The sequence below is a fragment of the Lautropia dentalis genome, from assembly GCF_003892345.1.
Lineage (GTDB): Bacteria > Pseudomonadota > Gammaproteobacteria > Burkholderiales > Burkholderiaceae_E > Lautropia > Lautropia dentalis.
In genome coordinates, this window is the sequence record NZ_RRUE01000001.1 from 908,083 (window position 1) to 1,369,455 (window position 461,373).

At 65.7% G+C, this 461,373-nt stretch carries 331 protein-coding genes, 6 tRNA genes and 10 pseudogenes (2 of these 347 cut by a window edge); 218 read left to right on the forward strand and 129 right to left on the reverse strand.

The genetic code is table 11. The features are described 5' to 3' along the window. From leuB to EHV23_RS03615, 14 genes are all read left to right on the forward strand, one after another. Positions 1-627, forward strand: partial view of a 3-isopropylmalate dehydrogenase gene (leuB, locus tag EHV23_RS03550; protein WP_125094741.1) — the 3' portion only. Its footprint begins 444 nt before the window's first position; only the last 627 of its 1,071 coding nucleotides appear in the window; the start codon falls outside the window, past its left edge; the stop codon is at positions 625-627. A gap of 408 nt (positions 628-1,035) precedes the next feature. Beyond that, the gene (gene asd, locus EHV23_RS03555; RefSeq protein WP_125094742.1) at positions 1,036-2,166 is read left to right on the forward strand and encodes an aspartate-semialdehyde dehydrogenase; all 1,131 of its coding nucleotides are present in this window, start codon (positions 1,036-1,038) and stop codon (positions 2,164-2,166) included. A 151-nt stretch (positions 2,167-2,317) separates the two neighbouring features. Then, complete coding sequence (locus tag EHV23_RS03560; protein WP_125094743.1) at positions 2,318-5,269, forward strand: motility hub landmark protein FimV; 2,952 nt, start codon at positions 2,318-2,320, stop codon at positions 5,267-5,269. 647 nt (positions 5,270-5,916) lie between these two features. Then, positions 5,917-6,708: a tRNA pseudouridine(38-40) synthase TruA gene (truA, locus tag EHV23_RS03565; protein WP_238990256.1), complete on the forward strand. Its 792-nt coding sequence runs from the start codon at positions 5,917-5,919 to the stop codon at positions 6,706-6,708. Between the two features lie 776 nt (positions 6,709-7,484). Next, positions 7,485-8,321, forward strand: coding sequence for a phosphoribosylanthranilate isomerase (locus EHV23_RS03570; protein ID WP_125094745.1), 837 nt, complete (start codon positions 7,485-7,487; stop codon positions 8,319-8,321). Positions 8,322-8,356: 35 nt separating this feature from the next. Then, on the forward strand, positions 8,357-9,559 hold the full coding sequence (gene trpB / locus EHV23_RS03575) for a tryptophan synthase subunit beta (RefSeq protein ID WP_125094746.1): 1,203 nt from the start codon (positions 8,357-8,359) through the stop codon (positions 9,557-9,559). A gap of 5 nt (positions 9,560-9,564) precedes the next feature. Next, a complete protein-coding gene (gene trpA, locus EHV23_RS03580) occupies positions 9,565-10,449 on the forward strand; it encodes a tryptophan synthase subunit alpha (RefSeq protein ID WP_125094747.1) in 885 nt (294 codons plus the stop codon). A 333-nt stretch (positions 10,450-10,782) separates the two neighbouring features. After that, the gene (accD, locus tag EHV23_RS03585) at positions 10,783-11,715 is read left to right on the forward strand and encodes an acetyl-CoA carboxylase, carboxyltransferase subunit beta (RefSeq protein ID WP_125094748.1); all 933 of its coding nucleotides are present in this window, start codon (positions 10,783-10,785) and stop codon (positions 11,713-11,715) included. A gap of 40 nt (positions 11,716-11,755) precedes the next feature. Next, on the forward strand, positions 11,756-13,120 hold the full coding sequence (folC, locus tag EHV23_RS03590) for a bifunctional tetrahydrofolate synthase/dihydrofolate synthase (protein WP_125094749.1): 1,365 nt from the start codon (positions 11,756-11,758) through the stop codon (positions 13,118-13,120). After that, a complete protein-coding gene (locus EHV23_RS03595) occupies positions 13,120-14,070 on the forward strand; it encodes an SPOR domain-containing protein (protein ID WP_125094750.1) in 951 nt (316 codons plus the stop codon). The genes folC and EHV23_RS03595 overlap by 1 nt, the downstream gene beginning before the upstream one ends. A gap of 49 nt (positions 14,071-14,119) precedes the next feature. After that, positions 14,120-14,629, forward strand: coding sequence for a CvpA family protein (locus EHV23_RS03600; protein ID WP_125094751.1), 510 nt, complete (start codon positions 14,120-14,122; stop codon positions 14,627-14,629). A gap of 141 nt (positions 14,630-14,770) precedes the next feature. Next, the gene (gene purF / locus EHV23_RS03605; RefSeq protein WP_125094752.1) at positions 14,771-16,237 is read left to right on the forward strand and encodes an amidophosphoribosyltransferase; all 1,467 of its coding nucleotides are present in this window, start codon (positions 14,771-14,773) and stop codon (positions 16,235-16,237) included. Between the two features lie 179 nt (positions 16,238-16,416). Next, positions 16,417-17,850, forward strand: coding sequence for an O-succinylhomoserine sulfhydrylase (locus EHV23_RS03610; protein ID WP_238990257.1), 1,434 nt, complete (start codon positions 16,417-16,419; stop codon positions 17,848-17,850). A gap of 316 nt (positions 17,851-18,166) precedes the next feature. After that, a complete protein-coding gene (locus EHV23_RS03615; RefSeq protein ID WP_125094753.1) occupies positions 18,167-18,598 on the forward strand; it encodes a rhodanese-like domain-containing protein in 432 nt (143 codons plus the stop codon). A gap of 180 nt (positions 18,599-18,778) precedes the next feature. Here EHV23_RS03615 and EHV23_RS15165 read toward each other — a convergent pair whose 3' ends face one another. Continuing rightward, complete coding sequence (locus EHV23_RS15165) at positions 18,779-18,928, reverse strand: hypothetical protein (protein ID WP_158615820.1); 150 nt, start codon at positions 18,926-18,928, stop codon at positions 18,779-18,781. A 56-nt stretch (positions 18,929-18,984) separates the two neighbouring features. Here EHV23_RS15165 and EHV23_RS03620 point away from each other — a divergent pair, with 56 nt between their 5' ends. Further along, positions 18,985-20,181: an RCC1 domain-containing protein gene (locus EHV23_RS03620; protein ID WP_158615821.1), complete on the forward strand. Its 1,197-nt coding sequence runs from the start codon at positions 18,985-18,987 to the stop codon at positions 20,179-20,181. A 66-nt stretch (positions 20,182-20,247) separates the two neighbouring features. Continuing rightward, positions 20,248-20,916, forward strand: coding sequence for a carbonic anhydrase (locus EHV23_RS03625; RefSeq protein WP_125094755.1), 669 nt, complete (start codon positions 20,248-20,250; stop codon positions 20,914-20,916). 127 nt (positions 20,917-21,043) lie between these two features. Here EHV23_RS03625 and EHV23_RS03630 read toward each other — a convergent pair whose 3' ends face one another. Next, positions 21,044-22,171: an enoyl-CoA hydratase/isomerase family protein gene (locus tag EHV23_RS03630; RefSeq protein ID WP_125094756.1), complete on the reverse strand. Its 1,128-nt coding sequence runs from the start codon at positions 22,169-22,171 to the stop codon at positions 21,044-21,046. A gap of 266 nt (positions 22,172-22,437) precedes the next feature. On the opposite strand from EHV23_RS03630, the gene EHV23_RS03635 reads away from it, so the two are divergent. Next, complete coding sequence (locus EHV23_RS03635; RefSeq protein WP_125094757.1) at positions 22,438-23,082, forward strand: YbhB/YbcL family Raf kinase inhibitor-like protein; 645 nt, start codon at positions 22,438-22,440, stop codon at positions 23,080-23,082. A 15-nt stretch (positions 23,083-23,097) separates the two neighbouring features. Here EHV23_RS03635 and lexA read toward each other — a convergent pair. Further along, positions 23,098-23,517: pseudogene (gene lexA, locus EHV23_RS15880) on the reverse strand (transcriptional repressor LexA); the annotation flags it as partial. Between the two features lie 305 nt (positions 23,518-23,822). Then, positions 23,823-24,030, reverse strand: a pseudogene (locus EHV23_RS15885) (LexA family protein); the annotation flags it as partial. Between the two features lie 688 nt (positions 24,031-24,718). Between EHV23_RS15885 and EHV23_RS03645 the strand changes: the two are divergent. Then, on the forward strand, positions 24,719-25,045 hold the full coding sequence (locus tag EHV23_RS03645; RefSeq protein WP_125094759.1) for an RNA recognition motif domain-containing protein: 327 nt from the start codon (positions 24,719-24,721) through the stop codon (positions 25,043-25,045). Positions 25,046-25,403: 358 nt separating this feature from the next. On the opposite strand, the gene EHV23_RS03650 is transcribed toward EHV23_RS03645, so the two are convergent. After that, complete coding sequence (locus EHV23_RS03650; RefSeq protein ID WP_125095494.1) at positions 25,404-27,077, reverse strand: electron transfer flavoprotein-ubiquinone oxidoreductase; 1,674 nt, start codon at positions 27,075-27,077, stop codon at positions 25,404-25,406. A 441-nt stretch (positions 27,078-27,518) separates the two neighbouring features. Between EHV23_RS03650 and EHV23_RS03655 the strand changes: the two are divergent. The 5 genes and pseudogenes from EHV23_RS03655 to ftsB form a co-directional block, all read left to right on the forward strand. After that, positions 27,519-29,183 (forward strand): annotated as a pseudogene (locus tag EHV23_RS03655) (CTP synthase); the annotation flags it as partial. A gap of 185 nt (positions 29,184-29,368) precedes the next feature. Next, positions 29,369-30,226, forward strand: a complete 858-nt coding sequence (kdsA, locus tag EHV23_RS03660) for a 3-deoxy-8-phosphooctulonate synthase (RefSeq protein ID WP_125094760.1) — start codon at positions 29,369-29,371, stop codon at positions 30,224-30,226. A gap of 168 nt (positions 30,227-30,394) precedes the next feature. Beyond that, entirely contained in the window at positions 30,395-30,691 is a 297-nt protein-coding gene (locus EHV23_RS03665; RefSeq protein WP_125094761.1) for a DUF1330 domain-containing protein, read from the forward strand. Between the two features lie 12 nt (positions 30,692-30,703). Then, positions 30,704-31,993, forward strand: a complete 1,290-nt coding sequence (gene eno, locus EHV23_RS03670; protein WP_125094762.1) for a phosphopyruvate hydratase — start codon at positions 30,704-30,706, stop codon at positions 31,991-31,993. A 275-nt stretch (positions 31,994-32,268) separates the two neighbouring features. Next, positions 32,269-32,565, forward strand: coding sequence for a cell division protein FtsB (ftsB, locus tag EHV23_RS03675; RefSeq protein WP_125094763.1), 297 nt, complete (start codon positions 32,269-32,271; stop codon positions 32,563-32,565). A gap of 6 nt (positions 32,566-32,571) precedes the next feature. On the opposite strand, the gene hslO is transcribed toward ftsB, so the two are convergent. From hslO to EHV23_RS03690, 3 genes are read right to left on the reverse strand one after another with little or no spacing between them, the layout of a single operon-like run. Next, positions 32,572-33,525 carry an Hsp33 family molecular chaperone HslO gene (gene hslO / locus EHV23_RS03680; RefSeq protein ID WP_125094764.1) on the reverse strand — a complete coding sequence of 318 codons (954 nt, stop codon included), beginning with the start codon at positions 33,523-33,525 and terminating at the stop codon, positions 32,572-32,574. Next, positions 33,513-34,040 carry a gamma carbonic anhydrase family protein gene (locus EHV23_RS03685; RefSeq protein ID WP_125094765.1) on the reverse strand — a complete coding sequence of 176 codons (528 nt, stop codon included), beginning with the start codon at positions 34,038-34,040 and terminating at the stop codon, positions 33,513-33,515. Before EHV23_RS03685 ends, hslO begins: the two co-directional genes overlap by 13 nt. A 49-nt stretch (positions 34,041-34,089) precedes the next feature. Further along, on the reverse strand, positions 34,090-34,380 hold the full coding sequence (locus EHV23_RS03690; RefSeq protein WP_125094766.1) for a hypothetical protein: 291 nt from the start codon (positions 34,378-34,380) through the stop codon (positions 34,090-34,092). Positions 34,381-34,865: 485 nt separating this feature from the next. Here EHV23_RS03690 and EHV23_RS03695 point away from each other — a divergent pair, with 485 nt between their 5' ends. The 3 genes from EHV23_RS03695 to EHV23_RS16575 all read left to right on the forward strand — a co-directional run bounded on the left by EHV23_RS03695 (position 34,866) and on the right by EHV23_RS16575 (position 37,998). Continuing rightward, positions 34,866-35,924, forward strand: a complete 1,059-nt coding sequence (locus tag EHV23_RS03695) for a hypothetical protein (protein WP_125094767.1) — start codon at positions 34,866-34,868, stop codon at positions 35,922-35,924. Positions 35,925-36,065: 141 nt separating this feature from the next. Further along, complete coding sequence (locus EHV23_RS03700; protein ID WP_125094768.1) at positions 36,066-37,751, forward strand: AIPR family protein; 1,686 nt, start codon at positions 36,066-36,068, stop codon at positions 37,749-37,751. A gap of 28 nt (positions 37,752-37,779) precedes the next feature. Beyond that, entirely contained in the window at positions 37,780-37,998 is a 219-nt protein-coding gene (locus tag EHV23_RS16575) for an RNA ligase family protein (protein WP_203228861.1), read from the forward strand. A 144-nt stretch (positions 37,999-38,142) separates the two neighbouring features. Here EHV23_RS16575 and EHV23_RS03705 read toward each other — a convergent pair whose 3' ends face one another. Beyond that, positions 38,143-39,402 (reverse strand): hypothetical protein, encoded by a 1,260-nt coding sequence (locus tag EHV23_RS03705; protein ID WP_125094769.1) that lies wholly within the window; start codon positions 39,400-39,402, stop codon positions 38,143-38,145. 381 nt (positions 39,403-39,783) lie between these two features. On the opposite strand from EHV23_RS03705, the gene EHV23_RS03710 reads away from it, so the two are divergent. The 8 genes from EHV23_RS03710 to EHV23_RS03740 all read left to right on the forward strand — a co-directional run bounded on the left by EHV23_RS03710 (position 39,784) and on the right by EHV23_RS03740 (position 49,485). Next, positions 39,784-40,857, forward strand: coding sequence for an RpnC/YadD family protein (locus tag EHV23_RS03710; protein ID WP_125094770.1), 1,074 nt, complete (start codon positions 39,784-39,786; stop codon positions 40,855-40,857). Between the two features lie 82 nt (positions 40,858-40,939). Continuing rightward, positions 40,940-41,095, forward strand: a complete 156-nt coding sequence (locus EHV23_RS15175; protein WP_158615822.1) for a hypothetical protein — start codon at positions 40,940-40,942, stop codon at positions 41,093-41,095. Beyond that, positions 41,092-44,322 (forward strand): UvrD-helicase domain-containing protein, encoded by a 3,231-nt coding sequence (locus tag EHV23_RS03715; RefSeq protein ID WP_125094771.1) that lies wholly within the window; start codon positions 41,092-41,094, stop codon positions 44,320-44,322. Before EHV23_RS15175 ends, EHV23_RS03715 begins: the two co-directional genes overlap by 4 nt. A gap of 89 nt (positions 44,323-44,411) precedes the next feature. Continuing rightward, positions 44,412-44,684, forward strand: coding sequence for an AbrB/MazE/SpoVT family DNA-binding domain-containing protein (locus EHV23_RS03720; protein WP_238990258.1), 273 nt, complete (start codon positions 44,412-44,414; stop codon positions 44,682-44,684). A 9-nt stretch (positions 44,685-44,693) separates the two neighbouring features. Next, the gene (locus EHV23_RS03725; RefSeq protein WP_125094773.1) at positions 44,694-45,938 is read left to right on the forward strand and encodes an RNA-binding domain-containing protein; all 1,245 of its coding nucleotides are present in this window, start codon (positions 44,694-44,696) and stop codon (positions 45,936-45,938) included. Between the two features lie 77 nt (positions 45,939-46,015). After that, the gene (locus EHV23_RS03730; protein ID WP_125094774.1) at positions 46,016-47,011 is read left to right on the forward strand and encodes a PHP domain-containing protein; all 996 of its coding nucleotides are present in this window, start codon (positions 46,016-46,018) and stop codon (positions 47,009-47,011) included. A 99-nt stretch (positions 47,012-47,110) separates the two neighbouring features. Continuing rightward, positions 47,111-47,731 carry an L-threonylcarbamoyladenylate synthase gene (locus EHV23_RS03735; protein WP_125094775.1) on the forward strand — a complete coding sequence of 207 codons (621 nt, stop codon included), beginning with the start codon at positions 47,111-47,113 and terminating at the stop codon, positions 47,729-47,731. 335 nt (positions 47,732-48,066) lie between these two features. Next, positions 48,067-49,485 (forward strand): tryptophan--tRNA ligase, encoded by a 1,419-nt coding sequence (locus tag EHV23_RS03740; RefSeq protein WP_125094776.1) that lies wholly within the window; start codon positions 48,067-48,069, stop codon positions 49,483-49,485. A gap of 199 nt (positions 49,486-49,684) precedes the next feature. On the opposite strand, the gene EHV23_RS03745 is transcribed toward EHV23_RS03740, so the two are convergent. Then, complete coding sequence (locus EHV23_RS03745) at positions 49,685-52,711, reverse strand: sensor domain-containing protein (protein WP_125094777.1); 3,027 nt, start codon at positions 52,709-52,711, stop codon at positions 49,685-49,687. A gap of 95 nt (positions 52,712-52,806) precedes the next feature. Between EHV23_RS03745 and EHV23_RS03750 the strand changes: the two genes are divergently transcribed. From EHV23_RS03750 to bamC, 3 genes are all read left to right on the forward strand, one after another. Continuing rightward, complete coding sequence (locus EHV23_RS03750; RefSeq protein WP_238990259.1) at positions 52,807-53,430, forward strand: class I SAM-dependent methyltransferase; 624 nt, start codon at positions 52,807-52,809, stop codon at positions 53,428-53,430. 234 nt (positions 53,431-53,664) lie between these two features. Beyond that, positions 53,665-54,546 carry a 4-hydroxy-tetrahydrodipicolinate synthase gene (gene dapA / locus EHV23_RS03755; RefSeq protein WP_125095496.1) on the forward strand — a complete coding sequence of 294 codons (882 nt, stop codon included), beginning with the start codon at positions 53,665-53,667 and terminating at the stop codon, positions 54,544-54,546. Continuing rightward, a complete protein-coding gene (gene bamC, locus EHV23_RS03760; RefSeq protein ID WP_125094778.1) occupies positions 54,546-55,889 on the forward strand; it encodes an outer membrane protein assembly factor BamC in 1,344 nt (447 codons plus the stop codon). The genes dapA and bamC overlap by 1 nt, the downstream gene beginning before the upstream one ends. A 136-nt stretch (positions 55,890-56,025) precedes the next feature. On the opposite strand, the gene EHV23_RS03765 is transcribed toward bamC, so the two are convergent. From EHV23_RS03765 to mutS, 3 genes are all read right to left on the reverse strand, one after another. After that, on the reverse strand, positions 56,026-56,391 hold the full coding sequence (locus tag EHV23_RS03765) for a hypothetical protein (protein WP_125094779.1): 366 nt from the start codon (positions 56,389-56,391) through the stop codon (positions 56,026-56,028). Between the two features lie 405 nt (positions 56,392-56,796). Further along, positions 56,797-58,038, reverse strand: a complete 1,242-nt coding sequence (locus tag EHV23_RS03770; protein WP_125094780.1) for a metallophosphoesterase family protein — start codon at positions 58,036-58,038, stop codon at positions 56,797-56,799. Positions 58,039-58,049: 11 nt separating this feature from the next. Then, positions 58,050-60,863 carry a DNA mismatch repair protein MutS gene (gene mutS / locus EHV23_RS03775; RefSeq protein ID WP_125094781.1) on the reverse strand — a complete coding sequence of 938 codons (2,814 nt, stop codon included), beginning with the start codon at positions 60,861-60,863 and terminating at the stop codon, positions 58,050-58,052. Between the two features lie 154 nt (positions 60,864-61,017). Here mutS and EHV23_RS03780 point away from each other — a divergent pair, with 154 nt between their 5' ends. Further along, the gene (locus EHV23_RS03780) at positions 61,018-61,617 is read left to right on the forward strand and encodes a DNA-3-methyladenine glycosylase I (RefSeq protein WP_125094782.1); all 600 of its coding nucleotides are present in this window, start codon (positions 61,018-61,020) and stop codon (positions 61,615-61,617) included. Positions 61,618-61,694: 77 nt separating this feature from the next. On the opposite strand, the gene EHV23_RS03785 is transcribed toward EHV23_RS03780, so the two are convergent. Continuing rightward, on the reverse strand, positions 61,695-62,708 hold the full coding sequence (locus EHV23_RS03785) for a nucleotidyl transferase AbiEii/AbiGii toxin family protein (protein ID WP_125094783.1): 1,014 nt from the start codon (positions 62,706-62,708) through the stop codon (positions 61,695-61,697). A gap of 6 nt (positions 62,709-62,714) precedes the next feature. Further along, on the reverse strand, positions 62,715-63,311 hold the full coding sequence (locus EHV23_RS03790; protein ID WP_125094784.1) for a DUF6088 family protein: 597 nt from the start codon (positions 63,309-63,311) through the stop codon (positions 62,715-62,717). Between the two features lie 227 nt (positions 63,312-63,538). Between EHV23_RS03790 and ykgO the strand changes: the two genes are divergently transcribed. Beyond that, on the forward strand, positions 63,539-63,691 hold the full coding sequence (gene ykgO / locus EHV23_RS03795; protein WP_125094785.1) for a type B 50S ribosomal protein L36: 153 nt from the start codon (positions 63,539-63,541) through the stop codon (positions 63,689-63,691). A gap of 7 nt (positions 63,692-63,698) precedes the next feature. Here ykgO and EHV23_RS03800 read toward each other — a convergent pair whose 3' ends face one another. The 3 genes from EHV23_RS03800 to EHV23_RS16355 form a co-directional block, all read right to left on the reverse strand. After that, positions 63,699-65,513, reverse strand: coding sequence for an MFS transporter (locus EHV23_RS03800; protein WP_238990260.1), 1,815 nt, complete (start codon positions 65,511-65,513; stop codon positions 63,699-63,701). 8 nt (positions 65,514-65,521) lie between these two features. Then, complete coding sequence (gene speG / locus EHV23_RS03805; protein WP_238990261.1) at positions 65,522-66,154, reverse strand: spermidine N1-acetyltransferase; 633 nt, start codon at positions 66,152-66,154, stop codon at positions 65,522-65,524. 150 nt (positions 66,155-66,304) lie between these two features. Beyond that, entirely contained in the window at positions 66,305-68,680 is a 2,376-nt protein-coding gene (locus tag EHV23_RS16355; RefSeq protein ID WP_125094786.1) for a tannase/feruloyl esterase family alpha/beta hydrolase, read from the reverse strand. Positions 68,681-68,983: 303 nt separating this feature from the next. On the opposite strand from EHV23_RS16355, the gene EHV23_RS03815 reads away from it, so the two are divergent. Then, entirely contained in the window at positions 68,984-70,255 is a 1,272-nt protein-coding gene (locus EHV23_RS03815) for an O-acetylhomoserine aminocarboxypropyltransferase/cysteine synthase family protein (protein WP_125094787.1), read from the forward strand. 54 nt (positions 70,256-70,309) lie between these two features. Next, positions 70,310-70,732 carry an EamA family transporter gene (locus tag EHV23_RS03820; RefSeq protein WP_125094788.1) on the forward strand — a complete coding sequence of 141 codons (423 nt, stop codon included), beginning with the start codon at positions 70,310-70,312 and terminating at the stop codon, positions 70,730-70,732. Between the two features lie 3 nt (positions 70,733-70,735). Here EHV23_RS03820 and EHV23_RS03825 read toward each other — a convergent pair whose 3' ends face one another. The 9 genes from EHV23_RS03825 to EHV23_RS03875 all read right to left on the reverse strand — a co-directional run bounded on the left by EHV23_RS03825 (position 70,736) and on the right by EHV23_RS03875 (position 82,168). Beyond that, positions 70,736-73,672: an RHS repeat domain-containing protein gene (locus EHV23_RS03825; protein ID WP_125094789.1), complete on the reverse strand. Its 2,937-nt coding sequence runs from the start codon at positions 73,670-73,672 to the stop codon at positions 70,736-70,738. A gap of 177 nt (positions 73,673-73,849) precedes the next feature. Continuing rightward, positions 73,850-75,409: a thiolase family protein gene (locus tag EHV23_RS15900; protein WP_238990262.1), complete on the reverse strand. Its 1,560-nt coding sequence runs from the start codon at positions 75,407-75,409 to the stop codon at positions 73,850-73,852. Next, the gene (locus tag EHV23_RS15905) at positions 75,406-77,325 is read right to left on the reverse strand and encodes an AMP-binding protein (RefSeq protein WP_238990263.1); all 1,920 of its coding nucleotides are present in this window, start codon (positions 77,323-77,325) and stop codon (positions 75,406-75,408) included. Before EHV23_RS15905 ends, EHV23_RS15900 begins: the two co-directional genes overlap by 4 nt. 107 nt (positions 77,326-77,432) lie before the next feature. Next, entirely contained in the window at positions 77,433-78,029 is a 597-nt protein-coding gene (locus EHV23_RS03850; RefSeq protein ID WP_125094790.1) for a biotin transporter BioY, read from the reverse strand. 271 nt (positions 78,030-78,300) lie between these two features. Then, positions 78,301-78,387: transfer RNA gene (locus EHV23_RS03855), tRNA-Leu, on the reverse strand. Between the two features lie 114 nt (positions 78,388-78,501). Continuing rightward, entirely contained in the window at positions 78,502-79,095 is a 594-nt protein-coding gene (locus tag EHV23_RS03860) for an energy-coupling factor transporter transmembrane component T family protein (protein ID WP_125094791.1), read from the reverse strand. Further along, positions 79,088-80,017, reverse strand: a complete 930-nt coding sequence (locus EHV23_RS03865; protein WP_125094792.1) for an energy-coupling factor ABC transporter ATP-binding protein — start codon at positions 80,015-80,017, stop codon at positions 79,088-79,090. The genes EHV23_RS03860 and EHV23_RS03865 overlap by 8 nt, the downstream gene beginning before the upstream one ends. A gap of 79 nt (positions 80,018-80,096) precedes the next feature. Next, positions 80,097-81,149 carry a 4'-phosphopantetheinyl transferase family protein gene (locus EHV23_RS03870; RefSeq protein WP_158615823.1) on the reverse strand — a complete coding sequence of 351 codons (1,053 nt, stop codon included), beginning with the start codon at positions 81,147-81,149 and terminating at the stop codon, positions 80,097-80,099. Between the two features lie 101 nt (positions 81,150-81,250). Beyond that, entirely contained in the window at positions 81,251-82,168 is a 918-nt protein-coding gene (locus EHV23_RS03875) for a LysR family transcriptional regulator (protein WP_203228862.1), read from the reverse strand. A gap of 202 nt (positions 82,169-82,370) precedes the next feature. Here EHV23_RS03875 and EHV23_RS03880 point away from each other — a divergent pair, with 202 nt between their 5' ends. Continuing rightward, positions 82,371-83,414, forward strand: a complete 1,044-nt coding sequence (locus tag EHV23_RS03880) for an NAD(P)H-dependent oxidoreductase (protein WP_338034482.1) — start codon at positions 82,371-82,373, stop codon at positions 83,412-83,414. Here EHV23_RS03880 and EHV23_RS03885 read toward each other — a convergent pair. The 5 genes from EHV23_RS03885 to EHV23_RS15180 all read right to left on the reverse strand — a co-directional run bounded on the left by EHV23_RS03885 (position 83,395) and on the right by EHV23_RS15180 (position 99,236). After that, complete coding sequence (locus EHV23_RS03885) at positions 83,395-83,916, reverse strand: restriction endonuclease (RefSeq protein WP_125094794.1); 522 nt, start codon at positions 83,914-83,916, stop codon at positions 83,395-83,397. The genes EHV23_RS03880 and EHV23_RS03885 overlap by 20 nt on opposite strands. Positions 83,917-83,984: 68 nt before the next feature. Next, on the reverse strand, positions 83,985-89,912 hold the full coding sequence (locus tag EHV23_RS03890; RefSeq protein WP_125094795.1) for a non-ribosomal peptide synthetase: 5,928 nt from the start codon (positions 89,910-89,912) through the stop codon (positions 83,985-83,987). A 224-nt stretch (positions 89,913-90,136) separates the two neighbouring features. Further along, on the reverse strand, positions 90,137-92,320 hold the full coding sequence (locus tag EHV23_RS16360) for an aminotransferase class III-fold pyridoxal phosphate-dependent enzyme (protein ID WP_125094796.1): 2,184 nt from the start codon (positions 92,318-92,320) through the stop codon (positions 90,137-90,139). Beyond that, positions 92,317-98,847: a polyketide synthase gene (locus EHV23_RS03900; protein WP_158615824.1), complete on the reverse strand. Its 6,531-nt coding sequence runs from the start codon at positions 98,845-98,847 to the stop codon at positions 92,317-92,319. The genes EHV23_RS16360 and EHV23_RS03900 overlap by 4 nt, the downstream gene beginning before the upstream one ends. A 230-nt stretch (positions 98,848-99,077) precedes the next feature. Further along, positions 99,078-99,236 (reverse strand): hypothetical protein, encoded by a 159-nt coding sequence (locus tag EHV23_RS15180; protein WP_158615825.1) that lies wholly within the window; start codon positions 99,234-99,236, stop codon positions 99,078-99,080. On the opposite strand from EHV23_RS15180, the gene EHV23_RS15185 reads away from it, so the two are divergent. Next, a complete protein-coding gene (locus EHV23_RS15185; protein ID WP_158615826.1) occupies positions 99,235-100,266 on the forward strand; it encodes a GDSL-type esterase/lipase family protein in 1,032 nt (343 codons plus the stop codon). The two genes, EHV23_RS15180 and EHV23_RS15185, sit on opposite strands and share 2 nt — an antisense overlap. A gap of 95 nt (positions 100,267-100,361) precedes the next feature. Here EHV23_RS15185 and EHV23_RS03910 read toward each other — a convergent pair whose 3' ends face one another. Continuing rightward, positions 100,362-101,354 (reverse strand): M14 family metallopeptidase, encoded by a 993-nt coding sequence (locus EHV23_RS03910; RefSeq protein ID WP_125094799.1) that lies wholly within the window; start codon positions 101,352-101,354, stop codon positions 100,362-100,364. Positions 101,355-101,720: 366 nt separating this feature from the next. Here EHV23_RS03910 and EHV23_RS03915 point away from each other — a divergent pair, with 366 nt between their 5' ends. Continuing rightward, positions 101,721-102,605, forward strand: a complete 885-nt coding sequence (locus tag EHV23_RS03915; protein ID WP_158615827.1) for a DUF4136 domain-containing protein — start codon at positions 101,721-101,723, stop codon at positions 102,603-102,605. Positions 102,606-102,665: 60 nt separating this feature from the next. Here EHV23_RS03915 and EHV23_RS03920 read toward each other — a convergent pair whose 3' ends face one another. After that, on the reverse strand, positions 102,666-103,667 hold the full coding sequence (locus EHV23_RS03920; RefSeq protein ID WP_158615828.1) for a dihydrodipicolinate synthase family protein: 1,002 nt from the start codon (positions 103,665-103,667) through the stop codon (positions 102,666-102,668). A 521-nt stretch (positions 103,668-104,188) separates the two neighbouring features. Between EHV23_RS03920 and EHV23_RS03925 the strand changes: the two genes are divergently transcribed. From EHV23_RS03925 to EHV23_RS03940, 3 genes are all read left to right on the forward strand, one after another. Beyond that, positions 104,189-104,265: transfer RNA gene (locus EHV23_RS03925), tRNA-Arg, on the forward strand. A 447-nt stretch (positions 104,266-104,712) separates the two neighbouring features. Next, on the forward strand, positions 104,713-106,089 hold the full coding sequence (gene ltrA, locus EHV23_RS03935) for a group II intron reverse transcriptase/maturase (RefSeq protein WP_125094802.1): 1,377 nt from the start codon (positions 104,713-104,715) through the stop codon (positions 106,087-106,089). Between the two features lie 242 nt (positions 106,090-106,331). Continuing rightward, positions 106,332-106,408: transfer RNA gene (locus EHV23_RS03940), tRNA-Arg, on the forward strand. A gap of 538 nt (positions 106,409-106,946) precedes the next feature. Here EHV23_RS03940 and EHV23_RS03945 read toward each other — a convergent pair. Further along, positions 106,947-107,600, reverse strand: a complete 654-nt coding sequence (locus EHV23_RS03945; protein ID WP_125094803.1) for a response regulator transcription factor — start codon at positions 107,598-107,600, stop codon at positions 106,947-106,949. Positions 107,601-108,056: 456 nt separating this feature from the next. Next, positions 108,057-111,002, reverse strand: coding sequence for a PAS domain S-box protein (locus tag EHV23_RS03950; RefSeq protein WP_158615829.1), 2,946 nt, complete (start codon positions 111,000-111,002; stop codon positions 108,057-108,059). A 430-nt stretch (positions 111,003-111,432) separates the two neighbouring features. Between EHV23_RS03950 and aceE the strand changes: the two genes are divergently transcribed. The 3 genes from aceE to lpdA are packed head-to-tail and all read left to right on the forward strand — an operon-like array spanning position 111,433 to position 117,511. Next, complete coding sequence (gene aceE, locus EHV23_RS03955) at positions 111,433-114,180, forward strand: pyruvate dehydrogenase (acetyl-transferring), homodimeric type (protein ID WP_125094805.1); 2,748 nt, start codon at positions 111,433-111,435, stop codon at positions 114,178-114,180. Positions 114,181-114,213: 33 nt separating this feature from the next. Further along, positions 114,214-115,575 (forward strand): dihydrolipoyllysine-residue acetyltransferase, encoded by a 1,362-nt coding sequence (gene aceF / locus EHV23_RS03960; protein ID WP_125094806.1) that lies wholly within the window; start codon positions 114,214-114,216, stop codon positions 115,573-115,575. Between the two features lie 13 nt (positions 115,576-115,588). Next, on the forward strand, positions 115,589-117,511 hold the full coding sequence (lpdA, locus tag EHV23_RS03965) for a dihydrolipoyl dehydrogenase (protein ID WP_125094807.1): 1,923 nt from the start codon (positions 115,589-115,591) through the stop codon (positions 117,509-117,511). A gap of 429 nt (positions 117,512-117,940) precedes the next feature. Here the strand turns inward: lpdA and bluB are convergent, their stop codons facing one another. Next, complete coding sequence (gene bluB / locus EHV23_RS03970; RefSeq protein WP_125094808.1) at positions 117,941-118,564, reverse strand: 5,6-dimethylbenzimidazole synthase; 624 nt, start codon at positions 118,562-118,564, stop codon at positions 117,941-117,943. A gap of 269 nt (positions 118,565-118,833) precedes the next feature. Between bluB and EHV23_RS03975 the strand changes: the two genes are divergently transcribed. Continuing rightward, on the forward strand, positions 118,834-120,402 hold the full coding sequence (locus EHV23_RS03975; protein WP_125094809.1) for a YncE family protein: 1,569 nt from the start codon (positions 118,834-118,836) through the stop codon (positions 120,400-120,402). Positions 120,403-120,496: 94 nt separating this feature from the next. On the opposite strand, the gene EHV23_RS03980 is transcribed toward EHV23_RS03975, so the two are convergent. The 10 genes from EHV23_RS03980 to EHV23_RS04025 all read right to left on the reverse strand — a co-directional run bounded on the left by EHV23_RS03980 (position 120,497) and on the right by EHV23_RS04025 (position 133,506). Next, positions 120,497-120,796 (reverse strand): type II toxin-antitoxin system RelE/ParE family toxin, encoded by a 300-nt coding sequence (locus EHV23_RS03980; RefSeq protein ID WP_125094810.1) that lies wholly within the window; start codon positions 120,794-120,796, stop codon positions 120,497-120,499. Further along, a complete protein-coding gene (locus EHV23_RS03985; protein WP_238990264.1) occupies positions 120,786-121,055 on the reverse strand; it encodes a plasmid stabilization protein in 270 nt (89 codons plus the stop codon). The genes EHV23_RS03980 and EHV23_RS03985 overlap by 11 nt, the downstream gene beginning before the upstream one ends. Before the next feature lie 35 nt (positions 121,056-121,090). Then, positions 121,091-121,729: a S8 family serine peptidase gene (locus tag EHV23_RS03990; protein WP_125094811.1), complete on the reverse strand. Its 639-nt coding sequence runs from the start codon at positions 121,727-121,729 to the stop codon at positions 121,091-121,093. Further along, positions 121,726-125,979, reverse strand: a complete 4,254-nt coding sequence (locus EHV23_RS03995) for a non-ribosomal peptide synthetase (RefSeq protein WP_125094812.1) — start codon at positions 125,977-125,979, stop codon at positions 121,726-121,728. The genes EHV23_RS03990 and EHV23_RS03995 overlap by 4 nt, the downstream gene beginning before the upstream one ends. 7 nt (positions 125,980-125,986) lie before the next feature. After that, positions 125,987-126,208: a phosphopantetheine-binding protein gene (locus tag EHV23_RS04000; protein ID WP_125094813.1), complete on the reverse strand. Its 222-nt coding sequence runs from the start codon at positions 126,206-126,208 to the stop codon at positions 125,987-125,989. A 178-nt stretch (positions 126,209-126,386) separates the two neighbouring features. Further along, positions 126,387-128,246, reverse strand: a complete 1,860-nt coding sequence (locus EHV23_RS04005) for a (2,3-dihydroxybenzoyl)adenylate synthase (RefSeq protein WP_238990265.1) — start codon at positions 128,244-128,246, stop codon at positions 126,387-126,389. 34 nt (positions 128,247-128,280) lie between these two features. Next, complete coding sequence (locus EHV23_RS04010) at positions 128,281-129,513, reverse strand: ABC transporter substrate-binding protein (protein WP_238990266.1); 1,233 nt, start codon at positions 129,511-129,513, stop codon at positions 128,281-128,283. A 237-nt stretch (positions 129,514-129,750) separates the two neighbouring features. Continuing rightward, on the reverse strand, positions 129,751-130,536 hold the full coding sequence (locus EHV23_RS04015) for an ABC transporter ATP-binding protein (protein ID WP_125094814.1): 786 nt from the start codon (positions 130,534-130,536) through the stop codon (positions 129,751-129,753). A gap of 13 nt (positions 130,537-130,549) precedes the next feature. Next, positions 130,550-131,608 carry a FecCD family ABC transporter permease gene (locus EHV23_RS04020; RefSeq protein WP_125094815.1) on the reverse strand — a complete coding sequence of 353 codons (1,059 nt, stop codon included), beginning with the start codon at positions 131,606-131,608 and terminating at the stop codon, positions 130,550-130,552. A 305-nt stretch (positions 131,609-131,913) separates the two neighbouring features. Beyond that, positions 131,914-133,506: a YncE family protein gene (locus EHV23_RS04025; protein WP_125094816.1), complete on the reverse strand. Its 1,593-nt coding sequence runs from the start codon at positions 133,504-133,506 to the stop codon at positions 131,914-131,916. A gap of 261 nt (positions 133,507-133,767) precedes the next feature. On the opposite strand from EHV23_RS04025, the gene EHV23_RS04030 reads away from it, so the two are divergent. Continuing rightward, positions 133,768-134,937 (forward strand): hypothetical protein, encoded by a 1,170-nt coding sequence (locus EHV23_RS04030; RefSeq protein WP_125094817.1) that lies wholly within the window; start codon positions 133,768-133,770, stop codon positions 134,935-134,937. A gap of 4 nt (positions 134,938-134,941) precedes the next feature. Here the strand turns inward: EHV23_RS04030 and EHV23_RS04035 are convergent, their stop codons facing one another. Further along, positions 134,942-135,547 (reverse strand): RNA polymerase sigma factor, encoded by a 606-nt coding sequence (locus EHV23_RS04035; protein WP_125094818.1) that lies wholly within the window; start codon positions 135,545-135,547, stop codon positions 134,942-134,944. A gap of 482 nt (positions 135,548-136,029) precedes the next feature. Between EHV23_RS04035 and EHV23_RS04040 the strand changes: the two genes are divergently transcribed. The 6 genes from EHV23_RS04040 to EHV23_RS15920 all read left to right on the forward strand — a co-directional run bounded on the left by EHV23_RS04040 (position 136,030) and on the right by EHV23_RS15920 (position 177,480). Then, positions 136,030-136,272, forward strand: a complete 243-nt coding sequence (locus EHV23_RS04040; protein WP_125094819.1) for an MbtH family protein — start codon at positions 136,030-136,032, stop codon at positions 136,270-136,272. Then, entirely contained in the window at positions 136,272-136,985 is a 714-nt protein-coding gene (locus EHV23_RS04045; RefSeq protein ID WP_125095504.1) for a thioesterase II family protein, read from the forward strand. The genes EHV23_RS04040 and EHV23_RS04045 overlap by 1 nt, the downstream gene beginning before the upstream one ends. A 203-nt stretch (positions 136,986-137,188) precedes the next feature. After that, positions 137,189-142,765 carry a non-ribosomal peptide synthetase gene (locus EHV23_RS04050; RefSeq protein WP_125094820.1) on the forward strand — a complete coding sequence of 1,859 codons (5,577 nt, stop codon included), beginning with the start codon at positions 137,189-137,191 and terminating at the stop codon, positions 142,763-142,765. A 6-nt stretch (positions 142,766-142,771) separates the two neighbouring features. Further along, complete coding sequence (locus EHV23_RS04055; protein WP_203228863.1) at positions 142,772-147,562, forward strand: type I polyketide synthase; 4,791 nt, start codon at positions 142,772-142,774, stop codon at positions 147,560-147,562. 37 nt (positions 147,563-147,599) lie between these two features. Further along, entirely contained in the window at positions 147,600-169,448 is a 21,849-nt protein-coding gene (locus tag EHV23_RS04060; RefSeq protein WP_125094821.1) for a non-ribosomal peptide synthase/polyketide synthase, read from the forward strand. Continuing rightward, positions 169,441-177,480 carry a non-ribosomal peptide synthetase gene (locus tag EHV23_RS15920; protein WP_238990267.1) on the forward strand — a complete coding sequence of 2,680 codons (8,040 nt, stop codon included), beginning with the start codon at positions 169,441-169,443 and terminating at the stop codon, positions 177,478-177,480. Before EHV23_RS04060 ends, EHV23_RS15920 begins: the two co-directional genes overlap by 8 nt. 391 nt (positions 177,481-177,871) lie before the next feature. Here the strand turns inward: EHV23_RS15920 and EHV23_RS04080 are convergent, their stop codons facing one another. From EHV23_RS04080 to EHV23_RS04100, 5 genes are all read right to left on the reverse strand, one after another. Continuing rightward, positions 177,872-178,162, reverse strand: coding sequence for a hypothetical protein (locus EHV23_RS04080; protein WP_125094822.1), 291 nt, complete (start codon positions 178,160-178,162; stop codon positions 177,872-177,874). A 69-nt stretch (positions 178,163-178,231) separates the two neighbouring features. Continuing rightward, a complete protein-coding gene (locus EHV23_RS04085) occupies positions 178,232-179,554 on the reverse strand; it encodes an ISL3 family transposase (RefSeq protein WP_203228864.1) in 1,323 nt (440 codons plus the stop codon). Positions 179,555-179,805: 251 nt separating this feature from the next. Further along, entirely contained in the window at positions 179,806-182,115 is a 2,310-nt protein-coding gene (locus tag EHV23_RS04090) for a TonB-dependent siderophore receptor (RefSeq protein ID WP_125094823.1), read from the reverse strand. Between the two features lie 202 nt (positions 182,116-182,317). Further along, the gene (locus EHV23_RS04095) at positions 182,318-183,520 is read right to left on the reverse strand and encodes an acyl-CoA dehydrogenase family protein (RefSeq protein ID WP_125094824.1); all 1,203 of its coding nucleotides are present in this window, start codon (positions 183,518-183,520) and stop codon (positions 182,318-182,320) included. Next, entirely contained in the window at positions 183,492-184,853 is a 1,362-nt protein-coding gene (locus EHV23_RS04100) for a lysine N(6)-hydroxylase/L-ornithine N(5)-oxygenase family protein (protein ID WP_125094825.1), read from the reverse strand. The genes EHV23_RS04095 and EHV23_RS04100 overlap by 29 nt, the downstream gene beginning before the upstream one ends. 232 nt (positions 184,854-185,085) lie before the next feature. Between EHV23_RS04100 and EHV23_RS04105 the strand changes: the two genes are divergently transcribed. The 6 genes from EHV23_RS04105 to EHV23_RS04130 all read left to right on the forward strand — a co-directional run bounded on the left by EHV23_RS04105 (position 185,086) and on the right by EHV23_RS04130 (position 195,730). After that, complete coding sequence (locus tag EHV23_RS04105; protein ID WP_125094826.1) at positions 185,086-185,928, forward strand: formyl transferase; 843 nt, start codon at positions 185,086-185,088, stop codon at positions 185,926-185,928. An 11-nt stretch (positions 185,929-185,939) separates the two neighbouring features. After that, positions 185,940-188,510, forward strand: a complete 2,571-nt coding sequence (locus EHV23_RS04110; protein WP_125094827.1) for a penicillin acylase family protein — start codon at positions 185,940-185,942, stop codon at positions 188,508-188,510. An 8-nt stretch (positions 188,511-188,518) separates the two neighbouring features. Further along, a complete protein-coding gene (locus EHV23_RS04115) occupies positions 188,519-190,309 on the forward strand; it encodes a cyclic peptide export ABC transporter (protein WP_238990268.1) in 1,791 nt (596 codons plus the stop codon). A gap of 596 nt (positions 190,310-190,905) precedes the next feature. Next, positions 190,906-192,111, forward strand: a complete 1,206-nt coding sequence (locus EHV23_RS16470) for an efflux RND transporter periplasmic adaptor subunit (RefSeq protein ID WP_125095509.1) — start codon at positions 190,906-190,908, stop codon at positions 192,109-192,111. Then, entirely contained in the window at positions 192,105-194,318 is a 2,214-nt protein-coding gene (locus EHV23_RS16365; protein WP_125094828.1) for an ABC transporter permease, read from the forward strand. Before EHV23_RS16470 ends, EHV23_RS16365 begins: the two co-directional genes overlap by 7 nt. Continuing rightward, positions 194,315-195,730, forward strand: a complete 1,416-nt coding sequence (locus tag EHV23_RS04130) for an efflux transporter outer membrane subunit (protein ID WP_238990269.1) — start codon at positions 194,315-194,317, stop codon at positions 195,728-195,730. Before EHV23_RS16365 ends, EHV23_RS04130 begins: the two co-directional genes overlap by 4 nt. Before the next feature lie 71 nt (positions 195,731-195,801). Here the strand turns inward: EHV23_RS04130 and EHV23_RS04135 are convergent, their stop codons facing one another. From EHV23_RS04135 to argH, 3 genes are all read right to left on the reverse strand, one after another. Next, positions 195,802-197,187 carry a hemolysin family protein gene (locus EHV23_RS04135; RefSeq protein WP_125094829.1) on the reverse strand — a complete coding sequence of 462 codons (1,386 nt, stop codon included), beginning with the start codon at positions 197,185-197,187 and terminating at the stop codon, positions 195,802-195,804. Beyond that, the gene (locus EHV23_RS04140; RefSeq protein ID WP_125094830.1) at positions 197,187-197,417 is read right to left on the reverse strand and encodes a hypothetical protein; all 231 of its coding nucleotides are present in this window, start codon (positions 197,415-197,417) and stop codon (positions 197,187-197,189) included. Before EHV23_RS04140 ends, EHV23_RS04135 begins: the two co-directional genes overlap by 1 nt. Before the next feature lie 396 nt (positions 197,418-197,813). After that, entirely contained in the window at positions 197,814-199,208 is a 1,395-nt protein-coding gene (gene argH / locus EHV23_RS04145; RefSeq protein WP_125094831.1) for an argininosuccinate lyase, read from the reverse strand. A gap of 29 nt (positions 199,209-199,237) precedes the next feature. Here argH and EHV23_RS04150 point away from each other — a divergent pair, with 29 nt between their 5' ends. The 9 genes from EHV23_RS04150 to glnK all read left to right on the forward strand — a co-directional run bounded on the left by EHV23_RS04150 (position 199,238) and on the right by glnK (position 209,682). Next, entirely contained in the window at positions 199,238-200,731 is a 1,494-nt protein-coding gene (locus EHV23_RS04150; RefSeq protein WP_203228865.1) for a sensor histidine kinase, read from the forward strand. Further along, positions 200,700-201,506 (forward strand): LytR/AlgR family response regulator transcription factor, encoded by an 807-nt coding sequence (locus tag EHV23_RS04155; protein WP_125094832.1) that lies wholly within the window; start codon positions 200,700-200,702, stop codon positions 201,504-201,506. The genes EHV23_RS04150 and EHV23_RS04155 overlap by 32 nt, the downstream gene beginning before the upstream one ends. 262 nt (positions 201,507-201,768) lie before the next feature. Further along, entirely contained in the window at positions 201,769-202,701 is a 933-nt protein-coding gene (gene hemC / locus EHV23_RS04160) for a hydroxymethylbilane synthase (protein WP_125094833.1), read from the forward strand. Between the two features lie 47 nt (positions 202,702-202,748). Further along, the gene (locus tag EHV23_RS04165; protein ID WP_125094834.1) at positions 202,749-203,549 is read left to right on the forward strand and encodes a uroporphyrinogen-III synthase; all 801 of its coding nucleotides are present in this window, start codon (positions 202,749-202,751) and stop codon (positions 203,547-203,549) included. 140 nt (positions 203,550-203,689) lie between these two features. After that, positions 203,690-205,357 (forward strand): uroporphyrinogen-III C-methyltransferase, encoded by a 1,668-nt coding sequence (locus EHV23_RS04170; RefSeq protein ID WP_158615830.1) that lies wholly within the window; start codon positions 203,690-203,692, stop codon positions 205,355-205,357. Beyond that, complete coding sequence (locus EHV23_RS04175) at positions 205,357-206,868, forward strand: heme biosynthesis HemY N-terminal domain-containing protein (RefSeq protein ID WP_125094836.1); 1,512 nt, start codon at positions 205,357-205,359, stop codon at positions 206,866-206,868. Before EHV23_RS04170 ends, EHV23_RS04175 begins: the two co-directional genes overlap by 1 nt. An 80-nt stretch (positions 206,869-206,948) precedes the next feature. Further along, a complete protein-coding gene (gene ppa, locus EHV23_RS04180; RefSeq protein WP_125094837.1) occupies positions 206,949-207,479 on the forward strand; it encodes an inorganic diphosphatase in 531 nt (176 codons plus the stop codon). A gap of 36 nt (positions 207,480-207,515) precedes the next feature. Further along, positions 207,516-209,168, forward strand: coding sequence for an NAD+ synthase (locus EHV23_RS04185; RefSeq protein ID WP_125094838.1), 1,653 nt, complete (start codon positions 207,516-207,518; stop codon positions 209,166-209,168). Between the two features lie 175 nt (positions 209,169-209,343). After that, positions 209,344-209,682, forward strand: a complete 339-nt coding sequence (gene glnK, locus EHV23_RS04190) for a P-II family nitrogen regulator (protein ID WP_125094839.1) — start codon at positions 209,344-209,346, stop codon at positions 209,680-209,682. Between the two features lie 119 nt (positions 209,683-209,801). Here glnK and EHV23_RS04195 read toward each other — a convergent pair whose 3' ends face one another. Continuing rightward, positions 209,802-210,572 carry a Smr/MutS family protein gene (locus tag EHV23_RS04195; RefSeq protein WP_238990270.1) on the reverse strand — a complete coding sequence of 257 codons (771 nt, stop codon included), beginning with the start codon at positions 210,570-210,572 and terminating at the stop codon, positions 209,802-209,804. A 105-nt stretch (positions 210,573-210,677) separates the two neighbouring features. After that, entirely contained in the window at positions 210,678-211,631 is a 954-nt protein-coding gene (gene trxB / locus EHV23_RS04200) for a thioredoxin-disulfide reductase (RefSeq protein WP_125094840.1), read from the reverse strand. Between the two features lie 248 nt (positions 211,632-211,879). Between trxB and EHV23_RS04205 the strand changes: the two genes are divergently transcribed. The 3 genes from EHV23_RS04205 (at position 211,880) to EHV23_RS04215 (ending at position 217,167) form a co-directional block, all read left to right on the forward strand. Continuing rightward, entirely contained in the window at positions 211,880-212,554 is a 675-nt protein-coding gene (locus tag EHV23_RS04205) for a Crp/Fnr family transcriptional regulator (RefSeq protein WP_125094841.1), read from the forward strand. 132 nt (positions 212,555-212,686) lie between these two features. Next, the gene (locus EHV23_RS04210) at positions 212,687-215,776 is read left to right on the forward strand and encodes a DNA translocase FtsK (protein WP_158615831.1); all 3,090 of its coding nucleotides are present in this window, start codon (positions 212,687-212,689) and stop codon (positions 215,774-215,776) included. A 482-nt stretch (positions 215,777-216,258) separates the two neighbouring features. After that, the gene (locus EHV23_RS04215) at positions 216,259-217,167 is read left to right on the forward strand and encodes a MipA/OmpV family protein (RefSeq protein WP_158615832.1); all 909 of its coding nucleotides are present in this window, start codon (positions 216,259-216,261) and stop codon (positions 217,165-217,167) included. 240 nt (positions 217,168-217,407) lie between these two features. On the opposite strand, the gene frdD is transcribed toward EHV23_RS04215, so the two are convergent. The 4 genes from frdD to frdA all read right to left on the reverse strand — a co-directional run bounded on the left by frdD (position 217,408) and on the right by frdA (position 221,177). Then, a complete protein-coding gene (gene frdD, locus EHV23_RS04220) occupies positions 217,408-217,812 on the reverse strand; it encodes a fumarate reductase subunit FrdD (protein WP_125094844.1) in 405 nt (134 codons plus the stop codon). Positions 217,813-217,858: 46 nt separating this feature from the next. Then, positions 217,859-218,290, reverse strand: coding sequence for a fumarate reductase subunit C (locus EHV23_RS04225; protein WP_125094845.1), 432 nt, complete (start codon positions 218,288-218,290; stop codon positions 217,859-217,861). A gap of 27 nt (positions 218,291-218,317) precedes the next feature. Then, positions 218,318-219,277, reverse strand: a complete 960-nt coding sequence (locus EHV23_RS04230; RefSeq protein WP_125094846.1) for a succinate dehydrogenase/fumarate reductase iron-sulfur subunit — start codon at positions 219,275-219,277, stop codon at positions 218,318-218,320. 115 nt (positions 219,278-219,392) lie between these two features. Continuing rightward, positions 219,393-221,177 carry a fumarate reductase (quinol) flavoprotein subunit gene (frdA, locus tag EHV23_RS04235; RefSeq protein WP_125094847.1) on the reverse strand — a complete coding sequence of 595 codons (1,785 nt, stop codon included), beginning with the start codon at positions 221,175-221,177 and terminating at the stop codon, positions 219,393-219,395. A gap of 740 nt (positions 221,178-221,917) precedes the next feature. On the opposite strand from frdA, the gene lolA reads away from it, so the two are divergent. From lolA to EHV23_RS04250, 3 genes are all read left to right on the forward strand, one after another. Further along, the gene (gene lolA, locus EHV23_RS04240) at positions 221,918-222,775 is read left to right on the forward strand and encodes an outer membrane lipoprotein periplasmic chaperone LolA (RefSeq protein ID WP_158615833.1); all 858 of its coding nucleotides are present in this window, start codon (positions 221,918-221,920) and stop codon (positions 222,773-222,775) included. A 44-nt stretch (positions 222,776-222,819) separates the two neighbouring features. After that, the gene (locus EHV23_RS04245) at positions 222,820-224,169 is read left to right on the forward strand and encodes a replication-associated recombination protein A (RefSeq protein WP_125095513.1); all 1,350 of its coding nucleotides are present in this window, start codon (positions 222,820-222,822) and stop codon (positions 224,167-224,169) included. Positions 224,170-224,418: 249 nt separating this feature from the next. Next, entirely contained in the window at positions 224,419-224,853 is a 435-nt protein-coding gene (locus EHV23_RS04250) for a hypothetical protein (protein WP_125094849.1), read from the forward strand. 175 nt (positions 224,854-225,028) lie between these two features. Here the strand turns inward: EHV23_RS04250 and EHV23_RS04255 are convergent, their stop codons facing one another. Together EHV23_RS04255 and EHV23_RS04260 are read right to left on the reverse strand one after the other, a co-directional pair. After that, on the reverse strand, positions 225,029-226,132 hold the full coding sequence (locus EHV23_RS04255; protein ID WP_125094850.1) for a 3-deoxy-7-phosphoheptulonate synthase: 1,104 nt from the start codon (positions 226,130-226,132) through the stop codon (positions 225,029-225,031). A gap of 139 nt (positions 226,133-226,271) precedes the next feature. Then, positions 226,272-227,669, reverse strand: a complete 1,398-nt coding sequence (locus tag EHV23_RS04260) for a twin-arginine translocation pathway signal (RefSeq protein WP_238990271.1) — start codon at positions 227,667-227,669, stop codon at positions 226,272-226,274. A 279-nt stretch (positions 227,670-227,948) separates the two neighbouring features. Between EHV23_RS04260 and serS the strand changes: the two genes are divergently transcribed. The 4 genes from serS to EHV23_RS04280 all read left to right on the forward strand — a co-directional run bounded on the left by serS (position 227,949) and on the right by EHV23_RS04280 (position 231,595). Beyond that, positions 227,949-229,274, forward strand: coding sequence for a serine--tRNA ligase (serS, locus tag EHV23_RS04265; RefSeq protein ID WP_125094851.1), 1,326 nt, complete (start codon positions 227,949-227,951; stop codon positions 229,272-229,274). A 283-nt stretch (positions 229,275-229,557) separates the two neighbouring features. Further along, on the forward strand, positions 229,558-229,818 hold the full coding sequence (locus EHV23_RS04270) for a hypothetical protein (protein WP_125094852.1): 261 nt from the start codon (positions 229,558-229,560) through the stop codon (positions 229,816-229,818). A 212-nt stretch (positions 229,819-230,030) separates the two neighbouring features. Continuing rightward, entirely contained in the window at positions 230,031-230,318 is a 288-nt protein-coding gene (locus EHV23_RS04275; protein ID WP_125094853.1) for a hypothetical protein, read from the forward strand. Between the two features lie 221 nt (positions 230,319-230,539). Beyond that, positions 230,540-231,595, forward strand: coding sequence for a hypothetical protein (locus EHV23_RS04280; RefSeq protein ID WP_125094854.1), 1,056 nt, complete (start codon positions 230,540-230,542; stop codon positions 231,593-231,595). Between the two features lie 92 nt (positions 231,596-231,687). Here the strand turns inward: EHV23_RS04280 and EHV23_RS04285 are convergent, their stop codons facing one another. Then, complete coding sequence (locus EHV23_RS04285) at positions 231,688-231,993, reverse strand: addiction module antidote protein (protein ID WP_125094855.1); 306 nt, start codon at positions 231,991-231,993, stop codon at positions 231,688-231,690. Positions 231,994-232,406: 413 nt separating this feature from the next. On the opposite strand from EHV23_RS04285, the gene EHV23_RS04290 reads away from it, so the two are divergent. Together EHV23_RS04290 and EHV23_RS04295 are read left to right on the forward strand one after the other, a co-directional pair. Then, complete coding sequence (locus EHV23_RS04290) at positions 232,407-232,709, forward strand: type II toxin-antitoxin system RelE/ParE family toxin (RefSeq protein WP_125094856.1); 303 nt, start codon at positions 232,407-232,409, stop codon at positions 232,707-232,709. Beyond that, positions 232,706-233,017 (forward strand): addiction module antidote protein, encoded by a 312-nt coding sequence (locus EHV23_RS04295; RefSeq protein ID WP_125094857.1) that lies wholly within the window; start codon positions 232,706-232,708, stop codon positions 233,015-233,017. Before EHV23_RS04290 ends, EHV23_RS04295 begins: the two co-directional genes overlap by 4 nt. A 213-nt stretch (positions 233,018-233,230) precedes the next feature. Here the strand turns inward: EHV23_RS04295 and EHV23_RS04300 are convergent. Further along, positions 233,231-233,320: transfer RNA gene (locus tag EHV23_RS04300), tRNA-Ser, on the reverse strand. A gap of 108 nt (positions 233,321-233,428) precedes the next feature. On the opposite strand from EHV23_RS04300, the gene EHV23_RS04305 reads away from it, so the two are divergent. From EHV23_RS04305 to EHV23_RS04315, 3 genes are all read left to right on the forward strand, one after another. Beyond that, positions 233,429-234,199 carry a hypothetical protein gene (locus EHV23_RS04305; RefSeq protein ID WP_238990272.1) on the forward strand — a complete coding sequence of 257 codons (771 nt, stop codon included), beginning with the start codon at positions 233,429-233,431 and terminating at the stop codon, positions 234,197-234,199. Positions 234,200-234,482: 283 nt separating this feature from the next. After that, positions 234,483-237,917 (forward strand): ComEC/Rec2 family competence protein, encoded by a 3,435-nt coding sequence (locus EHV23_RS04310; RefSeq protein ID WP_125094858.1) that lies wholly within the window; start codon positions 234,483-234,485, stop codon positions 237,915-237,917. A gap of 307 nt (positions 237,918-238,224) precedes the next feature. Next, on the forward strand, positions 238,225-238,575 hold the full coding sequence (locus EHV23_RS04315; protein ID WP_125094859.1) for a RidA family protein: 351 nt from the start codon (positions 238,225-238,227) through the stop codon (positions 238,573-238,575). A 133-nt stretch (positions 238,576-238,708) separates the two neighbouring features. Here the strand turns inward: EHV23_RS04315 and EHV23_RS04320 are convergent, their stop codons facing one another. Beyond that, positions 238,709-239,287 (reverse strand): C40 family peptidase, encoded by a 579-nt coding sequence (locus EHV23_RS04320; RefSeq protein ID WP_125094860.1) that lies wholly within the window; start codon positions 239,285-239,287, stop codon positions 238,709-238,711. A gap of 185 nt (positions 239,288-239,472) precedes the next feature. On the opposite strand from EHV23_RS04320, the gene EHV23_RS16370 reads away from it, so the two are divergent. The 5 genes from EHV23_RS16370 to EHV23_RS04340 all read left to right on the forward strand — a co-directional run bounded on the left by EHV23_RS16370 (position 239,473) and on the right by EHV23_RS04340 (position 243,039). Continuing rightward, positions 239,473-239,607 carry a hypothetical protein gene (locus EHV23_RS16370; RefSeq protein ID WP_275265080.1) on the forward strand — a complete coding sequence of 45 codons (135 nt, stop codon included), beginning with the start codon at positions 239,473-239,475 and terminating at the stop codon, positions 239,605-239,607. A 72-nt stretch (positions 239,608-239,679) separates the two neighbouring features. After that, positions 239,680-241,011, forward strand: coding sequence for an MFS transporter (locus EHV23_RS04325; RefSeq protein ID WP_125094861.1), 1,332 nt, complete (start codon positions 239,680-239,682; stop codon positions 241,009-241,011). Between the two features lie 199 nt (positions 241,012-241,210). After that, the gene (locus EHV23_RS04330) at positions 241,211-241,618 is read left to right on the forward strand and encodes a GlcG/HbpS family heme-binding protein (protein WP_125094862.1); all 408 of its coding nucleotides are present in this window, start codon (positions 241,211-241,213) and stop codon (positions 241,616-241,618) included. Between the two features lie 302 nt (positions 241,619-241,920). Beyond that, a tRNA-Ser gene (locus EHV23_RS04335) sits at positions 241,921-242,011 on the forward strand. A 500-nt stretch (positions 242,012-242,511) separates the two neighbouring features. After that, entirely contained in the window at positions 242,512-243,039 is a 528-nt protein-coding gene (locus EHV23_RS04340) for a flavin reductase family protein (protein ID WP_238990361.1), read from the forward strand. A gap of 312 nt (positions 243,040-243,351) precedes the next feature. Here the strand turns inward: EHV23_RS04340 and EHV23_RS04345 are convergent, their stop codons facing one another. The 4 genes from EHV23_RS04345 to EHV23_RS04365 all read right to left on the reverse strand — a co-directional run bounded on the left by EHV23_RS04345 (position 243,352) and on the right by EHV23_RS04365 (position 250,680). Further along, positions 243,352-244,656, reverse strand: a complete 1,305-nt coding sequence (locus EHV23_RS04345) for a hypothetical protein (protein ID WP_125094864.1) — start codon at positions 244,654-244,656, stop codon at positions 243,352-243,354. A 490-nt stretch (positions 244,657-245,146) separates the two neighbouring features. After that, positions 245,147-247,303 carry a hypothetical protein gene (locus EHV23_RS04350; RefSeq protein WP_125094865.1) on the reverse strand — a complete coding sequence of 719 codons (2,157 nt, stop codon included), beginning with the start codon at positions 247,301-247,303 and terminating at the stop codon, positions 245,147-245,149. Positions 247,304-247,611: 308 nt separating this feature from the next. After that, positions 247,612-248,988 (reverse strand): group II intron reverse transcriptase/maturase, encoded by a 1,377-nt coding sequence (gene ltrA, locus EHV23_RS04355; RefSeq protein WP_125094866.1) that lies wholly within the window; start codon positions 248,986-248,988, stop codon positions 247,612-247,614. A gap of 627 nt (positions 248,989-249,615) precedes the next feature. Beyond that, a complete protein-coding gene (locus tag EHV23_RS04365) occupies positions 249,616-250,680 on the reverse strand; it encodes a hypothetical protein (RefSeq protein WP_125094867.1) in 1,065 nt (354 codons plus the stop codon). Positions 250,681-251,475: 795 nt separating this feature from the next. On the opposite strand from EHV23_RS04365, the gene EHV23_RS04370 reads away from it, so the two are divergent. The 6 genes from EHV23_RS04370 (at position 251,476) to EHV23_RS04395 (ending at position 258,442) form a co-directional block, all read left to right on the forward strand. Beyond that, positions 251,476-252,684 (forward strand): hypothetical protein, encoded by a 1,209-nt coding sequence (locus EHV23_RS04370; RefSeq protein ID WP_125094868.1) that lies wholly within the window; start codon positions 251,476-251,478, stop codon positions 252,682-252,684. A gap of 14 nt (positions 252,685-252,698) precedes the next feature. Then, the gene (locus tag EHV23_RS04375) at positions 252,699-253,628 is read left to right on the forward strand and encodes a hypothetical protein (RefSeq protein ID WP_125094869.1); all 930 of its coding nucleotides are present in this window, start codon (positions 252,699-252,701) and stop codon (positions 253,626-253,628) included. A gap of 16 nt (positions 253,629-253,644) precedes the next feature. After that, complete coding sequence (locus EHV23_RS04380) at positions 253,645-254,937, forward strand: TRAP transporter substrate-binding protein (protein ID WP_125094870.1); 1,293 nt, start codon at positions 253,645-253,647, stop codon at positions 254,935-254,937. Positions 254,938-255,160: 223 nt separating this feature from the next. Next, the gene (locus tag EHV23_RS04385; protein ID WP_125094871.1) at positions 255,161-255,343 is read left to right on the forward strand and encodes a hypothetical protein; all 183 of its coding nucleotides are present in this window, start codon (positions 255,161-255,163) and stop codon (positions 255,341-255,343) included. Between the two features lie 249 nt (positions 255,344-255,592). Beyond that, positions 255,593-257,530 (forward strand): SurA N-terminal domain-containing protein, encoded by a 1,938-nt coding sequence (locus EHV23_RS16375; protein WP_125094872.1) that lies wholly within the window; start codon positions 255,593-255,595, stop codon positions 257,528-257,530. A gap of 189 nt (positions 257,531-257,719) precedes the next feature. Continuing rightward, complete coding sequence (locus EHV23_RS04395) at positions 257,720-258,442, forward strand: DUF1178 family protein (RefSeq protein WP_420813025.1); 723 nt, start codon at positions 257,720-257,722, stop codon at positions 258,440-258,442. Here the strand turns inward: EHV23_RS04395 and EHV23_RS04400 are convergent, their stop codons facing one another. The 7 genes from EHV23_RS04400 to EHV23_RS04430 all read right to left on the reverse strand — a co-directional run bounded on the left by EHV23_RS04400 (position 258,443) and on the right by EHV23_RS04430 (position 266,667). Next, on the reverse strand, positions 258,443-260,494 hold the full coding sequence (locus EHV23_RS04400) for an ABC-F family ATP-binding cassette domain-containing protein (protein ID WP_125094873.1): 2,052 nt from the start codon (positions 260,492-260,494) through the stop codon (positions 258,443-258,445). It abuts the gene before it with no gap. A 45-nt stretch (positions 260,495-260,539) separates the two neighbouring features. Continuing rightward, positions 260,540-261,637 carry a HemK family protein methyltransferase gene (locus EHV23_RS04405; RefSeq protein WP_125094874.1) on the reverse strand — a complete coding sequence of 366 codons (1,098 nt, stop codon included), beginning with the start codon at positions 261,635-261,637 and terminating at the stop codon, positions 260,540-260,542. Then, complete coding sequence (locus tag EHV23_RS04410) at positions 261,634-261,999, reverse strand: ArsC family reductase (protein ID WP_125094875.1); 366 nt, start codon at positions 261,997-261,999, stop codon at positions 261,634-261,636. The genes EHV23_RS04405 and EHV23_RS04410 overlap by 4 nt, the downstream gene beginning before the upstream one ends. Next, entirely contained in the window at positions 261,996-263,714 is a 1,719-nt protein-coding gene (locus EHV23_RS15945) for a PilT/PilU family type 4a pilus ATPase (RefSeq protein ID WP_238990273.1), read from the reverse strand. Before EHV23_RS15945 ends, EHV23_RS04410 begins: the two co-directional genes overlap by 4 nt. 192 nt (positions 263,715-263,906) lie before the next feature. Next, positions 263,907-264,755 (reverse strand): 2,3,4,5-tetrahydropyridine-2,6-dicarboxylate N-succinyltransferase, encoded by an 849-nt coding sequence (dapD, locus tag EHV23_RS04420; RefSeq protein ID WP_125094876.1) that lies wholly within the window; start codon positions 264,753-264,755, stop codon positions 263,907-263,909. Then, positions 264,752-265,957, reverse strand: coding sequence for an MBL fold metallo-hydrolase (locus EHV23_RS04425; RefSeq protein ID WP_125094877.1), 1,206 nt, complete (start codon positions 265,955-265,957; stop codon positions 264,752-264,754). Before EHV23_RS04425 ends, dapD begins: the two co-directional genes overlap by 4 nt. A gap of 191 nt (positions 265,958-266,148) precedes the next feature. Further along, positions 266,149-266,667 (reverse strand): MarR family winged helix-turn-helix transcriptional regulator, encoded by a 519-nt coding sequence (locus EHV23_RS04430; protein ID WP_420813026.1) that lies wholly within the window; start codon positions 266,665-266,667, stop codon positions 266,149-266,151. Positions 266,668-267,022: 355 nt separating this feature from the next. Between EHV23_RS04430 and EHV23_RS04435 the strand changes: the two genes are divergently transcribed. The 4 genes from EHV23_RS04435 (at position 267,023) to EHV23_RS04450 (ending at position 269,360) form a co-directional block, all read left to right on the forward strand. Beyond that, entirely contained in the window at positions 267,023-267,916 is an 894-nt protein-coding gene (locus EHV23_RS04435; RefSeq protein ID WP_125094878.1) for an EamA family transporter, read from the forward strand. Between the two features lie 179 nt (positions 267,917-268,095). Continuing rightward, positions 268,096-268,713 carry a nitroreductase family protein gene (locus EHV23_RS04440; protein ID WP_125094879.1) on the forward strand — a complete coding sequence of 206 codons (618 nt, stop codon included), beginning with the start codon at positions 268,096-268,098 and terminating at the stop codon, positions 268,711-268,713. A 166-nt stretch (positions 268,714-268,879) separates the two neighbouring features. After that, on the forward strand, positions 268,880-269,104 hold the full coding sequence (gene relB / locus EHV23_RS04445; protein ID WP_125094880.1) for a type II toxin-antitoxin system RelB family antitoxin: 225 nt from the start codon (positions 268,880-268,882) through the stop codon (positions 269,102-269,104). Continuing rightward, positions 269,088-269,360, forward strand: a complete 273-nt coding sequence (locus tag EHV23_RS04450; protein WP_125094881.1) for a type II toxin-antitoxin system RelE family toxin — start codon at positions 269,088-269,090, stop codon at positions 269,358-269,360. Before relB ends, EHV23_RS04450 begins: the two co-directional genes overlap by 17 nt. Before the next feature lie 187 nt (positions 269,361-269,547). Here EHV23_RS04450 and EHV23_RS16380 read toward each other — a convergent pair. The 4 genes and pseudogenes from EHV23_RS16380 to EHV23_RS04470 form a co-directional block, all read right to left on the reverse strand. Further along, a pseudogene (locus EHV23_RS16380) lies at positions 269,548-269,853 on the reverse strand (HepT-like ribonuclease domain-containing protein); the annotation flags it as partial. Next, positions 269,850-270,140 (reverse strand): nucleotidyltransferase family protein, encoded by a 291-nt coding sequence (locus EHV23_RS04460; protein WP_125094882.1) that lies wholly within the window; start codon positions 270,138-270,140, stop codon positions 269,850-269,852. The gene EHV23_RS04460 and the pseudogene EHV23_RS16380, both read right to left, overlap by 4 nt. A 268-nt stretch (positions 270,141-270,408) precedes the next feature. Then, entirely contained in the window at positions 270,409-271,020 is a 612-nt protein-coding gene (locus tag EHV23_RS04465; RefSeq protein ID WP_125094883.1) for a TetR/AcrR family transcriptional regulator, read from the reverse strand. Beyond that, positions 271,017-271,646, reverse strand: coding sequence for an NAD(P)H-dependent oxidoreductase (locus EHV23_RS04470; RefSeq protein ID WP_125094884.1), 630 nt, complete (start codon positions 271,644-271,646; stop codon positions 271,017-271,019). The genes EHV23_RS04465 and EHV23_RS04470 overlap by 4 nt, the downstream gene beginning before the upstream one ends. A 323-nt stretch (positions 271,647-271,969) precedes the next feature. Between EHV23_RS04470 and EHV23_RS04475 the strand changes: the two genes are divergently transcribed. Then, positions 271,970-272,971: an alpha/beta fold hydrolase gene (locus EHV23_RS04475; RefSeq protein ID WP_203228866.1), complete on the forward strand. Its 1,002-nt coding sequence runs from the start codon at positions 271,970-271,972 to the stop codon at positions 272,969-272,971. A gap of 314 nt (positions 272,972-273,285) precedes the next feature. On the opposite strand, the gene dapC is transcribed toward EHV23_RS04475, so the two are convergent. Then, on the reverse strand, positions 273,286-274,698 hold the full coding sequence (dapC, locus tag EHV23_RS04480; RefSeq protein WP_125094885.1) for a succinyldiaminopimelate transaminase: 1,413 nt from the start codon (positions 274,696-274,698) through the stop codon (positions 273,286-273,288). Positions 274,699-275,102: 404 nt separating this feature from the next. Between dapC and smc the strand changes: the two genes are divergently transcribed. From smc to EHV23_RS04510, 6 genes are all read left to right on the forward strand, one after another. Next, on the forward strand, positions 275,103-278,642 hold the full coding sequence (smc, locus tag EHV23_RS04485; RefSeq protein WP_162499729.1) for a chromosome segregation protein SMC: 3,540 nt from the start codon (positions 275,103-275,105) through the stop codon (positions 278,640-278,642). A gap of 99 nt (positions 278,643-278,741) precedes the next feature. Continuing rightward, positions 278,742-280,751, forward strand: coding sequence for a cell division protein ZipA C-terminal FtsZ-binding domain-containing protein (locus EHV23_RS04490; RefSeq protein ID WP_158615835.1), 2,010 nt, complete (start codon positions 278,742-278,744; stop codon positions 280,749-280,751). Positions 280,752-280,854: 103 nt separating this feature from the next. Continuing rightward, positions 280,855-283,413: an NAD-dependent DNA ligase LigA gene (gene ligA / locus EHV23_RS04495; protein WP_158615836.1), complete on the forward strand. Its 2,559-nt coding sequence runs from the start codon at positions 280,855-280,857 to the stop codon at positions 283,411-283,413. Positions 283,414-283,415: 2 nt separating this feature from the next. Next, on the forward strand, positions 283,416-284,318 hold the full coding sequence (gene galU, locus EHV23_RS04500; protein ID WP_125094888.1) for a UTP--glucose-1-phosphate uridylyltransferase GalU: 903 nt from the start codon (positions 283,416-283,418) through the stop codon (positions 284,316-284,318). Next, positions 284,315-285,247 (forward strand): S-methyl-5'-thioinosine phosphorylase, encoded by a 933-nt coding sequence (locus tag EHV23_RS04505; RefSeq protein ID WP_203228867.1) that lies wholly within the window; start codon positions 284,315-284,317, stop codon positions 285,245-285,247. Before galU ends, EHV23_RS04505 begins: the two co-directional genes overlap by 4 nt. Positions 285,248-285,363: 116 nt before the next feature. After that, positions 285,364-286,032, forward strand: a complete 669-nt coding sequence (locus tag EHV23_RS04510; protein ID WP_203228868.1) for a hypothetical protein — start codon at positions 285,364-285,366, stop codon at positions 286,030-286,032. Between the two features lie 1,369 nt (positions 286,033-287,401). On the opposite strand, the gene EHV23_RS04515 is transcribed toward EHV23_RS04510, so the two are convergent. Continuing rightward, a complete protein-coding gene (locus tag EHV23_RS04515) occupies positions 287,402-289,990 on the reverse strand; it encodes a [protein-PII] uridylyltransferase (protein ID WP_125094889.1) in 2,589 nt (862 codons plus the stop codon). After that, positions 289,990-290,790 carry a type I methionyl aminopeptidase gene (map, locus tag EHV23_RS04520; RefSeq protein ID WP_125094890.1) on the reverse strand — a complete coding sequence of 267 codons (801 nt, stop codon included), beginning with the start codon at positions 290,788-290,790 and terminating at the stop codon, positions 289,990-289,992. The genes EHV23_RS04515 and map overlap by 1 nt, the downstream gene beginning before the upstream one ends. A 638-nt stretch (positions 290,791-291,428) precedes the next feature. Here map and rpsB point away from each other — a divergent pair. The 16 genes and pseudogenes from rpsB to EHV23_RS04600 all read left to right on the forward strand — a co-directional run bounded on the left by rpsB (position 291,429) and on the right by EHV23_RS04600 (position 308,429). Then, the gene (rpsB, locus tag EHV23_RS04525; protein WP_125094891.1) at positions 291,429-292,187 is read left to right on the forward strand and encodes a 30S ribosomal protein S2; all 759 of its coding nucleotides are present in this window, start codon (positions 291,429-291,431) and stop codon (positions 292,185-292,187) included. Between the two features lie 127 nt (positions 292,188-292,314). After that, positions 292,315-293,202, forward strand: coding sequence for a translation elongation factor Ts (gene tsf / locus EHV23_RS04530; protein WP_125094892.1), 888 nt, complete (start codon positions 292,315-292,317; stop codon positions 293,200-293,202). A 27-nt stretch (positions 293,203-293,229) separates the two neighbouring features. Next, the gene (gene pyrH / locus EHV23_RS04535; protein WP_125094893.1) at positions 293,230-293,982 is read left to right on the forward strand and encodes a UMP kinase; all 753 of its coding nucleotides are present in this window, start codon (positions 293,230-293,232) and stop codon (positions 293,980-293,982) included. Positions 293,983-294,275: 293 nt separating this feature from the next. Continuing rightward, positions 294,276-294,839 (forward strand): ribosome recycling factor, encoded by a 564-nt coding sequence (gene frr, locus EHV23_RS04540; protein ID WP_125094894.1) that lies wholly within the window; start codon positions 294,276-294,278, stop codon positions 294,837-294,839. Positions 294,840-294,873: 34 nt separating this feature from the next. Beyond that, positions 294,874-295,638, forward strand: a complete 765-nt coding sequence (gene uppS / locus EHV23_RS04545) for a polyprenyl diphosphate synthase (RefSeq protein ID WP_125094895.1) — start codon at positions 294,874-294,876, stop codon at positions 295,636-295,638. Positions 295,639-295,736: 98 nt separating this feature from the next. Continuing rightward, a complete protein-coding gene (locus tag EHV23_RS04550) occupies positions 295,737-296,564 on the forward strand; it encodes a phosphatidate cytidylyltransferase (RefSeq protein WP_158615837.1) in 828 nt (275 codons plus the stop codon). 250 nt (positions 296,565-296,814) lie between these two features. After that, a complete protein-coding gene (locus tag EHV23_RS04555; RefSeq protein ID WP_125094897.1) occupies positions 296,815-297,993 on the forward strand; it encodes a 1-deoxy-D-xylulose-5-phosphate reductoisomerase in 1,179 nt (392 codons plus the stop codon). Positions 297,994-298,100: 107 nt separating this feature from the next. Further along, entirely contained in the window at positions 298,101-299,459 is a 1,359-nt protein-coding gene (rseP, locus tag EHV23_RS04560) for an RIP metalloprotease RseP (RefSeq protein ID WP_125094898.1), read from the forward strand. A 284-nt stretch (positions 299,460-299,743) separates the two neighbouring features. Beyond that, positions 299,744-301,996 (forward strand): outer membrane protein assembly factor BamA, encoded by a 2,253-nt coding sequence (gene bamA / locus EHV23_RS04565; protein ID WP_125094899.1) that lies wholly within the window; start codon positions 299,744-299,746, stop codon positions 301,994-301,996. A 258-nt stretch (positions 301,997-302,254) separates the two neighbouring features. Continuing rightward, positions 302,255-302,806, forward strand: coding sequence for an OmpH/Skp family outer membrane protein (locus tag EHV23_RS04570; RefSeq protein ID WP_125094900.1), 552 nt, complete (start codon positions 302,255-302,257; stop codon positions 302,804-302,806). A 237-nt stretch (positions 302,807-303,043) separates the two neighbouring features. Beyond that, positions 303,044-304,150, forward strand: a complete 1,107-nt coding sequence (lpxD, locus tag EHV23_RS04575; protein WP_125094901.1) for a UDP-3-O-(3-hydroxymyristoyl)glucosamine N-acyltransferase — start codon at positions 303,044-303,046, stop codon at positions 304,148-304,150. Between the two features lie 26 nt (positions 304,151-304,176). Next, positions 304,177-304,629 (forward strand): annotated as a pseudogene (gene fabZ, locus EHV23_RS04580) (3-hydroxyacyl-ACP dehydratase FabZ); the annotation flags it as partial. Between the two features lie 111 nt (positions 304,630-304,740). Further along, positions 304,741-305,535: an acyl-ACP--UDP-N-acetylglucosamine O-acyltransferase gene (gene lpxA, locus EHV23_RS04585; RefSeq protein WP_125094902.1), complete on the forward strand. Its 795-nt coding sequence runs from the start codon at positions 304,741-304,743 to the stop codon at positions 305,533-305,535. Positions 305,536-305,539: 4 nt separating this feature from the next. Then, complete coding sequence (gene lpxB / locus EHV23_RS04590; protein ID WP_125094903.1) at positions 305,540-306,796, forward strand: lipid-A-disaccharide synthase; 1,257 nt, start codon at positions 305,540-305,542, stop codon at positions 306,794-306,796. Beyond that, positions 306,793-307,401, forward strand: a complete 609-nt coding sequence (gene rnhB / locus EHV23_RS04595) for a ribonuclease HII (protein WP_125094904.1) — start codon at positions 306,793-306,795, stop codon at positions 307,399-307,401. Before lpxB ends, rnhB begins: the two co-directional genes overlap by 4 nt. Before the next feature lie 140 nt (positions 307,402-307,541). Then, positions 307,542-308,429, forward strand: a complete 888-nt coding sequence (locus EHV23_RS04600) for a TrmH family RNA methyltransferase (protein WP_125094905.1) — start codon at positions 307,542-307,544, stop codon at positions 308,427-308,429. A gap of 292 nt (positions 308,430-308,721) precedes the next feature. Here the strand turns inward: EHV23_RS04600 and ppsR are convergent, their stop codons facing one another. Continuing rightward, the gene (gene ppsR, locus EHV23_RS04605; protein WP_125094906.1) at positions 308,722-309,564 is read right to left on the reverse strand and encodes a posphoenolpyruvate synthetase regulatory kinase/phosphorylase PpsR; all 843 of its coding nucleotides are present in this window, start codon (positions 309,562-309,564) and stop codon (positions 308,722-308,724) included. A gap of 447 nt (positions 309,565-310,011) precedes the next feature. Here ppsR and ppsA point away from each other — a divergent pair, with 447 nt between their 5' ends. The 3 genes from ppsA to EHV23_RS04620 all read left to right on the forward strand — a co-directional run bounded on the left by ppsA (position 310,012) and on the right by EHV23_RS04620 (position 314,286). Next, a complete protein-coding gene (ppsA, locus tag EHV23_RS04610; RefSeq protein WP_125094907.1) occupies positions 310,012-312,423 on the forward strand; it encodes a phosphoenolpyruvate synthase in 2,412 nt (803 codons plus the stop codon). A gap of 349 nt (positions 312,424-312,772) precedes the next feature. Continuing rightward, positions 312,773-313,267, forward strand: coding sequence for an NfeD family protein (locus EHV23_RS04615; protein ID WP_125094908.1), 495 nt, complete (start codon positions 312,773-312,775; stop codon positions 313,265-313,267). An 89-nt stretch (positions 313,268-313,356) separates the two neighbouring features. Further along, a complete protein-coding gene (locus EHV23_RS04620) occupies positions 313,357-314,286 on the forward strand; it encodes an SPFH domain-containing protein (RefSeq protein WP_125094909.1) in 930 nt (309 codons plus the stop codon). Positions 314,287-314,883: 597 nt separating this feature from the next. On the opposite strand, the gene smpB is transcribed toward EHV23_RS04620, so the two are convergent. Next, positions 314,884-315,336 (reverse strand): SsrA-binding protein SmpB, encoded by a 453-nt coding sequence (gene smpB / locus EHV23_RS04625; RefSeq protein ID WP_125094910.1) that lies wholly within the window; start codon positions 315,334-315,336, stop codon positions 314,884-314,886. A gap of 213 nt (positions 315,337-315,549) precedes the next feature. Here smpB and EHV23_RS04630 point away from each other — a divergent pair, with 213 nt between their 5' ends. The 6 genes from EHV23_RS04630 to EHV23_RS04655 all read left to right on the forward strand — a co-directional run bounded on the left by EHV23_RS04630 (position 315,550) and on the right by EHV23_RS04655 (position 323,097). After that, positions 315,550-315,999, forward strand: a complete 450-nt coding sequence (locus EHV23_RS04630) for a type II toxin-antitoxin system RatA family toxin (RefSeq protein WP_125094911.1) — start codon at positions 315,550-315,552, stop codon at positions 315,997-315,999. After that, positions 315,992-316,489 (forward strand): RnfH family protein, encoded by a 498-nt coding sequence (locus EHV23_RS04635; protein WP_158615838.1) that lies wholly within the window; start codon positions 315,992-315,994, stop codon positions 316,487-316,489. Before EHV23_RS04630 ends, EHV23_RS04635 begins: the two co-directional genes overlap by 8 nt. 339 nt (positions 316,490-316,828) lie before the next feature. Next, complete coding sequence (guaB, locus tag EHV23_RS04640) at positions 316,829-318,289, forward strand: IMP dehydrogenase (protein WP_125094913.1); 1,461 nt, start codon at positions 316,829-316,831, stop codon at positions 318,287-318,289. Between the two features lie 120 nt (positions 318,290-318,409). After that, positions 318,410-320,032 (forward strand): glutamine-hydrolyzing GMP synthase, encoded by a 1,623-nt coding sequence (guaA, locus tag EHV23_RS04645; protein WP_125095521.1) that lies wholly within the window; start codon positions 318,410-318,412, stop codon positions 320,030-320,032. Between the two features lie 90 nt (positions 320,033-320,122). Then, the gene (locus tag EHV23_RS04650; RefSeq protein ID WP_125094914.1) at positions 320,123-320,941 is read left to right on the forward strand and encodes a hypothetical protein; all 819 of its coding nucleotides are present in this window, start codon (positions 320,123-320,125) and stop codon (positions 320,939-320,941) included. After that, positions 320,938-323,097, forward strand: coding sequence for a DNA methyltransferase (locus tag EHV23_RS04655; protein WP_125094915.1), 2,160 nt, complete (start codon positions 320,938-320,940; stop codon positions 323,095-323,097). Before EHV23_RS04650 ends, EHV23_RS04655 begins: the two co-directional genes overlap by 4 nt. A 93-nt stretch (positions 323,098-323,190) precedes the next feature. Here EHV23_RS04655 and EHV23_RS15955 read toward each other — a convergent pair. Continuing rightward, positions 323,191-323,457: pseudogene (locus EHV23_RS15955) on the reverse strand (transposase). A gap of 163 nt (positions 323,458-323,620) precedes the next feature. Here EHV23_RS15955 and EHV23_RS04665 point away from each other — a divergent pair. Next, entirely contained in the window at positions 323,621-324,973 is a 1,353-nt protein-coding gene (locus EHV23_RS04665) for an IS5 family transposase (protein ID WP_125094916.1), read from the forward strand. Positions 324,974-325,158: 185 nt separating this feature from the next. On the opposite strand, the gene EHV23_RS04670 is transcribed toward EHV23_RS04665, so the two are convergent. The 6 genes from EHV23_RS04670 to EHV23_RS04695 form a co-directional block, all read right to left on the reverse strand. Beyond that, positions 325,159-326,229 (reverse strand): RES family NAD+ phosphorylase, encoded by a 1,071-nt coding sequence (locus tag EHV23_RS04670; protein ID WP_203228869.1) that lies wholly within the window; start codon positions 326,227-326,229, stop codon positions 325,159-325,161. After that, on the reverse strand, positions 326,229-327,173 hold the full coding sequence (locus EHV23_RS04675) for a sce7725 family protein (protein WP_125094918.1): 945 nt from the start codon (positions 327,171-327,173) through the stop codon (positions 326,229-326,231). The genes EHV23_RS04670 and EHV23_RS04675 overlap by 1 nt, the downstream gene beginning before the upstream one ends. Before the next feature lie 3 nt (positions 327,174-327,176). After that, complete coding sequence (locus EHV23_RS04680) at positions 327,177-328,067, reverse strand: sce7726 family protein (protein WP_125094919.1); 891 nt, start codon at positions 328,065-328,067, stop codon at positions 327,177-327,179. A gap of 105 nt (positions 328,068-328,172) precedes the next feature. Beyond that, positions 328,173-328,481 (reverse strand): hypothetical protein, encoded by a 309-nt coding sequence (locus tag EHV23_RS04685; RefSeq protein ID WP_125094920.1) that lies wholly within the window; start codon positions 328,479-328,481, stop codon positions 328,173-328,175. A 530-nt stretch (positions 328,482-329,011) separates the two neighbouring features. Beyond that, complete coding sequence (locus tag EHV23_RS04690; protein ID WP_125094921.1) at positions 329,012-329,701, reverse strand: aspartate/glutamate racemase family protein; 690 nt, start codon at positions 329,699-329,701, stop codon at positions 329,012-329,014. A 54-nt stretch (positions 329,702-329,755) separates the two neighbouring features. After that, positions 329,756-330,019 carry a DUF7317 family protein gene (locus EHV23_RS04695; RefSeq protein ID WP_125094922.1) on the reverse strand — a complete coding sequence of 88 codons (264 nt, stop codon included), beginning with the start codon at positions 330,017-330,019 and terminating at the stop codon, positions 329,756-329,758. A 70-nt stretch (positions 330,020-330,089) separates the two neighbouring features. Here EHV23_RS04695 and EHV23_RS04700 point away from each other — a divergent pair, with 70 nt between their 5' ends. Beyond that, complete coding sequence (locus tag EHV23_RS04700; RefSeq protein WP_125094923.1) at positions 330,090-330,473, forward strand: UPF0175 family protein; 384 nt, start codon at positions 330,090-330,092, stop codon at positions 330,471-330,473. Positions 330,474-330,740: 267 nt separating this feature from the next. On the opposite strand, the gene EHV23_RS04705 is transcribed toward EHV23_RS04700, so the two are convergent. From EHV23_RS04705 to EHV23_RS04725, 4 genes are all read right to left on the reverse strand, one after another. After that, positions 330,741-331,019, reverse strand: coding sequence for a hypothetical protein (locus EHV23_RS04705; RefSeq protein ID WP_203228870.1), 279 nt, complete (start codon positions 331,017-331,019; stop codon positions 330,741-330,743). A gap of 37 nt (positions 331,020-331,056) precedes the next feature. Next, complete coding sequence (locus EHV23_RS04710) at positions 331,057-332,655, reverse strand: PepSY-associated TM helix domain-containing protein (RefSeq protein ID WP_238990275.1); 1,599 nt, start codon at positions 332,653-332,655, stop codon at positions 331,057-331,059. Positions 332,656-332,808: 153 nt separating this feature from the next. Then, positions 332,809-334,977 carry a TonB-dependent receptor gene (locus tag EHV23_RS04715; RefSeq protein WP_125094925.1) on the reverse strand — a complete coding sequence of 723 codons (2,169 nt, stop codon included), beginning with the start codon at positions 334,975-334,977 and terminating at the stop codon, positions 332,809-332,811. Between the two features lie 359 nt (positions 334,978-335,336). Next, positions 335,337-335,603: a type II toxin -antitoxin system TacA 1-like antitoxin gene (locus EHV23_RS04725; protein WP_125094927.1), complete on the reverse strand. Its 267-nt coding sequence runs from the start codon at positions 335,601-335,603 to the stop codon at positions 335,337-335,339. 62 nt (positions 335,604-335,665) lie between these two features. Here EHV23_RS04725 and EHV23_RS04730 point away from each other — a divergent pair, with 62 nt between their 5' ends. From EHV23_RS04730 to EHV23_RS04765, 8 genes are all read left to right on the forward strand, one after another. Continuing rightward, on the forward strand, positions 335,666-336,403 hold the full coding sequence (locus EHV23_RS04730) for a type IV toxin-antitoxin system AbiEi family antitoxin domain-containing protein (RefSeq protein ID WP_125094928.1): 738 nt from the start codon (positions 335,666-335,668) through the stop codon (positions 336,401-336,403). 2 nt (positions 336,404-336,405) lie between these two features. After that, positions 336,406-337,320 carry a nucleotidyl transferase AbiEii/AbiGii toxin family protein gene (locus tag EHV23_RS04735; protein WP_125094929.1) on the forward strand — a complete coding sequence of 305 codons (915 nt, stop codon included), beginning with the start codon at positions 336,406-336,408 and terminating at the stop codon, positions 337,318-337,320. 645 nt (positions 337,321-337,965) lie between these two features. Beyond that, positions 337,966-338,604 (forward strand): ATP-binding protein, encoded by a 639-nt coding sequence (locus EHV23_RS04740; protein WP_275265081.1) that lies wholly within the window; start codon positions 337,966-337,968, stop codon positions 338,602-338,604. 94 nt (positions 338,605-338,698) lie between these two features. Then, positions 338,699-339,235: an SDR family NAD(P)-dependent oxidoreductase gene (locus EHV23_RS04745; protein WP_275265094.1), complete on the forward strand. Its 537-nt coding sequence runs from the start codon at positions 338,699-338,701 to the stop codon at positions 339,233-339,235. 425 nt (positions 339,236-339,660) lie between these two features. Then, a complete protein-coding gene (locus EHV23_RS04750; RefSeq protein ID WP_125094932.1) occupies positions 339,661-340,059 on the forward strand; it encodes a hypothetical protein in 399 nt (132 codons plus the stop codon). Continuing rightward, positions 340,056-341,552: a HAMP domain-containing protein gene (locus EHV23_RS04755; RefSeq protein WP_125094933.1), complete on the forward strand. Its 1,497-nt coding sequence runs from the start codon at positions 340,056-340,058 to the stop codon at positions 341,550-341,552. Before EHV23_RS04750 ends, EHV23_RS04755 begins: the two co-directional genes overlap by 4 nt. A gap of 11 nt (positions 341,553-341,563) precedes the next feature. Further along, entirely contained in the window at positions 341,564-343,180 is a 1,617-nt protein-coding gene (locus EHV23_RS04760; protein ID WP_238990276.1) for an SLC13 family permease, read from the forward strand. A 78-nt stretch (positions 343,181-343,258) separates the two neighbouring features. Continuing rightward, a complete protein-coding gene (locus tag EHV23_RS04765) occupies positions 343,259-344,464 on the forward strand; it encodes a glycerate kinase family protein (RefSeq protein WP_238990277.1) in 1,206 nt (401 codons plus the stop codon). 49 nt (positions 344,465-344,513) lie between these two features. Here the strand turns inward: EHV23_RS04765 and EHV23_RS04770 are convergent, their stop codons facing one another. Together EHV23_RS04770 and tnpC are read right to left on the reverse strand one after the other, a co-directional pair. Continuing rightward, positions 344,514-344,945: an alpha-ketoglutarate-dependent dioxygenase AlkB family protein gene (locus tag EHV23_RS04770; RefSeq protein WP_238990278.1), complete on the reverse strand. Its 432-nt coding sequence runs from the start codon at positions 344,943-344,945 to the stop codon at positions 344,514-344,516. A 92-nt stretch (positions 344,946-345,037) separates the two neighbouring features. Then, on the reverse strand, positions 345,038-346,648 hold the full coding sequence (gene tnpC, locus EHV23_RS04775) for an IS66 family transposase (RefSeq protein WP_125095522.1): 1,611 nt from the start codon (positions 346,646-346,648) through the stop codon (positions 345,038-345,040). A 123-nt stretch (positions 346,649-346,771) separates the two neighbouring features. Here tnpC and EHV23_RS04780 point away from each other — a divergent pair, with 123 nt between their 5' ends. Beyond that, positions 346,772-348,217, forward strand: coding sequence for a TonB-dependent siderophore receptor (locus tag EHV23_RS04780; RefSeq protein ID WP_125094936.1), 1,446 nt, complete (start codon positions 346,772-346,774; stop codon positions 348,215-348,217). Positions 348,218-348,225: 8 nt separating this feature from the next. On the opposite strand, the gene EHV23_RS04785 is transcribed toward EHV23_RS04780, so the two are convergent. From EHV23_RS04785 to EHV23_RS04805, 5 genes are all read right to left on the reverse strand, one after another. Beyond that, positions 348,226-348,927: an ABC transporter ATP-binding protein gene (locus EHV23_RS04785; RefSeq protein WP_125095523.1), complete on the reverse strand. Its 702-nt coding sequence runs from the start codon at positions 348,925-348,927 to the stop codon at positions 348,226-348,228. A gap of 119 nt (positions 348,928-349,046) precedes the next feature. After that, positions 349,047-349,829, reverse strand: coding sequence for a high-affinity branched-chain amino acid ABC transporter ATP-binding protein LivG (livG, locus tag EHV23_RS04790; RefSeq protein WP_125095524.1), 783 nt, complete (start codon positions 349,827-349,829; stop codon positions 349,047-349,049). A gap of 14 nt (positions 349,830-349,843) precedes the next feature. Beyond that, positions 349,844-351,328 carry a high-affinity branched-chain amino acid ABC transporter permease LivM gene (locus tag EHV23_RS04795; protein WP_238990279.1) on the reverse strand — a complete coding sequence of 495 codons (1,485 nt, stop codon included), beginning with the start codon at positions 351,326-351,328 and terminating at the stop codon, positions 349,844-349,846. Then, positions 351,328-352,251 (reverse strand): high-affinity branched-chain amino acid ABC transporter permease LivH, encoded by a 924-nt coding sequence (livH, locus tag EHV23_RS04800; protein ID WP_125094937.1) that lies wholly within the window; start codon positions 352,249-352,251, stop codon positions 351,328-351,330. The genes EHV23_RS04795 and livH overlap by 1 nt, the downstream gene beginning before the upstream one ends. 2 nt (positions 352,252-352,253) lie before the next feature. Further along, a complete protein-coding gene (locus EHV23_RS04805) occupies positions 352,254-353,585 on the reverse strand; it encodes a branched-chain amino acid ABC transporter substrate-binding protein (RefSeq protein ID WP_238990280.1) in 1,332 nt (443 codons plus the stop codon). 1,138 nt (positions 353,586-354,723) lie between these two features. On the opposite strand from EHV23_RS04805, the gene EHV23_RS04810 reads away from it, so the two are divergent. After that, positions 354,724-355,839 carry a YncE family protein gene (locus EHV23_RS04810; protein ID WP_125094938.1) on the forward strand — a complete coding sequence of 372 codons (1,116 nt, stop codon included), beginning with the start codon at positions 354,724-354,726 and terminating at the stop codon, positions 355,837-355,839. Positions 355,840-357,150: 1,311 nt separating this feature from the next. After that, entirely contained in the window at positions 357,151-357,987 is an 837-nt protein-coding gene (locus EHV23_RS04815; protein WP_125094939.1) for a hypothetical protein, read from the forward strand. Positions 357,988-358,154: 167 nt separating this feature from the next. Here EHV23_RS04815 and EHV23_RS04820 read toward each other — a convergent pair whose 3' ends face one another. From EHV23_RS04820 to EHV23_RS04865, 10 genes are all read right to left on the reverse strand, one after another. After that, a complete protein-coding gene (locus EHV23_RS04820; RefSeq protein ID WP_158615839.1) occupies positions 358,155-359,513 on the reverse strand; it encodes a YncE family protein in 1,359 nt (452 codons plus the stop codon). A gap of 828 nt (positions 359,514-360,341) precedes the next feature. Beyond that, complete coding sequence (locus tag EHV23_RS04825; RefSeq protein WP_125094941.1) at positions 360,342-361,739, reverse strand: YncE family protein; 1,398 nt, start codon at positions 361,737-361,739, stop codon at positions 360,342-360,344. Between the two features lie 533 nt (positions 361,740-362,272). After that, positions 362,273-364,564, reverse strand: a complete 2,292-nt coding sequence (locus tag EHV23_RS04830) for a heavy metal translocating P-type ATPase (protein ID WP_125094942.1) — start codon at positions 364,562-364,564, stop codon at positions 362,273-362,275. Positions 364,565-364,568: 4 nt separating this feature from the next. After that, complete coding sequence (locus EHV23_RS04835) at positions 364,569-365,285, reverse strand: hypothetical protein (protein ID WP_125094943.1); 717 nt, start codon at positions 365,283-365,285, stop codon at positions 364,569-364,571. Positions 365,286-365,376: 91 nt separating this feature from the next. Further along, entirely contained in the window at positions 365,377-366,096 is a 720-nt protein-coding gene (locus EHV23_RS04840) for a hypothetical protein (protein WP_125094944.1), read from the reverse strand. Between the two features lies 1 nt (position 366,097). Then, positions 366,098-366,625, reverse strand: coding sequence for a hypothetical protein (locus EHV23_RS04845; RefSeq protein ID WP_125094945.1), 528 nt, complete (start codon positions 366,623-366,625; stop codon positions 366,098-366,100). Positions 366,626-366,750: 125 nt separating this feature from the next. Then, entirely contained in the window at positions 366,751-367,506 is a 756-nt protein-coding gene (locus EHV23_RS04850) for a ferritin family protein (RefSeq protein WP_125094946.1), read from the reverse strand. Beyond that, positions 367,478-367,858: a heavy-metal-associated domain-containing protein gene (locus EHV23_RS04855; RefSeq protein WP_125094947.1), complete on the reverse strand. Its 381-nt coding sequence runs from the start codon at positions 367,856-367,858 to the stop codon at positions 367,478-367,480. The genes EHV23_RS04850 and EHV23_RS04855 overlap by 29 nt, the downstream gene beginning before the upstream one ends. Before the next feature lie 660 nt (positions 367,859-368,518). Further along, positions 368,519-368,785, reverse strand: a complete 267-nt coding sequence (locus EHV23_RS04860; protein WP_125094948.1) for a SemiSWEET family transporter — start codon at positions 368,783-368,785, stop codon at positions 368,519-368,521. Between the two features lie 43 nt (positions 368,786-368,828). Next, positions 368,829-369,092: a hypothetical protein gene (locus EHV23_RS04865; RefSeq protein WP_125094949.1), complete on the reverse strand. Its 264-nt coding sequence runs from the start codon at positions 369,090-369,092 to the stop codon at positions 368,829-368,831. 569 nt (positions 369,093-369,661) lie between these two features. On the opposite strand from EHV23_RS04865, the gene EHV23_RS04870 reads away from it, so the two are divergent. The 4 genes from EHV23_RS04870 (at position 369,662) to EHV23_RS04885 (ending at position 372,802) form a co-directional block, all read left to right on the forward strand. Further along, a complete protein-coding gene (locus EHV23_RS04870) occupies positions 369,662-370,324 on the forward strand; it encodes an amino acid ABC transporter permease (RefSeq protein ID WP_125094950.1) in 663 nt (220 codons plus the stop codon). Continuing rightward, on the forward strand, positions 370,311-370,991 hold the full coding sequence (locus EHV23_RS04875; protein ID WP_125094951.1) for an amino acid ABC transporter permease: 681 nt from the start codon (positions 370,311-370,313) through the stop codon (positions 370,989-370,991). Before EHV23_RS04870 ends, EHV23_RS04875 begins: the two co-directional genes overlap by 14 nt. A 207-nt stretch (positions 370,992-371,198) precedes the next feature. Then, a complete protein-coding gene (locus EHV23_RS04880; protein WP_203228936.1) occupies positions 371,199-371,930 on the forward strand; it encodes an amino acid ABC transporter ATP-binding protein in 732 nt (243 codons plus the stop codon). Positions 371,931-371,977: 47 nt separating this feature from the next. Further along, the gene (locus EHV23_RS04885; protein ID WP_125094953.1) at positions 371,978-372,802 is read left to right on the forward strand and encodes a cysteine ABC transporter substrate-binding protein; all 825 of its coding nucleotides are present in this window, start codon (positions 371,978-371,980) and stop codon (positions 372,800-372,802) included. 121 nt (positions 372,803-372,923) lie between these two features. Here the strand turns inward: EHV23_RS04885 and EHV23_RS04890 are convergent, their stop codons facing one another. After that, entirely contained in the window at positions 372,924-373,685 is a 762-nt protein-coding gene (locus EHV23_RS04890) for a TetR/AcrR family transcriptional regulator (protein ID WP_125094954.1), read from the reverse strand. 386 nt (positions 373,686-374,071) lie between these two features. Here EHV23_RS04890 and EHV23_RS04895 point away from each other — a divergent pair, with 386 nt between their 5' ends. The 4 genes from EHV23_RS04895 to EHV23_RS04915 are packed head-to-tail and all read left to right on the forward strand — an operon-like array spanning position 374,072 to position 379,579. Further along, positions 374,072-375,064, forward strand: coding sequence for an HlyD family secretion protein (locus EHV23_RS04895; RefSeq protein ID WP_125094955.1), 993 nt, complete (start codon positions 374,072-374,074; stop codon positions 375,062-375,064). Further along, positions 375,061-377,286 (forward strand): ATP-binding cassette domain-containing protein, encoded by a 2,226-nt coding sequence (locus EHV23_RS15960; RefSeq protein WP_238990281.1) that lies wholly within the window; start codon positions 375,061-375,063, stop codon positions 377,284-377,286. Before EHV23_RS04895 ends, EHV23_RS15960 begins: the two co-directional genes overlap by 4 nt. Continuing rightward, entirely contained in the window at positions 377,277-378,425 is a 1,149-nt protein-coding gene (locus EHV23_RS04910) for an ABC transporter permease (protein WP_125094956.1), read from the forward strand. Before EHV23_RS15960 ends, EHV23_RS04910 begins: the two co-directional genes overlap by 10 nt. 20 nt (positions 378,426-378,445) lie before the next feature. Then, positions 378,446-379,579 carry an ABC transporter permease gene (locus tag EHV23_RS04915; protein WP_125094957.1) on the forward strand — a complete coding sequence of 378 codons (1,134 nt, stop codon included), beginning with the start codon at positions 378,446-378,448 and terminating at the stop codon, positions 379,577-379,579. A 173-nt stretch (positions 379,580-379,752) separates the two neighbouring features. Here EHV23_RS04915 and EHV23_RS04920 read toward each other — a convergent pair whose 3' ends face one another. The 4 genes from EHV23_RS04920 to EHV23_RS04935 form a co-directional block, all read right to left on the reverse strand. Beyond that, entirely contained in the window at positions 379,753-380,865 is a 1,113-nt protein-coding gene (locus EHV23_RS04920) for an NAD(P)H-dependent flavin oxidoreductase (RefSeq protein ID WP_125094958.1), read from the reverse strand. 248 nt (positions 380,866-381,113) lie between these two features. Next, a complete protein-coding gene (locus EHV23_RS04925) occupies positions 381,114-381,686 on the reverse strand; it encodes a rhomboid family intramembrane serine protease (protein WP_203228872.1) in 573 nt (190 codons plus the stop codon). A 344-nt stretch (positions 381,687-382,030) separates the two neighbouring features. Continuing rightward, positions 382,031-384,184, reverse strand: a complete 2,154-nt coding sequence (locus EHV23_RS04930; protein ID WP_158615840.1) for a YihY/virulence factor BrkB family protein — start codon at positions 384,182-384,184, stop codon at positions 382,031-382,033. A 243-nt stretch (positions 384,185-384,427) separates the two neighbouring features. After that, on the reverse strand, positions 384,428-384,910 hold the full coding sequence (locus EHV23_RS04935) for a hypothetical protein (RefSeq protein WP_125094960.1): 483 nt from the start codon (positions 384,908-384,910) through the stop codon (positions 384,428-384,430). Here EHV23_RS04935 and EHV23_RS04940 point away from each other — a divergent pair. From EHV23_RS04940 to EHV23_RS04975, 8 genes are all read left to right on the forward strand, one after another. Continuing rightward, positions 384,899-385,123 (forward strand): hypothetical protein, encoded by a 225-nt coding sequence (locus tag EHV23_RS04940; protein WP_125094961.1) that lies wholly within the window; start codon positions 384,899-384,901, stop codon positions 385,121-385,123. The two genes, EHV23_RS04935 and EHV23_RS04940, sit on opposite strands and share 12 nt — an antisense overlap. A gap of 166 nt (positions 385,124-385,289) precedes the next feature. Next, entirely contained in the window at positions 385,290-385,811 is a 522-nt protein-coding gene (locus EHV23_RS04945) for a hypothetical protein (RefSeq protein WP_125094962.1), read from the forward strand. 338 nt (positions 385,812-386,149) lie between these two features. Next, complete coding sequence (locus EHV23_RS04950) at positions 386,150-389,227, forward strand: monovalent cation/H+ antiporter subunit A (RefSeq protein WP_125094963.1); 3,078 nt, start codon at positions 386,150-386,152, stop codon at positions 389,225-389,227. 11 nt (positions 389,228-389,238) lie between these two features. After that, positions 389,239-389,586 (forward strand): Na+/H+ antiporter subunit C, encoded by a 348-nt coding sequence (locus EHV23_RS04955; RefSeq protein WP_125094964.1) that lies wholly within the window; start codon positions 389,239-389,241, stop codon positions 389,584-389,586. Between the two features lie 90 nt (positions 389,587-389,676). Continuing rightward, positions 389,677-391,488: a monovalent cation/H+ antiporter subunit D gene (locus EHV23_RS04960; RefSeq protein ID WP_125094965.1), complete on the forward strand. Its 1,812-nt coding sequence runs from the start codon at positions 389,677-389,679 to the stop codon at positions 391,486-391,488. Then, positions 391,485-391,973, forward strand: a complete 489-nt coding sequence (locus tag EHV23_RS04965; RefSeq protein ID WP_125094966.1) for a Na+/H+ antiporter subunit E — start codon at positions 391,485-391,487, stop codon at positions 391,971-391,973. Before EHV23_RS04960 ends, EHV23_RS04965 begins: the two co-directional genes overlap by 4 nt. Then, a complete protein-coding gene (locus EHV23_RS04970) occupies positions 391,970-392,248 on the forward strand; it encodes a K+/H+ antiporter subunit F (RefSeq protein ID WP_125094967.1) in 279 nt (92 codons plus the stop codon). Before EHV23_RS04965 ends, EHV23_RS04970 begins: the two co-directional genes overlap by 4 nt. A 121-nt stretch (positions 392,249-392,369) precedes the next feature. After that, positions 392,370-392,789 (forward strand): cation:proton antiporter, encoded by a 420-nt coding sequence (locus EHV23_RS04975; RefSeq protein ID WP_125094968.1) that lies wholly within the window; start codon positions 392,370-392,372, stop codon positions 392,787-392,789. A gap of 1 nt (position 392,790) precedes the next feature. Here the strand turns inward: EHV23_RS04975 and EHV23_RS04980 are convergent, their stop codons facing one another. Beyond that, positions 392,791-393,417: a hypothetical protein gene (locus EHV23_RS04980; protein WP_125094969.1), complete on the reverse strand. Its 627-nt coding sequence runs from the start codon at positions 393,415-393,417 to the stop codon at positions 392,791-392,793. A gap of 265 nt (positions 393,418-393,682) precedes the next feature. Here EHV23_RS04980 and EHV23_RS04985 point away from each other — a divergent pair, with 265 nt between their 5' ends. The 4 genes and pseudogenes from EHV23_RS04985 to dusA form a co-directional block, all read left to right on the forward strand. Beyond that, positions 393,683-394,966, forward strand: coding sequence for an NAD(P)/FAD-dependent oxidoreductase (locus EHV23_RS04985; protein ID WP_125094970.1), 1,284 nt, complete (start codon positions 393,683-393,685; stop codon positions 394,964-394,966). 657 nt (positions 394,967-395,623) lie between these two features. Beyond that, a complete protein-coding gene (locus tag EHV23_RS04990; RefSeq protein WP_125094971.1) occupies positions 395,624-395,896 on the forward strand; it encodes a hypothetical protein in 273 nt (90 codons plus the stop codon). A gap of 228 nt (positions 395,897-396,124) precedes the next feature. Further along, positions 396,125-397,411 carry an ISL3 family transposase gene (locus EHV23_RS04995; RefSeq protein WP_238990364.1) on the forward strand — a complete coding sequence of 429 codons (1,287 nt, stop codon included), beginning with the start codon at positions 396,125-396,127 and terminating at the stop codon, positions 397,409-397,411. Positions 397,412-397,992: 581 nt separating this feature from the next. Continuing rightward, positions 397,993-398,670, forward strand: a pseudogene (gene dusA / locus EHV23_RS15965) (tRNA dihydrouridine(20/20a) synthase DusA); the annotation flags it as partial. A gap of 648 nt (positions 398,671-399,318) precedes the next feature. Here the strand turns inward: dusA and EHV23_RS05005 are convergent. Continuing rightward, entirely contained in the window at positions 399,319-399,756 is a 438-nt protein-coding gene (locus EHV23_RS05005; protein ID WP_238990282.1) for a DUF2069 domain-containing protein, read from the reverse strand. Between the two features lie 166 nt (positions 399,757-399,922). Between EHV23_RS05005 and surE the strand changes: the two genes are divergently transcribed. From surE to rlmD, 4 genes are all read left to right on the forward strand, one after another. Beyond that, a complete protein-coding gene (gene surE / locus EHV23_RS05010; protein ID WP_125094973.1) occupies positions 399,923-400,663 on the forward strand; it encodes a 5'/3'-nucleotidase SurE in 741 nt (246 codons plus the stop codon). Next, positions 400,651-401,346, forward strand: a complete 696-nt coding sequence (locus EHV23_RS05015; protein ID WP_125094974.1) for a protein-L-isoaspartate(D-aspartate) O-methyltransferase — start codon at positions 400,651-400,653, stop codon at positions 401,344-401,346. Before surE ends, EHV23_RS05015 begins: the two co-directional genes overlap by 13 nt. A 287-nt stretch (positions 401,347-401,633) precedes the next feature. Next, entirely contained in the window at positions 401,634-402,770 is a 1,137-nt protein-coding gene (locus EHV23_RS05020; protein ID WP_203228874.1) for a murein hydrolase activator EnvC family protein, read from the forward strand. Between the two features lie 314 nt (positions 402,771-403,084). Then, positions 403,085-404,479 (forward strand): 23S rRNA (uracil(1939)-C(5))-methyltransferase RlmD, encoded by a 1,395-nt coding sequence (gene rlmD / locus EHV23_RS05025; protein WP_125094976.1) that lies wholly within the window; start codon positions 403,085-403,087, stop codon positions 404,477-404,479. Positions 404,480-404,987: 508 nt separating this feature from the next. On the opposite strand, the gene EHV23_RS05030 is transcribed toward rlmD, so the two are convergent. Continuing rightward, on the reverse strand, positions 404,988-406,280 hold the full coding sequence (locus EHV23_RS05030) for an ISL3 family transposase (RefSeq protein ID WP_338034504.1): 1,293 nt from the start codon (positions 406,278-406,280) through the stop codon (positions 404,988-404,990). Between the two features lie 285 nt (positions 406,281-406,565). Between EHV23_RS05030 and EHV23_RS05035 the strand changes: the two genes are divergently transcribed. The 4 genes from EHV23_RS05035 to EHV23_RS05050 all read left to right on the forward strand — a co-directional run bounded on the left by EHV23_RS05035 (position 406,566) and on the right by EHV23_RS05050 (position 408,026). Further along, positions 406,566-406,793 (forward strand): hypothetical protein, encoded by a 228-nt coding sequence (locus EHV23_RS05035; protein ID WP_125094977.1) that lies wholly within the window; start codon positions 406,566-406,568, stop codon positions 406,791-406,793. A gap of 138 nt (positions 406,794-406,931) precedes the next feature. Next, the gene (locus EHV23_RS05040) at positions 406,932-407,240 is read left to right on the forward strand and encodes a hypothetical protein (protein WP_125094978.1); all 309 of its coding nucleotides are present in this window, start codon (positions 406,932-406,934) and stop codon (positions 407,238-407,240) included. 176 nt (positions 407,241-407,416) lie between these two features. Next, positions 407,417-407,629 (forward strand): hypothetical protein, encoded by a 213-nt coding sequence (locus EHV23_RS05045; protein WP_238990283.1) that lies wholly within the window; start codon positions 407,417-407,419, stop codon positions 407,627-407,629. A gap of 181 nt (positions 407,630-407,810) precedes the next feature. Continuing rightward, positions 407,811-408,026, forward strand: a complete 216-nt coding sequence (locus tag EHV23_RS05050; RefSeq protein ID WP_125094980.1) for a hypothetical protein — start codon at positions 407,811-407,813, stop codon at positions 408,024-408,026. A 310-nt stretch (positions 408,027-408,336) separates the two neighbouring features. On the opposite strand, the gene EHV23_RS05055 is transcribed toward EHV23_RS05050, so the two are convergent. After that, positions 408,337-409,029, reverse strand: coding sequence for a Bax inhibitor-1/YccA family protein (locus tag EHV23_RS05055; RefSeq protein WP_125094981.1), 693 nt, complete (start codon positions 409,027-409,029; stop codon positions 408,337-408,339). A gap of 718 nt (positions 409,030-409,747) precedes the next feature. Between EHV23_RS05055 and ndk the strand changes: the two genes are divergently transcribed. From ndk to EHV23_RS05145, 18 genes and pseudogenes are all read left to right on the forward strand, one after another. After that, positions 409,748-410,173: a nucleoside-diphosphate kinase gene (gene ndk / locus EHV23_RS05060; RefSeq protein ID WP_125094982.1), complete on the forward strand. Its 426-nt coding sequence runs from the start codon at positions 409,748-409,750 to the stop codon at positions 410,171-410,173. A 631-nt stretch (positions 410,174-410,804) separates the two neighbouring features. After that, positions 410,805-412,022: a dual-specificity RNA methyltransferase RlmN gene (gene rlmN, locus EHV23_RS05065; protein WP_125095531.1), complete on the forward strand. Its 1,218-nt coding sequence runs from the start codon at positions 410,805-410,807 to the stop codon at positions 412,020-412,022. Positions 412,023-412,369: 347 nt separating this feature from the next. Beyond that, a complete protein-coding gene (pilW, locus tag EHV23_RS05070; protein WP_125094983.1) occupies positions 412,370-413,323 on the forward strand; it encodes a type IV pilus biogenesis/stability protein PilW in 954 nt (317 codons plus the stop codon). Beyond that, positions 413,292-414,032, forward strand: a complete 741-nt coding sequence (locus EHV23_RS05075; RefSeq protein ID WP_203228877.1) for a helix-turn-helix domain-containing protein — start codon at positions 413,292-413,294, stop codon at positions 414,030-414,032. Before pilW ends, EHV23_RS05075 begins: the two co-directional genes overlap by 32 nt. A 28-nt stretch (positions 414,033-414,060) precedes the next feature. Beyond that, the gene (ispG, locus tag EHV23_RS05080) at positions 414,061-415,374 is read left to right on the forward strand and encodes a flavodoxin-dependent (E)-4-hydroxy-3-methylbut-2-enyl-diphosphate synthase (protein WP_420813031.1); all 1,314 of its coding nucleotides are present in this window, start codon (positions 414,061-414,063) and stop codon (positions 415,372-415,374) included. A gap of 169 nt (positions 415,375-415,543) precedes the next feature. Then, positions 415,544-415,939, forward strand: a complete 396-nt coding sequence (locus EHV23_RS05085; RefSeq protein ID WP_125094985.1) for a GNAT family N-acetyltransferase — start codon at positions 415,544-415,546, stop codon at positions 415,937-415,939. An 890-nt stretch (positions 415,940-416,829) separates the two neighbouring features. Then, positions 416,830-418,128, forward strand: coding sequence for a histidine--tRNA ligase (gene hisS, locus EHV23_RS05090; protein WP_125094986.1), 1,299 nt, complete (start codon positions 416,830-416,832; stop codon positions 418,126-418,128). 279 nt (positions 418,129-418,407) lie between these two features. Further along, positions 418,408-419,049 carry a YfgM family protein gene (locus tag EHV23_RS05095; protein ID WP_125094987.1) on the forward strand — a complete coding sequence of 214 codons (642 nt, stop codon included), beginning with the start codon at positions 418,408-418,410 and terminating at the stop codon, positions 419,047-419,049. Next, complete coding sequence (gene bamB / locus EHV23_RS05100; RefSeq protein ID WP_125094988.1) at positions 419,049-420,329, forward strand: outer membrane protein assembly factor BamB; 1,281 nt, start codon at positions 419,049-419,051, stop codon at positions 420,327-420,329. The genes EHV23_RS05095 and bamB overlap by 1 nt, the downstream gene beginning before the upstream one ends. Before the next feature lie 116 nt (positions 420,330-420,445). After that, positions 420,446-422,089 carry a ribosome biogenesis GTPase Der gene (gene der / locus EHV23_RS05105; RefSeq protein ID WP_125094989.1) on the forward strand — a complete coding sequence of 548 codons (1,644 nt, stop codon included), beginning with the start codon at positions 420,446-420,448 and terminating at the stop codon, positions 422,087-422,089. 354 nt (positions 422,090-422,443) lie between these two features. Further along, positions 422,444-422,680, forward strand: coding sequence for an RNA chaperone Hfq (gene hfq / locus EHV23_RS05110; protein WP_125095533.1), 237 nt, complete (start codon positions 422,444-422,446; stop codon positions 422,678-422,680). Between the two features lie 68 nt (positions 422,681-422,748). Then, positions 422,749-423,792: pseudogene (gene hflX / locus EHV23_RS05115) on the forward strand (GTPase HflX); the annotation flags it as partial. Positions 423,793-424,231: 439 nt separating this feature from the next. Continuing rightward, positions 424,232-425,638: an FtsH protease activity modulator HflK gene (gene hflK / locus EHV23_RS05120; RefSeq protein ID WP_125094990.1), complete on the forward strand. Its 1,407-nt coding sequence runs from the start codon at positions 424,232-424,234 to the stop codon at positions 425,636-425,638. Continuing rightward, positions 425,635-426,570, forward strand: coding sequence for a protease modulator HflC (hflC, locus tag EHV23_RS05125; RefSeq protein ID WP_125094991.1), 936 nt, complete (start codon positions 425,635-425,637; stop codon positions 426,568-426,570). Before hflK ends, hflC begins: the two co-directional genes overlap by 4 nt. 205 nt (positions 426,571-426,775) lie before the next feature. Continuing rightward, on the forward strand, positions 426,776-426,970 hold the full coding sequence (locus EHV23_RS05130) for a DUF2065 family protein (protein WP_125094992.1): 195 nt from the start codon (positions 426,776-426,778) through the stop codon (positions 426,968-426,970). Then, on the forward strand, positions 426,967-428,148 hold the full coding sequence (locus tag EHV23_RS05135) for an ATP phosphoribosyltransferase regulatory subunit (protein WP_125094993.1): 1,182 nt from the start codon (positions 426,967-426,969) through the stop codon (positions 428,146-428,148). The genes EHV23_RS05130 and EHV23_RS05135 overlap by 4 nt, the downstream gene beginning before the upstream one ends. Further along, positions 428,145-429,461 (forward strand): adenylosuccinate synthase, encoded by a 1,317-nt coding sequence (locus EHV23_RS05140; RefSeq protein ID WP_125094994.1) that lies wholly within the window; start codon positions 428,145-428,147, stop codon positions 429,459-429,461. The genes EHV23_RS05135 and EHV23_RS05140 overlap by 4 nt, the downstream gene beginning before the upstream one ends. A gap of 3 nt (positions 429,462-429,464) precedes the next feature. Then, on the forward strand, positions 429,465-430,007 hold the full coding sequence (locus EHV23_RS05145; RefSeq protein WP_125094995.1) for a phosphoribosyltransferase: 543 nt from the start codon (positions 429,465-429,467) through the stop codon (positions 430,005-430,007). 5 nt (positions 430,008-430,012) lie between these two features. On the opposite strand, the gene EHV23_RS15190 is transcribed toward EHV23_RS05145, so the two are convergent. Then, positions 430,013-430,168 carry a hypothetical protein gene (locus EHV23_RS15190; protein WP_158615842.1) on the reverse strand — a complete coding sequence of 52 codons (156 nt, stop codon included), beginning with the start codon at positions 430,166-430,168 and terminating at the stop codon, positions 430,013-430,015. Positions 430,169-430,834: 666 nt separating this feature from the next. On the opposite strand from EHV23_RS15190, the gene EHV23_RS05150 reads away from it, so the two are divergent. The 15 genes from EHV23_RS05150 (at position 430,835) to menA (ending at position 448,131) form a co-directional block, all read left to right on the forward strand. Then, positions 430,835-432,436, forward strand: a complete 1,602-nt coding sequence (locus tag EHV23_RS05150) for a cobyrinic acid a,c-diamide synthase CobB (RefSeq protein ID WP_125094996.1) — start codon at positions 430,835-430,837, stop codon at positions 432,434-432,436. Next, positions 432,433-432,999, forward strand: coding sequence for a bifunctional adenosylcobinamide kinase/adenosylcobinamide-phosphate guanylyltransferase (locus EHV23_RS05155; RefSeq protein ID WP_125094997.1), 567 nt, complete (start codon positions 432,433-432,435; stop codon positions 432,997-432,999). The genes EHV23_RS05150 and EHV23_RS05155 overlap by 4 nt, the downstream gene beginning before the upstream one ends. Before the next feature lie 31 nt (positions 433,000-433,030). Continuing rightward, positions 433,031-433,864: a precorrin-4 C(11)-methyltransferase gene (gene cobM / locus EHV23_RS05160; RefSeq protein ID WP_238990285.1), complete on the forward strand. Its 834-nt coding sequence runs from the start codon at positions 433,031-433,033 to the stop codon at positions 433,862-433,864. A gap of 37 nt (positions 433,865-433,901) precedes the next feature. Continuing rightward, positions 433,902-435,068 (forward strand): sirohydrochlorin chelatase, encoded by a 1,167-nt coding sequence (locus EHV23_RS05165; RefSeq protein ID WP_238990286.1) that lies wholly within the window; start codon positions 433,902-433,904, stop codon positions 435,066-435,068. Between the two features lie 78 nt (positions 435,069-435,146). Next, positions 435,147-435,845, forward strand: coding sequence for a precorrin-8X methylmutase (locus EHV23_RS05170; protein WP_125094999.1), 699 nt, complete (start codon positions 435,147-435,149; stop codon positions 435,843-435,845). Further along, positions 435,842-437,221 (forward strand): cobalt-precorrin-5B (C(1))-methyltransferase, encoded by a 1,380-nt coding sequence (locus EHV23_RS05175; RefSeq protein WP_125095000.1) that lies wholly within the window; start codon positions 435,842-435,844, stop codon positions 437,219-437,221. Before EHV23_RS05170 ends, EHV23_RS05175 begins: the two co-directional genes overlap by 4 nt. A gap of 61 nt (positions 437,222-437,282) precedes the next feature. Further along, positions 437,283-438,776, forward strand: coding sequence for a precorrin-6y C5,15-methyltransferase (decarboxylating) subunit CbiE (cbiE, locus tag EHV23_RS05180; protein ID WP_125095001.1), 1,494 nt, complete (start codon positions 437,283-437,285; stop codon positions 438,774-438,776). Between the two features lie 86 nt (positions 438,777-438,862). Continuing rightward, positions 438,863-440,569: a precorrin-2 C(20)-methyltransferase gene (gene cobI / locus EHV23_RS16475; protein WP_338034491.1), complete on the forward strand. Its 1,707-nt coding sequence runs from the start codon at positions 438,863-438,865 to the stop codon at positions 440,567-440,569. Further along, positions 440,566-441,207, forward strand: coding sequence for a cobalamin biosynthesis protein (locus EHV23_RS05195; protein ID WP_203228878.1), 642 nt, complete (start codon positions 440,566-440,568; stop codon positions 441,205-441,207). The genes cobI and EHV23_RS05195 overlap by 4 nt, the downstream gene beginning before the upstream one ends. Before the next feature lie 153 nt (positions 441,208-441,360). Then, positions 441,361-442,026, forward strand: a complete 666-nt coding sequence (locus EHV23_RS05200) for an energy-coupling factor ABC transporter permease (protein WP_125095002.1) — start codon at positions 441,361-441,363, stop codon at positions 442,024-442,026. A gap of 177 nt (positions 442,027-442,203) precedes the next feature. After that, positions 442,204-443,262: a precorrin-3B C(17)-methyltransferase gene (gene cobJ, locus EHV23_RS05205; protein ID WP_125095003.1), complete on the forward strand. Its 1,059-nt coding sequence runs from the start codon at positions 442,204-442,206 to the stop codon at positions 443,260-443,262. Between the two features lie 155 nt (positions 443,263-443,417). After that, positions 443,418-444,545, forward strand: a complete 1,128-nt coding sequence (gene cbiB, locus EHV23_RS05210; RefSeq protein WP_238990287.1) for an adenosylcobinamide-phosphate synthase CbiB — start codon at positions 443,418-443,420, stop codon at positions 444,543-444,545. 361 nt (positions 444,546-444,906) lie between these two features. Beyond that, positions 444,907-445,839: a hypothetical protein gene (locus EHV23_RS05215; RefSeq protein WP_125095004.1), complete on the forward strand. Its 933-nt coding sequence runs from the start codon at positions 444,907-444,909 to the stop codon at positions 445,837-445,839. Continuing rightward, positions 445,799-447,163 (forward strand): aminotransferase class I/II-fold pyridoxal phosphate-dependent enzyme, encoded by a 1,365-nt coding sequence (locus EHV23_RS05220; RefSeq protein ID WP_158615843.1) that lies wholly within the window; start codon positions 445,799-445,801, stop codon positions 447,161-447,163. Before EHV23_RS05215 ends, EHV23_RS05220 begins: the two co-directional genes overlap by 41 nt. Before the next feature lie 68 nt (positions 447,164-447,231). Next, complete coding sequence (menA, locus tag EHV23_RS05225) at positions 447,232-448,131, forward strand: 1,4-dihydroxy-2-naphthoate octaprenyltransferase (protein WP_125095006.1); 900 nt, start codon at positions 447,232-447,234, stop codon at positions 448,129-448,131. Positions 448,132-448,268: 137 nt separating this feature from the next. On the opposite strand, the gene tehB is transcribed toward menA, so the two are convergent. From tehB to EHV23_RS05245, 4 genes are all read right to left on the reverse strand, one after another. Beyond that, positions 448,269-449,153: an SAM-dependent methyltransferase TehB gene (gene tehB, locus EHV23_RS05230; RefSeq protein ID WP_125095007.1), complete on the reverse strand. Its 885-nt coding sequence runs from the start codon at positions 449,151-449,153 to the stop codon at positions 448,269-448,271. Between the two features lie 354 nt (positions 449,154-449,507). Further along, positions 449,508-451,172, reverse strand: coding sequence for a phosphoglucomutase (alpha-D-glucose-1,6-bisphosphate-dependent) (gene pgm / locus EHV23_RS05235; protein ID WP_125095008.1), 1,665 nt, complete (start codon positions 451,170-451,172; stop codon positions 449,508-449,510). Positions 451,173-451,463: 291 nt separating this feature from the next. After that, positions 451,464-451,539, reverse strand: a tRNA-Asn gene (locus EHV23_RS05240). A 209-nt stretch (positions 451,540-451,748) separates the two neighbouring features. Continuing rightward, positions 451,749-452,960 carry an amino acid aminotransferase gene (locus EHV23_RS05245; RefSeq protein ID WP_238990288.1) on the reverse strand — a complete coding sequence of 404 codons (1,212 nt, stop codon included), beginning with the start codon at positions 452,958-452,960 and terminating at the stop codon, positions 451,749-451,751. A 1,098-nt stretch (positions 452,961-454,058) separates the two neighbouring features. Between EHV23_RS05245 and uvrB the strand changes: the two genes are divergently transcribed. From uvrB to hscA, 9 genes and pseudogenes are all read left to right on the forward strand, one after another. Beyond that, positions 454,059-456,170, forward strand: a complete 2,112-nt coding sequence (gene uvrB / locus EHV23_RS05250) for an excinuclease ABC subunit UvrB (protein ID WP_125095539.1) — start codon at positions 454,059-454,061, stop codon at positions 456,168-456,170. A gap of 270 nt (positions 456,171-456,440) precedes the next feature. After that, positions 456,441-456,932 (forward strand): low molecular weight protein-tyrosine-phosphatase, encoded by a 492-nt coding sequence (locus EHV23_RS05255; protein ID WP_162499734.1) that lies wholly within the window; start codon positions 456,441-456,443, stop codon positions 456,930-456,932. 306 nt (positions 456,933-457,238) lie between these two features. Then, a pseudogene (iscR, locus tag EHV23_RS05260) lies at positions 457,239-457,661 on the forward strand (Fe-S cluster assembly transcriptional regulator IscR); the annotation flags it as partial. 512 nt (positions 457,662-458,173) lie between these two features. After that, a complete protein-coding gene (locus EHV23_RS05265; RefSeq protein WP_125095010.1) occupies positions 458,174-459,382 on the forward strand; it encodes an IscS subfamily cysteine desulfurase in 1,209 nt (402 codons plus the stop codon). Positions 459,383-459,626: 244 nt separating this feature from the next. Then, positions 459,627-460,052, forward strand: a complete 426-nt coding sequence (iscU, locus tag EHV23_RS05270; RefSeq protein WP_125095011.1) for a Fe-S cluster assembly scaffold IscU — start codon at positions 459,627-459,629, stop codon at positions 460,050-460,052. Positions 460,053-460,083: 31 nt separating this feature from the next. Continuing rightward, the gene (iscA, locus tag EHV23_RS05275) at positions 460,084-460,407 is read left to right on the forward strand and encodes an iron-sulfur cluster assembly protein IscA (protein ID WP_125095012.1); all 324 of its coding nucleotides are present in this window, start codon (positions 460,084-460,086) and stop codon (positions 460,405-460,407) included. 9 nt (positions 460,408-460,416) lie between these two features. Further along, the gene (gene hscB / locus EHV23_RS05280) at positions 460,417-460,989 is read left to right on the forward strand and encodes a Fe-S protein assembly co-chaperone HscB (protein WP_238990289.1); all 573 of its coding nucleotides are present in this window, start codon (positions 460,417-460,419) and stop codon (positions 460,987-460,989) included. 25 nt (positions 460,990-461,014) lie between these two features. Then, positions 461,015-461,302 (forward strand): annotated as a pseudogene (locus EHV23_RS16580) (Hsp70 family protein); the annotation flags it as partial. Further along, positions 461,282-461,373: the beginning of a Fe-S protein assembly chaperone HscA gene (hscA, locus tag EHV23_RS05285; RefSeq protein WP_420813044.1), read on the forward strand. It continues 1,954 nt past the right edge of the window; the window shows 92 of its 2,046 coding nt (coding positions 1-92); the start codon lies at positions 461,282-461,284; its stop codon lies beyond the right edge, outside the window. The pseudogene EHV23_RS16580 and the gene hscA, both read left to right, overlap by 21 nt.

Genomic DNA, 461,373 nt, shown 5'->3' on the forward strand with positions numbered 1-461,373 from the left:
GTGAATGACGCGGGGGAACGTGAAGGTTTTGATACCATGCGTTACAGTGAGTCCGAAATCCGGCGGATTGCCCGCTGGGCCTTCGAGGCTGCCCGCAAGCGCAACCGCCGGGTCTGCTCGGTGGACAAGGCCAACGTGCTGGAAACCACCCAGCTGTGGCGCGATGTCGTGACGGAAGTCGCCCGCGACTATCCGGATGTGGAACTGTCGCACATGTACGTCGACAACGCTGCCATGCAGCTCATCCGGCGTCCGCTGCAGTTCGATGTCATCGTGACCGGCAACATGTTCGGCGACATCCTGTCCGATGCCGCCTCCATGCTGACCGGCTCCATCGGCATGCTGCCCTCGGCCTCGCTCAATGCCAGCGGTTTCGGCATGTACGAGCCCATCCATGGCTCGGCACCCGACATCGCCGGCACCAACCGGGCCAACCCGCTGGCCACGATCCTGTCGCTGGCCATGCTGCTGCGCTATTCGCTCGACCAGGAGGCCGCTGCGGTACGTGTGGAGCAGGCGGTGCGGAAGGTTCTGGCCGCCGGCGCCCGTACGGCCGACATTGCCCGGCCGGGCGAGAAGGTGCTGGGCTGCTCCGAAATGGGCGACGCCGTGGTGGCGGCCCTCTGAGGGGCGCGCGGCATCGCCGGCGGATGATCTGGCCGTTCGTGTCATCCGCCGCTTTCCGGCAGGCGGGCAGGGGCGCAGGGCAGGTGCCATCCGGCGCAGGCACCATCCGGTGCGGTGCCAACCGGTGCAGGTGCCATCCGGTACTGGCACCATCCGGCTGGTCAGGGCGGACGCTCCTGCGCGCAGTCATGGGCAGGATATTTATTTGTTGTAAAGGCCACGGCGCGCGCAGCATTCGCGCGCCGAAAATGTTGTAATGGGCGCCTGCTGTGGCCGCGCCCATCGACGGCAGGTCATTTGTCGGGGTGATGACACGGAATGTTTCCGGTGCATCGCCGCATGAGGGCTGCAGTGCCGGTCCTGCCGCTGGGCAGGCCGGATTCGACCAAGCAGGGAACAGGAAAGATCATGAGCAGGAAATATCGGGTAGGCCTGGTGGGCTGGCGTGGCATGGTGGGGTCGGTGCTGATGGACCGCATGCGTGCCGAGAAGGATTTCGACCTTTTCGAGCCGGTCTTCTTCAGCACATCCAACGCCGGTGGCAAGGCCCCGATGGGTACCGAACCGCTGGGTGACGCCCATGATGTGGACGCCCTGAAAAAGCTCGATGTGATCCTGACCTGCCAGGGTGGCGACTACACGACGGACATGCATCCGAAGCTGCGCGAGGCCGGCTGGAAGGGCTTCTGGATCGACGCCGCCTCGACCCTGCGCATGGACAAACGGGCCGTGATCGTGTTGGATCCGGTGAACCGGCATGTCATTGATGCGGCCATACAAACCGGTAATCGGGATTTCATTGGCGGTAACTGCACGGTTAGCCTGATGATGATGGCTCTCGGCGGTTTGCTGCAGGCAGACCAGGTCGAGTGGGTCTCTGCAATGACCTATCAGTCCGCCTCTGGCGGTGGTGCACAACACATGAGGGAGCTGGTCAGTCAGATGGGCGCAATCCACGCATCGGTGGCAACCGAACTGTCGGATCCGGGATCGAACATCCTGGACATCGACCGTCGGGTGGCCGAAACCATGCGCAGCGCGGATTTCCCTGTCAAACAGTTTGGCCATCCGCTGGCCGGCAGCCTGCTGCCCTGGATCGACAAGGATCTGGGCGATGGCATGTCGCGCGAGGAGTGGAAGGGCGACGCCGAGCTGAACAAGATGCTGGGCCGGACGGATGACAGTCACATCCCCGTCGAAAGCATCTGCGTTCGGGTGGGCGCCATGCGCTGCCACAGCCAGGCTCTGACCATCAAGCTGCGCGAGGATCTGCCGCTGCCGGCCATCGAAGAGATGCTGGCCGGTGCCAACGACTGGGTGAAGGTGGTGCCCAACGATCGTGAGGCAACGCTGGCAGAACTGACGCCGACGGCCGTGACCGGCAAGCTGGACGTGCCGATCGGCCGCCTGCGCAAGCTCAAGCTCGGCAAGGGCTACCTCAGTGCCTTCACGGTTGGCGACCAGCTGCTGTGGGGGGCTGCCGAACCGCTGCGCCGGATGCTGAGAATCGTGCTGGAGCGCCCGCTGGCTGCACAGTGATCCGTCCAATCAACCGAAGTTTTGGCCTGCTGCCGGCCGCCGGAGTCGCACGAAGCGAGAGGGTGGCCGGTCTTTCCAGAAAGTGTGTTTCGTTCCAAGTCCTGTAAGAGGTGGTACCTTGTCTGAACAGCCCCGCAGTAAAAAGCATTCCATGACGTCTGGTGGCTCCGGGCGCGGCCAGGTCGCGGCTGCGGTTGCCGTTGCGCTGGCGGTCCTGTCCGGTGGTGGCGTCTCGTCCGCCGAGGCTGCCGGTCTTGGTCGTCTGACGGTCCAGTCTGCCCTGGGGCAGCCGCTGCGCGCCGAGGTCGAGGTCACTGCCGTCTCGGCCGACGAGGCCGATACCCTCACCGCCAAGATCGCCTCCCCCGAGGCGTTCAGCCGTGTGGGCCTGCAGTACAAGGAAGCCCTGTCCGGCGTGCGCATGGCCGTCGAGAACCGGGGCGGCCGCTACTTCATCAAGGTCACGTCCAGCAAGCCGATCAACGATCCGTTCGTCGATCTGGTGGTCGAACTGAGCTGGGCCTCGGGTACCTTCAGCCGTGAGTACACGTTCCTGCTGGATCCCCCGGTCCAGCAGAAGGCCAGCCAGGCCAGCCGCTCGGGCAATGCGCCCGTGGCCGGCGCCGCCACGGCATCGGGCGCCACGGGCGCAGCCGCCGGCAACCATGGTGCCGTGCGCACCCTCGATCCGTCCACCGGCAGGCTGGTCAGCCACGACCGCAGCGCCCAGCAGGGCGCCCGCGCCGGCAGCGATGCCCGGAAGGAGGCTGCCGCCCAGGGGCCTGCCGGCCGGGACGCACAGTCCGAGGGCGGTGTGGTGACGGTGGGCCGGGGCGAGACGCTCGGCATGATCGCCCGGCGTGTCCGTCCGGCCAGCGCCACGCTGGACCAAACCATCGTGGCCATCTACCGCACGAACCCGAATTCGTTCATCCAGAACAACCCCAACCTGATTCGCGAAGGCCGCGAGCTGACCATCCCGTCGGAAGGCGAGATCGCTGCCATCGACAGCGCCGAGGCCGGCCGCCAGCTGCGCATGGCCGCCCGCGACTTCCGCACCTACAAGGAGCGCATGGCCGGTGCGGTGCCGGAGGTCAAGTCCAATACGGGCGGCACCACGGCCAGCGGTGCCGTCTCGGCCCAGGTCGATGACGCCCGCAATGGCGCCGAAGGCAGCAGCGACCGCCTGGAGCTGAGCCGCTCGGAAGGCACGAAGGATGGCAAGGGCGTGGGCGTACGTGACGCCGAGGCCCAGGTCGCCCGTGACGCGGCCCTGAAAGAGGCCAACAGCCGCATTGCCGAGCTGGAAAAGAACGTCGGCGCGCTCAAGAGCATGCTGGAGCTGAAGGACAAGTCGCTGGCCGACCTGCAGGCCCAGCTGGACAGGGCCCGTGCGGCCGGTGCCCAGGTGAGCGGCACGGTGGCCGCGGCCGCCACGGCGGCAGCCGACAAGGCCCGCGAAGCCGCTGGCCAGGTGACCGACAAGGCGGGCGAGGCCAAGACCGCTGCCGAGAAGGCCGTGGCCGAGAAAGCCGCCCAGACCCGCGCTGCTGCCGACAAGCTGGCAGCCGATGCCAAGGCCGCCTCCGACAAACTGGCGGCCGAGAAGAAAGCGGCCGAAGACAAGGCGGCCGCCGAGAAGAAGGCTGCCGAAGAGAAACAGGCCGCCGGCAAGGCTGCTGCCGAGAAAGCCGCCGCCGAGAAAGCTGCTGCTGACAAGGCTGCTGCCGACAAGGCCGCAGCCGAGAAAGCCACGGCTGACGCCAAGGCCATTGCCGATGGCAAGGACCAGCAGGCTGGCGGTGATGAGAAATCGGCTGCCGAGAAGGCTGCTGCCGATGCCAAGGCCGAGGTCGAACGGGTGACCGGCGCGGCCGACACCGAGAAGCATGGCGAGAACATGCCCAAGCCCGCTCCGGTCAACGAGGGCGAGCGCGAAGGCGAGGGCAGCTTCATCGACGGCCTGTCGCAGAACTCGATGCTGCTGCCGGGTCTGGGCGTGGCTGCCGTGGTGGCCGGTCTGGGCTTCTGGATGATGCGTCGCCGCCGCCGCGAGGATGACGGCTTCTCCGACAGCATCAGCGCCGACGAGTTCACCGCCAACTCGCTGTTCGGTACCACCGGTGGCCAGAGCGTCGACACCATGACCGGTGCCAGCACGCAGATCACCACGATCAGCGAAGCCACGCCGACCGAGGTCGATCCGATTGCCGAGGCCGAGGTGTACATCGCCTACGGCCGCGAGACCCAGGCCGAGGAAATCCTGCGCGAGGCGCTGAAACGCCAGCCCGAGCGCCAGGCCATTCGCCTGAAGCTGCTGGAAATCTTCTCCAGCCGCAAGGACACCGTGGCGTTCAGCCAGATGGCGCGCGAAATGCACGACATGACCGGTGGCCTGAACGAGGAATGGTCGCGTGTGACCAGCATGGGTGCTGCGCTGGATCCGGACAATCCGCTGTACGGTGACGGTTCGTCGGCCGCAGCTTCGCACACGACGGTTGGATCGGATGCGGGCATGGCCGGCATGGCAGCCGCGGCCGCCGCCGGTGTGGCAGGTGCCGCCGCCGTGGCCGAGCCGGCCGCCCAGGAAGCCGAGGCTGCGCAGCCGGCCGAACAGGACAACGGCCTGCAGTTCGAGGGCGCCGCAACGGCCCAGGCGCACGAGGAACCGGCGCATGCCGAGGCCCAGCCGGCCACCTTCCAGTCGACCCGTTCGGGCCCACTGTCGGCCATGCCGAGTGTGGAGCTGCCGTCGCTGGATCTGGATGCGCCGCTGGACATGGACGATGGCCCGAGCACGGTGACCGATCTGAACATCGACACGACGATCACCGAGTCGCTGGACATGGGCGACCATACGCAGAGTGCCTCCGATCTGGGTTCGATCGGTCTGGATCTGTCGCCGTCGACGATCTCGGGTCCGATCACGATGAGCGGTGCGGCCTCCAGCCAGTGGCAGGAAATGGCCTCGAAGCTGGATCTGGCCTCGGCCTATGTCGAGATCGGTGACAAGGAAGGGGCGCGCGAGCTGCTGGAAGAGGTGCTGCAGGGCGGTGACGCTTCGCAGCAGCAGCGTGCACGGGATCTGCTGGCCGATCTGTGATTGGCTGGTGAGAGGCCCTCACCCTGCGGGGTGAGGGTGGTGCCCGAATGACTGGCCCGGGGGTCCGTGAAGGATGCCCGGGCCGGTTTCGTTTTGGGGGGAGGAAGGCTTTCTGTTCACGGAAAACGGCTTCGGTTCACGGAAGACGGCTTCGAGGGGGCACCGTCCGGCGCGTGTACCTCCTGCGGTTCATACGTTCAATGAAGTTTTGTTGCCCACGACCTGCGTCGTGGTCAACAAACCTTCATGCCTGCAACACTTCCCGACAACCGGGCTGCGCCCGCCCGTCAGGAAGTGTTCACGGCTACCACGAAATCACCGCAGGAGGCACACGCGCCGGACGGTGCTTCGCAGGTTTGGACATTGCGGCTTCGATACGGAGGCCGCTGATGTGCGATGGTGCGACAGATCCTTTCGCCTGTCCGGGCTGATCTCATGAGGAAGATGGGCGGGGTTCGGTATCATCCGAAGCCATGAGTCAGGCTGATGATCCTTGCAATGTGACTGCCAATGTGTCTGCCGTTGCGCCCGTGTCCATGGCACCGCCCGGGGACGGAGTGAGGGCCGTTCCGTTCCGGGAGAATGCGCATGCGGAGCTGTCCTTGCAGGATGGAGACAGGGAGGCGCGTCACCGCTGGGTGTGCGGCGTGTCGTATGACGGTCGGGGGTTCTGTGGCTGGCAGAAGCAGCCGCTGCAGCCTGGGCTGGCACCATCCATCCAGACGACGGTGGAGCGTGCACTGTCGGCCATTGCGGGGCAGGCCATCGAGGTGCGATGTGCGGGGCGCACCGATACGGGGGTGCACGCGCTCGAACAGATCATCGAGTTTTCCTCGCCGGTGGCACGGCCACCGACGGCATGGGTGCGGGGGGCCAATGCGCACCTGCCCGATACGGTGGCGGTGCGCTGGGCCGTACCCATTCCGGCCGATGCCGATTTCGATGCGCGTTTCTCGGCGCGGGCGCGCACCTACTGGTATGTGCTGATCGACAGCCCGGTGGCGCCGCCGCTGTGGCAGGGGCGGGCCGGGTGGACGCATCGCCCGCTGGATGTGGCGCGCATGCAGGAGGCGGCCTGCGCCTTGCTGGGCACGCACGATTTCAGCAGCTTCCGGGCGGCCGAATGCCAGGCAGCCACCCCGGTCCGCACGCTGGAAGACTGGACCATCGAGCGTCATGGCGGCTTCATCCTGATGCGCCTGACGGCCAATGCCTTCCTGCACCACATGGTGCGCAACCTCGTGGGCTCGCTGGTCTACGTGGGTGATGGCCGCCGTTCGGTCTCCTGGCTGGCCGAGGTGCTGGCTGCCCGTTCCCGTTCGGCCGGCGCGCCCACCTTCGCAGCCGGCGGTCTGTACCTGGCCTCCGTACGCTACGAGGCCCCGTGGTCCTTCCCGGGCCGGGGTGACGAACCCCTGTCCCTGGCCGGGCTGGTCTGAGTGCGCCGCACCTGAGTGGGGGTAAAACGCGTTTTGCCGGTAGTTCACCTTTTCTCTGTTCGGAGCCGTAACGCGCGAACCTGTGAAGCGCCGTCCGGAGGGAGAGCCTCCTGCGGCGATTTCGTGGTAGCCGTGAACACTTCCTGACGGGCGGGCGCAGCCCGGTTGTCGGGAAGTGCGAGAGCGTGTCATGGGCTCGTTCGTCCCCGCGAAACCCCCTTTGGGCGTGCAGGACAAGGCGGCAGGGCCGCAGAATCCTTAATGGCTTCAAGGCGCTGCCAACGCAGTCATGCGCGCCCAAAGGGGGTTTCCCTCCGGGCTGGCTCCGAATCCGTGCGCTGCCGGCGTTGCCCTGCTTGGCAAGGCGGCCAGCCTTGCCTGCGCAGTGCGCCTTGTCAGCACACGGATTCGAAGCCAGCGCGGGGACGAACGAGTCCATGACACGCTCTACAGGCATGAAGGTTTGTTGACCACGACGAAGGTCGTGGGCAACAAACCTTCATTGAACGCTGAGCCGCAGGAGATTCCCGCTCCGGACGGCGCCCCTCTCGAAGTCGTCTTTCGCGAACCGAAACCCCGGCGGAGGAATGCTTCTTTCGCAACTTCACGCAGTCGCGGGTGAACCGTACCAACGAAGTGCAATGGCCGTTCGCGCCAGTGTGGAGCGAAAGAAGCATCTCGCAGTTCGGGGCCCTCAACAAAGCCGTCTTCCATGAATTGCGCCCCAGACCCGCTACCATAGCTCCATCTCTCCCGCGCATCGCCCCATACCAACCATGCCCCTCCGCACCCGCGTTAAATTCTGCGGCCTCGTCCGCAGGCAGGACATCGATACCGCCGTCGCCCTCGGTGTCGATGCCATCGGCTTCGTCTTCTACGGCCCCAGCAAACGGTATGTCGAGCCGGAAGAGGCTGCCCGTCTGCGCCGCCGGCTGCCCTCCTGGGTCCGCGCCGTGGGGCTCTTCGTCAACGCACCCATGGATGAGGTGATCGCCACCGTCGATCAGGTGGGGCTGGACGTCGTTCAGGCCCACGGGGACGAGACCCCGGACGATCTCCGCCCGCTGCGGGCGCGGCGCATTCCGTACTGGAAGGCACTGCGGGTGGGCGGCACACCCGAAGAACTGCGGGCATCTTCCCGCGTGCAGGACGTCGTGGGCGAACAGGTCGTCCCATACACCGGCGCGGGCTCATGGGCCGACTGGAATGCCCTGCTGGAGCGCGGTCGCGTGCCGGCCGACCCGGTGATGCTGGCCCATGCGCTGATGGTCGCTTCGGGGGCCGAGAGCTGCCTGCTGGACAGTGCCGGGCCGGGTTTCGGGGGCAGTGGGGCGGCCTTCGACTGGGCGGTGCTCGACAGCATGGAGCTGGTGCGCGCCCGTCACGAACCCGACAGTCCCTACACCTCGCTGGTGTCTCCCGACGAGCGCTTCATTCTGGCGGGCGGGCTGACACCGGACAACGTGGGTGAAGCCATCCGCAGGATACACCCCCTGGGGGTCGATGTCTCCAGCGGTATTCAGGGGGCAGATGCCAGGGAGAAGGACGCCGTTAGAATGGCACACTTCATGGAAGCCGTTCTGCGGGCCGATGCGGCCCGCCTGGATGGCTGAACCTGGCTATTTCTCCCGAACGTGGATCGATGACGATGGTTTCCTACGATTTCCCCGATGAAGCGGGGCACTTCGGCCCTTATGGCGGGCTGTTCGTGTCCGAAACGCTGATCAGCGCCCTGGCGGAGCTGCGCGAGGCCTATGAGCGCTTCCGCAACGACCCCGATTTCCAGGCCGAGTTCCGTGACGAGCTGGCCCATTTCGTGGGCCGGCCCAGCCCGGTCTATCACGCCAGGCGCTGGTCGCAGCTGCTGGGCGGGGCGCAGATCTACTTCAAGCGGGAAGATCTCAACCATACCGGTGCACACAAGATCAACAACGCCATCGGCCAGGCCCTGGTGGCCCGCCGCATGGGCAAGACCCGGCTGATCGCCGAAACCGGTGCCGGCCAGCACGGCGTGGCCACCGCCACGGTGGCGGCCCGTTACGGGCTGGACTGCACGGTGTACATGGGCTCCGTCGATGCCGCCCGCCAGCGTCAGAACATCTACCGGATGAACCTGCTGGGGGCGAAGGTGGTGGAGGTCGAGTCGGGCTCGAAGACGCTCAAGGACGCGCTCAACGAGGCCATGCGCGTGTGGGTGACGAATGTCGATGACACCTTCTACATCATCGGCACCGTGGCCGGCCCGCATCCGTACCCGATGATGGTGCGCGACTTCCAGGCCGTGATCGGCCAGGAGTGCCTGACGCAGATGCCCGAGTACGCCGGCCGCCAGCCGGACGTGGTGATCGCCGCCGTGGGCGGTGGCTCCAATGCCATCGGCATCTTCCATCCCTACATCCCGTACGAAAACGTGCAGCTGGTCGGGGTGGAAGCGGCCGGTCACGGGCTCGATTCGGGCCGGCACGCAGCCTCGCTGCAGCGTGGTGTGCCGGGGGTGCTGCACGGCAACCGCACCTATGTGCTGCAGGATGCCGACGGCCAGGTCATCGAGACACACTCGGTGTCGGCCGGGCTGGACTATCCGGGCGTGGGGCCCGAGCATGCCTGGCTCAAGGACACCGGCCGGGCGCGCTATGTGCCCATCGACGATGAACAGGCACTGAAGGCGTTTCACGACTGCTGCCACATCGAGGGCATCATCCCGGCGCTCGAATCCAGCCACGCGCTGGCCGAGGCCGTACGCCTGGCGCCCACCATGGGCAAGGACCAGATCATCCTCGTCAACCTGTCGGGCCGGGGTGACAAGGACATGCACACGGTGGCCCAGCAGAGCGGCCAGCAGTGGGGGTGAGCGCCATGACAGATACACGCAACAACGGACAGCACACGCCGGAAGCCGTTGCCGGGCAGAATGGTTCACCTCGCATCGCAGCCGTCCTGGCCGAACGGGCGAAGGCCGGCCGGGCTGCGCTGGTCCCCTATGTGACGGCCGGCTTTCCGCAGCCGGACCTGTCGCTGGACGTGCTGCGGGCGCTGGTGGCGGGTGGTGCCGACATCATCGAACTGGGCGTGCCGTTCTCCGACCCGGCGGCCGACGGCCCCACCATCCAGCGCGCCAATGACCAGGCGCTGGCCGCCGGCATGAGCCTGGCGAAGGTGCTGGCCCTGGTGACCGAGTTCCGTCGCGAGAATGCGCATACCCCCATCGTGCTGATGGGTTACTGCAACCCCATCGAGGCCATGGGCCTGCAGCGCTTTGCCGATGCTGCGGCCCAGGCCGGGGTGGATGGCGTGCTGGTGGTGGACTGCCCGCCCGAAGAGGCGCAGGACTACGCGGCGGCGCTGCGGCGTCACCGGATCGACCTGATCTATCTGCTGGCGCCCACGTCCACGCCGGCGCGTTACCGGCTGGTGGGCGAGATCGCCAGTGGCTATGTCTATTATGTGTCGCTCAAGGGCGTGACCGGCGCCGGCCATCTCGATACCGATGCGGTGGCGCGGGCGCTGCCGGCCATCCGCGAGGCGGTTCGCCTGCCGGTGGGCGTGGGCTTCGGCATCAAGGATGCCGCCACGGCCGCGCGTGTGGCGGCCTTTGCCGATGCGGTGGTGATCGGCAGCCGGCTGATCGAGGTGCTGGAAACCGGCGAGCCGGCCGGTGCGCCGCAGCGGGCGCAGGCGTGGCTGGCCGGGGTGCGCCAGGCCATCGATGCCGTGCCGCCGCGCAAGGCAGCGTCGGCCTGACGGGCTACCGGCGGGGTCCGTCCGGCGCGGGGCGGGGTTGGCATGCCGTTCGGGCCGCAGTGCCAGAACGTTGTCCCGGAGCCTCGCCGGCAGGTCATGCCGGAGTCGGCCCGAAGGGAATTCCCCTTTGGGCGTCCTGACTGTTCGAGGCCATCGAGGATCCTGCGGCCCCACCGCCTTGTCCTGCACGCCCAAAGGGGTTTTGCAGGGAAGAACACGCCCACCACATCCCCTGAAGCTGGCCCCGATTCTGTTTTATCATGCCGCCCATGCTGTTCCGGCACGGGGCGGCATCTTCCTATCCCTACTGCCAACCAACAGGAAGCAGAATCCATGAGCTGGCTTGACAAGATCCTGCCCCCGGGCCTGAAGCGCTCCAACAGTTCGTCGCGCGCCAAGCAGGTGCCGGAGGGACTGTGGGTCAAGTGCCCCGCGTGCGATGCGGTGCTGTACTCCACCGAGCTGGAAAAGAACCTCAACGTCTGCCCCAAGTGTGACCATCACATGCGGCTGCGGGCCCGGCTGCGGCTGGAGCGCCTGCTGGACGCCGATGGCCGCCAGGAGCTGGGTCAGGAGGTCCGGCCGGTGGACGCGCTGAAGTTCAAGGACTCGAAGAAGTACACCGACCGCCTGTCGCAGGCCAGCAGCAATTCCGGTGAGACCGATGCGCTGGTGGTGATGGAAGGCACCATCGAAGGCCGGCCGGTGGTGGCGGCATGCTTCGAGTTCGACTTCATGGGTGGCTCGATGGGTTCAGTGGTGGGCGAGCGCTTCGAACGGGGCGTGGAGCGCGCCATCGAGAAGCGTTGCCCGTTCATCTCCATTGCGGCCTCGGGCGGGGCGCGCATGCAGGAGGGCCTGCTGTCCCTGATGCAGATGGCCAAGACCACGGCGGCGCTGAGCCGGCTGGGCTCGGAGCGGCTGCCGTACTTCTCGGTGCTGACCGACCCGACCATGGGCGGTGTGTCGGCCAGCTTTGCTTTCCTGGGTGATGTGGTGATTGCCGAACCCAACGCGCTGGTGGGCTTTGCCGGCCCGCGCGTGATCGAGCAGACGGTGCGCGAAAAGCTGCCCGAGGGCTTCCAGCGGGCCGAGTTTCTGCTGCAGAAGGGCGCCATCGACATGATCGTGCATCGCAAGGACATGCGCGAGACACTCTCCGACCTGGCGGCGCTGCTGCAGAAGCGGCCGGCGCTGGTGCGTGAGACGCCGGCCGATGCGCTGACGCCGGATGCCGGGGCGGCAGCGGCCGAGGTGCCGGCCTGAGCCTGTTTCCTGCCCGAAAGTCCTCTGTTCGATCCTGACCATGCCTGCCTTCACGCTGCCCACCACCCTGGATGCCTGGCTTTCGCTGCTCGAAACCCGCCATGTGCGCCCCATCGATCTGGGGCTCGAACGGGTGGGGCAGGTCTGGCGGCGGCTCGGTGTCTCACTGCCCGGGGTCAAGTTCGTCGTGGGGGGCACGAACGGCAAGGGTTCGACCTGCGCCATGCTCGAAGCCATCCTGCTGGCGGCCGGCTACCGGGTGGGCTGCCACACCTCGCCGCACCTGATCCGCTTCAACGAGCGCATCCGCATCAATGGCGAGGAGCTGTCCGACGAGGCGCTGCTGCCGCTGTTCGAGCGGGTGGAGCTGGCGCGCGGTGATGTCTCGCTGTCGTACTTCGAGTTCACCACGCTGGTGATGCTGCTGGCGTTTTCCGGACAGCTACTGGATGCGCTGGTGATGGAGATCGGCCTGGGTGGACGGCTGGACGCGGTCAATCTGGTCGATGCCGACTGCGCCATCGTCACCAGTGTCGATATCGATCACGCCGACTGGCTGGGTGACAACCGCGAGGCCATCGGGCTGGAGAAGGCCCATATTTTTCGTGCCGGCAAGCCGGCCATCTGCAGCGATCCGCACCCCCCGAAAAGCCTGATCAGGCACGCCGAAACCATCGGTGCCGACCTGTGGCTGCTCGGGCGCGACTACAACTATGCGGGCGACCGGCAGCAGTGGTCGTGGAGCGGGCGCGGGGCACGGCGCAGCGGCCTGGCCTATCCGGCGCTGCGCGGGATGAACCAGCTGCTCAATGCCTCCGGGGCGCTGGCGGCCCTGCAGGCGGTGCGCCCGCAGCTGCCGGTGGGGGCGCAGGACATCCGTCGTGGTCTGGCGCTGGTGGACATTCCCGGGCGCTTCCAGGTCATGCCGGGCCAGCCGACCATCATTCTGGACGTGGGGCACAACCCGCATGCGGCCGGCCATCTGGTGGCCAACCTGGGCAACATGGCCTATCACCCCGAAACGTACGCCGTGTTCGGCATGATGGCCGACAAGGACATCGACGGCGTGATCGCCCACCTGCGCAACCATGTCGATCACTGGATCTGCTGCGATCTGCCGGGGCCGCGGGGCGCCAGTGCGCAGATGCTCGAAGACTGTCTGCATGCTGCGGGCATCACCGACCTGAAGGATCCGAAAAAGGGCATCAACCGGACTGTGGTGTGCAGTACCACGCCGGACGAAGGTTTGCGTCTGGCGCGCAGGCAGGCTGACCTGAATGATAGAATCCTCGTCTTTGGCTCGTTCGTTACCGTTGCGCAGGCCCTGCCGGCGGTCAGGGAGCAACTTCAGGAACCGCCGCAGGCGTTTCACGACGCCACCCAGGAAATCTCCCGCCCACACTGATGTCGCGTCCGAAATCCCGTACCGGCTCCGACGCCGCTGCCGATCCGCTGCTTCCCGAGAAGAAAAAGGCCCGCCAGCGGCTGGTGGGTGCCATTGCGCTGTGTCTGCTGGCCGCCATCGTCGTGCCGATGCTGCTGGAGTCCGAACCCCGCACCGGCCTGCGTTCACTGCCCATGACGGTGGAAAACGCCACCGAAACCACCCGGGCCGACCGTCCGTGGGTCACGCCACCGCAAACCGGCGACACCATGAGCATGCCGGATCAGGTGGTGATGGTCGACGAGGGGGCCGCCGCCCGAGGCTCTTCCCAGGCCATGCCGCAGGCACCCGGTGACCTGCCGGGCGCCCGCCTGCCCGGACTGGGCGCCGACGAGGCTGCCGGTGGCGAGGGGATGGACGCCGCCACCGGCCAGACGCCGGATGCTTCCCGCACCGCGGCCGCGGCCCGCCAGGCTGCGGAGGCCCGCCATGCGGCTGGCCGGGCAGCCGAGGCGCAGGCCGCCGCTGCCCGCAGGGGGCAGCCCGGCGCTGCCGCTGCACCAGCCGGCCAGCCGGGCGCTGCTGCAACACATTCTGGTGGCGCACAGCCGCTGCCCAAACCGCTGCCGATGGCCCAGGCCCGCCAGTCTGCGCCGGCCGACCGGCCTGATGTGCTGGCCCGCCTGATCGACCAGGTGGATGCCCCGGCCAAGGGGGGCAAGACGCCGCCCGCCCAGCAGCAGCGCCGCTTCCTCGTGCAGGTGGGGGCCTACAGCAATGTGAAGAGCGCCCGTGCCGCCGTCGACCGTGTCAGCCGGGCAGGCTTCACCGCCTATCAGGAAACCGTCAAGTCCGGCAATGCCGACTGGATCCGGGTACGTGTCGGCCCCTTCGGCTCCCGCGAGGATGCCGAGCGGGCCCAGCAGGCCCTGAAGCAGGCCGGCGTGACCGCCGCGCTGATCGCACTCTAGTCATTTCGTCATTCCATTTCCCGTCATTCCTCCCGGAGCAGAACATCCCATGTCCACCTGGTTTGCCGACGCGACCCTCTGGGACTGGACCATCGGCGTGGTGGCCCTCCTGTCCATCGCCCTGGGCCTGTGGCGTGGCTTCATCCGCACGGCATTCGGGCTGGCCGCCTGGGTGATCGCCTTCCTGTTCACCGGTCTGGTGGCCGGTGCGCTCCGGCCCTGGGTGGCCGGCATCAGCATGCCGCCGGTGGTGCTCGAGGTGCTGGTGTTCCTCGTGCTGTTCATTCTCTGCAAGTGGGCGGGCTTCATGGTCAGCCGGGCGATGCGTGCCATCGGCCTGGGCGGGCTGGACCGCTTCTTCGGGGCGGTCCTGGGGGCTGCCCGCGCCGCGGTGATCGTCATGGTGCTGGCCATGGCCGCCACCATTGCCATCAACCAGGGGGTGGCGCCCCCGGGGCTCTCCTGGCAGAAGGCGCACGCCAGGCCGCTGCTGGATGCGCTCTCGGCCGTAGGCTTCCAGTTCCTGGCGCAGAATGCGCAGGGGGCCCGCGGGGCCTGACGGCGCTCCCCGCAGATTCCGGCAGGGGTGGCGCCAGCACCCGCTGCCAGCAGTTTTCAGCCGGGCAGGGTGGATGGCGGCAGCCCTGCCGGCCGTGCGAATGGTCGAGCCGTTCCTTTCTGCATCGAGGTGGGGACCGATATGTGCGGAGTTCTGGGTCTGGCGGGGCAGTCGCCCGCCAATCAGCTGTTGTATGACGGACTGCTGCTGCTGCAGCACCGGGGGCAGGATGCTGCCGGCATTGCCACCTGCAGTGGCCGCAACTTTGCGGTGCACAAGGACAGTGGCCTGGTGCGCGATGTCTTTCGTACCCGCAACATGCGGGCGCTCCCGGGCAACACCGGCATCGGCCATGTGCGCTACCCCACGGCCGGATCGGCCGTCTGTTCGGAGGAGGCCCAGCCCTTCTATGTGAATGCGCCATTCGGCATCACCTTTGCCCACAACGGCAACCTCACCAACACCGAACAGCTCAAGCAGGAGCTGTTCCAGCGCGACCGTCGCCACATCAACACCGATTCCGACTCGGAAGTGCTGCTCAACGTGCTGGCACACGAGCTGGACAACGAGGCCCGCGGTGTGTCGCTCGACCCGGACACCATCTTCCGGGCCGTGGCCACCCTGCATCGTCGGGTGCGCGGCGCCTATGCCTGCGTGGCCGAGATCTCCGGCTACGGCCTGCTGGCCTTCCGTGATCCCATGGGCATCCGGCCGCTCTGCTATGGCGTGGCCGAGGCACCGAATGGCCAGACCGAATATCTGATCGCCTCCGAATCGGTGGCGCTGGAGGGCATGGGGTTTCGGCTGGTGCGTGATCTGGCGCCCGGTGAGGCCGTGTTCATCGACATGGACGGCAACTTCCACAGCCGCCTGTATGAACAGGCCGGCCCGCTCACGCCCTGCATCTTCGAGTACGTCTACTTTGCGCGTCCCGACTCGGTCATCGATGGCGCCTCGGTGTACGACGTGCGTCTGAAGCTGGGCGAGAACCTGGCCGAAACGGTGGCCCGGCAGATGCAGGCCGGCGACATCGATGTGGTCATTCCCATCCCCGAGACCTCGCGCCCCTCGGCCATGCAGCTGGCCAGCCGGCTGGGCCTGAACTACCGCGAGGGCTTCATCAAGAACCGCTACGTCGGCCGCACCTTCATCATGCCCGGCCAGTCGGTACGCCGCAAATCGGTGCGCCAGAAGCTCAACGCCATGAGCATCGAGTTTCGGGGCAAGAACGTGCTGCTGGTGGACGATTCCATCGTGCGTGGCACCACCTCGCGCGAGATCGTGCAGATGGCCCGCGAGGCCGGTGCCAACAAGGTGTTCTTCGCTTCGGCCGCGCCCCCGGTGCGTTTTCCCAACGTGTACGGCATCGACATGCCCACGCGCAGCGAGCTGATCGCCCACGAGCGCGACGACGAGCAGATCCGCGAGGCCATCGGTGCCGACGCGTTGGTCTACCAGTCGATCGACGCCATGAAACAGGCCGTGCTGGATGCCGGCACCCACGCCCGCCAGTTCGAGGCTTCCTGCTTCGACGGCCAGTACTGCACCGGGGATGTCACGCCCGAATGGCTGGCTGCGCTGGAGGCCAGCCGCAGCCGGGCGGGGTGAGGTGGGTTGGCCCATCAGGCTTGCAGCGGGGACGGGCCAGGTTGTCGGGGAATGTGTTCATGACACGCTCCATGGTGTGCTGATAGTCGTTTTTCGCATATCGGCGGCGGCGTGCTGTTTGCTTCCGGAGTAACCTGCACACGCTGAACCCTCTTTTCTTCGTTTTTTACGCTTTCATCATGTCTGCAGATTCTTCCGCTTCCGGCAAGCCCGCTGCCGCGGCTGCTTCCCATGCAACGTCCGCCACCGGCCATGCGGCACCGGTCGCTTCCGGTGGTACATCCTCCGCCGGCCGCGCGGCACCGGCTGTTTCAGGTGATACATCCGCCGGCCACACGGTCCCGGGTGTTTCAGGCACGACACCTTCCGCCAGCGATGCGACAGTGGCTGCATCGGGCCGGGCTCCCTGGCAGGTGCGTCTGGCCGGCGTGCAGCCCGAGACGCTGGCGGTCCGTGCCGGCTACGACGCCGGCCCCTATGGCGAGCACACCGAGCCCATCTATCTCAGCTCCAGCTTCATGCACGACGATGCGGCCCATGCGGCGGCCAAGTTTGCGGGCGAGGTCGATGGCTTCATCTATTCGCGCTTTCGCAATCCCACCGTGCGGGTCTTCCAGGACCGGCTGGCTGCGCTGGAAGGGGCTGAATCCTGCATGTCGGCTGCGTCCGGCATGGCGGCCATCCATGCGGTGATCATGAGCCTGACCGGGGCGGGGGACCACATCGTCTGTTCGCAGGCCGTATTTGGTACCACCGTCAGCGTGCTGGGGCTGTTCGAGCGCTACGACGTCAGCACCACCTATGTGAAGATCGACGACCTGGCTGCGTGGGAGGCCGCCATCCGGCCCGAAACCCGCTTCCTGTTCGTCGAAAGCCCGGCCAACCCCTCCACCGAGATCGCCGACATCCGCGCGCTGGCCAGGCTGGCCCACGACCGCGGCATCCTGCTGGTGGTGGACAACACTTTCTGCACCCCGGCCCTGCAGCAGCCGCTGAAGCTGGGGGCGGACATCGTCGTGCACTCGGCCACCAAGTACCTCGATGGCCAGGGACGCGTGATGGGGGGCGCCGTGCTGGGCTCCAACCCCTACATGAAGGAAAAACTGGAGCCCGTGCTGCGCCACACCGGCCCGGCACTGTCGGCCTTCAACGCCTGGATCCTGCTGGGTGGCCTGCAGACGCTGCCGGTGCGCATGCGTGCCCAGTCCGACAACGCCCTGGCCGTGGCCCGCTGGCTGGAAGCCCAGCCGGGCGTGAAGCGCGTCTTCTACCCCGGTCTGGAAAGCCATCCGCAGCATGCACTGGCCGTGTCGCAGCAGAGTGGCTTCGGCCCGGTGCTGGCCTTCGAGGTCCAGGGCGATACGCCCGAGGTGGCGCGCCAGCATGCCTGGGCCGTGGTCAACGGCTGTCGCGTCATTTCCGTCACGGCCAACCTCGGAGACGTGAAGACCACCATCACCCATCCGGGCAGTACGACGCACGCCCGAATGAGCCCCGAAGCCAAGGCGGCCGCCGGTATCGGCGAGGGGCAGCTGCGCATGGCCATCGGGCTCGAATCGCCTGACGATATCTGCGCCGATCTGGCCCGCGGGCTGGCCCACGTGGTGTCCTGAGCGCCTGGGAGCCTCTGCAACAGTCTGCGAGCGTTTTGGCTCCCTTGCCCCGCGCGCGGGGGCTGCATTGCGTGGGGCAATGTCATGTTCAGGATACGTAGGGTGTGGCCCACAACCCGGGTTCCGGCTGGCACAAAGGCTGTACCATGGCCAACGCCGGCCACCCGCTGACGGGCTGGTGGTGCCTGCTGCTGCCAGCCTGCTCCTGTCGTCCGCCTGGCAATGGCTGCCGCCGCCGGGCGACGCCGCCCGGGCGTCAGTTTCCGGGGCCTTGGCCTGCGGGTGATGGCCGGCGTCTTCTTTCAAGGAAAACCTCATGCCGATTCTTTCCCGTGCTCCCTCCCGCCTGCTGACCGCCTGCGCTGCGGCCGCGTTCCTCACCGCCTGCGCCGCCCAGGCCGGCAGTACCGATGCCTCCGCCCCGACCGGCCATGAGCATGCCGCAGCTTCTGCCCAGGGGGCCGTACAGTCGCCGGCCGCCACCGAGGCGAAGGCCGTCTGGGTCGACGTGCGTACGCCGGCCGAGTACCAGGCCGGTCACCTCGAAGGTGCCCACAACATTCCGGTCGAGGACATCGTCAGCCAGATCCACACCGTGGCCCCCGACAAGAACACCCCGGTGATGCTCTACTGCAAGAGCGGACGGCGTGCCGAGCGGGCCCGTCAGGCCCTGACGGCCGAAGGCTACACCCACGTCGAGAACCGCGGCGGCTACGAAGACCTCGTCAAACAGCTGGGCGCGCAGTAAGGCGACCCGTCAACAGTGCACTACAGCCACGCACCGCAGTCACGCACTGCGGTTGCGTCCCAGCTGCCCGGAAGTGCACCGCAGGGCCAAGCGCGCCAGCTGCGTCAATCACGCCAGCTGCGCCGATCACACCAGCTACGCCAATCACACTGGCTGCGCCAACCACGCCAGCCATGTCAGTTACGCCAGCCGCTCCACGGCTGCCACCCCCCTCCATTGTTGTTTTTCCGTGCCATGCGCCGTCGCTGTCCGGGCACGCCCAACGCCGGCCGGCTGGCCAGTACCGCCGCTGGAACGGGCTGCATCCGGTGCACCGGCGGCGTCTTTCATGCCGCCACCCACAATGCTGCTTCCAACACATCGGGATTCGAACAGGGAGCAGGACAATGGCGTTGCTGGCGGCAAAAACTCAGCGTGTGCTGGCCACAGGGGTATACAGCGGTCTGGCCGTGACCGCGCTGCTCGGCGCAATTGCGCTGGGCAATGGGGTGCGGCTGGCGCTGACGACGCCGCTCACCGCCGTCAGTTCCTCGCCGCAGCCGGCGGTCACGGCGCGCATCGACGCCGAACCGCTGCGCGAGGTACCCACCGGCCTGCTCGGCGAGGTGGCCGGCGTGGCCCAGGCCCGTGACTTCACGCTGGTGCTGGGTGCCGACGGTCGCCTGTGGGCGCGCGGCCTCAACACCCGCGGCCAGCTGGGCGTGGGCATTGCCCAGACCGTGGTGGCCGATTTCCTGCCGCTGCCCGGCCGTGAATATCAGGCCGTGGCCGCCGGTGGCTCGCACGCGCTGGCCCTCGACCGTCATGGCAACCTCTGGGTCTGGGGTGACGACCGCTACGGCCAGCTGGGCAATGGCCAGACCAGCCACGCCCCGCAGGATCGCCCCATCTGGATAGCACGCGATATCGTGGCCATTGCCGCCGGTGACCGCCACAGCCTGGCCGTGCGCCGCGATGGTACGCTGCTGGCCTGGGGCGAGAATCGCTGGGGCGAAGTGGGCAATGGCGCGCAGGAGGTGGTCACCACCCCGACGCCGATCGGCCAGGGCTTTGCCAGCGTGGCCGCTGGTGCCGGCTACTCGATGGCCATCGACCGCAAGGGTCGCCTGTGGGCCTGGGGCCGCGGCGAGGGTGGCCGGCTGGGCACGGGCGATGAAAAGGACCAGTCACGCCCGGTGCAGATCGGCGAGAACTTCAGCAAGGTCACGGCCGCCACCGCCCAGTCCTTTGCCATCCGTCGCGATGGCACGCTGTGGGCCTGGGGCAGCAACCTGCTGGGCCAGCTGGGTGACGGTACCCGTGAAGACCGCCTGTCGCCGGTGCAGATCGGCACGGGCTTCACCTCGGTGGCCGCGGGGGGGGCCCATACCGTGGCGCTCAAGCGTGACGGCAGTGTCTGGGCCTGGGGCAGCAACGGCTTCGGCCAGCTGGCCGACACGAAACTCGACGACCAGCTCAAGCCCACCCGCGTGGCCCAGGGCTACGACTTCATTGCCGCGGCCGGTGGCGCCTCGGTGCTGGCCCGCCGCAATGGTGTGCTGCGCATGGCAGGTGCCGGTCCGGCACCGTCGCTGCGTCCCTGACCCGCGCTAATCCCTTCCTGCAGAATGGGTTAATATCGGCAGATCCATTGCTGTTTCTGCCACACCATGATTTCTGCCATCGAAGCTCTCAGAATCCTGCAAGACGGCAACCGGCGTTTCGTGGCCGGCCTGGGAGGCGTGGCGCTGGCCACCAACCAGGCACGCCGGGCCCAGCTGATCATGGGGCAGCAACCCTTTGCCGTGCTGCTCGGCTGTGCCGATTCCCGCGTTCCCGGCGAGCTGGTGTTCGACCAGGGGCTGGGGGAACTGTTCGTCATCCGCGTGGCCGGCAACATCGTCGCCCCGTCCCAGATCGGCAGCGTCGAATTTGCCGTCGAACGCTTCAGCACCCGGCTGGTGGTGGTGCTTGGGCATTCCGGCTGCGGTGCCATCTCTGCCACGCTGGAAGAGCTGAAACTGCCGGCCCGTGGCCGCTCGCCCAACCTGCGTGCCGTGGTCGACCGCATCCGCCCGTCGGTCGAGCCCCTGCTCGAAACCGAACTGGCGCACGACCCGGAACGTCTCAAGAAAATGGCGGTGCGCGCCAACATCCGCAACGCTGCCAATCACCTGCGTCACGGCTCGCCCATTCTCGAACACTGGATCGAGCACGAGGGGCTGCTGGTGGTGGGTGCCGAGTATTCGCTCGAAACCGGCATGGTCGACTTCTTCGACGGCATGCCGGACATGGGCCAGGATCCGCTGCCCGATCTGCCACAGGCACAGCAAGTCTGAGCCACGCAAGCACGGACCGGGCACCCGATTCCGAAGCAATCGCCCGGTCTGCGCCGGAGTGGCGGACGCCTGCCCGGCTTCCGGCGCCATCTCCGCGCCAGCCCGCCGCCCGGTGCTGGTCTGGTGCTCAGCGCCAGCCCGACAGCGGGTGTGTCCCGTCGTGGTGGTCGCGGAAGTGGCTTTCGATGAAGGACGATGCCACCGCATCCAGTGTGGGCGGCTGCCACTGGGGCTTTTTGTCCTTGTCGATCAGCAGTGCCCGTACCCCCTCGGCAAAATCGTGCGCCGCGCAGCAGCTGATGGCCACGTTGTATTCGATGCGGAACACGTCGGCCAGCGAGCGGTGACGGCAGCGCTGCTGCAGCTCCCAGGCCAGCGCGGCCGAGGTGGGGCTGCCCCGGCGGAAATTCTCCACGGCCGTGGCCAGCCACGGATCATCATGGACCGGCAGCGCCAGCAGACGCTCGGCCGTGTCCTTCAGGCTGGCCATGCCCACGGTCTTGCGGATCAGGTCGAAGTGCTGGCGCAGGGCCGAAGGGGCCCGTTCGGCCTGGTTCCCGTTCTCGTGGGCGTCCAGCAGCCGGGTCATCTGTGCCTTGTTTGCCGCCGTGTCGGTACCCCAGCGATGACGCAGGATGTCGTCCAGCACGGCCTGCCGCGAGCTGTCGTCCAGACAGAAATCGGCCATGCCGGCAAAGAGCGCATCCGAGGCATTCATCGGCGCCGCGGTCAGGCCCACGAACAGCCCGGCCCGCCCCGGAAAGCGGTTCAGGAACCAGCTGCCGCCCACATCCGGAAACAGCCCGATACCGATCTCCGGCATGGCCATCCGCGTCTGCGGCGTCACCACCCGGTGCGAGGCACCCGCCAGCAGCCCCACGCCGCCTCCCATCACGATGCCATGCCCCCAGCAGAGCAGGGGCTTTGGACAGGTATGGATGCGATAGTCCAGCGCATACTCGGTAAAGAAGAAATGCTGCGCATAGGGGTTGGGCCGGTTGCCGTATTCGCGGATGGAATGGTAGAGATCGCGAATATCAGCACCGGCGCTGAAAGCGCGCTCACCTGCGCCATCCAGCACGATGGCCACCACGTCCGGATCCCGGATCCAGCTCTTGATCTGGCGGTTGAGCTGCTCGACCATGTCCAGCGACAGGGCATTCAGCGAGGCCGGGGCATTCAGCGTGGCGTGGCCGATGCGCCGGCCGTCTGCCGTGGCGGGTTCCCGAAAGATGATGACGTTGTCTGCCGACATGAACGTGTCTCCCGAACTAGAGAATCGAACCAGGGAATGTGAGTGTGCAGTCATGTTAAACAACTGCGGGCCCCTTTGTCCGCGCCGGGGAAAACCGGAGGGCGGCAGAATGCTAAACTTGTTCAAATTGCCCCCGTCGGCGCGCAATCAGCCGGCGTTGCCATGGCGCCAGCGCGTCCGATGGGTCTGTTTTTCGATCCGCGTGCCGGCAGACAGGTCCATGACGCGCTCCGGGAGAATGGCACCGATGAAAGGAGATGACACCGATGAAACTGCGCAGTGATTCCTTTGCAGCCGGTCAGCCCCTGCCCGGGAAGCTGGCCTTTGCCCGGCCGGATCCTGCCACCCGGGTGGCGCTGGCCGACAACCGCAATCCGCACCTGGCCTGGGACGAAGTGCCCGAGGGCACCCGGTCGTTTGCCATCCTGTGCGTCGACCATGACGCGCCGTCGAAGCCCGACGATGTCAATCACCCCGACCGCGAGGTACCGGCCGAGCTGCCACGGGCCGATTTCTATCACTGGATCCTGGTCGATCTGCCGGCTGGACGCCGGGCGCTGGAGGAGGGGGCCTATTCCAGCCAGGTCTCGCCGCGCGGCAAGCCCGGTCCCGAGCTGCCCGATGGCAGCCGCCAGGGGGTGAACGACTACACCCAGTGGTTTGCCACCGACCACGACATGAGTGGCGACTACTACGGCTACGATGGCGCCTGCCCGCCATGGAACGATGCGCTGGTGCACCGCTACGAGTTCATCGTGCATGCGCTGGATGTCGACCGCCTGCCGCTGGAGGGGCGTTTCGACGGCCGTCAGGTGCAGGATCTCATTGCCCGTCACAGCCTGGGCTCGGCCAGCATCACCGGCACCTATACGCTGAATGCCCGCCTGCTGCCGGCCACACCGGACGCCTGAGTGCCCGGCCTGTTGCTACAGCCGTGACGGCCGCTGCCGGATGAGCCCCACGCCGATACCCTCGATCTGGAACTCTTCCACCGCCGGATCGACCGTGATGGGCTGATAGGCCGGGTTTTCGGGCAGCAGGGCCAGAGTGCGGTGACGCTCGTCGCGCTGCAGGCGCTTGACCGTCACGTCGTTGCCCAGCCGGGCCACGACGATCTGCCCGTTGTGGGCGTCGGTGGTTGCCTTGACGGCCAGCAGGTCGCCGTCGAGCATGCCGGCGTCGCGCATGCTGTCGCCCTGCACCCGCAGCAGATAGTCGGGCCGGCGCTCGAACAGGCTGGCATCCAGGCTGTAGACGGCCTCCACGTGCTCCACGGCCAGCAGCGGCCGCCCGGCCGCCACCCGGCCGATGAGGGGCAGCGAAACACCGGGCACATCGGCCTGCGGCGCCGTTGCCATGCCGGCGCCCGTGCGCTGGGTGCCTGCGCGTGGGGCGGCCGGTGCCCGGGAACGCGACCGGGTGGAGGCGCCCACGGGCGGGCGGCCACGCAGTGCCGGCACGCCCGGTGGCGGGTCGTTCCAGTTGCCGCCGGCAGCGCCCACCGTATGGGCCGTGCGCCAGGCACCGGGATCGGCCGCCCGGCCATTCACGGGCAGCAGCACGTCTGTCACGGCTCCGGCGCTGGTCGCTGTGCCCGTACCCGGGAACGGGCCGTCGTGCCCGGCTGCCCGCAGCTCGGCCTCGGCGGGCGGCAGCAGGCGGATGCCGCGCGACATGCCGGCACAGGTTTCGATCATGCCCTTGCGGACCAGGGCCTTGAGATGGTCTTCGGCGGCGTTGACGGAGCGAAAGCCCAGGGCGTCGGCAATTTCGGCGCGGGTGGGCGGAAAACCGGTCTGTTCGAGGTGCAGCTGGATCTGCAGGAGCACTTCGCGCTGCCGGGGGGTGAGGGGGCGCATAGGCGAATCCATGAGTGCGGGTCATCTGTATTCTTGTCCAGTATCGACCGCTTGGCAAGTCGCAGTGCACCACGGGGGCATCCCGGGCGTGTCATGAGCTGCGTGTCATGTGCCTGGCAGGTGCCGGACAGCGCCATGACGCGTCCGGAAGGGGATTCAAGCTCCGGTACGCAAAAAAAGTTACAATCCCATATTGTGGCAATGCGGAATCGGTCGCGCGCGCTTTCTGTCTTATTTGCGTGCAAGTCTGGTGTACATTCAGGCAGTCCGACGGCGCAACCTCCTCATTGCGTTGCCGCCATTTCGTTGCATATCGTGCCGCCCGGGTTCCTGATCCGACGGCTGCGGTTCTCTCTCCGGTCCCGTGCTGTCCGGTGCGGATGTTCCCGTCCGGGGCGCCTGCGGCAGCGCGAGTCCCGGGCCGGGCAGATCCCGTTTCTCGCAGCGAAATGGTTCTCTCTCTTCCAGAGATTGCCATCGTCCCTTGCGCTGGCTCTCTACCGTTCGTAAGCACGGACGGCTGTTCTCGCTCGTTCTCGTCATGGCCCACCCCGCCTGCAGATGCCTGCCGCTGGCAGATCCTGCATGGCCAGGGGGGTTTGTGCTGCCCCTGCTGCTGGCCCAGGCGCGAGCGGCAGGCGGCCGCGTACCGTGTTTCGTCCATTTTCCTGGAAGTCTTACCTGTCAAATGTCCACCAAGATCTATGTCGGTAACCTGCCGTGGCGCACCACGGACCAGCAGCTGAACGACCTGTTTTCGGCCCATGGTGACGTGCTGAGTGTCCGCATCATTTCAGACCGCGACACCGGCCGCTCGCGCGGGTTCGCGTTCGTCACCATGACCACGGCGGATGGCGCACAGTCCGCCATCTCTGCCCTGAATGGTTCACTGCTGGAAGGGCGAACCCTGGTCGTCAACGAAGCCAACAACCAGGGCAGCCGGCCGGGTGCCGGCCGTGCCCCGGTCAGCGTCCGCACGGCCGATCCGGCCCCGCGCGACGACGACGGTCACTGACGGCGGTGCGCGGCCGCATCGGGCAGGGCAGCCCACCGCCGGGTGGCTGCCACTGCCGGTGTGCCGTGCGTGCGCCATCAGGCCCGCCCTGATGGCAGGGCGGGGAAACACGTCACGAGAACGCTGTGCGCCACAGAAAAAAGCGCCCTCCGGGGCGCTTTTTTCGATCCGGCTGCCGGGGCCGACGGTGGGTATGGCTGTGGTCGTGGATATGGCCGCAGGCGCCGTGTGCGGCTGCATGTCCCGGTCGTGCACTGTCTGTCATGCAGGGTAGCCAGGCTTGTCCGCGCACGGCGCCCTGTCAGCATATGGCGTAGACCTGCACGGTGACAAACGGGCCGCCAGCTTTCCTCACACGCTACATGCTGCTGTAGCCCGGCCCGCCGCCGCCCTCGGGCGGGGTCCAGATGATGTTCTGGGTGGGATCCTTGATGTCGCAGGTCTTGCAGTGCACACAGTTCTGTGCATTGATCTGCAGGCGCAGCCCCGAGCCATCCTCGTGCTCCACATACTCGTACACGGCGGCCGGGCAGTAGCGTGCCTCCGGGCCGGCATATTCGGGCAGGTTGATGGCCGTGGGCACGTTCGGGTCCTTCAGCCGCAGGTGCACCGGTTCCTGCTCCCCGTGGTTGACCCCCGAGAGATACACCGATGACAGGCGGTCGAAGGTCAGCTTGCCGTCCGGTCTCGGGTATTCGATGGGCTGGCATTCGCTGGCCGGTTTCAGGTAGAGATGGTCGGGTTTCTTCACGTGCAGGGTCACCGGCAGCCGGCCGCGGAACACCGTCTGGTCCAGTCCCACCAGCAGCGTGCCCATCACCAGTCCCTTGCCCATGGCGGCCTTGAAGTTGCGCGTTTTCCAGAGTTCCCCGTACAGCCACGAAGCCCGGAAGGCCTCCGGATAGGCCGACAGCTCGTCATGGGCGCGGCCTGCCTGCAGCGCATCGGCAAGGGCGCCGGCTGCCAGCATGCCGCTCTTGATGGCTGTGTGCGTCCCCTTGATGCGCGCTGCGTTCAGAAAGCCCGCATCGCAGCCCACCAGGCAGCCACCCGGAAACACCAGCTTCGGCAGGGCGTTGAGCCCACCTGCCGTGATGGCCCGGGCGCCGTATTCCAGCCGCCGGCCGCCCTCGAACATACCGCGCAGGGCAGGGTGCGTCTTCCAGCGCTGGAATTCCTCGAACGGTGACAGGTACGGGTTCTGGTAATTGAGCCCGACCACGAAGCCCGCCGCCACCCGGTTCTCGCCGAAGTGGTAGATGAAGCCACCGCCATAGGTGGCGTTGTCGAGCGGCCAGCCGGCCGTGTGCACGATCAGCCCGGGGCGAAAGTGCTCCGGCCGGACCTCCCACAGTTCCTTGATGCCAATGCCATAGCTCTGCGGATCGCTGTCGGCATCCAGCCGGAAACGTTCGATCAGGGCACGACCCAGATGCCCGCGCGAACCCTCGGCAAACACCGTGTAGCGGCCCAGCAGCTCCATGCCCGGCTGGAAGGCATCGGTGGGCTGCCCGTCACGGTCCAGACCCATGTCGCCCGTCACCACGCCACGGACCTGGCCTTCCGCGGTGTAGAGCACCCGGGCGGCCGGAAAGCCGGGGTAGATCTCCACCCCCAGCGCCTCGGCCTGCCCGCCCAGCCAGCGCGTCAGCTGCGCCAGGCTGACGATGTAGTTGCCATGGTTCTGCATGGCCGGCGGCGTGGCCCAGGCCGGCACCTTCAGCTGGTGAGCGGCCGACAGGAACAACACCTCGTCGGTGGTGGCCGCCGTCATGGCGGGCGGATCGTTCTCCTTCCAGCCGGGCAGCAGCTCGTCCAGCGCGCCGGGGTCGATGACCGCGCCCGACAGGATGTGCGCGCCGACCTCGGCGCCTTTCTCGATCACGCAGACGCTGATGTCCTGGCTGCGTTCGGCCGCCAGCTGCTTCAGGCGGATGGCCGTGGCCAGCCCTGCCGGGCCTGCGCCCACCACCACCACATCGAATTCCATGGCATCGCGTTCGATGCCGTCGACCGGCTCATCCTGCCCCATGCCCATTCCCAGATTTCCGGTCATCGCCCGCACATATCCTCGGAGTTCATCATGCGCGCACATTGTCGGTGAAGGCTTGCGGCGGCGCAAACCCGCCGGTCAATGTTTTCCCTGCCAGCCGTGCGGGCATTGCCGCAGCCGTTCCCCTGGCGCTTCCGTGGCATCCCTGACCACAAGGCATCTTCCCCGCATCATGGAGCATGCCACGGCCGCAGGCTTGTCATGGGCGCCATGAGCGCACATTCCCCGCACCCGGGAGCAGCATGTCCAGCACGATCACCTTCTGCCGCAACTGCGTACATTCTCCCTGTGCCGGACACATGATCCGATCCGGCCTGCACAGCATGTACATGCCCCGCGCCAGGGACCATGTCCTGCCGCCCGTCCCCCCTTGGCAGCCGCCCGATCATTGCTACAATTACCATTTCCGGAAGGGCATACATGACCAAATATGTATTTGTCACCGGCGGCGTGGTGTCATCCCTGGGCAAGGGAATTGCCGCCGCCTCGATGGCCGCGCTGCTCGAATCGCGCGGTGTCAACGTCACGTTGATGAAGCTTGATCCCTACATCAACGTCGATCCGGGCACCATGAGCCCGTTCCAGCACGGTGAGGTCTTCGTCACCGAAGACGGTGCCGAAACCGACCTCGATCTCGGCCACTACGAGCGCTTCGTCTCCGCACGCATGCGCCGTTCCAACAACTTCACCACCGGCCAGATCTACGACTCCGTCATCCGCAAGGAGCGCCGGGGCGAATATCTCGGCCGCACCGTGCAGGTCATCCCGCACATCACCAACGAAATCCAGGCCTTCGTCGAACGCGGCGCCGGTGTCGGCACCCCGGCCGAGGCCGAGGTGGCCATCGTCGAGATCGGCGGCACCGTGGGCGACATCGAATCGTTGCCCTTCCTCGAGGCCGCCCGGCAGATGAGCCTCAAGGCCGGCCGCGGCAGTGCCTGCTTCGTGCATCTCACGCTGGTGCCCTATCTGGGCACGGCCGGCGAGCTGAAAACCAAGCCCACCCAGCACTCGCTGCAGGAGCTGCGCAAGATCGGCATCCAGGCCGACATGGTGCTGTGCCGGGCCGAGCGCAGCATCCCCGACGACGAGCGTGCCAAGATCTCCCTCTTTTCCAACATCCCGGTCGATCACGTCATTTCCGTGCGGGATGCCGACTCCATCTACAAGATCCCGCGCATGCTGCACGAGCAGAAGGTCGACGACATCCTGGTCGACCTGCTGAAGCTCGACCGCCCGCCGGCCGATCTGGGCATCTGGGACACCCTCATCCAGCGGCTCGAACATCCGCGTCACCATGTGCGCATCGCCATGGTCGGCAAGTATGTCGATCTCACCGAGTCCTACAAGTCGCTGACCGAGGCGCTGGTGCACGCCGGCATGCACACCTCCACCCGCATCGCCATCGACTATCTCGACTCCGAGCAGATCGAGCGTGACGGCACCGCCATGCTGGCCAACTACGACGCCATCCTCGTGCCGGGCGGCTTCGGCAAGCGTGGTGTCGAGGGCAAGATCAGGGCCATCCAGTACGCCCGCGAGCACAAGGTGCCGTACCTGGGCATCTGCCTCGGCATGCAGCTGGCCGTGGTCGAATATGCCCGCCACGTGGCCGGGCTCGACCGCGCCAACAGCACCGAGTTCGAACTCGACACCCCCAACCCGGTCATCGCCCTCATCACCGAATGGACCGACCGCAGCGGCAACGTCGAGCGCCGTGACCACTCCTCGGGCCTGGGCGGCACCATGCGCCTGGGTGCCCAGCGCTGCCCGGTCAGGTCCGGCACGCTGCTGGCCAGCATCTACGGTGACTCGGTCTACGAGCGTCACCGTCACCGCTTCGAGGTCAACAACGACTACGTCCACCGCCTGGAAGCCGCCGGTCTCACCATTGCCGCCCGCACCCCGGTCGAGGGGCTGACCGAGACCATCGAGCTGCCCACCCAGGGGGAACACGCCCATCCGTGGTTCCTCGGCGTGCAGTTCCACCCCGAGTTCACCTCCAACCCGCGCCACGGCCATCCGCTGTTCATCGCCTACATCAAGGCCGCCCTCGCCCACGCCGGCGAACAGCGCAGGCAGGCGGCCGGCGCCGAGGGCGATGCAGCCCCTGGAGCCGTTGCTGCGGGTGTTTCCGGTTCCCCGGTGTCCGCCGCCGGCGTGGGCAGTGCCACGGCGGCCACGCCCGCTTCCGCCGCTGTGTCCGCTGCAGCCGCAACCGCTTCGGGCTGCGGCTGCGCGTCCACCGCCCCTGCACAGGAGCCCGCCACATGAAAATCGCCGGACGCACCGCCGGGCTCGACCAGCCGTTCTTCCTGCTGGCCGGCCCCTGCGCCATCGAATCCGAACAGCTCGCGCTCGACACTGCCGGCCAGCTGAAGGAAATCTGCGCCGCGCTGGACATCCCCTTCGTCTACAAGTCGTCCTTCGACAAGGCCAACCGCAGCTCGGGCAAATCCTTCCGCGGCCCGGGCATGGAAGGCGGCCTGCGCATCCTCGCCGAAGTGAAGCGCCAGATCGGCGTGCCGGTCGTCACCGACGTGCACGAGATCGACCAGATCAAACCCGTGGCCGAGGTGGTGGACGTACTGCAGACGCCGGCCTTCCTGTGCCGCCAGACCGACTTCATCAACGCGGTGGCTGCCAGTGGCCGGCCGGTCAACATCAAGAAGGGCCAGTTTCTCGCCCCGCACGACATGAAGCAGGTCGTGGCCAAGGCCCGTGCCGCCGCGAAGGAGGCCGGGGTCGACGAAGACTGCGTCATGGTCTGCGAGCGGGGCGCCAGCTTCGGCTACAACAACCTCGTCTCCGACATGCGTTCGCTGGCCATCATGCGCGAAACGGACTGTCCCGTCGTGTTCGACGCCACCCACTCGGTGCAGCTGCCGGGCGGGCAGGGCGACCGCTCCGGTGGCCAGCGCGAATTCATCCCCGTACTCGCACGGGCCGCCGTGGCCACCGGCGTGGCCGGCCTCTTCATGGAAACCCACCCCGATCCGGAACATGCACTGTCCGACGGCCCCAATGCGTGGCCGCTGGCTCGCATGCGCGACCTGCTGGCCACGCTGAAGGAACTGGACGCCGTGGTCAAGCGCCAGGGCTTTGCCGAACTGGACCTGGCCGGTTGAGGCAGGTCATGTATGGCCTGGCTGGCTGCAGGTGCCTGTCCGGACGAAGGGCTACGGCCGTCTGTTGCGCCGCGACCTTTCCGCAAGGTTTTATCCCCCGGGAAAGCCCCAATGCAGGCATAATCCCGAAAGTAAAGGAATGTCATAGATTTCCAGGGAGGTAACCCCATGGCAGCCTACGTGATCGCCGACATTGCCGGTGTCACCGACGCCGAGAAGATCGCCGCCTACCGCGAACTCTCCACCCGGGCCACCGCGGCCGGGGGCGGGCGTTTCGTCGCCCGGGGCGGGCAGGTCGATGTCTTCGAGGGCAACTGGAGACCCGAGCGCATCGTCATCATCCGTTTCGATGACATGGACGCGGCGCGCCGGTACTATGATTCGGAGCAGTACCGCCAGGCCCGCGCCACGCGGGCAGGCGCAACCGCACAGTTCAACATGATCTGTGTTGAAGGCTTAGATTGAGGAGAAAGGCCAATGAGTACAATCGTCGACATTATCGGGCGTGAGATCATCGACTCGCGCGGCAACCCCACCGTCGAGTGCGATGTCCTGCTCGAATCCGGTGTGATGGGTCGTGCCGCCGTGCCGTCCGGTGCTTCCACCGGCTCCCGCGAAGCCATCGAACTGCGTGACAACGACGCCAAGCGCTACGGCGGCAAGGGCGTGCTGAAGGCGGTCGAGAACATCAACACCGAAATCTCCGAGGCCGTGCTGGGCCTGGATGCCACCGAACAGGCCTACGTCGACCGTACCCTGATCGAGCTGGACGGTACCGACAACAAGGCCAACCTGGGCGCCAACGCCATGCTGGCCGTGTCCATGGCCGTGGCCCGTGCCGCTGCCGAAGAATCCGGCCTGCCGCTGTACCGTTACTTCGGCGGTTCCGGCCAGATGGCCCTGCCGGTCCCGATGATGAACGTCATCAACGGCGGCGCCCACGCCAACAACAACCTCGACCTGCAGGAATTCATGATCATCCCGCTGGGTGCCCCCACCTTCCGGGAAGCCCTGCGCTATGGTGCCGAAACCTTCCACGCCCTCAAAAAGCTGATCAACGACGCCGGCATGCCCACCTCCGTCGGTGACGAAGGCGGCTTCGCCCCGTCCGTCGACAGCCACGAGGCAGCCCTGAAACTGATCGTTCAGGCCATCGAGAAGGCCGGCTACCGTCCGGGCGAAGACATCGCCCTGGGTCTGGATTGCGCCTCCAGCGAGTTCTACAAGGACGGCAAGTACAACCTGGCCGGCGAGAAGAAAGTGCTCACCGCCGCCGAGTTCACCAAGCTGCTGTCCGACTGGGTGGCCAAATACCCGATCATCTCCATCGAAGACGGCATGGCCGAAAACGACTGGGATGGCTGGAAGCACCTCACCGAGCGCCTGGGCGACAAGGTCCAACTGGTGGGCGACGACCTGTTCGTCACCAACACCAAGATCCTGCGCGAGGGCATCGACAAGGGCATCGCCAACTCGATCCTCATCAAGGTCAACCAGATTGGCACCCTGACGGAAACCTTCTCCGCCATCGAACTGGCCAAGACCCACGCCTACACCGCCGTGGTCTCCCACCGCTCCGGTGAAACCGAAGACACCACCATCGCCGACATCGCCGTGGCCACCAACGCCATGCAGATCAAGACCGGCTCCATGTCCCGCAGCGACCGTATCTCCAAATACAACCAGCTGCTGCGCATCGAGGAAGATCTGGGCGAAACCGCTGTCTACCCGGGCCGCGACGCCTTCTACAGCATCCGCCGTCGCTGATGCCGTACCCTGTGGTGCGTCCTGCGTGGCGCACCACAGGGGCGTCCGTCACGAAAATGGTCCGTTCGCGGGCCATTTTTGTTTACCATCGTGGTTTTGTTTACCATCGGCAGCCAAGGAGCCGCAGGACTTTGCAGAGGCTCCCCAGCGGAAGATGCCGGCCCCGGCGTCTCCGTCTGCCCCTGGCCCCCTTGGGTGTGCAGGGGTGTCCCTGCGTCTGCCTGCACCCGCACATGGCATGGACGGCGCAGCCCCTTCCTCCTTTTCATTTTGCAATGCGTCTGCTCTTCGTTGCCCTGGCCAGTCTGCTCGTTCTCATCCAGTACCCGCTGTGGCTGGGGCAGGGCAGCTGGTCGCGCGTCTGGCAGCTGAGCGAATCGCTGGCCCTGCAGCGCGAGGTCAACACCGGCAAGCGCCTGCGCAACGAGGGCCTGGAAGCCGAAGTGGAAGACCTGCGCAGCGGCACCTCGGCCGTGGAAGAACGTGCCCGCTACGGGCTGGGCATGGTCAAGCCCGACGAGATCTTCGTGCAGATCAACCCGTCACCGGACTCGCCCGCCACCGGGCACTGATACAAATCAGCGTGTCACCTCGGGCACCGCACCGGCCTCCGCCTCGGGCTCCAGGAACAGCGCCGCCACCTGCTGCGCATCGAAGCGGTAGGGCAGCCGGCAGAACTCGCAGTTCACCTGAATGGCGCCCTGCTGTTCCTCCAGAATGGCTTCCACCTCCTCGCGGCCCAGCATCTTCAGCATGCCGGCCACCTTCTCGCGCGAGCAGGTGCACTCGAAGCGCGGCCTGCGCTCGTCATAGGCGCTGATCTCCGTCTCCCAGAACAGCCGGCGCAGCACCTCCTCCGGCGGCAGGTTCAGCATTTCCTCGCGCGTCAGCGTATCGGCCAGCGCCTGCACCTGTTCCCACAGCAGCCGGCCCTCGTCGTCATCGGTGGCCAGCTGGTCGCTCGTGCCCGGCATCACCTGCAGCAGCAGCCCGAACACACTCTGCTCGCTGGCCGCCAGCCACAGCCGCGAGGGCAGCTGCTCCGACAGGCTCATGTAGTTCTCCAGCACCTCGGCCACCGTATCCCCTTCGAAGGGGATGATGCCCTGGTACGGATTGTCCAGCCCGTCCACCGCACGGGCCGTATTCTTTGCGGGCAGCAGTGTTACCGCAAAACGGCCACTGCCGTCCGGATTCACCAGATCGCCAAACGACGCATCGTGCGGAATGGCCATGCCTTCCTGCAGCTTCACCGTGGCCCGGAAACGGCCGTCTGCCTGGCACTCCGCCACGAACAGCCGGGCCGGCCCCGTCCCCTGGATCTGCAGCAGCAGGCTCCCGTCGAACTTCAGTGACGAGGCCAGCAGCAGCCCCGCTGCCGTCAGCTCGCCCATCCGTTCGCGAACGGTCGGCGGCACATCCCGCTCACCATAGCGCTGGTGATGCGTCACCAGCGGCAGCCAGCTCCTGTCGAGCCGCACCACCTGGCCACGTATCCGTTCGTTGAACCCAAACCGAATCAAACTGTCCATGCTTTCAGATCCTGTGTATAGCGCGCAGCGTGCGCCTGATAGGTAGCAGCCGGGCGGGCCAGCCCCGCGATCTCGTCGGCCGTCAGCGGCCGTACGGCCCTGGCTGGTGCCCCCAGAATGAGCCAGCCATCCTCGAAGACCCGGCCCTCCGTCACCAGCGCGCCCGCACCCACCAGACAGTTGCGGCCGATCCGTGCCCGATTCAAGACCACCGCCTGCATGCCGATCAGCGACCCGTCACCCACCGTGCAGCCATGCAGCATGGCCTGGTGGCCCACCGTCACGTTCTGGCCGATGGTCAGCGGCACGCCCTGGTCTGCGTGCAGCACAGCATTGTCCTGCACATTGCTGCCATGGCCCACGGTGATCGTGTCATTGTCGCCGCGCAGCACGGCACCGAACCACACGGTGGCCTTTTCACCGAGGTGTACATCACCCACCAGCGTGGCGGTGGGGGCCACCCAGCTGCCGCGGGCGAGGGTGGGATGCAGGGGGCCCAGGGCGTAGAGGGGCATGGGAGGTCTCCGTGGTATGTGTTAGACGGTATTCTTGCCGGGGGCAGGGTTAGCGGGCCGAGTCGTCCCGGGCATATGCCCGGAAGCGTTCCAGCTCTTCGGCGCTGGCCTGGGGGGCCGGTTCTGTCGATGTTTCATATGAAAGCAGCGGGTCCAGTCCGTCCCGGTCCAGTCGTACCCGTGTGGCCCGGGCGGCAGCACGAAACTTCTCGATGAGTTCATCGGAAGTAATATCCACGAACTCGTCATTCTCGTAGGCGCGAAGGATGTCCCATTCTGCGGGGTCCAGCGCCATGGCGGCTTCAAGGTCGACTTCGGGTATTTTTTCAATCGGGCTCATCGTTGTTCCCTGGGGTTATGGGTTGCCTTTCTTTCCAGGAAAGCTTGTCTTCAGTGTGCACCAGATGTCAACACACAATTGCAAGCGCCTTGGATGTCTCCGAAGCGTCGACAGATCGCTTCTGACGGCCTGGCATGCCCTGTGTACCCCCCTTGCGACACCGGCTGCAGTTCCCGCTGGCCCCACCCCCAGGCAGGCCCCATAATCTCCCGTTCATCGGGAGACTTCCCCCGCCCATGCCCACCCAGCTCACCCAGGCGCCTACCCCCGGCGCCCGTGTCCTCATTCGCGACGAAGAAGGGCTCGTCCAGCGTGCCGAGTGGGAACGGCAGTAAGGTGTGGACGTATCCAGGTGACCTGATCCGGTCGACCTAACCCAGATGGCCTAATCCGGTTGACCACTGGTGCGACAGCTTCCTCGCCGCACATCGCTGTCCCTGCTGCAATGCCCGGGTTGTTTCCCCTCAACCCCACAGGCATGCATCATGACCGACAGCGATGACATCAAGGCCCGTGCGTCTTCGCCCGCCACCCGCGCAGCAAAGGCCGACAGGGAAGAATCCCCGGCCCGGAAAAAGCGCAGGCAACGCAGGAAGCGCCACAGTCACGACCAGTATTTCAAGAGCCTCATCATCCAGTACCCCCGCGAGGCCATCCGGCTGTTCGACCCGAAGCGTGGCGCCCTGCTGGACGAAAGCGCCGTCATCACGCCCATTCGGCAGGAGCTGCCGGCAGACCGGCTGGGCGAGCGCTTCCATGAACTTGACGTGCCCCTGGAGATTCGCTGGCCCGACGGACGGCGCAAGGCGATCATCATCATGATCGAGCAGCAGACCGTGCCCAGCCGCTTTCGTCTCAAGAAGATGGCCATCTACTATTTGCTGCTGTCGGAACTCTGCAAGACCGATGCGATTGTGCCGGTCACGGTATTCCTGCACCGTGGCCGCGACATTCCGGAGCAGCTCGATATGATGGTGGATGACGACCGGTTCATGTGGTTCCGCTATGTGTCGGTGGTCTTGCCAGACTGGCAGGCCATCGACCACATCGATACGGACAACGTGGTCGAGCAGGTGCTGCTGACCACCATGTCCGGCAAGGGGCTGGACAGGGTCGACATCGTCGGCAGGGCCATCCGCAACCTGATCCGGCTGGAGAAGGACATCGACAACGTATTGAATTTCGAGAAGTTCATCCGCGCCTATGCACAGCTTGACGCGGAAGAAGAGCGCCGGTACAAAGAGATCTATGCACAGGAGGACGCACACATGATGAGCGTACGGGAAGAGCTGGAGCGCAGGGGTGAACGCCGTGGCCGCCGGATCGGCCGTGAAGAGGGTCGCGAGGAAGGTCGTGCCGAGGGCCGCGAGGAGGGCCGCCAGAACGCCCGGCAGACCCTGATCAGCCTGCTGACCGCCAAGTTTGGTGCCTCGGCGGCAGGGGTGCTGGACCGGGTGGAAGCAGGCAGCCAGGAGCAGCTTGCTCGCTGGACGCTGGCAGTGCTTACCGCCAATACGCCGGAGGAAGTGTTCCGGTTGCAGTGAGCGGCCGTGTGTGCCGGAAGGTAGACGGTCTGTGGCACGGGTATCCGGGGCCGCCTTGCCTGCCGGCCGGTGTTCTGGGGGCGGGGCTGTCCGGCTCCCGTTATCATGGCGGTCGCAGTCGGGCCGCCATTTTTGTCAACCATGAACCTCAACGCCTCCATCATCGACCAGCGCCTCACGGGCATCCAGGACGAGATCCGTTCCCTAGCCTCAACCGAACTGGCCATCACGGACCCCGGCCGCCTGAAGTCGCTGGCCTTTGTCTACCTCTGTGTCAAGGTCATGCTCGACCTGGAGGTCGAGGAGGCCTTCGACTGCCTGACCGAGGGCAGCGGTGACTTTGGTGTGGATGCGTTTCACATCACGGAAGAGTCGGACGGTGAGTTTGCGGTCACGGTCTTTCAGGGCAAGTACCGCAAGAGCCTCGACGGCACCTCAGCCTTTGAGCAGTCCGGCATCGAAGCCCTCATCAATGCCATCCGCTATCTGTTCGATCCGTCGGCGGAACTGGGCGCCATCAACGACCGGCTGCGGGCTCGGGTGGAGCAGGCCCGTTCGCTGGTGCGGGATGGCTTCATTCCACGCGTCCGGGCCATTGCGTGCAACAACGGGCTGATCTGGAATGCCCAGACGCAGGCATACATCGACCGTACCGGTTTTGGCAATCAGGTGAGCTGGGAGCACGTCAACCACGACGTGCTGGTTGGTATTCTGGGTCGCATGCGTCCGGTGTCGGACACACTCCGTCTGACCGGCAGGGCCATTGTGGAAGACATGAACTTCAGCCGTGTCTGTGTAGGGCGCATGTCGGTGGGTGAGGTGGCCGCCCTGATGGACCGCCATGGTGAACGTCTGCTGGAGCGCAACATCCGCCGCTACCTGGGGTTGCATGGCAACCGTGTCAACGAGGCCATTCGGAACACGCTGAAGTCGTCGGAGTCATCGAACTTCTACTTCTTCAACAACGGCATGACACTGGTCTGTGACGATTTTGCCTACAACGGCCTGCAGAGCAGTGACTATCAGGTGAGGGTGGAAAACCTGCAGATCGTCAACGGCGGCCAGACCTGCATGACCATCTGCAGGACGGCCGAAGAGCTGAAACAGCAGGGCAGATCACTGCCGGACGACGCCACGGTGCTGGTGCGCATCTACAAGCTGCCATCGGACAATCAGGACATCGTGGCGCGTATCACGCACGCCACCAACAGCCAGAACCCGGTGGACCTGAAGGATCTGCGGGCCAACGACACCCGGCAGACGCAGCTGGAGCAGAGTATCAGCGCACTGGGTTACGCCTACCGCCGCAAACGGATGGAAACGGCACCACGCCCGCAGGACATCACCAGTGGGGCAGCAGCCGAGGCCGTGCTGGCCGTGTGGCGGCAGGCGCCACATCAGGCGCGTTTTCTCACGCGTGAGCACTTTGGCAAGCTTTACGGCACCATCTTCGCCGAGTCGCTCAATGGCGCTCAGGTGGTGCTGGCTGCGCTGCTGTACCGTATTTCCGAGAACCGCCGCCGCCGCCCACAGGAAGACGACCCAATGTTCGTGCGCTATGCGTCCTGCTTCATTGCCATGCAGATGGGGCGGCGCCTGCTGGCTGCCATGAGCGTGGGGCTGGAGCAGCTGGACCACCGTAACTTCGGGCAGGCGAGGGCGCTGATCGAATCCCGTGGCGAAGCGTGGTTCGTTCAGGCCCGTGAGGATGTCCAGCAGGCGCTGTCCAGCCTCTACGGCGGGCAGGAGGTTTCGGTGCAGCAGCTCTCGGCTACCTTCCGGCGCGGGGATCTGATCGAAGCGCTGCGGCGGCAGGAGGTGCGTTGACACTCTGAAGCTACCGTTTGGCGAGTGGGTGGCAGCTCGCCACTCGCTGGACTATATCGCCTTGCCGGACCGGTTTTTGCTCTTTGATGTGTATCATTGCACGCGGCAGGCTTTCTGGTCCTCAGTCCGTCGCAATGAACTGGCAGATGCTGCGGGTGTGGCGTTGGTCCCGTGTATTTTTCAAGGGCACGCCATGAATTGCTGCATTGCAGCATCTGGCGAGCCATACCCCCAGTCGATTTTGTAACGGTCAGTCGCTGGAGGGTATTGTCGTTCGTAGGGGTGGGCCGATGTGGAACGAGGTCCGTGCCAAACTGGTCCGTCCGGACTTCATTCAAGCCATGGACTCCCACTGGCGGGGCAGGGGCATCGAATGGAACCGGATCTTGCGTTAACCGTGTAGCAAGTCGATACTCGTTGGGTCGACCCGATATAGGTGCTTGCCAGTCTCTCCGTTGTACAGGGCGCTGCGGTCATCTTCCATGTACATGCCGCCTCCGCTGAACCGTAGGCCGTATTTCCAGTCTTCCTGCAACGTCCAGGTGGTGCAGGTCAACCGGTTTACATTGAAGTCGCTCATGATGTCCCAGCACAGGTCTACGTCACGCGTGTTGGGACCTGGGCGCCAGAAGAGTTTTGCAGTCCCCGCGCCGGCACGCCATGTCTGAATGGGCAGGTTGGCAGGAAAATAGGCTGTTCGGGAAAAGGTCTGTGCCTGCGTGGATACCAGGGTGAACTCCCGGTTGTACGTGTTCCATTTATCTGACTCGTCTTCCATCGGCCAGCCACGGCTCGTCTTGATTTTCATCTCTTCATCGAGGGTGAAGTCATTCTCTCCTGCGTGTCCCTTCACCGTCATGGTCATATTGATGAAGAGCTGGGTCGAATTGCAGCTGATACAAAAGACATTGGTCACTTGGGTGCTCACGTTTAGCTCGAAGTCACCCTTGGCAGGCTGGTAGCGCGAACTGGTCCCGTGATAGACGCCGCTTGGACTGATCTGTACATAGTTGTCCGGGGTGATCGCTGAGTATGCCATGATCCCTGGATATTTTTCATATTCAGGATAGGGAAGGATTTCACCACTGCGGGCGCTGACTGCAAACATCTGGTTCGGTCGCGGACGAAAGATAGGTGCGCGCTGCGGAACCCATATCGTATAGACAGGTGCCTTGGATTCCAGCATGGTCATGATCGCCTGGCCGCTCAGCTGGCCATCGCGTAGCAGTACTTGCTGTTCTGGCTGTGTGGTTGTGCCGTTCTTGTCTGGGTCCTCTGTTGCTGTTGTCTCTGAACCCTTGTTGTTTTGCTCTGCAGCGGTCGGGTTTGCGCCTGTTTCCGCGGTCTGGGTGGGTGAGGTGTCCTCCGGTTGAACTGGGGCGGGCTGCAAAGGGGGCGCCGCAGGTTTTTCTCTCGTATCCGGAGTTGCCTCGCTGTTGCCTGGTGCGTTTGCTGGGGGAGGTGGGGTAACGGCGCTTTGGGTCTGGGTGCTCACGACAGGGGCAGTTGGGCTGCTGGAAACGGCTTTCCCCGCCTCTGAATCACCACTCCCTCCTCCTCCACAGGCCGTCAGAAGCATTGTGATTGCCAGTCCCAATGGCTTGTGAGACAACATCATGGGTTTGGGAGGTTTTGTAGATTTTGTATTCATTTAGTGAATGAAATGGGTGTGTTGCGGGAGTGCCTTTCATCTGCGCCGGGCAGCGCTTCCGCTCCCCCTCCGCTGGCAAGTGGTCATCATGGCCCGGTTCGCAGTGGTAGAACGTGTTGAATAATAGCCATATCATCAATATAAGTGTATATATAAGCATTTTATGTTGTTTACATGTAACGTATATGTTGGGTATAGGGAATCCTAGGGAGGCGTGTGTCGGGTGGTCCTCCCGTAGCCCTTCCAGATTTGAACGGCCCATTTTGCCTAAGCCACACGGCCTAATCCGGATGGTCATCGGCGTGATGGTTTCCTCGCCGCGCATCGCTGTCCCTGCTGCAATGTCCGGGTCGTTTCCTCTCAACCCCACAGGCATGCATCATGACCGACAGCGACGACCCCAAGGCCCGTGCGTCTTCGCCTGCCACCGGCGCAGCAAAGGCCGAAAGGCGCAAAATCCCGGCCCGGAAAAAGCGCAGGCAGCGCCACAGTCACGACCAGTATTTCAAGAGTCTCATCATCCAGTACCCCCGCGAGGCCATCCGGCTGTTCGACCCGAAGCGTGGCGCCCTGCTGGACGAAAGCGCCGTCATCACGCCCATTCGGCAGGAGCTGCCGGCAGACCGGCTGGGCGAGCGCTTCCATGAACTTGACGTGCCCCTGGAGATTCGCTGGCCCGACGGACGGCGCAAGGCGATCATCATCATGATCGAGCAGCAGACCGTGCCCAGCCGCTTTCGTCTCAAGAAGATGGCCATCTACTATTTGCTGCTGTCGGAACTCTGCAAGACCGATGCGATTGTGCCGGTCACGGTATTCCTGCACCGTGGCCGCGACATTCCGGAGCAGCTCGATATGATGGTGGATGACGACCGGTTCATGTGGTTCCGCTATGTGTCGGTGGTCTTGCCAGACTGGCAGGCCATCGACCACATCGATACGGACAACGTGGTCGAGCAGGTGCTGCTGACCACCATGTCCGGCAAGGGGCTGGACAGGGTCGACATCGTCGGCAGGGCCATCCGCAACCTGATCCGGCTGGAGAAGGACATCGACAACGTATTGAATTTCGAGAAGTTCATCCGCGCCTATGCACAGCTTGACGCGGAAGAAGAGCGCCGGTACAAAGAGATCTATGCACAGGAGGACGCACACATGATGAGCGTACGGGAAGAGCTGGAGCGCAAGAGCGAACGTCGAGGTGAACGTCGAGGCGAACGCCGTGGCCGCCGGATCGGCCGCGAAGAGGGCCGTGAGGAAGGCCGTGCCGAGGGTCGCGAGGAGGGCCGCCAGAATGCGCGGCAGACCCTGATCAGCCTGCTGACCGCCAAGTTTGGCGCCTCGGCGGCTGGGGTGCTGGACCGGGTGGAAGCAGGCAGCCAGGAGCAGCTTGCGCGCTGGACGCTGGCGGTGCTCACCGCCAACACGCCGGAGGAGGTGTTCCGGCTGCAGTGAGCCATACGGGTCGATGTCGTACAGGATATGGGTCTCGTCGCTTGGGTATTGTCGTGTCAGGGACGACCATGATCTGTTCATCGTGGCCGGTTACAGGGGCGCATCGGCCTATGCGGCCGCGTTCAGCAGGGAGGAGGATGCTGGCGTGACCGAAGATTTCGAACAGGCCGAACGCTGCCTGCTGCTGGTGGCGGCCACCCGTGCCAAGCGGTATCTGGCGGTGCTGCAGCGATCATGACATTCGCACGGGAGCTGATTGCCCTGCATCCCCTGGTTGCCGTCCGTGAGGCCATGCAGGCAGCCAGCAAATATCTTCAGGTCGCCTTTCCCGAAAAGGCTGCGGCCTTTGAAATCCCCTCATGCCAGGCGCCGGCATTCGGCGGGGTGGCGCCTGATGGGGCAGCGCCTGAGCGGGCTGCGGCGGATACGCCGTCGCCCGGCGAGCCGGCAGCCGATGCACCCTTCGGTCCTTCAGGCGACGGGCAGGGCAGCTTCTTGTGCGGTCCCTGGCTGGCGCTGTCGGTTCACGACGAGGTGTCCTGCGTTCCCGAGCAGTGCTGGCACACACCGTTGGTCGAGGACATGGCACTGCTCGATCCGGGCAGTTACACCAGCGCGGCGGAGTGGCTGGCGGCCCAGGTGCCGCTCTGGCTGGGGGGCACCCCTGATACCTGGGAGGAGAGATGGGGGCTTGAGCCGGGTGCCCTCACGGGTGAACAGACCGGGCTGGACATGCCTGTGGCGCGTCCCGCCCTGCGTTGCCAGCTGGGGCAGGCACTTGCCGGGCATTCGGCCTTTCAGGCACTGTTGCAGGAAATGCGCTCGATAGGCAGCAGACATGTCCTGCTGCAGCATGTGCTGCATGTTCTGCACCAGCATCTGGATGGCCAGCTGCGCAGATGTGGTTTGCCCCGGGCGGAGCAGTCCCGCTTCATCGGGCTGTGGCTCGGCAGCCTGCTGGGACTGGCAGCCCATGCCTGCATGGCTCCCCGGGGCATGCCGCTGCGTGACGTCACCCCATCGGACCTGCAATGCCTGCTCCGGGTGGGGACGGTATTCCGGGTACGCAATCTGCAGCAGCTGGCTGCCGGGTTACCGGAGGATCGATCTTCCGGGGGCCGGGCCTTCCCTTGTGCCACGCCCGGCCAGGTGACGGTGGCTGGCCTGATGACGGCGATCCGGACCAGTCTGGGCGAATCATGCCGGACGGCCTTCGTCGTGACGCGCTCGGATGTGCTGCATGTCGGAATCGACAGTGCCTGGATGGAGACGCGTGGGCTGCATGGCGCGGGTGTTTTGCCGCAAGCCTGGGGTTTTCCGCCGAGGGTGTCGTCCCGCCGGCGGAGCGCTGTGCCCCAGATGGTCATTCACGCGCCAGTTCTGGAGGTATACGGCCGGATGAAGCCGTGGCCGCAGAGAAATCTGCGTGAATTCATTGGCCGCTTCCGGCACGACCCGCTGTCGCCGGCTTTCCGGTACGAGCGCCCCCGCCGGGCTGCCCAGGAGACGTTCTGGCAGGTTCGCATCGACGAGACACTTGCCGCGGTCGTGCTCAGGCCCGTCAGGGGCCGTATTTTTCATCTGCTCTGGGTGGGGGAGTATGAATCTGCCGACATGTGGGCATGGTCTCACCGTGTGTCGGTGCATCCGGATCTGGGTAGCATTCAGATCTGGGAACTGCGCGATGAAGATGGTTGGGTCATTGACTGGAATGTCCGCGCGACCGACGGCCTGATCTATGGTCATTATGCCACTGCCCCTTACGATGACGTGGAAGACGAAGATGGGGCTGACGCGGTATCGATGGTGCCCGTGCTGCGGGAGGTATCAGGGTTCTGTGCGCCCAGGCGGGCGAATGATCTCCTGAATGCGTTGCGGCCACCTCCGGTCCTTGGCCGGCTTTCCGACCGGCAGGTCCGGGCACTCGGTGTGCCCGGGATGCTCATCCGGGAGGTGCGGGCGATCTGTACCGGCAGTGACCTCGATGGCGTCGAGAGACTTCTGCCCCGCGAGGCGTTCGAGGCACTGTGCATGGTCGCTGCCGGCTGTTCACTGCGGGACACGTACATCGCGCTGTATGGACGCGATATCCTGGCTCCGGAGGCCGGTGCCGCCGCAGATGAGATGCGGGAGCAGGCTGCAGGTGCTGCGGCAGATGATGCAGCCGGACATGCAACCGGTGTCGCACCAGGGGATGCCACGGGTCCGGATGGTGACTCCTCTGCAGATGGTTTTCATGATATGCCGGCACCGACGGCGGTACCACCGGTCGATATCGACGATTTCGATGCCGCCGTCATGCGCGAAGGGCTTCGGCGGGATTTCGTGGTTGTCACGGCGGACACCGTGCTCGACAGGCTGCTGGGGGCATCGCAGGCACCCTGGCGCATCATGCTGCATCCTGCGCAGCGCCGGCTGGTCGCAGGCAACCGGAACGGCCCGGTCAGGGTCCTTGGTGGGCCGAGGGTGGGCAAGACAGTGGTTACGCTGCACCGTGCCCGCTGGCTGGCACGACATCATGGCGCGCTGCCCGGCAGGCCCGTCCTGTTCATCACGCTCAACGACGCCCAGGCTGCGGACACGCGCCGTGATCTGGCCCTGCTGTGCTCCCCTGCCGAATTCGGAAAAATTCTGGTCGTCAGCGTCCACAGTGAATTTCCAGGGCGGGATGAGGGCGAGCGGGCAATCCCGTCGCAGGGTGTCCATTACCCGGGAGGCTTTCGCGCCGTGGTGGTCGATGAGGCGCAGGACATCGACAGTATCAGGTGGCAACACATCCGTCGCATCCTGCTGCAGAACAGCAGGAACCTGTTCATCGCCGGTGATCTGCATCAGAGCGTTTACGAACCTTCGGCCGTGCTGGGCGGTGAAGACATCGACGCATGCGGACGCAGCCATGTGCTGAGGGTCGACTACCGCCAGGGGGAGGAGATTCGCGCCCTGGCTGTTTCCGGATTCAAGGGAAGACTGCTGGACGACAGCCTGCTGGGCTACCGGTCGGTTGCGCATGGGGGGCTTCCCCTGGTCATCGATTCGCCGTCACCGGAGGAGGATGTCTTCTGCATCCAGCAGATCCTGCGCCAGCACCGGGTCGCCATGACGGGCTCGCTGAGTTCGGTTGAATGGGAGCGTTCGTTTCAGCGACGTGTCTGTGTGATTGCACGCCAGCCCCTGACCGTGCACAAGGCGCTTGACCGGGCGGGCGTAGCGAATCTGTACCTACGGTCCAGTACATCCAACAGCGACGATCACCCGGGCATTCGCGTCTGTCGCATGAGCAGCCGTCTCAAGGGGCTGGAGTTCGACCTGGTGATTCTGGTCGATGACAGGCAGGACTTCAGTATCTCGTCGCCGGGCTCGTTGGCTGGCGTGAGCAGAACGCCCTGTCTGTCCAACCGCTGCATGCTGCTGGTGGCCTCCTCCCGCGCCAGACGTGGGCTGGTGGTGCTGCGGCGGGTTGAATGAAGGGGGCGTGTGCACTGTGTTGCCGGCGCATGGGGATGTCCCGGGCGCTGGATTGTTGTTCCGAGTTGACATAGGATATACACGGCAACATGTATATCCCCGGAGGCTTCATGCAGGTTGGTAATAAGTGGGTAAGCAGTCTGGCTGTTCAGCTGCCTGCGGCGGGCGTGGAGCTTCTGCAGCTGCGCGAAGGCGACAGTATCGACATCGTGGTGGATGGCTCCCGCGAGCTGGCCGTTCGCAAACAGGAGGACATCGAAGGGATGATGAGGCGTTTCGAGAAGTTCCGCGGAAGGCTGCCGGCAGATTTCCATTTCAGTCGTGAAGAGGCCCATGGACATCTGGGCCATTCCCGTTTCTGACGTTACCTTATGCGCTCTGAAGACATTCTCGAACTGGTAGCCAATGGCGAGAATTCCGCCGTCGAGTTCAAGCGCGATGACCTGCGTCCGGAGCAGCTTGCCCGGGAAATCGTGGCACTTGCCAATTTCCAGGGCGGCCGGGTGCTGTTGGGGGTTGAAGACGACGGTACCATCAGCGGCATCCAGCGCCCAGATCTGGAACACTGGGTGATGGACACGGTGTTCAGCATGCATGTGCATCCGCTCATCCTGCCCTTCTATGAAGAGGTGGCCATGCCGGATGGCAGGCGTGTGGCCATCGTATCCGTGACGCAGGGTACTTCCAAACCCTACGTCCTTCGCCATAACGGCCGGGAAGATATTTATATACGGGTAGGCAGTGCTTCCCGGCTGGCCACCCGCGAACAGCAGGCGCGGCTCTTCGAAAGCGGTGGCCTGCTGCATGCCGAGTTGCTGCCAGTGTCCGGGACACGACTCTCCAGCCTCGATCAGGCGCGCCTGTCGGATTATCTGGTCAACTATGCCGGTGACGATGCGCCGCCGGACAGCGAAGCCGGCTGGCTGGAGCGCCTCACGGGGCTTGGACTGATGGTGGCACAGGATGGCAGTGCACCTGTCTGCACCATTGCCGGTCTCGTTCTGTTCGGGCGCTGGCCGCGCCACAGTTTGCGTCAGGCAGGCATACGCTGGATGTCCTTTGCGGGTCCCGACATGGACTATCAGGCGCAGGACGACACCGAAATCGACGGTCCGCTGGTGCCGCTCTGGTCCAGTGAGCCGGGGCAGGGCAAGCGCCTGCTGGAGCACGGTCTGGTGGACAGGGTGCTCGACCGGATGAAACCCTTCATTTCCCGCGACAACAATTTCCTTACGGACGGCACGCGAAGGGAATCAGTGGCGTTCTATGCGAGGGACGCACTGCGCGAGGCCATCCTGAATGCCCTGATCCATCGCGACTGGACACGCGCACTGGAGGTGGAGATTGTCAACTATGTGGACCGTATCACCATTACCAGCCCCGGTGCACTGACCAATTCGATGACGCTGGAAAAGATGCTGGCTGGCCAGCGCTCTCCGCGCAATCCGATTATCACAGAGATCATGCGTGACTACCGCTTCGTGGACATGCGCGGGATGGGCGTGCGGCGCAAGATCGTACCGTTGACACGCCAGTGGAGCGGTCGTGACGCTGAATTCGAAGCCACCGAAGATTTCGTGCGGGTAACGCTGCCTTCTGCGCCACGTCCGGCGTAGCGTGTGTCATGGACGCGCATTCGTCCCGGCGTGGGGGAATGGGTCCATGCACGCTTCAATCGTCAGAACCGCATGAAATGTCGCTGAACATCGACCTCCATGCCCACTCCACCCGCTCCGACGGCACGCTGACGCCGACGGCGCTGGTGCAGCGCGCCCGGGCCAATGGGGTCGATGTGCTGGCGCTGACCGATCATGACATTCTGGACGGGCTGGCCGAGGCGGTGCGGGCTGCGGGAAGTTTGACCTCCAGGGATACTTCAGTGTCTTCTGCACGCGCAGGGAATGATGATCTTCGCACTGCATCAGATGATCTTCCCGCGGCGACAGGAGCCACAGGCGGGACGCCTGCGAGCGCAATGCCATCCAGGCGGCTGGTCCTCATTCCTGGCGTCGAAATCTCCATCACCTGGGCGGGGCACACCATTCATATCGTCGGCCTGCGCATCGATCCGGCCAACGCTGCACTGCAGGCGGGCCTGGCAGCCAACCGTGATGGCCGCAGCATGCGGGCGCGCGAGATCGCGGCCGGGCTGGAAAGGCATGGCGTGTCCGGTGCCTATGAAGGGGCGCTGCGTTTCGCGGCCAATCCTGGCCTCATCGCCCGCAGTCACTTCGGCCGCTATCTGGTGGCGCAGGGCATCTGCAGCAGCCAGCGCGAGGTGTTCGACCACTGGCTGGTGGAGGGCAAGCCTGGCTTCGTGCCGCAGCGCTGGGCTTCGCTGGCGGATGCCGTGGGCTGGATTCGGGGCGCAGGGGGCACGGCGGTGCTGGCGCATCCGGGCCGTTACCAGCGGCTGGACGAAACCCGTCTCTGGGCGCTGGCCGAAGACTTCGTGGCCGCCGGGGGCGAGGCCATCGAGGTGGTGGCCGGCGGGCATGGCCCGGAGGAGATTGCCCGCTTTGCGCGCTGGGCGAAGCGGCTGGGCATTCGGGCATCGCGCGGCTCCGACTTTCACGACCCGCTCGAGAGCCGCTTCGACGTGGGGCAGGCACCACCCTTGCCGATGGGGCTGGTACCCGTGTGGACAGACTGGCTGGAAGTGCGGGCACTGGCGCATGAGTGCGTGTGACGGGTGCATGCGTTCCTGTGCATGGCCCGAGACCCGTGTGGGGCCGGGCTGCCGGGTTTCCCAAACTGTTGCAGAATGTCCCTGTCTCAGGAGGCTCCCATGAAACGCATCGAAATCCACCCCGTCAATCCGCAGCCGCGCCTGATCGGCCAGGTGGCGGCCCAGTTCCAGACCGGCGCCCTGGTGGCGCTGCCCACCGACGCCAGCTATGTGCTGGCCTGTCATCTGGAAGACAGGCAGGCGGTCGAGCGGCTGCGGCAGGTGCGCGGCATCGACGACAGACACCTGCTGACGCTGATGTGTCGTGACCTGTCGGAACTCTCCCAGTACGCGCAGGTGGACAACCGCCAGTTCCGCTTTCTGAAGGAGTGGACGCCGGGTGCCTACACGTTCATCCTGCCGGCCACGCGTGAGGTACCCCGCCGGCTGATGCATCCGTCACGCAAGACGCTGGGCCTGCGGGTGCCGGACGCGCCCATCGTGCTGGCGCTGCTGGCCGAGCTGGGGGCACCGCTGCTGTGTGCGTCGCTGATCCTGCCGGGTGACGGGAACCCGCTGTCCGAGCCGGACGACATCGAGGACCGCATCGGCAAGCGCATCGATCTGCTGGTCGATGGCGGGGCCGGTTCGCTGGAGGCCACCAGTGTCATCGACGTGACCGGGGATGAGCCCGTCATCCAGCGGGTGGGGCTGGGGCCGGTGGAGGCGATGCTGCGCTGAGCACCGGTGCCGTGTTCACGGCCCGCGCGGTGCTGCCGGACGGATGAGCAGAGGCGCCTGCGCGCGGGGCCCCGGATCAAGCCGGTATTCGATGAAAAAGACCTCAACCAGAGGCGCCTGTGCGCGGAGCCCCGTTCGTGCGAGGCCGCGGGGCTGGCGCGGGAGGCCGGTTCCGTACATGTTCGGTGCCGGCAGCATAGAATCATGGTTCCGCGAACATCGCCCGCACCCGCCTTCATGGCGCATGAGCGGCCTTTGAATCCCGGCAGGTCCGCAGGCTGCGGTTGCCAGCCTTTCGTTTACCCCATGCGCCGCACGGCGGCCCATCCACCACCATGTCATCCACCAAGCCCTCCCTGCCTCGCGTCCTCACCGGCATTACCACCACCGGCAGTCCCCATCTGGGCAACTATGCCGGCGCCATCCGGCCGGCCATCGAGGCCAGCCGGGATCCGGGCGTGGACAGCTTTTTCTTCCTGGCCAATCTGCATGGGCTGATCAAGTGTCCGGAACCCGACCGCATCCAGCGCTCGACACTGGAAATCGCTGCCTGCTGGCTGGCGGCAGGGCTGGACCCGGAGCGGGTGACCTTCTACCGGCAGTCCGATATTCCCGAAATTCCCGAGCTGTGCTGGTACCTGACCTGCGTGACGGCCAAGGGGCTGCTCAACCGCGCGCACGCCTACAAGGCGGCCAACGACAGGAACCGCGAGGCCGGTCTGGACCTGGATGCCGACGTGACGGCGGGCCTGTATATGTATCCGGTGCTGATGGCGGCCGACATTCTGGCCTTCAGTGCCAACCGGGTGCCGGTGGGGGCCGACCAGATCCAGCATCTGGAAATCGCCCGTGACGTGGCGCAGCGCTTCAACCATCTGTATGGCGAGACGCTGGTGCTGCCGCAGGTGCAGGTGGACGAGAGCCTGGGCACGCTGCCGGGGCTGGATGGCCGCAAGATGAGCAAGAGCTACAACAACACCATCCCGCTCTTCATTCCGCGTGCGCAGCTGCAGAAACTCATTGCCGGCATCGTGACGGATTCGCGCCAGCCGGGCGAACCGAAGGACACTGAAGGTTCGGCGCTGTTCACGCTGTACGCCGCCTTTGCCACGCCGGAGCAGACGGCCGCCTTTGCGCGTGCCTACGAGGAGGGCATTGGCTGGGGCGATGCCAAGCAGCAGCTGTTCGAGCTGCTCGACGGTGTGCTCACGCCCATGCGCGAAAGATACGAGGCACTGGTGGCCGATCCGGCCGGCATCGAAAAAACACTGCTGCGTGGTGCGGAGAAGGCGAGGGTGGAGGCGCGCCGGCTGCTGGATGCGGTGCGTCACGCGGTGGGCATCCGTTCGCTGGTGGGGGCGGTGCCGGTGGTGGGTGGTGCAGGAACCGGGGATGCTGCAACGGCTTCACCGGCGACGGGCGGCACGCCGGCCTCGCAAACCATCGGCGGCGCGACGGCAGGAGATGCCTCTGCGTCCGGGAATGCCGAAGCCGTCCGGAAACCGGTGCGCAAACCCATTCTCAAGCAGTACCGCGAAAAGGACGGCCAGTTCTATTTCAAGCTGCAGCAGGGTGAGGGGGCGCCACTGCTGCAGAGCCTTGGATTCAGGGACCCGAAGGCATGCGGCGCAGTCATTGCCGCCCTGAAGACGGCACCCGAAAAATGGACTGAACAGCAGCCGTATCTGGAGCCTGTACCCGAAGCGCAGCAGCCGCAGGTGCTCGAGGCACTGAAAACGCTGGTTGCAGAATGATCCTTGAGACCTGTGTGGCGCACCCTTCGCGGCGCCATCGTACAGAAGAGCATGAATGCGGCTGAAAAATGCCGGAACGTGCATGGCCAGTTCCGGCATTGGATTTTCAGCTTAGGTCATTCATATCCGTTTCGGGACACGCGCTTCTGTCAAATGCCTCAATGCCGGATATTGCATGCCTGGCCGGTCATGTGGGACGTTACACCACCCCCGTCAGCTCCCGCTTCTTCAGATAATCCGCCACCTTCTGCGGCGGAATGGCGGCACTGATGAAGTGCCCCTGCATCATCCGGCAGCCCAGTTCGCGCAGGGCCTGCATTTCCTGGGCGGTTTCCACGCCTTCGGCGATCACCTGCAGCCTGAGTTTTTCGGCCAGGGTCATGATGGCCTGCATGATGGCGGAGTTGCCCCTGTCGTCCGGCAGGCCACGGATGAAGCCCTGGTCGATCTTCAGGCCACTGACCGGCAGGTTGCGCAGGTAGGAGAGCGAGGCATAGCCGGTGCCGAAGTTGTCGATCATCACCTGCACGCCCAGTTTGCGCAGCACGGTCATCTGGGCGATGGTGCGGCTCGATGCCTCGATCAGCGTGTTTTCGGTCAGCTCCAGGCGCAGCAGTTCGGGCCGGATGCGGAATTCTTCCAGCATGCCCTTGAGTTGCGCCAGAAAACCTTCTTCGTTGATCTGGTTGGGGGAGATGTTCACCGACACCACCAGGTTGCCGTAGCGCTGCACGTCCAGCTGCTGGCGATCCTGCAGGGCACGGCGAATGGTCCAGATGGCCAGTTGCTTCATCATGTTGCTCTGCTCGGCTGCGGGCAGGAACTGGTCGGGCATCAGCAGACCCTGCGTGGGGTGACGCCAGCGGATCAGCCCTTCCATGCCCACCACCTGCAGGTCGAAGCTGGAAATCACCGGCTGGTAGTGCAGTTCCACCTCACCGCGCTCGATGGCCGACGGAAATTCGCTGCTCAGCTGTACCTGGGCGACACGGGCCGATTTCAGGTTGGCGCTGTAGAAACGCACGTCGTTGCGGCCTTCGGATTTCACCGTGTACATGGCGGCGTCGGCGCACTTGATCAGCGTGGCGGCGTCGTTGCCGTGCTGCGATGAAAGTGCCACGCCGATGCTGGCCGACAGGAAATGGGCGCGCTCCTGCAGGATGAAGGGGCGTTCCACCGCCGCCAGCACCTTGCGGGCGATCATTTCCACTTTTTTCGGGTCGGTCTGGTTGTCCAGCAGCAGGATGAATTCGTCACCGCCCACCCGGCTGGCGATGTTGCCGGGGCCGATGGTGTCACGGAAGCGGCGCGACACTTCCACCAGCACCTGGTCACCGGCCTGGTGGCCGAGGGTGTCGTTGATGGCCTTGTAGCGGTCCAGGTCGATGTAGAGCACGGCCACCGGCGTTTTTTTGGCCAGGCGTGCATCGAGTTTTTCGGAGAGATATTTGCGGTTGGGCAGGCCGGTCAGGGCGTCGTGCTGCGAGGCACGGCGCAGCTGGGCTTCCAGCCGTTCGCGCTGGATGTACTGCGACAGCAGGCGCGACAGCACGTGGGCCAGCTCACGAACCAGGGTGTTGCCCTCGAAGGTCTGGGCGGAGAAGAACAGCAGGGCCGAGAGCGGTTTGGCGTCCGAGCCATCCTTGATGGGGGCGAGCAGGGCGGCCTTCAGGCCCAGCTTTTCCATCTGGTAGCGCGACGAGAATTCCGCCACGCTGGCCGTGAGGCTGCGCATCCACAGTTCGTTCCCCTGGGCGAGCACCACGGCCTCGGGCGAGTTGCCCAGCAGGACGGTCTCGTCGCCCAGCCCCTCGAACATGGGCTGCACCGGCGGCATGCCCCATTTTTCCCGGATGCACACCCGCGAGCCTTCGCTGGCGGGGCGGATGTGAATGCCGCCCACCCAGTTGAGGGTTTCGCAGACGAGCCGGATCACCCCCTTGAGCACCACCGATTCATCCTGGCCGCGGTTGTCCTGGATGAGCTTGACGATGTCGGATTCCAGCCGCAGCAGCAGGTTCTGGTGGGCCTCGCGGGTCACGTCACGGCCCACGCCGCGGTAGCCGACCAGCCGTTTCTCGGTGAGGGTCCGGCCATCCTGTTCGACCTTGACTTCATCGAATATCGGCTGGCCCGACAGCGACAGGGTGAAGAGCTTGTTGCTCTTGGTCAGTACGCCGAATTCGAAGTCGCGGATGCGCCTGCCCTGCATCAGGGTTTCCTGCAGCCAGCGCCAGCCGGCATTGGCATCCTGCAGCAGGGCCTGGCGTGCCTGCTGCAGGTGCTCGGGCCGGATCTGGGCGGGTTCTTCGGCGACACCCTTTTTGCTGCGGGCCGGGGCCGTGCCTTCGCGCTGGCGGCGGGCCTCGCGGGCATCGTTGGCCAGCTGCTGGGCCAGCTGCATCTCGCCGGCCCAGGGGATGTCGATGGTGGTCAGGTCCCAGAAGCCGTGGCCGCGCATGTCGCGTGCCCAGTCCTGCAGTTCGGCGGGGATCTGGCTGGAGATCTTGCGGATGCGGAAATCCGGGCCCAGCTCCCAGTCCCAGTCGGCGCTCAGCTCGGTCAGGGCGTGGTATTTGTTGCGTTCCGAGGCCAGCTGGTCCTCGCTGTGCTTGCGCTCGCTGATGTCCTGCGCCACGCCGGCCAGCCGCACCACGTCGCCGTGTTCGTCCACGTCGGGCGTGCCCACCCAGCGCACCCAGACGACATTGCTGCCGTCCTTCACGTAGCGGAATTCCAGGTCGATGCGCTCGTGCCTGGCCAGCGCATGACGGTGCTGTTCCTGAAAGCGTTTCTGGTCCTCGGGGTGCACGCAGATGAAGAAGGCCTGCTGCGAGACGGGGCCGTGGGCCTTTTCCAGTCCGAACACGTCGGAGGCGCCATCACTCATGTGAATGCGCCGGGCCTTCTGGTCCCACACCCACGAACCGATGTGCGCCAGCCCCTCGGCCAGACCGTACTGGGCCTGCAGTTCGGCCAGCTGGCGGTTGATGCGCTGCTGTTCGCGCAGGTCCTCGGAGGCGTTGAGCAGGGCGTAGGCAAACAGGGTCAGGGCAAACAGCGCAACCGGTGCCATGTAGAAGAGATAGCCCGACATCCACTCCGGATAGAGCCGCCCACCCAGCACGATGAGCACGGCTACCGCGCTGGGCAGCACGAACAGCAGCAGGCGCCGGCGCAGGGTGCGCAGGTTTGCATAGAATCGCGGCAGGGCAGAGGTGGCCACGTCAGAATACTCCGTGAGACGGGGGCAGGGCGGCGGGCGCCATGATCGGGGAGGTGCCGGCCCCGGCCGTGACCGGCGCGTGCGGAAATACAGTCATGAACGAAGAAGCGGAACGAATGGATGCAGGGCCGCAGCCCGGCAGCGGATGGTGCGCGCGGGCGATGGCCGGTGCCGGGCCGGATGCGGACGACCCTTCGCCATGGGTGGCGCGCTGGCTGCCGGAGGCAGCGGCCATGGCCGGGCGGGGCAGGCTGCTGGACTTTGCCTGTGGCCGGGGGCGGCATACCCGGCTGGCCAGCGAACGCGGATATGCGGTGCTGGCGGTGGACCGGGATCCGGCCTGTCTTGCGCTGAACCAGCTGCCCGGCGTCGAGGCACGCACGACCGATCTGGAAGCCGGTGCGTGGGAGTGGGGCGCGGAGCGCTTTGCGGTCATCGTCATTACCCGGTATCTGTTCCGTCCGAGGCTGGATCTGCTCCTGGCGCGGCTGGCCGATGGCGGCTGCCTGATCTACGAAACCTTCGCGCAGGGTCACGGGCGCTATGGTAGGCCGTCGCGTCCGGCGCACCTGCTGGCGGCCGACGAATTGTTTGCCGCGGCCCGACGGGCGGCCTTGCGTGTCTGTGCATTCGAACAGGGGATGCTGGAGGCGCCGCGCCCGGCCGTCATCCAGCGCATGGTGGCCTGGCGCAGCACCCGGCCGCAGCGGCTGCGCTGACGCGTGTCATGGACGAATGAGCCCATGACACGCCCTGATGGCAATCTTCACAATGCGCCCGACGCCGGCCGGTCGCTGCGCTAGAATGGGCGGCACGGTTTTCCTGGCGTTCCGGCCCGGGCTGCTGCCGTCCTGCACCGTCCGGGTGCCGTGACGCGGCGCCGCGGTGTGTGCCGGGGCGCTTCTTTCGCTTTCTGCTTTGTCTTCACCCCACCATCGGGAGATGCCATCATGATGATCAAAGGCAGTCTGGTCGCGGTCGTTTCGCCGATGAAGGCGGATGGCACGCTCGACTTCGACGCATACCGCAATCTGCTCGACTGGCACATCGAATCGGGCACCAGTGCCATCGTGGCCGTGGGCACCACGGGCGAGTCGCCCACCGTCAGCGTGGAGGAGCACGCGCAGCTCATCCGCGTGGCGGCCGAGCATTGCCGGGGCCGCGTGCCGGTCATTGCCGGTACCGGGGCCAACTCCACGCGCGAGGCCATCGAACTCACCCGTCACGCCTTCGAGGTGGGGGTGGATGCCTCGCTGCAGGTGGCGCCCTATTACAACAAGCCCTCGCAGGAGGGCATGTTCCGGCATTTCACCACCGTGGCCCAGGAGGGCGGGCTGCCCGTCATCCTGTACAACGTGCCGGGCCGCACGGTGGCCGATATCTCCAACGACACGGTGCTGCGCCTGGCGGCCAACCCGAACATCATCGGCATCAAGGACGCCACGGGCGACGTGGGCCGGGGCGCATCGCTGCTGGCCCGGCTGCCGGAAGGCTTTGCCGTCTACAGCGGCAACGACGATTCCGCCCTGGCCCTGATGGCCATGGGGGCACACGGTGTCATCTCGGTCACGGCCAACGTGGCCCCGCGCCAGATGGCCGACATGTGCGCTGCCGCGCTGGCGGGTGATTTCGGCAAGGCGCTGGCCATCAACCGTACGCTCATTTCGCTGCACGAACGCCTGTTCATGGAGCCCAACCCGGTGCCCACCAAGTGGGCGCTGGCCCGCATGGGGCGCATCGCGTCGCCGGTGGTGCGGTTGCCGCTGGCGCCGCTGACCACGGTGGGCCAGACGGCCGTGCTCGATGCCCTGCAATCCTCCGGAGTTCTCGCCTGATGTCCGATTTCCTGCATCGCCCGCTGCGGGCCGCCCTGCCGGCCCTGCTGGTGCCCTCGCTGCTGCTGTCCGGCTGCACCACCGTGCGCGACGCGCTCGACGCCGACAATGTCGAGTATCGCGAAGCCCGCAGTGGCCCTGCACTGGATGTGCCGCCCGACCTGGTGGCCCCGAAGGCCGACAGCCGTTACACGCTGCCCGCTCGCGATGACAGCCAGAGCCTGTCCGACTTCAACCGCCAGCGCGACCAGGCGCAGGGCGATGAGCGGGGCGCATCCGGCGCCGGCGTCTTGCCCCAGTCGCAGCACGCGCGCATTCACCGCGAGGGGACGACCCGCTGGGTGTCGGTTCAGGCCTCGCCCGAGGAGATCTGGCCGCTGCTGCTCGATTTCTGGGCGGTGCAGGGCTTCAACCTCGAAACGGCACAGCCGAAGCTGGGCCTGATGGAAACCGAATGGGCCGAGCGTTACCAGAAGGTCGAGAACAGCGGCATTCGTGGCATTCTGGCCCGCAAGGCCGGCACGGTGTATGCCACCGGCGACCGTGACAAGTACCGCACCCGCCTGGAGCGCAACGCGCAGGGCGGTACCGACATCTTCCTGACCTACTATGGCCGGGAAGAGCAGCTGCGTGGCGCCCGGAAGGAAGATTCCATCTGGGTACCCAACGACAGCAACCGCAACGAACTGGAAGCCGAATACCTGCAGCGCATCCTGACGCGTCTGGATGCCGCCTTCGCGCACGGTGAACTGGGCCGGCGCGGCGGTGCAGCCTCCACGGCTGTGTCGGGCGCTCCGGCAGGGGCGAATGCCGGGGGCTCTGCAGGGGCTGCCGGTACCGCGGGTGCGGCAGCCGGTGCGTCGGGAGTCGGTGCGTCCGGAGCCGGTGCCGCCGCGATGGCTGGTGCCGATGCAGCGGCGCAGGGGGCGGATGGCGCCGCGGCCGATGGCCAGTCCGGAGCACGTGCCCGCATCGTGGCCGGGGCCGAAGGCCAGCCGTCGAAACTGCAGCTGCAGGACGATTTCGATCGCAGCTGGCGCGCCGTGGGCGTGGTGCTCGACCGGCTCGACTTCTCCATCGAAGACCGCAACCGCGAGCAGGGCGTCTATGACATCGTCTATGTCGATCCGCAGCGCCGCGACAGGAACCAGGGCACCTGGTCGCGCATCTTCTCGGGTGAGCGCAAGGATCTGAGCGGGCAGCACTACCAGCTGCACATCCAGGGCGAAGGCAGCCAGTCCACGGTGGAAGTCCTGCTGGCCGATGGCAAGCAGCCCAGCTCGGAAGAAGACCGCCGCGTGGCCGATGAAATCATCCGCATCCTGAACGAGAACCTGCGCTGAGGCGGGGCCAGCCCGGAGGGAAACACCCTTTGGGCGCGCCTGGCCACAAAAAACCCCACCCGTGTCGAGCAGGTGGGGTTTTTTTGTGGCTGACAGGCCGCCGGCCGCCTGTGCTGGCCGGCGATGGCCTGTCAGATCACTTGCCGGAGGCTGCCTTGGCGTCCTCGACGGCCTTGGCTGCGGCGTCCTTGGCGGCGTCGACTTTCTCACTGGCGGCGTCCTTGGCGTTGGCCGCAGCGTCCTTGGCGGCATCCATCTTGTCACCGGCGGCAGCCTTGGCATCATCCATGGCGGCGCCAGCCTTGTCCTTGGCGGCGTCCATGCTGCTGGCGGCAGCGTCCTTGGCGTTACCCGCCGCTTCCTTGGCGGAGTCGACGGCCTGCGAAGCATTCTGCTTGGCGTCGTCCAGTGCTTTCTGCGCGGCTTCGGCGGCAGGGTCCTGCTTTTCGCAGGCAACCAGGGCCAGGGCGAGCAGCGGGGCGGCGAAGATCAGTTTACGCATGGTTCGTTTTTCTCCGAAAAAATCGATACAGAGGGCAGAGGGGTGGCATGGCATGCCCACCGTGTGCCGGGCCTGCGCAGGGCCGGTACGCGGTTCATGCAAGCTTGCCTGACTGGGCAGCAAGGTTCATGAAAACAGGGGCTGTGGGCAAGGTTATTGCTCCGTGTGCCCCCGGGCAGAGCCGCTGGATCACATCCGGCACAGACCCATCAGGCCCGGCGCCATGGGTGTGACCTGTTGTCGATGGTAGCACCCGCACCACAGGGGAATGTGCCGCCGATGTTGTTCGCGCCCGACCGAACGTAAGTGAAAGGCGGGTTTGATACGTTGCGTCACGCGTGGTGCGTATCGGGCCAGCTTCCGTACCTCTGGTGTGGTATTACGTATTGGGCCAGCTTCCGCGCCTCACGCGTGGTGTGTGTAGATGCGGAAGGCGGGGCCGCGTTCCGGGTCGGGGCGGATGGGGGTGGCGGCCTCGGGATTCCAGCGGATGGTGACCCACTGCCAGGTGAACGGCGAGCCGAAGCATTCCACCCGGGTGAAGTTTTCCAGCCCGTGGGACTTGAGCAGCAGCCGGTCGGTGCGGAAGATGTGGGTGTCGCCGTGCAGGAAGGCCACCGGACCGCCGAAGTCGGCCGCAGTGGCCACGATGGCCTGGCGGGTGGCCGTCCAGCCATCGTTGCGGGCGGCCTCGAAGCCCATGTTGGCGTGGGTGGCAATGACCAGCCCCTTCGCGCCGTAGCGCTTGGCCAGCACGGCGGTTTCGGTCAGCCAGATGGCGTTGGCCTGCTGGCGCAGCGCCCAGGCCTCGCGCATGGCCGGGGTGGAGAACATGGCATTGTTGCTGCCCACCACGTGAATGGTGCAGAACTGCAGCGAACCGATGCGCCAGCGCATGTTTTCGGGCAGGCGTGGCTGGTTCAGGTCGTTGGAATCCTTCACCGACAGCTGGGTGATCATCTGGCGCTGCTGTTCGACACGCATGCGCTTCGCGCCCAGGGATTCGGGGTGGTGATAGACGTGCGTGCGCAGCCAGTGCAGCCGGTCCAGTGGCGTGCCGGGGGCGAAGGGATCGTCGGGGTCGATCCAGCCGCAGTCGGTCCATTCGTTGTCGCCGGGGGTGTAGACCAGCGGATGCTGGCTGCGGTCGAGCATCTCCAGCCGGTCGGACAGCAGGATGTCGGAGCAGCGCTCGCCCCGGCTCTTGATGTCACCCACGTGCAGCACGAACTCAAGCTCGGTATCGTCCAGCCCGGCCATGACGCGCTTGAGGCCCTGCTGGTCCAGGCGGTTGTAGGGGGTGTCACCAATGAAGCCGAAGGTGAAGGGACGGTCGTTGTGGTCGGAGGGAATGGTGCCACTGCCCCAGCCGTCGTGCGCGACGCGCTGGCCGGCGGGATGTTCCGCGGAGGCGCCCCTGGACGCTTCAGGTACATGGGCGCCACCCGGCGCCTGATGGTGCTGGCGGTGCAGGCCGTCCAGCTCGGAGAGTGCGGCGTCGCTGAAGGTGGGGGCGGGGGCATCGGCCCGGGCACTGGCCACCAGGGAGGCGGCGGCCAGGGAGGGGACCGTGACGGCAGCCGTCATGCCGCGCAGGGCCCGGCGCCGCGAGGCGGACACCGGCTGGCTGGGGGGGACGGCTTGCATCGGTTTGCTGCTCATGATGGGGAGGCACCCAGAGCCTCGCGCCAGCGGTGCAGGTAGTCGGCGGCCTGTCGGGGCGTGATCGCATCGGGATCGAGCGCACGCAGCTCGTCGAGCACCTGCCATGCTGCGGCGTCCGGCTGGTGCGGTGATGAGGAAGAACCGTCTCCATTTTCCCACGCTGAACTGTCGGCTGCGACTACGTTTGTGCCGTCTTCATGGTCTTGCGTGACTTCCGTTGCAAAGAGGTCGAGCTGCGGGCCCTGGTCAGCCGCGTTCTGTTCCAGCCTCTGCAGGACGGACTGGGCGTTGCGCAGCAGGCCGGCCGGCAGTCCGGCCAGTTTGGCCACCTGCAGGCCGTGGCTCTTGCTGGCCGGGCCGGCGTGGATCTGGTGCAGGAAGACGATGCGCCCGTTGTACTCGGTGGCCGACAGGTGCAGGTTGACGCAGGCATCCTCGTGGCTGGCCAGCTGGGTGAGTTCGAAGTAGTGGGTGGCAAAGAGCGTCAGGCAGCGGCGCTGCACCAGCAGGTGCCGGGCAATGGCGTGTGCCAGGGACAGGCCGTCGAAGGTGGAGGTGCCACGGCCGATCTCGTCGACCAGCACCAGCGAGCGTTCGGTGGCGGCATTGACGATGACGGCCGCCTCGGTCATTTCCACCATGAAGGTGGAGCGCCCGCCGGCCAGGTCGTCGGAGGCGCCGATGCGGGTGAAGATGCGGTCGATGGGGCCGACCTCGCAGCTGCTGGCCGGCACGAAGCTGCCACACCAGGCCAGAATGGCAATGAGCGCGGCCTGGCGCATGTAGGTGGATTTGCCGCCCATGTTGGGGCCGGTGATGATCAGCAGCCGGCGCTGCGGGGTGAGTTCGCAGTCGTTGGCGATGAACTGCTCGACCATGTCTTCCACCACCGGATGGCGACCGTCCTGCACGCGCAGACCGGGCACGCCCAGCAGGCCCGGACGGCGCCAGCCGGCCTGGCCGGCCACCTCGGCAAAGGCCTGGCAGACATCCAGATGGGCCAGCCCGGCGGCCAGCCGCTGCAGGGCGGCCGTGTGCGGACGCAGTTCGGCCAGCAGCGCCTCGTACAGCACCCGCTCGCGGGCCAGTGCCCGTTCGCGCGCCGACAGTGCCTTGTCCTCGAAGGCCTTCAGTTCGGGGGTGATGTAGCGTTCGGCGGCCTTGAGTGTCTGGCGGCGGCGGTACTCGGTGGGCACGTGGTCGGCATGGCTGCGGCCCACCTCGATGTAGAAGCCGTGCACGCTGTTGTAGCCGACCTTCAGGGTGGGAATGCCGGTGCGTTCACGTTCGCGGGTTTCCATGTCCGCCAGAAAATCATCGCAGCCGGTGTCGATGGCGCGCAGCTCATCGAGCTGGGCGTCGAAACCGGGGCGGATCACGCCGCCGTCGCGGATCATCGAGGCGGGTTCGTCCAGCAGGGTGGCGCCCAGGCGTTCGGCAATGGCCGGATCGACCTGGGCCGCTTCGTCCAGCCACTGCAGTGCCTGCAGCAGGGCAGGTTCGGTATCGGCGTCCTGCCCCAGCGGGGCCTGCAGCTGGGCCACACAGGCGCCCAGCACCGGCAGACTGTCGCGCAGCGCCACCAGCTCGCGCGGCCGGGCACTGCCCAGCATGATGCGCGAGACGATGCGCTCGATGTCGGAGGCCTGATCGAGCAGTCGCTTGATGGGATGCTGCAGATCTTTCTCCAGCAGCAGGGCTACCAGGGCCTGGCGGCTGCGCACGGCGTCGCGATCCTGCAGCGGGGCCAGCAGCCAGTCACGCAGCAGGCGGCTGCCGGCGGAGGTGGCGCAGCGGTCCATGCGCGACAGCAGCGTGGGGCCCTGTTCTTCCTGCAGGGGACGGACCAGCTCCAGATTGCGCCGGGCCACCTGGTCGATGATGATGTGTGCCTCGCGCGGTATCCGCTGGATGGGCTGCAGGTGCCGGAACGGCTGGCCGATGTTCTGGCCCAGATAGAGCAGCAGCGCACCCATGGCGGCCTGGCCCGCTTCGTCGTCCTGCAGCTCGGTGGCGTGCAGGGTCTGGATGCCGAGGGCCTCGCACAGGGTACGGCCGCCGCGCTGGGCGTCGAACTGCCAGTCGGGGCGGGTGAGAATGGGCATGACCGGGGCGGTGCGCGCATGCAGGCGGATGCGTTCGAGCAGTACCACCCGGTTGCGGGCCGCCGATTCCGACACCAGCAGCTCGCCCGGGGCGATGCGCTCGATCTCGGCTTCCAGCTCGGACTCGGGCAGGGTGGTGAGGGTGCAGCGGCCACTGGCGGCCACGACGGTGGCCAGCGTGGCCATGGCCTGTGTTCCTGTGCCGCGTCCCGCTTCCGTGCTGCCCTGACCCGTTCCCCGGCGGCTGCGGGCGGCGGCTCCCCCGCTGCGGCTGCGTTCCGTGAACACGACGGCGGCCAGCGGCCGGTCTTCGCGTTCGGGCAGCAGGCCGGCATCGGTGAGGGTGCCGGGCGTGATGGTGCGCACCACCTTGCGTTCCACCGGGCCCTTGCTGGTGGCCGGATCGCCGATCTGTTCGCAGATGGCCACCGACTGGCCCAGCGCCACCAGCCGCGCCAGATACTGTTCCAGCGCCTGCACCGGCACGCCGGCCATCGGAATGGGCTCGCCGGCCGAGGTGCCGCGTTTGGTGAGGGTGATCGACAGCAGTTGGGCGGCCTTCTGCGCGTCCTCGTAGAACATCTCGTAGAAGTCGCCCATCCGGTAGAAGAGCAGCACATCCGGATGCTCGGCCTTCAGGCTCAGGTACTGCCGCATCATCGGTGTGTGGGCGGAGAGGTCGGGACTGGAGGATGTGGGCATGGGGCGGTGAAGCGGGATGGAAACGGGGGCCGGACCGTGATGGTAATGCTTTGGGCCGGGGGCGTCGGCATCACTTTGTGGACAGAGGTAACGGCAGGCGTCCATGATGGCGCGGTAAGATGCGGGACGGAATGACGATATCGGGAGCCTTGCCATGCCAGACCTGTTCGCTGCTCCGGACGGCCAGCCGCGCTGCGACTGGTGTGCCGCCAGTGCCCAGCTGCAGCACTATCACGACCATGAATGGGGGTTTCCGGTGGCCGATGATGTGCGCCTGTTCGAGAAAATCTCGCTGGAGGGCTTTCAGGCGGGCCTGAGCTGGCGCACCATCCTGGCCAAGCGCGAGGCGTTCCGGGCTGCCTTTTGCGGCTTCGATTTCCGGCGGGTGGCCCTTTTCGGGCCGGCCGATGTGGACAGGCTGCTGCAGGACAGCGGCATCGTGCGCCATCGCGGCAAGATCGAGGCCGTCATCCACAACGCCGGCTGCGCCTGCCGGCTGGTGGAAGAGGCAGGATCGCTGGCCCGTTTCATCTGGCAGTTCGTGCCGCCGCGTCAGGAAACGCCCCAGAGCCGCACCACCTCGCCCGAGTCGGTCCGGCTGTCCAAGGCGCTGAAGGCGCGTGGCTGGAAGTTCGTGGGGCCCACCACGATGTTCGCCTTCATGCAGTCGATGGGCCTGATCAACGACCATCTGGAGGGCTGCGTCACCCGCGCCCGGGTGGAGGCGGCGCTGCAGGGGTTCAAGAGGCCGTGATGGGGCCTCACCGGGTCTTCAGGTGAAAGACAGGGGAGGGTTCGGGCCTGTTGGATCAGGTGGTTGTGATGGGGCTTTTACAGACGGTTGATCTTCCGTTCGATGTGTGCACAGTGGGCCATGAGTGCTTCGAACGAAACGGCGTCGTTTAGGAACAGGCCGTCGGCGATCATGCGTTCGTAATCGGCCGCCAGCCTTGTCCGAGCATCGGCAGACGGTACGAGTTGCAGTCGTCCCTGGATGGCTGCCAGATAGTCGATCGGTGTTCCGTGTGCATCCTTTTCGCGGAAGAACATGCCTTTGTGCTGCGCCACGGCTCTGGCAAGTTCGCGATCCTGGATGGCTTTGTCGGCAAAGCCATGTTCATCGAGCCTGGCCACGTCGTGCCAGTGACGTGAAAACCGGTTGCCGCCGCGAAAGTTGCCCTGCCGGCAGAACACATGGATGGCGGTTGCCTTTTCCCAGAAGGTGCGCTCTGCACGCATGGCCCGTACGACAGCTTCCGGAAACGAGATTTCTTTAATGACCGGGCTTGTATCGCAGACGATATGCCGCTGTTCTGCTGGTTCTCCGGTGGAGCGTGCACCGAATTCGAGCATGACGGATGCCGTCACATAGCCAGTTCCCTGGGCCAGGGCGGGATAGTCGATGAAGATCCTGTCCTGCTCCGGACGGAGGTTGGCCGTGGGGGCTGCGCTGGCCAGCCGGGCCGCCAGAAAGGGGATGGCAATGGTTTGTACCCATTCGGTCAGGCGCGTGCGGATGGCTTTGCTCCACTTCTTTTCCTGACTGGGGGATGCGGGCAGGGGTGTGGCCCCATGATCCGTCAGGTCTGGTGCAATGGCCCGGATATCGTATGTGAGGTCGATGTCTTCCGAAAATCGTTCGATGACATGCCACGCCTTGGACAGGGAAGTGCCACCCTTGAAAACGAGATCGTCGCCGAAAGGCGCACGAAAGAGCTGCTGGAGCACCCATACGACCCAGATGTCCTTTTCGAGCAGGTGGGGAGGGCGACCACTGGCATGGGCAGCATGCTCGAGTGCGGCCAGCTGGTCTTCAGGCGAAAGGCCGAAGAAGGATTCAGACATGATGGATCAGGCGGCCGCAAGGTGGCTGCTGATTTTCTGGGCCAGCCAGACGGGCAGCTGTGCCCGGGCATGGGCAAGCGCATTCTGTGCGGCAGGCGGAAGCCGGCTGCGCAGTATCTCGAGACTTCGGGTGGCTTCCTGGGGGCCGTTCCAGGCCAGAGCCCGAACGGCCTCGCCCGCGGGCTGGCCCGGCAACAGCAGCTGCCAGGCGGGAGCATGACGCAGTTCGACGGTTTGCCGGCCCAGCTGCAGCTTCCGGTCAGGGCCGGAGGTGAGGTAGATGGCGCGGGTGGGAACCTGGGGGGTCAGGCCCAGTGCATTGGCTGCGGCGGCGCCGTGCGGCACGATGGTTTCGCCGCGTTGCCGGGCGAGACCTTCGATGACACGTGCTGCCCCCGGAGCGTGACTGCCAAAGCGTGTCTGAACCGGCAGCACGTAGATGCCCCGGGCCACACGCAACAGCTGACCACGTCGCTGCAGGCGTGAAAGGGTCTGATCGATGGCTGCGCGCTTGCCCAGATGCAGCAATGTGCGGGCCAGCAGCGGGGTACCTTCCGGCTGCCGGGCTGCATGTTCGAGAATCTGCTGGGAAAGTGAAGCCATGATCTTCTCCTGTATGTCAGAAATAGTATAGGTTTTCTGACAGGAGTCAAGTACAACGCTGGCCGGTCGCGCGCCGTGTTTTCTCGTTCATCGTCCCTGCAAGACGTCGGGTTTATTTGCTATTGAGAATGCAATATCATAAACGGCACACAGAACGGCCGGATGGCGCGTCGGGTGGCCAGGGGCTGCCCGTGGCGCTGGCCGTCCCACACAACAGGAGTGCTCCCATGCAAGTGCTGTCGTCCCTGAAGGAAGCCAAGAAACGTTCGCGTGACTGCCAGATCGTGCGCCGTCGTGGCCGCATCTATGTCATCTGCAAGTCCAATCCGCGCTTCAAGGCCCGTCAGGGCGGGGCGAAGAACCGCAACAAGCACGCCTGACACACGTTCACGGTACCGGAGGCCGGGGTGGAGGAGACACACTGCCCAGCAGCTTCCCGGTCACGAAGGCGCCCAGCGCCAGGAACAGCGCGCTGACGTACATCACCACGGTGTAGCTGCGGTCGAAGGCGACGTGGGCGGCCTGCACGAGAGCAGTCGCCAGGCTGGTGGCTCCCGCTGCCGGCTGCTGCAGGTCCGTCGGGGTTGTTGTCTGTGATGCAGCCTGGCCGGCCCGGGCGGCCCATTCCAGCGTGGTGGCGATGTCGGTGCCCGCGGCCGGATCAGTGCCGGGGGGAAGTTCGATGAAGACAACGTAGAGTCCGGACAGCAGGCTGCCCTGCACGGCGATGGCGAGCAGGGCGCCGAACTCGTACGACACCTCCTCCACCGAAGAGGCCATGCCGGCCCGTTCGGGGGGGGCGCTTTCGACGATGGTGGTGGAGGCCACCGAAATGGTGGCACCCAGTCCAAAGCCGGCCAGCAGCAGCCCGCCGACCAGCCAGGCCAGGCCGTTCCGGCTGGCGGGATGAATGGTGTCTGCGGTCACGGAGGCCATGGCGGGTACGGTCTCATGCAGGGAGGCTGCATGCCATGGCAGCGCCTGTGCGGCCACCAGCATGCCCACGGCTGCCAGTGCCAGGCCGCCGGCAATCAGTGTGCGCAGACCCAGCCGGTGCGTCCACAGACCACCGAGGATGGCGCTGGGCAGGGTGCCGGCGAAGAGCACCGAGGCCAGCAGGCCGCTTTCCAGCGGGCTGTAGCCGGCCACCCACTGAAAGCGCTGCGAGACGCCCAGCAGCACGCCACCGGTGGTGAAGGTGACCGATATGGCACCCAGCACGCCGGCGGCAAAGGCCCGGTTGCGAAACAGCGAAAAATCCAGCAGCGGATGTGTCAGGCGGTGCTGCCGGTGCACGAAGGCGGCCGCTGCCGCTCCGCCCACGCCCAGTGCTGCAGTCATTACCGGCAGATCCAGTGGTGGATGGGCCAGCGTCTTGATGATCAGCACCAGGGATGACAGGGCGAACAGGGCCAGTACCGAGGACGGCAGATCCCAGGGGGCGGCGTCGGGGGTGCGGTGTTCGGGGGCCACGAACCAGCTGCCGGCGAAGGTGAGGGCAATCACCGGCACATTGATCAGGAAGAGCGATCCCCAGTGGAAGTGGGCCAGCAGCCAGCCGCCCAGCAGCGGGCCCAGGATGGCCCCCACGAGCGACAGGGCGGCCCAGATGGAAATGGCCAGGGCACGTTCGCGCTCGTCGTCGAAGCCCACACGGATGAGAGCCAGGGTGGCCGGGAGCATGGCCGAGGCGCCCACCGCCTGCAGGATCCGTGCCGCGACCAGCATACCCACCGAACCGGAAAAGGCGGCCAGCAGGGAGGCCAGTCCGAAGATCAGCAGGCCTGCCAGAAAGGTGCGCCGGTGGCCGATGCGGTCGCCCAGGGTGCCGGCGCCGAGCAGCAGGCCCGTGGAAAAGAGCGGGTAGGCATTGACGATCCACAGCCCCTCGGTGGTGCTGGCGTGCAGGTCGTGCGTGAGCACCGGCAGGGCCGTGAGCAGAATGGTGATGTCCACGGTGACCAGCAGCAGGCCCAGACTGACCATGAGCAGCAGCAGCCAGCGCCGGAGGCCGGACGGGCCGTGGTGCGGGCCTGGTGCGACGGGTGTGGCCGCTGTGGCGCTCGTGCCTGGGGTGACGGTCGTGGTGGTCGTAGCGGGGATGGGCCGGGCCATGCCCGGGGCCTCCTGGCTGGCGCGTGCCTCCTGGCTGATGTGAGCCGCCTGGCTGGGTACTCCTTCGCCGGTGCGTGATGAATCCATGACGCGCGCTACTGGGCCGTCGGCCTCACCAGGCCGGAGGACGCGCCCGGCCGGTTGGTGGCCAGGAACTCGTGCTGGAACAGGCACATGCGGATCACGTCGCGGTACTGGCCGTTGATGAAGAACTCGTGCTTCAGTTCGCCTTCCACCTGAAAGCCGAGCTTCTGGTAGATGTGCATGGCCTTGTGGTTGTCGCGGTCGACGATCAGGTAGATCTTGTAGAGATTCAGCACGCTGAAGCCGTATTCCATGGCCAGCCGGGCGGCCTTCGAGGCAATGCCGCGGCCCTGGTGGTCGGGGGCGATGATGATCTGGAACTCGGCGCGGCGGTGCACGTGGTCGATTTCCACCAGTTCCACCAGCCCTACGCTCTTGCCATAGGATTCGACCACGAAGCGGCGCTCGCGCTGGTCGTGGATGTGTTCGTCATACAGGGCGGACAGCTCGGCAAAGGTTTCGAAGGGCTCTTCGAACCAGTAGCGCATCACGTTGGCGTTGTTGTCGAGCTGGTGCACGAAGGGCAGGTCCTCGCGTTCCAGCGGGCGCAGCCGCAGGCTGTTTTCTGCGGGGGCGGGGCGCAGGGCGGCATCGGGCGTGGCGTGAGGGAACGTGGTGGCGGGCGAGGATGAATGGCTGGACATGGAACGGAGGTACGGGTTCTACCGGCCAGGTGCCTGCGGGCGGCCGGACAGCCGGGCAGACCCTTCATGCGGGGGATGATGAAGATGAGTCAGCATAGCGGGGCCGGTCCGATCGGACAAGTCGGCCAGACCGGTTCGTTCAGCGCCTCTTCAGGGCCGGCAGCTGAACTGCAGCCCGGAGAAGCCGCAGAAGCGCTGGAAGCCGGGCTGGAAGAAGTCGGCGCCGGCCCAGTGCCGGTACAGCTGCGGGTCGATGCCGATGGCACGGCCCCGCTGCCAGTCCCGGGAATGCTTCGGATCGCCGCCCGGCCTGAGCACGGTCAGGTACGGAAAGCGGTGAATGGGCCGTATCCGGCCGGCGTCGGCATCGGCCTCGGTGGCGGCGGCATCCAGGGTCTCGGGGGCCTTGCCATCTTCCACCCAGTCCATCAGCGGGGTGGTCACGTCCAGACTGCCCAGCCCCTCGCCGCGATCACAGTGGTACATGCCGGGGATCAGGAAGAGGCGTATCAGGTCGTCCAGCCGGGGATCGGTGTTGCTGGGGCCGTCCTGTCCGTCCAGGGGTTCGGGGTGCAGGGTGTCGCGTACGGCCTGCCAGTAGCCGATGGCATTCATCGGCGTGATGTTCGGGTCGGACAGGCCGTGCCACATCAGCAGCTTGCCGCCGGCCTTGCGAAAGGCCGACAGGTCGGGGTTGCTGGCATCGAGCAGGGCGTGCATGGGCGCCAGCTTCTGCAGGTTCTCGCGGGTGAAGCGGAAGCTGGCCAGCTTCCAGTGGGGATCGAAACGGCCCGGATAGGCCAGCGCGGGAATGATGTCGCTGGACGATTTGAGGCTGACGGTGCGGGCCGAGGGCGGCAGCACCACCTGGTCGATGGCCGTGCCGGCGCTGGCGGCGGCCTCGCCGTCGCTGCCGGGGCTGCGGCCGGCCCCGGCGGCCGGGCTGCGCAGGGGAACCATGGCGTGTGCGGGGGGCGTGCGGCTCAGGGCCGGGCCTTCCTGCCGGGGATGGCTGGCATCGCGCGGCAGGTCGCGTGCAGGATGCAGCGGTGTCTCGGGGCCGGGGGCCGGATGCAGCGGGGTACTGATGTCATCGGCCGAGCGCTGGTGGGTCTGGCGCTGCAGCACGGCGTTGCGGGGCACGATCACGCGCAGCCAGGCCAGTTCCGAGCCCGGCAGGGCCGAGCCGGGAACCAGCCGGTGTTCGCCGTCGTGGGCACCCCGGTAGATCTCGGCCACGGCGTCGGCGGTGCGGGCCGAAATGCAGTTGCGCTCGCCCTGCTGGGTGAAGGCGTTGGCATGTCCGCCGGAGGCGGCCGGATTGGCCGGGGTGGTCGGGGTGTTCGGGCTGGTCGGGGCGGCAGGGTTGGTCGGGGTGTTCGAGCCGGTCACGGCAGTCGGGCCACTCGGGTTCGTCGGGCCGGTCGTGCCGGTGGCGCCCGGTGCCTGGGACGCCCCGGAAGCATGAGCGGCATCCGGAGGTTCCGGGCAGATCCACTGGTGGGGATCGACCGTGCAGGTGGGATCGCTGATCAGGCCGTCCCGGGTGCCATCGGCGGCATCGCACTGCTGCACGGCCCGCCGGTGCAGGATGGGCAGATCGTCCTCGGTGATGGTGGGGCGGTCGCTGTCGGGGCGCACGACGCGGGCATTCCAGCCGTGGTACATGCTGTTCTGCACGGTAAAGATCAGCGAGGGGGCGCCGGCGGCTATGCCATCGAAGTCTTCCGGGTAGCGCTGGGCGGCCATCAGCGCCTCGCGGCCACCATCGGAGCACCCCGAAAAGTAGGAAAACTTCGGTGCCTGTCCGTAATAGCGCCGGATCAGCTCTTTGGCGATCAGGCTGGTGACGTGCACGGCGCGGTAGCCAAAGTCCACGCGCAGCTGCATGTCGGCGGCGGCCCAGATGCCGCCCGCGCCACTGACATGGCCCATGTCGGTGGAGGCCATGGCCAGCGAGCCATCCTTTTCGAACGAACAGTCACGCTGCGGCGAGCCGATGGCCAGCCGTCCGCACAGGCCACCGCAGCCGGTTTGCAGGTAGCGCTGGGTCCAGCCCTGCTGGGGCAGGCGCACGATGAAGCGGATCTGCGGCGAGATGACACCCGCGATCAGGCACATGGGCTTGCCGCGCACGGTTTCGGTGCTGACGGCCGTGACCTGCGCCGGTGCCTCGGCCAGCGAGATGTCGCCGAAGCTGTTGAGGCTGCACGGCAGGCGTGGCGCCACGGGGGCCAGTTGCTGTGCCGCCTGGGCAGGTGCCGCAGCCAGCCCCTGCAGCAGGCCCACCAGCAGCAGGGGCAGCCCGACGTCGTGGATCGTGCGCGGCAGGGCTGCCAGCCAGCACCGCAGCCGCCGGAGGGAGGAGGTGCGAAGCGGTTCGGGGCGAGGTTGCCGGAGGGAGGGCGCGCGCAGTGGCTCGGGGCGAGGTTGCCGGAGGGAGAGGGCGCGCGGCAGGGCGGGCTGGGGTTGCCGGACGGGGGATGGGGGATGCGGAGGGGACGGGAAGCGGGCTTGGAATATCATCGGAATCCGGACCCGGCCGGCACAGGGCCCCGGTGGCACGGCCGGGCCTGCCCGCGCACGGTCCGGCGGCTGGGCAAAGGCGTGAGTTTAGGCGTTTGCACCACAGTTCGCTGGCAAGCCCCGCGCCCATGCGGGGGTGATGTTCCCATGCCCGGGCGATCCAGTGCGTTGCCATTTGGCGCCAATGATCCTGCCATTGCCGGGACATGGTGCCTTCTGGCTCATCCCGATCCTGGACTCAAGGCGCTCGCTGATTTTTGCAGCGGGTCCTTTACGGAGATTCCCACGCATGAGGAGCACATCATGAAGTTTTCGACCACGGCCATTCACGCCGGTTATCACAGCGACCCGACCACACGTGCTGCGGCGGTGCCGGTGTACCAGACCACGTCCTACACCTTCGACGACAGCCAGCACGGGGCCGACCTGTTCAACCTGGCCGTGGCCGGCAACATCTACACGCGCATGATGAATCCCACCCATGCGGTGCTCGAAGCCCGGGTGGCGGCGCTGGAGGGCGGCGTGGGCGCACTGGCGCTGGCCTCGGGCATGTCGGCCATTGCCTATGCGCTGCAGGTGCTGTGCTCGCCGGGCAGCAACATCGTCTCGACCAGCCAGCTCTATGGGGGCACCTACAACCTGTTTGCCCATTCGCTGCCCAACCAGGGGGTGACGTGCCGCTTCGTGGCCCATGATGATCTGGCCGGGCTGGAGGCAGCCATCGACGGGAACACCCGCGCTCTCTTTTGCGAGTCGATCGGCAATCCGGCCGGCAACGTGGTGGATCTGGCCGCCTGGGCAGCGGTGGCGGAGCGGCATGGCGTGCCGCTGATCGTCGACAACACGGTGGCCACGCCGTATCTGTGCCGGCCGTTCGAACACGGTGCGCACATCGTCGTGCATTCGCTGACCAAATATATTGGCGGCCATGGCACCACGCTGGGCGGTGCCATCGTCGACAGCGGCAGATTCGACTGGAAAAAACATGCCGAACGCTTCCCGCTGTTCAGCAACCCGGACCCGTCCTACCACGGCGTGGTGTATACCGAGGCATTCGGCGAGGCGGCCTACATCGCCCGCTGCCGGGTGGTGCCGCTGCGCAATACCGGCGCGGCGCTGTCGCCCTTCAATGCCTTTTTGCTGCTGCAGGGGCTGGAGACGCTGGCGCTGCGCATGGAGCGGCACTGCAGCAATGCGCTGGCGGTGGCCCGGTGGCTGCAGCAGCATCCGAAGGTGGTGCACGTCAATTACGCGGGGCTGGCTGACAGCCCCTTCCATGCCGCGGCGCAGCGCATCTGCGGCGGCCGGGCCTCGGGCATCCTGAGCTTCGAGCTGAAGGGCGGCATCGGGGCAGGCATGCGTTTCATCGATGCGCTGCAGCTCATCTATCGGCTGGTGAACATTGGCGATGCCAGGACGCTGGCCTGCCATCCGGCATCCACCACGCACCGCCAGCTCAACGATGAGGAACTGGCCCGGGCTGGCGTGCCGGCGGGGCTGGTGCGGCTGTCCATCGGCATCGAGGACGTGGATGACATCCTGGCCGATATCGAGCAGGCGCTGGCGCAGGTGTAACGGGTGTTGTGGGGCCGCAGGATTTTTGCAGAGGGTCCCAGGGGGAAGGAAAGGATGGAACGCTGGATTTTCTACGCCGTACTGTCCATGCTGTTTGCGGGCTTCACCTCGGTGATTGCCAAGATGGGCATGGAAAACGTGTCGGCCGAGCTGGGCCTGAGCGTGCGCACGGTCTTCGTCTGCGGCTTCGTGTTCATCTTCGCGCTGATGTTCGTGCAGCCGGCCGAGCTGCAGAAGCTCGATGGCCGGGCCGTGCTGTGGCTGGCCATCTCGGGGGCCACCACGGCGCTGTCGTGGATCTTCTATTACAAGGCCATCAAGGAAGGGCAGGTGGCCACCGTGGCGCTGATCGACAAGGGCAGCGTGGTGGTGGCCATGGTGCTGGCGTGGATTCTGCTGCGCGAGGCCATCACGCCGCGCATGGCCGTGGGCGCCAGCCTGATCGTGGCCGGGCTGCTGGTCATTGCGCGGCGGTAGATGTCAGCGGCCGGTGTCCGGTGAGGCCTCGAAGCGGGCCTGCAGCGGGTAGCCCCAGCTGAACAGGTAGGGGTTTTCGCCCGGGCGTGCCGCGGGTGAGGGCTGCAGGTAGCGGCCCAGGAACGGATCGTAATCGCCGGCAGGGCTGCTGTTCAGACCGGTGCCCTCGTCGGCCCACTGTGTCGGGAAGCGCAGCAGCGGGTCGGCGTCCTGCCATGCCTGGACCGTGTCCGGCAGGGCCTTGCGGGGCCAGTCGGTGTGCAGGGTCAAAGCCGGCAGGATCTCGCCGAACGGGCCGCTGGCCAGGGCCCAGGTGATCTCGCCCTGTTCGTTGGTGAGCGCATACGGGAAGCCCCGGCTGTCGAGGTGGAACCACTGTACGTGCCAGGCGTCACCGCCACCGGCTGCATCTTCCTGCGGGGCTGCCGGTGTGCCGTTCCTCCCGGTGGACCATGACCGGGCCGGGTCCGGGCTGCCGGCATGACCGGATGCCGGGAACGCATGTCCTGCGTGATCGGGCACGGTACTGGCTGGTGCCGGCGCTTCGATCAGCAGCACGGGAAGCTGGTCCTGATACCACCAGTGGCGCAGGCGCGGGTGTATCAGGCGCTCCTCGGTCTGCAGGCGGCCGCTGGCGTAGTCGTAGAAGCGCCAGTCACTGCCTTCCTGACGGGCAATCCGCTCGCCGTGGTGATTGTAGAAATAGCGTATCTGCCGGCCGTCCTGGTGGCGCATCTGGCTGATGACGCCGCCCGGGTGCCAGTCGATCGCCCAGCCGTTCCAGTCCAGCATGCGGCCGGATGCGTCGTGGCGGACACCGGCGATCCGGTTGGTGCCCGGCACGTAGGACGTTTTCTGTCCGAACGCCAGCGCCGATACCGCAGTGCCGTTGTAGGTGCGCAGGGCAGCGGGAGCGCTGGCATCACCCTGCTGCTCAGCGGCCTTGCGTGCTGCGCTCATGGCCTGTGGGCTGCGGGCGGCCAGGCGGTCCTCCCAGGCCGTGCGGGTCCGGTTGCCGTTTGCATCCCAGTCGTACCACCACGAGAACGTTTTTTCGGATGAGTCGATGCCGGGCAGCACGCCACCGTCAGGGGCGGTGCGGTGGCTGCTGCGCTCCTCCTGGGCAATGTGCAGGCGGTTGCGCTCGTCCATCTGGTACATCGCATAGGTGCCCAGCAGCGCCCGGTGCAGCTGTCTGTGCTGGCCGAACCGGCGGTACATGGCAAAGCGCAGGTAATCGCTGGCCGCCCGGCTGGGATTGCTGCCATCACGCAGCAGGGTCAGGCCATAGCGGCGGTCGAACGTGGCGTCGCGGCCGGTGCCATTGCCGAAATGCCAGGCCTGTACGTCCTGGCCGTCGCGGGTGCCGGTCACACGGCGGTAGAGCATGGGCGCGCCGGTGCCGGGATCCGTGTCGTGTTCTCCGTGGCGAGCCGCTGGCGTGGTGTGGCTGGAGGGCGTGCCGGGCAGCCAGGCCGATCGGGTGTTGACCTCGAAATTGCCGGCGCCGACACGAACGTCATCCGGCGTGCCGCCGAGATCGAGACGTGCACCCCCGGGCAGGGTCAGACCCACCGGCCGGCGGGAGGTGCCGGCGTAGTGGTAGCGTGTCCGGAAGTGGATGTCGCGGGGGGCGCCGCCGATGCGGATGTCCACCTCGCGCTGCTCCAGCCGGTACTGCTCGTCGTAGGTATAGCGCTCCATCACGTGCGGGGCGTCCACCCCCACCAGCCACGGACCGAAATACTGGTAGCGGGTCACTTCGGCCGGGCCGCCCTTTGCGGCCAGGCTCCGCCGGACCACGCGGTCGTAGGCATCATGCTCGTAGCGGGCGTGGGCGCCGTCGGCTTCCCGCACCTCCATCACGCGGTCCGATTCGTCATATGTGTACACGGTGATACCTGTATCGGGACTGTCGGCACGCACGATGCGGTTGAAATCGTCGATCTCCAGGCGGATGCCGCTGTCGTCACGCTGGGGCACCACCACACCCGCCATCGGGTAGCCGCCCGGCGCGACGGTATCCTGATACCAGGCGAGCGCGCTGTACAGCCAGCTGATGCGGTTGACCGGCACCTCGTGCCCCAGCCCGTCGTAGACGCGCAGGTCGAACGGGCGGTCTTCCCGCGCCACCTGCACGATGTCGGCAGACTGGGGCGACATTTCCACCCGCAGCAGGTCGTCGGTGCCGGGACGGGGGCCATCGATGTGCGTCAGCACGCCCTGGTCACTGTACTGCAGGAGACTGGTGCGCTGCACCCGCCGGCCATGGCTGTAGCCGGTTTCCGTGATCCGGACCGGGACGGTCCTGCCACCGGCCTGCCGGTATTCGAAGCGCACCTCGTAGCGTTTGCCGGGTTCCACGCTGGGGCGGCTGATGGTGGTGGGGTGACGGGTGCTGGTGTTGGGATATTCGTAGTGGCGTGCCAGCACCTCGGTTTTCGGGCCTGCGTTCTGCGGCTCCTTCAGGGCATGGGTGATCGGGTCGGCCAGATGGGCCAGTTTTTCCCAGTGCGGCCGCCAGGCGTCGAGCATGCGGCCACTGCCATCACGCACGAAGCGGTAGGCGCGTATGTCGTGGTCCAGTTCGATGGCGTACATGCGCGAGAACGGCCGCCGGCGGTACTGGTCATTGATGCGCGAGGCGGTGATGCGGATCACGCCCGGCGTGGGGTCGGGCATGCTGGCCCGCGGGGTGCTGGTGGCGGACTGGCTGCTCCGGGCCACGGCATGTGGCACCAGAAGCGGGGCCGAGAGCAGGCCCAGGGCGATGAGCACGGCCAGCGCCGGCGTGCGACGGTGCCGGACAGCAGCACCGGGCATGGCCTTTTGCAGGCCGGCGGCATCATGGTCGCCGTGAAAGGGGCGTACGTGGGCGGCATCTCCCCGCAGGGTGGGGATGGACGATGGCCCGTCGGCGCAGGCAGGGTCAGCTTTCATGGTCGGACAGGTCGTCTTCCGGGCATGCAGATGCCCCGGACACTACGTGCCCGGCCCCGGTGGCCGCGAGGCAGCGCGCGCAGCCGGAAGGTGTCGGGGGATGGATGGTGTGCGCCTGTGGCGGGTGGCCGACAGGGGACCTGTTTGAAGCCCCCTGTATGACACATGTCCTGTGTGTCAGATATCCCGTTGCCCGGGCGGTGTGCCGGCTACCGAGACCAGTGCGGCACTGCCCAGCCCGCCGGCGCCTGCGATGCAGGCCAGTCCGAGGCGTCTTCCCGGGGGCTCCAGGTGCGATCGGGGCTTTTGCCGGAGGTGATGCGATGCCGGTGTCCGTGGCGTTTCCATGCAGGCGGGGGCAGTACCTGCAGCCCGTGTGGGCGTGTCGGTCTGTGTGGTCGTGTCAGCCCGTGCGGTCCCGCCAGTCCGTGAGATCACGTCAGCCTGGTGGTGCAATCGCGCCAGCAGCTGAACCAGGGCGATGGCCCCCGACGCCCCGATGGGGTGGCCACGGGCCAGACCGCCGCCCCAGGCGTTGAGGCGGGATGGATCCATCCCCTGCTGCTGCAGGGCGTGCAGGAAGGCCAGTCCCTGTACGGCAAAGGCATCGTGCAGTTCGACGGCATCCAGCTGCCGGGCGGAGCGGTGTTCACGGGCCAGCAGTGCCGTGGCTGCTTCCCATGCGCCGGTGAGTGGCGTTTCGGGATCAGTACCCAGCGCGAGGCCGGCCTGCCACCAGGCGGATGGACGCAGGCCATGCCGGTGGCAGGCACTTTCGGAAGCCAGCAGGACCAGGGCGGCGCCATCGGCCTGTGGCGACACGGCCAGACGGGAGAGCGCGCAGTCAGGGCCTTCCGGCGCTTTCGCGCCTGCCGGTTCCGGCGGAACGGCCATCAGGACGGGCATGCGCTGCAGCTGCCGGTCGGACAGCGGGCGTGGGTAGGTGTCGGTGCCGATGGTGGGGGCTGCGGCGGTGTTGCGATCATCGTTGCCGTTGCCGTTGCCGTTGCCGTTGCCGTTGCCGGTGCCGGTGCTGGTGCTGGTGCTGGTGCTGGTGCCGGTGCCGGTGCCGGTGCCGGTGCTGGTGCTGGTGCCGGCGTGGATGCTGGCGTCGTTGCCGGCGCAGATGCCCGCCCGGCTCTTGTGTGCCGGTGCGGTCTGCAGCGCCAGAATCCCGTCACCGGGGTGTGTCAGGGCGCGCGCATGGCTCTGCCGGGCGTAGGCATCCTGTTGCTTCCGTGTCCAGCCATGACGGGCTGCGTAGGTGGCCGCGGCCTGCAGGGGGTCGGGATCGCATGCGGGCCAGGGCGTGAAGGGGGGACGTTCGTAGGGGCGGGCGGCCTCGCCCGTGCGGGTGGGGCGGTGCTGCCGGATCGGCGCCCGGCTCCAGGCCTCGCTGCCGCCGGCGATCACGATATCGGCCTGCCCGGCCAGAATCTGCGTGGCGGCCAGCAGGATGGCATCCAGCCCCGAACAGCACTGGGTTTCGACCGTCAGTGCCATGCAGCGCCGGGGCAGTCCGGATGCCAGCACCGTCATGCGGGCCGGGTTTCCCCCTGCGCCCAGGGCATTGCCCAGCAGCAGGGCATCCACCGCGGCAGGTGGCAGGCCGGTCTGCTGCAGCAGGTGCGTGACCAGTGGTGCCGCCAGCGTATGCGGCAGATGGTGGCGCAGGGCACCATGGCGCGGCACGACTGGGGTACGGACCCAGGCGAGCAGGGGGACGGGCGTGGTCATGGGGTCTGGCTGCTCATGGGGAGGGGCTGCTGGAGCAGCCACGCCCGCAGCTGCGCATGGTCGGTCTTGCCACTGGCCGTCATCGGCCATGTGCCCGGCCAGATCCACCAGTGACGCGGTACTTTCCAGGGCTCGAGTGTTTCTCGACACCAGGCGGCCAGTGCTGCTGGCTGCAGGACGGGTGAATGTGCATGCCGTGCAGACGATGCATGCTGCCCATGCTGCAGATGGGGTATATCGTGTGCAGGCGGTGTGTGTTGCTGTGCATGCGGCGGTTGGGGGGCATGTGATGCATGGTGCGCAGGTGATCCATGGTGGGCAGATGATCCATGGTGCGCAGGTGGCTGCCCTGTCTCACCCTGCACGATGGCATGCACCACCTGGCCGCGCTGGGGGTCTGGCAGACCCAGCACGACAGCCTGCCGGATGCCGGGATGCGCCTGCAGCCGGGCTTCCACTTCTTCGGGAAACAGGTTGCGGGCCTGGGTGACGATCATGCGGTTCTCGCGTCCGGCCAGATGCAGCATGCCCTCGCCATCCAGCCAGCCGACATCGCGCACGCTCAGCCAGTCGCCCACCCGAAGGGCGGCGGTGCCGTCCTGGCCGTTGACATAGCCGCTGAACAGCATGGGACTGCGTACCCAGATCAGGCCGGTGGGGGTGGGAAGGGCCGGAGCAGACGGTGACGGGGCGGATGGGGGCGGAGCGGACGGTGACGGGGTGGTCGGTGACGGGGTGGTCGGTGACGGGGTGGTCGGTGACGGGGTGGTCGGTGACGGAGTAGACAGTGACGGGGTGGACGGGATCGGCTGCGGCTGTTGTGGGCGTCCGACGGGCGGGTTCGGGGCAGACGGTGGTGTGCCGGGCAGGGGGGAGGCAGACCATGTTGGCGCGGGCAGGGTCGTGGCAGGCCCGATGTGGATCTGCACGTTGCTGAAGGGCCGCCCCACCGCATGGGCCGGTGTGCTGGCCGAAGCTTCCATCCAGCTGATGTAGCTGGTTTCGGAGGCACCGTAGAAGGTGATGATGCGCGCCTGCGGAAACAGCCGCTGCAGGGCCGGCGTGTGTTCGTGTGCCCAGCGTGCGCCACTGACCAGCAGCAGCTTCAGTGCGGGAATGGGCGGATGCCGGCGGCGGGTGGCTGCAGCCAGCAGCATCATCAGCTGGCTGGGCACGCCGACCAGCACCGGGCAGCTGCCATCGGCCAGGCTGGCCAGTGTGCGGGTGGCCGAGAAGCGGCGCTGCACCGAGGTGCCGCCACCCGTCCACAGCCCCAGCAGGGCACCGAACAGGAAGAGCGAATGGGACATGCGCCCCGGTGCCAGCACCCGGCCCTGTGCGGTGGGGCCGAAATCCTGCAGCGTGACGCGAAAGCTTTCCACCCAGGAGCGGTGATTGCGCCGAAAGCCCTTGGGCAGACCCGTGCTGCCGGAGGTGAATCCGATGTAGAACGGCGTGTCGGGGGAAGGTGGGCCGAACGCCGTGGGGACGGGGACACCGTCCCCACAGTCCAGTGTTTCCGGCATGTCCCGTTGGTCCTGCCTGCAGTCGGGGTGGGGCATATTGCCGGCCTGCAGCAAGGCTGCCATGCGGGCCTGCAGGGCCGGTGGCCAGTCCGGATCGGCCACGGCGGCGCAGCGTCCGCTGTGGATGACGCCCAGAAAGGCCGTCAGCAGGGCGAGGGGATCGGCCGCCTGCGTCAGCAGGACGGTATCGGTCGTGGTGGCAAGGGTACTGGGCTGCTGGCAGGCCATGGCCGCTTCGGGCGGGCGCCAGGCCTGCATGGCCGCATGGAGACCGGCAAAGTCCAGCCGCTGCTCATGCGGACTGTGCGCGTCTTGAATGATGGCCGGCTGCCGGGGGCGTTCCCGCGCCCAGCGGGCCAGGGGGGCGTGAACCAGTTCGGGTTCGGTCATTGGAGTGGGGGCGTGGTCCGGGTGCCGCTCGGGGGCAGCGCCCGGGGCCAGTCGCGGGTACCGGGCGGCGTGGTGCCACCTTCATGGGGCGGCGTGATGCGGTACGCTCAGCGTTCCGGGTATCCACGGCCCGGAAAGTCCCAGTCGGGCAGCGCGCGTGCGATGGTGTGCACGATGGCAGCGCACAGCAGGCACTTGATCACGTCTCCGGGCACGAAGGCCATGTCGGCCAGAAAGGCCTTGTCCAGCGGCATCTGCGCCAGCACCATCAGTCCGCCGATGCCCATGGCGTGCAGGAACAGGATGCCTCCTGCCATCGAGGCAATGAAGGCGTTGACGGCCAGCTGCAGCGCGGAGCCGGTGCGGGGCAGCATCTGCATGACCAGGCCGGTCACGAAGGCGGCTGGCGCGAAACCGTACAGGTAGCCGGCCGCGGGCGAGACGAACGGCGCCAGCCCGCCCCGTCCTCCCGACAGCAGGGGGAGCCCGGCCGCCACGGCCACGATGAACAGCAGCAGCGCCTGCAGGCCGCGGCGTGGCCCCAGCAGGCAGCCAGCCAGCATGATGCCCAGCGACTGTGCCGTGATGGGGACGCCAAAGGGCAGGTCGATCTTGGGAATGAGCCCGAGTACGGCCATCAGGGCCGCAAAGAGGGCTACCTGGGAAAGGTGCTGCGCGCTGCGCCGCGACAAGGTTTGGTTCATGACGGTGTCTCCAGGGATCGGGCTTTGCCGGACCGGCAGGGTCTGCAGGGGGCCTGCAGGGGCTGCAGGACAAGTCCCGACAATTCTACTGGGTGAGAGGGAAGACCGTACTGGGGAAAACCGCCGTCCCAAAGGAAAACCCCCGTTGGGCTCGCGTACGTGTGCCGGCCCGCGCCTGTCATGGACGAAAAAAATCCCGCCGCAGAATGCTCTGAAGCGGGATTTTCGGCCAGGCTGACAACTGGGTGAACCGGAAATCAGCCTGAAGAATTGGTGCCCAGAAGAGGACTCGAACCTCCACACCATTGCTGGCGCCAGGACCTGAACCTGGTGCGTCTACCAATTCCGCCATCTGGGCGACGGGAAAACGTGATTATAGGGAAAGTTTTCCGGTGCGCAAGTGGTTCTGCAAAAAAATTTTCGGGGCCGTGGTGAAGGGGGCTGGATTCGCTTTTCCCTGCTTCGCTTCTCCTTACCGCCCCAGCCGGGCAAAGAGGGCGTCGGCCACGCGGCGGGTGGTCTGCAGCATCTGGATGGTGAGCGGGGCGATCAGCCGCCAGCTGCCGGGCCGGCCGGTGCGCAGGCGCCAGGCCTCGTCGAGCTTTTTCCACTGCACGAAGAAGTGTTCGACGAAGCGCAGCATCAGTCCCAGCTGCAGCGCGATGCGTTCCGGCGACAGGCCCAGTACCCGCAGGGGCTGCAGCAGGCGTTCGAGCACGTCCAGCAGGGCAGCGGGCCGGGTGGTGACGGTCAGCGCCACACCCAGGCAGCTCGTGCAGGCCAGCCGCAGGGTGGCGGACACGGCAATGTCGGGCCGGCCCATCCACAGCTGGAAGAGGGCCACCAGCCCCGAGGCCACCAGGACGGACACCATCAGCCGCCGGGCCGGCCGGGTGGCCGCGCCCAGGCTGAGCCACAGCAGCAGTGCCAGCGCGCCGGCCACGGTGAAGGCTGCGGGCGACTGCAGCCAGAAAAGCACCATCCCCAGCACCACCAGCAGGGCCAGCTTCAGACCGGCCGGCACGCGGTGCAGCCAGCAGGGGATGTCGCTGTAGAGGCTACCCATGGTGTATCGCGCCAGAAGGGGGGAGCGGCATGGCGCGTGGATGGGGAGAGAATTCGTCCGATAGCCCGGCTACCAGCGTCCGGACGTGTGCCTCGTAGGCGGCACAGACGCTGGCACCGTCGCCGTCGGCCCGGATCCGTCCGTCGTCCAGCCACAGCACGCGCGGGTACGGGCGCACGTGGTCGAGCAGGTGGGTGGAGACGATCAGCTGGCGGTCGGTTCGGGCCAGGTCGTGAAACAGCCGGGCCTGGCCGGGCAGGTCCAGACTGGCGTAGGGCTCGTCGAGCAGCAGGGTGGCCGGGCCGGCCAGCAGCAGCGACAGCCAGCAGACGTGCTGGCGCTGCCCCTGGCTCAGCGTACTGATGGCCCGGTCGGCCCAGCCTTCCAGGCCCCGTTCAGCCAGAAAGCCGCGCGCCTGCTGCAGGGCTTCGCGCTTGTTCAGCCCCTGCGGCTGCAGGCCCAGCGCCAGCTCCTCGGCCACGGTGGGAAAGATGATCTGGTCGTCGGGGTTCTGGAACATCATGCCGACGGGTGGGGGTGCATGCCGGGCGCCGTCCGGTCGCCGGGTGGCGGCCGGTGGCGAGGTGTTCCTGCCAGCAGGAGGCAGGGGCGTGGGCACGGTGGATGCCGTGGGGGCCGAACGTGTCGAAGGTGCCCCAGGCGCATGGGCGGTGGCAGGTGCCGTCGGGCCGGCCGCATCCGGTGATGCGGGGGATGGTTCACCGGGCCGGTCCGGCACGATGTGAAAGCGCCCGCGCGCCGGCGTTTCCAGCCCGCACAGCAGCCGCAGCAGGCTGGTCTTGCCGGCACCGTTGTGGCCGATCAGGCCGATCCGTGGCTCGGACAGCACGAGGTTCAGCCCGGCGAACACCAGCGTGCGGCCACGGGTCAGATGGATGTCTTCGAGGTGCAGCGCGGGCATGGTGCGGGCCAGGGCGGAAGGGCAGGAACGGGCATTGTACATTGTAGGGTGGCTTTGCGCCGTCGTGCCGCGGGCAGCTTCAGTACCGGAACGCGTGCGCCTGTACCTCGAAGGGTTCCGGCGCCGTGACGGTGACCAGCTCGCTGCCCAGGTCCAGCGTGGTGGCGTACAGCGCCGGCCGCTGCTCACCGGGTTTCAGTTCGGCGGCGCGGGTGCGCGGATAGACCATGTGCACCTGGGGCAGCGTATTGGCCGGAATGCGGTGATCCGTGGCAGCCGTCAGTGCAGCGGGTACAGGGTGGGCGCCAGCTGGATGGTTTCGTGGGTCGGCAGGGAAGGTCTCCCGGTGGATGGCGGCGGCAGGGGTGTTCTCCGGATCGGCGCGAAAGGCGTGCCGGGTGGTGCCGGCCGGTATTTCCGGGGGGGCATCGGGCTCCGTGCCTGCGGGTCTGCCAATCGCGCTGGTCTGCGCACGGCTTCCCGACCCTGCGCCCGGAACGGCGCTTCCCTGTGTACCGGCTTCCACATGGGCCGGATGCAGGCGCTGCAGAAACCGGCCGAGCACATCCGTGTCCGGCAGCCGGGTCTCCAGCGTGTTCAGCGAGCCCATGCCGGAAATGCCCTCGCCCCAGGCCTTCAGTGCGGATTCCTTGCGGGTCCACATCAACAGGAAGGCCAGCTCGCGCAGTGCTTCGGGCATGGCCATCAGCAGCCCGTCCTCGTCCGGGGTGGTGACCCGGTGCAGCAGCGAGTCGAGCATTTTCACCTGCCGGCCCAGCACCTCCAGGTCGATGCCCAGTTCCATCGTGCCCACGGCCACCCAGGCCACGTGCTCGCTGTGGGTGAGGTTGAACTGCAGGTCGCTCTGGTGTGCCGGGTCCAGGCTGGGCTTGCCCCGGGCGCTGCGCACGAAGCGTACCTCGCCCGGCTGGATGCCCAGCGCGCGGGCCAGCAGCATGCGCAGGCCGGCGCGGGTGGCGCGGTAGCGGCGCTGCAGGTAATCGAACTTGAAGCGGTCGGCGCGGGCGTGCTCGGATGCGGCGATCCACTGGTCCGAACCGGCCGGGCGCGGTGCGTCGAGGTCGATGCGCCAGCAATGGACGATGGGCAGGGTCGGCGCGGGCGTGGTCATGGGGGTGCTCTCCTCTGGGGTCGGCGTGCGGACGGGTGAGTCCATGGCACGTGCCGGGAGAGTGTACATGGCGGTGCCGGGGGCGTTTGCTCCCCCGATTGTTATGAGGCTGCATGCTGTGCGATCGATTCCCGCAACCACTGGTGGCCTGCATCGCGGTGCAGCCGCTCGGGCCAGAGCATGTGCATGTCGAAGCCCGGGATGTCCAGCGGCGCGGGCCGTACGCGCAGGGTGGCCTGATGCTGCACGAGCCGCGATGGCACCATGGCCACCAGATCGGTACTGGCCAGCACGGACAGCAGCGTGCCGAAATGCGGGACTGACAGGACGACGTTGCGGGACAGCCCCTGCCGTTGCAGTATGCGGTCGGTCACCCCCAGAAAGCCGCCTCCGTCCGGCGAGACGATGGCATGTTCCAGCTGGCAGAACCGGGCCAGCGTGGGACGACGTTTCAGCTGGGGGTGATCGCGGCGCCCGGCCAGCACATAGTGTTCGGTGAACATGGCACGGCTGCGCAGGCCAGGGGGTGAGTCATCCGGCGTGTGAAAGACGAGGTCGATGTCCCCCTGTTCGGCCTGCCGTGCCAGGGCGGGGGGCTCCAGATTGACGAGCGCCAGCCGGATGCCGGGAGCCTGCCTTCTCAGGGTGTCGAGAATGGGCTGGATGATCGTGATGGCGGCATAGTCGGACGCGGCAATACGCCAGGTCTGCTGCGCATGGGCGGGGTCGAAGGGTGCAGCAGGCGCTACGGCCAGTGCCAGATCGGCCAGTGCCTGCTGCAGTGGCTCGCGCAGGGCATCGGCACGGGCCGTCGGGCGCATGCCGCGCGGGCCGGGCAGCAGCAGCGGATCGGAAAAGATCCGGCGCAGGCGTGCCAGCTGCACGCTGACCGTGGGCTGCGCCAGATGCAGCCGTTCTGCGGCGCGGGTGACGCTGTGCTCGGCCAGCAGGGTATCGAGCGTGACCAGCAGGTTCAGGTCGATGCGGCGCAGGGGATTGTCCATGGCAATATCTGTCATTCCGAAAATTCATTTTCACTATAGCGCAAGGGCGCCTATCGTGCAGGGATGGGGCCGGCCGCAGACGCATTTGCAGAAGCAGGCGCGGAACATGCGCGGTTGCCGGGTCCCGAAACTGGCAAGTCAGCCGGAAGAGGAAAAATCCGGTGCAACATGGCCCATGTGGGCATCACGAACGCATGCAGAACGGTGAAAAACGGAAATGATGAAAAACAACGGCACGATGAATAGTGGCATGACGGAAAACGGTATCGTGAACGGCGGCGTCGCGGGAAGTGGCATTCCAGGGGCGCTACCCATGGAAACGGCAATGCCGGAAAATGTGCCGGTGTGCGACAGGATGATGGGCAAGGCTACGCTGGCAGCCCGCCCGCGGACGATCCTTCTGGTGCATGCACACCCGGAGCCGACCTCGTTTACCCGCCATCTGGTCACGGTGGCAGAACGGACACTTGCCGGACAGGGGCACACCGTGCTGCAGTCCGACCTGTACGCCATGCAGTGGAAGGCCGTTTTCGATGCAGACGATTTTCCGCAGCGCCTCGATACACAGCGGCTGTCGTTCATCGATGAATCACGCCATGCCTTTGCCCAGGGCTGCCAGACGGCCGATGTCGAGGCCGAGCAGGCAAAACTGCAGGCAGCCGACGCGGTGATTCTCGTCTTTCCGCTCTGGTGGTTCGGCATGCCGGCCATCATGAAGGGCTGGATCGAGCGGGTCTGGGCCTATGGGCTGGCCTACGGGTACGGGGATGCCGGCAATGCACATCGCTATGGTGAAGGCGGTTTTGCCGGCAAGCGTGCCCTGCTGGCCGTGTCGGTGGGTGGCCCGGAAAAGGATTATTCACCGCGGGGCATCAATGGCCCGCTGGAGCAGCTGCTGTTTCCGGTAACACACGGCGCACTGTTCTATCCGGGCATGGCCGTGCTGCCCACCTTTGCCGTTTATGACACGGGCCGGATGGATGCATCTGTCGCCGACAGGGCGACGATGGCGTGGCGGCAGCGTCTGGAGAACCTGTTCACCGATGCGCCCATTCCCTATCGCCGGCAGAACGGGGGCGATTATCCGGACCGCCACGTGCTGGCCGATGATGTGGCGCCCGGGCAGACCGGCATCATGGCGCATGTAGCGGGTGTCATGGACTCATCCATCCCAGCGAGGTCTCCTTTGGGCGTGCAAGACGGGCCGGCGGGGCCACAGAAGCACGCGTCTGCGACCCGCCCTATTTCGCCGCAGCCTTGATCCGCAGGATTTCCTGCACGAAGTCCCGCATCTGCTGCGGGAAGCCGGCATCGTCCAGCGTGCCGATGAGCGCGAAGGTATCGGGCTTGCCGCCATCGTCGGCCTCGACCCGTGTGCCCCGATAGTGCTGGAAGAAGAGCGCCTTGCCGCCGCGGATCTTGCCGCGGTGCAGGACGTGGGTGCGTCCCGCGTCGTCACGGGCAAAGACGCCGGAGATGGCGCGGGACAGATCCTCGACCGGAAAATTGATTTCCGCGGCCAGCGACATTTTCTTCCCGGACTGTGGCGCGCCGGTGCCGAAGCCGTTGAAATGCCTGTTGCCCAGGGCCTGGTACACGTACCAGAGGTCCAGCGCGGGGCCGTAGTGCAGCGTGGCGGCAAAACCGCCGCCGGGGCCGGCCACGGTACCTTCGCTGGCCTGGTTCAGGGCCGCCTGCAGCTGCGCGCCCAGCTGCTGCTGGGCGGCGGCCAGGCTGGCTGCGTCGGTGATGACGGTGAGCATGGTGCATCTCCTGGTTCGTTCGGTGCAAAAGGGCCAGCCTGCCGGTTCGGTGTGCTGTCCTGCGCAGTCTATTTTTTCTTGCGCAGGCCGCCCAGCATGCGCGACATCAGCCCGCCACCCTTTTTGCCCGCCGAATCGTCCGGCTGGTCGGAAGCGTACGGTGCCTCGTCGTAGGCACGGGCCACCTGGGCCAGGGTCTCGAAGACGAAGCGGCGCGGATTGACGCGGCGGCCGGTGCGCACTTCCATACGGGCGATGGCCTGCATCACCAGCATCGAGTGGCCGCCCAGATCGAAGAAGTTGTCGTCCGGACGGATGTCATCGGTGCCGAGCAGGTCGCCCCAGACTTCGGAGAGGATGCCTTCCATCTCGGTGCCACCTGCGGCAGCCGGGGTGCCCGGTGCTTCTGCCGTATCCGGTGCGGCCGTGGCTGCTGGTGAACCGGCCGGGGAGGCGGTGCCGGTATCCCCGGTCTGGCCGGATGCCGAACCGTGGGCCGACTGGACCTGTCCGGCGTGGACGGTCTGCTGGGCCGCATGGCGTTCGGAAGCCGTGGCCGGATCTTCCTCGATGCCGACATCCTCGCCGATGCCCGGCACATGGCCGAGCGTCTGTGCATCGCCGGGAGCGGCGTGGGCGTGCCCGTCGGAGCGGACGGTATCGCTACCGGCGCCTTTTGCTGGCCTTGCGGCCGCTGTGGCGGTCCTGGCGCCTGCCTTGCTGCCCGTGTCGCCTGCGCCATCCGCGGGCGTCTCGTCCGCGCGGTCGGCATGGGACACGCCGATCAGCACGCTGGACGGGATGCAGGCCAGCAGCTTGGCCAGCGGGGTGTCACTGGGGGTATCGAGCCAGCGGGTCAGCAGCAGCTGGTAGGCCTCGGCGATCTGGCGCACGCGCAGGGCGTCGAAGATGTCGGTGTTGTACTGCAGCCCGCCCACCATGTGGTTGCCGTTGGCCAGGAACCAGAGGCCGATGTCCTCGGCCGTGCCGGGCTGCAGCACGTACAGGGGCTGGTCGTGCAGGTTACCCCACTGCAGCTGCCGTGCCGTGGCCTCCTGGAAGGAGAAGAAGGCCTGCCACAGCGGCGGGCGCGATTCGTCTCGGGTCGGGCCCAGCGCCTGCAGCAGGCGGTCGGCCGGTACGTCGCTGTTTCCGAAGGCTTCGATGACCAGGGCTCGCACCTGCTCCAGCAGCTCGCGCGGCGAGCGTGGGGCGGTGGCGGCGGAGGAGGTCGTGGCGGGCACCAGCGTGCGGGTCTGGCCGATGGGGGCGACGCGCGCCGCAGCGGCGGCGGCTGCATCTTCCACCGGCGGCTTCTCGAAACGCATGGTCAGCGGCAGCGCGTTGACGAAAAAGCCCATGATGGTTTCCAGCTCGGGCAGCTCGCGGCCCCGCACCGGCGTGCCGATGCGCACGGCGGGCTGGCCCGACAGGCCGTGCAGCAGCAGCGCCCAGACCGACAGCAGCGTCATGAACGGCGTGCTGTGCTGCAGGCGGGCATGTTCGCGCAGGCGTGCCACCAGACGTTCGGGCAGGTACAGCCATTCGGTGCTGCCCAGGCCGCTCATGCGGGCCGGACGTTCGCGGTCGGCGGGCAGGTCCAGCGGGGGCAGCTTCGGATCGAGGCGGGCGAGCCAGTGGTCCACCTGCTGCTGCAGGGCGTCGCTCTGCAGGAAGCGGTGGTGCCAGAGGGCGAAGTCACCATAGTCGACGGCCAGCGGCGGCAGCGGGCTGTCGGCGCCCGGGTTGGCCAGCTGGTGTTCGTAGAGCCGTGCCATTTCCTGATACAGCAGGTCGAAGGACCAGCCGTCCCAGATGATGTGGTGCGGCATGAAGAACCAGACGTGCCGGTCTTCGGCCAGACGGAACATGCGGGTACGGAACAGCGGGGTGCTGTGCAGCGGGATCGGTTCCTGCGCCAGCGAGTCGATGGCCTCGCGCAGCGCCTCTTCCTGGGCCTGGCCGGACAGGTTCCCCAGGTCCACGGCCGGGAAGAGTGGCACATCCAGGCTGTCGAGCACGGTCTGTTGCGGCATGCCCTGGTCATCGGTGCGGATGACGGTGCGCAGGATCGGCTGGCGCTGGCAGAGCTGGTCGAAGGCACGCTGGAAGGCGGCTTCGTTCATCTCGCCGGTGAGGCGGTGGGCCGACGGGGTGTTGTAGACCGGGGTGCCCGGGGTGATCGATTCGAGGAAGTACAGGCGCTGCTGCATCAGCGACAGCGGCGCATGCTGGCGGTCCTCGCGGCGGGTGAGGATGTCGGACCCCGTGTAGATGGCATCGGCGCCCGCATGGGGGGCGACGCCGTCGTGGGGACGCGCCGCGTCATGGAACGCCTGTCCGGCAGCAGGGAGATGTCCAGCGGAAGGCGCCGCATCTGCCGGGAAGGCCGCGGTGGCCGCCCCTGCGGCATGGCCGGTGCCTGCATGGGCGCCGGTGTCTGCGCCGAAGGCCGTCGCAGGGGCCGGCGAGCCGGCAGCCGGTGTGCGGGCGGCCAGGGCGGACTGCAGCCAGTCGGCCAGCTGATGGGCGGTGGGAGCCTCGAAGAGGGTGGCCAGCGGGATCTTCAGGCCGTACTCGCGCCCCAGGGCCTGCAGCAGCTGCGCACCCAGCAGCGAATGACCGCCGCTGGCAAAGAAGTCGTCGTTGGCATGCAGGTCCGGCAGGCGCAGGTACTCGGCCATCAGCTGCCGGACCCGGTGGAGGTCCGGAGGTGTTGCGGCCGGGGTGTCACGCCAGGCAGGGATGCCCTGGCCGGCATGGGTACCCTGGCCTGGAGCGGTGCCATGGCCTGCAGATGTGCCATGGCCGGCTGGGGCATCATGGCCGGGGGTGCCATCACCGGCTGGCGTGCCGGAAGCCGCTGCAGCCGCGCCTGCCGTGCCTGCCGTGCCTGCGGTGGCAGCCGGGTCTGCCGTGGCGACCGTGCCGGCTGCCGTGGCATCTGCGGCCGGGGTGGACCCGGGGGTGCCGGCAGCGGCTGCCGGCGGGGTGGCGTCACCACGCGCGAGCTGGTCCGGACGGGGCAGTACCTTGCGGTCGATCTTGCCGTTGGGCAGCAGGGTGAAGGCGGGCAGCCAGACGAAGTGCTGCGGCACCATGTAGTCCGGCAGCTGTTTGCGCAGGTGGGCACGCAGGGCACTGGCTTCGCTGCGGCTGGCCTCGCGTGGGGTGGCTTCGGGCTGGGCGGCGACCTGATAGGCCACCAGACGCTGGTCACCGGGCACGTCCTCGCGGACGATGGTCACTACCTGGGCGATGCCGTCGAACTGGCCCAGGACCGCTTCGATCTCGCCCAGCTCGATGCGGTAGCCGCGTACCTTCACCTGGTGGTCGAGCCGGCCCAGGTGCTCCAGCGTGCCGTCGTGGCGCCAGCGGCCGCGGTCGCCGGTGCGGTAGATGCGGCGGCCGGGGGCGGCCGTGTCGGGGATGAAGCGTTCTCCGGTCAGCTCCGGCCGGTTCAGGTAGCCCTGGGCCACGCCCTCGCCACCGATCAGGATCTCGCCGGCCGCGCCGAACGGTACGTCCATGCCATCGGCATCGACGATGCGGATGTGGGTGTTGTCGATGGGGCCACCGATGCGGATGTGCTGCGGCTGCGGGGGAACCTGCCAGCAGGTGGACCAGACGGTGGTCTCGGTGGGACCGTACATGTTCCACAGTGTCAGCGGCAGGGCGGTCAGCTCGCGGGCCAGGTCCAGCGGCAGGGGCTCGCCCCCGACCAGCGCGCGAAAGCCGGCGGACGGCTTCCAGTCGGCGGCCAGCAGCAGGCGCCAGGTGCCCGGTGTGGCCTGCATGACGCTGATCTTCCACTGGGACAGGCGTTCGGCCAGGCGGTAACCGTCACCGGTGTCGTCCCGGTCGGCCACGTAGACGGTGCCCCCGGCGATCAGCGGTGTGACCAGTTCCAGCAGGGCGATGTCGAACGACAGCGTGGTCACGGCCAGCAGCCGGTCGCTGGCACGGATGCCCGGCCGGCGGGCCATCGACAGCAGCAGGTTGGCGGCGGCCCGGTGGGGCACGGCCACCCCCTTCGGCTTGCCGGTCGAGCCGGAGGTGTAGATCACGTAGGCGGTGGCCTCGGGCTGCGAGCGGTCGAGGTGTGTTTCCACGGCGCCTTCGGCCGGCAGGTCGTAGATGATCTCTTCGGCCGAGATGGTCAGCGTCTTTTCGGCGGGCCACTGGAAGGCCTGGCAGACCTCCAGGGTGTCGGCATCGGCCAGCACGAGGGCCAGGGCGGCATCTTCGGCCATGTAGGCCAGCCGGTCCTGCGGGAAGTGCGGATCCAGCGGCACATAGGCGGCTCCGGCACGCCAGACGGCCCACTGGGCCACCACCATGGCCACGCCCCGGGTCAGGCACAGGCCCACCAGGCTGCCCGGGCCCACGCCCCGCTGCTGCAGGCGTTCGGCCAGCTGGTGGCTGGCGTCGAGCAGCGAACGGTAGCTGAGCTGGTGCCGGGCATCGGCCACGGCCAGCTTGCGCAGCTGGGTGGCGCCGATGCGGTCGATCAGCGATACCGGGGTGCGGTTCAGGCTCTGCGGGCGTCCGGTGTCGTTCCAGCCGGCCAGCAGCGTCTGCTGGGCATCGCTCAGGGCGGCCTGGGCGCCGACGGCACGCTGCGGGTCTTCGGCCATGGAGAGCAGCAGCGCGGCGTAGCTCTGCAGCCACTGGTGGATGCTGGCATCGTCGAACAGCGCGGTGCTGTACTGGCATTCGATGCGCAGCCCCTCGTCGACCGGGGTGAGGTTGAAGAAGAGTTCGAAGTTCTCGAAGCGGCGCGGCACGCTGGTGACATGCGTCTCGAAGCCGTCGAGGCTCACCATGGCCGGATCCAGTCGCTGGTCGAGGTTGAACATCACCGAAACCAGCGGCAGGCGCGACGGATCACGCTTCAGGGCCAGGTGGCGCAGCAGCGTGCCGAAGGTGAAGCGCTGGTGCTCGAAGGCATCGAGCAGCTCGCGCTGCACGCCGGCCAGCCAGTCGGCGCTGGTGGCTTTCGTGTCGATGCGGCTGCGCACCGGCAGCAGGTTCACGCAGTGGCCGACGATGTCGGGCAGTTCGGCCGCCAGCTGGCCGGCGGCGGGTACCCCCACCACCACGTCGGCGCTGCCGGTCAGGCGCGAGATGAGCAGTTCGAAACCACCGAGCAGGAACGAGAACAGGCTGATGCGCAGGCTGCGGGCGGCCTGCTGCAGGCGGGCGAAGTCGTTTGCGGGAACCAGATGGTCGATGCGGCCGGCGGCCACTTGGCGGCGGGCCGGGCGCGGGTGATCGGTGGGCAGGTCGGTGACGGGCACGTCCTGCTGGTACTGCTGCGTCCAGTACTGCACGTTGGCACCGGCATCGGCCGAGCTGGTGAACTGGTCCTCATTGTTGGCGTAGTCGGTGTAGGACGAGGGCGCCAGCGCCTCGCCCCGGAAGGCGCGGGCCAGATCGCGCAGCACGAGACCGAACGAATAGCCGTCACAGACCAGGTGGTGGGCCGCCAGCAGCAGCACGCCGTGGTCATCGGCCATGCGCAGCAGGTGGGCCCGAAAGAGCGGACCTTTCCCCAGATCGAAGGGTTCGCTCACCACCTGCTGGCGCCAGTCGGACAGCCGGCGGGCGCGGGTGGTGGCATCCTGGCCGCGCAGGTCGGTCACCTCGAAGACCAGGGGGGCGGCACTGACCGTCTGCATCAGCATTTCCGAGCCGTCGTCGCTGAACACGGCCCGCAGTGCCTGGTGGGCCGCGAAGACGGCACGACAGGCCTCCCGCAGGCGGGCGATGGCGGCATCATCCAGCGGCCCCTTCAGGCTCAGCTCGACGGCCTCGTTGTAGGCGAGGGAGGCTTCCTGGCTCATGTGGTCGGCCAGCCACACCTCGCGCTGCGCATCGGTGGGGATGATCACCCGTTCGATGACCGGGGCGTCGGTGGCAAAGGGGTCGAAATCCACCGCAACACCCACCAGGCCGGCGGGCAGGGAGGAGGATTGGCTGGATTCGTGGCTCATGATGTCTTTCTCGGATGGGGGCGGTATGGCGGTCCGGACGGCCTGCACGGGTCAGGCGGTGGCCGGAGACGCGACACGTGCGTGAGTGCGCTGGTGCCGGGGGCGTGCCGGAAGGGTCGTTCCGGCGGGGCCGCGCCTTCGGATCATCCGGCTGCTGCGCCGGGTGCGGTGCAGCGGCCGGACGGGGCACGCGGGCCGTGTGTCATGCGGTTGGCACGCAGGGGTCAGTGATCGTTCTTGAGCTGGATGTAGCTGCCCGGCCGCTCCGGGTCGGCGACGAACCAGGCGGCCTTGCCGCTGGCGTCGCGCCCCAGGCGGGCACCGGGTACCGGCGGATCGTTCGGATCCATCTTGCTGACCGTGTCCTTCTGCGGGGTCTTGCCGGGCAGGAAGCCGTCGGCCTGCAGTTCCAGCACGGCGTCGCAGAAGGCCTTGCGGATGGCCTCCACATCGGCTTCCGTGTGTGCCGTGGTCATGAAGCACGGGAAGTTGTCGAGGATGTGGATGCCCCGGTTGCGCATCTGGGCAAACAGCAGGTCCTGGTACGGGTGGTCTTCGGTGAAGACGATCCGCCAGACCGAGGCGAAGTGCTTGACCAGGATCGGCGCACCGTGCTCCTCGCAGAAGGCATTGAGCTGCCCGGCCAGCCGGGCCGTGGTGTCGTTGACCTGCTGCTGCAGCGACGGGCCAGCCTCCTTCAGGTGGGTGAGCACGGCGTGGCAGGCGGCCAGTGCCAGCGGGTGACGCACGAAGGTGCCGGCAAAGTAGGTCACGCCCACGGTCGGGATCGAATCGTCGCCATACTGCCAGGCGCCACCATCCAGGGCGTCCATGTATTGGCGCTTGCCGGCGATGATGCCGATCGGGAAGCCGCCGCCGATGACCTTGCCGTAGCTGGCCAGGTCGGCACGGATGTCGAAGTGGGCCTGGGCGCCGCCCGGGCCGGTACGGAAACCGGTGACCACTTCGTCGAAGATCAGCAGCGAACCCGATTCCTCGGTGATGCGGCGCAGGTCGTGCAGGAACTCACGCGGCTGCAGGTCCGGACGGCGGCTCTGCACCGGCTCGACCAGCACGGCGGCCAGATTGTCGGCGTTGTCGCGCACCCACTGCAGGGCGTCCGGATCGCCGTACTCCAGGATGACGACGTTGGCAGCGGTGTTCGGCATGATGCCGGGGGCGGCCGGCAGCGCCCGGCCGCGGGCTCCCAGCCGCACGATCACCTCGTCGAAGATGCCGTGGTACGAGCCGGCAAACACGGCGATGCGTTCGCGGCCGGTGACGGTCCGGGCGATGCGCACGCAGCCCATCACGGCTTCGGAACCGGTGTTGCACAGCGCCGCGCGGTCGAAGCCGGTCATCTCGCAGACCAGTTCGGTGACCGGGCCGGCCAGCGGGTGCTGCGGGCCGATCTCGTAGCCCAGCGCCATCTGGCGCTGGACGGCCTCGAGCACGAAGTCGGGCTGCCAGCCGAACAGGCTCATGCCGAAGCCGTTCAGGGCGTCGACGTATTCATTGCCATCGAGGTCCCACAGGTGCGAGCCCTTCGATTTCTCGATGACGATCTGGTAGATCATCTCCTTCAGGCGGGGGCGGAAACCGTTGACCACCCGCGGGTCGGCCGAGTGCGGGCGATGCTGGGCCGTGTGATCGCGCGAGGCGCGGGTGCGGTCCACATAGCGCTTGATGAAGGCATCCAGCCGGGCCTCCTGCCGGGGCGTCAGGGCCTCGGCCTGCTGGCGGTAGATGCGGGCGATGGCGCCGAAGGCCTTTTTCGGGTCGTCGGTGGGCTTCTCGTCGGTATCGCCGCCCGGGGTGCCGGCAGCCTTGCCGGTCGCTGCCGCCGCGGGCTGCGGGGCGCTGGCCGGCGCTGTGGATCCCGTGGCCACCTCGGTGGTGCCGACGACGGCCTGGGTTGGCAGGACGGGGGGCTGGCCGGTCAGCAGGCGCAGCTGGTTCTCCATCAGCTGCAGCTGCTGGCTGAGCACGAACGACACGCTGTCGACGGCACCGGGCGGCACGGCGGCCGCCAGCACGGGTACCTGGGCCGGTTGCGCCACCAGTGGCATCTGGGCGGTCTGGCCGGCGGGGGCCGCGGAGGCCGCCTGGCCGGCGGCAGGGGCCTGGGCCGCCGGGGCGGCCGGCAGGGCATCGGCGGGCAGCACGCTGTCCAGATGCTGGACCACGGCGCTGGGGGTGGGCAGGTCGGTCATCAGCTGCCGGAAGCTGACCGGCGCATTGAAGTGGCGCTTGATCTGCAGGGCCAGCTGGGTCAGCAGCAGCGAATCGAGCCCGAGATCGACGAAGGCGCTCTCACGGTCGGCTTCGCCGATGGTGATGCCACAGACTTCGTCGATGGTGTCGGCGAGTTCCTGGTGCAGTCTCGCCTGGCGGTCGTTGGTGCTCATGGTTTGGGAGGCAGTTCGTTTGATTGGTTTGAAGGGGAGGAGGATGCCGTCGGAGCCGACGGTGCATCCGGTGTCGTGACCGGGGGCGCGCCATGCGCCGTCCCGGGGTGGGTGGCGGTATTTGCGGCGGACGCCGGCCCGGAGGCTGGGTCGGCAGTGGTTGCCGGGGGCGTGCCCGCAGCGGTTGCCTGCGCCGTATCCGCGCTGTCTGCTGGTGCTGCGCCCGTGGTGCCTGCCGGTGCCGTGCCTGTGCTGGCTGCCGGGGTCGTGCCCAGGGCGGCGACACTGGCCTGGTATGCCTGCAGGGCCTGGCGCAGGGCGGCAATGGCGGCCTGCGCGGCGGCAATCAGGGCCTGGCGGTCGCCGGAGGCCGGTACCGGGGCCGCACCGGCCGCACTGGTCGCACTGGTCGCACTGGTCGCACTGGTCGCACTGGTCGCACTGGTCGCACTGGTCGCACTGGTCGCACTGGCGGCAGCGCCTGCCAGTGGAGGCAGACCTGCACCGGGCATGGATGCGCCGAACGGCGCCCGCTGGGTGCCTGCCGGGGGCGCCGGCAGCCAGTAGTCGCGGCCTTCGAACGGATAGGTGGGCAGCGGCAGGCGGCGGCCGTGCGACGGCACGGGGGCCAGTCGTGGCAGGCGGCCTTCGCACCACATCCGCGCATCGGCGCGGGCCAGCATGAGGCCCTCGTCCTCCGGCTGGCTGCCGAGACTGCTGATGAAGCTGCCGGCCTGGGCGCCTGCCTTGCCGCTGGCGCCCGCATGCCGGGGCGTGCCCGACGTCGTGGGGGTGCTGTCCGTGGCTGGTGCGATGCCCCGGCCATCGGCGGTGGCCGCAGGACCGGATGATGCCCCGGCTGCCTCCTGCGCTGCGCTTTCGGCGGCGATGCCGGCAGCCGTGCGCCGGACCAGATTGCCCAGGATGCGGCCGGGGCCGATCTCCAGGAAGCTGGCGCCCGGATGCCGGGCGAGCGCGGTGCGCGCCGCGTCGGCAAAGCGGACGGTATCGCGCAGCTGGTCGGCCCACCACTGCGGGTCGGTCGCTTCCGCGTCGGTCAGCGGCTGGCCGGTGCGCCCCGAGATGACCGGGATGCGCGGGGCCGACAGTGACACCCGGGCCACGGCCCGTGCAAAGGGCGAGACGGCCGGCTCCATCATGGCCGAGTGGAAGGCGTGCGAGGTCTTCAGCCGCTGGTGGCCGATGCCCTCGGCATCCAGCCGCGCGGCCAGCATGTCGATGGCCACGGCTGGACCGGCCACCACACAGGCTTCGGGGGCATTGATGGTGGCCACCGAGACATCGTCCGGCAGCCATGGGGCAATCGCTTCTGCCGACTGCTGTACCGCCAGCATGATGCCGGCCGGCAGCCCCTGGATGAGCTGCCCGCGCAGGGCGACCAGCCGCGCCGCATCGTGCAGGGACATGACGCCGGCGATGACGGCGGCGGCAAACTCGCCCAGGCTGTGTCCGAGTACCGCATCCGGCTGCAGGCCACGATGCTGCCAGAGCCGGGCCAGCGCGTATTCGAGAGCGAACAGGGCGGGCTGGGTGAGGGCGGTGCGGGCCAGATCGGCCTCGCTGCCCTCGAATACCAGCGTGCGCAGGTCGGCACGGGGCGCCGGGCTGGCATGGCCGGCCGGGGCTTCGTGGCGGGCGGGATTGCTGGCGGACGCGTGTTTCTGGGTGCCGGTATCGGCCGCTCCGGTCAGCAGACCGTCCGGAATCAGGTTGTCCAGCCAGGCCCGGCTGTCCTCGGCGGCCTGCGGCAGCGGGCCGATGGCTTCGGCCACCTCGTCGAAGGCGCGGGCAAAGACCGGTTCCTGTTCGTACAGCTGCCGTCCCATGCCGGCGTACTGGGCGCCCTGGCCGGAGAACAGCCAGACGAGCGGCCCCTGGCCGGTTGCCTTCGCCGCTGCATGGTCGGGACTGGCCGGTTTTTCCAGTGCGGCGATGGCTTCGGCAATGGTCCGGGCCAGCACCACTTGACGGTGGGCCAGCGGGCTGCGGCCATGGGCCAGCGTGAAGCTGATGTGCGGCAGCAGTGCGTCGGCAGAATGCATGGCAGCGTGGCTGGTGCCCTCCGCGGCACTGCTCCCTTTTGTTGCATGGCCTGTGCCCCCTGCGTCGCGGGTCCCTTCCGCTGCCTGGCCCGGAGCCGGTGCGCCCGTGGCGTCCGGCCCGGCGACCAGCTGCCGCAGGTAAGCGGCCAGCTGGCTGCGCTGGGTGGCCAGGGCGGTGGGCGTGGCCGCGCTCAGCGGCAGTGCATGCGGTACCGCGGGCGTCGGGGTGTCGCCGCCGGCAGCCGGGTCGGTGCCGGGCAGGGCCGCGTCGCCGGCAGCGTGCACCCGGGAGGCGTCACTGGCCGGGTGAGTCACTCCGCTGTCCGGGTGGGCGTCGTTGCCGGCCGGCAGCGCACCCGGGGCCAGATCGGCCGGGGCTTCCTCCAGGATGATGTGCGCGTTGGTACCGCCCACGCCGAAGGCGCTGACGGCGGCACGGCGCGGCGTGCCGGGCGTGACCGGCCACGGCGTGTGTTCGGCCGTGACGCGGAACGGGCTGCTCTCCAGCTGCAGGCCGGGGTTGGGGCTGCGATAGTGCAGGGTGCCCGGAATGAGCTGGTGCTGCAGGGCCATCAGGGTCTTGATGGTGGCCGAGGCGCCGGCGGCAATGACGGTGTGGCCGATGTTGCTCTTGAGCGAGCCCAGCGTGGCAAAACCGGTGTCGGATGTTTCCTCGCGCCAGGCGCGGGTCAGCGCCCGGACCTCCACCGGATCACCCATCGGTGTGGCGGTGCCGTGTGCCTCCACATACTGGATGCTGCGGGCCGGTACCCCGGCATCGGCCAGTGCGGCACGGATCACGGCATGCTGGCCGTCCAGGCTCACCGCCGTGAAGCTGGCCTTGTTGCCGCCATCGTTGTTGACGGCCACGCCCCGGATCACCCCGTAGACGGTATCGCCGTCGCGGCGGGCATCGGCCAGGCGCTTGAGCAGCACCACGGCCGCGCCATCGGAGAACACGGTGCCCTGGGCATCCGCATCGAAGCTGCGGGTACGGCCGTCGGGCGAGAGCATCGAACCGGCCTCGTAGCGGTAGCCGCTGTTGACCGGTGCCGTCACGGCCACACCGCCGGCCAGCGCCATCTCGCACTGGCCCGCCCGCAGGGCCAGTACGGCCTGGGCAATGGCCACCAGCGAGGTGGAGCAGGCGGTGTGCACCGAAATGGCCGGTCCCTGCAGGTTCAGCCGGTTGGCCGTACGGGTGGCGATGTAGTCCTTCTCGTTGTCGAGCATCACCTGGAACTCGCCGAGGCCGGCGATCTTTTCCGGGTAATGCTGCAGGTGGCGCTGGAAATAGGTGGCGTTGTACATGCCGGCGAACACGCCGATGCGGCGGTCGCCGTCACGCGGTGCATGGCCGCCGTGCTCCAGACACTGCCAGGCCAGTTCGAGGAAGATGCGCTGCTGCGGGTCCATCAGCTCGGCCTCGCGCGGACCGATGCCGAAGAAGGCGGCATCGAAGCGTCCGGCATCGTCCAGGATGCCGCGGGCCGATACGTAGTCCGGGTCGCTGGTCAGGCTGGCCGGCAGTGACGGATCCAGCTCTTCCGGACGGAAGTGGCGAATGCCGTCCACGCCGTCCAGCAGGTTCTGCCACAGGGCCTCGATGCTGCTGGCGCCGGGGAAGCGGCCCGCCATGCCGATGATGGCGATGGCGCGGTCTTCGGCATGATCCCGGGGTGTGGCGACTGCCGGTGACTCCGGTGCCGCAGAGGCCGTGCCTGCCGGCGCCGACGGGGAGGGCGCGGCCACCAGCTCCGGCCGGCTGGCCGCGATGCGGGCGGCGAAGGCACGGGCCGTGGGCTCGCCGAAGAAATCCTCGATGCCGATCACCGGCCCGAAGTGCTGCTGCAGCACTTCCAGCGCCTGGGCGGCCAGCAGCGAGGAGCCGCCCACCTCGAAGAAGTTGTCGTGTGCCTGCAGCCGGTCGATGGCCAGCACCGGCTTGAGCAGGCCCACCACCTGCTGCTCCAGGGCGCGCAGGGCCATGCTGTCGACAGAAGCTACGCTGACAGCCGATTTTGTGTCTTCTGCTACACCCGACTGTATCTTTTTGCTGGAAAGTGCAAATCCGGCCTCGGTGGAGGTTACGTCACCACCTGTAACGCCCGTGTCTTCTGTAAGGGTTTTGGCGCGATTTGTAGCCGCTGTCTCCGAAATACCCGCCAATTCGGGGGGGAGACCGGCGCCTTCCTGCCGGGGGGAGGGGGACTGAACGGCGGGCATCGCGGCCGTTTGGGCCGCTTCGGCCGTCCTGCTGGCCGGATCCGGCCGGGTGGTTGCGTCTTCCATGGCCTGCAGTGCCCGGCGATCCAGCTTGCCGTTCAGCGTGATCGGCAGCTCCGGCACATGCACGAAGCGGGCCGGCATCATGTAGACGGGCAGGCGGGCGCGGCAGTGATCGCGCAGCGCATCGTCATCGGGCAGCGTCTGGCCCGCTGCCGCCACCAGCCAGGCCACCAGACGGCGCTCGCCATTGGGGGGCGTCTCGTCCGTGATGGCGGCGCTGGCCACGGCCGGATGTCCGGACAGCACGGCCTCGATCTCGCCCGGTTCGATCCGGAAACCGCGGATCTTGAGCTGCCCGTCCAGCCGGCCCAGATACTCGAGCCGGCCATCGTCCAGCCAGCGCACGGCATCGCCGGTGCGGTAGAGCATGTCGTTCGCCTGACCGAACGGGTCGTGCACGAAGCGCTCGCGGGTCAGGTCCGGGCGGTTCAGGTAGCCCAGGGCAAGGCCGGGGCCGCCGATGTAGAGTTCGCCGGTCAGCCCCGGCGGTACCGGTTCGCCGGCGGGGGTGAGCACCCGCACGTAGGTCCAGTTGATCGGACGGCCCAGCGGTACCGAACTGTGCGTGGCCAGGTCGTGTTCCGACACCGGGCCGGTCACGGCGAAGGTAGTGGTCTCCGTGGGGCCATAGCCGTTGATCAGCTGCAGCCCGGGCAGCGCCTGCAGTGTCTTGCGCACGTGGCGTGGCGACAGGGCCTCGCCGCCCGTCATCAGCGTGCGCAGCCCCTGCAGATGCAGCGGGTTCTCGTCCACGACGCGGTTGAAGAGTGCCGCCGTCAGCCAGGCCGCATTGACGCCCTCGTCGCGGATGGTGGCGGCCAGCCCCGTGCCCGTAGGGATGGCCTGCGGGTGGATCACGCAAGTGCCGCCATTGAGCAGCGGCCCCCAGATTTCGAGGGTCGAGGCATCGAAGGCGAGCGGGGCCGCATGCAGCATCACCAGCCGCGCATTGAGCGGTGCGTAATACTGGCGGTACACCAGCCGGACGATGGCGCGGTGCGGAATGACCACGCCCTTGGGCGTTCCGGTCGAACCGGAGGTGTACATCACATAGGCCCCGTGCCGCGCCGAGTTGCCCATGCGCATCAGCGTCTGTTCCGAGAGCTGCTCGGACAGCTGGGGCACGGTGTCCTCGGTGATCAGCGTTTCGTTGCTGCGCTCCTCGCGTGGGTCGGTATCGATGTTCCAGATCGGAATGTCCCGCTGCACGGCCAGTTCCTGCTGCCAGGGCAGGGTGTGGGCATCGGTCAGCAGCAGGGCGGGCTGGCTGTCCTCGAGCATCAGCGTCAGCCGCTGCGCCGGACTGGCCGGGTCGATGGGCACATACATGGCGCCCAGCCGCAGGATGGCCAGCATCAGCGCAATGCTCTCGGGGCGACGCGACAGCAGCATCGCCACCCGGTCGCCGGCGCCCACGTTCATCGCCTGCAGACGGGTGGTGTGGCGCACCGAGATGTCGTGCAGCGTCTCGTACGTCCAGCTCACGCCGTTCTCGCCGGGCATGCGCACGGCCAGCGCCTTCGGATGGCGCTGGCACTGCAGCTCGAAGCGGTCGATGACGGTGGCCTGTGGCAGGCGTGACTCGCCATCGGTCGGGCCCGACCAGGTCTGCAGGATCAGCGGCTGGATGCTGTGTGCCAGATTGGAGAACTGGCCCAGTGGCTGGGCGTCGTGCAGCAGCAGCTCGATCAGCAGATGGCGCAGGAAGCGCCGCCAGCCGTGCAGTGCCACTGTGTCGTACCGCCCCGATGGTGAACCGATGGTTACGTCTTCACCGGCAAAGCGCAGCGAAATGTCAGCTTTTTTACCGGGTGTCGCTGGTGCCGCACCGGTCGGGGTGGCATGATCACGGGAGCCGGTCCCGAGGGGGCCGACCGGGTCGTACGCCTGCGCCGCCGGGGGCGTTTCTTCGCTGCCCTCGACGAATTCGGCCAGCCCCGTTTCACCGGTCCAGACCATCCGGTTGCCGTGCCGGTCGCGGGCCAGGCGTTCGCGGGCCAGCACCAGAACATCCGGTGTGCTCCGGGTTTCATCGGGAAGCGGGGTGTTGCCGATGCGGTGGTCGGCCAGTATCCAGGCTGCCAGCCAGGGAACCAGACGCTGCTCATGCTGCCACGGGGTACTGGCAAGCGCTTCGGCAAGATTGGCGGGAAGCTTGATCGAGATGGAAGCCACTGCGGTGAGAATCCGGTGAGGTCAGAAGAATGCCGGATGATTTACGGTCCTCCCCCGAGGGTAGGACATTCAGTCCAACAATCAACCTGTAATCGCATGATCGGTTTTGAACATAGGGCCAGTGGTGTGTTTCGTGTTCTTCAGGACACGATGACGTCCCCGGGTGGCCGCTGCTTGGGCAATGCTAGCGTGTCCGGGCATCGCCGACCATCCAACCATTTGATACACATTCATGGAAAACTTCTGCTAGGGATGTCCGCCGCGGTGCTGGCAGGGCTGCTGGCGTCGCCGCCGGCCGTTGCGGCATCCGGTGCGCCGGTGTCGTCTGCGCCGCAGGCATCGGCCACCCCATCTGCCCCTTCTCCGGCCACGAACAGGACCCAGGACATGTCTTCATTCAATGGCAGCCAACCCGTGCGGCCGCAGATCCGGCTGGCCGTGCTGGGCGACTCCGACAGCCACGCCTTCCACGACGCCGCAACGCTCAACTACGGTACTTCCGAGGCGCGGGGTGGGGAGCAGCAGGCCAGCACCTGGCAGTGGACCGAGATCCTCGGCCAGCTGCGTCCGATGGACATCGACCAGGGGCCCTTTGGCGAGGTGGGCAGCAGCGGGGTCGGTGCGTGGCTGCGCCGCCACCTGCTGGGCAGCCTCGTGCGGCAGCACAAGCAGGATTTCCGCTACAACTTCGCCATCAGTGGCGCCGGCTGCGAGGCGCTGACCGACAGTACCCGCGGTCAGGCACCGCTGCTGCTGGCCGAGATGGCGCGTGACCCCAAGGGCTGGGAAGCCGTGCCCGCCGTGGTGGTGATCCGCATCGGCATCAACAGCCTGGGCAAGAAGGCCGATCTCGACACCTTCGCCCGCACGGGGGCAGATGCCGCTGCGCTGGCCCGGGTCCAGGCCTGCGGTGATGCCGTGACAGAGGCCGTGACCAGTCTGAAGGCGCAGCATCCGAAGCTGAACATCATCCTGGTGGGGATCCTGAACAATGTCGACTGGCCGCCCCTGCACCGCAAGTTCCAGTCGGCGCAGGAGCAGACCAACATTGCGGCGGTGATGGACGCCTATGACGACCGCCTGCGCAACCTGGCGCGCCGGGTCGATGGCGTGCGCTTCTTCGACGACCGGGCCTTCTTCCGCAACCGTTTCGGCGCACGCGACGCCAGCGGCAAGCCGGCCTACAAGTCCGTGGGACTGGGCGGCAGCCGGGCGGTGGGGGTCACCCAGGGCGATGAGCCCTGGAACGCCGTGATCGGCGATGGTCATGCCGGAACCGTCTGGAACGGCCTCTGGGCAGGCCAGATGGTCAACGAGTTCAACCAGATCCCCGGCGTGCACATCGCGCCCATCACCCCACCCGAGGTGGCCCGGATGGCCGACCCGGACGACCGCTTCGGACTGGCTTCGAAAAAATAGCGAATCGGTCCTGAACAACCCACAATCCGCCCGTCAGCCCACCGCTGAACGGGCTCCTGTCGGGTGGCCTGAACTGCGCAGGTTCCGCTGGGTCATTACATCATGGCGTACCGCTGCCCCGGCCGGGCAAAATAGAACCACTCCCGGCCCGGCGGTGTGCCCGGGTTCGGGAACACCACGTAGCCGTCCTCCGGCGCACGGATGGCCTGACCGTCGGCCCGGAAGGCAATGGGCTCACCGGCGGCCACCCGGTCGAACGAGCGCCATTCACGCGCAAACCGGTCCTGCAGGTCGTGGCGGTCGAACACGTCGTACAGTTCGATCAGCTCCTTGCCGCAGCAGGTGTCGCCGCCAGTGCCGGCGCGGGCATCTTTTCCGTCTTCATCCGCCAGACCGCCCAGCCCGAGCAGCCGCAGCGTGTTGTCGATGGCGGCACGGGCCACGGCCGGTGCCTCCGGATCCAGATGCTGGCCGCATTCCACCGTCACCGCATAGCCACCATGGGCGCGCATGTATTCGGTGGTGCCAATGCCATAGGCAATGCTGCCGTTCTGGCGCCGGCGCACACCCTTGGCGTAGGCCGACAGCCAGCCGTACACCAGCCGCTGCGGGCCGATGGCCTGGGCCAGCCGTTCCTCGTATGCCGCGTGGGCGAAGGGCTCCAGCTCGTCCTGATTGTTGACGGGGCCGAAGAACACGAAGGGCACACCAGGGGCCGAGAAGGTGTGCAGATCCACCAGCACGTCGTGACTGGCCAGAATGGGGCCCAACCGGCTGGCGATGCGGTCCTCGGCGTTTTCCGGCGACAGGCTGGGGCGGAAGTCGCGGTTCAGGTTACGGTCGCCCTCGCGGCGGCCGGCGGCCCAGGCCACCGGATTGGCCACCGGCACGAAGCTCAGCGTTCCCCGCTGCAGCTGGCGCCGGCCGTCGGCGAATTCGGCCAGAATCTGCCGGATGGCCACTGGCCCGGCCGTTTCATTGCCGTGCACGCCGCCCAGCACCAGCACCCGTGGTCCCGGTCGCAGCGCGTGGAAGCTGTGCAGTTCGATGACGGGGGTGGAGGCGGGATGGGTTGCAGAATCGGTCATGGCAGGAAGGGGCAGGGTGAACGAAGCGGGGGAACGAAGCCTGGGTGAATGAAACGGGACGGACGGTGTCCGGCCGGGTGTGCTCCGCAGTATAGAGCGTGTCATGAACCTGTTCGTCCCCGGCCTGCTCGGGACTGGCGTACCGGACGGCTGTATCAGTCACGGCCGGGGTCAACGCATCGTGCCGGCCCCGCGTTTCTGGCTGGGGCGCTGTCCTGCTGCCCGAGGCCGGGCCGTCCACGGCGGGAGCCGGCGTGGGTACCGATGAAGTCCATGACACGCTCTATCATTGCAACAGGGGGCATGTCGCTCCCGACTTTGTCTGCTGGAAATCACGAGATGAAAACGCATCCGATGCAGTCTGCCGTGAATACCTCTCTGTCACCGTCGCTGTCGCCGTCACCGTTGCCCGCCACTGGCTGCCATCGGCACGCCGTCACGGGCGTGTCTGCAGCTTCCTGCGCATCCGGCGCCGGCACACGCGGGCCGGCATGCATGGCCGCCCGGCTGTCCGCGCTTGCCGCTGCGCTGCTGCTGGGTGGGTGTGCCAGCTATTTCGGGGCCGAAGTCACCGCCTATCACCAGGAAGACCAGCCACTGTCGGGCCTGAGCTTCCGCTTTGCGCCGGCACCCCAGCAGGCCGAAAGCCTCGAATTCCAGACCTATGCGGGGTATGTGCGTCGCGAGCTGCTGGCCCATGGCATGAAGGAAGCCGGCGGACCTCGCCGTGACGTGGATGTGGCGCTCGACTACATGGTCGATGGTGGCCGTCCGGTCAGCTACAGCCAGCCCAATTACGCCTACGTCTTTCAGGGCTACCGGCAGGTCCGTCACGACCGCACCGATGCCAACGGCCAGGTGGTCAGCTACTGGGAATCGGTACCCATCTACGGCTACGACCTGGTGGGCTATTCCACCTACCAGCGCACCGTCTACCGCAAGCAGTTCAAGCTGGCACTGACCCGTACCCAGCCCGTTCCGGGGCGGCCTGCGCGCCTGTACGAGGGAACGGTCGTGGCCGATTCCGAAGATGGCGCCCTCAACAATGCCGTGCCCTACCTGATTCAGGCCCTCTTTCAGGACTTCCCCGGGCCGAACGGCGTGACCCGGCAGGTGCGGGTGGAGACGGACAGGAAAGCCGAGGCAAAGGCAGCCGACACGAAACCGGTCGATGCAGGGACATCGGATGGAAAGCCGGTCGATGGCAGGCAGCCGGAGCCGGCCGGTTCCGGGGCGGCCGCCGGCAAATGACCGCCGCGGTGTAACGGCCCGTGGACTGCAGGCAGGGCCTGTGGCCCTGCCATGGGAATATCAGCGCTGCGGCCAGTGCACCGGCAGTCCAATGCCCAGCTGGCGTGTGCGCCGGTCCATCCGGCGTACCAGCTTCTCGATGTCGGCCTCTTCGGCGGCATCCAGCGTACGGGCAGGCTCCCGCAGGCGGGCGCTGCGGATCACGCCGCGCACCTTCAGCAGCTGCTTGTGCACGGCCGGGCCGATGATCAGTTGCTGCTGGTGGCGCATCAGCGGCAGATAGGCGTCGAACACATCCTCGGCGTCGTCGCGCTTGCCCGCTTCGAACAGTTCCTGCAGCTTGATCAGCGCTTCCGGCCAGGCAAAGGCCGTGAAGGCGCCATCCACACCGCGGTCCAGCGCCTGCGGGAAGTGCAGCCCCTCGTTGCCCTCGAAAATGGCCAGACGGCGCACACCCTTGGTTTCGGCATCGCGCAGCGCCACCGTCTTGTTCAGGCCGGAGGCACGGCCCTGGCACAGGCCCTCCAGATGCTCGAAATCCTGCAGCATGCGGATCAGCAGGTACGCGGCGATGTTGACGCCGTTGACGGCCGGCTGGTCATGCAGGATCCAGGGGATCTCGCCCAGCCGTTCGCTGAGCCGCTCGAAGTAGTTGTAGATGTCTTCGTCGGTGCGCAGCGTCACGTCCGGGCTGATGCGCACACCGGCGGCGCCGGCGTCCATCACCCGGCGGCCCATCAGGGCCATGTTGTCGATGCCGGGTGAAGAGATGTCGACGATGGCCGGGATGCGGCCATTCAGGTGGCGGATACCGGCGCGCACCACGGACAGGCGCTCGTCGTTGGTCAGTTTGTCGGCTTCGGACTGGGCGCCCAGCAGCAGTACGCCGCTGGCCCCGCAGGCGACCAGGAAGTCCATCTGCGCCCGGATGCCGTCGAGATCCAGGGTACCGTCGTCGGTGAACGGTGAAATGGCTTCGGCGAAGACGCCACGTGTTGAAGTCGTGATCAGGGGGCGATCATTCCAGTTCAGGTTCAAACCACTTTCCTTCGGAAGGTTCACGGGAGGATCCGGGCATCCGGCCGGGCAATGACCGGCAGGGGGCCTGGCAGTGGCGCCGGGCCCCGGCAACAGGCAGGGGCGGATGCCGGCGGCCCGGGTAGGGGACCATGCCGCAGGGGGCAGCGCCGAAAGGCGCCGCGCAACGGGCTGGGCCACGCCTGAAAGCACGGAAACGGCTGGCCCGTTCCGGCGCCGGCAACCGTGCGGGTCGCGTACCGGAAAACAGGGTCAGTCCGTCACCAGAAGGCGGTCGGGCCGGCATTGGGTAGAAGTCTACATGAGCCGCCGGCTCTGCATGGCCATTGGCAGCACTGATTCAAAAAACGTTACATACGATGCAGCGTATAAGGTACGCTGGCGGTGCTGCCGACGGCGCAGCGGCGAATCGCTGCGCCACACCTTCAGGGCAGGGGGCCGGGGTGCAGGGATGGCGGAGCAGGGCAAGGCAAGGCAAGGCAAGGATAGCGAGGGCAGGGCAGGTTTGACACGGACAAAACCCATGTTATTATCACTGTCTCGACGCGCCCGTAGCTCAGTTGGATAGAGTACTTGGCTACGAACCAAGGGGTCGTGGGTTCGAATCCTGCCGGGCGCGCCAGTCATTCAGGGGTCTGTCACCTTCGGGTCACAGGCCCTTTTCATTTGTGCGCCCAGCATGGGCGCACACCTGCGGGTGCAAGTCCCGCCACAAGCTGGCCACAGTGAGTGAAGTGAAGCGCAACTGCACAAGGGCGACCGAGTGTGGGAAGGAAGCGTGGAGCGTAATCTGCGGGCCGATGTACAAGAACCGGATACAAGGCGTTGCCGAGCAGGGCGAACGGGCATGTAACCGCGAAGCTCTTGTGGCCAAGGCGAGGTGACGTAAATCCGGCGGTCGTGCAGAGAAGGTGTGCGTTCTTACCTGGGGAGATCTCGCCTTATGCTCGAAAGGGCGACGGTGTCGAGCCGGAGCGAGAAGTCAGCAGAGGTCGTAGTAGCAGGACCAGCCCCATGATGGGACACAGGTCAGGCGAAGGACCGAACGAGAGGATGTGTTGACAGGATCATGTCGATGTCAAAGGCCATGCATCAGAAGCCTGCACGAGTGGGGCGACATGCAGTGAGTAGGGGTGAAGCCCCGAGGGGCGCATGTCGTGATGAAGCCTGCGGCCCGCGACATGACACCGAAGACACAGGAGCAGGGCTGCTCGATGCAGTTCTGGAAAGAGCCAACATGCAGCGGGCATGGAGGCGGGTGAAGGCCAATCGGGGAACGGCCGGTGTGGATGGTCTGGACATCGACCAGACATCCCGGCAGCTCAAGACCGAATGGCCGCGAATCCGCGAAGCACTGTTGCAGGGGACGTACCGGCCCAGCCCGGTACGACGGGTCATGATTCCGAAGCCGGGAGGTGGACAGCGAGAGCTGGGCATCCCGACGGTAACGGACAGACTGATCCAGCAGGCACTGCTGCAGGTACTGCAGCCGATGATTGATCCGGGCTTCAGTGAACACAGCTACGGCTTTCGGCCGGGACGGCGTGCGCACGACGCGGTGTTGGCCGCGCAGTCGTACATCCAGTCCGGCAGGAAGATCGTGGTGGATGTCGATCTGGAGAAGTTCTTTGACCGGGTCAATCACGACATCCTGATGGATCGCGTCAGAAAGCGCATTGGAGATGATGGCGTATGCCGTCTGGTCCGGGCGTATCTGAACGCGGGAATCATGGATGGCGGCGTGGTCGTAGAGCGGCACGAGGGGACACCGCAAGGTGGACCGCTGTCGCCGCTGCTGGCCAACCTGCTGCTCGATGAGGTGGACAAGGCGCTGGAGGCGCGCGGGCATTGCTTCGTTCGGTATGCCGACGACTGTAACGTATATGTGCACAGTCGTCGGGCAGGCGAACGGGTGATGCAGCTGTTGCGCCGGCTGTACGGCAGGCTGCATTTGCGGATCAACGAATCCAAGAGTGCGGTGGCCAGCGTCTTCACTGGCCGCAAGTTTCTGGGCTTCAGCTTCTGGATGGCTCCGAAAGGGGTCGTCAAACGGAGGGTGGCCCGGAAAGCTGTGATGGCCTTCAGGCAGCGTGTGCGCTGGCTGACCCGCCGCAGTGGCGGACGCAGCATACAGCAGGTGGTCGATGGGCTTCGCCCATTGCTGCTGGGATGGAGAGCCTATTTCAGACTGGCGCAAACGACAGGCGTCTGGCGAGAGCTGGATGAATGGATACGTCACCGGCTGCGGGCCATCCAGCTCAGGCAGTGGAAGCGGGGCAAGACCATGTTCAGGGAGTTGTGCGCCATGGGCGCAAGCACGGAAGTGGCCCGGAAAGTGGCGGCAAACAGCCGGCGCTGGTGGCATAACAGTGCGATGCTGCTCAACAGCGTGCTGACCCTGTCATGGTTCGACAGTCTTGGCCTGCCCCGTCTGGCATTATCCTGAATGTTTTCTCGAACCGCCCGGTGCGGACCCGCATGCCGGGTGGTGTGGCAGGGGTGCAGCCCAGAGGGCTGCCCCCTATGCCGATTCTGCGTTCAGCCGCGCTGCGTGCAGGCCGCTTGCGCGATTAGCCGGAAGCCCTGCCTGCGCCCGGCCCCGGCCCCGGCCCTGATGACTGATGACTGATGACTGATGACTTCCAAGGTTGACGCCGAAAAAATTCATGTTATTATCGCCTACTCGACGCGCCCGTAGCTCAGTTGGATAGAGTACTTGGCTACGAACCAAGGGGTCGTGGGTTCGAATCCTGCCGGGCGCGCCACCCTTGTATCAAAGAGGTCTGTTTCCTTCGGGGCACGGGCCTTTTTTATTGCCCGTCCAGAATTGCCTGCCTGAAGGGCAAAGGGCAAAGGGCAAAGGGCAAAGGGCAAAGGGCAAAGGGCAAAAAGACCGTCCAGAACGGAGAAAATCCAGAACGGGGGCGGTCCAGTCCAGAACGGGGGGCGGTTCAGAGCAGCGCGTGTCATGTTCATCCGCTCCCGCGAAGCCCTCTTCGGACCTGCAGGACAAGGCAGGCGGGGCGGCAGAATCCTGGTCCCCGATGGCTTCAGGCACCGCCGGTACGGTCATGTACGCCCCTCCCAAACGGGATTTCACTGCAGGCTGGCCCCGGCCGTGTGCTGCTGACTTTGCCCTGTCACTTTGCCCGGTCGGCCAGGGCTGTCCAGGGGCGGCCGAGCCTGTTCGTGCAGGGGGCCGCCGATGGCAATCTGGGTGCCCCGTCGGCAACCCGAACACCCCGCCGGCACGCGTCCGGGATCAGCGCAGTAACGGATGGGTGAACGAACCCATGCCAGGCCCTACTGTCCGCTGCTGCCCAGAAAGCGCCGCATCAGGTCGGCCATCGTCCGCACCTCGAACTTGTCCATGATGTTGGCGCGGTGGGCTTCCACCGTCTTGATGCTGATGTTCAGGTCGCCGGCAATCTGCTTGTTCAGCCGGCCGGCTGCGATCAGCTCCAGCACCTGCTGCTCGCGCGGCGTCAGGCGGTCCAGCAGCTCCTGGCGCAGGGCGCGTTTCTCGCTGTCGGTCTGTTTTTCCTCGGCCTGCTGGAAGGCGTTGTTGACGGTACTGATCAGCTGCTGGTCGTCGAAGGGCTTTTCCAGAAAGTCCACGGCGCCCAGCTTCATGCGGGCCACGGCCATGCCCACGTCGCCATGGCCGGTCATGAAGATCAGCGGCAGGTTGTGGTTCTGCCGCAGCAGCTCGTCGTGCAGCTCGATGCCGCTCATGCCGCCCATCCGCACGTCCAGAACCAGCACGGCAAAGTGTCCCGGTACGTATGCGTTCAGAAAGCTCTCGGCACTGTGAAAGGTGCGGACGCTGAAGCCGGCGCCTTCGAGCAGCCAGCGCAGCGAGTCGCGCACGGCCTCGTCGTCGTCGACGATGTAGACGAAGCGGTCGGCCTGGGAGGCAGGGTGGGCGGTGGGGGGCGTGTCGGGATGTGTGGTCATGAGTCGGTTACCTGCGTAGGGAACATGTCGCACCGTTTTTCCGGCAGCGGAAGGATCGGACAAGGGTGTCCTGAACCGCCCGGGGAGCCCCGCCCGTCACACCCGACGGCGCGCTGGCCGGCCATCGTGTCCGACGGCGGGGGATTCCCAGTTCGTATTATCGATGAAATATGACGCTTGACATTTCGGGAAAACACTGAGAGCGAGTGAAGGGCCCGTTCGTTCCTGCGCTGGCCCCGAATGAGTCCATGACACACGCCGGGGTCGTGACACGCTACGGGGGAGGCTGAAACAGGCGGCATTTCCCTGTCCCCGGGCCTGCGGGGCCATCCGGCACGATCCCGCCAGCAGCAGCATCCCGACCTGTCCGCAGGGGCATCATCCCGCACGTTTCCGTGACCGGTGCGCTGCGCGGGGGCCGGCAGGCATGGCATGACCTGCGCCCCCGGCCATTGCTCAGCCTGCCCTCCCCGTATCCCCTGCGTTCTCCGCCTCTTTCGTACCCTCTGCATCTGCTGCACCCTCCCGGTTCACCGGCAGCGTGAAGCGGAACACCGTCCCGCGGGGCTTGTTGTCCTCCACCCACAGCCGGCCTGCGTGGGATTCGATGATCGTCCGGCAGATGTTGAGCCCCATGCCCATGCCCTCGTTCTTGGTGGTGAAGAAGGGCTCGAACACGCGGTGCTTCATCTCGTCCGCGATGCCTGGCCCCTGGTCGGCCACCGAAAACACCACCGACTCGCCCGTGGTGTTCACCCGCAGCGTCAGGGCGGCATGGTTCTGGCCACGCATGGCGTCGATGGCGTTCTTCAGCAGGTTCAGCAGCACCTGTTCGATCAGGATGCGGTCGGCCGACAGGCGCGGCAGATCGGGCGCCACGTCGATGGTGATCGCCACGCCATAGCGCTTGGCGGCAATTTCGGCCAGGGCCAGCGCCTCGGTTAGGATCTCGTCCACCGAGATGTCGCGCTGCTCGGCCGTCTGCCGGCGCACGAAGTCGCGCACCCGCTGGATTACCGAGGCGGCCCGCTGGGCCTGACGGGCGATCTTGTCGAGGGTTTCGGCGATGCGCGCGTTGTCCACCGGTGCCGGGCTGCCGGGCTGCATGCGCCGTATCAGACCGGTGGCGTAGTTGCTGATGGCGGCCAGCGGCTGGTTCAGCTCGTGCGCAATCGACGAGGCCATCTCGCCCATGGTCACCAGCCGGGAGGTCTGCTGCAGCTGCTCCTCCTGCTGGCGCTGGCGCTCGCGGATCGGGCGCAGGGCCGTGATGTCGGTGGCCACCAGCAGTTGCGCCACCTGGCCGTCCACCCAGCGGATCTGCTGCGTGCGCACCTCGAACCAGCGGTCCACATCGGCAATGTAGACTTCCTCGCCCACCCAGGAGTCGGCCACCGGCCAGCCGCGGAGCAGGGCCAGATGCCCGTTGATGTCATCGCCGAACAGCCGGTGATAGTGATAGTTGCAGAACATCAGGGTGGGCTCCGGCCCGGTGGACGGGGCCTGGGCGGCACCGGCGAGCGGCACGGCCGGCGGAGGCGGGGAGACCACCGACACGGCGGCATCGAGCTGGTTTAGCACGGTGTTGAAGCGCTCGTGGGCCGCTTCCAGCTCGGCGCGAATGCGGTTGGGCTCCGTGATGTCGGTGGCCGAGGCCATCCAGCCGGCCTGCTGGCCCTGGTCGTCGATCAGCGGGGACAGGTACAGGCGTACGTCGATGATGCGGCCATCCTTGCGCCGGGCCCGTGTCTGGATGCCCGAGGGCGGCGCACCACCGGCGATCGTCATGTTCAGGTGCGCCATGTTCAGGTCGTACTCTTCCGGAATCCAGTACGGATACGGCGGCAGCTGCCCGACCAGCTCCTCGGCCGGATAGCCCAGGATCTGGCACAGCGCCCGGTTCACGTAGGTGATGCGTCCGTCGTTGTCGATCACCCGCAGCCCGGTGCTGATCGAATCCTCGATGGCGCGGCGGAAGGTGGCCTCGGTGGTCAGTGCCTGTTCGACCAGCTTGCGTCCGGTGATGTCGTGCGCCACGGCGTAGTACAGCGATTCGGGCGAGCGCGTGTCCACACTGATCGACCAGCTCAGCCAGCGCCAGGCGTTGCGAAAGCGCACCCGGCATTCCAGCGGCCCGATGCGTTCCTGTGGCGTGGTGAAGGCCTCGATCACATCCAGCCGGTCCTCCGGATACACATGGTCCCAGAAGCGGGTGTTGGCCAGATCCTTGCCGAAATACTCGACGAAGGCCGGATTGCCGCGCACCAGCGTGCCATCCGGGCGGATCGTGCAGAACACGTCCTGCGACAGCTCGAACAGCCGGTCACGCTCGCTCTCCACGCGCAACCGGTCGTGGGCGCTGCGCCACAGCAGGATCAGCGACAGCACCGAGATGGTGGCCAGGGTGAACAGCCCCAGCTGGGTCAGCCGTTCGGCCAGGCCGGGTGTGTCGCCGGCATAGGGAATGGCCCGCAGCATCAGCCCGTTGCCCGGCGGGTCCAGCGGCAGCATGTGGGCCGTGCTGGCATCGATGCGGTGAACCGACGAGGTGCTGGCCAGCAGCCGCCCGTTGCCGTCCACCAGGGCGAACCGGTAGCGCTGGCGAAGGTTTTCCGGCAGGACGGCCTGCAGCAGCGCCTCCAGCCCGATGCCGACCACGGCCACGCCCACCAGATGGCGTTCCTGGATGACGGGCAGATACAGCTCCGTCATCACCTCGCCGCCCGGCACCATCAGCGGGGGAGAATAGTGCGGCTTCCAGGTGTGGATGCTGGCCCGCCAAGCCAGCCGACGCGGGGCATCGTCGGGCGTGCTTTCGAAGCCCGGCAGCACCTCCACGGCGCCGTCCTGCCGCGGTTCGCCGGCCTCCAGCCGCTGGCCCACCAGCACGCCGGGCGCCGTGATGACGGTGCGCACCTGCCCGCTGGTGCTGATCAGCGCGAGGTAGCGGGTCTGGTCGTCGATGGCCAGAAAGCCGGCCGGTGTCTGCGACGGGCTGCTGCCCGAGGGATGGTCACTGCCGGCCGGACGGGGCACACGCGGCATGCCGCGGGTTGCCGCCTGCTGCGGGGCCGGTGGGCCGTCGCCCAGCCACAACGGTGCCACGCGGGCCAGATGCTCCTGCAGTTCGCGCAGCGACAGCTTCAGCGACTGCTGTGCCCAGTCGGTGTCGCGCAGCAGCGCGGCGCGCTGCTCCTGCTTCTCGATGTGACTCACATACCAGAGAAAGCCCGCCATCATCACGATGAAGATGACCAGCCCGCCGGCGTGGGCAATGCCCAGGAAGCGCCACGCCTGCCAGCCGGCGGAAATGCCGGCCTCGCGGGGCTGGGTGCGTGGCGGGCGGATGGCGGGCGGGCCGGGTTCCGGCGTGCCGGGGGCGGGAGTATCGGCAGGAGTCATGTCGGGGCGGATCGTCCCGTCCGGCATGCACGGGGCGGGCCGGGCGGCCAGAAACAGTGGCGGTGAGCAGACAGGCCGGCGGCCAGAAAGGATACCTGTGAGCGGACAGGCCGGGCGGCCAGAAATGGTACCTGTGCGCCGGAGGGCCGAACGGCCAGAAACGGTGCCTGTGCGCACGCGGACCGAACGGCCGGAAACGGTACCAAATGGCTGGTTCCCCCGCAATCCGGCATACCCCTGTGGCCAGCGGGGGCAGGGCGCCATGCGGGCATTACTGTGTCATTGTGTGGAATCGCAAGCAAGGACGGGTCGAAACCGCCTTTCTGGCATGCGACACGTGATATTGTGACTTGAAATATAGCTTGCTTTCCGGGTGGCTGTACTTAGAATGCGGGCCTTACCCATTCACGTTTCGTGGGAGAGCTCTGGCATGTCAGAAGCACAAAACAGCACACCCAACCGCGTCGAGTCTGCCGACGCCGATCCGGTCGAGACCCGCGAGTGGCTCGACGCCCTGGAGTCCGTCATCCAGCGCGAAGGCCCCGAGCGCGCACATTACCTGCTGGAGCAGCTGCTCGACGAGGCACGGCGCAAGGTGGGCGACATGCCCTTCTCGGCTACCACGGCCTATGTGAACACCATTCCACCGGCACTCGAAGTGCCGTCGCCAGGCAACCACGAGCTGGAGCAGCGCATCCGCAGCTTCATCCGCTGGAACGCCATGGCCATGGTCGTCAAGGCCAACAAGCATGACACCCCCGATGGCGGCAGCCTCGGCGGTCACATCGCCTCGTTCGCCTCGCTGGCCACCATGATCGGCACCGGCATGAACCACTTCTGGCATGCCCCGCACGAAGGCCACGGCGGCGACCTGATCTACTTCCAGGGTCACTCCTCGCCCGGCATCTACAGCCGCGCCTTCCTCGAAGGCCGCCTGTCCGAAGAGCAGCTCAACAACTTCCGCCAGGAAGTCGACGGCAAGGGCCTGTCGTCCTATCCGCACCCCAAGCTGATGCCGGACTTCTGGCAGTTTCCCACCGTGTCGATGGGTCTGGGGCCACTCATGGCCATCTACCAGGCACGCTTCCTGAAGTACCTGCACGCCCGGGGCCTGGCCGACACCTCCAATCGCAAGGTCTGGGTCTTCTGTGGCGACGGCGAGATGGACGAGCCCGAGTCGCTGGGTGCCATCGGTCTGGCTGCCCGCGAAAAGCTCGATAACCTCATCTTCGTCATCAACTGCAACCTGCAGCGTCTGGATGGCCCGGTGCGCGGCAACGGCAAGATCATCCAGGAACTGGAAGGTGACTTCCGCGGCAGTGGCTGGAACGTCATCAAGCTCATCTGGGGCTCGTACTGGGATCCGCTGCTCGCGCGCGACACCGACGGCACCCTGCGCCGCATCATGATGGAGACCGTCGACGGCGAATACCAGGCCTGCAAGGCCAACGACGGTGCCTACGTGCGCAAGCACTTCTTCGGCAAGCACCCCAAGCTGCTCGAAATGGTCTCGCGCATGACCGACGAGGACATTTGGCGCCTGAACCGTGGCGGCCACGATCCGCACAAGGTCTACGCTGCCTTCCACTCCGCCGTGCACAACAGCGGTGGCCGTCCGACCGTCATCCTGGCCAAGACCGTCAAGGGCTATGGCATGGGCCGTGCCGGCGAGGGCAAGAACCCCACCCACCAGCTCAAGAAGCTGGACATGGACAGCGTGCGCGGCATGCGTGACCGCTTCAAGATTCCCATCCCGGACGACCAGATCGAGAACATCCCGTTCTACCGCCCGGCCGAAGACACCCCCGAGATGCAGTACCTGCTCGAGCGCCGCAAGGCCCTGGGTGGCTTCCTGCCGCACCGCCGCCGCGAGGCCGACGAGCAGCTGGCCATCCCGCCGCTGTCCACCTTCCAGGCCGTGCTGGATCCGACCGTCGAAGGGCGCGAGATTTCCACCACGCAGGCCTTCGTGCGCTTCCTCACGCTGCTGCTGCGTGACAAGACCCTCGGCCCCCGTGTCGTGCCGATCGTGCCCGACGAGGCCCGTACCTTCGGCATGGAAGGCATGTTCCGCCAGCTGGGTATCTACGCCCACGAAGGCCAGAAGTACGTCCCGGTCGACAAGGACCAGGTCATGTACTACAAGGAAGACGCTAGTGGCCAGATCCTGCAGGAAGGGATCAACGAGGCCGGTGCCTTCTGCTCCTGGATCGCGGCGGCCACGTCGTATTCCACCAGCAACGTCATCATGCTGCCGTTCTTCGCGTACTACTCGATGTTCGGCTTCCAGCGTGTGGGCGACCTGGCCTGGGCCGCCGGCGACATGCAGGCCCGCGGCTTCCTGCTGGGTGGTACCGCCGGCCGGACCACGCTCAATGGTGAGGGTCTGCAGCACGAGGACGGCCACAGCCACATCATGTCGCTGACCATCCCGAACTGCGTCTCGTACGACCCGAGCTTTGCGCACGAGGTGGGCGTCATCCTGCACCACGGCCTGGTCCGCATGGTCGAGCGTCAGGAGAACGTCTACTACTACATCACCGTGATGAACGAGAACTACGCGCATCCCGGTCTGAAGACAGGTGACGAAGAGGGCATCATCCGCGGCATGTACCTGCTGCAGGAAGGCGTGCCCGGTGCCGACGGCAAGCCCGCCAAGGCCGATCCGAAGGCACCGCGCGTGCAGCTGATGGGCTCGGGCGTCATCCTGCGCGAGGTACTGGAGGCCGCCCGCCTGCTGAAGGAAGACTGGGGCATCGAGTCAGACACCTGGAGCACCACCAGCTTCACCGAGCTGCGTCGCGACGGCATGGCCGCCGAGCGCTGGAACCTGCTGCATCCCACCGCGAAGGCCCACGTGCCGTACGTGACCGAGATGCTCAACAGGCGTCCGGCCGGTCCGGTCATCGCCTCCACCGACTACATGAAGCTGTTTGCCGACCAGATCCGTCCGTACATCCCGGCCGGTCGCCGCTATGCGGTGCTGGGCACCGACGGTTTCGGCCGTTCCGACTTCCGCTACAAGCTGCGCGAGCATTTCGAGATCAACCGTCACTTCGTCGTGCTGGCTGCCCTGCATGCCCTGGCCGAAGACGGCACCATCCCCGCCACGAAGGTGGCCGAGGCGATCAGGAAGTACGGCATCAACCCGGACAAGATCGACCCGGTACTGGCCTGACCCACGAACACAGATCGAGAGGTATCCGCTGACATGAGCGTGATTGATATTGTTGTCCCCGATATCGGTGATTTCTCGGACGTCGAGGTCATCGAGATCCTGGTGAAAGAGGGCGACGAGGTTGCTGCCGAACAGAGTCTCGTCACGGTCGAGTCCGACAAGGCATCCATGGAGATTCCCAGCGCGGCCGCCGGCCGCATCACGTCGCTGACGGTCAAGCTGGGCGACAAGGTGTCGAAGGGTTCGGTGCTGGGCAAGATGGAAGCAGGGGGTGCTGCGGCACCCGCCAGTGCACCGGCTGCCCAGCCTGCCGCTGCGGCGCCTGCAAAGGCCGACGCGCCTGCTGCCCAGCCGGCCCAGGCTGCATCGCAGCCCGCTGCCTCCGCTGCCCCGGCTGCCGGTTCGCCGCGTACCCCCGCGGTCCCGGCCGAGCTGGCCGATGGCGCCGTGCGTGCGCTGCCGCACGCCTCGCCGTCGGTGCGCCTGCTGGCCCGCGAGCTGGGGGTGGACCTCGGTGCCGTCAGGGGCTCCGGTCCGAAGGAGCGCATCACGGCCGATGACGTGAAGGGCTTCGTCAAGAACCTGCTGGCCGGTGGTGCTGGCCAGGCACCGGCCGGTGCGGCCGCAGCCGGTGGCGCCAATGGGGCCGCGCTGGGCCTGCTGCCGTGGCCGAAGGTCGATTTCGAGAAATTCGGCCCGGTCGAGAAAAAACCGCTGTCGCGCATCAAGAAGATTTCCGGGGCCAACCTGCACCGGAACTGGGTGATGATTCCGCACGTCACCAACCACGAAGATGCCGACATCACCGATCTGGAAGCCTTCCGCGTCCAGCTCAACGCCGAAAATGCCAAGGCCAAATCGCCGGTCAAGCTGACCATGCTGGCCTTCCTGGTCAAGGCGTCGGTGGCGGCACTCAGGAAGTTCCCCGAGTTCAACGCTTCGCTCGACGGCGAGACGCTGGTCTTCAAGAACTACTATCACATCGGTTTTGCCGCCGACACACCCAACGGCCTGGTCGTTCCGGTCATCAAGGATGCCGACCAGAAAGGTGTGTTCGACATCGCCCGCGAAATGGGCGAGCTGGCCGCCAAGGCGCGCGAGGGCAAGCTGGGTCCGGCCGACATGCAGGGTGGCACCTTCTCCATTTCCAGCCTGGGCGGCATCGGGGGCACGTATTTCACCCCCATCATCAATGCCCCCGAGGTGGCCATCCTGGGCGTGTGCCGCTCGGCCAGACGTCCGGTCTGGAACGATGCGAAGGGCCAGTTCGAGCCGCGCCTGATCCTGCCGCTGTCGCTGTCGTGGGATCACCGCGTCATCGACGGGGCCGCCGCTGCCCGCTTCGCGGCCTATCTGGCCCAGGTGCTGGCCGACTTCCGGCGCGTGATGCTCTGAGCGAGGAATACCCATGGCAACATCCATTCTGAAGGTTCCCGACATCGGCGATTTCCACGATGTCGAAATCATCGAGGTGCTGGTCAAGCCCGGTGATACGGTCGCCGTCGAACAGAGCCTGATCACGGTCGAATCCGACAAGGCGTCGATGGAGATTCCCGCCACCGCTGCGGGCACCATCGTCGAGATGAAGGTCAAGCTGGGCGACAAGGTGTCGCAGGGCTCCGACATCGCCGTCATCGAGGCGGCGGGCGAGGGCGCTGCGGCAGCCCCGGCTGCGGCGGGAGCATCCTCTGGTGCCGCTGCCGGCACATCGGCGGCTGGTGCTGCTGGCGCGGGAAGTGCGGCGCCTGCATCGGCGGGTTCCGGGGCCGCCGCGGCGGGCGCTTCGCCGGCAGCGGCAGCAACCGCAGCTGGTGCGGCATCCGGCGCAACGGCTGCCGCGTCGGCGCCCGCCGCCCGCCCCGGTCCGCAGCCGGCCCCGGCCACCGACCGCAAGGCCGACATCGAGTGCGACATGCTGGTCATCGGCGGTGGTCCCGGCGGCTACTCCGCTGCCTTCCGGGCTGCCGACCTGGGCATGAAGGTGGTCATCGTCGAACGCTATGCCACGTTGGGCGGTGTCTGCCTGAACGTGGGCTGCATCCCGTCCAAGGCGCTGCTGCACACCGTGGCCGTCATGGAAGAGGCCAAGGCCTTTGCCGCCCACGGCATCCGGTTCGGCGCGCCCGAGGTCGATCTGGATGCGCTGCGTGCCTACAAGGACAAGGTCGTGGCCCGCATGACCGGCGGTCTGGGTGGCATGGCCAAGGGGCGCAAGGTCACCATCGTGCGTGGCTATGCGAAGTTCCTCGATCCGCACCACGTGGTGGTCGATCTCACCGAGGGTACCGGCCAGCAGACCACCGGCAACGAGCAGGTGGTGCGCTTCAGCCAGGCTATCATCGCTGCCGGCAGCGAGCCGGTGCAGCTGCCCTTCCTGCCGAAGGACGAGCGCATCGTCGATTCCACCGGTGCGCTGGCGCTGAAGTTCGTCCCCAAACGCATGCTGGTCATCGGTGGCGGCATCATCGGGCTGGAAATGGCCACGGTGTATGCGTCGCTGGGCGCCCAGGTGGACGTGGTGGAAATGCTCGACGGTGTCATGGCCGGTGCCGACCGTGATCTGGTCAAGGTCTGGCAGAAGCACAACGAGAAACGCCTCGGCAGGCTGATGGTCAAGACGAAGACCACGGCGGCCGAAGCCACACCCGAGGGCATCCGGGTCAGCTTCGAGGGCGAACATGCCCCGGCCGAACCGCAGGTCTACGATCTGGTGCTGTCGGCGGTGGGGCGTACGCCCAACGGCAAGAAGCTGGCAGCCGAGAATGCCGGTGTGGCGGTGGGCGACCGCGGTTTCATCGATGTCGACAGCCAGATGCGCACCAATGTGCCGCACATCTTTGCCATCGGCGACATCGTGGGGCAGCCCATGCTGGCGCACAAGGCGGTGCACGAGGCGCATGTGGCGGCCGAGGCGGCTGCCGGGCAGAAGCGGCATTTCGATGCGCGGGTGATTCCGGCGGTGGCCTATACGGACCCCGAGGTGGCCTGGGTGGGCATTTCCGAGGACGAGGCGAAGGCGAAGGGCGTGACGCTCGGCAAGGCGGTCTTCCCGTGGATGGCTTCGGGCCGCGCGGTGGCCAATGGTCGCGACGAGGGCTTTACCAAGCTGCTGTTCGATCCGGAAACGCACCGCATTCTGGGTGGTTCCATCGTGGGCACCAGTGCGGGTGACATGATCGGCGAGCTGGCGCTGGCCATCGAGATGGGGGCGGATGCGGCCGATATCGGGCACACCATCCATCCGCATCCGACGCTGGGTGAGTCGATTGGTATGGCGGCCGAGGTGTTCGAGGGGGTCTGCACGGACCTTCCTCCGCAGAAGAAGCGCTGATCTGGAAGACGTCTCCGGTGTGGCACGCGCCGCGGACCGGTATGCCTCTGCGGCTCATACGCTCACTGAAGCTTTGTTGCCCACGACCTGCGTCGTGGTCAACAAACCTCCAGCGCTAAAACACTTTCCGACAACCGGGGCTACGCCCCGCCTGTCTGGAGCATGTTTCCTGTTCTGGAAGATGCGTGATTTTTCTGGAGGACGTCTCCGGTGTGGCACGCGCCGCGGACCGGTATGCCCCTGCGGCTCATACGCTCACTGAAGCTTTGTTGCCCACGACCTGCGTCGTGGTCAACAAACCTCCAGGGCTAAAACACTTTCCGACAATCGGGGCTGCGCCCCGACCGTCAGAAAGTCGTTCACGCCTACCGCGAAATCGCCGCAGTGGCATCCCGCTCCGCGGCGCTTGTCGGCTTGCGGGGGGCTTTCTCAGCGTGCCAGCCACTCCGTGGCGGTATTTTCCTGCCAGCCGTTTCTGTGCAGCAGGGGCAGGTCGTCGGTGAACTGCGGCCAGCCTATGCACAGGTAGAGGCTGAAGCGCCAGCTTTCGGGTACCTCGAACAGGTGTTCCATGGCTTGCGGGTCCAGGATCGACAGCATGCCCACGCCCAGGCCGTATGCGCGGGCGGCCAGGTTCAGGTTCTGGATGGCCATGGCGGTGCTCTGTTCCAGTGTCTGGGGCATGGTGTGGCGGCCCAGGCCGTGGCCGGCTGCGGGGTTGGTGTCGGTGAATATGGCCAGCTGCAGGGGGGCGGCCTGCAGGCCTTCGAGTTTCAGGGCGCGATAGGCTGCCTGCCGTTCGGGGGGCTGGGCGTCGATGGCGGCGGCGTTGGCACGGGCAAAGATGGCGTGCACCTGCTGGCGGGCGTCGGGGCTTTCCACCCGGAATACCCGCCACGGCCGGGCGTTGCCCACGGAGGGGGCCAGGGCCATGGCTTTCTGCAGGTGATCCTGCAGGGCATCGGGGACGGGATCGTCCCGAAAGTGCCGTACGTCACGGCGCCAGCGCATCAGTGCAAGCAGCCCGGTGCGTGTCCGGTTGGAAAACTCCATGACATGCTCTGCATGGTCCGCACGCGCGGATGCGTACGGCATGCTTCAAAAATGTATCGGTTCATGCGCAGATGGTATCAACCCCGCCATGAACAGGGGGTTATGTAGGGCTTCTTTTGCAGGAAGCTCAAAGCCACGCATAATAATGGGTATCAATTCTAACGAACCCGCGCAGACTTCCCTTCATGCGCGCCCTGCCGGACAAGCCCATGCCTTTACGCACTTCCCGCTCAGCCCTTGCCGTTTCGCTTGCACTTACCTGCGGGAGCATGCTGGCGGTCCAGCCGGTTCATGCGGCCCCGCGCGCCGCCGGTGCGGCCAAGGCGCGACAGGCGCATGCACTTTCCTTTGGCCCCACCACCGGGTGCGAGCGCCTGCCGGGGTACGATCCGCTGTGGGCCAGTCACGATGACGATTTCGGTTTCCTGCAGGTGGGCACCAAGCCGCCGCCGGGCCAGGCCGAGAAGGGCGAGGAAGACGATCCCATCTTCCTCTCCGGCTTCTACCAGATGCAGACGCACGGCAACACGCTGTATGCGGCCTTCGGAGGAGCTTCGACCCGGGGCGTCACGCCGGGGGCGCTGGTGGTGCTCAATGCGCGTACGCTGGCTTTCCAGAAAATCATTTCACTGCCCTTTGCCAGCCATGCCATGGCGCTCGACCGCGAGGGCAGGCGGGCCGTGGTCACCCATACCCGTGTCAATGCCTTCAGCCTGGTCGATCTGGCCACCGGGCAGAGCACCTGCCGCAAGCCCGACACCGCCATCCGGGGCGACGCCTATCAGGGGCGATACGTGCAGATGGACGAGCAGGGCTTTTTCTACATCAACTACAACAGCTTCTCGGCCCGGGTGCCGAAGGGCTATGTCATGAAGTACACCCCGCGGGGTGATCATGCGGCCGGGTTTGCGGTACGGGCCACCGAGCGTGCTGACCTCGTCATCCCGCTGCTGTACCGTCAGGGTGCGCTGCTCACGGGCACCCATGCCGTCCGCGCGGTGAACAGCCAGACCGGCGCGGTGTCACGGCTCTCGCCGGTCTTTGGCAGCACCAATTTCTACAACTACGCCTCGGGGCCGGGCAACCAGCTGCTGGCCAGCAACTACAGTGCGGCGGCGCGACCCAATCTGGCGCAGGTCGATCTGGCCACCGGGGCACGCAACGATCTCTTCACCGGCAGCGGTACCGTCGAGGTGGCTTACGGTGCGGCGGGTGGACAGGTGTTCAGCACCAACTACGACAGCCACACGCTGACGGTGGCTGCGCTGCCCGAGAAGGGCACCCTCAGCCCCGAGCGCTTCGTCAACATCCGCTTCCAGGATTCGCCGTCCAACCTGCATGTGCGGCAGACGGCGCAGGGCACCGATATCTACGTCACCACCAAGGTCTGGGGGCCGGACAATGCCAGACGGGGGGGCCTGCTGCACAAGGTGCATCTCGATGCGGCCGTCAAGGGCATCGAGGGCATCCGCAAGCCCGGCGCCTGCTCCATCATCACTTTCAACATGGTCGACCGTGCGGTCTCGCCACCCGTGGCCTGCGATCTGCTCGATCCCAAAGCCACCCTGAAGGCCGAGTACCGCCTGCTGCGTGACGTATCGCTGCCCGAGCTGGAAAAGAACCGGCGGGAGGGGCTGGTTCTGCAGAAACAGGCCCGCTCCGACCTGAAGGCGGCGCTGGCCAGGGCCAAAAAGCATCCGGGCAAGGCCAGCAGCCGTGCCGTGGCCGAGGCCAGGTCACAGCTGGCCAATGCCAGCGCCTGGATCATCGAGCTGCGTCACCAGATTCCCGAGGCGCGCACCAGCCTGAAGGTGCTCAAGCGCATGGCGGAGGAGTGACGGCCCCCGGGGCCGCAGGGTAATCCCCCCGCGCCCCCGGCGGCGAGAGCGGAGTTTTTGGGGCAACGCCCCAAGGTGTTTGCTGGCTGGCAGATTATCGGACCTTGCGGTACTGCTGGCGGCCACCGACCACGGCCAGTACGCGAACGACTTTTGCGGCGTCATCGACTTCGTACAGAATGTTCTGGCCCATCAGGCTGATGCGTCGCACGCTGTCTCCGTATTCGGGGGTTTCCTGGTACAGCCGGGGAAACTTGGTCAGCTTGTCCGTGCTGGACAGCAAGCGGTCCGTGACATGGCGGGCATCCTGGAGGGAGGCGTGTTCAGCCAGATAGTCGAACAACTGGCGCACATCCTCGATGGCCCCGGGGCGCCAGTCGATCTCAAACGGCATCGCGCAGTTCCTCGTAGCGTCGATTCAGCATCGATCGGACCTGTTCGGTTGTCATCCCGGGGCGGGTGTCGGCGCGAGCTGTGGCGACCTTTTCGCGAACCCACTCGTCATGGCGGGCCCGTTCCAGTTCCTCGTCGGCCAGACGTTGCAGCAGCTGCACCTGTTCTGGTTTGTATTTCTGGAGGCTGATGCTCGGCAGCAGTTCTGCCAGTTCGCGCAGGAAGTGGGCGTTTTCGTAGTGTGTAGAGGTATTCATCATTCAATCCCTGGTGTCCGGATCAGACAGGGCACAGGTCACTGAAGCTCGTTGACCTGGTCCCGGTTCACGGCCAGCACGTTCTTCTGTTTCTCGAAATACGCAATGGCATCACCAATCGGCTTGCCGTCGGGAATGCGCACCACCACCACGTTCATCGTGTCCAGTTCGTAGGTCACGCTGGCACCATAGCTGCTGGCAGCCTCCAGCAGCGCCTGTTTGGCCTCGTCGTCGCTGCCGTCGTAGTGAATGATCAGGTTCTGGGTATAGCGCACATCCTGGTCCCTGATCTCCTGCCCCTGCGGCAGCTTTCCGGCGGCCGCTTCCTGTGCCGCCGCTTCCTTTTCGGCCTTTGCCGTGGCCTTTTCGTGGGCGTCCCAGTCCACGGGTTCACCCTCGTCGGGGCTGGCAGCCGTTGCGGCGGCGTCAGCGGTGTTTCCCGCAGCAGGATCGGCAGCCTTCCCGTCTGCCGGGCTTGCCGCTGCGTCCTGTGCCTGATCTGCTGCCCTTGCCTTTTCGGGATCCACGGCGCCTTCCTCCGTCTTGCCCGGCGTGCTTTCGCTGCCGGCTGGCAGGGAGGTGTTCCCGGTCTGGGGGCCTTTGGTGCCACAGGCAGCCAGCTGCAGCATCAGCAGGGCGGCCGCCACGGCCAGCAGGGGCGTCTTGTCGTGCCTCATCGATGAACTCCTGTTTCGGCTGCCTGCAGCGCTGCTTCCAGCGGCGGCAGCCAGCTGTCGAGCGCCGTTTCGCCCGGCAGATGGGCATGCAGGCTGGGGGCATCATGCACGTCCAGCCGCGTGGCAAACGGTGCCCACATGTCCGGCGAGAGATTCTCGCCCGCATGGTCCAGGGCGGCGCGGATGTAGAGCAGTGTGCCGTCGTACGTCTGGTGCCGGTGGTCGCGCACCAGGGTGTTGCTGAAGCCCACCGCCTCGAAGATGCTGTGCAGCTGTTCGTCCGTCAGGTTGCCCAGCGGGTGCTGCTGCGCACGCAGATGGCCGATCACGCGCTCCTGTGTCAGCTGCCCCTCCCGGGTCAGCGCATCCGGATCCTGACCGGCAATGTGCAGGATGGCGCGCCAGACATCGTGGGCCTCGGCCGGTGCCCGGTCCCGCCAGGCATCGGCGGGATAGGCATCCAGCAGGCACACCACGCCCAGGGTGGCGCCGCGTGCCTGCAGCTGGCAGGCAATGTCCTGCGCCAGAATGCCGCCGGTGGACCAGCCCAGCAGATGGTAAGGCCCGGCGGGCTGCAGCTGCTGGATCAGATCCGCATAATGGGCCGACAGGGCGCGCAGCGTGGGGTAGCTGCCGTGCTGCCCGGTCAGGGCCGGTGACTGCAGGCCGATGACGGGCCGGGTGCCCGACAGTCGTCGGGCCAGCAGCCCGTAGCACCAGGCCAGCCCGCCGGCCGGATGGATGCAGAAGAGCGCAGGCGGCGCGCTGCCGTCCTGCGCCGTGCACGTGGCATCGGGCGTGCGGGGTGTGCCGTGGGTCTGCTGGTGGGGTGTGCCGCGGGTCTGTTGGTTGGGTGTGGCGTGGGGCCGTTCGCGGGGTGTGGCGGGCAGGTCTCCCCGCAGCCGGAAGAGGGGGCCGAAGCCCGCCTCGCCGGCCGCCACCTCCTGCCGCTGCAGCCGCTCGATCCACGCCGCCAGCCGGCCCACGTCCGGGTGTTCGAACACGGCGCCCAGCGTGATGTCGGTACCCGTGTCTTGCCGCAGCCGGGCCGCCAGCCGTGTGGCCAGCAGTGAATGGCCGCCCAGGACGAAGAAGTCGTCTTCCACGCCCGGGGTGCCGGGCAGGCCCAGAATGCCGGCAAAGGCCGCTGCCACCTGCCGCTCGGCAGGGGTGCGGGGTGGCGTACTGCCCTGGGCCGCAAAGGTCGGTGCGGGCAGTGCCTTGCGATCGAGTTTGCCGCTGCTGTTGATGGGCAGTGCGGGCAGCAGCATCACCAGCGAGGGCACCATGGCTGGTGGCAGCAGCGAACGCACGTAGTCGAGCAGGGCCTCTGGCAGCGCGTGTGCCCGGGAATCGTGCACGCTGCCCGGTGCAGGTCCGCTGCCGCTTCCGGTCGCCGCGGGGCGTGCCGCCAGGGAGGGAGCATCCGTATTTTCATGTACCGGGGCGGACGCTGCTTCTGCGCCGTCCTTCGTTACCACATAGGCCACCAGCCGTTGCTCGCCCCGGGCATCGCGCGGGGCCAGCACCGCCACGTGGCGTACCTGCGGGTGAGTCTCGAAGGCGGCTTCGATCTCGCCCAGTTCGATGCGCTGGCCGCGCAGCTTCACCTGGTGGTCGATGCGCCCGCGGTATTCCACCGCCCCGTCGGCGCGCCAGCGGGCCAGGTCACCGGTGTCGTACAGCCGTACGGGTTCCGGATGGTCCGGGTCCAGCCCCGGATGGGTGATGAAACGCGCTTCCGTCAGGTCCGGGCGGCCCACATAGCCATCGGCCAGCTGGCGCCCGCCCAGATACAGGGTGCCCGTCACGCCCGGTGCCACCGGGCGCAGGCACTCGTCCAGGATGTACAGGCCCGTGTTCCAGACCGGGAAGCCAATGGGGACCGGGTCGCTGCGGTCGTCGCGGCTGGCGGCCCAGTGGCTCACATCCACGGCGGCCTCGGTCGGTCCGTACAGGTTGTGCAGCGCCGAATCGATGCGGGCATGGAAGCGGTCGCGCATCTGGGCCGGCAGGGCCTCGCCGCTGCAGAATACGGCCTGCATCCGCAGTCCGTCGCTGCCCGGCTCGTCGAGGAAGGCCGCCAGCATCGACGGCACGAAATGCACCACGTCCACCCGTTCCCGCCGGATCAGGGCGGCCAGCGCCTGTGGATCCTTGTGCACGTCGGGCTCGGCCACCACCAGCGTTCCCCCGCACAGCATCGGCAGGAACAGCTCCCACACCGAGACATCGAAGGTGTAGGCGGTTTTCTGCAGGAAGCGCTCGTCCGGGCCAAAACCGTAGTGCTCGCGCATCCACAGCAGCCGGTTGACGATGGCCCGGTGGCTGACCATCACCCCCTTGGGCTCGCCGGTGCTGCCCGAGGTGTAGATCACATAGGCCGGATCGGCGGGCTGTATGACCGGCAGCTGTGTGGTATTGCCGTCTGCCGGCAGGCTGCCGAATAGGCTGTCCAGCGTCACCACCATGGCGTCGGCCAGCAGCCCCTCTGTATTCCCATCGACGATCACCGCCCGGGGTCTGGCCGCTGCCAGAATCCGCGCGATGCGCGCCGGCGGTTGTTCGATGTCCAGCGGCAGGTAGGCGGCGCCGGCCCGCTGGATGGCGTGCAGGCTCATCACCATGCGCGGGCTGCGGGGCAGGGCCACCGCCACGATGTCGCGCGGCTGCACGCCAGCGGCCACCAGCAGGCGGGCGGCGTGGTCGGTGCGGGTGTCGAAGTCGGCGTAGCAAACCCTTTCGTCCTGCATGCGCAGCACGTCACGTGCGCCGTGCCGTGCGCAGGTCTCGCGCGCCAGCGCCACCAGCGTGGTGTCGGGCACGGGATGGGCGGTGTCGTTGACCCCGCTCACCCAGTGACGGCGTTCGTCGCCATACAGCGTCTGCACGGGACGCAGGGTCTGGGCCGGCAGCGCATGGCGCAGGAAGGCCAGCAGCCGGCCGGGCATGGCCGCGATGTCTGCTTCACGGTAGAGCTTCGGATTGGCTTCCACCTGCAGCCGCATGCCGCTGGCGTCGGGGGCTGCGCGCACGTTGAGGTTCAGGTCTTCCACCGGTCCGGTGCCGTACACCGTCTGGTGGGCATCAAGCCCGGCCTGGCGGTACGGGGCGTCGAAGGGCAGGATGTTCAGCAGCGGGCCGTGAATCCGTCCCTGGCCCCCGGCCCGGGCGAGGTCGCGGCGCATCTGTTCGCTGCGATAGCGCCCGTGGCGCCGGGCCTTCTTCAGCTGGCGGGCGGCGCCGGTGATCAGCTCGTCCAGTGGCTGGTCCTGGCCGATGTCCAGCACCAGCGGCACGATGTTCATCACGGTGGCCACGCTGCGGGCGCTGATGTTGCCCAGCCGGCCCATGTACGGCACGCCGGGCACCACGGGCTGGCTGCCGGTGTGGCGCTGCACCCAGGCCGCCATCAGCAGCGTGAGGATGTCGGGCCAGCTCACCAGCGTCTGCTGCTCACGGGCACGCAGCGCCTGCAGCACGTCGTCGGGTACATCGACCTCGGCATGCAGGGCATGGGTGCCCGTGCTGGCGCTGCGCTCGGTCAGGCTGGCCACGGTGTCCAGCAGTGACAGGGTCTCTCGCCAGTACTGGGCATCCTGCCGGCGCTGTTCGCTGCTGCGGTAACGGGCGTCATCGGCCACCACCGCGGCAAAGGAGGTCAGCGGCGATCCCGGCACGCTGCCGGCCTGCGGGGCATCGTCGGCCATGGCCTGATAGTGCTGCATGGCCCGCTGTTCGATCAGCGCCATGCCATAGCCGTCGGCCGCCAGATGGTGCACCCGCTGGAACCACAGCACGCGCCCGGGCTGTTCGATCAGCAGGTGTCGGGCCAGAGGCTGCCGGCGCGGGTCGATGGGGGTCTGCAGGTCGGTGCGCATCAGCCGTTCTGCCCGGCCGGGGTCGGTTGCTTCATCCGGCAGCGTCACCCGTTCCAGAACCGGCAGGCGCGTGGTATCGAAATACTGCCGGGGGCCATCGTCGGTGTCCAGGAAGGCCAGCGTCAGCGCATCGGCTTCCTGCAGCGTGGCCTGGATGGCCGCGGCCAGCCGTGCCACATCCACCGGGCCACGGATTTCCGTCACGTGGCCGGTGTTGAAGATCGGGTTGTGTGGATCGAGCTGCTGCGCATACCACAGCCCCTCCTGCGCCTCGGTCAGCGGCTGGGCGGTGTCGGGGCTGTCCATGCGTGGCCCGTCGCCACGCGATTCTGCAGACAGGGTGGCAGAAGACGGCTGCAACGTGGCCATGGTGGTGTCATCCCGAAATCATCGCCCACCACGCACCCAGCGTGGGCTTTGCGGCCATTTCCGAAAAATCGAGGGTGGCGCCCGCGGTCTGCCAGCGGCTGGCCAGCGTCATGGCGCGCATCGAATCGAGGCCGAGGTCGATCAGGTTGTCGTCGTCATGGATGTCGGCCGGGTCTTCCAGCAGGATCTTCGCCAGGTCCTGGCGCATCTGTTCGAGGGTGAGGGACATGATGGGGGGATGGGAAAGGGAGGAATGTACGGCCCGGTATTCCGGGCCGGTGACTGGAGATGCGGTTGCGCCTGTCATTGTCATCCCGGCTCAGGGCAGGCTGTCTGGTCTGTACACTGTGCGTACCGGCACATGACCGTGGCCTGCGCGGGAACGAAAGACGGCGCCATGACACGCGCTAGCCCTGCTGTGGCGCCTGTCCGGCGTCTTTCTGCTGGCCCTGTCCAGCGTCTTCTGGCTGGTCCTGCTGCTGGCTCTGTTCGGCGCCTTTCTGCGGATCCTGCTGCAGGTCCTGTCCGGCGTCTTTCTGCGGATCCTGCTGCTGGTCCTGTCCGGCGGCTTCCTGCGGATCGTTCTGCTGCGCCTGCTGTTGGTCCTGCGCCTGCTGCTGGTCCAGCTGGGCCCGAAGATGGGCACGCAGGGCCTTGCGGCTCAGCTTGAGTGCTGCGGTTTCCATGAAATAGTCGACGAACACGAACTGGTCCGGCACCTTGAAATCGGCCAGCCCCTGCGCGCGAATCCATTTCTTCAGTTCCACCGGACGGGGCTTCTCGCCGCGGGGAATGATGAAGGCGCAGCTGCGTTCGCCCAGATACTCGTCGGGTACCGACACCACTGCGGCATCGTAGACCTGCGGGTGGGCCATCAGGTGGTTCTCGATTTCTTCGGCCGAAATCTTTTCGCCGGCCCGGTTGATGTGGTCTCCGGCCCGGCCCTGCACGATCAGGTGCCCGGTCGGCAGCCGCCGCACGATGTCGCCGGTGCGGTAGTAGCCGTCGGCGGTGAAGGAACGTTCGTTGGCGGCCGGGTTGTTGTAGTAGGCACGCAGCGTGTAGGGGCCGCGGGTGGTCAGGTTGCCGGATTCGCCATCGGAGACGGGGCGGTCGTCATCGTCCACGATGCGGATCTCGTCATCCGGACTGATCGGCCGGCCCTGGGTTTCGATGATGGTGTCTTCGTCGTCGTCGAGCCGCGTGTAGTTGACCAGCCCCTCGGCCATGCCGAAGACCTGCTGCAGCGTCACCCCCAGTACCGGCCGTACGCGGCGTGCCACTTCCGGAATCAGCTTGGCGCCCCCCACCTGAATCACCTTCAGGGTGGACAGGTCGGCCTCCGTGTTCGCCGCCGCCTCCAGCCACAGCAGCAGCAGCGGGGGCACCAGCGATGTGTCGGTGACGCCTTCCCGTTCGATCAGGCCGAAGCAGACCGCCGGGGTGGGGGCCGGTGCCAGTACCACCCGGCCTGCGGCATACAGTGTGCCCAGAAAGCCCGGTGAACTCATCGGAAAATTGTGGGCCATCGGCAGCGCGCACAGGTAGACGCTGGCCTGGTTCAGCCCGCAGATGCGGGCACTTTCGCGCAGCGTGTAGATATAGTCGTCGTGCGTGCGCGGAATCAGCTTCGACAGTCCGGTACTGCCGCCGGAAATCTGGAAAAAGGCGGTGTCGCTGCCCTCGGTGCCAGTGGCCGGCAGGTCGGCTGCGGCACGGGTGATGTCGGCGTCCGTGGCCGGCTGCAGCGCATCGAAGGCCGTGAAGGCACCGGCATCGCCGCGGGTCACCAGCACATGCTCGACCTGTGGGCAGCGCTGCTGCAGTTCCGTGGCCAGCGTGCGGTAATCGAAGCCGCCAAAATCACCGGCGCAGATGTAGCCGCGCGCCGCACCGGTGTTGGCAAAATGCTCGATCTCGGCAATGCGGTGCGCCGGCAGCGCATACAGCGGAATGATGCCCACCCGGAACATGCCGAAAATCAGCGTGACGAATTCCGGTACGTTGGGCAGCTGCACGATCACGCGGTCGCCACGCTGCAGGCCCATGGCCTGCAGCCGTACCGCCACTTCCGAGGCGCGGGCATCCAGTTCCGCGTAGGTGAGGAGGCTTTCGCCTTCTCCCACCACCGCCACCCGCACCGGATATTCCTCGGCACGCCTGCGCAGCCAGGCACCGAAGGTTTCGTTGCGCCAGTGGCCGGCCTCACGGTAGCGTTTGGCCAGGACTTCGGGCCAGGGCTGGTGCAGCTGGATGGGCGTGTTCATCGTGAAGCTCCTGCAGCGGAAGAGGGGGCTTGAATCAGGGTTTTTTCTTCAGGTCGACCAGATAGGTGCCCGACAGCGGCACCGTCAGGAAGCGCCGGTTGACCTCGTCCAGGGTCTTCCGGGCCGATTGTTCGTCGACACGGTCCGGATGGATCCAGCCGGCCAGCGCCTCGATGAACACCACGTGCAGCGGCGAGTCATTGAAGGCGTGCCAGATGCCATGGGCATTGCCATTGCGCACGGCGGACAGCGCCGTCAGCCGGTTGCCGTCGATCACCGCCTGGAGGCTGCTGCGGGCGTCGCCTTCCGTCACGCCGGTGCCGATGTGCAGGCCCTGGCTGGCGCGTTTGCCCGATCCGGTGCCCGTGGCAATGTAGACCTGCGGATTGCGGCTGTTGATGTATTCGAAGCTCAGCTTGCCGGTCTGCGTCTTCAGCACGTCGGCACCGATGTTGTGGCCACCCGCGTAGCTGATCATTTCGTTGAAGGTGCCCTGGCCGGGCGAGTTGCAGCAGTCGGTACTGCCGGCGTGGGCATGCACCAGCACCGGCGGATGGCTGCTGGGCGGCAAATCCTTCAGCCGGTCGGCCACGCCCTTCATGTGGCTCTGGTAGAAATCGATGAACTCGGCGGTGCGCTGTGGCTGGCCGATGGCCTCGCCCAGTGCCTTCAGGCTGGGCACGGTGTTTTCCAGCGGCTTGACGAAGAAATCCACCACCAGGACCGGGATGCCGGCCGCGGCAAAACGCTTCATCATCAGCGAATTCTCGACGCTCTCGCGGTCGGTGCCGCCCGCGAAGCGGGCCGTCAGCACCACCAGGTCGGGACGCAGGGCCATGGCCTGCTCCACCGAAAAGCTGTCGGCCGTGTGACGCGCCACCAGCGGCACCTTCGCAATGGCCGGGAAGCGCTCCAGATAGTTCTGGTATTCGCGGGAGAACGAGGTGCGGAATTCATCCGACCAGCCGGCCAGGATGCTGACCGGATCGGGGGTGAGCAGCGCCATCACCGGCAGGTGACGGGCCTGCGTGAGAATGACCCGTTTGGCCGGTGCCTTCAGCGTGACCTTGCGCCCGAGCACATCGGTGACGGTGATGGGGCCCTGGGCGGCCTGCTGGGCCTGTGAAGGGGTGGACGGCGGGTTCTGGGCCACGGCAGCGGGCGTCTGGAGCATGAACAGGCCGGCGGCGGATGCCAGCAGCGCGGCCGCGAAGCGTCGCGTGCCTGCGCGGCGCGTCCGGCGTGGAGAATGCATGGGATCGGACATGAACGAATGGGGAATACGGTAGCTGTTGAAGAATGGAACCGGCTGAGGCCCCGGGGCGGGTCCGTCATCCGGGGCGGGCCTGCGGGTCGGGCTGCTGTCCCGATGGGCCGGCTGTGGCCCTGGCTGTCCGGGCAGATGCCCGGGCGATGCAGGGGGCGGCACGCCGGGGTGCGGGAGGCGTCGCAGATCATGGGGTTGCCACGTCTGCAGCCCTGGGCTGGTCGGGACAACGGCCCGTCACTGCACCGGCTGCATCAGTCCGTCCACGATGACCTGCGGCACGCCCTGCGAGCAGCGCTCGACGCGTGCCTTCACACCATAGCATTCTGCCAGTGCCTGGCCGGTGATGACCTCGGCCGGCATCCCCTGGCCCAACAGCGCACCCTTGCGGATCAGGATGCAGCCATCACTGTGGCGCAGCGCGATGTTCAGGTCGTGCAGCACCACCAGGGTGATCAGCCCGTGCTCATGGGTTTCCTGCGCCAGCAGGTCCATCACGTGGAACTGGTAGTTCAGGTCCAGGGCCGAGAGCGGCTCGTCCAGCAGCAGCAGCCGCGGGCGCCGGATCAGGGCCTGGGCGATGCCCACCAGCTGCTTCTGGCCACCCGAGAGCTGGTCCAGATAATGCATGGCCAGGTGGTCGATACCCAGACGCCGCAGCAGATCCATCACGGTGTCGACGCCTGTCTCGCCGCCATCCGCAGATACGGCGGATGCCCGGGCCGACACCAGCACCGACTCCAGCACGCGCAGATGCACCGAGGCCGGCAGCGACTGTGGCAGGTACACCACCTGTTTGGCCCGCTCCCGGAAGTCGATGGCCCCCAGATTGGTGCCATTGAGCACGACGCTGCCGTGGCGCGGGGGCAGCAGGCCCGCCATGGCCTTGAGCAGCGTGGACTTGCCGGTCCCGTTGGGGCCGAGCAGGGACACCAGCTGCCCCGGGGCGATGGGTGTGAGGGTCAGGTTGCCGATGATGTCCTGACGACGGTAGGCCACCTGCAGATCGTTGATTTCGAGCATGGTCTGGACTCCGTCAGCCGGCACGGCGGCGCATCACCACCGACACGAAGAAGGGCACGCCCACCAGCGAGGTGACGATGCCCACCGGCACGATCACGCCCTCGACGATGTTCTTCGAGGCCATCGAGGCCAGCGACAGGATCATGGCGCCGATCAGCGCGCTGCCGGGCAGGTAGAAGCGGTGGTCCTCGCCGAACAGCCGCCGGGCGATGTGCGGTGCGATCAGCCCGATGAAGCTGATGGTGCCCACCATCGACACGGCCAGCGCCGCCAGAAAACTGATGCGCAGCAGCGAGACCAGCCGCTGGCGCTTCACGTCGATGCCGAAGCTCAGTGCGCGCTCTTCGCCCAGCCGCAGCGCGGTGAGCTTCCAGGCATCCTTCAGGCAGAAGGGCAGGATGACGGCCACGGCCAGCAGCATGCCGCCCACCTTGGCCCAGGTGGCCCGCGACAGGCTCCCCATGGTCCAGAACACGAGGTTCTGCAGGTCTTCCGCGCTGGCGATGTACTGCATCAGCGACACCAGTGCATTGAAGGTGAACACCAGCGCAATGCCCACCAGCACCATGCCGGAGCCGCTCATGCCACCCCAGCGGGCCAGCACGTCGAGCAGCACGGCAGACAGGATGGCAAACAGGAAGGCGTTGCCGGCCACGGCCCAGCCCGGCGGCAGCCCGGGCAGGCTCAGGTCCAGCACCAGCGCCAGCGAGGCCCCGAAGGCGGCGGCCGAGGAGATGCCCAGCGTGAACGGACTGGCCAGCGGATTGGCCAGGATGGTCTGCATCTCTGCGCCGGCCAGCCCCAGCCCCAGCCCCACGACCACCGCCATGATGGCATAGGGAAGACGCACGTCCCAGACGATGACGGCGGTGGTGGGTTCGGCCTGCGCGGGCGAGAAGATGGTGCGGACCAGTTCCGTCCACCCCAGCCCCGACGGCCCCAGCATGAAGTCGGCCACCAGTGACAGCAGGATGATCACCACGAAGGCGGCCAGCAGCACCCAGCGCAGTCGCAGCAGACGGGAATATTGATGGCTGGCATCATGGCCAGCGGGTAAAGGGGAAGGTGTCATCCGGGGCACCACACATTAAAATGAGATACATTCACCCAAAGGCGGGGCTAGTGTATCAGTTTGTACGGACGGCCCCTCAAAAAGTTTCCTGCGAATCCGGTCATCGTCGGCCCCGGCATTCGTGGCCCTGCCGCTCCGGGCATCAGGGTGCCTCTGCAAAAATTCTGCGGCACTTTGGCTTTCATGCCCGGGCGATCCTGTGCGTCGTCATTTGCCGCCAATGGCCCTGCCATTGCCGACAGGGCGCCTTCTGGCTCATCCGATCCTTGGGTCCAACGCCACTCGCAGACTTTTGCAGGGGCGCTCTAGCGCCCGGACGGGGCCGTCGCCTGCGACGGATTGCCCAGCCGCTGGAAAATCTGCAGCCCCCGCTCGTCCTCGGCCAGCTCGCGCTCCAGGGCCTGCACCGTCACCTGCTGGCTGGCCACGGCGGTGGTCAGGCGACTGATGGTCTGATGGTTGCCGGTGCTGGACGTGGGGTTCTTGCCCCGCTGGCTCTGGGCTTCTTCCAGCTCCTTCTGCTGGCTGGCCAGCGTCTTGCGTTCCTTGTCCAGCTCGGGCAACAGCAGCTGTTTTTCCTGCTCGAGGCGGGCGTGGGTCTGCTGGAAGCCCGTGGCGGCATCCAGGATCCGGCACGGCTGCGGTTCGGCCACCGAATGGTCGGCCAGGTTGAAGACCGTGATCATGCAGGCCCCCGGGCGGGTGATGCCCTCGATGCCCTGAACCGATGGGGCGATCCGGACCCGGTGCAGCAGCGTGGATTTGGGCCGGTTCTCCGTGGGCTTCCAGTGCTTGACCGACACGTAGATGTCGGTGCCCTGGGCGGTGTGCCGCGTGGTCATCGTGGCTGGGTCGCCGTCGAACTGGATGTTGACGAACTGCCCGGGCGTGAAGGCCGTGGCGTTTGCCGGCAGGGCGGCCACGGTGACCGAACCGCTGGTATTGTTGGTGGCCAGGGCCATGCCGGATTCCGGCACGTAGGCGGCCTCGACGGAGCCGGCTGCCGTCAGCAGCTCGCTGCGTGCGCCGGTGGCCGGATCGATCAGCATCAGGTTGGGGCGTGCCGCGGCGTTGTAGTCGCTGGCCAGCAGCAGGCCGCGTGGCCCGCGGGCGTAGTTGTACACGGCCGACGAGCTGCGCTCGGCCGTCAGTGTGGTGATCTCGCCGGACCGCGGATCAACCGATTTCACGCTCTTGCCGCCGGTCAGCAGCCGCCCGTCCAGGGCGGCCAGCGGAATGGTCATGGCCCGTTCCGTGACCTGCACGTCGAAATCCGGGGCGTGCTCGCCGTCGGGCGTGTACTTCATGATCACGCCGGCCTCGTTCTCGTCGGCAAAATTGTTGTAATTGATGAAGAAGCTGCCCTGGTCGTCCATGACCACGTAGCGGCCCCGGTAGGTCTCGCCCTGGAAGGTGGTGTCTGCCTTGCGGCAGTTCACCCGCCTGCGATCCAGGTCGATCAGGCTGAATGCATTGGCAGCCGTATGGGTGGCCACGGCGTGTTTGCCTGCGCCATCGATGGCCAGCGCATGCGCGGCAAAGGGCAGGGCGATCTGGCGTTTGAATGCCATGCTCTCGGCATCCAGCGCTACCAGGGCGCCGGGTGTCGTGCCGCGCGGGTTTTCCACATCGCCACCGAAGGTGGCGTAGAGCGTGTCGCCCACCAGCCGCATCTGGTAGAAACCCCAGATCGGACCGTGTTTTTTGTATGCATCCGGCCGGTTCAGGCCAAAGTCTCCGTTGTAGGCCTGCCATTCCGGGTCGAAATGCTCGATTTTTTCGCAGCCCTGGGTTGCCCTGAATGCCTGGCCGGTCGTCTGGCCGGCAAGGGCAGAGGCCGCAGGGTACGCAGCGGAAAGGGTCGTGGCAAGAAGGGCGCAGAGATGGGCAGGCCGCATGGGTGCAGGTTTCCGGATATGGCTGTCGTGTTGAGAAAATACTATCATCCGTTTTTTCGCACACCTGCGCTGGCGCGCGTCCCGGACGCTTTCGTTCCCGCGCCCGCACCACCCTGCGCGCTTTCTTTTCCGGGGAGGCTCCGGTCGGGCCTGCGTGTCGTGCCGCTTCCCCATGAATGACCCCGGAAACAGCGTGGGTATCCGGTTTTTCCGTCCGGATGTCCGCAGTATCCCTTGCGGTGCTCTCTCTGGCCTGGTCCCATGAATTTTTCCGCCTCACGTCTGTCCGCGCCCGCCCTGCTGGCCGTGCTGTTCATGCTGCCCACGGCGCTGCATGCCGCCAGCCGCAGTGAGGTGGCCAGTCCCACCAGTTTCCAGCTGCTGTCCTCGGTGGGGGCCGATACGCCGGCCTGTCACGGCACCCTCGTCGCGTGCGGCAACCGTGCCCTGAAGGGGCTCATCCCGCCGGAGGGTTCATCGCCCCGCGTGGCCTACAGCTTCACCGACGAAACCTTCTCCTTCGATTCCGGCGTCGACATCCTGCTGCAGACCGCCTCCACCCGGCAGCCCGCCGAGCAGGGCGCCCACATGGAATGGCGGTGGCGTACCGCATGGCGCAAGCTGGGCGAGAACCACTATCGCCTGATCCAGACCAGCATCCAGTACCGCTGCGGCTCGGGGGCCTGGCTCAAGACGCCCTGCCGTCCCACCGGTCCGGCCACCGAAGCCGTCACCAGCGATTTCGGCGCCTCCGACATCACCCGTCCGGCCGCCGGTGGCGCACAGGATGCCGGCATGCAGCGTCCGCCCCAGGTTCCCGGCCAGGCGACACCGGCAAGGGCTGCAGCCGCAAAGGCCGAAGCCGCAAAGGCCGCGGCCATGCGCGAAGCCTCTCCGTCGGAGTCTGATGACCGCACGCCGCACACCGGACGCCAGGCCGAGCGGCGCCGGGCCGCAAAGGAGCGGCTGGGTCTGGAGGGGCTCGACCTCTACAACAAGCCCGAACCCCAGATCCAGTACCGCATGCCGCCCACCTCGCCCGATGCCATGCGCCATGCTCACGGGTTCATGCCGCTGGCACTGGGTTCCGATGGCGGCTCCCTGGCCACCGCACCCTGCGAGAAACCCATCGATCTCTGCGGTCAGCAGGTGCTGGATGAAGTCTATGCCGCCGATGCCTACGGCAAGCTCTCGCCCGAGCAGATCCGCCACGAGAGTTTCGTCTATGGCGACGAGGACGACGGGGTGATCCGCGCCGTCTATCTGGTGACGCTTGTCGACCTGCCGGACGACATCATCGAGGGCGAACGTGTGCGCATCGGCTTCGTGCGCCGCGGCACCAGCTGGGTGGCGGTGTCGGCCGGCCGCCAGGTGCGCTGCCGCTTCGGCTATGCCCGCAGCGAATGGCGGGGCGAGACCTGCTCCCCCTGACCGGCTAGCCGTCCTGCGGCAGCGGCAGGGTGATCCGCTTCAGAATCCTGCCCATCTCCCCCTTGTTCAGGTAGCTGCGGCATACCTCTGACGCCAGCAGGGTCTCCCGTACCTCGCGCAGCAGGATGTTCACCAGCGCCGGCGATATCTCCATCAGGCCGGCAATCTCCCGCTGGGTCTTGCCCTCGGCCACATGCAGCACGAAGGCACGCCGGTGGCGCGCCGAACGCTCCAGCAGGGTCCGGTTCACGGCGGCCAGCACTTCCCGCACGTAGGCCCGATCCTCCGGGCCGCTCTCTGCCGACGGCAGGATCTCGGCGTACGACTCCACGTCCAGGTCCGACGTACTGGCGCGCTGCTTCATCATCCGGCGCTGGATGTCCAGTGCCGTATTGCGTACCGTCTGGGCACAATAGGCCCTGGCGTTGTGAACATCCCCCCGGTTGCTCCTTTCATACACCTTCAGATAGGCATCCTGGACGGCCTCCTCGGCTATGGCGCCATCTTTCAGGATGTCGTAGGCAATGCGATAGAGAAGCGCTCTGTCCTGAATGAAAACCATCGTCAACTCTGTATCGACTGCAAGCTTGTCTGCGTCGTCGTTTGGCATGTTTTACTCATCTAACTGATAAATAGAATAACTAGCACTACATGTATTGGACCAGTGCCAAACACCGGGGAAGTGGGTTTTCGTTACCATTCGAAACGAAACCTCCCCATACTTTGCAAGATCAGGCCCTGCCCGTTTTGCAGGCAGGGCAGGCGAAGGCATGGGTTGTCCACCCAACAGCACCGCATGTCGCGCTACTCAAGGCGGTGGTTGCGGTGTCATACTCTGGTGGCTGGCAGTTTTGTTGTTACCCTTCAAAACAAAATTGACCAACACCACTTTTCGGCTTGATGGTTCCTGTTGACGTTTCATGGCTGACTGGGGTAAGCGCCCGCAACGCAGCCAGGCACACGCTGCTTCATTCCACCGCGCATGCAACAAAATGCTTGCACTGTGTCACATAATGAAATATTTCAACAAGTGTTGAACAAAGATCAGGCTGATTCGTCCTGTAAGTATCAATGGCAAATATCGGGTGTTCAATGTCAAAAAGTTGCTTTGATCGCGAAGATGAGACCTTCATCGTGCTGGTCAACCACGAAGAGCAGTATTCCATCTGGCCGGAATGGAAGACCGTGCCCGGCGGGTGGAAGGCGGTCGAAGGTATCCGGGGGAACAAGCAGCACGTGCTCGACTACGTCCGGACACACTGGCAGGACATGCGGCCCCTTTCTCTCAGGAAGTGGATGGAGGATCAGGCAGGGGCCAGCACACCGGCGGCGTGATGACCAGGCTTCTGACCATCCCGTGTGCGGGGGCCAGCGCAACCATGTATCTGCGCTGGCGGCGCCATCTGCCGTCCTCCGTGCAGCTCGTCCCGCTGGAGCCGCCGGGTCGCGGTGCCCGGCTGGGGCAGTCCTTCATCGAGCGGTTCGACGGGCTGGTCTCCTGGCTGTGCCAGACGTGGCAGGCCGAGCTGCAGGACCGGTACGTGCTCTTCGGTCACAGCATGGGTGCGCTGCTGGCCTGGGGCATGGCGGTGCACCAGCGGCGCACCGGTGGCCGCATGCCGGAGGCGCTCCTGCTGTCGGCCTGCGCGGCGCCGTCGCAGCGTGACCCGGACCGCTTCAGGGGGCTGGACAGCGACGAGTCGCTGATGGCCGACCTGAGAGCGCAGGGGGGCACCAGCGAGGCGGTCTTTGCCCATCCGGACATGCTGCGCATGACGCTCGATACCCTGCGGGCCGATTACCGCGTGTGCGACAGCTTCGTCCATGACCCGGACGAAGCGCCGCTTGCCTTGCCCGTTCATGTCCTGGCCGGTCGCCAGGACGATATCTCCCCCGGGCGGCTGGAGGCATGGCGGTGCGAAACGGTGGCTCCGTTTTCCATCACCTGGTTCGAAGGCAATCACTTTTTCATATGGCAGGAAGAGGCAAGGGTACTGGCACATCTGCGCAGCCTGCTCTCGTCCATCCAGCCTGACTGGAGCCATTGAGGATTCTGCGGCCCTGCCGCCCTGTCCTGCGCGCCCCAGGCAAAGAGGGCGCGCGGACGAATGAATCCATGCACGTCCAGGCACCGGCCCGGGGCGTGATGACGGTGGGGCCGTTGTGTGGCCCCGGTATCAGGCAGGGTTTCATGGCGTCCCGTTGTCGAGGCGACGACCACATGGCGGTACGTTGAGGGATATCGTAAAAAATGACAGCTCGACAGCTTCAGGCCCCGGAGGATGGATTCGTGCCGCCCCGGGACTTCGTGCAGTGCCTGGCACGACTGGCAGAGGACCGTGGCAACGCCGTGGCGCTGACGGTGGTGTCGCAGCCCGCCGGCGCGGAGGTTCGCGAGGAAGTCTTCGGCTACGCCACGCTCTGGACGCAGGTGCGTGCACTGGCGGCCACGCTGCAGCGCCAGGCCGTGCCGGGCGAGCGGGCCCTGCTGCTGCTCGACAATGACCAGCACTATGTGGTGGGCCTCTTTGCCTGCTTTGCCGCCGGCATCATTGCCGTGCCGGTGTTCCCGCCGGAGTCCGCCCGCCCGCAGCACGTGGCCCGCCTGGCCGGCATCGCGGCCGATGCACAGGCACGGCTCGTGCTCACCACGGCAGCGCTGGCACCGCTGGTCACCTCCGCTCTGCCTGCGCTGGGCGTGGCCCGGCTCGTCGAGGTCGACCGTGCCGATCCGGCCCTGGCCGGCCAGTGGGTGGAATACCAGCCGGTGCTGACGGACACGGCCTTCCTGCAGTACACCTCCGGTTCCACCTCTGACCCGAAGGGGGTAATGGTCACGCACGCCTGCCTGATGGCCAACGAAGCGGCCATTCGTGCGCTGATGGCCATCACCGCGGCCGACCGCTTTGCCGTGTGGTCGCCGCTCTTTCACGACATGGGGCTGATCGGCGGGCTGCTTCAGCCCTTCTACAGTGGTATTCCGTGTGTGCTGTGCAGCCCCGACCATTTCACGGCCAGCCCGGTGCGCTGGCTGCGGCTGATCAGCCAGCATCGGGTCACGGTCAGTGGTGGTCCCGACTTTGCCTATCGCCTGTGCATCGACCGCGTCCGCGAGTCCCAGTGTGACGGGCTGGACCTGTCGTGCTGGCGCGTTGCCTACACCGGTGCCGAGCCCATCCGGCCCGACACGATGCAGACCTTCGTGGACAGGTTCGGGCGCTGCGGGTTTGCCGCCCGGGCCGTCTATCCCTGCTACGGACTGGCCGAAGGCACGCTGATGGTGACCGGGGTACTGCCCGGCCATGGCATGCACACCGTGACCTTCTCGGAAACGGCGCTGGCCCGGGGGCAGGTTCTGCCCGAAGGGGATGGCGTGGCCCTGGTGGCCTGCGGCCAGGCTGCCGCCGGCCATGCCGTCCGGATCGTCGATCCCGGGACAGGGCAGATGGCCGCTCCCAACCGGGTGGGGGAAATCTGGGCCAGCGGGCCGAGCATGGCGGCCGGCTACTGGCAGAACGCCCCCGCCACGGCCGATGCCTTCGTCACCGACGATGACGGCGTGCGCTGGCTGCGCACCGGCGATCTGGGCTTCGTCCATGAGGGGCAGCTCTTCGTGGCCGGCCGCCTGAAGGACATGATCATCGTGCGGGGCCACAACCTGTACCCGCAGGACATCGAGCAGGCCATCGAGACCCAGCTCGACGAGGTCCGCAAGGGGCGCGTCGCCGCCTTTGCGGTGGCATTCGATGGGCAGGAAGGCGTAGGTGTCGCGGCCGAGATCTCGCGCAGCATCCAGCGCCGCGTCCCGCCCGATGCGCTGGCCGGGCAGATCGCTGCCGTAGTCAGCGCCCAGACGGGGGAGGCACCGCAGGTCATTGCGCTGCTCGAACCCGGCGGTATGCCCAAAACCTCCAGTGGCAAGCTGCAGCGCCAGCGCTGCCGCCAGCAGTGGCAGACGCAGACGCTAGATGTCTGGGCCCTGTTCGAGCAGGGCGTCCTGAAGCAGTCGGGCGCCGTGGCACAGCCGGACGCCCCGATGCAGCCGGGGGCCATGGCGCAGCCGGATGCCCCGATACAGCTGGACGCTCCGATGCAAACGGGCGCCCTGACGCAGCCCGATACCCTGATGCAGCCGGGCGCCGTCACCGGTGAATCATATGCGCCGGGCGACGGTGGACCGACCCTGGAAGGGCTGGCTGCCGAGCTGGCCGAAGGCTGGCGCGAGGCGCTCGGTGCGCCACGAACAACGGCGCTCACACGGCACAGCCATTTCTTCATGCTGGGCGGCAACTCCCTGTCGGCGGTGACGCTGGCCACCCGCATTGCCAGCCGGTATCGGGTGCCGTTCCGGCCATCCCACGTGTTCGAACATCCCCGGCTGGAAGACATGGTGGCCTGCGTGACGGCGCTTGGCCAGCAGGTGCAGGCAGGTGCCTTGCCGGCCACGGACGGCCCCGTTGCCCTGACACCGGAAGACCGCGCGCTTGCGCAGCCGCTGTCGCCGGCGCAGATGCGGCAGTGGTTCCTCTGGCAGCTGGATCCGGCCGGCACGTCCTATGTGATCCAGGGTGCCCTGGATGTCAGCGGTGCGCTGGACGCGCAGGCGCTGCATCGTGCCGTGGACCAGCTGGTGCTGCGCCATGCCTCGCTGCGCACGCAGTTCCTGCTGACGGCTGGGGGGCTGGTCCGGCAGCGCGTGCTGCCTACGGTGCCGGCCGTCTGGCTGCCGGAAGAACAGCCCGTCCCGCTGTCCGAACGGACGGCGCGGATGCAGGCCCTGGCCGCACAGCCCTTCGACCTGCTGGCCGGGCCACTGGCCCGGTTCGTGCTGCTGCGTCACGACGCCCATCGCCACACGCTGGTGCTGCTCGTGCATCACATCGTGGCCGATGCCGCCTCGATGCAGATCCTGCTGGATGACCTCGGGGCCCTGTACGCCGTGCAGGCCGGTCTGTCTGCGTCAGCCCCCCCTGAAGACGCGCCGCAGTACATCGATTACGCCGTCTGGCAGCAGGCCCATCCGGAACAGGCGTTTTCCGCGGCCGATGTGGCGTGGTGGCAGCACGAACTGGGTACGGAGCATCCGCCGCTCACGCTGTCGCCGGGTCGCCAGCCGGCAGACGCCGCCCCCCGTCCTGCCGGGTTGGTCGAGGATGCGGTTCCTGCCCCCCTGTTTGCCCGTGTGCGGGAACGCGCCGTGCAGCTGGGCACCACGCCCTTCGTGCTGCTGCTCACCGCCTGGCAGCTGCTGCTGTTCCGCTACAGTGGCCAGCACGGCATCCGGGTCGGTGTTCCCGTGGCCAACCGGGAGATGCCGGCCGTGGCCGGCATGGTGGGCTGCTTCGTCAATACCCTCGTGCTGCAGCTGCGCATCGACGGGCGCGCTCGCCTCGGTGAACTGCTGGCGCATGCCGCCGCCCATCACCGGCAGGCCCAGCGGCATGCCCGGGTTCCGTTCGACCATCTGGTCGAGGTGCTGCATCCGGACCGCGTGCCGGGCGTCAATCCGCTCTTCCAGGTGGCATTCAACTACCTGCAGGAAGATTTCGGCGGATTCTCCCGGCACACCGGTCTGGGCGTGCAGCCCGTGCTGTCCGTCTTGCGCGAGGCCCAGTTCGAGCTGACGCTGGAAGTTCGCCAGCCCGACGCAGACAGCGCCGGCCTGCGCTTCATTTTCGATACACGGGTGCTGCCGGCCGGGCTGGTCGCGCAGATGGCCGTCCACTATCGGGATCTGCTGCTCCTGCTGACCGGAGATACCGGTGCGCGGGTGGGCGATCTGGATTTCATCGGCCCGCATCAGCGCCAGCAGCTGGCGGGCTGGGAGACGGGTGCCCAGTCCCAGGAAGACCCGGCAACCGTCGTGGCCGCCTTTGCACATCACGCGGCCGCATGCCCCGGGGCCACGGCGCTGCTGTTCGGCGAGCAGATGCTGTCACGTGGCGAACTGGCGCACCGTGCCCGGGCCGTGGCCCAGGCTCTGCAGGCCCGGGGTGTGCGGCCGGAGGACCGGGTGGGCATCCATCAGGAACGCTCGCTGGACCTGGTGGTGTCGATGCTGGGGGTGCTGATGGCAGGTGCCGCCTTCGTGCCGCTGGATCCGGAACTGCCGCCCCAGCGGCTGGCCTTCATGATGCAGGACAGTGGTCTGAAGGTGATGCTCACGCACGACCGGCTGCTGGCGGCCATGCCGGCCGTGGCCGGGGTGACGCCGCTGCTGCTCGAACACATCTTCCCGCCGGCTTTCGCAGCACAGACAGATGCAGCCCCGCCGGCATCGCTGGCGCAGGCAGGTGCGGCCCAGCCAGCATCCCCGGCGCAGACAGGTGCGATTCTGCCGGCGGATGCCGCCGCTGACAGCGGTGCGTCCTGGCAGGCTCCCGCCCTGCACGGCAACCAGCTGGCCTATGTGATCTACACCTCCGGTTCCACCGGGCAGCCCAAGGGCGTGGGGGTGAATCACCGGGGGCTGGCCACCTGCATGGCGTGGATGCAGCGCGTCTACGGGCTGGGTGACGATGACACCGTGCTGCACAAGGCACCGATCGGTTTCGATGTCTCGTGCTGGGAAATCTTCTGGCCCCTGAGCGCGGGGATCCGGCTGGCCATCGCGCAGCCGGGCGATCACCGCGATCCGCAGCGCATCTTCGACCTGATCGAACGGCACCGGATCACGACGCTCAACTTCGTGCCGCAGATGCTGCAGCTGTTCCTGTCGCGGCCCGATGCGGCCGGGACGGGCCTGCGGCATGTGATGTGCGGCGGAGAGGCCATCAGCGCCCGGGTGCAGTCCGAGGCGGTGCAGAAGCTGGGTGCCGGTGTGCTGCAGAACCTCTATGGGCCCACGGAGACGACGATCCACGTCACCCGCTGGACCTGCCAGGATGATGGGCGCACCCCCGTGCCCATCGGCCGGCCCATCGACGCCACGCAGGCCCATGTGCTCGATGCGGCGCTCAACCGTGTGCCGGCGGGTGTGGCCGGCGAGCTGTACATCGGGGGCGATCTGCTGGCACGTGGCTACATCAACCAGCCCGCACTGACGGCCGAACGCTTCGTGGCCAACCCATTCGTGCAGGTGGGCAGTCGCCTGTACCGTACCGGCGATCTGGTGCGCTGGAACGAGGCGGGCCAGCTGGAATATCTGGGCCGCATCGACGAGCAGATCAAGATTCGCGGGTTCCGGGTGGAGCTGGGCGAAGTGGAAGCGCAACTGCTGCGTCAGCCCGGGGTCCGGGAAGCGGTGGTCGTGGCACGCGAGACCCCGCAGGGCACCCAGCTCGTCGGCTACGTGTCCGGTGATGCTGCAGATGCGGCCCGGGCGGCCGGGGCCGGGCAGGGCAGGACACTGGATGGCGCCACCCTTCGCCTGGCACTCGGGGCCGTGCTGCCCGACTACATGGTGCCGTCGGTGATCGTGGTGCTGGCGGCCCTGCCGCTCAACGCCAACGGCAAGATCGACCGCCGGGCACTGCCGGCGCCGGTGTTCGATATGGGGGACACATACGAAGCACCCCAGGGTGAACTGGAGCAGAAGCTTGCGCAGATCTGGGCCGGTGTGCTGGGCATTTCGCGCCCCGACCGGCAGAAGAACTTCTTCGAACTGGGCGGGCACTCGCTGCTGCTGGCCACCCTGCACCAGCGCATCCAGGACGAGCTGAACGTGCGGGTGGGTCTGGTCGATCTCTTCCAGTTTCCCACCATCCAGGCCCAGGCCGCCCATCTGTCGGCACTGCGGGCGGCGCCGGGCAGTACCGGCGCTGCACAGGCTTCCGATGACCGGGGCGAACGTCGCCGTCAGGCGATGCTGCGCCGCAAACGGGTTTGAACAGTCATGAGCCAGACAGGCGAAATGTCGCAGGAAAACCTGCCCGGAATGAATGGACTGGAAATCGCCGTCATCGGCATGGCGGGGCGGTTTCCGGGTGCCGACGACGTGCAGGCGTTCTGGCAGAACATTCTCGAGGGCCGCGAAGCCGTCGTGGAATACAGCGATGCCCAGCTGCGCAGTCTGGGCGTGCCGCCGTCCGTACTGCACGATCCGGATTACGTGCGCGCCGGTGTCCCGTTCGAGGGTGTGGACCGTTTCGACGCGGCCCTGTTCGGTTTCACGCCCCGTGATGCCGAGCTGCTCGACCCGCAGCAGCGTCTCTTTCTGGAAACCGCCTGGCACGCGCTGGAGCATGCCGGCTATCTGGGCGGGGGGACGCAGGACGGCAACGCCATCGGTGTTTTCGGGGGATGCGGCACGCCGGCCTACCTGATCCGCCATCTGCTGGCGCAGAACCCGCTGACCGCGCGCAGCACCATTCTCGATGTCCTGACCATGGTCGGGGGCAACGGGGCCGATTCGGTGGCCACGCGCATCGCCTACAAGCTCAACCTGAAGGGGCCGGCCGTCACCGTGCAGACGGCCTGCTCGACCTCGCTGGTGGCGGTGCACATGGCCTGCCAGTCGCTGCTCGCCCAGGAATGCGACATGGCGCTGGCGGGCGGGGTGTCGCTCAATCTGCTCCAGCGCGGTGGCTATCTCTATCGCAACGGGGCCATCCTGTCGCGTGACGGGCATTGTCGCGCCTTCGATGCCCAGGCATCGGGCACGGTGCTGGGCAGCGGGGCGGGCATGGTCGTGCTCAAGCGCCTCGAGGATGCCATCCGCGATGGAGACTGCATCCATGCCGTCATCCGCGGCACGGCGGTCAACAGCGATGGCGCCGACAAGGTCGGCTTCACGGCGCCCAGCGTCCAGGGACAGGCAGCCGTCATCCGGGCTGCCCTGGCCGTGGCCGGCGTCGAACCGCACGAAATCGGCTATGTCGAGACCCACGGCACCGGCACCGTGCTGGGCGACCCGATCGAGATCGCCGCGCTGACCCAGGCCTTTGGGGACGACTGCCCCCGCCAGCAGTGCGCCATCGGCTCGGTCAAGAGCAACATCGGCCATCTGGATGCCGCTGCGGGGGTCACGGGCCTGATCAAGACGATCATGGCGCTCAGGCACCGCACGCTGCCACCGGCCATCAATTTCTCGGTGCCCAACCCGCAGATCGATTTCGCCGCCAGCCCCTTCCATGTCAATACCCGCGCCACCCCCTGGCCGGCCCACCTGCAGCCGGCGTGTGCGGGGGTCAGCGCCTTCGGCATCGGCGGCACCAACGCCCATGTCATCGTGCAGGCGTGGGAACAGGCCGATGTCGGGTCCGGCCTGTCCTTCCCGCGTGAGAATGCTGCCGTACCCGCCGCATCTGCATCTGCAGCCGTTTCCGGTTACCCGGTACCGGATGCAGCAGGCGCTGGCGACGCCGTGCAGGCCCGTCCAGCACGGGGGAGCGCACCATTGCATGTACTGCCGCTCAGCGCGCAGTCCGATGCCTCCCTGCGTGCCGGTGCCGAGGCGCTGCAGGCGTATTTCGAAGCCCATCCGGATGCGCCCATGACGGACGTGGCGGGCACCCTGGCCGTGGGGCGGCGGATGCTGCCCAGGCGCCTGCTGGTGCTGGCTCGCGACGCTCAGGACGCCGCCGATGCCCTGATCCGCCAGCCGCTGGACCGCTACTTCGAAGGGGCGGCCCTGACCGATGCACCGGCCCTCACCTTCATGTTCCCGGGGCAGGGGGCCCAGCACCCCAACATGGGGCGCAGCTTCTACGACAGTCACGCCCGGTATCGTGAGGTGGTCGATGACTGCTGCGCGCGCCTGCGCCCGCTGCTGGACATCGATCTGCGCACCCTGCTGTATCCGGACCTGCATGGCCGGGACGAGACCGAGGCCGCTGCGCTGCTGACGCAGACCCGCTACACCCAGCCGGCCATGTTCGTGGCGGGCTACGCCATGGTGCAGCAGCTGCATGACTGGGGGATCACACCGCAGGCCATGATCGGTCACAGCATCGGTGAATACGTGGCGGCCTGCGTCGCTGGTGTGTTCTCGCTGGCGGATGCCCTGCACGTCGTGGCCATGCGCGGGCGGCTGATGCACGGCATGCCGCCGGGTGCCATGCTGGCCGTCGGGCTGGACGAGGCGGCGCTGCAGCAGCACCCGCTGGCCGACTGCGATCTGGCTGCCGTCAATGCCGCCGGCATGAGCGTGCTGGCGGGCACGGACGAGGCCATCACACGGGCCGAGGCGCAATTCCGGGGACAGGGCATTGCGGTGAGCCGGCTGCGGGTCTCGCAGGCATTCCATTCGCGCATGCAGGAACCCATGCTGGCCGCATTCGAATCGGTGCTGGCCGGTATCTCCCTGAAACCGCCGGCCATCCCCTTCCTGTCCAACCTGACCGGAACCTGGATCCGGCCGGACGAGGCACAAAGCCCGTCCTACTGGGTGCGCCAGCTGCGGAACACGGTGCGCTTTGCCGATGGCATCACCGAACTGCTGCAGCAGGAAGGGCGCGTGCTGCTCGACATCGGGCCGGGTCACACCCTGCAGCGCCTGGTGCGTCGTCATGCGGCGCTGGGCGATACGCCGGTGCTGGCCATCCAGCAGCCGCCGGATGGTGCCGGTCCGGGGACTGCAGAGGCCGGCGGGGTCATTCAGCCCGACCGCGAGGCCCAATTGCAGGTCTGCCTGGCCCAGCTCTGGGTGGCGGGGGTGGATGTGCAGGCTTCTCCGCTGTTCCGGCACACGCACATCCGGCGCCTGCCGCTGCCCCTGTACGTCTTCGACCGCCAGTCCTACTGGGTCGACGTTCCCGCCGATACGGACACGGAACGCCACGCCCTGACGTCCGAACCCGTGCGCCTGGCGGGGCGCAATGCCTGGCTCTACGTGCCGGTCTGGAACCGCCAGCCTGCCAGCCCCATGCAGCTGCCCGAGCGTGCCCGGGTGCTGCTGCTCGGCGAGCCGGTGCCGCTGCTGCTGGCGCTGCAGATGTGGCTGGAACAGCAGGGCTTTCAGGCGGTGCTGGCCAGTACCGGCCCCGAATACCAGCGGGTGAGCAGCACGCACTACCGGCTGCGTCCCCGGCATGACGACGACTTTGCCCGGCTGCTGCAGGACCTGGCCCAGGATCAGGGCCGGCCCACCCATGTCTGCCATGCCCAGAGCCTCGGCATGACGGGCAGCGGGGAGGCAGCCGTCGGGAATACTGGCAGCAGGGAGCATGGCAGTGAGGTGTCTGGCAGTACGGTAGTGGACAGTTCGGTGGTATCCGGGGGCAGATATGATGAAGAGACCGCCGTGCAGGATGCCCTGCTCGGCCTGCTGTCGCTGGCGCGCCACTGCGGCGAGGATCTCAACGCGGGCTGCCGTCTGCTGGTGCTGACCCGCGCTTCCGACGATGTGACCGGTGCCGAAGCCCTGCAGCCCCTGCAGGCGCTGCTGCATGGTCCGTGCGTGGTCATTCCGAAGGAATATCCGCACCTCGACTGCGTGCGCCTCGACCTCGATGTCGATGGCCAGTGCACGGCGCGCCGCGTGGTCGAATGCATTGCACAGACCCTCTTTGCACCCGAGCCCGATGCCGTGCAGGCATGGCGCGGTTCGCACCGCTGGACCCAGACCTACACCGCACTGCCCGACAACCCGCCGGGCCGCCCGCTGGGGCTGCGCCGCCAGGGCTGCTACCTGATCACCGGCGGGCTGGGGGGTATCGGTTTTCACTTGGCCCGCCATCTGGCACAGCACTGGCAGGCCAGCCTGGTGCTGCTCGGCCGTTCCGGCGAATCCGCCCATGCCCAGCGCATCGGCGAGCTGAAGGCCCTGGGTGGCCGTGTGATGGTCTGCCAGGTGGATGTGGCCGACGCCGCAGCGGTCTCCGCCGCCGTGGCGCGGGCGCAGGCGGAATTCGGCATGATCGACGGCGTCATTCACGCTGCGGGGGTGTCGCACCAGCAGCTGGTGGCCCAGATCGGCCCCGAAGACCTCGCGCCGGCCCTGGCGGCCAAGGTGCAGGGCACGCAGAACCTGCTCGATGCCATCCGTGCGCCGGGCATGGCCCCCCCGGTGTTCGTGATGCTCTTCTCGTCGCTGGCCAGCACGCTGGGCGGGGTGGGCAATGCCCTGTACGCCGGTGCCAACGCCTGTCTCGATGCCGCGGCGGCCGCCTGGCGCGACGAGGGTGGCACACGGGTCATGGCCGTGAACTGGGACGGATGGCGCGACATCGGCATGGCAGCCGACATGCACCTGCCCGACCACGTGGGCATCTCGCCCGACCAGGGCATGGCGCTCTTCGAGACCCTGCTGGCATCCGGAGAGGACAGCCAGGTGCTGGTCAGCACCATTCCGCTGGCGCAGCGCTGGGCGGCAACCCAGGACGCCTGGCCGCAGCCACGGGCAGCGGCCGAGGCCGATCTTCCGGCCCGCCAGCGGCAGCCGCGCCCGGCCCTGCGCACGGCCTACGTGGCGCCGGCCGACGATCTGGAAGAGAGCCTTGCCGAAATCTGGGCCGACATGCTCGGCATCGAGGGCATCGGCACTCACGATTCACTGTTCGAGCTGGGCGGCGACTCCCTGCTGGCGGTCCAGCTGCTGGCGGTGGTCAAGCACGCCTACGACGTCGACATTGCCCCGGCGGGCTTCTTCCAGAAGCCCACCATTGCCGCGCTGGCCGTTCAGCTGGAGCTGAAGGTCATGGCGCAGATTCAGGAAGAGGAAGCCCCGGACGGGGCCTCCGTGTGAGCGGTTTTTCGGGATAAGCGGTATTTCAGGAGCCAGCATGTCCAGCAAGGAACAGCGTGACGCACTTCGCAGCCAACTGAGCCCCGCACAGCGGGCCGCCCTGCAGGCACGCCTGCGTGGGGGCGCCAGGGCGCGCACGGCGGGGGCTGCCGGTGCAGCCGGTGATGCGTCCGCCGCCGCTGGCACGGCAGCGGGTGCTGGCGCTGGTACCGCTCCCGGTGCAGGTGTCGTCCCCGGTGCGGGGGCGGGCGTCGTCGCTGGCACGGGTGCTGCCGGTGCAGGTGTCGCTCCCGGTGCGGGTGCGGCCTCTGGATCACGCGCCGTTCCCGGCAGGGGCGTCGTGCCCGGTGCACGCGCGGCCGGCGTGTCCCGCCAGCAGACCGTGCCGCACCGTCCCGATGCCGCGGCCGATACCGTGCTGTCGTTTGCACAGATGCGGCAGTGGTTCCTGTGGCAGATGGATCCGTCCACGACTGCCTATCACATGTGCGGCGGCCTGAAGCTGCGTGGCCGGCTGGATGCGGCACGGCTGCGGCAGGCCCTGCAGGCCGTGGTCGATCATCACCCCAGCCTGCGCACGACCTTCCATGCGGGCGAATCGGGCGAAGTGTGGCAGCGGGTACACCCGCAGCTGGTGCTGGACGTGCCGCTGCTGGACATGACGGCCGGCAGGGTGGCAGCGGAAGCCGCAACCGAAGTCCTGGACGCAACCCAAAACGTGGCTGCAACCCAAAATATGGCGGCAACCGGCGCGGTGACTCGAGCTGCATCGACAGCTGCTGCCGCAACCGCAACCGCAGCCGTGCAGGCAGACGCACCGGCAAATGCAACGGCCACGCTGGTGGAAAGACAGGTCGCCCGGCTCAGCCACGAACCCTTCGATCTCACGCGTGGCCCGCTGCTGCGTGCGCAGCTGCTGCGCACGGCGCCGGACGAACACCATCTGCTGGTCGTCGTGCATCACATCGTCTGCGACGAATGGTCGGTCCAGCTGATCATCGACGAACTGGCCAGACGCTACCGTGCAGCCGTTCTGGGCGAAACCGTGCAGATGCCCGAGCCGGCCATCACCTATGCCGACTATGCCCACTGGCAGAAGCAGTGGATCGACACCGAGCCGGCGCGCCAGCAGCGTGACTGGTGGCGCACACAGCTGGGCAGCGCCGATGATGTACTGGCACTGCCCACCGATCATCCCCGCCATGCCGATGGCAAATACCGCGTGGCCTTCGAGGGCACGACGCTCGACCGTGCGCTGGTTGCCCGCCTGCAGGCGTTTGCACGGAGCCAGGGGGGCACGCTGTTCATGACGCTGCTCACGGCATTTCATGCGTGGCTTTACCGTCATGTGGGGCTCGACACCATCCGGGTCGGCATCCCGTCGGCCAGTCGCCATCTGCCGGAGACCCAGGGCGTGGTGGGGCTGTTCGTCAACACGCTGGTCGTGCAGACGATGCCCGAAAATGCCCGCAGTCTGGATGCCCTGTTCGCCCAGGTGCGTGATGCCGTGCTGCAGGCGCAGAGCCATCCCGACATCCCCTTCGATCACCTCGTCGAGGTGCTGCAGCCCACGCGTCACTATGGTGTGCACCCGGTATTTCAGGTGATGTTCAACCACCTGCGCCAGTCGCGCCGCGACGCGGAAAACTGGCCGCAGCTCACGGTCGAGCGCCTGCATTTTGCCGAACCGGATGCACAGTTCGAACTGACGCTGCAGACGGTCGAAGACGAAAACGGCAACGTGACCATCCGCTTTTCCTGCGCCCGGGAACTGTTCGAACCCGCCACCCTGACACGCATGGTGCAGCGTTATGTGGCCCTGCTGGAACAGCTGGCCGATGCCGGCACCGCGCAGGCGCGGATCGATGCCCGGCCACTGGTCGATGCGGCCGAACGGCAGCAGCTGGCGCAATGGTCGGAAAACACGCAGACATTTTCGGCCTTTCCTGCCGTTCATGCGCTGATCGAAAATCAGGTCGCTGCAAATCCGGATGCCGTGGCCGTGGCCTTCGACGACACCACGCTCAGCTACCGCGAACTGAACGCCCGGGCCAACCGTCTGGCCCATCATCTGCTGGCGCAGGGCATCGGTACGGACAGCCGGGTCGGTGTGAGCCTTTACCGTTCGCCCGACATGGTGGTGGCCCTGCTGGCGGTGCTGAAGGCGGGGGGCGCGTATGTGCCGCTCGATCCCGATCTGCCCGTGCAGCGCCTGGCCGGCATGCTGCACGACAGCGGGGCGCGCCTGCTGCTGACCCATGCGGATCTGCTGAAGACATGGTCCGGTACGGAACCCGTTTTTCCGCCCGTACCGGCGATGGCGCTCGACGTGCTCGACACCCGGGGATGTTCCGATGCCAATCCCGGCCTGCCCGTGCATGACGAACAGCTGGCCTATGTCATCTACACCTCCGGTTCGACCGGTGCCCCGAAAGGGGCCGGCAACCGTCATCGTGCCCTGTCGAACCGGCTGCAGTGGATGCAGCAGGCGTATGGCCTGACGGCGCAGGACGTGGTGCTGCAGAAAACCCCGTTCAGTTTCGATGTGTCGGTGTGGGAATTCTTCTGGCCGCTGATGCAGGGCGCCACGCTGGCCGTGGCACGCCCGGGAGATCATCGGGATCCGCAACGCCTGCGCGAACTCATCGACCATCACGGTGTCACCACCCTGCATTTCGTGCCCTCCATGCTGCAGGCTTTCCTGCAGTACGAGGGCGTGCAGGACTGCACGAGCCTGCGCCGGATCATCTGCAGCGGCGAAGCCCTGCCGGTCCCGGTTGCACAGCGTACGCGCGAGATGCTGCCCGGAGCAGCCCTGCACAACCTGTACGGCCCCACCGAGGCGGCCATCGATGTCACCAGCTGGACCTGCACCGGTGAAATACCGGCGTCCGTGCCCATCGGCGCCCCTATCAGCGGCATTGCCACGCACGTGCTGGATGCTGCGCTCAACCCCGTGGCACCCGGCATGGTCGGCGAGCTGTACCTGGGCGGCATCGGCCTGGCGCGCGGCTATGTCGGCCGACCGGACCTCACGGCCGACCGCTTCGTGGCCAGTCCCTTCGGCCAGACCGGCGAGCGTCTCTACCGCACCGGCGATCTGGTGTGCTGGAACGCGCAGGGCCAGCTGGAATATCTGGGCCGCATCGATGAGCAGGTGAAAATCCGCGGTTTTCGCGTGGAACTGGGCGAAGTGGCCGCACAGCTGCGCCGGCAGCCCGGTGTGCGCGAAGCCGTCGTGGTCGCACGCCAGACGCCGCGCGGCCTGCAGCTGGTGGGCTATGTTTCCCTGCAGGCCGGCAGCGCAGGAGAGGCCGTGCCGGCCACCGTACCGGGCGCAGGACTGGATACGGAATCTGCCCGCCTTCAGGACAGAACAGGTGTGGCGCAGCCCGGCCAGGAGACCGGGCATGGTGAGATGCGCGACACGGCAGCCACCCTGCGGCAGTCGCTGGCCGCCGTTCTCCCGGACTACATGGTGCCCTCCGTCATCATGGTGCTGCAGGCGCTGCCGCTCAACGCCAACGGCAAGATCGACCGCAAGGCGTTGCCCGAGCCGGTATTCGATGCCGGTGATGCCTACGAAGCCCCTGAAGGCGAACTGGAAACGCAGCTCGCGCAACTGTGGGCTGAAGTGCTGGGTGTCGAACGTGTGGGCCGGCAGGACAATTTCTTTGAACTGGGCGGCCATTCGCTGCTGGCACTGACGCTGGTCGAGCGCATGCGGGCCGCGGGCATTCGCGCGCAGGTGCGCGAACTGTTCGAACAGCCCTTGCTGTCGGCCTTTGCCGATGCACTGGCACAGGCACAGGCCGCTGCGCTGGCCCGTGCCGAAGCGGGCGGGAACGCGGGTGAGGGCGCAGGAGAGGGCGCTTATGATGAAATCGCCATTCCCCCCAACGGTATTCCCGACGGCTGCACGCACATTACACCGGAGATGCTGCCGCTGGTGCAGCTCACGCAAGCCGAGATTGATTCGGTTGCGGGCCAGACGCCCGGTGGCATGGCCAACGTGCAGGACATCTACCCGCTGGCGCCGCTGCAGGAAGGGATGCTGTTCCATCACCAGCTGCAGCAGGAAGGCGATGCCTATGTGACGCCGACGCTGCTGGCCTTTGACACACGCGAGCGGCTGGAGCGCTTCGTGGCCAGCCTGAACGAGGTGGTGGCCCGTCACGACATCCTGCGCACGGCCGTGCTGTGGGAGGGCCTGTCGAAGCCGGTGCAGGTGGTGAACCGCACGGCACGTGTTGAACTGGCCTGGGCCGATTTTTCTGAAACGGAAAAAACGCTTCCTGCCGGGAATGTTTTCCCGGTTTTCCCGACTGCGCCGGACAACGCCGGAAATGCCAGCGATGACATTCATGGAACAGGCGCGGCTGGCGCCACCTATGCCGGCGCTGTTACGGAAGACGATGTACTGGCCCGACTGGCACGCCTGACCGACCCGGCCCATCACCGGCTGGACGTGAGAAAGGCCCCCATGCTGCACCTGGTGGCCGTGGAAGACCCATTGCCACGTGTTCCATCCGGCTCCGCACTTTCCGGTGATTCCGCCCATGCCGGCACTGCCATTCAGGCGGCGTCGGCGCAGGAAAATGTTGCGACGCATGGTCGCTGGCTGCTGTCCGTGTCGCTGCACCACCTGATCAGCGATCACACCACGCTGGAGCGTATCGTGCATGAAATCGGCCTGCTGCAGCAGGGCCGAAGCAGCGAACTGCCGCCGGTGGTGCCGTTCCGCAATTTCGTGGCGCAGGCCGTACTGGGCCGTGATGAAGCCGCCGAAGAGGTCTTCTTCCGCGACATGCTGGGCGACATCGAGGAAACGACCGCACCGTTCGGCCTGCTCGATGTGCAGGGCGATGGCAGCACGGTGGAAGAAATCCGTCACCCGCTGCCGACAGCGCTGTCTGCCAGCATCCGGCAGGTGGCGCGGGCGCAGGGCGTGAGCGCGGCGAGTGTCTTCCATCTGGCATGGGCCATGGTGCTGTCGGCCACCAGTGGGCAGTCGAGCCCGGTATTCGGCACGGTGCTGTTTGGCCGCATGGGTGGGGGCGAAGGCGCCGACAGCGCCATGGGCATGTTCATCAATTCGCTGCCCATTCGTATCGGCGCGGGCAGCCAGCCGGTGCGCGAGGCACTGAAGGCCACCCATGCGCGGCTGGTGGCGCTGCTGCGGCATGAGCACGCCAGCCTCGCACAGGCCCAGCGCTGCAGTGCCGTGCCGGCCGGTGCGCCGCTGTTCACGGCCATGCTGAATTACCGCTATACCGGGCAGGCCGGTGTCGAGGAACTGCAGGCCCGTACCGGCATGCGCGTGCTGGGTGGCAAGGAACGCAGCAATTATCCGTTCAGTCTGTCCATCGATGACGATGGGCGCGCCCTGACGCTGGTTCCCCAGGTGGATGTGCGGATCGGCGCCCGGCGCGTGGCGGATTTGGTGCAGCAGGCCCTGCAGGTCCTGACGGATGCGCTGCAGCAGGCCACGCCGGTGGCCATCGATGCGCTGTCCGTGCTGCCCGGCCACGAGCGCGAGCGGCTGGCCCGCTGGGGCGGCAATGCGCCCGTCTACAGTACCGAACGGCCCATTCACCGGCTCATCGAGGACCAGGTGGCACGCACGCCCGATGCCATTGCCCTGTGCTTCGAGGGTGAATCACTGTCGTACCGGCAGCTCAACGAACGGGCCAACCGGCTGGCCCATCTGCTGCTGCACCGGGGCATGAAACCTGAGACGCGGGTGGGCGTGGCACTCGAGCGTTCCAGCGAGGTGGTGGTGGCCATGCTGGCCATCCTGAAGGCGGGCGGCGCCTATGTGCCGCTGGACCTGCAGTATCCCGCCGAACGCCTGGCCTGGATCATGCAGGCCAGCGACATGCACGCGGTGATCAGCTCGCGTGCGCACCGGCAGCAGATGACCCATGCCGGGGTGGACGTGATCCTGCCGGAAGACATCGACTGGCAGCGGTACCCGGCAGATAACCCGGATGTTGCGCTGCATGGGGAAAACCTGGCCTACGTCATCTATACCTCCGGCTCCACCGGGGCGCCCAAGGGCGTGTCGGTGGCCCATGGCCCGCTGGCCATGCACATCCAGGCCATTGCCGACATTTTCGACATGCGGGCCGATGACCGGGCGCTGCACACCTTCTCGTTCAGCTTCGATGCCGCCGGTGACCTGTGGATCGTGCCGCTGATCCGCGGTGCCGGCGTCTGGATCACGCCGGACATCCTGCTGCAGACCGATGACCTCAAACAGCGCATCCAGCGGGACCGGCTGACGGTCATCAATCTTCCGCCCGCTTACGTGCGCCAGCTCTGCAACGACCTGCAGCCGGGCGAGCTGTCGGTGCGCGTGTGCATCGTCGGCGGCGAGGCCTTCGGTCGCGACGACTACCGCAATATCGTGCACAAGCTGCGGGCCGAGCGTGTGGTCAACGCCTACGGGCCGACCGAAACCATCATTGCCACCAGCATGTGCGTCTGGCAGCAGGGTGAACGCGAAAGCGAACGGGCGCTGTACATGCCCATCGGCAATCCGGTCGGCAGCCGGCGTGTGCACATTCTGGACGAACAGCTGCGGCACGTGCCCGTGGGGGTGGCGGGCGAGCTGTATGTGGGTGGCATCGGCCTGGCGCGGGGCTATCTGGGGCGCCCCGACCTCAGCAGCGACCGTTTCGTGGCCGATCCGTTCAGCCAGAACGGCGCGCGCCTCTATCGCACCGGCGATCTGGTGAAATGGAACGAACAGGGCCAGCTGGAATATCTGGCCCGGATCGACCATCAGGTGAAGGTGCGCGGCTACCGTGTCGAGCTGGGCGAGATCGAAAGCCGCCTCGCCGACATCGATGCCGTCCGGGAAGCCGTCGTCACGATCGTGCCGGCTGCCGGCGGCGCCCAGCTGGTGGCCTACGTGGCTGCACAGCCGGGGGCACTGCTGGATGCCCGTGACCTGAAGGCGCAGCTGGCCCGGGTGCTGCCCGACTACATGGTGCCGTCGGCCATCATGGTGCTGGAGGCACTGCCGCTCAACGCCAACGGCAAGATCGACCGCAAGGCGCTGCCCGCACCGGTATTCGATGCCGGCGATGCCTACGAAGCCCCCGAAGGCGAACTGGAAACGCAGCTCGCGCAACTGTGGGCCGAAGTGCTGGGCGTCGAACGCGTGGGCCGTAGCAGCAATTTCTTCGAGCTGGGAGGCCATTCACTGCTGGCACTGACGCTGGTCGAGCGCATGCGGGCCGCGGGCATTCGCGCGCAGGTGCGCGAACTGTTCGAACAGCCCGTGCTGTCGGCCTTTGCCGATGCGCTGGTACAGGCGCAGGCCGCTGCGCTGGCCCGTGCCGAAGCGGGTGAGAGTGCGGGTGAGGGCGCAGGAAAGGGTGCGGCCTATGGGAATATTGCCATCCCGCCCAAGGGCATTCCGGACGGCTGCACGCACATCACGCCGGAGATGCTGCCGCTGGTGCAGCTCACGCAGGCCGACATCGTCACGGTGGCCGCACAGGTACCGGGTGGCATGGCCAATGTGCAGGATATCTACCCGCTGGCGCCGCTGCAGGAAGGGATGCTGTTCCACCACCAGCTGCAGCAGGAGGGCGATGCCTATGTCACGCCGACGCTGTTGGCCTTCGATACGCGCGAGCGGCTGGAACGCTTCGTGGCCAGCCTGAACGAGGTGGTGGCGCGTCACGACATCCTGCGCACGGCCGTGCTGTGGGAGGGGCTGTCGAAACCGGTGCAGGTGGTGAACCGCACGGCACGCGTCGAACTGATGTGGGCCGATTTTTCTGAAACGGAAAAGGCGCTTACTGCCGGGAATGTTTCCCCGGTTTCGCCGGACAATGCCGGAAATGCCATCGGCGGCATTCATGGCACTGGCTCTGCTGACGCCGCTCACGCCGGCGCCGGCACGGAAGACGATGTACTGGCCCGGCTGACGCGCCTGACCGACCCGGCCCATCACCGGCTGGACGTGAGAAAGGCTCCATTGCTGCATCTGGTGGCCGTGGAAGACCCATCGCCACGCGTTCCATCCGGCACCGCACTTTCCGGTGATTCCGCCCATGCCGGCAGTGACGTTCAGGATGCATCGGTGCAGGGAAATGTCGCGACGCGTGGTCGCTGGCTGCTGTCCGTGTCGCTGCACCACCTGATCAGCGACCACACCACGCTGGAACGGATGGTGCACGAGATCGGCCTGCTGCAGCAGGGCCGAAGCAGCGAACTGCCGCCGGTGGTGCCGTTCCGCAATTTCGTGGCACAGGCCGTGCTGGGCCGCGACGAAACTGCCGAAGAGGCTTTCTTCCGCGACATGCTGGGCGACATCGAAGAGACGACGGCCCCCTTTGGCATGCTCGATGTGCAGGGCGACGGCAGCGGCGTGGAAGCGCTGAAGCAGCCGGTGCCCGCAGCACTGTCGGCGCAGATCCGGCAGGTGGCCCGTGCGCAGGGCGTGAGTGCGGCGAGTGTCTTCCACCTGGCATGGGCCATGGTGCTGTCGGCCACCAGCGGACAGCGCAGCCCGGTGTTCGGCACGGTGCTGTTCGGCCGGATGGGAGGCGTGGCCGGTGCAGACGATGCCATGGGCATGTTCATCAATACCCTGCCGGTGCGCATCGACGTGGGGCGGGAGACCGCAGGCGAAGCGCTGAGGCGCACGCATGCGCGGCTGACGGCGCTGCTGAGGCACGAACATGCCAGCCTTGCCCGCGCCCAGCGTTGCAGCGGCGTGCCTGCTTCGGCACCGCTGTTCACCGCCATGCTGAACTATCGCTACATCAGCCAGACCGGCGCGGATGCCGTGCAGGCCTGGGAAGGCATGGCGGTTCTGGGGGGGCAGGAGCGCAGCAATTATCCGTTCGACGTGTCGGTGGATGATGCCGGCGAAGGTTTCGTGCTGGACGTACAGGTCGACCGCCAGATCGGTGCCGGCCGGATCGCGGGCTATCTGCAGCAGGCGCTGGCACAGCTGGTCGATGCAGCCGTCAGCGCCCGCGCGCAGCCGCTGGGCAGCCTGTCGGTACTGACGGCGGAAGAAATGCAGAAACTGGCCATGCTGGGGCAGGGCGCGAACAGTGCCGATGGCGTGAAGGCTGCGGTTGATGCGGACGATGCAGATGGCCTGCACGCATTTGCCTTCCGCCGTTTCGAGGTCCATGCAGCCGAACGGCCCAATGCCGTGGCCCTGGTATTCGAGGGTCCGGCACTGAGCTATGGCGAGGTCAATGCCCGCGCCAACCGGATCGCCCATGCGCTGATCGCCCACGGCGTGGGCGTGGACACACGCGTCGGCATGGCGGTGGAACGCTCACCCGAGATGATCATCGGCCTGCTCGCCATCCACAAGGCAGGCGCAGCCTACGTGCCGCTTGATCCCGCCTACCCGGCGGACCGTCTGGTGCACATGATGCAGGACAGCGGCCTGCGCTGGGTGCTGACGCAGACGCATCTTAAAAATGCGCTGCCGAAGGTGGCGGGCGTCGAGCTGCTGGATATTGCCGCGCTGGAACGTGAAGACGGCACAGTGTTCAGCAGGGCTATCGGGTCACCGTCAGAGAACGGCAGTGAAGCCGGACGTCCGAATGGGGAAGATGCGTTCAGTGGGATAGATTCGCCCAGCAAAAAGGCTGCTTCCGGCGAGAAAGCTACGCTCAGCGAAAACCCGTCTGTACCATTTGCCCCGGACGGCCTGGCCTATGTGATCTACACCTCCGGTTCGACCGGTACGCCAAAAGGAGTGGGCATCAGCCATCGTGCGCTTGCGGGCCACTGCGACGCAGCCATGGCGCGTCTGGGTCTGAGCGAGGCAGACCGGGTGCTGCAGTTCTCGACGGTGAATTTCGATGCATTCGTCGATCAGGTGTTTGCCCCGCTGGCCGCGGGTGCCAGCCTGGTGATTCGTGGCCAGGATGTGTGGGACAGCAGCACGCTGCATCAGCGGCTGCTGGCCGACGGTATTACGGTGCTGGACCTGACCACGGCCCATGCCTCCGTGCTGGTGCAGGACCTTGCCCGTCGTGGCGTGAAGGACTTCGGCCGGTTGCGGCAGCTTCAGGTGGGGGGTGAAGCCATGTCGCCCGGCTTGCTGCGCATCTGGCACGATGCCGGCATGGCGCATGTCCGGTTGCTGAACCTGTATGGCCCGACCGAGGCGGTGGTGACCGCAACGGCACAGGACTGCATACTGCCTGCACAGGCGGAGGACCCAGAGCATGCGCAGGCGCAGGATGCAGCGTATGGGCAGGGCCAGGACAAGGCACGGGTGTCCCAGCCCCCGCAGGTGCCGATTGGGCGGCCGCTGAACGGCCGGCAGCTGTATGTGCTGGATGATGCGCTCAATCCGGTGCCGGAAGGCGTTGCAGGCGAACTGTACATCGGCGGTGAGCTGCTGGCGCGTGGTTACGTGAACCAGCCGGAACTGACGGCCGAACGTTTCATCGCCAATCCGTTTGCCGGCATCGATGGCACCGACGGTGAAGCGGGCACGGATATCGCGTGCGAAACCGACGGCGCCGTGACGGTTGGCGCAGGCACTGGCGCGGGCAGCCGCCTGTATCGCACCGGTGATATCGTGCGCTGGAATGCACAGGGTCAGCTGGAATATCTGGGCCGTGCCGACGAGCAGGTGAAGGTACGCGGGTTCCGTGTCGAGCTGGGCGAGGTGGAGGCGCAGCTTCTCAAGCAGCCCGGCGTGCGCGAAGCCGTGGTGGTGGCGCGTGAGACTCCACAAGGCACGCAGCTGGCCGGCTATGTGTCGGGCCATGCTGGCCAGAACCTGGATGGTTCCGTACTGCGCCAGGCACTGAAAGCGGTATTGCCGGATTACATGGTGCCGCCCGCCATCATGGTGCTGGACGCGCTGCCGCTCAACGCCAATGGCAAGATCGACCGCAAGGCGCTGCCCGCGCCGGTATTCGATGCCGGCGATGCCTACGAAGCGCCTGAAGGCGAACTGGAAATGCAGCTTGCGCAACTGTGGGCCGACGTGCTGGGCGTCGAACGTGTAGGCCGCAGCAGCAATTTCTTCGAACTGGGCGGCCATTCACTGCTGGCACTGATGCTGGTCGAGCGCATGCGGGCCGCAGGCATTCGCGCGCAGGTGCGTGAGCTGTTCGAACAGCCCGTGCTGTCGGCCTTTGCCGATGCACTGGCACAGGCACAGGCCGCTGCGCTGGCCCGTGCCGAAGCGGGCGAGATCGTGGGTGAGGGCGCTTATGGCGACATTGTCATCCCGCCCAACGGCATTCCGGCCGGCTGCACGCACATTACACCGGACATGCTGCCGCTGGTGCAGCTCACGCAGGCCGACATCGACACGGTGGCCGCACAGGTACCGGGTGGCATGGCCAACGTGCAGGACATCTACCCGCTGGCGCCGCTGCAGGAAGGGATGCTGTTCCATCACCAGCTGCAGCAGGAGGGTGATGCCTATGTGACACCGACGCTGCTGGCCTTCGATACGCGCGAGCGCTTGGAGCGCTTCGTGGCCAGCCTGAACGAGGTGGTGGCGCGACACGACATCCTGCGCACGGCGGTGCTGTGGGAGGGCCTGTCGAAGCCGGTGCAGGTGGTGAACCGGCAGGCGCATGTCGTGCTGGAATGGCCCGACATCGACAATGCGGTGCCTGCCGATGCAGTTGCACATCCAGATGCAGCAGCAGACACGGGTGCTGTTGCCGTTTCTGATGTCCGCACCCAGCTGGAAAGCCTGATCGACCCGACGGGCCACCGCATCGATGTGCGCAGGGCACCGATGATCCGGCTGCTGGCCGCGCAGGATGCCGCCAACGACCGCTGGCTGCTGCAGCTGGCCTCGCACCACCTGATCAGCGATCACACCACGCTGGAGCGCATGGTGCACGAAATCGGCCTGCTGCAGCAGGGCCGAAGCAGCGAACTGCCGCCGGTGGTGCCATTCCGCAACTTCGTGGCACAGGCCGTGCTGGGTGCCGACGAGGCCGCACACGAAGCCTTCTTCACCGGCATGCTGGGCGACATCGAAGAGACGACTGCTCCGTTCGGCATTCTCGACGTGATGGGTGATGGCAGCACGGTGGAAGAAATCCACCATCCGCTGCCGGCAGACCTGTCGGCACGGATACGGCAGGTGGCGCGTGCACAGGGTGTGAGCGCTGCCAGCGTCTTCCATCTGGCCTGGGCGCTGGTACTGTCGGCCACGAGCGGGCAGAACAGTCCCGTCTTCGGCACGGTGCTGTTCGGCCGGATGGGCGGTGTGGCCGGTGCCGACCAGGCCATGGGCATGTTCATCAACACGCTGCCGGTGCGCATCGATGTGGGCCGGGCCTCGGCACAGGAAGCACTGAAAGCCACGCATGGCCGGCTGGCAGCCCTGCTGAAGCACGAGCATGCCAGTCTGGCGCTTGCACAGCGCTGCAGTCGCGTGCCGGCGGGTGCCCCGCTGTTCACAGCCCTGCTGAATTACCGCTACATGACGCCGGACAGCCATGCCGACGGGCAGGATCAGGCCTGGGCCGGCATGAGCGTGCTGGGCGGAGAAGAGCGTACCAATTATCCGTTCGACCTTTCGGTGGATGAAACGGGCGATGGTTTCACGCTGGTGCCGCAGATCGATCTGCGCATCGGTGCGGCGCGTATGGCAGGGTACATGCAGCAGGCGGTGGAAGCGCTGGTGCAGTGTCTCGAGCGTGGTGAAACACGCCCGCTGGCTGAGTTGTCGGTGCTGCCGCAAGGGGAGGCGCAGCGGCTGGCCGTGTTGGGGCAAGGCGCGAATAGTGCCGATGGAGCGAAGGCTGCCGTTGATGCGTACGATGCAGATGGCCTGCACGCATTTGCCTTCCGCCGCTTCGAAGCCCATACGGCCGAACGGCCCGATGCCGTAGCCCTGGTGTTCGAGGGGCAGTCGCTGAGCTACGCCGAAGTCAACGCCAGTGCCAACCGGATCGCCCATGCGCTGATTGCGCACGGCGTGGGCGCAGACATGCGCGTTGGCATTGCGGTGGAACGCTCGCCGGAGATGATCATCGGCCTGCTGGCCATCCAGAAGGCGGGGGGGGCCTACGTACCGCTGGACCCGGCTTACCCGGCAGACCGTCTGGTGCACATGATGCAGGACAGCGGCCTGCGCTGGGTGCTGACGCAGGCACATCTGCAAAATGCGCTGCCGAGGGTGGAGGGTGTCGGGCTGCTGGATATCGCGGAAATCGGGAAAGATGCGTCCAGCGAAAACCCGTTCGTGACACTTGCCCCCGACAGCCTGGCCTACGTGATCTACACCTCGGGCTCCACCGGCATGCCCAAGGGTGTGGCCATCAGCCATGCTGCACTGGCGGCCCATGCCGAAGTATCCATCGGCTTCTTTGGGCTGACGGCTGCCGAGCGCATGCTGCAGTTCTCGACGATGAACTTCGATGGCTTTGTCGAACAGGTGTTCGGCCCGCTGAGCGCCGGGGCGAGCATCGTGATTCGCGGGCGGGACATCTGGGACAGCCAGACCTTCCACGAGCACATGCTGGCCGATGGCATCACGGTGGTGGACCTGACTACCGCCTACTGGTCACTGCTGGTGCAGGATTTTGCCCAGCGGGGTGTTAAGGACTACGGCCGGCTGCGGCAGGTGCACGCGGGCGGTGAGGCCATGCCACCGGAAGTGATCGGTGCATGGCGCCGTGCCGGGATGCAGCACATCCGGCTGCTCAACACCTATGGTCCGACGGAAGCGACGGTGACAGCGGTGGTGCAGGACTGCGCACCCTACGTAAACGGAGAGCTGCCGCTGCCGGTGCAGATGCCGATTGGTGAGGTACTGCCGGGCCGGCAGGTGCACGTGCTGGACGGCAACCTGAACCCGGTGCCGATGGGCGTGGCGGGAGAACTGTACATCGGCGGCGAGCTGCTGGCGCGCGGCTATGTGAACCGGCCGGAGCTGACGGCCGAGCGGTTCATTGCCAATCCGTTTGTTGATGACTTCGCGCAGTCTCAGCAGGTTCAGGGGGCAGAAGGCCAGGGCACTATTCATGGAATCAGCAGCCGTCTGTACCGTACCGGCGACATCGTGCGCTGGAACGAACGGGGTCAGCTGGAGTATCTGGGCCGCATCGACGACCAGATCAAGGTGCGTGGTTTCCGCGTGGAGCTGGGCGAGGTGGAATCGCAGCTGCTCAAACTGCCCGGCGTGCGCGAAGCCGTGGTGGTGGCACGCGAAACGGCGCAGGGTACGCAGCTGGCGGGTTATGTGTCCGGGTATTCTGCTGCGGGTATCGGTGCGACGGATGCAACCGGAGCAACGGACGCAACTGGTACAACGGGCACAACCGGTGCAACCGGTGCAACGACCGCAACGGCTTCAACCGCCGCAGCACACACAGCCGGTTTGCCTGACCCGTCCAGTGAGGAATACCCCGGGCAGAAGCTGGATGGCTCCATCTTGCGACAGGCTTTGAAGGCGGTACTGCCGGATTACATGGTGCCGTCCGTCATCATGGTGCTGGATACGCTGCCGCTCAACACCAACGGCAAGATCGACCGCAAGGCACTACCCGCGCCGGTATTCGATGCCGGAGAAGCGTATGAGGCCCCCGAAGGCGAGCTGGAAACGCAGCTTGCACAGCTCTGGGCCAATGTGCTGGGTGTCGAATGCGTAGGCCGCAGCAGCAATTTCTTCGAACTGGGTGGCCATTCACTGCTGGCGCTGACGCTGGTCGAGCGCATGCGAGCCGCGGGCATTCGCGCGCAGGTGCGCGAACTGTTCGAACAGCCCGTGCTGTCGGCCTTCGCCGATGCACTGGCACAGGCGCAGGCCGCTGCGCTGGCCCGTGCCGAAGGGGGCGGGAATGCGGGTGAGGGCGCAGGAGAGGGCGCTTATGGTGAAATCGCCATCCCGCCCAACGGTATTCGGGCCGGCTGCACGCACATCACGCCGGACATGCTGTCGCTGGTGCAGCTCACGCAGGCCGAGATTGATTCGGTTGCGGGCCAGACGCCCGGTGGCATGGCCAACGTGCAGGACATCTACCCGCTGGCGCCGCTGCAGGAAGGGATGCTGTTCCACCACCAGTTGCAGCAGGAAGGCGATGCCTATGTGACGCCGACGCTGCTGGCCTTCGACACACGCGAGCGGCTGGAACGTTTCGTGGCCAGCCTGAACGAGGTGGTGGTCCGTCACGACATCCTGCGCACGGCTGTGCTGTGGGAAGGATTGTCGAAGCCGGTGCAGGTGGTGAACCGGCAGGCGCAGGTGGCGCTGGAATGGCCAGGCATCGGTAGTACGGGTGCCAGCGCGCACACGCCTTCGGACGTACCAGCAGGTGCCGGCAAATCCGAAGGCGCAGATGAGTATCTGGTGACGAAAGCATTACCGAATGCAGATGTACACCAGCGTACAGATGTCACCGCAGATGCGGGGGCCGTTGCCGTCCCTGATGTCCGCGCACAGCTGGAAAGCCTGATCGACCCGACGCGCCACCGCATCGACGTGCGCAGCGCGCCGATGATCCGGCTGTTGGCTGCGCAGGATGAAAAAAACAGCCGCTGGCTGCTGCAGTTGGCCTTCCATCATCTGATCAGTGATCACACCACGCTGGAACGCATCGTGCACGAGATCGGCCTGCTGCAGCAGGGCCGAAGCAGCGCGCTGCCGCCCGTCGTGCCGTTCCGCAACTTCGTGGCCCAGGCGGTGCTGGCACGTGATGATGCCGCACACGAGGCATTCTTCCAGCAGATGCTGGGCAGCGTGCAGGAAACGACGGCGCCGTTCGGCCTGCTGGACGTACAGGGGGGCGGCGCGCAGTTCAATGAACATCACGAGCGCCTGTCCGATGACTTGTCTGCACGTATCCGCGCCATGGCCCGCCAGCAGGGCGTCAGCGCGGCCAGCGTGTTCCATCTGGCCTGGGCCATGCTGGTGTCGGCCACCAGCGGGCAGGGCAGTCCGGTGTTCGGCACGGTGCTGTTTGGCCGGATGACCGGCGCCGAAGGGGTGGACAGTGCCATGGGCATGTTCATCAACACGCTGCCGGTTCGGCTGCGTCTCGATCACCAGAGCGTGGCCCGGGCGCTGGCCCATACGCACGACGTGCTGGCCGCGCTGTTGCGCCATGAAATGGCACCGCTGGCCATGGCCCAGCGCTGTGCCGACCTGCCATCCGGCTCGCCCCTCTTTACCGCGCTGATCAATTACCGTCACGACAGCGCCGGTGAGGACGGCGCCGATGCGGGCTGGGAAGGCGTGCGGGTCCTGTCGGAAGAGGAACGCACGAATTATCCGTTCAGCCTCGCCGTCAACGATCCCGCACGTGGTGCCTTTGGCCTGTCGATGCAGATCGATGGTCCGGTCAGTGCGCAGCGCATCAGCACGTATCTGGTGCGGCTGCTGGAGACACTGCTGGATGCGCTGGCATCCTCTCCCGGTGCACCGCTGGAATCCCTCACCGTGGTGACGCCGACAGAAGAGGCGCAGCTGCTGCAGTGGGGGGTGAATGCCGAACGGCATCCCTTCACCTGCCCGGTACATGAACTGATCGCGCAGCAGGCACAGGCGCGACCCGACAGGACCGCGCTGGTGTTCGGCGCGCAGCGCATGAGCTATGGAGAGCTGAATGCGTGCGCCAACCAGCTGGCCCGTCATCTGCTGGCGCAGGGCGTTCAGCGTGACGACCGGGTGGGCATTGCGGCGGAGCGCTCGCTGGACATGCTGGTGGGCCTGCTGGCCATCATGAAGACGGGGGCCGCCTATGTGCCGCTGGAGCCCACCCTGCCGGCCGACCGTCTGCAGTACATGATCGAAGACAGCAGATTGCAGCTGCTGGTGCTGCAGCCGAAATTCAGGAACGACCTGCGCGCTGCCCTGCCTGCGTCCGGCAATATCCGCATGGTGCTGCTGGATGGAACGGACTGGGCGCAGGCATCCACGGAAAATCCGTCGGTGCCGGTGCACCGTAACGGACTGGCCTACGTGATGTACACCTCGGGCTCCACCGGCAAACCGAAGGGCGTGGGCAACCGGCACGTGTCGCTGTTCAACCAGCTGGTCTGGATGGAGGCGCTTTTCCAGTCAGGCGGCAACGATGTGGTGCTGCAGAAAACGCCGTACAGTTTCGATGTGTCGCTGCTGGAACTGTTCTGGCCCCTGACGAATGGTTCGACGCTGGTCATTGCAGCGCCCGGTGATCATCGCGACCCCGCACGGCTCATGGATGTGATCAGGACGCATGGTGTCACGACCATCCATTTCGTGCCGTCGATGCTGCAGGCGTTCATGGCGCACGACGTGGCTGCGCATTGCGCCAGCCTGAAGCGCATCATCTGCATCGGCGAGGCATTGCCGGCCTCGGTCACGCATGATGTGCTGCAGCGTCTGCCGCAGGTGGATCTCTACAACATGTATGGTCCCACCGAGGCAGCCATCGATGTCACCAGCTGGCTGTGCCGGCCCGATGACGTGCTGAATGTGCCCATCGGGCGCCCCGTGTCCGATACCCGGGCCTATGTGCTGGACGCCGCGCTGCGACTGGTGCCGCAGGGCACGATGGGTGAGCTGTATCTGGGCGGCATTTCGCTGGCACGGGGCTATGTGAACCGGCCGGACCTGACGGCCGAGCGCTTCGTGGCCAGCCCGTTCGGCGAGGGCGGCGAGCGGCTCTACCGCACCGGGGACCTGGTGCGCTGGAATGACGCAGGCCAGCTGGAATATCTGGGCCGCATCGACGAACAGGTGAAGGTGCGGGGCTTTCGCATCGAGCTGGGCGAGGTGGAGGCGCAGCTGCTGCAGGTGCCGGGCGTACGCGAGGCGGTGGTGGTGGCACGCGGTACGGCGCAGGGCACCCAGCTGGTCGGTTATGTGTCCGGTCTGTCCGCGGGCAGTGCCGGGGCATCGTCCCGTGAGGCAGCGGATGCAGCATCGGATGCAAATGGGCGCGATGATGAACTCGACGGGGCAGATATTCGCCAGCGTCTGAAGGCCGCACTGCCCGATTACATGGTGCCCTCGCTGATCGTGGTGCTGGATGCACTGCCGCTCAATGCCAACGGCAAGATCGACCGCAAGGCACTGCCCGCGCCGGTATTCGATGGGGGCGAGGCATACGAGGCGCCCGAAGGTGAACTGGAAATCCCGCTGGCGCAGATCTGGGCTGAGGCGCTGGGCGTCGAACGTGTGGGCCGGCAGGATAATTTCTTCGAGCTGGGCGGCCATTCGCTGCTGGCGCTGACACTGGTCGAGCGCATGCGCGCCGCGGGTATTCGCGCGCAGGTGCGCGAGCTGTTCGAACAGCCCGTGCTGTCGGCCTTTGCAGATGCACTGACACGGGCGCAGGCTGCTGCCCTGGCGCGTGCCGAAGCGGGCGGAATCGTGGGTGAGGGCGCAGGAGAGGGCGCGGTTTATGGTGACATGGCCATTCCGCCCAACGGCATTCCGCCAGGCTGCACACACATCACACCGGACATGCTGCCGCTGGTGCAGCTGACGCAGACGGATATCGATGCGATTGCACGGCAGACACCTGATGGCATGGCCAATGTGCAGGATATTTATCCGCTGGCCCCGCTGCAGGAAGGCATTCTGTTCCATCACCAGCTGCAGCAGGAAGGGGATGCCTACCTGAAACCGACGCTGCTGGCCTTCGACAGCCGCGAACGGCTGGAAAGCTTCGTGGCCAGCCTGAACGAGGTGGTGGCGCGTCACGACATCCTGCGCACGGCGGTGCTGTGGGATGGTCTTTCGCAACCGGTACAGGTGGTGAACCGGCAGGCACGGGTCGGGCTGGAATGGGCCGATGTTTCGGGTGCAGACAATGCTTCTTTCCATGCCGGTGCAGACAAAGCCTCTTCCCATGCTGGTGCAGACACGGCAGACGATGCGCTCGCCCGGCTCACCCGCCTGATCGATCCGGCCCATCACCGGCTGGATGTGCGCAGGGCACCAATGCTGCGTCTGGTGGCGGCCGAGGACGGCACGGGCCGCTGGCTGCTTGCCGTAGTGCTGCATCACCTGATCAGCGACCACACCACACTGGAACGCATCGTGCACGAAATCGGCCTGCTGCAGCAGGGGCGCCGTGCGGAATTGCCCCCGGTGGTGCCGTTCCGCAATTTCGTGGCACAGGCTGTGCTGGGTGCCGACGAGGCGACACACGAAGTCTTCTTCACCGACATGCTGGGCGACATCGAGGAGACGACGGCTCCGTTTGGTATTCTCGATGTGATGGGTGATGGCAGCACCGTGGAGGAAATCCACCATCCGCTGCCGGCAGTGCTGTCGGCACGGATCCGGCAGGTGGCCCGTGCACAGAGGGTGAGCGCGGCCAGCGTGTTCCATCTGGCATGGGCGCTGGTGCTGTCGGCCGCCAGTGGCCAGAGTAGCCCGGTATTTGGCACGGTGCTGTTTGGGCGCATGGGCGGTGTGGAAGGTGCCGATCAGGCCATGGGCATGTTCATCAACACGCTGCCGGTGCGCATCGATGTGGGCCGGGTTTCGGCGCAGGAAGCGCTGAAGGCCACGCATGCACGCCTGACGGCGCTGCTGCGGCACGAGCACGCCAGCCTTTCCCAGGCCCAGCGCTGCAGCCGCGTGCCCGCAGGGGCGCCGCTGTTCACCGCCATGCTGAACTATCGCTATATTGCGAAGGCCGATCCGGCCGAGGATGCACGGGTGTGGGCCGGCATGAGCGTGCTGGGGGGCGAGGAACGCACCAATTATCCGTTCGACCTGTCGGTGGACGAGACGGGCGACGGGTTCACGCTGGTGCCCCAGATCGATGTGCGCATTGGCGCGGCACCGATTGCCGGTTATGTGCAGCGTGCACTGGAAGTGCTGGTCGACCGGCTGGCAACAAACAGCGAGCGCCCGCTGGCCGAGCTGTCGGTGCTGCCCCAGGAGGAAGCGCAGCGGCTGGTCGTGCTGGGGCTGGGCGCGAACAGTACCCATGGCGTATTTGCCTTCCGCCGCTTCGAAGCCCATGCGGCCGAACGGCCTGATGCCGTGGCCCTCATGTTCGAAGGCCAGTCGTTGAGCTACGCGGAAGTCAACGCCCGCGCCAATCGGATCGCCCATGCGCTGATCGCCCTCGGTGTGGGCGCAGACACGCGCGTCGGCATCGCGGTGGAGCGCTCACCCGAGATGATCATCGGCCTGCTGGCCATCCAGAAGGCGGGGGGTGCCTATGTACCGCTGGACCCGGCCTATCCGGCAGACCGTCTGGTGCACATGATGCAGGACAGCGGCCTGCGCTGGGTGCTGACGCAGGCGCATCTGCAAAATGTGCTGCCGAAGGTGGCGAGTGTGACACTGCTCGACATGGCGGTGCTGGAGAATGAATCAGCCGCTTTGCGGCCGGCTGACGGCGAGCATGCAGCAGAAGGTCATGCGTCGTCATCTGGCCAGAATGACGGTGCAGACAACACCCCTGCATTCCAGTTGTCTGCCACGGGTGCTTCAACGTTCGCGGGCAGGGATGACGCATCCACACGCAATCCGTCTGTGCCCCTTTCGGGTGGCAACCTTGCGTACGTAATCTACACCTCGGGCTCCACCGGCATGCCCAAGGGTGTGGCCATCAGCCATGCCGCACTGGCGGCCCATGCCGAAGTCTCCATCGGCTTCTTTGGGCTGACGGCTGCCGAGCGCATGCTGCAGTTCTCGACGATGAACTTCGACGGCTTCGTCGAACAGGTGTTTGGCCCGCTGAGCGCTGGGGCGAGCATCGTGATTCGCGGGCGGGACATCTGGGACAGCCAGACCTTCCACGAGCACCTGCTGGCCGATGGCATCACGGTGGTGGACCTGACTACCGCCTACTGGTCACTGCTGGTGCAGGATTTTGCCCAGCGGGGTGTTAAGGACTACGGCCGGCTGCGGCAGGTGCATGCCGGCGGCGAGGCCATGCCACCGGAAGTGATCGGCGCATGGCGCCGTGCCGGGATGCAGCACATCCGGCTGCTCAACACCTATGGTCCGACGGAAGCGACGGTAACAGCGGTGGTGCAGGACTGCGCACCCTTCGTGAACGGAAAGCTGCCGCTGCCGGTGCAGATGCCGATTGGTGAGGTACTGCCGGGCCGGCAGGTGCACGTGCTGGATGGCAATCTGAACCCGGTGCCGATGGGCGTGGTGGGGGAGCTGTACATCGGTGGCGAGCTGCTGGCACGCGGCTATGTGAACCGGCCGGAGCTGACGGCCGAGCGGTTCATTGCCAATCCGTTTGCTGAGGGTACACGTCTGTACCGCACCGGCGACATCGTGCGCTGGAACGAACGGGGCCAGCTGGAGTATCTGGGCCGCATCGACGATCAGATCAAGGTGCGTGGTTTCCGGGTGGAGCTGGGCGAAGTGGAGTCGCAGCTGCTGCAGGTGCCGGGAGTACGTGAAGCGGTGGTGGTGGCGCGCGATACCCCGCAGGGCACGCAACTGGCGGGCTATGTGTCGGGACATTCCGGACAGCTACTGGATGGTTCCGCCCTGCGACAGGCATTGAAGGCTGTATTGCCGGATTACATGGTCCCAGCCGCCATCACGGTGCTGGACAGACTGCCGCTCAACGCCAACGGCAAGATCGACCGCCGGGCGCTACCCGAACCGGTATTCGATACCGGCGATGCGTACGAGGCTCCCGAAGGCAAACTGGAAACGCAGCTTGCGTCCATCTGGGCCGAAGTGCTGGGCGTGGAGCGCTTGGGCCGTCACGACAATTTCTTCGAGCTGGGCGGGCACTCGCTGCTGGCGCTGCGGGCGGTCAACCAGATGAAGAGCACGCTGTCGCTGCCGGTGACACTGGACATGCTGTTCCTCGCACATGATCTGGCGGATCTGGCGGCGCGCCTGCCTGCCGCGCAGCGCAACACGGATACGGCGGACCTGCATGCGCTGGACGCCTTCATGGATGAACTGCTGGAAGACGACGATGAGTGACCCGATGCTGACCCGACTGGCCGAGCGGTTTGCGCAGCTCTCGCCCGCGCAGCGCAGAAAGTTCTACCAGAAGCTGCAGGACCAGGGGCAGTCGTGGACGCAGTTTCCCATCGTGCCGGCTCCGGTGCCGGCAGATGGTGGCGCACCGCTGTCCTACGCCCAGCAGCGGCAGTGGTTTCTGTGGCAGCTCGACCGGGCAAGCAGCGCCTATCACCTGAGCAGTGCGCTGCGCTGGCGTGGTGCGCTGGACGTGCCGGCGCTGATACGCAGCTTCGGGCGGCTGGCAGACCGGCACCCGCAGCTGAAGGTCCGGTTCGGGGCGAAGCCGGATGGAAGCGTATGCCAGTATGTGGATGAAGCCTGCATCCCGACCGTGGAACAGGCAGATGTGCATGACCTGAAAGCCGAAGCACAGACGGCGCGCGTGCAGCAGCTCGTGCAGCAATGGCAGCAGACCCCGTTCGATCTGGAAGCAGGGCACCTGCTGCGGGTGGGGCTGATCCGGCTGGCCGCAGAGGAGCATGTGCTGGTCGTGGTGGTGCACCACATCATTGCCGATGACTGGTCCCTGCAGCTGCTGGTGCAGGAATTCGGGCAGATCTACGATGGGGCTGTACAGGGAAAGCAGGCGGCACTTCCGACGCTGCCCATTCATTACACCGATTATGCAGCCTGGCAGCGTAGCTGGATGGAAGCCGGGGAGAGTGACCGGCAGCTGGCCTACTGGACGGCATGCCTGCAGGGCGAGCGCCCGGTGCTGGAACTGCCGGCCGATGCACCACGCCGGGCCGACGGGCATTACACGGTGGCCAGCCAGCAGCGGGTGATCGATGGCCCACTGGCCGAAGGCATACGCCAGCTTTGTGCGCGCGAGCGACTGACGCCCTTCATGGTGTTTCTGGCGGCCTTTCAGCTGCTGCTGGCACGCCATACCGGGCTTTCGGACATCAGCGTGGGTATTCCGGTGTCCAACCGCAACCGGCCCGAGCTGGAAGGGCTGGTGGGATTTTTCGTCAATACCCAGGTGCTGCGCACCGTGATGCACGAGGGGCTCGGCCTGCGGCAGCTGCTGGCGCAGGTCCGGCAGACTGCCATTGGTGCACAGGCCCATCAGGACATGCCCTTCGACCAGCTGGTCGAGGCCCTGCATCCCGTGCGTACACCGGGGGTGAATCCCCTGTTTCAGGTGATGTTCAATTACCTGACCGAGGACGCGGTACCGCAGCAGGTAGCGCTGCCGGATGCCGTGCTGGAATCGTACCCGCTGGGCACCCAGGGGGCACAGTTCGAGCTGGTGATGAACACCGTGGAGGCGCCGGACGGTACCTTCCATGTGGGCCTGTCGTGGGCGGAGGAACTGTTCCGGGCAGAAACCATCGAACGCATGCTTTCGCATGTCGGGCAGATTCTGGATGCGATGGTGCATCACCCCGACATGCCCATCGGAAACGTGCCGTTGCTGTCGGCCGCGGAGCAAACAGACCTGCAGGCATGGGGATGCAATGCTCACCAGCATGCGTCGCTCGATCTGGTGCTGAACTCCCTCGCGCGCCACGTGCACACCAAACCAGCGGACACGGCCCTGCTGTTCGGTTCGGACAGCCTGTCGTATGAAGCGCTGGACCGCCGTGCGGAAACCCTGGCACGGAACCTGCGTGCCCGGGGCGTGTGCCCCGAGGACCGGGTGGGCATATTCCAGGAACGCTCGCTGGATCTGGTGGTGTCGATGCTGGGCATTCTGAAGGCCGGCGCCGCCTTCGTGCCGCTCGACCCCGAACTGCCGGCGCAACGGATTGCATACATGATACAGGACAGCGGCCTGCAGGTAGTGCTCACGCACGAGCGCCTGCGGGCGCAGCTGCCGGCGGTGGCTGGCGTGAACACGGTTCTGATGGAACAGGCATTGTCTGCTGGAGATGAGCCTGGCAGTGATGCAGGCACCGTGTACGGCCAGAACGACGGAAGTGCTGCGGGAAGCAAAGAAATACCGTCGGGATCGAACGCGGCCGGTGAAAGGGACAATGCCCGTGTTTCCGCCGTCGGCACGAATATCAGCCCGAACGATCTGCCTGACATTCATGGCAGCCAGCTGGCTTATGTAATCTACACCTCTGGTTCCACCGGCACCCCGAAGGGCGTGGGGGTGAGCCACCGCAGTCTGGCCAGCTGCATGCAGTGGATGCAACGTGTGTATGCGCTGGATGAGGATGATACGGTTCTGCACAAGGCGCCCATCGGCTTCGATGTGTCGTGCTGGGAAATATTCTGGCCACTGACCAGCGGCGTGCGGCTGGCCATTGCAGCACCGGGTGATCATCGTGATCCGCAGCGCATCTTTGCGCTGATCGAACGGCACCGTGTCACCACCCTGAATTTCGTGCCGCAGATGCTGCAGGCCTTTCTGGCCAGCCGGCAGGGGCAGCCGACGGGGCTGAAGCATGTGATGGTGGGCGGTGAGGCCATCAGTACGAAGGTCCAGTCGATGGCCGTGCAGGGGCTGGGTGAGGGTGTGCTGCAGAACCTGTATGGTCCAACCGAAACGACCATTCACGTCACCCGCTGGACCTGCCGGGATGACGGTCGCACGCCGGTGCCCATCGGCCGGCCCATCGACGAGACCCAGGCCCATGTGCTGGATGCGGCGCTGAACCCCGTACCCGTGGGTGTGCCAGGCGAGCTGTACATTGGCGGCAGACTGCTGGCGCGGGGTTATGTGAACCGTCCGGACCTCACGGCCGAACGCTTCGTGGCCGATCCCTTCGATGCCCATGGAGGTCGGCTGTATCGCACCGGTGATCTGGTGCGCTGGAGCGAAGAAGGCCAGCTGATCTATCTGGGGCGCATCGACGAGCAGGTGAAGGTACGGGGTTTCCGCATCGAACTGGGCGAGGTGGAGGCGCAGCTTCTCAAACAGCCCGGCGTACGCGAAGCGGTGGTGGTGGCGCGCGAGACTCCACAGGGCACGCAGCTGGCCGGTTATGTCTCGGGCCATGCTCATGCTGGTCAGACGCTGGATGGTTCCGTGCTGCGCCAGGCACTGAAAGCGGTGTTGCCGGATTACATGGCGCCGTCCGCCATCATGGTGCTGGAGGCGCTGCCGCTCAATGCCAATGGCAAGATCGACCGCAAGGCACTGCCTGAACCGGTATTGGATGCCGGAGAAGCGTATGAGGCCCCCGAAGGCGAGCTGGAAACGCAGCTTGCGCAGCTCTGGGCCGAAGTGCTGGGCGTCGAGCGTGTGGGCCGCAGCAGCAATTTCTTCGAACTGGGTGGTCATTCGCTGCTGGCGTTGACGCTGGTCGAGCGCATGCGTGCTGCGGGCCTGCGTGCGCAGGTGCGCGAACTGTTCGAACAGCCCGTGCTGTCGGCCTTTGCCGATGCGCTGGCACAGGCGCAGGCCGCAGCTCTGGCCCGTGCCGAAGCGGGCGAAGGCATGGGTGAGGGTGCAGGCGAGGGTGCAGCTTACGGCGAAATTACCATCTCGCCTAACGGCATTCCGGCCGGCTGCACGCACATCACGCCGGACATGCTGCCGCTGGTGCAGCTCACGCAGGCCGACATCGACACGGTGGCCGAACAGGTACCGGGTGGCATGGCCAACGTGCAGGACATCTACCCGCTGGCGCCGCTGCAGGAAGGGATGCTGTTCCACCACCAGCTGCAGCAGGAGGGCGATGCCTATGTGACGCCGACGCTGCTGGCCTTCGATACGCGCGAACGGCTGGAACGTTTCGTGGCCAGCCTGAACGAAGTGGTCGCCCGCCACGACATCCTGCGCACGGCCGTGTTGTGGGAGGGCCTGTCGAAGCCGGTGCAGGTGGTGAACCGGCAGGCGCATGTCGTACTGGAATGGCCTGACATCTACAACGTAGCATCTGCCGGTGCTGGCGCTTACCCAGGTGTAGGGGCAGGATCGGGTGCACTTCCGAACGTATCTGCGGATACATCAACGAATACAGATACGCACCAGAATGCAGATGCAATGCCAGACGTGGGCGTTGTTGCTGCCCGTGATGTCCGCACCCATCTGGAAAGCCTGATCGACCCGACGCGTCACCGCATCGACGTGCGCAAGGCTCCGATGATCCGCCTGCTGGCCGCGCAGGATGCAGCCAACGACCGCTGGCTGCTTCAGCTGGCCTCGCACCACCTGATCAGCGACCACACCACGCTGGAGCGGATGGTGCACGAGATCGGTTTGCTGCAGCAGGGCCGAAGCAGCGAATTGCCGCCGGTGGTGCCGTTCCGCAATTTCGTGGTACAGGCTGTGCTGGGTGCCGACGAGGCTGCGCACGAAGCCTTCTTCACCGACATGCTGGGGGATATCGAAGAAACGACTGCTCCCTTCGGCATTCTCGACGTGATGGGCGATGGCAGCACGGTCGAAGAAATTCACCATCCGCTGCCGGCAGACCTGTCGGTACGGATCCGGCAGGTGGCGCGCGCACAGGGTGTGAGCGCAGCCAGCGTGTTCCATCTGGCCTGGGCACTGGTGCTGTCGGCCACGAGCGGGCAGAACAATCCCGTCTTCGGCACGGTGCTGTTTGGCCGGATGGGGGGCGTGGCCGGTGCCGATCAGGCCATGGGCATGTTCATCAACACGCTGCCGGTACGCATCGATGTGGGCCGCGCCTCGGCGCAGGAAGCGCTGAAAGCCACGCATGGCCGGCTGGCGGCCCTGCTGAAGCACGAACATGCAAGTCTGCCGCTTGCACAGCGCTGCAGCCGTGTGCCGGCTGGTGCCCTGCTGTTCACGGCCCTGCTGAATTACCGCTACATGGCGCCGGACAGCCATGCCGACGGGCAGGATCAGGCCTGGGCTGGCATGAGCGTGCTGGGTGGCGAGGAGCGTACCAATTACCCGTTCGACCTGTCGGTGGACGAGACGGGCGATGGGTTCACGCTGGTGCCGCAGATCGATCTGCGCATCGGTGCGGCGCGTATGGCAGGGTACATGCAGCAGGCGGTGGAAGCGCTGGTGCAGCGCCTTGAGCGTGGTGAAACACGCCCGCTGGCCGAGCTGTCGGTGCTGCCGCAAGTAGAAGCGCAGCGGCTGGCCGTGCTGGGACATGGCATGCGCGAAGGCAGTAGCGTTATCGCTTCGCACATCGATGGGGTGGCAGCAGAGCACAGAAATGCTGCGGCCGAAGCGGAAAAATCGGCTGAGTCAGATGGGTTGGCCGGTACGGCCGCTGCGGTCGGGACGGTTGGCAGATTCGGTGAAATCGAACTGAACGCGCTGCCTTTTGCCTTCCGCCGCTTCGAAGCCCATGCGGCCGAACCGCCCGATGCCGTGGCCCTGGTGTTCGAGGGGCAGTCGCTGAGCTACGCGGAAGTCAACACCCGCGCCAACCGGATCGCCCATGCGCTGATCGCCCTCGGTGTGGGCGCAGACACGCGCGTCGGCATCGCGGTGGAGCGCTCACCCGAGATGATCATCGGCCTGCTGGCCATCCAGAAGGCGGGGGGTGCCTATGTACCGCTGGACCCGGCCTATCCGGCAGACCGTCTGGTGCACATGATGTACGACAGCGGCTTGCGCTGGGTGCTGACGCAGGCACATCTGCAAAATGCGCTGCCGAGGGTGGAGGGTGTCGGGCTGCTGGATATTGCAGAAATCGGGAAAGATGCGTCCAGCGAAAACCCGTTCGTGACACTTGCCCCCGACAGCCTGGCCTACGTGATCTACACCTCGGGCTCCACCGGCATGCCCAAGGGTGTGGCCATCAGCCATGCCGCACTGGCGGCCCATGCCGAAGTCTCCATCGGCTTCTTTGGGCTGACGGCTGCCGAGCGCATGCTGCAGTTCTCGACGATGAACTTCGACGGCTTCGTCGAACAGGTGTTTGGCCCGCTGAGCGCTGGGGCGAGCATCGTGATTCGCGGGCGGGACATCTGGGACAGCCAGACCTTCCACGAGCACCTGCTGGCCGATGGCATCACGGTGGTGGACCTGACTACCGCCTACTGGTCACTGCTGGTGCAGGATTTTGCCCAGCGGGGTGTTAAGGACTACGGCCGGCTGCGGCAGGTGCATGCCGGCGGCGAGGCCATGCCACCGGAAGTGATCGGCGCATGGCGCCGTGCCGGGATGCAGCACATCCGGCTGCTCAACACCTATGGTCCGACGGAAGCGACGGTAACAGCGGTGGTGCAGGACTGCGCACCCTTCGTGAACGGAAAGCTGCCGCTGCCGGTGCAGATGCCGATTGGTGAGGTACTGCCGGGCCGGCAGGTGCACGTGCTGGATGGCAATCTGAACCCGGTGCCGATGGGCGTGGTGGGGGAGCTGTACATCGGTGGCGAGCTGCTGGCACGCGGCTATGTGAACCGGCCGGAGCTGACGGCCGAGCGGTTCATTGCCAATCCGTTTGTTGATGACTTCACGCAGTCTCAGCAGATTCAGGGGGCAGAAGGCTATGTCTCTCGAACGGAGCAGCGTGCTGATGCCGGGGGTTATGAATGTGCAGCAGGCGATGGCACTATCCATGGAACCGGCAGCCGTTTGTACCGCACTGGCGATATCGTGCGCTGGAACGAACGGGGCCAGCTGGAGTATCTGGGCCGGATCGATGACCAGATCAAGGTACGTGGTTTCCGGGTGGAGCTGGGTGAGGTGGAATCGCAGCTGCTCAAACTGCCCGGCGTGCGCGAAGCCGTGGTGGTGGCACGCGAAACCTCGCAGGGCACGCAGCTGGCGGGCTATGTGTCTGGTGATGTGCCGGAAGGCACGGGTGCGGCACATCAGGGTGTATCCGGAATACTGGACGGAGCCGTCATTCGTCAGATGCTGAAGGCGGCACTGCCGGATTACATGGTGCCATCCGTCATTACGGTGCTGGACAGGCTGCCGCTCAACGCCAACGGCAAGATCAACCGTCGGGCACTACCCGAACCGGTATTCGACGCTGGTGATGCGTACGAGGCCCCTGAAGGCGAACTGGAAACGCAGCTCGCGCAGCTCTGGGCCGAAGTGCTGGGTATCGAGCGTGTGGGCCGTTACGACAATTTCTTCGAGCTGGGCGGCCACTCGCTGCTTGCGCTGACGCTCGTTGGCAGAATCAAGAACAGCGGCCTGGCTGTGGAGGCCAGTCTGGCGCGGTTGCTGAAAACCCAGACGATTGCGGGGTATGTGGCCGAAGATGGCCATGGACACGAATACTCCCGGCTGCATGCGGACGGCCTCGAACGCCTGGCGGTAAGCCTCAATCGCTGCGCCGTGCCGAACGCAGCACCGCTCTTCATGGTGCATGAGGGGCGTGGCAGTGTGCTGGATTACGTGACGCTGGCACAGGCGTTGGTGGACAAATGTCCCGTCATAGGGCTTTCGTTGGATGCCGCTCGTGTGCCGGGTGACATGATGCAGATTGCCCATCTGCACGCCAGAACCATCAGAAAAATCCAGCCAGTGGGCGCCGTAAGAGTTGCTGGCTGGTCACTGGGTGGTGCGCTGGCGCCACTCATCGCAAAGGTGCTGGAAGACGAGGAACGAGAGGTTGCCTGGGTGGGGGCAATCGATCCGTATATCCAGTCACTGGATCGGGAAGATATTTCGCCCGTCGATTTCGTCCGTGCGTATGTGCAAAGCCTGGTTTCTGAGGAGGGGGCGAATACTGCGCTTTGCGACAGGAATGTGATTGCCTGGCTGGATGAGGTAAGGAATCTGGGAGATGAGACCTTCACCGCTGAATGGGTGAGGGCTTTGACGGAGCACGTCAGGAAGTTAGGGCTTCCCCGTTTGCCTGACGGCCAGGATATGGACGGAAAAGAACTTCAGCTGGGAAGCGGGGAACTTTCCGACCTGTTTGCTGCTTCATGGAAATTGCACAAGGCCAGCAATGCTCCGTGCGAAGGCGTTCATATTCGCGCGTCCATGAACATCTGGTGGGCGGGGGCAGCACGTTCCGAGCACGCAAGCGCGTTTACGGGATGGATGAAGAGCGATACATGTACAGAAAGGGTTCTGTCAGAAGATCATGCAGGTATCATCCGGTCGGAAGTTCTGCTAAGGGACATCATATCCATCTCATGAAAGCTGGATGTGGACATTTTGCAGGCCCGGCACCGTCTGTACCAGACGGCGCGTAGCCAGACACCATTACGCTGGTCAGGCAACATCCGCAACTGACAACCCATCACGATAGTCACGTTCAACCCGGAGCGTGGCAGCGTGGCTCAGGCAGTCACCAATCCGTGCAGTAACGGACAGACGGCTGCATGATCCATCGAACAACTTGACTTTCACCCCAGGAGCCCGTTCAACGACGGGCTGGCTGGCGGATTCTGGGTTGTTCAGGGCTGACTCATCAACTTATGGTTCAAGCATTGCATTCCATTCGCGCCAAAACAGGTGTCCTCCTGCATTAAGTGGATAGCTGTTTTGGCGCAGGGGCTGAACAATGTAATTGACAACCGTTTGCGACTTATTTTCGACGGAGCTTCATGTACTCAATATGCGCCCTACGGCAATAGTCGCGTGCCCCAGCCCTTTTTTCACCACCAGGCATTGCTCTTACTCGCAATATGCATGAATTGTAATGCATTGGTTGAATTGCGGTTGGAGGGGTCACAATATTGCCTAATCCCAGCGTAGGAAGTGATATCTTCTGTTCTGAAGCATAGGCATTTTCTAGTGCGTTGTCTCCGTTGCTGGTGGCGTGTGCATTGTAAGTTGCCAGAAGTAGCATGGCAGCAATTGTCATAAGCTTCTTCATTTGATTTTCTCCTGTGAAATGAAGAGTCATGCTCCAGCAACAAACCTATATTGTATGGGTCTTCGCGGATCAGTGTGGGTGCAATCGGGCGTTTTCGGGTAGCGGGGGCAGGAAACTGGCAATGACCTTGAGCCTCAGATAGTCCTCATCCCGGTATCCGTAAGCACTGCGCTGAATGACCCGGATCTTGTTGTTCAGCCCCTCCACCATCCCCAGGCTGACCTTGTTCTCGGGTCGGCAGTAGGCGGCAATGCCATCCCAGTGCCGCTCTATCATTTCGGCAAACTTTCGGTACGGTTCAAGACGCTGCCATCGCAGGCTCTGTTTCCAGCGCTCGAAGAACGCCCTGGCACCGCGCTCGGTTCTGTAGCTCCACAGCTGCCCAAACGACTCCTTCAGCAGGTAGGCCGTGTTCAGCCGCCGATTGGCTGCCAGCAGCTTCTTGAGTGCCTGCCGGCCTTCCAGCGTCAGGTTTTCCTGCGCCGACAGCAGCGTATAGCGCTGCCCCTTGATCCACGACCTGTCCTTGCCTTGCAGACGCTTGTACTCGTCGCGCCTGACCTGATCGAGCGCCTTCGAGAGATGCCGCATGATGTGGAACTTGTCGAACACGATCGCTGCGTTGGGAGCCTTGTCGCGCACCGCGTTGCGAAACGGGCGCCACATGTCGATCACCACAAGCTCGATGCCATCGCTTGCCTTGCTCCCCAGCTGGGCGAAGAACTGCTCCACATCGGCTTGCGTGCGTCCGTTGCCGCCCATCCATATCGGTCTGCCCTGGTCCAGATCACTGACCACCACGCGATAGTCATGCCCCTTTCTGACCGCTATCTCATCGATGCCTATCGCTCTGGGCCTGAGCCGACCGGCACGACGAACCTGTTCCTGCATGTACAGCTTCGACAGATCCTTCACCGTGCTGTCGTGAAGCCGCTCCAGCTCTGCCACGGCCTTGTTGCTCATGCTCGTGCACAACCTGCCGACATGCAGCGCAAAGCGCTCGGTATAGCGTGGATTCTGCGCCAGCCAGTCAAGCCGTTCTACATGCACGCCGCCGCACCCCGAACACCGTACCCGCCAACGTTCGAACTCCAGGTACACCACCCAGTCTGCCACCCGAAGATCCCGCACACGGCACCTCCGCTGGTCGTAACGCCCCCGGCAGCGCTGCCCGCAATTTGAGCAAATGGCCGTTTTTTTCGGCGTCTCAGCTGCACGACTCTCGCCTTGGGGTCCCCGAAGATTCCCTTCAACTTCGCCGATGCCACGAAGCCGGGAACGGACAAAAGCTCCCTCAGACTGCGACCTGTTTTCATGCACAGCACCTCGATCCAGTGTCGATACACGATACGACATCATCATCTGCGCTGTAAAGCCCTTGATTTCAGGCATCAAACGCCGATTCCACCCTCCAGGTCATCCACACTGATCCGCGAAGACCCTATTGTATGAATGAAGGTTTAACTGCTGAGCGTTTCAATTATACGAAAACGTATCAATTCGTCAATAGTTTTCTGGTATAAGTGGTGGTTGAAAAGATGCCGGGTTTGCTTATGGCAATAAAAAACGCCGGCAGCCAAGTTGGCCAACCGGCGTTTTCAGCACTCTCGCGCGGGAGTGCTGCGGTTCATGACAACGTATGCTTACCAGCGATACGTGATCGTGCCGGTAATACGACGGCGTGATCCCCAGCCGCAGTCTCCGCCACTGCTGCAGTAGGCGACATATTTCTTGTCGCTCACGTTGTTGGCGTTCAGCGCGAACGTGACGTTGTTGACCTCGTAGCTCGCCATTAGATCGCCTGTAACCACGGACGGAACTTTGACGCCGTCGTTGGACCCGTCGCCCATCTCGCCCTTGTAGATGACGCCTGCGCCCACGCGAAGATTGGGCAGACCAAAGTCACTGAAGCGATAGGTTGCCGAAATGGCCGCAGTGTGTTTTGGAATTGTCTGGAGCTGAGCTTTGAGGCTATTTGCTGTTGCCTCATCCACAACCGCATTATAGGCGCGGTTGTAGGTGTACTGAGCAATAAGATTCACCGTTCTCAGATTGAACGCGGATTCAAGCTCAATGCCTCTGGATTTGATTTTGCCATTCTGGATGCTGTAGCCCGGGTTATTTGGGTCGTCAAGAACGCCGTTCTTCTGATTGATGTTGAACACTCCGCCAGTAAGGAGAATGCGTTTGTCGGGCGAGAGCCATTTCACACCGCCTTCAACTTGTTTTCCGACAGTGGGTTTGGCAAGTCCTCCATCTGCAAGCCTGGTGCCGTACTGTGCTTCGAACGATTCCGCATAATTGATGTACGGTGAAACGCCTCCACCGACATCCCAAACCACACCGATGTTGGGACTGACTTTGTGGTCGTTCTGTTTGGTTACGGCATTTTTCTCCTGACCGGGGCTTGTGAGTCTCTGCTCCACGCGGTCATAGCGCAGCGCACCAGTAATGGACAGTGCGTCCGTCAGCTTGACCTGGTCTTGAAGTGTTATACCGTATGCCTTGAATTTCTTGGTTTGAGGATCAATCTCAGAGAGATCCGGTAACTCGTAACCCCCATACACAGGGTCATAGGCGTTGAGAGGTGTCGCCTCCGCTTCCATAGACCTGGTGGTGCCATGGATGTTGTTCATGTCAAAACCAATCAACGCGTTGTGCTTCATGCTTCCCGTGTTGAAATGGCCCTGGAACAGAAGGTCTCCAGTCAATGAGTTTCTGCGTCCTGACTCATGGCTGAAGGTACGTTGCATGTACTGACCGTTTTCAATGTCAACCTCGCCATCTTCGTTTACCCAGACCTCATCCATCAGTGAATAGTTGGGATACATGGTATTCAGAATCCGCTCGTTCTTGGCGAAGCGCAGATGGTGACGCATGCTCCAGTTGTCGCTGAGTTGCTGGTTCACCTCCCAGCCCGCACGTTTCCGAATGCCGCGCGCGCGATCAAAATCAGGTTCACTGACGAACAGGCGGGGAGAGATCTTGCCAATGGCGCGGTTTTGAAGGGTGCCCAGCCGCGGCAGGTACCCCTGCACGGTGTTGTTGTAGTCACGCTGATATTCAGCAAATACCGTTATATTGGTACGTGCGGTGGGAACCCATGTCAGCATGGGTTTGAAGACGGCGCGCTCGCTTTTGGCGTGGTGTACCTGGGCGCCACCCTTGCTACCCAAGGCTATCACCCGGTACAGCCACTGGCCATCCTTGTCCAGTGGGCCGGTGGAGTCCAGTGACATCAGTTTTGTGTCGTAGGTTCCGTAGCTGACGTTCAGTTCGCCAAACTTGGTGGCCTGTGGACGCTTACTGACCAGGTGGATGATCCCCCCCGGGCTGTTGTGACCAGAGAGTGCCGAGCTTGGGCCACGCAGCACTTCCATCCGCTCATACAGGAAAGGTTCGTCCCTTACGTCCCCTTTCTCAGAGGTATCAGTGATGTCAGGAATCCCATCCTGGAAGGCACGGGTACCGAAGCCGCGCATCTGGATCCAGTCGCCTAGAGGATCCTCACCGAAGTTTCCGGAAGAAACCCCTGGCATATACCGCATGGCTTCAGAAAGGCTGCGGGAATTCTGATCCTGAATCTGCTGGGCACCAATCACGCTGATCGAGCGGGGAATCTCGTTGATCGGCGTTTCGGTCCGCGTGCCCGCCGAGGAGTTGGTCGGCACATACCCACTCACCTGGTTCACATCCCGGCTGCGATCCGTCACGTTGATCTCCGGCAGCGTGGCCGCCTTGACCTTCAGGCCGGAACCGCTGCTGCCGTCATCGCCGGTGGCGCGAATGGCACCGTCGTCACCCGTTGCACGAATCGCACCATCGTCGCTGGTGGCGCGGATGGCGCCATCATCTGATACTTCCTGGGCGTGGATGCCGCTTCCGGAGAACAGAATCCCACACGCGCCAAGGCTGACGACCAGCGGTCTGAGGGAAAAATGCTTAGGTTTCATGTGGGCTCATCTCCTTGAGCAAAAGAGTTAAGGGAAATCCGGCGCAGATCCCGATACGGGCCCCGTCCCGAGGGGCGTTTAACACATAGTTGTGGTCTCTGCAGACCTAACATATATGCGTATCAATATGATTGGCAACCTGCAAAACGTAACCAGATGATCGCAAATGTTTCTCAAACTTCATGAAACTTGACAATGTGGTTCAGGGCGCCGGTGCAACGGCGGGGTCCGGCGCCAGCCCCATCAGCTCGCGTCCCATGGCTTCGGCGCACAGGTCGTAGTTGGTGTAGGCATGGGCGGCGGTGATGTTCATGTCGCGAAAAAGCCGCTGCAGCGGGTTTTTGTGCGGCCATGCCGAGGCGCCAGAGGCGATGAACAGCCGGTTGACGGCCTCGGCGCACTGGTTGACGGCGTAAGCCTGGTCGGTGCGCCAGGCCACGGCGGTTTCCTGCGAGGGGTAACGCTGGGCTTCGGCGTGCTGCTGGTGGTCCAGCCACGAGGTTTCCATCAGCGCGCGCGCGGCACGGATCTGGTGGGCCGACTGGCCCAGTTTCTGCAGAATGTGATGCTGCGTACCAACAGCGATACTGTTGTACGCGTGCCGCCGATTGCGGTTTTTTTCCACGAAAAGGTCCAGCATCCGTTGCGCGATACCCAGGCCGATGGCGGCAAAGATGCTGGCAAAGTAGGGGCGGTACGGCGCATGGAAGAGCCGGCTGTCGGGGTGGGCGGATATTCCGGCCGATTTCCCTTCACGCAGCATGTCGTCGATGGGCTGGATGCGGTAGTCGGGGATGAACACCTGGTCCAGCACGAGGGTTTTGGAGCCGCTGCCGGCCATGCCGGCGCTGTCCCAGTCGTCGTCGATGGTGTAGTCCTGCCGTGGCAGCACGGCCAGGCAGTACGTTTTGCTGCCGTCGGCCTGCGGGCGATTCACGCCCACGATGGCCCATTCGGTGTGGTCACAGCCACTGCTCCAGCCAAAGCGGCCCGACAGGCGTATGCCGCCGTCCACTTCCTCGTGCTCTCCCAGCGGGGCGATGCTGCTGCTGGCGGTGGCATCCGGGCTGTGCAGCCATACCTCGTCCTGCAGCCGCTTCGGAAAATGCGCCAGCATGAAGTGGTGGGTGCACATCAGGCCAAATGCCCAGGCGGTGCTGGCGCAGGCGCCGGCAATGTCCATCAGGCAGTGGGTTAGTACCGGCAGGGGGGCTTCGTATCCGCCGTAGGCCCTGGGCAGGAACACCCTGTGCAGGCCGGTTGCCTTCAGCAGGGCGATGTTTTCTGCGGGCACCATGCGGTCCTGTTCCGTTTGCGCGGCCCGGGCCCCGATCTGCGGCAGCACGGCACGGACGCGCTCCGCAAGCTGCGCGGCTTCAGAGGGATGGGGAGGCTTCGGATTCATGGCGGGCATGGTGCTGTCTGGAGGCGGATGAAGCGGCCGGGAGGCTGTCCGGACCATCGAACTGTCCGGCCGAGGCAAGCAGCGTGTCGGCAATCTGTCCGGCGCGGATGGCCGCAACCGACAGCAGGGTGTCGCTCAGGCCGTGGGTGGCTTCGTTGGAACCGAGCACGAACACGGTGGGTTCGAATTCGCGCACCGATTTCAGCCGGTAGTGGCGGTCCACCGAAAAATCGGTGATGTACGGCCGGATCTCGCCCAGCAGCTTCTGGTGCAGCGAGCGCTCGTAGCCGGTGGCCAGGATGACGGCGTCATGGGCCTGCTGGTACTGGCGGCCGGTGTTGAGGTCGGTCAGCACCAGTTCCACATGGTCTGCACGTGGCACCACGGCAGAAACCTCGTGCCGCATGCGCAGTCGCAGCCTGTCCGGATGCAGGAACCGGTCCTCGTACAGGCGCCGGTTCATGGCATGCAGCAGGTCCACGTCGATGGCCGCGTAGTTGGTGTGGTGAAAGGCTTCGAGGAAGGCCGCGCGCTGGGCCGCATCCAGCTGATAGAAATGGTCGATGAATTCCTCGTCGAAGATTCGGTTGACGAAGGGGGTTTCATCGGCCGGTCGGGGGGCGTAGGCGCGGGCGACGAGATCGACGTGGTTGGCTTCGTCGCTGGCCAGGTCCATGAAGATTTCCGCCGCGCTCTGGCCGGCACCGATGATGGCGTAGCGCCGCGCGCCGGGGTTCCGGCTGCGGCCCGCCAGATAGTGATGGGAATGAAAGACCCGGGCATCGGCCATGGCCGGCTGGAAGGCCGCCGGCACGCGGGGGGAGCCCCCCAGGCTGGTGATCAGGTTGCGGGTGCGCCGTCTGATCCGTTCGCCCTCTGCCGTGTGCGAGGTGACTTCCAGCAGGGTCACGCGGCCCGATTCCACCACCGGGTCGATGGCGGTCACGGTCTCGCCGGTGCTGGCCCAGTCGCGCAGCTGGTCGAAGGCCCACGTCAGGTAGTCGTTGAACTCCACCCGGCTGGGGTTGAAGCTCTTGAGGTTGCAGAACGCGCTGAAGCGCCCCTGCTGGTGGACGTAGTTGATGAACGAGTAGGGGCTGCGCGGGTTGCGGGGGGTGGCCAGATCCTTCAGGAAGCTCACCTGCATGTCGGCATCCCGGATCAGCATCTGCGGGTGCCACGAGAAGGTGCGCTGCCGTTCGAGGAATACCGCGTTGAATGCGTCCCGGGCGCGCTGCCCCGGATGGCGTTGCTGGAGGCGCTCTTCCAGGGCGATGGCGATGGCCATGTTGGAAGGGCCGAAGCCGACGCCGATTGCGTCATGCACGGTCATGGATTCTCCTTGTCAGGGCTGGCCTGTGAGGACATGAGGAAGGGGATGAGGCCCCCCGGGCAGGCATCGGCCCATGGAGTCTCTGTCACTACTGGACGAATCTGCACGATTTTTGTTTAATGATGTAGTATTTAGATACGTATATTGAACAAAAAGCGGCCCGTTCCGTCTAATTGATTCGGGTGTTGGTGCATGTGTCGCCAATTGTTGATATCTTGACAAAGGTGGGTCGATGGCTGCAAAGCGGCTGGTTTATCTGATGTCTTTGCGCAACGCCGCTGCCGATCAGGCCGGTCAATGGGTCACCTGTCGGGGCGAACGCTGTTACATGAAGTCCCCGCTGGAGTATCTGGTCGGGCAGCTGGAGCAGACGGCGCTGGGCCGGTACTACACGCTGGCAGGCGTGATCTACGACGATGTGCCGGGCTATGCGCGGGACATGGAAAAGGTCGGTGGCTACGGGTTTGCGCCCGGTGAGGGCGAGCACTGGATCTGTCCGCCCGACCTGCAGGTACAGGGGCGTGCGCTGCGCGACCTGATGGAGAACCTGCCTTCGTCCTACCGTGCGCTGCCTGCGGCCGATACGGCCGGCCGGGCCGCGGGCAAGGCGGAATTCGAGCGCCGGCTGGAGGCGCGCCTGCTGGCGCTGCAGGCCGATCTGGTGGTGGTGGATGGCCTGATTCTCATCCTGGATGCGCTGGTGCGCCCTGGCGCGGTGTTTCACAACCGGGTGTTCAACATCCATCCGGGCGTCACGCGGGCCGATTCGCCGTACGAGCGCCGTGGTGCCACGGCAACGCTTGATGCACTTTACGGCGCACGTGGCCAGAAGGTGTTGAACTGGCAGACAATGGAGTCACGGCCGGTTACGCCTCTTTACCGAACCGGTGCTTCTTTCCACGTGGTGGATGGCGGCATCGATTCCGGCCCCGTGCTCTGGGACGTGCTGTCTACCCCCATCGAACCGGACGACACCATTCTCGAACTGCGGTGGAAGAACTTCCACCAGAGCCTGTTCCCGGCGCTGTCTCATGGTCTGGCCCTGCTGGCCGGCATGTCCGGGCGTATCCACTGAATTTCCGTGCTATGCGTCGTGCCACTTTGCTGAATATCCTGCCTTCCGGGGCCCGGCGCCTGACGCTGCCCCTGCTGCTGTCCGTACTGCTCCCCCAGGGAGCCGCGGTGGCCGGGGTGGTGGATATCGAGCGCACCACCGATGGCATTCCGCACATTCGTGCGCAGAACTGGCGCGATCTGGGGCGGGGTATCGGCTATGCACAGGCCGAAGATGCGCTGTGCACGCTGGCCGAGGGTTTCCTGACGTATGCCGGCGGCCGTTCGCGCGAATTTGGCGGTGATGGCCGGCCGGCGTCCAGTTCCATGCTGGGTCGCCCCACCAACCGGGAGCTGGATTTCTTCTTCCGCGCGTTTGCCACGCATGACGCGGTGCGCAGCTGGCAGCAGCATCAGCCCACCCAGCTCGATGCGCTGGCCGAAGGTTACGCGGCCGGTTACAACCAGTACCTGCAGCAGGCACGCCAGGGCAGTACGAAGGTGCACCACCGCGCCTGCCTGGAGCAGACGTGGGTGAGGCCCATTACGGCCGCGGATGTGGTTCGCCGGATGCTGGCCGCCCAGTGGGGCGGCGGGCTGGTGCATTTCATTGCGCCGCTGGTAGCCGCGGCAGCGCCCGTGGACGGGCAGGCCGGTGTGGATGCTGCGCCTGCGGACGATGCGCCGGACATGCCGTCGGCATCGGCGGCGGTGGACGGAACCGTGGTACCGCAGCCCGGCAGGGCGGCTGCGGAGGAGCTGCGCCGGATGCTGCGTGTGCGCATCGGGCATGCGCCGTGGCTGGGCAGCAACGGCATGGCATTTGGCGAGGCCGTGACCGGTGAGGGACAGTCCGTGCTGTTCGGCAATCCGCACTGGTACTGGTCGGGGCCGGACCGTTTCTACCAGATGCATCTGACCATTCCCGGAACGCTGAATGTGGCGGGGGCGGGCTTTCTGGGCGTTCCGCTGGTGATGGTCGGCTTCAATGAGCAGGTGGCCTGGACGCACACCGTGTCCACGGCGCGCCGCTTCAGCCTGTATGCCCTGCAGCTGGAGGGCGGCAAACCCGCGCGCTACCGGGTGGACGAGGCGCGGCCACGCCTGTCGCAGCGTGAGGTGAGCATCGAGGTCCGTGGCGAGGATGGGCGCATCCGCACGGAGCGGCGTACCTTCCGCCAGAGCGGCATGGGGCCGCTGATCGGCCTGGGCATTCTGAGCCCGGCCCTGAAGACCACCGACCGGCAGGCTTTCGTGCTGCGCGACGTGAATGCCGGCAACGACCAGGTGTTTGCGCAGTACCTGGCCTGGAACCAGGCCGGCTCGCTGACCGCGTTCATCGGCATCCAGCGCAAGATGCTGGCTTCGCCCTGGGTGAATACGCTGGCCATCGGCCGTGGCGAGGGCCGGGTCTGGTATGGCGATCTGGGGGCCGTGCCGGCCGAGCGTGATGACTGGGTGCAGCGCTGTGTGGTGCCGGGGGCCGACATGCAGGCCATCATGCAGGAAATCGGCCTGCCGGTGCTGGACGGCAGCCGGCAGGCGTGTCTGCCGGGCGGCGGTTCGAAGGATCCTGCCGCCGCCAGGCTGGCAGCGCAGGAAATGCCCGGCCTGCTGCGCCAGGATTACGTGGCCAACATGAACAATTCGTACTGGCTGACCAACGCCCATGCGCCGCTGACGGGCTTTCCGGCCGTGATGGGCGGCGAACCGGACACGCTGGAGATGCGGGCGCGCTTCGGGCAGCAGTTGGCCCTGTCGCAGCTGGAACGCCCGGTCCGCTCGGCACGCGCCCTGGGTGACCGGCTGGCGCGCGAGCTGCTGACGTCCGAACCGTATTCGGCCCGCCGCTATCGGGCGGCGGTGCTGGAGACCGCCTGTGGCGAGGCGGCACCGCAGAGCGGTGCGGCGCAGGAAGGTGCGCAGGCCGGGGTTCGGCGCGCGTGCGAGGTGCTGTCGGCCTGGTCGGGCAGGGCCGATGCCGATGCGCGCGGGGCGCTGCTGTGGGAGGCCGTGTGGCGTGCCTTCGGGCGGGCGGCGGAACGGGGCGTGACGGGTGTGCCGACCGGTGCGCCGGCCGATCCGGCCAAACCCCTGCAGGAAGCCCCCGCCGGTGAAAAACTGCGCCGTTCCCCGCTGCGTGCGGCCATGGCCGAGGCCGTGGAAGACATGCGCACGGCCGGGCTGGCGCCCGATGCGCCGCTGTCGGCCACGCGTGTGGTGTCCACCATGGACGGGTATGTGCCGGAATTTGGCGGCTGTGACGAATACGGTTATTTCATGGTGTTCTGCGACAGCGGCGCCGAAGAGGGCGGCATCGAGGGCAACAGCTACCTGCAGCTGGTGCATTTTGCCGACGACGGTGTGCACGCCCGTACCCTGCTCGCCCATGGACAGGACGAGGAGGCCATGACGGCGGTATCCAGCGGCCTGGTGACGGCGCCGGGCACCGGCATGCCGGACGCAGCGCTGCGGGGCAGCGTGGTGGCACCGGTGGTGCGCTATGCGCAGCGGCGCTGGCTGCCGTTCCCGTTTACCGCAGAGCAGATCCGGCGTGACGGGGTGCTGTCGCGCGTGGTGCTCTCGACCGGGGGGCGCCAGTGACCGGGGGGATGATGCAGGGGCCGGCAGCCGCCATCCGGAACCGGCCTGTTTTCCGGTATCTGCTGGGGCAGTTCTGGCCCCGGCTGCTGGCCTGTGCCGTGCTCAGCGTGGCGGGGGGGCTGCTGAGCGTGCGCATGCTGGTGCTGATCAACGAGGTGATCTCGGCTTCTGCGGCGTCCGAACGGACGCAGCTCGGGCTGGAGTTTGCGCTGGTGGCGGTGCTGGCCATGGTGTTCCAGTCGGCCGGGCAGATCCTGCTGGAGCGGCTGGGGCAGCGCATTCATGCCGACCTGCGCATCTATCTGGCTGGCCAGGTGAACCAGGCGGATTACCGTTCGCTGGAAATGACGGGCTGGGGGCGGCTGCAGGCCTCGATGTCCGAGCACACCCAGAACATCAAGTATTTCTTCGGGCTGCTGCCGCTGCTGCTGACCAACCTGGCCATCGTGCTGGGCGGGCTGGTGTACATGGCCGTGCTGTCGTGGTGGATTTTCCTGCTGGCGGTGGCGGTCATCGGCATTGGGCTGCTGATCTATTACCGGGCCGATGCACGGGCGGCTGCGCATCTGGATGCAGCCGATCAGGCGCAGGACCGGATGCTGGCGTTCTTTCACGGGCTGCTCAGCGGGGCCAAGGAGCTGCGGCTGCATCTGGGCAAGCGCGAGCGTTTTCTGCAGTCGCACATGTACGACTCCATCCGGCAGGTGCAGCACGAGCGTTCGCGGGGCATGACCATCTACATCATCTCGTCGGTCTGGCACCAGTTTCTGATCTACCTGTTCATCGGGCTGGTTCTCTTCGTTCTGGTGGGCGATGTGTCCGGGCAGGTGCAGGTGATGACCGGTTTTGCCCTGCTGCTGGTGTACATGGTGGGGCCGCTGGAGTCGGTGCTGGGCTCGCTGCCGACGATGAAGCTGGCCATCATTTCCGCCCGTCACATGGAAGACACGGTGGCGGGGCTGTCGCAGCAGGAACATGTGGCGAGGTCGCACGAGGCGCGGCATTTCCGCTCGCTGGCGCTGCAGGGCGTGGAGCACCAGTACTACAACGAGGCGAACAGCCGCAGCTTCATGCTGGGGCCGGTGAATCTGGCCTTTGCACCGGGCGAACTGGTGTATCTGGTGGGCGGCAACGGCAGCGGCAAGACGACATTGGCCAAGCTGCTGGTGGGGCTGTACCGGCCCGAGGCCGGGCAGATTCTGGTGGATGGCGTGCCGGTCACGGACGCCGACCGCGACCACTATCGCCAGACGTTTTCAGCAGTTTTTTCCGATTTTCATCTCTTCGACAGCATTCTGGACGGTGTGTCGCCGGCCTTCGACGAGCGGGGCAATGCATGGCTTGCGCGTCTGGGGCTGGAGCACAAGGTACAGATCCGGAACGGCGCGTTCACGACCCGTTCGCTGTCGCAGGGGCAGCGCAAGCGGCTGGCGCTGGTGGTGGCCTGCCTGGAAGACCGTCCCTTTCTGGTTTTCGATGAATGGGCGGCCGATCAGGACCCGGTTTTCCGTGAAACGTTCTATGGCGAGCTGCTGCCCGAGCTGCGTGCCATGGGCAAGACCGTGCTGGTGATCAGTCACGATGACCGTTATTTCCATCTGGCCGACCGGCTGGTGCGAATGGCGCACGGGCAGGTGGTGTCGATCGGGTCTCCCGGTGGCACCGTGGCGGCAGCTTCCGGTGAGGCTGTCCATTCCTTTGACAGAAAGGCCATTCAGGTGGCAATGCCGACGAGCAATTCAGGTTCTCATGATGCGGATGCAGGACATCTGCAACCCAGTGCCAGGGGAGGGGTGTGATGGCAAGAAACAAGGTATCCCAGGGGACACCCAGGGCGCAGGCGCTGAGGCGGGCGGAGGCCGACCGGGTCAGCGCAGGCAGGCAGAAAGCGGCCAGCGTCGATGACGACGCCAGGGACGAAGTGCAGGGTGCCGATGTTTCCGCTGCGGCCAGCGCCGCGGTGAAGACCGGCGCATCCCGGACCGGTACGGCCCGCCAGGATGCCGCGCGAGCACAGGCAGCCCGCGCAGACGCTGCCCGTGATGCAGTTCCTGCAGAAGCCGGTCCTGCGGAGGCGGGCGCCGCAGACGCTGCGCATGCGGATGTCGCACAGGCGGATGTCGCTCATGCCGATGAGGGTCATGCCCATGATGCGCATCCCCAGGGTGCCCACACCCAGGGTGGTCACGCCAATGGTGCTCATGGCAATGGTGCTCACGCGGCGGCAGGCCGGGCCGATGTGTCCCGGGCCGCCGAGGCGCGCCATGCCGACACTTTGCGCGGCGACGTGGGACGGCAGGAGGCCGTCCGGCACGGGCATGGCCGGGTGACCGAGGCAGCGCCCGCCCATGCCGATCATGGTTCCGGCGGCTCTGCGGATCGTGCGCTGCGTGCCATGCGCCTGCGTGGACCGGGTACGGCCACACGGCGCCGTGTGGTGCTGGTGGTGCTGGTGCTGCTGCTGCAGGCCGTGGCGGTGTGGTGGGCCTTTTTCCGCAACACCGATACGCTCGAGACGATGACGGTGCATCGCACGGACATCGAGAGTACGGTGTCGGCGCTGGGTACGCTGCAGCCGCAGCGCTACGTGGACGTGGGGGCCCAGGTGTCCGGCCAGATCAGCCGGATTCTGGTGCAGCCCGGTGACAACGTGGAAAAGGGCGACCTGCTGGTGGAATTCGATCCGTCGATCCAGCAGGCCGAGGTGGATACAGACCGCGCCAACCTGCAGAGTCTGCGTGCGCAGCTGGCCGAGCGGCAGGCCGAACTGACGCTGGCCCAGCAGAAGGTCAACCGCCAGCGGCGCATGGCCGCGGATGGCTCGACCCGCATGGAGGATTTCCAGACGGCCGAGGCCAACCTGAAAATTGCGCAGGCGCGGGTGCAGAGCCTGACGGCGCAGATCGAAGGCGCGGCCTCGCGCCTGAAGGGCAGCGAGGCGAAGCTGGGGCATACGCGCATCTATGCGCCGATGTCCGGCACGGTGGTGACACTGGATGCCCGGGAAGGGCAGACGCTGAATGCGGCCTACCAGACACCGGTGGTGATGCGCATTGCGGACCTTTCCCGCATGACGGTGTGGGCGGAGGTGTCGGAGGCCGATATTGGTCGCGTGAAGGTGGACATGCCGGTGTATTTCACGACGATGGGCCTGATGGACGCGCAGGGTCAGCCGCGCCGCTGGGAGAGCACGCTGCGGCAGGTACTGCCGGCGCCGCCCAACAAGCCCGTGACGGCGGCTGCAGGCGCGGGTGGGCAGGAAGGCGCCCAGCCGGCGTCGGGCAAGGTGGTGGCCTACACGGCGCTGTTCGATGTGGACAATGCCGACGGCGCGCTGATGCCGCAGATGACGGCACGGGTGTTCTTCGTGTCGGCCGCGGCCAGCCATGCGCTGGTGGTACCGCTGGCGGCGCTGAAGCCCACGGCCGACCGCAATACCTTCGAGGCCCAGGTTCTCGAGAATGGCTCGCAAAGGCAGCGCACCGTGAAGGTGGGTGTGCGTGACCGGCTGCAGGCCGAGGTGGTGTCGGGGCTCAACGAGGGCGACGTGCTGGTGACCGGTGTGAAGCCTGCCGAAGACTCGGAGAAAGTGCGATGGTGAGCGGGCAGACTTCGTCGGGCGCCGTGCTGATCGAGCTGAACGACATACGGCGGCAGTACGGGGGAACTGACGGTGCACCGCCGGTGACGGTGCTGCACGGCATTTCCCTGCGCATCCGGGTGGGCGAGTTCGTGGCCATCGTGGGGGCTTCGGGCTCCGGCAAGTCCACGCTGATGCACATTCTGGGCTGCCTGGACAAGCCCACGTCCGGTACCTACCATTTTGCCGGCATCAATGTGGCGCGGCTGGATCCCGATTCGCTGGCCATGCTGCGGCGCGAGGCCTTCGGTTTCGTGTTTCAGGGCTATCACCTCATTCCCACGCTGGATGTGATGAGCAACGTGCTGGTGCCGTCGGTGTATGCGGGTACGCAGACCGAAACCGCCATGGCACGGGCCATTCGCCTGCTGGCACGGCTGGGCCTGACGCAGCGGGTGGCCAACCGGCCCCGGCAGCTTTCCGGGGGGCAGCAGCAGCGGGTGTCGATTGCCCGGGCGCTGATGAATGGCGGTCACGTGATTCTGGCCGACGAGCCGACCGGCGCGCTGGACAGTCACAGTGGCGCCGAGGTGATGAAGCTGCTCAATGAGCTGGCCGATGCCGGGCACACCGTCATTCTGATCACGCACGACCAGAAGGTGGCGGACCAGGCGCGCCGGGTGGTGCGCATCCATGACGGCCGCGTGGTGGAAGACAGTGGCGAGTGTGTACCGCCGCCGGTGCTGTCCCACCCGCTCGGCAGGGCCGGAAAGGTCGAAGCGGCGGAGCAGGCCGTCATGGCGGGAGGAACCGTCACGGCCGGGCAGACCGTAACTGCAGGGAAAGCTGCAACCGCTGGGCAAACGGTAACTGCGGGGCAAACTTCAACCGCAGGGCAAACCAGGACGGCCGGGCAAACCATGACAGGCGGGGCGGCCGGCAGTGCGGGCAGCCCGAAACCGGCTTCGTCATCGGCCTCGTCCATCGAGGCCACGATGCGCCGGCTGCGGCGTGCCGCACGCACGCCGGTGCCCTGGTGGCGCGGTCTGGGGGCGCAGATGCAGAGCGCCTGGCGTGGACTGTGGGTCAGCCGCCTGAAGACGATGCTGACGCTGCTGAGCTTCGTGATCGGCGTGAGTGCCGTGATCGTGCTGGTGGCCATTGGCCAGGGCAACAATGACCGGACGCTGAAACAGCTGGCAGCCTACGGCACGCACCGGATGTACGTGGTGCCCGATGTGGACGAGGTCACGGGCCGCCTCGGCACGCTGTACGAGACGGACGTGGAAACGGTGCTGGGCGTACCCAATGTGACCCTTGCGATGCCCTTTTTGCAGCGCGACGGCGTGCTGCGTGCGGGGGGACATTCCCGCCAGATGGAGGTGTGGAGCGTCAACGAATACGCGCAGGACCTGCTGAACTGGCGCGTGGCACGGGGCATGTTCTTCACGAAGGCCGACGAACAGTCGATGGCGGCGGTGGTGGTGCTGGGCAAGGTGGCGCGCGAGCGGCTGTTTCCGGACATTCCGGCCGCAGATGCCATTGGCCAGTATGTGCAGCTCAACGGACTGCCGTTTCGCGTCATTGGCGAAATGGCCGAGAAGAGTTCGATCAGCGGTGAACCCAAGGATGATGACGTGGCGCTGATCCCTTATTCCACAGGAAGTCTAAGGGTATTTGGCCAGCGGGATCTGAGCACGATTTCGGTGCAGATCCACCGGCTGGACCAGATGAACCAGACGGCGGCGGACATCGAGGCGGCGCTGAAAGAGGCCCGCCACACGAAGGATTTCTACATCAGCAACAACGCTGCAGCCGTGAAGTCGAACGAGGAGGCCATGCAGCGCCAGACCATGGTTCTGGCGCTGATAGCGGGCATCTCGCTGCTGGTGGGGGGGCTCGGTGTGATGAACGTGATGCTGATGAGCGTGAAGGAACGGACCCGCGAGATCGGCATCCGGATGGCCATCGGTGCACGGCAGCGTGACATCCAGCGGCAGTTTCTCAGCGAGGCGGCCGTGGTGTCGCTGGTGGGGGGGGCTGGTGGCGTTCTGATCGGAATTTTGATTGGAATGTTTCTGATTGCGTGGGATGTCGCGGTAATATTCTCTGTGCGGTCGATTCTGCTTGCATTCGGTTGCGCCTTGGCAACAGGTTTGCTTTTCGGCTTGATGCCTGCGCGGCAGGCCGCGAGACTGGATCCGGTGGTGGCATTGGGGAGTGAATGATGAAACGTAACACGCATATCTGGCAGAAAACCCTGGTATCGATGGTGGTGTCTTCACTCCTCCTCGGTGGCTGTGCGCTGCCGGTCGAACAGACGTCGTCGGGCGTGTCCATGCCGTCCGGCTGGGGCGAGCGGGGCGATCAGGTCAAGATTTCTCCCGAGGGTGTACCCAATTTTTCGTGGTGGCAGCGTTTTGGCAGCACCGAGCTGATCGAGATGGTGCTGCTGGCCCAGTCGGGTGGCTATGACGTGGCCGCCGCTGCCGCCCGGGTGCGCCAGGCCGATGCACGTGCCCGCATGGCGGGGGCCAGCCTGTTACCCGAGGTAACGGGCAATGTGAATGCCTCGCGCGACAAGGACGTGGGTGAGCCCACTACACGCAGTTACACAATGGGGCTTTCTGCAAGTTACGAGGTTGATATATGGGGTGAAAAACGTGCATCGCGTCTTTCGGCCATGGCCTCGCGCGATGCGGCCGTATTTGCCCACGATGCCGTGCTGCTCACGCTGATGGCCAGCACGGCGCAGAGCTACCTGCGCACGGTAGCGTGGCGCGAGCGTGTGGCCATTGCCCGCTACAACCTCACCGCGGCCGAACGGGTGCTGGGGCTGGTCGAGTCCCGCTACCGCGTGGGCAGTGCGTCCGCGCAGGAAACTGCGCAGCAGCGCACGCTGGTGGCCAGCCTGCGGCAGGTGCTGGCGCTGCGCCAGCAGCAGGAGCACCAGAGCCTGACCACGCTGGCCGTGCTGCTGGGGCGGCCGCCACAGAAGCTGACGGTGCGCGCGGTGTCGCTGTCGTCCATGAAGGCACCCACGGTCGAATCCGGGCTGCCCACCGACCTGCTGACGCGACGTCCGGACGTGGCGGCGGCCGAGCGCCGTCTGGCCGCGGCCGATGCCGATGTGACGGTGGCACGCGCCGCCATGCTGCCCACGGTGCGGCTGACGGCCTCCTACGGGGTGGGCAGCGACCGCGTGCGCGACGTGCTGGACAACCCCATCTACAACCTGGCGGCCGGTCTGGTGGCCCCCATTTTCAACAATGGCCGGCTGGCCGCCGGGCGTGACCTGTCGCTGGCGCGCCGCGAGGAGCTGCTGGCCGATTACCGTGCGTCCATCATCAGCTCGCTGGGCGATGTGGAAAATGCGCTGAACGCGCTGCAGGGCAGTGCGAAGCAGCAGGAAGCCCACCAGGAGGTGCTGGTGCATGGTCGCGAGGCCGTGCGGCTGGCCGAGTCGCGCTACCGCTCCGGCAGCGACACGATGCAGGCGCTGCTCGATACCCAGCGCACGCTGTTCCAGGCGCAGGATCTGGCCGTGCAGCTGCGTCTGGAAAATCTGCTGGCCACCATCGACCTGTACAAGGCACTGGGCGGCGGCTGGCGGCCCAAGCGGATGGCCAGCAGCAAGTGAGGCTGTCCAGAAGAATGCCCGCATGATGTGGATGGTTCCACATCATGCGGGCATTTTCATGGTCTCGAGTTCTATTCCGTGCGTTCGCCGGGTTCGCGCGGGTCGTCATCGCCGGAGCGGTGATGGCCGTCGGGTTCGGCGGCGCTGCTGCTGTCGTCGCAGGGCGTTTTGTCGGGCGTGACGATGGGCGTGGCCAGCACCTTGTCGATGCGCTTGCCGTCCATGTCCACCACCTCGAAGCGCCAGTTTTCCCAGTCGAGCGTGTCGCCGGTGGTGGGCATGCGGCCCAGCAGCAGCATGATCATGCCGGAGAGTGCTTGGTAGCGGGCCTTTTCCTCTTCGGGCACGCTGTGCAGCTGCAGCGTGTCCTTCAGTTCGGGAATGGGGATGAGGCCATCGAGCAGCCAGGAACCATCGGCACGCTGCAGGGCCCAGCTGTCGTCGTCATCCGGTGAGGTGAATTCGCCGGTGATGGCCTCGAGCAGATCCTGCAGGGTGACGAGCCCCTGTACCTCGCCGAATTCATCCAGCACGAGGGCGATCTGCGTGTTGGAGTTGCGGACGTTCTCGAGCAGCTCCATGCCGGTGAGGGTTTCGGGCACATACAGGACTTCCTGCAGGTTCTGCGAGAAGTCGATGCTTTCGCCGCGCAGCGACTGGGCAAGCAGCTGCTTGGTGTGGATGATGCCGATGATGTCGTCGAGGCCGCCACGGCAGACCGGGAAGCGCGAGTGGTCGTGCTCGGCCACCTTCTGCAGGTTTTCTTCCTGCGGGTCTTCGATGTCGAGGTAGACCACGTCACTGCGGGGCACCATCAGCGAGGAGATCTGCCGCTCGTCGAGGCGGAAGACGTTGCGCACCATTTCGTGCTCGCTCTGCTCGATGGCGCCGGATTCGGAACCTTCGGCCAGCAGGGCATGGATTTCTTCCTCGGTGACCTTGTGCACGGCATCCGGATCGACGCCCATGCTGCGCAGGATGAGGTTGGTCGAACCGGTCAGCGCCATCACGAATGGCCGCGAGATGAGCGACAGCAGGCCCATGGGGCGGGCGGCCAGGCGCGCGACGGTTTCGGCGCTGATCTGGCCCAGCCGCTTGGGCACCAGCTCGCCGATGAGGATGGTGACATAGGTGACCAGCACGACCACGAGCGTGGTGGCCAGCCATTCGGCCGAGCTTTTCGAGAGACCCAGCGAGATCATCCAGCGGGCCAGTGGTTCGGCAAAGGCCGCCTGACCGACGATCCCGTTGAGGATGCCGATGGAGGTGATGCCGATCTGGATGGTGGAGAGAAAGCGTGTCGGGTCTTCGCCCAGGGCGAGGGCTGCAGCCGCCGCCCTGTCACCTTCGGCCGACTGGCTGCGCAGCCGGGCCTTGCGGGCCGTGAGCAGCGCCACTTCCGACATGGCAAAGAGACCGTTGAGTACGATCAGGCCCAGCAACAGGGCAGCGTCCATCAGTGTCTCCGCGATGCGTGCGTGGAGATGACGTCGATGCCGACCGAGGTGAGACCGCTGGCCGCGGCACTGGCCAGGCGGGCCGTTCCGCCGCCGGCCCAGACGGTGACGCGGGGCCTGTTGCCTTCGGTGGCGTCATCGAGGGCCGCACGGGAGGCGGGGCGGGGTGAGGAAAAGAGAACGGGAATGCCGCTGCGCTGGCGGGATGGGGGTTCTGTGTCTGAGATCATCGATGCGGACTGGCAGGGCGCGCATGCCGGGCGGCGGGGCCGTGCCAGCGGGGCGATGCTTCATCCGGGAATGGCTGTAGAAGCCCGTGATTATAACTGCCGCCTCCCGGCCGATGAAATGTCACCCTGCCGACAAAGGGTGGTCACAGGCAGCGCTTCGGCATGAATCCGACAGTGGGGCGACGGATGGTGCCGATTTCGGGACGGGGGGCGACACATTGTGTGCCCGTCCCGGGGGGCGGCCCTGCCGCATCGCTCTGCGTGCCCAAAGGGGAGCAGGGGCCGGTGAGTCCGTGACATGTGCCGAAGCCCCTGCCGCCGTGGACTGGGGGCCTGCCTGCACATGTCGTCCTGTCAGCCTACGGCTGGGGGCCGATGTGGGGATGGATGCGTCCGTCAGGAGAGCCGTGCACGGTGGCGCCCGATGGCGGCGCGCACCTGTTCGGGGGCGGTGCCGCCGATGTGGTTGCGGGCACCGACCGAGCCTTCGAGGGTGAGGGTGTTCAGCACGTCGTCGCCGACCAGCGGGCTGAGGGCCTGCAGGCGCGCGAGACCCAGGCCGGCCAGGTCCACGCCCGCATCGGAAGCCTCGCGCACGGCAAGGGCCACCAGTTCGTGGGCATCGCGGAACGGAAGACCCTTGCGGACGAGGTAGTCGGCCAGGTCGGTGGCCGTGGAAAAGCCTTCGGCCGCGGCCTGGCGCATGCGGTCGGCACGGACCTGGATGCCGGTCGTCATGTCGGCAAAGATGCGCAGCGTGGCGACCAGGGTGTCGACGGTGTCGAAGAGGGGTTCCTTGTCTTCCTGGTTGTCCTTGTTGTAGGCCAGCGGCTGGCCCTTCATCAGGGTGAGCAGGGCCATCAGGTGGCCGTAGACACGGCCGGTCTTGCCGCGGATGAGTTCCGGTACGTCGGGGTTCTTCTTCTGCGGCATGATCGACGAGCCGGTGCAGTAGCGGTCGGACAGGTCGATGAAGCCCACGCGCGGCGACATCCAGTTGACGAGTTCTTCGGAAAAGCGCGACAGGTGCATCATCAGCACGCTGGCGGCAGCGGTGAATTCGATGGCGAAGTCGCGGTCGGACACGGCATCGAGAGAGTTCTGGCAGACGCCGTCGAAGCCCAGTTCGCGGGCCACCCGCTCGCGGTCGATGGGGAAGCTCGTGCCGGCCAGCGCAGCGGCGCCCAGCGGCAGGCGGTTGATGCGCCTGCGCGCATCGGCAAAGCGTTCGGCGTCGCGCGAGAGCATCTCCACGTAGGCCAGCAGGTGATGCCCGAAGGTAACGGGCTGGGCCACCTGCAGATGGGTGAAGCCCGGCATGATGGTGCCGGCATGCCGTTCGGCCAGATTGAGCAGGGCACGCTGCAGGTCTGCGAGCAGGGCGATGATCTCGTCGGTGGCGTCGCGCAGCCAGAGGCGGATGTCGGTGGCGACCTGGTCGTTGCGGGAGCGGGCGGTGTGCAGGCGCTTGCCGGCATCGCCCACCAGTTCGGTGAGGCGCTTCTCGATGTTGAGGTGTACGTCCTCGAGGTCGAGCGACCATTCGAAGCGGCCGGCGGCGATCTCCTCACGAATGGTTGTAAAACCACGCTGGATTGACGCCAGATCGGTTTCACTCAGAATGCCGGTCGCAGCAAGCATGGCCGCGTGTGCCAGCGAGCCGCGGATGTCGACATCGGCCAGGCGCCGGTCGAAGTCCACGGAGGCGGTATAGCGTTTGACCAGGTCGGAGACGGGCTCTGAGAACCGTGCCGACCATGCCTTGTCCTTGTTGCCAAATTGTCCGGTCATGGGATGGGTCTTCTGAGATGAGTGAGAGTATGGGTACTGCCGGAAATTATAAGGACAAGCCCGGGGACGGGCTGGCGCCGGCCGGGGAGGCCGCTCCGGAGGGGCCTCCCGCCACGCCGCTGCAGGGAAGGGCGGGACAGGACGATGATCCCCCCACGACACCGCTGCACGCGTCTGCCGGGCCGGTGAAGGTGCTGGAAACGGTGATGGTGGGCGGGGTGCCTGCTGCGGGCGGCATGGCCGGGGACGGTGTGCCGGGGGACGGCGCCTCTGGGGGCAGTGCGGCGGGCAGTGCAGGAGGCAGTGCAGGAGGCAGTGCAGGGGGGCGCGACGCCGGTATGCACGCGGGCGGGAATCCGGGCCAGGCGGACAATCCAGGCGAAGCGGGCAAGCCCGGTGATGGCGGGAAGCCGGATGATGTCGTGCCGAAGACGCGCCGGCAGAGCGAGGGCGCGCCGGCGCCGGTGATTCCGGAGTTCTGCACGCCGGCGATGTTCCTGCGGACGGTGGTGCTGGTGCATCTGGGGGCACTGGCCATGCTGGCCGCATCCAGCAGCCTGTGGTTCGACATGCACCGGCTGGTCGATACGCTCTTTTACCTGCTGAGCACGCTGGAGCCTGCCCTGCTGATCGGGATGCTGGCGCTTTGCCTGGCACGCAGGACGGTCAATGGACTGCGGCAGCGCTACCAGTGGTTCTGGGGGCTGCTGATTCCGGCGGTGATTGCCGGGGGGACCCAGATGGTGATCGGCAACATGCTGCGGGCCGGTACGTCATCACCGGGCGAGCACTGGCCGCCGCTCTGGCAGGAAGTCCTGGCCACGGCGCTGTGTGCGGTGCTGGTGGCCGGTGGTGTGTACCGGTATTTCCGGCTGCGGGGACGGGCGTATGCCCCCTCGTTTCACGAGGCCCGCCTGCAGGCGCTGCAGGCACGCATCCGGCCGCATTTCCTGTTCAACAGCCTGAACACGGTGCTGGGGCTGATCCGGACGAATCCGAAGCTGGCCGAGAGCACGCTGGAAAATCTGGCCGACCTGTTCCGGGTATTCATGCGGGATGCGCGCGAGCTGGTGCCACTGGATGACGAGGTACTGACCTGCCGCGAATATCTGGCCATCGAGAAGCTGCGGCTTGCGCCCCGGCTGGAGGTTCGGTGGCAGATCGACGGCATGCCGGGGGATGCGCTGATCCCGTCGCTGCTGCTGCAGCCGCTGCTGGAAAATGCCGTGCACCATGGCATCGAACCGCGTACCGATACGGGGGTGTTGAATATTTGCATCACGCTGGTGGGTGAAAGGGTGCGGGTCGAGATCGACAATCCCCTTTCTGCAACAGGTGCGTCGCGCCGGGGCAACCAAATGGCCCTGTCGAACGTGCGTGAGCGGCTGGAGCTGCAATATGATATGGCGGCCGAGCTGAGAACCGGCCCGCAAGGCGACCGTTATCACGTGCTGCTCGAATTCCCCTACCGCAAAGAGAGACGACGACGAGATGTCCGACGCCACTTCAATCCTGATCGTTGATGACGAAGCGCCTGCCCGTGCCCGCCTGAGAGAGGTGCTGGCCGACCTGGCTCCCGAATTTCCGCACCGAATCGTTGGTGAGGCATCCAATGCGCCGGAGGCGCTGGCACAGATCGAATCGCAGCGTCCGCAGGTGGTGCTGATGGACGTGCAGATGCCGGGCATGACCGGCATCGAGCTGGCGCGTCATATTTCGGCACGGGGTGCCGAGGGTGATGGTACCGATCCGAAGCCGATGCCGCTGATCATTTTCGTGACGGCGTTCGACGAGTTTGCGGTCAATGCGTTCGAGGTCAACGCGCTCGACTACCTGCTGAAACCCGTGCGTGCGCAGCGTCTGCTGCATGCGCTGATGCGGGCACGTACGCTGGTGCCGTCCGAGCATGTCGAGGACATCAATGCGCTGGTCAAGGCCACCAATACGCGCCGGCGCCACCTGTCGGTGCACGAGCGTGGCCGTGTGATTCTGGTGGCGCTGGAACAGGTGGTGTACCTGAAGGCAGAGCTGAAATACATCACGGTGCGCACGCGCGAGCGTGAATATCTGATCGAGGAGTCGCTCACGTCGCTGGAAGAGGAATTCAACGACCGCTTCGTGCGCATTCACCGCAATGCGCTGGTGGCGCGGCCGTCGATTGCCGGTTTCGAGCGTGTCTCGCCGTCGGGCGAGGGCGAGTCGGGTGATCCGTATTGGCAGGTGGTGCTGCGCGAGGTGCCGGACCGTCTGCCAGTCAGCCGTCGCCAGTGGTCGATCGTGAAGGGGCTGGTGAGCTGAAGAAAAATTCCTGACCGAACATAACCGCTGTTTTTCTGCCCCTTCATCGCCGGATGGCCCGTTTGGCAGGAGCCAGCGACAATACGCCCGATGCGATGTTCCCTTGCAGGGGGGCTCCCAGGGGGGTTCCCGTATTCGGTGTGACGGGCCAGGAAGATGCGTACGACGCCCCTTTCGAGGGGCGTTGGCGTATGTGGGGGGGCCGGCGGGATGCTCTAGAATCATTGTCCCGACCCTGTGGCCCTTCTGCCTGCCTCCGCTCATGACTGCCCATTCCGCTCCAACCCGTCTGCGCATTGCCACCCGTGAAAGCCGGTTGGCGCTCTGGCAGGCCAACCATGTGTCCGCGCTGCTGAAGGCCCGCTATCCGCAAACGGAGGTCGGGCTGGTGGGCATGACCACGCGGGGGGACCAGATTCTGGACAGGCCGCTGGCCGAGATCGGCGGCAAGGGGCTGTTCACGAAGGAGCTGGAGGTGGCGCTGCTGGATGGGCGTGCCGAACTGGCGGTGCATTCGCTCAAGGATGTGCCGATGGAGCTGCCGGAGGGGTTCGAGCTGGCGGCGGTGATGACGCGGGCAGATCCACGCGATGCGCTGGTGAGTGTGCGTTACGACGCGCTGGAGGCACTGCCGGCAGATGCGGTGGTGGGTACGTCGAGCCTGCGCCGGGCGGCCCAGCTGAAGGCGCGTTTCCCGGGCTTTCGCATCGAGCCGCTGCGGGGCAATCTGGATACCCGCCTGGGCAAGCTGGATGCCGGACAGTATGACGCCGTCGTGCTGGCGGCGGCAGGGCTGACGCGACTGGGGCTGGCCCACCGGATCCGGCAGTATCTGGATGTGACACAGAGCCTGCCGGCGCCGGGGCAGGGCATGCTGGGGATCGAGATCCGTGCCGGTGACGGGGCGGTGCGCGCGGCGCTGGCCTTTCTGAATGATCCGCAGGCTGCCCTGATTGCCGCGGCAGAGCGGGCCGTGTCGCGCCAGCTGGGCGGCAACTGCAAAACACCGCTGGCCGCCTATGGCCAGTTCGTGGCACCCGGCCGGCTGCAGCTGGATGCGCTGCTGGCAGGGCCGGATGGGCGCATCGCCCGGGTGTGCGAGACGGCCGATATCGGGGACGAGGCGCAGGCCCGGACGCTGGGCGAGGGGGTGGCGGCGCAACTGCAGGCGAAGCTGGGGCCGGTGCCGGGGTGAATGGCGCCCTGACATCAGGATTGCTGCCCGCTGGTGGTGCACGGCGCGTGATGGTTGCACTGACGCAGGATGCGGCGGGGGCTGCCGACTGGCAGCAGATGCTGGCGGCTGCGGGGATGGATACGCGGGCGTGGCCGGCCTTCGATGTGGTGGCCGAGCCGGATGCGGCGGTACTGCGGGTGTTAGGGCAGGAGGCCATGGCGGCTGCGCAGGCGGCTGAGGCCCCCCTGTGTGTGGTGCTGCCCAGCCCGGCGGCGGTACGCCTGCTGGCGGCGGCGCTGCAGCGTGCAGGCCGGCCCTGGCCAGCTGGGGTGTGGGCAGCGGTACCGGGGGCCGGCAGTGCACGCGTGTTTCGTATGCTGATCGACCCGTGTGATGTATTGCTGGTGCCACCGCCACCCGGACAGGATGCCGCCCATCTGGCGCAGATGCTGCTGGATGGTGCGGTACGTCCCGCCGAGGTGAGGGTGCTGTGCCGGCCGGATGGCCGGCGTGACTGGGCCGGTTCCCTGCGCGCTGCCGGGGTGCCGGTGTCTTTCTGGCCGGGGTACCGGGTGGTGATGCGCAGTCAGCCACCGGCGGGGTTCGGGGAGACGCTGCATGCCGTGGCGGCAGACCGGGAGCAGGTGGCGCTGCACTGGCTGGCCGGATCGGCGGGGGTGCTGCAGACCGTGGCGGGGTGGCTGGCATCCTTGCCGGCCGATCTGCGGGGCTGGGCACGGTCGCAGCCTGTCTGGGTGCCGCATGAACGCCTGCTGCCGGTGGCTTGCGCGGCGGGGTTCGCGAGCCTCCGGGTCTACCATGATCGGCAGCAACTGGTCGAACGGCTACAATCGGGGAACCTGTGATTGAATAGATGGCGCTGGCCGCAGTGGCGGCCGGGTTTCCGGCCGGGCCTGCCAGCGGCGTTTCATGTGGTGTGTACCCCGTTGCCGTGTGCCTTTCAGGGCCCATGGGGTGGACCCTTCCTATTAGAGGATACGAAGTCTTGAGTTCCGAGCAGCCAAACAGTCCGCAGCGCGGCACCCCGGCATCGTCGGGCAGCCCTGCCAGCGACGCGAAGATCATCGCACCGGGCACGGCAGGGAAGTCCTCTTCCGCCAGTGGCGGAAAACCGCCGGCTGCCGGCACGGGGAGCAAGCCTGCCTCCAGTCCGGCGCCGGCGTCCTTCGTGGCCCAGCCCCGTTCGGAGGCTGCCGGCACGTCCCGGCCTGCTGGCAGTGCGGCTGGTACGGGTTCTCCGGCAAAGCCGGCCACCAGTGCGGGCGGTGCAGGCAGCACGCCCACGCCAAAATCGGCCAGTGGTGCGCCCGGTGCGGGTACTGCGGCGAAGCCGTCGGACAGTCCGGCGGGCGCAGGCGCAACGGCAAGGTCGGCTGGCGGTTCTGCGACAGCAGCCGCCACGCCGTCAAAACCCGCTGCCAGTCCGGCTGGCGCGGGAGCACCGGTCAAACCATCGGGTAGCGTGACCGGGGCCGGCACGGCAAAACCGGTGGCTGCCACCGATGCGAAGGGCAGTGCCGGAAAGGATGAACCCGTCGTCGCGGGCGCAGGCAGGGCGTCCGGGCCGCAGACGGTGTATGTGCAGCGGCGCAGCTGGAGCTGGCTGCTCCTGCTGCTGATCATGCTGGCGCTGGCCGGTGGTGGCTGGTGGTACGTGCAGCAGCGCCTCATGGCCCAGGAGAAGCAGAGCGCGCTGCGGCTGCAGGAGGCCGAGTCCCGCGCCGCCAGCCTCGAGGCGCAGATCCGTCAGCTGCAGGACGCACAGCAGCAGCTGCAGAGCCGTGGCAATGCGCTGGAGACGCGGGTGGCCGAGTCATCGGCGCAGCAGGAACAGCTGCAGGCGCTGTACGACGACGTGGCCCGGGTGCGGGGTGATGCCCGCCTGGCCGAGGTCGAGCGTGCGCTGACGCTGGCCAACCAGCATCTGGCGGTATCGGGCAACGTCAAGGGGGCGATCCTGGCGCTGGAAGGCGCCGAGAAGCAGCTGAACGACAGTGAGCAGTCACAGGCCATCGGCCTGCGCCGGGTGATCCTGCAGGACATCGAGAAGCTGAAGTCACTGCCCGAGGTGGATCTGACCCGTTCGGTGGCCCGTCTGGACGAGGTGATCTCGCGGGTGGACACGCTGCCTTTCCTGAGTGAACCGGATGCCCCGGCGCCTGCGGCGGAGACGCCGGCTGCCGGCGAGGCGGCCGCCGATGGTGCGGCGGATGCCGGCACACAGGACGAGCCGGCGGCCGACGAGGGTACATGGCGCCACTGGTACCGGGTGCTGCTGGATTCGGGCTCTCGCGCGGCCGATGCCGTGCACCAGGAGTTCAACAGCCTGGTGCAGATTCGCCGCATCGACGATCCCGACCGGCTGCTGCTGGCACCGGACCAGAAGCGCAGTGTCCGTGAAAGCCTGCGCCTGCAGCTGCTCAACGCGCGCATCAACCTGCTCAACCGCAACGAAGCGCTGTTCCGGCAGGATCTGGACAAGAGTGCCGAAACGATTGGCCGCTTCTTTGACGGCCAGAAGCCGGATGTGACGTCTTCGCTGTCCATCCTGACCGAACTGAAATCCGAGCCCCTGCAGCTCAAGCTGCCCTCGCTGTCCGACAGCATGGCAGCGCTGCAGGCGGCGCGGGCCGAAAGCGAGAAGCGATTCTGATGATCCGCAATGCAATCTGGCTGCTGCTGGCGTTTGCCGGCGCGGTCGTCCTGGCGCTGGTCTTCCGGGGCAACCATGGCAACGTGGCGCTGTTCTGGCCGCCGTACCGGATCGAGCTGTCCAGCAACATGCTGCTGGTGCTGCTGATCGTCGGTTTTCTGGTGCTGCACTGGCTGCTGCTGATTCTGGGCCGTACGCTGGGGCTGCCGGCACGCATCCGCCGTTTCCGTGAACAGCGTCGCCTGCAGCAGAACAGCCGTTCGCTGCAGGATGCGGTGCTGGCCCACTTCGAGGGGCGTTTCGAGCGGGCCGAGCGCCTGTCGGCCGCCGTGCTGGCCAATACGCCCGAGGGCAACCGCAAGGACCAGGGCGCGGCGGCTGCGCTGCTGGCAGCGCTGTCGGCCCACCGGCTGGGCAACTATGCCCGCCGTGACGACTGGACCCGGCAGGCCGCGCAACGGGGTGGCAGGACGGCCGCCCTGATGGCGCGCGCCGAGTTCGCCCTAGAAGACAACCAGCCGGACAAGGCACTGCTGGCCGTCGGCAAGATTTCGGTGGGGGGCGAGCAGCAGCTGGCAGCGCTCGAGACGGCGCTGTCGGGCTACAGCCAGTCCGGCCGCTGGGAGCAGGTGCTCGAGACGGTGCGCCAGCTCAAGCGCCGGGGGCGCCTGTCGCCGGCCGAGGCCGATGCGCTGCGGCTCAATGCCTATCGGCAGCTGCTGGCCCGCCGGGCGGGCAATGCCCAGGCCATCGACACGCTGTGGAAGTCGCTGTCGGCGGACGAGCGCAAGAAGGGCATGCTGGCCGGCCCGACGATGACGGCGCTGGCCGCCGCGGGCGATACGGCCGAGGCCCGTCGCATCGGCATCAATCTGCTGGACTTCCAGTACGACGAGGCAACGCTGGAAGCCTATGCGGCGCTGGATGCACTGCCGGCACGCCAGCGGCTCGAGCAGCTCGAACGGTGGCGTCTGCGCCATGGCGAGCAGCCGCGGCTGCTGGAGATGCTGGGCCGGATCTGTGCCTCCCAGCGTCTGTGGGGCAAGGCCGAGGGCTATCTGGTGGATTCGCTGCTGGCTGGTGATTCCGTGTCGGCGCGGGTGGCGCTGGCGCAGCTGCAGTCGTCGATGGGACGTGCGGCCGATGCGGCCCTGCAGTACCAGTATGCGGCCCGGCTGGCGCTGGGCGAACGGCCGCCGCTGCCGGAAGCCAGCGGGGCTGCGGCCCTGCCCGGGGAGTCCGGCACCGCCCGGCAGGGCAGCTCGCCGCTGCCGCCCGACATCCCGGCGCCCCGCCTGCAGGATCTGACCGATCCGCTGACGGCGCCGCTGGGGCAGGGTGGAACCCCCTTGCAGGCTTCCGCCCAGGAGGTGGAGGCTGCGCGTCAGGAGGGGGCTTCCGCGCGTCAGGAGGGGGCTTCTGGGAGTACGGCTGCCGCCTCCGGCGAGGATGCCCCCATGGTGGCCACTCCCGACGATGCACTGCCGGGCAATCTCTCGCGCCCGGCCTGATGGCTCCTCTTTCTGCCGCATCCTGCCTTTGGGTGGATGCGGCCTCCTTCTCAACCTTTTTCTGATAACCGGAAACATTCATGAGTATCGATCGCGTCGGTCCGGGCCGTGTCCCCGAAGAATTCAACGTCATCATCGAAATCCCGCAGGATTCCGATCCCGTCAAGTACGAGGTGGACAAGGAGACGGGCGCCCTGTTCGTCGACCGCTTCGTGGCAACCGGCATGCGCTATCCGGCCAACTATGGCTACATCCCCGAGACCATTGCCGGTGATGGCGATCCGGTGGACGTGCTGGTGCTGACCCCGTATCCGCTGGTGCATGGCTGTGTGATCCGTTGCCGCGCACTGGGCCTGCTGAACATGGAAGACGAAGGCGGCAGCGATGCCAAGCTGCTGGCGGTGCCCATCGACAAGCTGCTGGCCACCAACAAGGATGTGAAGACCGTCAAGGACGTTCACCCGCTGGTACTGGGTCGCATCAAGCACTTCTTCGAGCACTACAAGGGGCTGGAGCCCGGCAAGTGGGTGAAGGTGGGCGACTGGGAAGGCCCGGAAGCCGCCACGAAGGAAATCATGGACGGCATCGAACGCGGAAAAAAATCCAAGTGATCTGCCCACGTGCCTGAGACTTTCCGGATATGCCCGATGAGCCTGAACATTGCCTGCGCCCAGCTGAACCAGCGGGTGGGTGACATGAGCGGCAACGCCGACCGCATCATCGACGCAGCCAGACGTGCTGCCGAACAGGGTGCCGCGGTGCTGCTCACCCCCGAACTGTCGCTGACGGGGTGCCCCCCGGGTGACGCGTTGCGCCGCGAGGCGTTCCAGCAGCAGGTCGATGCGGCGCTGGACAGGATCCGGCAGGCTTCGGCCAGCCTGCCTGCGCTGACCTGGGTGGTCGGGTATCCGGCCCTCGAGGATGGGCACCGTTACAACGTGCTTGGTGCCTTCCGTGCCGGGCAGCAGGTGGCCCGACATCGCAAGGGAGTTTTTGCGGCCGCGGGTGCCTGCAACGATGTCCGCTATTTCGAACCGGTGGTCGCCGCTACCGTACTCGAGATCGACGGGGTGCGCTGCGCGCTGATGACTGGGGCCGAGGTGTTCGATGCCCAGGCCTGTGCACGGGCCCGGGCGGCGGGCGCTGAACTGGTGCTGTGCGCAGATGCGGCCCCCTATTTCTCCGGCCGGGATACGCAGCTCATCCCGGGGCTGCAGGCTGCGCCCTGTGCCGCGGGGATGGCCGTGGTGTACTGTAACCTGGTGGGCGGGCAGGACGAATTCATCTTCGATGGCGCCAGCCAGGTGTTCGATGCATCAGGGGAGCAGGTGGCCCGGGCCCAGTCTCTGGCGGAGGATCTGCTGTGTGTCCAGTGCCGGCGTGTGCCCGGTGGGGAACTGCAGCTGTCCGGAACCCGGGCACGGGTACCGGACCGGCTGACCGAAATCTGGCAGGCCCTGGTGCTGGCCATTCGCGACTACGTGACAAAGAATGGCTTTCAGGGCGTGGTGCTGGGGCTGTCGGGGGGCATCGATTCGGCGCTGACACTGGCCCTGGCCGTGGATGCGCTGGGTGCCGAACGGGTATGGACGCTGATGATGCCGTCGCCGTACACGGCCGACATCTCGCTGGCCGACGCTGCCGACATGGCAGACCGGCTGCACGTGAAGCACGAGGTGCTGCCCATCCAGCCCTGCTTCGATGCCTTCCGTGCCACGCTGGCGACGACCTTTGCCGGCCTGCCCGAAGACCTCACCGAAGAGAACATCCAGGCGCGCATCCGTGGCTCGCTGCTGATGGCGGTGTCGAACAAGACGGGCTGGCTGGTGCTGACCACCGGCAACAAGTCCGAGACGGCGGTGGGCTACAGCACGCTGTACGGCGATCTGGCGGGTGGCTTTGCCCCCCTCAAGGACGTGTACAAGACGCTGGTCTACGAGCTGGCCCGCTGGCGCAACGACCGGGAGCCGGAGGCGCCGGTGATTCCGGAACGGATCATCACGCGGGCACCGAGTGCCGAGCTGCGGCCGGACCAGACCGACCAGGATTCGCTGCCACCCTACGACGTGCTCGACCGCATCATCTGCGGGCTGATGGAGCAGAACCGTTCTGCCGGCAGCCTGGTTGCAGAGGGCCTGCCTGCCGACGCGGTTGCCCAGGTGCTGCGGCTGATGCGGGTGGCCGAGTACAAGCGCCAGCAGGCACCGGTCGGGCCGAACATCACGGCGCGGGCCTTTGGCCATGACTGGCGGCAGCCGGTGACGACGGCCTTCCGCGAGCACGTGACGGGGCAGGGCTGAGGCGCACCGGGCGGAACGGATGTCCGGGCCTGACCGATGGCAGGTCAGGGTGCCGGACTTCCTTGTACCGGCTGGTGCTTTCGGTCAGACTGGTGCGTGCTTTGGACCTGTTCGTCCCTGCGAAACCCCTTTGGGCGCGTATTCGCGCCTTCCCGATGACACGACGGAGATACGCATGAAACAGATCACGGCAATCATCAAGCCGTTCAAACTCGATGAGGTCCGTGAAGCCCTGGCCAGCGTGGGAGTCACCGGCCTGACGGTGACCGAGGTCAAGGGGTTTGGCCGTCAGAAGGGGCACACCGAGCTGTATCGCGGCGCCGAGTACGTGGTGGATTTTCTGCCCAAGCTGAAGATCGACGTGGTGGTGGCCGACGACAACGTGGACGCCGTGATCGACGCCATCGTCAAGGCGGCGCGCACCGGCCGTATCGGCGACGGCAAGATCTTCGTCAAGCCGGTCGAGCAGGTGATCCGGATCCGGACCGGCGAGATCGACGAGGCAGCCGTCTGAGTCCGGGCCGGCGAAATCGACGAGGCAGCCGTCTGGGTCCGGGCTGGCGAAACGGCCGTCCGGCATGATGACCGGGCCGCAGCGACGAAGGTCCGTGTACGGGCCGGCTCTGCCCCGGTTCAGCGTGCCCGTCCGGGTCTCTCCCGGCTGGATGTGTCCCGGCTGGAGCCGCCCGGTTTGCTGGCCTGACGCAGCAGAACCAGCAACGCACCGGCACCGCCTGCAAAGGGCGGGGCCTGACAGAAGGCGATGACTTCCTGCTGCTGGTGCAGCCAGCGTGGCACCTTGTCCTTCAGCACCGGCTGACGGCCTTCGGACCCCAGACCCTTGCCGTGAATCACGCGCACGCAGCGCAGGCCGGCCCGATGGGCCTGGCCAATGAAATACACGACCTGCTCGCGGGCGCCGTCGGTGCGCAGTCCATGCAGGTCGAGCTGGGCCTGAACGGTCCATTCGCCCCGGCGCAGCCGGGCCAGGGCGTCCGCCCCCACGCCGGCGCGCCGGAACGACAGCTGTTCGTCCACTTCCAGCAGCTGTTCGATGCCGATTTCGTCCGACAGAGACTGGGCCAGGGCTTCCTGCTCGTCCCTTTCGCGCTGCCGGGCACGGGGTGTGCGGTGACGGGTTTCGGGCTCGCGCCGGCCCGTGGGGGGCAGGGGCGTAACATCGGCCACTTCCCTCAGAAAGATGTCGGCCTCGGCCCGGATGCGGGCAGCTTCGCGCCGGCGCGCTTCGGCCGCGGCGCGTTCGGCCGCAGCCTGTGCCTTCAGTGCACTGGCCACCCGGCCGAGATCGGCCAGCCCCAGACGAGCGGGGAATGAGGCCGGGCCTGGGGCAGGTGGTGCAGTAGGGGACTTGTCTTTCTTTCCCATCGGGCAGGTGGCGGGCATGACGGGTCTGGAGCGCGTTATGGATTCAGTCGTTTCCGCGCTGGCCCCGGCCATGCGATGACAAGGCGTTGCGCAGGCGTAGTTCCGCGCCGGATGAAGAAAAGGTCAGGCCTGATTTTCCAGATAGCGTTGGGCATCGAGCGCGGCCATGCAGCCGCTGGCCGCACTGGTGATGGCCTGGCGGTAGATGTGATCCTGCACGTCACCGGCAGCGAACACGCCCGGGATGCTGGTGGCCGTGGCATTGCCGTTGCCGCCGCCCTGCGTCCTGATGTAGCCGCCGTTCATGTCCACCTGGCCGGTGAAGAGTTCGGTATTGGGGGTGTGGCCGATGGCGATGAACACGCCCGAGAGCTTCACGTCCTGCTTCTCGCCGGTTTCGCGGTTGCGCACGCGCATGCCGGTGACGCCGCTCTGGTCGCCCAGCACTTCGTCCAGCTCGCTGTTCCAGCGCATCTCGACCTTGCCTTCCTGCACCTTTTCCATCAGGTGGTCGATCATGATGGGTTCGGCACGCAGCTTGTCGCGACGGTGCACGACGGTGACCTTGCGGGCGATGTTGCTGAGATAGAGGGCTTCTTCGACGGCCGTGTTGCCGCCGCCGATGACGGCCACGTCCTGGTTGCGGTAGAAGAAACCGTCGCAGGTGGCGCAGGCCGAGACGCCCTTGCCGGCAAAGGCTTCCTCGGAGGGCAGGCCCAGGTAGCGGGCCGAGGCGCCGGTGGCGATGATGAGGGCGTCGCAGGTGTAGGTGCCGCTGTCGCCGGTGAGACGGAACGGGCGCTGCGACAGGTCGACCGCATTGATGTGGTCGAAGACGATGTTGGTCTGGAAGCGCTCGGCGTGGGCGCGGAAGCGCTCCATCAGCTCGGGGCCCTGCACGCCGTTGACATCGGCCGGCCAGTTGTCGACCTCGGTGGTGGTGGTGAGCTGGCCGCCCTGGATGAGACCGGTGACCAGCAGCGGCTTCAGGTTGGCACGGGCGGCGTAGATGGCGGCCGTGTAGCCGGCAGGGCCGGAGCCGAGAATCAGCAGGCGGGTGTGGCGGGGGGTGCTCATCGGGAAAGGGCCCTCGTGGGATGGGAACCCCGCGGGGCGGCGCTGTCGTGCGAAAGCGACCGGCAACGCGGAGATCGTTGCAGAAATTCCAAAGAATCAACCATCGGGCGGCCAGAAACCCGTAGATGTCGGACCTGTCGACCGCTGGACGGAAATTATAAGAAGCTATCGGCATGCAACTGATGGCGAAGGCCGGTGTTTTCAACTTTCATACATCCGCCTTTGCCCGGAACTTTCGAGAAACCCGCATGTCACAAGAGCAAAACATCGCATTCCTGCGGCGCGTGCCGCTGTTTTCCGGTCTGACCGAAGCGCAGATCGAACGGCTGGCGGCAGGCAGCGTCCGTCGCAATTTTCCCAAGGGACGGGTCATCGTCACGGAAGGGGAGCCGTCGCAGTCCCTGTACATCCTGCTGTCGGGGCGTGCCAAGGTGCAGCGTTCGGATACCGAGGGCAAGGAAGTGATTCTGGCCGTGATCGGCCCGGGCGAGTGCTTCGGCGAGATGAGCCTGATCGACGAGTCGCCGCGTTCGGCCAGCGTGATCACCATCGATACCAGCGACTTCATGGCGATCAACAAGGAAAGCTTCAAGTCCATGATGATGTCCAGCCCCGAGATGTGCTTGCGCATCATGGCCGGCCTGGTGCGCCGCCTGCGCGAGGCCGACCGGAAGATCGAGACGCTGGCCCTGCTCGACGTGTATGGCCGGGTGGCCCGCGTGCTGCTCGACATGTCGGAGAAGGTGGGCGAGGAGCGGATGATCCGTACCCGCCTGCCGCGCCAGGAGATTGCCAAGATGATCGGCGCCTCGCGCGAGATGGTCTCGCGGGTGATGAAGGGGCTGGAAACCGAAGGCTACATCGTGCCGCTGGGCGAGGGCCGGGTGCTGCTGCGCGAGAAGCTGAGTACCTATCTGGTCTGAGGGGGACACAGCCGAAATCCATCCCGTGCAACCCGTCGCCGGGGCTGTCGGGGCGGGTGCATGACGGCCAATCCCCGTTCAAGGCGGTATGATCGGGGGTTTGGCCGCTGTTTTTTGGAGGACGAGGCAACGATGGCGCGCAGCGCAGCAGTTCAGACAACCGCCCAGGAGCACTGGGCCAGCCGTCACATCGGTTTATCCCAGCGGGCCATCCGCCTGCTGCGGGAGGCACGGTGGATCGTGCTGTGCTTTCTGGCCATCTTCCTCTTCCTGATCCTTGCCAGCTACAACCCGGTCGATCCGGGCTGGTCGCATGCCGTCACGGCGCGCCAGGTGCACAACCTGGGCGGCAGGGTGGGGGCCTGGTTTGCCGATCTGATCCTGTATCTGTTTGGATTGTCGGCCTATCTGTTCTCATTTTTCATGATCCTGCGCGTGCTGGCCGGGTATCGCCGGCTGCATCGCGACGCTCACCAGGCGGCCACGATGCCGGCCGTCACGGCGAGCGGCAAGGGCACCACCAGTGGGCGTGCCGGTCGCGGGCAGGAGAGCGAACCACCCGTGCCCCAGGCGCGCTTTGCCTGGGAGCGCTGGATCGGCTTCATCCTGCTGCTGGTCGGCTGCAGTGCGCTGGAAGGCTCGCGCCTGTACAACCTGCAGGCCGACCTGCCACTGGCGCCCGGCGGGCTGCTGGGCGCGCTGGTGGCCGGCCCCGTGCACGTGATGCTGGGGGCGGTCGGGGGCACGCTGGCGCTGCTGCTGCTGATCGCCATTGGCTTCAGCCTGGCCACCGGCCTGTCCTGGATGTCGGTGTTCGAACGTACCGGGGCGGCACTGGAAGGCAGTGTGGCCTGGGTACGGCAGAAACTGGCCGTGCGGGCCGACCGCCGGGCCGGGGTGCAGGCTGCGCAGCAGCGTGGCGCCCTGCTGGGTGCGCCGCGGCAGACCGTGGATCTGGATGGGGATGACAGCGGTGCGCCGCTGATCCGCCCGGCCCGGCTGACCGGCCGTGCGGCCCGTCCGGAGGCCGGGGATATCGAGGATGTGCTGGCCACCGATGGCCCGGTCGCGCGCCGGGGTGGCCGTGGTGCCGCTGCCCGTGATGAGGGGGGGAGCGGTTTTGCGCCGGCAGCCCCAGCCGGACTGGACGCCCTGCCGGCAGGCGGCGGGGTGCCGGCCTTTGGTGACGCGGGTGACGCGGATGGGCTGGATGCGCACCCTGCCGACGGCAGCACGTCGTCCCGCGGCGGGCTCTTCGGTTCTCTGCTCGACCGTGTCTCGGTGGTGACCGGGCTGGGTGCCGGGCGTGCCGGTGCATCACCGGCTGCCGGGCACGATGGGGCGAGGGAGCCCACGATTGCCGGTTTTGCCGATGATGCCGATGAAGAGGCCTTCTGGTCCGGTGCCGTGCATGACGAAGAGGATGCGGCTGCCGCTCGTGTACGGGGTGGCCGCCTTGCCGGCGTGCACCCGGCCGGCGGCCATGCCGGCAACGATCATGGTGATGCCGGGCGGGTGGGGGCTGGTGCCCGGGCAGGGGCTTCGCGTACGGGCGCCTTTGGACCTGCGCCTGCACCGGGCGGCAATGCCACCTATGTGGGCCAGACCGTGGGTATGCAGCGCGAGACCATCCGGGAGGCGACCACCGTGGCCAAACCGCAGCCGGCGCCGGTCTACCGCCACGACGGCGACGATTCGGTTCTGCCCGATCTGGCCCTGCTGGACGCGCCGCCCGCCACGGTCGAGACGATGTCGCCCGAGACGCTGGAATACACCTCGCGGCTCATCGAGAAGAAACTCTCCGATTTCGGCATCTCGGCCACCGTCGTGCATGCCTATCCGGGCCCGGTCATCACCCGGTACGAGATCGAGCCGGCCACCGGGGTGAAGGGCGCCCAGATCGTGAATCTGGCCAAGGATCTGGCCCGGTCGCTGTCGGTGATCTCGCTGCGGGTGGTCGAGACCATCCCCGGCAAGAACCTGATGGGGCTGGAGCTGCCCAACCCGCGCCGGCAGGGCGTGCGGCTGTCGGAGATCATCGGCTCGCGCGCCTACGTGGACGCCAAATCGCCCGTGACCATCTCGCTGGGCAAGGACATCGCCGGCAACCCGGTGGTGGCCGACCTGGCAAAGATGCCTCACCTGCTGGTGGCCGGTACGACCGGTTCCGGCAAGTCGGTGGGGATCAACGCCATGCTGATGTCGATCCTCTACAAGGCCGATCCGTCCCAGGTGCGGATGATCATGATCGACCCGAAGATGCTGGAGATGAGTGTCTACGAGGGCATTCCGCACCTGCTGGCGCCGGTGGTGACCGACATGCGCCAGGCCGGCCATGCACTGAACTGGTGCGTGGGCGAGATGGAGCGCCGCTACAAGCTGATGAGCAAGCTGGGCGTGCGCAACCTGGCCGGCTACAACGCCAAGATCGCCGAGGCCGAGAAGCGCGAGGAGCTGATTCCCAACCCCTTCTCGCTGACGCCGGATGCGCCCGAGCCGCTGTCGAAGCTGCCGATCATCGTGGTGGTCATCGACGAGCTGGCCGACCTGATGATGGTGGTGGGCAAGAAGATCGAGGAGCTGATCGCCCGTCTGGCCCAGAAGGCGCGGGCGGCCGGCATCCACCTGATCCTGGCCACCCAGCGTCCGTCGGTGGACGTGATCACCGGCCTGATCAAGGCCAACATTCCGTCGCGGATCGCCTTCCAGGTGTCGTCGAAGATCGACTCGCGCACCATTCTGGACCAGATGGGCGCCGAGACCCTGCTGGGCCAGGGCGACATGCTCTTCCTGCCGGCCGGTACCAGCCTGCCGCAGCGGGTGCATGGCGCCTATGTGGCCGACGAGGAAGTGCACAAGGTGGTGGCCAGCTGGAAGGAGGTGGGCGGCGAGCCAGACTACATCGAGGGCATTCTGGAAGGAGGTGTGCCCGAAGAGACCAACACCGGCAGTGCGGTGGGCTTTGGGGGCCTGTCCAGCACACTGGCCGAGGCCGGCATGGATGGCGAGAGCGATGCCATGTACGACCAGGCCGTGGCCGTGGTGCTGCAGCATCGGCGTGCGTCGATCTCGCTGGTGCAGCGGCACCTGCGCATCGGCTACAACCGGGCGGCGCGCCTGCTGGAGCAGATGGAGCGTTCAGGTATCGTCTCGCCGATGCAGAACAACGGCAACCGCGACATTCTGGTGCCGGCAGCGGGGGCTGCGCGGGAAGGGGAGTGACGCCACGTCGATTCGGGGCTCAGGTGGGAGCAGGTTCGGACTGTTCCATGGCAACACCTCATATGGGGGTGGGGTGTTGCACTTGAAAGCTTGAGTCCAGGGAGGTGTTTTTTGATATCCCTTGATATATAACGCCCCCGCAAGCCCGTCGCCTGCCGGAAAGATCTCACCGGAGCATTCCGTTTTTCATATGATGAACGATGGAGGCCGGATTCCTCCCATATATTGTCGGGTTTCTGCGTGCCGGGTGTGACAGGGCCAAATACGGTAAATGGGTTGTGAAATAATCATAAATTTCACAGGAGGTTTCCATGCAGGCTGTTGTCCGTTCCCGAAAATCCGTATTGGCCGGTGCCGTTCAGGCCGCCCTGGCGGCTGGTTTGCTGCTTCACGGAGGTAGTGCAATTGCCCAGTATGATGAGGGCGGATATGACAGTTCTGGTACCTCATCCGTTCAGGGGGCTCCGGCCGGCGAAGGCAGCATGGGGACCACGCAGGTGACGCCTGCCGATGCCGGTCAGGGCAGCGATGCGGGCGCTTCTGGCACCTACGGGCAGGATTCCGTGCAGGGACAGGATGCCCTGCAGGGTGGGCAGCCGCAGTCGGATGCACATGCGGCTTTACCGGATGGGCATGAAGGCCATGGTGCCCCGTCAGACAGTGAGTGGCACCTCGGTGTAGGCGTTGGCGTTGGCGTTGGACCCCGCTACATGGGGTCCGATGAAACGATGGGTACCGCGACCGCCATGATCACTGCGCAGTACGGCATGTTTCATATGGATCCGCAGCGCGGGCTGGGGCTGCAGTACGAAACCCGTACAGGTACGAAACTGCGTCTGGGGCTGGGCTATGATGCCTCGCGCAAGGACCATCGCAAGGAAACCAAGGACGGCCATACATTCAGTGTTGGAGGGTCGGACAAGCTGGCCGGCATGGGCAACGTACGCGGTGCGGGGTTGCTGACGGCCGGGATTTCCCAGCGCATCACCTCGTGGCTCGAGCTGGATCTGGATGCCGATACCCGCCTGTTCGGCAACAGCAAGCGTGGCACGACCTGGACCTATGGCGTTACTCTGACGCCGCTGCAGACCGAGGCCGACCGGGTGCAGGTGGGGCTGCATGCGCAGCACGCAGACCGCAAATATCACCAGACCTGGTTCGGCGTGACGCCCGAACAGAGCCAGCGCACCGGCTTTGCCACGTTCAGCCCCGACAGCGGTCAGACCTTTACCAGCGTTGGCATGCTGTGGTCCCATACCTTTACCCCGCACTGGTCGCTGCTGGCAGGGGGTGAGGTGCAGAAATTTTCGAAGGACATCCGCAGGAGTGCCGTCGTGATGGACGACACCAACGCCACCGCGATGGTTGGTGTGTTGTATTCCTTCTTCTGACCCGTTTTCGACACGCTGGCGCATGCTGTGTCCTGCATAGCATGCCTGGAATTTTCTGCAAAAGTCCGCGGCACTTTGATTCCCATGCCTGGGCGATCCAGTGCGTTGCCATTTGCCGCCAATAGCTCCGCTGTGGTCGCCAGGTGGCGCTTTCTGGCTTATGGGCTCAAAGCGCTCGCGGACTCTTGCAGAGGGTCCCCGGGTGTCTGCCGGGAACCGGTGTTCCGGAATGTCAGCCGCTCACTGCAGGCTGCGCAGCACCAGCGCGCAGATGATGGTGATCAGCGCGGCAAAGCCGTAGCAGACGAGCTGTGCACCGCGTCCGGTGTGAAAGCCGAAATCGTGCAGCGAATGGCACAGGCGGTGCATGGCGTGGAACATGAAGAGGCTCACCACGGCCAGAATGGCCAGCGCGCCAGGCCACCACCGGACAAAGCCCAGGACCCGTTCGTAGCCGAGCGTTTCGGTGGGCAGCAGGATGCCCAGTGGCACCAGCACACAGGTGATGAGGATCAGCATCGGGCCGGCCATGGCCGACAGCACACCGCCGGCGCCGAACAGGGACCAGACCACCGGTTCGTTGGTGCGCCGGGGCGGTTTCTGGCGGGCCAGCGGGTCGTCGTCGTTCAGGGAATGCGTGTTCATGGTGTACAGGTGACTACGGAAATGAGGTAATGGACCGCGCTCTGGCTCAGGGCGCCGTCAGCAGAAAGACCACCAGCAGTGCCAGACTGGCGCCGGCAAGTCCGGCCAGGCCACCGGCCACGATCAGCCGGTCGGGAATGGCGCGACGCCTGATGAACACCAGCGGCATGGTCTTCGGCATGACCTCGAACCAGGTGAATGCATGGAAGCCCACCAGGCCCAGCGTCACCACGTTGACGAGCAGCCACAGCGGTGAGCCAAGGGCCGCAATGAAGCCGTTGAAGGCTTCGGGACCACCCCGGAGCTGGAACAGCCCGTACAGCACCAGCAGGGCATAGTAGGCCACGGCCACGCTGGTCAGCTCGCGCACCATGTAGCGCAGATAGGTGCGTCGGCCGTGCAGGAACCAGCCCTTCATGGGCTTTCGGTAGGTCTTGACCTGCCGCAGGGGCGGGACGCGTCGTGTGGGCTGATTCATGAGGCTTTCTCCGGCAACGCTCCAGGTTCATGCCGTTTCGCGCTTTCCGCTGCGGGGCATCAGAAAGCGCAGAAAATAGTCCTGGGTGGAATTGATCTTGTTGAGGTTGATGGCCCGGGCCGGGTCCACTCCCTTCGGGCAGACGGCCGAGCATTCGCCCACCAGCGTGCAGCCCCAGACGCCGCTTTCGGCGTTGACGATGGTCATCCGCTCGGCCTTGCCGTGATCCCGCGAGTCGGCGTTGTAACGCTGCAGCAGGGCCAGCACCGAGGGGCCGGTGAATTCGGGATTGAGCCCGTACTGCGGACAGGCCGCATAGCAGAGCAGACAGTTGATGCACTGCGAGAACTGGTAATACTGGTCCATCTGTGCCGGCGTCTGGCGGTTGGGGCCCTCGGCCGGTGTCTGTGGTCTGCTGGGGATGATCCAGGGCTTGATGCGTTCGAGCTTGGCCAGAAAGTCGCTCTGGTCCACGGCCAGGTCGCGCACCACCGGAAAGTGCGACAGCGGGGCGATCTTCAGGCCGTTGGGGTAGTAGTCGCGCAGGAAGGTGGAGCAGCCCAGTACCGGCAGGTCGTTGACCATCACGCCGCAGCTGCCGCACACGGCCATCCGGCACGACCAGCGGAAGGTGAGGCTGCCGTCCAGGTGGTCCTTGATGTACTGCAGCCCGTCGAGCACCGACATGTCGTGGGTGAACGGTATCTGGTAGGTGCGGTAATGCGGCTGGCTGTCTTCGTCGGGGTTGTAGCGCTGGCACTCGATGGTGATGATCCGCGTGCCGGTGGTGGCATCGTGGCCGGAGGCTGCGTGGGGGGTGCTGCCGGCTGCCTGGCTGCCTTCGGCACCATCGGGTGCGGCGGAGCTGCCGGGCTCGCCGGCCTGCGTGTAGTCATCACGCTGGTGGGACAGGGCGTCCCCCGGGGCTTCGTGACGGACCCGCCGCAGGATGGTCTCGGTGAAGCGGGAAAGTGTGGCGGTCGTCATGGTCCGAACCTCTTCATCTCGGGACATTTTTCGTGTCTGGGCTTGGGGGTGTGGTGCTGCACGGCCGTGGTGTCCTGTCGGGGCGTGCCCCGAGGGTTGTTCCGTGTTCTTCCCATCAGGACATGTCTGCCTTTTGGCCGGCGCCGCCATAGACGCGGGCACGCGGCAGTGATTTGGTGATCACCACGGGCTGCAGGCTGATGGAGGGGGCCGAATCTCCCTGGTAGTGGGCCAGTGAGTGCTTCATGAACTGGCGGTCATCCCGTTCGGTGTATCCGTCCAGCCGCTGGTGGGCACCACGCGACTCCCGGCGTTCCAGGGCCGAATGGGCCATGGCCTGCGCCACTTCCAGCGAATAGCCCAGCTCCAGTGTGGTCAGCCAGTCGGTGTTGAAGGCACGGCTGTAGTCGTCGAGCTTGACGTGACGATAGCGCTCGCGCAGTTCGGCCAGCTTGTCGCAGGTGGCCTGCATGCCCTTTTCGTCGCGGTAGATGCCCACGCCGTCTTCCATGCTGGCACGCATTTCGTCGCGGATCACGGCTGGACGTTCCGCCTGCGGCTGCCGGCTGCGGGCCGGATCGAGCAGGGACAGGATGCGTCTCTCGGCTTCCTCGGCCTGAACCTGCACGGCCGGTGATGGCGGTGTGCGGCCGAGCCGTTCGGCCTCGCGGGCTGCACCTTCACCGGCCACCCGGCCGAAGACCAGCAGCTCGGCCAGCGAGTTGGACCCGAGCCGGTTGGCCCCGTGGATGCCGACGCTGGAGCATTCGCCGGCGGCAAACAGCCCCTTGATGGGGGTTTCGCACTGGCCGTCGGTGAGGATGCCGCCCATGGTGTAGTGCACGGCCGGGCAGACGGGGATGGGCGATTTGACCGGATCGACACCGGCGAAGGTTTCGGCCGCCTCGGCAATCAGGGGCAGGCGTTCGTGGATCTTCTTCTCGCCCAGGTGGCGCAGGTCCAGATGGACGGCAGCGCCATGGGGAGTATCGATGGTGCGGCCCTTCTGCTTCTCGTGCCAGAACGCCTGCGACAGCCGGTCGCGCGGGCCCAGTTCCATGGCCTTCGGCCTTGGCCAGGGATCCAGCGGGCCAAGGCCATAATCCTGCAGGTAGCGGTAGCCGTCGCGGTTCACCAGAATGCCGCCTTCACCCCGGCAGCCCTCGGTCATCAGGATGCCCGAACCGGGCAGGCAGGTGGGGTGGTACTGCACGAACTCCATGTCGCGCAGCGGCACGCCTGCACGAAAGGCCATGCCCATACCGTCGCCGGTCAGCGTGCCGGCGTTGGTGTTCTGGCGGAATACCCGGCCGGCGCCGCCGGTGGCCATGACGACGGCATTGGCGTAGAGGGCCAGCCGCTCGCCACTGACGATTTCCACGGCGAGCAGGCCCCTGATGTGACCATCCTCGACCAGCAGGTCGGTGCAGAAGAACTCGTCGTAGCGGCGGATCTGCGGATACTTGAGCGAGGTCTGGAAGAGGGTGTGCAGGATGTGAAACCCGCTGCGGTCGGCGGCGAACCAGGTGCGCGGGGTTTTCATGCCGCCGAAATAGCGGACGTTGATGCTGCCGTCGTCCTTGCGGCTCCACGGACAGCCCCATTGCTCGAGCTGGACCATCTCTTCGGTACAGTGCTGCACGAAGTATTCGACGACATTCTGCTCGCAGAGCCAGTCGCCACCGGAGACGGTGTCGTCGAAGTGGTTGTCGAGGCTGTCGTCGTCGCGGATGACGCCGGCGGAGCCCCCTTCGGCCACGACGGTGTGCGAGCGCATGGGAACGACCTTGGAGACCAGGGCGATGGACAGGCGCGGGTTGTGTTCGGCGGCAGCGATGGCGGCGCGCAGTCCGGCGCCGCCACCGCCCAGTACGATGATGTCTGCTGTGGCTGTGTGCATGTCGCTGTTGTTTTCTGATGGATGACACAGTTTTCCATCATTATCGGTGATAGGGGGTTCCTGAGGCAGGGGGTCGGGATTGCGGGGGTTGACGGGGGTCAAGGGGATGGCGGATGAGGGCATCGTGTTTTCGTGAGGACACCCCGGACTGCGGGTTGTGATGCATGGAAGACGACTTCGCTGTGGGGATGGCCATGCGTGGAAGACGACTTCGTTGCGGGGGTGGCCATGTACGGAAGACGACTTCGTTGCGGCACGCGCCGCGGACCGGTATGCGATTGCTGCTCAACGCTCACTGAAGCTTTGTTGCCCACGACCTGCGTCGTGGTCAACAAACCTCCAGCGCTAAAACACTTTCCGACAATCGGGGCTGCGCCCCGACTGTCAGAAAGTCGTTCACGCGTACCGCGAAGTCGCAGCACTCGCATCCCGCTCCGCGGCGCTTGTCTGGCATGACGGAATGCCCCGATGACGAGAGGGTTGGGGGTTGAAGAGACCGGCTGGACAAGCGGAGGGGATGTACGGACAGGATTCAGGAAGCAGACGTTGACAGGGTGTTGGCAGGTGAGGGCAAGGCGGGGGAGAGGAGAGCATCTGCTGCACGGTTTGTGTGGGGCTGCTAAGCTAAGCCCTTCCATCAATACGGGGGTCCGTCCGGGTTCAGAACCATGTCGCGTCGTCATATGTTGCGTAGTCATTCCTCTTTCATTGCGCAGGTTGCTCCTTCTTCGCGGAGGGGCATGCGGGGCCGGCTGGTGCCGCTGGCGGTGGTCGTGGGGTTGCTGATGGCACCTTTTGCGGGGCAGGCGGAAGATGCAAAGGCCGCCACTTCTGCGGAGCTGAAGCAGATGCTGGACAAGGCGAAATCCGATGCCAGGGCGCGGGGTGCGGATGATGATGGGCTTTCCGGGCAGAGCGTGAAGGAGGTGACGGCGCAGTGGGCGGCCGATGCGGCCGCGGCCGGGAAGGCAGCGGCGGTGCGGCAGGCGCAGCCTTCGCAGGGTGGGGCGGCGTCGGGCAAGGCGGCCCGGGTGTATCAGGGGCGCGGTGTGGCACAGCTGCGGTGGTTCGCGGGCAGTACGCCGCAGGCGACCGGGCAGTTCGTGCAGACGCAGCTGGCCGGAGGGAAGTCCGGGGGCGGAAAGTCGTCCGGTACCTTTGCGTTCAGGCGGCCGGGGCATTTCCGCTGGCAGATCGAGAAGCCGGATCCGCAGCTGATCGTGACGGATGGCAGGAAGCTCCATTTCTACGATGAGGGCCTCAAGCAGGTGACGGTGCGCGAGGCGACGGAGGCCATTCAGGCCACGCCGGCGGCGGTGCTGTTCGGGGTGGGCAAGCTGGATGATGCGTTCACGCTGACCGAGGGCGAGCATGAGGGTGATCTGTACTGGGTGGAGGCGGTGCCGAAGTCGCCGGACAGCGGGTTTGACCGGATCCGCATCGGGCTGCGCAACACGTTGCCGGCGGTGATGGATGTGGTGGATGCGTTCGGGCAGGTGAACCGCTTCGAGTTCCGGAATCTGAAGGTCAAGAACGTGAACGTGCCGGCCTCGCTGTTCGAGTTCACGCCGCCGGCCGGGGTGGATGTGCTGGAATGATGGCCGACGGGGACCTGTTTGCGGAGCTTCCTGCGGAAGACGGCATGGAAAGCGGGCGGAAAGACCGTCAGGCCGGGCTTTGGGGGAAGGGGGAGTCTTCCGGGGTGCCGCTGGCGGAGTTGCTGCGCCCGCAGACGCTGGACGAGGTGATCGGGCAGCAGCATCTGCTGGGGCCGGACCGGCCGCTGCGGCTGGCGTTCGAGTCGGGGCAGCCGCATTCGATGATCCTGTGGGGGCCACCCGGGGTTGGCAAGACGACGCTCGCACGGCTGACGGCACACGCGTTCGGACATGCGTTCATCGCGCTGTCGGCGGTGTTCTCGGGGGTGAAGGATATCCGGGCAGCCATGGAGGAGGCGCAGCGCAATCTGGATGCGGGGCGCCATACCATTCTGTTCATCGACGAGATTCACCGCTTCAACAAGGCACAGCAGGATGCGCTGCTGCCGTATGCCGAGTCGGGGCTGATCACGCTGATCGGCGCGACGACGGAGAATCCGTCGTTCGAGGTGAATTCGGCGCTGCTGTCGCGGGCGCAGGTGTATGTGTTGCAGTCGCTGTCGGATGAGGAGCTGCGGCAGCTGGTCGAACGGGCGCGGGAGCGGGCGTTGCCGGGGCTGGCCTTCGAGGAGGCGGCCATCGATGTGCTGGTGGGCTATGCGGATGGCGATGCCCGGCGCATGCTGAATCTGCTGGAGCAGACGGCCACGGCAGCCCGGGCGGCGCATATCGATACGGTCACGCCGGGGTTTCTGGAGCAGGCGCTGTCGCTGAATGCACGGCGCTTCGACAAGGGAGGCGACAGCTTTTACGACCAGATTTCGGCGCTGCACAAGTCGGTACGCGGCTCGCATCCGGACGCAGCCCTGTACTGGCTGACGCGGATGCTCGATGGCGGCGCCGACCCACGCTACCTGGCACGGCGCATCGTGCGGATGGCGTGGGAAGACATCGGTCTGGCCGATCCGCGGGCCATGCAGATTGCCAACGACGCGGCAGCCACCTACGAGCGGCTGGGCAGCCCGGAAGGCGAGCTGGCACTGGGTCAGGCGGTGATCTATCTGGCCATGGCCGCCAAGAGCAATGCCGGTTACATGGCGTACAACCAGGCGGTGAGCTTCGTGAAGAAGGACAAGTCCCGTCCGGTGCCGGTGCATCTGCGCAATGCGCCGACGAAGCTGATGAAGGAGCTGGGGTATGGCCACGCCTATCGCTATGCGCATGACGAGCCCAATGCCTATGCGGCCGGTGAGACCTATCTGCCCGAAGGCATGCGCGAGCCGCGCTGGTACAGGCCGGTGCCGCGCGGGCTGGAAATAAAGATTGCCGAGAAACTGGCGCAGTTGCGGCAGTGGGATGCCGAAGCCAGGGGCGACGCGAAGAAGAAGGGGTGACAGACGGGTTTTCGTGAATACCGTCGCAGGGATGAGCGGCGCAGAAATGCAGAGGTGAGCTGCGGTCATCCGTTTGGCCTAGACCGGATGGCATGTGTGGAATATCCGGCACTGCCGGAAAAAATGTTTGCTGCTGGAATGGTGTCTGGCGTGCTGCCGGGGCAAAAAGCCCTGCGGCGTTCATGACAACCGGAGGCTGGTCACGCGCACCCCTTCGGGGCCGCCTCCTCCATTTCAAGGCAGATGATGATGGGTTCCCAATTCCGAAGCACATCCAGTTCCGGCCACGCTTCCGTGCGGGCCGGCTTTACCGGTGACAACGACCGTTTTGAAAAGATCGCCCACGGGCGCAATCCCATTCCGGCACTGGTCGAGATGATCAGGGATTATCCGCGCGATGCGCTGGAGTTCTTTGGCCAGAGCCTGTATGGCAAGCTGTCGTCGTCAGACCGTGCGACGGTCATCGATACAAGGGTGTTGCGTGCCCTGTGCAATGAAGTGCCGAAATACGACCTCGACGGTGCGGTGCGTCTGGAGCGTGCCGATGGCAGTGTCGATCTGGTGCTGATCAGTTTCGAGGACCGGACCAACCGGGTGGAGCGGCATCAGCTGCATCTGTACGTGGAGGCGGCCCTGAAGCTGGATGAGAAGGCGCGGATCGTGCCGATGGCGGTGGTGTTGTGAGCCTGTCTCCATCACCCGCCCGGGAAGCAGCGATTTCCAGGATTCCGGCAGCGGATCTCCTGTTTGCGGACAACGCTGTTGCTACAAACGGACCCCGTGCCCACGGGTTGATGATGCCCGCAGGCACCCGGGCACTCGTTCGCTCAGTTCCCCGGCCGCTCAGCCCCTCAGCCGCTCAGCCCCTCTTGCCCCGCCGCGCCCGCACCGCCTGCGCCAGCTCTTCCAGCACCGGCACGGTCTGTTCCATGCTCAGGCAGGCGTCGGTGACGGACACGCCGTAGTCCAGCGGCTGGCCGGGGGTGATGTCCTGCCGGCCTTCGTGCAGGTGACTCTCGATCATCACGCCGGTGATGCGGTGGTCGCCTGCGCCGATCTGGCCGGCCACGTCGTGGGCCACGTCGATTTGCCGGCGGTGCTGCTTGCTGCTGTTGGCGTGCGAGAAGTCGATCATCACCTGTTCGCGCAGCCCCGTCTTTGCCAGCAGCTGGCAGGCGGCGTCCACATCGGTGGCGCTGTAGTTGGGTGCCTTGCCGCCGCGCAGGATGATGTGGCAGTCGGGGTTGCCGTGGGTCTCGAAAATGGCGGCCACGCCCAGCTTGGTCATGCCCATGAAGGCATGGCCGCTTTGGGCCGCCAGAATGGCATCGGCTGCGACCTTCACACCACCGTCGGTCCCATTTTTGAATCCCACCGGGCAGGACAGACCACTGGCCAGTTGGCGGTGGCTCTGGCTTTCGGTGGTGCGGGCGCCGATGGCGCCCCAGGTGACCAGTTCGCTGATGAACTGGGGGGACAGCAGGTCGAGGAATTCGGTGGCCACCGGCAGGCCCAGTTCCAGCACATCGAGCAGCAGGGCGCGTGCCATTTCCAGTCCGTCGTTGATGGCGTAGCTGTCGTCCATGTGGGGGTCGTTGATGTACCCCTTCCAGCCGACGGTGGTGCGCGGCTTTTCGAAGTAGACACGCATGAGGACCAGCAGGTCCTTGCCAAGTTCGTCGGCGTGGACCTTGAGCTGGCGCGCGTACTCCATGGCCTGGGCATGGTCGTGGATGGAGCAGGGGCCAACGACCACGAGCAGGCGGTCATCCTCACCGTTCAGGATGCGGGCCACCGCGGCGCGGCTGTCTTCCACCAGCTGGGTGGCGGCGTCGGAGGCGGGCAGCCATTCCTGCAGCAGGGCCGGCGTGATCAGCGGCCGCACGGCCTTCATGCGGGTGTCGTCGACGCGGCGCGTCAGGGCGGGGTCGAGGGGTTTGCGGGCGCGGGGCGTTGCTGTCATGGCAATACTGTCAGAAAGTTTTTCTTGCCGACAGTATAGTGCGTGTCATGGACCCGTCTGTCCCCGCGCTGGCCCGGATCGATGGAGGCTCCCCATTCGCTGGCGAGCCACCGGGCGCGTTCCGTCGTGACGTGTATCCTCAGTACGTCAGCTCCAGAAACACCACGTGCTTGTCGGCCAGCGGCCAGGTGCGGCCGGCGACGCGTTCGTTGTTGAAACGGGCCACCACGGTTTCGGGTTCATCGCTGACGGACTTCATGCGCGACATCGACACGCCGGCGCCCTGAGAGGGGATGCCGGGAGGCGGGACGGCGCGGCCGAACGACATGGTGTCGCGGCGCAGGTCGAAGTAGCCGCGCGGGCGCGTCATGATGACGATGGCCCGGGCGTCCGGGTCGGCATGCACGATGCGCTGCAGCCGGAAGTTGACGATGTTGCTGCTGCGCGGGAAGGGGCTGCGGTAGATGTGATGGGTGGGGTAGCCGCTGGCGCTGATCACGAATTCATAGGTCTGTTTTGGATCGGCAGCGAAGCCGCCCCAGCGGCCATCACGCGTGGTGGTGTAGGTGTAGGCGGGTGTGGTGGTGGTGCGGATGCCGGTTTCGGCATTGACCGGCCAGACCTCGATGTGTGCGCCCTTGAGCGGCAGGTTGCTGGGGAAGCCCGCGCTCTGGCCCTCCACGCCACTGATCACACCATCCAGCGTGGCCTGGGTCTCGGGTTTGACCTCGTAGGTCTCGGGGGCCTTGCCCATCAGGAAGTTGTACATGGCGCCGAACGCTGCCGGCGAATGAGCGGCCTCACGGTGGTCCACGCCGGGCAGCACCACGTTCTGCGCGCCCTTGAGCGCCTGGCTGGCAGGGCCGATGTTGGTGTTGAGGGACGGATTGCCGATCCACTCCCCGGTGGGCTGGGCGTATTTGTCGTTGCGGTCGGAGCGCAGGGTCTGCCACTGCACGCCGGCGGGAACTTCGTTGCCGGTGGCGTCCTTCGGCTTGTTCAGTTCGGTGAGAAAGCGCGACAGGCCCGAGAATTCGCTCTGTTCGCGCAGACCCTTGACGGCCCAGACGCCGTGGGCGGGCGTGCCGGCCAGTACGGCGTGCGAGACGCTGCCGGCACCATCACCATTCTGGATGTAGTTGCGGATGGCGTTGCCGCCGCGGCCCGCTCCGACCAGGATGACCTTGTCCACACCGTCGTGCTTCTTCACGTTGGCCACGCTGGCCTTGAGGTAGGCCATGTAGTCGGCGCTGCTGCTGCGGCCGGCCTGGGGCTGGGTGTCGTCATCCCGCGCGAAGGGGTAGGGCAGGTCCAGTGTGTGCAGTTTGGAGGCAGGCCAGCCGTTGGACTCGAAACGCCACAGCGTGGTCTGCCAGCTGGCGGCACTTTCGCCGTTGTCGTGCACGAAGAGGATGGACGGGTGTGTGTCGACGGGTGTGGGCGTGATGGCCTTGCAGCCGGCAAGCAGCAGGGCAAGCAGGCCGGCGCCCTTGAGGGTCAGGCGCTTCGGGGCTCGAAACTGGGGTTTCGATGACACGGTTTCCTCCGGATCGGACAACGGACGACGGTGGGTTGCATGGGCGCGACAGGGCCGCGCTGCGAGGATTATGCCGGACATCGGCGCCGCCGTCGGCCATGGGCTTCAGGCGTGCCGGGGCAAAACCCGGCGGCGGCAAGGGTGCCTGGCTGCAGGTGTTCCGGTTCTTCCCCTGGGAGCCTCTGGTTCAGGGGGTCCCTTGTCATGGATGATACGGCTTTGGCGATCCGGCGCCTCCCGTCTGGCACGATTGCGCCGACAAACGACTAGAATCGCGGGATGATCGATATTCAGACACTGCGCCGGGACGCCGCACAGGTAGAAAGCCGTCTCAAGACCCGTGGTTTCACCTTCGACCGAGCAGCCTTCGAGGCGCTGGAGGCGCGCCGCAAGACGCTGCAGACCCGGGCGGAATCCCTTCAGGCCCAGCGCAATGCGCTGTCGAAGCAGATCGGCCAGGCCAGGGGGAAGGGCGAGGACGCCTCTGCGCTGATGGCCGAGGTGGCTGCCGTGTCGGCCGAGCAGGCGGGTATCCCGGCCGAGCTGGAGACCGTGCAGGCCGAACTCGATACGCTGCTGGCCACGCTGCCCAACCTGCCGCACGAATCCGTACCGGTGGGCAGGAGCGAGGCCGACAACGTGGAGGTGCGCCGCTGGGGCACGCCGGCCACGTACGACTTTGCCGTGAAGGACCATCTCGACGTGGGTGAGCCGCTGGGGCTGGACCCGGCTGCGGGCGCGAAGCTCTCGGGCGCGCGCTTCACCGTCATGCGTGGCGGGGTGGCCCGGCTGCACCGGGCGCTGGCGCAGTTCATGCTCGATACGCACACCGGCCGGCACGGCTATACCGAGTGCTACACGCCGTATCTGGTCAACGCATCGGCGCTGTTCGGTACCGGGCAGCTGCCCAAGTTCGAGGAAGATCTCTTCCGGGTGCAGAAGCTGGGTGATCAGGGGCCTGGGGCAGCGGGCAGCACGATGTACCTGATTCCCACCAGCGAGGTGTCACTGACCAATCTGGTGGCGGGCGAGATTCTGGACGGTGCGCAGCTGCCGCTGCGGCTGACGGCGCACACGCCGTGCTTCCGGTCGGAGGCGGGTTCGTATGGCCGCGATACGCGCGGGATGATCCGCCAGCACCAGTTCGACAAGGTGGAGATGGTGCAGGTCACCCGTCCGGAAGACTCCTACGATGCACTGGAAGCCATGGTCGGCCATGCCGAGGCCATCCTGCAGGCGCTGGAGCTGCCCTATCGGGTGGTAGCGCTGTGCACGGGCGACATGGGCTTTTCGGCTGCCAAGACCTACGATCTGGAAGTGTGGCTGCCCGGTCAGCAGGCGTACCGCGAGATTTCCTCCATCTCCAATACCGAGGCGTTTCAGGCGCGGCGCATGCAGGCGCGCTTCCGGCCGGTCGATACCGAGGGCAAGGCTGGCAAGGGCAAGGCGAAGCCCGAGCACGTGCACACGCTCAACGGTTCCGGCCTGGCCGTGGGCCGTACGCTGGTGGCGGTGCTGGAAAATCACCAGCAGGCCGACGGGTCGGTGCGCATTCCGAAGGCGCTGCAGCCGTACATGGGGGGTATCGAGGTGCTGCAGGTCTGAGAACGCCTGCCTCGTTGGGGGCGGGTCGTTCTGGGGGGGGCGTGCTGCATGGTGCCTTGCCGCGCAACGCGTGCGGCTGGCCGGGGCGTCTGCCTGTCCCGGATTCGCCCGTGCCCGGTACGTGATGCGCACGGCCGGGCCTGATCTTATGAAAAATCAACCTGTTGCGCCGAAAGGCGCGTTACGCTCGAAACTGCCGTCAGCGTTCTGCGGATCTTCGTGACCCGCGCTGGCCGCGGCGGCACTGACGTGGTCTGGCCTATCCTGTTGCATGTACTGAACAATGTCTTCACTCTCACCCTTCATCGTCGAGTTCGTTTTTCCGCTGCTGCTGTGCATCGGCATCGTGGTGATCGTGTTTCGGTGTTTCAGCCCCCGCAAGCGGCAAGGGGAGCCCGAGCCTGGGGAGGCCCGGGATGGACGCTCGACGGCCGATCCGAATGAATGGAAAACCGCCTGGCCCATCTGGTGGATGGTGCTGGGGGTGTTCGTCGTGATGGTGAGCATCTGGCTGGGGCTGCTGATGATGTTCGCCAACCAGTAATCCCTCCGGGGCGCTCTGGAGCGCGTCATGAATGCATCCCTGCGCTGGAGTCAGGGAGCCGCGTTGAAGGCACTGATTCATGACACGCATCAGTCCGGCCCATCCTCCGGCCGGGTATCCGGGCCTGCGTTCGCTCTGGCGAAGGTCCGTTTTCCTGTGTGATCTGTTACTGGCGGGTGCAGCGTGCCCGCTGGCTTCTCTCTGTGCGCATCATGTCTGCGTCTGTTGATATCGTTATCGAGTTTGGCCTGCCCTTGCTGGCAAGTGCGGGCATTGCGTTTCTCGTTGTGGCCGGCGCCCGTTCCGGCCATCTGGCGCGGCTGATGCAGCGCCGCGGGCCATCGTCTGCTCCGGAAGGCGAGGGGCAGACCAGCATACCCACGCCGGTGCCGGAAGGTGCGGAAGCCGTTCCGTCGTCCACACCGTCGGCGCTACGCGCCCTGGCCCTGCTGCTTGCGGTGGTGCTGGTGCTCTGGGGTGTGGTTCGGGTTCTGGTGTGAGTGTTTCGGAGGGCTGGAGAGCCTTTCGTTGCTGACTGGTGGGATGTCCGGACATGATGTTTCCGGGCGTCGCGTTCCCGCCGCGGGTCACAGGTCCGCATACACCGACCGGTTATCGGATGGCGGCCGGATGAGTGTCTCATTTCGCCGTGTTTTGTTGGATGCGGACGATGCGCTGCCTACACTGCCGTGCGTGTTGAAGGCATGCGGGAGTGCAGTTCGTGGGCAAGGCAGATATGGCGGGGGTCGATTTCCGTCGGCGTACCCTGCTCAAAGGCAGCATGGCGTCAATGCTGTCACCCATCGTGTTGTCCGGTTGCAGCGGGGGCGGAGCCCATGCCAATGTACTGACGGATGGGGAGGCCGGGCAAGCGCAAGACTCGGTTTCGCTGCAGCAGGCAGGTTATCGCGCCCGGTTGTACACACCGACGATGATCACCAGGCTGTTGGGCACGTATTTCATCGTGGACTGCTGGCACCACCGCATCATCCATTCGCGCAACCTGCACGCACCGCTGGTGCGCTGGAAGACGCTGGATGACGACATTGCCGGTCCGCACTCCATTGCAACCGACGGTACCTTTCATGTGGCTGAAGACACCGGCCGGCATGGGCTGTTTGTGTACCGCGAGACGGCACCCGATCACTTCGAGCGGGTGCAGCATGTACCCGATGTTGGTATACGGCCCCATCGCACCCTGTACGATGCCGAACACCAGCAGTTTCTGGTGGTGGGTTCGGCGGATCAGTCCATCAACCTGCTGGAGGTGCAGGGCGGCAGGCTGGTTCGGACTCTGACCCGGATCATTCCTGAACTGGGGCGTCAGTATTGCCGTTCCATTACCCTGCACGAGGGGTTGCTGTATTTTGTGGGCGAGGCGGACATTGTTGTCTATGGGGTGGACCGTGGCCGGGTGAGCCCGACTGGTTCGGTGATTCATCTGCCCGAGGTCTGGCAAGGCAGCAACGACCTGTTCTTTCTGGGGCGCCGACGCGGGCTGTTCATGTCCACACCTGGCAAGGCGTGTGCATTTGATAGCGTGGACGCGCTGGGCCGGGGTGAGGTTCAGGACCTTTCCGCCACTTTCCGGGGGACGCCGTACTTCGTTACGCAGTTTGACGGGCGGTTGTGGATTCCGGAGATTACCGAATATTCGGCCCTCCGCAGCTATCCGGCGAGCGGTGATGCCGTCACGGCCGAATCGGCCCAGACGCTGTTTGACTTCGGGCTGCCCGACGAGGCTTCGCTTGAGCGCAAGCGGGCGATCGTGACATGACGGTATGCTGACGGATGAAGGCTGGGCACACATCCCTGATGTCCGCCGGCAGTCAAGGATGGTCATGCCCCGTCGAGAGGGGCCGCCGGACGTCAGGGGCGTGCCTGTACGAGCGGCATGGAGGTCAGTCGAACACCCAGTGCAGGCAGGATGGCCAGCATGGTGCGAAGCGTGGGGTTGCCCTCGTTGCTGAGTGATCGGTAGAGCAGTTCACGAGAAACACCGGATTCTTCTGCTACCTTGCTCATGCCTTTGGCTCGGGCCACGACGCCGAGCGCATGTGCGATATAGGCGGCGTCGCCCGTCTCCAGAGAGGCGGTCAGGTACTCGGCGATCTGTTCGTCATCGTCGAGAAAATCGGCTTCATCAAAATCATGAAGTGTTTCAGTGGTTTTCATCGTCATCTGTCCAGTTTCTGGCCAGCTGCCTGGCTTCTTTGATTTCAGATTCGAACTCACGGTACCGTTACCGGTACGCCTGATTTCGAGTTTGGGATATATGTCAAGGAAATCAATCATATAGCGTCTAAAAATCTCAAACCAAGACGCTTCGTGGTGAGATCCAGGGCAGGGTGCCCTGGTGTGCGCCTTGCTGAACCAGGCGCTGGCCAACCTGCTGCGACTGGGCACGGTGACCGTCAGCGGGGGCCTGACCGACAACGGCACCGATGTGGGGGCTGATCAACTGGCACTTTGGGGTCGAGTCTGGCGACAAAATGACCGGGCCACCGATGTGAGGCGCGACGGCAGGTTGTCCATAGGAGGCGGCACTATGCCTTGTCATGTCGTAGTTTTTGGATTACGATGACGGCATGATAATTCTTCGCCAAACACGAATCTTTCGCAGCTGGCTCAAAAGCCTGCGGGACAGGCGAGCAGTGATGGCCGTTGCTTCGAGGCTTGACCGGCTGGAACGAGGTCACGAAGGTGATGCCAGGTCGGTAGGCGGCGGTGTCACAGAGCTGCGAATTCATTATGGTCCCGGGTTTCGGGTATATCTGCATCGGCGCGGGGATGTGTTGATCATCCTGCTTTGTGGTGGCGACAAGGTGTCGCAGGATCGTGACATTCGCAAGGCCATCGAGATGGTGCGCAACGAGGAGTTTGAAGAATGAAGGAAAAACTGACGACCTTTGACGCAGCCGAGTACATCGAGACGGACGAAGATGCGGCGGAATTCATGGCGCTGGCCTTCGAGACCGGTGATGCGGCCTACATCGCACACGCTGTGGGTGTCGTGGCGCGGGCCAAGGGAATGACTGAGCTGGCACGGCAGACAGGGCTGTCACGTGAGCAGCTGTACCGCTCGTTGAGCGAGGGAGGCAACCCGACGCTGCGCACGATGCTGGCGGTGATGAAGGCACTGGGAGTAGAGCTGTCGGCACGGCCAGTCAAGCAGCCTGAACCGCAGGCAGTCGGCTGATCAGGCGCCCGGCAGGGCAGGTGGCCACTTCATCCGGAACACGGGAACCAGAAAGGTTGCAATCGAGCTACCCCCGCGCCGCGCGGACCAGGGGCTGGGAACAGTTACATGAGGACATCGCCCGCAAAAGCCGCCAGCATGCATCAATCCCGACGCAGGCGGAAAGAGAAAACGCCCGCCGAAGCACAGTGCAACGGCGGGCGTTTGGGTATATGGCGGAGAGGGTGGGATTCGAACCCACGGTACCGTTACCGGTACGCCTGATTTCGAGTCAGGTACATTCGACCACTCTGCCACCTCTCCGTGTCCTTGCGGTCAAGCGCAGCATTATGCCACGTTTTTTGGCGAGCGCAAGTGGGCGGCCACGGAACGGGCTTGTTCGTGGCTGTCTGCAGATCGACAATAGCAGGCATGCACATCTCCTATCTGCTCGTTCCGTTTGCCCTGTGTGTGGCACTGGTCATGCGTCCCTGGCGGCTGCTCAAGGGCGGGGCACTGGTCACGCCGCTCATGGCGTCGCTGGTGCTGCTGCCTTGGCTGTGGGCGCTGCCACGGCTGCACATCACGCCGGTGCAGCTGCAGTGGTCGGGAGCCTGTCTGGTGCTGCTGATGCTGGGCTGGCCGCTGGCCATTCCGGTGCTGTGTCTGGTGGGGGTGCTGTCGGGCTTCTTTGCGCCGCAGGCCTGGCCGGATGTGTTCGACAGCATTCTGTGGCTGGGGGTGGCGCCGGCGACATTCGCGCTGGTGCTGGGGGCGCTGATTCGCCGGATGATGGGCGAGCAGCTGTTTGTCTACATTCTGGGGCGGGGCTTTCTGTGCACGGTGCTCTGCCTGTTTGCAAGCGGCGCGCTGGCGCAGTGGACGGGCATTCGCATCGGCCAGAGCAATGACGCGTTCTCGTCGATGGTGGCACGCTGGCTGCTGGCCTGGGGTGATGGCTTTTTCACGGGGATGTGCACGGCCATCTTCGTGGCCTTCAAGCCGGACTGGCTGGCCACGTGGTCGGACCGGCTGTATCTGCGCAAGCCGGAGCCGGGCCAGGAGCGCCCGTCTGGGCCGGTGGCACCAGCGCTGGACCTGATCGAGCTGCATGAACCGGAGGAGACGGCGGCAGCCCGCGGGCGTGATGAGGAAGACGGCCGCCGCGAGCATGGGGCCGATGGCGCTTCGGGGGAGCGCTGAGGTGATGACGCGGGCTGGAGCACATGTCATGGACTCGTTCGTTCCCGTGAAACTCCTTTGAGCGTGCCATGAACGCTGTCATTCGCGCAGAACTCCCTGGGGCGTGTCGGACAAGGCGGTAGGGCCGCTGAATTTCCGATGGCTTCAGGGATGCAAGCGGACTGTTCCCATGAGCCCACCAGGCCAGTTGAGCCAGGCGTACCAGGCCATGTGGCCTAGGCCACATGGCCATCGGCGGGCATCGCTCCTCCCGTCTGGCCGAGGGTGGTTCTAGTCTGGCGGGATGAGTCTGCCCGCCCTTCGTTCCCTGTTGCTGATGCTGGTGCCTCGCCTGTCGTGGCTGGCCGTGTGCGTACTGGTGGCGGCCTGTGGTTACCAGTTCTCCGGCTGGGTATTGCCACAAGCGTGGCTTGTGGGAGGCATGGCGCTTGGCCTGCTGCTGATGGTGCTGGCGGCGGTCATGGCTGCACTTCGGGCAGCGATGAAACCGGTGGCGATGAAGCCGGAAACAGCGAAACCGGAGACAGCGAAACCGGAGACAGCGAAACCGGTGGTGACGAACCCGGTGATGGTGAATCCGTCGGTGATGAGTCCGGCGATGATGAGTCCGTCGGTGATGAATCCGGCGACAGTGGTATCGGCGGCAATGGCATCGATGGCGTTGGCGGCGGCAGTGAAACCGGAGCGGGGGGCTTCTGGAGTGCGTACGCGGGCTGCCGGGATGCTGACGCACGGGCTGCATCATCTTGGCGTGCTGCTGCTGGCCGCCGTGTGGGTGGCACATTCGATCCATGACGGCCTGCAGTCCCGCCTGGCCCCGTCACTGGAAGACGTACCGCTGCAGGTTCTGGGTACGGTGGCCAGTCTGCCGGTGCGCCAGGGGGCGGGTGACCGGGTACTGTTTGCGGTGCAGCGATGCGTGTCCCTGTCTGGGGAAGACGGGCATGGTGTGGATGGCCAGGGATGTGGCGGTCTGCGCCAGATTTCGCTCTCGTGGAGCGCGCCGCGGGACGGTGGCTGGCATGCCGATACCCAGGCACGCGTTCTCAACCGCTCGCACGTGGCACAGGTGGTGAAGCATGACGGTTTTGTGAGGCGCGATCATGCGGCGGGTGGTGCGCAGGCGTCAGAGACAGAAGAAAAGGCGGAGCAGGAGGCAGGGGGAGAAGCAGAAGGGGAAGCAGAGGGGGAAGCTGGTGGCGTCGTGAAGCGGGCAGCGGATGCTGGCAGGGGTGTGGAGGGAAGCCCGGATGCCGGCTGGGACGATGTGTGGCCGGAACCCGGCCAGCGCTGGCAGCTGGTGGTGAAACTCCGGCGTCCGGTGGCGGCAGTGAACCCGGGTGCCTTCGATACGGAGCTGCGGATGCTGCAGGATGGCATCGATGCCAGCGGCCGGGTCGTGCAGCGTCACCGGCTGGGGTATTCGCCGCACCTGCAGGAAAGCGAACGCAGGGCGGTGCCTGAAAGAACAGGGGGCACAGGGGGAGGCGCAGCGCTTCGAGGACTGGCGGATCACATCATGGTGTGGGTGCAGTCGCTGCGGGCGCAGTTGCGGCAGCATCTGGAAACGCTGCAGGCAAACATCGATCCCCAGCGGGGAGGCGATGCGGAGCGCTGGGCGTTGCTGGGTATCGTAACCGGGCTGTCACTGGGGGATCAGGCGGCGATGGGGGCGGATGCCTGGGGACTGTTCAGCCGGACCGGCGTCAGTCATCTGATGGCGATCTCCGGCATGCATGTGACGCTGCTGGCGCTGGTGGTGTCGGGGCTTTGCCTGCGTCTGCATCAGGCGGTGGCCATGCGGGCGAAGGGGCGCAGGCTGCAGCGGCTGATGCGGGTGCCAAGACCCTGGGTGGTGCTGGTGCCCGGGGTGCTGACGGCCTTTGGTTACGCGCTGCTGTCGGGCTGGGGTGTGCCTTCACAGCGGACGTGCTTCATGCTGCTGGCCGCTGCCGTGCTGCGGGCGGGGGGATGCTCGCCATCGGCGCTGATGCCGGTACTGCTGGCCGCGGCGGCGATCATCGCGCTGGACCCATGGGCCGTGGCGCAGGCCGGCTTCTGGCTGTCGTTCTGTGCCGTGCTGGCGCTGATGTGGTGTGCGCAGGGCAGTGGCGGGCATGCTGGGGAGACTGTCATGGCCGGGATGGCAGGCGCTCCGGGTGCCAGTGGGCATACAGGATCAGAAGCAGGATCAGAAGCAGGATCAGGAACAGAACCAGGATCAGGGTTGGGGGCAGATGATGGCGCTGGCACCGATCATGGCTTCGCTGCTGATGATGGTGTTCATGCTGATGATGGCCGTGGTGCCGATGGCGTGTCGGGTGCTGGGGAGGGGGCGGCGGCGTACAGGGAAAGCAGCACTGTATCGGGCGCCGGAAATGACGCCGTACCGTCAGCCGCTGCGCGACTGCCCGGGCAGCGTATTCGTGCATGGTTTGCCGGCGCGCGTGTTCAGGGCTGGCTGCAGGGACTGCGGGAGGGCGCGCGCAACCAGTGGGCGGCGACGGTGCTGCTCACGCCGCTGACCATCGCGTTCTTTTCCACCTGGTCACTGATCGGCCCCGTGGCCAATGTGGTGGCCATTCCGTGGGTGGGGCTGGTGCTGACGCCGATGGCCATCGGGGTGATGCTGCTGGCGCCGTGGTGGCCGTGGCTGGCAGGCTGGATACTGAAACTGCTGCTGGTGCAGCTGGGCTGGCTGATGCAGATGCTGCGAACACTGGATGCGCTGCCGATGGCCAGTATCCAGCTGCCGCAGCCCGGTGCCGCCGTGCTGGGATGTGCGCTGCTGGGGGCCGTGCTGATACTGGCGCCGCGCGGCTTGCGTCGTGTGCGGCTGGGCCTGTTGTGTCTGCTGCCGATGGCGCTGGCGCCGGCGCAGCCGGCGCCGGACGATGCGCTGGTCGTCACGGCACTCGACATCGGTCAGGGCAGCATGGTGCTGATCGAACAGGGAGAACGGCGACTGCTGTTCGATACGGGGCCTTCCCGCATGGGCGGCCGCAGTGCACTGGAAGGGACGCTGCTGCCCTGGCTGCATGGGCGCGGGCTCCAGGACATCGACGGTCTGGTGGTGTCGCATCTGGATGCCCGCCATGCCGGCGGCACCCGTGCTGCCATGGCCCGGCTGCGGCCGCGCTGGTGGATGATGCCAATGAATCCACGTCTGCTCGGACTGGAGGCGGCGTCTGCAGGCTTCGTGCCCTGTCTGGCCGGGCAGACGGTCCAGTGGGGACAGGCCGTCATCGAGGTGCTCAACCCCGAGCGCCTGGCTGGCACGGCGAACGCGGCGAAGCAGGATCGTCAGAGTTGCGTGATTCGCGTGCGCAGCCCGGCCGGTTCGGTGCTGTTGCCCGGTGATCTGCCACTGACGGCCGAAGCGGCGCTGGTGAAGGCACAGGGAGGGCGGCTGGCGGCCGACGTGCTGGTCCTGCCACAGGACGGAAGCCGCAAGGGCAGCGGGGACCGGTTGCTGGAAGCCGTGTCGCCGGCACTGGCGATCCTGCAGACCCGCTATCGCAACCATCAGCAGCAGCCGCATGCGGAGGTGCTGATGCGGCTGAAGCGGCACGACATCCGGTTGTTGCGCACCGACTGGCATGGTGCCGTGCAGGTCGTGCTGCGGGCGGGTACTGCGCCGCAGGTGATTCGCAGCCGGATCGACGGGGCGCCCTACTGGCGGATTTATGCAGGGCATGCGGAAGATGGCGCTGGATGAAATCCGGAGGCGCGGAAATCCGGTAGGCATGGCCCAGGATACCCCGGCGGTACACGGATCCGAAGACTCCTTGCCGGCACGCGGATTCGCGGGCAGCATGGTGGCGAACGTCTGCACGTGGAGTTGCGGGCGGCATGGCGGCGAACGTCTCCATGGACACGCTCCAGCCGGCAGGCGTCAGCGGCAGGCCATCAGGGGGCGGGCGAGGGATGGTGGTAATCTTGCCGGGGGCCGTACCGTATCCGCCAGCGCCGTGCTGGCGGAAGGGCGAACCCCCTTTCCATCGACCTGACAGGAGGAGATCTGCATGGAAATCAAGCGACTGGAACCCGGCAAGCGCATGTCCGAAGCCGTGGTGCACAACCATGTGGCCTATCTGGCCGGACAGATTCCGGAAGACACCAGCAAGGGGCCACTGGAGCAGACCCGCGAGGTGCTGGCCGCCATCGACAGCGTGCTGGCCAAACTGGGTACCGACAAGAGCCGGCTGCTGAGCGCCACGGTCTATCTGTCGAACATTGGCAACTTTGCGGCCATGAACGAGGCCTGGGACGCCTGGGTGTCGCCCGGCAACCCGCCGGCCCGGGCCACGGTGGAGGCGCGCCTGGCCTCGCCGGACATTCTGGTCGAAATCGTGGTGACGGCGGCGGTGGACTGAACGTCGCCGTCTGGTGGCGGCAGACCCGGGCCCGGGCGCCGTGCGGCGAGGGCTCGAGTCTGACCGCACCAGATAACAGGCTCCCGGTTTGGGGTCTGCTGGACAGAAGGCCGCCGGCAGCGTTGGCTGATGTTCACATCCGCGCGGTCTTCATGGGGCGGCGGCCACCATTGAAGCGGGTCAGCCAGTAGCGGCGGTTGATCGATTCGACCCGCACCAGGCTGCCCGATGAAGGGGCGTGCACGAAGCGATGGTTGCCAATGTAGACGCCCACGTGGGAGTTCGGATGGCGGCCGGTCTGGAAGAACACCAGGTCGCCCGGGGCCAGATCCTTCAGGGCGATCCATGAGCCCCGCTGGCCCATCTGCCGGCTGGTGCGCGGCAGTTCGATGCCCAGTGCCTCGCGGTAGACATGCTGGACCAGCCCGCTGCAGTCGAAGCCCTCCCGGGGGCTGCTGCCGCCCCAGCGATAGGGCCTGCCCACCTGGGCCATGGCCTGCCGCGTCACCTCGCGGGCCGCCCGGCTGGGCATGGGCGGTGGTGGAGCAGGGCGCGATGGCGTGCTGGCACACCCGGCCAGCAGCAGCCCCGGTGCACCCAGCGCAAGACCCAGCAGCTGCCGGCGCTGACAGCTGGTTTGCCGGCCTGACGGCAGGCCCGGGCGCAGAAGGGCACGCAGGGCATGCCCCGTTCGTCGGATACGTGTGTGCATCAGAGCCAAAGTCGGAAAAGTTTGCGGTTGTTCCGTGCAGTCTGGCGGAACGCCGGGTTAGGATTCGTTCGCCGCTGAAGCAGCGGCAGCGAATGCTGTCTGGCCTTTCTCCGGGCCGGTCTGGCATGCGGGGGTTTCCGCCAGCCTGACCTGCGGGGCGTTCTGCCAGCCGGGGCATTCCAGACATGGCGGGAACGGATCCCACCATTTTTGCCATGTCTGCACCGGTATTTTCGCTGCCGCAGGTTCTGTTCATGTTTCATTCATCCGACAAACGTATCATCCGCAGCGACCGGATGACCGTTACGGATCCGGCATGACCAGGGCGGGCACCCGTGCCGGATGGCGCCGGTGCATACCGAACATGCAGGACACCCGCGGGGAATACTTTCATGAGCCTTTTCGACCAGCGCGCGCTGCAGCCTGGTGTCACCCGATGTGAGGTGCTGGCCTGGGCCGGCTACGACTTTGCCAATTCGGGCTACACCACCGTGGTGGTGACCGCGGTGTTCAGTGCCTATTTCGTGGGCGTGGTGGCCAACGGAGCCGACTGGGCCACGTTCGTGTGGTCGCTGATCCTGGCCATCTCCAATCTGGCGGTGATGCTGACCATGCCCGGCATCGGGGCACGGGTGGATGCCAACGGGTCGCGCAAGCAGTGGCTGCTGGGGGTGACGCTGGTCTGCGTGGTGTGCATTGCCGCCCTGTACTGGGTTCGGGCCGGAGACGTGGCGCTGGCGGTGGTGATGATCATCATCTCCAATTACTGCTATTCGCTGGGTGAGACCTTCTGTGCGGCCTATCTGCCCGAGCTGGCCCGTCCCGAGGCCATCGGGCGGGTATCCGGCTGGGGCTGGAGCTTCGGCTACGTGGGCGGCATGCTGACGCTGGGCCTGTCGCTGGCCTGGGTGGCGTGGGTGAAGGGGCAGGGCGGTGAGGTCGAGGACTACGTGCCCGGCACGATGCTGATCGCCGCCGTCATCTACATTCTGGCGGCCATGCCGATGTTCCTGGTGGTGAAGGAGCGGGCCAGGCCCCGTGCCCAGGAGGCCAGCCGGATGGTGCAGTCGCCGGTGGACTGGCGCACCAGCTGGCTGCGCATCCGCGCCTATGGGGACTTCCAGCGGCTGCTGTGGGTGGGCTTTTTCTACAACGCGGGCGTGGCGGTGGTGATTGCCCTGACGGCCGTGTATGCCGATCAGGTACTGGGCTTCGAGCCGGCCGACACCATGCAGCTCTTCTTTGCCGTCAATGTGGCGGCGGCGATAGGTGCCTTCCTGTTCGGCTATCTGGAAGACCACATCGGGCACCGCATGTCGCTGGCGCTCACGCTGGTCGGCTGGGTGGTGGTGGTACTGGTGGCGGTGTTCATCGAGGGCCGTCCGGCATTCTGGTGTGCAGCCACGCTGGCCGGGGTGTGCATGGGGTCGAGCCAGTCGGCCGGCCGGGCGCTGGTTGCCACCATGGCCCCGGGGCACCGGCTGGACGAGTTCTTTGGCCTCTGGGCCTTTGCCACCCGGCTGGCCGCCATCGTGGGGCCGCTGACCTATGGGGGCATCAGCTGGGCCACCGGCAACAATCACCGGCATGCGCTGCTGTTCACGGGCATTTTCTTCGTGGTGGCGCTGGCGCTGCTGGGGAGGGTGAACCTGACACGCGGCGTGGCGCAGGCCCGGGCCGACGATGAATTCGAGGTCAGCGCGGCGGATCCGTTCGGGGGCTGAGGGAAGGCGCTCTGCCATGCCGGCACGGGCATCGTAACAGTGCGTGCCATGGATCATGCGTTTCTGTGCCCCCTTTGGACGTGAAGAACGCCGTGTGGTGGCTGACTGCCCGTGCCGGATGTGAGACCATCGGTCATTGAATGATCAGGCCCGCCGGGCCTGAACCGCAGCCTTGCGGCATCCTTGAGGAGACAGACCCATGAAGACCAAACCCGCCCTGGAACTGAGTGATGTGGAAACCGGCCTGAAGGCCGGGCTGCTGAAGGCCACTGAGAAGGGCTGGCTGGTGACGGTGTCGGTGGTGGACGATGGCGGCCACCTGCTGGGCCTCAAACGCATGGATGGCTGCCCGGTAGTGGCAGCTTACATCTCGCCCGAGAAGGCACGTACCGCGGCGCTGGGCCAGCGTGGCAGTGGCGGCTACGAAAAGATGATCAACGATGGCCGTACGGCCTTCCTGTGCGTCGACGTGCTCAAGGGCACGCTCGAAGGCGGCCTGCCCATCGTGGCCGACGGCCAGATGGTGGGCGCCGTGGGTGTGTCGGGCGTCAAGCCGCATGAGGATCTGGAGATTGCCCAGGCCATGGTCGATGCCATCGTGGCGTAGAACGCGTACGGGCACATTCGTCCACGCGCTGGCTTCCGAATCCGTGTGCCAGGGAAGGCATCGTACAAGGCTGGTCACTTTGGCTGACAGGGACGCGGGCTGCCCGCGACTGGGCAGGCGGGGACGCGAACGGGTGCATGACATGCGCCGGTGCCCGGGTATTCAGGCCCGGCTGGGTCAGATGACGGGCCGGATGCATGATGTGATGGGCGGGACATGTGAGGGAGTGTTACGTGGGCATGTGAGCTTTTTTCGTCGTGCTTGCCACAACGCCCACAGATGCTGCTATACTGCCGAATTCCGGAGAGATGGATGAGTGGTTTAAGTCGCACGCCTGGAAAGCGTGTAAGGGTTAATAGCCCTTCGGGGGTTCGAATCCCCCTCTCTCCGCCACCGTTTCCGGCGTGCGCCCGCTGAGGCGGCACGCCAAACCCCAAGTTCACCCCCCAAAGGCCTGACCTTGCTGGTATGCTGCCGGCAGTGTCGGGCTTTTTTGTTGCTCGGTTTTCTGGATTGTCCGGTTTCCTGGATTTCGTTGCCTGCCTGGTGGTGTCGTGGACTCATTCGTTCCCGCGCGCCCAAAGGGGGCTCTTTCCGGGCAGACCCTGAATCCGGGCGATGCCCGTATCCTTTCGTGGAACGCCCCGCAAGGGCGCTGTGGCAGGCTGATTTCCATGTCCGGGCGATCCGGCCTGCTGCCATTTGCCGCCAATAGCGCGCTGCTGTTGCCGACAGGGCGTTTTCTGGCCCGGCCCGATCATGGACTCTGGCGCTCCCATGCAGGGATTCTGGCGCTTCCATGCTTTTGCCGCGGGGGCTCCGTGTTGTTTCTTTGAATGGAAAGGGGAAGGCCCTTGATCAGACAGATTTCACTCGACAAATACTACCGGCTGATGAACACCGGCCCTACCGTGCTGGTATCGGCCAGAGCCGGTGGCCGCAGCAACGTGATGGCTGCGGCCTGGGCGGGCATCGTGGATTTTGCGCCCACGCCCAAGGTCAGCGTGGTGCTGGACAAGGCAACGTACACGCGCGAACTGATCGAGCAGAGCGGCTACTTTGGCCTGCAGGTGCCGGTGGTGTCGCAGGTGGACATGGTGGCCGCGCTGGGCAGCCGCTCGGGCCGGAACGACCCGGACAAGGTGGCGCACTGCGGGGCAGCGCTTTTCTACCCCGAAAAGTTCGACGTGCCGCTGGTGCGGGGCTGCGCCGGCTGGATGGTGTGCAAGCTCATTCCCGAGCCACACAACCAGCAGGAACACGATCTGTTCATTGGCGCCGTGCTGGACGCCTGGGCCGATGACATCGTGTTCGACGGCCACTGGAAGTTCGATTCTGCCGGTCCGCAGTGGCGCACGCTCCATCACGTGGCTGGCGGCCACTTCTACGCCATTGGCGAGGAAGTGACGGCCAGATCCTGAGAGACGGGGTTCATGGCACGCCGATCCGTGCCGGAATGACACGTCGATTGGTGCCGGAATGACGCGCCAATCCGTGCTGGACGGGGCCTGAATGCGTGTCAGCTGCTCTGAGGCTGTTTGCCAGCCATATGGGTCCCGGGGCCATCTGTTCACCATGAGATGCCGCAGCCTTCCCGGGCGTGGGGTGGAGCAGGGGTGGACGCCCTTCCCGCGCCACCGGCAAAGGCCGGCGATGCAGGAGCAATCCACGATTGCGCAGATGGCCCTTCCCGCTCCACCGGGAAAGGCCATATCGATTGCGCGATACCAGGATCAGCGGCTGGCCCAGCGGTTCTTCTTGCCCTCGAGCTGGTTGTCCAGCGAATCGACCAGCGTGAAGCCCTTGTGCACCAGCGCCTGGCCCTTTTTGAAGCCAGACGGCACTTGCCACAGGTTGCAGTAGGTGCGGCTGGTCTTTGGCAGCTTGTAGGTCCAGCAGCTCTGGGCCGTGTCGGTGCCCGTGACCGTCACGCTCAGCTGCACGAAGTCCGTACCGTTCTTCCATTCGTAGACGTGCTTGCCGGAGGCCACTTCCTCGTCGTATTTGATGGTTTCGGCCGTGCCGGTGAAGGTGGTGCCCTGACGGTAGTCGAACACGCCTTCCTCGGTGGCGGTCAGCGTGGCGGGCAGCGTCACGCCATCGGTGCCGTTGATGACCTGCATGGAGCTGGTGATCTGGTTGACGGCGAAGTCGGCATTGCCGCCCCTGCCCGTGGCCTTGCCGCCGTTGAAGGTGAAGTAGGTGTAGCTGCCACTAGCGGAGGCATAGGTGCCCAGCACGCCCCGGCCTTCACCGGTATAGCCCGGGTCACGGCTCTGCGTGGCCAGAACGGGGGGCGCCTCGTCGTTGTCCACCGGATAGCCGATGGACTGCGGATCGTTGACCACCGTGTCGCTGTGCTGGTCGAGCATGGCAGCCAGTACGGCACCGTTGACGCCACCGGGGTGGATCGGGTCGCTGGGGTGGGTCAGGTTGGGGCGGTTGATGGCTGTGTTGCCATGGCTGCTGTTGTTCGCTGCCGCTTCTGCTTCGGCCTTGGCGGTTGTGGCTGCTTCTTCGCGGGCCTTCTGGGTGGCAAGGGCTGCTTCGGCCTTGGCTTTTGCCTCAGCCGCTTCACGTTTTGCAGCGGCGGCAGCCGCTTCGGCTGCTGCCTGTGCTTCGGCAGCCTTTTGTGCTTCTGCGGCTTGTGCAGCGGCGTCTGCTTTGGCTTCACGAGTCGCTTTCTCGGCAGCTTCCTGCTTTGCTTTGGCTTCTGCTGCTGCCTTTTCGGCTGCGGCAATTTTCTCCGCGGCTGCCTGTTCTGCGGCCGCTTCTTCCTGAGAGGCCTGAATGGCTGCCTGGACAGCTGCGGTCAGAGCGGCTGACGCTTCTGCCGCTTCACGTGCAGCTTTGGCTGCGTCCTGTGCGGCCTGGGACTCTGTACTTGATTGCGTTGAAGTGCTGCTGGATGCACCCGGCGCAGCAGGACTGGACGACACGGCCTTGGGAGCTTCGCTGCCCCCGCCTCCGCCGCCGCAACCGGCCAGCAGGAGCAGAATGGCAGCGCTGATCTGGAATGTATTGGATTTGGTCACCATGGTGTTTACCCATCAGGCCCGCCACGCGGGCGGTGATTGCAGACAGAAGGCTGGACGGTCCAGCGAGAGCGCGAGTCTATCGCCAAAAACCGGCCGCCGATCAGGCTGCAATGGATATGCAACAATGATTAATTATGTTTGCCTCCGAATGTTGTCTGGCGGTGACAGCCGGGTGTGAGACAGCCGTATGTGAGATAGCTGGTTGAACATGATCGGCGGCGTGATGCCATGGAAAGAAAATGCCGGCAGGAGGACATGATGCCATGACCAAAAAAATGCCAGCGTCAGGGCTGGCGATTGATGATGTCGAATCATCCGGTCAGACAGGAGCTGGTGTCAACGCCGATTGAAAACTGACCCAGGGTGCCAGGGCGTAAAGCCAGAATGGAAGCATGCCCCGGTCCGGGGCATGCTACCGGGGGATGAGGTTCGCAGATGGAACCTGTTTCCCCGATTTTTCCGATACTGATGGTCTGCCTTGTTACCCTGTTTACTTGCTGGCCCAGCGGTTTTTCTTGCCGTCAGCCGTGGCGTCCTCGATGCTGTAGCCGAGGTGACGCAGCGGTTTGCCGTGTGCAAAGTCGGCCGGTACCTGCCAGTTGTTGCAGTAGGTACGCTGGGTTTTCGGCAGTTTGTAGGTCCAGCAGCTCTGGGCTGTGTTCTCGCCCGTGACCATCACCATCAGCTGCACGAAGTTGGCACCGTTCTTCCATTCGAAGATGTGCTTGCCCGAAGCCACCGATTCATCGAATTTGATGGTTTCGGTACGGCCGGTGTAGGGGGTGCCGTCCTTGGGATCGAAAACGCCCTCGTCGGTGGCATGCAGGGTGGAGCCCAGCGTGACGCTGTCGGCACCATTGGTGACCTGCAGCTCGCTGCTGACCTGGTTCACATCAAAGGCGTTGTTGCCGGTCCCTTCCACTTTGCCACCGTTGAAGGTGATGTAGCTGTAGGTGCCGTTGGCCGGTGAATAGTTGCCGATGACGGCATTGCCCGAGCCGGCATAGCCCTGATCCCGTGTCTGGCTGGAGCGCAGGTTGGGCGCTGCCAGACCATCCAGCGGATGGGCAATGGATTGTGGATCGTTGAGGACACTGTCGCTGTGCTGGTCCAGCATGGCGGCCAGCACGGCACCGTTGACGCCTCCCGAATGGATCGGATCCTTCGGGTGATCGAGGTTCGGCCGGTTGATGGCCGCGCCGTTGGGCTGCTGCGGGCTGGGTTCGTCACCCTTGGCCTGCTGCTGGTTGCCACTTTCGGCGTTGCTGTTCTGCTGGCCGTTGTTCTGCGGCTGGGTAGCGGCGGCGGCCCTGGCTTTCTCTTCGTCGGCCTTGCGCTTTGCCTCGGCAGCTGCATCGGCCTTGCGCTTCTCTTCGGCAGCGGCTTCGGCCTTGCGTTTCTCTTCCGCAGCAGCTTCTTCTGCCTTGCGTTGCTCTTCAGCCCGGGCTTTTTCTGCGGCTTCCTGCTTCTCTTTGGCTAGCCTGGTGGCTTCTTCCTGGGCGAGGCGCTGTTGCTCTTCTTCGCGTTTGGCTTCTTCCTGCTTGCGGAGTGCCTCTTCTTCCTTCTGCTGACGCTCGGCGGCGTCTTTCGCAGCCTGCTCGGCGGCCTGTTTTTCCAGTGCGGCCTGGCGGGCAGCTTCCTCCTGCTCGCGCTTCAGGCGCTCCTGCTTTTCCTGTTCTTCGCGTTCTTTCTTCAGGGCCTCTTCGGCTTCCTTCTGCTTGCGCTCGGCTTCGGCCTGGGCCTCACGGGCTTTGCGCTCTTCTTCGGCCTTCTGCTCGGCTGCAGCCTGTTCGGCCCTGGCCTTGATGGCGGCAGCTTCAGCAGCGGCTTTTTCTGCTTCGGCTTTCTTGCGGGCAGCTTCTTCCTCGGCACGCTTCTGGGCGGCAGCCTGTTCTTCGGCAGCACGTTTGGCAGCGGCTTCGCGTTCGGCGGCCTTGCGGGCTTCCTCGGCCTGGGTGGCGCTCTGGGCAGCAGCGTCTGCCCTGGCAGCGGCAGCCTGGGTGGCGGCATTCTGGGCAGCAGCCTGATCGGCGGCGGCCTTGGCAGCAGCGGCATCGGCCGCAGCTTTGTCGGCAGTGGCCCTCTGGGCAGCAGCGGCCTGGGCGGCGGCGGAACTGGTGTTCTGTTCAGCGGAGGCGGCGTTGCTGGCAGATGCTTTGGCTTTTTCGGCCTCGGCCGCTGCTTTCTTCGCGGATTCGTCAGCAGCCTTGGCGGCAGCCTGGGCTGCAGACAGTTTCTGGGCGGCCTCCCGCTGGGCAGCGGTGCGCTCGGCGGCACTGGCGTTGGCCTGGTTGATCAGCCGGGCAGCGGCGGTCTGTGCGGCGGCAGCAGCCTCGGCCGCAGCACGGGCCTGGGCAGCAGCGGCCTGCGCCTGATTGGCTGCCTGAATGGCGGCATTCTGGGCCTGGGTGACGGCAGCCTGGGTGGCCGGATCGGTGGTGGTCGTGCCGCTGTTCGTTGCGGCCGATGCGGTGTTCGACGTGGTGCCCGAAGTGGTTCCGGTACTGGACGACGAGGGGGCCGTGGGCGCAGCCGGGCTGGGCGAAACAGCCTTCGGAGCCTCGCTGCCGCCACCGCCACCACCGCAACCAGCCAGCAGGAGCAGGACAGCAGCACTGATTTGAAGTTTGTTGTTTTTCGTCAACATGATTCCACCCATACGAATCCGCCACGCGGGCGGCTGAACCGAATAAAAGGAGGTGATTGCCAAGCAGGGCGGGAGTTTATCTCCAAACCCCTACCGTTTATCCGGGAATAACGTGGCTGACACATTTGTTAAGAATGTGAAGGCGAAATTGTCGTTTTTGGCTGACGGCGACTATTGGCGCCACGAATGATCAGGGGGCGTTCGCGATGTACAGGGCCGACCCATCGGCATAGGGGGCAGCCCTCTGGGCTGCACCCCTGCCACACCACCCGGCATGCGGGTCCGCACCGGGCGGTTCGAGAGAACATTCAGGATGATGCCAGACGGGGCAGGCCAAGACTGTCGAACCATGACAGGGTCAGCACGCTGTTGAGCAGCATCGCACTGTTGTGCCACCAGCGCCGGCTGTTTGCCGCCACTTTCCGGGCCACTTCCGTGCTTGCGCCCATGGCGCACAACTCCCTGAACATGGTCTTGCCCCGCTTCCACTGCCTGAGCTGGATGGCCCGCAGCCGGTGACGTATCCATTCATCCAGCTCTCGCCAGACGCCTGTCGTTTGCGCCAGTCCGAAATAGGCTCTCCATCCCAGCAGCAATGGGCGAAGCCCATCGACCACCTGCTGTATGCTGCGTCCGCCACTGCGGCGGGTCAGCCAGCGCACACGCTGCCTGAAGGCCATCACAGCTTTCCGGGCCACCCTCCGTTTGACGACCCCTTTCGGAGCCATCCAGAAGCTGAAGCCCAGAAACTTGCGGCCAGTGAAGACGCTGGCCACCGCACTCTTGGATTCGTTGATCCGCAAATGCAGCCTGCCGTACAGCCGGCGCAACAGCTGCATCACCCGTTCGCCTGCCCGACGACTGTGCACATATACGTTACAGTCGTCGGCATACCGAACGAAGCAATGCCCGCGCGCCTCCAGCGCCTTGTCCACCTCATCGAGCAGCAGGTTGGCCAGCAGCGGCGACAGCGGTCCACCTTGCGGTGTCCCCTCGTGCCGCTCTACGACCCCGCCGCCATCCATGATTCCCGCGTTCAGGTACGCCCGGATCAGACGGCATACGCCATCATCTCCGATGCGCTTTCTGACGCGATCCATCAGGATGTCGTGATTGACCCGGTCAAAGAACTTCTCCAGATCGACATCCACCACGATCTTCCTGCCGGACTGGATGTACGACTGCGCGGCCAACACCGCGTCGTGCGCACGCCGTCCCGGCCGAAAGCCGTAGCTGTGTTCACTGAAGCCCGGATCAATCATCGGCTGCAGTACCTGCAGCAGTGCCTGCTGGATCAGTCTGTCCGTTACCGTCGGGATGCCCAGCTCTCGCTGTCCACCTCCCGGCTTCGGAATCATGACCCGTCGTACCGGGCTGGGCCGGTACGTCCCCTGCAACAGTGCTTCGCGGATTCGCGGCCATTCGGTCTTGAGCTGCCGGGCTGTCTGGTCGATGTCCAGACCATCCACACCGGCCGTTCCCCGATTGGCCTTCACCCGCCTCCATGCCCGCTGCATGTTGGCTCTTTCCAGAACTGCATCGAGCAGCCCTGCTCCTGTGTCTTCGGTGTCATGTCGCGGGCCGCAGGCTTCATCACGACATGCGCCCCTCGGGGCTTCACCCCTACTCACTGCATGTCGCCCCACTCGTGCAGGCTTCTGATGCATGGCCTTTGACATCGACATGATCCTGTCAACACATCCTCTCGTTCGGTCCTTCGCCTGACCTGTGTCCCATCATGGGGCTGGTCCTGCTACTACGACCTCTGCTGACTTCTCGCTCCGGCTCGACACCGTCGCCCTTTCGAGCATAAGGCGAGATCTCCCCAGGTAAGAACGCACACCTTCTCTGCACGACCGCCGGATTTACGTCACCTCGCCTTGGCCACAAGAGCTTCGCGGTTACATGCCCGTTCGCCCTGCTCGGCAACGCCTTGTATCCGGTTCTTGTACATCGGCCCGCAGATTACGCTCCACGCTTCCTTCCCACACTCGGTCGCCCTTGTGCAGTTGCGCTTCACTTCACTCACTGTGGCCAGCTTGTGGCGGGACTTGCACCCGCAGGTGTGCGCCCATGCTGGGCGCACATGACAAAAAGCCGCCAGCGGATAGGGCTGGCGGCTGGGGTGCCGCACAGACTGCAGCGGCGGCTGGAGAGGGATAGCCAGCCGGATAAGGGTCGGATCTGTCAACAGACTGCGGCTGCCAAGGTGCTGGATCTGACGAATGAGTCCATGACACGCGCTGGGGAGGGCGCCTGATGACGGACGGGGCGGGCTGCTTTGCCAGGGCCCGCTCCCGCCCGGGGTGGGATTACCGGCTCACCGGTTTGGTATGCCAGTAGAGCTTTTCGCCGTTGCGGTCTTCGACCAGGTAGTAGCCGGCGTGGATCAGCGGCTGGCCGGCTTTCCAGTCGGCAGGCACTTTCCACTTGTTGCAGTACAGGCGGCTGGTGTTGGGCAGGTGGAAGTTCCAGCACAGGGCGGCCTGGTCGTCGGCAACCTGTGCGATGCTGATCTGCACGCTGTGGGCACCGTTTTCCCATTCGGTCAGCACTTCGTTGTAGCGGATCAGCTCGTTGTCACCCACCTTGTAGCCGTGGCTGGTGTAGTGGGGGCCGTTCTGGTAGTTCTCGCCGTTGACATCCAGCGCAACCAGTTTGGTGCCGAGCACGACGGCATCGTCGGTGCGGTTGATGTCCAGGTCCATGCCGATGGAGTTGACGGCGTAGGTACTGGGGTTGTCGGTGTGGACGGTGCCGTTGAAGGCCGTGTAGGTGTAAATGCCGTTGGCGGCGCTGTAGCTGCCCGGTGCCCCCGGACGCTCGCCCTCACCGGCATACGGCGTGCTGCGGAACTGCACCGACTGCACGGACGGAACGTGGGTGGTGCTCAGGAACTGGCCATCGAGGGTGGAGGGCCAGGCCAGGGCACTGTCCTGCTCGCCCGGTTCGACACTGCGCTGGTCCAGCATGGTGGCCAGCACGGCACCGGTGATGCCCTCGGCGCTGATGGCAGCGCGGACGGCCGGTGCAGCAGGTACGGCAGGTGCCGGGGTGCTGGCGGATGTGTCGGGCTGCTGGGGTGCCGGTTGAGCGGGCTGTTCCGGTTTGGCGGGCTGTTCCGGCACGGTGGGGGCGGCCGGTTGCTGCGGGGTGGTGTCGGCCTGGGCCTGCGGGGCCGGTGTGGCCGGTGCCTGGGGTGCTGGTGTGGCTGGCGTCTGGGCATTCGGCGCCGTGATGGCGCCTGCCTGGGTGTTGCCGCCCGGCGCGGTGGCCAGCGGCTCGCTGGTGCTGCCGCCGCCACCGCCGCAGCCGGCGAGGGCCAGCATCACGGCAGCACTGATCTGGAGTTTGCGGGTAGTGGTCAACGTCAACATGGGGCTCACCTCGTTTCGGTTGGCCTGGGCGGGCCAGGCAAAAATGGGTGCCGGGATCGGCACGCACGGCGATGGATGTTTGTCCGGAAGGCTGTGCGGCCGGCTGGCCGTCTGGACTGTCGGGGCGCTTGCGCGGCGCCGTCCGTCGGGCTGTCAGTGCCGTGCATCCTACGGAAAGGCGGCGTTCCGGGCGCGGCAATAAGTCACGGCGGGTGGCAGACCGGCGGTGCGTCGGACGGGATGCGTGGTGGATTTCACGGACTGGGCGGCAGGGTGGGCGCGGGTGGTACTGGCGGGGAGGGGGTGAGCAGGTGAGGGCGTTACTGGATGGTTCCGGGCGGGTTTGAGACGCTGGGCTTTGGGCTGCGGGCCGAGCAGTTGTGTGTGGGGGGGGGCGAGCACAGAGGTCTGGAGGCTGCCCGAAGGGAACCACCTCGATGTGCACGAGTCCTGTGGCATGGCAGCCACTGGGTGATGATTCTGGCGCGAACCACCCCGGTGCGCATGAGTTCTGCGCGTGCAGGTCGTTCCACAGGTGACGAAAAAGCTTTGCCATGGTCCTGCGAGTACCCGCGCATCAGTGTCACGGCCGCTGTTCCTCTGCCGGTTTGTGATCAGCGTTACGGCTGCTGTTTGCCTGCGTGCCCATGTCAGCCCTGCCCGCCGTTCATCTGCCCGTCTGTGGCTGATGTGATGGTGCGACTGCCGTCTGTCGCCGCTGGTTTGGTTGCGCCCATGACGGCTGGTTAAGGTGAGGGTGCTTTTCAACCGGAATGGAGCAACCAGGGAAAGAACATGGTGAGCAAGCGCAATCAATGGACCGTGAGTGCCGCAATGCTGGCAGTGCTGGCGGCCTGTGGCAGTGGTGAGAATGGCAGCGATGCGGCGGCATCGAATGCGGTGTCGGCCAGCAAGGCCGTGGAAACGGTCCAGTTCGAGGGCGAAGCGGCGCAGGCTGCGACGCTGGCGGCCGTGGTCAAGGCGGCGGGTGGAACGGATGCCGATGTGACCGAGCTGCAGGACAACGTGTCCCGTGCGGGCGATGCACCGCTGCTGCTGGCCTCGGTGGGCCAGACGGTGGTGGATGTGCTGCCGTCGACCGGGACGGTCGCGCTGAAGGCTGCGGACGGAGCACCGGCACGCGGGCCAGCAGGTGAGCTGGTGCGCGCCGGTGGTGTGGCGCGTGACGCCTCCGTGGCGGCCGGCCAGGCACCGTATTCGGTACAGGGCGTGAGCGGTGCGCTGCTCGCGACGCTGCTGGACCAGCATGCGGGCAACCCGCTGCACGAGGTCGGTCCGACCGACCACACCTTCCTGGTGCCGGTGGCGGCCCGCAATGGTTCGGTGGTCAACGATACGGCGCTGCCGATGGTGACGGCCGGTTTCGGTCTGACGCCCGCCAATGACGGGTTCCAGGGCGGCCTGCCGGCAGAGCGGCGCAGCCAGCTGCAGATGTACATGCGTGTGCAGAACCTGTATGGCTCGAGCAGCGCTGCCACCCGTCCCTTCGGCGAGTTCAACATGAACACGCTGCTGGTCTCCGGCGCCGGTTCGGTGTCGGTGGGCAAGATGCTGCACGTGATGTCGTGGACGCCGAACAAGCTGGACAACGGCCGCTATGACCGTACCGGTGTGCCGGGCGTGCCGGTGCGCGAAGGGGCTGCGCCGGTACCGTACTGGCGGGCCAACCTCTATGGCCAGAACATGCCGCGCTGGCGTGACGACCAGCTGGTGCCCTACGGCAGCCTCGTGCAGCAGTGGAGTGCCGATAACACCTATGTGCAGCTGTGGCTGCTCAAGAACGGCAGCAGCAGCCAGCCGCAGCTGTGCTGGAACTTCTGGCTGCCCAACCTGAAGCGCACGTACTGCCAGGCCTGGCAGGTGCCGGGGGGCTGGCAGCCGGGTGGCGCGCTGGCCAACGGGGGCAATTTCGTGAATGACAACCGCATGGCCCAGGGCGAGTCCGGCCATCTGTACTGGCAGCAGCTGACGGCTGGCCGCTGAAGGGAGCAATGAACATGAAGCGCAACAACCAGAACTGGATGATCTCGGCCGGCGCCCTGGCGGTGCTGACGATGGTGATGGCCGTCCGGGCCGGCGCGGCCGGCAGCGAGGGCGTGACCGTGCAGGGGCCGGTGCTGCATGCCGAGGCCGTGGCCCGTGCACCGCTGTCGGCCACCGGGGTGAGCGGTGCCGTGCTGGCCACGATGCTGGACCAGAGCAGTGGCAGTGCCGCCACGCATGCGGCCGAGGTGCATGGTATGGGTGGTGTGGTCACGCACGACGTGCTGACGCCGGCGGTGGACGTACGCAGCGGTCTGACCGACTATGCGCAGCCGTCGAACCCCACTGTGCCACCGGTGTACAACGTGGCGGATGGCTATCGTCCGATGCCGGGTGCCTACCGCTATGACCAGCGTCATGTGGTGCAGAACGACAACCAGCGCAGTGCCGGTGCAAACCGTCCGTTCACGGATCTTTGGGCATTGACCTATTTTTCGCAGGACGACCGTGGGCTGGCCGTGGGCAACTGGCTGTCGGTGCGCACGATGCGCTCGGTGCGTCAGGGCGCGCAGTACGGTACGCAGTTCATGGTGCCGGCCCCTGCGCAGACGCAGACGGTGATGCTGACGGCGCACAGTGCCTTCCGGGTCCACAGGGAAGCGGAAGTGCCGTTCGGCAAGGTGCTGCAGCAGTGGCAGAACGGTCCGCAGTTCGCCCAGCTGGTGCTGCGTGAAGGCCCGGGTGCCCAGGAGGCGGCCCTGTGCTGGAATTATGCGCTGGCCACGGCAGGCCGTCTGGTCTGCCAGGTCTGGCAGGTGCCCGAACAGTGGCGTCCGGGCCAACCGCTGGTGGACAAGGGCATCTACATCGACGATGATCGCGAGTATTACGAGGGAGAAAGCGGTCACCGTTACTGGCGCCGGGAGGCTGCCCGCGCGGAGTGATCTGCAAAAAGAACGCATGAAATCAGGCTTCGAATCGCCCTGGCGGCCGGCTGGTGAGCATCGGCAGGCCGTGGGGTCTGCCGTATCCGGCACCGCTGTGGCTGGCCGTACGGCATCTGCCGGTGTACCGGCAGCCACGCTCGCACCGCCGGCACGTCGCCGGCTGCTGCAGGGTGCCGGTCTGGGGGCAGGACTGGCGGCACTGGCCCTGGGGCCGTCGGCGGTCCGGGCCCGCACGGCCATGGCCCGTGCCCGGGCGGAGTCCCAGCCGGCACCGGTGGTCTGGCGCTGCCAGATGGCCTGGACGCTGGAAGATGATTTTCATGCGTACATCACCACATTGGCCGAGGTGCTGGGCACGATGACCGAAGGCCGGCTGCAGCTCGAGGTGCTGCCGGCCGGTCGTGAGGTGCCCACCGAGGCGCTGTCCGGGGCCGTGTCGCGGGGCAGGCTGGAGGCGGCCCATCGTGTGCTGAGCCTCGATGCCATGCGCCAGCCGGCCCTGGGGCTGTGGGGCAGTGGCCCGGCCTTCGGGATGGACGGCATGACGCTGCTGTCGTGGCACCAGCACGGTGGCGGCGAGGCCATGCTGCAGGAGCTGTACGAGGCCGAGGGGCTGAAGGTGCATTCGCTGCTGTACGGGCCGCTGCCCACGCCGGCCTTCGGCTGGTTCAAGCGGCCCATTTCGCGTACCGAGGACCTGGCCGGCATGCGTTTTCATGCCGGGGGGCTGGCGGCGCAAATCTATCAGGAGCTGGGTGCCACGGTGTTCCAGCTGCCGGTGGACGAGATCGTGCCGGCGTTGCGTCGCGGCGAGATCGAGGCGGCCGAGTTCAGCACCATTTCCAGTGACCGGGCGCTGGGCCTGCCGGATGTGCTGAAGGTGTGCATGCTGCAGAGCTTTCACCAGATCACCGAACAGGTGGAGCTGCTGGTCAACCGCGACGCCTGGAACGCGCTGTCGCCGGCCTGGCAGCAGGCGGTGAACATCGCGACACAGGCCGTGACGGCCATGATGAGAAGCCGCCAGACCAATGCCAATTCCACGCATTACATCGAGATGCGCGAGGTGCAGGGCGTGCGCTTCTACAAGACGCCGGAGTCGGTGCTGAAGGCGCAACTGGTGGCGTGGGACCGGGTGACGGTGCGCAACAGCAATGGCGATCCGGTGTTTGCCCGCATTCTGGATTCGATGCGCCGTTACGCGCAGCGCTGCGTGGGCTGGCAGAACGACGCCTATGCCGACCGGCGCGTGGCCTACAACCACTATTTTGCACAGCGCGTGGCGAGCAAGAGCGGCGCGGAGTGAGGCCGGAGCATGCCCGGGAAGGCGTGTGTGGTCTGCGTGCCTGGTCGTGCCGCCTGGGGGGCCGCTGTGCCCGGCTGGCGGTTGCGGGAAGCCGGGGCGCACGGCGCTGGCTAGCATCCTGCACCATGCATGCTGAAACGGTGTATTTCCCGGGGAGAATCAATGAGGGGCAGGGCGGTTTCGAGGGAGGCCGTGCGGCCCGGGATGGCGCGCGGGGGTTGAGATGAGATCCTTCTTCCGGATTCTGGTCAGGCTGATGATTCTGGTGGTGCCCCTGTCCCTGGCGGCGGAGTGGCCGCTGTCTGCCGCGCTGCTGGTAGCCGCCCCCGTGGCGGGAGGCGTGCTGGTGCTGGTGATCAGGGTGACCCGTGCCGCCCTGAAGGAAGGCTGGCTGGCCGAGATTTAGAACTGTGCCGGCAGTGCCGTGAGGCCATCGGGGATTCTGCGGCCTTGCCACCCTGTCCCGTACGTTCAAATGGCAGTGTCGCGCAGAAGAATGGGTTCATGCCCATGCCTGATGGGGCCATGCCTGCGCCACTCTGCTGGCCGCTTGTACCTGTCTGTTGCAGCCACGGCGATTTGCCCCCATGCTGCGGGCAACGGCGCGCATCTCGAATAAACTACGGGGATTCCTCTCTTTACCGACCAGGATCCCATGTTTGATTTCATCCGAACCCACCAGCGGCTGGCGCAGGCGCTGCTGCTGGTGCTGATTCTGCCCGCGTTCGTGTTCTTCGGCATATCCGGCTACGACCAGATGTTCGGCCACGGCGATGCGGTGGCCTCGGTGGAAGGCGAGCCGGTGCCGCGCGCCTATTTCGACAACACCTACCGGCAGCAGGTCCAGCAGATGCAGCAGATGCTGGGCGACAACTTCGATGCGGCGGTGTACGACTCACCCGCCATGCGGGCCGAGGTGCTGGAGAACATCATCACCCAGCAGGCCATGCTGGTGGATGCGCGCAAGAACCGCATCACCGTGGCGCGGCCCGAGATCCAGCGCGCCATTCTGCAGCGCCATCAGGACCTGCGCACCGACAAGGGGCAGTTCGACATCGAGGCCTACCAGCGTCTGCTGGCGGCCAACCAGATGACGGCTGCCCAGTACGAGGCCTCGATCAGCCAGCAGCTGGCGCTGGGGGCCGTGGAGCGCGCCGTGCGTGAATCGGCCATGGTGCCGCAGGCGGTGGTGGACAGTCTGGTGGCCACTCTGGAGAACCGGCGCGTGGTGCGCACCCTGCTGCTGCCCACGAAGGACTACGAAAAGGGCCTGAACCCGACCGATGAGCAGCTGAAAGCCTGGTACGACGCCCATGCGGCCGAGTTCGACCAGCCCGAGTCGGTGGACATCAGCTATGTGGCGCTCAAACGCGCCGATATCCTGCCGAAGGATGCCGAGCCCTCGGAGAAGGATCTGGAAGCCTTCTACCAGAAGCACCGCAATCAGTTCAACGATGCCGACGAGCGTCAGGCCAGCCACATCCTGCTGAAGGTGCCGGAAGGGGCCGATGACGCTGCCCGGAAGAAGGTGAAGGAACGCGCCGAGGCGCTGCTGGCCGAGGCGAAGGCCAATCCGGACGGCTTTGCCGAGCTGGCGAAGAAGAACTCCGAAGACCCGGGTTCGGCCTCGCAGGGCGGTGATCTGGGCTTTTTCGAGCGTGACACGATGGTCAAGCCCTTTGCCGACGCTGCCTTTGCGCTGGACAAGCCAGGCTTCACCGACGTGGTGGAAAGCGAGTATGGCTATCACGTCATCAAGGTGACGGGCGTGAAGGGCGGGGGCGAGAAGCCGCTGGCGGACGTGAAGCCCGAGCTGCTGAAGATGTGGCGTGAGGAAGAGGCGGCCAGACGCTACAACGCCGAGGCCGAGAACCTGTCGAACATGGTGTACGAGCAGGCCGATTCGCTCAAGCCCGTGGCCGAGCGCTTCAAGCTGAACATCGAGAAGGCCGAGGGGCTGCCACGCAAGCCGGCCGCCGGTGCCCGGGAAGGTTCGGTGGAGGCCAACGCCCGCCTGCTGGACCAGCTCTATGCACCCGAGGCGCTGGAAGAGCACCGCAACACCACGGCCATCGAGATTGCGCCGGGCGTGCTGGTGTCGGCCCGCGTGGATGCTCACCATCCGCAGCATCGCCAGACCTTCGACGAGGTGAAGGACACGGTGAAGCAGCGCTGGATGGCCGACGAGGCCGCCCGTCTGGCCCGCGAGGCCGGCGAGAAGCAGCTGGCGGCGCTGAAGGAAGCCGGCAAGGATGCGAAGGCACCTGCGGGGCTGAGCGAAGAGAATACCGTCAGCCGTGCCCAGCCGGGCCGTCTGCAGCGTGATGCCCTGCAGGCCGCCTTCGGTGTGCCGGCAGACCAGCTGCCGGCCTGGGTGGGGGCCGATCTGGGCCATGCAGGCTACCAGCTGATCCGCGTGGAAAAGGCCCTGCCGCCGGATGATGCCGCGAAGCAGCGGATGGATGCCTACAAGGGTCAGCTGCGCCAGACCCTGGCCAATGCCGAGACGCAGGCCTGGATTGCCGCACTGAAGGGCAGCCTGAAGATCGAACGGCATCTGGACAGCGACGACGCTTCGGGGGATCATCAGTGACCCGTGCGTCGGCCCGCTGATGCACGCGGCCCCTCGGGGCCGCTTTTTTGTGCGCTCCTCGCTTGTGGGGGCTGGCACCGGATACGGCGTGCTGGTGGGTCTGTGCGCGAGGGGCTGGACGAAGCCCGGTTGCCGGCGCAACGGCGGACGTGCGTTCCCCGCGCGTGGGGCTGCTTGGCGCATCGGCACATGCTCCAGAATCTCGGTGATGCGTTCCCCGAGCGCGTGGGGCGGCTTGTGGCCGATGTGCTGGATATCCTGAACGCTGGCATGTTCTCCGCGCGCCTGGGGGCTGGTTGTACAGGCGCCAGCAGGTGCATGTTCCCTCATCTGTTCCCTGTCCCGCGGGAAGGGACGCTACAGGAGGCCATTCTGAAAGTCTTCGACCTTTGCTGTGAGCATGAGCATGCCTTCGAGGGCTGGTTTGCCTCGGCGGATGATTTCGAGCATCAGCGCGAGACCGGACTGCTGGAATGCCCGATGTGCGGCTCGCGCCAGGTGCGCAAGCTGCTGTCGGCGCCGCGGCTGAACCTGTCACATGCCGGGGAGACCGAAGGCCGCCGGGGCAGTGGTGCAGAGGCGGGAGCACAGGGGCGCGCGGAGGGTGCCGAAGGGGAACGTGAGCGGGGGCAGAAGGGGCAGGAGATGCCTTCGTCCGGTCTGTCGGGTGGTGCGGAGCAGATGCGCGAGCTGCAGGGGGCACTGATGCGGGGGCTGCGCAAGCTGGTGGAATCCACCGAGGACGTGGGCAGCCGGTTTGCGGAGGAAGCCCGTCGCATTCATTTCAGGGAAGCACCGGCACGGGCCATTCGCGGCACGGCCACGGCGCGGGAGACGGCCGAGCTGCGCGAGGAAGGTATCGAGGTGATGACGGTGCCGCTGCCGCCGTCGCTGAAAGGGCCGTTGCAGTAATTACTCCCGCTCCACGGCCTCCAGCCGTTCCTGCTGTTCCAGCCAGTCGTTTTCCAGGGCCTCCAGATCGGTGCCGATCTGGGCGCGCTCGCGCTGCAGGGCCGTGGCGGCAGCCCGGTCACTGAAGGCATCGGGGGCGGCCAGCGCCTGGTCGATCTCGTCGGCGCGGGCCTGCAGCTGTTCCATCTGCTGTTCGATCTTCCGGATGGCCTGTTCGATGGGCTTTCTGCGGGCGGCCAGGGCGGCACGCTGCTGGGCGCGCTCGCGGCGGTCGCTGGCGCGGTTGGTGGAACCGGCGCTGCCGCTGGCCATATTGGCGGCAGTCGTGGTTCCGTCCCGTTCGCCGCTCCTTTCGTGATGGTCCGGGTGGCTGCCGGCATGGCCCCCGGCTGCCGCATTGGCACCGTCTGTGCTATCCGTGGTGGTCGCGCCGCCCTTGCCCGCGCTGCCCTGCGTTGCGGCATCGGCGGCGGCCTTGCTGCTGCGCTCCTTCTGCAGCCACTGCGCATAGTCGTCCAGATCGCCGTCGAAGGGGCGGAGCACGCCGTTGTCCACCAGCCAGAATTCATCGACGGTGCTGCGCAGCAGGTAGCGGTCGTGCGAGACCAGCAGCAGCGGGCCTTCGAATTCGGCCAGGGCGTCGGCCAGGGCGTCACGGGTATTGGCGTCGAGGTGGTTGGTGGGTTCGTCCAGCACCAGAAAACCGGGCTTCTCCCAGGCCAGCAGGGCCAGGCACAGGCGGGTCTTCTCGCCGCCGGACATCGGCCCGGTGGGGCGCAGCGCGTCGTCGCCCGAAAAGCCGAAGGCGCCCAGGAAGCCGCGCAGCACCTGCTCGCGCTCCTGCGGTGCCTGGCGGGCCAGGTGCAGCAGCGGGGAGTCGTCGGGACGCAGGTCTTCGATCTGCTCCTGGGCGAGGTAGCCGGTATCGAGGGTGGCGGCACGGGTAAGGTCGCCGGAGAGGGGTGCCAGATCGCCGATCAGCGTGCGGATCAGCGTGGTCTTGCCGGTGCCGTTGCGGCCCAGAATGCCGATGCGGGCGCCACGGCGCACGATCAGTTCGGGCAGCGTGACGACGGGCTGCTGCGGGCTGTGGCCGCAGGCGAGGTGCTCGGCGCGGATCAGTGGATCGGGGCCCTCGGGCGGCTGGGCGAATTCGAAATCGATGCCGCGGGTGGCGCGCAGCGGGGCGATGGTCTCCATCCGTTCCAGCGCCTTCAGGCGGCTCTGCGCCTGCCTGGCCTTGGTGGCCTTGGCGCGGAAGCGGGCAATGAACCGGTTGAGGTGCTCGATGCGGGCCTGCTGTTCGCGGCGTTCGCGTTCGCGCTGGGCGGCGCGTTCGGCGCGGATGTTCTCGCTGGCGGTGTAGCCGCCGGGGTAGCGGTTGAGGGTGCCGTCCTCGATGACCAGGCTGGTGGTGGCCACGCGGTCGAGAAAGTCGCGGTCGTGCGAGACGATCAGCTGGATGGCGGGGTGGCGCATCAGCTGCCGTTCCAGCCACAGCACGGCGTCCAGGTCGAGGTGGTTGGTGGGCTCGTCCAGCAGCAGCAGGTCGCTGGGGGCCATCAGCACGCAGGCCAGATTCAGGCGCATCTTCCAGCCGCCCGACAGTTCGTCGACGGTACGGGAGAGCTGCGCCTGGCCAAAGCCCAGACCGTCGAGCAGTTCGGCTGCGCGGGCCTCGGCCGAGGGGCCACCGGCGTCGATCCAGTGGGCGTAGGCTTCGCCCATGGCCTCGCCGTTGCCGTTGGCCTCGGCCTGCCGGATGGCGGCTTCTGCGGCGACCAGGGCGGCATCGGCGTTCATCACGAAGCGAACGGGGTCGATGCTGGCCTGGGGCGCATGCTGGGCCAGCCAGGCGATGCGCAGCTTCGGCAGGTCGACATTGCCCTGTTCGGGCGAGAGATCACCGCGGAGCAGGGCCAGCAGCGAGCTTTTGCCGCTGCCGTTGGCGCCGATGAGGGCCACGCGCTCACCGGGGTTGATGATGAGCGAGGCGTTGCCGAACAGCGGGCGCCCGGCGCGGGCCAGGCTGAGGTTGTCGAAGCGGATCAAGGCGGGATTCCGGGGACGGCGTTCTCCCGATTATCCCAAAATTTCTCAGATGAACGCGCCGTTCGAAAGCCCTTCCTCTGCAGGCTGCTGGTCACGCCACTGCTTCAGGTCGTCGGCAGTGATCAGCACGATGCGGTCGTCGCCCTGGGCCACGGGGATGGCCGTCCACACGAGACCCGGGAAACGCCGGCGGAAGTTGGGCATCTCGTGCCCGATCTCCAGCGCCAGCACGCCGCAGGGCCAGAGGTGATCCGGTGCTTCGGCCAGCAGGCGGGCGATCAGGTCCATGCCGTCCTCGCCGGAACCCAGCGCCTTTTCGGGTTCGGCCCGGTACTCGGAGGGCAGGGCCGCCATGGAGCCGGCGTTGACATAGGGCGGATTGCACAGGATGAGCTTGAACTGCTCGCCTTCCAGGCTTTCGAACAGGTCGCCGCGACGCAGTTCGATGCGGTCTTCGAGCTGGTAGTCGAGCAGGTTCTCGGCGGCCAGCTGCAGGGCATCGGCCGAGATGTCGCTGCCGATGACCTCGGCGCCCGGGAAGCAGTGGGCCGCGATGATGGCCAGGCTGCCGCCCCCGGTGCACAGGTCGAGGATGCGGTAGGGCTGGCTGGACGGGGGCGGCTGTGTGCGCACGTCCTGATCCAGTTCATCGGCCAGATCGTGGAAGGGCTGCAGCATGTCCTGGTTCAGCCAGGGGTCGAAGGCGTGGTGCACCAGCGCCTCGCCCAGCAGCGAGCGCGGCACGAGTGCCCGGGCATCGGCCCGGAACCGGAAGCCCATCAGCCAGGCCTCGCCGGTCAGGTAGGCCAGCGGCTGGTCGCACTGGCTGCGGGCGTCGATGAGGTTGCGCAGCTTGCGGCGCTCGTCGGGCAGCAGGGTGGCACTGGCCAGGTCCTCGTACTGTTCGACGGGCAGGTGCAGGCACCAGCAGACCAGCCAGATGGCTTCGTCGTAGGCGTTGTCGGTACCGTGACCGAAGGAGGCACCGGCGGCCTGCAGGCGGCTGACGGCATAGCGGACCCAGTCACGCAGGGTGCGCAGGCTTTCCTGGGCGTCGATCAGGCTGGCGGACTGGGGGCTGTAGTCGGTGCGGTACGGCGAACGTGGCACGACGTGGGCGAAGGCGGGGAAATGGGCTGTCATGCGGGAAGCAGGAAGGAGCGCAGGGCCTCGTCACTGAAGCCCACCTGCAGGGCATCGGGGCGCTGGCTGGTGGTGATGACGGGGCGTTTGATGAGAGCGGGATGGGCCTGCAGCAGGGCAATGGCCGTGACAGGACTGGTCGCAGCGGCCTGCTGGGCGGCGTCCAGGCTGCGCCAGGTGGTGCCCCGGCGGTTGATCAGGGTGTCGAGACCGGTACGGCGAACCCAGTCCTGCAGGGTGGCGGCATCGAGACCCTCCTTGCGGTAGTCGTGGAAGCGGTAATCGATGCCGTGCTGGTCGAGCCAGGCCCGGGTCTTGCGGATCTGGTCGCAGTTGGGAATGCCGTAAACCGTGACTGTCATTCGTCGAGCCTGATCATGAATTCTGCAAAGGAGGCACCCTGGGAAGGTGGTGGCGCCGACGGACCGCCCGCTGCACCGGCATTGCCACCCTGCGGACCTGTACCCGGCTGGCCTGGAGACGTGCTGGGATGACCGCCCGCCGGAACACCCGCCCCACCCGTGCCGGGGGGCAGTGTGCCATGTTTTGCGGTGTTGATGGGGGGTACCGTCGAAAATATCCCGCTGACCGGTGCCTGGCTGGCCACAACGGGGGCCGGCGACTGCGTGGCAGGCGGCTGGGTGGCGGTTGGCGGGAAGATCTGGCTGGCCGGGCCGCCGGTGCCGTGCTGGGCGGCTGTGCCGGCGGCAGCCGCTGCTGCGGTGGCGGCTGCGCTGGCGGGCGGCTGGGGGGAGGGCGGCCGGATCAGGGTATCGGGGCCCTGGGTGGCCAGCGCGCCGGCGCCCGGTGGCGTGCCCAGCTGGGAGGCGCCGGGCGCCGTGCCGGCTGGTGCACCGTGCGCGTCGTCCATGTCGGCCAGCGTGGGACGGGAGAATTGCGGGCCGCGGGTGGCCGGGCCGCGCTGCCTGCTGAAATCGGCAGCCTGCTGGGCCAGCAGACCCGGCAGCTCCAGTTTGGCGTCGCCCTGTCCGGCATCGGCGGCCGGGACTTCCTCGGTGTAGTTGTCCAGCAGCCAGAGCAGGTTGGTGGGCGAGTCGCTGTGCTGCAGCGCGTCTTCCTTCGTGATGCGGCCAGCGCGCAGCAGGGCGGTCAGTGAGCGGTCGAAGGATTGCGAGCCGGCGGCCAGACTGTTGTTGATGGCGTCGGGGATCTCCGACAGACGCCCGGCGGCGATCAGCTCGGCCACGTGGTTGGTGTTGATCATCACCTCGGCCGCCGGTACACGCCCTCCCTCGACGGTGGCCAGCAGCCGCTGCGACACGATGCACTTCAGCGTGGTGGACAGGTCGGCCAGCAGGGCGGCACGGTTCTCCGGCGCATAGAAGCTCAGGATGCGGTTCAGCGCATGGGCGGCGTTGTTGGCGTGCAGCGTGGCCAGCACCAGGTGGCCGGACTGCGCGTAGGCAATGGCGGCAGCCATGGCCTCGATATCGCGGATCTCGCCGATCAGGATGCAGTCGGGCGCCTGGCGCAGCGCACTCTTGAGCGCGGTGTGCAGGTCACGCGTGTCGGAGCCGATCTGGCGCTGGTTGACGATGGAGAGCTGGTTGCGGAAGACGAACTCGATCGGGTCTTCCAGCGTGAGGATGTGGCCGGTGCAGTGGGCGTTGCGGTAGTCGATCAGCGAGGCCAGCGTGGTGGTCTTGCCCACGCCGGTGGCCCCCACCATCAGGAAGAGGCCGCGTGGCTGCAGGATCAGCTCCTTCAGCACGGCCGGCATGCCCAGCGTGTCGAACTCGGGGATGTCGCCGGGAATGTAGCGGATGACGGCAGCCGCGGTGCCCCGCTGGCGGAACAGCGAAATCCGGAAGCTGCCCACGTCCTTCAGGCCGTAGCCGATGTTGAGTTCGTTCTCGTCCTGAAAACGCTTCCACTGCTGGTCGTTGATGGCCGTGCGCAGCAGGGCCTCGGCCTGCTGCGGGGTCAGGCGCTTGTCCGGAGCGGTCAGCGCATGCATGGCGCCGTGGATCTTGATCTGGACCGGGGAGCCCACGGAGATGAAGAGGTCGGAGGCCTTCTGTTGGGCCATCACTTCCAGCAGCTTGTTGATCGCCATGATCGGTTCGGGTGCCTGGTTGGGACGGAAACGCACGCACGGGTCCAGTGCGGGTACGTTTCCGCGGAGGCGCTCCGGATGCAGCCGGCCCTGTGGTAGCCACGGGCAGGCGCCCACCCGCGGCTTCAGGGTCGGGTGCAGTGCGAGGCTGCCTCCCGGTTTGAAACGCCAGTCCGGCTTCCCGGACCGGAATCAGGCATCCGCCCCGCGCAGCAGGTCATTGATGGCGGTCTTGGCCCGGGTCTGGGCATCGACACGCTTGACGATGACGGCACACGCGAGATGGACGCTTCCATCCTTCGACGGCAGGCTGCCCGGCACCACCACCGATCCGGCCGGAACACGGCCTTGGTAGATGCGGCCGGTCTCGCGCTCGTAGATCTTGGTGGACTGGCTCAGGAACACGCCCATCGCCAGCACCGAGTTCTCTTCGACGATCACACCCTCGACCACCTCGGAGCGCGCGCCGATGAAGCAGTTGTCCTCGATGATGGTGGGGTTGGCCTGCAGCGGCTCCAGCACGCCGCCAATGCCGACACCGCCCGACAGGTGGACGTTCTTGCCGATCTGTGCGCACGACCCGACGGTCGCCCAGGTGTCGACCATCGTGCCTTCGTCGACATACGCGCCGATATTGACGTAGGAGGGCATCAGCACGACGTTCTTTCCGATGAACGAACCGCGGCGCGCGACGGCGGGCGGCACCACGCGGTAACCTGCCCTTGCAAACGCTTCCGCGCTCATGCCATCGAACTTGGTGGGCACCTTGTCGAAGAACTGCAGCATGCCGGCCTGCATCGGTACGTTGTCGGCCAGGCGGAACGACAGCAGCACGGCCTTTTTCAGCCACTGGTGCACGGTCCAGCGGGCGGCGCCTTCGGCGGCACGGTCGGTGAGGGTGGCCACGCGCAGGGCGCCGGCATCCAGGCCGGCCAGCACGGACTGCACGGCATCACGGATGTCGGCGGGGGCAGCGGTGGGGCTGAGCGTCTGGCGGTTGTCCCAGGCGGATTCGATGATGGCTTGACGGGCGTCGGTCATGGGGTCCTCGTGTTGGAAGGGGGGATCGGCTGGCCGTCGGCGATACGGTACGCGTCGCCATCCCGGGCCAGCAGGATGGGGCCATTGTAGTGGCGGGCGATCTCGGCCCGGCTCTGCTTCTGTACGAGCCGGGTACGCTGCATGAAGTGTGACAGCAGCAGCGCACGCGGCCGGGCGGTCGCGGCGATGCGCCCGATCTCGGCCGGCGGCATGTGCAGGCGCAGGGCGATGGCATCGGTGCTGTCCTGCGGGACGGCATTGGGGGCGACGAACAGGTCGGCATCCTTGACCAGCGCATCGAGCGTGTGGCCGATGTTGCTGGTATCGCCCGAAACCACCACGGCACAGCCGTCCTTCTCGATGCGCCAGGCAAGCGAGGGCAGCAGCCCGTGGGTGATGGGGATGGCCGTCAGGGTGTAGCCGTGGATGGTGGCCCGGTAGTGCGGCTGGGACAGGAAGGAGGGATCGCCGGAGGCGTCATTCCCGGTGGCAACGGCTTGCGGCTCTGAATGGGATGGGGCTGGTTGCTGGGAGGGTGCCGGCTGCGGCGTGTGTGTCTGCAATGCGCCGGCAGGCGCGGCCGGGAAGCGCACCAGGGCGTCCACGACGACAGGCTTCAGCGCAAAGTCCCCGTCGCCGGTCAGATAGTCGGACAGATACGACCACGCCCCCTGTTCGCCGAACAGCCGCTGCAGGAAGGTGGCGGTATCGGGTACCGTGTCGTTGCCGCTGGGGCCGTAGATGGGCAGGTCACGGCTGCGGGTGGAGAAGAAGGACGCCTTGACCAGGGCCGGCAGGTCGTTGGTGTGATCGACGTGCAGGTGGGTGAACAGCACGGCATGCAGGTCGGCGATCTGGGCACGCACCCGCTCGAAGGTCTGCGAGGTGCCGGGGCCGAAATCGATGAGGAAGCGGGCGCGGTCTCCCTCGCGCAGCAGGTAGCCGCTGCCGGCACGCTGGTCGGTCAGTTCCGGGCCGCCGGAGCCGAGCACGACGAGGTTGAGATCGGTGCGGGTGCAGTGGGGAGCCGGGGCGGAAGTCGGGGTTGGAGACGCGGTTGGAGACGTGGCGGCCGGTGTGCTGGCGGCCTGGGCTGGTACCACCATCAGGGATGGCAGCAGCATGAGGGCATGGGCGAGGGCGCGTGCGAGCGTATGGGTGACGGTGCGCAGGGAGGAGCGGGCAGCGAAGGCGTGCGACATGGAGGCAGGATACGGACCGGGAGGCGCAAGCGTATCACTGTCGGGCTGGCAGCGTTACTCTGACTGTCCGGGTGGCTGCATGCTGCAGGGCGCTGTGTCAGCCCTTGTTGTCCTTGTCGTATTCGCGGCTGGCACAGGCGTTCATGACTCGCTGGATGGTGTTGCCGCACCATGCATCACGCTCGGAATGTTCAGCGCTGCTGCTGGCCGTTTTCCAGCACCCTCAGCCAGACGGACAGCGCTTCGTCCAGCGCGTGAACCATGCCGGCTGGCAGCGCGGCCAGCATCTGCCGTTCGTTGTCCACATGGGTCGCCACGGCGCGGTCGATCAGCGCCAGCCCCTGTGGCGTGAGCTGCACCAGCAGGCTGCGGGCGTCATCGGGGTTGGGCAGCCGGCCTATCAGTCCACGTTTTTCGAGCTGTTTGAGCCGGTGCGTCATCGTGCCGGACGTGACCATCAGTGTGGAGAAAAGCGCCGTGGGACTGAGACGGAACGGGGCGCCGGCACGGCGCAGCGTGGCCAGCATGTCGAACTCCCAGAGCGTCAGGCCGAAGGGCGCAAGGCCGGCTTCGATGCGCGCTTCCAGCAGTGCGGCGCAACGCTTGAGGCGCCCGATGGGGGCCATCGGGGTGCAGTCCAGGTCGGGGCGCTCGCGCTGCCACTGGGTGAGGATGGCGTCGACGGCATCCCTGGGGCGTGTGCCGGCCATGGGCATCCAGCCGTTGCTTTTCGCGGCGCCAGGGGCGGTGTCGGGCGCATTGTGGGATACCCCGATCGTGGGAACCGTGTCGGCGCAGGAGGGCTCTGCGGGCGTGGCAGGGGGCTGCCGGGTGTCCGGGGCAGTCGGGGGGGAGTCGGCATGCGGGGGAGCTGACATGGCGTAATCAGGGCAAATACAGGGAGCAGGTCAGGGCAGATCCGTACAGGTCAGTGCAAGTCAGTGCAAGTCAGGGGGCTGACGTGCTGATGATGAGAGCAGATCTTCAACTCCCATGATATCTTGACTTAAAGATATCGGTGCGACAGAATCATGTATCTTGAATTGAAGATAAATGCGGAGCGCCATGTCTTCCTCCCGTTTCCCCTGGCCCGATCTGCTGCTCACCGCGCTGGCACCCATGATCTGGGGCTCGACCTACATCGTGACCTCGCAGCTGCTGCCGCCGGACCGGCCGTTCACGGCGGCCTGTATCCGGGCGCTGCCGGCGGGGGTGCTGCTTCTGCTCTTCACCTCCCGGATGTTTCGCCGGGAAGAGGGTCGTCGTGCCGGTGGTTTGTCCCGTTTCGTCCGGTTGCTGATACTGGCCGCACTCAACATCGGTGTCTTTCAGGCCCTGCTGTTCGTCGCGGCCTACCGGCTGCCGGGTGGATTGGCGGCGGTATTGGGCTCGGTGCAGCCGCTGATCGTGATGCTGCTTGTCTGGGCGGTGGATGGCGTCAGGCCGCTGGCCGCCACGCTGCTGTCGGCTGTGGCGGGTGTGATCGGCATGGCCATGCTGCTGCTCTCACCGCAGACGGTGTTCGATGGGCTGGGCATTGGCGCAGCGCTGCTCGGCGCCGTATGCATGGCGACGGGCGTATGGTTGACGCGTCGCTGGCAGATGGACATGCCGGTGCTGGCGCTGACGGGCTGGCAGTTGCTGCTGGGTGGGCTGATGCTGCTGCCACTGGCGCTGTGGGTCGATTTGCCGCTGCCGGTGCTGACACCGGTGCAATGGGGCGCCTACGCCTACCTGTGCGTGGCCGGTGCGCTGGTGGCTTATGCGCTGTGGTTTCGGGGACTGGGCCGTCTGCCGGTGGAGGCGGCTGCATCGCTGGGACTGCTCAGTCCGCTGACGGCGGTACTGCTGGGCTGGGTGCTGCTGGGGCAGTCGATCACAGGCGTGGCAGGGGTGGGGCTGGTGATCGTGCTGGCCAGTGTGTTTGGCGTGCAGTGGAGCACGGCGCGGCGGCGGTGAGGAGGATCATGGGCCAGGAGAGGTCTGCTGGCGGGTGTTGCGGGTCTGTGCGGATGCCTGCAAACGGCATGGCGCCTTGCTGATGCAGGGGCCTGGAGATGATGCGATGTACTCATGACTGAATTCATGCATTCATATTTTTAATGAATTTTCAAAAAATTATTCTTGAGAGTGATTTCATGAACAATGCCATCAGAGAGACGCTGGTATCGCGCGTATCCGCCAACCGTTTCGTACCCGGTCAGACGCTGGATGAACACACCATTCAGGAACTGGTTGCGCAGGCAACCCGCGCGCCCACGGCATGGAATCTTCAGAACTGGCGTTTTGTGGCCGTGCAGTCTCAGGACGCAAAGACAAGGCTCAGGGATGCTGCCTTTGGACAGCAGAAGATCGTCGATGCCGCCGTGGCCTTTGTGATCTGTGGCATGCTGGACGATGCACCGAAGCTGGCGGCACGGTTGCAGCCCAGTGTGGATGCTGGTCTGCTGCCGGCCGATGTGGCCGCAGCCTGGGCGGAGCATGCACGTGCAGGCCATATGCACAATTCATCGGCACGCCGGGATGAGGCCATCCGTTCCGCCTCGCTGGCCGGCATGGCATTGATGCTGGCCGCGCATGGCATGGGGCTGGACTCCTGTCCCATGAGTGGCTTCGATGCGCATCAGGTACGCGAGGCGCTCGGGCTGGCGGACGATGCGTTGCCGGTGCTGATCGTGGCAGTGGGGCGCGCCACGGCGGATCAGGGACCGCAGAAACATCGCCGGCCGGTGGCAGAGGTGCTGCAGATCCTGTGAATTGCACCATCCTTCCGGTTCAATCCTGCGCAATGCTCCGCGCGATCATGGCAAGCAGCCGTCGCCGTCAGTTCCATTCTCTCGAGGCTGGTTTGACGGTCCATGTGTGGCGTTATTCTGGAGGAGACGTTATACTTGTATAGCAGTTTGACCAGGAGCCAAATCCATGCTTGCCATTCGCCTGCCTGCCGAAGTGGAGAGTCGCCTTGACGCCCTGGCCAAGGCCACTGGGCGTACCAAGACTTTCTATGCCCGCGAGGCCATCCTCGAGTATCTGGATGATCTTGAGGATCTGTATCTGGCAGAGCAGCGCCTGATCGACATTCGGGCCGGAAAGACCCAGACTGTACCGCTCGATGAGGTGATGAAGCGTCATGGCCTGGAGGGTTGAAATCGACCCTGCGGCAGTGCGCGAGCTGGACAGGGTGGACCCGCAGGTTGCCCGACGCATTCTGGCCTTTCTGCATGGTCGGGTGGCCCAGCTCGACGATCCGCGCAGCATTGGCGAAGCGCTCAGGGGGGCGAAGCTCGGTGCGTTCTGGAAGTACCGGGTCGGGGACTACCGACTGATCGCCAGCATCGAGGACAGCGTGCTGCGCATCCTCGTGGTGCGCATCGGCAACCGTCGGGACGTGTACCGGAAATGAAGCCCAGGGCGGGATTCAATCGGAATGGCCGTGGCAGAAGCTGACAGACCGTATCTGCCGGTGGCGGAGGTGCTGCAGATCTGTGAGTTGCAGCATTCTGCCCGTTCAATCTCTCGCAATGCTTCGTTCGATCATGGTCCGTCCATTCCTGGGGCGCCGTCTGGTTCTGGTCCCGAAGTACGTCTGTCAGGAACTCCTGAGCGGTTACCCATACAGTCTCGTAGTCGATGTCGAAATAGCCGTGCGCCATGCGGTTGCGCATGCCACGCATCTGACGCCAGGGAATCTCTGGGTGGTTTTCAGCGACATCCGGGTAGCGGTTCAAGATTCTGGTGGCTGCCTCCCCCATGACTATGAACTTCATCATGACGGCATCCTGGACGAATTCGTCTTCCAGAAACTCCGACAGCTCCATCCCTTCGAGGTATTGCTGCGCCCCTGTTGCGGCCCGCCGTATGTGGTCGAGGTAATCCGGCAGCCGGGGGTCACTCATATCGGCTGGGCCTCTGCCACGACTTTGGCCCGAAACCTCTTCGGCAAATCACCAGGCGTCAGCACATCCACCCTTACGCCCAGAAGGGCGTTCAGGTCTTCGTACAATCCGCCCAGGTCGAATAACGTCGCGCCCGGCAACTTGTCCACGAGAATGTCGATATCGCTTCCCTCACGGTCGGTTCCATGCAGGACCGAGCCGAAGATGCGCGGGTTTGTGGTCCGGTATCGGCTGACCGCTTCGCGTACGGCGGCGCGGTTGGCATCAAGAATGTCTGATGGCCTCATGAAGGGGGGCGGTTTCGTTCAGTAGAATGATCTACTTTGCCATAGCAGGCCGGTTCAGTCGACCAGGCGTTGCTGGCCGCGTCGTTCATGCCGAGGACAGCGTGTTGCGCATCCTCGTGGTGCGTATCGGCAACCGTCGGGACGTATACCGGAAATGAAGCCCAGGACGGGATTCGACCGGAACGGCCGTGGCAGAAGCTGACAGACAGACCGTATCCGCCGGTGACGGAGGTACTGCAGATCCTGTGAGTTGCAGCATTCTGCCGGTTCAATCCTGCGCCATGCTCCGGCCGATCATGGCAAGCAGTATTGCCGTTAGCTCGGCCATGGCCTGATCGCGGGAAATGTCACCCCGGACTGCGGCATCCGACAGGGCATCGGCAGCCCCCAGCATGGCCCACAGCGCGGCGGATGACAGAGCAGACCCGCGGCAGAAGGGGGCAAAGAAAGTCCGGCATTTTTCCATGAAAGCCATCTGGTAGCGGCGCTTGACGGCCGCCAGTTCCGGCGAACCGCTGAGAGCGGCCAGCACGTCCGGTATCTCGCGTCCCTGGGTCAGCACGCATTCCACATAGCGCTGCGCGACGATCGCCGCCCGTTCCTGGGGCGTTGGTCCTGCCGATGCCATGGCTGCATCGATGATGGCGTTCTGCCGCACGTCGAAGTCTTCGTACAGCGCGGCCAGCAGGCCATTGCGGCTGCCGAAGTGATCGTAGGCGACCGGTTTGGTCACACCCGCCGTTTCGGCCAGACGTCCCAGCGTCAACGGGGCCGTACCCTCGCTGCGGATCAGTGCCCATGCGGTATCGAGCAGCTGGCGCTGGCGGTCGGGGCGCGACAGACGGCGTTTCGTGCCGGACAACGGCGTTGCTGTGGTCATTGTTGCCTCTGCAGCAGCGGAGCCGGCAACGACAGCGCTGATGGAAGCATCTCCGGAATACGCCGGCCGATGTCCCGGGCGCTGGCCAGTGCCGAATCGGGATAGCCATCGTCCGAGGCCAGCAGCAGTGTCGAGCTGGCCACCGGCGCACCGCAGTAGTCGAAGATGCCGTGCTCGATCTGTGTGCGCATGGCACCGAAGTAGCCGTGCCGCGCATAGGTGCGCAGCGTGGCACCTCCCAGGGCGAGCAGATGCACCGGCAGGTGCCCAAGCTTCTTGACGAGCGTGCCGTTGGCATGCTCCTCATAGGCCCAGCCCTGTGTGAACACACGCTCGATCCAGCCCTTGAGCAGGGCGGGGAACGACCACCAGTACACCGGATAGACCAGCACCAGCGCATCGGCGCGGGCCAGGCGCTGCTGTTCGGCCAGCACATCGGCCGGCGGCTGGCCGGCCTTGATGTTGACCGCAATGTCGGCCGCGGTGATGCGTGGATCGAAGCCTTCGGCCGCCAGATCGGCGATGTCGGCAGTGTGGGGCGCCGGCAGGCTGTGGGCGATTTCGGCGGCCACGGCGTGGGTGAGGGACTGGGGATTGGGGTGAGAGACGACGATGAGGGTGTGCATGGCAGGGGCTCCTGAGTGTTGGCGCGTGTCGTGGGCCCATTCGTCTCCGTGCTGGCGCATGAGTCCATGACACGCTTTAATCTACCCATGGTAACTTACCAGGAGTAAGTTGTGCCCGTGTTGCTCACCATGCTTTCCCGTCTCCTGCACTGCCAATACAGTCATGCGCGCCCAGAATGCGCGCCCAAAGGGGAGCCCTCCGCTTCCAATGGGAGGCTGATGGCCGCCGGGGCGCAGAAAGCCGGCGGGTGCAGCCTGCTGACAGAATCTGACACTGATGTCCACTATAGTCATCGTGTCGAATCTTTGGATGGGAGTCGATCATGACCGATGACCGCCGTCGTTTCCTGCTTGCAACCGGCGTTGCCGCCATGCTGGTTACGCTGGTGAGGGCCACATCCGCAGCGCCCCTGCAGGCTGGCACGAAGCGGGAAGGCATACCACCCAGCCCGAGTGGCACGAAGCAGGACGGCATCCCATCCCGCCTGCGTGATACGAAGCAGGATGACACACCATCCAGCCAGGGCAGCAGGAAGCAGCGCGACACATCATTCAGCCCGGCAACGCACAGGACACACGCCATGACCAGCAGCCTTCATTACCAGAATGCCGAACTCGTCTACCGCACCGGTGGACAGGAAGGGGCACCCACCATCGTGCTGCTGCACGGCGGCCTGGGCTCGATGGAAGACTTCGCCCCGCTGCTGCCACGCCTGCAGCAGCAGTTTCGGACGGTGGAGATCGATACGCGCGGGCACGGCCTTTCCACCCGCGGCGACGCACCGCTGACCTACGCGCAGATTGCCGATGATGTGCGGCACATCGTCGATGCCATCGGGCTGGCGGCTTTCCACCTGTTCGGGTTCAGCGATGGCGGCACGGCCGCCTACCGTATCGCGGCAGAGGATGGTCGCGTGCAATCGGTGCTGACCGTGGGCGCCCAGTGGCACAGTCGTGATACGCCGCGTGACATGTTCGAAAATCTCACCGTGGCCGACATGCGCGAACACATGCCCACGCAGATTGCTGCCTACGAAAAACGCAACCCCAAACCTGATCTTCCCTCGCTGGTTGCCGATCTGCGCCGCCTGTGGATGGATGACACGGCCGCGGGCTTTCCGGATGAATCGGTTGCCGGCATCGGGGCGCCCGTGCTGGCGGTGCGTGGTGAGGCCGATTTTCTGCTGTCACTCGATGCCCTGTCGGCCTTGCAGAAGGTGCTTCCCGATGCGCACCTGATGAACGTGCCGTTTGCGTCACATGAAGTGATCAGGGAGCAGCCCGACATGCTGTGGGCGGCGATGAAGGTGTTTCATGCGGGGTGAGTCTGACCGGCTTCCTGCCTGACAAGCCCGCCCGAGATTGCTGCCGGGAAGTCATCGTTGTCAACGCTGTGTCAGATCCTGTGCGCCATGGCGAAAGTCTTCTTTCCGACGTGGTTCATTCGTTGCTGCCCTGGCAGCTTCACGCCGGTAAGCCTCGCTGACGATTTCGCGAGCCCTGCGCATTACCTCCTCATGTGCTATGGGCTCTCCACCTTGTGCTCTGTTGCGCAAGATGCTCGCCTCCACATCAGCGTAAAAACGGGCCTCCGCCTCGGCGTCTACCATTCGCAGCGGGACTTCAGAACGTTTCGTCATCACTGCCTCAACAGCGCCGCAATCCGCCTCGTCCCCTCCACACAATCCGCCGGCGGCGCCACCAGCGCAATGCGCACGAACCCGCGTCCCGGGTTGCTGGCCAGCTCTTCCGGCGTGACACGGCCGGCCAGCCCCTGTCCGGGGGCGGCGCTGCCCGCCTGACCCCGCCCGGACGTGGCACTGGTGGGCCGGGCCAGATACGAGCCCGGCAGCACCTTCACCCGCCATTCATGGAAGAGGCGTGCGGCAAAGCGCTCGTCATCACCACCGGGCACCGGCAGCCACAGGTAGAAGCTTGCCGAAGGCGCCTGCAGGGCCGGCACCACCGGTTGCAGGATGGGCAGCACCTCGTCGAACTTCTGCCGGTACAGCCGCCGGTTGTCGGCCACGTGCGCCTCGTCGTTCCAGGCCGCCATGGAGGCCTGCTGGAACATCGGGCTCATCGCACAGCCGTGGTAGGTGCGGTAGCGCAGAAAACGGGCCAGCAGGGCGGCATCGCCGGCCACGAAGCCACTGCGCATGCCGGGCACGTTCGAGCGTTTGGACAGGCTGGAAAACACCACCACCTGCCGGTAGTCCGGACGGCCAAGCTGCTGGCAGACAGCCAGCGCGCCCAGCGGCGGGGCGTTCTCGTCGCGGTAGATTTCGGAATAGCACTCGTCCGAGGCGATGATGAAACCATACCGGTCGGCCAGTGCCAGCAGGGTTTTCCAGTCATCCAGCGTCAGCACGTGGCCGGTGGGATTGCCCGGGCTGCAGACGTAGACGAGCTTCGTCTTCTGCCAGATGGCCTCCGGCACGGCCTGCCAGTCCGGTGCGAAACCGTTTTCGGGACGCTGGTCCACCAGATGCAGGCGGGCGCCGGCCAGCAGGGCAGCCCCTTCGTAGATCTGGTAGAACGGGTTGGGGGCGATCACGACCTGTTCGGCGCCGGTCTGTACGGCCGCTGGTTGTGTGCCGTTCCGGGTTACGGGCGTACCGTGGCTGGTGGTGTTGCCCTGTGAGGCCGCATCTTGCGTGTGCCAGCCCGGCGCCGGATCCAGCATCGCCTGCGCAAAGGCAAACAGCGCTTCCCGCGAACCGTTGACCGGCAGCACCTGCGTGGCCGGATCGACCGGTGCCCCATAGCGCCGCCCGATCCATCCGGCGATGGCTTCGCGCAATGCCGGTGTGCCGGCCGTGGCCGGATAGCTGGCCAGCCCGGCGGTGGCGCTCGCCAGGGCATCGAGCACCACGGCCGGGGTGGGGTGGCGCGGTTCGCCGATGGAGAGATCCACGAAGGGCAGGGGGGAACCGTCGGCACCGGTCTGCACGGTGCCGGTCCAGGGCTGGCCCAGCAGCGCCCGCAGGCGCTCGAACGGGTAGGGCTGCAGGGCGTCGAGGCGCGGGTTGGCGGGCAGGGCTGGGTTCACGATCGTAAACGGGAAGTAAAACAGGGTGTGGAGATCGGGCAGGGCAGCCGGTGTGGGTATCCCGGGCAGGCAGAGCCCAAGAGGCTTGCGGGTGGGGGTGACGAATCCTTTCGGCAGCCCGGCCCGTGCAACAGCGTGTACGGCAGGTGTACCGGATGCAACTGCCGATGTGCGGCAGGCGCCTGCCGATGGAAGGGCTTGTTATTATACGGACCGTTCGGAGATGGACGATTCGTGCCGGAGCACCCGGCCTGCACGGTACAGCCCCTTTCCGGCGCCCTTTCCATGGTTTTGCGGCATCGCGTCCCGAAAGCGCCCGCGCCTGCTGGCTGGCCTCCGCCCGGCCCCGGCAGGTCGGCGTTTTCGTTTTGTGCTGCAGGGGTTTCCCCAAAAAGAGAGTCTACGTGCGCCTCAAGCAAGTCAAACTGGCGGGCTTCAAGTCGTTCTGCGATCCAACCACCTTCGAGCTGCCCAGCCAGCTGGTGGGCATCGTGGGGCCGAACGGCTGCGGCAAGTCGAACATCATCGATGCCACCCGCTGGGTGCTGGGCGAGTCGCGCGCCACCGAGCTGCGTGGCGAGTCGATGCAGGACGTGATCTTCAACGGCTCACTGGAGCGCAAGCCCTCGTCCCGCGCCAGCGTGGAGCTGGTGTTCGACAACAGCCTGGGCCGCATCGGCGGCGCCTGGGGCGGCTTTGCCGAAATCTCCGTCAAGCGTGTCCTCACCCGCGAGGGGCAGTCCACCTATTACATCAACCAGCAGCCGGTGCGCCGCAAGGACGTGCACGACATCTTCCTCGGCACCGGGCTGGGGCCGCGGGCCTACGCCATCATCGGGCAGGGCACCATTTCGCGCATCATCGAGGCCAAGCCGGACGAGCTGCGGGTGTTCTTCGAGGAGGCCGCGGGCGTCTCCAAGTACAAGGAGCGCCGCCGCGAAACCGAAAACCGCCTGGCCGACACGCGCGAGAACCTTACCCGTGTGGAGGACATCCTGCGCGAGCTGCAGGGGCAGATCAGCAAGCTGGACGCCCAGGCCGAGGTGGCCGGCCGCTACCGGGCCATGGAGGCCGAGCGGGTGCAGAAGCAGCAGTGGCTGTGGCTGATCAAACGCGACGACGCCCAGGCCGAGCAGCAGCTGCTGGAAAAAACGGCCGAAAGTCTGGATCTGGAGATCGAGGGCCTGCAGACGGGGCTGCGTTCGGCCGAGAACCGCATGGAGACGCTGCGCGAGGCCGTCCATGCGGCCAACGACGAGGTCAGCCGGCGGCAGGCGGCCTTCTACGAGGTCAACAGCAGCATCTCGTCGCTCGAAACCCAGATCCGCATGATCGTGCAGAGCCGCCAGCAGGCCGAAAACCGGCTGCGTGCGCTGCAGGAACAGATCCAGTCGGCCAGGGCACTGTCCGAAACCGGCGTGCAGCGCCGGCAGGAAGTGGAGCAGCAGCTCGAAGAGGCCCGCGAACAGCAGGCCGAGGCCGAGATGGCGCTGGCCGAGGCCGAAGAACAGCTGGCCGCCTGCGAAGAAGAGGAGCGCGGTCGCCGCGATGCGCTCGATGCCGCACGTTCAGCGGCCAGCAACGCCCAGCAGGCACTGCAGGTGGGACGCGTCGAGCGCCGCTCGCACGAAGAGGCACTGGCGCAGATGCAGGAGCGCCGCCAGCGGCTGCAGACCTCGCTGGACCAGCTGGGCGACGAATCCACCGAACAGCTGGAACGCCTGGCCATGGAACTGTCGGCCGCGCAGGAAGAAGAAGCCCGCACGGCCGAGCAGCAGGCCCAGCTGGAGGCCCGGCAGGCCGAGGTGCAGGCCGAGCGCGGCCCGGCGCAGGAGGCGTTGCAGGCGGCGGTGACACGCACCACCACCATCGAGGCGCGCATCACGGTGCTGGAGCAGCTGCAGGCGCGCATGCAGGGCGAGGGCCAGATGCGGTCCTGGCTGGACAAACACGGAGTGAGCGAAAGTGCCGAGCGCATCTGGCAGCACATCCGCATCGAACCGGGCTGGGAAACGGCGGTCGAGGCGGTGCTGCGCGAGCGGGTGCATGCGCTGGAAGCGGCCAGTGTGCAGCAGCTGGCCAGCATCCTGAAGGACCAGCCGCCCGGCAAGCTGGGGCTGTTTCTGCCGGAGCTGCCGGTGGGCGCCACGCCTCTGCCGGCCCGCCCGAGTGGGCAGCTGACGCCGCTGGTGTCGCTGGTGCGCTGTCAGGACGTGCGCCTCAAGCCCCTGATGAGCGAATGGCTGGATGGCTGGTTCAGTGCCGAATCGGCCGAGGCCGCCTTTGCCGGACGCGGGCAGCTGCCACCGGGCGGGCGCTTCGTGGTGCGCGAGGGCCATGCCATCGGCCGTTTCGATGCCGCCCTGTACGCCATGGACTCCGAAGCCGACGGGGTGCTGGCCCGCCAGCAGGAGCTGCAGAATCTGGAGCGCGAGCTGCGCGCCCAGCAGCTGCTGGGTGACGAGGCCCGCCAGCAGGCCGAGCGGATAGAGGCGCAGGCCGCCCAGCTGACCGAACAGGTGCGCACCGCGCGCGATGCCAGCGCGCGGGCCGTGCGCCGGGTGTCCACTGCCACCATCGAGCACGAGCGGCTGGCCCAGGCCGTGAAGAGCCGGGCCGAGAGCCGGCAGCGTCTGTCGGACGAGATCGAGGAGCTGGCCATGCGCCAGGCCTCGCGTGAGGAAGCGCTGCAGGCCCTCATCGACGGTCTGGCCGAGGCCGAGGAGAAGGCCGACGCGGCCACCGAGGGGCTGGATGCGGCGCGCGAGGCCGCCGAGATGCTGGCTGCCACGCTGTCCGGCCGGCGTGACCATGCCCGCGAAAGCGAGCTGGCCGTGCGCGAGAGCGCCTATACGGTGCGCTCGCTGGAGCAGGAAATCACCAACCTGCAGGAACGCATTGCCCGGGCCAACGAGCAGCTGGCCCAGGCCGACGATACCCGCGAGCGCCTGATGACCGAGCTGGAAGGGCTGTCGGACGAAGCGCTGCGCGAGCAGCTCGATGGCATGCTGGAACAGCGGATGCAGGCCGAGGAGGCCCTGTCGGAGGCCCGAGGGCTGGCCGACGAGCGTTCCGGCGAACTGAGAAGCCTCGATGAAGAGCGCCTGCGGGCCGAGCGTGGCCAGGAGCCGCTGCGCCAGCGTCTGATGGAACTGCGCATGAAGGAGCAGGCCGCGCGCCTGACGGCCGAGCAGATGACCCAGGCGCTGGACGAGGCGGCGGCCGATCTGGAGGCGCTGGCCGCATCGCTGGCCGAACAGGTGCAGCGTCCCAAACCGTCGTGGCTGCAGGCCGAGGTCAACCGGCTGGCGCAGGCCGTGGCCCGGCTGGGCCCGGTGAACCTGGCGGCCCTGGACGAGCTGACGGCGGCGCGCGAGCGCGAGGTGTTCCTGAACACCCAGTCCACCGACCTGCAGGAGGCGATGGCCACGCTCGAAAATGCCATCCGCACCATCGACCAGGAAACCCGCTCGCTGCTGCAGTCCACGTACGATACGGTCAATACCGAGTTCGGCCGGCTCTTCCCGATGCTGTTCGGGGGTGGCGAGGCGCGGCTGGTGCTGACCGGGGGCGAGATTCTCGATGCCGGGGTGCAGGTGTTCGCCCAGCCGCCCGGCAAGAAGAATGCGTCCATTCATCTGCTTTCGGGCGGTGAAAAGGCTTTGACCGCAATTGCGCTGGTCTTTGGTATCTTCAAGCTGAACCCGGCGCCGTTCTGTCTGCTGGACGAGGTGGACGCGCCGCTGGATGATGCCAACACGGAACGTTACGCGAAGATGGTGTCGTCCATGTCCGACGAGACACAGTTCGTCTTCATCTCGCACAACAAGATCGCCATGGAAATGGCCCATCAGTTGATCGGCGTGACGATGCAGGAAAAGGGAGTCTCCCGCCTGGTGGCGGTGGACCTCACCTCTGCAGTCGAGCTTGCCGAGGCAGCCTGATCCGGGTGGGGCGGGGCATGGACGCAGGGGTGAAAGCCACTGCACCGGTGCTCCGGTCTGCCGGGCGCAGGTCGTCGTTTTACAGTCAGGGGAAATCTTTTGAGCACGCTTAGCTGGAGTATCGTCGCACTGGTTGTGCTGGTGCTGGTCATCGTCATCGCCTACAACCTGTGGCAGGGCAGCCGTCGCAAGGAGCAGTCATCCGGCCTGGGCCTGCGCAAGGGCTATTTCGACGACAACCCCGAAACGCTCACGGGCGAGCCGCAAGAGCGCAGCGCAGGCCGGCGCGAAGGACGCGAGGGCCGTGAAGGCCGGGGCCGCGGCCGCCGCGAGCCGGTGATGCGCGGAGCCGACCGCAACCGCCAGGTGCCGCCCGAGCTGGCTGCCCGTCCGGCAAGCTTCGATGACGACGGGCGCGGGCGGTCCATGGATGCCATGGCCCAGGGGGGCCGCAGCGGTGATCCGGCCGAACGCCATCCGTCGCTGGCCCTGCACGACGAGGACTACATCGAGACCCCGTTCGAGAACCCGGCCGCCGTGCGCCCCTGGAGCAGCCGTGACGAGCGCCCCGAGCCGGCCCGCCGCAGCGCCCCGGCTGCTGGCGATGCCCGTGCCCATGGCCTGCCGGCCCGTGACGATGCCCGCGCCCACGGCCTGTCGACCCATGATGACGGCATGCGCGCTGCCCGTGGTTCCCGAGGCGATGATGCCCGCCGTGCCTCTCAGGACGAAGCGCGCCGCCATCTTCATGATGATGCCCGCCGCGACGCTCATGATGAAACACGTCGCACCCGGCACGATGAGGCGCGCCGCGCCTCCCGTGATGACGACGGATACGACGCACCAGCACCGTCCGGCCGTTCGCTGCCGGCCAGCCTGCGTCGTGATGGCGGCCGCGATGATGGCCGCGATGATGGCCGCGGCGGGAGGCGTGATGCCCCCCACGGCGCCGGTCGCGACGACGGCCAGTCTGCCCGCCCGTCCTATGTCGCCGCCCCGCGTGACGGGGAAGGCGCAGATGACGGCCACGATGCACGCCGTGGCCAGCGCGCGGCCTTCGCCGACCGCGATGCCGGCTGGCAGGATATCGACCATGCCGCCCGCGACCATGTGGCGGATGTGAAGGCGCACCTGCAGGCCAGCGGTGGTGCAACCCACGGCGGCGGCGCTGCCCACGCCGGTGGCCATGCCATCTCCCGCAGCGGCGCTGTCGCAGCAGACGGGATGGGCCCCGACATCATCGACGACGAAGACGGGGCGACCCCGGCGCCCGCCCCGCGTACCGCCGATGCGTTGGCCGGTGACGACAGCCACGAAGGCGCGGCATACGATGATTCGCCGCTGCCCGACGCCCCGGTCGAACATGTGGTCACGCTCGAGCCGCCGGCCCCGGTGAACACCGACCGTCTGGTGGCGCTGGCCTCGTCGCTGCGTCACGTGGGCAGCAAGCCGGTGCGCATCGAGATGGAACGGCTGGGCGGCCACTGGGCGCCGCTGTCGGCTGGCGACAAGGCCGTGCGCGTGCGCTTCAGCCTGCTGCTGGCCAACCGCCAGGGGCCGCTGAATGCCGTCGAACTGTCCGACTTCAACGCCGCCATCGAATCGCTGGCCGGCAAACTGCAGGCCCCGGTGAACATTCCGGACATGGCGCCGATCCTGCGCAACGCGCGTGATCTCGACACGCTGGCCGCCCGGCTCGATACCCAGATCGAGGTGCGGGTGGAGCTGCCCGAAGCGCCCGAGGCGTCGAAGGTGTCGGGCATCGTCCGCCATCTGGGCCTGTCCGACCGGGGCAATGGCCGCTACGAGGCCTTTGCCGACTCGGGCGACTCGCTGTTCGCCCTGGCCTTCAACAAACCGCGTGACCAGATCGACTTCGTGCTGGACGTGCCGCGCACGGCCGAGCAGTACGAGGCCTGGGAAGGCATGGTGGCCTGTGCCCAGAGCATGGCCCAGGCGCTGGGGGGCCGTCTGGTCGACAGCGCCGGCCGTGGGCTGTCGGTGGGCATGATCGGCATTGTATCGCGCCAGCTGGCCCATCGCTATGCCGAACTGTCCCAGGCCGGTCTGACGGCGGGTGGTGCCGCAGCGCTGCGAGTATTTCACTGATTGATCACGTCGGGCTTGTTACACTCGCGCGATGCGATCCGAAAACGACCCGACCTCCGCGCCAGACACGCCGGCAGCGACCGCTGATGCCGCCGCAGCCGGCATGGTTCCAGCGGCGCCTGCATCCGCGGCTCATGCGCAGACTGGAGATGCTCTGGCCGGAGATGCGGCGGCCGGCGGCGCCTCCACAGCCGACGTGCCACCCGATGTCCGCGCGCGGGCAGACGCGCTCCGTGCCCAGCTGCAGGCCCACAACCGGGCCTACTACGAAGAAGACGCCCCCACGGTCGAGGACAGCGTCTACGACGGGCTGTTCATCGAACTGCAGCAGCTCGAGGCGCAGTGGCCTGCGCTGCTGACGCCCGATTCACCCACCCAGCGGGTGGGGGGCGCTCCCTCCGGCCGTTTCGGTACCGTCACCCACCGGGTGCCGATGCGCTCGCTGGCCAATGCGTTTTCGGAAGGCGACGTCCAGGCCTTCGACCGCCGCCTGAAGTCCCTGCTCGACCTGCAGGGCGAGCAGGACTATAGCGCCACGCCCAAGCTCGACGGTCTGGCCGCCACACTGCGCTACGAGAACGGTGTGCTGGTCGAGGGCGCCACCCGCGGCGACGGCATCACCGGCGAGAACATCACCGCTAACCTGCGCACCGTGCGTGGCGTGCCCGAACGGCTGAAGGGCCCGGCCCCGGCCGTGCTGGAGGTGCGTGGCGAGGTGCTGATGCTCAAGGACGACTTCCTGGCCCTCAACGCCGCGCAGGAAGCCCGGGGCGAGAAGCGCTTTGCCAACCCCCGCAATGCGGCCGCCGGCAGCCTGCGCCAGCTCGATGCCCGCATCACCGCCCAGCGGCCGCTGACCTTCTACGCCTATGGTGTGGGGGAGATTGCCGGGGAAGCGCCGGCGTCTGGCACGGATACGTCCATCCCGCCCGCCGGGCAGACGGCGGACCTCGCGCCCGGTGGGACGGCTGAATCCGCCGCGTCCGGCACAGGGCCGGTATCCGGCTGGCAGCCGGCCGGTCCATCGGTGGTACCCACCCACCAGCATGCCCTGCTGATGTGGCTGGGCACACTGGGCTTTCTGCCGCCGCCGGGGGCCGCCCGCGTGCACGGCGTGAGCGGCATGCTCGATTTCTACCGCAGCATCGGCCATGCGCGGGCCACGCTGCCCTATGCCATCGATGGCGTGGTCTACCAGCTCGATGACCGTGCCCTGCAGCAGCAGGCCGGCTTCGTTGCCCGGGCGCCGCGCTTTGCCCTGGCGCACAAGTATGCAGCCGAAGAGGCCGTCACCACGCTCAACGACATCTTCGTGCAGGTGGGGCGCACCGGTGTGCTGACGCCGGTGGCGCGGCTGGAGCCGGTGTTCGTCGGCGGTGTCAACGTCTCCAACGCCACCCTGCACAACGAGGACGAGATCCGCCGCAAGCACCTGCTGATCGGCGACCGTGTCATCGTCCGCCGCGCCGGCGACGTGATTCCCGAAGTGGTGTCGGCCGTGCTGGAACAGCGTCCGGCCACCGCCCGCATCTTCCACATGCCCACGCAGTGCCCGGTCTGCGGCTCGGCCGTCCAGCGCCTGCCCGACGAGGCCAACTGGCGCTGCGTGGGCGGGCTTTTCTGCAGTGCGCAGCGCAAGCGCGCGCTCTGGCATTTTGCGCACCGCCGCGCCATGGACATCGATGGTCTGGGCGACGTGCTGGTCGAACAGCTGGTGGACCGCGATCTGGTGCACGAACCGGCCGACCTCTACCGGCTGGACGCCGAAACCCTGCAGAACCTGCCGCGGATGGGCCAGAAATCGGCCGCCAACCTGCTGGCGGCCATCGACGGCTCGCGCCGCCCGCCGCTCGAGCGCTTCCTGTTTGCGCTGGGCATCCGCGCCGTCGGCGAAGAGGCGGCCCGCGTGCTGGCCCGCGCCTTTGGCGATCTCGACACCTTCCTGCAGGCCGACTGGACAACGCTGCTGCAGCAGAAGGCCGACGCCGTCAAGGAAAACGAGCGTCGCCGTGCCCGGGGCGAGGCGCCGCTGCCCGTGCCGCTCGACGGCATCGGCCCCGAGATCATCGGCAGTGTCTCCGCCTTCCTGGGCGAGGCCCACAACCGCGACTCCATTGCCCACCTGCGGGCGGCCGGGGTCGATCCACGTCCGGTGGCGGGCCGGTCCGGCGCCTTCGGTGCCTCCCTGTCGTCCCAGGCAGGTTCTGCCGGTGAAGGTACGGTCATGTTGCAGCTGAGTGATGACCATGTTGCAAACGCTGCGGATGCTGGCAAAGTGGTAGCAGGTGTGACGAATGGCTACACCACGGAAGGGGGTTCTGTGGCATCGTTGGCGGGTTTGTCCGAACCTGCACACACGTCCATCACGGCAGGTGAGGTGGCTCCACCTGCCGGCATGGCGGCCGGGGACTGGGCAGCGGCGCTTGCGCGGCAGCCCTTCGCCGGCCAGTCGATCGTCGTCACCGGAACCCTGTCGCGCCTGACGCGCGACCAGGCCGAGACGATGATCCGGGAACTGGGTGGCCGGCCGGCAGGCTCGGTGTCCGGCAAGACCGCCTTCGTCCTGGCGGGCGAGCATGCCGGCTCCAAGCTCACCAAGGCCCGGACACTGGGAATTTCCGTCATCTCCGAAGAAGACTTTTTCAATCAACTCGGTAATTGATCATGGCTCACAACCGCGTTCGCAAAGCTGTTTTTCCGGTCGCCGGACTGGGAACCCGCTTCCTTCCTGCCACCAAGGCCCAACCGAAAGAAATGCTGCCGGTCGTCGACCGTCCGCTGATCCAGTATGCGGTGGAAGAGGCCGCTGCCGCCGGCATCACCGAGATGATCTTCATCACCGGCCGGAACAAGCGCAGCATCGAGGACCACTTCGACAAGGCCTATGAGCTGGAAGCCGAACTGGCGGCCAAGGGCAAGGACAAGCTGCTCGAAACCGTCAAGGACTCGCTGCCGGCCGGTGTCAACTGTGTCTACATCCGCCAGGCCGAGCCGCTGGGTCTGGGCCACGCCGTGCTGTGTGCCCGTGAGGTGGTGGGCAACGAGCCCTTTGCCATCCTGCTGGCCGACGACCTGATGCAGCCCGCCCCCGGTGGCGACCCGGTGCTGAAGCAGATGGTCGACCTGCACAACCGCCAGCATGCCAGCGTGCTGGCCGTGCAGGAAGTGCCGCGCGAAGAAACCAGCGCCTACGGGATCGTCTCCAGCACGCCGTGGGCCGAGCGCACCAGCCGCATCACCGGCATGATCGAAAAACCGAAGCCGGAAGAGGCGCCGTCCACGCTGGCCGTGGTGGGCCGCTACCTGCTGTCGCCGATGATCTTCGAGCACCTGGCCAACGTGAAGCCCGGTGCCGGCGGCGAAATCCAGCTCACCGACGCACTGGCCCAGCTGATCCACGACCAGCCGGTGCTGGCCTATGCCTTCGAGGGCCGCCGCTACGACTGTGGCTCCAAGATCGGCTACCTGGAGGCCACCGTCGAGCTGGGCCTGCAGCACCCGGACGTGGGTGCCGAGTTCCGGACCTTCCTCGAGCAGAAGGCAGCCGAACTGGGTCTGGTGAAGTGATCGACGGTTTCGACGAAGGCATCGCCCCGGCACTGACCGGGGCGGCCGCACCTGCAGCCCCGGCCGATGCGCCGCTGATCGGCATCATCGGTGGCAGCGGGCTGCTGCAGCTGGCCGGCCTCGAGGACGTACACCGCAAGGTGGTCCGAACGCCTTGGGGGCAACCCTCCGGGGCGCTGTCGTTCGGCCGGCTGGGTGGCGTGCCGGTGGTGTTCCTGGCGCGGCACGGCTATGGGCACACCATTGCGCCGCACGACATCAACTACCGCGCCAACATCTGGGCACTGCACGAGGCAGGGGTTTCACAGGTCATCGCCTGCTCGGCCGTGGGCGGCATCCGTGCTGATCTCACGCCGGGCCAGCTGGTGGTGCCCGACCAGATCGTCGATTACACCTGGGGGCGCGCCGTCAGCTATTTCAGCGGCGAGGACCAGCCGGTGGTGCACATCGACTTCAGCCACCCGTTCGATGCCCGCCTGCGTCACCAGCTGATCGGTGCGGCGCTGCGCCTGAACCTGCCGGTGGCCGACACCGGCTGCTACGGCTGCACGCAGGGGCCCCGGCTGGAAACGCTGGCCGAGGTGCGCCGCTACCAGGGCGACGGCTGCGACATGCTGGGCATGACGGCCATGCCCGAGGCGGCACTGGCCCGCGAGCTGGACCTGCCCTATGCCATCCTGGGCGTGGTGGCCAACCGGGCCGCGGGCCTGGCCCCCGGCGCCGATGCCACGCTGGCGCAGCGTTCCGAGCCGAGCACGCCGCCGGAGCGCATCGTGCCAGACGTGGCCATTGCCCAGGCCAATGGCGGCGGCGCTGCCCTGCCGCAGGACGATCTGGCCCTGCGCATTGCCGGCACGCTCACCGATGCCATGCCCAGGCTGATGGATGTGCTGACGCAGACCGTGCGGCAGCTGGGCGGGGTTGCGTAGGGGTTGTAAGGCATTCATAACATTGCTCAAGTTTGGGGCGCACGCTCGGTCATACACTTGTTGCAGCCAGGCCGGATCGCCACCCGGTGGTCCGGCGGCCCGCCACAGGAGTTTCCATGACCATGCAACCCGACCAGGCATCGGTGCCCGCATCGATTCCGCAACCCGATCAGTTTCCCGCGTTCTTCCGGCAGGCGCCGGTACTGCTGATGCGCGATCCGCTGGCCCAGTTTCTGGGTGCCTCGCCGGACGGGCTGATGGCCTACCGCTATGTGGATGCCGTCAAGCTGGCGGGCCACTCCTGCCCGACGGTGGCCAGTGCCTTCCTGATGGTGCTGCGCGGGCTGGACACGCTGTATGGCGGCGAGGTGCCCGTGCGCGGCGAGATCGACGTGATCATGCGCGGGGGACGCGAGGAGGGCGCCACGGGCGTGATGGCCAATGTGGCCATGCTGCTGACGGGGGCTGCTCCCGAGACGGGGTTTCATGGGCTGGGGCCGCTGAGCCTGTTTTCGCGGCATGAGCTGCTGAGCTTTGGCGGGGGTGACATCGACGGTGAGCTACGTCTGCGCCGGCGTGACAACGGGCTGGCGGTGGATGTGGCCTGCAATCCGTCGATGGCACCGTGGCCGGAGGAGATGCAGGCGCTGCTGCCGCTGGTGGTGCGGGGGCAGGCAAACGAGACGCTGGTCAGGCGCTTCGGTGAGCTGTGGCAGGACCGGGTGAAGCGCATTCTGGTCGATCTGGTGGATGATCCGCGGCTGATCACGGTCGAGGAGCTGTAAGGCGGGGGGCCTCGTGGAAGGCTGCACTGGCCCTGTTGATCGGCGGCGGCCATCATGGCGTTTTCCCGGAGGCAAGGTTCCGCCGAACTGAAAGACGGCTTTGGTGGAGGATGTCGTCTTGCCAGAACGACTTCGATGCGGAACGCGCCCCGGACCGGTACGTCCCTGCGGCTCATACGCTCACTGAAGCTTTGTTGCCCACGACCTGCGTCGTGGTCAACAAACCTCCAGCGCCAGGAGTGTGTCATGGACTTGTTCGTCCCCGCGAAACCCCCTTTGGGCGTGCAGGACAAGGCGGCAGGGCCGAAGAATCCTGGATGGCTTCAAGGCGCTGCCAACGCAGTCATGCGCGCCCAAAGGGGGTTTCCCTCCGGGCTGGCACCGAATCCGTGCGCTGCCGGCGTTGCCCTGCTTGGCAAGGCGGCCAGCCTTGCCTGCGCAGTGCGCCTTGTCAGCACACGGATTCGGAGCCAGCGCGGGGACGAACAAGTCCATGACACACTCCAGACACTTTCCGACAACCGGGGCTACGCCCCGCCTGTCAGAAAGTCGTTCACGCGTACCGCGAAATCGCCGCAGTGACGTCCCGCTCCGGGGCGCTTGTCTCGGGGGCTGCGGATCCATTTCGGGATAGGGTACTTTTTATTTTTCACAGGGGTTGACTGGGGCTGGTGTGAATCCCGGGGGGGATCCTCTTGCGGCTTGACTGAGGCGATGCTTCAGTCTGCTCCGGTTCCGCAAAAGGTACGCCCTTGCCCGTCAAAGGCGGGTAAATCTTGCTCCAGGGGACCTCTGCGCGAGTCTTGCCGTACTTTGGCCTTCATGCCCGGGCGATCCAGTGCGTTGTCATCTGCCTCCAATAGTCCAGCCATTTCCGGGACACGGTGGCTTCTGGCGCATCCCGATCCTGGAGACAAAGCGTTCGCAGGCTTCCACAGATGCTTCCAGGGAAGCTCAGCCAGCCTGGTCGAAGTCGCGATGTACGAACTTGCGAAGCGGCACGGGAAGCGGGAGGCTCCTGCGGCGATTTCGCGATACGCGTGAACGACTTTCTGACAGTCGGGCGTCAGCCCGATTGTCGGAAAGTGTTTTAGCCCTGGAGGTTTGTTGACCACGACGCAGGTCGTGGGCAACAAAGCTTCAGTGAGCGTATGAGCCGCAGGAGCCTCCCGCTTCCCGTGCCGCCCCGCTCGAAGCCGTCTTTGCAGGATATACCGCCCCGCTCGAAGCCGTCTTTGCAGGATATACCGCCCCGCCCGAAGCCGTCTTTGTGCAAGATACACCGCCCTACCCGAAGCCGTCTTTCGTAACGCGTACCGCCTTGCCTGAAGCCGTCTTGCCACCAGGCAAGACCAGACCAGAGGTCTTACTACAGAACCTCCAGCAGCGCCTTCTCCAGCTGCAGCCGCTCCGCCTCGGTCCGCAGGTTGTCGGAGCCGATGGTGAAGGTATCTTCAGCCCGTTCGCCCAGCGTGGCAATGCGGGCGCCAAAGAGTTCCACCGTGTTCTCGGCCAGAATGCGCGCCATGTCGTAGAGCAGGCCGGGACGATCAGTGGCCGTGACCGACAGCAGATAACGCTGGCCGGAATCATCCGGGCGCAGATCGATGCGTGGCGGCAGCGGGAAGGCACGCGAGCGGCGTGACAGACGGCTGCGGCCGGCTGGCTTGAGTTCTTCGGCCGGCGTGGGCGTGGACAGCAGCCGCGTCAGCGCAGCTTCCATGCGTGTGCGCTGCTCGACAGACACCGGGCGCTGGTCAGCGGGCATGACCTCGAAACTGTCCAGCGCCATGCCGTGCCGGGTGGTGTGCACGCGTGCTTCCAGAATGGACAGGCGCTGCTGCTCGAAAAAGCGGCAGATGCAGGCAAAGAGGGCAGGCCGGTCCTCGGTGAAGATCAGAAACTCGATGCCTTCGCCCACGCCGCTTTCGCGGGTGTACACGGCGGTGCTGCGGGCATTGGCGTGCCGGTGCAGGACTTCGGTGTGCCAGGCCAGGTCTTCCGGGTCGTGGCGCAGAAAGTAGCCAATGTCCAGCGAATCCCAGAAGGGCTGCCAGTCCTCGTCGGCCAGGCCGCGTTCGCGCAGCAGGGTGGCGGCGGCCTGCTGGCGTTCGTCGCGCTGCACGCCGGGCAGGGAGGTGGGGCCGGTCAGGTGGGCGAGGGTGATGCGATAGAGGTCTTCCAGCAGTTTGCCCTTCCAGGCGTTCCAGATGCGGGCGCTGGTGGCGCGGATGTCGGCCACAGTAAGCAGGTACAGGGCGCTGAGCTGGCGTGGGGTCTGCACGCGCCGGGCGAATTCGGCCACCACGTCGGGGTCGGCGATGTCCTTTTTCTGGGCGGTCATCGACATGGTGAGGTGTTCGCGGACCAGAAAGCCCAGCAGTTGCCGGTCTTCGCCCTCGATGCCGTAGCTGCGGCAGAAGCGCAGGATGTCGCGCTCGCCCAGCACGGAATGGTCGCCACCGCGCCCCTTGGCGATGTCGTGAAAGAGCGCCGCCACGATCAGCAGCCACGGGCTTTCGAACTGGCTCATCAGCTGGCTGCAGAACGGGTACTCGTGCGCGTGCTCGGCCATCATGAAGCGGCGCAGGTTGCGCACCACCATGATGGTGTGCTGATCCACCGTATAGACGTGGAACAGGTCGTGCTGCATGCGGCCGACGATGTGCCGGAAGGGGGCCAGGTAGCGGCCCAGCACCGACCACTGGTTCATCAGCCGCAGGGTATGGGTGATGCCCACGGGGTTCTGCAGGATGGACAGGAAGCACGCCTTGTTAACCGGATCGTGCCGGTAGGCGCCGTCGATGCGAAAACGCGCGTGCCAGATGGCGCGCAGCGTGCGCACGCTCATGCCCTTGAGCCAGCGGTGCTGCTGCAGCACGCGAAAGGCCTGCAGGATCAGGCGCGGATCGCGCTCGAACATCTCCGGATCACGCAGGTCCAGCAGTTCGTCCACGGCATCGAAATGGCTGTCCAGCGGGCGCGCCGGACCGGGGTGCTGGCGCAGCAGGCGGATCTCCAGCGACTGCACCAGCAGGGTGCTGAGCTGCGTGATGCCCTTGGCGGCCAGGTAGTATTGCTGCATCAGCTTTTCGGAGCGGGCGCGTGGCCCGTCGCCCGGCAGGTGCATGGCCTGTGCCACGGCGGGCTGCAGGTCGAAGATCAGCCGGTCCTCGCGGCGACCGGCCAGGATGTGCAGCCAGGCGCGGATGCGCTTGAGCAGCCGCTCGTAGCGCTGCAGCTGGCTGGCTTCCAGCGGCTCGATCACGCCGGCCCGCACGAGCGACACCCAGGCCTGGCCAAAGCCGGCGGCACGGCTGATCCAGGCCACCACCTGCAGGTCGCGCAGGGCGCCCGGGCTTTCCTTGCAGTTGGGCTCCAGGCTGTAGGGCGTGTCTTCGTACTTCTGGTGGCGCTGGCGCATCTCCAGCAGCTTGTCGCGGATGAAGAGCGGCAGCGCCAGCTGGCCGGCCATGGCCTCGCTCAGCAGCCGGGCGGCACGGCGGTTGCCGGTGAGCTGGCGGCGTTCGAGCAGCGCCGTCATCGTGCTGATGTCGTCGTGGGCGCTCTGGGCGCACTGTGAGGGTGTGCGCACGCTGTGGCCGATTTCCAGGCCGATGTCCCAGCAGGCGCCGATGAAGCGTTCGATGCAGGCGATGGTGGCCGCCGGCAGATGGCTGGCAGGCTGCGCCGGTTCTGGGGCCAGCAGCAGCAAATCCACGTCCGAATACGGCTGCAGCTCGCCCCGTCCATAGCCGCCCACGGCAAAGAGCGCCCAGTCGGCGGGCATGCCGGCTGCTTTCCAGAGGTTGCGCAGCAGCTGGTCGGTATCGCGCGCCAGGCCGTGCATCAGCAGGCCGATGCGCTGGTCCTGCCGGAAACGCTCGATGCGCGCGGCGCGCAACTGGTCGCACTGCTCGCGCAGGCTGGCGATGACCTCTGGCGTCAGTCCTTCCATCAGGCGGGCAGTTCCGGCTTCGGCGGTGTGCCGGCCGAAACGGTCAGCACCTCGTAGCCGGTGGACGTGACCACCAGCATGTGCTCCCACTGGGCAGAGAGGCTGTGATCCTTGGTGACCACGGTCCAGCCGTCGCCCAGCTGGCGGATTTCGCGGCGGCCGGCGTTGAGCATGGGCTCGATGGTGAAGATCATGCCTTCCTCGAGCTTCGGACCGGTACCCGGGCGACCGTAGTGCAGTACCTGCGGCTCTTCGTGGAACTGCCGGCCGATGCCGTGGCCGCAGAACTCGCGCACGATGGAAAAGCCCTGTTTCTCGGCATAGGTCTGGATGGCGTGGCCGATGTCGCCCAGGCGCGCCCCGGGCCGCACCTGTTCGATGCCCAGCCACAGGCACTGCCAGGTCACGTCCACCAGCCGTCTGGCCAGCACCGAGGGCTGGCCGATCATGAACATCCGGCTGGTGTCGCCGTGATAGCCGTCCTTGATGACGGTCACGTCGATGTTGAGGATGTCGCCATTTTTAAGGACCCGGTCACCCGGGATGCCGTGGCAGATCTGGTGATTGATGGAGGTGCAGATGGACTTGGGAAAGGGGCGGTGGCCGGGCGGCGCGTAGTTGAGCGGGGCCGGGATGGTGCCCTGCACGTCGCGCATGTAGGCGTGGCAGAGTTCGTCCAGCCTTTCGGTGGTGGTGCCGGCCACCACGAAGGGGGTGATGTAGTCCAGAAGCTCCGACGCCAGGCGGCCGGCGATGCGCATTTTCTCGATGTCTTCCGGGGTCTTGATCTTGATGGTCATGGTGGGGGAAAACCTTGCAGTGGGGCCGGGGCAGGGCGCGCCGGGAACCTGGATGCCGCGGGGCTTTTCAAGCGTGCGAAGGCTATCCGGGGGTGGCAGGCCACACGGCCGGACCGGGCCTGCCTGACCGGGGCCACTGGCGGTCAGAGGCACTCGGGGCGGCATGGGCGGCCGAAAAGGTGTCGGCAGGCGGGGTCATGTGACGAGAATGGCATGGTAACTGATTCGGCCATGGCCACGCCCGCGGGCCGTGCCTGCCGGCGACGCTGCGTACACGGCCGGCCCGCGTGTCGCGTCCGGATACCGGAGGGGCGTATTCTGCCGGCGGATTTTCCTGCCGAAAATTCACGACCTGTCACGAAGCTTCGGCCGGATGGGGCGCGCGAAGCGCGCATTGAATGCTAGAATCCCGGGCGCTGCGGCGCTTGAGTGCCGCTGTCCATCTGTGGGCATGGTGCCCGCAGTTCACAAACGGCCCCGGACCGAAGTCTTGCCGCCTGCCGTATCCGCGTGGGTGCGGCGGCGTGTCATGGAACGAGGGTGCCCGTTCTCCGGCCTTTTCCGTCTGGCCGGAGGGCGCGGTTGGTTCCATGCGGGTTTCGGGGTATGGTCAACCCTGTATCGGAGTTTTCTCTTTCATGTCAGTCACGATTCGCCAGATGCTTGAAGCCGGTGTCCACTTCGGGCACCAGACCCGGTTCTGGAACCCGCGCATGGCCCCCTACATCTTCGGCCATCGCAACAAGATTCACATCATCAACCTGGAAAAGACCCTCGTCAAATACCAGGAAGCCACCCGTTACCTCAAGCAGCTGGCTGCCAATGGCGGCACCATCCTGTTCGTCGGCACCAAACGCCAGTCGCGCGAGATCATCGCCGAAGAGGCCGCCCGTGCCGGCATGCCCTATGTCGATGAGCGCTGGCTCGGCGGCATGATGACCAACTTCAAGACGGTCAAGGGCTCCATCAAGCGTCTGAAGGACATGGAACAGGCCGTCGAAGACGGTGCCCTGGACCAGATGACGAAGAAGGAAGCGCTGCTCTTCACCCGCGAGCTGGAAAAGCTGACCTCCAGCCTGGGCGGCATCAAGGACCTGAACGGTCTGCCGGATGCGCTGTTCATCGTCGATGTCGGCTATCACAAGATCGCCGTCACCGAGGCCCGCAAGCTGGGTGTGCCCATCGTCGCCGTGGTCGATACCAACCACTCGCCCGAAGGCATCGACTATGTCATTCCGGGCAACGACGACTCGGGCCGGGCCGTGCGCCTGTACGCCCGTGGCGTGGCTGACGCCATCCTGGAGGGCAAGGCTGCCCGCCTGCAGGAGACCGTCAAGGCCGCCACCGAGGAAGACGAGTTCGTCGAGGTCGAAGCCGACGCCGGCGAAGAGGCCTGATCGGCCCCGGCCGGCTGCGGGGGGCATCCCCTCCGCCAGCCGGCCACCCTGGCAGCCGGTGTCGCCGCGGGCGGACCGGCTGTCATGCCATTGAATTCACGAAACGAATACACAGAGAGAAGGGAACATGGCGGAAATTACCGCAAGCATGGTGAAGGCGCTGCGCGAGAAAACCGATGCGCCGATGATGGAATGCAAGAAGGCCCTGACCGAAGCCAACGGTGACATGGAGCGCGCCGAGGAAATCCTGCGCGTCAAGCTGGGTACCAAGGCCAACAAGGCTGCTTCGCGTGTGGCTGCCGAAGGCGTCGTGGCCATCGAAATTGCTGCCGACGGCAAGACGGGCGTCATCCTCGAGATGAACAGCGAAACCGACTTCGTCGCCAAGAACGACGACTTCCTGGCCCTGGCTGCGGCCGCGGCGAAGCTGGTGCTCGAGAAGAACCCCGCCGACGTGGCCGCCCTGTCGGCCCTGCCGATGGCCGATGGCCGCACGGTGGAAGAAACCCGTGCCGCCCTGGTCGGCAAGATCGGCGAGAACATGAGCATCCGCCGCTTCGTGCGCACGGCTGCCAAAGGCAAGCTGGCCAGCTACATCCACGGCGGCTCGCGCATCGGTGTGCTGATCGACCTGGAAGGCGGCGACGAATCCCTGGCCCGTGACCTGGCCATGCACATCGCGGCCACCAAGCCCATCGCGCTGTCGAAGGAGCAGGTGCCGGCCGACGTGATCGCCAAGGAGCGTTCCATTGCCGAGCAGAAGGCGGCCGAATCCGGCAAGCCGGCCGAAATCGCCGCCAAGATGGTCGATGGCGCCGTCCAGAAGTACCTGAAGGAAGTGACCCTGCTGGGCCAGCCCTTCGTGAAGGACGACAAGACCACCGTCGAGCAGCTGCTGAAGAACCGTCAGGCGAAGGTCGATTTCTTCACCCTGTACGTGGTTGGCGAAGGCATCGAGAAGAAACAGGACGACTTCGCTGCCGAAGTGGCCGCCCAGGTCGCCGCTGCCCGCTGATCTTCACGCATCCGGAGGACACCCCCCATGAACGCTGATTCCGCATCGACCGCCGGCCCAGCCGGCCAGAAAGCCGCCTACCGCCGTGTGCTGCTCAAGCTCTCGGGCGAGGCCCTGATGGGCAACGACAGCTATGGCATCAACCGCCAGACCATCGAGCAGATGTGCCAGCAGGTGGCGGACGTCAACCGGCTGGGCGTCGAGCTGGCCATCGTCATCGGGGGCGGGAACATCTTTCGCGGGGTGTCTTCCGGGGCGGCCGGCATGGACCGTGCCACTGCCGACTACATGGGCATGCTGGCCACGGTGATGAACGCCCTGGCCCTGCAGGACGCCCTGCGCCAGATGGGTGTCAATGCCCGCGTGCAGTCCGCGCTGGAAATCAACCAGATCGTCGAGCCCTACATCCGTCCGAAGGCGCTGCGCTATCTGGAAGAGGGCAAGGTCGTGATCTTTGCCGCCGGTACCGGCAACCCGTTCTTCACCACCGACACGGCCGCTGCGCTGCGCGGTGCCGAGATCAACGCCGAGCTGATCCTCAAGGCCACCAAGGTCGATGGTGTCTACACGGCCGATCCGGTGAAGGACCCGTCCGCCACCCGCTATCGCGAGATCACCTTCGACGAGGCCATCCACAAGAATCTCAAGGTGATGGATACGGCCGCCTTTGCGCTGTGCCGTGACCAGAAGCTGCCGCTGCAGGTCTTTTCCATCTTCAAGCCCGGTGCGCTGACCCGCGTGGTCTGCGGCGAGGACGAAGGCACGCTGGTGCACGTCTGAGGCCGGGGGCGCACCGCAGAGGCTGCCCGGGGCTTCCCGGTCCGGTGGCAGTCAGGTCGGCGCGCGGCCCGGATGCCCCGGCCGGCGCGCGGCCCTGCAGGCACCGTTCCAGCGTACGGACGGACTGCTCCGCGCCGGTGCCGGTCCGGGTATCGGTTCATCTCCCCCGTGTCGCCGCTACCGGCCATTTCTTCCCGTCCGGGCGCTGCCTGTATCGCACCCGGTTTCCACAAGACTCCTTCCGTTTTCCATCTGCCGTGCTGCAGATGACGGTTTTCAGAAACATCCCGCTCATGGCCACACCTGCCGAAGTCAAGAAATCCGCCGAACAGAAAATGCAGAAAGGGCTGGAGTCGTTCCGCGCCGCCCTGTCCAAGATCCGCACCGGCCGTCCACACCCGGGCGTGCTGGATCACATCCATGTCGATTACTACGGCACCTCCACACCCATCAACCAGGTGGCCAACATCTCGCTGGCCGATGCCCGCACGCTGAGCGTCAACGTCTGGGAAAAGTCCATGGCCGTCATCGTCGAGAAGGCCATCCGTGATTCCGACCTGGGCGTGAACCCGCAGTCGCAGGGTACCGTCATCCGCGTGCCGATGCCACCGCTCTCCGAGGAGCGCCGCCGCGAGATCGTCAAGGTCACGAAGCACGAAGGCGAAAACGCCAAGGTCGTCATCCGCGGTGTGCGCCGCGAGGCCAACGACGAACTGAAGGCCGCCGCGAAGGCCAAGGAGATCTCCGAGGACGACGAGCGCCGCGGCCAGGACGAGGTCCAGAAGCTCACCGACCGCTTCATTGCCGACATCGACAAGCTGCTGGTCGCCAAGGAACAGGAAATCATGACGGTCTGAGCCGTTGACCCAACGCTGACCCCGACCGCCTACCATGAGCTTCACCAGTTCGACGCAATCCGTTCCCGCCGCCGGAGCCATCCCGCGCCACATCGCCGTCATTCTCGATGGCAACGGCCGCTGGGCCACTCGCCGGCACCTGCCACGCGCTGCCGGTCACCGCAAGGGGGTCGAGGCCGTACGTGCCACGGTCGAAGGGTGTGCCCGGCGGGGGGTCGAGTTCCTCACGCTCTTCGCCTTCAGTTCCGAGAACTGGCGTCGTCCGGCCGAGGAAGTCTCGCTGCTGATGCGGCTCTTCCTGTCGGCCCTGCAGCGTGAGGTCACGCAGCTGCATCGCAATGGCATCCGGCTGCGCATCGTCGGCGACCTGTCGCGTTTCGAACCCCGCCTGCAGAAGATGATTGCCGACGCCGAGGCACGCACGGCCGGCAACACCCGCATGACGCTCACCATCTGTGCCAACTACGGTGGCCGCTGGGACATCATGCAGGCCACCAACGCGCTGCTGCGCCAGCGTGCGGCGCAGGGCGTGCCGCTCGACCAGCCCGTGGCCGAAGACGACCTGTCGCGTCATCTGTCGCTGGCCTATGCACCCGAACCCGACCTGTTCATCCGTACCGGGGGCGAGCAGCGCATCAGCAACTTCCTGCTCTGGCAGCTCGCCTATACCGAGCTGTACTTCTGCGAGTGCTTCTGGCCCGAGTTCAACGACCAGCGTCTCGAAGAGGCCATCCAGTGGTATGGCCAGCGCGAACGCCGCTTTGGCCGCACCAGTGTGCAGACACGCGGGGGAAGCTGAAGGCGTTCTCCTGTCCTGTCTTCATGTGCTGCCCGGGCTTGCTTCTGTGTCTGCAGCGCTTCCCAGGGTTTCAACACTCACTTTTCTGGTTTGTTTGCATGCTGAAGCAGCGGATCATCACGGCCGTCGTTCTGTTTGCCGTCATCGTGGCCGTGCTGGCCTGGGGGCGTCCGGCCGCCTGGGGCGTGCTGATGCTGCCGGTCATGGCCGTCACCATCCACGAATGGATGCGACTGCTGCACATGCCGGCCACGCCCGTGGTGCTTTCCACGCTGGGACTGGGCGTGCTCTACATCCTGGCCCGCGACCCATATCTGCATGCCCCCGGCTGGCTGATACCCGTGCTGCTCGTGGGGCTGGCCGCCTGGATCGGCGTGGCCTTCCGGTCGGTCTTCCGGGTCGAACCCGTGCCCACCTCGCCCTGGCTGGTGGGCGTCTTCATGCTGCAGCTCTGGGTGTCGCTGTACGAGCTGCGCCTGGCCGGCACGGGGGTGCTGCTCTCGGCCATGGCCATCGTCTGGCTGGCCGACATCGGCGCCTATTTCAGCGGGCGCGCCTGGGGGCGTCGCAAGCTGGCCCCGCGTGTCTCGCCGGGCAAGTCGTGGGAAGGGGTCTGGGGCGGTGCGGCGCTGGTGGTCGTCACGGCTGGCCTGCTGGTGCTGGGGCACAGCGGAGGCACCGGTTCGCGGTTTCCGCTGTTTTCCACCCAGCTCGCCGAAGAGGCCGGGCTGGCCGGCATGGCTTTCGTGCTGCTGGTGCTGGTCGGCCTGTCGGTGATGGGCGATCTGTACGAGAGCCTGCTCAAGCGTCATGCAGGCGTCAAGGACAGCGGCGCCTGCCTGCCGGGCCATGGCGGCATGTTCGACCGGATCGATGCACTCATTCCCGCCATGCCCGCCTGCCTGCTGATCTGGCTGCTGCTGTGATCCCCGAGCTACCCGGCCAGCATGCCATTGTGTCCACCTTCGGCGTACCAGCCGCTCTGGCTGCAGCCGCAACCTCCCGTGTGTCTGTCACGCTGGATGTGGGCACGACATCCTGCATGTCTGTCCCATCGACTGCCGCCGCCATCTCCTTTCTGTCTGTCCGCACGGTCCCGGCCGCCTTCGTGGCGATTGCACCCGTAACCTCTGGCCCGTATGCCGTCCTGACGGCTGCTCTGCTTCCTGTTCATCCATGAAAACCGTTTCCGTCCTGGGGGCAACCGGCTCCATCGGTGACAGCACCCTCGATGTCGTGGCCCGCCATCCGGAACGCTATCGCGTGCACACGCTCACGGCCTGTCGCAACGTCGACAAGCTGCTGGCGCTGGCCCAGCGCCACCGGCCCGAAGTCGTGGCCATTGCCCATGCGCCGGCGGCGGCGGGGTTCGAGGCGCGCCTGCGCAGCGCGGGCGTGAAGGCCCGGCTGGCCGTGGGGGCCGACGAGCTGACCGAGGTGGCTGGCACGCCCGGGGTGGATCTGGTCATGGCCGCCATCGTGGGGGCAGCCGGTCTGGCGCCCACACTGGCTGCGGCCCGGGCGGCAAAGGCACTGCTGCTGGCCAACAAGGAATCGATCGTCATGGCCGGGGCACTGTTTGCCCGCACCTGCCGGGCATCCGGCGTGACGCTGCTGCCGGTCGACAGCGAGCACAACGCCATCTTTCAGTGCCTGCCCGACCACCGTACCGGCGTGGATACGCAGAAGGCCGTGCGCCGGCTGATCCTCACCGCCTCCGGGGGACCATTCCGCACCTGGTCGGCCCAGCAGATCGCCGCCGCCACACCGGATCAGGCCTGCAGGCATCCCAGGTGGTCGATGGGCCGCAAGATTTCCGTCGATTCGGCCACGCTGATGAACAAGGGGCTGGAGCTGATCGAGGCGCAGATGCTGTTCGACATGCCGCCCGAACGGCTCGACGTGCTGATCCATCCGCAGAGCATCATTCATTCGATGGTCGAATACGTGGATGGCTCGGTACTGGCGCAGCTGGGCAACCCGGACATGCGGGTGCCCATTGCCCACGCGCTGGCCTGGCCGGATCGCATCGCCAGCGGTGTCAGCCCCCTGGACCTGATTGCCGGCGGGGCGCTGCAGTTCGAGGCGCCCGATGCCACGCGCTTTCCCTGTCTGCGCCTGGCCCGCGAGGCCATGCAGGCCGGTGGCGGGGCGCCCTGTGTGCTCAATGCGGCCAACGAGGTCAGCGTGCAGTATTTCCTTGACGGCAAAGTCGGTTTTGCCGATATTCCCCGCGTCAATGAAACGGTGCTGGCCGCGTTTGGCCACGTGCCGGCGCCGGCCTCGCTGGAAGAGGCCGTGGCACTGGATGCACAGGCCCGCCAGCGGGCCGAGGCCGCCGTGGCGTCGCGCTGAACAACTGGCCGGTAGACACCACCCGCCCGGCAGTGCTCGACTTGCCGTGGCGGGCAGGGTACCTTAGCGCGTGTCAAGACCTTTTCCGCTTCCGGAGCCATCCCCCGATGACCACCCTGATTGCCTTTCTGTTTGCCCTGGGCGTGCTGGTGTTCGTGCACGAACTGGGCCATTACCTGGTGGCCCGCTGGTGCGGGGTCAAGATCCTGCGTTTCTCCATCGGCTTCGGCAAGCCGCTGCTGACCTGGAAGGTGGGCAGGGACCAGACCGAATGGAGCCTGTCGCCCATTCCGCTGGGCGGCTACGTGCGCATGCTCGACGAGGAGGAGGGCACGCCCATCGACCCGCCCGAAGTGCACCGCGCCTTCAACCGCCTGTCGCTGCCCAAGCGGGCTGCCGTGGTGGTGGCGGGGCCGGCCGCCAACTTCCTGCTGGCCATCGTCCTGTATGCGGTGCTGGGCATGTCCGGCCTGCAGGAGCCGGCCCCCGTGCTGGCCACGCCGGCGGCCGGTACGGCTGCCGCCACGGCCGGCGTGCAGGAGGGCGACCGTGTGCTGGCCATCGACGGCCAGCCGGTGCAGTCCTTCGGTGACCTGCGCCTGAAGATGATCGACGCCATCGTCGAGCGCCAGCCCATCGTGCTGCAGGTGGCCAATGGCGGCGCCGAGCGTGAGGTCCGCATTGCCACCGACGGTCTGCCGGCCGGTGAGCTGGAGCGCGACTTCACCCGTACGCTGGGCGTGGAACTGAAGGCCGGCGTGGTGCAGGTGGGCTTTCTGGAAGAGAACAGCCCGGCGGCGAAGGCCGGCCTGCAGGTGGGCGACCAGATCCTCACGCTGGATGGCCAGCCGGTGGCCCGTGCCCAGCAGCTGATCCAGCAGGTGCAGGCTGCCGACGACAGCAAACCGCTGCAGCTGGGCGTGCGCCGTGGCACGGAGATGCTCACGCTGGCCGTGAAGCCGCAGCTCACCTACGAGCCCGATGCGCAGGATGCCAGCGCTCCGCCGCACCGCAAGGGCCGCATCGGTGCGGGCCTTGCACAGCAGTTCGAAATGGTGACGGTCGATCTCGGTCCGTTGCAGGCGCTGGCCTACGGGGCGAACAAGACCTGGGAGATGTCGGCCTTCTCGCTGCGCATGCTGGGCAAGATGGTGATGGGCAGCCTGTCGTGGAAAAACCTTTCCGGCCCTGTGGCCATTGCCGACTACGCCGGGCAGTCTGCCGCCATCGGCTGGTTCGCCTATGTGGGCTTCATGGCGCTGATCAGCGTAAGCCTGGGCGTACTCAATCTGTTACCGGTTCCGGTACTCGACGGCGGGCGTTTGGTATATTACGCGCTCGAAGCGCTCAAGGGCAGCCCATTTTCCGAGCGCTTCCGGCAAGTCACCCAGCAGGTGGGGCTTGTCATGGTGGTGGGCCTGATGATCGTCGCGCTCTTCAACGACCTGTCCCGGCTGCTGGGCTGACCCGTACGGGTTGGCCAGCCAGCGGCGCAGCCCCATTTCGGGGTTGCACGCCATGCCGGGTGCATCGCTGGCGTCTTGCCGGTGGTGCAGACCGGCAGGCCGGTCCGAAAGGGGAAGGCCACCGGTGCCGGTGGTCTGGAAGCGGGGTGCAGGCGTGGGTCCATGCCTATTCCTGAGTCACACTGCGCGATTGACGATTCCGGCTGCCCTGGTCTCGCGCCGAGGAACCCGGTATCAAACACGCGATATTCCCCTCATGGGTCAGCCACGTCGTGCTGGCCGGCATGGCCTCCCTGGCATGGGTGGCTCCGGCGTCCGCCTTCACTCCGTTCGTCGTGCGCGACATCCGGGTGCAGGGTCTGCAGCGTACCGAAGCGGGTACCGTCTTTGGCTACCTGCCGGTCCGGGTGGGTGATGAACTCACACCGGCCCGCGCCAGCGAGGCGGTCAAGGCGCTCTACGCCACCGGCTTCTTCAAGGACGTGCATCTGGCGCAGGATGGCGACGTGCTGGTGGTGCGCGTGGATGAACGTCCGGCCATTGCTTCGGTGGACGTGTCCGGTTCGCGCGAGTTCGACGCCGATGCCCTGAAAAAGGCCATGCGCCAGGCCGGTCTGGCCGAGGCCCGCATCTTCGACCGCTCGGTGCTGGACAAGGCCGAGCAGGAGATCCGCCGCCAGTACCTGTCGCGCGGCAAGTATTCGGTCAAGATCACTTCCTCCGTCACCCCCATGGCGCGCAACCGCGTGGCCGTGTCCATGGCCATCGAGGAGGGGGCCAGCGCTCGCATCGCGCAGATCCGCATTCTGGGCAACAAGGTATTCAAGGAATCCGAGCTGCTCGATCAGCTCAAGCTCACCACGCCCAACTGGCTGTCGTGGTACACCAAGACCGACCAGTATTCGCGCGAGAAGCTGGCCGGCGACCTGGAAACGCTGCGTTCCTTCTACCTCAACCGCGGCTATCTGGAATTCGGCATCGAGTCCACCCAGGTCTCCATCGATCCGGCGCGCGAGAAGGTCTACGTCACGCTGGCCATCAAGGAAGGCGAGCGTTACAAGGTTCGTGACATCAAGTTCGGCGGCAACACGCTGGGCCGCGAAGAACAGTTCCGCAAGGCACTGGCCCTCAAGCCGGGTGATACCTTCTCGGGTGAAAAACTCTCGCAGACCGAGAAGAAGATCACCGACGACCTGGGCGCCATCGGCTACGCCTTTGCCAGCGTCAACCCGGTGCCCACCATCGACCGCGAGAAGCGCGAGGTTGATTACACCCTCAATGTCGACCCCGGCCGGCGGGCCTATGTGCGGCGCATCACCATTGCCGGCAACCAGCGCACCCGCGACGAGGTCATCCGCCGCGAGCTGCGCCAGTTCGAGGGGGCCTGGTTCGATTCCGACAAGATCGCCCTGTCGCGTGACCGGGTCGAGCGTCTGGGCTACTTCCAGGACGTGCAGATCCAGAATGTGCCGGTGCCGGGTGTACCCGATCAGGTCGATCTGGTCGTGAAGGTGACGGAGCGGGCCACCGGCAACATGACCTTCGGGGCCGGCTACTCGTCCACCGAGAAGATGCTGCTGCAGGTGGCACTGAACGAGCCCAACTTCCTCGGTACCGGCAATACCTTCGGTATCGAGGTCAACACGGGCCAGACCCAGCGCACGGCCTCGGTCTCCTATGTCGACCCCTACTTCACGCAGGACGGCGTGAGTCTGGGCACCGACGTGTATTCGCGTACTTTCAACGCCTACAACTCCGGGCTGGGCGACTATCGCATCCGCTCCGCCGGTGGCGGGTTGCGACTGGGTATCCCGTATACCGAACTCGACCGCATCAGCTTCGGCCTGGTATTCGAGCAGAACCAGATCAAGCCGGGCACCAACGGGCTGCCGCAGCGCTACATCGATTACGTCAACCAGTTCGGTACCACCAGCGATGCCTGGCTGGCCACGCTGGGCTGGTCGCGCGATTCGCGGGATAGTTCGCTGGCGCCCACCCGCGGTCGGCTGCAGCGCCTGAATGTGGACGTGACCTTCCCGGGGCAGGACCTCTCCTACTACCGCGCCACCTACCAGCACGCCTGGTACACGCCGCTCACCAAGGATTACACCTTCTCGCTGTCGGCCGACGTCGGCTATGGTCGCGGTTTGTCCGGCAAGCCGTATCCGGTGTTCAAGAACTTCTACGCGGGGGGTATCAACTCGGTGCGTGGCTTCGGCTCCAACAGCCTGGGGCCGCGTGACGTGAAGGACAACAACCCGCTGGGAGGCACGGCCTCGTTTGCGGCCAGCGCCGAAATCCTGTTCCCGCTGCCGGGTACCGGCAACGACAAGACGGTACGCGCCTTCCTGTTTGCCGATGCCGGCAACGTGTTCGACAACCGCATCGACTTCGGCGAGCTGCGCTACTCGGTGGGGGCGGGCATCAACTGGCTGTCGCCGGTGGGGCCGCTGAAGCTGTCGCTGGGCTACCCGGTCAAGCGCAAGCCGGGTGATGACACGCAGCGCGTGCAGTTCGAGATCGGTACGGCGTTCTGATCATGTCCGGATGTGCCGGCCTTTCCCAAGGTGTGTACCGTCCCGCCCCGGCTGGCGCACCACCCCATTTGACCTGTCGGGAAAAGAAACGCTGAAACATTCTTTTTTCGGCCAGCGCCCGGCATTGGCCATGCGAGGGGCTGAAGTGTGCAAGAATCACCCGTCGAGTGTCTGGCTGCGGCCAGGCAGAAGCGGAGCCGCCTGCCGCCGGGTGGGCCTCCCTTTTCTGAAACCCTGAATCAACCGCGTTTGTATTACATGATCAAGACTCTCAGCACCCTTTCCCTGCGCCGTGCCGCCCTGGCCTGTGCGCTCACCGCCGGCCTCGCTACGGTTGCCGCACCCGCCGCCATGGCCCAGGCCTCTGCCTCCGGTGGCGCCCGCATCGGCTTCGTCAGCACCGAGCGCATCATGCGCGACTCGGCGCCCGCCAAGGCCGCCCAGGCCAAGATCGAGAAGGACTTCTCTCGCCGCGACAAGGAAATCCAGGATCTGGGCGCCCGCCTGCGCAGTGCCTCCGAGCGCTTCGAGAAGGACAGCGCCGTCATGACCGACAGCGACCGCGCCCGCCGCCAGCGCGAGCTGTCCGACATGGACCGCGACTTCCAGCGCCGTCAGCGCGAGTTCCGCGAAGACCTCAACCAGCGCCGCAACGAAGAGCTGACCGGCGTGCTGGACAAGGCCAACCGCGCCATCAAGGCCATTGCCGAGCGTGAGAAGTTCGACCTGATCCTGCAGGACGCCGTCTACGTCAGCCCCCGGCTGGACATCACCGACACCGTCATCAAGCAGCTCAACAGCGGCCGCTGATGCCGGGAAGGGGCCATCACGGCCCCGCTCCCGTCCGGCCAGCCGGGATGCAGCCCTGGTCGCCCCAGGCGGCCGGTCTGTGGCCACTGGCCTGGCGGGATCTCTGCCGTACCGGGCGTCCTGCATGACAGCGGTGTCGTGTCACGGATTCCGGTACCTCCCCGGGTTTCCCGGTCCTGACTGCCTCGCTGGTTTCACCGGCCGCGCGCCGGTTGCTCTTCCCGGACGTCTCTCCTCATGAAACGCACCCTTCATTCCCCCGTTTCCCTGGCCGAACTGGCCAGCGTCCTGGGCGCAGAGCTGCGCGGCGACCCCACCGTCACCGTCCGGCGGCTGGCCAGCCTGCGCAAGGCCGACAGCGAGAGCATCAGCTTTCTGGTGCGTGCCCAGCAGCGCGAGGCGGCCCATGCCAGCCACGCGGTGGCCTACATCGTCTCGCCGAAGCTCGTCGATGACCTGCCGGCCGATGCCAACCTGCTGATCGATCCCGACCCCTACGGCGCCTATGCCCGGCTGGCCCAGTGGTTCGATGCGCAGGTCAATCCGCGCCCGGCCGGCGGCATCGCCCCGGGCGCCCACGTGCATCCCGATGCCACGGTGGCCGCCACGGCCGTCATCGAGACCGGCGCCGTCATCGGGGCGCACGCCGTCATCGGCGACCAGGCCTGGATCGGCGCCAATACCGTGGTGGGCGCCGGCGCCCATGTGGGCGCCCGTACCCGGCTGCACGCCAACGTCTCGCTGGGTGACGACTGCAGCGTCGGTGACGATTCCCTCATCCATTCCGGTGCCGTCATCGGCGCCGACGGCTTTGGCTTTGCCCCGAAGAAGGGCGGCGGCTGGATCAAGATCCCCCAGCTGGGCGCCGTGGTCATCGGCAATCAGGTCGAAATCGGGGCCTGCACCTGCATCGACCGTGGTGCGCTGGACGACACCGTCATCGAAGACGGTGTCAAGATCGATAATCTCGTGCAAATCGCCCATAATGTCAGGATCGGTGCAGACACGGCCATTGCTGCCTGCGCCGGCATCGCAGGAAGCGCGGTCATTGGCAAGCGGGTGCAGATCGGTGGGGCCTCGGGCATTTTCGGGCACATCCACATCTGCGACGATGCCGCCGTCTCGACGATGACGCTGATCTCCAAGTCGATCACCAAACCGGCTTTCTACAGCGGCATCTTCCCGTCGATGGAAAATGCCGCCTGGGAGCGGGCGGCAGCCGTGGTCCGGCAGCTGCCGGACATGCGCCGGCGTCTGCGCCGCATGGAGCAGGCACTGGCTGGCGATGCGACCCCAGACGGTACCGGCGAGGCCGGTGCCGCCAGCAGCCAGGCCGACCAATAAAAGCAAGCCAGGGAATTTGTCCAAGCATGAGTGAAAAACAGCCGGCGATCGATATTTCCGAAATCCTTCGCTATTTGCCGCACCGGTATCCGTTCCTGCTCATCGACCGGGTCACCGAGATCGATCTCGACGCACGCATCGTCGCCATCAAGAACGTCACCATCAACGAGCCCTTCTTCCAGGGCCACTTCCCGCACGTGCCGGTCATGCCGGGCGTGCTGGTGCTCGAGGCAATGGCGCAGGCCGCCGGCATCCTGTCGTTCGCCAGCATGGGCCGCTATTCCGACGCCAACTCGGTCTACTACTTCGCCGGCATCGACGAGGCCCGCTTCAAGCGTCCCGTCAGCCCCGGCGACCAGCTGGTGCTGGACGTGCGCATCACCCGCAAGTCGCGACTCGTCTGGAAGTTCCACGGCGAGGCCACCGTCGATGGCCAGAAGGTGGCCGAGGCCAGCCTGATGTGCGCGCTGCGCGAACTCAACCGCGAGGAAGAAGCCGCCGGTGCCGTGTCCGACCACGGGGCAGGGCGCCCGGCCAGTGCCAACGCGGCACTGCCCGGCAAACCCGGCACCAGCAGGGCCTGAACCAGCATGGCGCAGCCGCTGATTCACCCCACCGCCGTCATCGACCCGGCCGCCGAACTCGATTCGAGTGTCGAGGTCGGCCCCTATGCCGTCATCGGCCCCCGCGTGCGCATCGGCGCCGGCAGCCGTATTGCCGCCCATGTGGTGCTGGAAGGCCCCACCACGCTGGGCGAGAACAACCGCCTGTATCCGTTCTGCTCGGTGGGGGCCGCCCCGCAGGACAAGAAATACGCCGGTGAGGACACCAGCCTCGAAATCGGCAACGGCAACACCATCCGCGAGTGCGTCACCATCAACCGGGGCACGGCGCAGGACGTGGGCGTCACCCGCCTGGGCGATGACAACTGGATCATGGCCTACGTCCACATCGCACACGATTGCCAGGTGGGCAGCCACACCATCTTTGCCAACACCACCAATCTGGCCGGTCACGTGCACATCGGTGACTGGGTGATTCTGGGCGGCAACTCGCAGGTGCACCAGTTCTGCAAGATCGGTGCCCACGCCATGACTGGCACCGGCTCCATCGTCCTGCAGGACATCCCGCCCTACGTGATGGCCTCCGGCAACCCGCTGGCCACCCACGGCATCAACAGCGAGGGCCTGCGCCGCCGGGGCTTCACGCCGGACGAGATCACCGCCATCCGCCGCGCCTACAAGACGCTCTACCGTCAGGGCCTGTCGCTGGCCGAGGCCCGCGAGGCGCTGCAGGCCCAGGCTGTCGCTGACGAGCTGCACCAGAAGTGCCTCGGTCCGCTGGTGCAGTTCCTGGGCGAGGCCACACGCGGCATTGCGCGCTGAGGGCATGAGCACGCGGATCGGCATGGTCGCGGGCGAAGCCTCGGGCGACCTGCTTGCGGCGTCGGTGTTGCAATACTGGCAGCAGCAGAAACCACGACAGGCTGCTGTCCCCCCTTCGGATGCGTCCTCTTCGGATATACCTTCCGATCCGGCACCAGGCGAGGCGGCATCCGCGCCCGACGTGATGTCCCCTGCATCTTCCGGCAACCTCATGCAAACGGCCGGCATCGGTGGCCCCCGCATGCAGGCCGCCGGCTTCGATGCCTGGTGGCCCAGCGACCTGCTGGCCGTGCACGGCTACGCCGAAGCTTTCAAGGTGCTGCCGAAGCTGCTATGGATCCGCCGCCAGCTGGCGCAGCGCCTGCTCGACTGGCCGGCGCGCGGCTTCATCGGTGTCGATGCCCCCGATTTCAACCTCGGTCTCGAAACCCGCCTGCGCGCCGCCGGCGTGCGCACCTGGCACTTCGTCAGCCCCTCCATCTGGGCGTGGCGGCGCGAGCGCATCGAGAAAATCCGTCAGGCCGCCGACCACATGCTGCTGATTTTCCCGTTCGAGGAAGCCATCTACCGCGAGGCCGGCATTCCCGCCACCTACTGTGGCCACCCGCTGGCCGACCAGATTCCGTTCCACCCCGATCAGGGCGCAGCCCGTGCCGAACTGGGGCTGGCGGCGCAGGGCACCGTCATCGCCCTGATGCCCGGCAGCCGCCATGCCGAAGTCGAGCACCTCGCGCCCGTGTTTCTGGCCGCCGCCGTGCTGCTGCACCGCCAGCATCCCGACTGGCATTTCATCCTGCCTGCCGCCGGCGACGCCCGTCATGCCCAGCTGCGGGCGCTGATCGACACCGATCCCGCGTGGCAGAAACTGCCGCTGCAGCTGCTGCACGGCCAGTCCCACACCGCGCTGGCCGCCTGCGACCAGACGCTGATCGCCAGCGGCACCGCCACGCTGGAGGCGGCCCTCTACAAGCGGCCGATGGTGATTGCCTACCGGATGTCGCCGTTCTCCTACCGGCTGATGAAGGGCAGGAACTACCAGCCGTGGTTTGGCCTGCCCAACATTCTGGCCGGTGAGTTTCTGGTGCCCGAGTTCATTCAGGACGCCGCCACTCCCGAGGTGCTGGCCCGGGCCATCAGCCAGCAGCATGACGACGCAGCCGGCTGCGACCGTCTGCGCACGCGCTTTGCCGCCATGCACCACGAGCTGGCTCGCGACTGCGCGCGGCGTGTGGCCGATACCGTGATGAACGACCTTGCATGACTGCCTCCCCCCTCGATCTCACCTTTGTGGCCGACCCCACCATCGCCGGCGTCGATGAGGCCGGTCGTGGTCCGCTGGCCGGGCCGGTGGTGGCCGCGGCCGTCATCCTGCACCCCGACCATCCCATCGAGGGGCTGCGTGACTCCAAGAAGCTCAGCGCCCGTCGTCGTGAGCGGCTGGCTGCCGAGATCCGTGAACGGGCGCTGGCCTTTGCCGTGGCCAGTGCCAGCGTCGAGGAGATCGACCGGCTCAACATCCTGCGTGCCACGCTGCTGGCCATGACCCGTGCCATCGAGGGCCTGGACCCTCGGCCGCGCCACGTGCGCATCGATGGCAACCGTGCACCACGGCTGGACGGCATGCGTGTCGAAACCGTCATCGGCGGTGACGACCAGGACCCGGCCATCGCCGCGGCCTCCATTCTCGCCAAGACGGTGCGGGACGGCCTGATGCTGCAGTACGCCGAGCAGTTTCCTGCCTACGGCTTCGAGCGCCACATGGGCTACGGAACGGCCGTGCACATGGCCGCCCTGCGCGAGCACGGCCCCTGCGAAATCCACCGCCGCAGCTTTGCCCCGGTGGCCCGCGTGATAAAAGGCGGGTGAGGCCCGGCACGCCTGTGCCGTCCATGGAGGCGTGTCATGAGGCGCATCATGAGGCGTGCATGTGGTGTGCCGGCGCGTGTATGGCGTGTGTTCCGTGACACCGGGTACCATCGAACCCATTCATCAGACGCTCCTTCGTCATGTCCGACCCCCTCATCACGCTGGCGGCTGCCCGCCGCCGGTTGCAGCACACCCCCGCCGACATCTCGTCCAGCAGCAACCCCAAATGGCGCCATCTGCGCGAGCTGCTCGAATCGGCCCGCGAACGTCGCCGCAGCGGCCAGACCGTGCTGGAAGGCTGGCACCTGCTGGATGCCTGGCTGGCCACCGGACGCCCCATCCGCCAGCTGGTGATTCCGCAGCGCACGCTGCAGCAGCTCGCCGGGGTGCCGGCAAGTGACGGAGATGACATCGACGAGTCTGTGGAACATTCCTCCCCCGTGCAGGTCGCAGCCAATGCCCACTGGCTGATTCTCGACGACCGCCTGTTCGGCGAACTGGACCTGCTGCCGTCACCGTCCCCGGTGCTGGCGGTGGTCGATACGCCCCGGCCGCTGCTGCCAGCGCGCCTTGGGGAAGGCGGTGACATCATCGTACTCGACCGCGTGCAGGACCCCGGCAACGTCGGCGCCATCCTGCGCACGGCTGCCGCCGCCGGCGTGCAGACCCTGCTCACCACCCCCGGCACGGCCGCCTGCTGGGCGCCCAAGGTATTGCGCGCCGGCATGGGTGGGCACTTCGTGATGGACATCGTCGAGAACGTGGCACCACACGCCCTGCAGGCGCTGGTCACGCATCTGCCCCTGGCGGGCACGGTGCTGCAGGGCGGGCAGTCGCTCTACGGCACGGACCTGCGTTCACCACTGGCCTGGGTGTTCGGCAACGAGGGCGAGGGCATTGCACCGGCCCTGCAGGAACGGCTGGGCCTGCGGCTGACCATTCCGCAGGCGGCCGGGGTCGAATCCCTCAACGTGGCGGCTTCGGCCGCCGTGTGCCTGTTCGAGCAGCGCCGCCAGCGGCTGGTCTAAGGACCCTCTGTAAAAGTCTGCGAGCGCTTTGAGCCCAGGATCGGGATGAGCCAGAAGGCGCCATTTGTTGGCAATAGCAGGGCTATTGGCGACAAATGGCAACGCACTGGATCGCCCGAGCATGGGAATCAAAGTGCCGCAGGACTTTTGAAGAGGGTCCCTAAGTCCCGCCGAAGCCCATCCAGCCTGCTGCCGGTGCATCACGGTATCCCCACAGCCGGCGCATCAACCCTGCTGCCGATGCATCAGCCTGCCGCCCGGATCATGCCGTGGCAGGGCCGGCGCCGGGGTGTCAGACAATCGGCGGCACCACGTCGTCCATCTCGATCACGGTCAGGATGGTGGCGGCAATTTCCTCGATCGACTTGGTGGTGGTCGAGAGCATCGAAACCCCCTCGCGGCGCATCATCGATTCGGCCTGGCGCACCTCGTCGCGGCAGTTCTCCAGCGACGCATAGCGGCTGTCGGGCCGGCGCTCGCTGCGTACCTCGTGCAGGCGCTCTGGCGTGATGGTCAGGCCGAACAGCTTGTGCTTGTACTGGTAGAGCACCTCGGGCAGACGCATCCGGTCGAAATCTTCCGGAATGAGCGGATAGTTGGCGGCCTTGATGCCGTGCTGGATGGACAGGTACAGGCTGGTGGGCGTCTTGCCGCAGCGCGATACCCCCACCAGAATCACGTCGGCCGTGCCCAGCTCGGCGTGCTGCTGGCCATCGTCGTGCGACAGCGAGAAATTGATGGCGTCGATGCGGGCCTGATAGGCGTCCGGGCTCTTGATGCGGTGGAACTGGCCCACCCCGCGCGATGCCTTGCGGCCCAGCTCGCCCTCGAGCCGCTGCACGAAGGTGCCGATCAGGTCCAGATACTCGGCGTTGGCCGTCTGCACGATGCCGCTGATTTCCGGATTGGCCAGCGTCGAAAACACCAGCGGGCGGCGCCCGTCGTTCTGCGCCGCCAGGTTGATCCGCGCCACCGCCTCGTGTGCCTTGGCCGGGCTGTCGGTGAAGGGCAGACGCACATTGCGCGTCTTCAGGTCGTCGAACTGGCTCAGCAGCGACATGCCGAAGGTCTCGGCCGTGATGCCGGTACCGTCCGAAATGAAATAGGCCGTACGGTCGTGGGGCAGGGCGGTCATGGTGGGCGGGTTCATGGACGGGGCAGTGTCGGTCGGAGGGCAGGCAGAAAATGTACATGCAGTCGCAGCCGATGAAATTACCACATGGTCCATCCATCAGGGTTATCGAGCGTACCCGTGCAAACGAACGCAAATCCCGTTACGGGTACCAGCCGCTAGAATAGGGGGCAAGGAGACACGTGGTGAATTTGAGAAGCCGTTACCACCGCCAGACCTGGCTCCAGCATGACAGGCGCGGTGTCCCTGTCGCCTGCCTGCCCGTCTGGCGCCGCACGTCCTTTCCGGTACCGCCCATCGCTGGTACCGCACGCCTTCTCAAGTTCATCGGCCTTCGCTGCGGTCTGACCAGGCAGCGCTTCCGTGCCGCATGCCGCGTGCGCCACCGCCGCATGCGTCTTCCGCGCCCGGCCGAAACAACCGAATTCTCAACCATCTGGAACCTTCATCATGAACGCATTCGCAGGACGTCTGGTCGTTCCCTTCGAAGAGCTGCGCATGTCCGACGTGGACATCGTCGGCGGCAAGAACGCCTCGCTGGGCGAAATGATCAGCCAGCTGGCAGCCACCGGGGTCAAGGTGCCCGGCGGCTTTGCCACCACGGCCGAAGCCTTTCGTGACTTCCTCACCCACAACCGCCTGACCGAGCGCATCAACGCCCGTCTGGCCAGCCTGAACACCGACGACGTGAAGGCTCTGGCCGAAGCCGGCGCCGAAATCCGCGGCTGGGTGCGTGACGCGGGCTTTCCGCCCGATCTGGAAAAGGCCATCCGCGACAACTTCGCCCGCCTCACCGAGGGCGCGCCCGAAGGCATTTCCTTTGCCGTGCGCTCCAGTGCCACGGCCGAAGACCTGCCCGACGCCTCCTTTGCCGGCCAGCAGGAAACGGTGCTCAACGTGGTGGGCATCGACGCCATTCTCGACCACATCCGCGAGGTCTTTGCCTCGCTCTACAACGACCGTGCCATCTCCTACCGCGTCCACAAGGGCTTCGCCCACGAGGGCGTGGCGCTGTCGGCCGGCATCCAGCGCATGTGCCGCTCCGACCTCGGCGCCTCGGGCGTGATGTTCACCATCGACACCGAGTCGGGCTTCGAGGACGTGGTGTTCATCACCAGCTCCTGGGGCCTGGGCGAGACGGTGGTGCAGGGCGCCGTCAACCCGGACGAGTTCTACATCCACAAGCCGATGCTGGCCGCCGGCAAGTATCCGCTCATCCGTCGTCACCTCGGTTCCAAGCTCATCAAAATGGAGTTTGCCGACCGGCAGGCCGAGGGCCGCACCGTGCGCACCGTCGACACGCCGCCCGAGCAGCGCGCGCGCTTCTCGCTTTCCGACGAAGAAGTCATCGAACTGGCCCGCTATGCCACCATCATCGAGCAGCACTACGGCCGCCCGATGGACATCGAGTGGGGCAAGGACGGCATCGATGGCCAGCTCTTCATCCTGCAGGCCCGTCCGGAAACCGTCAAATCGCAGGCCAGGGACCGTAGACAGCAGCGCTTCGTGCTCAAGGGCAGCTCCGACGTGCTGACCTCCGGCCGTGCCATCGGCCAGAAAATCGGCACCGGCCGCGTGCGCGTGGTGGGTGATGCCTCCGAGATGGAACACGTGCAGCCCGGTGACGTTCTGGTTACCGACATGACCGACCCCAACTGGGAGCCGGTGATGAAGCGCGCTTCGGCCATCGTCACCAACCGGGGGGGGCGCACCTGCCATGCTGCCATCATCGCCCGTGAGCTGGGCATCCCGGCCGTGGTGGGCTGCGGCAATGCCACCGACGTGCTGAAGGAAGGCCGGCTGGTCACGGTGTCGTGCGCCGAAGGGGACACCGGTTACGTCTACGACGGCCAGCTCGAAACCGAAGTCACCGATGTCGAGACCGGCACCATGCCGAAGGTTCCGGCCAAGATCATGATGAACGTCGGCAACCCGCAGCTGGCCTTCGAGTTTGCCGCGCTGCCCAATGACGGTGTGGGCCTGGCCCGGCTCGAGTTCGTCATCAACAACAACATCGGCATCCACCCGCGTGCCATTCTGGACTATCCGGCCGTCGATGCCGACCTGAAGCAGGCGGTCGAGAGCGTGGCCCGCGGCTATGCCAGCCCGCGTGCCTTCTATGTCGAGAAGCTGGCCGAGGGCGTGGCCACCATCGCCGCCGCCTTCTGGCCCAAGCCGGTCATCGTGCGCCTGTCCGACTTCAAGAGCAACGAGTACCGCAAGCTCATCGGCGGTTCGCGCTACGAACCCGAGGAAGAAAACCCGATGCTGGGCTTCCGTGGCGCCTCGCGCTACGTGTCGGCCACCTTTGCCGACTGCTTCGAGATGGAATGCCGCGCCATGAAGCGGGTTCGCGAAGACATGGGCCTGACCAACGTGCAGCTGATGATTCCCTTCGTGCGCACGGTGAAGGAAGGCGCCCGCGTGATCGAGCTGCTGGAGAAACACGGCCTGAAGCGCGGCGAGGGGGGCGCACCGGACGGCACCGGCGCCCTGAAGGTGGTGATGATGTGCGAACTGCCGTCCAACGCCATCCTGGCCGACGAGTTCCTGCAGCATTTCGACGGCTTTTCCATTGGCTCCAACGACATGACCCAGCTCACGCTGGGCATGGACCGCGACTCCGGTCTGGTGGCCGAGGGCTTTGACGAGCGCGACCCGGCCGTCAAGGCGCTGCTGGCCCGTGCCATCGAGGCGGCCCGCAAGGCCGGCAAGTACGTGGGCATCTGCGGCCAGGGCCCGTCCGACCACCCGGACATGGCCGAGTGGCTGGTGGAGCAGGGCATCACCTCCATTTCGCTCAACCCCGACACCGTGGTGTCCACCTGGCAGCGGCTGGGAGCGAAATCGGCCGGCAAGTGATGGCCTGATTGCCTGTCTGGCCGGTACGTAGCCTGTTTGTGCCCGGCCCGCCGCCTTCGGGCGGCATTTTTTTGGCCGTTCCCGCGATCTGGCCGTTCACCCCCGCCTGTCCGTGCGATCCTGTCTTTGTCGGTGTCGGAGGCAGCAGTGTTCACGTTCACCCCCGCCTGTCTATGCGATCCTGATGTCTCTCCAGCTGCTCATCCCCCTGGTCTGCCGGCTGGTGTGGTGTGGACACGCCGAACCTTTGCGTTTTCTGCAACGGTCAGCCGTTCGTCCGTTCACACCTTGACACATTGCCCGAGCGTCCCAAAATGAGAACAAGGCGCAAGAAAAAGGAGGGCAGGGCATGGATTTCATGGCAACCCATTACGGCTGGTGGATTCTTGCCGTGGTACTGGGTATTGCGGAGCTGTTCATTGGTTCGTTCTACCTGCTGGTCATTGCAGGGGCGATGTTCCTGGCCGGTATTGCCGCCTGGCTGGATCTGTCCATGGCCGTGCAGCTGCTGGTGGCGGCGGTGGGCAGCGTGCTGGGGGCGCTGCTGGTGCGTCACCTCAAGCCCATTGCGCCGGCCGAAGAGCCGCCCGAGCAGAGCCGTGACCTGAATCTGGACATCGGCCAGACCGTGACGGTGGAGGCCTGGGAGCAGAGCGGGCTGGCGCGCATCAGCTACCGCGGCACCATATGGCAGGCCGAGCTGCTGTCGGGCTACCCGCGCCGCGCCGGCACGCACCGCATTCACGCGATATCCGGCAGCCGGCTGGTACTGATTCCGGTGGAGCTGGCCCGCACCGGCGGCCATACCCCTGCGCCGGCACCGGCCGCCCACGGCGTGGCCTGAGCCCGGTTGGCTTTCATCGCGCTGTTCGGCAAGCCTGCCGGCGCCGTCTTCAGCGCGTCGTTCACCTCAACTTCAAGGAGCTGTCGTCGATGCCCGTTACCACTACCGTCTCGCTCGCCATTCTGGCCCTGGCCGTCGTCTTTGCCGTCAAGACGCTCAAGATCGTGCCCCAGCAGCATGCCTGGGTGGTCGAGCGGCTGGGCAAGTTCGACCGCATCCTGATGCCGGGTCTGAACATCATCGTGCCCTTCATCGACCGGGTTGCCTACAAGCACGAGCTGAAGGAGTTTCCGCTGGATGTGCCCAGTCAGGTCTGCATCACGCGGGACAATACGCAGCTGCAGGTGGACGGGGTACTCTACTTTCAGGTGACGGACCCGATGCGGGCATCCTATGGGTCGAGCAATTATGTGGATGCAATCACGCAGCTGGCGCAGACGTCGCTACGCTCGGTGATCGGCCGGATGGAGCTGGACAAGACGTTCGAGGAGCGTGAGGCGATCAACCTGGCGGTGGTGAGTGTGCTGGATGAGGCGGCCACCAACTGGGGGGTGAAGGTGCTGCGCTACGAGATCAAGGATCTGACGCCGCCGGCGGAGATTCTGCGGGCGATGCAGGCGCAGATCACGGCCGAGCGGGAGAAGCGGGCGGTGATTGCGGCCTCGGAGGGGCGCCGGCAGGAGCAGATCAATCTGGCGTCGGGTGAGCGGGAGGCGGCCATCCAGCGCTCGGAAGGTGAGCGTCAGGCGGCGATCAACCGGGCGCAGGGTGAGGCGGCTTCGATTTCGGCCATTGCGGAGGCGACGGCGCAGGCAATCGAACGGGTGGGCCATGCGGCCAAGCTGCCGGGTGGGGATACGGCGGTGAATCTGCGGGTGGCGGAGCAGTACGTTGAGGCGTTCGCGAAGCTGGCCAAGACGAACAACACGATGATCGTGCCGTCCAATCTGGGGGATGTGTCGGGCCTGATTGCCACGGCGATGAAGACGGTCAAGGTGTCTGGGGAGGAAGGGCGCTGATCGTTTCTTTTTAAGGAAGACGACTCCGTTGTGGCACGCGCCCCGGACCGGTATGCCCCTGCGGCTCATACGCTCAATCCAGGTTTGTTGCCCACGACCTGCGTCGTGGTCAACAAAGCTGGATGGCTATAAAACTTTGCAACAACCGGGCTGCGCCCGCCCGTTGCAAAGTTTTCACGCCGACCGCGAAATCGCCGCAGTGACATCCCGCTCCGGGGCGCTTGTCTCAAGGGGGTTGCAGCTCCATTCCGGGGGAGAAACGCCAGCCGGCACAGACGGCCTTGCCAAGGCTCGCTCAGCACGTGGCCGAAGCCGCGGTATGGCGAGCTTGAGAAACGGCACGGGGAGCGGGGGGCTCCTGCGGCGATTTCGCGGTACGCGTGAACGACTTTCTGACGGTCGGGCGTCAGCCCGATTGTCGGAAAGTGTTATAGCGCTGAAGGTTTGTTGACCACGACGCAGGTCGTGGGCAACAAAGCTTCAGTGAGCGTATGAGCCGCAGGAGTCCCCCGCTCCCCGTGCCGCCCCGCTCGAAGCCGTCTTCCATCAAACGATGTCCTGCTCAGCCGTCGTCCCTGGCATGCCGGGAAGCCCCTCTCACCGGTTGCCGGTTTTCATCAGACGGGAACGCTCCCGCTGCCAGTCCTTTTCGCGCTCGGTGGCGCGCTTGTCGAACTGCTTCTTGCCCTTGGCCAGACCCAGCGAGAGCTTCACGCGGCCACGGGTATAGTGCAGGTTCAGCGGCACCAGCGAATATCCCGAGCGCTCGACCTTGCCGATGAGGCGCGAGATTTCGGCACCATGCAGCAGCAGCTTGCGGGTGCGCGTCACGTCCGGCTTGACGTGGGTGGACGCAGTAATCAGTGGGGTGATGTGCGCGCCGATGAGGAACAGCTCGGCTCGCCTTACAATCACGTAGGCTTCCTGGATCTGCACGCGGCCGGCGCGGATGGACTTGACTTCCCAGCCCTCCAGCACAAGCCCGGCCTCGATCCGTTCCTCGATGAAGTAGTTGAACCCGGCTTTCCGGTTTTCTGTAATGGTCGACATGGTCGATATTGTGCCTGTGGAAGGGGCGGCTGTGTCGATGTTGCGACGAGGCAGGACGGCCGGTGACGACACGCCATCTGCACGTTCGGGTCTGGAGCCCCGGCTCTGCATGATCAGACCCGGAAGCCCGGCCGCCTGTATGATCGGGTCCGGAGGCCCGGCCGCTGGCAGGGGCGGCCTGACCGACAGCCCTGTAAACCGTTCGAATCCACCATGCCCGTCATTCGCAAGTCTGCCCTGGTGCCATACCCGGCCGAAGCCATGTTCGATCTGGTCGAACGGGTGGAAGATTATCCCGATTTTCTGCCCTGGTGTGGAGGGACGCAGCTGCTTTCGCGCACCGACACGGGCATGTCGGCCGCCATCACCATCAACTTCAAGGGTCTGCGCCAGACCTTCTCCACCGAGAATGTCCACCAGCGTCCCACCAGCATCCAGCTTCGGCTGAAGGACGGTCCATTTTCCCGCCTGCAGGGTGGCTGGACGTTCAAGCCGCTGGCTGCGGACGCCTGCCGCATCGATCTCGAACTGGACTACGAGGTGGGCGGCGGCCTGATGGCAGCAGTGCTCAACCCGGTGTTCGGCATGATTGCCAACTCGCTGGTCGATGCCTTCGTGCAGGAGGCCGAGAAACGCTACGGAGCGACGGGCTTTGGTGGCTGAGCACGAGGTGCCCTCGGGCCTGTCCGTGGAACTCGTCGTTCAATATCGGGACGAGGGCAGGGCAGATCAATACCATCTGCAGCGCACCCAGCACCGCGTTGCTGCGGGCAGCACGATTCGACAGCTTCTGCAGCGGGCCACGTTGCAGGGGGTGCCGGGTGTGGCAGATGTGACGGGCGTGGCGGGGCAGGAGGCATCTGCGCGGGAATTTGCCAGTCAGGTTCTGGACGTGAAAGGGCGGAACGCGCAGGACGGCACGCAGTCCGCTGGCCAGATGGCAGCCACACTCATTGCCGCCATCGAACAGAAACGCCTTGGCCTTTCCCGCTTCGGCCGCCGCGCCTGGCTGGATGACCCCCTGCATCCCGACGACCGTATCGAGATACTCTGCCCCGTCGTGGCCGACGTGAAAGCTGCCCGCTTCGAACGCGTGACCAAGGCCAGGGCGGCCAGAAACCAGCGGCCCGGCAACATGAAGGCCAGGGGATGATCTTCCGGCTGCTCATGCCACCCGGCGCTACCCGACGCTACCTGACGCTACCTGACGCCACTCGACTGTGAAAGGCCAGGGGGCGGAGGTATCCCCCGACGAATCCATTTCTTCCGCAGGAAGATGTGAGGAGGGGGATGCCGCAGCCCCCTGGCCGCTCTGCACAATCTGTGTTGTCATCTGACAGGCAGGCTCCCCGCATGGTCTGAACATGATCACAGCATGATTCCCCCTTGTTTGGCACTGGCGTCCCTATCCGTAGCGTAAATCCACCAAAGCTACACTACATCGCACTGCGCCAAAAATTTTGCTATCATGCCGCTTTGCGGAAAAATAGCGATGCGGATAGCCAAGAAGGCACTGACATTTGACGACGTTCTGCTCGTCCCCGCTTACTCTGACTTCATCCCGCGCGATGCCTCGCTGCGCTCGCGCCTGACCCGAAACATCAGTCTCAACATCCCGCTCATCTCCGCGGCGATGGACACCGTGACTGAAAGCCGCATGGCCATCGTCATGGCCCAGCTGGGCGGCATCGGCATCATCCACAAGAACCTCAAGCCCGAAGAGCAGGCCGCCGAAGTGCTGGCCGTCAAGCGGTACGAGTCGGGTGTGGTCGGAGACCCCATCACCATCACCCCCAGCATGAGTGTGCGCGATGTCATTGCCATCACGCGCAAGCATCACATCTCCGGCCTGCCGGTGGTCGAGCGGGGCAAGGTGGTGGGCATCGTCACCAACCGTGACCTGCGCTTCGAGTCCGAGCTGGACCAGCCCGTGCGCAACATCATGACGCCGAAGGAGCGCCTGATCACCGTGCGCGAGGGCGCCAGCCCCGAAGACGCCCAGAAGCTCATGCACAAGCACCGCCTCGAACGCGTGCTGGTGGTCAACGACGCCTTCGAGCTGCGCGGCCTCATGACCGTCAAGGACATCCTGAAGGCCGACACCCACCCCGAAGCCTCGAAGGACAGCTCCGGCAAGCTGCGCGTCGGTGCCGCCCTCGGCACCGGCGGCGACAGCCACGAACGGCTGGAAAAACTGGTGGCCGCCGGGGTGGACGTGGTGGTGGTCGATACCGCCCACGGTCATTCCAAGGGCGTGATCGAGCGCGTGCGCGAAATCAAGCGCCACCACCCGGACCTGCAGGTCATTGCCGGCAACATTGCCACCGGCGATGCCGCCCGCATGCTGGTGGATGCCGGCGCCGATGCCGTCAAGGTGGGCATCGGCCCCGGTTCCATCTGCACCACCCGCATCGTGGCCGGGGTGGGGGTGCCGCAGCTCACCGCCGTGGGCGACGTGGCGGCCGCGCTGCAGGGCACCGACGTGCCGCTGATTGCCGACGGGGGCATCCGCTACTCCGGCGACGTGGCCAAGGCCATTGCCGCGGGGGCGTCCAGCGTCATGATGGGCTCCATCTTTGCCGGGACGGAAGAATCACCGGGCGAAATCGTCCTGTACAAGGGCCGCTCGTACAAGTTCTACCGCGGCATGGGGTCGCTGGGCGCCATGCAGCAGGGCGCGGCAGACCGCTACTTCCAGGATTCCAACGCTGCCGCCGAGAAGATGGTGCCCGAGGGCATCGAAGGCCGCGTGCCCTACAAGGGCGCGGTCAGCGCCATCATCTACCAGCTCTGCGGGGGCCTGCGCTCCAGCATGGGCTACTGCGGCTGCCCGACCATCGACGCCATGCACCAGCGTGCCCAGTTCGTCGAGATCAGCAGCGCCGGCATCCGCGAGTCTCACGTGCACGACGTGCAGATCGTCAAGGAAGCGCCAAACTATCACGTCGAGTGATGCTTAGCCAGAGGCGCCGCCTGATGGTGCCGTCTCTGGCCAGTCTCTTTTGCTCTCTCCAGTTTCTGTTTCGCGGCGGCCTGTAAGCAGTGCTGTCCGTTGGTCTTTTTCCTCGCCACGATGAATCACCAGAAAATCCTCGTCCTGGACTACGGCTCGCAGGTCACCCAGCTCATCGCCCGCCGCATCCGCGAACAGAACGTCTACTGCGAAATTCATCCTGGTGATGTTTCGCCCGCGTTCATCCGCGAGTTTGGCGCCAGGGGCATCATCCTCTCCGGCAGCCACCTGTCGGCCTACGATGCCGACGCCATTCCAGTGGCGCCCGTGGTGTTCGAGCTGGGCGTGCCGGTACTGGGCATCTGCTACGGCATGCAGGCCATGGCGCGCCACTTCGGCGGGGAGGTGCAGGGTAGCGACCACCGTGAATTCGGCGCAGCCACCGTCCGCGCCCGGGGCCACACCCGGCTGCTCGACGGCATTCAGGACCGCCAGAACGACGAAGGCCACGGCCTGCTGGACGTGTGGATGAGCCACGGCGACAAGGTCACCCGCCTGCCGGAAGGCTTCAAACTGATGGCCTCCACCGACAGCTGCCCCATTGCCGGCATGGCCGACGAGGAACGTGGCTTCTACGCCGTGCAGTTCCACCCGGAAGTCACCCACACCAAACGGGGCGCGGACATCCTGCGCCGCTTTGTGCGGGATCTGGCCGGCTGCAGCGGCGACTGGGCCATGCCCGGCTTCATCGAGGAGCAGGTCGAGGCCATCCGCAAACAGGTGGGTGATAAGCACGTCATCCTCGGCCTGTCGGGCGGCGTCGATTCGTCCGTGGCCGCGGCGCTGCTGCACAAGGCCATCGGCAAACAGCTCACCTGCGTGTTCGTGGACCACGGCCTGCTGCGCCTGGGCGAGGCCGAACAGGTGATGGAAACCTTTGCCCGTCATCTGGGCGTCAACGTCATTCACGTGGACGCCACGCAGGACTTCATGGGCAAACTGGCCGGCGTGACCGACCCGGAAGCCAAGCGCAAGATCATCGGCAAGGAGTTCGTCGAGGTATTCCAGCGCGAAGCCGGCAAAATCGAAAACGCCCGCTGGCTGGCCCAGGGCACCATCTACCCGGACGTGATCGAATCTGCCGGCGCCAAGACGGGCAAGGCCAAGACCATCAAGTCGCACCACAACGTGGGTGGCCTGCCCGAAACGCTCAACCTCAAGCTGCTGGAGCCGCTGCGCGACCTGTTCAAGGACGAAGTGCGCAAGCTGGGCATTGCCCTGGGCCTGCCGCACGACATGGTGTACCGGCACCCCTTCCCGGGGCCGGGGCTGGGCGTGCGGATTCTGGGCGAGGTGAAGCAGGAGTTTGCCGACCTGCTGCGCCGGGCGGACCATATTTTCACGTCCGAGCTGCGCAACACGCGGGCGTCCGTGCAGGATGTGGCAGCCGGGCTGGCCACGCAGGAGCAGGTGGGCAACACGTGGTACGAGCTGACTTCGCAGGCGTTTGCCGTGTTTCTGCCAGTGAAGTCGGTGGGCGTGATGGGCGACGGGCGGACCTATGAGTACGTGGTGGCCCTGCGCGCCGTACAGACGCAGGATTTCATGACGGCACACTGGGCGCACCTGCCCCACGAGCTGCTGGGGCGGTTGTCGAACCGGATCATCAACGAGGTGAGGGGGGTGAACCGGGTGGTTTATGACATTTCGGGGAAGCCGCCGGCTACTATTGAGTGGGAGTGAGTTTTACATGCCGTTGTAGTTTTTTCAGAAAACTATCGCTTCGGCACGCGACGATGTGGTAACGCTGAGCGAACTCTTTTAAGGGAAAGCATGACCAAAAGGACAAGCGTATTTGACGTTTTCGAGAAGTGCGTCCAAGCAGTTCAGCTTGGAGAGCTGATCGAATCCGTCTCAGCGAAGGACAAGGAATTCCACTTTCAGAACTGGTTTCAAAAGCGCCTTCAGAGCTTATCCATGCATTTCGAAGGGTCGGGCCGTAACACCTATCCCGACTTTTGCTTAGTCGAGCATACCGAAGGCTACGAAATTAAAGGGCTTGCGTGGCCGGGGCGGGAGCGGGACTACGACTCGAATAGCCAAGTGCCGACAGGCTATCACAATGGTCGTCAAATCTTTTACGTATTTGGGCGCTATCCAGCGGATCTGTCTGGCTACGCAGATCAGGATAGCGGTCGCAAACAATACCCTGTCGTTGACCTTGTTGTGTGCCACGGTGATTTTTTGAACGCTGATTATAACTATATCCACAAGAACAAGAGCGTGAAGGGCTTTGGCACATATGGCGATATAATGATTCGCGATCGGAAGATGTATGTTGCGCCAACCCCCTTCGCACTGACTGAGGGGACAATGGGCCTGATGACACTGATTTTGCCAGAATACTTCGGTACCGATGATCGCTATCAAGTAGTCGGAAATCTTACCCGCGTCGAAGCTGAGACACTGGTGGTTGGCTATAATTTTGACTTGCGTACTAATGAGCTAAGGGCAAAACGTGTTCTCAATCCCAAAGCAGGCACACAACACCGATTCATCGCTTATCGACTAAAAGGGCAAGCTAGTAAGCCCGTCTTAATGGCCGCTAATCCCGTGCAGGCCGACGAGAGCAACCTGATGAGTGAAGAATGAACGCAGCTACTGACAAGATTGGCTCTGCTAATGTCGCGACCGCATTGGAATGCGATTTCCCTTTGGTTGAGATTAGTCAGATCGCGGAGCAAGAGAGTTGGCGTAAGGAGATTAATAGACCGATCTACCATATTCACAAGTGGTGGGCGACACGGCTGGGATCGGTGTTCCGTGGCATTACGCTTGGGGCTTTGAGTCAGCCTGGCACGGACATTTGGGCGAACTTCTACAAAACGCACCATCTAGCTGGCAAGGTAGTGCTCGATCCTTTCATGGGCAGCGGTACAACGCTCGGCGAGGCAGTCAAACTTGGAGTTAAAGCTATAGGCTGCGACATTAACCCTGTCAGCACTTTTCTTGTTCGCCAAGCGTTCACGCCTGTCTCCGAGGCTAGACTTCGTGCAGCCTTCAAACGGCTAGAACGCGACGTAGCACCGGAGATTCGGCATTACTACCGGACTCGTGACCCCCAAACTGGCGAATTGATTCCGGTGTTGTATTACTTCTGGGTTAAGACAGTTACGACTCCAGAAGGTGAGGTCATTCCGTTGATGTCCCGCTATGTGTTTGCCCAAGATGCTTATCCGAAGAAGAAGCCGCGGGCACAGATCGTATGTCCTTGTTGTTGGGGGGTATTGGAGGACCGCTACGACGCGACCAAAAAATGCTGCCAAAACTGCGGGCACCACTTCAATCCGCAAAAGGGTCCGGCCGTTGGTCAATACGTCACGACAAAGGAGGGCTCCCGATATCGAATTAAGGAGCTGCTGCCCAAGGATGGTACACCACCTGCCCATCGCATGTATGCGATGCTGGCGTTGCGTACTGATGGCACAAAGGTTTATCTGCCAGTGCGTGCTGAAGATTTGGCGCTTTATGAGGAAGCTGAGAACCGCCTCGCGAGTGAAACGTTGCCACTACCGGAAATATCCGTCCGTCCCGGTCATAACACTGACCAGGCGCGAGGCTATAACTATACTCGTTGGCGCGACTTCTTTAACGCACGCCAATTACTGTGTCTCGGATTGTTGCTGCGAGAAATCGGAAGTATTGAAAACCAAGCCGTACAAGAGCAAATGTTGTGTCTGTTTTCAGGTACCTTAGAGTTCAACAACCTGTTTTGTAGTTTCAAGGGTGAGGGTACTGGTGCTGTCCGGCACATGTTCTCGAACCATATTCTCAAGCCTGAGCGTACGCCGCTGGAGAACTCTGTGTGGGGTACTGAAAAGAGCAGTGGCACGTTCAGCACACTGTTTGAGTCACGCTTGTTACGCGCAAAGCGTTACCTTAAAGAGCCCTTCGAGGTCGCTTTTCAGTATGACCACAAGGGCAACCGTATCGGGGCTCACAAAACGGTGGCCAGCCACCCGATATGCGCTCGTTGCGTCGAGACGTGGCCCGAGCTGGTTGGAGCCTATCAGGGCCTGTTAGTATTGAACGGCGATAGCTCTGCGCTGCCGCTGCCCACGGGATCGGTGGACGCAGTTGTGACTGACCCTCCTTACTTCGATTTCGTTCATTACTCAGAGTTAAGCGACTTTTTCTTCGCTTGGTTATCGCCAGTACTTCGCAGCCGCTATCCTTGGATGGCTCGTACGGATTCGTTCCATCATGGCGAAGTGCAACATAAGGATCCGCATGTGTTTGCTCATCAGCTTGCTGCTGTCTTCGTTGAAGCGTGCCGCGTGCTCAAGGATGACGGAGTACTTGCATTTAGTTTTCATCACTCGCGAGCTGAGGGATGGGCTGCTATTTATGAGGCTATTAGCGAGGCGGGCTTGGCAGTTGTTGCGGCACACCCTGTTCATGCTGAGTCGCGAGCTGCTAGTCCTAAGACGGCAGCAAAAGATCCGATCTTTCTCGATGCTATCCTTGTGTGTCGTAAGAAAACGTTCGCTCTGCGTCAGTCATCTGCTCTCAAGGACATAGTCCAGGTAGTCGATGCTTTATCTGTGCGGTTGCAAGTTGCTGGTTTACGTATATCGGCTGGTGATCGCTTCGTAATCGGGGCTGCGCAGACCTTGATAGCTAGAGCGGCCGACGGCTTGCGCTTTGAGGAGATCAAAGCCGATTTGGAAGCCGTTCGCGCTGCTGTACGGGCGAACACGAGCTGGGTTGGAAATTTGCCCAAATCTGTAGATGCTAAACTCATATAATGTGTAATGCAGAAGATGTCTCCCCATCTCGATCGAAGGATGGAGTTTCTGGGCCTCCGCGGATCTGTAATGACCCAGCGGAACCTGCACAGTTCAGGCCGCTAAAGCGTAAGCTTCAGCGGGGGTCTTCATGTTCAGTGCCTGATGTGGGCGCTGCTGGTTGTAGAACTGTATCCAGTCCCCCAGCACACGGCTGGCGTGCTACAGGGATTCGAACCGGTGCCGGTGGGCACATTGCTCCTTGATCGTACGGATGACCCGCTCGACCATTCCGTTCTGCTCAGGACTGTGTGGAGTGATGAACTCCTGCTGCAGTCCGTAGCTTCTGACCAGACTGGTATAGCTGCGGCTGGTGAACACCAGGCCATTGTCCGAGCGCAGCAGGAAGGGGCGTAAGTGGTCGGTCCTGAACAACCCGTCTCACCCCCTGATACCCAGTGTCTGACCCCGGGAACCACCCTGCAGAAATTGCAGGATTTGCGATCATAGGGGCTCGTTTTCTTGCAATTTCTCCGGGGTCTTCATGGGTCCAAAGCCATCACAACCACAGACTGGCGAGCTGTTCGGGTATCCGCTGCGCGATCACCTGAACCTGAAGCATCCGCTGATCCTGCTGGGCGACCGGATCCAGTGGGAGCGCATCGATGAACTGGTGGCGGACCAGTTCAAGTCCCGTACGGGGCGGCCCGCCACGTCCCCTCGTTTGATTGCGGGGCTGCTGTATCTGCAGCACGCCTTCGATCTGTCCGATGAGGAAGTGGTGGCAACCTGGGTGGAGAACCCGTACTGGCAGGTCTTCACCGGGGAGATCTACCTGCAGACCAGACCGCCGATTGATCCGTCCAGCCTGACGCGCTGGCGCAAAAGGCTGGGCGAGGCTGGCGTGGAAGAGATGCTGTCTTTGACGCTGGTTCTGGCGCAGGAGCTTGGCATGCTCAAGGAATCCAGCTTCAAGACGGTGATCGTGGATACGACCGTCATGCCGAAAGCGATTGCGCATCCAACGGATTCCCGGCTTCTGGAGCGTACCAGACAGCATCTGGTCAAGGCCGCCAGGGCGCGTGGCCTGAAGCTGCGGCAGAGCTACAGTCGTGTAGCCCCTCAGCTGGCGAGGCAGGTGGGCCGCCATGCGCATGCGAGACAGTTCAAGCGGATGCGAAATGTGCTCGGCAAGCTGCGCAAACGGGTCGGGCGTATCTGGCGGGATATCGACCGGCAACGAGAGCAGGTGACCGGTCCATTGCGTCAATGGCTTGATGACCTGATGGCACGGGCCGAACGGATTCTGATGCAGCAACCGAAAGACAAAAACAAGCTGTACGCCTTGCATGCGCAGGAGGTGGAGTGCATCAGCAAGGGCAAGGCCCGAAATCCCTACGAGTTCGGTGTCAAGGTCTCGATCACCACGACGCACAGGGAAGGTTTCGTTGTGGGCGCAAGATCGATGCCGGGCCGGCCGTACGACGGCCACACCCTGTACGAAGCACTGGAGCAAGCGTCGATTGTGGGAGATTGCCGTATCGACACTGCCGTTGTGGACAAGGGCTATCGCGGTGCTGACGTGCCGGGCGTGAGAATCCTGCGATCAGGACAGAGGCGAGGCGTGACGCGCGGGATCAGGGCGATGATCAGACGCCGCAGTGCCATCGAACCGACGATAGGCCACATGAAGACCGATGGCAAACTTGACCGAAACTGGCTCAAGGGGGCATTGGGAGATGCACTTCACGCAGTGCTGTGCGGTGCCGGACACAACATCCGGCTGCTGCTGCGTCGGCTGCAGCGCCGGCTGCGGCGTTTTTGTGCCTTTATTTTGCTGTCGATTCTGGCCTGTGTACGGCTGATGCTGCCGGATCGGTCAGAAATAACGTTGTAGACGGCAGAGCGGCACCAACCCGGTCCTGTCCAGTCTCTCAGTCGTTCCGTTCAGCAACAGGCTGACGTGCGGATTCTGGGTTGTTCAGGACTGACTAAGTGATTCACAAAACCATTGATCAGGCCCGGATCTCTTCCTCCACCAGCTCCAGTGCCGACAGATTCCACGGCAGCAGTGCCTTGTAGTCATTTGCCGTCTTCGCATACGGCAGCCGCTGCAGCACATGATTTATATGCCAAGTCTTCTTTCACTTCTACTGAAACTCTGGACACTTGGAAATTGGAAACGGTGTTGCCTTTCGCCTTCGATGTATCAAACAACGCGAGGTTCATTCCATCACTAACTGAGCTTCTGTAGACTACGCCATCGAAGCCGCATTTTTTTATAAATTCACATAAATATTGGCTTGGGATATAATCTATTGCTGCGCCTGATGGCAATACTGGGCGAGTTAATTCATCTCCGAGTCTTTCCAGAAAAGGTAAATCTGCTCGGAGCTGAGCAATCTCCGTTGAGTTTTCTAACAAAAATGGAGAAACAGTTTCTCGTGGACTACGTAGATCCACTACTCGAATTTCCGGTACGATAAAATCGGCCACACAGACAATTTCTCCTGTATGCGGTCTTATCTCAGCTACGGCTGTTTCAGGTTTGGATCCCAAATAAAGGTATGGAATGCCAGCAGGATTCGCTCTCCCATGTGATGATCTTCGCTTTGGAGGTGCACCCATATTACCAATTGAAAAATTAATTTCCTCAGTTTGAATTCTGGCTCTATACCATGTATTTGGTAATTGTGGTGAGGCGACAAATAACATATCCAGGAGTTCACTTAAGCGATCGAGGTCTATTTGCTTTTCTAAAAACCAGCGGTTTCTATACATCATTTCATCTCGTAGCTCATCCCATTTTCCGAGCCCTCCAACTATTTGCTTGGAAGAAAACGAGAATTTTCTACGAACGATATCTCCGTTATCAAGAATATCAGATAGCAAGTCTTTTGCATGGGAAATACTAATAGTCTTGAAAATGCTCCAGTCCTCCTTTATATGTTCTACAAGAAGCTTTCCATCGTTGCTCGGTGCATAAATGCCAATCACTAATTCAAAATAATTTGCGAGTTTTCTTGGTTCTACGATAATAGTTTTCCTTGCTCCGCAAAAGTCACAATCCCCTTTTTCCTCACTAAGAAAAGGGAATATCTGATCACGAAGACCCTTGTCACCAAAGCATTCTGGGCAGCAATTTCTGACCATTATCTACTCGCTTTTAGGTATACGGAAATTGTTTCAATGTGATGTTTCATAGATAGTTTTTTTATGTAGCCCAATCCAGGAAAATGACCATTTTCATGGAGCAAACGGAACTCCTTGATTGCCTCTGTTTCTATTATATGTGAAGAGTTGCTGTTCAGTTTTTTAATTAATTTTCCAAGGGCCTGACTAAATTTTCCAGCGGGATCTGTCGGCGTATCCCTCGTGTCGGAAACAAAATGATATATATACATAACATCATCCTTTGACGGATCAATGAATGTGATGTGAAGCGCTACCGCATAGGCAGGCCCGCCGCTTTCGCTATAGGCGTTTCCCACAGTTAAAAAGTCTCCAAATCCATCCATTCCTAATTCTTTATAGGTGACATGGAGGTCCGAAAACTCTTCGAGTGTAGGGTAGTCTGCATTACGTTGACGTTTAAATCCGTCTCGTAATAATATTCGTTTATGACCATTGAAGTGTTTTCTATAAAGAAGTTTTGCGTGTTCTTCTATGAATGTATTTGATACGCATGACATACCCTCGTCTATCATTGAAGACAATTTTTTGGGATCAGTAAAGCCTGAGTGGATGAATACTGTGTCATGATCCGGACATTGATCCTTGATTTTTAAAATATCATCAATTTTCATGTCGCTATGCAGCATGATTCCAGCAAATATAGTGCCGGAAGTGTCTGGGCTCGATTTTAGGAAGTCTGTAATAACAGATGCATCTTCGTGATGATCACCGTAAAATGGATTTATGACAACAACCGCTTTCCCGTTGGCTTTTTTTATTGCATCTACGGATTTTTTTAACCCGGCAAGAGATTCTCGGACGGGTTCGATAATAGGGGTGAAATTATTTTCTGCAAGCATTTTTGCCGTTTCGCGGATTGTGACTAGCTCGAATTGTTTTCCACGGAAATATGGATGGTACATAGATTATCTCCAAGTCATGGCCATGTGCAGGGGCGTGTTTACGGCAGCAATGAGTCTTGTCTGATCTGATTGTCGCAGAGTCACGGACAATGCTGCACTCTGTAAGGACACTGGTAGATGATCGATGAAATTTGTCTGGTTTGCAAGGCTTCTCGTTTGTTTTAGTGTCCTTACCATTTCTTTATGTGCCATATAAGGGTCTAATGTTGTGAAAATGCGACGTAGTTCATGGTGTCTTTTAGTGTTTGGGAGGGTTGGGGTCTCAATGCCCATCTTTTGTAGGATTGCTATTTGTTCATCATTTCGCAGTGAATCAAATATTGCTCCGGAATTTATTGCGTCCAAAGATTCCTTCGATGTGCGAACGGATGTTATTTGATATCTATTCGAGAGTCTCAATAATCCTATGTTGTCTGGGACCGTGTTTAATACTTCCTTCATGTGTTCTTCGTTGGTTATAATGTTTATTTTTGTGAAGACTTTTCTGTAGTTTTCTATCTGATGCAGTAGGCGCGATAAAGAATCGCGCTCTGATTTTATTTCATAGACGGTCGCTGTGCTGTTTAATATAATAATGTCTGCCTTGCATGAGCCCGTTCGAAACTCAGTTATCATTGAAGCTGTACGCAAGGAGTGTCTTCCGGTTAGAATTTTTTGTACGATTGCTGATTTGTATATGTATTCGCTACGGTTTCCTGGTATCATTAAAATTTTAAATGCTGAATCGAGGGCGTTTCGAACCGTTGAGCTTGTGTTTACATGGTCTAATATTGGGCTCTCTTCTAATAGACGACGGAATAAGCCCGATCTCCCCTTTTTTGCCATCTCTTTCAAAACGGTCGCCGAAAACATTCTACTCATCGCCGATATTTGCGATTTGCTGTAGCGTTTCATATATTATTTTGGGTGTTGTGAAGCTTTATATGATTGGGCCTAATGCGTCTTATGTGGTGGTGGTTTTATGGCCTTTCCCTTCCGCCGTTTCTCAATAGCTTCCGGTTAGCATCTTGTCTGATGCCATGATGCAGGCTCAAGCATCAACGCTACGGTTGCAGTTATTTTCGCCTGAAGGTCATCAATGCTTTTTTTGGGAATGCTGGTCAGAGGAATACTCAGATTGGACGGAATCATCAGCATTTCGGCCAACGGTTTGTCGGCCATTCTTGCGGCTGTACGGGAGGAAATGGTCCCGCTCTTCAAGAGGCTCGCTGCCAAGACAACCCCGACATCGGACAGGTTGGGCAATCCCAGTCCTTCAAGATTCACTAGCATGGATTGAGGGCGATCCCGGCTGGGAACGATCGCCACGTCCTCCTGTCGTGCGGGTACAAGAGCAGCACTCCGGTTTGACTTGAGTTGACGTATATTGACAGTCTGCATGGCTGATCAGCTTCATCTTCCTACGGTATAAGGTAATACTCTAGCAGGGCTGGGTCACGAAGGGAAGTTCCTTTCAGGGGCTTGCAACAAACAGACCACCTCTACCCCCATGTCATCTTGATCTTCACCTGCCGCCACCCAATCACCTCCCCCGTCTCCGACGCTGCCAGCCCGCCCGCACTCAGCAGGATCAGCACGGCATCCCGGCCGGACCCAGCCCGCAGAATGGCCGGCACATCCCAGCTGTGCAGGAAGTAGACACGAGGCCGGTGATGTGGTGCCAGCGCATTCAGCCCTCTCGATAGGGTGAATGTGAGCCTGTGCGGTAGCGCCCCCGAAACCGCCAGCGCTAGATGCCCACGAACACGCCGGTCACGGCTACCACCGTGCAGGCGGTGAGGCGCCATTCGCCTCACTCGATGGGCCATCGGGTGTCAGACGAAAGCCACGGGCGGCGTTTACGCCAGCGCTCGCTCCACAGCCGCCTCGCAATGCACCAGCGTCGTGTCGAACACCGGCACGCTCACGTTCCCCGCGTTGAGTAGCATGCCCACCTCCGTGCAGCCCAGAATCAGGCAATCTGCCCCGCGGTCTACCAGCCGGCCGGCAATGCCCCGGTAGGCTTGCTCGCTCTCCGGCTTCACCACCTCCCTGCACAGTTCCTCGTAGATGATCCGGTGCGTCTCTGCCCGGTCGGCCGCATCGGGAATGACCGGTTCGAGCCCGGCGGCCCGGAGCCGGGCGGTGTAGAAGTCCTGCTCCATGGTGAAGGCGGTGGCCATCAGTCCGGGTCGTTTCAGGCCCTGCCGGTTGATGGCGGCCGCGGTGGCGTCGGCTATGTGCAGCAGTGGGATGCCGACGCCCTGCATCATCTGGTCCGCCACCTTGTGCATGGTGTTGGTGGCCAGCACGATGAAGTCGGCGCCGCCGCGTTCCAGGGCCAGGGCTTCGCGGTTCAGAATCCTGCCGGCGCCGTCCCAGTCGCCGGCCGCCTGGGCGGCTTCGATGATTGCAAAGTCCAGCGAGCGGATCAGCAGTTCGGGGGAGTGCAGTCCGCCCAGCCGTTCGCGCACGAGGCGGCAGAGTTCGCGATAGTAGGTCTGGGTGGAGGCGGCCGACATGCCGCCGAGGATGCCGATGGTTTTCATGGAGTCTCCCTGTTGATGTTCCACGGTGCAGCCGGCGGGCACCATGCCTGATGCTCATGCAGTGGGCTTGACTACCCATGCTTCGGCCGCGGCCATTTCCGCCTGAAGGTCTTCAATGCTTTCTTCCGGAGTTCCGGTCAGGGGAATGCCCAGACTGGACAATATCATCAGCATCTCGGCCAGGGGGTTGCCGGCCATTCTGGCGGCCGTGCTGGCAGAGATGGTTCCGCTCCTGAACAGGCTTGCGGCCAAGGCCACCGTGGTCTTGTGTTGCGTCGTCCGTCGTTCGTTCTCTGCGTTCATCAATGTGCCCATCATGGTGCTCTCTTCGTTACGATAACACCTTCAGGTCACACCATGTGCTGCGTACACCCATGGAGGTAACGCGATGCGTTCATTCGATATCCTCGAGCTACACGGGCGTTCCGAAGACATCGTACGGGAGGTGGAGCAGGGCAGGCTGTCGATGGTCACACGACATGGGCAACCCCTGTTCGTCAGTGTGCCGTTTACGGAAGCGCTGCTGCAGGCGGGGGTTCATACGACCCTTGCGTTGGGCCTGTTCCGTCAGGGGGACATCTCGTCGGGCCGTGCTGCCAGGCTGGCAGGAATGACGCGTCCGGAGTTCCTCGACTATGCAAGTAGCATGGGCGTCCCCGTGGTGGACTACGACCCCGCCGAGCTGGATGAGGAGCTGGCGGCATTCGATGCCATGGTGACAGGGGAAGCACCATGGGTGAACACCTGCGCGAGGTCGAGGGGGCAGCGTTAGCCGTTGCAGCGCAATATCCAGTCTCTGATCAGCCGTGCAGCAGGTCGATGCTCTTCGGATCGACACGGTAGAAGAATTTACCGGTTTCGCCGTTGTTCAGGGCGCTTCGGTCATCTTCCATGTACATGCCTCCGCCGGTGAATCGCACGCCGTGCTTCCAGTCTTCCTGCAGCGTCCAGGTGGTGCATGTCAATCTGTTCGGGCAGGCTAACCAGCGTGGGGTGTGGGCACGGAACAGGATGGTGTTCGGACGAAGTTCCGTCAGGATTACCCCACAAACCCCGCGCTGACCGATTCCAGATATCCGATGGCGTCTTCTGTCCTGCCTTCTCTGACCAGCTGCAGCAGCGTCTTGTGCCGGAAGCAGGGGATGGACTGGTTCCTGATGAGAGACACGGCTTGCTGCGCATCAGGCTGAATCGGGGTTGCGGCCGACAGCACCCGCTTGAGGTTTCCCGCGAGATCTTTGGCCTCGGGCCATGGCAGGTCGAATGCGGCTGCAACTGCTTCCGGAGAGGGCGCAATGGCATCGGTTCTGACGTTCATCCCTGCATGATAGCGTGGCCGCCAGTTACTCCATTTGCTACCCCCGCGCCACCTTGACCTTCACCCGCCGCCACCCAATCACCACCCCCGTCACCGACACCGCCAGCCCGCCCGCACTCAGCAGGATCAGCACGGCATCCCGCCCGGACCCGGTCCGCAGAATGGCCGGTACATCCCAGCTGTGCAGGAAGTAGAACAGCCATCGCCGGTTGCGCTGGGCCGCATTCATGCTGTCGGCCATCTGGCCTGTGCGCAGGTCGATGTACACACGGGTGTTTTCCGCATCCCCGTAGTCGATCCGCAGGGCGGGCAGGCCGTGCACTTCGGCGCCGTTCATGGCTTCCGGGTGGCGCTGGTAGTAGTAGGCGTCATACTGGCCCAGCACTTCGCTGCCGGTGGCTGGCTCGGCAAACAGGTGGCGTGCCGCGGGCATCACGTCGTCGGGCTTCCAGCGATCCTGCACGGCCAGCTGGCCGTCCGGGGTGGCCCTCACCAGCTGCGTCCGCGCCTGTCCGTCCAGGGCCAGCACATAGGTTTCACCGCCCAGCCGGTGCCATTGCAGTTCCACCGGCCGGAAGTCTGTCTGCTGCAGGGCTTCGATGATGCGGGCGGGCTGTTTCAGCGTGTCGGCCATTGGCTCCGCCTTGCCCCGGTAGGCGGCCTCGTCCGGTTCCTTCTGCGCGGGCGGGAAGAGGCCGTATGGGCTCATCGACATCAGGCCACTGAATATCCACGTGCAGACGAACAGGCTGAACGCGAGGCCGGTGATGTGGTGCCAGCGCATCCAGCCCTCCCGATAGGGGGAATGCGAGCCTGTGCGGTAGCGCCCCCGAAACCGCCAGCGCCAGATGCCCACGAACACGCCGGTCACGGCCACCACCGTGCAGGCGGTGGAGAGCACGATCACCACCCACGACCAGACGGGGTCCTTCGGCTGGTTGCGGAACATGTACAGCCAGTGCAGCCAGGCGCCGGCGTAGTTCCACAGTTGCTGGTAACGGGGGGCGTCCAGCACTACCTGTCCGGTGGCCGACGAGATGTAGAGCCGGCCCGGTTCGTCGCCCTCCAGTTCCACCACGTGCAGTGGCCGGTGGGGGTTGAGGCTGCGCGAATGGGTCCAGCGGTCTTCGTCGATGGTGCCGGCGTACTGCAGCGATGCACCCGGTGCGAAGACGTGTGCTTCCGCCAGCGCCTCCTTCGGCGCGATGGCGGGTGTACTGGTGGGGGTACTGGCTGGCGTGGTGGCTGGTGCGCTGGTTTGGGCCTCCCCATCCTCCCACACGTAGCGGGGCTGGCCGCCAATGGAGGTCAGCACCAGCCGGGCATCGGCGGGCGAAATGCCGCCGGGCAGGCTGCCGGCGGGCTGATGGCCAGCGGGGCGGCCGTCAGTGGACGGGTGGCCAATGGACGGGTCGTCGGTGGGCGGCTGGCTAATCGGCCGGTCAGCGGACAGGCTGTCGATGGGCCGGCAGCACGCTGTCGTGCCCAGTGCCGGCAGCGGTGCCAGCCGCTCCCAGGGTGTGAGCTTGGGGTAGCCGGTGAACAGCATGACCACGCCGCTGATGAACCACAGCACCATCAGCACGCAGCCGCCAACACCCATCCAGCGGTGAATGAGGTAGACATATCTTTTCATCTGGGTTCCTGCGCGCATGGCTGGTCTCCCGTTGCCGGTTTCGTTTCTGCGGCTGGTGTCGTCTTCGCTGCCGGCTTCATGCCTGTCGCCGGCCCTGGTCCTGTCATGGCTGGTTCGTCATGTCCGGTTTATCCATTCCTGCCTGGCCGGCACTCAGAACCGGTGGCTCAGCGTCAGTTCGAAGCGCCGGCCCGGCCCGTAGAACCACTGGGTGTCGTGGTAGTAGGCGGTGGTGAAGTACGCCCGGTCGGTGACGTTGTAGACGCGTGCGGTGAGGTCGGTGTCCGGGTTCATGGCCCAGCGCAGGGCCAGGTCCGCGGTGGTGTAGGCGGGCAGTGTCAGGGTGTCGGCATTGTTGGCGTAGCGTTTTGCCACATGGCGCAGGCCGGCCATGGCAGTCCACCGGGGCTGGAAGTTCCAGCTCACCCACAGGTTGGCCAGGCGCTCCGGCACGTTGGGCGGTACCTTGCCGTTGCGGGAAACGGTGACGCCGTCGTCGTCCTGTTCGGTGAAGTCATCGAAGCGGGCGCGCAGTACGGTGGCGTTGGCCTCCACCCGCCAGTTCCGGGCAACGTTCAGGGCCAGCGTGCCTTCGATGCCGCGTGCAGAGCGTTTGCCCACCTGTACGCTGCGTTCGGGGTCGAGCGGGTCCTGGGTGAGCATGTGGGTCTTGCGGAGGTGGTATGCGGCCAGTGTCCATTCGCCGCGTCCGTTCCAGAATGCCTGCTTGAGGCCGATCTCGATCTGCCGGCCCCGGGTCATGTCGAAGTTTTCGCTGCCGGGCCGCAGCCACATCAGGCCGCTGACGGGTTCGGCCGCTTTCGAATACTGGGCGTACAGCGACAGGTCCGGCGTGACTTCCCGGACGGCCCCCAGGTGCCAGCCTGTGTCGTGATAGGTGCGGCTGAACTGGCGCTGGCCGGATATCAGATCGTCACGCCGAACCCTGGCATGGTCGTAGTGCAGCCCGCCCACCACCGACCAGCCGGGGCTGGGCACGAGGCGGTCTTCCACGAACAGTGCGTACTGGTCCACGGTACTGCGCCAGCGCGGGATGAACGGAATGTCGCTCTGGAAGTAGCCGGGTTCCGGGTTGAACACGTCGACGGACCCGGGGTTGCCGGTGTAGTTGTTGTTGGTGTGGTGGAAGCTGCCGTGATTGACATCGAAGCCCACCGACAGTGTGTTGTCCAGCCCGGCCAGTTGACCTTTGAGGGTGGCGTCGGTGGTGAGGCCCGTCTGTTTCTGGTCCTGGCGGATCTGTGTGGCGCGTGTGCGGTCCACCAGGCCGGTGTCGGGGTTGTAGTCGTAGTTGTCGGCGTTGCGCCAGTCGCGGTGGCTGCCGGTGTGGTAGAGGCGCGAGCGAACCTTCAGGGCGTCACCGGGTGTCCAGGTGGCGGCCAGCTCGGTCCAGCGGTCATGAAAGCGCACGAAGGTGTCCTGCACATCGTAATTCCGCTCGCGCAGGGCATCCAGCTGGCGTCCGTCGATGAGGGGCGTGCCGAAGTAGCGCATGGGCCGCCGGGAGCCGTAGGCGTGGCTGAGCTTCAGGCTGAGGTCCGGGGTGGCCTGGTACTGCAGGGCACCTGAGAAGGTGGAGTCCCGGCTGTTGCCGCGGTCCACCCAGCCGTCGCTGTGGTTGCCGCTCACATCGAGCCGGTAGGAGAGCCGGTCGGTCAGCGCCCCGCCACTGCCCAGCCCCAGGCGCTGTGTGTTCTTCGTGCCCAGCGTGGCCTGCACTTCGTTGCGGATGGGGCCCTGTGTGGGTTTTTTGGGCACCACGTTGATCACGCCGCCAATGCCGCCCTCGCCGCGGGTGACCGAGGCTGGGCCGCGCAGTACCTCGATGCGTTCGACGGACCAGGTGTCGAACGGAAAGGAGATGCTGGAGCCGCCATACTGCCGCAGGCCATCGTAGAGCTGCATCACCGATGAAGCGCCGTCGAAGCCACGTGCCGACAGGTCGCTCATGCCGTTGGCGGGGTGCGGTGTGGCGCTGATGCCGGTGGCCTGTGCAACGGCGTCGTTTATGGTGGCATCACCACGTTCTTCCAGCTGCCGGCGGTTGATGCCTTCCACGCTGGCCGGCGTCTGCATGGGCGTGAGATTCAGGCTGGAACCCGCGGTGACGGGCACGGTGAGCAGGGGGCTTTGTTCGCCCTTGACCACGACGGGCGGGAGGGTTGAGGAGGCGGCGCAGGAGGGTAGAGGGATGCTGGCCAGCCCGGCGGCCAGCGGGAGGATGGTGAGGAGCGGGGCAGGAGAACGCGAAGCACATGGCGGGCGAGAGAAACGCCGCGAGAGGCAGGCACCAGAAGGCATGGATGGGTCTCCAGAATGGTTGTGTCGATGCAGGGCGGGCGGACCACTGGATCAATTCCGTTTGCTGCCTCGGGCTGTTTTCTGCGGCCCTGCCGCCTTGTCCTGCACGCCCAAAGGGAGGACGAATGGGTCCATGACACGCGCTGTCCAGCGCATTTTCTGTGGTGCCTTCATGCAGGTCGATAATATCCATCCGAATTTGTCGGATTAATAATTGATATATATTAAAATATAAGGTGTTGTTTGATGGTTGATAATGTAGGTTGCTGGTTGCTGGTTGCTGGTTGCTGGTTGCTGGTTGCTGGTTGCTGGTTGCTGGCTGCTGGCCAGAGGCTTCGGACTTCTGGATGCCGAAACGGTCAGGCGATATGCCGCGGGCACGCCGGAACAGTTGGATCACCCGACCGACACCCTGCTGGCGGCAGGTCCGCTGGTGGAGGTGTTCCGGCTGCAGTGAATGGCTGAGGGATGCTGGCGGCAGCACCCATGGCCTGTTTCAGATGGGCGTTGGGTTGGAATGAGGCGTCCAATGCTTCAAGGAAGCGCTGGGACTCCTTTGCAGACAGGGTGACGATGGAGTCCCCTGTGACGGTGGTGACGATGTTGCCCGGCGCGATATCGTGCATGGCTTTCTCCCTGTCCTGCTGGCGCCTTGACCAGAATTTGGATTGATTGTATATATCGTAGCATGGCTACGACAAGTGACAGAAAACTAAATTCTCTCTACACCCATTTCCTGCCCGGCACCCCGCTGACGTCCGCAGACCTCTCCAGTCGTGGCATCTCCGCCGATCTGGCCGTCTACTACGTTCGGTCGGGCTGGCTCGTACGCCTTGCGCGCGGTATTTACTGCCGCCCGAACGACCCGCCCGCGCTGTATCCCAGCCTTCGGCTCCTTCAGCGCCGGCTGGATGGTCTGCATGTGGGCGGCAAATCCGCGCTGGACTGGTATGGAATCAGGCAGTATGTTGCCCGGCAGCCAGTGCTCAGCCTGTATGGTTGGGTAGCAGGACGACTGCCAGACTGGTTCACCGAACGCTTTCCGGCCACCTACCACCAGAAACGTCTGTTCGATGAGCAGGCAGACACCCTGTTGCATGTGGGGCCGTTCGGGGAGCAGGAAGGGGCGCCGCAGGTCTCGTCGCCGGAAAGGGCGCTGCTGGAGCTGTTGAGTGAGGTTGGTACCCATCAGCCCTTGCAGGAGGCGAGGGAGCTTGTCGAGAGTGCCTTCAATCTGCGTGCCGATGTGCTGCAGGCGCTGCTGCAATGCTGTCGCAGCGTGAAGACCGTCCGGTTGTGCCTGCAGCTGGGGCGCGAAGTCTCTGCTCCCTGGGTTGGGCGGCTGGATGTGGGCATGTTGCCGATGGGCAGCGAGCGTGCCTGGGTTTCCCGTTCCTCTGATGGCCTGCTGGTGCTCAAACCATGAGCATGAATCCGCTTTATCTCGATACCGCGCGGCTGCTGACGCAGGTTGCGCCGCATGTTTTTGTGGACGACACCTTTGCACTGAAGGGTGGCACGGCCATCAACCTGTTCCTGCGTGACATGCCACGCCTGTCGGTCGATCTTGATCTGGTGTTTCCTGATTGCACGCTGCCCCGTGCCGAAGCGCTCGAAGGCATCAGTGAGGGTATCCGGCAGGCAGCAGAACGCCTGCGCCGACGCGGGTTCCAGACACATGCGCCCGTGTCGGGAGCAGGAGAGACGAAGCTGCTCGTGCGTCGTGGGGCCATTCAGGTCAAGGTGGAAGTCAATGTGGTCATGCGTGGTACGGTGCTGCCGGTGCGCCGCATATCACTTCGGCCGGCTGCGCGTGATGTGCTGATGGCCGATCTGGAGCTGCCCGTGCTGTCGCTGGAGGATTTGTATGGTGGCAAGCTGGTGGCAGCGCTGGACCGGCAGCATCCGCGTGATCTGTTCGATGTGATGCAGCTGCTGGCGCACGAGGGCATCACACCCGGCATTCGGCGTGCGTTTGTGGTCTATCTCTGCTGTGGCAACCGGCCGATCCATGAGATTCTGTTTGCGCCGCCAAGGGATATTCAGTATGACTATACGTACAACTTTCGGGGCATGACAGCCGAACCTGTTTCGCTGGAGGCGTTGATGTCCGCACGAACGCAAATGATGGATGTGCTTCGGCAGGGGCTGGATGACGATGAGCGCCAGTTCTTGATGTCGGTGGTTACAGCCGAGCCGGACTGGTCACTGCTCGGCATTGAACATCTGGCGCAGCTGCCGGGCATTCGCTGGAAGCTGCAGAACCTGGCGCAATTGCGCAGGGCCGATCGAAGAAAGTTTGCTGCCCAGGCAGAACAGCTTTCCCGGTTGCTGGCAAGGTGACGGTATGTGGCGGCGAACGGACCGGGCCTATCAGCGCCTGACTCTGTACGGCCATACCCCGGCCGTTCCCTCTCACGAATAAGCCTATCCCGTATCAGTTATTTCCATTTGTAGCAAAATGACGGGGCTATCCTCCAACCCCTGTTGCGCCCGGCGCTCTGACCGGGTGTTCCATCATGATGTCCCTTCCTCCCGAGCCCTCCGAAGGGGCCGTTCTGCCCGTGCCCGCCTCTCTCGGTCCGCTGCCTTCCCGCGTCCATGGCGGTTTTCTGCCCACCACGGGTGAACCCGCGCCCCCGCCGACTGCCGATACGAACACGCTGCTGCAGCGCATGCCGCCGCTGGTGCTGGCGGTCTCGCTGGTGATGACGCATGCTGATGTCTGGGCGCAGGGCAATGGCGCTGCAACGATGGTATCAGAAATATCTGTAACAGAGTTTTTGCCGGCTTCTCTCGTTCCTCCTCACGGTTCGGGCGCCCGGACTGCCACCGGGGCCACCGATACCATGGGGTCCGGCGCTGCCTCCGCCACGGCGACCCTCATCGCAGCCACGGATCCGGCCGTATCGTCGCAGTCTGCCGGGTCCGAGGCCCACGCGCTGGGCGAAGTTCGCATCTACGGCACGGTGGAGAAGGACCAGGGCTTTGCTCCCACCCAGGCCGATACGGCGGCCAAGGCACCGGCGCAGCGCCCGCCTGTTGAAGCAGGCCAGCCTGAAGTATGCCCAGGCCCACATCGAAGACTTCGACGCACGAGCCAGCCGGGGGCTGGAACGTGCCCGCTGGATGGCACTTGCCCTGAGTGACTGGGCAACGTCCGGCGCCACCATCATCCTGAGCGGGGCCACGGGGTGCGGCAAGACGTGGCTTGCCTGCGCTCTCGGACAGTATGCCTGTCGCCAGGGACACAGTACGCGGTATCTGCGTCTGCCCAGGCTGGGCGAGGAGCTGGGCCTTGTACGGGCCACAGGCACCTACACCAGGTGGCTTGGCAAGCTGGCAAAGACGCAGGTCCTGATACTGGACGATTGGGGACTGGTGGCGCTGGACGCCCTCTGCCGGGAAGCGCTGATGGAGATCATCGATGACCGGGCCGGCAACAGGGCCACGCTGATCACCAGCCAGTTGCCCGTCGATCACTGGCATGCCTGGATCGATGAGCCGGCGGTGGCCGACGCGATGCTGGATCGTCTGCTGCCACAGGCGCAGCGGATCGTGCTCAAGGGGGAGTCACTGCGCGCTGCACGAACGAAGAAAACGCCTTCATCCGCCAACCAGAGCTGACGCTCTCCCGGAGGTACTGGGGGGGGGCTGGAAGGCCCCCCGGATCAGGCAATCGTACAATTTGCCTGGCAGGCAATGTCTCTGACCACTCGACATCGGTCACGATGACCGGACTGCGCGGTCACGATGCCGGAATCGTCGGTCACGATCATCGGAATACGCACAACAGAGCGCAGCGGATTTCGATGAGGTCATGGCCATCAACCTGAAGGGGGTCTGGCTATGTGCCAAGTACCAGATCGAGGCGTTCCTGGCTCAGGGGGAAGGGGGCGCGATCATCAACACCTCATCCTGGCTGGCACAGGGGGCGCTGGCCGGCTCCTCCATCTATTCCGCTAGCAAGGGGGCACTGGATGCCATGATCCGCGCCCTGGCGCTGGAGTACGGCCGCCAGGGAATCCGCATCAACAACATCTGTCCCGGCATCATCGATACGCCCATGGCACGCAGCAGCGGTGATGTGGCCGCCTATCAGCCCTTCGTCGAACACACGCCCATGAAACGCATGGGGCAGCCTGAGGATATCGGCGACGTGGCCGTGTGGCTGGCCAGTGACGGTGCCCGCTTCATTACGGGTCAGAGCATCTTGGTGGATGGCGGGTACACCATCGGCGGCCTCCGCTGGCAGTGAGGCGATCGTTCCCGGACGGCGAGATTTGCGTCCGGGCAAAGCATGAGATATGTCTTGCCTTTTATATGGCGGTCTTTGCGAGAGCTGGGTTCCGGGGAGGGGATGTACGGAGCCCGGTTTTCGCTCTTGTGGTTCCTGCTGTACTCCGATCTTCCCGCTGAAAGGAAGACCTTGCAGAGGACCATAGAGATGGGTCGGTCGTATGTTCGCAATACCTACTATTATGCGTAGATATTGTCGATTAATCTGGCGTTAAGTTGCTTAGAAACATCTTATTGAGTGTTTTGTGTTTTATCGCTCCATTTTGTACGTTTATAGAAATATTATGAAATAAATTTGTCATATTGTGTCATAATATACGATTTGGTGATGAGATAACATAGTGAAACTGCTATCCCGCCTGCTTTTTGAGGGGTGCCGCTGTGTTGTCGCGTCTTTCCATCATCATTCTGTTGCTTCTGGTTCCTGTTGCCATCGCGCTGCTGTCACAGCAGATAACGCGCACGGTACCTCCGCCCAGGTTGTCTGGAGGCATTATCGAGGTCCGGCTGCGCGATACGGATGATATGTCTGGCCATGGTGCGGATGCGGTGACCGAAATCGGTCTGCCGGATTCCTACATACCCCGCACCATCAAGCACAAATACGACATGGGGCCGGGTGACGAGGCCAGACGTGTGGATGGCGCCAGAAGCAAGGGGGCGGATGGTCTTCATCAGGATGGCATCCACGACGAGCGGCAGAATGGCGTTCGTGAGTGCGGTATGGGACCGGAAACCGAAGCTGGTGAGCCCCATGGCCATCAAAGGCAGGGGACGCCATGAAGTCGAATACCGATGCTCGTCCTCTGGCGATGCCTCTCACGGCGCGCTGGCGCGTCGTGGGCTGGATATTGCTGACAGCCGCATTGATGGTGCTGGCGTTGATCCTGACGGTCCGTTCGATCTTCATTCGGCAGGTGGATCTGGATGCCAATGCAGCCGTCGTCCAGGAGCTGCATGAGTTCAATGCGTTTGCCCGTGAGGCGGTGGACCCTCGTACGCACGGGCCCTTCGACTCGCTGACTGCGCTGATGGAGCGCTACATGGAGCGTCAGACCCCCGATCGGGGTGAGGCTTTCATTGGCGTGACACCCGACGAGGTACTTCTGCTGGATAACGCCTCCAATGATGCGGGCGAGCGGCTGGCTGCAAATCCCAAGCGCCTGAAGGCCTTGTTGGCCAGTCCGCAGAGTTCAGGCATCGAGAGCACGCCCGATGGCCTGATGCGCTGGGGCAAGAGCGTCATTCAGGGCCACGGCAAGCGGGGGGTGTTGCTGGTGACGCAGTTCGTTCAGGCCAATGTTGACAGTGTGCATCGCAACATGCTGATCCTGTTCGGTGTGTCGCTGGCTGGCATGGTGTTGACGGCGTTCATCGCCTGGTTGGTGGCGGGGCAGATCCTGGCGCCGGTACGCCGCTTTGCACGATTGTCCGAACGAATCGGTCCGCTTGATCTGCATACTCGGCTGCCCGAACATGGTAGCAGCGAGCTGACCCGCCTGGCACGGGCGATCAATGGCATGCTGGATCGGCTGGAAAGCTCGTACCGCGAGCAGAGTCACGTGCTGTACGAGGTGCAGCAGCAATTGCAGGGGCAACTGCAGGCGCTGGTACCGTTGCATCGACGGCTGGCCCATGATCCCGCACAGGTGGCTTTGCTGGACGGGCCGACAGGCGAGATGCGTCGTCTGGTTCAGGATCTGGATCTGCTTCTCGAAAGTGGTCGACCGGGGTTTCTGCATTGTCATCCGGTCAGACTGGATGACCTGATCCAGCAGTTGGTCCGGCAGCAGCGCAATCTGCGGCCCGATCGGGACTGGCAGACGGTGGAGACCGTGGATGCCGAAGCCGAGCTGGATCTGCAACGGGTGCTGTTGGCGTTGCACTATCTGGCCAATAATGCGGCGGACAATACCCAGGTGGGAGACAGGATCGGTCTGGGAGCATCCGTTCGCCGTCAGGCCGATGGTGAGGCCATGGCCAGTCTCTGGGTCGTCAATCAGGGGGTGCCGCTCAGCCAGGAACAGGCGCGGGCCGTCTTCGAACCGGTGCCGCATCGTCGTGACGAGCTGGACGAGGGCCATTTGCACATGGGCATGGGGCTCGCTGTGGTAAAGGCACTGGCGCATGCCCATGACGGGTATGCGTGGGTGGAATCGGGTACGGAACGTGGGACGGTGTTTGGTATCGATGTTCCGATGGCCCGTCCTGCAGAGGGTGCCAGCCAGACACTGGTACAGGAATCGGCCATCCAGGCCATGCAGCACGAAAAATGACAGCCCACGCCATGACCAAGGCTGAACGGATCGAGCACACGACGACGGACGATTCTGCTCCGGTGTTCCATCGTACCCACTCGTCATTGAATCTGCCGGACAGGAGGAAATCCGGGGGCAGACGAACGCTTGAGCCAAGCCTGATGGAGCGGGTGGCACAGCGGTTGCGCAACGATTTCTCGGTGCGGCATCTGGCTGCCATAGCGGCTGCCATTGGTGTGGTGGCACTCGTTGTCTGGTGGGTCAATATTGCCGTGGACGGTACGGACGAAGCCAAGGCGTTGAGCACGCAGGGCGCAGTCACCCTCTCGGTCTTTGCCATTGCGGTATGGTTCTGGATCTTCACCGCCATCGATGACACCTATGTCGCGTTGGGGGCGGCAGTCGTGCTGGTGGTGATGGGCGTGTTGCCGGAAAAGACGCTCTTCGATTCTCTGGGTGACGACACTGTCTGGCTGTTGCTCGGTTCGTTCGTCATCGCCGCAGGCATCACGGCTTCCGGGCTTGCCACGAGAGCAGCGGTCTTCATCATTTCCGGGGCGCGAGATGTGCGACAGTTGATGCATCTGAGTGGAGCGGCCCTTGTGGCTACAGCTTTTGCTGTGCCATCGACCTCAGGGCGGGCAGCATTGGCCATGCCGGTGTTCATGGCACTGGCTCCAGTACTGCGCGATCGACCCGCACTGGTCCGGGCGCTGGCGCTGGCCTTCCCTTCGGTCATTCTGCTGTCGGCCGTGGCTTCCTACCTGGGGGCCGGTGCACATCTGATCACCAGTCAGATTCTGGTCGGTCGGGGATACCCGGGCTTCTCGTTCGCCAATTGGATGCTCTATGGCTTGCCATTGGCGGTGGTGTCCAGTGTGGCCTGCGTGGAGCTGGTGCTGGCACTGTTCACATCACGTGAAGATCGCTGTCAGGCGTTGAGCATTTCCGTGAGTGACCTTCAAAGCCACACCGGCATTCCCATCAGTGGCAGGTTCACGCCCGCTCAAGGGAGGGCCGCCTGGCTGGTGGCCGTGGTCATCGTCCTCTGGTGCATGGAGCCGGTCCATGGCATCCACCCCGCCGTCATCGCCCTGGCTGGCGGACTGGCCATGAGCAGCAACAGCCTGGGCGTCGTCAGTCTGGGCAAGGCGCTCAAGTCGGTGCCGTGGTCCTTGCTGATCTTCATGGCGGCTACGCTGGCGCTGGGGTCGGCGCTGGCCAGTTCCGGCGCCGCGGCTTGGGCAGCCGAAGGCATGCTCGGGCCCATTCGCAGTGCTGGCAAGGCGGCTTCGGTCACTTTTGTCGTCGTCATCGTGTTCATTTCCACTGCAGCGCATCTGGTCATTCAGTCACGGTCGGCACGGTCCGCAGTGCTTATTCCTCTGGTGGTATCGCTGGCACCGGAGGTTGGGGTCTCCGCGATGGCTGCTGCGTATGCATCGACGGCGGCTGCAGGTTTCTGTCACACCATGAGCAGTTCGGCCAAACCCATGGCCCTGTTTGCCAGGGTCGAGGATGCTCCCACCTATTCTGCCCAGGATCTGCTGCGGTTGAGCCTGTGGCTGGCGCCACTGAGCGCTGCTCTGGTGCTGTTGTTTGCCTTCGTCGTCTGGCCGCTGAGCGGTATGCCGCTGTTTCGGTGAAAGTGAATGGCAGCAGCCGTTCGTTCGGATCATCCATCAAGGAGGAAGCCAATGCCGATCATCCCCAGGAATATCCTTGTGGCTCCAGCCGGATTCAAGGAGTCGCTGGACGCCGGTACCGTGGCACGCGCCATTTCGGCAGGCGTGCGACGCACCATGCCGGGAGCACGTGTCAAGACTGTTCCTGTGCCCGATGGAGGCGAAGGAACGGCGCATATGCTGGCCGAATCGACAGGAGGGCGCCTGGTGCATCGTACCGTTACCGGTCCTGTAGGACAGCCTGTCGAGTCACATTTCGCCTTGCTCGGCGGCAAGGCACAAGGGGTGGCCGTGGTGGAAATGGCTGCTGCAGCCGGCCTGCGCCTGGTGCCGCGAGACATGCGTGACCCTACCCTCACCACGACCCGGGGTGTGGGAGAATTGATCCATGCCGCGCTGGAGCATGACATCCACACCATCTTGATTGGTTGCGGTGACTCCGGTACCAGTGATGGGGGCCTGGGAGCATTGCAGGCTCTGGGTGTGCGCATTGCCGATGCCCAGGGCAGGGAGGTTGGACATGGTGGTCGCTGTCTGGCGGATGTGGCGACATTGGACATGAGCGGGCTGCCGTCGGCGTTGCGCGATGGAAAGGTGAAGATGGTGATGGCGCTCAACGCACATAACATCCTGACGGGTGAACGCGGCGTGGCGCGGGTCTTCGGCCCCCAGAAAGGAGCTTCTCCACAGCAGGTGGCCGAACTGGAAAGAGGCTTCGACAACTGGGCACGCAAGTTGGCAGAATACGCATTGCCACAGGCTCGGGACATCGATTTTGCCCGCGGTGCGGGTACGGGCGCATCGGGTGGTCTGGGTGCAGGGCTGGCCGCCATCGGGGCGCAGCTGGTGTCTCGCTTCCAGGCACTTCTGGACTCCGGGCTGGCTGGTTTCGACATGAATGCGTTGCTCAAAGGGGCAGACCTGGTCATCACCGCCGAGGGTGCCATCGATTTTCAGACACCCCGTGGCAAGGTTCCTGCCGAAATCGCCCGGCGGGCTGGTGAGCTGGGGGTGCCGGTTGTTGCATTGGCTGGCACGCTTGGCAAGGGGGCCCAGGATGTCTATGACATCGGCATCGATGCCATCGCGTCGATCGTGCCCATTCCGATGAGTCTTGAGCAGGCCATTGAGGCGGGTGAGCGGCTGCTGGTGGAGGCCACGGAGCGTCTGATGCGCACCTTGTTGCTGGGAGTGGCCATGACCGTGCGTAGCACGGATGTCAAGGAAACGGCTGCGGCGTGGTGAGCCAATCCAATGGGGAGGGCACAGTGCTTTCGGGGAAGGCCGAAGGATCTCACCCTCTCGCCCGGATGGTCCGGAACGTCAGGTTCACGCGCGGCTGCGTGACGCGCGTGCTCTTCATCAACGCATGTTGCCAGTGGGCCTGCGTCTGGCCACGCATCACGATCAGCTGGCCGTGGTGCAGCAGCATCTCGAACTTCCGGCGGGTGCGCCGGTGGCGGAATGCGAACTTGCGGGTGGCCCCGAAGCTCACCGAGGCGATCACTGTCTCCGGTCCCAGCTCTGCCTCGTCGTCGCTGTGCCACGCCATGCCCTGGTTGCCGTCCTCGTAGCGGTTCAGCAGGCAGGAATTGAAATGCACGCCCACCAGCGTGTCCACCCGGTCTCGCAGCGCCCGCAGCGGCGGTGTCCAGATCCGAGCCTGATGGTTCACGCCTGAGTAGCGATAGTCGAAGGTAAGCAACCAGCCATCTACACGGTTCAACGCCTCCATACGCCAAAACAGGTGTCCACCTAAATCAAGTGGACACCTGTTTTGGCGTTCAGGCGGTAAAACTGTGGATGTACGCAGCACTGCTACGTGCTGGGAGTGGGCTCTGCTGCGGTCGGCACATCTTGCTGCACCGGCGGCTCCCATTGGTGCGGCAGCAGCTCACCGATCCGACTCATAGGGTGAGTCGGCAGCCGCGCCAGCACATCGGTCAGGTATGCCAATGGGTCGTGACCATTGAGTTTCGCCGTCTGAATCAGGCTCATGATGGCCGCCGCACGCTGGCCAGCCCGCAGCGAGCCGGTGAACAGCCAGTTGTGACGACCCACGGCCACCGGCCGCAGCTGCCGCTCGGCGTGCGTGTTGTCCATGGGCAGCCGCCCGTCATCCAGAAAGCGCATCAATGCGGCCTGGCGTTTGAGGCTGTAGTCGATGGCTTTGGCCAGTTTGGTGCCGTTGGCCACCTTCTGCCGTTGCAGGCCCAGCCAGGTGAAGAAAGCATCGATCTGGGGTTTGAGTTCCCGCTGCCGCAGTGCGGTGCGCTGCTCGATGTCCAGATCGCGGATCCTTGCCTCGAAGGCGTAGAACGATTTGATGTAACCCAGCGCCTCTTCAGCCATCGGGCTTTCGCTGTGGACCCAATGATCGTGGAACCTGCGCCGGGCATGCGCCATGCAGCCCACCTCGGTGATGCCCTGCCGGAATCCCTTCTTGTAGCCGCCAAAGTCATCGCAGACCAGCGCCCCCTTCCAGTCATCCAGAAAGCCCCGGGCGTTCTCACCGGCCCGGTTGTCGCTGAAGTGGTGGACCACCGCCCGGATGGCCTCTTTCTCCCCGGGCACGAAGGTCCACAGCCAGCCCTTGCCGGCCTTCCTGCCCTCTTTGGGGGCAGCCAGAATCCTGATGGGGGTTTCGTCGGCGTGCAGAACGCCCTGTTCGAGCAATTCCCTGCGCAGGGCATCCACGAGCGGTTGCAGCGCCACGCCACACTGGCCCACCCAGCTGCCCAGCGTGGAACGGGCAATCGTCAGACCCGCCCGGCCATAGATGGCTTCCTGCCGGTACAGCGGCAGGTGATCGCCATATTTGCTGACCAGCACGTGCGCCAGCAGCCCCGGGGTGGCGATCCCCTTGTCGATGATGCACGGCGGCATCGGGGCCTGTTCGATGCGTTCGCAGTTCGGGCAGGCCCAGATGCCACGCTTGTGGTGCTCGACGAAGAAGGTACCCGGGACGTAACCCAGTTTCCTGCTCTCGTCATCGCGCACGTGTTTGAGTGCGCAGCCACAGGGGCAGCTCCTGTTGGCCGGGTCGTGACGGATCTCGGTACGTGGCAGCCCCGGCGGCAGGGGCTGGCGTTTGGGCTGGCGATGGGACTGCTTTTCCTCGCGGGGCGCCGATCTGGAAAGCTGTGTCTCGACCGTGGCCAGATCCTCGTCGATGGCCTCTTCGAACAGCAGTCCCTGGATGCCGGCGAGCTTCTCGCTCTTTTTGCCGAAGCGGATGCGGCGCAGGTACGCCAGCTCGACCTTGAGCTTTTCGTTCTCGACCGTGGTGAAGCGGATTTTTTCGTCGCGCTGAGCCAGTTCCCGCTGTTGCTGTTCGAGAATTTGCTGCTTCTGGCACAGATCGTCCGCCTGCTGCTGCAGTTGCTGCATCAGCGAGGCGGTGAACTCGCGCAGCTGCTGCGCATCCATGTGCGCGATGTCAGCGGTGAGTTCTGCAGGGGAAGCGGGCCGGTTCATGGGGCACAGTATGCCGGTATTGGCCGCTGCCTGCCATCAGGAGATTTTCCGGTTGCCCGCGGGGCAAATCCATGAGTGAAACGGTCACGATCACCGGAATCACCGGTCACGATGCCGGAATCGTCGGTCACGATCATCGGAATACGCACCCATACGGACTTCGTGCTGTTCGGCACCTACAGTCACAGTACGTGGATTCGCCAGCAGGGTTCGTCGCCGTATGGCACGCTGCTGGCCAATCCCAACGGGCCGGTGTCACCGCGGATGTTTACGGGAGATCCGTCGCTGGGTGCCTATGATGTGGAGCAGTACACGGTGGGCTACAACCTGCAGCACCGTTTTGCCAATGGCATGACGCTGCGGCAGAACGTGCGTCACGAGAAGGAAAAGGGCCATGGCAATTTCGTGTCGCTGCTGCGGCTGCAGGCCAACCAGCGGCTGCAGAACCGGCGCGGCACCCGGCAGGAGCTGGATTATGACCTGACGGCCACCGACACCTCGCTGCTGATGCCCTTTGAAGCCTGGGGAATGAAGCACCAGGTGGTGGCCGGGCTGGACGCACGCACCGGCCACAGCCACATGACGACGCGCCGCTGCACCATTGCGGCGCTGAACCTGTATGCGCCGGTGTATGGCATGCCGGTGACCTGCAATGCGCGCTACGAGCGCAACAACCCGTCGAAGCTGACGGTGGCCGGGCTGTATGCGCAGGACCAGATCAGGCTGGATGATCGCTGGACGGTGGTGGCGGGTCTGCGTCACGAGCGCTCGCGCGACGACATCGACAACCGTCTGACCGGTGTGCGACGGGTGCAGAAGGATCACGACACGACCGGTTCGGCCGGGGTGTCGTACGAGTTTCGTCCGGGCTGGGCCGCCTATGCCAGCTACAGCCGCTCGTTTCTGCCGGTGAGCGGGCAGGATGCGCAGGGCCGCTATTTCGTGCCCGAAACGGCCAACCAGAAGGAGGTGGGGCTGAAGTATGTGCTGGGCGGCGTGAATGGCTCGGTGGCGGTGTTCGACCTGCGGCGCCAGCACGTCAGTGTGTCCGATCCCGACAATGAAGGCTTCAACATCCAGGTGGGTGAGCAGCGCGCGCGTGGCGTGGAGCTGGAAGCCGGGGTCGATCTGGGCAACGGGCTGAACCTGGTGGGGGCCTACACCTTCATCGATGCGGAGGTCACGGCCGACACCAATGCGTCGCTGGTGGGCAAGCCGGTGGAAATGACGGCCAAGCACGTGCTGGCCCTGTGGGCCGACTGGCGCGTGCCGGCGCTGCCTGCCGTGTCGGTGGGGCTGGGCGGCCGGTATGTGGGCACGCAGAAAGGCGATGTGTCGTACGACCTGCCGTCGTACGCGCTGGCCGATCTGTCGGTGGCGTATACCGGGCACGACTTCAGGGTCACGCTGGGCGTGAAGAACCTGTTCGACCGCACCTACTATGTGGGTGCCATCAACGAAAACGTGGTGTCGCCGGGCATGCCGCGCACGTATCTGCTGACCTTCAAGTATCTGTTCTGATTTGATCCTCACACACCCAGATACGCCTTGCGAACCTCTTCGTTGGCCAGCAGGTTCGATCCCGTGTCCTGCAGCACGATCCGGCCGTTTTCCAGTACATAGCCACGGTCGGCCAGCTGCAGGGCACGGTTGGCGTTCTGTTCCACCAGAAAGACGGTGACACCCTCGGCGCGGATTTTCTGGATGATCTCGAAAATCTGCGCGATGATCAGCGGGGCCAGCCCCAGCGTGGGCTCGTCCAGCAGCAGCAGACGGGGCTGGCTCATCAGCGCACGGCCGATGGCCAGCATCTGCTGCTCGCCACCCGACATGGTGCCGGCGCGCTGGTGCGCCCGTTCGCGCAGGCGCGGAAAAAGGCCGAAGGCGTGTTTCAGTCCGGCCTCGATGGCTTCGCGGCTCTGGAAGAAACCGCCCATCTGCAGGTTTTCGGTCACCGTCATGTCGGCAAACACGCGCCGACCCTCGGGGGAAATGGCAATGCCGTTGCGCATGATCTGCGGCGTGTCCAGTGCCGTGATGTCCCGGCCCTCGAAGCGAATCTGGCCGCTGCGGGCGCGCGGGTTGCCGCAGAGCGTCATCAGCAGCGTGGTCTTGCCGGCGCCGTTGCTGCCGATCAGCGTGACGATCTCGCCGGCGTTCACGTACAGGCTCACGCCGTCCAGCGCCTGGATGGGGCCGTAGAAGGTGCTGACATTGGTGAATTCCAGCATGGGGGTGCCGGTTGCGGAAGACGCCCCCTTTGTGGACGACGTGCAGCTGGCTGTCGATGCCGTGTCGTGGGCGCCGGGCGTGCCCGTGTCCACCGGCGGGGTATGCATGTCTGCCACCATCATGCCTCTCCCAGATAGGCCTTGATGACCCGTTCGTCGTTGCGCACGGCTTCGGGCGTGCCGGTCATGATCGGCGCGCCGTGTTCCATCACCAGAATGCGTTCGGAGACGTTCATCACCAGGCTCATGTCGTGTTCGATCAGCAGCACGGCCACGTCGAATTCGTGGCGCAGGCGGCGGATCAGCGCCTGCAGGTCCACCTTTTCCTGCGGGTTCAGGCCGGCGGCCGGTTCGTCCAGCATCAGCAGCCGGGGGCGGGTGATCATGCAGCGGGCAATTTCCAGCCGGCGCTGGTGGCCGTAGGCCAGATTGCCGGCCTCGCGGTTGGCATAGGCGTGCAGGCCCATGAAGTCCAGCCAGCGGACCGCACGGTCGATGGCCTCGGCTTCGGCTCGGCGGTAGGCGGGCAGGCGCAGCAGGCCCGCCAGCAGCCCGCTCTTTACCTGCGTGTGCTGGGCCACCAGCAGGTTCTCCAGCACGGTCAGCTGTTTGAACAGCCGCACGTTCTGGAAGGTGCGCACCACGCCGTGACAGGCCACGACGTGGCTGGGCCGGCCCGCCATGTCCTGGCCATCGAGCCGGATGCGCCCGCTGCTGGGCTTGTAGAAGCCACTGATGCAGTTGAACACCGTGGTCTTGCCCGCCCCGTTGGGGCCGATGATGGCAAAGATCTCGTGGCGCCCCACGGCCAGCGACACCTGGTCCACTGCCAGCAGGCCGCCGAAGCGCATGGTCAGACCGGACACGTCGAGCAGCGCAGCGTGCGGGTGTGCGTCCCGCATCTCGTCACGGGTGCTCATCGTGTCAGCTCCACGTGCGGGCGTCTGACCGGCAGCAGGCCCTGCGGGCGCCAGATCATCATCAGCACCATCACCAGGCCGAACAGCAGCATGCGGTAGTCGGAAAACTCGCGGGCCATTTCGGGCAGGACGGTGAGAATGATGGCGGCCAGAATCACCCCCAGCTGCGAGCCCATGCCGCCCAGCACGACGATGGCCAGGATCAGCGCCGACTCGATGAAGGTGAAGGACTCCGGATTGACCAGCCCCTGCCGTGCCGCAAAGAAGGCGCCGCCGAAGCCGGCGAACATGGCGCCCAGCGTGAAGGCCGACAGCTTGATGCGCGTGGGGTTGAGCCCCAGCGAGCGGCAGGCGATTTCATCCTCGCGCAGGGCCTCCCAGGCGCGGCCCACCGGCATGCGCACCAGCCGGCTGGACACGAACAGCGTCAGCAGCGCCAGCACCAGGGCCATCAGGTACAGGTAGATGACCATGTCCTGGCTGGAATATTTCCAGCCCATCAGCTGGTGGAAGGTCTGGGCGCCGGCCTCGCTGGCCCGGCGGGTCATTTCGTAGCCGAATACCGTGGGCTTGGGTATGCCGGCAATGCCATCCGGCCCGCCGGTCCAGTCGGTGAGGTTGACCAGCAGCAGCCGGATGATCTCGCCAAAGCCCAGCGTGACGATGGCCAGATAATCGCCGCGCAGCCGCAGCACCGGAAAGCCCAGCAAAAAGCCGAACAGCGCCGCCATGGCCCCGGAGACGGGCAGCGCCTGCCAGAAACCCCAGCCCAGCCACTGGTGCAGCAGCGCATAGGTGTAGGCTCCCACCGCATAGAAGCCCACGAAGCCCAGGTCGAGCAGGCCGGCAAAGCCGACCACGATGTTCAGCCCCAGCGCCAGCATGATGTAGATGAGCACGATGGTGGCGATGTCGACCTGATTGCGGCTGCCAAAGAACGGCCAGACCGCGGCCAGCACCACCAGCAGCAGGATCAGCACGCGCTGGCCGGTGGGCGTGCGATGGATGAAGGTGAGCCGTTCGCTGCCCGGTACGCGGACGCGGCTGCGCAGGCCCGTGGCGAGCCGTGCCAGCGCCGGCCGCAGCAGCTGGATGACGAACACCACGGCGCAGGCAGCCAGCACCAGGCCCCAGTGTGCCTCGATGTGCGTGCGTGCCCCTTCGCGCACCAGCTGCAGGCCCAGAATGGGCGTGGTCAGCCCGGCCGTGACCAGGGTGGCGAGCAGGGCGTTCTTCAGCGTACTGGCGCCACCGGACGATAGCACCACACCAGTTGTGCCCACACCGGTCGTACCCGTGCCGGTTGTGCCCACACCGGTCGTACCCGCACCCATCCATTTTTTATCGTTTTTCGCACTGGTCGTGCCGGTTGTGCCAGTACCGGTTGTGCCGGTATCGGTGGCATTGCCTGTGGGCCGCGTGGTTGCGGAATCGTGCGCGGCCTCGCCGTTGCGACCGGCGGCAGGAGATGTCGTGTTCATCAGACCTTCTCCACTTCGGGCTTGCCCAGCAGGCCGCTGGGGCGGAACAGCAGAATGAGGATCAGCAGGCCGAAGGCCACGATGTCCTTGTACTGCGCCGAGATGAAGGCCGCCGCGAAGGTTTCGGCCAGCCCCAGCAGCAGGCCACCCAGCATGGCACCGGGAATGCTGCCGATGCCGCCCAGCACCGCCGCCGTGAACGCCTTGATACCGGCAATGAAGCCGATGAAGGGATTGAGCTTGCCGATGGTGATGGCAATCAGCACACCGCCCACGGCCGCCAGCACGGCTCCCAGCATGAAGGTGAAGGCAATCACCCGGTGGGTGTCGATGCCCAGCAGCTGGGCCATCCGCATGTCCTGCGAACAGGCCCGCGAGGCCCGGCCCATGCGTGAATGGCGGATGAAATATGCCAGCACCGCCATCAGCACCACCGTGACGGCGATGATCAGCAACCGCGACCACGACAGCGTCACGTCGAAGCTGCCGAACGGGATGTCGATGCCGCCGGCGATCAGCGTGGGCACCGCCATGTCACGCGAGCCCTGGCCCAGCGTCACCCAGTTCTGCAGGAAGATCGACATGCCGATGGCCGAGATGAGGGCCACCAGCCGTGGCCCGCCGCGCACCGGCCGGTAGGCGATGCGCTCCACGCTGTAGCCGTACAGGGCGGTGACGGCCATGGCCGCGACCAGCATCAGGCCGATGAGCAGGGGCAGCGGCACGCTGCCCTGGGTACCCACGGCCGTGAGCGTGACCAGTCCCACATAGGCGCCGATCATGTAGATCTCGCCGTGGGCGAAGTTGATCATGCCGATGATGCCGTACACCATCGTGTAGCCAATGGCGATCAGCGCATAGATGGCGCCCAGCGACAGGCCGTTGAAACCCTGCTGGATGATCTGAGGAAGGTATTCGGACATGCTCACTGGGCAGCAGGGGTCTTGCTGCCGTCCTTGTGCCAGGTGTAGACCACGTACGGGTAGTGCTCCAGATCACCCTGTGTCGTCCATTTCAGCTCGCCCACCGGGGTCTTCACCGTATGGCCGTGCAGCCATTCGGCCACCTTTTCCGGATCGTCGCTGCCGGCACCTTTGATGCCTTCGGCGATGGCCTGCACGGCCGCGTAGGCGGTGAGCTGGAAGGCCCCGCTGGCATCACGCTTCTTCGCCTCGAAGGCCTTGACGATGGCAGCGTTGGCCGGATCGGTGGAGAAATCTTTGGGCAGCGTCAGCAGCATGCCTTCCACCGCATCACCCGCAATGGCGTTGATGTCCGGGTTGCCGGCGCCTTCCGGCCCCATGAAGCGGGCCTTCACGCCCTGTTCGGCCGCCTGGCGCAGCAGCAGGCCCATTTCCGGGTGATAGCCGCCGTAGTAGACGAAATCGATTTTGTTCGCGCGCAGTTTGGTGATGATGGCCGAGTAGTCGGCATCGCCGGCATTGATGCCCTCGAACAGCACCGGCTCCACCCCGCCTTTTTTCAGCGTGTCGCGCACCGCACTGGCAATGCCCTGGCCGTACGACTGCTTGTCGTGCAGGATGGCCACGCGGGCCGGTTTGGCCACCTTCAGGATGTACTCGCCGGCGGCCGGCCCCTGCTGGTCATCGCGGCCGGTGACGCGGAAGATGTACTGGTAGTTCTTGCCGTCGGTCAGCGCCGGGGCGGTGGCCGAGGGGGTGACCATCAGCACGCCTTCCTCGTCGTAGATGGGCGCGGCCGCAATGGTGGCCCCCGAGCAGACATGGCCCATCACGTAATGGATGCCCTCGTTGACGGCGCGGTTGGCGGCGATGGGGCCCTGCTTGGGTTCGCAGGCATCGTCGATGACCACGGCCTCCAGCTGCTGGCCATTCACGCCGCCGGCGGCATTGATCTGCTCGATGGCCGTGATGGCGCCCTCGCGCACCATGTTGCCGTACTGGGTCACCGGACCGGTGGTGGGACCGGCCAGCCCGATGCGCAGCGTGTCGGCCGCGTGGGCGGGGGAGAGCGCAGCAAGGGTGGAGAGGGCGATGGCGGCGGCCAGCGCGGTCTGGCGTGCTGCGGTGAGGGGGGCTGTGAAAGTGTTGGTGCCGGCACCGGCCAGACCGCTGGTGCGGCTGCGCAGGGCTGCGATGGTGCTGGTCAGACGGCTGGTGCAGGCTGCCCCGGCCGGGAAGGAAGGGGTGGCGGAAGCGGCCGCACGGGCTGCAGTCCAACGGACTGTTGTATGGGCTTTTGGGGCAGTTGTATGGGCGAACGGTGCGAATTTCATGAATATCTCTCCCGGCATGTCCCGCCATGAACGCCGCGCGTCACCGAAGGGATGCGTGGCGCAGTCCAGTCCGTACGACGGCAGGCCGGAGACTGGCTGGCAGGCCGGCAAGCGGCTGCTGCCCTGCGGGGGCATGATGAATATCGTGGCTGAAGACAAGGCGTTGCCCGTCCGCCGGTGCCGTGGGGTAGGGGGCACATCCGGGGCGGATGCAGCAACGGCCAGATGGCGCCACGACAGGACCGGGGTGTCCGTTCGGCTGTCGCATGCCCGGACCGGCGGCAGGACTCGCGGGTGGCGGCTGCTGCCGGTGCCGGGGAGCCCCCCAAAAAGCCCTGCGGCCAGTGCCCGCAGACTTTCATGGAGATTCCCTGGCCGTGAGGCCGCACATGGCCGCCTCACGAAATATGAAAGTGTGAACTATATATCGGGTGCCGCCGCGCACAAAGCGTAACCGCATCGTGGATGTGGGCTATCAGGGAAAATCCGGAGGCATCGTTGCTGCTGCCTGAACGTGTTCAGGGGAGGGATGCACGAGGCTATGGGACGTTCCTGCTTGACATGGAGCACTCCCGCCTGCCGCAGGACGCCCCTGCCAGCCACGGGACGCTCCTGCGCCGCCCGCTCTGGATTCTCTCGAGCCAGCGACACTCCCGCCTGCTACGGGACGCTCCCGCCTGCTGCCAGGAGGCATCGGAATGTGGCCGTCGGGCTGGTATGACGGGGCTGTAGTGATCCGTCTGGATGGCATGATGAGGCAACGGTACGGCGGAATGCAGGCATCAGGGATTACCCGTACCACCAGCGATTTGATACCATGATAAACAAGGTTATGCGAAGCATTCCTATTTGAGTTCATCTATCATTCATGCGGTGCCGACGGTCAGCCCCCTTGCTGTGATCGTTGGCATGCTCTGTGCTGACTGCCGCCGCTGGAGACGGGCCACTTCCGGGAAGGCTTCGGCATGACGGACACCCCCATGGGGTTCCCGTCACTCATGGAGGCCCTGCTGGCTGCGGGGTTTTCTGTCGATAGCGTCTTCCTCCCTGTCCTTCGATCCTGCGCTGCGACGCTCTGGCTATCCCGCCCGGTATGCCGGCACGGTTTCTGTTTTGCCTTTTACAGAGGATTCATCCAATGAAAGCATTCCGGGTTTCTTCCCTTGTCGCACTGGCCGTTGCCGCCGCCCTGTCGGGTTGTGCCGCCACGCAGGATGTCGCCCAGTCCACCATGGGCAGTGTCAAGTCGGTGCTGGGTCAGGAGCAGGTCACGCGCCAGGAAGTCGGCCCCCAGCTCTACGAAGTGGCCTATTCGGCGAACGATGACGTGGTCTATGTGGCCTCGGCCGGCGGTTTCGACACAAACGCCAATCCGCCGAAAATCCTGAAGCTGGATCCGAAGACGCTGGCCGTGAAGGGCGAGTTCCCGCTGGCTGCCCCGGCCTTCGGCCTGGCACTGGATGATGAGGCCCACCGTCTGTATGTGGCCGACACCCGTGGCCCGTCGGTGCTGGTGGTGGACACCACGTCCGGCCAGACGCTGGCCACCGTGCCGCTGGAGAAGAAAGTCCGCGAAATCGTGCTGGACAAGGCCAACCATCGTCTGCTGCTGCCGGGTATGGACTACAAGGGCAAGAGCACGCTGCAGGTGGTGGACACCGACACGCTCAAGCTGGACAAGGTCGTGCAGGGCTTTGGCTATGGAGCAACTGGCATTGCGCTGAACGAGCAGGCCGGCAAGGTGTATGTGTCGAACCTGGTGGGTCAGCTGTATGAGGTGGATGCCGCCACGCTGGCCATCACCAACAAGTTCGAGGTGCCGGTCGACCAGATGCTGAATGTGGCCTTCGATTCGGCCAATGGCCGTGTGCTGGCCGTGGACGAGGGGCTCGACAAGCTGAACGAGAAACGCGTGCGTGAGGGCTTCCAGTACACGCCGCGCAGCAAGGGCAATCAGGTGGCGATCATCGACCCGAGCAATGGTCAGGTGACCGCTTCGGTCGAAAGTGGCAAGCAGCCGATTGCGCTGCTGGTCGATGCCGAGCGCAGCCGCGCCTATGTGTCGAACCGCGCATCGGGTGATGTGACGGTGCTGGATGCGAAGACCGGCAAGGTGCTGAAAACGGTTTCGCTGCCCACGCACCCGAACAGCCTGGCGCTGGACAAGAAAACCGGTACCGTCTACGTGACCATCAAGAACGGGCGTGACGTGTCGCAGGACCAGAAGGAAAGTGTGGCACGCATTGCGTTCTGATGAACGTCTGCTGAGCGGTTGGCCGGGCTGAACGGCTGCCTGCAAGGGGCTGTTTTTGCAGTCCTGCTCTCACAAATGGGCCTCTGTGCAGAAATGTGCGGAGGCCCGTTTCTTTATGTCGCTGGTGTGTGAGGCTCCATGGAAAGCGACTTCGCTGCGGGGGCGTCGGGATGCGGTGGGTGATTTTGATGTGACGGTACGGGTTTTATGGAAGACGACTCCGTTGGAGCACGCGCCCCGGACCGGTATGCCCCTGCGGCTCATACGCTCACTGAAGCTTTGTTGCCCACGACCTGCGTCGTGGTCAACAAACCTCCAGCGCTAAAACACTTTCCGACAACCGGGGCTGCGCCCCGCCTGTCAGAAAGTCGTTCACGCGTACTGCGAAATCGCCGCAGTGGCATCCCGCTCCGGGGCGCTTGTCTCAGGAAGGGGCGGCTCCAGCCCGGGGAAAGGCATTCTCTTCCTTTGCAGAGCAGACCAGGGTGGTGTATTTCCTCACGGCTTTATTGGGTCAGTGCTCCAGTCTGTTCAGGATTCTCGAAAGGCGCACACCCTTGCCTGTCGAAGGAGGGGCTTCGCGGGTCAGTGTGGGTGGCGTGAAGGCTGGAATCGCCGTTTGGCAACTGAAAACTTATCCCGATCCTGGATCCAACGCACTGGCAGACTTTTGCAGAACCTCCTCAGAGGAGGGCAACCCATGCTCAAGAGAAATTCAACCAATCTGGTCGAAGTCGCGATGTGCGGGCTCGCGAAGCGGTGCGGGGAGGGGGAGGCTCTTGCGGCGATTTCGCGGTACGCGTGAACGACTTTCTGACAGGCGGGGCGTAGCCCCGGTTGTCGGAAAGTGTTATAGCGCTGAAGGTTTGTTGACCACGACGCAGGTCGTGGGCAACAAAGCTTCAGTGAGCGTATGAGCCGCAAGAGTCTCCCCCTCCCCGTGCCGCCTCACCCGAAGTCGTCTTCCATGACTTGAGGCCCCAGTCGCAAGCCATCTTTCATGAATTGAAATCCCGACCGGGGGGATTACCCGTGGCCTTGAGCACCTGCGTTCAATGGTGCTCCCGCCGGTAATCCCCTGCCGCCCGCCGCCCGGCAGGAAAAGCCGGCAAAGAAGGAACAATTGCCGCGCAGTGCCCCCGTTACCCCCGTATGATCGCCCCCGAGTCCTTGGGAGAGACAGGGTCTGTCTTTCCACCGCGGGACATGGGCGGTTGTGTGTGGCCATCCATGTCCCGCGCCCCTTTTCAGGCATCCATCACACCATGCCCCGATGGATGAACGCCGAACACAAAACCCCGGAGCAAAGACATGATGCACAAGCGTACGGTGTCGGGTATCGTCCTGTCGGCCAGCGTGGCCGCACTGCTGGTCGCCTGCGGTGGCGGCTCCTCCGGCGGTGGTGACGCCAATACCCCGCAGAACAACAGCGGTGGTGGTGGCAGCAACGGCAACCTCGTGCTGCCCGGCAGCTACTGGGAGCTGGCCGGCATGAAATTCGTGCGTTCCGGCAGCTCGAAGCAGGCATCGGCCCAGCCCGGCAACGCCCGCACCGAAACCTCCGTTCTGGTCGAAGGCAAACTGTTCGTGGCCACCGTCAATGGTAACGGCAGCACGGGCGGCAATGGTTCGGCCACCGCGTCCAGCAGCACCGATACCGGTAACAGCAGTAGTGCCGACACCACGGTAGCCACGGGCAGCGCATCCAGCAATTCCGGAGCCACGGGTACCACCGGCACCATTGGAACCGTGGGCACCACGGGCACCACGACCGCAGGTGCCACGGGGTCCGCTGGCAGCGGCACGAACGGTGCCGTGGTCAGCTACCAGAGCGCCATCCAGATCGATTTTACCGGCCGCAGCGCTGGCACCTACCAGCTGGTGGGTACCCGGGCCGCCCTGGAAAACGCCGGGCAGCAGGCGCGTCTGGCCTTCATCCGGGTGGCCGTGCATGAAGGGAATGTCAACCAGAAGCGCAACACGTATGTTGCCACCGGCGGCAGCATCGAGGTGACGGTGGGGGCTGACGGCAAGTTCCACATCAGCAGCACCACCTCGCTGCCGGTGTCCAAATCCCTGTGGTCGGCCGATGGGGGCGCAACGGCCTTGCCCGACCAGACGCAGATGATTCTGAAGGACGTGCACTGACGGTTTGGCGGGCGTCCATTGAAAAAAAGCCGGCACGATCGCGAGATCGGCCGGCTTCTCGTCGTTCAGCAGTCGGGGGAGATGAGCCCGTTTGCTGATCGCCTGGCAACGTGTGTGTCGGGCGGTTAGGGCATGACAGGCCTGTCATGCCCCGGTGCCGAATCAGCTCACTTGAACGAGAAGCGGCTGATGTGGTCGCCCGTGGTGTCGGTGGCGCCGCGCGACTTGTTCAGGGCCCAGACCACGCCCTTGCCGTCGGTGAAGACGTGGTTGGCGTAGGAACCGCCCATCAGGTTGGCCGTCAGGTTGCCGTTGGCATCCACCACGGCCACCGAGTTGGAGGCACGGTTGGCCACCCAGGCACGCTTGTGCACCGGATCCCACGTGACGGCCAGCGGGTTGGCACCGACCTTGGTGTCGGACTTCAGCGTGCCGTCGGCGGCGTTGAGGATCTGCAGGTTGTCGGTCTGCTGGCCGACCACGAACAGCAGGCCCTCTTCAGGGGCGTAGGCCACGCTCATCGCACCCTTCAGACCTTTCAGGTTGTAGACCTTCTCGATGGTCTCGGTGGCCTGGTCGATCACGTACAGCTGGTCGGTGGTGGAGGTGGCAAACAGCTTGCCATTGGCCTCATCCACGGCGAAGGACAGCGGAGCCGGGGTGGTTTTGGTGCGGGTCGGCGAGACCAGTTCCAGACGGGTCTTCTCTTCCAGCGTGCTGGTGTTGAAGATGTTGATGTAGTTCTTGCCGTGGGCAGCCACATAGGCACGATGGCGCTTGCCGTCGACGGCCACGCCGTGGTTGTGCGGGGCGATCTTGTCGTTGAACTGCTTGACCAGCGACAGGTCGGACTGTTTGTACACGGCGACGGCGCCGGTGCGGGTGTTGCCGGTCCAGACGGTGTCGGTTTCATCGTCGACGGCGATGCCGTAGACGGCCTCGACCTGTTTGCCATCAGCCGTGGCGGCCGGGACGATCTGGGCTTCGAGCGCCAGCGACGACGGGTTGATCTTCATCAGGCTCGACACCTTGACCGGCGGGCGGCCCACGGCGGAGGTGACGAAGACGGCGTGGTTCTTCGCGCTGTAGGCACCCTGATAGAGGCCCGGGTTCAGTGCGGCACGCTTGATGTTGTAGTCGTGGTTGATGGAGAAGGGGATTTTCGGGGAGATCTTGAAGTCGATGACTTCGGCGTAGCCCGGGTTGACGGTCTGGACGACCACCGGGTGCAGACCCACCGGCGACTCGGGCGGGACCGGGACCTGGGCGGTGAACTTGCCTTCGGCATTGACGCGCAGGATGGGCTGGGAGGTGATGGTGTCACCGTCGCTCAGCAGTTTGACATCCTGGCCGGGCTTGAAGCCGCTGCCGGAGACCTCGGCCGTGTCACCGGGGTAGACGGGGGCGTTGGTGACCGAAACGCTGCCTTTGTAATCGGGGTCGACCGGGTGGGTCAGGCCACGGGCCTGTACACCGGCACTGAAGGCCAGGGCTGCCAGTGCGACGGCCAGGGTAACGCCCTTCATTTGACCGCTGGAACGAGTGTCAATGGTTTGCTTTTTCATTCAATGAATCTCCGATACGGAAACGGAACGACAAACAGACAGAACAACGAACAGCAAAAGACAGGAATCACAAACAGGCGGCCCGCAGCCGGTAGCAGAGCGATACCGTTTGGAGCAGGGATGGCGCGGGGCCGCGGGGTTGTTCTGCAGCCTCTTCGGGTACGGAACCTTCAGGGGCCGATGCACCGGGCAGGGGTATGAGCCCGGATGACGAATTCGTCACCGACAGGGAACGAATGATGTCTTACAGAACGTTCGGCATTGTATCTCAATTTTCAAAATGAGGTTCATTACCATTATTGATGGCAGGGTGTTATATCCCTGCGAGTCATATGGATATCTGGTGCGTGTCATGGACTCATTGGGAGCTGCGTGGAGGGAAGCTCCCTTTGGGTAGGCGTCATGGTACTGGCGGTGGCCCTGAGCCATTGAAGATTCCGCTGCCCTGCTGACTTGTCCTGTATGCTCAAAGGGGCTTGGGGACGAATGCGTCCATGGCACGTGTCAGGCGTCCATGGCACGCGTCAGGAGAACAAAAAAACCCGGGCACGAAATCTTGCGGGAAGGTTGCGTGCCCGGGTTTTGGTACGTGTGCCCAGATCTGGGCGGCATGACCCGGTTCAGACTGTGTGCCCGGTTCCTGGCCATGTGGCCGGTTCTGGGCGGGGGGACAGACTCAGGTCATGTCACCGGGTTTCAGGCCATGTGCCCGGATTCAGGCCATCGGGTGCTGGATTCCCTGATGGCACAGGGGGTAACCGGCGCCGCAGATGACCTGATGAGCTTCGCTCATTTGGCCGCGAAGCGGCTGATGTGGTCGCCGGTGGCGTCGGTGGCGCCACGCGATTTGTTCAGGCTCCAGACCGTGCCCTTGCCATCGGTGAACACATGGTTGGCATACGAACCGGCGGGCAGGTTGGCCACCAGCTTGCCGCTGGTATCCACCACGGCCACGGAATCCGAGGCGCGGTTGGCGATCCAGGCCTGTTTGTGCACCGGCTCCCAGACGACGGCCAGTGGATTGGCACCCACCTTGACATCGGCTTTCACGGTGCCGTCGGCGGCGTTCAGGATCTGCACATTGTCGGTGCTCTGGCCGACCACGAACAGCAGCCCTTCCTCGGGAGCGACGGCCACGCTCATGGCATCCTTGACGCCCTTCAGGTTGAACACCTTGTCGATGGCCAGGGTGGCCTCGTCGATCACGTAGATCTGGTCGGTGTCGGCCACCACGTACAGTTTGCCGGCGGCTTCATCGAGGGCCACCGAGATGGGCTCGGGCAGGGCCTTGGTGCGGGTGGGCGACTGCAGCTCGACGCGCTTGATCTCCTTGAGCGCGGCGGTGTCGAACACGTTCACGTAGGTGGCCGAATCGGCGGCCACGTAGGCACGCTGGCGTTTGCCATTGACGGCCACGCCGTGGTTGTGCGGGGCGATCTTGTCGTCGAACTGCTTGACCAGCGACAGGTCGGCCTGGTTGTAGACGGCTACCGAGCCGGTGCGGGTGTTGCCCACCCAGATGGTGCCGGCCTCGTCATCCACGGCAATGCCGTAGACGGCCTGCAGCTGCCTGCCATCGGCGGTGCTGGCCGGGGTGATCTGCGCTTCGATGGCCAGGCTGGAGGGGTTGACCTTCATCAGGCTCGACTGTTTGACCGGCGGACGGCCCACGGCGGAGGTGACGTAGATGGCGTGGTTCTTCGCGCTGTAGGCGCCCTGATAGAGGCCTGGATTCAGCGCGGCACGGTGGATGTCGTAGCTGCTGGTGGCCGAGTACGGGATTTTGGGCGAGATCTTGAAGTCGAGGATTTCGGCATAGCCCGGGTTGACGCTCTGCACGACTACCGGGTGGATGCCCACCGGCGACTCGGGCGGAACCGGAACCTGGGCCTTGAAGTTGCCTTCGGCGTCGGCATGCAGGATGGGCTGGGTGGTGATGCTGTTGCCATCGCTCAGCAGGCGCACTTCCTGGCCGGGTTTGAAGTCGCTGCCTTCCACCTCGACGGTGCTGCCGGGATAGACGGGGGAAGTCTCGATGGAGACGCTGCCCTGATAGTCGGGGTTGACCGGGTGGGTCAGGCCATGGGCCTGGGCGCCGGCGGCGAAGGCCAGTGTGGCCAGGGCAACAGCGAAGGCAGCCCCCTTGAGGCGACCGTGGGAGGCAATCGTGGCAGGGGTTTGTTTCATGAAGATGGAACTCCGGATAGGGGCCAGCCCAAAGAGGAAGTTGCGGAGATGGATGGATAAGTCCATGACACGCGCCAGGGGCCAGCATGGAAGGACCGGGGCAGGAATGATGCCCCGTAACGGGATCGAAAGATCAGGGGGCATTGTAGGTGCATATTGAGAATAATGTTCATTGACATTCAACGTATATGGATATCGTTACGGGAGTGTCATGAGGTGTGATAGACGGGGCGGCTGTGTTCGGGGCACCGGGCACGGTGTTCTGGGCAGGGGATTGCTGCGCCGACCGGTTGCTGCAACGAACGATATATGCGTCGCCGGAACAAAAAAAACCGCCGGGAGGCGGCGGGTGACGGCAGGCTTTGGCTGGTGGCGCCCCTCACCGGTGAGGAAGAGGGAGATGTGCCAAAGGCGCTCGCGCTACCGGAGTGAGGATATGGCCTCGCCGGTGCGGAAGAGGAAGATGTGCCCAGGGGGAGATACTGGCGGAAACCGGTATCTCCCCCTGGCTGGTACGCCCGTATGGGCGTCGGTCAGACGTTGCCTGCGCGGGTGTGGTTGACCGGCGCCGGCAGGGCGCGCGGTGCCTGGGCAGGCTTCGGATTGCGCTTCAGGCCGGGCACCGGCTGCAGGCCGCCCCGCAGGGCGTTCAGCAGGAAGGTGATGGTGCTGCCGTTGTGCAGGACCGAGGTGGCGATCGGGCTGAGCCTGCCGGTGGCTGCGGCCGCCAGGATGGCGGTGTTGGCCCCCACGATGAGCTTGAAGTTGGTGTCGATCTGCTTCATCGTGCGGTTGGCAATGGCCTTGGCATCGGCCACCCGGGCAATGTCGTCTTCCAGCAGGGCGATGTCGGAGGTGAGCCGCGCCAGATCGGCGCCGCGCTGCATGGCAATGCCCACGTGGGCACCGGCCAGGGCCGGGGCGTCGTTCATGCCGTCGCCGACGAAGGCGATCTTCGCGCCGCTGGCGGTGAGTTCCGTGAGGATGCGGGCCTTGTCCTGCGGCAGCAGCTGGGCGTGGTAGCCGTCCAGCCCCAGTTCGCGGGCCAGCTCGCGGGCACGGACCTCGTGGTCGCCGGTGAGCATGAGGACCTTCTTCACGCCCAGGCTGCGCAGCCGCGCGATGGTCTCGGCGGCGTTGGCCCGCACGCTGTCCTTCAGGGCGATGATGCCCAGCAGCTTGCCGCCAAAGCCGATGTAGAGCGGCGTCTTGCCCTCGGCCTGCAGGCGCTGGATGTCGTCCTCGTGGTCGCCCATGGAGATGGCTTCGTCATCTTCGAGGAAGTGACGCGAGCCCACCACGATGCGCTTGCCCTGGATGACACTGGCCACGCCGTGCGCGGCAATGAAGTCGACCTTCTCGTGCGGGAAGTGACGGTTGCTGTGCCGGCGGGCGGCTTCCACCACGGCGTGGGCCAGCGGATGGAAGTAGTGCTCTTCCACGGAGGCGGCGATGTCCAGCACGTCGGTGGGGTCGAACTCCGGATCGTAGGCCAGCACGTCGGTGACCACCAGCGCGCCCCGGGTGAGGGTGCCGGTCTTGTCGAAGACGAAGGTGTCGGCCTGCGACAGGCGCTCGAGTGCATCGCCGCCCTTGAACAGCACACCATCGCGTCCGGCCGTGTACATGGCGGACTTGAAGGCTACCGGGGTGGACAGCTTGAGTGCGCAGGCGTAGTCGGCCTGCAGCACGGCGGCGGCGCGCTTCCAGTCGCGCGACAGCAGCCAGGTGCCGCCGGCCAGACCGAAGATCCACGGTACCAGCCGGTCGGCCAGCCGGTCGGCCATCAGCTGGGTGCCGCTCTTGGCCTGCAGGGCGTGCTGCACGTAGTTGGCGATGCGGGCACTGGCCGTGCCGGCGCCCACCTGCTCGGCGTAGATGCGGATGCGGCCTTCTTCGATGACGGTGCCGCACAGCACGGCATCACCGCGGTGACGGGGTACCGGCACGCTTTCGCCGGTCATGCTGGCTTCGTTGACGGTGGCCTCGCCACCCAGCACCGTGCCGTCCACCGGAATGATGGCACCGGCCGCGCAGATGACGGTGTCGCCCACGCGCACGTCGGCGGCAGGGATCTGGTGCTCTTCGCCGTCGCGCTCGACCCAGACCTTGTCGGCATCGGGATGCAGCAGGTGCTTGAGCAGGTCATCCGAGCGGCGGGCGATGGATTCTTCCAGATACTCGCCCAGCGCCAGCATGAACAGCGTGGCGTTGGCCGCCATCTGGTCGCCGCTGGCGGTGGAGATGGCCACGGCCAGGGCTTCCAGCACGTGGTTGTTCAGGCCTTCCCGGAACAGGTCCTGCAGGGCGTCCTTGTAGAGCGGCAGCGAGACAGCCAGCGTGGCCGGTTTGGACAGCGTCTGCGGCACCTTGTTGGTGGACAGCAGCAGCAGTGCACTGGCCAGCAGGTCGCCGCCGGCCGACAGGACATGTTCGCCGGCGTTGTGCTTTTCCTGGGCGGCGGCCTGGATGGCGGCACCGCTGGCCCCGGTGGCCAGGCTGGCGGGCAGGCAGAGCAGCGCCCGTTCCAGATGGGCGGGGCTGGTCTTTCCGGTGGTGTAGGTGAGGGCGATCGAGCGGGCCTTGGTGTTCAGGCGCACGCTGGTCACGCCGGGCAGGTCCCGCAGGATGCGCTCGAGCGCCTTGGGCGCCAGGGCGGCCGAGCCGGCGGGCAGCTGGTAGCGGAAGCGGACGCGGCCATGGCTTTTGTGCGCCAGCGACAGCGTGGCGAACAGCCGGGGCGGTACGCTGTTTCCGGTGGCTGCCGGCGCAGGCGTGGGGGAGCCCCCGTGATGGCCGGTATCGGGCTGTTGGGCTTGGGTCATGGGATCACTCGTCGCCGTTTTCCTGTTCGGCGGCCACTTCGGCCTTCAGGTCGGCAATCTGTTCCTTGAATTCTTCCACGCTGCCGGCCACGCCTGCGTACAGCTTCATGGCCATGCGGATCAGCTTGGCACGTTTTTCCGGGTCGCCCAGCACATAGGCCGCGGCACCACCCAGCAGCAGGCCGAGGATGAACTGCTCGGTCTGGCGGTTGCCGCCGAACAGGCCCGACAGGCCCAGGCTCTGCCATGCGCTGTGGCCGCCGGTCTGGTTGAAGGCCTGCTGCGGGTTGAAGGCTTGCGGATTGAAGCCCGGGACCGGCTGCTGGCCATTGAAGTTCTGCTGTCCGTTGAACCCGGGTTGGCCATTGAAGCCCGGCTGGCCGTTGAAGGCGGGCTGCCCGCCGAAACCGTTGGGGTTGAAGTTGCCGTTGGGTGCAAAGCCCCCGTTGAAACCGTTCTGGCCGTTGAACGGCTGCGGGTTGGCAAAGCCCTGCTGTCCGTTGAACCCGGGCTGGCCATTGAAGCCGTTGGGGTTGAAACCGTTGTTCCATGGCTGGCCGAAGCCGGCGTTGTAGCCGTTGTCGAAGCCCTGCTGCTGGGGCCACGCATTGGCGTCGGGCTGGCCATTGAAGGCGTTCTGGGCCGGCTGGCCACTGAAGGCATTCTGTCCGTTCCAGTTGCCGTCGTTGGTGTTCTGCGAATACTGCTTGTTCTTGCCCATGAGAAAACTCCGTGTTGCCCGTCAGCGTCCGGCCCGGAGGTGGGGGAGGGTGACGGGGTGTGATTCGGTGAAAAGGTGTGGTGTGGGGTGATCAGGCAGCGGGGGTGGCTGCCTCGGTTTCGTCGATGTCGCTGGCGCTGCTTGCGCGGGGGCTGTCGGCTGCCTCGAAGTTGACTTCCGGCGCGTCGTGCGCAGCGGCCTGTGCCAGTGCGGCCTCGGCCAGGCTGATGGGGTCATCGGCAGGCAGGTCCACCGCTTCGGTGCGGGGAGCGGCCTGACGATCCTTCAGGTAGCGTTCGGCCAGCAGCACGCCACCGGCGCCCAGGGCGGCGGCCAGCAGGGCGGCGCCGGGACGGGACTGGCGCAGTGCCCGGGCCGAGGCGGTGCCGGCGGCCAGCGCCACGCCACCCTGCAGCGCGAGGCGCAGTGTGGTGCGGTTGAGCTTGCCGGCAATGGCGGCCACGTGGTGGCCCTGCGGCTGGTGGGATTTCTGCTGCAGCGTGGCCAGCAGCCCGGTGGTGATGCTGCCCTTGAAGAAGTCTTCGACGGCGGTGCCGGTGAGTGACGCGGGGGCCTGGCGGGCACCGTTCAGGGCCACGGGCAGGTTGCCGGCTGGCCGGACCTGCAGCGGGAACGGGCCTTGCGGCAGACCGTTGCCGGTGCGGGGCGTGATGGACGCCGGCTGGACCGGGCGCTGGGCGCCGTTCGGTATGGCTGCGAAAGGCTGGCTACCTGGTGCAAAGGGCTGGCCGCCGGCTGCGAAGGCCTGGCTGCCGGAGGCGGCAAAGGCGGGATATCGGGGCGTGTTCACGTCAGGCATCCTGCGAGTCGTTGTGCTGGGGATGATGATGGGGCTTCTTGTTCATGGCCTTGTGGGCCAGGCTGTTCTTGCGGGGGCGGCGGGGGCGTGCGCTGCCCCCTTCGCCGCCGGTGCTGCGGGCAGCGGCGTCGAGCGCCTCGCTGGTGCCGGCCGATACACCGGCGCCCCGTGTGCCGGTGCGACGGGTATTGGTGTCATCGGCACCGGGAGTATCGGCATCATGGGGGGCGGCACGGCGTGCCTTGCGGCCGGTGGTGCCACTGGGGGCCGGGGGCGGCAGCAGCAGGGCCGGACCGGTGCTGTCTTCACCGGTTGCGTGGTTCTTGCGGCGCAGTGTGTCGGCTACCGTCCGTCGGACCTGGGCGCCGGTTTTCTTCACCGTGTCGAAGCCGGTGCTGGCGGCATCACGGATGCCGGCACCGGCGCGCTTCAGGCCGTTCTGCACGGTCTTGCTGCGGGCCAGCTGGGTGGCAGCAGCGCCGGTGGCTGCGCCGAGGATGAGGGGAAGCAGTGGAAACATGAATGACTGGATTCTGGAATGCCCGGCGCTGCGGGCATCGTGAAAGAAACGGGAAGTCGGTCTGGCAGGCCCCGAAAGCGAAAGGCGCCCGGTGGCGAACCCGCGGGCAGGGGGCGGTCAGTTGGTCAGCTCAGGCCGTTGATGTCGTGGGTATCGTCCTCGTCGGGATTGAGCGGTGCATCGGCGCACAGGTCGCAGGTGGTGGTGCTGCAGCGGCGCGTGCGCCGCCGGCCGGCCTGGCGGGTACCGTGTACGGCCAGGCCGCCCACCAGGGCACCGGCCACGAGCATGGGGTTGAGCGTCTTCAGCACGGTGCCGGTGAAGCCCAGATAGCCGCCCTGACGGGTGAGCAGGGCGAAGAGCCCTTCCATGGCATCACCGATGATGCCGTGGCTGGCATGGGCCTGGGCCGGGTCGATGCCCTGGGCAACGTGCAGGCTTTCGCGGTCGACGGCCGATTGCCAGGCACGCTGCAGCGTGGGCAGGTTGCGGGTGAGCAGGTCGGACTGCAGACGTTCGAGCTGGCGGCGCAGCGGCAGATCGACGGTGGCGGTGACCAGATGCTGGTACAGCGCCGCACTGCCGACCGTGCCCTGCATGGCGCGCTCGATGGCCTCGCGCCAGCCCTCGGTGATGGGCTGGGCGGTGGGGGCGTCCATGGCCGGGCGCGGAATGCCGTACTGCAGGCACAGGTTGCCCAGCGTGGTGACGCGCTGCTGGGTGGTGGTGAGCAGCGTGGACCATGGGGCCTGGTTGCCGAAGGCACCGGCCGCCGAGGTGTAGTACGCCCAGGCCGCGTGCTCGTCCTGCAGGGCCGCGTACAGGATCTGTGCCGTGCTGGCGGGCACGCCGTCAGGACGCGGCGTGGCGAAGGTGTTCATGGGCTTCGTCCATAATGGTTCGCAGGGTCTGGGCGGCCGGGCTGTCGGTGCCGGCCAGCAGGTCGGGCCATGCGGCGTTGGGGATGACCGCCGGATCGTATTCGATGGTGCAGGAGCGCGCCAGCAGGTTCCAGCTGATGTTCTTCACGCCGCGGATGCGCTTGAGTGCGGCATTGATGGTGTCGGACTTGTTGTCCGCGCCCTCGAAGCTCACGCCGCTGAGGGCGCCCTTGCCCAGCTTGAGGCGGATGCGGCCCGGCACCTGATGGGCAATGGAGAGATAGGGCGAGAAATGGGCGAGCACGACGGCCGGGGGCGTCTGCGGGGTGAAGATGGTCTGGTCAGTGGCCATGGAGGAGCGCCGCAACGGGTGCAGCCAAACAGTGGGATAGCGTGAGGGAACGGAAACGGCCGGAAGCCTTCCGGGACACCGGCCGGCCCGGGCGAAGGCCCGGCTGGCTCGGGGGTATGGAAAGGACTTTGGGATAATGCGTGCCCGGGACGGAGAGGTCCATGACACGCTGTGGATCGGGAGAGACAGCGGTGGTTCGACGGGGAACCATCGGGCTGCTGCCGTTTGCCCGGCCGGCATCGGACAGAAGCACCGAGGTTGGCATTTTGCCTGAATTCATGCCGGCTGGCGCGCGGTTGACGCAATTCAAACGAAGAAATGGGAATGCTTCTGGCGCGCCATTCAACTGTCGTTTTTCCCGCACGGCTGGCTGCGAATCAATCGCAGGAAAATCTGGCCTCGTGCCCTGTCGGAACCCCGGTACGGAGCGATGTGGGGCAAATGGCCATGACAGACGCCGGGCAGGCGCTAATCAGGCAGAACCTGGTCAGGCAGACCCGTTGCCGCACAGATGATCCGGCGACAGGCCGGACCGGTGCGATATGACGCCGCCTGGGGCCGTTGATGGTCCGGCAGGGCGTATGCAGATGTCGGCTACAACGCGTTGCGTCATTCGCAACACCTTGGGGCTGCCAGCGCTGTGGCAGCCCGGCAGCCGGCTCAGAGAATCACGGTCAGGAAGGTGATGCCGCCGAGGATGAAGCCCGGGGCGTTCGAGATGGTGACCGGCCAGTCGCGGCCCTTCTTGAAGAGCGCGTAGATGACCCACAGCAGGCCGTTGATGCAGGCCACCAGCGGCTGCAGTGCACTGCCCTTGTGGCCGGCCAGGTTCATCTGGATCTGCGGAAGGTAGGCCACATACATGCAGATGGCGGCGATGGTGGCGATGGTGCCGAGGATGTTGGCGGATTTCTGGGAGAGTTTCATGATCGGTCGGTGTTCGGTTCGGGGGGCGTCCAGTGGGTCCCCGTTACAGGGCCGTCAGGCAGGCGATGATGCCCAGCGGGATGCCGGGGGCGTTGGCCAGCGCCACCGGGATGTCGCGCTGTGGCTTGAACAGGGCGTAGATCACCCAGAGCGTGCAGTTGATGGCGGCACACAGCGGCTGCAGCGCGCTGCCCTTGTGACCGGCCAGATTCATCTGGATCTGCGGGATGTAGGAGACATACATCGATACCGCCGTGAGGGTGCCGATGGTGGCCAGAATGCGGGTCTGCCTGTCGGTGAGCAGCATGGGGAAGTCCGGAGAGAGGAGGGTTGGTGAAGGAGCCGGCTGCCGCCTGGGCGTGCAGGGCCGGCACTGCGGTGTTTCGGGGATGTCGTGCCGGGGAGGTTGCCTGGCGCCCGGGCTGCTGCCCGGATTCGTCCCGAAGGTGTCGAAGTGCAAGACATACTGTATACCCATGCCTGTTTCCGGTGCGTACATGGCAGGGCGTCAGGCCCGGTTTCATGGCTGGCATCACGGTTTGTGATGAATGTGGCGCAAAAATACGCCATGGGGTTTGCGGAATCCCCATCATCTGCGGTGTCCATGCTGCGTCTCCGGGTGGCATGTCCGATGCCTGATGCCGGAGACCGGATGCTCGGGACCAGATGCAGGAGGTTGGGCAGCGAATGCCTGGTGCCGGGAGTTAGGGGCTGAATGCTGGATTCATCCCGACTTTGGCAGTCGTGTCCGGGATTGGGGGGGGTCTCGTCAGCCGTGCTCGGGATCGGGGTATTCTCGTTTTTCGCATACAAATAGAAGTTTTTTGCATGTCTGCCCCGTCTGCTGGCCGGATTCGGTGCCTAAAATTTGCCCCCATGGATTGGGAATATGTGCAGGAGATCATTCCGCGCTTCGTTCAGGCGGCCCAGATGACGCTGAAGCTGTCAGCCTGGGGCGTGGGCGGCTCGCTGCTGCTGGGGGTGCTGGTGGCGCTGGCCATCAGCTACCGGGTGCGCGTGCTGCAGGGGCTGGCGCGGGGCTATGTGGAGCTGTCGCGCAACACGCCGCTGCTGATCCAGCTGTTCTTCCTGTATTACGGTCTGCCCAAGATCGGCATCCACTGGGATGGCTTTGTCTGCGGGGTGATTGCGCTGACCTTCCTGGGCGGCAGCTACATGGCCGAGGCGCTGCGGGCCGGGCTGGAAGCCGTGCCGCACGGCCAGGTGGAATCGGCCACGGCCATCGGGCTGACGAAGGTGCAGGTGCTGCGCTACGTGGTGCTGCCGCAGGCGCTGGCCATCGCGCTGCCGGCCCTGACGGCCAATGCGCTCTTTCTGGTGAAGGAAACCTCGGTGATCAACGCCGTGTCGGTGGCCGAGCTGCTGTTCGTGACCAAGGACATCATCGGTACCGACTACATGACCAACGAGGCGCTGTTCATGCTGCTGGCCAGCTATCTGGTGCTGCTGCTGCCGCTGTCGGCGCTGGCGGCCTGGGTCGAGAAACGCATGCGGAGGGCGGAATATGGCCGCGCTTGAGGTGCTGCTGTCCGGGCAGAACGTGCCGCGGCTGCTGCACGGGCTGTGGCTGACGCTCTACATCTCGGTGCTGTCGGTGGGCGCCTCGGCGGTGCTGGGCACGGGCCTGGGGCTGCTGATGCGCAGCGGCAGCGGCGTGGTGCGCCTTGGCTGCCGGCTGTATCTGGAGACCATCCGCATCGTGCCCATTCTGGTGTGGCTGTTCGTGCTGTACTTCGGCCTGCCTACCTGGACGGGCTGGCATGTGGATGCGCTGTGGGTGTGCGTGGGCGTGTTCTCGCTGTGGGGCACGGCCGAGATGGGTGATCTGGTGCGGGGGGCGCTGTCGTCGCTGCCGCCGCACCAGCGCACGTCGGCGCTGGCGCTGGGGCTCACGCCGGGGCAGGTCTTCGTGTACATCGAGGCGCCGCAGGCACTGCGTCGGGTGCTGCCGGGCGCCATCAACCTGTTCACGCGGATGGTCAAGACCACGTCGCTGGCGGCGCTGATCAGCGTGATGGAGGTGGTGAAGGTGGGGCAGCAGATCATCGAGCGTTCGCAGATGATCGAGCCCAAGGTGCCCACGGCCTCCTTCTGGATCTACGGGCTGATCTTCATCCTGTATTTCCTGGTGTGCTGGCCGCTGTCGGCGTATGCGGCGCGGCTGGAAAAGCGCTGGGCGGGGTGAGGGGGCTGAAACAGCCGGGTATTGAACCAGCAGAATATTTCTGGACAGGACATGTCGAACACGACAGACAGTAACGTCAGTCACGAAGCCGGTGCACATCGCGGCGGGGATACATTGACCGGGTCAGGCGCCGCGCTTCCGGGCCAGGGTGCGCACGCTGGGGACAGGACGCAGCCGCAACCCGGTGCGCGCCCCGTGAAGGCGCCGCTGCTGGAGATCCGCGGCCTGCACAAGCGCTATGGCGAGACGGTGGCGCTGCACAACATCGACCTCACGCTGCATCGTGGCGAGGTGGTGGTGATTCTCGGCCCGTCGGGCTGCGGCAAGAGCACGCTGCTGCGCTGCATCAACGGGCTGGAGCCCATCCAGGGGGGCGAGATCCGCATGGCCGGGGTTGGGGTGTTCGGGCGGGATCTGGGCTGGGATGCGGTACGCCAGAAGGTGGGCATGGTGTTCCAGAGCTATGAACTCTTTGCCCACATGAACGTGATCGACAACATCCTGCTGGGCCCGATGAAGGTGCAGAAACGCAGGCGCGCCGAGGTGGAGGCCGAGGCCGACCGGCTGCTGGAGCGGGTGGGGCTGCTGGCCCGCAAGCAGGCCTGGCCGCGTGAACTGTCGGGCGGACAGAAGCAGCGCATTGCCATCGTGCGGGCGCTGTGCATGAACCCCACGGCCATTCTGCTGGACGAGATCACGGCGGCGCTCGATCCGGAGATGGTGCGCGAGGTACTGGATGTGGTGCTGGAACTGGCGCGCGAAGGGATGAGCATGATCATCGTCACGCACGAGATGGGCTTTGCCGAGAAGGTGGCCGACCGGATCGTCTTCATGGATGGCGGGCGGATCGTCGAGGAGGCGCCGCCGGCGGAATTCTTTGCCGCCCAGCGTACCGAGCGGGCCCGGGTGTTTCTGAACGGCATGGATTACGTGATCTGAATTTGCATCAAAGACGGCTGCGCAAAAGCAGCAAGGAGAATGGAAAAATGAAATTCAGCTTTGGATCGGCGGTGATGGCTGCCCTGCTGGCCGTGGGCGTGGTGTCGGGCAACGCGGCCATGGCGGCCGATGACGGCCTGGCGCAGATCAGGTCGGCCGACCGCATCCGCATCGGTGTGTTCGGCGACAAGCCGCCGTTCGGCTACATCGACAGCAACGGCCAGAGCCAGGGCTTCGATGTGGAAATTGCGAAAGCCTTTGCCAGGGATCTGCTGGGCAGTCCCGACAAGGTGGAGTTCGTCATCACCGAGGCAGCCAACCGGGTGGAATACCTGAAATCCGGCAAGGTGGACATCATTCTGGCCAATTTCACGCAGACGAAGGAGCGTGCCCGCGTGGTGGATTTTGCGGCGCCCTACATGAAGGTGTCGCTGGGGGTGGTGTCGCCCGAAAAGGCGCCCATCAAGGATGTGGCCGAGCTGCAGGGCAAGACGCTGCTGGTCAACAAGGGCACGACGGCCGATGCGTATTTCAGCAAGAAATACCCGGAGCAGGCGCTGCTGAAATTCGACCAGAACACCGAGACCTTCGATGCGCTCAAGGATGGCCGTGGCGTGGCGCTGGCGCATGACAATGCGCTGCTGTGGGCCTGGGCGAAGGAAAATCCGGGCTATGTGGTGGCCATCGGCGAACTGGGCGAGCCCGAGTTCATCGCCCCGGCCGTGAAGAAGGGAGATACGGCGCTCAAGGACTGGGTCGACCAGGAAGTGGCCACGCTGAAGAAGGATGGTCGCCTCAAGGCCGCCTACGAAAAAACCCTCAAACCCGTCTATGGCGACAAGGTGAGCGCGGACAGGCTGCTGGCCGAGTGAGTCCTGTGCACCGGGCCGGCGTGTGCAGACGCCGGTGAGGTTTCATGTGGGCCGATGTGGGTACTTTGGTACCGGCATCGGCCGTTTTTGTGTGCGGTCAGTTTGCGGGCGCGGCGGCGCATCAGGTTTGCGGGGTTGCCGAAGGGAGCGTGGCCCGGATGGCCTCGATGCCGGCCATCGCAAAGCGGTGCAGGTGGTCGGTCAGGACATCGGCCGGCATCTGCCGCAGCTCCTGCAGCGGGCCGGGCAGGTTGCGGCCGCCGATCAGCATCAGGATGCAGGGGCCGCCGGTGCTGATCAGACAGCGCACGGTGGCGGGATGATCGGGGGCACATCCCAGCTCCTGCGCGAGTATCTGCCGGGCGATCTGCAGCTTGGGGCCTGCCACCCGCAGCAGCAGTTCGCGCGTGTGTTCGCTGGGCGTGACGAGGGCACCGGCCAGCACCGGCATGTACCAGTGGGGGTCGGGGTCCAAAGCCTGGGCCACGAGGCCGGCCAGCAGCAGGCGGATCTTCTCGCTGGCGGGCAGCGGGGCAGCTGCCATGGTGGCCAGCGTGTCCAGCGAGATCAGCTGGCGGTGCGCCTCTTCCAGTACCGCCTGATACAGTCCGTCGCGGCTTTTGAAGTGATAGTTGATCAGTGCCATGTCCACACCGGCATGGGCAGCCACCGCCTTGCTGGTCGTGCCGGACAGGCCATGGGCGGCAAACAGTTCACCGGCCGCCTGCAGGATGCGGGCACGCGTGGCCTCACCGTCGGAGCGGGAGCTGCGGGGCGCGGCGCGGCCCCGCGAAGGGCGCCGCCTGGTTGCAGGGGCGGACGTGCCGGCGGCTGGTGCACCGGGGGGTGAAGCCGGAACGGGCGAAGAGGTGACGGCATTCATGACGGTTATTGTTCACCATTTGCACGGGTCGTGTCATTACGGGGCGTCTTGTCAGCATACGGCCGGGACCCAGCATGGAGACGAATGTGTCCTTGACACGCGCTGGCCGGGCATGTGTCCAGCGGCTCACCATGTGTCATACACCCGCCGCATGTCAGCCAACCGGTCGCACGTCATCCAGCGGCCACACGTCAACCGCTGACCACCAGCCACACATCAGCATCGGCCACACGTCAGCATTATAGTTTCAATTCAATTTAAATTTAATGTATGATGGTGATAACGGATGCGCGAAACCGCATCCGGCGGGGCCGAGGGTGTCCGGTCTGCCCCAGCCCGAACGGGGTGGCGTGCGGTACGTCACTAGCCGGAACTGGAGTCATCGCATGAAGAAAGCTGTCCTGATCGTGGTGGTGCTGGCCCTGTTGGCAGTGGGGGGCTGGGTTGGCTGGCAGCGTCTGTATCCCGCGCCGCAGCAGGCGTCGGTCTTCTACGGCAACATCGATGTGCGACAGGTGTCGCTGGCCTTCGAGGGCAGTGGCCGTGTGGCGCAGGTGCGCGTGGAGGAGGGGGACCGCGTGAAGGCGGGCCAGCCGCTGGCGGTGCTCGATACGCGCACGCTGCAGCTGCAGGCCGAGCAGGCGCAGGCCCAGCTGCAGGTGCAGGAAGAGAATCTGCGCCGCCTGCAGAACGGTGCCCGTCCGGCCGAGATCGCCCAGGCGCAGAGCCGGCTGGCCGCTGCCCAGGCCGATGCGCAGCGGGCCCAGCGTGACCTGCAGCGGCTGCAGACCATCGTCAGGTCCAGTGCCGGTGCCGTGAGCGTGCAGGACGTGGACAGGGCACGCAGTGCGGCCCGGGTGGCCGAGGCCACGGTGCGCGAGCGTCGCGATGCGCTGGCGCTGCTGCGCGAGGGGACGCGCAGCGAGGAAATCGATGGCGCCCGCGCGCAGGTGCAGGCCGCGCGGGCCCAGCTGGCCCTGCTGCAGCACCAGATCGCCCAGGGCGAGCTGCAGGCCCCGGTGGATGCGGTGGTGCGCTCGCGTCTGCTGGAGCCGGGCGACATGGCCTCGGCGTCGCGGCCAGTGCTGGCGCTGGCCCTGACCTCGCCCAAATGGGCACGCATCTATGTGGACGAGCCACTGCTGGGCAAGGTGCATCCCGGTCAAAATGCCACGCTGATGGTGGACGGGCCGTCGGGCGCCCGCACGTCGCTGCAGGGGCGGGTGGGCTACATCTCGTCGGTGGCCGAGTTCACGCCCAAAACGGTGCAGAGCGAGTCACTGCGCACCAGCCTCGTGTACGAGGTGCATGTGCAGGTGGACGACCCGGATGATCACCTGCGGCTGGGCCAGCCGGTGACGGTGCGCCTGCAGCCATGACGGGCATGACGGGCACCATCTATACCGAACCGCTGGAAGACAGCGTGGTGGCCACCGGCGTGTGCAAGGCTTTCACCGGGCCGGATGGGCAGCCGGTACAGGCGCTGAATGCCGTGTCGCTGCGCGTGCGGCGCGGCCAGATGACGGCGCTGGTCGGTCCCGATGGTGCCGGCAAGACCACACTGATGCGCATGATGGCCGGGCTGATGGTTCCCGATGCCGGCCAGCTGCAGGTGCTGGGCGTGGACGTGGCGCGGCACCCGCAGCGGGTGCAGGACCAGATCAGCTACATGCCCCAGCGTTTCGGCCTGTACGAGGACCTCAGCGTGCAGGAGAACCTCGATCTCTATGCGGACCTGCATGGCGTGCCACAGGCCGAGCGGCACGAACGCTTTGCCCGTCTGCTGAAGATGATGGACATGGACCGCTTCACGGCGCGTCCGGCCGGCAAGCTCTCGGGCGGGATGAAGCAGAAGCTGGGCCTGGCCTGCACGCTGGTGCGCTCTCCGGCCCTGCTGCTGCTGGACGAGCCCAGCGTGGGGGTGGACCCGCTGTCGCGTCGTGACCTGTGGGAGATCCTGCTGCAGCTGGTGCGGGATGAACGGCTGAGCGTGGTGGTCAACACGGCCTACATGGACGAGGCCGAACGCTGTGCCCGGGTGCACGTGATGAGCCAGGGCCGGGTGCTGGCCGAGGGAACGCCGGCGGAACTGGCCCATCGGGCCGATGGCCTGACCTTCGTGGCCGATCCTCCGCCCGGGGAGCCAGCGCGCATGCTGCAGGCGCGACTGATCGATGCATCGGCGCTGATCGCGGACGCCGTGCCACGGGGAGGTGCCGTACGCTTCATCCGCTATCCACAGCCCGGCGCCACGGTGCGGCCGGGATCCATGGCCGGGCGCGGTGCGGGTGATGCCGCGTTGAATGGGGCTGGCGATGCGGCCGGACGCGCAGTGTGGGCTGACGATGGCGCAGGAAATGGGCATGGTGATGCCGTCCGGAACGGGGCGGGTGACGCCGCCCTGTCTGCTTTGCTGGCCCCCGCGGTGGCCCGGCCGCGTCCGGCCGAACTGGAAGATGCCTTCATGCTGCTGCTGCGGGAGCAGGCACAGCAGCAGGCGGCGCAGGCCGGGCCTCTATCTGGCAAGGAGGGATTGTCCACGCCGGCGGAGGTTGCATCAGAGCAGAACGGATCGTCCGCGGTTGCGGAGGTTGCATCTGGCCAGCATGGGCGGCTGGCCATGCAGAAGGACGGGTCGATGACTGTCCGGCGTGGGTACCCGGCGATTCGGCCGGCCGGTGGAGAGGCATCTCCCGCGATTCGGGCAGATGCCACCCGGTCAGGTGTCATCACACCGGAAAAACCCGTCATTCTCGTTCGTGATCTGGTTCGTCGCTTCGGGGATTTCACCGCGGTGGCCAGCACGTCGTTCGAGGTGCGGCGTGGGGAGATCTTTGGCCTGCTCGGGCCCAACGGGGCGGGCAAGACCACCACCTTTCGGATGCTGTGCGGGCTGCTGCCGGCCACCAGTGGCACGCTGGAGGTGGCGGGCAACAACCTGCGGGTGGCGCCGGGCCGGGCCCGGGCGCGGCTGGGCTATGTGGCGCAGAAGTTTTCACTCTATGGCTCGCTGAGCGTGCGCGAGAACCTGGAATTCTACGGCGCGGCCTATGGGCTGCATGGCCGGCGGCTGCGCGCGCGGGTCACGGCTGTGATGCAGCAGTTCGGGCTGGAACCGGAGGCCATCAGTGGCATGTTGCCGGCCGGCTACCGGCAGCGGCTGGCCATGGCAGCCGGGCTGGTGCACGAGCCGGAGGTGCTGTTTCTGGATGAGCCCACCAGCGGAATCGATCCGCTGGCACGCCGGTCCTTCTGGCGCACCATCACGGCGCTGGCCGAAAGTGGTGTGACCATCGTGATCACCACCCACTTCATGGAGGAGGCCGAATACTGCGACCGCATGGCCATCCAGGATGCCGGCCGGATGCTGGCACTGGGTACGCCGCAGCAGGTGCGCGAGCAGGCCGGGGCTGCGGGCGACGACATGAACAGTGCCTTCATCGCCATCGTCGAGCAGGCGCGCGGGGATACGGTGCAGGCTGCCGCGGGAGCCCACAGGCCGCCGGAACAGGGTGAAGGGGGCGGTGGAACCCCAGACCTGGGCAGGCGGGACGGCAGCGGCGTGCTGCACGGGCCGGCAGGAGAGGGCAGATGGACGTGAGCGGTTTTTTCCGGCGCCTGCGTGCGCTGGTGATGAAGGAAACGCACCAGATGCTGCGCGACCGCAGCAATCTGCTGGTGGGGCTGGCCCTGCCCGTCACGATGATCCTGCTGTTTGGCTACGGCATGTCCTTCGACGTGAAGGACGTGCGGGTGGCCCTGGTGATGGAAGATGCCTCGCCGCAGGCACAGGCCGTGATGCAGGGCATCGGCGGCTCGCGCTACATGCAGCCGCAATGGGTCAACAGCCTGCACGAGGCCGAGGCGCTGATGCGTCGCCACGAGGTCGAGGCCATCGTGCAGGTGCCGGCCGATTTCTCGCGGCAGTTGCAGACCGGTACGGCGCCGGTGCAGCTGCTGGTCAACGGCTCGGAATCCACCCAGGCATCCACCATCGAGGGTTACATAAGCGGTGCGCTGGCGCTGCATGCGCAGAAGCAGGCCGACCGGGCCGCCCTGCTGGACACGGGCAAGGCGGCGGCTGCTACGGTGGGCAGTGCGTCGGTGGTGTCGCGTACCTGGTTCAACGAGGCGGGCGAGAGCACGTGGTTTCTGGTGCCGGGGCTGCTGGTGATGGTGCTGACGATGATCGGCGCCTTTCTGACCTCGCTGCTGATTGCGCGCGAGTGGGAGCGCGGCACGCTGGAGTCGCTGTTCGTCACACCGGTGCGGCCGCTGGAGATCGTGCTGGCCAAGCTGGCGCCGTGGCTGGTGGTGGGCGCCATCGACCTGGCCATGTGCCTGCTGGCGGCGCATTTCCTGTTCGAGGTGCCCATGCGCGGGTCGCTGGCGCTGATCGTGCTGGCCGGCATGCTGTACCTGACCGTGTCGCTGCTGATCGGGCTGTTCATTTCCGGGCGTACGCGCAACCAGTTCCAGGCCAGCCAGATGGCACTGCTGACCAGCTTCCTGCCGTCGATGATGCTGTCGGGCTTCGTGTTCGACCTGCGCAATGCGCCGGCCGTGGTGCAGGCGGTGGGGCATGCGCTGCCGGCCACCCACTTCATGGGGCTGATGAAGAGCCTCTTCCTGATGGGCAATCACGGGCCGACGCTCTGGCAGGGTCTGCTGGCGCTGCTGGGCTATGCGCTACTGCTGCTGTGGGGCACGCTGCGCACGGTGCAGAAACGGTTGGGCTGAAAACGATTGGGCTGAGACAGATGGTGGATCGATGGATGATGAGCTGGCGCCAGACCCTGGCGCTGATCCGCAAGGAGCTGCAGGCGCTGTTCAAGGAGCCGGCCAACCGGATCATCCTGTTCGTGCCGGTGCTGCTGCAGGCGCTGCTGTATGGTTATGTGGCTACCTACGACCTGCACGACACGCCATTTGCCGTGCTGGATGAGAGCCACAGTGCCGAATCGGTGCAGCTGCTGGGCCATGTGGAGGGCAGTCCGCTCTTCAAACGGGCCGCCACGCTGACCAGTACCAGCCAGATCGCCGGTGTGGTGGACGACGGCGAGGCGCTCTTCGTGTTGAGCATTCCGGCCGATTTCGCCCAGCGCCTGGCCCAGGGGCAGACGGCACCGGTGCAGGTGATCATGGACGGTCGCAACACGGTGACGGCGGGCCTGGCCGGTGCCTATGTGAGCAGCATCGTGACCAGCTGGAACGCCCGGCGGGCGCAGGCAGCCGGCAGCAGCACGGCGGGCAGTGTGACGGTGGTCTCGCGCGCCTGGTACAACCCCAATCTGGATTCGCGCTGGTCACTGATGCCCACGCTGGTGGCCAGCCTGAGCCTGACACAGACGCTGCTGCTGGCGGCGCTGTCGGTGGCCCGCGAGCGCGAGCAGGGCACCTTCGACCAGCTGCTGGTGACGCCGCTGTCGCCGGCGCAGATCCTGGTGGGCAAGGCGGTGCCGGCCGTGCTGATCGGACTGCTGCAGTCCAGCGTCATTCTGGTGATCATCCGCTTCTGGTTCGGGATTCCGATGGCGGGTTCCGTGGCCGTGCTGTATGCGGGGCTGCTGGTGTTCACACTGGCCGCCGTGGGGCTGGGCCTGTCGATTTCGGCGCTGTCGCTGACCATGCAGCAGGCCATGCTCTACACCTTTTTGCTGATCATGCCGCTGATGCTGCTGTCGGGGATGATCACGCCGGTGCGCAACATGCCGGAGGTGCTGCAGCTGGCCACGTATGCCAATCCGCTGCGCTTCGGGGTGCTGATCGCGCGCGAGGTCTATCTGGAAGGAGCCGGGCTGGCCGACATCGCGCCGGCGCTGGTGCCCCTGGTGGTGACGGCGGCCATCACGCTGCCGCTGGCAGGCTGGCTGTTCCGCAACCGCCTGTCCTGAGCGGGGCCGGGTCCATGACACGCGCTGATATAGGGCGGGCACCCGGGACAGGCACCCACGGCGGCAGGCTGGGCGGCCATGGGCGCCCGCGCTTGTCATGAGCTGTGCCTGTGATGCCGCCCGGTGACGCAAAGCCATGATGATGCATGCCGTACCGATATCCGGTTCGGCGCTCAGGCGGCCTGCAGCTCCCGTGCCAGCAAGGCCACCAGTTCCGCAGCGGGCAGCTCGCGTGCCAGCGGGGCGCCCTGACCGGCCCAGTGGGCGGCCAGGGTGTGGTCGTCGCGGGCGCTGGCCGCGGCGTGCAGCTGTCTGGCGGCATCGTAGGCGCGCGGATAGGCGGCCGGACGTGGCGCACCGGGCAGGTCGCCCCGCTCGATCAGCCGGTTGGCGATGCCCCGGGCCGGGCGGCCGGAAATGGCGGCCGTCAGCCGGGTATGGAATGCGCCGGCGCCTTTCAGGCGGGCACGGTACGCTGCACCGGCGGCGGACTCGGGGCACAGGATGAAGGCCGTGCCCAGCTGGGCCGCGACGGCGCCCAGCCCGAGCATGGCCCGTATGCCCTGGCCATCCATGATGCCGCCGGCCGCAATGACCGGTAGCCGCGTGAAACGGACCAGTAGCCGGACCAGTACGGCCGTGCCGAGCCCTTCATCGGTGGGCGTGTTCACCCCGGTCATGGCATCGAAGCGACCCCGGTGTCCACCGGCCTCGATGCCCTGGGCGATGATGGCGTCCAGCCCGGCAGCCTCGATGGCCTGTGCCTCTTCCAGGGTGGTGGCGGTGGCCATCAGGCAGATGCCCGCCTCGTGCAGTGCCTGTATCTGTGCCGGGCGGGGCAGCCCGAAATGAAAGCTCACCACCGCGGGCCGGGTTTCCAGCAGCACGGCCAGCATGGCGTCGTCATCCAGAAAACTGCCGTAGATCTCGTGCAGTTCGGCGGGCGGTGTCAGTCCCGATTCGTCGAACAGGGGGGCCAGGTGCTGCAGCCAGGCGCGGTCGGCTGCCGGGTCCGGAGCGGCCGGCTGGTGGCAGAACAGATTGACGCCGAAGGCGCGGCCGGTCAGGCTGCGGGTGGCCCCGATCTGTTCCCGGGCGCTGTCCGCAGGGCTGGCGCCCAGCCCCAGGTTGCCCAGGGCTCCAGCATTGCTGACGGCGGCAGCCAGGGCCGGGGTGGCCGTGCCGGCCATGGGCGCCTGCACGATGGGCAGGGACATGCCGAGCCGCTGCAGCAGGGGATGGAGATGGCCAGCGGTCGTGAGGCCGGGGTTCGATGTATCGGGCATGGTGTCTCCTCGTGGCTGGGGGTGTCCTGGTTTTGTGACCCTGTGGCCGGGCCATTTTTCCTTGCTGGCCGGCGCGAGGGTCGGGCCTTTGCTGGCCCGGGCGCGTCATGGGCTCATTCGTCCCCGCGCTGGTTCTGGCATTGGCTGACAAGGCGCCATCTGACGCCGGAACTGCAGCGCCATGTGATGGGGTGGCGGGGCTTCGGTGCGGTGTGTCCAGAACCTCGGCGCCAGGTGCCGCCCGTGCTTCAGCGCCGGATGTAACGATAGCCGATCCAGCCGCCCAGCAGGCCGCCCAGGTGGGCAAAGTGAGCCACGCCTTCCTGCGTGCCGGTCAGGCCGAACCAGAGTTCCAGTGCGGCATAGATGGCCACGAACACGCGGGCGGGCAGCGGAATGGGCGGAATCAGCAGCATGACCCGCTCGTGCGGAAAGAGCAGTGCATAGGCCAGCAGGATGCCGAACACGCCGGCCGAGGCCCCGATGACCGGCGCACCGCCCTGACCGGGGATGAGCATGGCCACGAGCAGTTGTGCCAGTGCGCCGAACAGCACGGCCAGCCCATAGGCGATGGCGGTACGCCGGGCGCCCCAGACCAGCTCGACCCGCGAACCGAACATGTAGATGGCAAACATGTTGAACAGCAGGTGCGTGAAGCTGCCGTGCAGCACGCTGTAGGTGAGCAGCTGCCATGGATGGGTGAGCGTGATGAGCGGATCGGGCCACAGGGCCAGCCAGCGCATGCTCTCGTAATAGAAGTTGGCCTGCAGCAGATAGAAGATGGTGTTGACGAGCAGGACAGCCTGGACGAATGGGGGCACAGTGGATCTCGGCAGAAAAAGGGGGGACGAAAAGGGGGGACAGGGCGTCGTCCGGAGCAGGCATCCGGCGCAGGAAGGTGATGAGCCTCTTTCGCCCGCGGAAGGAGGTGGAGGCTCCCCGGGGTGATCCCCAAGGTAAAACCCGTCCGGAACAGCTGGGGGCGGACCCGGACGGCTTCAAGGCATGTGCGGGCTGGAACCTTCGCCGTCCTTCGGGCTTCTGGAGGCCCTGGCCGTCCCGGAGACCCTGGCCGTCGCCCGCACCGTCACGCGCGCCCACGGGAGCCAAGGTGTCGCAGGACTTTTGCAGAGGCACCCAGAGGTGCTTCCCGCCGGGCTGTCCATCAGGCATTGCCCGGGCTGGGGGCATCGGCCGGAGGCCGTCGCGGCGAGATGCCGGGGCGCGGTGTCTTGCGTACCTCCTCGCGCTGCGGGGGCAGGATGCCGGTGACGGGTACGGCGATGAGCGTTTCGCCCTCGTCGCTCAGCGTGGTGGCAAAGACGGGGACATCCGGATCGGCGCCGGCCTTGTCGCCCAGGGCACCGGCATCCGGCACGGGGGTGTCTGCCGTGAGCGGTGCATCATTGCCTTCCGGGTGGAACAGCGGGGAGGCCACGAAGGGAAACCGCTGTCCGGATGTCGAGGGTGAGGCCATGCTCGCGGATGTGGTCGCGGCAGTGGTCGTAGCCATGCCTGTGGGTGTGGTCGCGGCAGCGGTCGTAGCCATGGTCGTGGCCGCGGTCGTAGTCGTAGGCTTGGCCCCGGTCGTAGCCGTAGCCGCGGTCGTGTTCATGGTCGCGGGCGACGCGGCAGCAGCCGTGGCCGGTGAGGGGGCGGCCACGGCCGGGAAGGAGGCCATGGCGGCGGCGTCCGTGGCACACAGGCGGCCCGTACCGGTCGGGATGGCGTCCCAGTCGTCCCCCGGATCCCGGACGGCCGGGGTGGCCTGCCGGCCTTCACGCTGGGCCTGGCGCTCGAGCTGCTGCAGGGCTGCCCGGCGCTGAGCCGTGCTGCGCAGGCCGACGCCCCCGCCCAGTTCCTCATCGGCCAAAGCCACACCGCCCATGATCTGCCCATGCGGCAGGACAGGTGCAGCCGAAGCCGCCACCGCCTGAAGGCTGGCGGCCACTGCACCGGCGCCACCGCCGACCAGGCTGGGGGTCAGCACGGTACGGCTGCCGGCGGGACGGGTCAGCAGGTCGCGGAAGCTGATGGTGGACAGCACGGCCGACATCTGGTCCTGTGCGTAGAAGAAGGTCTGGATGGTGTCGTCGGCAGCCGGGTCCGGTGGATGGATCTCGCCGGCGTGACGCACGGCCTCCAGGACCTGCCAGGGCGTGATGTTGCCCAGATCACGCCCGGGTATCCAGCCTGGCGGGTCGGTGCGGTCGGTGCGCACGACGATGCCCCGGGCGGCCAGCGCCTCCAGAATGGCGTCGATGGCGTAGCCGGGCGTGTGAAAGCGCTGGGCCAGTTCTCCGGCCTGCAGTGGCGTACTGCCCTGCAGGTAGCGTTCGCCCAGTGTCTGCATGATGGCCAGGGCCAGCTGGTCCTGGCTCTGCGACGACAGCCGCGGCTCCTCGCCGGGGCTGGCCATCAGGCATTCGGTGTGCTGCATGTAGAAGCCCACGCTGGCGCCCACCAGCACCACCAGCCAGCTGACATACAGCCAGATCATGAAGATGATGATGATGGCCAGGCTGGAATAGATGGCGGTGTACTGGCTGGAACCGGCCACGAAACGGGCAAAGCCCCAGCCGGCGCTCTGCCAGCAGACACCGGCCACCAGCGCACTGGTCAGCGCGGGCATGAAGCGCACCCGCGTGTTGGGCATGAACAGGTACAGGAACAGGAACAGCAGGATGACCAGCACATAGGGCAGCAGCCGGCCGGCCAGCACGGCCAGGTGACCGAAGGGCTCGACGCTGATGATCATCTGCACCAGGTGCGACGAGGCCAGGGTGGCGTTGAGCCCCAGCGCCGAGAACACCAGGATGGGCCCGAGCAGCAGGATGCACAGGTAGCCGCTGATGCGCTGCGAGATCGAGCGCATCTGCTTCACGTGCCAGATGGTGTTGATGGACGCCTCGATCTTGAGGATGGTGGAGACGGCCGTGAACAGCAGCATGCCCAGACCCACCGAACCCAGCACCCCGACATTCATGTTGTTGATGAAGTTCATGATGTTGGTGGTGATTTCCTGACCCCGGGGACCGAGCGGCTCCATGAAACGCGCCAGGGCGGGTTCGATCTGGCCCCGTACGCCAAAGGCCGTGGAGACCGAGAAGGTCAGCGCCAGCATCGGCACGATGGACAGCAGCGTGGTGTAGACGAGGCTGGTGGCGCGCAGTGTCAGCTGGCCGAAGGCCAGATCCCGGATGACGGCCAGCAGCACGGCCAGGCTCTTGACGAAGAAGCCGGCCAGCCCCCGCCGGTTCGGGGTCTGGTGGTAGAGACGGTGCTGCAGGGCGGCGAGCAGGCTGGCGGGATTGTCCATCGGGAGAACGGGGCGAAGCATTCCAAACCCCCTCAAGTCTACAGAAAGCCGCTACTTTCCGGGGCAGGCTTCCATGACGGGCGGCAGGGGTTGCACGCCCGGCCGGATCATGGTTGGCACCGCAGGCTGCCGTGTGCCCCGGCCTGTCTGCATTCGGCCGTTCACGGCACATTGCCCGCCGTCCGGTGTTCGCCGCCCCTGCCTGCTGCCCGCTGCCGGAAGCGGCAGCCGGCGCCGTGCGCATCAGCAGACCCGGGACGGATCCGTGGCCCAGGTGCGGGTCTCGAATACCTCCATTCTGTATTCCACGGTGCGGATGGATTCGACGCTGCCCGGCGTGCTGATCTCCATGTGCAGCGTGGCGCGCCCCTTCACGATGGCACGGAAGTACCAGACATCGTACGTCACGCCGCCGATGACACGCCGGTCGGGGCCCTGTTCGCGGCGCAGCTCAGGCCAGCTGTAGCCCCGCTGCCGGTAGAAGCTGGTGCTGTTTGGGTTGTCGATGCGCAGGCGCAGCTCCAGCAGCTGGCCGAGCGCCATGTGGGTGGTGCACCGGGTGCCGGCATCGGCGTCGGTGTAGATGATGCGTGGCAGACTGGGTTCGTCGTGGGTGTCGCCCGAGCCGCAGGCGGCCAGCAGGGTGCCCAGCCCCAGGACGCCCAGTGCCTGCAGGGCGTGGCGGCGGCTGATCCGGTCCGGAGTGCGTGTGTCGTGCCTGTTCATCTGGTTGTCTCCTTCAGGCGTGGATGGAAAACCGTCGTGCCGGCCGTTTCCGTGTGGTGTGATGGCCGGAAGATCATCCGGCTGCCCGACACGCGCACGCAAGGAAAGGGCGCCCGAACGGTTCGCTGCCTGATCAACGTCCGGCACGCTGCTGCGGTTTACGTATTGCGCGGCATGAAAACAACGAAAAAAGCCAAAAATTTCCTGCTGTGACCATGATTCATGAGGAGCGGAGAAACAAAAAGTTTCATTTACCCATGACCTGAAGCAAAGAGCGGGCTGCGGCATGGCAGCATGCTCCGCTGACTCACAGGGGGCGTGGCGGCCGTTCACCCGTATCACCACGGTTCGCCCGTATCCCCATGAAAGGAGATAGCGCATGAATGCAATGAAGCCTGGTCAGGAGGCCATCGATCCGGTGAATGGTCTGAACATGATGGATCCGGAGCATGGCCCGAACGTGGCAGGCACCGGGGCCGCCCGGTCACGGGCGACGGGGATGGGCCGTCGGCAATGGCTGGCCGGTACGGCCACGCTGGCCGTGGGGGCACTGCTGGCTGGCTGCGGTCACGACCATGACGACGACGGTTTTCGCCGCGAGCGGGTCTATCTGGACGACACCGGGGCCGGCACGGAGACGCGGCTGGTGGTCGGACAGGCCATCGAGATCCGGCTGCCCATCGATCCGGCCACGGGCCAGACCACGGCACATACCGGCAAGAGTTCGCCGGAGATGCGGCGCGACAGCGGTCCGGAGCGCAAGGTCATCAACGGGCAGACCTATGATGTCTGGGTGTTCGTGGCCGTGGTGGGTGGGCATGCCACCATCTCGCTGGCCTATGAGCTGCCCGGCCAGATCCTGCGCGAGCTGAAGTACCCGGTGGACGTACACTTCAACTGAGTGCCTCACTGGCCCTCTGTGGCCCCGTCCCGTATGCCGGAGGGGGCGCGGGAACGAACGGGTCTGCACCCGCACTCGGGGCAGGGCGGCGGGGCAGCCGGAATCCGGCCTGTTGCAGCCATGCCACGGCTTTGCCCGCCGGACGGTGATTCCCGGTTTTTCGGCGCTTTTGGCAACCGTTGACGAGGAGATGGGCGAGGGTTTGCCGCATAATAGGGAAACCCCCAACTGGGGAAATCCCCCATCGGGGAAATGCCTGACCGGGGGAACACCCCACCAGGGGAAAACCCCACCGCTGCACCGTCACCGGGTCGCGTGTCCGGCCCCGGGATCCGTCCATGCCCCTCGTCCTGCTGGTTCTGCTGCCCTGGCTTGGCAGCCTGTTCGCTGTCATGCTGCCGTCCAACGCGCGCAACGCGGAGTCGACGGCGGCAGGGCTGATCTCGCTGACGGCGCTGGTGCAGGCCGCGCTGTATTTTCCGGCCATCGCCCGGGGCGACATCATCGAGCAGCGCATCAGCTGGCTGCCCAGTCTGGGGCTGGATCTGGTGCTGCGCATGGATGGCCTGGCCTGGCTCTTCACGATGCTGGTGCTGGGCATCGGCGCGCTGGTGGTGCTGTATGCGCGCTACTACATGTCGCCGGCCGATCCGGTGCCGCGCTTCTTTGCCTTCCTGATGTCGTTCATGGGCGCCATGACCGGCGTCGTGCTGTCGGGCAATCTGGTCATGCTGGTGGTGTTCTGGGAGCTGACCAGCATCTATTCCTTTCTGCTGATCGGCTACTGGCACCACCGTGACGATGCCCGCCGCGGCGCACGGATGGCGCTGCTGGTCACGGGCGCGGGCGGTCTGGCCCTGTTTGCCGGCGTGCTGCTGATCGGCCACGTGGTGGGCAGCTACCAGCTGGCCGATGTGCTGGCCAGTGGCGATGCCATTCGCCGGCATGCGTTCTACCAGCCCATTCTGGCCTGCATCCTGCTGGGCGCACTGACCAAGAGCGCCCAGTTTCCGTTTCTCTTCTGGCTGCCGCGGGCCATGGCGGCGCCCACCCCGGTGTCGGCCTACCTGCATTCGGCCACGATGGTGAAGCTGGGGGTGTTCCTGCTGGCGCGCCTCTGGCCGGTGCTCTCGGGCACCGAAGAATGGTTCTTCTGGGTGTCCGGGGCCGGCGCGGCCTCGCTGCTGGTGGGGGCCTTCCTCGCCATGTTCCAGACCGACCTGAAGGGGCCGCTGGCCTATTCGTCGATCAGCCATCTGGGGCTGATCACGCTGCTGCTGGGCATGAACAGTCGCACCGCCGCGGTGGCGGCCGTGTTTCACATCATCAACCACGCCACCTTCAAGGCGTCGCTCTTCATGGCGGCGGGCATCGTCGATCACGAGACCGGTACCCGCGACATCCGCAAGCTCTCGGGGCTGATCCGGAAGATGCCGGTGACCGGGGCGCTGGCCCTGGTGGCCAGTGCCGCCATGGCGGGCGTGCCGCTGCTCAACGGGTTCCTCTCGAAGGAGATGTTCTTTGCCGCCACGCTGAGTCTGGAGACTTCGCGGCCCATCGACGTGATCCTGCCGGTGGTGGCCACGGTGGCCGCCATGTTCAGCGTGACCTATGCGCTGCGCTTTGCGGTGGATGTGTTCTTTGGCCGCCTGGCCACCGACCTGCCGCGTGAACCGCACGAGCCGGTGCACTGGATGCGGGTGCCGGTGGAACTGCTGGTGGTGCTCTGCCTGGCGGTGGGGGTGCTGCCGGCCACGATCATCGGTCCCATCCTGAATGCCGCCGCCGGCCCGGTGGTGGGCGGGCAGCTGCCGTCGTACAGCCTGGCCCTCTGGCATGGCTGGAACCTGCCACTGGCCATGAGCCTGGCCGCCATGGCGGGCGGCACGCTGCTGTGGCTGCTGCTGCGCAGACCCACCCGCACCTGCGACTACGCCGGTCCGCGCTGGCTGCGCCCCTTCGACGGACAGGTGCTGTTCTCCCGGGGGCTGATCGCGCTGCGGCGGGTGGGCGCCTGGGGGCTGGTCCTCTTCGGCACCCGCCGCCTGCAGCAGCAGCTCTTTCTGATCGTGCTGGTCAGCGTGGTGCTGGTGGCCGCCAGCCTGTCGCTGCAGCGGCCCGAGGCCGGCACCCGCCCGACGCTGCCGGTGTCGCCCATCTTCGTGGGCCTGTGGACGCTGGGCGGGCTGTGCGCGATGGGTGCTGCCTGGCAGGCCAAGTATCACCGGCTGGCCGCCCTGATGATGATGGCCGCCGCCGGGCTGGTCACCTGCATCACCTTCATCTGGTTCTCGGCGCCCGATCTGGCGCTGACCCAGCTCACGGTGGAGGTGGTGACCTCGGTGCTTTTCCTGCTGGGCCTGCGCTGGCTGCCGCGCCGCATCCAGGACATGCCGGGGCACCGTCGCAGTCCGCCGCTGCTGGTGCGGATGCGCCGGGGACGCGACCTGCTGCTGGCCACGGTGGTGGGCGTGGGCATGGCGCTGCTGTCGTGGGCCCTGATGACGCGCCCGTTCGGCCAGAGCATCTCGCCGTTCTTCATCGAGAAGGCGCTGCCCGAAGGGGGCGGACGCAATGTGGTGAACGTGATGCTGGTGGACTTCCGCGGCTACGACACGCTGGGCGAGATCACCGTGCTGTCGGCCGTGGCGCTGACCGTCTATGCGCTGCTGCGGCGCTTCCGGCCGCCGGCCGAGACGCGCGCGCTGCCGTCCCAGCAGCGGTTGCCGCCCGATATCGTGACCGATCTGGTCAACCCCCGGGCCGCTGCCGACACGGCGCTGGGCTACATGATGGTGCCCGCCGTGCTGGTGCGGCTGCTGCAGCCGCTGGCGCTGGTGGTGGCGGTGTACCTGCTGCTGCGCGGTCACAACCAGCCGGGCGGAGGCTTCATTGCCGGGCTGGTGGTGGCCATCGGCTTCATCCTGCAGTACATCGTGGCCGGCACGGCCTGGGTGGAGTCGCACATGAAGCTGCGGCCGCCGCGCTGGATCGCCTACGGGCTGCTCACCGCCATCTCCTGCGGACTGGGCGCCTGGCTGTTCGGCTATCCGTTCCTGACCACGCACACCGGCCATCTGGACCTGGGCCTGCTGGGCGAGACCCACCTGCCCAGTGCCGCCATTTTCGACATCGGCGTGTTTGCCGTGGTGGTGGGCGCGACGATGCTGATCCTCACCGCCCTGTCGCACCAGTCGATCCGCCGTACCCGCCGGCCCGCCGCCGATGAGGCCGGGCAGACGGCCCCCGAGGGTGACGCGCGTCACCAGGGCGAGGTCGAGACCCTGATCCAGCGGCCGGGGCCGGCCACGGTCACGGCGACGGCTCTGCGGCCGGGGGGCGCTGCCGCCACATCCCGGAACCCGTCGGCCACGACCCGCACCCCCGTGGCGGGTGGCGATACCGACACCCCCTGAAGGAGCACGAGATGGAAATGATTCTGGCCGGTGCCATCGGGGTGCTGTGCGGTTCGGGCGTGTGGCTGCTGCTGCGGCCGCGGACCTTTCAGGTGATCATGGGGCTGTCGCTGCTGTCCTATGGGGTCAACCTGTTCATCTTCAGCATGGGGCGGCTCACGCTCGACAGCGCGCCGGTGCTGGTGGAGGGCCAGCCGGCCACGCTCGATCACTATGCCGACCCGATGCCACAGGCGCTGGTGCTGACCGCCATCGTGATCGGCTTCGCCATGACCGCCATGTATCTGGTGGTGATGCTGGCGGCCCGCGGGCTGGCCGACACCGACCACGTCGACGGCAACCCGGATCTGGAGTGGTAAGCGATGACCGGTGTGATCTCCCTTCACCTGCTGATGGCGCGGCAAGCGATGACCGGCGTGACCTCCTTTCACCTGATGGAGCGGTAAGCGATGATCGGCGTGATCTCTCCCCACCTGATCATTGCGCCGGTGCTGCTGCCAATGCTGACGGCCGCGCTGATGCTGGCGCTGGGCGACCAGAAGCGCGAGACCCTGGCCGGCATCAACGTGGGCGCCTGTCTGGTCAATCTGGCACTGGCCAGCCTGCTGACCTGGTCGGTGCATCATGGGGCCGCCCCGGCCTCGCCCGGGCAGCCGGCGGCCTCCATCGGCACGCTGGGCATCTACCTGCCGGCCAACTGGGAAGTGCCGTTCGGCATCGTGCTGGTGCTCGACCGCCTGTCGTCGGCCATGCTGCTGCTCACCGCCGTGATGGCCAGCGCTGCCATCGTCTTTGCCGTGGCGCGCTGGGAGCGGATCGGCGTGCACTTCCATCCGCTCTTCCAGATCCAGCTGATGGGCCTCAACGGCGCCTTCCTGACCGGTGACCTGTTCAACCTCTTCGTGTTCTTCGAGGTGCTGCTGGCGGCCTCCTACGGGCTGCTGCTGCATGCGCCCGGACGGCAGCGGGTGGGGGCGGGCCTGCATTACATTGCCATCAACCTGGTGGCTTCTTCGTTCTTCCTGGTCGGCGGGGCGATGCTCTATGGCGTCACCGGCACACTGAACATGGCCGACCTGGCCATCCGCATCCCGGCCGTGGCTGCCGGCGACCAGATGCTGCTGCACGCCGCGGTGGCCATCCTGGCCATGGCCTTCCTGACCAAGGCCGCCATCTGGCCAATGGGCTTCTGGCTGGTGCCGGCCTATTCGGCGGCCGGTGCACCCGTGGCGGCGCTCTTTGCCATCATGACCAAGGTGGGCATCTACGCCATCCTGCGGCTGTGGTCACTGGGCTTTTCCGGCGAACTGGGCATGCTGCGCTGGGGCTCGGAATGGCTGATCGGCGGCGGGCTGGCCACCATTGCCTTCGGCATGTTCGGGCTGCTGCAGACCCGGCAACTGGGGCGGATCACCGGCTTCGGCGTGCTGGTGACCTCCGGCACGCTGCTGGCCGCCATCGGCTTCAACCAGCCGCACGTCACCGGCGGGGCACTCTACTACCTGTTCAGCTCGACCATGGCCGCCGGCGCGATGTTCCTGCTGATCGAACTGATCGACCGCAGCCGGCTGCTGGAAACCGAGTTCCCCAACCCGGACGATGCCGACCCGGTGCCATTCTTCCTCGATGAGGTCGAACCGCCGCCCGACACCAACCTCGACGAACACCAGCTGGCGCTGACCGGCCGGGTCATTCCGGCGGCCGTGGCCTTCCTGGGCTTCTCGTTCATGGCCTGCACGCTGCTGCTCACCGGCATGCCGCCGCTGTCGGGCTTCATCGGCAAGTTCATGATCCTGTCCGGGCTGGTCAATCCGGTCAGCGGACCGATGCTCTCGACGCTGCCCGTCAGCGTGGCGGCCTGGCTGCTGCTGGCACTGGTCATTCTGGCCGGCCTGTCGGCACTGGTGGCGCTGTCACGCACCGGCATCCGCATGTTCTGGACGCCGCGCGACCGCCCCGTGCCGCAGCTGAAGGTGCTCGAATGCCTGCCGATCGGCATGCTGGTGCTGCTGTGCCTGCTGATCACCGTGCGGGCCGAACCGGTGGTCCGTTACCTGCAGGCTGCCGCCCTGGACCTGAAGGATCCACGCCCCTATGTGCAGGCCGTGCAGGGCAGCCGGCCGCTGCCGCCGCCGGACATCACTCATCGCATCCTGAAGCAGGGCATTCCGGAACTGCGTGACGAGGAGATGGGGCCCGTGGCGCCGCCGGTGGATGCCAGCGGCAGGGGTGACGCCCCGACCGGGAGAGACGCGCCATGAGAGGACTGATTCCTGCGCCCTGGCTGAGCCTGTCGCTGCTGGCCCTGTGGCTGATCCTGAACGGCTCGGTGCATCCGGGCACGGTGGCGCTGGGCATCGCGGTGGCCCTGATGGTGCCGCTGATGACCCAGTCGCTGCGCCCGACGCGGGTGCGCATCCGCCGGCCCGGCGCCGTGCTGAGGCTGATCTGGCGGGTGTTCGTCGATGTGGTGCAGTCGAACTTCCAGGTGGCGTGGCGTGTCTGGCTGTACGGCAGCCATCCACCGCGGGTGCAGTGGGTGGTGATTCCGCTGCAGCTGAAGTCGCCGGCCGCGCTGGCGGCGCTGGCCGTGATTGCCGCCATCGTACCCGGTACCGTCTGGTCCGAACTGTCGATGGACCGCACCCGGCTGCTGTTCCATGTATTCCATGTACCGCCCGGCCAGGACTTCGTGGCCTGGTTCCGGGAGCGCTACGAGGTGCTGCTGATGGAGATCTTCGAATGAGCCTGTGGCTGTCGGGCACGCTCTTCTTCGCGCTGGGCTGCTTTCTGGCCGCCATGACGCTGGCCATCTGGCGCCTGTTCCGCGGGCCGACGGCGCAGGACCGGGTGATGGCGCTGGACTACTTCTACGTCAACGGCATGCTGATGATCCTGGCCAGCGGCATCGTCTACGCGTCGGACGCCTACTTCGAATCGGCACTGCTGATCTCGATGTTCGGCTTCGTGTCGTCATCGGCGCTGGCCAAGTTCCTGCTGCGTGGTGAGGTGATCGAATGATGGTGCCCGGATTTCCGCTGTGCGGCGAGGTGATCGAGTGAGGATGGTCCGCAGCGGGGGCATCAGATGCCGGTGTTTCCGTTCCTGCTGCGCAGTGAGGTCATCGAATGGAGGTGGTTGAATGAGCCAGATTCCCCTGTTTGGCGGAGCCCTGCCGGTCTGGGCCGACGTGCTGATCGGCGTGCTGCTGGTCATCAGCGGCTTTCTGTCGCTGACCGGCGCACTGGGGCTGGTGCGCATCCGCGAGTTCTTCACCCGCATGCATCCGCTGGCGCTCGCTTCCACGCTGGCTGTCTGGTGCCTGGGCGCAGCGCTTGTGCTGTTCTTCTCGCTCACCTACCAGACGCTGGTGCTGCGTGCCTGGCTGGTGGTGGTGTTCATGGCCATCACCGTGCCGGTGACCGTGGTGCTGCTGGCCCGGGCCGCGCTGTTCCGTCGCCGCGCCGCTGGCGAGGATGGCCTGCCGCCGACCTTTGCCGGACCGGCACCCCGGCTGGTACCTGCACCGGTGGTGGAAAAGGAAGCGGATCCGGCCGATTGAGTCAGCGCTGACCGTACCGCAGCAGGTTCACGAAATCGGCCTGGCTCAGCCGGTGTTCCTCGCGCCGGGCGATCTGCCCGTTTTCGTAGTGATACAGCGCAAAGGCCACCCAGCCGGCAGGGCTGGTACCGGTGTCGGGCGCTGCTTCGGGCGCATGAATCCGGGCTGTGTCTGTGTCAGGGGGCGTCTGTGCCACGGTCGTCTCCGCTTTACGGGGGCCTGTATCGTCGACTTCGTCGTCTGCCCGGATGGCTTCTTCCAGCGCCTCGGGCAGGGCACCTTCGTCGGGTTTGGCATCCAGCACCATCACCGAGCGGCGCAGCAGCGGCAGCGCCTCCTGCCAGGGCAGGGTGTGGACGATGGCCGGCTCGTGCATCAGCTGCCCGCGCGAGAATGCATAGGCCGGCGGATTGCCCTGCGTCCAGACCGTGCGCATCACCCGTTCGCCCGGCATCAGCCTGCGCCCCAGCTGTTTGGCCAGTGCCTCGTTGGCGGCGCGGTCCATGCGGGTGTCCAGACTGATGTCCAGCGGTGCCCGGAAGGCCTCGTGCACACCAAAGGCCCAATCGCGGGCATGGCCATCGACGAAATCGGCGTTGAGGGTCTCGGTGCGGCGGGCTCGGCTCATGGCAACAGGGCAGAAGAAGGGACGAAAACCGAAGAGGACGGGCGATAGCCGGCGAAAATCTGCACGTTCGGCACGGCCGGCAGCACATGGTAGCCGGATATCGGTCGGCGCGGAAAATGGCCGGCGCACGGGTGGCACGGGGCGGGGTGCTTCGCCGATAATGGAGGCAGGCTTGGCCGCCGGGGCCAGTCTTTCAGTGTGTGTCATGGACGCCTTCGTTGCCGTGTAACGAGGCCATGACACGCGCTCAACGAACAGGGATCTCATGCATTACGAAATCGTGATCGTCGGTGGTGGCGCCGGCGGTCTGGAACTGGCGTCGCGGCTGGGGCGCGCCTTTGGCCGCCGGATCGGTCCGGAGCGGGTGCTGCTGGTGGACCGTTCGCACTTTCACATCTGGAAGCCCACGCTGCACGAAGTGGCCGCGGGCACGCTCAACCCGCAGCAGGAGGGGCTCTCCTACAGCATTCTCAGCCGCAACAATCACTTCAGCTTCATGCTGGGTGAGCTGGTAGCCTTCGATCCGGAGGGCAAGAAGCTCACGCTGGCCGCGCTGAAGGATGAGCACGGCGAGGAGATCATCCCCGAACGGACGATCAGCTTCGGCAACTGCGTGCTGGCCATGGGCAGTGGTTCCAATTTCTTCGGTACGCCCGGGGCAGCCGAACACGCCTTCGTGCTGGAAAACGCCCGTGATGCCCAGCACTTCCAGCAGCGCCTGCTGGCCCTGTTCGCGAAGGCGGCGTACTCGCAGGGCAAGCAGCTCGATGTGGTGATCGTGGGGGCTGGCGCCACGGGGGTGGAGCTGTCGGCCGAGCTGATGGAGGCCTATCACGAGATCCAGGGGGCCACCGGCTCCAAGCAGCATTTCCACATGCACATCACGCTGGTGGAGGGCGCGCCACGGGTGCTGGCCGGCCTGCCCGAGAAGGTGTCGCTGCAGGCCATGTATGCGCTGCGCGCCAAGCACGTCACGGTGCTGACCGACACGAAGGTGCAGGCCATCCATGCCAATCGGGTGGAGACCAGCCGGGGCGATCTGCCGGCCGACGTGATCGTCTGGGCGGCAGGCATCAAGGCGGCCGAGCGCAACCAGCGTTTCGGGCTGCCGGTCAACCGGCTGAACCAGTTCGAGGTCAACGACCGGCTGCAGACGGCGGCCGAGGGTGTCTATGCGATGGGCGACTGTTCGGCCTGTCCGTGGCACGATGGCAAGTTCGTGCCGGCGCGGGCGCAGGCGGCACACCAGCAGGCCCGTTATCTGGCGCGACGCTTCATGGCACTCTATGCGGGCAAGCCGTTCGATGAGAGTTATGAGTACCGGGATTCGGGGTCACTGGTGTCGCTGGGAGACAATCAGGGGGTGGGCAACCTGATGGGCAGTCTGGCCGGGAAGAATTTCTTCATCGAGGGGTTGATTGCGAAGTACATGTACATGTCGCTGCACCTGATGCACCACAAGGTGATTCTGGGCTGGCGCAAGACGGCACTGCTGGCGCTGGCGCGGATTTTCCAGACGCGGGTGTCGGGGCGGCTGAAGCTGCATTGAGGGGGGGCTGCCCATTGGGGCGGTGCGTCTTGCGGAAGACGGCTTTGTCGTGGGCGTGCGTTTTGTAGAGGACGGCTTCGTTGTGGGGTGCGCGTCCCTTGAAAGACGACTTCGTTGCGGGACGCGCCGCGGACCGGTACGTCCCTGCGGCTCATACGCTCACTGAAGCTTTGTTGCCCACGACCTGCGTCGTGGTCAACAAACCTCCAGCGCTATAACACTTTCCGACAACCGGGGCTGCGCCCCGCCTGTCAGAAAGTCGTTCACGCGTACCGCGAAATCGCCGCAGTGACGCCCCGCTCCGCGGCGCTTGGTGCCTTGCGGGAGGGGGGGGGATGCGGGGCTGAGTTTTGAGCGTGTCTGACGCTTGGTCCTGGGCCCCCTTTGGGCGTGCAGGACGAGGCGGCAGGGCCGAAGAATCCTGGATGGCTTCAAGGCACTGCCAACGCAGTCATGCGCGCTCAAGGGGGGCCTCCGGGCTGGCCCCGAATCCGTGCGCTACCGGCGTTGTCCAGCTTGGCAAGGCGGCCAGCCTTGCCAAGCAGCGGGCCATTCAACAAGCGACCAACGGAGTGCTGAACAATCGGCAATTGAGCAAAGGGGGAGGGAGATGGCCCCTTCCTGTTGGATGAATTTTATATTGACCGAGGATGTGGAATGTCGACTGCTGATATGATATTTTCTACTTTGGTGGTGATGGTTGTTACATGGTTCCCCGTTTGGGCCGCCGAGCGTGAGATGGGGTTATGGAAATTTACAAAAATTGTTTTCTTGTCGGTGCTCTGTTTGTCAGAATTAGATTTTCTTGTATTTTCCGATGATGTAGAGTTTTTGAAAGGCGTTTTTGGGGGGCTTCTGATTGCGTTCCTTTCCCTGTTTGGTGCCTGGTTTATGTATTTTTGGCAAGATATGTTCAAGGGACGGTTGTGAGTTGATGATGTGTACTGGTTATCGGTTTCCTGAGCGGAACGTTTTCCTTGATAATCCGTAAAATTGAGGTTGATTCATGAGCATAGTTTCCTCTGCCTTTCTTGCATTCATCCAGCGCGAACAGCCGATTTCAAATTTTTCTGGGTCTTCGCGGATCAGTGTGGATGACCTGGAGGGTGGAATCGGCGTTTGACGCCTGAAATCAAGGACTTTACAGCACAGATGATGATGTCGTATCGTGCATCGATACTGGATCGAGGTGCTGTGCATGAAAACAGGTCGCAGTCTGAGGGAACTTTTGTCCGTTCCCGGCTTCGTGGCATCGGCGAGGTTGAAGGGAATCTTCGGGGACCCCAAGGCGAGAGTCGTGCAGCTGAGACGCCGAAAAAAACGGCCATTTGCTCAAATTGCGGGCAGCGCTGCCGGGGGCGTTACGACCAGCGGAGGTGCCGTGTGCGGGATCTTCGGGTGGCAGGCTGGGTGGTGTTCCTGGAGTTCGAACGTTGGCGGGTACGGTGTTCGGGGTGCGGCGGCGTGCATGTAGAACGGCTTGACTGGCTGGCGCAGAATCCACGCTATACCGAGCGCTTTGCGCTGCATGTCGGCAGGTTGTGCATGAGCATGAGCAACAAGGCCGTGGCAGAGCTGGAGCGGCTTCACGACAGCACGGTGAAGGATTTGTCGAAGCTGTACATGCAGGAACAGGTTCGTCGTGCCGGTCGGCTCAGGCCCAGAGCGATAGGCATCGATGAGATAGCGGTCAGAAAGGGGCATGACTATCGCGTGGTGGTCAGTGATCTGGACCAGGGCAGACCGATATGGATGGGCGGCAACGGACGCACGCAAGCCGATGTGGAGCAGTTCTTCGCCCAGCTGGGGAGCAAGGCAAGCGATGGCATCGAGCTTGTGGTGATCGACATGTGGCGCCCGTTTCGCAACGCGGTGCGCGACAAGGCTCCCAACGCAGCGATCGTGTTCGACAAGTTCCACATCATGCGGCATCTCTCGAAGGCGCTCGATCAGGTCAGGCGCGACGAGTACAGGCGTCTGCAAGGCAAGGACAGGTCGTGGATCAAGGGGCAGCGCTATACGCTGCTGTCGGCACGGGAGAACCTGACATTGGAGGGACGGCAGGCACTCAAGAAGCTGCTGGCAGCCAATCGGCGGCTGAACACGGCCTACCTGCTGAAGGAGTCGTTTGGGCAGCTGTGGAGCTACAGAACCGAGCGCGGTGCCAGGGCGTTCTTCGAGCGCTGGAAACAGAGCCTGCGATGGCAGCGTCTTGAACCGTACCGAAAGTTTGCCGAAATGATAGAGCGGCACTGGGATGGCATTGCCGCCTACTGCCGACCCGAGAACAAGGTCAGCCTGGGGATGGTGGAGGGCCTGAACAACAAGATTCGGGTCATTCAGCGCAGTGCTTACGGATACCGGGATGAGGACTATCTGAGGCTCAAGGTCATTGCCAGTTTCCTGCCCCCGCTACCCGAAAACGCCCGATTGCACCCACACTGATCCGCGAAGACCCTCATTTTTTTGCCGGTTTCTTTGATGCTTTGGCTGGAGTCAAAGGGCATTGGTGACTTTTCTGGTTTTCTGCTGTTGTGTTCGTTGGTTTGTGTTGTCGTTTCCTGTGTCAGGGTTTTGTCAAAGTCTGATTGATTATCTGCCCCTGAGTGCGGTTTTATTCGGGTGGTGTTTGGTTATTTTTTGAAGGCGTCTTGCCGTCAAAGCGGTGTGGCGATGGAGCAATTGAGCGTGAGGGCAGGGATGTACCCCGGTCTGATCCCCGCAAGGCACCAAGCGCCGCGGAGCGGGACGTCACTGCGGCGATTTCGCGGTAGGCGTGAACGACTTTCTGACAGGCGGGGCGCAGCCCCGGTTGTCGGAAAGTGTTTTAGCCCTGGAGGTTTGTTGCCCACGACGCAGGTCGTGGGCAACAAAGCTTCAGTGAGCGTATGAGCCGCAGGGACGTCCTGCTCCGGGGCGCGTCCCACATCGGAGTCGTCTTCCATGAACAGAGGACCCGGCATGCATTGGCGAGGACATGACACGTTCTAGAATCCACGCTGATCCCAACGGACGCAGCACCTTCGATGTCTCACGTTTCCTCCGTTTCAAACAACGCTGCCTCACCAGCGTTGCCCGCCGGCTTCCGCGTCTCGGTCGCACCCATGATGGAATGGACGGACCGGCACTGTCGCAGCTTTCACCGGCTGCTGTCACGGCAGGCATGGCTGTACACCGAAATGGTCACGGCGCAGGCCATTGCACATGGCGATCTGGACCATTTGTTGGGCCGGGGTGAGGAGGGTGAGCGGGTGGTGCTGCAGCTGGGGGGCAATGACCCGCAGCTGCTGGCGCGTGCGGCCCGGGAGGGCGTGGCCTATGGCTACGACGAGATCAACCTGAACTGCGGCTGCCCCAGCGACCGGGTGCGGGAGGGGGCTTTTGGGGCCTGCCTGATGGCCGAGCCGCAGCGCGTGGCCGACTGCGTGGCCGCCATGCAGGCCGTGGTGCCTGTGCCGGTCACGGTCAAGCATCGCATCGGTATCGACCGGCATGAGGATTACGCCTTCGTGTACCGCTTCGTGGAAACGGTGGCGGCGGCGGGTTGCCGGCGCTTTATCGTGCACGCGCGCAATGCCTGGCTGGACGGGCTGGATCCGAAGGCCAATCGCGAGATTCCACCGCTGCGCTACGCAGTGGTGCACCGGCTGGCGCAGGATTTTTCGCACTGCGCGTTCGAACTCAATGGCGGTCTGCAGGATCTGGCCATGGGGCTGGCGGTGGCGACCGATCCGGCCCATGCAGCGTCGGTTCCTTCTGCAAAGGTGGGGGCGCCGTCATCCACGCCGGCCGTTCCTGCAATGGCCGGGGCGCCAGTTGCGGTGCCGGCGGTAGACCCGGTACATCTGGAATCCCTGACGGCGCTGGCAGCAGCCCGCCGGCCGTTGCAGCCGCTGACCGGGCTGATGTACGGCCGCAAGGCCTATCACGAGCCCTGGCTGCTGGCTGGTGTGGATGCGTGGCTGGCGGCGCATGCCGAGGTGGACGAGGCTTTTGTGAGCGGGCTGCGTGGCGTGATCGATGAACCTCCGTCGGCGGTGACGCGTGCATCCGTAGCCAGTTCAGCAGCAGCACTGCCCGAAGGCAATGCGGCACTCACCCGTGCAGCTGTCGTCGATGCGCTGGTCGGCTATTTGGAACGCGGGGCGGCGCAGGGCGTGGAACTGCGCCATCTGGCCCGCCATGTGCTGGGGCTCTACCATGGCCAGCCGGCGGCGCGAATCTGGCGGCGCCAGCTCAGTGACCCGCAGGCGCTGGCCCGCAACGATCCGCAGTGGCTGCGCACCGTGTGTGCCCAGGTCGAGGCCGAAGCGGCCCGGCAGGCAGAACGGCTGGCCGGGCGCGAAGGCTGATCAGCGTGCCCTGCGTTTCCTGCGCTTTGCCCCGTCCGGGTCCACCATCTGCCGGTAGGTGCGCACATAGAGCATCAGCGTTACATAGGAGCCCGCCGACAGCAGCGCCTCCAGCCAGCCCAGGGTGGCCGACAGGCCGTTCGGGTCGCTCATGCCACGCACGATGCCCTCGCACAGGTACAGCAGGATCAGCATGGTCCAGAGCTGGTAGGGCTTGACCCAGCCGCGGATCAGCGCGGGCAGCACGAACACCAGCGGCAGCACCTTGAACACCAGCAGCGAGCCGCCCGGCTTCAGCGGCGCCAGCCACAGTTCCCACAGGCTGCCCAGCACGATCAGGCCGGCCACCTGGGCCACCGACAGCAGCCGCCAGCGCTGGCAGGCTGCCTGCAGCGCGGCACGGGACGGGGCAGGGATGGGAGATGGTTCGGTGGACATGGCGGCGTGTTTCGTGAAGAGGAGCCGGAATGCGGGCTTCGAGCGAGCCGGAAAGTGCTGGAGTGGCCGGGATTATCCCCGAAAAGACGCATCCTGCGCTGCATCGATGCCACGCCCGCCCTGCCGGCAGTACCAGTGGCGGGCCGCGCATTGATAGAATGCCCTGATGCGAATACTGATCAGTAATGACGACGGCTATTTTGCGCCCGGCATCGAGGCGCTGGCCGGCGCACTGGCCGATCTGGCCGACATCATCGTCTTTGCCCCGGAGCGCGACCGTTCCGGTGCCTCCAACTCGCTGACGCTGAGCCGTCCGCTCACGGTCCGGCAGGCAGCCAATGGTTTCCATTTCGTCGACGGCACACCCTCCGACTGCGTGCACGTGGCGGTGACCAGTCTGCTCGAGCATCGTCCCGATCTGGTGCTCTCCGGCATCAACGACGGTGCCAACATGGGTGACGACACCATCTATTCCGGCACGGTGGCGGCTGCCACCGAAGGGTACCTGCTGGGCATTCCCGCCATTGCGTTCTCGCTGGTCAAAAAGGGCTACCCGCATCTGGACACGGCGGTGCGCGTGGCCCGCGAGCTGGTGCAGCGCCAGCTGGCCAGCCCCTGGCAGGAACCGGTGCTGCTCAACGTCAACATCCCGGCCGTGCCTTATACGGAACTGCAGGGCTTCGAGGTCACGCGCCTGGGGCGCCGTCACCACAGCGAACCCGTGATTCCGGCGCAGAATCCGCGCGGCGAGACGGTGTACTGGATCGGCAAGGCCGGCCCCGAGCAGGACAACGGCCCGGGCACCGATTTTCATGCCACGGCCCACGGCAAGGTCTCGATCAGCCCGCTGCAGATCGACCTGACCGCACGCGCCCAGCTGGACAAGACGCGGCAATGGCTGGCCTGATCCAGCGTTCCGACAGCGACGGTCTGGTCTCCGAGCGTGCGCGGCTGCGCATGGTCGAGCAGCTGCACGCGCAGGGCATCGATTCAGATCTCGTGCTGGGCGCCATGAAGAAGGTGCCGCGCCACCTGTTCGTCGAGCAGGGGCTGGCCAGCCGCGCCTACGAGGACGTGGCCCTGCCCATCGGTCATGGCCAGACCATCTCCCGGCCGTCCACGGTCGCCCGCATGTTGTGGCTGCTGGCAGAATCCGTGCGTCCGCAGGAGGTGCGCCGGCTGCGGGCACTGGAAATCGGTACCGGCTGCGGCTATCAGGCCACCGTGATGGCCCGCCTGTTTGCCGATGTGGTGTCGGTGGAGCGGGTACACTGGCTGCACGAGCTGGCCAAGGTCAACGTGCGTCCCTTCCGGCTGCCCAACCTGCGGCTGATCTTCGGAGACGGTACGGCAGGCGTCACCGCCGGTGCGCCCTACGACGTGGTGATCAGTGCGGCCGCCAGCGAGTCGATCTCGAAGGACTGGCTGCGGCAGATGGCCGTGGGCGGGCGCCTGGTGGCACCGGTCAAGGCTCCCGACAGTGATGTCCAGACGCTCCATGTCGTCGACCGTGTCAGCCAGGAAGACTGGTCGCTGACGGTGCTGGATCCGGTACGATTCGTGCCGCTGCGTGCCGGGGTGGCACGTTAGGGTGTTCATGAACGCATTCGTTCCTGCGCTGGCCCATGGTCTGTGTGCTGAAAAGGCAGCGCGCAGGCCAGACTGGTTGCCCTGGCACGCAGGGCAACGCTGGCAGCGCAGGGATCTGGAGCCAGCCCGGAGGGAAACGCCCTTTCGTCGCGCATGGCTGGCGTGCGTTGTAGCCCGTCTGTCTCCGCAAAGTGCGCGTTGGGCGTACGAAACGGGAACTTAGGGCAGGGGGTCGGCGTTTCGGGTATCTTTCGGTGTCCCCAAACGCCGGTGGTTAAGACGGAGGAATGATCTTGAAACTCGATGCGCTCAACAGACAGACGCGCCCGCTGCTGGTGGCCTCGCTGGCCGTGCTGATGGCCGGCTGTGCCGCCACCCGCCCGGCACCGGTGGTGCACCGCACCCCCATGCCGGAAAAGAGCCGGACGACCACGGTCCAGACGCTGCCCGGTGACGTGTCGAAGCATCCCGGCGGTCCCGGTCCGCTGGGCCAGAGCGGCTATGGTCAGCCCTCCGCCGACGGCCAGGCGGGCCGCGGACAGGGCGAGGCGGTCGATACCGCCCAGGTCACCCCGATCTACCAGGGCGCCATCAACACACCCGGACGCTGGGGCCTGCCCGACGATGTCGGCGTGAAGGTGGGGCCGCAGGGCATCAAGCGCGCCTACGGCACACCACGTCCGCCGCTGCCCCGCGCCGAACAGGTGGCCCGGGCCGTACAGACCGGTGCCGTGGGCATGGGCGCGGCCGGTCAGGCCGGTGGCGGCAACCCTGCCGCAGGTGCTGGCCGTGCCGCCCAGGGTGCACCGGGTGCCCCGCAGGCGGGTCAGGCCGGCGCCCGTGACCAGGGTGGACGTGCAGGTGCGGCGGCTGGTGCAGCCGGTGCCGCGGCGTCCGCTGCCGTGGCCAGTCCGGTGACGGCTCCCGGCGAGATCGGCAAGGGCAAAAGCGCCCCTGCCGGTACGCAGGCTGCGGCCGACAGGGCCGGGGCCGCTGCTGAATCCCAGCCGGCAGCGGGCAAGACTCCTGCCGTGCCCAGCGCTACGCGCAACTTCGATGGCGTGCGCTTCAGCTGGCCCCTCGCCGGTAGCGTGCTGCAGGGCTTCGATGGCGTGAACAACAAGGGGCTGCTGCTCTCTGGCAAGACCGGTGAGGCGGTGCAGGCCGCGGCCGACGGCAAGGTCATTTTCAGCGGAGAAGGGCCGCGCGGTTACGGCAACCTCATCATCATCAAACACAGCAACGAGATGCTGTCGGTCTATGCCCACAACCGCAGCCTGGCCGTGAAGGAAGGCCAGCAGGTCACCCGTGGACAGAAGATCGGCGAACTCGGCACGGCCGGTGGCAACCAGAGCGCGCTGCACTTCGAGGTTCGCCAGGCCGGCAAGCCGGTGGACCCTGCCGGCGTGCTGCCCAAACGCTGATCCAGGCCAGCGTGGGGATGAACAGGTCCAGGACACGCGCCGGCGTGCAGGCTTCTTCCACCAGCGCCCCGGGCAGGCAGCATCGCCGGGGCAAATCCTCTTCACACGCCGGCAGTGGCAACTCACGCGACGGCAGGGGTAGCTCGCGCGCTGGTAGCGGCCATTCGCGTCGCCCGTCGCGGCCGGGTGCCGCCCCGGCGCCCTGGTCTGCGCCTGTATCAGGGCCCGTCCCTGTAACTGCTCACAACAGGCCTGCGCCCAACGGTGGGGCGGTCCCCATGGACGCTCCCGTTCCTGCACCTCTCACTACGACCATGGTTGACCTGGCCTGTGCGGAACCACCCCGGCTACTGAATGTCCGGATCGAATCGGTGGATCTGGACGGGCAGGGCATTGCCCATGCCGGCGGCAAGGTGGTGTTCGTGCAGGGCGGACTGCCCGGCGAGCAGATCGAGGCGCGCGTGCTGCGCAGCAAGCCCCGCTTCGACGTGGCCGACATCCAGCGCATTGCACAGCCCAATCCCAACCGCATCGATCCCCGATGTCCGAGCTATGGCATCTGCGGTGGCTGCAACCTGCAGCATGCCGATCTGCGTGCCCAGGTGGCCTACAAGCAGCGCGTGCTCGAAGACACGCTCTGGCACCTGGGGCGCGTACGGCCCGCCCAGATGCTGCCGCCGATGGAAGGCCCCACCTGGGGCTACCGCTTCCGCGCCCGCCTGGCCGTGCGGGACGTGCCCTCGAAGGGCGGGGTGCTGATCGGGTTTCACGAGAAAAAATCCAGCTACGTCACCGACCTGCAGGAATGTGCCATCCTGCCGCAGAAGGTGTCGGACATGCTGCCGGCCCTGCATGCCCTGGTGGGCGCGCTGTCCATCCGCAACCGCATGCCGCAGATCGAGGTGGCGGTTGGTGACTGTGCGCAGCCCCCCCACCATCCGCTGGCGCTGGTGTTCCGGACCCTGCTGCCGCTGACTGCGGACGATCACCGGCGGCTGCTCGCCTTCGGACGCGAGCACGGCGCCGAGATCTGGCAGCAGCCGGGGGGCCCGGATTCGGCCCGGCTGCTGTGTGATGCACAGGGCAACCCGGAGGGCGTGTCGGCGCTGGCCTACGAGCTGCCGGAATTCGGCATTCGCATTCCCTTCGGTCCAACCGATTTCACCCAGGTCAATGCCGGCATCAACCGGCAGCTGCTGTCACGCGCGGTGCAGATGCTGGACGTGCAGCCCGATCACCGGGTGGTGGACCTGTTCTGCGGGCTGGGCAATTTCACGCTGCCGCTGGCCACCCGGGCGCGGCAGGTGCTGGGCGTGGAGGGCGTCAACGCCCTGGTCGAGCGGGGGCGCCGGAATGCACAGGCCAACCGGCAGGTGCTCAGGGCCGCGCCGGGCAAGGGGGGCGTGCAGTTTCGCATGGCCAACCTTTTCGAATTCACGACAAATGACTGGCACGCGTTCGGTGGCGTGGACCGGCTGCTGATCGACCCGCCCCGCGACGGGGCGCTGGCGGTGGCACGGGTGCTGGCGGCGCTGCCGGTGGCGGCACGGCCGGCGCGAATGGTGTATGTGTCGTGCAATCCGGCGACGCTGGCGCGGGATCTGGGGCTGATGGTGCACGAGGGGCACTGGACGGTCGAAAAGGCGGGGGTGGCCAACATGTTCCCACATACGGGGCATGTGGAGTCGATTGCGCTGCTGACGCGCTGACGCAGACCCCCGGACTGCAGTTTCTGGAGGATGCTTGCGGTGGGGGAAGCCCCGGACTGCGGGTTGCTTCTTCGTGCCGCGCTGGCGCGCTGGGAGAGGCCTCGCGCTGTGGTTATGGCTGCTGCTGCGCGGCGCGACTGTGCGAAGTTGCGAAAGAAGCAATCCGTCGCCCGGGGCTTGCGACTTGCCGGGGAGGTGTGTCCGTAACGGACAGACAACAAAAATCACAGGCACGCGGTGCTCTGCATCTTGAACGCGACATAGTTCACTGGCGACGATGAGACTTTGCTCAGAGGAGTCCCATGCCGACGTGGCTGCCAGCGCAGCAAATGATCCGGATCGGAGGCTGTTGCGATATCGGTGGGAGCGAGGTGAGCACCATTTGTCCCGTACGACATGAGCTGAAATAAAATGGCATCAGACGACATTGACTGTTGCACGACAAATCCTGTGATATTTGAAGAAACATCACGTATCAAAAACCATAATTTTTATGGGTCTTCGCGGATCAGTGTGGGTGCAATCGGGCGTTTTCGGGTAGCGGGGGCAGGAAACTGGCAATGACCTTGAGCCTCAGATAGTCCTCATCCCGGTATCCGTAAGCACTGCGCTGAATGACCCGGATCTTGTTGTTCAGCCCCTCCACCATCCCCAGGCTGACCTTGTTCTCGGGTCGGCAGTAGGCGGCAATGCCATCCCAGTGCCGCTCTATCATTTCGGCAAACTTTCGGTACGGTTCAAGACGCTGCCATCGCAGGCTCTGTTTCCAGCGCTCGAAGAACGCCCTGGCACCGCGCTCGGTTCTGTAGCTCCACAGCTGCCCAAACGACTCCTTCAGCAGGTAGGCCGTGTTCAGCCGCCGATTGGCTGCCAGCAGCTTCTTGAGTGCCTGCCGTCCCTCCAATGTCAGGTTCTCCCGTGCCGACAGCAGCGTATAGCGCTGCCCCTTGATCCACGACCTGTCCTTGCCTTGCAGACGCTTGTACTCGTCGCGCCTGACCTGATCGAGCGCCTTCGAGAGATGCCGCATGATGTGGAACTTGTCGAACACGATCGCTGCGTTAGGAGCCTTGTCGCGCACCGCGTTGCGAAACGGGCGCCACATGTCGATCACCACAAGCTCGATGCCATCGCTTGCCTTGCTCCCCAGCTGGGCGAAGAACTGCTCCACATCGGCTTGCGTGCGTCCGTTGCCGCCCATCCATATCGGTCTGCCCTGGTCCAGATCACTGACCACCACGCGATAGTCATGCCCCTTTCTGACCGCTATCTCATCGATGCCTATCGCTCTGGGCCTGAGCCGACCGGCACGACGAACCTGTTCCTGCATGTACAGCTTCGACAGATCCTTCACCGTGCTGTCGTGAAGCCGCTCCAGCTCTGCCACGGCCTTGTTGCTCATGCTCGTGCACAACCTGCCGACATGCAGCGCAAAGCGCTCGGTATAGCGTGGATTCTGCGCCAGCCAGTCAAGCCGTTCTACATGCACGCCACCGCACCCCGAACACCGTACCCGCCAACGTTCGAACTCCAGGTACACCACCCAGCCTGCCACCCGAAGATCCCGCACACGGCACCTCCGCTGGTCGTAACGCCCCCGGCAGCGCTGCCCGCAATTTGAGCAAATGGCCGTTTTTTTCGGCGTCTCAGCTGCACGACTCTCGCCTTGGGGTCCCCGAAGATTCCCTTCAACCTCGCCGATGCCACGAAGCCGGGAACGGACAAAAGTTCCCTCAGACTGCGACCTGTTTTCATGCACAGCACCTCGATCCAGTATCGATGCACGATACGACATCATCATCTGTGCTGTAAAGTCCTTGATTTCAGGCGTCAAACGCCGATTCCACCCTCCAGGTCATCCACACTGATCCGCGAAGACCCATTTTTATTGGGGAGAGCTGGTCCAGTTCTGGAAAATCACGATGTTAGGATGCGGCTACGCAAACGGGAAACGAAACCGGTATTCGCGGCGGAGTCGTATGGTTTGCTCGCGATCAAACTCCACCTGTGCCTGCCCGGGTGATGCAGCGAAATACCCCCTCCCTTGCGTGCAAATTCAATCCGCAATTTTCAAGGAGATAAACCAATGCGTGATCTGAACATGAATGAAATCGACGCCGTTTCCGGGGCCGACCGGGGAGATGCCACGGCCATTGGGGCAGCTGGCTTCGGGGTGGCTGGAGCGGTAGAAGGCGCGAAGATCGGCGGAAGCATGGGTACCTTCGGTGGGCCCATTGGCGCTGTGGTCGGCGGTCTGGGTGGCGCAGTAGTGGGTGGCGCCATTGGTTACGCAGCCTATGAACTCGGCAAGTAGTAATCAGGAAAGAATTCTGTACTGGATCATGAGCATGGCTCATGATCCAGAAAGGAATCAACCGGGAAGTCGCCTGCGCTGATTCAAACCTGAAATCAGCTTCCGTCTGACCGAACAACCGAATGTCTCAGGAAATTCATGCAGCCCAGCACTCACGAATCAACTGAAAACAGTTCCGCAACACATATACGCGTCCCAAGTCGCATAAGGATTTTTCTCTACACGTACTACATCGTTCTGATGGGCGTGGGCAGCAGTATGGGCGGAATTGGCTATCTCAGCCCGGGAGGCATCACGCTGGCGGCTGGTTATATTCTGGCCGGTACTACCTTGTTTATTCTGGACAGGAGGCGTATCGTTTCCTTTCCGTTGTACCTCACGATCATGATTTCCGCTGGGCCAGCCTTCATCTCGACATTGCTGTACTACATCATTGATCGCCCCTGACTGGCAGGATATTGGCATGGTCGGGCAGGCATTCATCGGGCTTAGGTGAATGTCTGCCCTGAAAGGCATTGGCACAGGGCAGGCTGGTGTCCATCTGTGCACATGACTCATGCCCGGATTTCCGGGTGCAATTTCAATCCGCAACTTTCCAGGAGGTAAATATGCGTGATCTGAACATGAATGAAATAGACATGATTTCCGGTGGTGACCGGAGTGGCGCGACGGCCGTTGGAGCAGCCGGTTTCGGTGTGGCCGGAGCAGTAGAGGGGGCAAAGATCGGCGGCTCGATGGGTACTTTCGGTGGTCCAATCGGTGCAGTCGTTGGTGGTTTGGGCGGCGCAGTGGTGGGCGGAGCCATTGGCTACGCAGCCTACGAGCTGGGCAAGTAGTAAATCGGGAGAAGCATGGACCGGATCATGAGCGCAGCTCATGATCCGGAATGGCGTCCATCCGGAAACCATATACTTAAGGAGATATGCGAGCCCCAACATTTCCTCTCCATTCAGAAAGAGGTTTGCAATGCAAATATATATTCCCGATCACATACTGATTATCCTTGTTGCATACTACATGTGCCTGTTCGCCATGGGCACCAGCATGGGCAGACTTGGTTGTTTCAGCCCAGGAGGCATCACGGTGGCAACCGGTTTCATCCTCGCTAGCGTTGCCATGTTTATTCTGGACAGAAATCATGTCGTCTCCTTTCCTCTCTACCTCACCATCATCATTTCTGTAGGGCAGGTTTTTATCGTCACCTCGCTGTATTACTTCATCAATCGCCCCTGAGTGCGCAGGTTCTGCGGAAATCCCATTCCAATAGCCCTGCCATTGCCGGAAGAGGATGTCTTCTGCCTCCCCAATCCCGCGCCAAAAAGCGTTCACACACATCTTGTGCAGTCGTGTTTCACTGCCTGTGGCTTCCAGTTTCCGGAGGGGGTAACCCCGGATTTAGGGTTGTTTCCTCGCGCCACGCTGGCGTGCCCGGGGGCCGCAACACACAGGCAACAAAAAACCGGCCGGATCAGAGGATCAAAGCCGGTTTCTTGCGAGGGGGTCGAGCCGCCCAAGGGGCGGCCTGACTGACGGGGTGGGGTGATCAGTCGTTGCCGCCGCCGATGCCGAACAGTGCCAACAGGTTGCTGAACACGTTGTACAGGCTGATGTAGACCGACAGCGTGGCCATCACGTAGTTGGTCTCGCCGCCGGTGACGACCCGGTTCAGATCGAACAGGATGAAGAGCGAGAACACCACGGTGCTCAGGGCCGAGATGGCCAGCATCATGCCCGGGATCTGCAGGAAGATGTTGGCGAACGCCGCCAGCAGGATGACGATCATGCCGACGAACAGCCAGCTGCCCATGCCGGAGAAGTCACGCTTCGAGACGGTGGCGATGGTAGCCATGACACCGAAGATGGCGGCCGTGCTGCCGAAGGCCATCATGACGATGGAGGTGCCGTTGGCCATGCCCAGTACGTAACCCAGCAGCCGCGAGAGCATCAGCCCCATGAAGAAGGTGAAGCCCAGCAGCAGTAGAATACCGGCGCTGCTGTTTTTGTAGCGGTTGATGGCAAACATGAAGCCCCAGGCGATGGCCAGGAAGGCGATGAAGCCGATGGCCGGACTGCCGGCAAAGAGGGAGAAGCGGGTGGCAATGCCGACCCAGGCGCCGATGACGGTGGGAATCATCGACAGGGCCAGCAGGCCATAGGTGTTGCGCAGCACGCGGTTGCGGGTTTCGGTGCTGACCGCAGCATCCTGATAGTGGGGGGAGAGTTGGTCGATCGCCATGGAATGGTCTCCGGAAGGGGAAAGGGGGCCAAAGTCAGACAATGGGCCAGTGGAACATGTCATGAACGCATGGGTCTGTACAGAAACCCATGGGGTCATGACATGCTGCGACCATTATAGACGTGCAACCTGCTGTTTCGGTTGACAGTTTTCCGCTTTTCGGCGGCCTGTCGGCTACTCTGGTCGGCCGGGGAATCATTCCTTACACATGGTGGCGAGAGAGCAGTGCCACAAGGGGTCAGCCGGCAGGTGGGGGGCAGTCAGTTCTAGCGACATTGCCGCAGCATCAGCCCCCGTCGAAGTCGCCATGGGCGAATCCTGGAAGCGGCATGGGGAGCGGGAGGCTCCTGCGGCGATTTCGCGGTAGCCGTGGAACCTTTTTTGCCCACAGGGCAAAAAAGTTCACAGGCGCCTGTTTTTGCCGGCCACGACGAAGGTCGTGGACGTCAAAAACGGGCTGAGCGCATGAGCCGCAGGAGTCTCCCGCTCCCCGCGTCGCCCTGCCCGCAAGTCGCCCGTAAGCCGCCTCCTGCCTGTCGGCAACACGGGTCGCAAAGCCAGGGGTCACCCTTCCGTTCCCGATTGACCGTCCGTGACGGTGTAAGCGCCGTTCATTCCGGCTATAATGCAAGATTGACCCAGCAAAGGGCGTGTGTCCTTTGTCCCAAATCAAGCCGCCCGCCGCCCTCTGGCGCACCGGGCCACAACGGAGCTACCCATGGCTGTCGAAAGAACCCTGTCCATCATCAAACCCGATGCCGTGGCCAAGAATGTCATCGGCCAGATCCTCGCCCGCTTCGAATCCGCCGGCCTGAAAGTCGTCGCTGCCCGCATGATGCAGCTCTCCAAGGCCGAAGCCGAAGCCTTCTACGCCGTCCACAAGGAGCGCCCCTTCTTCAAGGACCTGGTCGCCTTCATGATCTCCGGCCCCGTCATGGTGCAGGTGCTGGAAGGTGAAAACGCCATCCTGCGCAACCGCGAGCTGATGGGCGCCACCGATCCCAAGAAAGCCGAAAAAGGCTCCATCCGCGCCGACTTCGCCGACAGCATCGACGCCAACGCCGTGCACGGCTCCGACGCTCCCGAAACGGCGGCCAACGAGATCGCCTTCTTCTTCCCATCGATGCAGATCTGCTCGCGCTGAGCATCGTGTTTCGCGTGTGCCGGGCGGCGTTTGCTGCCCGGCCTGACGGCGCCGCCTTGTGTGCAGCCGTTTCGGAATGATGTCAGGAGTCATCGACATGGAAGCCGTACCGGTCCAGAACGGACCCCGTTCCACCATTCCCGAAGCGCCGCCGCAGGCTGGCGCCGTTTCTGCGTCTGCTGCGCGCGCCCACGCATCCGGCAGTGCCGGTGCGTGTGCATCCGCTCCGGCAGCCGGTGGCGTCGGCGCGCGCGCATCCGGCCAGATATCCCGTGCGGCCAGTGGCGCTGCACCCGGTGCAGCGCCCGGGGTCACGCCCCCCCGGACCGTCCGGGGGCCGGCCATCGTCTCGGCCCAGGTGGCCGCCGGCGAGGCCACCGACCGGACGGACGAAGCTTCGCGCGCCGCCATTGCGGCCATCGTGGCACTTTCGCCGGGTGAACAGGCCCTGGCCCGTGCCGGGCTGGCCGAAGACCCTGCAGGCGCCGGTGGTGCCGGTGCCCCTCATGGGATGGCCGGTGGGTCTGCCGGCGCGGCTGCATTGGAAGGTGCTGCGCAACCAGAGGGCGCAGCAGAAACAGCCGGCCCCGCCAGCACAGCGGGTGCTGCCAGTGCACCAGCCACCTCACGCATGCCGGGGGCCACGGCCGTGGCCCGCAAGGCCGCCGGCCCCGTCAACCTGCTGGGGCTGGACCGCAAGGGTTTTCTGGAATTCTGTGCTGGCCTGGGTGAAAAACCCTTCCGCGCCCAGCAGCTGATGCGCTGGGTGCACCAGCGCGGCGTCTCCGACTGGTCGGCCATGACGGATCTGGCGCGGGTCTTTCGCGAGCGCCTGCAGGATCAGGCCCTCATCCGGGCCCCCGGCGTGCTGAAGGATCACACCGCCCGCGATTCCACCCGCAAGTGGCTGTTCGACGTGGGTGGCGGCAACGCGGTCGAGGCCGTGTTCATTCCCGAGGCGCGGCGTGGCACGCTGTGCGTGTCGTCGCAGGCCGGCTGTGCGGTCAACTGCAGCTTCTGCTCCACCGGCAAACAGGGCTTTTCGCGCAATCTCAACACCGCCGAAATCCTGGGGCAGATCTGGCTGGCCAACCAGCTGCTGCGCCAGCCCGGCGCCCAGCCGCGCTGGAACGGGTCCGACGACATGGCACGCATGGACGAAGACCTCGACGACGGTGGCGCCGAACGCCCCATCAGCAACATCGTCTTCATGGGCATGGGCGAGCCCCTGCTCAACTATGGTGCGCTGCTGCCGGCGCTGCGGGCGTTGCTGGACGACCACGCCTACGGCCTGTCGCGCCGCCGTGTGACGGTCTCCACCTCCGGCGTGGTGCCGCTCATCGACCGCCTGTCGGACGACTGTCCGGTGGCACTGGCGGTTTCGCTGCATGCCAGCAACGATACGCTGCGTGACCAGCTCGTTCCGCTCAACCGCAAGTATCCGCTGAAGGAACTGCTGGCCGCCTGCCAGCGCTACCTGAAGGTGGCGCCGCGCGATTTCATCACCTTCGAGTACGTGATGCTCAACGGCATCAATGACACGGTGAAGCACGCGCACGAACTGGTGTCGCTGGTGGCCGATGTACCCTGCAAGTTCAACCTGATTCCGTTCAACCCGTTTCCCAACTCGGGGCTGAACCGCTCGTCCGACCGCACCATCCGGCAGTTTTCGGAAGTGCTGCTGCGGGCCGGCATCGTCACCACCGTGCGGCGCACGCGCGGCGACGAGATCGATGCCGCCTGTGGCCAGCTGGCCGGCGAGGTGGTGGACCGCACCCGGCTGCGCGAGCGCACGGTGCGCATCCACCGTCCCGAGAAGGTGCTGGCCACCCAGGGGGCCGGCGCCTGAGTTCCCGGCGGGCAGGTGGCCTCCTGTGAGTGCTGGCCTGTTTTCCGGGGCGCTGTCCTGCCGGGGGCTGGCCTGTCTGCCCCGTTGGGGCACGCGGATGCCGGTGTGGGGCACGACGCTGCCTTGCGAGCAGGTGGCCGTAAACCGGTGCGCGTCACGGGGCCGGCGTGCCTGCGTTCAGGGGAAGGGCACCAGAACTGCCTGCAGCGGCCCGTAAAAGGGTCGGTCTCCCGACAAGTGGTGGGACGGGTGCAGGCAGACGGTATCCTGTGGCGTGCGCGCCATGGCGTCACGGCCACGGGCAGGGCATCATCACGGATGGATCGACGTTTTTCACGGATGGAACAATGAAGCTGCAAGCAAAACTGATTCTGGCATTGGCGCTCGGCCTGGGCATGGCTGGTTGCGTCACCACCGAAACGGTCAACAACAAGGGCGGCGGTTCGCCCGCCGGTGGCTCCTCGGGTGACAGCGTGTCGTCGGTCAGCAGCCAGGTCTCGCCGGCCGAAGAGAAACGCCGTCGTGCACGCATCCGTCTGGAGCTGGCGGTCAGCCATTACCAGTCGGCCAACATGCCGCTGGCCCTGCAGGAAATCGACCAGGCCATCAAGATCGATCCCGACTACGCTGCCGCCTGGGGCATGCGCGCACTGGTCTACGCCGCCATGAACGATGGCGAGCGGGCCGATGCCAACTTCCGCCAGGGCCTGAAGCTCACGCCGAAGGATCCGGAACTGAACAACAACTACGGCTGGTACCTGTGCCAGACCGGACGCCAGCGCGAGGCCATCCGCTACTTCGACGTGGCCGCTGCCGACCACACCTACGCCACGCCGGCCAAGCCGCTGCACAATGCCGGCATCTGCCTGATGCAGGTGGGTGACGACAGTGGTGCCGAGGGCTACCTGCTCAAGGCCTTCAAGCTGGATCCGTCCAATGCGGTGGCCATGTTCAATCTGGCCGAGCTGTACCTGAAGCGTGGTACCTACGACCGGGCGAAGTTCTATTCCGACCGCCTGCTGTCCACCTACCAGCCCACGGCCGAAACCCTGTACCAGGGCATTCGAGTGGCGCAGCTGGGCAACAACACCAGCTACGCCGACCAGCTCGAAGTCCAGCTGCGCAACCGCTTCCCGCAGTCGCCGGAAGTGGCAAAACTCGACCAGCATGGCCAGGGCCAGTCCGACGGCAGTGACCAGCAGCACGGTGAAGGCCAGTCGTATGGCGGCGATCATCAGCACGGTGGCCAGCATGGAGCAGGGCAGTGGGATGGCCAAAGCCAGCATGGACAGGGACGGTGAGATGGCGAAAGCCAGCATGGGGAAGGACAGTGACATGGCACCCGCCACGCTGAACGAAACCGGCCTGTCCGGCACGCCGTCCACGCCCGGACCATTCATTGCTGGTCTGGGGGCGCTGCAGCCTGCAGCCGGCAGTGACCACACGCGTGCCATCACCCCGGCTGACCTGCAGTCGGCTCGCGAGGCCCGCCGCTGGACCCGGCTGGATGTGGCCCGCCAGACCAAGTTCCAAGTGAGGCAGGTCACGGCGCTCGAGGAAGGGCGCTTCGACGAGCTGCCCGGCCGTGCCTTCGTGCGGGCCGCGCTGCGCAACTACGGCCAGCTGCTGGGGCTGGATGTGGCGCCGCTGCTGGCCACCGTGGGGGGGTATGCCGAACCGGCGCCGCTGACCGTGCGGCTGCGTTATTCGCAGGCCGCGCTGCAGGCCGACATGGGCGCCGAGTACGTGCCGCCCGGCCGCAGTCATGCCGGGCGCTGGTTCTTCGGACTGGCCGGCCTGGCCGTCGTGATCGGTGCTGGCGTGTGGTTTGGTGCCGATTCTGCCCGCTGGCAGCCGCAAAACTGGGTCGACCAGTTTCTTGCGTCCGGCAAGTCGGTAGAATCTACCCCGGCCGTTCGCCGTTCCTCGGGCAAGGTAACCGAATCCGTCACCTGGAGCTGGGCGCCGGCCGATCAGACGCCTGCTGCAGGTACGGCAGGCTCCGAGTGACGCAAGAGAGAAGCACCCCCGCAGGAAGATGACCGCACAGGCAGGCGACTCACGGCCGATGGCCGACAGCAACGACTCCATTCCCATGCCGGTGGGCGCCAGCCCCCGTCGCCGCACCCGCCAGGTGCGCGTGCGCTGGGATGACAACGAGGTCGTGATCGGCAGCGATGGCCCGGTGGTCGTCCAGTCGATGACCAACACCGACACGGCCGAGGCCATCGCCACGGCCATCCAGACGCGGGCGCTGGCCAAGGCCGGCTCCGAACTGGTGCGCATCACCGTCAATACCCCCGCTGCCGCCGGTGAGGTGGGCGCCATTCGCGAGCAGCTCGACCGCATGGGCTGCAAGGTGCCGCTGGTGGGCGACTTCCACTACAACGGCCACAAGCTGTTGCACGACTTCCCCGAGTGTGCGGCCGCCCTGTCCAAGTACCGGATCAACCCCGGCAACGTCGGTTCCAGTTCGAGGCGCGATGACAACTACCGCGCCATGATCGAGGCCGCCTGCCAGTACGACAAGCCGGTGCGCATCGGCGTGAACTGGGGCTCGCTGGACCAGGCCGTGCTGGCCCGGCTGATGGATGCCAACTCGAAACGCGCCAACCCGTGGGATGCCCAGGCCGTGATGCGCGAGGCACTGGTTACGTCCGCCATCGAGAGTGCGCAGGAGGCTGAACGCATCGGCCTGCCGGGCGACCGCATCGTGCTGTCGGCCAAGGTGTCGAACGTGCAGGACGTGGTGGCGGTGTATACCGAACTGGCCAGCCGCTGCGACTATCCGCTGCATGTGGGCCTGACCGAGGCCGGCATGGGCAGCAAGGGCATCGTGGCCTCGTCGGCCGCGCTGTCGCTGCTGCTGCAGAAGGGCATTGGCGACACCATCCGCATTTCGCTCACGCCCGAGCCGGGCGGTGACCGCAGCAAGGAAGTGATCGTCGCGCAGGAGATTCTGCAGTCGCTGGGCCTGCGTTCGTTTGCGCCGATGGTGGTGGCCTGCCCGGGCTGTGGCCGGACCAGCAGCACCTTCTTCCAGGAGCTGGCCGACCGCATCCAGCGCTATCTGCGCGAGCAGATGCCGGTGTGGAGTTCGCAGTATCCGGGGGTCGAGAACATGCATGTGGCCGTGATGGGCTGCATCGTGAACGGCCCGGGGGAATCCAAGCACGCCGACATCGGTATTTCGCTGCCCGGTGCCGACGAGTCGCCAGTGGCGCCGGTGTTCATCGACGGCGAGCGCACGGTGACGCTGAAGGGCGATCACATTGCCGAGGAGTTCCAGGCCATCGTCGAGAACTACGTGGTGAAACGGTACGGGAAGGCGCAGGAGGCGGTGGCTGTTTGAGGCTTGCCGTCTCATGGAAGATGGCTTCGAGTGGGGCGCCCCGACAACCGGGCTTCGCCCGCCTGTCAGAAAGTCGTTCACGCGTACCGCGAAATCGCCGCGTGAGCCACCCGCTCCCCGGGGCGCTTTTCAGGTTCATACAGCGCGGCTTCGGGTAATATTCTTGATCATGATCCATTACTGCAATGACAGACCAATCACGGCCGAACAGCTTGCCGGCGTCTTCGACCGCTCGGGCATCCGTCGTCCCACGCATGATCTGCGGCGCCTGCAGACCATGCTCGACCATGCGGACATCCTGTGGACGGCGTGGGAGGGCGAAGAGCTGGTGGGCGTGGCCCGTTCGATTACCGATTTCGCCTATTGCTGCTATCTGTCCGATCTGGCCGTGGACCAGCGCTGCCAGAAGCAGGGCATAGGCAGGGCGCTGATCCAGCGCACGAAGGAACAGCTTGGCGACGAGGTCTCCCTGATCCTGCTCTCGGCCCCCGGCGCCATGGCCTACTACCCGAAGATCGGCATGGCCCACGCCGACAATGCGTTCATCATCAAGCGGAAAGGGTAGGGAGCCCCCTGGATCGTCTCATGAACTCATTCTTTCCAGCAGCACCTTCTGGGTGTGCAGGATTTCCAGCCACCCTCTTTGGGACGTGCAGGACAAGGTAGCAAAGCTTCAGACCCCCCTTGTGCCTTCGGAGCACCATCAACATACACCTGCGTGCCCAGGGGAGCTTCCTTTCGGCGCATGCATGGATGGAACGACCCAGCGGACCCCGCCCAGTTCAGGCACGCTTCAGAACAGTTCCCTTCTCGTCGAAGCTGCAACGGTTCAACTTGTGAAGCGGCACGGGGAGCGGGGGGCTCCTGCGGCGATTTCGCGGTACGCGTGAACGACTTTCTGACAGTCGGGCGAAGCCCGATTGTCAGAAAGTGTCTGGAGTGTGCCATGGACTTGTTCGTCCCCGCGAAACCCCCTTTGGGTGTGCAGGACAAGGCGGCAGGGCCGCAGAATCCTCAATGGCTTCAAGGCACTGCCAACGCAGTCATGCGCGCCCAAAGGGGGTTTCCCTCCGGGCTGGCTCCGAATCCGTGCGCTGCCTGCGTTGCCCTGCTTGGCAAGGCGGCCAGCCTTGCCGGCGCAGTGCGCCTTGTCAGCACACGGATTCAGAGCCAGCGCGGGGACGAACAAGTCCATGACACACTCCTGGCGCTGAAGGTTTGTTGACCACGACGCAAGTCGTGGGCAACAAAGCTTCAGTGAGCGTATGAGCCGCAGGAGTCCCCCGCTCCCCGTGCCGCCCCACCCGAAGCCGTCTTTCATTCCGGTACAGCGCCCCACCCGAACCCGTCTTCCCACAGCACACCAGCCCCACCCCCATTCTCCGATAGAATGTCAGGCCTCCCCCCGTCCGCACCCCCAGCCGGACACCGAACAGGAACCTCACAGGAACATCCATGGCAGTCCAGAAACTGGCCGGCGTCAAGGGCATGAACGACCTTCTGCCGCAGACATCGCCGCGCTGGCAGCGCTTCGAGGAAATCGTCGCCTCCTGGGCGCGCAGCTACGGCTACAGCCAGATCCGCACGCCCATCGTCGAGCCCACCCAGCTCTTCGCCCGGGGCCTCGGCACCGTCACCGACATCGTCGAGAAGGAAATGTACTCCTTCCGCGATGCCCTCAACGGTGAGGACCTCACCCTCCGCCCCGAGGGCACCGCCGGCGTCGTGCGCGCCGTCATCGAGCACAACCTGCTCTACGATGGCCCCAAACGCCTCTGGTATCTTGGCCCCATGTTCCGCCACGAGCGCCCGCAGCGCGGCCGCTACCGCCAGTTCCACCAGGTGGGCGTCGAGGCGCTGGGCCTTGCCGGTCCCGAAGTCGATGCCGAAGTCATCGCCATGGGCCAGCGCCTCTGGGATGACCTGGGCCTCGAAGGCCTGCAGCTGCAGATCAACTCCATCGGCGATGCCCCCGAGCGTGCCCGCCACCGCCAGGACCTGATCGCCCACTTCGAAAGACATGCCGACCTGCTGGATGAGGACGGCCGGCGCCGCCTGCACGCCAACCCGCTGCGCATCCTCGACAGCAAGACACCGGCCATGCAGGAGATCATCGAACAGGCGCCGAAGCTGATCGACTATCTGGAGGCGCCATCGCGCGAGCACTTCGAGCAGCTGCGCGGCTATCTGGCGGATCTGGGCATTCCCGCCACACTCAACCCGCGGCTCGTGCGCGGCATGGACTACTACAACCGTACCGTGTTCGAATGGGTGACAGACCGGCTGGGCGCCCAGGCCACGGTCTGTGGTGGTGGCCGCTACGACAGCCTCATCGAGATGCTCGGCGGCAAGCCGGCGCCGGCCTGTGGCTTTGCCATCGGCGTCGAACGCCTGCTCGATCTGGTCGAACAGGCCGACGGGCTGTCCGATGCCCAGTCGCTGGATGTCTATCTCATCAGCAGTGGCGAGGGCACCATGTCGGCGGCACTGCGTGCGGCCGAGGCACTGCGTGCCCGTGGCATCGAGGTGCTGATGCATGCGGGCGGTGGCAGCTTCAAGTCGCAGTTCAAGCGGGCCGGCGCCAGTGCGGCACAGCTGGCGCTGATCATCGGCGAAGACGAACTTCGGGCCGGCGAAGCCACGCTCAAGTGGCTGCGCGAGGGTGAGACGGGGCAGGGCGGCCGTCAGGAACGCATCCGCCTCGACGACGTGGCCGATGCCGTCACCCGCGCGCTGCTGGGTCAGACGGACTGACTTCCGTGCGTACGATGGACGCCCCATCGCAGGGCAGTTTCGCAGACGTGCTGCGACACCCCGGCTCCCTTGTGCTCGCCGGGAATCGCCCGCCCGTGGAGCATCGTGCGCAGCCGGCGTGGTTGCCTGTTTGCAAATCAGGCCGGCAGCATCGCGCAGATTCGTCCACAATACGCAGATCGTGTCCGTGACCGGCTGCCTGCGGGTGCATCACCCGATGCCCGCAGCCGTGCCGCCGGACAGCAGACTCACCGACACAGGGAATCACAGGGAATACTCATGGCATACAACCTTCAGGATCAGGAACAGATCGACGAACTGAAGGCGTTCTGGAAAACGTATGGCAACAGCCTGATGTGGCTGGCCGTCATCGCGCTGGCCTGCTTTGCCGGCTGGCGTGCCTGGAACTGGTACCAGGACAGTCACGCACAGGATGCCGCAGCCGAATATGCCGGACTGGTCAGTTCGGCCGAGGCCGGCAAGGTCGAACAGGTGCGTGAGCGCTACCAGGCCATCCAGAAGGGCTTTTCGGGTACCGCCTATGCGGGCATGGCCGGCCTGCGCGCCGCCGAAGCCTATGCGAAGGCCGGTGATGCCGCTGCCGCCACGGCGGCCCTGCAGGACGTGATGAAGAGCACGGGCGAGCCGGGCTTCCGGGCCATCGCCGCCGTGCGGCTGGCTGGTTTGCAGCTGGACCAGAAGCAGTACGATGACGCCCTCAAAACCCTGGATGCCGGCAATACCGGCCCGGTCGAGGGCGAGATGGCCGGCAATGTGGCCGACCGTCGTGGCGACATCCTGATGGCCCAGGGCAAGACGGCCGAGGCCCGCGCGGCCTGGGAAGCGGCCCTGAAGGCACTGCCGCGCCAGGCTTCGCTGCGGCAGTTCGTGCAGTTCAAGCTCGATTCGGTGGCTCACTGATGGCCGGCGCCCGCACCCCGCTCCGTTCCGCCGGTGCCCTGCATGCCACCGGCACCCTGACACCTGCCGGTTTCACGGCCCATGACGATCATGCTGGCTCCCAGGCATCGCACCCGGTGCAGCCGGCCGGCCTGTCGCGCCGTCGCCTGCTGGGTGGCCTCGTTCTGGGGGCCACGCTGCTGCCGCTGTCGGCCTGCTCGCTGTTCGGCGACGACAAGGCCGAACCGCCTCCGTATCCGGTGCCCAAGCCCGAGGGCGACGCCGCCCGCATCCGCCTGCGCTGGAAGAACACCAGTGGCAGCGAGGCGAAGACCGGCTTCCAGCCCGTGGTCAGTGGCGATTCCCTCTGGGTGGTCGATGCGAAGGGCACCGTGCGCCGCCTGTCGCGTCGGGACGGGCGCGAGGCCGGTTCCTTCCGCGTCCGCTCCGAAGCCATTGCCGGCCTGGCGGCCGACGATGAACTGGTCGTGCTGGTCAACCGCGACGGTACGGTGCTGGGCCTGTCCCCCGACGGCCAGGAGCGCTGGCAGGTGCGGCTGGACAGCGAAGTGGTCACGGCACCCATCCTGGCCGATTCTGCCGTGCTGGTCCGTACCATCGAGGGCAAGGTGCTGGCACTGGAACGCGGTGGGGGCTCGCAGCGCTGGAACTGGCAGGCGCCCACCGCGCTGCTCAACCTCTGGCAGAGTTCGCCCATGGTGGTCGATGGCGACACGGTCTACGTCGGCCTGCCCAATGCGCGGCTGGTGGCGCTGGACCTGCGCTTCGGCGTGCCGCGCTGGGATACGGCCATTGCCTCGTCGCTGGGTGCCACCGAGCTGGAACGCCTGATCGACATCGTCGGTGCGCCGGTGATGATGGGCTCCGATCTCTGCGCGGTGGCCTATCAGGGCCGGGTGGCCTGCGTGCGCACGCTCGATGGCGAGCTGTCGTGGAGCCGTGCGCTCAGCTCGGCCTCCGGCATGGCGGGCGATCACGAGGATCTGGTGATCGTCGATGCCGGGGAGGTCATCCAGCTGCTGCGTCCGGGCGGTGGCACGGTTTGGCGGCAGGACGGCTACGTGCGCCGTGGCCTGTCGGCGCCGGTGATCGCCCCGAACAAGCGGCTGCTGTTCGGCGACCGCTTCGGCAATCTGTCGGTGCTGTCGATGGACGACGGCAGCACACTGGCGCGCATCGAGATCGACGATACCGCCTTTGCCACGCCGCCGCTGGTGGTGGACGATACGGCCTACGTGCAGACACTCGATGGCACCGTGGCGGCGGTGGCACTGCGCTGAACCCGCCCCTGCCGCGCCGGTCAGCCGCATAACGCAGCCAGCGGGCAGTTCCCGGAAACGGGACACGCCGGCCGGCTGTTCCAGATGGACTTCCCGCAGCCCCCGCTGCGCCCAACATGACTACTCCCGTACCGGTTATCGCGCTCGTGGGGCGGCCGAACGTCGGCAAATCCACCCTGTTCAACCGTCTGACGCGTTCGCGTGATGCGCTGGTGGCCAACATCCCCGGCCTGACCCGTGACCGTCACTATGGCTCGGCCACCATCGACGACCAGCGTGTCGTGCTGATCGATACCGGCGGCTTCGAGCCGGTCGCCGCCACCGGCGTGGCCGAGCAGATGGCCCGCCAGACCCGGCAGGCCGTCATCGAGGCCGATGTGGTGGTTTTCGTGGTCGACGGGCGCCAGGGGCTGCTCGCCCGCGACGAGGAAATCGCCCGGGAGCTGCGCCGCACCGCCCGCAAGGTGATTCTGGCCGTCAACAAGTCCGAGGGCATTGCCCGGGCCGTGGCCGCTGCCGAGTTCCATGCGCTGGGGCTGGGCGATCCGATGCCGATTTCCGCCACCCATGGCGATGGGGTGCGTGCGCTGATGGATGCCTGTCTGGAAGACTGGCTGGCCGAGGAGGCAGCACGCCGTGAACAGGCCGAAGAACTGGCCCGGCTGGATGCCGAGGCCCGTGCCGTGGCGGCAGCGGAAGCCGTGCGCCTGCAGGTCGAAGCCGGGCAGGGCAGCCATACCGCAGAGGCTTTCCCGGCGGGCGCCGGCGCTGATGCCCATGCGGCCGCAGGCACCGGGCGCGACGGACAGGATGCTGGCACCGGTGGCACCGCGGCCGCCATGGCCGGGGACGCCGGGGCACGCGCGGCCGAAGGAACGGCAGCGCCGGCCGGGGCTGTGACACCGGACGGGGCAGAGGGCACGGGGGGCGCGGGCACGTCTGCACCGCCGAAGCCCGTTCGTGTGGCCATCGTCGGCCGCCCCAATGGGGGCAAGTCCACGCTGATCAATGCGCTGCTGGGCGAGGAGCGCGTGATCGCCTTCAACCAGCCAGGCACCACGCGCGACTCGATCAGCATCGATTTCCGCTGGCGCAACCGTGATTACCAGCTGATCGATACGGCCGGCCTGCGCCGGCGTGGCAAGGTGCACGACACCGTCGAGAAGTTTTCGGTGGTCAAGACGCTGCAGGCCATCGAGGACTGCAACGTGGCCGTACTGATGATCGACGCGGTCGATGGTGTTTCCGAACAGGACAGTGCCATTGCCGGTTACATCCTCGAAGCGGGCAGGGCGCTGGTCATCGCGCTGAACAAGTGGGATGCCGTGCCGGCCGACGCGCGCCGCGAGGTGCTGGCCGAATGCAGACGGCGCCTCTATTTCCTCGACTGGGCACCGATGCTGACCATTTCGGCGCTGAAAAACCGCGCGCTGGACAAGCTGATGAAGGCGGTGGACGACGCCCGTGCCGCCGCCACCCGCAAGCTGTCGACGCCGAAGCTCACCCGCATGCTGCATGCGGCCGTGCTGCACCAGCAGCCGCCGCGCACCGGTCCGTTCCGGCCCAAGCTGCGCTATGCCCACCAGGGCGGGCAGAACCCGCCGGTCATCGTCATCCACGGCAATTCGCTGGACAAGATTGGCGATGGCTACCGGCGCTTTCTCGAAGGGTGGTTTCGCGAGCGCTTGGCCCTGCAGGGCACGCCGCTGCGCATCGAGTTCCGCTCGGCCGCCAACCCGTTTGCCGGGCGCAAGTCGTAGCGGGTTCGGTCGCCAACCCGTTGGCCGGCCGCAAATCATGGCGGACATGGTGAGCGGGTCGGGCCGTTCACCATACAGGACAGGCACTTCATCACCTGTGCCGGACCGTCCGCACTGCATGACGCATCGAAGGTTGCAGGTCGTCAATCCGGGAGGGCGGCCTGTAACCTGCCGCGATAAAGGGTGCTGGTGTTGTAAAGCAGCCCGCAGCGGCATGCGCAAAGGGCGCATATCAGGTAAAGTGCTGGGATCCGGCCTCTGCGGGCACTGGAGAACGTGCCCGCCGCCCGGTCCTGCTGCGGAGCCGCGCACCGTTTTCTCTGCCGGATCTTTCCTTGTTCTTAAAGAAAAACCATGAGCAACAAAGGCCAACAACTACAAGATCCTTTCCTGAACCAGTTGCGCAAGGAGCATGTACCGGTATCCATCTACCTGGTCAACGGCATCAAGCTGCAGGGGCAGATCGAGTCCTTCGACCAGTATGTCGTCCTGCTGCGCAACACGGTCACGCAAATGGTCTACAAGCACGCCATTTCCACGGTGGTGCCCAGCCGCGCCATCGAGTTCCCCGCCGAAGGTGGTTCCCACTGAAGCACCAGTACGTTGCCAATCACCGGGATCCGAACGCCCCCGATCCCAAACGCGCCGCCCTGCTGGCCGTGGCCACGCAGGGCGAACGTCTTGAAGCACACGATCTCGACGAACTCGACGCGCTGGCCCGCTCGGCCGGTCTCGAGCCCGTCATGCGCGAGGTGCTGCGCCGCAGCCGCCCCGATCCCGGCCTGTATCTGGGTTCCGGTGCGGCCGAACGCATTGCCGACCAGCTGCGTACCGCGCGCATCGGCCTGGTGCTGTTCGATCACCCCATCAGCGCCATCCAGCAGCGCAATCTGGAGCGTCTCTGGAAGGTGCAGGTGGCCGACCGCACCGAACTGATCATCGAAATATTTTCCCAGCGTGCCCGCAGCAACGAGGGCAAGCTGCAGGTCGAGCTGGCCCGGCTGCAGCACCAGGCCTCGCGCCTCGTGCGGATGTGGTCCCACCTCGAGCGCCAGCGTGGCGGTATCGGCGTACGTGGTGGCCCCGGCGAAACCCAGCTGGAGCTGGACCGGCGGATGATCGACGACAAGATCCGCAAGGTGCGCGAACGGCTGAAGAAGGTGGACCGCCAGCGTCGCACGCGCCGTCGTGCCCGCCAGCGTGGCGAGGCCCTGCGCGTGTCGCTGGTCGGCTACACCAACGCCGGCAAGTCCACGCTGTTCAATCGCCTCACCCGTGCGGGGGCGCTGGCGGCCGACCAGCTCTTTGCCACGCTCGATCCGCTCACCCGGCGGCTGCATCTGGGGCCGGGGGCCGACATCATCCTGTCCGACACGGTGGGCTTCATCCGCAACCTGCCGCACGGGCTGGTGGAGGCCTTCAAGTCCACGCTGGAAGAATCGGCCGAGGCCGATGTGCTGCTGCACGTGGTCGATGCCGGCTCGCCCGACCGCGACCGCCAGATCGAGGCCGTCAATGAGGTGATTGCCGAAATCGGTGCGGCCGACGTGCCCCAGCTGATGGTCTTCAACAAGATCGACCAGAGCGGCCACGAGCCCGGTCTGCGCCTCGATGGCCATGGTACGATTTCCGGCCTTGCCCTGAGCGCACAGACCGGTGCCGGCGTCGATACGCTGCGCACCTGGCTGCGCGAGCAGGCCGAGGGGCACGGCGCTGGCGGTGAGCCGTCACAGGCATCCTGGGTGCTGGCCGGGGCCGATGCACAGGCCGACGCCGGCATGGGCTCCACCGGTGCGAGTGGCGATGCCGGCATGGGTGCGGATGCGGTTGCCGATGCCGACAAGGGTGCCGACCCGGATATGGCGGCCGGTGCCGGCATCGACGCCGATCCGCCGGATGCCGGCGGCCCGGCAGGCCAGGCCGATGCCACTGGCTCCGCCAGCCTGTCGCAGCCCGGGCGCGGGAACGGATGAGTCCATAACGGGCTCTGGCCCCCGCTCCGATCGTTCTGCAGCCGTTCGAAGTCCTTTCCCCGGTGTGGGTCAGCCCGCCTGCCTGCGCCGGACATCCTCCGCCCGTAACCCGGCCGGCGCCGATGCCGGCGCTTCCCGGGGTACGTCCTCGTCCATCAGGTACACAGCCATGTCCACCCACGATGATTCAGGCTGGGGTCGCAGCGCCGGATCCGGCGATGGCCAGAACCCGCCGCCCGCATCACCCGAGTCCTCCGGCCAGCCGCCGGGGCAGGGCAACGACGCCTCGCCGCGCCCGCCGGCGCAACGCCCGCCCGAGCGTCTGCCGCAGCATCGCCCCTCCGAAGGGCCGCCCGATCTGGACGAGTTCTGGCAGGATCTGAGCAGCCGCTTCAATGGCCTGTTCGGCGGCAAGGGCGGCGGTGGCCAGCCCGGCGCGTCCAATGGTCGCCGCCCTGGCGGGTCATCCGGTGGCAGCCTGTTCAAGGGCCTCGGTATCGCCGCGGTGGTGGCCGGTCTGGGCTGGCTGGCCAGTGGCTTCTACATCGTGCAGGAGGGCCAGGTGGCGGCCGTGCTGCGCTTTGGCCAGTTCCGCTACCTGACGAACGAGGCCGGCATCCAGTGGAACCTGCCGTACCCCATCGAGAGTCACGAGATCGTCGACCGCTCTCGCCTGCGCCAGATCGAGGTGGGCTATCGCACCTCGGTGCGCAACAAGGTGTCGCAGGAGTCGCTGATCCTCACCGGTGACCAGAGCATCGTCGACCTGCAGTATGCGGTGCAGTACCGCATCGACAATCCGGGCGATTTCCTCTTCCAGAACAACCTGTCGTCGGGCTCCGAGGAGCTGATCCGCCAGGTGGCCGAATCGGCCATGCGTGAAGTGGTGGGGCAGCGTACCACCGACCAGGTGCTCTACGAGGACAAGGCTCAGGTGGCCGAAGACGCGCAGACGCTCACCCAGGCCATTCTGGACCGCTACAAGCTGGGCATCGGCATCGTCGACTTCACCATACAGCAGGCCCAGCCGCCCGAGCAGGTGCAGGCTGCCTTCGAAGATGCCAACAAGGCCGACCAGGACCGCCAGCGCCTGATCAACGAGGGTCAGGCCTACGCCAACGATGTCATCCCGCGCGCCCGGGGTTCGGCCGACCGTCTGGTGCTGGAGGCGCAGGGCTACCGCGCCCGGGTCATCGCCCAGGCCGAGGGGGATGCACTGCGCTTCAACCAGATCTACACCCAGTACGCCAACGCGCCCGAAGTCACGCGCGAGCGGATGTATCTGGAAACCATGCAGCAGATCCTGTCCACCACCTCCAAGGTCTACATGGATGCGCAGAAGAACGGCAGCATGCTGTACCTGCCGCTGCAGGAGCTGCTCAGCCGTGGCCGTGGTGCTGCCGGCAGGCCCTCGCTGACCAGCGAACGGACTGACCGCGCCGTCGAACAGGCGCCCGTCAGTGCCCATACCCCGCAACCTGCCAATGCCGGCAGCAACGGCGTCCCCGCCGGTGCTGATGGCCGCAGCAGCAATCTCGACTCGCTGCGCAGCCGCCAACGGAGCTACACACGATGAACCGCCTGCTTGCCCTGATCATCACGCTGGGCGTTCTGATCGTCCTGGCCTTTTCCTGCCTGTTCGTCGTGGACCAGCGCCAGTCGGCGGTGGTGTTCGCGCTGGGTGAAATCAAGCGCGTCATCAACGAACCTGGCCTGTACGTGAAGCTGCCGTCGCCGCTGCAGGACGTGCGCTACTTCGACCGGCGCACGCTGACCTACGACAGCGACGAGATCGACCGCTTCATCACCGCCGAAAAGATCAACATCCAGGTCGATTCGTTCGTGAAGTGGCGCATTGCCGATCCGCGCCAGTTCTTCGTCTCGGTCGGGCACAGCCCGCAGGCCGCCGATGACCGCATCGGCCGCCAGCTGCGCTCGGCGCTGAACAACGAGATCGCCCGCCTCACCGTGGCCGATGTCATCTCCTCTGCCCGCGAAACGCTGGTCAAGCAGGTGATGAAGGTGATGTCGGTCGAGCTGGAGAAAATCGGCGTCACCATCGTCGACGTGCGCCTGAAGCGGGTGGACTTCGCCCCCGAGGTTGCCGAACGGGTCTACGAGCGCATGCGTTCCGAACGTACCCGCGTGGCCAACGAGCGCCGAGCCAAGGGCGCGGCCGAGGGTGAGCGCATCCGTGCCGATGCCGACCGCCAGCGCGAGGTGCTGGTGGCCCGGGCCTACCGTGACGCGCAGAACGAGCGTGGCGCGGGCGATGCCGAGGCCAGCCAGCTCTACGCGAAGGCCTTTGGTCAGAACCCCGAGTTCGCCAGCTTCTACCGCAGTCTGGAAGCCTATCGGGCCTCCTTCGCCGAGAAGTCCGACCTGCTGGTCCTCGATCCGCAGTCCGATTTCTTCCGCTACTTCCGCAGTGCCGGCCCGGTGAACGGCAACGCACCGCGCCAGCCGGCACCGCCGTTCCGTGCCGCGGCGCCGGCAGGTGGGCAGTAACGGCAGCAGATGCAGAAAGGAAAGGCCCCCGTTTCCGCAACTTTGCGTGGGCATCCGGTAACCGGATCAAAAAGCCGGTAAAATCCTGTCAGTGGCCGCCACGGTACCGGGGGGTCTGGAGCGTGTTCCGGACTCCCCGGGCAGGGCGGCGTTTTCCTTTTGCACTGTCCGTTTTCACTGCAGCGCTCATCGCGCCCACGCCTGCATGGATGATTCCGCCGTCTCTCCGTGGCTGCTGGCCCTGGGCCTCGTCCTGGTCCTCGAGGGGCTCATGCCGCTGCTCGTGCCCGGTGGCTGGCGCGAGGCCGTCCGGCAACTGGCAGCCCTGCGTGACGGACAGCTGCGTTTCGTTGGCCTGATGCTGGTACTTGCCGGCCTGTTCCTTGTCGTGCTTGCATGAAAAACCGCTGGCTCCTGCCCGAAGGCATCTCCGATCTGCTCCCGGCCGAGGCGCGTGACCTGGAGCATCTGCGCCGCACCCTGCTCGATGGCTACGTCCGCCATGGCTTCGAACTGGTGCTGCCGCCGCTGGTCGAATACCTCGACTCGCTGCTGACCGGGCAGGGTGGTGACCTGGACCTGAAAACCTTCAAGCTGGTCGACCAGCTCTCCGGCCAGAGCCTGGGCGTGCGGGCCGACATCACCCCGCAGGTCTCCCGCATCGACGCCCACCTGCTGCAGCACCGCAGCGTCAACCGGCTCTGCTACTGTGCCTCCGTGCTGCGCACCCGTCCCACGGGGCTGGAGGGTTCGCGCGAGCCCATCCAGATCGGTGCCGAAATCTACGGCCATGCCGGCATCGAGGCCGACATCGAGATCATCGACCTGCTGCTGCAGTCGCTGGAGCAGGCCGGGCTGGGTACCCTGCGCCTGGACATCTGCCACCTCGGTCTGGCCAGCCTGCTGCTGGCCGAACTGCCTGGCATCGACGTGGACAGCGTGCTGGAGCTGCTGCAGGCCCGCGACCTGCCGGCCCTGCGCGAGCTGCTCGCGCCCTGGCAGGCGCAGCCGGCCGCCGCGGCGCTGCTGGCGCTGGCCGACTGCTACGGCCCGGCCAGTGTGGCGCTGCCACGGGCGCGCGCCGCCCTGCAGGCCTGGCCGGCGGCGCTGGCGCTGCTCGACGAACTCGACGCCCTGCTGGGCGCCGCCCGCCTGCAGCAGCATGCCAGCCGGGTATCGCTGGCCATCGACCTGGCCGATGTACGGGGCTTTCGCTATCACACCGGCCTGACCTTTGCCGTCTACGTGAGCGGCCATGCCCGGGCCGTGGGGCGGGGCGGGCGTTACGACGGCGCCGGTGCCGCCTTCGGGCGTGCCCGGCCGGCCACCGGTTTCTCGCTCGACCTGCGCGAGCTGGTCGATCTGCGGCGCGGTACCCAGCCGGTGCCCGCCGTCATCACGGCGCCGTGGTCCGATGACCCGGCCCTGCTGGCCCTCATCGCACGGCTGCGCGACGACGGGCAGACGGTATTGCAATTGTTGCCCGGCCAGGATGCCGCACACCTGGCGGGTGTTCATTCCGATCGGACAATCCGAAACATCGACGGTCAATGGCGGCTGACAGGGAAGGACTCATGAGCAGGAATCTGGTGGTGGTCGGCACCCAGTGGGGTGACGAGGGCAAGGGCAAGGTCGTGGACCTGCTCACCGATGAGGTCAAGGGCGTCGTCCGCTTCCAGGGGGGGCACAATGCCGGCCACACCCTGGTCATCGAGGGCCGCAAGCAGGTGCTGCGCCTGATTCCCTCCGGCATCCTGCGCGCCGATGTCACCTGCTACATCGGCAATGGTGTCGTGCTCTCGCCGCAGGCCCTGCTGTCCGAAATCGCCGAGCTGGAGGCGGCCGGCGTGGATGTACGCAGCCGCCTGCGCATCAGCTATGCCTGCTCGCTCATCCTGCCCTGGCACATCGCCCTGGACAAGGCCCGTGAAGAGAAACGCGGCGACGCGAAGATCGGCACCACCGGCCGCGGCATCGGGCCCGCCTACGAGGACAAGGTGGCCCGCCGCAGCCTGCGCCTGGGTGACCTCTATGTGCCCGGCCAGGCCGAGGAGCGCCTGCGCGAGGCGGCCGACCTGCACAACTTCGTGCTCGAACACTATTTCCAGGCGCCGCGCATCGAGGTGCGGCAGGTGCTGGACGAGCTGCAGCAGCAGGCCGAACAGATCCGCCCGATGGTCCACGACGTGGCCGGCAACCTGGCCGATGCGCTGGCCCGGGGCGAATCGCTGATGTTCGAGGGGGCCCAGGGCGCCATGCTCGACATCGATCACGGCACCTATCCATACGTCACCAGCAGCAACTGCGTCTCCGGCGCTGCCGCAGCGGGTGCCGGTGTCGGTCCGGGCCACCTCGATTTCGTGCTGGGCATTGCCAAGGCCTACACCACCCGTGTGGGCAGCGGTCCGTTCCCCACCGAGCTGCTGGACGAAACGGGTGCCGGCCTGGCCCAGCGCGGCCACGAGTTTGGTTCCGTCACCGGCCGGCCGCGCCGCTGCGGCTGGTACGATGCCGTGGCCATGCGCCGCTCCATCGAACTCAATGGCGTCTCGGCCCTGTGCCTGACCAAGCTCGACGTGCTGGACGGTATGGATACCGTGCGCATCTGCACCCACTACGACATGACCGGCGCCGATGGCAAGGTCACCCGCATCGGGCGCCTGCCCACCGGTGCGGCTGCCGTGGCCCGCTGCCAGCCCGTGTACGAGGACATGCCGGGCTGGACCGAAACCACCCGGGGCGTGCGTCGCTGGGAAGACCTGCCGGCCAACGCGCAGCGCTATGTCGAACGTCTGGCCGAGGTGTCCGGTGCCCCCATCGACATCATCTCCACCGGTCCCGACCGCGAAGAAACCATCGTGCTGAAGCATCCCTGCAGAAAGGCGAACTGAACCATGCAGCATCTCTATGTAGACTGGCCCCAGTACCACCGGCTGATCGAGCGTCTGGCCCTGGACATCCACCGTTCCGGCTGGCAGTTCGATGCAGTCATCGCCCTGGCCCGGGGCGGCCTGCGGGTGGGGGATCTGCTGTCGCGCATCTTCGACCGGCCGCTGGGCGTGCTGACCACCAGCTCCTACCGCCATACCGGCAACGTCGTCTCGCAGGGTGAGCTGAAGATCGGCTCCACCATCAGCGCGGCCGAAGATGTCACGCACGGCCGCGTGCTGATCGCCGACGACCTCGTCGATACCGGCGTCACGCTGCAGAAGCTGCTGCCCACGCTGCAGGCGCGTCATCCCGGCATTACCGAGATGCGCACTGCCGTGCTCTGGAAAAAGGCCGTGTCGGTCTATCAGCCCGACTACTGCGTCGAGCACCTCACCGACAATCCCTGGATCCACCAGCCCTTCGAACTCTACGAGGGCTGCGACATTGCCGCACTCGAACACGGCTCGCCCACCGAGGCGGCCTATGCCGTGGCCGAGCGACAGTAATACGCTCAGCCCAGAACGAGTTCGCCAAACAGGCGGGCGGTGATCACCACCAGCCCCACGCCGCAGATCGCGGCCCCCACGAAGATCAGCGCCCACAGCAGGCGCTGCGCCGGTGTCCGCGACGCAGCCTCGTCCGTTCCGTGGCGGCCGGGCTGTCCCATCCCGGCCGGTGATTCCGTGACCGTCGAAGCCGCGACTGTCTGGGGGGTTCTGGTGTGAGCGGTGCCCGTCTCCGTCATCGTGCCGTCCTGCAGCGAAAAATTTCCCGAACCCGTAGAATAGCCCGGTTGGTGCTCGCAGGGGAATTCTCTCCCTGCAGTTCAACGGGAAGCAGGAGGGCGCCCGCCGCCAGAGTCCATGCCGCACGTTCCGTGCAGCCTCACCTTTGGCCGGCAGGTTCGCTGTCCGGACACCCGCCGTCTGCCGGCATGCCGCCATCGGGCTGCATGCTGCGCGGGGCTGCCGGGTGTACCGGTTCGCATGCCTGACCTGCGCTGCCCCCGCAACGGTCGTGCGGTCGGGCAGGGCCACAAACCCTGTCCACTGGAGCCCGAACAGCCACTGGCGCCGTCGCTGCAGCCACCATCTGCCCATCTTCGGGCCGCGTACTGCCCTCCGGGCAGGCCGCCCGGACGGGTGAAACCCCCGATATTCCGGTTCGTCCGGGAGCACGGTGGGGTGGGCGCTGCATCGTACAGCCGGGAAGGCGGTCTCCGGTCGTGCCGTCAGCCCGGATACCGGCCAACACACCCCCTCAGCATGCACCCGGCGGGGAAGCCGGGCGCAGGCTTTCGTCAATCGCCTCACCGCCGTTGTCCTCATTCCGGATGTCGTCTTCCGCCTCTTCCGCAGGCCGTGTGCCTGCTGCGTCGCGGTCGTCCGGGCCGTCCGGTCCGGCTCCCCGTCATGCGCCTGCGCTGCTGATCACCGCGCCCGCCTCCGGCCACGGCAAGACCACCGTGGTGGCTGCGCTGGCCCGCCGCCTGACTCGCGATGGGCTGACCGTGCGCGTTTTCAAGACGGGCCCGGATTTTCTGGATCCGGCCTGGCACACGCTGGCCAGCGGCCATACCGTCCACAATCTGGACCTGTGGATGACCGGTGAGCACGACATCCGCCAGCGCCTGTACGAGGCCGCGCTGGATGCCGACCTGATCATCGTCGAGGGCGTGATGGGCCTGTACGATGGCGAGCCCTCTGCGGCCGAGCTGGCCCGTGCCTTCGACCTGCCGGTGCTGGCCGTCATCGATGCCTCGTCGATGACCGGCACCTTCGGTGCGCTGGCACATGGCCTGCGCACCTGGATGCCCGGCCTGCGCTGGGCCGGTGCCATCGCCAATCGGGTGGCCAGCCCGCGCCATGCGCACCTGATTGCCAGTGCCAGCCAGCGCCCGGGCATGGAACAGTCTGCCGACCGCTATCTGGGCCATATCCGCCGCGATGCTGCCTTTGGCCTGCCGGCCCGCCATCTGGGCCTGATCGCCGCCAGCGAGCTGCCCGATGCCCTGGCCCGCCTCGATGCAGCGGCGGATGCACTGGACGAGACCGTGCTCGGACAACTGAACCGCGACAGTCTCCAGACATGGCGTACTCGGTTTACCGCGCCCCCGGTCGTATCAGACCTGCACGCCAATCCCGCCCGGCCGCTGGCGGGCCGGACCATCGCCGTGGCGCGCGACAGTGCCTTCGCCTTCATCTATCCGGCCAATCTCGACACGCTCACGGCGCTGGGCGCCACGCTGTGCTTTTTCTCGCCACTGGCCGACGAGCCGCTGCCGCCCTGCGATGCCGTCTGGCTGCCGGGAGGGTATCCCGAGCTGTACGCCGAGACGCTGTCGGCCTGCCGTCGTCTGCCGGCCACCCTGCGCGCCCATGTCGAGGCCGACCGCCCGGTCTGGGCCGAATGTGGCGGCATGCTGCCTCTCTTCGAACGGATGACGCACGACGGCCGTGGCTGGCCGATGTGGGGCATCCTGCCCGGCCACATCGACTTCCAGAAGCGCCTGGGGGGGCTGGGCATGCAGCAGCTCGACGACTGGCCACCCGTCCGTGCACGGCAACGGGTTGCCGTCACCCCGTCTCTGGTGCCGCCCCCATCCGTGGATGCCCAGGTCTCCCAGCCCTCCCTGACGGTGGCGCAGTGGGACGCATCGCGCACTGCAGACATTGCAGGCCCTGCAGAAGCGTCACAGGCCGGCTTCGTTCCCGTTGCGCCGCCGCTGCGCGGGCACACCTTCCATTATTCGCTGTGCACCACGCCGCTGTCCGAAGTGGCGCGCACGCACCGGCCCGGCCAGCCGGTCAGTCCCGATCAGGGCGAGGCCGTCTACGTGTACCGCCAGCTGCATGCCAGCTACTTCCACGCCTGGTTTGCCGGCTCGCCGGCCCGCACGGCCGCGCTGTTCCTGCCGGCCGGGGAGGGGGCATGAACGAACTCATCCTCGGTGGCCAGCGCAGCGGCAAGTCCCGCCGCGCCGAGCAGCTGGCCGTGCAGTGGCTCCAGGCGGATGTTCCGCATCGCGAAGCCCTGTTCGTCGCCACCGCGCAGGCGCACGACGACGACATGCGCGCCCGCATCGCCCGTCACCGGGCCGACCGCCAGCGGCAACTCCCCGCCATGCAGACGGTGGAAGAAACGCACAACCTGGCCGGCGTCATCCGCCGTCACAGCCAGCCGCATCGTCTGCTGGTCATCGACTGCCTGACGCTCTGGCTGGCCAACCATTACGACCGGATCGACGGCTTCATCGACAGTGTCGCCGTCTCCAGCCTGCTGCAGGCCATCGAACAGGCACCCGGCCCGCTGGTCTTCGTCAGCAACGAAATCGGCCTGGGCGTCATCCCCATGGGCCGCGAGGTCCGCGCCTATGTCGATGCGCTGGGCTGGCTGAACCAGCAGGTCGCGGCCCGCTGCCCGCGCGTCTGCCTGATGACGGCCGGCCTGCCGCTGATGCTCAAGGGCAACGCCCCACTTTCCAATTCACATGACTGAATGTTCATCATCCGAAACACCCAGGTCCGCTTTGGGTGAACCCAGCAACCTGTCCACTGCGGACGGTGTGACGGACGCCGGCACCGTCTGGTTCGTCGGGGCCGGGCCCGGCGACCCCGAACTGCTCACCGTCAAGGGGCGCGACCTGATTGCCCGGGCCGGTGCCATCCTGTTTGCCGGTTCGCTGGTCAGTGAGGCTGCCACCCGCTGGGCGCCGGGGGGCTGCGACATTGCCGACAGCAAGGGCATGACACATGAAGAGATCTGCACCTGGCTCATCGACCGCGCCCGGCGCCACCAGACCGTCATCCGCCTGCAGACCGGCGACCCGTCGCTTTATGGCGCGCTGATCGAAATGGTGCAGCCACTGGATGCCGCCGGTATTCCGGTCCGTGTGGTGCCCGGTGTCAGCTCCGCCTTCGCGGCGGCCGCGGCCGGTGTCGAGAGCCTGACGTTGCCCGAGGTCAGCCAGACCGTCATCCTCACCCGCGTGGCCGGCCGCACGCCGATGCCCGAAGGGGAAGATCTGGTGTCGCTGGCACGGCACCACTGCACGCTGTGCATTTTCCTGTCCATCACGCTGCTGTCCACCATCCAGCGCGATCTGCGCGAGGCCGGCTGGCCGGAAGATTCACCCATACTGGTCGTGCACAAGGCCAGCTGGCCCGGTGAGGAAAAAATCGTCCGCGCCACACTGGCCACCGTCCGGGACGCCTGCCGGGCGGCAAAGATCGTCACCCAGAGCATGATCATCGCCAGCCCCACGGTGGGCGCCCGCCAGTGGGAGACCCTCGTGCGCTCCAGGCTGTATGACGCCAGCTTCACCCATCGCTTCCGCCGCGCTGTCAAACCCGGCGCGTCCTGACCGCCACGTTTTTCCGCCACGAACGATTTCCACCACGATGATGAGCACTTCCGACGACACCATCCTGCTGGTCGGCCACGGTTCCCGTGAAGCCTCCGGCAATGCCGAGATCCTGCAGTTTGCCGAGCAGTGGCGCGCCCTGCATCCCGACTGGCGCATCGAGGTCGGCTTCATCGAGTTTGCCGATCCGCTGCTCCACCCGGCCATCGACCGCGCGGCCCGCACCAGCCGCCGCGTACTGGTGCTGCCGCTGATCCTCAACGCCGCCGGCCATGTCCGCCACGACATCCCGGAAGCCATCCAGTGGGCGCAGAAGCGCCATCCGCAGGTGGAATTCCACTATGCCCCGCATCTGGGCGTGTCCGATCCGCTGCTGCGCATCCTCAAGCGCCTGCTGCGTCAGGCCATGCTCACGCTGGATGTGCCCGATCCGCACACCACCGGCCTCGTGCTGCTCGGCCGGGGCTCCAGCGACCGGCTGGCCAATGGTGACGTGGCGAAGATGGCCCGCTGGCTGTGGGAGGTCAGCGACCACGCACGGGTCGATCTGGCCTTCACCGGCGTGACCTTCCCGCGGCTGGAGGAAGTGGTGCGGGATCAGGTCCGCCTGGGCATGATGCAGGTCATCGTGCTGCCGTACTACCTGTTCACCGGCACGCTGATCCAGCGCATCGGCCGCCAGATGCAGAACCTGGCCCGCCAGTACCCGCAGGTGCGCTTTGCCCATACCCGCTACTTCGGCTTCGAGCCCGAGATCATGCAGATGCTCGACGAGCGCGTGGCCGCCCTGCGTGCCGGGCAGGGCGCCGTCGATCTGGACGCCCTGATGCAGCCCGACCCGTTCCGCCGCGACGAGGGGCATCACCACCACCATCATCATCATGGTGAGGACGGGCATCATCACCATGAGGGGCATGGGCACCATCATCATGCCGGGGACGGATGTCACCACCGGGGCGGGGAAGGGCCTCATCATGACGGAGGGCACGCCCATCATCACGGAGACGGGCCATTGCATCATCACACCCAGCACGCAGGGCACGGGCATGCCCATGATGGACACGGTCACCAGCACGCCCATGAGCACGCGCATCACCATGACCACGGCGATGGACATGCCCATGGTCACCGTCACGACGAATCTGCGTCCGGTCACGGGCACGACGAAGCGGCTTCCACGCCGGATGTCCCCCACGGTCACTGACCGCAGCCCCCCGTTTCTGCGCCCCGCGCCGATGTGCGCGACAATCGCCGCTTCACGAATCCACCCCCTCTCCACAGCATGAGCACCGTCAACACCGTTACCGAACAGCTCACCCGTGCCGGCCAGGCCATCGAGCACGGCAGCTTCGCCATCATCGACGAGGAAGCCGGTCCGCACGCCTACACCGACGAACAGTGGCCGATCGTGCGGCGCATGATCCATGCCAACGCCGACTTCGACTTCAACGGCCTGACCCGTTTCCACCCGGCTGCGGTGCGCGCCGGCATCGACCTGCTGCTCGGTGCGAAGGCGCGGGGCGGTGCCCACATCGTGGCCGACGTGGAGATGATCTGCGTGGGCCTGTCGGCGCCGCGGCTGAAACACTTCGGCGTGCAGACCCACCAGTTCATCAGCGACGATGACGTGATCGAGCGGGCGAAGGCCGAAGACACCACCCGCGCCGTGCAGGCCATGCGCAAGGCGCAGCGACTGGGGCTGATCGATGGCCAGATCATCGCCATCGGCAACGCCCCCACAGCGCTGATCGAGCTGGTGCGCATGATTCGCGAAGAGAATGCCCGTCCGGCCCTCGTCATCGGCATGCCGGTGGGTTTCGTGTCGGCGGCCGAGAGCAAGGCCCTGCTCGATGACGTGACCGAAGTGCCCTGGATCGCCATCGAGGGCCGCAAGGGCGGCTCCACGCTGGTGGTGGCGGCCCTGCATGCGCTGCTGGCGCTGGCCGAGGCCGAACAGAAAAAGGCTGCGGCGCAGGCATGACGGACGCGGGGCAGGGCTACATCGCCAACCCGGTGCAGGCATGTGCCGATATCCCGGCGGCACCGCCCGCGGGGGAAGGGCCATCGAAGGCAGCACCTGCAGAATCCGGTGCCGAACGTGCAGCCCGGGTTCGGGCCAGCAAGCCGGCGCGTGGCACCCGTACCGGCTTTTCCACCGGGGCCTGCTCGGCCACGGCCGCCCGCGCCTGTGCTATCGGCCTCGTCACCGGGCAGGTACCCGACACCGTGGAAAGCCTGCTGGCCAATGGCCGCCGCTACACCTTCACCATTCATGATGGCCGGGTCGAAGGCGAGGGCCTGAACCGTACCGCCCACGGCTATGTGCAGAAGTTTGCCGGTGACGACCCGGACTGCACCGATGGCGCCCACCTGACGGTGGATCTGCGCATCCTGCCCGGACGGGCGGGCGAGGTGCGCTATCGTGCTGGTCCCGGCGTGGGCACCGTCACGCTGCCCGGCCTGGGGCTGGAGGTGGGTGGCCCGGCCATCAACCCGGTGCCCCGTCGCAACATTGCCGAGAACCTGCACGAAGTGGCCGGCAGCCTGCTGGCCGAGCATGGGCTGGAAGTCACCATCAGCGTGCCCGACGGCGAGGTCATGGCCAGAAAGACCACCAATGCCCGGCTGGGCATTCTGGGGGGCATCAGCATTCTGGGGACCAGCGGCATCGTGCGGCCGTATTCCACCAGTGCCTGGCGGGCCAGCGTGGTGCAGGGCATTCAGGTGGCGGCCATCACCGGCAACGACATCGTCGTGCTCACCACCGGCGGGCGCAGCGAGGCCTTTGCCATGCGCGAGGTGCGCCGTGATCGTCCCGAACTGCCGCCCGCCTGCTTCGTGCAGATGGGCGATTTTCTGCGCTACGCGCTGGACGAGGTGGTGGCGCAGGGCATCCGGCTGGTGGTCTTTGGTCTGATGGTCGGCAAGCTCACCAAGATTGCCCAGGGCGAGACCATCACCCACGCCAACCGCAGTGTGGTCGATACCGATGTGGTGGCCGAGGTAGCCCGCCGCATCGGCGCCAGCGAAGAAGACTGTGCCGCCATTGCTGCCGCCAAAACCGCACGGTTCGGTGCCGAACTGATGGTGGAACGGGGGCTGGGGGATATCTTTCACAGAACACTGGCCGAAACCGCCATGGCCACGCTGCAGGCTCCGGACCGCTATGGGCGGGCCTTTCAGATCCGCATCATGGTCTGCGATGGCGAGGGCAACATGCTGGCCGATGTCTGGTCTGCACCGGCCGAGGACCGCCCGCGCCCGGAAACCGCCGGCCGCACCGGCATCTCCCACACCCATTCCGCCGATTTCGATACCGACGAGGATTTTCCGCCCGTGCCCAGTCATCCGGACTGAAACCCGGACTGAACGGGGCAGGGCAGACGCCGTTTCCTGATTTTCATCCCTGCATTTCTCCATGACCGACCCCAATCCCTGCCGCATCATCGGTGTACTGGACGATGGCCCCGCCAGCCTGACGCCCACCGCGCTGGCCCACATCCGCACGGCCGATGTGATCGTCGGTGCGCCGCGCACGCTGGCGCTGTTCGACAGCCAGTTCAAGCCCGGGGCCACCATGCACGATCTCACCGGTCAGCTCAAGGCCGTGTCCGGCTGGATCAGCGCCGCGCGCGAGGCCGGACAGCGCTGCGTGGTGCTGGCCACCGGTGACCCGCTTTGCTGGGGCATTGCCCCCTATCTGGCGGCGCGGTTGTGCACGGAGGCGCTGGACATCCTGCCCAATGTGTCCACGCTGCAGCTGGCCTGCGCACGGCTGGGCATGCCGTGGCAGGATGCAAAACTTTTTTCGGTGCATGCAAAGGATGCCGGCCCCTGGCAGCGGGGCGCGGGCCCCGACCATGGTCTGCATGCGCTGGCGCAGGCCGTGCACGCGCACGACCGCCTGGTCATTCTGACCAGTCCCGGCAATACACCGGCCCGCATTGCGCAGCTGCTGCAAATCGAAGGACTGGCCGGCGCCATGCAGATGGCCGTGGCCGAGAACCTGCTGCAGCCGGAAGAGCGCATCCATCCGTTGCTCGATATCGACACGGCCGCCATCATGGCCTTCGCCCCGCTCAACGTCGTGGTGCTGTGGCGCATCCAGCCGCGTGACAACCCGGTGCTGCTGGGCCTGGACGACGACGCCTACGCCCAGCGCCGCCCGAAGGGCGATGGCACCGGCGGGCTGATCACCAAGCAGGAAGTGCGTGCCGTCTCGCTGGCGCGCCTGCAGCTGCGCGCCGACAGCATCGTCTGGGACATCGGTGCCGGCAGTGGCTCGGTGGGGCTGGAGGCCGCACGACTCTGCCGGCATGGTCACGTGTTTGCCATCGAAAAGAACGCAGCCGATGTGGACATCATCCGCCAGAACCACGATGCCTTCGGCGTGGCCAACTACACGCTGGTGCACGACAGGGCACCGTCCGGCATGCAGGCCTGGCCCGACCCGGATGCCGTGTTCGTGGGCGGCAGTGGCGGCGAGCTGGCCGAGCTGATCCGGCTGATCCTGCGCCGCCTGCGTCCCGGCGGGCATCTGGTGATGAATTTCGTCACGCTGGAAAATCTGGCCACGGCGCTGGAAACCCTGAAGGCGCTGGCTGGGGATGCAGGGAAAACTCCGGCGGATGCGGAGAAACCTGTGGCGGATGTTGCCAGTCCCGCCCGGACGGCAAGCCAGACCTCCCCTGCACACGAAGCGGCGCTTGCGTCGTCACCGTCTGTTTCAGAGGCATCCGGCGCCACCCCGGACATCCAGCCGGCATCGCAGCCGGGCACCGGGACGCTGCACTGGGACGTACTGCAGCTGCAGGCAGCCCGCAGCAAACCCATTCTGCACATGAACCGGCTGGCGGCCGAAAACCCGGTCTGGCTGGTGTCGGCCTGCTGGCAGCAGACCGGGGACGAATGAGTCCACCGCACGCGCCATGAAAGTGGCTGCTGAAATCCCACAGAACACACTCTTTTCTTTCACCGTTTTCGACCCACCAAGCCTCCATGCAACCCTCCCCCGGCAAACTCATTGGCGTTTCCCTTGGCCCCGGCGATCCGGACCTGATCACCCGCGCAGCCTGGACGCAGCTGCAACGCCGCGACACCCGCTGGGTCTATCCGGTGCGCAGCGGCAAGAGCGATGGCTACGCCCATGGCATCGTGCAGCGGGCCGGCATCGAACCCGTCTCCCATGTCGAGGCCATCGTGTTTCCGATGACCTACGATGCCGAAAAACTGGGTCGTGCCTGGCTCAAGGCTGCCGACACCGTGCTGCCCTGGCTGCAGGCCGGCGAGGACGTGCTGTTTCTGGTGGAAGGCGATGCCAGTACGTATTCCACCTTCAGCCATCTGGCACGCACCGTGCGCAGTGTGGATGAACGCATCGAAACGCCGATCATTGCCGGCGTCAATTCCTATACCGGTGCAGCGTCGGTGGCCGGCACCACGCTGGGCGAACAGGATGACACCATTGCCGTGGTACCCGCCGCCTATGGTGTGACGATGCTCGACCGGCTGCTGCCGGAGTTCGACACGCTGGTGCTGATGAAAATCAAGCCGCAGCTCGACGACATCATCGACTGGCTGGACAGTCGCCATCTGCTGGCCGACGCCCATTTCATCGAAAAGGCCGGCGTGGAAGGCGAACGCGTCGTCAGTGGCGAGGCGCTGCGCCAGCTGCGGGGCGAAAAGGTCAGCTATCTGTCGCTGATGATCGTGCGCTCCCATCACCGTGTGCGCGGCGAGCGCCTGCGTGGCTGCCTGAAAAAAGGCCCGATGCGGACGGAGGCCGAACAGGCTGCGTCCACGGCCTCCGGCGCGTCCCGCGTCGCCCACGCCAGCGACGCACACAAAGCCGTGGCACCATCGGATACTGCCACTGCCACTGCCACTGCCACTGCCACTGCCACTGCCACTGCAGATGCCGTCTCTTCGCCACGCGTCATCCTCATCGCCATCACGAAAGGGGGGGCAGAACAGGCTGCGCGGCTGGCTGCACAGCTGCCGCAGGCCACCCTGTGCACCTCGCAGAAATTTGCTGCCGCATTCGATTCGTTACCGAATGAAAAGCGCATCTACACCGGTGGCGTGAAGGAGCAGATGGGCGAGATATTCCGGCAGTACGACCAGCTCGTGTGCTTCGTGTCGGTGGGGGCCATCATCCGTCTGGTGGCGCCGCACCTGCAGGGCAAGGAAACCGATCCCGGCGTGATGGCCGTGGACGATGCCGCGCGCTTCGTGGTGCCGCTGCTCTCGGGCCATGTGGGAGGCGCCAATGCCTGGGCGGAGCAGGTGGCCCGTCTGCTGGGTGCCACGCCGGTGCTGACCACAGCCTCCGATGCGCGGGGCTCGCTGGCCGTCGATATTCTGGGCCGTACGCTGGGCTGGCAGGTGGAGGCCCCGAAAATCAACCTGATTCGTGTGGCAGCGGCCGTGGTCAACGAGGAGCCCATCGCCCTGGTGCAGGAAGCCGGCAGCCGTCACTGGTGGACGCGCAGCACACCGCTGCCCCGCCACATCGAGGTGCTGAATGACATGACGGAGGTGCGTCCCGGCCATCACCGCGCGCTGCTGCTGATCACCCATCGCCCCCTCGATGAAGACCTGTGGCGCCAGTGGCCCGAACATCTGATCGTCTACCGTCCGCCCGCGGGACAGGGCGCCGATGAACGCCCGACCCCGGCCATGGCAGGGAGCACGACCGCATCGTGAACACGACGACGCCACACAACCGGCCTGGCACGGCAGAAACGCAGATACCTGTGCCGGCCTCCGGCATGGCGGGCAGCCGGGATCTGGTCCTCGGTATCGGCTGCGACCGCAACACCCCCTATGCCACACTGGCGCAGGTGATCGACGAGGCACTGGCCCAGCTTGAGGCATCATGGGCCGACGTGCGGGCCGTGGCCAGCATCGACCTGAAGGCCGACGAAGTCGCCATGCAGGAACTGCAGCGCCAGCGGGGGCACACCATCCATTTCTACCCCGCCACCTGGCTGGCACAGGTTCCGGTGCCCAACCCCAGCGAGACGGTGCGCAAATATACCGGCACGCCATCGGTCAGCGAGGCCGCCGCACTGCTGGTTGTGGGGGAGGCTGCGCAGGCGTTTGCCCATGCCGCAACGGATGATGCGCCGGCAAGGGCCCCTGTCCCGCCGTCCCACGCACCCCAGGAGGCGTCCGTGCCGGTTTCACAGCGTTCCGTTTCCCTGCCGGTGCCCGCCCCGATGTCTGCGCTGCTGATCGAAAAGCACAAGCTGCGCGGCCCCGATGGCCGCAATGCCACCGTGTCGGTAGCGCGGGCCGACGAAATGGCCCGGCTCCTCCCGGAGACCGGTCGCCATACATGAACCCCGGCGACATCCTGCAGCGACCAGGCTGCAGCATCCTGCGCTGTCCTGTCCATGAACGAAACACGCCACCGGCGAGCACCATGACACCATCGAAATACCCGGGCAATCCGGCCCGGTAAAAACGTCCCGCAAGGGACAGGAGGAAGAAGCATGCATATCGAAATCGGCATCCTGCCACAGGACAAACTGGTGATGGCCGCCGTGGCCGCCACCGGCCTGCTGGCCGTCCACGCCAAACCGCTGCTGACCAACCCCGCCAACTGGCTGCGCACCGCACTGGCCGCCGTATTCTTCTCGATTCTGATGCAGCTCTGGCACCTGCCGGTCGGCCCGTCGGAACTTCATCTGGTGGGGGCCATTCCCATCTATCTGCTGTTTGGGTACATTCCCACGCTGTTCGGTTTCATGCTGGGGCTGTTCCTGCAGGCATTCTTTTTCGAGCCGCAGGACATGCTCCATCTGGCGGTGAATTTCCTGAGTCTGGGTGTGCCGCTGGTGGTGGTGCATGCCACCTATGGCCGGCACCTGCAGAAACTCAGACTCACCAACCTCGTCACGCTCGATGCCTTCTATTACACGGGCGTCACCCTGATGGTGGGCTTCTGGCTGTCCATCAGCACCGATCCCGCACCGCTGGCCGACTGGGCCCGGTTTGCTGCCTCCTATGTGCTGCTGGTGGTGCTCGAACCGGTGCTGACCATCAGCCTGGTGCTACTGGGCCGCAGGCTGCAGCCGGGCAAACTGCAACCCGCCAGATGGCAGCAGCTGTCCTTCGATGAAAAATGGCTGGGCAACGTGCACGGCCAGCAGGCGTGATGCCCGCAGGCCCGTGTTGCCCCGATGGCCAGGGCGGCCGGCCCTGGCTGCGCGGTATGCCCGGTCGGCACAGGGCCGGGGCCAGTGTGCGGGGACCAGCGCGTTCATGACACGCTCTGGCCCCCTTCGTTCGATCAACATTCTGCTGCGGCAGAGCATTCTGGAGTGATTCCCTTCATGTCCCACGGAAAAATCATGCTGGTCGGCATCGGCCCCGGCAGTGCAGACCACATGACCGCGCGGGCGCGCGCCGCCATCCAGGAAGCCGATACGGTAATCGGTTATGTCACCTACATCCGGCTGGTGGCCGATCTGCTCGACGGCAAGGAAATCATCCGCAAGAGCATGACCGAGGAGCTGGACCGCGCCGTCGAGGCGTTGTCCCGCGCCCGGGAAGGCAAAAAGGTGGCACTGATCTCCTCCGGTGATGCCGGCGTCTACGGCATGGCCGGCCCCACCTTCGAGGTGCTGCTGCAGGCCGGCTGGACGCCACCGGCCATCACCCTCGAGACCGATGAAGCCGGCCATGAGCAGCGCATCGTGGGCGATGGCATCGAGGTGGAGATCATTCCCGGCGCCTCGGCGCTCAACAGCTGTGCGGCCCTGGTGGGCGCACCGCTCACGCACGATTTCTGTTCCATCTCGCTGTCGGACCTGCTCACGCCGTGGCCCACCATCGCCCGGCGCCTCGATGCGGCGGCGCAGGCCGATTTCGTCGTGGCGCTCTACAACCCCAAGAGCGGCCGCCGCACGCGGCAGATCGTGGAAGCGCAGCAGCTCTTTCTGCGCCATCGCTCGCCCACCACGCCGGTGGCCATCGTCAAGAGCGCCTATCGCCGCCGCCAGCACATCGAATTCACCACACTGGACCGCATGGCCGAGGCTGACATCGGCATGCTGTCCACCGTGCTGATCGGCAACAGCAACACCTTCATGCAGCACGGGCTGATGATCACCCCGCGCGGCTATGCCAACAAATACGACGTGACCGGTGATCGGGGCGTTAAGGGTGGCGAGCGCTCGGGCCGTTCGCTGTCCAGCGGCCTGAACGGCTGGCTGCAGTCGCTGCATGCCGACCACGCGGCCGGTATGTCGGTAGCCGATCTGGCCGCGCAGTACCGCCTGCCGGTCGACTACATCCAGGCCAGTCTGGATGCACCCCTGCCCGAGCCGGAAGTGTCGAAGTCCCGCAGAAAAACGCCTGCGGCTTCCGGAAGCCCCGAAGGAAATGCATGAAACGCGGGATGGGGGCGGGACATGACATGTGCGCTGAACACCGGTGGCTGTACCACCTGCCTTCATGCAAATGGGCTGGACACCCTGAGCGGAGCCGGTTCCCAGATTCAGAGCATGCGTGATGTCATTTCCCGAATGATGCCCGAAGCCCATCCATGAGCACGGCAACCGTTTCGGCGCTGGCAATCCTGCTGGCCTTTGGCCTCGATCTCTGGCGGGGCGAGCCGCCCGCCCGCTTTCACCCCGTGGTGTGGATGGGCCAGTATCTGGAGCGGGCAGGGCGGCTGATTGCGCCGGTGTTCATCACGGTACGCAATCCTGGCGATGTGCACGCGTCCGGCGCGGCTTCTTCTGCAGATATGCGTGACATGCCGGATGCCACGGTTGCATCCGGTTTTCGGTCCGATGCGGTGGGCCCCACCAGACACGAAGCGGCCAGACACGAAGCCGACTGCGGTGGGACTGTGGCCATGGACGCCCCGCCCGTGCGACACAGTGCCCGTCGACAGTTTCTGTCGGGGATGGCGGCCTGGCTGCTGGGCGCAACGGTGTGCGCGCTGATGGCAACACTGCTCCAGTGGGGTATTTTCCAGCTGCCCGGCTGGATGGCCGCACCGCTGCTGGCGCTTTGCCTGAAACCACTGTTTGCCTGGGCGATGCTGCGCGATCTGGTGGCCCGGACCGAAATAGCGCTGCAGCAGGGGCTGGATGCGGGACGAAGCCAGCTGGCGCATCTGGTCAGCCGCAACGTGCACGAACTGGACGCGGCCGGCGTGCGGGAATCGGCCATCGAAACACTGGCCGAGAACCTCAGCGACTCGGTGGTGGCGCCGCTGTTCTGGTTTGTGCTGTTCGGGCTGCCGGGGGCGGCGCTCTACCGCTTTGCCAACACGGCCGATGCCATGTGGGGCTACCCGGGTGAACGGGGCGGCCGTTGGTGGCAGTGGGCCGGCAAATGGGCGGCGCGTGCCGATGACGTGCTGAACTGGCTGCCGGCGCGGCTGACGGCGGCGCTGCTGATGCTGGGCGCGCCTGCTGCGCTGTGGCGGCGTCTGCCGGCCGAGGCGCGTCGTACCCCGTCCCCCAACAGCGGCTGGCCCATGTCGGCCATGGCGCTGCGGCTGGGCATCACGCTGGGCAAGCCGGGGGTGTACAGGTTGAATGACGTTGCACCGCAACCCGAAAGCGCACACACGCCATGGGCCATCCGCAAGGCGCAGCGGGTGACTTGGATAGCTGTGCTGTTGGGCATGTTTTTCCTGGTGCTTCAGTCCATGCGCTGAACATGCCCCAATTCCCGTGCTGACCCAGCGGAACCGGCACCGTTCAGACCACTGAAGCGCAAGCTTCGCCGGGTGCTCCCGGTTCAGATGATCGCGTAGCGGGATATCCGAAGAGATCCGCTGTCTGAGATTGAGATGGCTTTGGAACCGCAGGAAGAAGCAACCTCTGCCTTGTTGTTCAAAGCGTCGTGTTGCAAAAAACGACCGGAATCAGTTCCCTATGGTTAATACACAACACAAAACAAGATTAATTCATATTACACTTGCTTGTAGTATAACGGACGCCGTGAGGAACAAAAGCGCACATCACGTTCGACTGCAAAGAAAGCACACTGTCCAACCTCCCAAATAGGGAACGGTCATGAAAACGATGAACTTTTCAGCGCTGCTCCTTGTGATTTCCTGTTTGACAGCGCTGCCCGCGTGCAGCGACTACAAAAACAGCAAAACCAGCGAAACAGCATCAAAGGACCTCCATGATGAAAGCATGGCAGAATGGCGCATAACCAGAAGCGAAGAAAGTCTGGCAGACAAAAAATCAGCAGGCGATACAAGCCGCCAAGGGAAAGAAATACTCATAAAGGCCATCAAATTCACCGAAGATGATCTGGACATATCTCAGGTCAGTTATCTTGAATTGTGCTCGCCAAAAAAGTGCATAAAAACACAGAAAAAACGCAACAATATCGACTCGGTCGATAACATAAAAGGCCGGGCAAACGAAATAGGAAGAGTGTTTGTCGATAATGGTCTGGTAGAAATAAAAACAATAAGACTTCATAAAACCAACCCTGGGTCGCCGGTCATTTCGTCAACGATATATCCATCAATAAACCTGGAGGCGATTCCGGATACTTTTGAAGTAATCCTGGTGGCCGCGTTCGGGAGCAACTGCAAAAATGACTGTCTGGTGAAAATCAGTGCCAGAAGTGAGCCCGTAATAAATGGTATATACAACCTTGTATACAACCCAATAGTCGGACTGGATGTCGATCTTGGATTCGGTGTCACGTTGCAAATACCAAAAAATGCGATTAAAAATCCTGAAATATTTATCGTAACCGTCGATGACATAGGGTCTGTTTATCCTCAAGTGGTTATATATCCAAGGGTTGTTCTTGATAAACCCGGGCGTATTTCAATAAAAGCAATCAGAAGTGCGGCAATAGGAAGTCTCGAAGAGATCCACGGGAAAAAACCTGTTCACTCTGGACATGAATCAAGGGATCTCGTCATCAACAGCACAGGCTCAGATGAATCCAGCGCCCTCACATCTTTCCCATGGCGGGCCTGATGCCCTGGGCATTCCCCCGCACGATTTTTCCACCAACGCCAACGCCTGCGGCCCCTGCCCGCCGGTGCTGCAGGCCCTGCAGCAGGCGTCGGTGCACACCTACCCGGATCCGGCCTGCACGGCCGTGCGACAGCGGCTGGGCCGGTGGCATGGGGTGGATGCAGCGCGGATCGTCATCGGTGCCAGCGCCAGCGAGCTGATCTTCCGGCTCACGGCAGCCCTGGGCATGATCGGGCAGGGCAGACAGGCGGGTGCGGGCGTACCGTCCGCGCATGACCCGTTGCCAGTTCGGGCAGGACTGCCATTAGCCGGGGCGTCCCCGTTGCCGCCGCCGGTGGTCTGGGTACCCCGGCATGCCTATGGCGACTATGCGCGAGCTGCCCATGCGCACGGACTGCCCGTGCGCGTCTGGGACACTGTCCGGGATACCCCGCAGGAGGCGGCGGATTCCAGCCGAAGTGGCGCGTCGTGCCCCCTGCAACTGCTCTGGGCCACCGAACCATCCAGTCCGCTGGGCCATACGCCCGAAGGGCTGGCAGATGCCGTGCATACACGATCGTCGCATGCACGGCAGACTGCAACCGTACTGCAGGGCGTCCCGGGGGACTCGCCCCCGCTCTGGGTGCTGGACCGGGCCTATGCACCCCTGCGCCTGAGCGGCACCGATCCTTTCACACCGGCGGCCCTGGATGTGGTCTGGCAGCTGTTCTCGCCCAACAAGGCGCTGGGGATGACGGGGGTGCGTGGGGCCTGGCTGGTGGCACCGGCCGCCTGTCTGAACGATTCCGGCAGCCTGCAGGCCGAACTGTTCGGGCGCCTGCAGGCGCTGGCCCCATCGTGGCCGCTGGGCGCCCATGGCGAGGCCATGCTGATGGCCTGGCCCGAGCCTGCCGTGCAGCAGTGGCTGGCCCTCAGCCTCGACACGCTGCGTGACTGGAAGGCACGGCTGGAAGAGGGCCTGCGCCGTCGTGGCTGGACCGTACTGCCCAGTGTCAGCACCTTCTGCTGTGCCCGACCACCACGATCCGCGCTGGAGGCTGCCCTGAGCATGATGCGCCCATCCGATATGCCCACACCAGCCGCCGACAGGTTCACACCAGCCAATCAGGTGCCGGACACGCGGGGGTCATCGACACCATTCGGGCATGCCATGCGGGATGCGCACACGCCCGGAGAAAGGACTCAGCTGGCCCTGCTGGCCATGCTCCGGCAGCAGGGCATCAAGCTGCGCGATGCAACGTCCTTCGGGTTGCCCGGCTGGTTCCGCCTCGGCGTGCGCCCTCCGGAAAGCCAGCAGGCCCTGTGGCGGGCGCTGGAAGGGTAATCCCTACCTGCGCACGCCCCCTGTTCTGGCTCAAGGAAACATCCGTCCGTGCCTTTACCATACGGCGCATGAACGCCTCTTCTCCTGTTTCGGGCTGGCGCCGCTGGTGGCTGGGTGTACGTCCGGCCACCCTGGGTCTGTCACTGGTTCCCGTCTTCCTGGGTACGGCCCTAGGCATCCATCTGGGCGCAGTCTCCAGTCTGCCGTCGCTGCTGCTGGCCTGTGGCTGCGTGCTGGGCATTCAGGCCGGCACCAACCTGTTCAACGATGCAGGCGACGGTGCCCGGGGCGCCGATGGGCCCGAACGGCTGGGGCCGCAACGGCTGGTGGGCAGTGGTCTGGCCACGGTGGCCGAAGTGCGCCGTGCGGCCTGTCTGTGCTTTGGTCTGGCCCTGCTGGGCGGACTGGTGCTGGCGTGGCAGCACGGGGCCGTGATCATTGTCATCGGGTTGGCCTCGCTGCTGGCCGGCTGGCTCTATTCGGCGGGGCCACGACCGCTGTCACATTCGCCGTGGGGCGAGAGCGTGGTGCTGCTGTTCTTCGGGCTGGTGGCCGTGAGCGGCAGCTGCTTTCTGCAGACGGGCCGGTTTTCGGCGCTGTCACTGCTGTTCGGCCTCGTGCCGGGCGTGCACTCGGCGGCCGTGCTGCTGGTCAACAACACCCGCGATCTGGTGCAGGACCGGGCGGCCGGCCGCACTACGCTGGCCAGCCTGCTGGGGGAACGGCGGGCCCGCTGGCTGTACACGGGGCTGATCCTGCTGCCCTTTGCCCTGCTGCCCCTGCTGGCCATGGCGCTGTCGCAGCCGCTGGTGGGGATCGCTCCCCTGGTGCTGCTGCCGCTGGCCGTGCTGGCCATCCGGCATTTTGCCGTGCGGCAGGGCCGGGCACTGAACCTGCAGCTGAAGGAAACCGCCCGGCTGCAGGCCCTGCTGTGTGCCGTGCTGGTCTTCTGTCTGCTCTGGGGATGAGCGCAGCAGGAGGCGCCCGGTAGCGCCCCCGTTATAGACCGTTCGTCTCCCCTGGGTCGCAGGCATGCCACGGTGTCAACGGACCTGTCCGTGCGGGAAGAGCACGCAAACCGGACAGGCCCGGAACTGCCGCTCTCTCAGTCCGGCTTGCGCGCAAACAGCGTGGCAAAGCGCATTTCGATGCGGTTGCCGTTTTCGTCGGTCTTGTGCAGCTTGCCGGGGTTCTCGTTGTACTTGATGATCTCCCAGCCGGCGTTCTCGTACTGGGCCTTCAGCTCGCCCGGCTGGAAGCGGAACGGGAAGGGCATGCGGCATGGGTAATCAGTGCTGTCCATGGCGCTGACGATCAGGTTATGGCCGCCCGGGGCGGTCTGTTCCTGCATCTGGCTCACCAGCATCTTTGCACTGGCCGGTTGCAGGAACATCAGCACGACGGTCGAGAACACGAAGTCGTACGGGCCGTCGAAATCCAGCGCGCCCACATCGTTGAGGTCCACCTCGCTGATGTAGATGTCATCGTCCAGCCCTTCGGCTTCGGCAATGCGGCCCAGATTGGCCAGACTGTCCGGGTTCCAGTCCCAGGCGTCCACGGCAAAGCCCCTCCTGGCCAGATAGAGCGTGTTGCGTCCGTTGCCGCAGCCCACATCCAGTGCGCGCCCCACCGTCACCTGCGGGGCGGCCTCGATCACCTCCGAGTGCGTGCGGGTCAGCTCGTAGCGCTTGGAGAAGTAGTCGGCCGGCTCGCAGAGAAAGTCCATCTGGCATTCGATATCGGGCGACATCGACACGATCTGGTGCCACTGCTGCGGCTCCAGCCGCGGCGGCTGGTGTTCGGGATCGAAGGTGAAGCGCTCGGTGACCTGGCCATCGTCGGAGAGCATGACGAATTCCACCGAGCCTTTCAGGATTTTCAGCTGTGCCCAGGTGCCCACCTTGGTGTTGTGAGGCTGCTGCAGCCCCTGCGGGACATTCTCGTAGTGCCACACGGGCATGCGCTTGTAGACGATCAGTTCTTCGCTCATGACATTCCTGACAAAAGGGGGGCAGGTGCCTGGAGCAGACAGGCCATGGACGGACCTGCCTGCAGCAGCTTCTCATTCCGGGCCTTATGTTAGCGCGTCCTGTTGCCTTTTTTGGCGATGTTGCCGGATCCGGGGCCTCCGTACGTGTGTCCCCGGAATACCGGTGCTGCCCGGGGCAGGCGAATCAGGCGGTTTTCACGCCCATCTTCTTCAGCAGCTCGTCGGCCGCCAGAATGCCCAGGGCATTGCCGGCCAGCGGGCTGTCGCCGGTCAGCAGCAGAAGGAGAGGATGTGAAAACGCGCCCTCTTGCGGAAGGCGCGTCCATGTCAGGATGAATGGTCAGGGGTGACGGGTCAGCCCTTCAGCGCAGCCGACACCACCTCGCGGGCCTCGGCCTGTACCTGGGCCAGATGCTCCGGTCCCCTGAAGGATTCGGCGTAGATCTTGTACACATCCTCCGTGCCCGAGGGGCGGGCGGCAAACCAGGCGTTTTCGGTCACCACCTTCAGGCCACCGATCTTCGCACCGTTGCCCGGGGCTTCGGTGAGCCGGGTGGTGATGGGCTCACCGGCCAGCGTACCGGCCTTCACGTCCTCCGGCGACAGGGCGGCCAGTTTGGCCTTCTGTTCGCGGTTGGCCGGGGCGTCCACACGGGCATAGGCCGGACTGCCGAAGCGGGCCGTCAGCTCGGCATAGTGCTGGCTGGGTGTCTTGCCGGTACGGGCCAGAATCTCCGAGGCCAGCAGGGCCAGGATGATGCCGTCCTTGTCGGTGCTCCACACCGTGCCGTCGTGCCGCAGGAAGGAGGCACCGGCCGATTCTTCACCCCCGAACGGGCCGCTGCCATCGAGCAGGCCGGGGACGAACCACTTGAAGCCCACCGGCACCTCCACCAGCCTGCGGCCCAGCGACTGGGCGACGCGGTCGATCATCGAGCTGCTGACCAGCGTTTTGCCGATGAAGCCGTCCTTCGGCCACTGGCTGCGGGCACCGAACAGGTACTGGATGGCCACGGCCAGATAGTGGTTGGGGTTCATCAGGCCGGCATCCGGCGTGACGATGCCGTGACGGTCGGCGTCGGCGTCATTGCCGGTGGCAATGTCGTACTTGCTCTTTTGCTGCACCAGGCTGGCCATGGCGTTGGGCGAGCTGCAGTCCATGCGGATCTTGCCGTCCCAGTCCAGTGTCATGAAGCGCCAGGTGGCATCCACCAGCGGGTTGACCACCGTCAGGTTCAGCTTGTGACGGTCGGCAATGGCGGCCCAGTAATCGACCGAGGCACCGCCCAGCGGATCGGCACCGATGTGCACATGGGCGCCGCGGATGGCGTCCAGATCGAGCACATGGGGCAGGTCGTTCACATAGGTGCCCAGATAGTCATAGGCGTGGGCGGCCTTGCGAGCCTTCTCGAACGGCACCCGCTTCACGCCCTTCAGCCCATCACGGATGTACTCGTTGGCCTTGGCGGCAATCCATTTGGTGGCGTCGGTGTCGGCCGGGCCGCCGTGCGGCGGGTTGTACTTGAAGCCGCCGTCGGTGGGCGGGTTGTGCGACGGGGTGACGACGATGCCGTCGGCCATCCCCCGGTTGGCCGGCAGGTCGTTCACGCCGCCGATCTTGCCGCGGTTGGCCCGCAGGATGGCGTGCGACACGGCGGGTGTGGGCGTGTAACGGTCGGCGGCGTCCACGCAGACTTCCACGCCGTTGGCCACCAGCACCTCCAGTGCCGACGCCCAGGCGGGCTCGGACAGGCCGTGCGTGTCACGACCGATGAACAGCGGGCCGTCGAAGCCCTGGGCCTTGCGGTAGTCACAGATGGCCTGGGTGGTGGCCAGGATGTGATCTTCGTTGAAGGTGGTCTTCAGGCTGCTGCCGCGGTGGCCGGAGGTGCCGAAGGCCACCTGCTGGTCGATGACGGAGGGATCCGGCTTGCGGGTGTAATAGGCCGTGATCAGCGTGGCAACGTCGATCAGGTCTTCGGGCAGGGCAACGGTACCGGCACGAGGGTGATGGGACATGGTTTGCGCTCCATGGCGGAAGGGTTCGGAAACACCTCTCATGTTACGCAAATTCGGGCCGGTCAGTGCCAAAGCCAGTGCAACGCGGCCGGCAGGTCATCGAAGAATGGGGGCGCCCCGGGAAAGAGGCCCTGTTGCCCCGTTCTGCAAGCCCAGGGAAGCCTCTGCAAAAGTCTGCGAGCGCGAATGATTCCATGGCACGCGCCAGCAGGCTCTGGAAAAACAGTCCGTTTGCACCACGGGCGCAAAAAACAAAAGCCCAACCGGTGAGGGCTGGGCTTTTGAGAAATCTGGCTCCCCGACCTGGGCTCGAACCAGGGACCTGCGGATTAACAGTCCGTCGCTCTACCGACTGAGCTATCGGGGAAAGAACGTTATTATAGCCTGTGATTTTTGAAACGCAAGCGGCTGTTGCAAAAAACTTTCAGGCCGGATGCCGAAGCACCCGGTTGATGCGCCAGACGTGCTGCAGCACCAACAAACGAGGATTATAGACGGATTCACGGCCCTGTCCAGTCGACAGGGGTGATTTGCCCATTCCTGTTGTTTTCTGGCAAAGGGTCGTTCTGAGGCCCCTTACTTCGCCAGCACGCTGGCAATGGCCCTGGCCACCGTCTCGACGTTTTTGTCGTTCAGCGCAGCCACGCAGATGCGGCCGCTGCTGACGGCGTAGATGCCATGGTCGACCTTCAGCGCCTCGACCTGATCCGCGGTGAGGCCCGAGTACGAGAACATGCCGCGCTGCCGCTCGATGAACGAGAAGTCGCGGTCGATGCCGGCTGCGGCCAGCCCGGCCACCAGGGCCTTGCGCATGGCCTTGATGCGCACGCGCATGGCGCCCAGTTCGCTTTCCCACTGGCGGCGCAGCGTGTCGTCGTTCAGCACGCGCTGCACCACCTGGGCACCGTGGGTGGGCGGGTTGGAGTAGTTGCAGCGGATGACGCGCTTGAGCTGGCTCAGCACGCGGGCGGCTTCGTCGGCATCGGACAGCACCACGGTCAGGGCGCCCACGCGCTCACCATACAGCGAGAACGATTTGGAGAACGAGCTGGACACGAAGAAGGGCAGGGAGGTGGCCGCAAAGGCGCGGATCACGGCACCGTCTTCCTCGATGCCATCCCCGAAACCCTGATACGCGATGTCGAGGAAGGGCACATGACCGGCTGCCTGCAGCGCCGCCAGCACCTGGGTCCACTGCTCGGGGCTCAGATCCACCCCGGTCGGGTTGTGGCAGCAGGCGTGCAGGACGAAGATCGAGCCCGGTCTGGCCTCCTTCAGGCACTTGAGCAGCCCGTCGAAGTCCACACCGTGGGTGGCGGCGTCGTAGTACGGGTAGGTCTGGACCTCGAAGCCGGCCCCTTCGAAGATGGCCCGGTGATTTTCCCAGCTGGGGTTGCTGATGTAGACCGTCGTGCCTTCCGGCGTGAAGCGGCGCAGCAGGTCGGCGCCGATCTTCAGGCCACCGGTGCCGCCCAGGGCCTCCGCGGTGATGGCACGCTTGCCGGTGATGACCGGCGACTGGGCACCGAACAGCAGCTTCTGCACGGCCTGGTCGTAGAGGGCGATGCCGTCGATGGGCAGATAGCCGCGCGGCGCGTGCAGCGCGTTGAGCTGGTCCTCGGCGGTGCGGACGCATTCCAGCAGCGGCAGCTTGCCATTCTCGTCATAGTAGACGCCCACGCCCAGATTGACCTTGGTGGGGCGGGTATCGGCGTTGTAGGCTTCGGTCACGCCCAGAATGGGGTCGCGGGGGGCGAGGGGAACGGCGGAAAACAGGGAACTGGCCACGGCTGGATGCTCCAGGAAGGCTTCCCGCCTGCCAGAGAGCCCCTGCAGAAGTCTGCGAGGGCGGAGGCTCCCCGGGCCGTCGGCAGGAAGGGTTTGCAGGATGAAACGGCGCATCATGAGACCGCGGAATCCTCTTCCGGTGCACATGGCGCGGGCCGGCAACCCGGCCATGCGGGAACAGGAACCGGACCTGCAGAAGGCCGGTTTCGGCAGAAGGGCCGACGGAAGCCCTTGATCGTGGTGATTTTATAGCGTCGTATCCCGCCCCGACAGTGCCCGCGAAAAAATTGCTGCCTCGGGGCCCGTTCTGGTCTTTCGCCCCGCGGGGATGAACGGGTCCACTCACGGTGGGCGGTGGTGACGCTGTCCGTTCTTCTGCCTCCACGGGGATGAATGGATCTTTCAGACCGTGGAGGACAGAACACAGCGTGTTCTTCTTCCCCCGCCGGTACGAAAGCGTCTTGCCGGAACTGTTTGGTGGCCCCGGGGAGGCTGCAGGGCCACCGCCGGCTGGCCGGCGGGAGGATGACGTCCCGTTCCGCCGGCACCAGACGTGGGAGGCTGGGGGAGGTGTCGTTTCAATCCTTTACAATTGAGGCGGGCTTTCGTTGCAGTTACAAAAGTTGTTGCATGCAGCCGCCTTCAGCGGAAAAACCGGGAGTGCAGCCGTCGGTCCGGCGTACGGTGCCCGTCGCAGAACTTCGCGCAAAGCAACTGTCGGTTACTGTCGAAAAGGCTAGTTTTTTCCCGACGGGCGGTCCATAATGGCCGATCTGTGCCGATGGACGGTCATCGGGCCCCTTTGGGCCGGCAACCGGCGCGGCGCAGAACTTCCCCCGGCCAGCCATTTTGCTGCAAGGCAGCAACGGCCGGTACGGCGCTCCGGCAGGCCGTCGCGACATGCATTGATTTTTGCAAAAGTATCTACATTTTTCTGGTAAATGGATACGTTTTGTCGATTTCAGCGGGTCGTCGCCCGCCCGATGCCCGGCGTTGGGAGGGCAGGTACGGCAAGCCCCTGGGGAGGGGCTGCCCAGGCATTTTGGGACGGAAACCATGTTGTCACGCACCGGTCAGGACAGTGAGGAGACCGCGGCCATGCCGCCAGCGGCTGCCGCTGCGCCCGGTCCGCGCGTGGTGACGTATCCCGGCAGTCCGTACCGGCTGCACCAGCCCTTCCCGCCGGCCGGTGACCAGCCCAGTGCCATCGACGCCTTGGTCGAGGGGGTGGAAGACGGCCTGTCGTTCCAGACACTGCTGGGGGTGACGGGTTCGGGCAAGACCTACACCATGGCCAACGTCATCGCCCGCCTGGGACGTCCGGCGCTGGTGCTGGCGCCCAACAAGACGCTGGCTGCGCAGCTCTACGCCGAGATGCGCGACTTCTTCCCCGAAAACGCCGTCGAGTACTTCGTCTCATACTACGACTACTACCAGCCCGAAGCCTACGTACCGCAGCGTGATCTCTTCATCGAGAAGGATTCCGCCATCAACGAGCACATCGAGCAGCTGCGCCTGTCGGCCACCAAGTCGCTGCTGGAGCGGCGCGATACCGTCATCGTCGGCAGTGTGTCGTGCATCTACGGCATCGGCAATCCGGCCGACTACTTCGAGATGCGGATGGCCCTGCGCAAGGGCGACCGCCTCTCGCAGCGCGACCTGCTCAAGCAGCTGGTGGCCATGCAGTACAAGCGCAACGACGTCGATTTTGCCCGTGGCACCTTCCGCGTGCGCGGCGACACCATCGACGTGTTCCCGTCCGAGAACGCAGAGCTGGCGCTGCGCATCGAGATGTTCGACGACGAAATCGAAACGCTGCAGCTCTTCGACCCGCTCACCGGGAAGATCCGCCAGCAGATCCCGCGCTTCGTCGTCTACGCGGCCTCGCACTACGTCACGCCGCGGGCCACGGTGCTGCGGGCACTCGACACCATCAAGGCCGAACTGAAGGAGCGGCTGGCGTTCTTCAACCACGAGATGAAGCTCGTGGAGGCGCAGCGGCTGGAGCAGCGCACGCTGTTCGATCTGGAAATGCTGCAGGAGCTGGGCTTCTGCAAGGGCATCGAAAACTACTCGCGGCACCTCTCCGGCGCAAGACCCGGCGAGCCGCCGCCCACGCTGATCGACTACCTGCCGCCCGATGCGCTGATGTTCATCGACGAGAGCCACGTCACCATCGGCCAGCTGGGCGGCATGTACCGTGGTGACCGCGCCCGCAAGGACACGCTGGTCCAGTACGGCTTCCGGCTGCCCTCGGCGCTGGACAACCGGCCACTGACCTTCGAGGAGTTCGAATCCAAGGTGCGGCAATGCATCTTCGTTTCGGCCACGCCGTCGGAGTACGAGGCCAGTCATGCCGGCCAGGTGGTCGAGCAGGTGGTGCGTCCCACCGGTCTGGTCGATCCGGAGGTCGAGGTGCGGCCGGCCATCACGCAGGTCGACGACGTGCTCTCCGAAATCTCGCTGCGGGTGCAGAAGGGGCAGCGCGTGCTGGTCACCACGCTGACCAAGCGGATGGCCGAGGATCTCACCGACTTCCTGTCCGACCACCAGATCCGCGTGCGCTACCTGCATTCCGACATCGACACGGTCGAGCGGGTGGAGATCATCCGCGACCTGCGGCTGGGCGTGTTCGACGTGCTGGTGGGCATCAACCTGCTGCGCGAGGGGCTGGACATCCCGGAAGTGTCGCTGGTGGCCATCCTGGATGCCGACAAGGAGGGCTTCCTGCGTTCCGAGCGCAGCCTGATCCAGACCATCGGCCGGGCTGCCCGCAACCTCGAGGGCAAGGCCATCCTCTACGCCGATACCATCACCCGGTCGATGCGTCGCGCCATCGACGAAACGGCCCGCCGGCGCGAAAAGCAGCTCAACTTCAACGCCGAACACGGCATCGTGCCGCGTGGCGTGGTCAAGCAGGTTCGCGAACTCATCGACGGTGTCTACGACCTGTCGGGTGCCGAGCCGCGGCTGGCTGGCGGTGAGCATCACGCGCCCGGCATGGCCGATGCGGCCACGCTCGAACGCACGGCCGAGCGCCTGCAGGGTATCGACACCAGCAACGAGGCCCAGGTCTCGCGCGAGATCCGCCGTCTGGAAAAGCAGATGGCCGCCCATGCGAAGAACCTCGACTTCGAAAAGGCCGCGAAGGTGCGCGACGAGCTGGCCGCGCTGCGGCAGCTGCTGTTCGGGGCAGGGGGGCAGGCATGAGCATCCGTTCCCACGTGCGTGATCTGCAGGCCTGCGTGGCACCGGCCTGCCGCGCGCCGCATGGCACGCCAGCCCGGGCCGTCAGGATTCAGGGGGCCGTGGCAGGGGCGGGCTTGCATCTGCGCCCTTCATCCGCAACTTCTCCGGCAGGATTCATCACGGCATCCAGTGGCCGGCGGCAGGGCAGGCCGCTGGATGGCCGCTTCAGAACGTCAACTTTCCGAAAATCAGGTAGCTCCTATGGCAAAAAGAGAAACCCTGGCCATGGCCATGGCAACCCGTGTGCTGTTCGTGTGCATGGGCAATATCTGTCGCTCGCCCATGGCCCATGGTGTATTCCGTCAGCAGGTCCGTCAGGCCGGGCTGGAATCGGTGGTGGGTGTCGGATCGGCCGGCACGCATGCCTTCCACCAGGGTGAGCCCGCCGATCCGCGTGCCCAGATGGCCATGTCGCGCCGTGGCTATGACATCGCCGACCTGCGCGCCCGCCAGGTGACGATGGAAGACTTCGAAAACTATGACATGATCCTGGTCATGGACTGGGAGAACCTCAGCCTGCTGCAGAACCAGGCGCCCAAGCGCTTTCACCACAAGCTGCAGATGCTGATGCGCTTTGCCAGTGAGCACGAGTCGGCCACGGTGCCCGATCCCTACCAGGGCGGCAACCAGGCCTTCGAGCAGGCGCTCGACTATGTGGAAGATGCCTGTTCCGGCCTGCTCGAGATCGTCCGCCGGCGTGCCACGCAGGTGGCGGCCGCCTGAGCGGAGGGAACGGGGGCATGCCACGGCCTTTCGGCCCTGGGAAGTGATTCTGGCCATTGGCCATATGCTGGCTGGCGCGCTCTCCTGTGCAGCACGTGCTTCCCGGCAGGGTGCGTGGTTTCCGCAGCAGGTACCTGTCGGGAAAGGTGACTCATATGGTGAAAAAACAGGAGGCTTATACGTTTTTTCACCGCGTAAAGACGTAAAACATTCATGCAGGCATGGGTGTTGCGTCATTTTCTCGACTAATAAAGTCAAGTAATCGGTTATACTTCGGCACAGGATTCCTGACATCGGAGTGTTGTCATGAGGTTGACCACCAAGGGGCGTTTCGCCGTGACCGCCATGATCGATCTGGCACTGCGCGAGCACAATGGTCCGGTGACGCTGGCCGGCATCAGCCAGCGCCAGAAGATTTCCCTGTCCTATCTCGAACAGCTCTTCGGCAAGCTGCGTCGCCACCAGCTGGTCGAAAGCACGCGTGGACCGGGTGGTGGCTACTCGCTGGCACGTCCCAGCCAGGACATCAACGTCTCGTCCATCATCTTTGCCGTGGACGAGCCGCTCGATGCCACCCAGTGCGGCGGCAAGCAGGACTGCTTCGAGGACGGTCCCTGCATGACGCACGAGCTGTGGACCTCGCTGAACAAACGGATGATCGACTATCTGGATTCGGTCAGCCTGCAGGATCTGGTCGAGCAGCAGCGCATGCGCGAGCAGCAGCCGGCCACCCGCCAGATTTCCATCACCCGCGAGCACAAGGCGGCCCTCGAGCTGCCCACGTCCTCGCTGCAGACCATCGACAGCGACGGAACGCGCGCCTGAATCTGCGCCATCACGGAGCGGGTGCATCTTGCCGGATCGCAAGAACGGTTCGTCCTGCGCGGTGCAACAATGCGGGGCGACAGACATCCGGTGGATGCCGCGCTTCGGTCCGGCGCCGTTTCAGGTTCAGGCTGCCTTTCCCGTCGTTGCAGGTTCGGTGCAGCCTTCCCGGTGAGACGCCGGGTGCCGGGGGTGACTATCCCGCTCCCGGGGCCGGCAGTGCCATGGCCGGCAGTGGCTGCGTTCGTGGCCATGGAACGCCCGTTCTGCCATGCAGGCGGGGGATGTGGCCATGGTCCAGCCCCGTGCTGGTCTCGTCCGGCAGTTTTCGTTTCCTATCTTTCCGTGGTGTTGCCTTGACAAATTCCCCCCTGATCCCCACTGATTTCCTTTCCCAGCCTCGCTGCCCTTCATCGATGACCCGACCGATCTATCTCGACTACTCCGCCACCACCCCTGTCGATCCCCGTGTGGCCGAGAAAATGATTCCCTACCTCTGCGAAACCTTCGGCAACCCCGCCTCGCGCAGCCATGCCTTTGGCTGGGAGGCCGAGAAGGCCGTGGAGAACGCACGCGGCGAAGTGGCGGCCCTGGTCAACTGTGATCCGCGCGAGATCGTCTGGACCTCCGGCGCCACCGAGTCCATCAACCTCGCGCTCAAGGGTGCCGCACACTTCTACAAGCAGCGCGGCAAACACCTCATCTCCGTCAAGACCGAGCACAAGGCCACGCTCGACACCATGCGCGAGCTGGAGCGTCAGGGCTTCGAGATCACCCTGCTCGACGTGAAGGAAGACGGCCTGATCGACATGGACGTGCTCAAGGCCGCCCTGCGGCCCGACACCATCCTGGTCTCGGTCATGTTCGTCAACAACGAGATCGGGGTCATCCAGGACATCCCCGCCATCGGCGAGCTGCTGCGCGAGCGCAAGATCCTCTTCCACGTCGATTCCGCCCAGGCCACCGGCAAGGTGCACATCGACCTGCAGAAGCTCAAGGTCGACCTGATGAGCTTCTCCGCCCACAAGACCTACGGGCCGAAGGGGGTGGGGGCGCTGTTCGTGCGCCGCAAGCCGCGCGTGCGCATCGAGGCCCAGATCCACGGCGGTGGCCACGAGCGCGGCATGCGCTCCGGCACGCTGCCCACGCACCAGATCGTCGGCATGGGCGAGGCCTTCCGCATCGCCCGCCACGAAATGGACAAGGACAACGCCCATGCGCTGGCCCTGCGCACCCGTCTGCTCGACGGCCTGTCGGTGATCGACGAGATCTACATCAACGGCAGCATGGAGCACCGCGTGGCGCAGAACCTCAACGTCAGCTTCAACTACGTCGAAGGCGAGTCGCTGATCATGGCGGTGAAGGAAATCGCCGTGTCCTCCGGTTCGGCCTGCACCTCGGCCAGCCTGGAGCCGTCCTATGTGCTGCGCGCGCTGGGCCGCAACGACGAGCTGGCCCACAGCTCGATCCGCTTCACCATGGGGCGCTTCACCACCGAGCAGGAAATCGACTTCACCGTCGAGCTGCTGAAATCCCAGATCGGCAAGCTGCGCGACATGTCGCCGTTGTGGGAGATGGTGCAGGAGGGCATCGACCTCAACTCCGTCAAGTGGGCGGCCCACTGAGGCGGGTACTGCGCCAGGCGGCTTCCGTCTCCCGGTCCGTCGAGCCGCTTGCGGTAGGCAGTGCCTGCTGCAGGCCGTGGCGGGGGGCGTGACGCTTTCCGTCCGCCCGGGGTAGCGTCCGCCGCCCGGGGTAGCGAGCGAAATGACGCCTCCTTCGCCTTTTGCGCCAGCATTCACGTATTTTTCAACCGGTTTTGCATTTATGGCCCGTCACGTTCCGGGCCCCTTCAGGAGAAACTGACAAATGGCTTACAGTGACAAGGTGCTCGATCACTACGAGAACCCGCGCAACGTGGGCACGATGGACAAGTCCGACACCTCGGTCGGCACCGGCATGGTCGGCGCACCGGCCTGCGGCGACGTGATGAAGCTGCAGATCAAGGTGGGCGCCGATGGCGTGATCGAAGATGCCAAGTTCAAGACCTATGGCTGCGGCTCGGCCATTGCATCGTCCTCGCTGGTCACCGAATGGGTCAAGGGCAAGTCGCTGGACGAGGCCCTGGCCATCCGCAACACCGCCATTGCCGAGGAACTGGCCCTGCCGCCGGTGAAGATCCACTGCTCCATTCTGGCCGAGGACGCCATCAAGGCGGCCGTCGAGGACTACCGCAGCAAGCATCCCGAGCTGTCCGGTGCCGCTGCGCAGCAGGCCACCGGCACGCACGGCTGATCGCCCCCAACCGTTCCAGGAGCTTCGACACATGGCCGTGACATTGACCGAAGCGGCAGCCCGCCACATCGACCGCTACATTGCCCGGCGGGGCAAGGGCATTGGCCTGCGGCTGGGGGTGAAGACCTCCGGCTGCTCGGGCCTCGCCTACAAGCTGGAATTCGCCGACACCCAGGACGACGCCGACATGGTGTTCGAGAGCCACGGCGTGCGGATCTTCATCGATCCGAAGAGCCTGGCCTACATCGATGGCACCGAGCTGGATTTCGTGCGCGAGGGGCTGAACGAGGGCTTCAAGTTCAACAACCCCAATGTGCGCAACGAATGCGGTTGCGGTGAATCGTTCAGCATCTGAGCCCGTCCGATGTCCTTCCCGCCCACCGACATGACGTCCCGCCCGTCCACCGACCGTTCCCTGTTCGCGCTGCTGGGCCTGCCCGAGCGCTTTGCGCTCGACGAGGCCGAGCTGGAGGCACGCCACCACCGTTTCCAGGCCGTGGTCCATCCCGACCGCCACGTGGCGGGTTCCGACCACGACCGGCGCCTGGCCCTGCAGCTGGCAGCGCAGGGCAACGAGGCGTTTCGGGTGCTGTCCGACCCCTGCCAGCGCGCGGGCTATCTGTGCGAACGCCACGGGGCGCCGGTCGACGCCGAGCGCAACACGGCCATGCCGGCGGCCTTTCTGGTCGAGCAGATGTCGTGGCGCGAGGACATCGACGAGGTGCGCGACATGGGCGACCCGGCTGCCGGCCACCGGCTGCAGGCGCGGCTGGAGGCCGAGCGGGGGCGCATCATTGGCCAGATCGCCGACCTGATAGACGGGCAGGGCGATTATCCGGCCGCTGCCCTGCAGGTACGCCAGCTGATGTTCTTCGACCGCCTGCGCAGCAACCTGGCCGACGTGATCCGGCAGATGGGGCGACCCCACGAACCCTGATCCCTGATATTTTTCCGTTTTCATCATGGCGCTGTTGCAGATCTTCGAACCCGGGGAAACCCCCGACCCCCACCAGCGCCGGTTTGCCATTGGTATCGATCTGGGAACCTCCAACTCGCTGGTGGCGGTCAGCCGCTCCGGCGTACCCGAGGCGTTACCTGATGCGCAGGGCCGGCGACTGCTGCCTTCCGTGGTGCAGTACCGGGCCGACGGCGCACCTGTGGTGGGCCATGAGGCCCAGCAGGCCATGCTGGCCGACAGCCGCAATGTCATCAGCTCGGTCAAGCGGCTGATGGGCCGTGGCCTGGCGGACGCTATCGCACAGGGGCTGCCGCTGTCGCTGGTGGCCGCAGGTGCGGATGCCGGCCAGCCGGCCATCCGCCA

What these genes read in the sequence shown, in the direction of transcription:
- asd (WP_125094742.1), top strand. Translation starts at nt 1,036, where the DNA reads ATGAGCAGGAAATATCGGGTAGGCCTGGTGGGCTGGCGTGGCATGGTG.
- EHV23_RS03560 (WP_125094743.1), top strand. Translation starts at nt 2,318, where the DNA reads ATGACGTCTGGTGGCTCCGGGCGCGGCCAGGTCGCGGCTGCGGTTGCC.
- EHV23_RS03570 (WP_125094745.1), top strand. Translation starts at nt 7,485, where the DNA reads ATGCCCCTCCGCACCCGCGTTAAATTCTGCGGCCTCGTCCGCAGGCAG.
- trpB (WP_125094746.1), top strand. Translation starts at nt 8,357, where the DNA reads ATGGTTTCCTACGATTTCCCCGATGAAGCGGGGCACTTCGGCCCTTAT.
- trpA (WP_125094747.1), top strand. Translation starts at nt 9,565, where the DNA reads ATGACAGATACACGCAACAACGGACAGCACACGCCGGAAGCCGTTGCC.
- accD (WP_125094748.1), top strand. Translation starts at nt 10,783, where the DNA reads ATGAGCTGGCTTGACAAGATCCTGCCCCCGGGCCTGAAGCGCTCCAAC.
- folC (WP_125094749.1), top strand. Translation starts at nt 11,756, where the DNA reads ATGCCTGCCTTCACGCTGCCCACCACCCTGGATGCCTGGCTTTCGCTG.
- EHV23_RS03595 (WP_125094750.1), top strand. Translation starts at nt 13,120, where the DNA reads ATGTCGCGTCCGAAATCCCGTACCGGCTCCGACGCCGCTGCCGATCCG.
- EHV23_RS03600 (WP_125094751.1), top strand. Translation starts at nt 14,120, where the DNA reads ATGTCCACCTGGTTTGCCGACGCGACCCTCTGGGACTGGACCATCGGC.
- purF (WP_125094752.1), top strand. Translation starts at nt 14,771, where the DNA reads ATGTGCGGAGTTCTGGGTCTGGCGGGGCAGTCGCCCGCCAATCAGCTG.
- EHV23_RS03610 (WP_238990257.1), top strand. Translation starts at nt 16,417, where the DNA reads ATGTCTGCAGATTCTTCCGCTTCCGGCAAGCCCGCTGCCGCGGCTGCT.
- EHV23_RS03615 (WP_125094753.1), top strand. Translation starts at nt 18,167, where the DNA reads ATGCCGATTCTTTCCCGTGCTCCCTCCCGCCTGCTGACCGCCTGCGCT.
- EHV23_RS15165 (WP_158615820.1), bottom strand. Translation starts at nt 18,928, where the DNA reads ATGAAAGACGCCGCCGGTGCACCGGATGCAGCCCGTTCCAGCGGCGGT.
- EHV23_RS03620 (WP_158615821.1), top strand. Translation starts at nt 18,985, where the DNA reads ATGGCGTTGCTGGCGGCAAAAACTCAGCGTGTGCTGGCCACAGGGGTA.
- EHV23_RS03625 (WP_125094755.1), top strand. Translation starts at nt 20,248, where the DNA reads ATGATTTCTGCCATCGAAGCTCTCAGAATCCTGCAAGACGGCAACCGG.
- EHV23_RS03630 (WP_125094756.1), bottom strand. Translation starts at nt 22,171, where the DNA reads ATGTCGGCAGACAACGTCATCATCTTTCGGGAACCCGCCACGGCAGAC.
- EHV23_RS03635 (WP_125094757.1), top strand. Translation starts at nt 22,438, where the DNA reads ATGAAACTGCGCAGTGATTCCTTTGCAGCCGGTCAGCCCCTGCCCGGG.
- EHV23_RS03645 (WP_125094759.1), top strand. Translation starts at nt 24,719, where the DNA reads ATGTCCACCAAGATCTATGTCGGTAACCTGCCGTGGCGCACCACGGAC.
- EHV23_RS03650 (WP_125095494.1), bottom strand. Translation starts at nt 27,077, where the DNA reads ATGGGGCAGGATGAGCCGGTCGACGGCATCGAACGCGATGCCATGGAA.
- kdsA (WP_125094760.1), top strand. Translation starts at nt 29,369, where the DNA reads ATGAAAATCGCCGGACGCACCGCCGGGCTCGACCAGCCGTTCTTCCTG.
- EHV23_RS03665 (WP_125094761.1), top strand. Translation starts at nt 30,395, where the DNA reads ATGGCAGCCTACGTGATCGCCGACATTGCCGGTGTCACCGACGCCGAG.
- eno (WP_125094762.1), top strand. Translation starts at nt 30,704, where the DNA reads ATGAGTACAATCGTCGACATTATCGGGCGTGAGATCATCGACTCGCGC.
- ftsB (WP_125094763.1), top strand. Translation starts at nt 32,269, where the DNA reads ATGCGTCTGCTCTTCGTTGCCCTGGCCAGTCTGCTCGTTCTCATCCAG.
- hslO (WP_125094764.1), bottom strand. Translation starts at nt 33,525, where the DNA reads ATGGACAGTTTGATTCGGTTTGGGTTCAACGAACGGATACGTGGCCAG.
- EHV23_RS03685 (WP_125094765.1), bottom strand. Translation starts at nt 34,040, where the DNA reads ATGCCCCTCTACGCCCTGGGCCCCCTGCATCCCACCCTCGCCCGCGGC.
- EHV23_RS03690 (WP_125094766.1), bottom strand. Translation starts at nt 34,380, where the DNA reads ATGAGCCCGATTGAAAAAATACCCGAAGTCGACCTTGAAGCCGCCATG.
- EHV23_RS03695 (WP_125094767.1), top strand. Translation starts at nt 34,866, where the DNA reads ATGACCGACAGCGATGACATCAAGGCCCGTGCGTCTTCGCCCGCCACC.
- EHV23_RS03700 (WP_125094768.1), top strand. Translation starts at nt 36,066, where the DNA reads ATGAACCTCAACGCCTCCATCATCGACCAGCGCCTCACGGGCATCCAG.
- EHV23_RS03705 (WP_125094769.1), bottom strand. Translation starts at nt 39,402, where the DNA reads ATGAATACAAAATCTACAAAACCTCCCAAACCCATGATGTTGTCTCAC.
- EHV23_RS03710 (WP_125094770.1), top strand. Translation starts at nt 39,784, where the DNA reads ATGACCGACAGCGACGACCCCAAGGCCCGTGCGTCTTCGCCTGCCACC.
- EHV23_RS03715 (WP_125094771.1), top strand. Translation starts at nt 41,092, where the DNA reads ATGACATTCGCACGGGAGCTGATTGCCCTGCATCCCCTGGTTGCCGTC.
- EHV23_RS03720 (WP_238990258.1), top strand. Translation starts at nt 44,412, where the DNA reads ATGTATATCCCCGGAGGCTTCATGCAGGTTGGTAATAAGTGGGTAAGC.
- EHV23_RS03725 (WP_125094773.1), top strand. Translation starts at nt 44,694, where the DNA reads ATGCGCTCTGAAGACATTCTCGAACTGGTAGCCAATGGCGAGAATTCC.
- EHV23_RS03730 (WP_125094774.1), top strand. Translation starts at nt 46,016, where the DNA reads ATGTCGCTGAACATCGACCTCCATGCCCACTCCACCCGCTCCGACGGC.
- EHV23_RS03735 (WP_125094775.1), top strand. Translation starts at nt 47,111, where the DNA reads ATGAAACGCATCGAAATCCACCCCGTCAATCCGCAGCCGCGCCTGATC.
- EHV23_RS03740 (WP_125094776.1), top strand. Translation starts at nt 48,067, where the DNA reads ATGTCATCCACCAAGCCCTCCCTGCCTCGCGTCCTCACCGGCATTACC.
- EHV23_RS03750 (WP_238990259.1), top strand. Translation starts at nt 52,807, where the DNA reads ATGAACGAAGAAGCGGAACGAATGGATGCAGGGCCGCAGCCCGGCAGC.
- dapA (WP_125095496.1), top strand. Translation starts at nt 53,665, where the DNA reads ATGATCAAAGGCAGTCTGGTCGCGGTCGTTTCGCCGATGAAGGCGGAT.
- bamC (WP_125094778.1), top strand. Translation starts at nt 54,546, where the DNA reads ATGTCCGATTTCCTGCATCGCCCGCTGCGGGCCGCCCTGCCGGCCCTG.
- EHV23_RS03765 (WP_125094779.1), bottom strand. Translation starts at nt 56,391, where the DNA reads ATGCGTAAACTGATCTTCGCCGCCCCGCTGCTCGCCCTGGCCCTGGTT.
- EHV23_RS03770 (WP_125094780.1), bottom strand. Translation starts at nt 58,038, where the DNA reads ATGCAAGCCGTCCCCCCCAGCCAGCCGGTGTCCGCCTCGCGGCGCCGG.
- mutS (WP_125094781.1), bottom strand. Translation starts at nt 60,863, where the DNA reads ATGCCCACATCCTCCAGTCCCGACCTCTCCGCCCACACACCGATGATG.
- EHV23_RS03780 (WP_125094782.1), top strand. Translation starts at nt 61,018, where the DNA reads ATGCCAGACCTGTTCGCTGCTCCGGACGGCCAGCCGCGCTGCGACTGG.
- EHV23_RS03785 (WP_125094783.1), bottom strand. Translation starts at nt 62,708, where the DNA reads ATGTCTGAATCCTTCTTCGGCCTTTCGCCTGAAGACCAGCTGGCCGCA.
- EHV23_RS03790 (WP_125094784.1), bottom strand. Translation starts at nt 63,311, where the DNA reads ATGGCTTCACTTTCCCAGCAGATTCTCGAACATGCAGCCCGGCAGCCG.
- ykgO (WP_125094785.1), top strand. Translation starts at nt 63,539, where the DNA reads ATGCAAGTGCTGTCGTCCCTGAAGGAAGCCAAGAAACGTTCGCGTGAC.
- EHV23_RS03800 (WP_238990260.1), bottom strand. Translation starts at nt 65,513, where the DNA reads ATGGATTCATCACGCACCGGCGAAGGAGTACCCAGCCAGGCGGCTCAC.
- speG (WP_238990261.1), bottom strand. Translation starts at nt 66,154, where the DNA reads ATGTCCAGCCATTCATCCTCGCCCGCCACCACGTTCCCTCACGCCACG.
- EHV23_RS16355 (WP_125094786.1), bottom strand. Translation starts at nt 68,680, where the DNA reads ATGATATTCCAAGCCCGCTTCCCGTCCCCTCCGCATCCCCCATCCCCC.
- EHV23_RS03815 (WP_125094787.1), top strand. Translation starts at nt 68,984, where the DNA reads ATGAAGTTTTCGACCACGGCCATTCACGCCGGTTATCACAGCGACCCG.
- EHV23_RS03820 (WP_125094788.1), top strand. Translation starts at nt 70,310, where the DNA reads ATGGAACGCTGGATTTTCTACGCCGTACTGTCCATGCTGTTTGCGGGC.
- EHV23_RS03825 (WP_125094789.1), bottom strand. Translation starts at nt 73,672, where the DNA reads ATGAAAGCTGACCCTGCCTGCGCCGACGGGCCATCGTCCATCCCCACC.
- EHV23_RS15900 (WP_238990262.1), bottom strand. Translation starts at nt 75,409, where the DNA reads ATGACCACGCCCGTCCCCCTGCTCGCCTGGGTCCGTACCCCAGTCGTG.
- EHV23_RS15905 (WP_238990263.1), bottom strand. Translation starts at nt 77,325, where the DNA reads ATGACCGAACCCGAACTGGTTCACGCCCCCCTGGCCCGCTGGGCGCGG.
- EHV23_RS03850 (WP_125094790.1), bottom strand. Translation starts at nt 78,029, where the DNA reads ATGAACCAAACCTTGTCGCGGCGCAGCGCGCAGCACCTTTCCCAGGTA.
- EHV23_RS03860 (WP_125094791.1), bottom strand. Translation starts at nt 79,095, where the DNA reads ATGGGTAGCCTCTACAGCGACATCCCCTGCTGGCTGCACCGCGTGCCG.
- EHV23_RS03865 (WP_125094792.1), bottom strand. Translation starts at nt 80,017, where the DNA reads ATGCCCGCGCTGCACCTCGAAGACATCCATCTGACCCGTGGCCGCACG.
- EHV23_RS03870 (WP_158615823.1), bottom strand. Translation starts at nt 81,149, where the DNA reads ATGACCACGCCCGCGCCGACCCTGCCCATCGTCCATTGCTGGCGCATC.
- EHV23_RS03875 (WP_203228862.1), bottom strand. Translation starts at nt 82,168, where the DNA reads ATGACAGATATTGCCATGGACAATCCCCTGCGCCGCATCGACCTGAAC.
- EHV23_RS03880 (WP_338034482.1), top strand. Translation starts at nt 82,371, where the DNA reads ATGATGAAAAACAACGGCACGATGAATAGTGGCATGACGGAAAACGGT.
- EHV23_RS03885 (WP_125094794.1), bottom strand. Translation starts at nt 83,916, where the DNA reads ATGCTCACCGTCATCACCGACGCAGCCAGCCTGGCCGCCGCCCAGCAG.
- EHV23_RS03890 (WP_125094795.1), bottom strand. Translation starts at nt 89,912, where the DNA reads ATGAGCCACGAATCCAGCCAATCCTCCTCCCTGCCCGCCGGCCTGGTG.
- EHV23_RS16360 (WP_125094796.1), bottom strand. Translation starts at nt 92,320, where the DNA reads ATGAGCACCAACGACCGCCAGGCGAGACTGCACCAGGAACTCGCCGAC.
- EHV23_RS15185 (WP_158615826.1), top strand. Translation starts at nt 99,235, where the DNA reads ATGTCTTCATTCAATGGCAGCCAACCCGTGCGGCCGCAGATCCGGCTG.
- EHV23_RS15180 (WP_158615825.1), bottom strand. Translation starts at nt 99,236, where the DNA reads ATGTCCTGGGTCCTGTTCGTGGCCGGAGAAGGGGCAGATGGGGTGGCC.
- EHV23_RS03910 (WP_125094799.1), bottom strand. Translation starts at nt 101,354, where the DNA reads ATGACCGATTCTGCAACCCATCCCGCCTCCACCCCCGTCATCGAACTG.
- ltrA (WP_125094802.1), top strand. Translation starts at nt 104,713, where the DNA reads ATGTCGATGTCAAAGGCCATGCATCAGAAGCCTGCACGAGTGGGGCGA.
- EHV23_RS03945 (WP_125094803.1), bottom strand. Translation starts at nt 107,600, where the DNA reads ATGACCACACATCCCGACACGCCCCCCACCGCCCACCCTGCCTCCCAG.
- EHV23_RS03950 (WP_158615829.1), bottom strand. Translation starts at nt 111,002, where the DNA reads ATGACTCCTGCCGATACTCCCGCCCCCGGCACGCCGGAACCCGGCCCG.
- aceE (WP_125094805.1), top strand. Translation starts at nt 111,433, where the DNA reads ATGTCAGAAGCACAAAACAGCACACCCAACCGCGTCGAGTCTGCCGAC.
- aceF (WP_125094806.1), top strand. Translation starts at nt 114,214, where the DNA reads ATGAGCGTGATTGATATTGTTGTCCCCGATATCGGTGATTTCTCGGAC.
- lpdA (WP_125094807.1), top strand. Translation starts at nt 115,589, where the DNA reads ATGGCAACATCCATTCTGAAGGTTCCCGACATCGGCGATTTCCACGAT.
- bluB (WP_125094808.1), bottom strand. Translation starts at nt 118,564, where the DNA reads ATGGAGTTTTCCAACCGGACACGCACCGGGCTGCTTGCACTGATGCGC.
- EHV23_RS03975 (WP_125094809.1), top strand. Translation starts at nt 118,834, where the DNA reads ATGCTGGCGGTCCAGCCGGTTCATGCGGCCCCGCGCGCCGCCGGTGCG.
- EHV23_RS03980 (WP_125094810.1), bottom strand. Translation starts at nt 120,796, where the DNA reads ATGCCGTTTGAGATCGACTGGCGCCCCGGGGCCATCGAGGATGTGCGC.
- EHV23_RS03985 (WP_238990264.1), bottom strand. Translation starts at nt 121,055, where the DNA reads ATGATGAATACCTCTACACACTACGAAAACGCCCACTTCCTGCGCGAA.
- EHV23_RS03990 (WP_125094811.1), bottom strand. Translation starts at nt 121,729, where the DNA reads ATGAGGCACGACAAGACGCCCCTGCTGGCCGTGGCGGCCGCCCTGCTG.
- EHV23_RS03995 (WP_125094812.1), bottom strand. Translation starts at nt 125,979, where the DNA reads ATGGCCACGTTGCAGCCGTCTTCTGCCACCCTGTCTGCAGAATCGCGT.
- EHV23_RS04000 (WP_125094813.1), bottom strand. Translation starts at nt 126,208, where the DNA reads ATGTCCCTCACCCTCGAACAGATGCGCCAGGACCTGGCGAAGATCCTG.
- EHV23_RS04005 (WP_238990265.1), bottom strand. Translation starts at nt 128,246, where the DNA reads ATGAACACGCCCATCCAGCTGCACCAGCCCTGGCCCGAAGTCCTGGCC.
- EHV23_RS04010 (WP_238990266.1), bottom strand. Translation starts at nt 129,513, where the DNA reads ATGTCCGATCCCATGCATTCTCCACGCCGGACGCGCCGCGCAGGCACG.
- EHV23_RS04015 (WP_125094814.1), bottom strand. Translation starts at nt 130,536, where the DNA reads ATGCTCGAAATCAACGATCTGCAGGTGGCCTACCGTCGTCAGGACATC.
- EHV23_RS04020 (WP_125094815.1), bottom strand. Translation starts at nt 131,608, where the DNA reads ATGACACCTTCCCCTTTACCCGCTGGCCATGATGCCAGCCATCAATAT.
- EHV23_RS04025 (WP_125094816.1), bottom strand. Translation starts at nt 133,506, where the DNA reads ATGCGGCCTGCCCATCTCTGCGCCCTTCTTGCCACGACCCTTTCCGCT.
- EHV23_RS04030 (WP_125094817.1), top strand. Translation starts at nt 133,768, where the DNA reads ATGAATTTTTCCGCCTCACGTCTGTCCGCGCCCGCCCTGCTGGCCGTG.
- EHV23_RS04035 (WP_125094818.1), bottom strand. Translation starts at nt 135,547, where the DNA reads ATGCCAAACGACGACGCAGACAAGCTTGCAGTCGATACAGAGTTGACG.
- EHV23_RS04040 (WP_125094819.1), top strand. Translation starts at nt 136,030, where the DNA reads ATGTCAAAAAGTTGCTTTGATCGCGAAGATGAGACCTTCATCGTGCTG.
- EHV23_RS04045 (WP_125095504.1), top strand. Translation starts at nt 136,272, where the DNA reads ATGACCAGGCTTCTGACCATCCCGTGTGCGGGGGCCAGCGCAACCATG.
- EHV23_RS04050 (WP_125094820.1), top strand. Translation starts at nt 137,189, where the DNA reads ATGACAGCTCGACAGCTTCAGGCCCCGGAGGATGGATTCGTGCCGCCC.
- EHV23_RS04055 (WP_203228863.1), top strand. Translation starts at nt 142,772, where the DNA reads ATGAGCCAGACAGGCGAAATGTCGCAGGAAAACCTGCCCGGAATGAAT.
- EHV23_RS04060 (WP_125094821.1), top strand. Translation starts at nt 147,600, where the DNA reads ATGTCCAGCAAGGAACAGCGTGACGCACTTCGCAGCCAACTGAGCCCC.
- EHV23_RS15920 (WP_238990267.1), top strand. Translation starts at nt 169,441, where the DNA reads ATGAGTGACCCGATGCTGACCCGACTGGCCGAGCGGTTTGCGCAGCTC.
- EHV23_RS04080 (WP_125094822.1), bottom strand. Translation starts at nt 178,162, where the DNA reads ATGAAGAAGCTTATGACAATTGCTGCCATGCTACTTCTGGCAACTTAC.
- EHV23_RS04085 (WP_203228864.1), bottom strand. Translation starts at nt 179,554, where the DNA reads ATGCCTGAAATCAAGGGCTTTACAGCGCAGATGATGATGTCGTATCGT.
- EHV23_RS04090 (WP_125094823.1), bottom strand. Translation starts at nt 182,115, where the DNA reads ATGAAACCTAAGCATTTTTCCCTCAGACCGCTGGTCGTCAGCCTTGGC.
- EHV23_RS04095 (WP_125094824.1), bottom strand. Translation starts at nt 183,520, where the DNA reads ATGAATCCGAAGCCTCCCCATCCCTCTGAAGCCGCGCAGCTTGCGGAG.
- EHV23_RS04100 (WP_125094825.1), bottom strand. Translation starts at nt 184,853, where the DNA reads ATGACCGTGCATGACGCAATCGGCGTCGGCTTCGGCCCTTCCAACATG.
- EHV23_RS04105 (WP_125094826.1), top strand. Translation starts at nt 185,086, where the DNA reads ATGGCTGCAAAGCGGCTGGTTTATCTGATGTCTTTGCGCAACGCCGCT.
- EHV23_RS04110 (WP_125094827.1), top strand. Translation starts at nt 185,940, where the DNA reads ATGCGTCGTGCCACTTTGCTGAATATCCTGCCTTCCGGGGCCCGGCGC.
- EHV23_RS04115 (WP_238990268.1), top strand. Translation starts at nt 188,519, where the DNA reads ATGATGCAGGGGCCGGCAGCCGCCATCCGGAACCGGCCTGTTTTCCGG.
- EHV23_RS16470 (WP_125095509.1), top strand. Translation starts at nt 190,906, where the DNA reads ATGCGCCTGCGTGGACCGGGTACGGCCACACGGCGCCGTGTGGTGCTG.
- EHV23_RS16365 (WP_125094828.1), top strand. Translation starts at nt 192,105, where the DNA reads ATGGTGAGCGGGCAGACTTCGTCGGGCGCCGTGCTGATCGAGCTGAAC.
- EHV23_RS04130 (WP_238990269.1), top strand. Translation starts at nt 194,315, where the DNA reads ATGATGAAACGTAACACGCATATCTGGCAGAAAACCCTGGTATCGATG.
- EHV23_RS04135 (WP_125094829.1), bottom strand. Translation starts at nt 197,187, where the DNA reads ATGGACGCTGCCCTGTTGCTGGGCCTGATCGTACTCAACGGTCTCTTT.
- EHV23_RS04140 (WP_125094830.1), bottom strand. Translation starts at nt 197,417, where the DNA reads ATGATCTCAGACACAGAACCCCCATCCCGCCAGCGCAGCGGCATTCCC.
- argH (WP_125094831.1), bottom strand. Translation starts at nt 199,208, where the DNA reads ATGACCGGACAATTTGGCAACAAGGACAAGGCATGGTCGGCACGGTTC.
- EHV23_RS04150 (WP_203228865.1), top strand. Translation starts at nt 199,238, where the DNA reads ATGGGTACTGCCGGAAATTATAAGGACAAGCCCGGGGACGGGCTGGCG.
- EHV23_RS04155 (WP_125094832.1), top strand. Translation starts at nt 200,700, where the DNA reads ATGTCCGACGCCACTTCAATCCTGATCGTTGATGACGAAGCGCCTGCC.
- hemC (WP_125094833.1), top strand. Translation starts at nt 201,769, where the DNA reads ATGACTGCCCATTCCGCTCCAACCCGTCTGCGCATTGCCACCCGTGAA.
- EHV23_RS04175 (WP_125094836.1), top strand. Translation starts at nt 205,357, where the DNA reads ATGATCCGCAATGCAATCTGGCTGCTGCTGGCGTTTGCCGGCGCGGTC.
- ppa (WP_125094837.1), top strand. Translation starts at nt 206,949, where the DNA reads ATGAGTATCGATCGCGTCGGTCCGGGCCGTGTCCCCGAAGAATTCAAC.
- EHV23_RS04185 (WP_125094838.1), top strand. Translation starts at nt 207,516, where the DNA reads ATGAGCCTGAACATTGCCTGCGCCCAGCTGAACCAGCGGGTGGGTGAC.
- glnK (WP_125094839.1), top strand. Translation starts at nt 209,344, where the DNA reads ATGAAACAGATCACGGCAATCATCAAGCCGTTCAAACTCGATGAGGTC.
- EHV23_RS04195 (WP_238990270.1), bottom strand. Translation starts at nt 210,572, where the DNA reads ATGCCCGCCACCTGCCCGATGGGAAAGAAAGACAAGTCCCCTACTGCA.
- trxB (WP_125094840.1), bottom strand. Translation starts at nt 211,631, where the DNA reads ATGAGCACCCCCCGCCACACCCGCCTGCTGATTCTCGGCTCCGGCCCT.
- EHV23_RS04205 (WP_125094841.1), top strand. Translation starts at nt 211,880, where the DNA reads ATGTCACAAGAGCAAAACATCGCATTCCTGCGGCGCGTGCCGCTGTTT.
- EHV23_RS04210 (WP_158615831.1), top strand. Translation starts at nt 212,687, where the DNA reads ATGGCGCGCAGCGCAGCAGTTCAGACAACCGCCCAGGAGCACTGGGCC.
- EHV23_RS04215 (WP_158615832.1), top strand. Translation starts at nt 216,259, where the DNA reads ATGGGGACCACGCAGGTGACGCCTGCCGATGCCGGTCAGGGCAGCGAT.
- frdD (WP_125094844.1), bottom strand. Translation starts at nt 217,812, where the DNA reads ATGAACACGCATTCCCTGAACGACGACGACCCGCTGGCCCGCCAGAAA.
- EHV23_RS04225 (WP_125094845.1), bottom strand. Translation starts at nt 218,290, where the DNA reads ATGAATCAGCCCACACGACGCGTCCCGCCCCTGCGGCAGGTCAAGACC.
- EHV23_RS04230 (WP_125094846.1), bottom strand. Translation starts at nt 219,277, where the DNA reads ATGACGACCGCCACACTTTCCCGCTTCACCGAGACCATCCTGCGGCGG.
- frdA (WP_125094847.1), bottom strand. Translation starts at nt 221,177, where the DNA reads ATGCACACAGCCACAGCAGACATCATCGTACTGGGCGGTGGCGGCGCC.
- lolA (WP_158615833.1), top strand. Translation starts at nt 221,918, where the DNA reads ATGCGGGGCCGGCTGGTGCCGCTGGCGGTGGTCGTGGGGTTGCTGATG.
- EHV23_RS04245 (WP_125095513.1), top strand. Translation starts at nt 222,820, where the DNA reads ATGGAAAGCGGGCGGAAAGACCGTCAGGCCGGGCTTTGGGGGAAGGGG.
- EHV23_RS04250 (WP_125094849.1), top strand. Translation starts at nt 224,419, where the DNA reads ATGGGTTCCCAATTCCGAAGCACATCCAGTTCCGGCCACGCTTCCGTG.
- EHV23_RS04255 (WP_125094850.1), bottom strand. Translation starts at nt 226,132, where the DNA reads ATGACAGCAACGCCCCGCGCCCGCAAACCCCTCGACCCCGCCCTGACG.
- serS (WP_125094851.1), top strand. Translation starts at nt 227,949, where the DNA reads ATGATCGATATTCAGACACTGCGCCGGGACGCCGCACAGGTAGAAAGC.
- EHV23_RS04270 (WP_125094852.1), top strand. Translation starts at nt 229,558, where the DNA reads ATGTCTTCACTCTCACCCTTCATCGTCGAGTTCGTTTTTCCGCTGCTG.
- EHV23_RS04275 (WP_125094853.1), top strand. Translation starts at nt 230,031, where the DNA reads ATGTCTGCGTCTGTTGATATCGTTATCGAGTTTGGCCTGCCCTTGCTG.
- EHV23_RS04285 (WP_125094855.1), bottom strand. Translation starts at nt 231,993, where the DNA reads ATGAAAACCACTGAAACACTTCATGATTTTGATGAAGCCGATTTTCTC.
- EHV23_RS04290 (WP_125094856.1), top strand. Translation starts at nt 232,407, where the DNA reads ATGATAATTCTTCGCCAAACACGAATCTTTCGCAGCTGGCTCAAAAGC.
- EHV23_RS04295 (WP_125094857.1), top strand. Translation starts at nt 232,706, where the DNA reads ATGAAGGAAAAACTGACGACCTTTGACGCAGCCGAGTACATCGAGACG.
- EHV23_RS04305 (WP_238990272.1), top strand. Translation starts at nt 233,429, where the DNA reads ATGCACATCTCCTATCTGCTCGTTCCGTTTGCCCTGTGTGTGGCACTG.
- EHV23_RS04310 (WP_125094858.1), top strand. Translation starts at nt 234,483, where the DNA reads ATGAGTCTGCCCGCCCTTCGTTCCCTGTTGCTGATGCTGGTGCCTCGC.
- EHV23_RS04315 (WP_125094859.1), top strand. Translation starts at nt 238,225, where the DNA reads ATGGAAATCAAGCGACTGGAACCCGGCAAGCGCATGTCCGAAGCCGTG.
- EHV23_RS04320 (WP_125094860.1), bottom strand. Translation starts at nt 239,287, where the DNA reads ATGCACACACGTATCCGACGAACGGGGCATGCCCTGCGTGCCCTTCTG.
- EHV23_RS16370 (WP_275265080.1), top strand. Translation starts at nt 239,473, where the DNA reads ATGGCGGGAACGGATCCCACCATTTTTGCCATGTCTGCACCGGTATTT.
- EHV23_RS04325 (WP_125094861.1), top strand. Translation starts at nt 239,680, where the DNA reads ATGAGCCTTTTCGACCAGCGCGCGCTGCAGCCTGGTGTCACCCGATGT.
- EHV23_RS04330 (WP_125094862.1), top strand. Translation starts at nt 241,211, where the DNA reads ATGAAGACCAAACCCGCCCTGGAACTGAGTGATGTGGAAACCGGCCTG.
- EHV23_RS04340 (WP_238990361.1), top strand. Translation starts at nt 242,512, where the DNA reads ATGAACACCGGCCCTACCGTGCTGGTATCGGCCAGAGCCGGTGGCCGC.
- EHV23_RS04345 (WP_125094864.1), bottom strand. Translation starts at nt 244,656, where the DNA reads ATGGTGACCAAATCCAATACATTCCAGATCAGCGCTGCCATTCTGCTC.
- EHV23_RS04350 (WP_125094865.1), bottom strand. Translation starts at nt 247,303, where the DNA reads ATGTTGACGAAAAACAACAAACTTCAAATCAGTGCTGCTGTCCTGCTC.
- ltrA (WP_125094866.1), bottom strand. Translation starts at nt 248,988, where the DNA reads ATGTCGATGTCAAAGGCCATGCATCAGAAGCCTGCACGAGTGGGGCGA.
- EHV23_RS04365 (WP_125094867.1), bottom strand. Translation starts at nt 250,680, where the DNA reads ATGTTGACGTTGACCACTACCCGCAAACTCCAGATCAGTGCTGCCGTG.
- EHV23_RS04370 (WP_125094868.1), top strand. Translation starts at nt 251,476, where the DNA reads ATGGTGAGCAAGCGCAATCAATGGACCGTGAGTGCCGCAATGCTGGCA.
- EHV23_RS04375 (WP_125094869.1), top strand. Translation starts at nt 252,699, where the DNA reads ATGAAGCGCAACAACCAGAACTGGATGATCTCGGCCGGCGCCCTGGCG.
- EHV23_RS04380 (WP_125094870.1), top strand. Translation starts at nt 253,645, where the DNA reads ATGAAATCAGGCTTCGAATCGCCCTGGCGGCCGGCTGGTGAGCATCGG.
- EHV23_RS04385 (WP_125094871.1), top strand. Translation starts at nt 255,161, where the DNA reads ATGAGATCCTTCTTCCGGATTCTGGTCAGGCTGATGATTCTGGTGGTG.
- EHV23_RS16375 (WP_125094872.1), top strand. Translation starts at nt 255,593, where the DNA reads ATGTTTGATTTCATCCGAACCCACCAGCGGCTGGCGCAGGCGCTGCTG.
- EHV23_RS04395 (WP_420813025.1), top strand. Translation starts at nt 257,720, where the DNA reads ATGCTCCAGAATCTCGGTGATGCGTTCCCCGAGCGCGTGGGGCGGCTT.
- EHV23_RS04405 (WP_125094874.1), bottom strand. Translation starts at nt 261,637, where the DNA reads ATGACAGCCCATTTCCCCGCCTTCGCCCACGTCGTGCCACGTTCGCCG.
- EHV23_RS04410 (WP_125094875.1), bottom strand. Translation starts at nt 261,999, where the DNA reads ATGACAGTCACGGTTTACGGCATTCCCAACTGCGACCAGATCCGCAAG.
- EHV23_RS15945 (WP_238990273.1), bottom strand. Translation starts at nt 263,714, where the DNA reads ATGGCGATCAACAAGCTGCTGGAAGTGATGGCCCAACAGAAGGCCTCC.
- dapD (WP_125094876.1), bottom strand. Translation starts at nt 264,755, where the DNA reads ATGACCGACGCCCGTCAAGCCATCATCGAATCCGCCTGGGACAACCGC.
- EHV23_RS04425 (WP_125094877.1), bottom strand. Translation starts at nt 265,957, where the DNA reads ATGTCGCACGCCTTCGCTGCCCGCTCCTCCCTGCGCACCGTCACCCAT.
- EHV23_RS04430 (WP_420813026.1), bottom strand. Translation starts at nt 266,667, where the DNA reads ATGGCCGGCACACGCCCCAGGGATGCCGTCGACGCCATCCTCACCCAG.
- EHV23_RS04435 (WP_125094878.1), top strand. Translation starts at nt 267,023, where the DNA reads ATGTCTTCCTCCCGTTTCCCCTGGCCCGATCTGCTGCTCACCGCGCTG.
- EHV23_RS04440 (WP_125094879.1), top strand. Translation starts at nt 268,096, where the DNA reads ATGAACAATGCCATCAGAGAGACGCTGGTATCGCGCGTATCCGCCAAC.
- relB (WP_125094880.1), top strand. Translation starts at nt 268,880, where the DNA reads ATGCTTGCCATTCGCCTGCCTGCCGAAGTGGAGAGTCGCCTTGACGCC.
- EHV23_RS04450 (WP_125094881.1), top strand. Translation starts at nt 269,088, where the DNA reads ATGGCCTGGAGGGTTGAAATCGACCCTGCGGCAGTGCGCGAGCTGGAC.
- EHV23_RS04460 (WP_125094882.1), bottom strand. Translation starts at nt 270,140, where the DNA reads ATGAGGCCATCAGACATTCTTGATGCCAACCGCGCCGCCGTACGCGAA.
- EHV23_RS04465 (WP_125094883.1), bottom strand. Translation starts at nt 271,020, where the DNA reads ATGACCACAGCAACGCCGTTGTCCGGCACGAAACGCCGTCTGTCGCGC.
- EHV23_RS04470 (WP_125094884.1), bottom strand. Translation starts at nt 271,646, where the DNA reads ATGCACACCCTCATCGTCGTCTCTCACCCCAATCCCCAGTCCCTCACC.
- EHV23_RS04475 (WP_203228866.1), top strand. Translation starts at nt 271,970, where the DNA reads ATGACCGATGACCGCCGTCGTTTCCTGCTTGCAACCGGCGTTGCCGCC.
- ligA (WP_158615836.1), top strand. Translation starts at nt 280,855, where the DNA reads ATGGTTCCAGCGGCGCCTGCATCCGCGGCTCATGCGCAGACTGGAGAT.
- galU (WP_125094888.1), top strand. Translation starts at nt 283,416, where the DNA reads ATGGCTCACAACCGCGTTCGCAAAGCTGTTTTTCCGGTCGCCGGACTG.
- EHV23_RS04510 (WP_203228868.1), top strand. Translation starts at nt 285,364, where the DNA reads ATGACCATGCAACCCGACCAGGCATCGGTGCCCGCATCGATTCCGCAA.
- EHV23_RS04515 (WP_125094889.1), bottom strand. Translation starts at nt 289,990, where the DNA reads ATGGAAGGACTGACGCCAGAGGTCATCGCCAGCCTGCGCGAGCAGTGC.
- map (WP_125094890.1), bottom strand. Translation starts at nt 290,790, where the DNA reads ATGACCATCAAGATCAAGACCCCGGAAGACATCGAGAAAATGCGCATC.
- rpsB (WP_125094891.1), top strand. Translation starts at nt 291,429, where the DNA reads ATGTCAGTCACGATTCGCCAGATGCTTGAAGCCGGTGTCCACTTCGGG.
- tsf (WP_125094892.1), top strand. Translation starts at nt 292,315, where the DNA reads ATGGCGGAAATTACCGCAAGCATGGTGAAGGCGCTGCGCGAGAAAACC.
- pyrH (WP_125094893.1), top strand. Translation starts at nt 293,230, where the DNA reads ATGAACGCTGATTCCGCATCGACCGCCGGCCCAGCCGGCCAGAAAGCC.
- frr (WP_125094894.1), top strand. Translation starts at nt 294,276, where the DNA reads ATGGCCACACCTGCCGAAGTCAAGAAATCCGCCGAACAGAAAATGCAG.
- uppS (WP_125094895.1), top strand. Translation starts at nt 294,874, where the DNA reads ATGAGCTTCACCAGTTCGACGCAATCCGTTCCCGCCGCCGGAGCCATC.
- EHV23_RS04550 (WP_158615837.1), top strand. Translation starts at nt 295,737, where the DNA reads ATGCTGAAGCAGCGGATCATCACGGCCGTCGTTCTGTTTGCCGTCATC.
- EHV23_RS04555 (WP_125094897.1), top strand. Translation starts at nt 296,815, where the DNA reads ATGAAAACCGTTTCCGTCCTGGGGGCAACCGGCTCCATCGGTGACAGC.
- rseP (WP_125094898.1), top strand. Translation starts at nt 298,101, where the DNA reads ATGACCACCCTGATTGCCTTTCTGTTTGCCCTGGGCGTGCTGGTGTTC.
- bamA (WP_125094899.1), top strand. Translation starts at nt 299,744, where the DNA reads ATGGCCTCCCTGGCATGGGTGGCTCCGGCGTCCGCCTTCACTCCGTTC.
- EHV23_RS04570 (WP_125094900.1), top strand. Translation starts at nt 302,255, where the DNA reads ATGATCAAGACTCTCAGCACCCTTTCCCTGCGCCGTGCCGCCCTGGCC.
- lpxD (WP_125094901.1), top strand. Translation starts at nt 303,044, where the DNA reads ATGAAACGCACCCTTCATTCCCCCGTTTCCCTGGCCGAACTGGCCAGC.
- lpxA (WP_125094902.1), top strand. Translation starts at nt 304,741, where the DNA reads ATGGCGCAGCCGCTGATTCACCCCACCGCCGTCATCGACCCGGCCGCC.
- lpxB (WP_125094903.1), top strand. Translation starts at nt 305,540, where the DNA reads ATGAGCACGCGGATCGGCATGGTCGCGGGCGAAGCCTCGGGCGACCTG.
- rnhB (WP_125094904.1), top strand. Translation starts at nt 306,793, where the DNA reads ATGACTGCCTCCCCCCTCGATCTCACCTTTGTGGCCGACCCCACCATC.
- EHV23_RS04600 (WP_125094905.1), top strand. Translation starts at nt 307,542, where the DNA reads ATGTCCGACCCCCTCATCACGCTGGCGGCTGCCCGCCGCCGGTTGCAG.
- ppsR (WP_125094906.1), bottom strand. Translation starts at nt 309,564, where the DNA reads ATGACCGCCCTGCCCCACGACCGTACGGCCTATTTCATTTCGGACGGT.
- ppsA (WP_125094907.1), top strand. Translation starts at nt 310,012, where the DNA reads ATGAACGCATTCGCAGGACGTCTGGTCGTTCCCTTCGAAGAGCTGCGC.
- EHV23_RS04615 (WP_125094908.1), top strand. Translation starts at nt 312,773, where the DNA reads ATGGATTTCATGGCAACCCATTACGGCTGGTGGATTCTTGCCGTGGTA.
- EHV23_RS04620 (WP_125094909.1), top strand. Translation starts at nt 313,357, where the DNA reads ATGCCCGTTACCACTACCGTCTCGCTCGCCATTCTGGCCCTGGCCGTC.
- smpB (WP_125094910.1), bottom strand. Translation starts at nt 315,336, where the DNA reads ATGTCGACCATTACAGAAAACCGGAAAGCCGGGTTCAACTACTTCATC.
- EHV23_RS04630 (WP_125094911.1), top strand. Translation starts at nt 315,550, where the DNA reads ATGCCCGTCATTCGCAAGTCTGCCCTGGTGCCATACCCGGCCGAAGCC.
- guaB (WP_125094913.1), top strand. Translation starts at nt 316,829, where the DNA reads ATGCGGATAGCCAAGAAGGCACTGACATTTGACGACGTTCTGCTCGTC.
- guaA (WP_125095521.1), top strand. Translation starts at nt 318,410, where the DNA reads ATGAATCACCAGAAAATCCTCGTCCTGGACTACGGCTCGCAGGTCACC.
- EHV23_RS04650 (WP_125094914.1), top strand. Translation starts at nt 320,123, where the DNA reads ATGACCAAAAGGACAAGCGTATTTGACGTTTTCGAGAAGTGCGTCCAA.
- EHV23_RS04655 (WP_125094915.1), top strand. Translation starts at nt 320,938, where the DNA reads ATGAACGCAGCTACTGACAAGATTGGCTCTGCTAATGTCGCGACCGCA.
- EHV23_RS04665 (WP_125094916.1), top strand. Translation starts at nt 323,621, where the DNA reads ATGGGTCCAAAGCCATCACAACCACAGACTGGCGAGCTGTTCGGGTAT.
- EHV23_RS04670 (WP_203228869.1), bottom strand. Translation starts at nt 326,229, where the DNA reads ATGGTCAGAAATTGCTGCCCAGAATGCTTTGGTGACAAGGGTCTTCGT.
- EHV23_RS04675 (WP_125094918.1), bottom strand. Translation starts at nt 327,173, where the DNA reads ATGTACCATCCATATTTCCGTGGAAAACAATTCGAGCTAGTCACAATC.
- EHV23_RS04680 (WP_125094919.1), bottom strand. Translation starts at nt 328,067, where the DNA reads ATGAAACGCTACAGCAAATCGCAAATATCGGCGATGAGTAGAATGTTT.
- EHV23_RS04690 (WP_125094921.1), bottom strand. Translation starts at nt 329,701, where the DNA reads ATGAAAACCATCGGCATCCTCGGCGGCATGTCGGCCGCCTCCACCCAG.
- EHV23_RS04695 (WP_125094922.1), bottom strand. Translation starts at nt 330,019, where the DNA reads ATGATGGGCACATTGATGAACGCAGAGAACGAACGACGGACGACGCAA.
- EHV23_RS04700 (WP_125094923.1), top strand. Translation starts at nt 330,090, where the DNA reads ATGCGTTCATTCGATATCCTCGAGCTACACGGGCGTTCCGAAGACATC.
- EHV23_RS04705 (WP_203228870.1), bottom strand. Translation starts at nt 331,019, where the DNA reads ATGAACGTCAGAACCGATGCCATTGCGCCCTCTCCGGAAGCAGTTGCA.
- EHV23_RS04710 (WP_238990275.1), bottom strand. Translation starts at nt 332,655, where the DNA reads ATGAAAAGATATGTCTACCTCATTCACCGCTGGATGGGTGTTGGCGGC.
- EHV23_RS04715 (WP_125094925.1), bottom strand. Translation starts at nt 334,977, where the DNA reads ATGCCTTCTGGTGCCTGCCTCTCGCGGCGTTTCTCTCGCCCGCCATGT.
- EHV23_RS04725 (WP_125094927.1), bottom strand. Translation starts at nt 335,603, where the DNA reads ATGCACGATATCGCGCCGGGCAACATCGTCACCACCGTCACAGGGGAC.
- EHV23_RS04730 (WP_125094928.1), top strand. Translation starts at nt 335,666, where the DNA reads ATGGCTACGACAAGTGACAGAAAACTAAATTCTCTCTACACCCATTTC.
- EHV23_RS04735 (WP_125094929.1), top strand. Translation starts at nt 336,406, where the DNA reads ATGAATCCGCTTTATCTCGATACCGCGCGGCTGCTGACGCAGGTTGCG.
- EHV23_RS04755 (WP_125094933.1), top strand. Translation starts at nt 340,056, where the DNA reads ATGAAGTCGAATACCGATGCTCGTCCTCTGGCGATGCCTCTCACGGCG.
- EHV23_RS04760 (WP_238990276.1), top strand. Translation starts at nt 341,564, where the DNA reads ATGACCAAGGCTGAACGGATCGAGCACACGACGACGGACGATTCTGCT.
- tnpC (WP_125095522.1), bottom strand. Translation starts at nt 346,648, where the DNA reads ATGGATGCGCAGCAGCTGCGCGAGTTCACCGCCTCGCTGATGCAGCAA.
- EHV23_RS04785 (WP_125095523.1), bottom strand. Translation starts at nt 348,927, where the DNA reads ATGCTGGAATTCACCAATGTCAGCACCTTCTACGGCCCCATCCAGGCG.
- livG (WP_125095524.1), bottom strand. Translation starts at nt 349,829, where the DNA reads ATGCGGGACGCACACCCGCACGCTGCGCTGCTCGACGTGTCCGGTCTG.
- EHV23_RS04795 (WP_238990279.1), bottom strand. Translation starts at nt 351,328, where the DNA reads ATGAACACGACATCTCCTGCCGCCGGTCGCAACGGCGAGGCCGCGCAC.
- livH (WP_125094937.1), bottom strand. Translation starts at nt 352,251, where the DNA reads ATGTCCGAATACCTTCCTCAGATCATCCAGCAGGGTTTCAACGGCCTG.
- EHV23_RS04805 (WP_238990280.1), bottom strand. Translation starts at nt 353,585, where the DNA reads ATGAAATTCGCACCGTTCGCCCATACAACTGCCCCAAAAGCCCATACA.
- EHV23_RS04810 (WP_125094938.1), top strand. Translation starts at nt 354,724, where the DNA reads ATGAAAGCATTCCGGGTTTCTTCCCTTGTCGCACTGGCCGTTGCCGCC.
- EHV23_RS04815 (WP_125094939.1), top strand. Translation starts at nt 357,151, where the DNA reads ATGATGCACAAGCGTACGGTGTCGGGTATCGTCCTGTCGGCCAGCGTG.
- EHV23_RS04820 (WP_158615839.1), bottom strand. Translation starts at nt 359,513, where the DNA reads ATGAAGGGCGTTACCCTGGCCGTCGCACTGGCAGCCCTGGCCTTCAGT.
- EHV23_RS04825 (WP_125094941.1), bottom strand. Translation starts at nt 361,739, where the DNA reads ATGAAACAAACCCCTGCCACGATTGCCTCCCACGGTCGCCTCAAGGGG.
- EHV23_RS04830 (WP_125094942.1), bottom strand. Translation starts at nt 364,564, where the DNA reads ATGACCCAAGCCCAACAGCCCGATACCGGCCATCACGGGGGCTCCCCC.
- EHV23_RS04835 (WP_125094943.1), bottom strand. Translation starts at nt 365,285, where the DNA reads ATGGGCAAGAACAAGCAGTATTCGCAGAACACCAACGACGGCAACTGG.
- EHV23_RS04845 (WP_125094945.1), bottom strand. Translation starts at nt 366,625, where the DNA reads ATGTTTCCACTGCTTCCCCTCATCCTCGGCGCAGCCACCGGCGCTGCT.
- EHV23_RS04850 (WP_125094946.1), bottom strand. Translation starts at nt 367,506, where the DNA reads ATGAACACCTTCGCCACGCCGCGTCCTGACGGCGTGCCCGCCAGCACG.
- EHV23_RS04855 (WP_125094947.1), bottom strand. Translation starts at nt 367,858, where the DNA reads ATGGCCACTGACCAGACCATCTTCACCCCGCAGACGCCCCCGGCCGTC.
- EHV23_RS04860 (WP_125094948.1), bottom strand. Translation starts at nt 368,785, where the DNA reads ATGAAACTCTCCCAGAAATCCGCCAACATCCTCGGCACCATCGCCACC.
- EHV23_RS04865 (WP_125094949.1), bottom strand. Translation starts at nt 369,092, where the DNA reads ATGCTGCTCACCGACAGGCAGACCCGCATTCTGGCCACCATCGGCACC.
- EHV23_RS04870 (WP_125094950.1), top strand. Translation starts at nt 369,662, where the DNA reads ATGGATTGGGAATATGTGCAGGAGATCATTCCGCGCTTCGTTCAGGCG.
- EHV23_RS04875 (WP_125094951.1), top strand. Translation starts at nt 370,311, where the DNA reads ATGGCCGCGCTTGAGGTGCTGCTGTCCGGGCAGAACGTGCCGCGGCTG.
- EHV23_RS04885 (WP_125094953.1), top strand. Translation starts at nt 371,978, where the DNA reads ATGAAATTCAGCTTTGGATCGGCGGTGATGGCTGCCCTGCTGGCCGTG.
- EHV23_RS04890 (WP_125094954.1), bottom strand. Translation starts at nt 373,685, where the DNA reads ATGAATGCCGTCACCTCTTCGCCCGTTCCGGCTTCACCCCCCGGTGCA.
- EHV23_RS04895 (WP_125094955.1), top strand. Translation starts at nt 374,072, where the DNA reads ATGAAGAAAGCTGTCCTGATCGTGGTGGTGCTGGCCCTGTTGGCAGTG.
- EHV23_RS15960 (WP_238990281.1), top strand. Translation starts at nt 375,061, where the DNA reads ATGACGGGCATGACGGGCACCATCTATACCGAACCGCTGGAAGACAGC.
- EHV23_RS04910 (WP_125094956.1), top strand. Translation starts at nt 377,277, where the DNA reads ATGGACGTGAGCGGTTTTTTCCGGCGCCTGCGTGCGCTGGTGATGAAG.
- EHV23_RS04915 (WP_125094957.1), top strand. Translation starts at nt 378,446, where the DNA reads ATGGTGGATCGATGGATGATGAGCTGGCGCCAGACCCTGGCGCTGATC.
- EHV23_RS04920 (WP_125094958.1), bottom strand. Translation starts at nt 380,865, where the DNA reads ATGCCCGATACATCGAACCCCGGCCTCACGACCGCTGGCCATCTCCAT.
- EHV23_RS04930 (WP_158615840.1), bottom strand. Translation starts at nt 384,184, where the DNA reads ATGGACAATCCCGCCAGCCTGCTCGCCGCCCTGCAGCACCGTCTCTAC.
- EHV23_RS04935 (WP_125094960.1), bottom strand. Translation starts at nt 384,910, where the DNA reads ATGAACAGGCACGACACACGCACTCCGGACCGGATCAGCCGCCGCCAC.
- EHV23_RS04945 (WP_125094962.1), top strand. Translation starts at nt 385,290, where the DNA reads ATGAATGCAATGAAGCCTGGTCAGGAGGCCATCGATCCGGTGAATGGT.
- EHV23_RS04950 (WP_125094963.1), top strand. Translation starts at nt 386,150, where the DNA reads ATGCCCCTCGTCCTGCTGGTTCTGCTGCCCTGGCTTGGCAGCCTGTTC.
- EHV23_RS04955 (WP_125094964.1), top strand. Translation starts at nt 389,239, where the DNA reads ATGGAAATGATTCTGGCCGGTGCCATCGGGGTGCTGTGCGGTTCGGGC.
- EHV23_RS04960 (WP_125094965.1), top strand. Translation starts at nt 389,677, where the DNA reads ATGATCGGCGTGATCTCTCCCCACCTGATCATTGCGCCGGTGCTGCTG.
- EHV23_RS04965 (WP_125094966.1), top strand. Translation starts at nt 391,485, where the DNA reads ATGAGAGGACTGATTCCTGCGCCCTGGCTGAGCCTGTCGCTGCTGGCC.
- EHV23_RS04970 (WP_125094967.1), top strand. Translation starts at nt 391,970, where the DNA reads ATGAGCCTGTGGCTGTCGGGCACGCTCTTCTTCGCGCTGGGCTGCTTT.
- EHV23_RS04975 (WP_125094968.1), top strand. Translation starts at nt 392,370, where the DNA reads ATGAGCCAGATTCCCCTGTTTGGCGGAGCCCTGCCGGTCTGGGCCGAC.
- EHV23_RS04980 (WP_125094969.1), bottom strand. Translation starts at nt 393,417, where the DNA reads ATGAGCCGAGCCCGCCGCACCGAGACCCTCAACGCCGATTTCGTCGAT.
- EHV23_RS04985 (WP_125094970.1), top strand. Translation starts at nt 393,683, where the DNA reads ATGCATTACGAAATCGTGATCGTCGGTGGTGGCGCCGGCGGTCTGGAA.
- EHV23_RS04990 (WP_125094971.1), top strand. Translation starts at nt 395,624, where the DNA reads ATGTCGACTGCTGATATGATATTTTCTACTTTGGTGGTGATGGTTGTT.
- EHV23_RS04995 (WP_238990364.1), top strand. Translation starts at nt 396,125, where the DNA reads ATGTCGTATCGTGCATCGATACTGGATCGAGGTGCTGTGCATGAAAAC.
- EHV23_RS05005 (WP_238990282.1), bottom strand. Translation starts at nt 399,756, where the DNA reads ATGTCCACCGAACCATCTCCCATCCCTGCCCCGTCCCGTGCCGCGCTG.
- surE (WP_125094973.1), top strand. Translation starts at nt 399,923, where the DNA reads ATGCGAATACTGATCAGTAATGACGACGGCTATTTTGCGCCCGGCATC.
- EHV23_RS05015 (WP_125094974.1), top strand. Translation starts at nt 400,651, where the DNA reads ATGGCTGGCCTGATCCAGCGTTCCGACAGCGACGGTCTGGTCTCCGAG.
- EHV23_RS05020 (WP_203228874.1), top strand. Translation starts at nt 401,634, where the DNA reads ATGATCTTGAAACTCGATGCGCTCAACAGACAGACGCGCCCGCTGCTG.
- rlmD (WP_125094976.1), top strand. Translation starts at nt 403,085, where the DNA reads ATGGTTGACCTGGCCTGTGCGGAACCACCCCGGCTACTGAATGTCCGG.
- EHV23_RS05030 (WP_338034504.1), bottom strand. Translation starts at nt 406,280, where the DNA reads ATGATGATGTCGTATCGTGCATCGATACTGGATCGAGGTGCTGTGCAT.
- EHV23_RS05035 (WP_125094977.1), top strand. Translation starts at nt 406,566, where the DNA reads ATGCGTGATCTGAACATGAATGAAATCGACGCCGTTTCCGGGGCCGAC.
- EHV23_RS05040 (WP_125094978.1), top strand. Translation starts at nt 406,932, where the DNA reads ATGCAGCCCAGCACTCACGAATCAACTGAAAACAGTTCCGCAACACAT.
- EHV23_RS05045 (WP_238990283.1), top strand. Translation starts at nt 407,417, where the DNA reads ATGAATGAAATAGACATGATTTCCGGTGGTGACCGGAGTGGCGCGACG.
- EHV23_RS05050 (WP_125094980.1), top strand. Translation starts at nt 407,811, where the DNA reads ATGTGCCTGTTCGCCATGGGCACCAGCATGGGCAGACTTGGTTGTTTC.
- EHV23_RS05055 (WP_125094981.1), bottom strand. Translation starts at nt 409,029, where the DNA reads ATGGCGATCGACCAACTCTCCCCCCACTATCAGGATGCTGCGGTCAGC.
- ndk (WP_125094982.1), top strand. Translation starts at nt 409,748, where the DNA reads ATGGCTGTCGAAAGAACCCTGTCCATCATCAAACCCGATGCCGTGGCC.
- rlmN (WP_125095531.1), top strand. Translation starts at nt 410,805, where the DNA reads ATGCCGGGGGCCACGGCCGTGGCCCGCAAGGCCGCCGGCCCCGTCAAC.
- pilW (WP_125094983.1), top strand. Translation starts at nt 412,370, where the DNA reads ATGAAGCTGCAAGCAAAACTGATTCTGGCATTGGCGCTCGGCCTGGGC.
- EHV23_RS05075 (WP_203228877.1), top strand. Translation starts at nt 413,292, where the DNA reads ATGGCCAAAGCCAGCATGGACAGGGACGGTGAGATGGCGAAAGCCAGC.
- ispG (WP_420813031.1), top strand. Translation starts at nt 414,061, where the DNA reads ATGACCGCACAGGCAGGCGACTCACGGCCGATGGCCGACAGCAACGAC.
- EHV23_RS05085 (WP_125094985.1), top strand. Translation starts at nt 415,544, where the DNA reads ATGATCCATTACTGCAATGACAGACCAATCACGGCCGAACAGCTTGCC.
- hisS (WP_125094986.1), top strand. Translation starts at nt 416,830, where the DNA reads ATGGCAGTCCAGAAACTGGCCGGCGTCAAGGGCATGAACGACCTTCTG.
- EHV23_RS05095 (WP_125094987.1), top strand. Translation starts at nt 418,408, where the DNA reads ATGGCATACAACCTTCAGGATCAGGAACAGATCGACGAACTGAAGGCG.
- bamB (WP_125094988.1), top strand. Translation starts at nt 419,049, where the DNA reads ATGGCCGGCGCCCGCACCCCGCTCCGTTCCGCCGGTGCCCTGCATGCC.
- der (WP_125094989.1), top strand. Translation starts at nt 420,446, where the DNA reads ATGACTACTCCCGTACCGGTTATCGCGCTCGTGGGGCGGCCGAACGTC.
- hfq (WP_125095533.1), top strand. Translation starts at nt 422,444, where the DNA reads ATGAGCAACAAAGGCCAACAACTACAAGATCCTTTCCTGAACCAGTTG.
- hflK (WP_125094990.1), top strand. Translation starts at nt 424,232, where the DNA reads ATGTCCACCCACGATGATTCAGGCTGGGGTCGCAGCGCCGGATCCGGC.
- hflC (WP_125094991.1), top strand. Translation starts at nt 425,635, where the DNA reads ATGAACCGCCTGCTTGCCCTGATCATCACGCTGGGCGTTCTGATCGTC.
- EHV23_RS05130 (WP_125094992.1), top strand. Translation starts at nt 426,776, where the DNA reads ATGGATGATTCCGCCGTCTCTCCGTGGCTGCTGGCCCTGGGCCTCGTC.
- EHV23_RS05135 (WP_125094993.1), top strand. Translation starts at nt 426,967, where the DNA reads ATGAAAAACCGCTGGCTCCTGCCCGAAGGCATCTCCGATCTGCTCCCG.
- EHV23_RS05140 (WP_125094994.1), top strand. Translation starts at nt 428,145, where the DNA reads ATGAGCAGGAATCTGGTGGTGGTCGGCACCCAGTGGGGTGACGAGGGC.
- EHV23_RS05145 (WP_125094995.1), top strand. Translation starts at nt 429,465, where the DNA reads ATGCAGCATCTCTATGTAGACTGGCCCCAGTACCACCGGCTGATCGAG.
- EHV23_RS15190 (WP_158615842.1), bottom strand. Translation starts at nt 430,168, where the DNA reads ATGGGACAGCCCGGCCGCCACGGAACGGACGAGGCTGCGTCGCGGACA.
- EHV23_RS05150 (WP_125094996.1), top strand. Translation starts at nt 430,835, where the DNA reads ATGTCGTCTTCCGCCTCTTCCGCAGGCCGTGTGCCTGCTGCGTCGCGG.
- EHV23_RS05155 (WP_125094997.1), top strand. Translation starts at nt 432,433, where the DNA reads ATGAACGAACTCATCCTCGGTGGCCAGCGCAGCGGCAAGTCCCGCCGC.
- EHV23_RS05165 (WP_238990286.1), top strand. Translation starts at nt 433,902, where the DNA reads ATGATGAGCACTTCCGACGACACCATCCTGCTGGTCGGCCACGGTTCC.
- EHV23_RS05170 (WP_125094999.1), top strand. Translation starts at nt 435,147, where the DNA reads ATGAGCACCGTCAACACCGTTACCGAACAGCTCACCCGTGCCGGCCAG.
- EHV23_RS05175 (WP_125095000.1), top strand. Translation starts at nt 435,842, where the DNA reads ATGACGGACGCGGGGCAGGGCTACATCGCCAACCCGGTGCAGGCATGT.
- cbiE (WP_125095001.1), top strand. Translation starts at nt 437,283, where the DNA reads ATGACCGACCCCAATCCCTGCCGCATCATCGGTGTACTGGACGATGGC.
- cobI (WP_338034491.1), top strand. Translation starts at nt 438,863, where the DNA reads ATGCAACCCTCCCCCGGCAAACTCATTGGCGTTTCCCTTGGCCCCGGC.
- EHV23_RS05200 (WP_125095002.1), top strand. Translation starts at nt 441,361, where the DNA reads ATGCATATCGAAATCGGCATCCTGCCACAGGACAAACTGGTGATGGCC.
- cobJ (WP_125095003.1), top strand. Translation starts at nt 442,204, where the DNA reads ATGTCCCACGGAAAAATCATGCTGGTCGGCATCGGCCCCGGCAGTGCA.
- cbiB (WP_238990287.1), top strand. Translation starts at nt 443,418, where the DNA reads ATGAGCACGGCAACCGTTTCGGCGCTGGCAATCCTGCTGGCCTTTGGC.
- EHV23_RS05215 (WP_125095004.1), top strand. Translation starts at nt 444,907, where the DNA reads ATGAAAACGATGAACTTTTCAGCGCTGCTCCTTGTGATTTCCTGTTTG.
- EHV23_RS05220 (WP_158615843.1), top strand. Translation starts at nt 445,799, where the DNA reads ATGAATCCAGCGCCCTCACATCTTTCCCATGGCGGGCCTGATGCCCTG.
- menA (WP_125095006.1), top strand. Translation starts at nt 447,232, where the DNA reads ATGAACGCCTCTTCTCCTGTTTCGGGCTGGCGCCGCTGGTGGCTGGGT.
- tehB (WP_125095007.1), bottom strand. Translation starts at nt 449,153, where the DNA reads ATGAGCGAAGAACTGATCGTCTACAAGCGCATGCCCGTGTGGCACTAC.
- pgm (WP_125095008.1), bottom strand. Translation starts at nt 451,172, where the DNA reads ATGTCCCATCACCCTCGTGCCGGTACCGTTGCCCTGCCCGAAGACCTG.
- uvrB (WP_125095539.1), top strand. Translation starts at nt 454,059, where the DNA reads ATGCCGCCAGCGGCTGCCGCTGCGCCCGGTCCGCGCGTGGTGACGTAT.
- EHV23_RS05255 (WP_162499734.1), top strand. Translation starts at nt 456,441, where the DNA reads ATGGCAACCCGTGTGCTGTTCGTGTGCATGGGCAATATCTGTCGCTCG.
- EHV23_RS05265 (WP_125095010.1), top strand. Translation starts at nt 458,174, where the DNA reads ATGACCCGACCGATCTATCTCGACTACTCCGCCACCACCCCTGTCGAT.
- iscU (WP_125095011.1), top strand. Translation starts at nt 459,627, where the DNA reads ATGGCTTACAGTGACAAGGTGCTCGATCACTACGAGAACCCGCGCAAC.
- iscA (WP_125095012.1), top strand. Translation starts at nt 460,084, where the DNA reads ATGGCCGTGACATTGACCGAAGCGGCAGCCCGCCACATCGACCGCTAC.
- hscB (WP_238990289.1), top strand. Translation starts at nt 460,417, where the DNA reads ATGTCCTTCCCGCCCACCGACATGACGTCCCGCCCGTCCACCGACCGT.